Source organism: Mesorhizobium sp. P3_A10 (assembly GCF_056403175.1).
Window position 1 is genome coordinate 833,180 of the sequence record NZ_JBFUFZ010000002.1, and the last position, 461,373, is coordinate 1,294,552.

General features: G+C 62.9%; 404 protein-coding genes, 1 tRNA gene, 7 pseudogenes and 1 riboswitch (2 of these 413 only partly in view). Of the genes and pseudogenes, 216 read left to right on the forward strand and 196 right to left on the reverse strand.

Annotated features, from left to right (window positions below; all coding sequences use genetic code 11):
* Together cysN and cysD are read right to left on the reverse strand one after the other, a co-directional pair.
* Positions 1-490, reverse strand: the 5' portion of a protein-coding gene (cysN, locus tag AC1DXU_RS10860; RefSeq protein ID WP_477367971.1) for a sulfate adenylyltransferase subunit CysN. 1,448 nt of this gene lie to the left of the window's left edge; only the first 490 of its 1,938 coding nucleotides appear in the window; it begins with the start codon at positions 488-490; its stop codon lies off the left edge, out of view.
* A gap of 2 nt (positions 491-492) precedes the next feature.
* Positions 493-1,398 (reverse strand): sulfate adenylyltransferase subunit CysD, encoded by a 906-nt coding sequence (cysD, locus tag AC1DXU_RS10865; RefSeq protein WP_477367974.1) that lies wholly within the window; start codon positions 1,396-1,398, stop codon positions 493-495.
* A 174-nt stretch (positions 1,399-1,572) separates the two neighbouring features.
* Between cysD and AC1DXU_RS10870 the strand changes: the two genes are divergently transcribed.
* From AC1DXU_RS10870 to AC1DXU_RS10880, 3 genes are read left to right on the forward strand one after another with little or no spacing between them, the layout of a single operon-like run.
* The gene (locus AC1DXU_RS10870; RefSeq protein ID WP_477367977.1) at positions 1,573-1,863 is read left to right on the forward strand and encodes a hypothetical protein; all 291 of its coding nucleotides are present in this window, start codon (positions 1,573-1,575) and stop codon (positions 1,861-1,863) included.
* Positions 1,864-1,904: 41 nt separating this feature from the next.
* Positions 1,905-3,191, forward strand: a complete 1,287-nt coding sequence (locus AC1DXU_RS10875) for an O-antigen ligase family protein (RefSeq protein WP_477316114.1) — start codon at positions 1,905-1,907, stop codon at positions 3,189-3,191.
* Positions 3,188-4,135, forward strand: coding sequence for an NAD-dependent epimerase/dehydratase family protein (locus AC1DXU_RS10880; RefSeq protein WP_477367980.1), 948 nt, complete (start codon positions 3,188-3,190; stop codon positions 4,133-4,135). Before AC1DXU_RS10875 ends, AC1DXU_RS10880 begins: the two co-directional genes overlap by 4 nt.
* On the opposite strand, the gene AC1DXU_RS10885 is transcribed toward AC1DXU_RS10880, so the two are convergent.
* From AC1DXU_RS10885 to AC1DXU_RS10895, 3 genes are all read right to left on the reverse strand, one after another.
* Positions 4,123-4,665, reverse strand: coding sequence for a sugar transferase (locus AC1DXU_RS10885; RefSeq protein WP_477367983.1), 543 nt, complete (start codon positions 4,663-4,665; stop codon positions 4,123-4,125). The two genes, AC1DXU_RS10880 and AC1DXU_RS10885, sit on opposite strands and share 13 nt — an antisense overlap.
* Positions 4,666-4,688: 23 nt before the next feature.
* Complete coding sequence (locus AC1DXU_RS10890) at positions 4,689-5,621, reverse strand: glycosyltransferase family 2 protein (protein ID WP_477367986.1); 933 nt, start codon at positions 5,619-5,621, stop codon at positions 4,689-4,691.
* A gap of 181 nt (positions 5,622-5,802) precedes the next feature.
* Positions 5,803-7,791 (reverse strand): SDR family NAD(P)-dependent oxidoreductase, encoded by a 1,989-nt coding sequence (locus AC1DXU_RS10895; protein WP_477367989.1) that lies wholly within the window; start codon positions 7,789-7,791, stop codon positions 5,803-5,805.
* Between the two features lie 395 nt (positions 7,792-8,186).
* Here AC1DXU_RS10895 and AC1DXU_RS10900 point away from each other — a divergent pair, with 395 nt between their 5' ends.
* The 8 genes from AC1DXU_RS10900 to AC1DXU_RS10935 all read left to right on the forward strand — a co-directional run bounded on the left by AC1DXU_RS10900 (position 8,187) and on the right by AC1DXU_RS10935 (position 16,188).
* The gene (locus tag AC1DXU_RS10900) at positions 8,187-8,978 is read left to right on the forward strand and encodes an ABC transporter permease (RefSeq protein WP_477367992.1); all 792 of its coding nucleotides are present in this window, start codon (positions 8,187-8,189) and stop codon (positions 8,976-8,978) included.
* A gap of 7 nt (positions 8,979-8,985) precedes the next feature.
* The gene (locus AC1DXU_RS10905; RefSeq protein WP_477367995.1) at positions 8,986-9,726 is read left to right on the forward strand and encodes an ABC transporter ATP-binding protein; all 741 of its coding nucleotides are present in this window, start codon (positions 8,986-8,988) and stop codon (positions 9,724-9,726) included.
* Between the two features lie 214 nt (positions 9,727-9,940).
* Positions 9,941-11,047 (forward strand): DegT/DnrJ/EryC1/StrS family aminotransferase, encoded by a 1,107-nt coding sequence (locus tag AC1DXU_RS10910; protein ID WP_477367998.1) that lies wholly within the window; start codon positions 9,941-9,943, stop codon positions 11,045-11,047.
* The gene (locus AC1DXU_RS10915; protein WP_477368001.1) at positions 11,032-11,982 is read left to right on the forward strand and encodes a glycosyltransferase family 2 protein; all 951 of its coding nucleotides are present in this window, start codon (positions 11,032-11,034) and stop codon (positions 11,980-11,982) included. The genes AC1DXU_RS10910 and AC1DXU_RS10915 overlap by 16 nt, the downstream gene beginning before the upstream one ends.
* Positions 11,979-12,929, forward strand: a complete 951-nt coding sequence (locus AC1DXU_RS10920) for a WxcM-like domain-containing protein (RefSeq protein WP_477368004.1) — start codon at positions 11,979-11,981, stop codon at positions 12,927-12,929. The genes AC1DXU_RS10915 and AC1DXU_RS10920 overlap by 4 nt, the downstream gene beginning before the upstream one ends.
* Positions 12,919-13,296 carry a hypothetical protein gene (locus AC1DXU_RS10925; protein ID WP_477368006.1) on the forward strand — a complete coding sequence of 126 codons (378 nt, stop codon included), beginning with the start codon at positions 12,919-12,921 and terminating at the stop codon, positions 13,294-13,296. Before AC1DXU_RS10920 ends, AC1DXU_RS10925 begins: the two co-directional genes overlap by 11 nt.
* Positions 13,296-15,227 (forward strand): hypothetical protein, encoded by a 1,932-nt coding sequence (locus AC1DXU_RS10930; protein WP_477368009.1) that lies wholly within the window; start codon positions 13,296-13,298, stop codon positions 15,225-15,227. Before AC1DXU_RS10925 ends, AC1DXU_RS10930 begins: the two co-directional genes overlap by 1 nt.
* Positions 15,228-15,411: 184 nt before the next feature.
* Entirely contained in the window at positions 15,412-16,188 is a 777-nt protein-coding gene (locus AC1DXU_RS10935; RefSeq protein ID WP_477368012.1) for a class I SAM-dependent methyltransferase, read from the forward strand.
* Between the two features lie 79 nt (positions 16,189-16,267).
* Here the strand turns inward: AC1DXU_RS10935 and AC1DXU_RS10940 are convergent, their stop codons facing one another.
* The 8 genes from AC1DXU_RS10940 to AC1DXU_RS10975 form a co-directional block, all read right to left on the reverse strand.
* Positions 16,268-17,032 (reverse strand): hypothetical protein, encoded by a 765-nt coding sequence (locus AC1DXU_RS10940; protein WP_477368015.1) that lies wholly within the window; start codon positions 17,030-17,032, stop codon positions 16,268-16,270.
* Between the two features lie 172 nt (positions 17,033-17,204).
* The gene (locus AC1DXU_RS10945) at positions 17,205-17,990 is read right to left on the reverse strand and encodes a class I SAM-dependent methyltransferase (RefSeq protein ID WP_477368018.1); all 786 of its coding nucleotides are present in this window, start codon (positions 17,988-17,990) and stop codon (positions 17,205-17,207) included.
* A gap of 132 nt (positions 17,991-18,122) precedes the next feature.
* Positions 18,123-21,326 carry a glycosyltransferase gene (locus AC1DXU_RS10950; protein ID WP_477368021.1) on the reverse strand — a complete coding sequence of 1,068 codons (3,204 nt, stop codon included), beginning with the start codon at positions 21,324-21,326 and terminating at the stop codon, positions 18,123-18,125.
* Positions 21,323-22,270, reverse strand: a complete 948-nt coding sequence (rfbD, locus tag AC1DXU_RS10955) for a dTDP-4-dehydrorhamnose reductase (protein WP_477368024.1) — start codon at positions 22,268-22,270, stop codon at positions 21,323-21,325. Before rfbD ends, AC1DXU_RS10950 begins: the two co-directional genes overlap by 4 nt.
* Positions 22,267-23,349 (reverse strand): dTDP-glucose 4,6-dehydratase, encoded by a 1,083-nt coding sequence (gene rfbB / locus AC1DXU_RS10960; protein WP_477368027.1) that lies wholly within the window; start codon positions 23,347-23,349, stop codon positions 22,267-22,269. The genes rfbD and rfbB overlap by 4 nt, the downstream gene beginning before the upstream one ends.
* A gap of 25 nt (positions 23,350-23,374) precedes the next feature.
* The gene (rfbC, locus tag AC1DXU_RS10965; RefSeq protein ID WP_477368030.1) at positions 23,375-23,929 is read right to left on the reverse strand and encodes a dTDP-4-dehydrorhamnose 3,5-epimerase; all 555 of its coding nucleotides are present in this window, start codon (positions 23,927-23,929) and stop codon (positions 23,375-23,377) included.
* 1 nt (position 23,930) lies between these two features.
* On the reverse strand, positions 23,931-24,812 hold the full coding sequence (gene rfbA / locus AC1DXU_RS10970) for a glucose-1-phosphate thymidylyltransferase RfbA (protein WP_477316078.1): 882 nt from the start codon (positions 24,810-24,812) through the stop codon (positions 23,931-23,933).
* Between the two features lie 262 nt (positions 24,813-25,074).
* Positions 25,075-25,668 carry a biotin transporter BioY gene (locus AC1DXU_RS10975; protein WP_477316076.1) on the reverse strand — a complete coding sequence of 198 codons (594 nt, stop codon included), beginning with the start codon at positions 25,666-25,668 and terminating at the stop codon, positions 25,075-25,077.
* Between the two features lie 117 nt (positions 25,669-25,785).
* Between AC1DXU_RS10975 and AC1DXU_RS10980 the strand changes: the two genes are divergently transcribed.
* Positions 25,786-26,694 (forward strand): MBL fold metallo-hydrolase, encoded by a 909-nt coding sequence (locus AC1DXU_RS10980; protein WP_477316074.1) that lies wholly within the window; start codon positions 25,786-25,788, stop codon positions 26,692-26,694.
* A 35-nt stretch (positions 26,695-26,729) separates the two neighbouring features.
* Here the strand turns inward: AC1DXU_RS10980 and AC1DXU_RS10985 are convergent, their stop codons facing one another.
* Genes AC1DXU_RS10985 through AC1DXU_RS11005 form a run of 5 tightly spaced genes read right to left on the reverse strand, consistent with a single transcriptional unit; the run spans position 26,730 to position 31,450 of the window.
* Positions 26,730-27,650 (reverse strand): phosphorylase family protein, encoded by a 921-nt coding sequence (locus tag AC1DXU_RS10985; protein WP_477368034.1) that lies wholly within the window; start codon positions 27,648-27,650, stop codon positions 26,730-26,732.
* A 14-nt stretch (positions 27,651-27,664) separates the two neighbouring features.
* Positions 27,665-28,456 carry an ABC transporter permease gene (locus AC1DXU_RS10990; protein WP_477368037.1) on the reverse strand — a complete coding sequence of 264 codons (792 nt, stop codon included), beginning with the start codon at positions 28,454-28,456 and terminating at the stop codon, positions 27,665-27,667.
* Positions 28,449-29,336 carry an ABC transporter permease gene (locus AC1DXU_RS10995; RefSeq protein WP_477368040.1) on the reverse strand — a complete coding sequence of 296 codons (888 nt, stop codon included), beginning with the start codon at positions 29,334-29,336 and terminating at the stop codon, positions 28,449-28,451. Before AC1DXU_RS10995 ends, AC1DXU_RS10990 begins: the two co-directional genes overlap by 8 nt.
* The gene (locus AC1DXU_RS11000) at positions 29,333-30,370 is read right to left on the reverse strand and encodes an ABC transporter ATP-binding protein (RefSeq protein WP_477368935.1); all 1,038 of its coding nucleotides are present in this window, start codon (positions 30,368-30,370) and stop codon (positions 29,333-29,335) included. Before AC1DXU_RS11000 ends, AC1DXU_RS10995 begins: the two co-directional genes overlap by 4 nt.
* Before the next feature lie 36 nt (positions 30,371-30,406).
* Positions 30,407-31,450 (reverse strand): ABC transporter substrate-binding protein, encoded by a 1,044-nt coding sequence (locus tag AC1DXU_RS11005; RefSeq protein ID WP_477368043.1) that lies wholly within the window; start codon positions 31,448-31,450, stop codon positions 30,407-30,409.
* Positions 31,451-31,649: 199 nt separating this feature from the next.
* Here AC1DXU_RS11005 and AC1DXU_RS11010 point away from each other — a divergent pair, with 199 nt between their 5' ends.
* Complete coding sequence (locus AC1DXU_RS11010) at positions 31,650-32,663, forward strand: LacI family DNA-binding transcriptional regulator (protein WP_477368046.1); 1,014 nt, start codon at positions 31,650-31,652, stop codon at positions 32,661-32,663.
* Positions 32,664-32,734: 71 nt separating this feature from the next.
* On the opposite strand, the gene AC1DXU_RS11015 is transcribed toward AC1DXU_RS11010, so the two are convergent.
* Both AC1DXU_RS11015 and AC1DXU_RS11020 read right to left on the reverse strand, forming a co-directional pair.
* The gene (locus AC1DXU_RS11015) at positions 32,735-33,520 is read right to left on the reverse strand and encodes a DUF1499 domain-containing protein (protein WP_477368937.1); all 786 of its coding nucleotides are present in this window, start codon (positions 33,518-33,520) and stop codon (positions 32,735-32,737) included.
* 200 nt (positions 33,521-33,720) lie between these two features.
* Entirely contained in the window at positions 33,721-35,349 is a 1,629-nt protein-coding gene (locus AC1DXU_RS11020) for a fatty-acid--CoA ligase (protein ID WP_477368049.1), read from the reverse strand.
* Between the two features lie 193 nt (positions 35,350-35,542).
* Here AC1DXU_RS11020 and AC1DXU_RS11025 point away from each other — a divergent pair, with 193 nt between their 5' ends.
* On the forward strand, positions 35,543-35,899 hold the full coding sequence (locus AC1DXU_RS11025) for a hypothetical protein (RefSeq protein ID WP_477368052.1): 357 nt from the start codon (positions 35,543-35,545) through the stop codon (positions 35,897-35,899).
* Positions 35,900-36,011: 112 nt separating this feature from the next.
* Positions 36,012-36,401 carry a DUF427 domain-containing protein gene (locus AC1DXU_RS11030; protein WP_477368054.1) on the forward strand — a complete coding sequence of 130 codons (390 nt, stop codon included), beginning with the start codon at positions 36,012-36,014 and terminating at the stop codon, positions 36,399-36,401.
* 215 nt (positions 36,402-36,616) lie between these two features.
* Here AC1DXU_RS11030 and AC1DXU_RS11035 read toward each other — a convergent pair whose 3' ends face one another.
* The 3 genes from AC1DXU_RS11035 to ppdK all read right to left on the reverse strand — a co-directional run bounded on the left by AC1DXU_RS11035 (position 36,617) and on the right by ppdK (position 41,385).
* Complete coding sequence (locus tag AC1DXU_RS11035; RefSeq protein WP_477368057.1) at positions 36,617-37,357, reverse strand: polysaccharide deacetylase family protein; 741 nt, start codon at positions 37,355-37,357, stop codon at positions 36,617-36,619.
* 113 nt (positions 37,358-37,470) lie between these two features.
* Positions 37,471-38,574 carry a glycosyltransferase family 9 protein gene (locus tag AC1DXU_RS11040; protein WP_477368060.1) on the reverse strand — a complete coding sequence of 368 codons (1,104 nt, stop codon included), beginning with the start codon at positions 38,572-38,574 and terminating at the stop codon, positions 37,471-37,473.
* 132 nt (positions 38,575-38,706) lie between these two features.
* Positions 38,707-41,385 carry a pyruvate, phosphate dikinase gene (gene ppdK / locus AC1DXU_RS11045; protein WP_477368062.1) on the reverse strand — a complete coding sequence of 893 codons (2,679 nt, stop codon included), beginning with the start codon at positions 41,383-41,385 and terminating at the stop codon, positions 38,707-38,709.
* A 208-nt stretch (positions 41,386-41,593) separates the two neighbouring features.
* Between ppdK and AC1DXU_RS11050 the strand changes: the two genes are divergently transcribed.
* Together AC1DXU_RS11050 and AC1DXU_RS11055 are read left to right on the forward strand one after the other, a co-directional pair.
* Positions 41,594-41,938, forward strand: coding sequence for a VOC family protein (locus AC1DXU_RS11050; protein WP_477368065.1), 345 nt, complete (start codon positions 41,594-41,596; stop codon positions 41,936-41,938).
* Positions 41,939-42,060: 122 nt separating this feature from the next.
* A tRNA-Gln gene (locus AC1DXU_RS11055) sits at positions 42,061-42,135 on the forward strand.
* 125 nt (positions 42,136-42,260) lie between these two features.
* Here the strand turns inward: AC1DXU_RS11055 and AC1DXU_RS11060 are convergent.
* The 6 genes from AC1DXU_RS11060 to AC1DXU_RS11085 all read right to left on the reverse strand — a co-directional run bounded on the left by AC1DXU_RS11060 (position 42,261) and on the right by AC1DXU_RS11085 (position 49,863).
* Positions 42,261-42,551: a hypothetical protein gene (locus AC1DXU_RS11060; protein WP_477368068.1), complete on the reverse strand. Its 291-nt coding sequence runs from the start codon at positions 42,549-42,551 to the stop codon at positions 42,261-42,263.
* Positions 42,552-42,819: 268 nt separating this feature from the next.
* The gene (locus AC1DXU_RS11065) at positions 42,820-43,167 is read right to left on the reverse strand and encodes a hypothetical protein (protein ID WP_477368071.1); all 348 of its coding nucleotides are present in this window, start codon (positions 43,165-43,167) and stop codon (positions 42,820-42,822) included.
* 707 nt (positions 43,168-43,874) lie between these two features.
* Complete coding sequence (locus AC1DXU_RS11070; RefSeq protein WP_477368074.1) at positions 43,875-44,855, reverse strand: NAD-dependent epimerase/dehydratase family protein; 981 nt, start codon at positions 44,853-44,855, stop codon at positions 43,875-43,877.
* A gap of 105 nt (positions 44,856-44,960) precedes the next feature.
* On the reverse strand, positions 44,961-48,419 hold the full coding sequence (smc, locus tag AC1DXU_RS11075) for a chromosome segregation protein SMC (protein ID WP_477368077.1): 3,459 nt from the start codon (positions 48,417-48,419) through the stop codon (positions 44,961-44,963).
* 60 nt (positions 48,420-48,479) lie between these two features.
* Positions 48,480-49,232 carry a DsbA family protein gene (locus tag AC1DXU_RS11080; protein WP_477316038.1) on the reverse strand — a complete coding sequence of 251 codons (753 nt, stop codon included), beginning with the start codon at positions 49,230-49,232 and terminating at the stop codon, positions 48,480-48,482.
* A gap of 133 nt (positions 49,233-49,365) precedes the next feature.
* On the reverse strand, positions 49,366-49,863 hold the full coding sequence (locus AC1DXU_RS11085) for a DUF721 domain-containing protein (RefSeq protein WP_477316036.1): 498 nt from the start codon (positions 49,861-49,863) through the stop codon (positions 49,366-49,368).
* A gap of 51 nt (positions 49,864-49,914) precedes the next feature.
* On the opposite strand from AC1DXU_RS11085, the gene mutY reads away from it, so the two are divergent.
* The gene (mutY, locus tag AC1DXU_RS11090) at positions 49,915-51,045 is read left to right on the forward strand and encodes an A/G-specific adenine glycosylase (protein WP_477368080.1); all 1,131 of its coding nucleotides are present in this window, start codon (positions 49,915-49,917) and stop codon (positions 51,043-51,045) included.
* The gene (locus AC1DXU_RS11095; RefSeq protein ID WP_477368083.1) at positions 51,042-51,653 is read left to right on the forward strand and encodes an HAD family hydrolase; all 612 of its coding nucleotides are present in this window, start codon (positions 51,042-51,044) and stop codon (positions 51,651-51,653) included. Before mutY ends, AC1DXU_RS11095 begins: the two co-directional genes overlap by 4 nt.
* 24 nt (positions 51,654-51,677) lie before the next feature.
* Here AC1DXU_RS11095 and AC1DXU_RS11100 read toward each other — a convergent pair whose 3' ends face one another.
* Positions 51,678-52,811 (reverse strand): DNA methyltransferase, encoded by a 1,134-nt coding sequence (locus AC1DXU_RS11100; protein WP_477316028.1) that lies wholly within the window; start codon positions 52,809-52,811, stop codon positions 51,678-51,680.
* Between the two features lie 195 nt (positions 52,812-53,006).
* Here AC1DXU_RS11100 and AC1DXU_RS11105 point away from each other — a divergent pair, with 195 nt between their 5' ends.
* Positions 53,007-53,696 (forward strand): HAD family hydrolase, encoded by a 690-nt coding sequence (locus AC1DXU_RS11105; protein ID WP_477368086.1) that lies wholly within the window; start codon positions 53,007-53,009, stop codon positions 53,694-53,696.
* 35 nt (positions 53,697-53,731) lie between these two features.
* Here the strand turns inward: AC1DXU_RS11105 and AC1DXU_RS11110 are convergent, their stop codons facing one another.
* On the reverse strand, positions 53,732-54,502 hold the full coding sequence (locus AC1DXU_RS11110; protein WP_477368089.1) for a hypothetical protein: 771 nt from the start codon (positions 54,500-54,502) through the stop codon (positions 53,732-53,734).
* Between the two features lie 128 nt (positions 54,503-54,630).
* Between AC1DXU_RS11110 and thrC the strand changes: the two genes are divergently transcribed.
* From thrC to AC1DXU_RS11130, 4 genes are read left to right on the forward strand one after another with little or no spacing between them, the layout of a single operon-like run.
* Entirely contained in the window at positions 54,631-56,028 is a 1,398-nt protein-coding gene (gene thrC / locus AC1DXU_RS11115; protein ID WP_477368092.1) for a threonine synthase, read from the forward strand.
* A 14-nt stretch (positions 56,029-56,042) separates the two neighbouring features.
* Positions 56,043-57,335, forward strand: coding sequence for a M16 family metallopeptidase (locus AC1DXU_RS11120; RefSeq protein ID WP_477243579.1), 1,293 nt, complete (start codon positions 56,043-56,045; stop codon positions 57,333-57,335).
* 15 nt (positions 57,336-57,350) lie between these two features.
* A complete protein-coding gene (locus AC1DXU_RS11125) occupies positions 57,351-57,947 on the forward strand; it encodes a GNAT family N-acetyltransferase (RefSeq protein ID WP_477316020.1) in 597 nt (198 codons plus the stop codon).
* 3 nt (positions 57,948-57,950) lie between these two features.
* Positions 57,951-60,839, forward strand: coding sequence for an EAL domain-containing protein (locus AC1DXU_RS11130; RefSeq protein ID WP_477368095.1), 2,889 nt, complete (start codon positions 57,951-57,953; stop codon positions 60,837-60,839).
* A 302-nt stretch (positions 60,840-61,141) separates the two neighbouring features.
* Here the strand turns inward: AC1DXU_RS11130 and AC1DXU_RS11135 are convergent, their stop codons facing one another.
* Positions 61,142-61,750, reverse strand: a complete 609-nt coding sequence (locus AC1DXU_RS11135) for a YqgE/AlgH family protein (RefSeq protein WP_477243574.1) — start codon at positions 61,748-61,750, stop codon at positions 61,142-61,144.
* A gap of 149 nt (positions 61,751-61,899) precedes the next feature.
* Between AC1DXU_RS11135 and AC1DXU_RS11140 the strand changes: the two genes are divergently transcribed.
* From AC1DXU_RS11140 to AC1DXU_RS11150, 3 genes are all read left to right on the forward strand, one after another.
* Positions 61,900-62,706, forward strand: coding sequence for a protein-disulfide reductase DsbD domain-containing protein (locus AC1DXU_RS11140; protein ID WP_477368098.1), 807 nt, complete (start codon positions 61,900-61,902; stop codon positions 62,704-62,706).
* Positions 62,707-62,792: 86 nt separating this feature from the next.
* Positions 62,793-63,269 carry a redoxin family protein gene (locus tag AC1DXU_RS11145; protein ID WP_477316014.1) on the forward strand — a complete coding sequence of 159 codons (477 nt, stop codon included), beginning with the start codon at positions 62,793-62,795 and terminating at the stop codon, positions 63,267-63,269.
* Between the two features lie 9 nt (positions 63,270-63,278).
* Complete coding sequence (locus tag AC1DXU_RS11150) at positions 63,279-63,755, forward strand: DUF2938 domain-containing protein (RefSeq protein WP_477368101.1); 477 nt, start codon at positions 63,279-63,281, stop codon at positions 63,753-63,755.
* 8 nt (positions 63,756-63,763) lie between these two features.
* On the opposite strand, the gene AC1DXU_RS11155 is transcribed toward AC1DXU_RS11150, so the two are convergent.
* From AC1DXU_RS11155 to coxB, 13 genes are all read right to left on the reverse strand, one after another.
* On the reverse strand, positions 63,764-64,423 hold the full coding sequence (locus AC1DXU_RS11155; RefSeq protein WP_477368104.1) for a hypothetical protein: 660 nt from the start codon (positions 64,421-64,423) through the stop codon (positions 63,764-63,766).
* Between the two features lie 129 nt (positions 64,424-64,552).
* Positions 64,553-65,092, reverse strand: a complete 540-nt coding sequence (rnhA, locus tag AC1DXU_RS11160) for a ribonuclease HI (RefSeq protein WP_477368107.1) — start codon at positions 65,090-65,092, stop codon at positions 64,553-64,555.
* Positions 65,089-66,051, reverse strand: a complete 963-nt coding sequence (locus AC1DXU_RS11165; RefSeq protein WP_477316006.1) for a homoserine kinase — start codon at positions 66,049-66,051, stop codon at positions 65,089-65,091. The genes rnhA and AC1DXU_RS11165 overlap by 4 nt, the downstream gene beginning before the upstream one ends.
* A 7-nt stretch (positions 66,052-66,058) precedes the next feature.
* On the reverse strand, positions 66,059-67,069 hold the full coding sequence (gene ispH, locus AC1DXU_RS11170) for a 4-hydroxy-3-methylbut-2-enyl diphosphate reductase (protein ID WP_477368110.1): 1,011 nt from the start codon (positions 67,067-67,069) through the stop codon (positions 66,059-66,061).
* A 156-nt stretch (positions 67,070-67,225) separates the two neighbouring features.
* The gene (locus AC1DXU_RS11175) at positions 67,226-67,981 is read right to left on the reverse strand and encodes an SURF1 family protein (RefSeq protein ID WP_477368113.1); all 756 of its coding nucleotides are present in this window, start codon (positions 67,979-67,981) and stop codon (positions 67,226-67,228) included.
* On the reverse strand, positions 67,978-68,364 hold the full coding sequence (locus AC1DXU_RS11180) for a DUF983 domain-containing protein (protein WP_477316000.1): 387 nt from the start codon (positions 68,362-68,364) through the stop codon (positions 67,978-67,980). Before AC1DXU_RS11180 ends, AC1DXU_RS11175 begins: the two co-directional genes overlap by 4 nt.
* A 22-nt stretch (positions 68,365-68,386) precedes the next feature.
* Positions 68,387-68,878 (reverse strand): L,D-transpeptidase family protein, encoded by a 492-nt coding sequence (locus AC1DXU_RS11185; protein ID WP_477368116.1) that lies wholly within the window; start codon positions 68,876-68,878, stop codon positions 68,387-68,389.
* A gap of 115 nt (positions 68,879-68,993) precedes the next feature.
* A complete protein-coding gene (locus AC1DXU_RS11190; RefSeq protein WP_477315996.1) occupies positions 68,994-69,875 on the reverse strand; it encodes a cytochrome c oxidase subunit 3 in 882 nt (293 codons plus the stop codon).
* 1 nt (position 69,876) lies between these two features.
* Positions 69,877-70,509, reverse strand: coding sequence for a cytochrome c oxidase assembly protein (locus AC1DXU_RS11195; RefSeq protein WP_477315994.1), 633 nt, complete (start codon positions 70,507-70,509; stop codon positions 69,877-69,879).
* An 8-nt stretch (positions 70,510-70,517) separates the two neighbouring features.
* Complete coding sequence (locus AC1DXU_RS11200; RefSeq protein ID WP_477244042.1) at positions 70,518-70,673, reverse strand: hypothetical protein; 156 nt, start codon at positions 70,671-70,673, stop codon at positions 70,518-70,520.
* Positions 70,674-70,675: 2 nt separating this feature from the next.
* Positions 70,676-71,620, reverse strand: a complete 945-nt coding sequence (locus AC1DXU_RS11205) for a heme o synthase (protein ID WP_477368119.1) — start codon at positions 71,618-71,620, stop codon at positions 70,676-70,678.
* Between the two features lie 75 nt (positions 71,621-71,695).
* Positions 71,696-73,348: a cytochrome c oxidase subunit I gene (gene ctaD, locus AC1DXU_RS11210; protein WP_477243549.1), complete on the reverse strand. Its 1,653-nt coding sequence runs from the start codon at positions 73,346-73,348 to the stop codon at positions 71,696-71,698.
* Between the two features lie 38 nt (positions 73,349-73,386).
* On the reverse strand, positions 73,387-74,268 hold the full coding sequence (coxB, locus tag AC1DXU_RS11215) for a cytochrome c oxidase subunit II (RefSeq protein WP_477315988.1): 882 nt from the start codon (positions 74,266-74,268) through the stop codon (positions 73,387-73,389).
* 364 nt (positions 74,269-74,632) lie between these two features.
* Here coxB and AC1DXU_RS11220 point away from each other — a divergent pair, with 364 nt between their 5' ends.
* The 3 genes from AC1DXU_RS11220 to tldD all read left to right on the forward strand — a co-directional run bounded on the left by AC1DXU_RS11220 (position 74,633) and on the right by tldD (position 77,211).
* On the forward strand, positions 74,633-75,199 hold the full coding sequence (locus AC1DXU_RS11220) for an invasion associated locus B family protein (RefSeq protein WP_477368121.1): 567 nt from the start codon (positions 74,633-74,635) through the stop codon (positions 75,197-75,199).
* 24 nt (positions 75,200-75,223) lie between these two features.
* Positions 75,224-75,715, forward strand: a complete 492-nt coding sequence (locus AC1DXU_RS11225; protein ID WP_477368124.1) for an N-acetyltransferase family protein — start codon at positions 75,224-75,226, stop codon at positions 75,713-75,715.
* An 83-nt stretch (positions 75,716-75,798) separates the two neighbouring features.
* A complete protein-coding gene (gene tldD, locus AC1DXU_RS11230; protein ID WP_477368127.1) occupies positions 75,799-77,211 on the forward strand; it encodes a metalloprotease TldD in 1,413 nt (470 codons plus the stop codon).
* Between the two features lie 129 nt (positions 77,212-77,340).
* On the opposite strand, the gene AC1DXU_RS11235 is transcribed toward tldD, so the two are convergent.
* From AC1DXU_RS11235 to AC1DXU_RS11280, 10 genes are all read right to left on the reverse strand, one after another.
* Positions 77,341-78,582, reverse strand: a complete 1,242-nt coding sequence (locus AC1DXU_RS11235; protein ID WP_477368129.1) for a class I SAM-dependent RNA methyltransferase — start codon at positions 78,580-78,582, stop codon at positions 77,341-77,343.
* The gene (locus tag AC1DXU_RS11240; RefSeq protein ID WP_477368132.1) at positions 78,579-79,403 is read right to left on the reverse strand and encodes a TlyA family RNA methyltransferase; all 825 of its coding nucleotides are present in this window, start codon (positions 79,401-79,403) and stop codon (positions 78,579-78,581) included. The genes AC1DXU_RS11235 and AC1DXU_RS11240 overlap by 4 nt, the downstream gene beginning before the upstream one ends.
* An 86-nt stretch (positions 79,404-79,489) precedes the next feature.
* Positions 79,490-79,783, reverse strand: a complete 294-nt coding sequence (locus tag AC1DXU_RS11245; protein ID WP_477368135.1) for a hypothetical protein — start codon at positions 79,781-79,783, stop codon at positions 79,490-79,492.
* Positions 79,784-79,932: 149 nt separating this feature from the next.
* A complete protein-coding gene (dxs, locus tag AC1DXU_RS11250; RefSeq protein WP_477368138.1) occupies positions 79,933-81,846 on the reverse strand; it encodes a 1-deoxy-D-xylulose-5-phosphate synthase in 1,914 nt (637 codons plus the stop codon).
* A 109-nt stretch (positions 81,847-81,955) separates the two neighbouring features.
* Positions 81,956-82,876 carry a pirin family protein gene (locus tag AC1DXU_RS11255; RefSeq protein ID WP_477368141.1) on the reverse strand — a complete coding sequence of 307 codons (921 nt, stop codon included), beginning with the start codon at positions 82,874-82,876 and terminating at the stop codon, positions 81,956-81,958.
* Positions 82,877-82,885: 9 nt separating this feature from the next.
* Positions 82,886-83,152 (reverse strand): DUF2277 domain-containing protein, encoded by a 267-nt coding sequence (locus AC1DXU_RS11260; protein ID WP_477368144.1) that lies wholly within the window; start codon positions 83,150-83,152, stop codon positions 82,886-82,888.
* A gap of 45 nt (positions 83,153-83,197) precedes the next feature.
* On the reverse strand, positions 83,198-83,449 hold the full coding sequence (locus tag AC1DXU_RS11265; RefSeq protein ID WP_477243532.1) for an exodeoxyribonuclease VII small subunit: 252 nt from the start codon (positions 83,447-83,449) through the stop codon (positions 83,198-83,200).
* A gap of 3 nt (positions 83,450-83,452) precedes the next feature.
* Positions 83,453-84,379: a histone deacetylase family protein gene (locus AC1DXU_RS11270; RefSeq protein ID WP_477368146.1), complete on the reverse strand. Its 927-nt coding sequence runs from the start codon at positions 84,377-84,379 to the stop codon at positions 83,453-83,455.
* Between the two features lie 71 nt (positions 84,380-84,450).
* Positions 84,451-85,434 (reverse strand): hypothetical protein, encoded by a 984-nt coding sequence (locus AC1DXU_RS11275; protein ID WP_477368149.1) that lies wholly within the window; start codon positions 85,432-85,434, stop codon positions 84,451-84,453.
* Between the two features lie 84 nt (positions 85,435-85,518).
* A complete protein-coding gene (locus AC1DXU_RS11280) occupies positions 85,519-86,124 on the reverse strand; it encodes a TetR/AcrR family transcriptional regulator (RefSeq protein WP_477368152.1) in 606 nt (201 codons plus the stop codon).
* Between the two features lie 120 nt (positions 86,125-86,244).
* Between AC1DXU_RS11280 and AC1DXU_RS11285 the strand changes: the two genes are divergently transcribed.
* Complete coding sequence (locus AC1DXU_RS11285) at positions 86,245-87,465, forward strand: MFS transporter (RefSeq protein WP_477368155.1); 1,221 nt, start codon at positions 86,245-86,247, stop codon at positions 87,463-87,465.
* A gap of 329 nt (positions 87,466-87,794) precedes the next feature.
* Here the strand turns inward: AC1DXU_RS11285 and ribB are convergent, their stop codons facing one another.
* Positions 87,795-88,895: a 3,4-dihydroxy-2-butanone-4-phosphate synthase gene (gene ribB / locus AC1DXU_RS11290; RefSeq protein ID WP_477368158.1), complete on the reverse strand. Its 1,101-nt coding sequence runs from the start codon at positions 88,893-88,895 to the stop codon at positions 87,795-87,797.
* Positions 88,896-88,931: 36 nt separating this feature from the next.
* Positions 88,932-90,032 carry a chorismate synthase gene (aroC, locus tag AC1DXU_RS11295; protein WP_477315960.1) on the reverse strand — a complete coding sequence of 367 codons (1,101 nt, stop codon included), beginning with the start codon at positions 90,030-90,032 and terminating at the stop codon, positions 88,932-88,934.
* 183 nt (positions 90,033-90,215) lie between these two features.
* Here aroC and AC1DXU_RS11300 point away from each other — a divergent pair, with 183 nt between their 5' ends.
* A complete protein-coding gene (locus tag AC1DXU_RS11300) occupies positions 90,216-90,470 on the forward strand; it encodes a DUF1344 domain-containing protein (protein ID WP_477315958.1) in 255 nt (84 codons plus the stop codon).
* A gap of 228 nt (positions 90,471-90,698) precedes the next feature.
* Positions 90,699-91,415, forward strand: a complete 717-nt coding sequence (locus AC1DXU_RS11305; RefSeq protein WP_477368161.1) for a carbonic anhydrase — start codon at positions 90,699-90,701, stop codon at positions 91,413-91,415.
* Between the two features lie 3 nt (positions 91,416-91,418).
* Here AC1DXU_RS11305 and AC1DXU_RS11310 read toward each other — a convergent pair whose 3' ends face one another.
* The 4 genes from AC1DXU_RS11310 to AC1DXU_RS11325 all read right to left on the reverse strand — a co-directional run bounded on the left by AC1DXU_RS11310 (position 91,419) and on the right by AC1DXU_RS11325 (position 94,497).
* Positions 91,419-92,006, reverse strand: coding sequence for a histidine phosphatase family protein (locus tag AC1DXU_RS11310; RefSeq protein WP_477368164.1), 588 nt, complete (start codon positions 92,004-92,006; stop codon positions 91,419-91,421).
* Positions 92,007-92,061: 55 nt separating this feature from the next.
* Positions 92,062-92,880, reverse strand: coding sequence for an enoyl-ACP reductase FabI (fabI, locus tag AC1DXU_RS11315; protein WP_477368167.1), 819 nt, complete (start codon positions 92,878-92,880; stop codon positions 92,062-92,064).
* Between the two features lie 106 nt (positions 92,881-92,986).
* On the reverse strand, positions 92,987-93,922 hold the full coding sequence (locus AC1DXU_RS11320; RefSeq protein ID WP_477368170.1) for a DnaJ C-terminal domain-containing protein: 936 nt from the start codon (positions 93,920-93,922) through the stop codon (positions 92,987-92,989).
* 98 nt (positions 93,923-94,020) lie between these two features.
* Positions 94,021-94,497 carry an RT0821/Lpp0805 family surface protein gene (locus AC1DXU_RS11325; RefSeq protein WP_477368172.1) on the reverse strand — a complete coding sequence of 159 codons (477 nt, stop codon included), beginning with the start codon at positions 94,495-94,497 and terminating at the stop codon, positions 94,021-94,023.
* Positions 94,498-94,537: 40 nt separating this feature from the next.
* On the opposite strand from AC1DXU_RS11325, the gene pdxH reads away from it, so the two are divergent.
* A complete protein-coding gene (pdxH, locus tag AC1DXU_RS11330) occupies positions 94,538-95,155 on the forward strand; it encodes a pyridoxamine 5'-phosphate oxidase (protein ID WP_477368175.1) in 618 nt (205 codons plus the stop codon).
* Positions 95,156-95,194: 39 nt separating this feature from the next.
* Positions 95,195-95,827, forward strand: coding sequence for a LysE family translocator (locus AC1DXU_RS11335; protein WP_477315944.1), 633 nt, complete (start codon positions 95,195-95,197; stop codon positions 95,825-95,827).
* Between the two features lie 103 nt (positions 95,828-95,930).
* On the opposite strand, the gene AC1DXU_RS11340 is transcribed toward AC1DXU_RS11335, so the two are convergent.
* Together AC1DXU_RS11340 and AC1DXU_RS11345 are read right to left on the reverse strand one after the other, a co-directional pair.
* Entirely contained in the window at positions 95,931-96,680 is a 750-nt protein-coding gene (locus AC1DXU_RS11340; RefSeq protein WP_477368177.1) for a crotonase/enoyl-CoA hydratase family protein, read from the reverse strand.
* Between the two features lie 22 nt (positions 96,681-96,702).
* The gene (locus tag AC1DXU_RS11345; protein WP_477368180.1) at positions 96,703-98,472 is read right to left on the reverse strand and encodes an acyl-CoA dehydrogenase; all 1,770 of its coding nucleotides are present in this window, start codon (positions 98,470-98,472) and stop codon (positions 96,703-96,705) included.
* A 286-nt stretch (positions 98,473-98,758) separates the two neighbouring features.
* Between AC1DXU_RS11345 and AC1DXU_RS11350 the strand changes: the two genes are divergently transcribed.
* The gene (locus AC1DXU_RS11350; protein ID WP_477368939.1) at positions 98,759-99,889 is read left to right on the forward strand and encodes a glycoside hydrolase family 25 protein; all 1,131 of its coding nucleotides are present in this window, start codon (positions 98,759-98,761) and stop codon (positions 99,887-99,889) included.
* Between the two features lie 4 nt (positions 99,890-99,893).
* Here the strand turns inward: AC1DXU_RS11350 and purD are convergent, their stop codons facing one another.
* Complete coding sequence (gene purD / locus AC1DXU_RS11355; RefSeq protein ID WP_477368183.1) at positions 99,894-101,171, reverse strand: phosphoribosylamine--glycine ligase; 1,278 nt, start codon at positions 101,169-101,171, stop codon at positions 99,894-99,896.
* Between the two features lie 161 nt (positions 101,172-101,332).
* Complete coding sequence (locus AC1DXU_RS11360) at positions 101,333-102,127, reverse strand: phytanoyl-CoA dioxygenase family protein (RefSeq protein WP_477368186.1); 795 nt, start codon at positions 102,125-102,127, stop codon at positions 101,333-101,335.
* A 95-nt stretch (positions 102,128-102,222) separates the two neighbouring features.
* On the opposite strand from AC1DXU_RS11360, the gene AC1DXU_RS11365 reads away from it, so the two are divergent.
* Both AC1DXU_RS11365 and ubiA read left to right on the forward strand, forming a co-directional pair.
* Positions 102,223-103,131 (forward strand): LysR family transcriptional regulator, encoded by a 909-nt coding sequence (locus AC1DXU_RS11365; protein WP_477368189.1) that lies wholly within the window; start codon positions 102,223-102,225, stop codon positions 103,129-103,131.
* 117 nt (positions 103,132-103,248) lie between these two features.
* On the forward strand, positions 103,249-104,232 hold the full coding sequence (gene ubiA, locus AC1DXU_RS11370) for a 4-hydroxybenzoate octaprenyltransferase (protein WP_477368941.1): 984 nt from the start codon (positions 103,249-103,251) through the stop codon (positions 104,230-104,232).
* Between the two features lie 241 nt (positions 104,233-104,473).
* Here the strand turns inward: ubiA and AC1DXU_RS11375 are convergent, their stop codons facing one another.
* The 3 genes from AC1DXU_RS11375 to AC1DXU_RS11385 all read right to left on the reverse strand — a co-directional run bounded on the left by AC1DXU_RS11375 (position 104,474) and on the right by AC1DXU_RS11385 (position 107,641).
* Complete coding sequence (locus AC1DXU_RS11375; RefSeq protein ID WP_477315931.1) at positions 104,474-105,040, reverse strand: DUF6101 family protein; 567 nt, start codon at positions 105,038-105,040, stop codon at positions 104,474-104,476.
* Between the two features lie 186 nt (positions 105,041-105,226).
* Positions 105,227-106,657, reverse strand: coding sequence for an FAD-binding oxidoreductase (locus AC1DXU_RS11380; protein ID WP_477368190.1), 1,431 nt, complete (start codon positions 106,655-106,657; stop codon positions 105,227-105,229).
* 9 nt (positions 106,658-106,666) lie between these two features.
* Entirely contained in the window at positions 106,667-107,641 is a 975-nt protein-coding gene (locus AC1DXU_RS11385; protein WP_477368193.1) for an L-threonylcarbamoyladenylate synthase, read from the reverse strand.
* Positions 107,642-107,801: 160 nt separating this feature from the next.
* Here AC1DXU_RS11385 and AC1DXU_RS11390 point away from each other — a divergent pair, with 160 nt between their 5' ends.
* Positions 107,802-108,299, forward strand: coding sequence for a hypothetical protein (locus tag AC1DXU_RS11390; RefSeq protein WP_477368196.1), 498 nt, complete (start codon positions 107,802-107,804; stop codon positions 108,297-108,299).
* 91 nt (positions 108,300-108,390) lie between these two features.
* Complete coding sequence (locus tag AC1DXU_RS11395; RefSeq protein ID WP_477368199.1) at positions 108,391-108,780, forward strand: hypothetical protein; 390 nt, start codon at positions 108,391-108,393, stop codon at positions 108,778-108,780.
* Between the two features lie 113 nt (positions 108,781-108,893).
* Here the strand turns inward: AC1DXU_RS11395 and AC1DXU_RS11400 are convergent, their stop codons facing one another.
* Positions 108,894-109,226: an ATPase gene (locus AC1DXU_RS11400; RefSeq protein WP_477368201.1), complete on the reverse strand. Its 333-nt coding sequence runs from the start codon at positions 109,224-109,226 to the stop codon at positions 108,894-108,896.
* A gap of 162 nt (positions 109,227-109,388) precedes the next feature.
* Positions 109,389-111,830 (reverse strand): glycine--tRNA ligase subunit beta, encoded by a 2,442-nt coding sequence (glyS, locus tag AC1DXU_RS11405; RefSeq protein ID WP_477368204.1) that lies wholly within the window; start codon positions 111,828-111,830, stop codon positions 109,389-109,391.
* Between the two features lie 223 nt (positions 111,831-112,053).
* Between glyS and AC1DXU_RS11410 the strand changes: the two genes are divergently transcribed.
* Entirely contained in the window at positions 112,054-112,194 is a 141-nt protein-coding gene (locus AC1DXU_RS11410; protein ID WP_477368207.1) for a hypothetical protein, read from the forward strand.
* On the opposite strand, the gene AC1DXU_RS11415 is transcribed toward AC1DXU_RS11410, so the two are convergent.
* Entirely contained in the window at positions 112,191-113,111 is a 921-nt protein-coding gene (locus AC1DXU_RS11415) for a glycine--tRNA ligase subunit alpha (protein ID WP_477316468.1), read from the reverse strand. The genes AC1DXU_RS11410 and AC1DXU_RS11415 overlap by 4 nt on opposite strands.
* 229 nt (positions 113,112-113,340) lie before the next feature.
* On the opposite strand from AC1DXU_RS11415, the gene AC1DXU_RS11420 reads away from it, so the two are divergent.
* On the forward strand, positions 113,341-113,802 hold the full coding sequence (locus AC1DXU_RS11420; RefSeq protein ID WP_477368210.1) for an N-acetyltransferase family protein: 462 nt from the start codon (positions 113,341-113,343) through the stop codon (positions 113,800-113,802).
* 56 nt (positions 113,803-113,858) lie between these two features.
* Here AC1DXU_RS11420 and AC1DXU_RS11425 read toward each other — a convergent pair whose 3' ends face one another.
* Positions 113,859-115,634: a tetratricopeptide repeat protein gene (locus AC1DXU_RS11425; protein WP_477368213.1), complete on the reverse strand. Its 1,776-nt coding sequence runs from the start codon at positions 115,632-115,634 to the stop codon at positions 113,859-113,861.
* A gap of 220 nt (positions 115,635-115,854) precedes the next feature.
* Complete coding sequence (locus AC1DXU_RS11430; protein WP_477315911.1) at positions 115,855-116,871, reverse strand: polyprenyl synthetase family protein; 1,017 nt, start codon at positions 116,869-116,871, stop codon at positions 115,855-115,857.
* Positions 116,872-117,114: 243 nt separating this feature from the next.
* Here AC1DXU_RS11430 and AC1DXU_RS11435 point away from each other — a divergent pair, with 243 nt between their 5' ends.
* The 6 genes from AC1DXU_RS11435 to moaB all read left to right on the forward strand — a co-directional run bounded on the left by AC1DXU_RS11435 (position 117,115) and on the right by moaB (position 120,874).
* Entirely contained in the window at positions 117,115-117,339 is a 225-nt protein-coding gene (locus AC1DXU_RS11435; protein ID WP_477243474.1) for a putative signal transducing protein, read from the forward strand.
* Positions 117,339-118,139, forward strand: coding sequence for a tRNA1(Val) (adenine(37)-N6)-methyltransferase (locus tag AC1DXU_RS11440; RefSeq protein WP_477368216.1), 801 nt, complete (start codon positions 117,339-117,341; stop codon positions 118,137-118,139). The genes AC1DXU_RS11435 and AC1DXU_RS11440 overlap by 1 nt, the downstream gene beginning before the upstream one ends.
* Before the next feature lie 84 nt (positions 118,140-118,223).
* Positions 118,224-119,087: a S49 family peptidase gene (locus tag AC1DXU_RS11445; protein WP_477368219.1), complete on the forward strand. Its 864-nt coding sequence runs from the start codon at positions 118,224-118,226 to the stop codon at positions 119,085-119,087.
* 140 nt (positions 119,088-119,227) lie between these two features.
* A complete protein-coding gene (locus AC1DXU_RS11450) occupies positions 119,228-119,413 on the forward strand; it encodes a hypothetical protein (RefSeq protein ID WP_477243468.1) in 186 nt (61 codons plus the stop codon).
* A gap of 26 nt (positions 119,414-119,439) precedes the next feature.
* Positions 119,440-120,333, forward strand: a complete 894-nt coding sequence (locus tag AC1DXU_RS11455; protein ID WP_477368222.1) for a 4-(cytidine 5'-diphospho)-2-C-methyl-D-erythritol kinase — start codon at positions 119,440-119,442, stop codon at positions 120,331-120,333.
* Positions 120,320-120,874, forward strand: a complete 555-nt coding sequence (gene moaB, locus AC1DXU_RS11460) for a molybdenum cofactor biosynthesis protein B (RefSeq protein ID WP_477368224.1) — start codon at positions 120,320-120,322, stop codon at positions 120,872-120,874. The genes AC1DXU_RS11455 and moaB overlap by 14 nt, the downstream gene beginning before the upstream one ends.
* Before the next feature lie 10 nt (positions 120,875-120,884).
* Here moaB and AC1DXU_RS11465 read toward each other — a convergent pair whose 3' ends face one another.
* Positions 120,885-121,859: a hypothetical protein gene (locus AC1DXU_RS11465; RefSeq protein ID WP_477368227.1), complete on the reverse strand. Its 975-nt coding sequence runs from the start codon at positions 121,857-121,859 to the stop codon at positions 120,885-120,887.
* Positions 121,860-122,029: 170 nt separating this feature from the next.
* Positions 122,030-122,533 (reverse strand): glycosyltransferase, encoded by a 504-nt coding sequence (locus tag AC1DXU_RS11470; protein ID WP_477368230.1) that lies wholly within the window; start codon positions 122,531-122,533, stop codon positions 122,030-122,032.
* 150 nt (positions 122,534-122,683) lie between these two features.
* On the opposite strand from AC1DXU_RS11470, the gene AC1DXU_RS11475 reads away from it, so the two are divergent.
* Together AC1DXU_RS11475 and AC1DXU_RS11480 are read left to right on the forward strand one after the other, a co-directional pair.
* Complete coding sequence (locus AC1DXU_RS11475) at positions 122,684-123,838, forward strand: PA0069 family radical SAM protein (RefSeq protein ID WP_477315897.1); 1,155 nt, start codon at positions 122,684-122,686, stop codon at positions 123,836-123,838.
* A gap of 152 nt (positions 123,839-123,990) precedes the next feature.
* Positions 123,991-124,686 carry a ribonuclease HII gene (locus tag AC1DXU_RS11480; RefSeq protein WP_477368233.1) on the forward strand — a complete coding sequence of 232 codons (696 nt, stop codon included), beginning with the start codon at positions 123,991-123,993 and terminating at the stop codon, positions 124,684-124,686.
* Positions 124,687-124,990: 304 nt separating this feature from the next.
* On the opposite strand, the gene AC1DXU_RS11485 is transcribed toward AC1DXU_RS11480, so the two are convergent.
* The 7 genes from AC1DXU_RS11485 to AC1DXU_RS11515 all read right to left on the reverse strand — a co-directional run bounded on the left by AC1DXU_RS11485 (position 124,991) and on the right by AC1DXU_RS11515 (position 130,499).
* A complete protein-coding gene (locus tag AC1DXU_RS11485; RefSeq protein ID WP_477315893.1) occupies positions 124,991-125,482 on the reverse strand; it encodes a F0F1 ATP synthase subunit B in 492 nt (163 codons plus the stop codon).
* Between the two features lie 10 nt (positions 125,483-125,492).
* On the reverse strand, positions 125,493-126,074 hold the full coding sequence (locus AC1DXU_RS11490) for a F0F1 ATP synthase subunit B (protein WP_477368236.1): 582 nt from the start codon (positions 126,072-126,074) through the stop codon (positions 125,493-125,495).
* 80 nt (positions 126,075-126,154) lie between these two features.
* Positions 126,155-126,379, reverse strand: a complete 225-nt coding sequence (locus AC1DXU_RS11495; protein ID WP_006206606.1) for a F0F1 ATP synthase subunit C — start codon at positions 126,377-126,379, stop codon at positions 126,155-126,157.
* A 68-nt stretch (positions 126,380-126,447) separates the two neighbouring features.
* Entirely contained in the window at positions 126,448-127,206 is a 759-nt protein-coding gene (locus AC1DXU_RS11500) for a F0F1 ATP synthase subunit A (protein ID WP_477315889.1), read from the reverse strand.
* 66 nt (positions 127,207-127,272) lie between these two features.
* Positions 127,273-127,665, reverse strand: coding sequence for an AtpZ/AtpI family protein (locus tag AC1DXU_RS11505; protein WP_477368239.1), 393 nt, complete (start codon positions 127,663-127,665; stop codon positions 127,273-127,275).
* 254 nt (positions 127,666-127,919) lie between these two features.
* Entirely contained in the window at positions 127,920-129,104 is a 1,185-nt protein-coding gene (locus tag AC1DXU_RS11510; RefSeq protein WP_477368242.1) for a cell wall hydrolase, read from the reverse strand.
* A gap of 132 nt (positions 129,105-129,236) precedes the next feature.
* On the reverse strand, positions 129,237-130,499 hold the full coding sequence (locus AC1DXU_RS11515) for an MFS transporter (protein ID WP_477368245.1): 1,263 nt from the start codon (positions 130,497-130,499) through the stop codon (positions 129,237-129,239).
* Positions 130,500-130,621: 122 nt separating this feature from the next.
* On the opposite strand from AC1DXU_RS11515, the gene AC1DXU_RS11520 reads away from it, so the two are divergent.
* A complete protein-coding gene (locus tag AC1DXU_RS11520) occupies positions 130,622-131,530 on the forward strand; it encodes a LysR substrate-binding domain-containing protein (protein ID WP_477368248.1) in 909 nt (302 codons plus the stop codon).
* A gap of 17 nt (positions 131,531-131,547) precedes the next feature.
* Here AC1DXU_RS11520 and der read toward each other — a convergent pair whose 3' ends face one another.
* Positions 131,548-132,981, reverse strand: coding sequence for a ribosome biogenesis GTPase Der (gene der, locus AC1DXU_RS11525; RefSeq protein ID WP_477368251.1), 1,434 nt, complete (start codon positions 132,979-132,981; stop codon positions 131,548-131,550).
* A 6-nt stretch (positions 132,982-132,987) separates the two neighbouring features.
* Complete coding sequence (locus tag AC1DXU_RS11530) at positions 132,988-133,653, reverse strand: tetratricopeptide repeat protein (RefSeq protein ID WP_477368254.1); 666 nt, start codon at positions 133,651-133,653, stop codon at positions 132,988-132,990.
* Positions 133,654-133,846: 193 nt separating this feature from the next.
* Here AC1DXU_RS11530 and AC1DXU_RS11535 point away from each other — a divergent pair, with 193 nt between their 5' ends.
* The gene (locus AC1DXU_RS11535; RefSeq protein ID WP_477368257.1) at positions 133,847-134,848 is read left to right on the forward strand and encodes a polysaccharide deacetylase family protein; all 1,002 of its coding nucleotides are present in this window, start codon (positions 133,847-133,849) and stop codon (positions 134,846-134,848) included.
* 27 nt (positions 134,849-134,875) lie between these two features.
* Here the strand turns inward: AC1DXU_RS11535 and sbmA are convergent, their stop codons facing one another.
* The 3 genes from sbmA to AC1DXU_RS11550 all read right to left on the reverse strand — a co-directional run bounded on the left by sbmA (position 134,876) and on the right by AC1DXU_RS11550 (position 137,919).
* Positions 134,876-136,138: a peptide antibiotic transporter SbmA gene (sbmA, locus tag AC1DXU_RS11540; RefSeq protein WP_477315873.1), complete on the reverse strand. Its 1,263-nt coding sequence runs from the start codon at positions 136,136-136,138 to the stop codon at positions 134,876-134,878.
* Between the two features lie 116 nt (positions 136,139-136,254).
* On the reverse strand, positions 136,255-137,370 hold the full coding sequence (locus AC1DXU_RS11545; RefSeq protein WP_477368943.1) for a YbfB/YjiJ family MFS transporter: 1,116 nt from the start codon (positions 137,368-137,370) through the stop codon (positions 136,255-136,257).
* Positions 137,371-137,712: 342 nt separating this feature from the next.
* The gene (locus AC1DXU_RS11550) at positions 137,713-137,919 is read right to left on the reverse strand and encodes a hypothetical protein (RefSeq protein WP_477368260.1); all 207 of its coding nucleotides are present in this window, start codon (positions 137,917-137,919) and stop codon (positions 137,713-137,715) included.
* Positions 137,920-138,013: 94 nt separating this feature from the next.
* Between AC1DXU_RS11550 and AC1DXU_RS11555 the strand changes: the two genes are divergently transcribed.
* Both AC1DXU_RS11555 and AC1DXU_RS11560 read left to right on the forward strand, forming a co-directional pair.
* A complete protein-coding gene (locus tag AC1DXU_RS11555; protein WP_477368263.1) occupies positions 138,014-138,928 on the forward strand; it encodes a LysR substrate-binding domain-containing protein in 915 nt (304 codons plus the stop codon).
* A gap of 85 nt (positions 138,929-139,013) precedes the next feature.
* Positions 139,014-140,270 (forward strand): aminopeptidase, encoded by a 1,257-nt coding sequence (locus tag AC1DXU_RS11560; protein WP_477368266.1) that lies wholly within the window; start codon positions 139,014-139,016, stop codon positions 140,268-140,270.
* A 419-nt stretch (positions 140,271-140,689) separates the two neighbouring features.
* Here AC1DXU_RS11560 and AC1DXU_RS11565 read toward each other — a convergent pair whose 3' ends face one another.
* Positions 140,690-141,043: an ArsC family reductase gene (locus AC1DXU_RS11565; protein ID WP_477368269.1), complete on the reverse strand. Its 354-nt coding sequence runs from the start codon at positions 141,041-141,043 to the stop codon at positions 140,690-140,692.
* Between the two features lie 167 nt (positions 141,044-141,210).
* Here AC1DXU_RS11565 and AC1DXU_RS11570 point away from each other — a divergent pair, with 167 nt between their 5' ends.
* Both AC1DXU_RS11570 and AC1DXU_RS11575 read left to right on the forward strand, forming a co-directional pair.
* Complete coding sequence (locus AC1DXU_RS11570) at positions 141,211-141,567, forward strand: ArsR/SmtB family transcription factor (protein WP_477368272.1); 357 nt, start codon at positions 141,211-141,213, stop codon at positions 141,565-141,567.
* Positions 141,564-142,043, forward strand: coding sequence for an SRPBCC family protein (locus AC1DXU_RS11575; RefSeq protein ID WP_477368274.1), 480 nt, complete (start codon positions 141,564-141,566; stop codon positions 142,041-142,043). Before AC1DXU_RS11570 ends, AC1DXU_RS11575 begins: the two co-directional genes overlap by 4 nt.
* 83 nt (positions 142,044-142,126) lie before the next feature.
* Here AC1DXU_RS11575 and AC1DXU_RS11580 read toward each other — a convergent pair whose 3' ends face one another.
* Positions 142,127-142,480 carry a SnoaL-like domain-containing protein gene (locus AC1DXU_RS11580; RefSeq protein ID WP_477368277.1) on the reverse strand — a complete coding sequence of 118 codons (354 nt, stop codon included), beginning with the start codon at positions 142,478-142,480 and terminating at the stop codon, positions 142,127-142,129.
* 187 nt (positions 142,481-142,667) lie between these two features.
* Between AC1DXU_RS11580 and AC1DXU_RS11585 the strand changes: the two genes are divergently transcribed.
* On the forward strand, positions 142,668-143,372 hold the full coding sequence (locus AC1DXU_RS11585) for an SOS response-associated peptidase (protein ID WP_477368280.1): 705 nt from the start codon (positions 142,668-142,670) through the stop codon (positions 143,370-143,372).
* Positions 143,373-143,386: 14 nt separating this feature from the next.
* A complete protein-coding gene (locus AC1DXU_RS11590) occupies positions 143,387-143,647 on the forward strand; it encodes a hypothetical protein (protein WP_477368283.1) in 261 nt (86 codons plus the stop codon).
* Between the two features lie 158 nt (positions 143,648-143,805).
* On the opposite strand, the gene AC1DXU_RS11595 is transcribed toward AC1DXU_RS11590, so the two are convergent.
* From AC1DXU_RS11595 to AC1DXU_RS11620, 6 genes are all read right to left on the reverse strand, one after another.
* A complete protein-coding gene (locus AC1DXU_RS11595; protein WP_477368286.1) occupies positions 143,806-144,891 on the reverse strand; it encodes an ABC transporter ATP-binding protein in 1,086 nt (361 codons plus the stop codon).
* Positions 144,881-145,489 (reverse strand): cupin domain-containing protein, encoded by a 609-nt coding sequence (locus AC1DXU_RS11600; RefSeq protein WP_477368289.1) that lies wholly within the window; start codon positions 145,487-145,489, stop codon positions 144,881-144,883. The genes AC1DXU_RS11595 and AC1DXU_RS11600 overlap by 11 nt, the downstream gene beginning before the upstream one ends.
* A gap of 298 nt (positions 145,490-145,787) precedes the next feature.
* Complete coding sequence (locus AC1DXU_RS11605) at positions 145,788-146,858, reverse strand: ABC transporter substrate-binding protein (protein WP_477315843.1); 1,071 nt, start codon at positions 146,856-146,858, stop codon at positions 145,788-145,790.
* Positions 146,843-147,715 (reverse strand): ABC transporter permease, encoded by an 873-nt coding sequence (locus tag AC1DXU_RS11610; RefSeq protein WP_477368292.1) that lies wholly within the window; start codon positions 147,713-147,715, stop codon positions 146,843-146,845. Before AC1DXU_RS11610 ends, AC1DXU_RS11605 begins: the two co-directional genes overlap by 16 nt.
* Positions 147,712-148,599: an ABC transporter permease gene (locus AC1DXU_RS11615; protein WP_477368295.1), complete on the reverse strand. Its 888-nt coding sequence runs from the start codon at positions 148,597-148,599 to the stop codon at positions 147,712-147,714. Before AC1DXU_RS11615 ends, AC1DXU_RS11610 begins: the two co-directional genes overlap by 4 nt.
* An 85-nt stretch (positions 148,600-148,684) precedes the next feature.
* Positions 148,685-149,968 carry an NAD(P)/FAD-dependent oxidoreductase gene (locus AC1DXU_RS11620; protein ID WP_477368298.1) on the reverse strand — a complete coding sequence of 428 codons (1,284 nt, stop codon included), beginning with the start codon at positions 149,966-149,968 and terminating at the stop codon, positions 148,685-148,687.
* A 247-nt stretch (positions 149,969-150,215) separates the two neighbouring features.
* Between AC1DXU_RS11620 and AC1DXU_RS11625 the strand changes: the two genes are divergently transcribed.
* From AC1DXU_RS11625 to AC1DXU_RS11660, 8 genes are all read left to right on the forward strand, one after another.
* A complete protein-coding gene (locus AC1DXU_RS11625) occupies positions 150,216-151,373 on the forward strand; it encodes a fumarylacetoacetate hydrolase family protein (protein WP_477368301.1) in 1,158 nt (385 codons plus the stop codon).
* 104 nt (positions 151,374-151,477) lie between these two features.
* Entirely contained in the window at positions 151,478-153,022 is a 1,545-nt protein-coding gene (locus AC1DXU_RS11630; protein WP_477368304.1) for a sugar ABC transporter ATP-binding protein, read from the forward strand.
* Positions 153,019-154,053 (forward strand): ABC transporter permease, encoded by a 1,035-nt coding sequence (locus tag AC1DXU_RS11635; protein ID WP_477368308.1) that lies wholly within the window; start codon positions 153,019-153,021, stop codon positions 154,051-154,053. Before AC1DXU_RS11630 ends, AC1DXU_RS11635 begins: the two co-directional genes overlap by 4 nt.
* Positions 154,054-154,105: 52 nt before the next feature.
* The gene (locus AC1DXU_RS11640; protein ID WP_477368310.1) at positions 154,106-154,294 is read left to right on the forward strand and encodes a hypothetical protein; all 189 of its coding nucleotides are present in this window, start codon (positions 154,106-154,108) and stop codon (positions 154,292-154,294) included.
* Positions 154,288-155,220: a substrate-binding domain-containing protein gene (locus AC1DXU_RS11645; RefSeq protein ID WP_477315829.1), complete on the forward strand. Its 933-nt coding sequence runs from the start codon at positions 154,288-154,290 to the stop codon at positions 155,218-155,220. Before AC1DXU_RS11640 ends, AC1DXU_RS11645 begins: the two co-directional genes overlap by 7 nt.
* A 121-nt stretch (positions 155,221-155,341) precedes the next feature.
* Positions 155,342-156,328, forward strand: coding sequence for an ABC transporter permease (locus AC1DXU_RS11650; RefSeq protein WP_477368313.1), 987 nt, complete (start codon positions 155,342-155,344; stop codon positions 156,326-156,328).
* Between the two features lie 3 nt (positions 156,329-156,331).
* Positions 156,332-157,126: an ATP-binding cassette domain-containing protein gene (locus AC1DXU_RS11655; protein ID WP_477368316.1), complete on the forward strand. Its 795-nt coding sequence runs from the start codon at positions 156,332-156,334 to the stop codon at positions 157,124-157,126.
* Positions 157,127-157,240: 114 nt separating this feature from the next.
* Complete coding sequence (locus tag AC1DXU_RS11660) at positions 157,241-158,263, forward strand: LacI family DNA-binding transcriptional regulator (protein WP_477368945.1); 1,023 nt, start codon at positions 157,241-157,243, stop codon at positions 158,261-158,263.
* Positions 158,264-158,569: 306 nt separating this feature from the next.
* Here AC1DXU_RS11660 and AC1DXU_RS11665 read toward each other — a convergent pair whose 3' ends face one another.
* Complete coding sequence (locus AC1DXU_RS11665) at positions 158,570-159,160, reverse strand: TetR/AcrR family transcriptional regulator (RefSeq protein WP_477368319.1); 591 nt, start codon at positions 159,158-159,160, stop codon at positions 158,570-158,572.
* Positions 159,161-159,405: 245 nt separating this feature from the next.
* Here AC1DXU_RS11665 and AC1DXU_RS11670 point away from each other — a divergent pair, with 245 nt between their 5' ends.
* The 3 genes from AC1DXU_RS11670 to AC1DXU_RS11680 are packed head-to-tail and all read left to right on the forward strand — an operon-like array spanning position 159,406 to position 164,003.
* Positions 159,406-159,663 (forward strand): hypothetical protein, encoded by a 258-nt coding sequence (locus tag AC1DXU_RS11670; protein ID WP_477368322.1) that lies wholly within the window; start codon positions 159,406-159,408, stop codon positions 159,661-159,663.
* Positions 159,657-162,833 (forward strand): efflux RND transporter permease subunit, encoded by a 3,177-nt coding sequence (locus AC1DXU_RS11675; protein WP_477368325.1) that lies wholly within the window; start codon positions 159,657-159,659, stop codon positions 162,831-162,833. Before AC1DXU_RS11670 ends, AC1DXU_RS11675 begins: the two co-directional genes overlap by 7 nt.
* Positions 162,834-162,848: 15 nt before the next feature.
* On the forward strand, positions 162,849-164,003 hold the full coding sequence (locus AC1DXU_RS11680; RefSeq protein ID WP_477368328.1) for an efflux RND transporter periplasmic adaptor subunit: 1,155 nt from the start codon (positions 162,849-162,851) through the stop codon (positions 164,001-164,003).
* Between the two features lie 9 nt (positions 164,004-164,012).
* Here the strand turns inward: AC1DXU_RS11680 and AC1DXU_RS11685 are convergent, their stop codons facing one another.
* Complete coding sequence (locus AC1DXU_RS11685; RefSeq protein ID WP_477368331.1) at positions 164,013-164,996, reverse strand: LysR substrate-binding domain-containing protein; 984 nt, start codon at positions 164,994-164,996, stop codon at positions 164,013-164,015.
* A 3-nt stretch (positions 164,997-164,999) separates the two neighbouring features.
* Between AC1DXU_RS11685 and AC1DXU_RS11690 the strand changes: the two genes are divergently transcribed.
* The 12 genes from AC1DXU_RS11690 (at position 165,000) to AC1DXU_RS11745 (ending at position 181,210) form a co-directional block, all read left to right on the forward strand.
* On the forward strand, positions 165,000-165,719 hold the full coding sequence (locus tag AC1DXU_RS11690; protein ID WP_477368947.1) for a HalD/BesD family halogenase: 720 nt from the start codon (positions 165,000-165,002) through the stop codon (positions 165,717-165,719).
* Between the two features lie 244 nt (positions 165,720-165,963).
* Positions 165,964-166,701 carry a GntR family transcriptional regulator gene (locus AC1DXU_RS11695; RefSeq protein WP_477368333.1) on the forward strand — a complete coding sequence of 246 codons (738 nt, stop codon included), beginning with the start codon at positions 165,964-165,966 and terminating at the stop codon, positions 166,699-166,701.
* Between the two features lie 53 nt (positions 166,702-166,754).
* On the forward strand, positions 166,755-167,861 hold the full coding sequence (locus AC1DXU_RS11700; protein ID WP_477368336.1) for a mandelate racemase/muconate lactonizing enzyme family protein: 1,107 nt from the start codon (positions 166,755-166,757) through the stop codon (positions 167,859-167,861).
* Between the two features lies 1 nt (position 167,862).
* Complete coding sequence (locus AC1DXU_RS11705) at positions 167,863-169,047, forward strand: mandelate racemase/muconate lactonizing enzyme family protein (RefSeq protein ID WP_477368339.1); 1,185 nt, start codon at positions 167,863-167,865, stop codon at positions 169,045-169,047.
* Between the two features lie 267 nt (positions 169,048-169,314).
* Complete coding sequence (locus AC1DXU_RS11710; protein WP_477368342.1) at positions 169,315-170,979, forward strand: ABC transporter substrate-binding protein; 1,665 nt, start codon at positions 169,315-169,317, stop codon at positions 170,977-170,979.
* A 136-nt stretch (positions 170,980-171,115) separates the two neighbouring features.
* Entirely contained in the window at positions 171,116-173,467 is a 2,352-nt protein-coding gene (locus tag AC1DXU_RS11715; protein ID WP_477368345.1) for a molybdopterin guanine dinucleotide-containing S/N-oxide reductase, read from the forward strand.
* 12 nt (positions 173,468-173,479) lie between these two features.
* Positions 173,480-174,433 carry an ABC transporter permease gene (locus tag AC1DXU_RS11720; protein WP_477368949.1) on the forward strand — a complete coding sequence of 318 codons (954 nt, stop codon included), beginning with the start codon at positions 173,480-173,482 and terminating at the stop codon, positions 174,431-174,433.
* Positions 174,430-175,308: an ABC transporter permease gene (locus AC1DXU_RS11725; protein WP_477368348.1), complete on the forward strand. Its 879-nt coding sequence runs from the start codon at positions 174,430-174,432 to the stop codon at positions 175,306-175,308. The genes AC1DXU_RS11720 and AC1DXU_RS11725 overlap by 4 nt, the downstream gene beginning before the upstream one ends.
* Complete coding sequence (locus AC1DXU_RS11730) at positions 175,301-177,331, forward strand: dipeptide ABC transporter ATP-binding protein (protein ID WP_477368351.1); 2,031 nt, start codon at positions 175,301-175,303, stop codon at positions 177,329-177,331. Before AC1DXU_RS11725 ends, AC1DXU_RS11730 begins: the two co-directional genes overlap by 8 nt.
* Positions 177,332-177,729: 398 nt before the next feature.
* Positions 177,730-179,052, forward strand: a complete 1,323-nt coding sequence (locus tag AC1DXU_RS11735; protein ID WP_477368354.1) for an NAD(P)H-dependent oxidoreductase — start codon at positions 177,730-177,732, stop codon at positions 179,050-179,052.
* 20 nt (positions 179,053-179,072) lie between these two features.
* Positions 179,073-180,560, forward strand: a complete 1,488-nt coding sequence (locus AC1DXU_RS11740) for a xylulokinase (RefSeq protein ID WP_477368357.1) — start codon at positions 179,073-179,075, stop codon at positions 180,558-180,560.
* A 65-nt stretch (positions 180,561-180,625) separates the two neighbouring features.
* Positions 180,626-181,210, forward strand: coding sequence for a hypothetical protein (locus AC1DXU_RS11745; protein WP_477368360.1), 585 nt, complete (start codon positions 180,626-180,628; stop codon positions 181,208-181,210).
* A gap of 64 nt (positions 181,211-181,274) precedes the next feature.
* On the opposite strand, the gene AC1DXU_RS11750 is transcribed toward AC1DXU_RS11745, so the two are convergent.
* Complete coding sequence (locus AC1DXU_RS11750; RefSeq protein ID WP_477368363.1) at positions 181,275-182,237, reverse strand: sugar-binding transcriptional regulator; 963 nt, start codon at positions 182,235-182,237, stop codon at positions 181,275-181,277.
* A gap of 399 nt (positions 182,238-182,636) precedes the next feature.
* On the opposite strand from AC1DXU_RS11750, the gene AC1DXU_RS11755 reads away from it, so the two are divergent.
* The 9 genes from AC1DXU_RS11755 (at position 182,637) to AC1DXU_RS11795 (ending at position 192,818) form a co-directional block, all read left to right on the forward strand.
* On the forward strand, positions 182,637-183,647 hold the full coding sequence (locus AC1DXU_RS11755) for an ABC transporter permease (RefSeq protein ID WP_477368365.1): 1,011 nt from the start codon (positions 182,637-182,639) through the stop codon (positions 183,645-183,647).
* A gap of 116 nt (positions 183,648-183,763) precedes the next feature.
* A complete protein-coding gene (locus AC1DXU_RS11760; RefSeq protein ID WP_477368368.1) occupies positions 183,764-184,702 on the forward strand; it encodes a substrate-binding domain-containing protein in 939 nt (312 codons plus the stop codon).
* 25 nt (positions 184,703-184,727) lie between these two features.
* Positions 184,728-186,236, forward strand: a complete 1,509-nt coding sequence (locus AC1DXU_RS11765; protein ID WP_477368371.1) for a sugar ABC transporter ATP-binding protein — start codon at positions 184,728-184,730, stop codon at positions 186,234-186,236.
* Between the two features lie 130 nt (positions 186,237-186,366).
* Entirely contained in the window at positions 186,367-187,131 is a 765-nt protein-coding gene (locus AC1DXU_RS11770) for an SDR family oxidoreductase (RefSeq protein WP_477368373.1), read from the forward strand.
* Between the two features lie 8 nt (positions 187,132-187,139).
* The gene (locus AC1DXU_RS11775; protein WP_477368375.1) at positions 187,140-187,925 is read left to right on the forward strand and encodes an SDR family oxidoreductase; all 786 of its coding nucleotides are present in this window, start codon (positions 187,140-187,142) and stop codon (positions 187,923-187,925) included.
* 463 nt (positions 187,926-188,388) lie between these two features.
* Positions 188,389-189,363, forward strand: coding sequence for an ABC transporter substrate-binding protein (locus AC1DXU_RS11780; protein ID WP_477315779.1), 975 nt, complete (start codon positions 188,389-188,391; stop codon positions 189,361-189,363).
* Positions 189,364-189,438: 75 nt separating this feature from the next.
* Positions 189,439-190,518, forward strand: a complete 1,080-nt coding sequence (locus AC1DXU_RS11785; RefSeq protein ID WP_477368378.1) for a quaternary amine ABC transporter ATP-binding protein — start codon at positions 189,439-189,441, stop codon at positions 190,516-190,518.
* On the forward strand, positions 190,515-192,497 hold the full coding sequence (locus AC1DXU_RS11790) for an ABC transporter permease (RefSeq protein ID WP_477368381.1): 1,983 nt from the start codon (positions 190,515-190,517) through the stop codon (positions 192,495-192,497). Before AC1DXU_RS11785 ends, AC1DXU_RS11790 begins: the two co-directional genes overlap by 4 nt.
* Before the next feature lie 15 nt (positions 192,498-192,512).
* Complete coding sequence (locus tag AC1DXU_RS11795; RefSeq protein ID WP_477368384.1) at positions 192,513-192,818, forward strand: hypothetical protein; 306 nt, start codon at positions 192,513-192,515, stop codon at positions 192,816-192,818.
* A gap of 40 nt (positions 192,819-192,858) precedes the next feature.
* On the opposite strand, the gene AC1DXU_RS11800 is transcribed toward AC1DXU_RS11795, so the two are convergent.
* On the reverse strand, positions 192,859-194,217 hold the full coding sequence (locus tag AC1DXU_RS11800; protein WP_477368387.1) for an NAD(P)-binding domain-containing protein: 1,359 nt from the start codon (positions 194,215-194,217) through the stop codon (positions 192,859-192,861).
* A gap of 344 nt (positions 194,218-194,561) precedes the next feature.
* Between AC1DXU_RS11800 and AC1DXU_RS11805 the strand changes: the two genes are divergently transcribed.
* Positions 194,562-195,287 carry a helix-turn-helix domain-containing protein gene (locus tag AC1DXU_RS11805; protein WP_477368389.1) on the forward strand — a complete coding sequence of 242 codons (726 nt, stop codon included), beginning with the start codon at positions 194,562-194,564 and terminating at the stop codon, positions 195,285-195,287.
* Between the two features lie 205 nt (positions 195,288-195,492).
* Here AC1DXU_RS11805 and AC1DXU_RS11810 read toward each other — a convergent pair whose 3' ends face one another.
* Genes AC1DXU_RS11810 through AC1DXU_RS11825 form a run of 4 tightly spaced genes read right to left on the reverse strand, consistent with a single transcriptional unit; the run spans position 195,493 to position 199,275 of the window.
* Complete coding sequence (locus tag AC1DXU_RS11810) at positions 195,493-196,533, reverse strand: heme-dependent oxidative N-demethylase family protein (protein ID WP_477368392.1); 1,041 nt, start codon at positions 196,531-196,533, stop codon at positions 195,493-195,495.
* A 9-nt stretch (positions 196,534-196,542) separates the two neighbouring features.
* Positions 196,543-197,508, reverse strand: a complete 966-nt coding sequence (locus AC1DXU_RS11815; protein ID WP_477368395.1) for a PDR/VanB family oxidoreductase — start codon at positions 197,506-197,508, stop codon at positions 196,543-196,545.
* Positions 197,505-198,101 carry a dimethylamine monooxygenase subunit DmmA family protein gene (locus AC1DXU_RS11820; protein WP_477368398.1) on the reverse strand — a complete coding sequence of 199 codons (597 nt, stop codon included), beginning with the start codon at positions 198,099-198,101 and terminating at the stop codon, positions 197,505-197,507. The genes AC1DXU_RS11815 and AC1DXU_RS11820 overlap by 4 nt, the downstream gene beginning before the upstream one ends.
* Before the next feature lie 40 nt (positions 198,102-198,141).
* Entirely contained in the window at positions 198,142-199,275 is a 1,134-nt protein-coding gene (locus AC1DXU_RS11825) for an aminomethyl transferase family protein (RefSeq protein ID WP_477315761.1), read from the reverse strand.
* A 286-nt stretch (positions 199,276-199,561) separates the two neighbouring features.
* On the opposite strand from AC1DXU_RS11825, the gene AC1DXU_RS11830 reads away from it, so the two are divergent.
* From AC1DXU_RS11830 to AC1DXU_RS11915, 18 genes are all read left to right on the forward strand, one after another.
* Positions 199,562-199,849, forward strand: a complete 288-nt coding sequence (locus AC1DXU_RS11830; protein ID WP_477315759.1) for a hypothetical protein — start codon at positions 199,562-199,564, stop codon at positions 199,847-199,849.
* 12 nt (positions 199,850-199,861) lie between these two features.
* Positions 199,862-200,239, forward strand: coding sequence for a hypothetical protein (locus tag AC1DXU_RS11835; RefSeq protein WP_477368401.1), 378 nt, complete (start codon positions 199,862-199,864; stop codon positions 200,237-200,239).
* A gap of 18 nt (positions 200,240-200,257) precedes the next feature.
* Entirely contained in the window at positions 200,258-200,419 is a 162-nt protein-coding gene (locus AC1DXU_RS11840; protein WP_477315755.1) for a hypothetical protein, read from the forward strand.
* Positions 200,420-200,433: 14 nt separating this feature from the next.
* A complete protein-coding gene (locus AC1DXU_RS11845) occupies positions 200,434-201,828 on the forward strand; it encodes an APC family permease (RefSeq protein ID WP_477368404.1) in 1,395 nt (464 codons plus the stop codon).
* A gap of 46 nt (positions 201,829-201,874) precedes the next feature.
* Positions 201,875-202,564: a hypothetical protein gene (locus AC1DXU_RS11850; RefSeq protein WP_477368407.1), complete on the forward strand. Its 690-nt coding sequence runs from the start codon at positions 201,875-201,877 to the stop codon at positions 202,562-202,564.
* Positions 202,561-202,884: a hypothetical protein gene (locus AC1DXU_RS11855; protein WP_477368410.1), complete on the forward strand. Its 324-nt coding sequence runs from the start codon at positions 202,561-202,563 to the stop codon at positions 202,882-202,884. The genes AC1DXU_RS11850 and AC1DXU_RS11855 overlap by 4 nt, the downstream gene beginning before the upstream one ends.
* A gap of 83 nt (positions 202,885-202,967) precedes the next feature.
* On the forward strand, positions 202,968-203,864 hold the full coding sequence (locus AC1DXU_RS11860) for a class II glutamine amidotransferase (RefSeq protein WP_477368413.1): 897 nt from the start codon (positions 202,968-202,970) through the stop codon (positions 203,862-203,864).
* Between the two features lie 4 nt (positions 203,865-203,868).
* Complete coding sequence (locus AC1DXU_RS11865; protein WP_477368416.1) at positions 203,869-204,600, forward strand: GltB/FmdC/FwdC-like GXGXG domain-containing protein; 732 nt, start codon at positions 203,869-203,871, stop codon at positions 204,598-204,600.
* A gap of 6 nt (positions 204,601-204,606) precedes the next feature.
* Complete coding sequence (locus AC1DXU_RS11870) at positions 204,607-205,935, forward strand: FMN-binding glutamate synthase family protein (RefSeq protein WP_477368419.1); 1,329 nt, start codon at positions 204,607-204,609, stop codon at positions 205,933-205,935.
* A gap of 41 nt (positions 205,936-205,976) precedes the next feature.
* The gene (gene glnT, locus AC1DXU_RS11875; RefSeq protein ID WP_477368422.1) at positions 205,977-207,284 is read left to right on the forward strand and encodes a type III glutamate--ammonia ligase; all 1,308 of its coding nucleotides are present in this window, start codon (positions 205,977-205,979) and stop codon (positions 207,282-207,284) included.
* Positions 207,285-207,320: 36 nt separating this feature from the next.
* A complete protein-coding gene (locus AC1DXU_RS11880; RefSeq protein ID WP_477368425.1) occupies positions 207,321-208,574 on the forward strand; it encodes a sarcosine oxidase subunit beta family protein in 1,254 nt (417 codons plus the stop codon).
* Between the two features lie 16 nt (positions 208,575-208,590).
* The gene (locus tag AC1DXU_RS11885) at positions 208,591-208,866 is read left to right on the forward strand and encodes a sarcosine oxidase subunit delta (protein WP_477368428.1); all 276 of its coding nucleotides are present in this window, start codon (positions 208,591-208,593) and stop codon (positions 208,864-208,866) included.
* Complete coding sequence (locus AC1DXU_RS11890; protein ID WP_477368431.1) at positions 208,866-211,847, forward strand: sarcosine oxidase subunit alpha; 2,982 nt, start codon at positions 208,866-208,868, stop codon at positions 211,845-211,847. The genes AC1DXU_RS11885 and AC1DXU_RS11890 overlap by 1 nt, the downstream gene beginning before the upstream one ends.
* Entirely contained in the window at positions 211,825-212,466 is a 642-nt protein-coding gene (locus tag AC1DXU_RS11895; protein ID WP_477368434.1) for a sarcosine oxidase subunit gamma, read from the forward strand. Before AC1DXU_RS11890 ends, AC1DXU_RS11895 begins: the two co-directional genes overlap by 23 nt.
* Positions 212,467-212,734: 268 nt before the next feature.
* Positions 212,735-215,104 (forward strand): DUF1989 domain-containing protein, encoded by a 2,370-nt coding sequence (locus tag AC1DXU_RS11900; protein WP_477368437.1) that lies wholly within the window; start codon positions 212,735-212,737, stop codon positions 215,102-215,104.
* Between the two features lie 254 nt (positions 215,105-215,358).
* On the forward strand, positions 215,359-217,068 hold the full coding sequence (locus AC1DXU_RS11905; protein ID WP_477315731.1) for an APC family permease: 1,710 nt from the start codon (positions 215,359-215,361) through the stop codon (positions 217,066-217,068).
* A gap of 180 nt (positions 217,069-217,248) precedes the next feature.
* Entirely contained in the window at positions 217,249-219,351 is a 2,103-nt protein-coding gene (locus AC1DXU_RS11910; protein WP_477368439.1) for an oxidoreductase, read from the forward strand.
* Positions 219,352-219,360: 9 nt separating this feature from the next.
* Positions 219,361-220,899, forward strand: a complete 1,539-nt coding sequence (locus AC1DXU_RS11915) for a trimethylamine methyltransferase family protein (protein ID WP_477368442.1) — start codon at positions 219,361-219,363, stop codon at positions 220,897-220,899.
* Here AC1DXU_RS11915 and AC1DXU_RS11920 read toward each other — a convergent pair.
* The 13 genes from AC1DXU_RS11920 to AC1DXU_RS11980 all read right to left on the reverse strand — a co-directional run bounded on the left by AC1DXU_RS11920 (position 220,896) and on the right by AC1DXU_RS11980 (position 239,618).
* Positions 220,896-221,576, reverse strand: coding sequence for a TetR/AcrR family transcriptional regulator (locus AC1DXU_RS11920; RefSeq protein WP_477368445.1), 681 nt, complete (start codon positions 221,574-221,576; stop codon positions 220,896-220,898). The two genes, AC1DXU_RS11915 and AC1DXU_RS11920, sit on opposite strands and share 4 nt — an antisense overlap.
* A 43-nt stretch (positions 221,577-221,619) precedes the next feature.
* Positions 221,620-223,182 carry an ABC transporter substrate-binding protein gene (locus tag AC1DXU_RS11925; RefSeq protein ID WP_477368448.1) on the reverse strand — a complete coding sequence of 521 codons (1,563 nt, stop codon included), beginning with the start codon at positions 223,180-223,182 and terminating at the stop codon, positions 221,620-221,622.
* Positions 223,179-224,189 carry an oligopeptide/dipeptide ABC transporter ATP-binding protein gene (locus tag AC1DXU_RS11930; protein ID WP_477368451.1) on the reverse strand — a complete coding sequence of 337 codons (1,011 nt, stop codon included), beginning with the start codon at positions 224,187-224,189 and terminating at the stop codon, positions 223,179-223,181. Before AC1DXU_RS11930 ends, AC1DXU_RS11925 begins: the two co-directional genes overlap by 4 nt.
* A complete protein-coding gene (locus tag AC1DXU_RS11935) occupies positions 224,186-225,151 on the reverse strand; it encodes an ABC transporter ATP-binding protein (protein ID WP_477368454.1) in 966 nt (321 codons plus the stop codon). The genes AC1DXU_RS11930 and AC1DXU_RS11935 overlap by 4 nt, the downstream gene beginning before the upstream one ends.
* Entirely contained in the window at positions 225,148-226,035 is an 888-nt protein-coding gene (locus AC1DXU_RS11940) for an ABC transporter permease (protein ID WP_477368457.1), read from the reverse strand. The genes AC1DXU_RS11935 and AC1DXU_RS11940 overlap by 4 nt, the downstream gene beginning before the upstream one ends.
* Entirely contained in the window at positions 226,019-226,969 is a 951-nt protein-coding gene (locus AC1DXU_RS11945; protein WP_477315715.1) for an ABC transporter permease, read from the reverse strand. Before AC1DXU_RS11945 ends, AC1DXU_RS11940 begins: the two co-directional genes overlap by 17 nt.
* 16 nt (positions 226,970-226,985) lie before the next feature.
* Positions 226,986-228,995, reverse strand: a complete 2,010-nt coding sequence (locus AC1DXU_RS11950; protein WP_477315713.1) for a CocE/NonD family hydrolase — start codon at positions 228,993-228,995, stop codon at positions 226,986-226,988.
* Positions 228,996-229,164: 169 nt separating this feature from the next.
* Positions 229,165-230,520 (reverse strand): LLM class flavin-dependent oxidoreductase, encoded by a 1,356-nt coding sequence (locus AC1DXU_RS11955; protein ID WP_477368460.1) that lies wholly within the window; start codon positions 230,518-230,520, stop codon positions 229,165-229,167.
* Between the two features lie 131 nt (positions 230,521-230,651).
* A complete protein-coding gene (locus tag AC1DXU_RS11960) occupies positions 230,652-232,145 on the reverse strand; it encodes an aldehyde dehydrogenase family protein (RefSeq protein WP_477368463.1) in 1,494 nt (497 codons plus the stop codon).
* A gap of 123 nt (positions 232,146-232,268) precedes the next feature.
* Positions 232,269-235,415 (reverse strand): efflux RND transporter permease subunit, encoded by a 3,147-nt coding sequence (locus tag AC1DXU_RS11965; protein WP_477368466.1) that lies wholly within the window; start codon positions 235,413-235,415, stop codon positions 232,269-232,271.
* A 337-nt stretch (positions 235,416-235,752) separates the two neighbouring features.
* A complete protein-coding gene (locus tag AC1DXU_RS11970) occupies positions 235,753-236,892 on the reverse strand; it encodes an efflux RND transporter periplasmic adaptor subunit (RefSeq protein WP_477368469.1) in 1,140 nt (379 codons plus the stop codon).
* A 55-nt stretch (positions 236,893-236,947) separates the two neighbouring features.
* On the reverse strand, positions 236,948-237,553 hold the full coding sequence (locus AC1DXU_RS11975; protein ID WP_477315703.1) for a TetR/AcrR family transcriptional regulator: 606 nt from the start codon (positions 237,551-237,553) through the stop codon (positions 236,948-236,950).
* A 424-nt stretch (positions 237,554-237,977) separates the two neighbouring features.
* Positions 237,978-239,618, reverse strand: coding sequence for an acyl-CoA synthetase (locus AC1DXU_RS11980; RefSeq protein ID WP_477368472.1), 1,641 nt, complete (start codon positions 239,616-239,618; stop codon positions 237,978-237,980).
* A gap of 189 nt (positions 239,619-239,807) precedes the next feature.
* Here AC1DXU_RS11980 and AC1DXU_RS11985 point away from each other — a divergent pair, with 189 nt between their 5' ends.
* The 3 genes from AC1DXU_RS11985 to AC1DXU_RS11995 all read left to right on the forward strand — a co-directional run bounded on the left by AC1DXU_RS11985 (position 239,808) and on the right by AC1DXU_RS11995 (position 244,140).
* Positions 239,808-240,761, forward strand: coding sequence for a sugar-binding transcriptional regulator (locus AC1DXU_RS11985; protein WP_477368475.1), 954 nt, complete (start codon positions 239,808-239,810; stop codon positions 240,759-240,761).
* Between the two features lie 92 nt (positions 240,762-240,853).
* Positions 240,854-242,908, forward strand: a complete 2,055-nt coding sequence (locus tag AC1DXU_RS11990; RefSeq protein ID WP_477368478.1) for a bifunctional aldolase/short-chain dehydrogenase — start codon at positions 240,854-240,856, stop codon at positions 242,906-242,908.
* A 161-nt stretch (positions 242,909-243,069) separates the two neighbouring features.
* A complete protein-coding gene (locus tag AC1DXU_RS11995) occupies positions 243,070-244,140 on the forward strand; it encodes a D-alanine--D-alanine ligase family protein (protein WP_477368481.1) in 1,071 nt (356 codons plus the stop codon).
* Positions 244,141-244,213: 73 nt separating this feature from the next.
* Here the strand turns inward: AC1DXU_RS11995 and AC1DXU_RS12000 are convergent, their stop codons facing one another.
* From AC1DXU_RS12000 to AC1DXU_RS12010, 3 genes are all read right to left on the reverse strand, one after another.
* Entirely contained in the window at positions 244,214-245,266 is a 1,053-nt protein-coding gene (locus AC1DXU_RS12000; RefSeq protein WP_477368484.1) for a substrate-binding domain-containing protein, read from the reverse strand.
* Between the two features lie 45 nt (positions 245,267-245,311).
* Positions 245,312-246,307 carry an ABC transporter permease gene (locus AC1DXU_RS12005; protein ID WP_477368487.1) on the reverse strand — a complete coding sequence of 332 codons (996 nt, stop codon included), beginning with the start codon at positions 246,305-246,307 and terminating at the stop codon, positions 245,312-245,314.
* Positions 246,308-246,383: 76 nt separating this feature from the next.
* Positions 246,384-247,895 (reverse strand): sugar ABC transporter ATP-binding protein, encoded by a 1,512-nt coding sequence (locus AC1DXU_RS12010; protein ID WP_477368490.1) that lies wholly within the window; start codon positions 247,893-247,895, stop codon positions 246,384-246,386.
* A 137-nt stretch (positions 247,896-248,032) separates the two neighbouring features.
* On the opposite strand from AC1DXU_RS12010, the gene mtnK reads away from it, so the two are divergent.
* From mtnK to fba, 4 genes are all read left to right on the forward strand, one after another.
* Positions 248,033-249,307, forward strand: coding sequence for an S-methyl-5-thioribose kinase (gene mtnK / locus AC1DXU_RS12015; protein ID WP_477368492.1), 1,275 nt, complete (start codon positions 248,033-248,035; stop codon positions 249,305-249,307).
* Positions 249,304-250,398, forward strand: coding sequence for an S-methyl-5-thioribose-1-phosphate isomerase (mtnA, locus tag AC1DXU_RS12020; RefSeq protein WP_477368495.1), 1,095 nt, complete (start codon positions 249,304-249,306; stop codon positions 250,396-250,398). The genes mtnK and mtnA overlap by 4 nt, the downstream gene beginning before the upstream one ends.
* Before the next feature lie 49 nt (positions 250,399-250,447).
* A riboswitch (FMN riboswitch) is annotated at positions 250,448-250,592 on the forward strand.
* A 77-nt stretch (positions 250,593-250,669) separates the two neighbouring features.
* Complete coding sequence (locus AC1DXU_RS12025; RefSeq protein ID WP_477368498.1) at positions 250,670-251,143, forward strand: 6,7-dimethyl-8-ribityllumazine synthase; 474 nt, start codon at positions 250,670-250,672, stop codon at positions 251,141-251,143.
* Positions 251,144-251,307: 164 nt separating this feature from the next.
* Positions 251,308-252,372, forward strand: a complete 1,065-nt coding sequence (gene fba / locus AC1DXU_RS12030; RefSeq protein ID WP_477368501.1) for a class II fructose-bisphosphate aldolase — start codon at positions 251,308-251,310, stop codon at positions 252,370-252,372.
* A gap of 338 nt (positions 252,373-252,710) precedes the next feature.
* On the opposite strand, the gene AC1DXU_RS12035 is transcribed toward fba, so the two are convergent.
* The 4 genes from AC1DXU_RS12035 to AC1DXU_RS12050 all read right to left on the reverse strand — a co-directional run bounded on the left by AC1DXU_RS12035 (position 252,711) and on the right by AC1DXU_RS12050 (position 256,546).
* On the reverse strand, positions 252,711-253,730 hold the full coding sequence (locus AC1DXU_RS12035; protein WP_477368503.1) for an isopenicillin N synthase family dioxygenase: 1,020 nt from the start codon (positions 253,728-253,730) through the stop codon (positions 252,711-252,713).
* A gap of 149 nt (positions 253,731-253,879) precedes the next feature.
* Positions 253,880-254,536 carry a methionine ABC transporter permease gene (locus tag AC1DXU_RS12040; RefSeq protein ID WP_477368506.1) on the reverse strand — a complete coding sequence of 219 codons (657 nt, stop codon included), beginning with the start codon at positions 254,534-254,536 and terminating at the stop codon, positions 253,880-253,882.
* On the reverse strand, positions 254,517-255,608 hold the full coding sequence (locus AC1DXU_RS12045; RefSeq protein ID WP_477368509.1) for a methionine ABC transporter ATP-binding protein: 1,092 nt from the start codon (positions 255,606-255,608) through the stop codon (positions 254,517-254,519). The genes AC1DXU_RS12040 and AC1DXU_RS12045 overlap by 20 nt, the downstream gene beginning before the upstream one ends.
* A gap of 83 nt (positions 255,609-255,691) precedes the next feature.
* On the reverse strand, positions 255,692-256,546 hold the full coding sequence (locus AC1DXU_RS12050) for a MetQ/NlpA family lipoprotein (RefSeq protein WP_477368512.1): 855 nt from the start codon (positions 256,544-256,546) through the stop codon (positions 255,692-255,694).
* Between the two features lie 42 nt (positions 256,547-256,588).
* Between AC1DXU_RS12050 and AC1DXU_RS12055 the strand changes: the two genes are divergently transcribed.
* The gene (locus AC1DXU_RS12055) at positions 256,589-256,795 is read left to right on the forward strand and encodes a hypothetical protein (protein ID WP_477315673.1); all 207 of its coding nucleotides are present in this window, start codon (positions 256,589-256,591) and stop codon (positions 256,793-256,795) included.
* A 68-nt stretch (positions 256,796-256,863) separates the two neighbouring features.
* On the opposite strand, the gene AC1DXU_RS12060 is transcribed toward AC1DXU_RS12055, so the two are convergent.
* The gene (locus AC1DXU_RS12060; RefSeq protein WP_477368515.1) at positions 256,864-257,547 is read right to left on the reverse strand and encodes an SDR family NAD(P)-dependent oxidoreductase; all 684 of its coding nucleotides are present in this window, start codon (positions 257,545-257,547) and stop codon (positions 256,864-256,866) included.
* A gap of 457 nt (positions 257,548-258,004) precedes the next feature.
* On the opposite strand from AC1DXU_RS12060, the gene AC1DXU_RS12065 reads away from it, so the two are divergent.
* On the forward strand, positions 258,005-259,120 hold the full coding sequence (locus AC1DXU_RS12065) for an anhydro-N-acetylmuramic acid kinase (protein ID WP_477368518.1): 1,116 nt from the start codon (positions 258,005-258,007) through the stop codon (positions 259,118-259,120).
* Here AC1DXU_RS12065 and AC1DXU_RS12070 read toward each other — a convergent pair whose 3' ends face one another.
* Positions 259,121-259,549, reverse strand: a complete 429-nt coding sequence (locus AC1DXU_RS12070; protein ID WP_477368521.1) for a GNAT family N-acetyltransferase — start codon at positions 259,547-259,549, stop codon at positions 259,121-259,123.
* 132 nt (positions 259,550-259,681) lie between these two features.
* Between AC1DXU_RS12070 and AC1DXU_RS12075 the strand changes: the two genes are divergently transcribed.
* Entirely contained in the window at positions 259,682-260,701 is a 1,020-nt protein-coding gene (locus tag AC1DXU_RS12075; protein WP_477368524.1) for a proline racemase family protein, read from the forward strand.
* Positions 260,702-260,793: 92 nt separating this feature from the next.
* Here AC1DXU_RS12075 and AC1DXU_RS12080 read toward each other — a convergent pair whose 3' ends face one another.
* Genes AC1DXU_RS12080 through AC1DXU_RS12105 form a run of 6 tightly spaced genes read right to left on the reverse strand, consistent with a single transcriptional unit; the run spans position 260,794 to position 265,144 of the window.
* On the reverse strand, positions 260,794-262,056 hold the full coding sequence (locus tag AC1DXU_RS12080; protein ID WP_477368527.1) for an ABC transporter substrate-binding protein: 1,263 nt from the start codon (positions 262,054-262,056) through the stop codon (positions 260,794-260,796).
* Positions 262,057-262,105: 49 nt separating this feature from the next.
* Positions 262,106-262,528: a hypothetical protein gene (locus AC1DXU_RS12085; RefSeq protein WP_477368530.1), complete on the reverse strand. Its 423-nt coding sequence runs from the start codon at positions 262,526-262,528 to the stop codon at positions 262,106-262,108.
* Positions 262,525-263,580, reverse strand: a complete 1,056-nt coding sequence (locus AC1DXU_RS12090; protein ID WP_477368533.1) for an aldo/keto reductase — start codon at positions 263,578-263,580, stop codon at positions 262,525-262,527. Before AC1DXU_RS12090 ends, AC1DXU_RS12085 begins: the two co-directional genes overlap by 4 nt.
* Positions 263,581-263,586: 6 nt before the next feature.
* Positions 263,587-263,931, reverse strand: coding sequence for a TIGR04076 family protein (locus AC1DXU_RS12095; protein WP_477368536.1), 345 nt, complete (start codon positions 263,929-263,931; stop codon positions 263,587-263,589).
* Entirely contained in the window at positions 263,932-264,420 is a 489-nt protein-coding gene (locus tag AC1DXU_RS12100; protein WP_477368539.1) for a DUF3830 family protein, read from the reverse strand.
* A gap of 1 nt (position 264,421) precedes the next feature.
* Positions 264,422-265,144: a GntR family transcriptional regulator gene (locus AC1DXU_RS12105; protein WP_477368542.1), complete on the reverse strand. Its 723-nt coding sequence runs from the start codon at positions 265,142-265,144 to the stop codon at positions 264,422-264,424.
* Between the two features lie 138 nt (positions 265,145-265,282).
* On the opposite strand from AC1DXU_RS12105, the gene AC1DXU_RS12110 reads away from it, so the two are divergent.
* From AC1DXU_RS12110 to AC1DXU_RS12130, 5 genes are read left to right on the forward strand one after another with little or no spacing between them, the layout of a single operon-like run.
* A complete protein-coding gene (locus tag AC1DXU_RS12110) occupies positions 265,283-266,080 on the forward strand; it encodes an ABC transporter ATP-binding protein (RefSeq protein ID WP_477368545.1) in 798 nt (265 codons plus the stop codon).
* Positions 266,077-266,826 (forward strand): branched-chain amino acid ABC transporter ATP-binding protein, encoded by a 750-nt coding sequence (locus AC1DXU_RS12115; protein WP_477368548.1) that lies wholly within the window; start codon positions 266,077-266,079, stop codon positions 266,824-266,826. Before AC1DXU_RS12110 ends, AC1DXU_RS12115 begins: the two co-directional genes overlap by 4 nt.
* Positions 266,823-267,731, forward strand: coding sequence for a branched-chain amino acid ABC transporter permease (locus AC1DXU_RS12120; protein ID WP_477368551.1), 909 nt, complete (start codon positions 266,823-266,825; stop codon positions 267,729-267,731). The genes AC1DXU_RS12115 and AC1DXU_RS12120 overlap by 4 nt, the downstream gene beginning before the upstream one ends.
* Entirely contained in the window at positions 267,728-268,702 is a 975-nt protein-coding gene (locus AC1DXU_RS12125; protein WP_477368950.1) for a branched-chain amino acid ABC transporter permease, read from the forward strand. Before AC1DXU_RS12120 ends, AC1DXU_RS12125 begins: the two co-directional genes overlap by 4 nt.
* An 8-nt stretch (positions 268,703-268,710) precedes the next feature.
* The gene (locus tag AC1DXU_RS12130) at positions 268,711-270,003 is read left to right on the forward strand and encodes an NAD(P)/FAD-dependent oxidoreductase (protein ID WP_477368952.1); all 1,293 of its coding nucleotides are present in this window, start codon (positions 268,711-268,713) and stop codon (positions 270,001-270,003) included.
* On the opposite strand, the pseudogene AC1DXU_RS12135 reads toward AC1DXU_RS12130, so the two are convergent.
* Positions 270,000-270,365: pseudogene (locus tag AC1DXU_RS12135) on the reverse strand (hypothetical protein); the annotation flags it as partial. The gene AC1DXU_RS12130 and the pseudogene AC1DXU_RS12135 sit on opposite strands and share 4 nt — an antisense overlap.
* Between AC1DXU_RS12135 and AC1DXU_RS12140 the strand changes: the two are divergent.
* The 6 genes from AC1DXU_RS12140 to AC1DXU_RS12165 all read left to right on the forward strand — a co-directional run bounded on the left by AC1DXU_RS12140 (position 270,359) and on the right by AC1DXU_RS12165 (position 278,410).
* Positions 270,359-270,889: an Lrp/AsnC family transcriptional regulator gene (locus AC1DXU_RS12140; protein WP_477368554.1), complete on the forward strand. Its 531-nt coding sequence runs from the start codon at positions 270,359-270,361 to the stop codon at positions 270,887-270,889. The pseudogene AC1DXU_RS12135 and the gene AC1DXU_RS12140 overlap by 7 nt on opposite strands.
* Before the next feature lie 96 nt (positions 270,890-270,985).
* Positions 270,986-272,398, forward strand: coding sequence for an SWIM zinc finger family protein (locus AC1DXU_RS12145; protein WP_477368557.1), 1,413 nt, complete (start codon positions 270,986-270,988; stop codon positions 272,396-272,398).
* Positions 272,395-273,828, forward strand: coding sequence for a DUF5691 domain-containing protein (locus tag AC1DXU_RS12150; RefSeq protein ID WP_477368560.1), 1,434 nt, complete (start codon positions 272,395-272,397; stop codon positions 273,826-273,828). The genes AC1DXU_RS12145 and AC1DXU_RS12150 overlap by 4 nt, the downstream gene beginning before the upstream one ends.
* Positions 273,829-273,847: 19 nt before the next feature.
* Complete coding sequence (locus AC1DXU_RS12155) at positions 273,848-274,927, forward strand: ATP-binding protein (protein WP_477368563.1); 1,080 nt, start codon at positions 273,848-273,850, stop codon at positions 274,925-274,927.
* A 4-nt stretch (positions 274,928-274,931) separates the two neighbouring features.
* Positions 274,932-277,181: a DUF5682 family protein gene (locus AC1DXU_RS12160; RefSeq protein WP_477368565.1), complete on the forward strand. Its 2,250-nt coding sequence runs from the start codon at positions 274,932-274,934 to the stop codon at positions 277,179-277,181.
* A 2-nt stretch (positions 277,182-277,183) separates the two neighbouring features.
* Complete coding sequence (locus tag AC1DXU_RS12165) at positions 277,184-278,410, forward strand: VWA domain-containing protein (RefSeq protein WP_477368568.1); 1,227 nt, start codon at positions 277,184-277,186, stop codon at positions 278,408-278,410.
* A gap of 11 nt (positions 278,411-278,421) precedes the next feature.
* Here AC1DXU_RS12165 and tssH read toward each other — a convergent pair whose 3' ends face one another.
* Positions 278,422-281,241 carry a type VI secretion system ATPase TssH gene (tssH, locus tag AC1DXU_RS12170; RefSeq protein ID WP_477368571.1) on the reverse strand — a complete coding sequence of 940 codons (2,820 nt, stop codon included), beginning with the start codon at positions 281,239-281,241 and terminating at the stop codon, positions 278,422-278,424.
* 316 nt (positions 281,242-281,557) lie between these two features.
* Between tssH and tssA the strand changes: the two genes are divergently transcribed.
* Genes tssA through AC1DXU_RS12255 form a run of 17 tightly spaced genes read left to right on the forward strand, consistent with a single transcriptional unit; the run spans position 281,558 to position 301,634 of the window.
* A complete protein-coding gene (gene tssA / locus AC1DXU_RS12175; protein WP_477368574.1) occupies positions 281,558-282,721 on the forward strand; it encodes a type VI secretion system protein TssA in 1,164 nt (387 codons plus the stop codon).
* Between the two features lie 6 nt (positions 282,722-282,727).
* On the forward strand, positions 282,728-283,267 hold the full coding sequence (gene tssB / locus AC1DXU_RS12180; RefSeq protein WP_477368577.1) for a type VI secretion system contractile sheath small subunit: 540 nt from the start codon (positions 282,728-282,730) through the stop codon (positions 283,265-283,267).
* A gap of 3 nt (positions 283,268-283,270) precedes the next feature.
* The gene (tssC, locus tag AC1DXU_RS12185) at positions 283,271-284,779 is read left to right on the forward strand and encodes a type VI secretion system contractile sheath large subunit (protein WP_477315625.1); all 1,509 of its coding nucleotides are present in this window, start codon (positions 283,271-283,273) and stop codon (positions 284,777-284,779) included.
* 46 nt (positions 284,780-284,825) lie between these two features.
* The gene (locus AC1DXU_RS12190; protein ID WP_477315623.1) at positions 284,826-285,281 is read left to right on the forward strand and encodes an Hcp family type VI secretion system effector; all 456 of its coding nucleotides are present in this window, start codon (positions 284,826-284,828) and stop codon (positions 285,279-285,281) included.
* Entirely contained in the window at positions 285,268-286,026 is a 759-nt protein-coding gene (gene tssE / locus AC1DXU_RS12195) for a type VI secretion system baseplate subunit TssE (RefSeq protein ID WP_477368954.1), read from the forward strand. Before AC1DXU_RS12190 ends, tssE begins: the two co-directional genes overlap by 14 nt.
* Position 286,027: 1 nt before the next feature.
* On the forward strand, positions 286,028-287,902 hold the full coding sequence (gene tssF, locus AC1DXU_RS12200; protein WP_477368580.1) for a type VI secretion system baseplate subunit TssF: 1,875 nt from the start codon (positions 286,028-286,030) through the stop codon (positions 287,900-287,902).
* The gene (tssG, locus tag AC1DXU_RS12205; protein ID WP_477368583.1) at positions 287,866-288,933 is read left to right on the forward strand and encodes a type VI secretion system baseplate subunit TssG; all 1,068 of its coding nucleotides are present in this window, start codon (positions 287,866-287,868) and stop codon (positions 288,931-288,933) included. Before tssF ends, tssG begins: the two co-directional genes overlap by 37 nt.
* Positions 288,930-290,420: a type VI secretion system-associated FHA domain protein TagH gene (gene tagH / locus AC1DXU_RS12210; RefSeq protein ID WP_477368586.1), complete on the forward strand. Its 1,491-nt coding sequence runs from the start codon at positions 288,930-288,932 to the stop codon at positions 290,418-290,420. Before tssG ends, tagH (AC1DXU_RS12210) begins: the two co-directional genes overlap by 4 nt.
* A gap of 3 nt (positions 290,421-290,423) precedes the next feature.
* Positions 290,424-290,876: a type VI secretion system lipoprotein TssJ gene (tssJ, locus tag AC1DXU_RS12215; RefSeq protein ID WP_477368589.1), complete on the forward strand. Its 453-nt coding sequence runs from the start codon at positions 290,424-290,426 to the stop codon at positions 290,874-290,876.
* Positions 290,877-290,915: 39 nt separating this feature from the next.
* The gene (gene tssK, locus AC1DXU_RS12220) at positions 290,916-292,250 is read left to right on the forward strand and encodes a type VI secretion system baseplate subunit TssK (RefSeq protein WP_477368592.1); all 1,335 of its coding nucleotides are present in this window, start codon (positions 290,916-290,918) and stop codon (positions 292,248-292,250) included.
* A gap of 4 nt (positions 292,251-292,254) precedes the next feature.
* Positions 292,255-293,577 carry a type IVB secretion system protein IcmH/DotU gene (gene icmH, locus AC1DXU_RS12225; protein ID WP_477368595.1) on the forward strand — a complete coding sequence of 441 codons (1,323 nt, stop codon included), beginning with the start codon at positions 292,255-292,257 and terminating at the stop codon, positions 293,575-293,577.
* A 1-nt stretch (position 293,578) separates the two neighbouring features.
* The gene (gene tssM, locus AC1DXU_RS12230; protein ID WP_477368597.1) at positions 293,579-297,118 is read left to right on the forward strand and encodes a type VI secretion system membrane subunit TssM; all 3,540 of its coding nucleotides are present in this window, start codon (positions 293,579-293,581) and stop codon (positions 297,116-297,118) included.
* Entirely contained in the window at positions 297,100-297,642 is a 543-nt protein-coding gene (tagF, locus tag AC1DXU_RS12235; RefSeq protein WP_477368600.1) for a type VI secretion system-associated protein TagF, read from the forward strand. The genes tssM (AC1DXU_RS12230) and tagF overlap by 19 nt, the downstream gene beginning before the upstream one ends.
* On the forward strand, positions 297,642-298,745 hold the full coding sequence (locus AC1DXU_RS12240; protein WP_477368603.1) for a DUF2169 family type VI secretion system accessory protein: 1,104 nt from the start codon (positions 297,642-297,644) through the stop codon (positions 298,743-298,745). The genes tagF and AC1DXU_RS12240 overlap by 1 nt, the downstream gene beginning before the upstream one ends.
* Positions 298,742-299,764 (forward strand): 3-oxoacyl-ACP synthase, encoded by a 1,023-nt coding sequence (locus tag AC1DXU_RS12245; RefSeq protein WP_477368606.1) that lies wholly within the window; start codon positions 298,742-298,744, stop codon positions 299,762-299,764. The genes AC1DXU_RS12240 and AC1DXU_RS12245 overlap by 4 nt, the downstream gene beginning before the upstream one ends.
* On the forward strand, positions 299,764-300,711 hold the full coding sequence (locus AC1DXU_RS12250) for a DUF4150 domain-containing protein (RefSeq protein ID WP_477368609.1): 948 nt from the start codon (positions 299,764-299,766) through the stop codon (positions 300,709-300,711). The genes AC1DXU_RS12245 and AC1DXU_RS12250 overlap by 1 nt, the downstream gene beginning before the upstream one ends.
* Positions 300,711-301,634 carry a beta propeller repeat protein gene (locus AC1DXU_RS12255; protein ID WP_477368612.1) on the forward strand — a complete coding sequence of 308 codons (924 nt, stop codon included), beginning with the start codon at positions 300,711-300,713 and terminating at the stop codon, positions 301,632-301,634. Before AC1DXU_RS12250 ends, AC1DXU_RS12255 begins: the two co-directional genes overlap by 1 nt.
* A gap of 2 nt (positions 301,635-301,636) precedes the next feature.
* Here AC1DXU_RS12255 and AC1DXU_RS12260 read toward each other — a convergent pair whose 3' ends face one another.
* From AC1DXU_RS12260 to AC1DXU_RS12270, 3 genes are read right to left on the reverse strand one after another with little or no spacing between them, the layout of a single operon-like run.
* Complete coding sequence (locus tag AC1DXU_RS12260; RefSeq protein ID WP_477368956.1) at positions 301,637-301,984, reverse strand: hypothetical protein; 348 nt, start codon at positions 301,982-301,984, stop codon at positions 301,637-301,639.
* Positions 301,981-302,403: a DUF6484 domain-containing protein gene (locus tag AC1DXU_RS12265; protein WP_477368615.1), complete on the reverse strand. Its 423-nt coding sequence runs from the start codon at positions 302,401-302,403 to the stop codon at positions 301,981-301,983. Before AC1DXU_RS12265 ends, AC1DXU_RS12260 begins: the two co-directional genes overlap by 4 nt.
* Positions 302,404-302,414: 11 nt before the next feature.
* Complete coding sequence (locus AC1DXU_RS12270; protein WP_477368618.1) at positions 302,415-304,745, reverse strand: type VI secretion system Vgr family protein; 2,331 nt, start codon at positions 304,743-304,745, stop codon at positions 302,415-302,417.
* 252 nt (positions 304,746-304,997) lie between these two features.
* Between AC1DXU_RS12270 and tagH (AC1DXU_RS12275) the strand changes: the two genes are divergently transcribed.
* The 8 genes from tagH (AC1DXU_RS12275) to AC1DXU_RS12310 all read left to right on the forward strand — a co-directional run bounded on the left by tagH (AC1DXU_RS12275) (position 304,998) and on the right by AC1DXU_RS12310 (position 319,467).
* Complete coding sequence (gene tagH, locus AC1DXU_RS12275) at positions 304,998-306,038, forward strand: type VI secretion system-associated FHA domain protein TagH (protein ID WP_477368621.1); 1,041 nt, start codon at positions 304,998-305,000, stop codon at positions 306,036-306,038.
* A gap of 271 nt (positions 306,039-306,309) precedes the next feature.
* On the forward strand, positions 306,310-307,857 hold the full coding sequence (tssL, locus tag AC1DXU_RS12280) for a type VI secretion system protein TssL, long form (RefSeq protein WP_477368624.1): 1,548 nt from the start codon (positions 306,310-306,312) through the stop codon (positions 307,855-307,857).
* Positions 307,858-307,879: 22 nt separating this feature from the next.
* The gene (gene tssM, locus AC1DXU_RS12285; protein ID WP_477368627.1) at positions 307,880-311,401 is read left to right on the forward strand and encodes a type VI secretion system membrane subunit TssM; all 3,522 of its coding nucleotides are present in this window, start codon (positions 307,880-307,882) and stop codon (positions 311,399-311,401) included.
* A gap of 145 nt (positions 311,402-311,546) precedes the next feature.
* Positions 311,547-312,332, forward strand: a complete 786-nt coding sequence (locus tag AC1DXU_RS12290) for a PP2C family protein-serine/threonine phosphatase (protein WP_477368631.1) — start codon at positions 311,547-311,549, stop codon at positions 312,330-312,332.
* On the forward strand, positions 312,329-314,770 hold the full coding sequence (locus AC1DXU_RS12295) for a serine/threonine-protein kinase (RefSeq protein WP_477368634.1): 2,442 nt from the start codon (positions 312,329-312,331) through the stop codon (positions 314,768-314,770). The genes AC1DXU_RS12290 and AC1DXU_RS12295 overlap by 4 nt, the downstream gene beginning before the upstream one ends.
* A gap of 107 nt (positions 314,771-314,877) precedes the next feature.
* Complete coding sequence (locus AC1DXU_RS12300) at positions 314,878-315,288, forward strand: DUF1036 domain-containing protein (protein WP_477368958.1); 411 nt, start codon at positions 314,878-314,880, stop codon at positions 315,286-315,288.
* A complete protein-coding gene (locus tag AC1DXU_RS12305) occupies positions 315,285-317,627 on the forward strand; it encodes a M23 family metallopeptidase (protein ID WP_477368637.1) in 2,343 nt (780 codons plus the stop codon). Before AC1DXU_RS12300 ends, AC1DXU_RS12305 begins: the two co-directional genes overlap by 4 nt.
* A gap of 214 nt (positions 317,628-317,841) precedes the next feature.
* Positions 317,842-319,467 carry a caspase family protein gene (locus AC1DXU_RS12310; protein ID WP_477368640.1) on the forward strand — a complete coding sequence of 542 codons (1,626 nt, stop codon included), beginning with the start codon at positions 317,842-317,844 and terminating at the stop codon, positions 319,465-319,467.
* 122 nt (positions 319,468-319,589) lie between these two features.
* Here the strand turns inward: AC1DXU_RS12310 and AC1DXU_RS12315 are convergent, their stop codons facing one another.
* Complete coding sequence (locus AC1DXU_RS12315) at positions 319,590-320,126, reverse strand: OmpA family protein (RefSeq protein WP_477368643.1); 537 nt, start codon at positions 320,124-320,126, stop codon at positions 319,590-319,592.
* Positions 320,127-320,309: 183 nt separating this feature from the next.
* Here AC1DXU_RS12315 and AC1DXU_RS12320 point away from each other — a divergent pair, with 183 nt between their 5' ends.
* Positions 320,310-320,870, forward strand: coding sequence for a DUF6931 family protein (locus tag AC1DXU_RS12320; protein WP_477368646.1), 561 nt, complete (start codon positions 320,310-320,312; stop codon positions 320,868-320,870).
* A gap of 34 nt (positions 320,871-320,904) precedes the next feature.
* Here the strand turns inward: AC1DXU_RS12320 and AC1DXU_RS12325 are convergent, their stop codons facing one another.
* Positions 320,905-322,152: a caspase family protein gene (locus AC1DXU_RS12325; RefSeq protein ID WP_477368649.1), complete on the reverse strand. Its 1,248-nt coding sequence runs from the start codon at positions 322,150-322,152 to the stop codon at positions 320,905-320,907.
* A gap of 19 nt (positions 322,153-322,171) precedes the next feature.
* On the reverse strand, positions 322,172-323,296 hold the full coding sequence (locus AC1DXU_RS12330; protein WP_477368653.1) for an OmpA family protein: 1,125 nt from the start codon (positions 323,294-323,296) through the stop codon (positions 322,172-322,174).
* 390 nt (positions 323,297-323,686) lie between these two features.
* On the opposite strand from AC1DXU_RS12330, the gene AC1DXU_RS12335 reads away from it, so the two are divergent.
* From AC1DXU_RS12335 to AC1DXU_RS12345, 3 genes and pseudogenes are all read left to right on the forward strand, one after another.
* The gene (locus AC1DXU_RS12335) at positions 323,687-324,334 is read left to right on the forward strand and encodes a LuxR C-terminal-related transcriptional regulator (protein WP_477368656.1); all 648 of its coding nucleotides are present in this window, start codon (positions 323,687-323,689) and stop codon (positions 324,332-324,334) included.
* Positions 324,335-324,667: 333 nt separating this feature from the next.
* Positions 324,668-328,249, forward strand: coding sequence for a DUF5801 repeats-in-toxin domain-containing protein (locus AC1DXU_RS12340; RefSeq protein WP_477368659.1), 3,582 nt, complete (start codon positions 324,668-324,670; stop codon positions 328,247-328,249).
* Between the two features lie 85 nt (positions 328,250-328,334).
* Positions 328,335-330,041 (forward strand): annotated as a pseudogene (locus AC1DXU_RS12345) (type I secretion system permease/ATPase); the annotation flags it as partial.
* On the opposite strand, the pseudogene AC1DXU_RS12350 reads toward AC1DXU_RS12345, so the two are convergent.
* A pseudogene (locus AC1DXU_RS12350) lies at positions 330,035-330,145 on the reverse strand (uroporphyrinogen decarboxylase); the annotation flags it as partial. The pseudogenes AC1DXU_RS12345 and AC1DXU_RS12350 sit on opposite strands and share 7 nt — an antisense overlap.
* A 33-nt stretch (positions 330,146-330,178) precedes the next feature.
* On the opposite strand from AC1DXU_RS12350, the gene AC1DXU_RS12355 reads away from it, so the two are divergent.
* Positions 330,179-331,510: an HlyD family type I secretion periplasmic adaptor subunit gene (locus AC1DXU_RS12355; protein WP_477368662.1), complete on the forward strand. Its 1,332-nt coding sequence runs from the start codon at positions 330,179-330,181 to the stop codon at positions 331,508-331,510.
* A 54-nt stretch (positions 331,511-331,564) separates the two neighbouring features.
* Here the strand turns inward: AC1DXU_RS12355 and AC1DXU_RS12360 are convergent, their stop codons facing one another.
* Positions 331,565-332,398, reverse strand: a complete 834-nt coding sequence (locus AC1DXU_RS12360; protein ID WP_477368664.1) for an amidohydrolase family protein — start codon at positions 332,396-332,398, stop codon at positions 331,565-331,567.
* A gap of 210 nt (positions 332,399-332,608) precedes the next feature.
* Here AC1DXU_RS12360 and AC1DXU_RS12365 point away from each other — a divergent pair, with 210 nt between their 5' ends.
* Positions 332,609-333,154, forward strand: coding sequence for a cupin domain-containing protein (locus tag AC1DXU_RS12365; protein WP_477315559.1), 546 nt, complete (start codon positions 332,609-332,611; stop codon positions 333,152-333,154).
* The gene (locus AC1DXU_RS12370; protein WP_477368667.1) at positions 333,148-334,188 is read left to right on the forward strand and encodes a glycosyltransferase family 2 protein; all 1,041 of its coding nucleotides are present in this window, start codon (positions 333,148-333,150) and stop codon (positions 334,186-334,188) included. Before AC1DXU_RS12365 ends, AC1DXU_RS12370 begins: the two co-directional genes overlap by 7 nt.
* Before the next feature lie 49 nt (positions 334,189-334,237).
* On the opposite strand, the gene AC1DXU_RS12375 is transcribed toward AC1DXU_RS12370, so the two are convergent.
* From AC1DXU_RS12375 to AC1DXU_RS12410, 8 genes and pseudogenes are all read right to left on the reverse strand, one after another.
* Positions 334,238-334,903, reverse strand: a complete 666-nt coding sequence (locus AC1DXU_RS12375) for a ThuA domain-containing protein (protein ID WP_477368670.1) — start codon at positions 334,901-334,903, stop codon at positions 334,238-334,240.
* Between the two features lie 10 nt (positions 334,904-334,913).
* A complete protein-coding gene (locus AC1DXU_RS12380; protein ID WP_477368673.1) occupies positions 334,914-336,011 on the reverse strand; it encodes a Gfo/Idh/MocA family protein in 1,098 nt (365 codons plus the stop codon).
* A gap of 99 nt (positions 336,012-336,110) precedes the next feature.
* Positions 336,111-337,103 (reverse strand): ABC transporter ATP-binding protein, encoded by a 993-nt coding sequence (locus AC1DXU_RS12385; protein ID WP_477368675.1) that lies wholly within the window; start codon positions 337,101-337,103, stop codon positions 336,111-336,113.
* The gene (locus AC1DXU_RS12390) at positions 337,100-338,122 is read right to left on the reverse strand and encodes an ABC transporter ATP-binding protein (protein ID WP_477368677.1); all 1,023 of its coding nucleotides are present in this window, start codon (positions 338,120-338,122) and stop codon (positions 337,100-337,102) included. Before AC1DXU_RS12390 ends, AC1DXU_RS12385 begins: the two co-directional genes overlap by 4 nt.
* The gene (locus AC1DXU_RS12395; protein ID WP_477368680.1) at positions 338,112-339,086 is read right to left on the reverse strand and encodes an ABC transporter permease; all 975 of its coding nucleotides are present in this window, start codon (positions 339,084-339,086) and stop codon (positions 338,112-338,114) included. The genes AC1DXU_RS12390 and AC1DXU_RS12395 overlap by 11 nt, the downstream gene beginning before the upstream one ends.
* Positions 339,086-339,619 (reverse strand): ABC transporter permease, encoded by a 534-nt coding sequence (locus tag AC1DXU_RS12400; RefSeq protein ID WP_477368683.1) that lies wholly within the window; start codon positions 339,617-339,619, stop codon positions 339,086-339,088. Before AC1DXU_RS12400 ends, AC1DXU_RS12395 begins: the two co-directional genes overlap by 1 nt.
* Before the next feature lie 379 nt (positions 339,620-339,998).
* Positions 339,999-340,115 (reverse strand): annotated as a pseudogene (locus AC1DXU_RS12405) (ABC transporter permease); the annotation flags it as partial.
* 107 nt (positions 340,116-340,222) lie between these two features.
* A complete protein-coding gene (locus tag AC1DXU_RS12410) occupies positions 340,223-341,896 on the reverse strand; it encodes an ABC transporter substrate-binding protein (protein ID WP_477368686.1) in 1,674 nt (557 codons plus the stop codon).
* A gap of 306 nt (positions 341,897-342,202) precedes the next feature.
* On the opposite strand from AC1DXU_RS12410, the gene AC1DXU_RS12415 reads away from it, so the two are divergent.
* Both AC1DXU_RS12415 and AC1DXU_RS12420 read left to right on the forward strand, forming a co-directional pair.
* A complete protein-coding gene (locus AC1DXU_RS12415; RefSeq protein WP_477315541.1) occupies positions 342,203-342,928 on the forward strand; it encodes a LuxR family transcriptional regulator in 726 nt (241 codons plus the stop codon).
* Between the two features lie 148 nt (positions 342,929-343,076).
* Positions 343,077-343,976 carry a proline iminopeptidase-family hydrolase gene (locus AC1DXU_RS12420; protein WP_477368689.1) on the forward strand — a complete coding sequence of 300 codons (900 nt, stop codon included), beginning with the start codon at positions 343,077-343,079 and terminating at the stop codon, positions 343,974-343,976.
* Positions 343,977-343,993: 17 nt separating this feature from the next.
* Here AC1DXU_RS12420 and AC1DXU_RS12425 read toward each other — a convergent pair whose 3' ends face one another.
* The 4 genes from AC1DXU_RS12425 to AC1DXU_RS12440 are packed head-to-tail and all read right to left on the reverse strand — an operon-like array spanning position 343,994 to position 347,927.
* Complete coding sequence (locus AC1DXU_RS12425; RefSeq protein WP_477368692.1) at positions 343,994-345,175, reverse strand: hypothetical protein; 1,182 nt, start codon at positions 345,173-345,175, stop codon at positions 343,994-343,996.
* A gap of 32 nt (positions 345,176-345,207) precedes the next feature.
* Positions 345,208-346,218 carry a succinylglutamate desuccinylase/aspartoacylase family protein gene (locus tag AC1DXU_RS12430; protein ID WP_477368695.1) on the reverse strand — a complete coding sequence of 337 codons (1,011 nt, stop codon included), beginning with the start codon at positions 346,216-346,218 and terminating at the stop codon, positions 345,208-345,210.
* Between the two features lie 2 nt (positions 346,219-346,220).
* Positions 346,221-346,565 carry a RidA family protein gene (locus AC1DXU_RS12435; RefSeq protein WP_477315533.1) on the reverse strand — a complete coding sequence of 115 codons (345 nt, stop codon included), beginning with the start codon at positions 346,563-346,565 and terminating at the stop codon, positions 346,221-346,223.
* Positions 346,566-346,604: 39 nt separating this feature from the next.
* Complete coding sequence (locus AC1DXU_RS12440; protein ID WP_477368698.1) at positions 346,605-347,927, reverse strand: alanine racemase; 1,323 nt, start codon at positions 347,925-347,927, stop codon at positions 346,605-346,607.
* A gap of 70 nt (positions 347,928-347,997) precedes the next feature.
* Between AC1DXU_RS12440 and AC1DXU_RS12445 the strand changes: the two genes are divergently transcribed.
* On the forward strand, positions 347,998-348,939 hold the full coding sequence (locus AC1DXU_RS12445) for an amidohydrolase family protein (RefSeq protein WP_477368700.1): 942 nt from the start codon (positions 347,998-348,000) through the stop codon (positions 348,937-348,939).
* Here the strand turns inward: AC1DXU_RS12445 and AC1DXU_RS12450 are convergent.
* Genes AC1DXU_RS12450 through AC1DXU_RS12465 form a run of 4 tightly spaced genes read right to left on the reverse strand, consistent with a single transcriptional unit; the run spans position 348,913 to position 353,422 of the window.
* Positions 348,913-349,884 carry an ABC transporter permease gene (locus AC1DXU_RS12450; RefSeq protein WP_477368703.1) on the reverse strand — a complete coding sequence of 324 codons (972 nt, stop codon included), beginning with the start codon at positions 349,882-349,884 and terminating at the stop codon, positions 348,913-348,915. The genes AC1DXU_RS12445 and AC1DXU_RS12450 overlap by 27 nt on opposite strands.
* A complete protein-coding gene (locus AC1DXU_RS12455) occupies positions 349,881-350,846 on the reverse strand; it encodes an ABC transporter permease (RefSeq protein WP_477368706.1) in 966 nt (321 codons plus the stop codon). The genes AC1DXU_RS12450 and AC1DXU_RS12455 overlap by 4 nt, the downstream gene beginning before the upstream one ends.
* On the reverse strand, positions 350,843-352,342 hold the full coding sequence (locus tag AC1DXU_RS12460) for a sugar ABC transporter ATP-binding protein (RefSeq protein ID WP_477368708.1): 1,500 nt from the start codon (positions 352,340-352,342) through the stop codon (positions 350,843-350,845). The genes AC1DXU_RS12455 and AC1DXU_RS12460 overlap by 4 nt, the downstream gene beginning before the upstream one ends.
* 27 nt (positions 352,343-352,369) lie before the next feature.
* Positions 352,370-353,422 carry a substrate-binding domain-containing protein gene (locus AC1DXU_RS12465; protein ID WP_477368711.1) on the reverse strand — a complete coding sequence of 351 codons (1,053 nt, stop codon included), beginning with the start codon at positions 353,420-353,422 and terminating at the stop codon, positions 352,370-352,372.
* 240 nt (positions 353,423-353,662) lie between these two features.
* Here AC1DXU_RS12465 and AC1DXU_RS12470 point away from each other — a divergent pair, with 240 nt between their 5' ends.
* Together AC1DXU_RS12470 and AC1DXU_RS12475 are read left to right on the forward strand one after the other, a co-directional pair.
* Positions 353,663-354,454, forward strand: a complete 792-nt coding sequence (locus AC1DXU_RS12470) for an IclR family transcriptional regulator (RefSeq protein ID WP_477368713.1) — start codon at positions 353,663-353,665, stop codon at positions 354,452-354,454.
* 220 nt (positions 354,455-354,674) lie between these two features.
* Positions 354,675-355,697: a LacI family DNA-binding transcriptional regulator gene (locus tag AC1DXU_RS12475; RefSeq protein ID WP_477368716.1), complete on the forward strand. Its 1,023-nt coding sequence runs from the start codon at positions 354,675-354,677 to the stop codon at positions 355,695-355,697.
* Here AC1DXU_RS12475 and AC1DXU_RS12480 read toward each other — a convergent pair.
* The 3 genes from AC1DXU_RS12480 to AC1DXU_RS12490 all read right to left on the reverse strand — a co-directional run bounded on the left by AC1DXU_RS12480 (position 355,685) and on the right by AC1DXU_RS12490 (position 358,842).
* Complete coding sequence (locus tag AC1DXU_RS12480; protein WP_477368719.1) at positions 355,685-356,671, reverse strand: alpha/beta hydrolase; 987 nt, start codon at positions 356,669-356,671, stop codon at positions 355,685-355,687. The genes AC1DXU_RS12475 and AC1DXU_RS12480 overlap by 13 nt on opposite strands.
* Positions 356,664-357,812, reverse strand: a complete 1,149-nt coding sequence (locus AC1DXU_RS12485) for a Gfo/Idh/MocA family protein (protein ID WP_477368722.1) — start codon at positions 357,810-357,812, stop codon at positions 356,664-356,666. The genes AC1DXU_RS12480 and AC1DXU_RS12485 overlap by 8 nt, the downstream gene beginning before the upstream one ends.
* Before the next feature lie 268 nt (positions 357,813-358,080).
* Positions 358,081-358,842, reverse strand: coding sequence for a DeoR/GlpR family DNA-binding transcription regulator (locus AC1DXU_RS12490; protein WP_477315511.1), 762 nt, complete (start codon positions 358,840-358,842; stop codon positions 358,081-358,083).
* A gap of 162 nt (positions 358,843-359,004) precedes the next feature.
* Between AC1DXU_RS12490 and AC1DXU_RS12495 the strand changes: the two genes are divergently transcribed.
* The 14 genes and pseudogenes from AC1DXU_RS12495 to AC1DXU_RS12560 all read left to right on the forward strand — a co-directional run.
* The gene (locus AC1DXU_RS12495) at positions 359,005-359,805 is read left to right on the forward strand and encodes a beta/alpha barrel domain-containing protein (protein ID WP_010914679.1); all 801 of its coding nucleotides are present in this window, start codon (positions 359,005-359,007) and stop codon (positions 359,803-359,805) included.
* Positions 359,806-359,808: 3 nt separating this feature from the next.
* On the forward strand, positions 359,809-360,759 hold the full coding sequence (locus AC1DXU_RS12500) for a PfkB family carbohydrate kinase (RefSeq protein ID WP_477368727.1): 951 nt from the start codon (positions 359,809-359,811) through the stop codon (positions 360,757-360,759).
* 91 nt (positions 360,760-360,850) lie between these two features.
* Positions 360,851-361,996 carry an ABC transporter ATP-binding protein gene (locus AC1DXU_RS12505; RefSeq protein ID WP_477368730.1) on the forward strand — a complete coding sequence of 382 codons (1,146 nt, stop codon included), beginning with the start codon at positions 360,851-360,853 and terminating at the stop codon, positions 361,994-361,996.
* Positions 361,997-362,109: 113 nt separating this feature from the next.
* Positions 362,110-363,357, forward strand: coding sequence for an ABC transporter substrate-binding protein (locus AC1DXU_RS12510; protein ID WP_477368733.1), 1,248 nt, complete (start codon positions 362,110-362,112; stop codon positions 363,355-363,357).
* A 125-nt stretch (positions 363,358-363,482) separates the two neighbouring features.
* The gene (locus tag AC1DXU_RS12515; protein WP_477368736.1) at positions 363,483-364,379 is read left to right on the forward strand and encodes a carbohydrate ABC transporter permease; all 897 of its coding nucleotides are present in this window, start codon (positions 363,483-363,485) and stop codon (positions 364,377-364,379) included.
* 5 nt (positions 364,380-364,384) lie between these two features.
* Positions 364,385-365,227 carry a carbohydrate ABC transporter permease gene (locus AC1DXU_RS12520; RefSeq protein WP_477368739.1) on the forward strand — a complete coding sequence of 281 codons (843 nt, stop codon included), beginning with the start codon at positions 364,385-364,387 and terminating at the stop codon, positions 365,225-365,227.
* A 57-nt stretch (positions 365,228-365,284) separates the two neighbouring features.
* A complete protein-coding gene (locus AC1DXU_RS12525; protein ID WP_477368742.1) occupies positions 365,285-366,106 on the forward strand; it encodes a sugar phosphate isomerase/epimerase family protein in 822 nt (273 codons plus the stop codon).
* Positions 366,107-366,110: 4 nt separating this feature from the next.
* Positions 366,111-367,187, forward strand: a complete 1,077-nt coding sequence (locus AC1DXU_RS12530) for a Gfo/Idh/MocA family protein (protein ID WP_477368745.1) — start codon at positions 366,111-366,113, stop codon at positions 367,185-367,187.
* Positions 367,187-368,005 carry a sugar phosphate isomerase/epimerase family protein gene (locus AC1DXU_RS12535; RefSeq protein ID WP_477368748.1) on the forward strand — a complete coding sequence of 273 codons (819 nt, stop codon included), beginning with the start codon at positions 367,187-367,189 and terminating at the stop codon, positions 368,003-368,005. The genes AC1DXU_RS12530 and AC1DXU_RS12535 overlap by 1 nt, the downstream gene beginning before the upstream one ends.
* The gene (locus AC1DXU_RS12540; protein ID WP_477368749.1) at positions 368,005-368,829 is read left to right on the forward strand and encodes an alpha/beta fold hydrolase; all 825 of its coding nucleotides are present in this window, start codon (positions 368,005-368,007) and stop codon (positions 368,827-368,829) included. The genes AC1DXU_RS12535 and AC1DXU_RS12540 overlap by 1 nt, the downstream gene beginning before the upstream one ends.
* Positions 368,826-369,545, forward strand: a complete 720-nt coding sequence (locus AC1DXU_RS12545; protein ID WP_477368751.1) for a ribulose-phosphate 3-epimerase — start codon at positions 368,826-368,828, stop codon at positions 369,543-369,545. The genes AC1DXU_RS12540 and AC1DXU_RS12545 overlap by 4 nt, the downstream gene beginning before the upstream one ends.
* On the forward strand, positions 369,545-370,579 hold the full coding sequence (locus AC1DXU_RS12550) for an ROK family protein (protein ID WP_477368753.1): 1,035 nt from the start codon (positions 369,545-369,547) through the stop codon (positions 370,577-370,579). The genes AC1DXU_RS12545 and AC1DXU_RS12550 overlap by 1 nt, the downstream gene beginning before the upstream one ends.
* A 328-nt stretch (positions 370,580-370,907) precedes the next feature.
* The gene (locus AC1DXU_RS12555; protein ID WP_477368755.1) at positions 370,908-373,040 is read left to right on the forward strand and encodes an adenylate/guanylate cyclase domain-containing protein; all 2,133 of its coding nucleotides are present in this window, start codon (positions 370,908-370,910) and stop codon (positions 373,038-373,040) included.
* Between the two features lie 108 nt (positions 373,041-373,148).
* A pseudogene (locus AC1DXU_RS12560) lies at positions 373,149-373,361 on the forward strand (OmpA family protein); the annotation flags it as partial.
* A gap of 78 nt (positions 373,362-373,439) precedes the next feature.
* Here AC1DXU_RS12560 and AC1DXU_RS12565 read toward each other — a convergent pair.
* The 4 genes from AC1DXU_RS12565 to AC1DXU_RS12580 form a co-directional block, all read right to left on the reverse strand.
* Positions 373,440-374,234 (reverse strand): bestrophin-like domain, encoded by a 795-nt coding sequence (locus AC1DXU_RS12565; protein WP_477368757.1) that lies wholly within the window; start codon positions 374,232-374,234, stop codon positions 373,440-373,442.
* Between the two features lie 136 nt (positions 374,235-374,370).
* Positions 374,371-374,892 (reverse strand): DUF5943 domain-containing protein, encoded by a 522-nt coding sequence (locus AC1DXU_RS12570; RefSeq protein WP_477368759.1) that lies wholly within the window; start codon positions 374,890-374,892, stop codon positions 374,371-374,373.
* Between the two features lie 8 nt (positions 374,893-374,900).
* Positions 374,901-376,175, reverse strand: a complete 1,275-nt coding sequence (locus AC1DXU_RS12575) for a metal-dependent hydrolase family protein (RefSeq protein WP_477368761.1) — start codon at positions 376,173-376,175, stop codon at positions 374,901-374,903.
* Between the two features lie 27 nt (positions 376,176-376,202).
* A complete protein-coding gene (locus tag AC1DXU_RS12580; RefSeq protein WP_477368763.1) occupies positions 376,203-377,036 on the reverse strand; it encodes a fumarylacetoacetate hydrolase family protein in 834 nt (277 codons plus the stop codon).
* Between the two features lie 196 nt (positions 377,037-377,232).
* Between AC1DXU_RS12580 and AC1DXU_RS12585 the strand changes: the two genes are divergently transcribed.
* The gene (locus AC1DXU_RS12585; protein ID WP_477368765.1) at positions 377,233-377,934 is read left to right on the forward strand and encodes a GntR family transcriptional regulator; all 702 of its coding nucleotides are present in this window, start codon (positions 377,233-377,235) and stop codon (positions 377,932-377,934) included.
* Positions 377,935-378,010: 76 nt separating this feature from the next.
* On the opposite strand, the gene AC1DXU_RS12590 is transcribed toward AC1DXU_RS12585, so the two are convergent.
* The 10 genes from AC1DXU_RS12590 to AC1DXU_RS12635 form a co-directional block, all read right to left on the reverse strand.
* On the reverse strand, positions 378,011-379,057 hold the full coding sequence (locus AC1DXU_RS12590; protein WP_477368767.1) for an extracellular solute-binding protein: 1,047 nt from the start codon (positions 379,055-379,057) through the stop codon (positions 378,011-378,013).
* Between the two features lie 91 nt (positions 379,058-379,148).
* Complete coding sequence (locus AC1DXU_RS12595; protein ID WP_477368769.1) at positions 379,149-379,952, reverse strand: ABC transporter permease; 804 nt, start codon at positions 379,950-379,952, stop codon at positions 379,149-379,151.
* On the reverse strand, positions 379,949-380,818 hold the full coding sequence (locus tag AC1DXU_RS12600) for an ABC transporter permease (protein WP_477368771.1): 870 nt from the start codon (positions 380,816-380,818) through the stop codon (positions 379,949-379,951). The genes AC1DXU_RS12595 and AC1DXU_RS12600 overlap by 4 nt, the downstream gene beginning before the upstream one ends.
* A 1-nt stretch (position 380,819) precedes the next feature.
* Positions 380,820-381,818 carry an ABC transporter ATP-binding protein gene (locus AC1DXU_RS12605; protein WP_477368773.1) on the reverse strand — a complete coding sequence of 333 codons (999 nt, stop codon included), beginning with the start codon at positions 381,816-381,818 and terminating at the stop codon, positions 380,820-380,822.
* 178 nt (positions 381,819-381,996) lie between these two features.
* On the reverse strand, positions 381,997-383,088 hold the full coding sequence (locus AC1DXU_RS12610; RefSeq protein ID WP_477368775.1) for an ABC transporter ATP-binding protein: 1,092 nt from the start codon (positions 383,086-383,088) through the stop codon (positions 381,997-381,999).
* Positions 383,089-383,092: 4 nt separating this feature from the next.
* On the reverse strand, positions 383,093-384,022 hold the full coding sequence (locus AC1DXU_RS12615; RefSeq protein ID WP_477368777.1) for an ROK family protein: 930 nt from the start codon (positions 384,020-384,022) through the stop codon (positions 383,093-383,095).
* A complete protein-coding gene (locus AC1DXU_RS12620) occupies positions 384,022-385,065 on the reverse strand; it encodes an SIS domain-containing protein (protein WP_477368779.1) in 1,044 nt (347 codons plus the stop codon). Before AC1DXU_RS12620 ends, AC1DXU_RS12615 begins: the two co-directional genes overlap by 1 nt.
* Before the next feature lie 67 nt (positions 385,066-385,132).
* Positions 385,133-385,999, reverse strand: a complete 867-nt coding sequence (locus AC1DXU_RS12625; protein WP_477368781.1) for a carbohydrate ABC transporter permease — start codon at positions 385,997-385,999, stop codon at positions 385,133-385,135.
* Positions 386,000-386,007: 8 nt separating this feature from the next.
* Complete coding sequence (locus tag AC1DXU_RS12630) at positions 386,008-386,895, reverse strand: carbohydrate ABC transporter permease (protein ID WP_477368783.1); 888 nt, start codon at positions 386,893-386,895, stop codon at positions 386,008-386,010.
* Between the two features lie 98 nt (positions 386,896-386,993).
* Positions 386,994-388,262 (reverse strand): ABC transporter substrate-binding protein, encoded by a 1,269-nt coding sequence (locus AC1DXU_RS12635; RefSeq protein WP_477368785.1) that lies wholly within the window; start codon positions 388,260-388,262, stop codon positions 386,994-386,996.
* A gap of 167 nt (positions 388,263-388,429) precedes the next feature.
* Here AC1DXU_RS12635 and AC1DXU_RS12640 point away from each other — a divergent pair, with 167 nt between their 5' ends.
* Both AC1DXU_RS12640 and AC1DXU_RS12645 read left to right on the forward strand, forming a co-directional pair.
* Positions 388,430-389,470 carry a Gfo/Idh/MocA family protein gene (locus AC1DXU_RS12640; RefSeq protein WP_477368787.1) on the forward strand — a complete coding sequence of 347 codons (1,041 nt, stop codon included), beginning with the start codon at positions 388,430-388,432 and terminating at the stop codon, positions 389,468-389,470.
* The gene (locus AC1DXU_RS12645) at positions 389,467-390,252 is read left to right on the forward strand and encodes a GntR family transcriptional regulator (RefSeq protein ID WP_477368789.1); all 786 of its coding nucleotides are present in this window, start codon (positions 389,467-389,469) and stop codon (positions 390,250-390,252) included. Before AC1DXU_RS12640 ends, AC1DXU_RS12645 begins: the two co-directional genes overlap by 4 nt.
* Positions 390,253-390,310: 58 nt before the next feature.
* Here the strand turns inward: AC1DXU_RS12645 and AC1DXU_RS12650 are convergent, their stop codons facing one another.
* The 4 genes and pseudogenes from AC1DXU_RS12650 to AC1DXU_RS12665 all read right to left on the reverse strand — a co-directional run bounded on the left by AC1DXU_RS12650 (position 390,311) and on the right by AC1DXU_RS12665 (position 395,649).
* Positions 390,311-392,404, reverse strand: a complete 2,094-nt coding sequence (locus AC1DXU_RS12650; RefSeq protein ID WP_477368791.1) for an ABC transporter permease — start codon at positions 392,402-392,404, stop codon at positions 390,311-390,313.
* A pseudogene (locus tag AC1DXU_RS12655) lies at positions 392,401-393,455 on the reverse strand (quaternary amine ABC transporter ATP-binding protein). Before AC1DXU_RS12655 ends, AC1DXU_RS12650 begins: the two are co-directional and overlap by 4 nt.
* 101 nt (positions 393,456-393,556) lie before the next feature.
* Positions 393,557-394,492, reverse strand: coding sequence for an ABC transporter substrate-binding protein (locus AC1DXU_RS12660; RefSeq protein WP_477368793.1), 936 nt, complete (start codon positions 394,490-394,492; stop codon positions 393,557-393,559).
* A 119-nt stretch (positions 394,493-394,611) separates the two neighbouring features.
* Positions 394,612-395,649, reverse strand: coding sequence for an alcohol dehydrogenase catalytic domain-containing protein (locus tag AC1DXU_RS12665; protein WP_477368795.1), 1,038 nt, complete (start codon positions 395,647-395,649; stop codon positions 394,612-394,614).
* Positions 395,650-395,772: 123 nt separating this feature from the next.
* Here AC1DXU_RS12665 and betI point away from each other — a divergent pair, with 123 nt between their 5' ends.
* Complete coding sequence (betI, locus tag AC1DXU_RS12670; RefSeq protein WP_477368797.1) at positions 395,773-396,411, forward strand: transcriptional regulator BetI; 639 nt, start codon at positions 395,773-395,775, stop codon at positions 396,409-396,411.
* A gap of 62 nt (positions 396,412-396,473) precedes the next feature.
* Here the strand turns inward: betI and AC1DXU_RS12675 are convergent, their stop codons facing one another.
* Genes AC1DXU_RS12675 through AC1DXU_RS12695 form a run of 5 tightly spaced genes read right to left on the reverse strand, consistent with a single transcriptional unit; the run spans position 396,474 to position 402,971 of the window.
* Positions 396,474-397,301, reverse strand: coding sequence for an SDR family NAD(P)-dependent oxidoreductase (locus AC1DXU_RS12675; RefSeq protein WP_477368799.1), 828 nt, complete (start codon positions 397,299-397,301; stop codon positions 396,474-396,476).
* Positions 397,302-397,358: 57 nt separating this feature from the next.
* Positions 397,359-398,129 (reverse strand): glucose 1-dehydrogenase, encoded by a 771-nt coding sequence (locus AC1DXU_RS12680; protein WP_477368801.1) that lies wholly within the window; start codon positions 398,127-398,129, stop codon positions 397,359-397,361.
* Positions 398,130-398,142: 13 nt separating this feature from the next.
* A complete protein-coding gene (locus AC1DXU_RS12685) occupies positions 398,143-398,628 on the reverse strand; it encodes an acetone carboxylase subunit gamma (RefSeq protein ID WP_477368803.1) in 486 nt (161 codons plus the stop codon).
* The gene (locus tag AC1DXU_RS12690) at positions 398,625-400,829 is read right to left on the reverse strand and encodes a hydantoinase B/oxoprolinase family protein (RefSeq protein WP_477368805.1); all 2,205 of its coding nucleotides are present in this window, start codon (positions 400,827-400,829) and stop codon (positions 398,625-398,627) included. The genes AC1DXU_RS12685 and AC1DXU_RS12690 overlap by 4 nt, the downstream gene beginning before the upstream one ends.
* Before the next feature lie 12 nt (positions 400,830-400,841).
* On the reverse strand, positions 400,842-402,971 hold the full coding sequence (locus AC1DXU_RS12695; protein WP_477368960.1) for a hydantoinase/oxoprolinase family protein: 2,130 nt from the start codon (positions 402,969-402,971) through the stop codon (positions 400,842-400,844).
* Positions 402,972-403,131: 160 nt separating this feature from the next.
* On the opposite strand from AC1DXU_RS12695, the gene AC1DXU_RS12700 reads away from it, so the two are divergent.
* Entirely contained in the window at positions 403,132-403,902 is a 771-nt protein-coding gene (locus AC1DXU_RS12700; RefSeq protein WP_477368807.1) for a helix-turn-helix transcriptional regulator, read from the forward strand.
* A gap of 59 nt (positions 403,903-403,961) precedes the next feature.
* On the opposite strand, the gene AC1DXU_RS12705 is transcribed toward AC1DXU_RS12700, so the two are convergent.
* Positions 403,962-404,297, reverse strand: a complete 336-nt coding sequence (locus tag AC1DXU_RS12705) for a hypothetical protein (RefSeq protein WP_477359502.1) — start codon at positions 404,295-404,297, stop codon at positions 403,962-403,964.
* A gap of 348 nt (positions 404,298-404,645) precedes the next feature.
* Entirely contained in the window at positions 404,646-405,329 is a 684-nt protein-coding gene (locus tag AC1DXU_RS12710) for a hypothetical protein (RefSeq protein ID WP_477368809.1), read from the reverse strand.
* 383 nt (positions 405,330-405,712) lie between these two features.
* Here AC1DXU_RS12710 and AC1DXU_RS12715 point away from each other — a divergent pair, with 383 nt between their 5' ends.
* Complete coding sequence (locus AC1DXU_RS12715) at positions 405,713-406,900, forward strand: FkbM family methyltransferase (RefSeq protein ID WP_477368811.1); 1,188 nt, start codon at positions 405,713-405,715, stop codon at positions 406,898-406,900.
* 42 nt (positions 406,901-406,942) lie between these two features.
* On the opposite strand, the gene AC1DXU_RS12720 is transcribed toward AC1DXU_RS12715, so the two are convergent.
* Positions 406,943-409,750 (reverse strand): glycosyltransferase family 25 protein, encoded by a 2,808-nt coding sequence (locus AC1DXU_RS12720; protein ID WP_477368813.1) that lies wholly within the window; start codon positions 409,748-409,750, stop codon positions 406,943-406,945.
* A 121-nt stretch (positions 409,751-409,871) separates the two neighbouring features.
* Between AC1DXU_RS12720 and AC1DXU_RS12725 the strand changes: the two genes are divergently transcribed.
* The 3 genes and pseudogenes from AC1DXU_RS12725 to AC1DXU_RS12735 form a co-directional block, all read left to right on the forward strand.
* On the forward strand, positions 409,872-410,174 hold the full coding sequence (locus tag AC1DXU_RS12725) for a hypothetical protein (protein ID WP_477315435.1): 303 nt from the start codon (positions 409,872-409,874) through the stop codon (positions 410,172-410,174).
* 552 nt (positions 410,175-410,726) lie between these two features.
* Entirely contained in the window at positions 410,727-411,041 is a 315-nt protein-coding gene (locus tag AC1DXU_RS12730) for a hypothetical protein (RefSeq protein ID WP_477315433.1), read from the forward strand.
* Between the two features lie 92 nt (positions 411,042-411,133).
* A pseudogene (locus AC1DXU_RS12735) lies at positions 411,134-411,631 on the forward strand (DUF4347 domain-containing protein); the annotation flags it as partial.
* Positions 411,632-411,987: 356 nt separating this feature from the next.
* Here the strand turns inward: AC1DXU_RS12735 and AC1DXU_RS12740 are convergent.
* Positions 411,988-412,938 carry a hypothetical protein gene (locus tag AC1DXU_RS12740; RefSeq protein ID WP_477368968.1) on the reverse strand — a complete coding sequence of 317 codons (951 nt, stop codon included), beginning with the start codon at positions 412,936-412,938 and terminating at the stop codon, positions 411,988-411,990.
* 525 nt (positions 412,939-413,463) lie between these two features.
* A complete protein-coding gene (locus AC1DXU_RS12745; RefSeq protein ID WP_477368970.1) occupies positions 413,464-413,883 on the reverse strand; it encodes a hypothetical protein in 420 nt (139 codons plus the stop codon).
* Positions 413,884-414,289: 406 nt separating this feature from the next.
* Between AC1DXU_RS12745 and AC1DXU_RS12750 the strand changes: the two genes are divergently transcribed.
* The 7 genes from AC1DXU_RS12750 (at position 414,290) to AC1DXU_RS12780 (ending at position 424,708) form a co-directional block, all read left to right on the forward strand.
* Complete coding sequence (locus AC1DXU_RS12750) at positions 414,290-414,466, forward strand: hypothetical protein (protein ID WP_477316494.1); 177 nt, start codon at positions 414,290-414,292, stop codon at positions 414,464-414,466.
* A gap of 230 nt (positions 414,467-414,696) precedes the next feature.
* Entirely contained in the window at positions 414,697-417,000 is a 2,304-nt protein-coding gene (locus tag AC1DXU_RS12755; protein ID WP_477315431.1) for a peptidase domain-containing ABC transporter, read from the forward strand.
* A gap of 105 nt (positions 417,001-417,105) precedes the next feature.
* On the forward strand, positions 417,106-418,446 hold the full coding sequence (locus AC1DXU_RS12760; RefSeq protein ID WP_477315429.1) for an HlyD family type I secretion periplasmic adaptor subunit: 1,341 nt from the start codon (positions 417,106-417,108) through the stop codon (positions 418,444-418,446).
* Between the two features lie 133 nt (positions 418,447-418,579).
* Positions 418,580-420,208 (forward strand): tetratricopeptide repeat protein, encoded by a 1,629-nt coding sequence (locus tag AC1DXU_RS12765; RefSeq protein WP_477368815.1) that lies wholly within the window; start codon positions 418,580-418,582, stop codon positions 420,206-420,208.
* A gap of 891 nt (positions 420,209-421,099) precedes the next feature.
* The gene (locus AC1DXU_RS12770) at positions 421,100-422,314 is read left to right on the forward strand and encodes a glycosyltransferase family protein (RefSeq protein ID WP_477368817.1); all 1,215 of its coding nucleotides are present in this window, start codon (positions 421,100-421,102) and stop codon (positions 422,312-422,314) included.
* 1 nt (position 422,315) lies between these two features.
* On the forward strand, positions 422,316-423,560 hold the full coding sequence (locus AC1DXU_RS12775) for a glycosyltransferase family 4 protein (RefSeq protein WP_477368819.1): 1,245 nt from the start codon (positions 422,316-422,318) through the stop codon (positions 423,558-423,560).
* On the forward strand, positions 423,557-424,708 hold the full coding sequence (locus tag AC1DXU_RS12780; protein ID WP_477368821.1) for a glycosyltransferase family protein: 1,152 nt from the start codon (positions 423,557-423,559) through the stop codon (positions 424,706-424,708). The genes AC1DXU_RS12775 and AC1DXU_RS12780 overlap by 4 nt, the downstream gene beginning before the upstream one ends.
* Positions 424,709-424,745: 37 nt before the next feature.
* Here the strand turns inward: AC1DXU_RS12780 and AC1DXU_RS12785 are convergent, their stop codons facing one another.
* Complete coding sequence (locus AC1DXU_RS12785; protein WP_477368962.1) at positions 424,746-425,417, reverse strand: class I SAM-dependent methyltransferase; 672 nt, start codon at positions 425,415-425,417, stop codon at positions 424,746-424,748.
* 271 nt (positions 425,418-425,688) lie between these two features.
* Here AC1DXU_RS12785 and AC1DXU_RS12790 point away from each other — a divergent pair, with 271 nt between their 5' ends.
* From AC1DXU_RS12790 to AC1DXU_RS12800, 3 genes are all read left to right on the forward strand, one after another.
* A complete protein-coding gene (locus AC1DXU_RS12790) occupies positions 425,689-428,403 on the forward strand; it encodes an ABC transporter transmembrane domain-containing protein (protein ID WP_477368823.1) in 2,715 nt (904 codons plus the stop codon).
* Positions 428,404-428,594: 191 nt separating this feature from the next.
* Positions 428,595-429,044 (forward strand): cyclic nucleotide-binding domain-containing protein, encoded by a 450-nt coding sequence (locus tag AC1DXU_RS12795; RefSeq protein ID WP_477315417.1) that lies wholly within the window; start codon positions 428,595-428,597, stop codon positions 429,042-429,044.
* A gap of 133 nt (positions 429,045-429,177) precedes the next feature.
* The gene (locus AC1DXU_RS12800) at positions 429,178-430,032 is read left to right on the forward strand and encodes an MBL fold metallo-hydrolase (protein WP_477368825.1); all 855 of its coding nucleotides are present in this window, start codon (positions 429,178-429,180) and stop codon (positions 430,030-430,032) included.
* Positions 430,033-430,120: 88 nt separating this feature from the next.
* On the opposite strand, the gene AC1DXU_RS12805 is transcribed toward AC1DXU_RS12800, so the two are convergent.
* Together AC1DXU_RS12805 and AC1DXU_RS12810 are read right to left on the reverse strand one after the other, a co-directional pair.
* Entirely contained in the window at positions 430,121-430,882 is a 762-nt protein-coding gene (locus AC1DXU_RS12805; protein WP_477368826.1) for a polysaccharide deacetylase family protein, read from the reverse strand.
* Complete coding sequence (locus AC1DXU_RS12810; RefSeq protein ID WP_477368828.1) at positions 430,879-431,967, reverse strand: glycosyltransferase family 4 protein; 1,089 nt, start codon at positions 431,965-431,967, stop codon at positions 430,879-430,881. The genes AC1DXU_RS12805 and AC1DXU_RS12810 overlap by 4 nt, the downstream gene beginning before the upstream one ends.
* A gap of 74 nt (positions 431,968-432,041) precedes the next feature.
* On the opposite strand from AC1DXU_RS12810, the gene AC1DXU_RS12815 reads away from it, so the two are divergent.
* The 8 genes from AC1DXU_RS12815 to AC1DXU_RS12850 all read left to right on the forward strand — a co-directional run bounded on the left by AC1DXU_RS12815 (position 432,042) and on the right by AC1DXU_RS12850 (position 442,995).
* On the forward strand, positions 432,042-433,220 hold the full coding sequence (locus tag AC1DXU_RS12815) for a DUF3095 domain-containing protein (protein ID WP_477368830.1): 1,179 nt from the start codon (positions 432,042-432,044) through the stop codon (positions 433,218-433,220).
* Between the two features lie 114 nt (positions 433,221-433,334).
* Positions 433,335-434,678 carry a nucleotide sugar dehydrogenase gene (locus tag AC1DXU_RS12820; RefSeq protein ID WP_477368832.1) on the forward strand — a complete coding sequence of 448 codons (1,344 nt, stop codon included), beginning with the start codon at positions 433,335-433,337 and terminating at the stop codon, positions 434,676-434,678.
* 233 nt (positions 434,679-434,911) lie between these two features.
* Complete coding sequence (locus tag AC1DXU_RS12825) at positions 434,912-436,252, forward strand: adenylate/guanylate cyclase domain-containing protein (RefSeq protein WP_477315405.1); 1,341 nt, start codon at positions 434,912-434,914, stop codon at positions 436,250-436,252.
* A gap of 154 nt (positions 436,253-436,406) precedes the next feature.
* Positions 436,407-438,311: an ABC transporter ATP-binding protein gene (locus tag AC1DXU_RS12830; RefSeq protein ID WP_477368964.1), complete on the forward strand. Its 1,905-nt coding sequence runs from the start codon at positions 436,407-436,409 to the stop codon at positions 438,309-438,311.
* A complete protein-coding gene (locus AC1DXU_RS12835) occupies positions 438,308-440,206 on the forward strand; it encodes an ABC transporter substrate-binding protein (RefSeq protein ID WP_477368834.1) in 1,899 nt (632 codons plus the stop codon). Before AC1DXU_RS12830 ends, AC1DXU_RS12835 begins: the two co-directional genes overlap by 4 nt.
* 2 nt (positions 440,207-440,208) lie before the next feature.
* Positions 440,209-441,207, forward strand: a complete 999-nt coding sequence (locus AC1DXU_RS12840) for an ABC transporter permease (protein ID WP_136617148.1) — start codon at positions 440,209-440,211, stop codon at positions 441,205-441,207.
* Positions 441,204-442,385, forward strand: a complete 1,182-nt coding sequence (locus tag AC1DXU_RS12845) for an ABC transporter permease (protein WP_477368836.1) — start codon at positions 441,204-441,206, stop codon at positions 442,383-442,385. The genes AC1DXU_RS12840 and AC1DXU_RS12845 overlap by 4 nt, the downstream gene beginning before the upstream one ends.
* 130 nt (positions 442,386-442,515) lie before the next feature.
* The gene (locus AC1DXU_RS12850; RefSeq protein WP_477368838.1) at positions 442,516-442,995 is read left to right on the forward strand and encodes a class I SAM-dependent methyltransferase; all 480 of its coding nucleotides are present in this window, start codon (positions 442,516-442,518) and stop codon (positions 442,993-442,995) included.
* Positions 442,996-443,032: 37 nt separating this feature from the next.
* Here the strand turns inward: AC1DXU_RS12850 and AC1DXU_RS12855 are convergent, their stop codons facing one another.
* Positions 443,033-444,448, reverse strand: coding sequence for a DUF5939 domain-containing protein (locus AC1DXU_RS12855; protein ID WP_477368840.1), 1,416 nt, complete (start codon positions 444,446-444,448; stop codon positions 443,033-443,035).
* Positions 444,449-444,652: 204 nt separating this feature from the next.
* On the opposite strand from AC1DXU_RS12855, the gene AC1DXU_RS12860 reads away from it, so the two are divergent.
* From AC1DXU_RS12860 to AC1DXU_RS12870, 3 genes are all read left to right on the forward strand, one after another.
* A complete protein-coding gene (locus tag AC1DXU_RS12860) occupies positions 444,653-445,477 on the forward strand; it encodes a hypothetical protein (RefSeq protein WP_477315393.1) in 825 nt (274 codons plus the stop codon).
* A gap of 175 nt (positions 445,478-445,652) precedes the next feature.
* Positions 445,653-446,171, forward strand: coding sequence for a GNAT family N-acetyltransferase (locus tag AC1DXU_RS12865; protein WP_477368842.1), 519 nt, complete (start codon positions 445,653-445,655; stop codon positions 446,169-446,171).
* A 50-nt stretch (positions 446,172-446,221) separates the two neighbouring features.
* The gene (locus AC1DXU_RS12870; protein WP_477368844.1) at positions 446,222-447,607 is read left to right on the forward strand and encodes a hypothetical protein; all 1,386 of its coding nucleotides are present in this window, start codon (positions 446,222-446,224) and stop codon (positions 447,605-447,607) included.
* Positions 447,608-447,617: 10 nt separating this feature from the next.
* On the opposite strand, the gene AC1DXU_RS12875 is transcribed toward AC1DXU_RS12870, so the two are convergent.
* On the reverse strand, positions 447,618-449,387 hold the full coding sequence (locus AC1DXU_RS12875) for an adenylate/guanylate cyclase domain-containing protein (protein WP_477368846.1): 1,770 nt from the start codon (positions 449,385-449,387) through the stop codon (positions 447,618-447,620).
* Positions 449,388-449,602: 215 nt separating this feature from the next.
* Here AC1DXU_RS12875 and AC1DXU_RS12880 point away from each other — a divergent pair, with 215 nt between their 5' ends.
* On the forward strand, positions 449,603-452,887 hold the full coding sequence (locus tag AC1DXU_RS12880) for an ATP-binding protein (RefSeq protein WP_477368848.1): 3,285 nt from the start codon (positions 449,603-449,605) through the stop codon (positions 452,885-452,887).
* Positions 452,888-452,906: 19 nt separating this feature from the next.
* Entirely contained in the window at positions 452,907-453,587 is a 681-nt protein-coding gene (locus AC1DXU_RS12885; protein ID WP_477368850.1) for a peroxiredoxin-like family protein, read from the forward strand.
* A 26-nt stretch (positions 453,588-453,613) separates the two neighbouring features.
* Here the strand turns inward: AC1DXU_RS12885 and AC1DXU_RS12890 are convergent, their stop codons facing one another.
* The gene (locus tag AC1DXU_RS12890) at positions 453,614-455,059 is read right to left on the reverse strand and encodes a DUF5939 domain-containing protein (protein ID WP_477368852.1); all 1,446 of its coding nucleotides are present in this window, start codon (positions 455,057-455,059) and stop codon (positions 453,614-453,616) included.
* Positions 455,060-455,233: 174 nt separating this feature from the next.
* Positions 455,234-456,940: an SAM-dependent methyltransferase gene (locus tag AC1DXU_RS12895; protein ID WP_477368854.1), complete on the reverse strand. Its 1,707-nt coding sequence runs from the start codon at positions 456,938-456,940 to the stop codon at positions 455,234-455,236.
* A 3-nt stretch (positions 456,941-456,943) separates the two neighbouring features.
* Here AC1DXU_RS12895 and AC1DXU_RS12900 point away from each other — a divergent pair, with 3 nt between their 5' ends.
* The 3 genes from AC1DXU_RS12900 to AC1DXU_RS12910 all read left to right on the forward strand — a co-directional run bounded on the left by AC1DXU_RS12900 (position 456,944) and on the right by AC1DXU_RS12910 (position 460,730).
* Positions 456,944-457,309, forward strand: a complete 366-nt coding sequence (locus tag AC1DXU_RS12900; RefSeq protein ID WP_477368856.1) for a hypothetical protein — start codon at positions 456,944-456,946, stop codon at positions 457,307-457,309.
* Positions 457,310-457,688: 379 nt separating this feature from the next.
* Entirely contained in the window at positions 457,689-459,908 is a 2,220-nt protein-coding gene (locus tag AC1DXU_RS12905; RefSeq protein ID WP_477368858.1) for a mechanosensitive ion channel family protein, read from the forward strand.
* Between the two features lie 447 nt (positions 459,909-460,355).
* Entirely contained in the window at positions 460,356-460,730 is a 375-nt protein-coding gene (locus AC1DXU_RS12910; protein ID WP_477368860.1) for a helix-turn-helix transcriptional regulator, read from the forward strand.
* Between the two features lie 525 nt (positions 460,731-461,255).
* Here AC1DXU_RS12910 and AC1DXU_RS12915 read toward each other — a convergent pair.
* A protein-coding gene (locus AC1DXU_RS12915; RefSeq protein WP_477368862.1) for an HlyD family type I secretion periplasmic adaptor subunit crosses the window boundary here: on the reverse strand, positions 461,256-461,373 show its end. The gene runs 1,214 nt beyond the window's last position; only the last 118 of its 1,332 coding nucleotides appear in the window; its start codon lies off the right edge, out of view; the stop codon is at positions 461,256-461,258.

Consider the following 461,373-nt stretch of genomic DNA (forward strand, 5'->3'; position numbering starts at 1 on the left):
CGACGTGGCGGATGCCAAGCAGCGAGGCGATAATCGAGTGGCGCCTTGTCTGGCGCAGCACGCCCTGGCGGGCATCGATCAGCACGATAGCGAGATCGGCCGTCGAGGCGCCGGTTGCCATGTTGCGCGTGTACTGTTCATGGCCGGGCGTGTCGGCAACGATGAATTTGCGTTTCGGGGTGGCGAAGAAGCGATAGGCGACGTCGATGGTGATGCCTTGCTCACGCTCGGCCTCGAGGCCGTCGACCAGCAATGCGAAATCGATGTCGTCGCCGGTGGTGCCGTGCTTGCGCGAATCGCGCTCGAGCGCGGCAAGCTGGTCCTCGAAAATCTGCTTGGTGTCCGAAAGCAGCCGGCCGATCATTGTCGACTTGCCGTCGTCGACCGAACCGCAGGTCAGGAAGCGCAGCAGCGACTTTTTCTCCTGCGCAGCCAGATAGTCGCGAACGCCGTCGGTGGGGGCGAGGCTTTTGGCCATGATGTGGCGCATGCTCAGAAGTACCCCTCGCGCTTCTTCTTTTCCATCGATCCGGCTTCATCGCGGTCGATCAGGCGGCCCTGCCGCTCGGAGGTGCGTGCGGTTAGCATTTCGCCAACGATGGCCTCGAGCGTATCGGCGTCGGATTCGATGGCGCCGGTCAGCGGATAGCAGCCAAGCGTGCGGAAGCGCACCAGCCGGTTCTCCACCGTCTCGCCGGGACGCAATACCATGCGGTCATCGTCCTTCAGGATAAGCATGCCGTCGCGTTCGACCACCGGCCGCTCCTTGGCGAAATAGAGCGGCACGATCGGGATGTTTTCCTGCAGAATGTACTGCCAGATGTCGAGTTCGGTCCAGTTCGACAGCGGAAAGACACGGATCGATTCACCCGACGCGATGCGGGTGTTGAAAATCTTCCACATCTCCGGCCGCTGGTTCTTCGGATCCCAGACATGCTGGGCATTGCGGAAGGAAAAGATGCGCTCCTTGGCGCGTGACTTCTCCTCGTCGCGCCGCGCCCCGCCAAAGGCTGCGTCAAAACCGTATTTGTCGAGTGCCTGACGCAGCGCCACGGTCTTCATCACATGGGTATGAGTGTTCGAGCCGTGGTCGAAGGGATTGATGTTGTCGCGCACGCCATCTTCGTTGACATGGACAAGCAGATCGAAGCCGAGCTTTTGCGCCATCTGGTCGCGAAAGGCGATCATCTCGCGGAACTTCCAGGTGGTGTCGACATGCAGGAACGGGAACGGCGGCTTGGCGGGGTAGAACGCCTTCATCGCCAGATGCATCAGCACTGACGAATCCTTGCCGACCGAATAGAGCATGACCGGCTTGGAAAACGAGGCCGCGACCTCCCGGAAGATATGGATGGATTCGGCTTCAAGCCGCTGCAGGTGCGTAAGCGCGATATTCATGGACTGTGAGCGTTCTCTCGTGCCATCCAGACCTTGTCTCGATGCATCAGGCGCGGTTTTTTCAGCCACCCGGTTCAAGCTTCACTTCTGGACAATATTTTTCGTGCCGGCGTTCTAGCAGATCGTGCTTGTTCATAACAACGCAAGACAGGCCCGCCACGGGGTGGATCGGGAATGAATTTTCCACACAACGACCAGAACTCGGAAATTTCTGCTCAACAGGCGGATGCGCTGGCGATGGCTGGGAAAATATTGCCTGGACCGGGAAAGAGGCTCGTCGGCCGGCGGCAGCGGCGCGCCGTCACGGCCGCATCGGCCGCGCTGTCGATTTTTGATGACGGCCCTGCCCTGCCCGCACTATCGAAAATCGTACCCAGCGTCTATACCGATCCGGAATTCCGACGCATCAGACTTGTCCCGATCCCGAGTGAATTTCGAAGTCACGCATTCGCTGCCGCCAAATAGATCCGTCGTCCTGAAGACCCAGAAAATTGTGAATTAGAGCATTGAACCGTCTGTCGTCCCTGAAACAACATTTCACGCCTTCGCGGATCAATGTCTACTTCTCCGTGCTCTGCTTTTTTTCTCCACCTGTCCTGGGATCGGCGGTCAGTTTCGCGTTCAATGGCGGCGGCCTGTGGTCGGTGTTTCTGCTTGCCCTGAAGCGGCGGCGCTTCAATTTCGACCGGCCGATGCTTGCGATGACGGTCGCGATCTATGCCTATTGCGCGGCCTATGTCCTGGCGTCGATCGCCAACAACGCGCTGAAGGTGGATGCGCCGCATCTTGCGGCGCTGATCACCTTCCTGTTCTTCCCGATCTCCTATTCGACATGGAGCATCACTGCGAAGGCTACTCTCGCCCGCATCGTCGTGGTCGCCAGCGCGGCGGCATGTTTTGGTGCGCTCGTGCTGGCCGTCGTGCAATATTACTGGCTTGGCATGCGGGCCGAAGGCGGCGCCGGGAATGCGATCCCATTCGCGACTGTCGCCTGCCTTAGCGTCCTGATCTGCCTGGCCGGCGCGCCGTCGGGCATCGAAAAGGCCAGGGTTCTGCTCATTTCGGCGGCGCTGGCTGGAACAATCGCCATCCTTCTTTCGGGCACGCGCATCATTTGGCTGGCCATGCTGATTGCCGGCATCGCGGTTCTTCTGGTCAACCGGCGCAGACTCGCCGGCCTGAACTCGATTCGCCTGCTGCCGATCGCCGGCGCCCTCTTGATCGCGATCGTCACCGTCGGATACCCCATCATATCGGAACGCGCCGATTTCCTCTTCAGCGACTGGAACGCGCTCGCCACCAAGGGCGACCACTCGACGGCGCTTGGGCTGCGCGTGGCACTGTGGCAGATCGGTCTCGGCGCCTTCCGGGACGCTCCGATCTTTGGACATGGCATCGCCGCCAGCCAGGCGCTCATGCATCAGGGATTCCAGGACCAGTTCGGCATGGACCAGGGTTTTAGCCATTTCCACAACGGTTTCCTGACCGCGCTGGTGCAGGCCGGCCTGTTGGGCGCAATCACGCTCGCGGCGATCTTCGTCGTTGCCGCGCGGAACGCGGCAAGGGTCCTGCGTGTCAGTGACGATCCAACCGAACGCTTCGGCGCAACGATGATCGTCGTCACCGTCGTCACCTACCTCACGGCCGGCCTGACCGGCATCCTGCTCGGCCACGACATTCTCGATTCGACCTTCATGGTCTTCATGGTGTGCGGGACATATCTTGCGTCGGGCCGTCAGATGCAATTGCCGGAGGAACAGGCGTCCATGACGCCGCCGGCAAGCTCGCCGTGAAAGTGCTGGTCACAGGCGCCACGGGTTTCGTCGGGCGCCAGGTCGTCAACCAGCTTCGCGAGGCCGGGTTCGAGGTGCGCATGGCATCGCGCCACCCGGAACGGCTCGATCCCGCGAGCGATGCCGTCCAGTTGCCGGCCTTCGACGCGCCGGCCAAGGCGTTCCAGGCGCTGATGCGAGATATCACCCATGTCGTCCACTGCGCGGCTCTCAACAATGACCGCAAGGCAAGCGAGGCCGACTTCCTTGCTGCCAATGGGACACTGACAGCACAGCTGGCGCGCGCGGCCGCATGGCGGACAAGCGGACGCTTCATCTATTTGTCTTCGATCCGGGCGGTGGTCGGTCCTGGCTTCAGCGGGACAATCAACGAGGCGACGCCCCCTGCCCCGCAATGCGCCTATGGGCGCTCGAAACGTGAAGGCGAGATCAGGATGCTGGAAGCCTATGCATCCAGGCCCGCCGATGCCACGACCCTGCGCCTGCCGCCGATCTATGGCGAAGGCATGAAGGGAAACCTGGCGACGCTTATGCGTATGGCCGACACTGCCCTCCCGCTGCCGGTTGCCGCTCTACCCGGCATGCGCTCGCTGATGTCGCGCGAAACCGCTGCGGAGACGGTGCTGCACCTGTTGACCCGTTCGCAGCCACTTCGCCCCGCCTATGTCGCCTGCGACCTGCCGCAGCTCCCGGTCTCGGCAATCATCAGGGCATTCCGGGAAGGCTTTGGGTACTCGTTGCGGCTGTCTGGGGTGCCTGCCGGCCTGATGCGGGCAGCGTTGACCTCGCTGGGCAGACGCAAGGCATGGGACGCGATGACGGCGACGCAGATTTGCGATCCGTCCCTGCTGGTGTCCGAAGGCTGGACGCCGCAGACCGATACGCTCGAGCGGCTGGTGGAACTCGCGCGCCGCGCCAAATCAGGCGCTGCTCAACCGCGGTAGAAAATTGTCCCGACAAGGATGCGGATATCCAGACCCACCGAGGCCGTCCTGAGATATTCGGCATCGGTTTCGGCGCAGAGTTTTGGGTCGGACATGTCGATGCCTTTCATCTGCGCCAAGCCGGTGATGCCCGGCAACGCCTCGAGCACACCCAATTGCCTGCGGCGTTCGATCAACTCGGTTTGCGTGGGCAAGCAGGGGCGCGGTCCTACCAGGCTCATCTCGCCCCTCAGCACGTTCCAGAGCTGCGGCAGCTCGTCGATCTTGAACTTCCGCAACACTTTGCCGGCGGCAGTGACGGAGTTTGCCGGCGCCTGGTGGGAGGGCAAGGAAGGCGTTTCCACAACCATCGTCCGCAGCTTGTGGCAGCGAAACGGCACCCCGTCCTGTCCGACCCGGGTTTGAGAAAACAGAGCGGGGCCCGGCGACGACAGCCTGATTGCCAGCATGGCAAGCAGGATGATCGGCGCGGTCAGCGGCAGCAGCAGCACTGCCACGACCAGGTCGAAGGCTCGCTTGGGTCCGCTCATGGCCATCTCTGCAGGATCATGCTTTAGATTCGCCGCCAGATGAATGCCAAATAGAGCCCGAGCGTACCAGCCAGCGTCTGCCGGTAGACGCCGCTTTTTCTGAGAAGGTGCAGGCGACGCAAGACCCCGCCCTTTCGCGACCTGATGAACAGGCCAAGACAGGCTGCTGCATCCTTGGTGAGGATGTCGCGATTGGCCGCCAGACCGCTGAGATTGTGGTCGGTCCAGCCGGCGAATTCGCCCCTGAACAGGCGCCCGAGCCGCGACAGCCTTGCCTTCCACGACACGTTGGCGCCGACCAGATTTGCCTCGTGCTGGCGGTATCGCACCAGCGGTCGCGGATCATAGCGGACAACGCCGCCAGCGGCGGTGACGATGAGATAGGTCCACCAGTCATGACTGACGAACTCGGTCCTTGCCGATGCCTTTGCCAGCAACTGACGCGCTGCGCGGTTGATCATCATCGTGTTGCCGCCGGCAATGCTCTGCACGAGCGCATTGCGAAACGACGGTGGCCTTTGGAAAAGCGGCGAATGCCCTAGCGCTGCTCCGGTTTCGGACATGGTTGCGGTCCGGGAACAAAACAACAGCGGTATCACGGCATCCTGCGCCTGCATCCAGGCAATCGCGCTCTCCAGCCTGTCCGGCTCCCAGATGTCGTCCTGATCGCAGAAGGCGTAGTAGTCGGCCTCGATGCGCGGGTCGATGATCATCGAGCGAAAATTGGCGGCGAACCCCTGGCGGGGCCCCTTCACCAGGGTCAATCGACCCTTGTGCCAACGGGTTTGCCAGGAGCCGATGACGGCATCCGTGCCGTCGGCGGAGCCATCGTCGGAAACCCACAAATCGACAAGCGGATACGACTGCGCAAGCAGGGAGTCCAACTGCTCGCCGATGAAGGGTGCGCCATCTTTCGTGGCCAGCAATATGGCCACGCGCTGATCTTGTTTGTTCACCGGCTTCGAATCACCTGCAATGCGCGCGAGCGGCTATCGGATTGGTTTCAATACCCAATCGCAGCCGCCCGCAACAGGCTCTAGAGCCTGTTCCATCCCGATGGAATCGGGATGGGGCTCTATCTTCTTGTTTGAGCATGATCTTTTCCGAAAACCGGTTCCCACTTTTCGGGATCATGCTCTAGCTTGCTTGTCCGACTGTTTTCGCGCGTGTTTCCCGAAGCGCATCGCCCGCAGGTGTTTCTACCTGATGGAGCCCTGCCAGGACGGCGAGTGCCAACGCCTTGTCCTGATCCCGCATTGCCGCTTGCACAGCCGTCAGCGCGGCCTGGACCCTGGACCATTCCACGACATCCGTGCTCAGGCCAAAAATCTTCGAGATGTCGAGAGCAACGACCTCCTCGTTCTCGCCATGAAGCACCTCATGCAGCTTCTCCCCCGGCCTTATGCCGGTGAAACGGATCGGAATGTCGGTGTAGGGGCTCTTGCCAGCCATGCGGATCATCGTTTCAGCAACTTCGAGGATCGGTACCGGCTTGCCCATGTCGAGCATATAGATGGCATAATCGTCCTTGCCCTGGCGGGTCTCGGCGTCGGCTGCCGCCATGATGACGAGGTCAACGGCTTCCGCCACTGTCATGAAATAGCGGGTCATGCGCCGGTCGGTAATGGTGACGGGGCCTCCAGCCACGATCTGCGCCTGGAATATGGTTGCCACCGAGCCATTGGAGCCAAAAACATTGCCGAACCGCACGGCGATGAACTTGGTGCCGGAGCGATGCCCGTTCGGCTCGGTCGGGTGCGTTTCGTGCAGCGAGCTGACAATCTGCTCGGCCGCCCGTTTTGTCATGCCAAGCACGGAGGTCGGGTCGACCGCCTTGTCGCTGGAAATGAGCAGGAACTGCGGAACCCCGCATTTGGCGGCGACCTCGGCACAGACCAGCGTGCCAAAAATGTTGGTCTGGATCGCCGATTCCCAGTTTTCCTCGAGCAGCGGGACGTGCTTGAGGGCGGCGGCATGGAAGATGATGTCAGGCTTGAACTCGCTGACGGAGCGGGTCATCTGGCGCCGGTCGGTGACATCGATGATGCGGCTCTTGAGACGATCGTGATCCTTTTCGTCGATATACTGGTCGAGCTGGAAAATCCCGAACTCCGAAATATCGGCAACCAGAACCGCCTCGGCGCCGAGTTCCAGCGAGCGTTTGACCAGAATGCGGCCGATGGAGCCGGCGCCGCCCGTCACCAGGACGCGCTTGCCACTGACAAAAGCGCCGATATGCTCGATGTCGGAAGGAACCGTCGAGCGGCGCAGGATCGTTTCCATCTCGACGGTGTCGAGAACCAGCTTTCCTCCTTGCCCGAGCTCGGAAAAGCCGGAAAACTGCACAACGGCTATGCCGCTGTGGCGGGCGACACGAACCAGCTCGGAATATTCCTCGATCTCACGCTCGGCCCCGTTGCCGAAAATCAGCATGTCGACGCTTTTAGTGCCTTTTGCATACTCTTCCAGCACTTCCACCAGACGCGGCCGGGTGGCCACCACGGGCACCCCTTGAATCCGGGTACCCAACGGCGCCCCGTTCTCGATCGCCATGATCCCGGCTATGGCGTATTCCGCCGGCTGCGTGGTGCGCGTGAAGCGGATGATCACGTCGGCCTCGCCCAGCCTGCCGACAAACAGCGCCTGCTTGATCAGCTCATTGTCTGCGCTGCGGCTCAGGATTCGCCAGCTCGCACCGTCGCGAAGAAACCGGTAGTAGAGCCGGGGCGCCGAGATGATGGTGAAAGAGACGAGGAAAAAGACGATGAACTGGCGCTCGTTGAGGCCGGCGACAGGCTGAAAGGAACGAACAACGAGTGAAACACAATAGAGCGTGAGCGTCAGGATCGCGCAGCTCTTCAGGATGTTGAAGAAGTCGGGCGTCGAGGCGAAACGCCACACGGTGTTGTAGAGCCCGCTATATCTGAACAGGAAATGGCTGAGAAGAATGATGCTCGCCCAGCATGCAAGGCCCGCAGAAGAGAATGGGTCGAACGAAAGCCTCGACTGCGACAGCACCAGGCTGAGCGCCACCGCGACCAGGACCATGACGATGTCCTGGATCATGATAATGGCGCGCCGCAACTTCGGCCGAAGTCCGGACACGACTTCTACGTAGGATGTCATTGGGTAGTACTGAACTCCAGGCGCGGGTACATCAATACCAGACAGGCGCCGGATGGAACATCATCCGCCACCACTCCAGATTGCAATTCCCCAGTCCCTTACCCCGCTATCGCAATAGCGCGGAGTCGGGGCTATCGCCAGATGTTTTTGACGAATATGTGATCAAAGGTGAATGCGGCTGTTCCGAACCAATCCCAACTGGCTGAACTGTTGGCCTTTCAGGATAATTGTACAGGTCCAAAAGACATTGCTAATGATTGGTCTCAAGATATTGCCCTGAGCTTCACTAAGCCGCAGTCAGTTGCCATATGCCGGTCGCAATCGCTATGAAGTGTCCCCTCGCTCATGTCGCCGTCGGCATATGAAGCGACAAAGGACGGATTGCGACACCAACAATGATTTTGGCACTGAACAGCGCCCTCGACGACATTTACAGGGCTATGAGGCTGCATCGTGTGTGGGTAGCGCTGGCCCGGGAAGATATCGGTGATCAGCACAGACGCACGACACTCGGCCCCCTTTGGCTGCTGGTCAACTATGTCGCGTTCGTGGGCACATTCGTTTTCGTGTTCCAGCCGGCCGGCAAGGATGCTGAAGGCTATTCCGCCTATGTCGCCATCGGCCTTCTGGTGTGGTTCTACCTGATGGAGGTCATTACCCTGAGCGTGTCGCTCTTCAAGCGCGAAGAGAGCTTCATCGAAGGCACGACGCTGCCGCTGTTTGTGTATGTGATGCGCCTGGCATTGCAGTCTATTATCCGTGCGGGCTATGCGATCGTGGGTTGCGTAGTCATTCTGGTCCTGAGCGGTTCCGCGCCAAATGCCGGGTGGCTGTGGTCGCTCGCGGGGCTTTTCATAATCCTGTTGGCCACTCCGGCCGTCATTACAGCCTTCGCTTTTATCGGCGCTTTCTTCCCGGACAGCGAGTTCATTGTCGGCAACATGATGCGGGTCGGCATGTTTTTCACGCCCGTCTTCTGGGTATACAACGGACAAGACGGCATTCAGAAATACGCCTACCACTGGAACCCGTTCACCTATTTTCTGGAGATTGTACGTGTTCCGATCATCGGCGGCGAATTGCCCGTGCACGCGTTCGCTGTAACCGGCATCATATCGCTTGGGGTGTGGGCGGTTGCGTTGCTGCTGCTTGGCCGGTATCGCAAGCAAGTCATTTTCATCATTTGAGTTTTCGATGGTCTCCATCAAGCTGCAGAATATTAGCCTGGTCTACAAACTGCACGAGAAGCTGACGCTTTCCGCGCCCGATCGGCGCGTGGGCGGGCCAGGCGGCAGAATTGAAAGCTCAGGCAGAAAGCAATTCGTGCAGGCTCTCGACGGCATCAGTTTCGAGCTCAAGGCGGGCGACCGATTGGGCCTGGTCGGCCCAAACGGAGCCGGCAAGACCACACTTCTCAAGGTGCTCTATGGGATCTACGAGCCTTCGGGGGGAAGTATCGCTATAGAAGGCAAGGTCGACGCCCTGTTCAACATCAACATCGGCTTCCGTCGCGAGGCCACAGGCCGCAGGAACATCGTTCTGCGTGGATTGATCAACGGATGGACGGAAGCCGAGATCGAAGAGAAGATGGAGGGTATCATTGCCTTCAGCGAACTCGGCGACTTCATCGACCTGCCGTTCAAGGCCTACAGCCAGGGCATGGCGGCGCGGCTGGCCTTTTCGATGGCAACTGCGCTCGATCCAGAGATTCTCCTTATGGATGAATGGATCGGAGCGGGTGATGCCTCTTTCCAGGACAAGGCCAAAAGACGCATGGACGAACTTGCTGAAAAGGCCGGCATCATTGTTCTAGCCAGCCACAATGAAAGCCTCATCGAAAGCGTGTGCACGAAAAGACTGACCCTTAGAGGCGGTCGAGTGGAATCGCTGAAGGTAGAGTCGACCAAGCGGACCGGAACGCTTGCCAGACGTTAGGCTCATGGCTTTGGGGACTATAAGGCTCTGGCCTGTTGCGGCGACGGTAGAATCCCAATAACTGTTCTGGCGCATTCGCTACGCCCGCAATACAAGATTTTCGGACGTGCTACGTTAGCAACTACAGAACGTGCAGAATGTTGCACCGCCCGAACGGGTTGGAATGAATTAAGCTAAGTCTTGAGTTGTGATGACGAAACCATATGCCGTTCCGATGAATGACCTGAAGCGCATGTATCATCGCTATCAAGTCGAAATCGAGCGTGAGGTAGCAGATACGCTGCGTTCGGGATGGTGGCTCAACGGGGCGTCCGGGAAAAAGTTCGCCGCGAACTTTGCGAAGTTCATAGGGGTTTCAGACTGCGTTCTCGTGGCCAACGGAACGGATGCTCTCGAGCTCGCCCTGGCCTCGGTCGCCAGGCCTGGCGATGCACGGCGACGCGAAGTGATCATGACGGCCAATGCTGGGGGGTATGCTAGCTGCGCCTGCTGGCACAATGGCCTTGTGCCGCACTACGTCGACATCGAACCGGAGAGCCAACTCGTCTCGACTGAATCGGTGTTGGCGGCTGCCGGCACTGACACAGCCGCGATCGTCGTCACCCACCTCTATGGCGGCGTCGTCGATGTCCGCGCCATAAAACGCGGCCTTGCCGCAGTCGGCCTGTCGCACATTCCGATCATCGAGGACTGCGCGCAGGCGCATGGAGCGCACATCGGTGGCGAGGTAGCCGGTTCACTCGGAGACATCGCCACCTTCAGCTTCTATCCGACCAAGAATCTGGGGGCCATGGGCGACGGTGGTGCCGTTGTGACGTCCGACACTACGCTCGCCGGGCAGGTGCGCCAGTTGCAGCAATATGGCTGGAGCTCCAAATATCATGTCGGCTTGGCCGGCGGTCGAAATTCGCGCATGGACGAGGTGCAGGCCACGATACTGGACGTCCTGCTGCCTGACGTGGACAAGCGCAATGAACTTCGCCGCACTATCCTGGGCCGGTACAAATCTGCAGCTGGTGCTCGCCTGAAATTCCTGAGCAGTGGCGATGGCGCTGTCGCTCACCTCGCCGTCGCGCTCTGCGACGATAGGGATGCATTCAGAGCGTTCGCGAAAGAGCGTGGCGTCGACACCGACATTCACTATCCTGTGCTGGATTGCGACCAGGTTGGCTGGGCGAACCTGCCAATGAAAGGGATGGGAAATCTCGCCGTTTCAAGAGCGAGCGTCAGCCGTCTCTGTTCCATCCCCTGCTATCCTGACATGACGGAAGACGAAATATTGCAGGTGTGCCTCGCCCTCCGCGAATGGGAGGCAATGTGACAACACGCTCGATCGTTTTTCCGATCTATAGAAATCAGGAGAACATCCCTACCCTCCTGCAGGCGGTCGCCAATTTCCATTCCAGATATCAGGGTGACATCGAATTCGTCTTCGTTGTCGACGGATCGCCTGATGAATGCGGCCCTCTGTTGGTCAAGGAATTGAAGGACTCGGGCTACGATTACAAGATCATCTTCCACAGCCGGAACTTTGGCTCGTTCACCGCCATTCGAACCGGGCTCGAACATGCGTCTGGTGACCAGGTGGCCGCCATGGCCGCCGACCTGCAGGAACCGCCGGAACTGATCGTCGAATTCTTTTCAAGGCTGGAAAAGGATGAAGCCGATGTGGTGTTCGGACAGCGAACCGGCCGTAACGATCCACCCCTGACCAAATTTCTGTCGAAAACCTTCTGGGCGGCCTACCGCAGGCTCGTCCTGCCCAGCATGCCGAGTGGCGGGGTGGATATCTTCGCCTGCAATCGCCAGGTGCTAGAAGCGATCCTGTCGATCGAGGAGCCCAACAGCTCGCTTGTCGTGCAATTGTTCTGGGTCGGCTTCAGGCGTGAATTCGTGCCGTACCGCCGCCGCGAGCGAGAGCACGGGACAAGCGCCTGGGGCATGGCACGACGGTTCCGATATATGATGGACAGCATTCTCTCGTTCTCCGATTTTCCGATCATGCTCACACTCTGGGTGGGGTTTGCAGGCTGCGTGCTGAGCCTTCTGTTTGCAGTTGTTACCGTGGTTGCTCGTCTGCTTGGCAACATCGACCCCGCCGGCTACACGACACTGGTGCTGCTGATCACAGGCTTCGGGTCGGCCAGTCTCCTGGTTCAGGGCATTCTTGGCTGCTATCTCTGGCGGGCGGTTGAAAACACCAAGTCGCGCCCGCTCAGGATCATCAGCCGCGTCATTGACGGAAGAGCCAAATGACCGACAAGCCATTTTTCGTCCATGAACGCGGCATCTGCGAAAGCTCCCGAGTTGGTAACGGAACACACATCTGGGCTTTCGCCCATGTCCTTCCTGGTGCTGTGATTGGCTCGAACTGCAATATCTGCGACCACGTCTTCATCGAGAACGACGTGATCGTTGGCGATGACGTCACCATCAAAAGCGGCGTCCAGCTCTGGGATGGCGTACGCCTGGGCAATAGCGTGTTTGTCGGTCCAAACGCGACCTTCACCAATGATCGCTTTCCGCGCTCCAAGGAATATCCCGAGGCGTTTCTGCTAACGACGGTCGAGGACGGGGCGTCGATCGGCGCCAACGCGACGATCCTGCCGGGCATTGTCATAGGCCGCCAGGCCATGATCGGCGCTGGCGCCGTGGTGACCAAAAACGTCCCCGCTAATGCCGTTGTGGTCGGAAATCCCGCGATCATCATCGGCTACCAGACCGGCCCGCAGATCGTGCCGACCCTGACGCAAACTTTCCCCGGCGCAGTCGGCGAGAAAATGGCGCTTGGGGTCGGCGGCAGCGAACTCTGGCGACTGCCGCATTTTGGCGACCTGCGCGGCGAACTCGCGCCGCTGGAGTTCGGCTCGAACCTGCCGTTCAAGCCGGCCCGGTCGTTCCTGGTCTATGGCGTGCCATCCGATAAGGTCAGGGGCGAGCACGCGCATCGCGAGTGCCATCAATTCCTTATCGCTGCTCACGGCCGTCTTTCGGTTGTCGTAGACAACGGCCATGACAGAAAGGAGGTTTCATTGACCGAACCGTCGATCGGCCTCTACCTTCCACCCGGAATCTGGGGAATTCAGTACAAGTTCCAGCCGGACACTGTGCTGCTGGTCATGGCTTCACATCCCTACGATGCCGGCGACTACATCAGGGACTATGCGCATTTCCTGGATACGGTCAGGCAGGATGGCCGGTGATCGAATTGGCGGGGACGCACTCCGCTTTCTCGTGGCGGGCGCACTGAATACCGCGCTGACGAGTGTCGTTTACTTCGTCGGCCTTCTTTTGCTCCCGTCATCAGCTTCCTATGCGATTGCCTGGCTGATAGGCCTCGCATTCGTGATGGTGTTCTATCCGGATCGGGTGTTTCCCGGGGGGCGTACTCGGCTAGCGGATCGACTGACGGTCGGCGGTTCGGTCGCCGCCGTCTTCGTTGCCGGGTTGGCGACTCTTCATTTTCTTGAACAAGCGCTGCAGAGCCGAGCGCTTGCGTTCTTTTCAACGCTCGCCTTCACAACAATTCTCAACTTCCTGGTTTCTCGATGGATACTGCGCAGACAATGATGAAACGTTCTGTCGAGCCCCTAACGGCGAACCTCATGCTGGTAGCCGCGCCCACTACTATGATCTCACCTTACCATACGCCGACATTGGCAGAGCGCATTATCATCGCTCTTTTCATCGCCGTCCCGATTTGTTGCCTTGCATGGATGATGATCCAATGGGTTAATTATGGAGTAGACTTACCGTATTTTGACGACTGGCGAGACTATTTTGACGGAACGACAGGATCATTTAGCCTTAAGTACCTTTTTACACCAGCAAATGACACTTTATACGCCGTTGGTAAATTTTTCGATTCTGTCATTTTTACTGTATTCAAAGGTAATTCTGTTGTCGATCAACTAATTTCCATGTCAATGGTATTATGTTTACTTCTTTTACTTCAATGGCTTCTTTTAAAGTCTGCTCTAAATGACCAATTGCTTACGGCTTGTGCCTTTTCACTCACTTTGCCAATGCTACAGCCGGACAGTTATTGGGGGCAGCAAAACATAGCTTACCACCAAGCTGTACCGCTGATATTCATTCTTGGCGCGGTTTGCATTCTGGTCATAAGCTCCTGGCCGTGGCCCGTTCGCTCGTTATTTTTGTTCGTTTTGGGCATTCTTTCGGGATTGACTTACACTTCGGGCGCTTTCTCCTTACTCGCATTGGCCGCCACACTTATTGCCTGCATCGCGATTAATCGGCGGGCATATAGTGATTTGATACCTGACGGAATTGCGCTGTTTTGCGCGTCCGTCACTACCGTCATCGTGCAAGGGTACGTCCTCGTATTCGTCCAACATGGCCAGGTACATTCAGGAACGCCGTGGTCCCTACCGAACAGCCCCGAGTTCTGGTTTTATTTGTTCGGCAAGGTAGGCCGCAGCCTTATGCTGGCGGGTTCGCATCCGTTGCGATCTCTTTTGGTCGTCCTGCTTTGCATGGCCCTCGCCATAACGGTCGCGGTAGCCAGCCTGCGCAATGTCATGACGGCAGAGACGCGACACTCGGTTCCCGCTCGTTCCGGATTGATCAGCCTTCTCTTGTTCGCCTCGGTATTTTTCTACCTTTTGATGGTCGCCGCCGGTCGAACCGATTTGCGCCCCGCCGACATATCCACTCCTTTGCAGCTCTTCGCGTTTGGCTTCGCGCGCTTTCACTTCTTTTGGGCAACATTGATTTGGCCCTGGGTGTTTGCGGGCGCCATCGTTATGGCGATGATGCTGTGGCCGAGGAAGGCAAACGCAATTCGTGTCGTTGCGGTGGTGGCGGCGAGTTGCGTTGTCGTGTTCACCATGGCGGCAGGAGTTTTTGCCCACGCTTCCTATTTTCGGCAGACATCTGACCTAACGCTTCGAAACGGCGCATGTTTACGTGCGAAGCTGCTCACGGGAGGGCCCATCGATTGTCCAACGCTTTACCCTCGCGACATGACGCTGGCGTACGCAAACGCGGCAAAAATGGGCGCGTCGTTCCTACGCTACTTTCCGCCCGACCTGCTTGAGCGCACTCCCGGCAACCCGACCTGGAACGTGCTGGACAAGCCAATTGGCGGCGTTACGGTGATCAACACGAAAGCTGAGACCGGCCCTGGCAATCAGTTGAATCTGTCCGCCGGCAATGATGTTCAGATAACCTTTTCGGTCGGCCAGGCGGATGACCTCCATCACTGCTTGGCGGTGAGCGTAGATAGCACCGTGGGTGTTGAAAGCCCCACAATTGCCCAGCTCTTCTATGTTCCGTGGGGCGCCTCGACCTTCTCCCAGGCCAACAGCCGCACCAGGCAAATTGCTGCGAGTAAGGGAAGTACGGTGCGATTCCTTGTGATAGAACCACACGGGTTCAGGAACCTGTTTCGACTTGACCCGGTTTCTGACAGCCAGCCCTCATTTGTGAAAGACCTGAATGTTTCATGTGTTCTCAGAGAGCCTGGCGTCGCGGGATAGGCCACACCGCTCGCGTTGGGGGGAAACTTGAAACGGCAATCGGTCGCAAGAGCCACCAACACGGCGCAACAATGAGTTGCAGCATGAGACAAAAGGTTCGGCGAACGCTGCGCCGTTTCAGAAGCCGGCGGGCAGTCTGTGCAAGTCGCTACAGTCCGTCTAGCATTCGAAAAAAGGGGCCCAAATGGATATCTTAGACGCGTACGTGACGACGGCGCCAAGCAGTCAGAATGTAATTGATATCTTCAAAGACGAGTGGTCGTCCAAGTTTCCGCTGAGCTCCGGAGTCACGGCGACACCCGGGAACGCGGCCCTGTTTGAGGATGCCAGAATCGATTGGCTCTCGAACACCATTGGCGGCTTCGCGGGCAAGAGTATTCTCGAACTCGGCCCGCTCGAGGCGGCGCATACCTACATGATGCATCAGGCGGGCGCAAAGTCGATCGTCGCCGTCGAAGCCAATTCGCGATCCTATCTGAAATGTCTCTGCGTGAAGGAAATCTTCGATCTCAGCCGTGCCCGTTTTCTCTATGGCGACGCAATGACGTACTTGTCGGAAACAAGCGAACGCTTCGATGTGTGTGTGGCGTCAGGCATACTCTATCATATGACCCACCCTATCGAATTTCTCCGCAATATTGCGCGCGTGTCCGATACAGTCTTCCTCTGGACGCACTACTACGACGACACGCTGCGCACCCGCTCAAATCTGGCGAAGCAGTTCGAGAAGCCGCATGAGATCCAGGTCGGCGGCAAGTCATACACGGTATCCAAGCGCAATTATGCGGAAGCGCTCAACTGGGCCGGCTTCTGCGGCGGCGGAAAGCCATGGGCGTTTTGGCTTTCCCGAGATTCCCTGATGCGGGCGATCGCCGATTCAGGCTTCACAGTGGAGGCAATCGAATTCGACCATCCGACACACCCGAATGGCCCGGCCCTGGCTCTAGTGGCGCGAAAATAGGAGCATTCCCGTTCTGAGTGATGCCGTTTCGGAGTTGGCTACCCCATTCGGGCTCTTGGAAATCAGTGTAGTTGGCCCACTAACAGGTAACATCCACCGCTTCCGATAGATGAAACTCCTGCGAGAATGATCGAGCATATAGGTAGAGATCTTGATCGAACTCGGTCTTCTCTAGGTAAAAATTGACCACATCTGCGTCATGCAAATCGATATCATCCTCGATTTGAGCAACATTGTGTGAACTTATTCCCGCAACTCCAGGCAATTTACGGGATAGATCCTTTAGCGCAACTTCCAGATCTTCCAACGCAAATAGAAATCTAAACATTGCTATATTTTCTATCGCTTTTTTTCTCTGCTCGAGGCCAACCTGCGGAACGAACGGGTCGGACATGTATCGAACTTGCAGATTATCAAAAAGCCTTAATCCGACTGGATGATCCAATAAGCTGCCGATTCTAGCGACATCGTTGAGAGGCACCTGAAAAAGTTCTCGCGAAAATTCCAAAATTTCGGAATCTATTGCCGCTGGATCAGGGTACTTTGGACTGCCGACATATTTTACCCATTTCAAGTGCGAAATTAGCTGCGCAATCGGCTCTCTCAATATAGTAGTGGTAAAAATATCTGCTTTGTCAATCAAAGGTCTTACATAATCAAAGTATAAATGACCAGATAAAAAGAAAGGGAGTCCGTCATTTTGCACTGACCAAAATAGATCTGGACGACTCTCCATATGATCAAAGTATCTATCTGGCGCGAACAGCGGCTTGAATATGCTGTTAAATGAGGTTCCCGCAGTCTTTGGGACATGCAAAAAAAATATCTTGTCATATTTCAGCATTTAAGCTTACACCCCCGTGTCAAATCCAAACGTATTTTGGCGAGAGCGATACGCCCTCAACTCCAATATCACGCATATACTTTATCTAGCCACTTGCCTCCAGAGCCTTTTGAGTTAAGCACCCCGACCTCTCGGATACGCAAGAAATCTAGTCATATTGTTGCATCGGCTCTCATGCCTTCTCAAAAGTTGCGTAAAACTCTAACGTGTTTGGTTGAGTTGGATAAAACGATACGACCTCGAATCCAATATTATGGATTGACCTTATTTCGTTCATTGTTTCCAGAAATTGGTGGTCCGGAAAAACCCAGCAGTGGCAATCGATATAATCACCTCTCGTCTCCATCATGCGAAGTGTATCAACGACAGTCCTTCTGTCGTGAATGTATTCTGCATTGTCAGGGGTAGTTGTCTTTCCCCAACAATCCACCGGGTTGGCCCTGCTAATATTCCAGAAGTGATCACAAATCTGCTGGAAGCTCGGTTTTGTACGCTTCTCCAAGTACGCCGCCATAACGTCAGAAACCGTGCTACTTTGCCGTTTCAGATCAAAGCAGTAGCGTTTGTCCGGAAACGCGACAGCGATCCGCCCGCCTGGTTTGAGAACATTCAGATTCGATTCGAGCCAACCCAGCAGGTCGGGCACATGTTCCATGACATGCGACGCGACGACAAAGTCCAAGGACTCCTTTGGGAGAAATCCAGAAATCAGCTTGCCGCCGGTAACGACGTCAATCTCGGGGATCAGGCTGACGTCGACATTGGGATTGTTGGCATGGTGCTCGGCCAAGTAAGCGCGGTCGGCATAGTCCACATAGCAAACGTCATAATGGGGTTTCTGCAAAAGTGCCGCCTGTAGGGGGCCGTATTCGATACCCTTTCCGGCAAGGTTCAACGCCGAAGTGATTTTCTTCGTGCGCGGTGGTAGCGCGGGGCGAGGCTTCTGGAATAATCGCATCTGACTTTATCTCACCACCACGCACTCATCGAGAGCTGTAACCTCGGCGTCGATAAATTTCTCCATCTTCGCGACATGGCTTCAATCGGATGATAGCGCATGAGTCTCGCGACGAGCGCTGTTTTCCGGGTATCACCCAAGCGAGAAATCTTCGCGCGCTTTTGTCAAGTTCGGCGAATAGAAAGGATCACGCGCGATGATCTTTTTCCACCGCCTTTGCATATACGCAATTTCACTGTTGAAACGCGCAATCTTTTCCGGAGCATCCTCAACGCCGCGAGAGACGCTTTCAAGGTGATAAAGCTCGGCATAGGGCGTCCAGACGTTTGAGTAGCCGGCTTCCCGTACTTTCAGACAAAGGTCCACATCGTTGAAGGCGACCGTCAGGTCGACCTCATTGAGACCACCGACTTCCTGGAACAAGCTTTTGCGGATCAGGAGACAGGCTGCTGTGACAGCGGAGAGATTCTGCAGGACCTTCAGCCTGCAAAAATACCCGGGATGATGGCGCGGGAAATGCTTGTGCGAATGATTTGCGACACCACCCAAGCCAACAATCACTCCGCCATGCTGAATCGTACCGTTGCCATAATAGAGCTTTGCGCCGACACAGCCTACATCCGGCTGAACGGCCCAGGAGACCATTTCCGTCAGCCAATCCGGCGAGATCACTTCGATATCGTTATTGATCAAACCAATGATCGACCCCTTCGCTTCCCCTACAGCGAAATTGTTGATTGCAGAATAATTGAACGGCTTGCCGTAACTGAGCACACGAACATTCTTCGCTTTCTTCAGCTCGCTGAAATAGTCAAGCGTTTCCTCTTCCACCGATCCGTTGTCGACCACTAGAATCTCGTAGTTCCTGTAAGTTGTCTTTTCGCGGATGGACTCCACGCAGCGCCGCAGGAGTTCGACCTTGTCGCGCGTTGGAACGATGAGGCTCACAAGCGGCTGCGGCTCGGGTACGAAAAACCGAAGACGGTAACAGGGTATGCCGGGAGCTTCCTCGGCTCTCGCCGGAATACCCATGCGCTCGACATGTTCTTCCAGCGCCCGCAATCCAGCCGCATAGGCGTAGCTCTTTTGAGAACCGTCAAGCGCCGTCGAGCCTTCCACCGCGCGCCAATGGTAGAGCACCTTCGGAATGTGCCGAATTGTCCCAGGGGCAATGCGCTCGATGACGCGCAGATTGAGGTCATAGTCCTGGCTGCCCTCGAAGCCGGGTCGCCAGCCGCCGACGGCGCGGATATTTTCCGCCCGGTGGGCGGTCAGATGGTTCAGATAGTTCTGTGACCGGAAAAGTTCCCGCGAGAAATCCGGCTTGAAGCAGGGATCATAGCGCCTGCCTTCCGAATCGACCTTGTCTTCATCGCTATAGATCAGTTCGGCGTCAGGATGGCGATCGGCTTCCAGGACGATCTCGGCCAGCGCGTGCGGGCGCAGAACATCGTCGTGGTCGAGCATCGCAACCCAATCGCCAGTGACAAGCTCCAGGGCGGAATTGGATGCCCGCGAGATATGGCCGTTCTTGTCGCGAAAGACGACCTTGATACGAGGATCGCGTTTCGTAAATTCGTTCAAAACGAGCCGCATATGCGGCTCCGTCGAGCAATCGTCCGCGATGCACAGTTCCCAATTCTCATAGATCTGGGCGCGGACGCTTTCGATCGCTTCCCGCAGGAGCCTCTCAGGCGTGTTGTAGACTGGCATGAGCACCGAAATGAGCGGCTTCTCGTCGAGTTGATCCAACCGTTGGCTCAAATTCGCAACGTCTTGTTCCGTCGGCGTGTCACGGAGCGCAATCCACCCTTCATAAGTAACGCTGCCCAGAGCACCTCGTGCCTCCGCTGATCGGAGAGTGGCCGCAAATCCCCGAAGGCCGCTTTGCCTCAAGAGTTTTATGGCACGCGCGGCAGACAGTCCTAGGGAATCAGGGCTTTTCACGTGGCGGGCGAGGATTCTCCCGATGAGGCAAGCATAAAATTCAACCCGTGCCAGCCGACGCAAACGAACGCTGCCAATCGTGATCTGGGCGGAACGGTCGCTTGGATCGAAACGTAGTTTCGAGGCTGCTACGTTAAGCGGGAAGGTCGCAGCGACCAGGCCTTTGCCGTTCGAACGAAAACGCAGATCGATCCGTTCGATTTCGTTGTACCCCCTGCCGCTGTCGACATATAGGCGCGCGTCAGTCAACACCTCCGCTTCGGTCGGCACACACACGCTGAGCCGGTAATGCCCGGCAGGCAACGGCATGGAACCCGGCCAAAGGAGTTCGAACTGTGGATCATCACCCGTTATTGTCCACTCCGTAGCTCGCTTGCCCAATGGTACGCCTTCCAAATGATGGAGGGCGCGCAACGCGACGGTCCGCCCGGCATAAAAAATTGCCCTATTCGGCAATGACACAAGTCTCCGCAGGAATGATCCATAACGCCAAGTTCGACTGCCGCGAATCAGTTCGATTTCATGCTTCATCGCGGTCATTTGTTGATCGCGCTGCAGCAACCTATGCTCGCGTTCCTGCGCCTTATGTTCGTGCTCATGCACCTTATGTTCAAGCGCCACGATGTCTTTGTCCCTTGCCGCTAGATCCGCATTGGCCAATTCCAATGCTTGCCTGTCGGTTCGGGCTTGATCACGCTCGCGCTGGGCGACTGCCTGGCCAAGATGGGCGAAGGTAGCTCGTATCGCCTCTGTGCTGCTCTCCTGTTTGCCAGCTGCGAAAAGCGTCTCGACCGCCTTCGGGTAGCTCCTGCCAAGCGCCAGAACGCCCAGGCGATGTCCATGCAGGAATTCGAAATGTGGCCGGCCTTCTGATACCTCGTTCCAAAGGCGAAAGACGCCGAAATCGCGCTCACGCACATTCGTGTCGTGAAAGAGCACAATGGCGTTTTGTGTCAGCTTCGGCCGCCAAGTCTCGAAGTCATGACGGACAGCGTCGTAGCTATGCAGACCGTCAATGTGCAGCAGATCGATACTTTCATCTTCGAAATGTCCAACTGCATCGTCGAAAGTCGACCGTATGAGAGACGAAAAGGCTGCATATTTTTGCGCGTGATAGTCGGCTAGGACAGAATAGATCTCCTCGCCATAGAACCCCGCATGCTCGTCACCCTTCCAGGTATCGATTGCGTAGCTGCTGCAAGAAAGATGCAGCAGTTCGATAGCCTGGCACGCAGCGCAATAGGAGACTCCGGAGTGCGTGCCAAGCTCGACAAACCGGTGTGGCCGCAGCGCATCGACAAGCCAGAACATGAACGGAACATGTTCGATCCAGGCAGACCGAGCTGCGAGGTCAGGGAACCGGAATGTCGTCGAAGTGAAGGGGATCATCGCTGTTTCACGATGCCAGACAAGCGGATGGTCTCGACAAGAGGAGGACAATCATCAACAAGGTTTTGCATCAACCGGCGCACCACGGTCTCCGTCGATTGCCGCCAGTCCGGCGCGGTGAACCCAAACGTATCAGCGAATTTCGCCGTCGACAGCCGTGAATTGGCCGGGCGCCTCGCCTTGGTCGGATAGTCGCTGGTGGCGATGTCGCGCGCCCGTGCATGCGAGCCACCTTGCGTCCGACTGATCTCGAATATGTGGCGCGCAAAGCCGCTCCAGTTGGTCTCGCCGGTGCCAGCAAGGTGGTAGATGCCGTAACCCTCAAAGCCCTTATGGTCATGCAGCAGTGCCGCCGCGTGCAGGATCGCTTCCGCGATATCAAGCGCCGAGGTGGGGTTCCCCCACTGGTCGGCGACCACCGCTATCTCGTCGCGGTCGCCAGCGAGCCGCAGCATCGTCTTGACGAAATTCTTGCCGAACGGGCTGTAGACCCAGGCCGTTCGCAGGATCAGATGGCGCGGATTGGCGGCCGCGACCGCCAGTTCGCCGGCAAGCTTGGACGCCCCGTAGACGCCGAGTGGCGCGGTGGCGTCGGTCTCGACATAGGCGCCGTCCTTCGAGCCGTCGAAGACATAGTCAGTCGAAACATGGATGACGGGCACGCCAAGCCGGGCCGCAGCCTCGGCGACCTTGCCGGCGCCGACGGCGTTCACCGCAAAGGCGAGATCAGGCTCGTCCTCAGCCTGGTCGACGGCGGTGTAGGCGGCAGCCGACACCACGATGTCCGGCCGCACTGCGGCGAGTGCGTCGAACACCGTGTCTGGCCGCGCTAGGTCGAGCGCCGGACGGCCGATGGCGACGATCTCGACACCATCGCGCCGCTGCCCGGCCTCCAGCAGGCTGGTGGCGACCTGGCCGTCGCGTCCGGTGACAGCCAGCCTCACGCCGCGCCCTTCCTGCCTTCGGCCTGGCCGTGGCCCAGGCGCTCGCCGGCATAGCGCTGTTCGCGGATCGGCCCCCACCACCATTTGTTGTCGAGGAACCAGTCGACCGTTCTTGCCAGGCCGCTGTCGAAACTCTCAGCCGGCGTCCAGCCGAGGTCCCGGCTGATCTTGGAGGCGTCGATCGCGTAGCGGCGGTCGTGGCCGGGGCGGTCGGTGACGAAATTGATCAGATCGCGATGGCTTTTGCCGCCTTTTCGAGGCCGCCTGATGTCAAGCAGGTCGCAGATGGTCTCGACGACTCTCAAATTCGTCCGCTCCGAATTGCCGCCGACATTGTAGCTTTCGCCAGGCCTTCCCTTGGTCGCGACAAGCTCCAGCGCGCGCGCATGGTCCTCGACGAAAAGCCAGTCGCGCACATTGGCGCCGGCGCCATAGACCGGCAACGGCTTCTCGTCGAGCGCGTTCAGGATCACCAGCGGGATGAGCTTTTCGGGAAAATGATAGGGCCCGTAATTGTTCGAACAATTGGAGAGCACGACCGGCAGGCCATAGGTCTCGTGCCAGGCCCTTACCAGATGGTCCGAGGCAGCCTTCGAGGCGGAGTATGGCGAGGACGGCGCGTAGGGCGTTTCCTCGACAAACATGCCGCTGTCGAAAGGAAGATCGCCAAACACCTCGTCCGTCGAAACATGATGGAAGCGAAAGCGATCCTTCCTTTCCTCCGGAAGGCTGCGCCAATATTCCAGGGCGGAATTCAGAATTCTATAGGTTCCGACGATGTTGGTCTCGATGAAGGTGCCCGGTCCGTCGATCGAGCGGTCGACATGGCTTTCGGCGGCCAGATTCATGACGATATCGATGTCGTCGCGGCGCAAGATCTCCAGCACCGTGCGCTCGTCGCAAATGTCGGCCTGCTCGAATTTGTAGTTGTGCGCATTCTCGATCGGCCGCAGCGAGGCAAGGTTTCCCGCATAGGTAAGCTTGTCGAGGTTGGTCACCCGGTAGGCCGGATTGGCGCACAAATGCCGGCACACGGCCGAACCGATGAAGCCGGCACCGCCAGTCACCAGAAAATTCATGCTGCTCTCCTCATGCGAGCATGTCTCACACAAACACCTCCGCCATGCCAAGCGCCGGCGCCTTGAGGTCCTTGTCCGAAAGCTGAAACCCTCCAGGGATCGAAGGCCATTCGATGCCGATGGCAGGGTCGTCGAAACGGATCGATCGGTCATGCGCCGGTGAATAGGTATCGGTCACCTTATACAGAACCTCGGTGTCCGGCACGAGCGTGACAAAGCCGTGCGCAAAGCCCTTCGGCACCAGAATCTGGTTGCCCTTCTCGGCCGATATTTCGAGGGCGACCCATTTTCCAAAGCTCTTCGAGCTGCGGCGGATGTCGACCGCAACGTCGAGGATGCTGCCTCTGACAACACGCAGCAGCTTGTCCTGGGCACGAGGGGAAAGCTGGTAGTGCAGTCCGCGCAAAACACCCGCGGCGGCGGAATAGGAATGATTGTCCTGCACGAAACGCAAGTCGATGCCGGCCTCCGCAAAGCGCTCGGCATTCCAGGTTTCGATGAAGAAGCCGCGCGCGTCGCCGTGTCGCTTGGGGACGATCTCCAGCACACCGTCGAGGCCGAGTGGCCTGATCTCCAGCACCCTAGTTCTCCGTCAACTCGGTGACACGCCTGCGCAGATAGGCGGCATATTCGTTCTTCCCTAGCCGCTCAGCGCGCTGCAGAACCTTGTCCGCCGTCAGCCAGCCTTGCTCGAAAGCGATTTCTTCCGGACAGGCGACCTTGATGCCCTGGCGGTGCTCGATCGTGCGCACGAAGGAAGAGGCTTCATGCAAGCTGTCATGCGTGCCAGTGTCGAGCCAGGCATAACCACGGCCGAGCTGATGAACATGCAGCTGTCCGCGTTCAAGGTAGACGTTGTTGACCGCCGTGATCTCGAGTTCGCCGCGCTCCGAGGGGCGGATCGACGAAGCGATGTCGACGACCTGGTTGTCGTAGAAATAGAGACCGGTGACGGCCCAATTGGACTTCGGTTTCTGTGGCTTTTCCTCGATCGTCAAAGCCGTGCCGCTGGCCTTGTCGAACGAGACCACGCCGTAGCGCTGCGGGTCGTCGACATGATAGGCGAATACCGATGCACCGCCTTCGCGCGCCGCCGCGTCGCGGCAGAGCTGCGACAGGCCCTCGCCGAAATAGATATTGTCGCCAAGGATCATCGACACGCTGTCCTTGCCGATGAAGTCGCGGCCGATGATGAAGGCTTCTGCGAGTCCGTTGGGATGAGGCTGCGCGGCATAGGACAGGTCGAGCCCGAATTCCGAACCGTCGCCGAGCAACTCCCGGAAAATCGGCAAGTCTCGCGGTGTCGAGATAATCAGAATCTCGCGGATTCCCGCGAGCATCAATACGCTCAGCGGGTAATAGATCATCGGCTTGTCATATATTGGAAGAATTTGCTTAGAGATCGCTAATGTTAGCGGATAAAGACGCGTTCCACTGCCTCCAGCAAGGATTATTCCTTTCAAAAAGCTCTCCTTGAATTGCCGAGGCCCCCGCCAGGAAATCAAGTTGCTCGTGCTTAAGGTTTCGCGCCATGGCTTGTCAATCTCGACCGGCCATCATCCGCCAGATGATGGCGATTGCGAGACGGGCGTCGGCGGCCATCCTGGACCGGAGCTCGCACGCACGAGCCGAACCATCTCCCGTTTGATCGACGGGCTCAGCAAGGCGGCGGCATGAAAAAGCCGGCAGGCTTGGCGCCCGCCGGCTTTTTTCTTGGATCGGACTTCAGGAACGCTTCGGCAGCAGCGACCAGGCGGCCGGCACGAGGCTCGCGGCGAGTGCAACTTTGATCAGGTCGCCAACGATGAAGGGCAGGACGCCGAACTGCCACGACTTTTCCGGGCCGATCAAAAACGCCAGCCAGGCGAAGCCCATCGCCATCATGACGATTTCGGCCACCAGCATCGCATTGAAGAGCTTGACCGGATGGCGATCCCAACCGCGATCGGCGGCCCAGCCGACGATCGCCGCCATGACCACGAAGCCGGCGAGATAGCCGCCGGTCGAGCCGAGCATATAGGCGATGCCGATGCCTTTTTCCGGCGTGCTCTGGAAGACCGGGAAGCCCATGGCGCCTTCGGCCATGTAGAGAAGCAGCGTGCCGACGCCAAGGCGCAGGCCGAACGCCGCAGCGATCAGCAGGACGGCGAGCGTCTGCATCGAGATGTCGACCGGTCCGAGCACAACTTTCGTCTTGGCCGACAAGGTCAGGACCAGCGTGCCAGCGATCGCCAGCAAAAGCAGCGTTGCCAGGCGGGCCGCGCCCTCTTGCGGCAGGGCGAGAGAAACAAGCGGACGCATCGTCGTTGCAATTGCCATGGTCTTCCTCATTCCGGATTGCCGCTGATTGCGGCCTCGCGTTTTCCTATATTGGCTTCCGTGCTATGCGGCAATCGGTTTTGCCGCCACCTTAAAACAGGGTTCAACGACGTCCTCATGGCCCTCAAATTCGATACGAGCTTCGATCCCTCCTACGGCCATGGCGTCGCCGTTGCGCCTGACGTCCAGCGCATCACCGCCAAAAATCCGAGCCCTTTCACCTTTCACGGCACCAACAGCTACGTCGTCGGACGCGAAACGCTGGCCGTGATCGATCCGGGTCCGGATGACGACGCGCATCTTCGGACCCTGATCGAAGTGATCGCAAACCGGCCGGTCAGCCATATTTTCGTCAGCCACACGCATCGCGACCATTCTCCGCTGGCAGCGCGGCTGAAGCAGCACACCGGCGCCATTGTGCTGGCCGAAGGCCCGCATCGCCCGGCAAGACCGTTGCGCATCGGCGAGCTCAATCCGCTCGACGCCAGCGCCGACACCGCTTTTGTTCCGGATGTCGCACTCGCCGACGATACGGTGGTTGACGGCGACGGCTGGGCGCTGAGAACGGTGCTGACGCCAGGTCATACCGCCAATCATGCAGCCTTTGCGCTGGAAGGAACCGGTATCCTGTTCCCGGCCGATCATGTGATGGCGTGGGCGACCTCGATCGTCGCGCCGCCGGACGGCGCCATGGCCGACTATATGGCTTCTCTGGACCGGCTGATCGAGCGCGGCGACCGCCTGCTCTTGCCCGGCCATGGCGGGCCGGTCGGCGCGCCTCGCAGCTTCATGCGCGGCCTGAAAACCCATCGCAAGATGCGCGAGCGAGCCATCCTGGAGCGGATCCGGGGCGGCGATCGGACGATCAAGGACATGGTCGAGGCGATCTATCGCGACACCGACCCGCGCCTGCATGGCGCCGCCGGCCTGTCGGTGCTTGCCCATCTGGAGGATCTGGTGGCGCGCGGCCTGGTCATCACCGACGGCGACCCGGCCATCGACGGCATTTTCGTGCCGGTGGGTTAAGACCTCAGGACAAGTCGCACTACACTCCTGACAACTCAGAACCGGCTGGAACGTTCTTCCGGTTGAGGCGACTTCAAGCCATGGCAGGAGCATTCCGGATTGGCCGGAAGTCGTGCCGCTGTCTCCAGCGCGACCCGCGAGGCTGTCATGGAGAGGTTCGGCAACACGTCCTCCTGCAGCAATGCCTGGCGATTGCGGTCCATATAGTCGTTGAAGCCAGCCGTTACGAACGCAAGAGGGACGAAACACGCGCCGATCTCGCGCGACAAGGTCGCTTCAGGGGCGATCGAATGGTTGAGCACATCCGCCCCCAGGTTTCGAAACGCCAGGGCTTCGGCCGGGGTGGTCAGCCGCGGCCCGTAACAGTGGCCAGCGACCAACTGCTGTTCGATGCCATGAACGCGGCATCCGGCCGGCCAATGACGGCGGGCAGTTTCGACCAGAACCGCCGCGCATCTTGGACACACGATCTGCTTGCCCGAGCAGTCGAAGCTCTGGCGGCCGGGAAGCAGTGAGAACGGGGTCTGCGTCAGTTCGATGATATCAGCGTTCACCACCATGTCGCCGGGCTTGATCGCCTTGTTGACGGCGCCAATGGTCGAGCAGGACAGGACTTGCCTAACACCCGCTTGCATCAGCACCCAGAACGCGCGCCGGTGGCAGGAATGATCGATATGGTCGCGGGGATTGCCGTGCGAATACATGCACAAGGCCTGTTTCGATTTGCCTTCGGCGGTGATCGAGGCATCGAATTCGAGCAGCTTCCAGTTGTCGGTGCGACCGAAGGGCGTTTCAAAACTCATATCCCGCTGCAAGGTGCGCACGCCGTCGACTTCGACATCCTCCGGGAAGGCAAGCCCCCAGTTTGCCGAGCCGGTGATGATCGCCAACCCCACCTGGGGTATGTCCGTCGGTTGATCCGTCAGATCGTCGGCTGCGTGCTGATTGGTGGGCATGTTTCCAGTCTCGGTCAGGATTTTTGGCGAAGGGTCACGATCAGGACGGCGACCACGACGATGGCGGTCCACAATGTCGAGATCGCCGCAATGGTCGGATCGATCTGATCGCGCAGCGACAGGAACATGAGCTTCGGCAGCGTGCTGTTTTGACCGCTGGCGACGAAGATCGAAATGACAGACTCGTCGAGCGAGGTCAGGAAGGCCATCAGCGTGGCCGACGACAGACTGATCCGGAGTTGCGGGACAATTATGCCGCCAATGGCTCTCGCCCAGTTTGCGCCGAGGCTGCGCGCCGCCTGAACCTGGTTCCAGTCAAAGCGGGCCAGAGCCGGCAACAACACGATGCACACGACCGGAATGGCCAGCACCACATGTCCGACCAGCACACCGAACAGTGTTCCGACCAGACGTTGCGCCGCCAGAACAAAGAAGAGACCGATGGCAAGAAGGATGCCCGGCACGATGGAGGGCGTAAGCAGAATGCCCTGAATGGTCGCGGCGGCCTTTCCGCCGAGCCTGTTCATCGAGATGCAGGCCAGAAGCCCCAGCGGCACAGCGACGATCGCCGTCAACGTCCCAAGGATCAGACTCGTCCTGAGTGCGGCCATCCATGTCGCCGAACCGAAGAAAGTCTCGTACCAGCGCAATGAGTATGCGCGCGGCGGGAACTCGAGAAGATTGGACGCCGAAAAGGAGAGCGGGACGACGACGAGCGTCGGCAGCATCAGAAACGCCATTACGAGCGCGCAGAAGCTCCACAGAAGGATGCGGGCCAGCCTGTTGTCCGGATAGGCTTCAAGCATGGGCTGCACCGAGTTTGTGCCCTGCAATCAGCCGCCGCGCCGCCAGGAACATCACACAGATCAGCGCCATGAGGACGAGGAGCAGAATACCCAGGACGCTCGCCGACCCCCAATCCTGAAAGGTCGATAGCGTGCGCTCGATCCGGATGGAGAGCGGATTTACCTTGCCGCCGCCAAGCACCGCCGGCGTGATGAAGAAACCAATGGTGTAGATGAAGACGATGATCGAACCGGAGAAGATGCCGCCGGCCGAAAGAGGCAGAATGACCGTGCGGATCGCTTGCCCGAGCGTGGCGCCCATGCTCGCCGAAGCGCGAACGAGGTTGGCGTCGATATCGCGCATCGCGGCATAAACGGGCAGCAGAAAGAGCGGCAGCATGTAGTGAACCATGCCGATGAGCGTTCCGGTGAAGTTGTAGACCAGCGGCAATGGCTCCGCTGTCAGGCCTGAGCCTGTCAAAGCCGCGTTGATCAGCCCATCGCGCCGCAAGAGTACGAGCCAGCCATAGGTGCGCACCAGAATGGAAGTCCACAATGGCAGCATGACGAAGGCCATCAGCAGATTGGCGACCCTTGGCCTGGCGCTGGCAAGGGCGAGCGCCAGGGGGGTACCGAGAAGAATGCAGATCGCCAGCGTGCCGAGGGACAGCTCAAGGGTCGTGATGAGCGCCGACCATGTCAGTCCGCTCGAAAGCACCTTCTCGTAGTTGCCGACGGTGTATTCGCTCCCTGTGGTCAGGAAGGATTGCCGGATGATCCAGAGGATGGGCAGGATCGCCGCCAGCCCTACGATGAAAAGCGCAGGCAGTGAAAGCGAGAGGAAGAACCGCCGCTCGCGTCGTGCATCTGCGGTGAGCGCGGGATCGGCGATGACGGTCACGCTACCGCTCCCGGTATCGCATGAACTTTCGCCGCCGGCGCATAGGCGGTCAATCGCTGACCGCTGGCAAGCTCGGTGCAGCCACTGGCCAGCGCCGCCGGAATGCAGACGAGAATCTCCTGCCCGCCGTCAAGCGCCAGCGTCAAAAGCCAGTTCTCGCCGCGAAACGCCTTGGCGCGCAGCGTTCCCTCGAGCGCCACCCCGTCTCGTCCGACGAGCTTGGCATCGAGATAAAAGCTTTCCGCGCGGATCATCAGCGCTTCGCTGGACGCGTCGGCGCCGTCTACTCTGCGCACCGCGCCCGGGGCCACGATGTTGGCCTCACCCATGAACTCCGCGACGAAGCGGGTCGATGGACGATCATAAATCCGCTGCGGCGTATCGAGTTGCTGGATGCGGCCGGAATTCATCACCGCGACCCGGTCGGACATGGTCAGTGCTTCGCGCTGGTCATGCGTCACATAGATCGTGGTGATCCCCAGATCATCGTGCAGACGCCGGATCTCGTACTGCATGGTTTCGCGCAGATTCTTGTCGAGCGCCGACAACGGCTCGTCCATCAGCATCACGCGTGGCTCGAAGACGATCGCCCGCGCCAGCGCCACCCGCTGGCGCTGGCCGCCGGACAATGCTGCAATGTTGCGTTCCGCCAGACCGTCCAGCTTCACGCGGGCCAAGGTGTCAAGCGCCCGCTGACGGGCCTCCGCTTTCGGCGTCTTGCGCAGCGCCAACGGATACTCGACATTTGCCAGAACGTTCATGTGGGGAAACAGGGCGTAGTTCTGGAACACTATGCCGATGTCGCGCTTGTTGGGCGCCAGGCGGGTAATGTCGCGATCGCCCAACAGGAGTTTGCCGGAATCGGGCCGGACAAAACCGGCCAGGGCCATGAGCAGCGTGGTCTTGCCCGACCCGGACGGCCCCAGCAGCGTGAGGAATTCGCCAGCCTGAATGTCAAGCGAGACATCGTCCAGCGCGACGTAGGACCCATAGGTCTTGCGCACGCTGTCGATGGTGATCGGGAGCGACTTCATCATGTGCTTCAGCCTTGGAGCTGATGAATTCGAGACTCAGCGGTTCATCATTTCATCGAAGGCCTTTTGGGCGGCCTCGCCGTTCTTGACCCACCAGTCCGCATTCGAGAACACCGAAGTGCCGGCATTTTCAGGCGCGGTCGCCAGGGTCTTCAGACGATCCGCGGGAATAAGGCCACCCGCATAGCCGGCAGGATTGACCGGGCCATAGGCTATGAAGTCGGTCAGCTTCGCCACGCGCGCGGGCTGCGTCATCGCCGCGATGAGCTTCATAGCTGCTTCCTTGTTCGGCGCCCCCTTCGGCACCGCAAGACAGTCGGTGCCAATGACCGAACCCTTGAACGTGTAGTCCACCGTGGCGCCATCTGCTTTCACGGTCTGCGCCCGACCGTTCCAGGTAACGACCAAATCCGCCTCGCCGTCTTTCAGCAACTGCGCGGACTGCGCTCCCGATGTCCACCAGACCGAGACATTCGGCTTGATCGCCTCAAGCCGCTTGATGGCGCGCTCCAGACCCTCCGGCGTGCTGAGCACGGGATAAACGTCGGCCGGCGCCACGCCATCGGAGAGCAGCGCGATCTCGATCAAGTCCTGCGCATTGGCGCGCAGGGCGCGACGGCCCGGGAATTTGTCAACATCCCAGAACTCGGCCCAGGTCTTCGGCGAATTCTCGCCATAGGTCTTGGTGTTCCACGACATGACAGTGCCATAGGAGTCGAAGGGGTAGCAGTAGTCGGACTTCGCGCCGGCGGGCACGGAGTTGGGATCGATGATCTTGTAGTCGAGCGGCTCCAGCAGCGACTGTGCGGCCGCCTGCGCGCCTTCCGGCGAGCCGAGATGGATGATGTCGGTGGTGACCGCACCCGAGGTGACCTGCATCTTCAGCGCGGCCAGGCCGTCGCTTTGCGTCTCCTCACGGACATCAAAGCCGAGCTCCTTTGCAGCGGGGGCCCACATGGCCTCCTTTATGGCGTTGCCATAGTCGCCGCCCGCGGTGGTGATGGTGACTGTCTGGGCATAGACGGGCAAGGCAGCCGAGACCGCGACCGCTGCCAGGGAAATGCGTAGTAAACGGGACATGGTTTCTCCTCCTCCGGATTCATCAAAATGCCGATAAGACCGGCTTTTTTGTTAATCGTAACGTTACGATTGCCGAAAACGGTCAGTAAGTCAAGCCGGTGCCAGGCAGGTTCGTTTGGTTCGCCGAGCCTGGGTTTGACCCTCGGATCGAATCCGGTAACGTTGCGATGCCCAGCAAGATCAGCCGGCGCTTTCGCAAATGAAGTCGGGCGATATGGCCAATCTAAAACAGATCGCGGCGGAACTTTCCCTTTCGGTGACCACGGTGTCCCGCGCTCTGAAGGATGGGCCGGAAGTGCTGCCCTCGACCATAGCCCGCGTCAAGGAGGTGGCGAAGCGGCTCGGCTATGTCCCAAATCATCATGGTCGCGCGCTGAAAACCGGACGGACCCTGACGCTGACGGCAGTGCTCCCGATGGAGACGCGCGACTACCTTTCCGATCTGTTGAAGCTTCCCTTGATCGAAGGCATGACACTGGCGGCGCGGCAAGCGGGTTATAGTCTGTCCATTTATTCCACCACTCCCGACGACGATCCCGTCGAGAGTGTGCAGCGGCAGCTTCAGGCGCGCAGCTCAGACGGACTGATCATCACCCGCATGGTGTCGGGTGATCCGCGCGTCAAGCTGCTGCTGGATGAACGTATGCCGTTCGTCGCGTTTGGAAGAACCGACCTGGATACCGCGTATCCTTATGTCGATATCGACAATGAACAGATTGCCTACGAGGCGACCCGACGGCTCATGGACAAGGGCTGTCGACGCATTGCCCTGCAACTTCTCGTGCCGGAGGATCAGGCGAGCGCCATGCGTCTTTCCGGGTATGGAAGGGCAATGGCGGAGGCCGGCATTCCGATCGACCAATCGCTGATCGGTCATGGCATGTTCACCATGGAATCGAGCGCGGCCTGGTTCGATCGCCTGCTGGCGTCGTCAGATCCGCCGACGGGCTTGGCATGTGCCAACGAACTGGGCCTTCTGGGAGCGTTACACGCTCTCGGCAAGCGGGGTCTTGAGCCTGGCCGTGACGTCCACATCGTCACTCGCGACAGCACGCGGCTTGCCCGCTTCCTGCCGGCGAAGATTGAAGTTCATTTTGTGGACATGGCCGGTGTCGGACGCAAACTTATCGAGGTTCTGGAGCGCCGGATCATCAATCCGCTCGGGCCGGTGGAGACATTCTTGTTAAAGGGTGAATTCGACCCCGGCGAATAGTCTGCCCGCGGACTCGAGCCGCATTGTTGCAGCATCAAGCGATTTCGACTGGCTGCAAGATGCTCTGGATATCACTCAGCCGGTGCCGCACCCACCTGGCCGGCGACTTCCTGATCGAGCTCGGCGAGAAACTCGACGATGCGGGCGGCGTTGTCGCCTAGATCGTAGCGGCCGTAGCGCGAGGCCGAGCGCATGTCGACGATGACCGCATCGCCGTCGTCGGTCACCCGCACGGCGACATCGGCTGGAAGACCGAGCACGAAGCCCTTAGCCACGGCGTCGATCGTCACCTCGCTTTGCCCGTCGGTTGCCGGATATGGTCCGGCAAGCTCCCAGTCGCGCCGGTCGAGCACGGTTTCGACGGCGTCGACGACGGTTTCGAAAGGCAGATTGTAGCTGCGACCGGTGACCAGCGGATAGGCCTCGGTCTGCAGGCGCTGCTCGCCTGGAGTGGGCGGCGACAGCACGTTCATGGCCCTCGTGCGCTCAGTCGTGTCGAGCGCCGGCGGGTTGTCGAAATCCGTCGAGATGTCGCGCAGCGGCGGGTACGTTGCCGCCCAGTAGGCGGCAACGCCGTAGGGCGCCAGCGCCAGAAGCGCCAGCAAGGCGCCGACGGTCAGGTCGCGACCGCCGCGATCGCCGAAATTCCACAGCCTGGAGAAGGCCAATCCGGCCAACAGCAGCGCCAAGGCGGCAAGCAGCGCGACAATCGCCAGCACCCACAGGAAAGCCGGCGTTTCGACGAGGTCGAAACGATGGCCGACAAGAACGGTCAGCAGCAGGACAACCGCAAAAGCAGCTATGCGCCGCGACCAGCCGGCCGCCCTGGCCGTTTGCCGTTCAGGAATTTCCATTATGTTCCGTGCCACCCCAACCCGTGCAGAGACTTAGAGCATGATCCCGAAAAGTGGAATCCGATTTTTGCTTCGCTGACCTTCGGTTCGGAAAAGATCATGCTCAACACAGGAATAGAGCCCCATCCCGATCCAATCGGGATGGAACAGGCTCGAAAGCCTTTTGCGACTGGCTTGAAGGGCGAAAAGGCACGCCATCCCCGTCAATCCGTTGGCAGGCGATAGTCCTTGAACTGCTGGCGCAAGGTGATCTTCTGGATCTTGCCGGTCGCCGTGTGCGGAATTTCGCCAACGAAGGCGATGTCGTCGGGCATCCACCATTTGGCCACCTTGCCGTCCATGAAAGCCAATATATCGGTTTTGCTCGGCTCCTTGCCTGGCTTGCGCACGATGACCAGCAAGGGCCGCTCGCCCCATTTGGAATGGGCAACGCCGATGGCGGCAGCCTCGGCCACATCAGGATGACCGACGGCAAGATTTTCGAGGTCGATTGTCGAGATCCACTCGCCGCCCGACTTGATGACGTCCTTGGCTCGATCGGTGATCTGCATGTAGCCGCCGGCATCGATGTGGGCGACATCGCCAGTGTCGAACCAGCCGTCGGCGTCGAACTGCTCGGAGCCGACGCCACCATAGTAGGCGCGAGCGATCGCCGGTCCGCGCACCTTCAGCCGCCCGAAGGTCTTGCCGTCCCATGGCAGCGCCTTGTTGTCGTCGTCCGTCACCTTCATTTCGACGCCGAAGGGCGGATAGCCCTGCTTCTGCTGGAGGTCGAGCCGGGTATCGCCCTCGAGCCCGGTATATTCCGGCTTCAAGGTGCACAGCGTGCCGAGCGGCGACATCTCGGTCATGCCCCAGGCATGGATGACATGGACACCGTAATTGTCCTGGAATTTTTTGGTGATGGCACGCGGGCAGGACGAGCCGCCGATAACCACCTTGCCCAGATGGGGGAGCTTCTTGTCGTTCTCCTCCAGATATTGCAGCAGCATCATCCACACCGTCGGCACCGCCGCACTGAAGGTCACCTTCTCGGTGTCGAGCAATTCGTAGATCGAGGCGCCGTCCATCTTGCAGCCGGGCATGACCAGCTTGGCGCCGATCATCGGCGCGCTCTGGCCTAGGCCCCAGGCGTTGGCGTGGAACATCGGCACGACGGGGAGGATCGTATCCCGCGCGGATATGCCCATGGCGTCGGGCATGGCGGCGATCATGGCGTGCAGCACGTTCGAGCGATGGCTGTAAAGGACGCCCTTGGGATCGCCCGTGGTGCCCGAGGTGTAGCACATGCCGGCGGCGGTGTTTTCATCGAAGGTCTTCCAGGCGAAGTCGCCATCGGCTTCGTCAAGCCATTCTTCATAGGCGACGACGTTGGGCAGCGCCGTTTGCGGCATGTGCGCCCTGTCGGTCAGCACGATGATTTTTTTCAGCGATTTGACCGCGCTGGCGATCTTTTCAAGCAGCGGCATGAATGTCAGGTCGACGAAGATCGCCTTGTCCTGCGCGTTGTTCATGATCCAGACGATCTGCTCGGGAAACAGCCGCGGATTGAGCGTGTGATAGATCGCGCCGATACCCATGATGCCGTACCAGGCCTCGACGTGGCGGGCGCTGTTCCAGGCCAGCGTGGCGATACGGTCGCCTAGCCCAAACCCGTCACGCTCGAGCCGCTGGGCGACTTTCAGCGCGCGGCGATGAACTTCGGCGTAGGTGGTACGGACGATCGGACCTTCGATCGAGCGCGACACGATCTCGCGTTTGCCATGCTGCCTTTCTGCGTTGTCGATAAGCTTGTGGCAGAGCAGCGGCCATTCCTGCATCAGTCCGAGCATTTGTTCCTCCCCTACGCTTTCTGCGTCTGTTGTTTTCGTTCCATTGTGGGACGAACCGGCAGATTGTCCAGCCATACCCTCGTACAAGCGGTGCATTCGTCGAAAACACCGGGGAAACCGCCACATTCCGGCCATCGTCGGCGTTAATCTTCATTAACGGGCAGGGTGCGATTGGCGACTGAAAGAGGTTCGCATGGACGCGCAGCTCGACGACAAGATTCTCGAAGATTCGCTTGCCGAAAGCCTGGCCGATTTAGCGCCGGATCCCAAAACTGTTTCCGAAGATGAATTCGTCGAGGTTGTCGGCGGCGCCCTCGAGGCGGTCGGCGGTACGCTGCTGTTCAAGATGTGCGTCCAGAACGAAGGCGAAGGCCAGCATGTTGCTGCGGCATCCATCGGCAATGGCGGCAACCGCCAGTTCCTGCTGCTCACTCTGCCGACCGGCGGTGGTGCGCTGAAGGTCGAGACCGCGGCGAGAAGCACCAATCCGGTCGCCGGTATCGCTGCTGCCTATGCCGGCCTCATGGACGTGTTCAAGACTGCCGCCTGACGGCTCACCCGCAAGGTTTGACGAAGGACCAGGCCCAAGCCTGGCTTAACGGGTGGTGCCTTGCACAACGCCCTTGTCCGACACACCTAATGCTGGACAAGGAGAACCCGTCATGGATCAGATTGCAAACCCGGCGCCCGGCTTTCAACGCAACCCGGGCAAGGTCATCACTGTAGAGCCCTACCGCGGCACCGTTGTCGTGCGCGCCGGCAACACGGTTGTCGCCTCGTCGACAAAGGCAAAACTGCTGTCAGAGACCCCCTACCCCGAGGTTTTCTACATTCCTTTCGAGGACATCGATTTCAGCCAACTCGGCAAGACCGAACTGTCGACCCACTGCCCCTACAAGGGCGATGCCAGCTATTGGAGCGTGCTGCCCGCCGCCGAGGCAGGCAAGGATGCGATGTGGGCCTATGAGCGGCCTTTCGACGAGATGACGGAAATCCGCAATCACGGCGCGTTCTATGCCAGCAAGGTGACGATCGAGGCCACACTAGGCTGAGCAGATGGCTCAGGCGCCCATCGCTTCGTCATCCACGGGCGGAGCCAGGAGCGCAGCGACGCGGCGCAGACCCGAGGATCCATGCCGTGACATCAAAGCGTTGCTACGGTGCAGATCCTGCTCCGTGGCGCTCTCGGTCGATGTCACGGCATGGATCCTAGGGTCTCCGCGACGGAGCTTCGCTCCTGCTCCGCCCTAGGATGACGAAGTTGCGGCTAATCAGTCGTCCCGTTGTTGCCGACCCCATCGGCGTCGTCAAGCCGCACGAAGGTCAGGCCCTTGTCCTTGAGCGCCAGAAGACCTTGCACCACGCCCTCGCCCGCCGCATGGGTCGGTTGGTTGATGTGAGCGATGATGACGTCGCCATCCTTGGCGGCGGCAATGCGCCGCGCGGTTTCCCTGGCGCCCAGCAATGAACCGCCGTCGCCGTTTATCGAGAAGCCGGCGATCTTGAAGCCAAGCTTGCGGATCATGGCGATGGCGGAAGGGCTGTATTCGGCGGTCGCGCCACGAAACCATTTCGGCGCCGGCTCGCCGGTGCTGGCGAGAGCCGCCGCACCCGATTCGACTTCGGCCAGCACCGCGTCCGGACTGCCGGCGCTGCGGATGCCGTAGATCTTTTGCGGCGTGTCGACGGCCGGGATGTGACGGCCGCCATGGTTTTCCAGTTCGAACAGATCGGGATGCGCCCGCATGATCTCGACGGCGGCGGCGTTGCGCTTCAGCCAGATGCCGGTGACGAAAATGGTGGCCGGAATCTTGTTGTCGACAAGCGCCGAAAGAATGCGCGTGTCGGTCTGGCCGCCGCACGCATCGAGCGTCAGCGCGACGCGGCCAGCGCCGCTTGCACCCGGCTTAATGTGCAGCGTCGGCTCGACCAGCGGTACGGCATGGGCGGCGGACGCAGCCCACATCGACAGCGCGATGGCGCAAAAATGTTTTTGGAACAGGCGCATGTTTGGCTTCCGGATCGGCACTGTCTTAGTCGGTCATCCCAAGACCCGCAACAAGGCGGAAATCGGGATGATGGCCAAGGCAGCCGCCGTGACAAATTGACCGGCGCGTGACGTCAATGCGTGTGTTCAGTGGACATCTGTGTTCGCGCCAGGATTTCGCGCATCGCACTGACGACAGGTTCGACGTCCAGGCGCCAGACGCAGCAAGTCTTGCTCGAGTCCCGCGATCGGCACAGGTCGCTCGCCACGCAGGCGCAAGGCATGGAAGGCTGCAGCGTGATGCTGGGCACGCCCACCGGACCCCACTTTGACGGGTTGGTGCGGCCGAAAAGACCGACAACCGGAGTTCCCGCGGCGGCTGCCATATGCATCGGGCCGCTCTCGTTGCCGAGAAACAGCCGCGCCTGTTTCAGCACCGCCAGCAGCGTTTCGAGCGACAAGGCGCCGACGAGATTGACGACCGGCGCTGCGGTCCCGGCAACGATCTGTTCGGCCAGCTCGCGCTCATCGAGACCACCGACAAGCACGAAATCCAACCCGGTCTCGCGCGAAATGATGTCGGTCGCGGCGGCAAAGCGTTCCGGCTGCCATCGCCGCCCCTTGAAGCTCGCTCCCGCATGCACCGCGATGAAGGCCTTTGGCCTGAGATGGTATTTGTCCAGCAACGCCAGGGCCCTCGCCGTTTCCAGGGGCAGCGGCCTGATCGACGGCACGCGCACGCGCAGATCGACGCCAAGCGTTTCGAGCGGCGAAAGATAACGGTAGAGAAAGTGCCGTTCGCCGAAGCCGAACGGCTTGGCAAACACATTGGCGGGCTGACGCTCCAGCCAGCGCAAGGGTCTTTCGGGCGGATTGTAGCCGATCCGGGTCCTGGCATTGATGAAGCCGACGATGATGCGCGACGTCTTTGAATCGGTCAGGTCGATCGTCAGGTCGAAGCGCAATGCGCGCAGCTTGCGTATCGTTGCGTAGAGCTCGCGCCCCCGCTCCAGCGGGCTGCCACGCATTTTGGCACGGCGGAAGGTCACAACCTCAGAGGCGATGCCGTGCGCGGTGACGAATTTGGCGAGATGGGCCTCGCAAAGAAAAACAATCCTGACGCCGGGGTATTCGAGCTGCAGGTTCCTGGCGAGTGCGGAGGCGAGAACGATATCGCCGATGAACTTGGTTTGCAGGATCAGGATCGAGCGGAAGGGTTTGGGCGAAATCTGTAACATCTGTTCTGGGCACCGGGCGGGTTCGGGGCCGTAAAACTGGGCAGAGACGATGTCGAGATTGCGCGCTCTCACGCGCAACTTCGCGTGAGCTTCATTACAAATCGGTAAGCCGAGATCCGGACGGCTGGATCGCTACGTCCGGCCAGCCTTTGCAACCTGCACCGCCGCTTGCGCGGCGGCTAGTCTGGCGATCGGCACGCGGTAGGGCGAGCAGGAGACGTAGTCGAGGCCGACCTCTTCGCAGAAGCGGATCGAAGCCGGATCGCCGCCATGTTCGCCGCAAATGCCGAGCTTGATGTCGGGTCGCGTCGCCCGGCCCTTTTGCGCCGCCATGCGCACCAGCTCGCCGACGCCCTCGATATCGAGCGACACGAATGGATCCTGCTCGATGATGCCCTTCTGCCGATAGGTCTCGAGGAACGACGCCGCGTCGTCACGCGAGATGCCGAAAGTGGTCTGGGTCAGGTCGTTGGTGCCGAAGGAGAAGAATTCGGCCGACTCTGCGATGACATGGGCACGGATCGCCGCGCGCGGCAGTTCGATCATCGTACCGGTGAGGTACTCGATCTTGACGCCGGTCTCCTCCATGACGCTCTTGGCGACGGCATCGATGCGCGCCTTGACGTAGTCGAGCTCCTTCTTCAGGCCGACCAGCGGCACCATGATTTCGGGAACCACCAGCGCGCCGGCCTTGTGGCCGGCCTCGACAGCGGCCTCGAAAATGGCGCGCGCCTGCATCTCGGCGATCTCGGGAAAGGAGACGGCGAGACGGCAGCCGCGATGGCCGAGCATCGGGTTGAACTCGTGCAAGGCTTCGGTGCGCTGCCTGAGCTTCTCCGGCGACACCTTCATGGCGGCGGCAACTTCGGCCACCTCTTCCTCGGTCTTGGGCAGGAATTCGTGCAGCGGCGGATCGAGCAGGCGGATCGTCACCGGCAGGCCGGCCATGATCTCGAACAGTTCGAGGAAATCCGAGCGCTGCATCGGCAACAGCTTGGCAAGCGCGGTGCGCCGCTCCTTCTCAGTGTCGGCCAGGATCATCTCGCGCATGGCAACGATGCGCTCGCCGTCGAAGAACATGTGCTCGGTGCGGCAAAGCCCGATGCCTTCGGCGCCGAAAGAACGCGCCATGCGTGCGTCAAGCGGCGTTTCGGCGTTGGTACGCACCTTCATGCGACGCACCGCGTCGGCCCATTCCATGATGGCGGCGAAATCGCCGGAAAGTTCCGGCTGCAACATCGACACCGCGCCCTTAAGCACCTGGCCATTGCTGCCGTCGATGGTGATGATGTCGCCCTTGCGGAAGGTCGAGCCCATCGCCATCAGCGTGCCGGCCTTATAGTCGACACGCAGCGAGCCGGCGCCCGACACGCAAGGCTTGCCCATGCCACGCGCCACCACAGCGGCGTGGCTGGTCATGCCGCCGCGCGTCGTCAGGATGCCCTCCGACGCATGCATGCCGTGGATGTCTTCGGGGCTGGTTTCGATGCGCACCAGGATCGCCTTGCGGCCTTGCGTCTTCAGCTCCTCAGCATCGCCGGAGGAAAAGACGATCTCACCCGTGGCGGCACCCGGAGAGGCCGGCAGGCCGATGCCGATGACATCGCGCGCGGCCTTGGGGTCGATGGTCGGGTGCAGCAGCTGGTCGAGCGAGGCGGGATCGATGCGGGCGACCGCCTCCTCCTTGGTGATCAGTCCATCGCGCGCCATTTCGACGGCGATCTTGAGCGCCGCCTTGGCGGTGCGCTTGCCGGAGCGGGTCTGCAGCATCCACAGTTTGCCGCGCTCGATGGTGAATTCGAGATCCTGCATGTCGCGGTAGTGCTGCTCCAGCCGGTCGGAGATGGCGACGAAGGACTGGAACGCTTCCGGCATCAATTTCTGCAGCGACGGCTTGTCGGAGCCGGCGGCAATGCGCGCGGCTTCGGTGATGTTTTGCGGCGTGCGGATGCCGGCAACGACATCCTCGCCCTGCGCGTTCACCAGGAACTCGCCATAGAGCATCTTTTCGCCGGTCGACGGATTGCGGGTGAAGGCGACGCCGGTGGCCGAGGTCTCGCCCATATTGCCGAACACCATGGCCTGGACATTGACCGCCGTGCCCCAGCTCTCTGGAATGTCATGCAAGCGCCGATAGGTGATGGCGCGGTTGTTCATCCAACTCGAAAACACAGCGCCAATGGCGCCCCACAGTTGCTCGTGCGGATCCTGCGGAAACGGCTTGCCGAGCTCTTCCTCGACCTTGGCCTTGTAGAGCGCGATGACGCCCTGCCATTCGATGGCCGTCAGTTCGGTGTCGAGCTCATGGCCGAGCCCGCCCTTCTGGTCCTCGAGTATCTCCTCGAACACTTCGTGGTCGAGACCCATGACGACATCGGAATACATCTGGATGAAGCGGCGATAGCTGTCATAGGCAAAGCGGGCATCGCCGGAATCGGCGGCCAGCGCTTCGACGGTCTCGTCGTTGAGGCCGAGATTGAGCACGGTGTCCATCATGCCCGGCATCGAGGCGCGGGCGCCGGAACGCACCGAGACCAGCAGCAGTTTCGACGGATCGCCGAAGCGGCGCCCGGTCAGCCGGCCGATATGGTCGAGAGCGACCGCCACGTCCGCTTCCAACGAGCCGGGATAGGTGCGGGCATTGGCATAGTAGGCGTTGCAGACCTCTGAGGTGATGGTGAAACCAGGCGGCACCGGCAGGCCCAGGCTACACATTTCAGCCAGGTTGGCGCCTTTGCCGCCCAGCAGATTCTTGTCGCCGGCGCGACCTTCCGCCGCCCCATCGCCAAAGGTGTAAACCCACTTGGTCATGCCTGCTCTCCGGTTGCAGGAGATTCTAAAGATTGGCGAGGTCCGCCCGTTTCCAGACCGAGCGATATGATGCTGCACTGCGAAAGGCAAGGCGTCGACAAAGCCGGCTGCCTTCTACAATCGATTAAGCAAAAGCTGCGTCAAAAAGACTTGCGACATCGCAGGCAACGGAATAGAACATACCAAGAACATTTTGTGGAGTGACGTTATGAAACTGACCGGAAAGCTCGATTATCTCGAATTGCCGGCTACCGGCGGCACGCTGGACAGGCTGAAAGCTTTCTACAGCGCCGCCTTCTCCTGGTCATTCACCGATTACGGGCCAACCTATTCGGCCTTTGCCGAAGGTCTGGACGGCGGCTTTCAGGCCGATGCCGCAGAAGCCCCCGCCAAGCCGCTGCCGGTGCTCTATTCCCAGGATCTGGAGGAAACGGTGAGCGCCGTCGAAAGCGCGGGCGGCACCATCGTCAAGCCGATCTTTTCATTTCCCGGCGGCAGGCGGTTCCATTTCGTCGACCCGGCCGGCAATGAAATGGCAGTCTGGGGCGAGTAGCACGCCCCTTGGCCGGACCGAGCCGACCACGAAATCAGGCGGCCAAAAACCGCGGTTCATTGCCATTGTGCTTTTTGGCTGCTCTGCTAATAACGCGCCGCGCAAGCGACTCTTATGGCTATTGGGGCGTCGCCAAGTGGTAAGGCATCGGTTTTTGGTACCGACATTCCCAGGTTCGAATCCTGGCGCCCCAGCCAATCCCGTATGCCTTTTGAAATCCATGATTTACTGACGCCATGAATGGCTGCGTCAGGGCTATCTGACTCTTTTTTAGCAGCGCGCGACCCGACTCCATCCGCAGAGCCGGGTCGTGCGAAGAGGATCAGTAGTCGCTGTCGTCCTGGATGACGATGGGATGATGCCGATGATGGCGACGTTCGATCGAGCCGGTCACGATAACGGTATCCGGGCGATGATGGCGGCGGCCGTGGTCGTAGAAGGCAACCGTGCCGTGTTTACGGTGATGAAGGCGTTGACCTTGGTCATTGATGATCTTGACGTTGTTGTGATGGTGCCGATGGTGGGTTGTGATGATTATGTCAGCTTCGGCTGCCGAAGCTATCGCCGGCATCGCCATAAACAGCGCCAAAGCGCTCACGATCATTGTTTTCATTGCAATATCTCCATCTGCTAATTATCCCTTCGCGGGATAACCGCGTCCCATGCCTTTGGTTCCGACTGGCGTCGTCAGTTCACGCGGCGCGATCAGTGACGGCCTCTCCCGCGCAACGAGGCATGTGTCGAAAGAGGAAATTACGACACGAGGTCTGTGTCTTGCTGGCAACTTCCGGTGAAGACACGCCCTTCAAAGTGAAGCATCTGCCTTGCGCGGAAGACCGTCGGTACGTCCTCTCAGGATTTCCGAGAGGACGACCAATCACTCAGATCCCGTAGGTGAGTGCGAGGTAGACCACCGGCGCCAGGATCAGGAAAATCGCCATTCCGATAACCACTGCGATTGCCTGGCGCTCCGTTCGCCTGACAATGTCAGCGACCTTGTCATCGTCAGCCGACGATATGAGGTCAATGACTGAAGAAACTTCCGGAGTTCGACCATCATTGTCGTTTGCGGGTCGCGCTGCGCCGTCATGCACTGATCTCTGGACAAAGGTCACTATTAGCCTCGCTGTCGAAAACGCCCCGCCGTCTGGCGGTGCCAATAAAATCGGGTGCCCGCCGGTCTCTGCAGAATGGCGGACACCCGATTGACCGCCGATGAAGGGACTCATTCTCGGCAGTCCGGCTCCAATGTATTGGGAGGGCATAGGTTGCCGGCCTTCAGACCAATGGCTGCGATGCCAGGACTTCAGTCGTACCCTGTTCGGACCTTAGTCCGCCGGCCGACGAAAGGCGTGGGCGAGCCATTCTTTCGACAGCAGAAAATTTGGGAACATTAGTCGGCTCTAACGGTTCATTCCCAGCAACAGATTTTTGGGAGAGATATCATGAACAGCATAGTTTGGCTCGTCGGAGCGGTCGTCATCGTGGTTGCCATACTGAGCTTCCTTGGCCTGCGATAAACACGGCCTCTGTGGGAATCGGCAAGTGTGGGTTGGGGCGCCACGCGTCCCATAGTATTCAACTCCAACGTTGCGCGTTGACGCAGATGGAGACGTTCAGACATGGATGCCGCAGTTGCAGCAGTGATGATCTTGCTTTCGTGCAGCCCCGGACCTGCTTCGGTATGCCAGCCGATCAAGACTGCGCCCACCATCTACTCTTCGGTTGAAGAGTGCCGATCGTCGCTGATGAATCGTCTTGCAACATCTGCCGACGGGGGTGTCGTCGGCCGGTGCAGAAAGGTTGATCCGTCGGCGACAGGGTCATTGCCGGCTGGCTATACGACGGTAATTGTATCACGCGGCGTGAGAAGCGATGTCGCTATGACCTACGTCGTCCCGCGTGCGGATCACTAGTGGGAGCGGGCAGTTTGCCACTAACGTGCTGATGGCATCCATTCCCAGCGGTACCAGTCGACAAACTTCTTTAGCCCGTCTTCGATCGAGACGCTCGGCCTGAAGCCGAAATCGCGCTCCAGCGCGGTCATGTCGGCAAAGGTTCGCTCGACATCGCTGTCCTGCATCGGCTCATATTGGCGGATCGCCTTTACGCCGAGCAGCTTTTCCAACGTGTCGATGAAGTCGGCGAGCCGCACCGGGCTGTTGTTGCCGACATTGTAGAGCCGGCTTGGCGGAACCTCAGCCGCGGGCGGCTTGTCGAGCACGGCAACCACCGCCCGCACCACATCGTCGACATAGGTGAAATCGCGCCACATCTCGCCGTTGTTGAACACCCGGATCGGCTTGCCCTCGAGCATCGCCTTGGTGAACATCCAATAGGCCATGTCGGGCCGGCCCCAGGGGCCGTAGACGGTGAAAAACCGCAGGCCGGTCTGCGGCACGCCGAACAGATGAGCGTAGGTATGGCTCATCAGTTCATCGGCCTTCTTGGTCGCGGCGTAGAGCGAAACAGGGTGATCGACCTGATCTGTCTCCGAGAACGGCACCTTGGTGTTGCCGCCATAGACCGAGCTCGACGAGGCATAGACCAGATGTTCGAAGGCGGGTGCGGCGCGACAGTATTCGAGCACTTCGAGATGGCCGACGACGTTGGATCGGACATAGAGCCTGGGATTTTCGAGCGAATGGCGCACCCCCGCCTGCGCTGCCAGGTGGACGACTTTGGTGATGCCTTGCCCGGCGAGAGCCGCGCTCAGCGCGCCCTGTTCGGCGATGTCGAGCTGATGAAATGAAAAGCCCTTTTTGGGCTTAAGGCGGGCGAGCCGCCCCTGCTTCAGCGCCAGATCGTAGTAGTCGTTCATGTTGTCGACGCCGATGACCGCTTCTCCCCTGTCGAGGAGGTGATGGCAGACATGGCTTCCGATGAACCCCGCGGCTCCGGTGACGAGTACAGGCAACAGGGTTCTCCATAGGCACGGTCAGGCCGGCCCTTCGGAGCCGACGATTTTCAGTTGGTGCTATAGTCGAAAGCCGAAATTGAGGCCACTGGCCACGCTGCTGCGTCAGCTCGCCTCGCGCATCGCCTCTGCCGCCTGCAGGTCGACCGACACCAGCTGGCTGACGCCTTGCTCGGCCATGGTCACGCCGAACAGCCGGTTCATGCGCGCCATGGTGATGGGATTGTGGGTGATGATGACGAAGCGCGTCTCGGTGGTGGCGGCCATTTCGTCCATCAGATTGCAGAAGCGCTCGACATTGTGATCGTCGAGCGGGGCGTCGACTTCGTCGAGCACGCAGATCGGCGCCGGATTGGTCAGGAACACGGCAAAGATCAGCGACATCGCCGTCAGCGCCTGCTCGCCACCGGACAGCAGCGTCATCGTCTGCGGCTTCTTGCCGGGCGGCCGGGCGAGGATTTCGAGCCCGGCTTCGAGCGGATCGTCGGATTCGATCAGCTGCAGTTCCGCGGTGCCGCCGCCGAACAGATGCGAGAACAGCCGCTGGAAATGGCCGTTGACGACGTCGAAGGCGGCGAGCAAGCGCTCGCGGCCTTCGCGGTTCAGGCTCTGGATCGCCTGCCGGAGCTTGCGAATGGCCTCGATGATGTCCTCGCGCTCGGAAACGATGGTCTCCAGCCGGTCGGACAGTTCCTTCTGCTCTTCCTCGGCGCGCAGATTGACGGCGCCCAGCCGCTCGCGCTCGATCTTCAGCCGGTCGAGTTGGCGCTCGATCTCGGCCATCTCAGGCATCGGGCTGTCGACTTCCAGCCCGGTGTGGCGAATGACCAGATGCGGCGGCGTGTTCAGTGTTTCCTGGATGCGCGCCTCAACCTCCAGCCGGCGCTCGTCGGCGGCGGTCAGCCGCTCTTCGGCGCGCACACGGGTTTCGCGGGCTTCGGCCAGCGACTGGATGGCGCCGGTGGCGGCCTTGTCCAGTTCGGACTGGCGGTTTTCCGCTTCCTGCAAGCGGTCGGCGGCCGCCTGGCGCAGGCTCTCGGCCTCGGCAAGCTGCGACAGCAGCGCACGCCGCCTGGCATCGATCTCGTCGGGGGCGTCAGCCAGCCTTTCGCGCTCGGCTTCTGCCTCGGCCTTGCGTTCGCCAAGCGAGGCGATCTGGGTGGAAGCGTTTTCGGCGCGCTCCAGCCAGTTGCGGCGCTCGGCGTCGATGGCATCGAGGCGGCGCACGCGCGCCTCGGCTTCGCGCCTGAGCCCCTCATGGACGGCGCGGGCGTCGGCCAAGGTGGCGCGGTCCCTGCCGACATTGGCTGCGGACTGTTCGAGCTGCAATTGCAGGTCGCCGAGATCGGGCGCGTCCTGCAGCAGCATTTCGGCTTCGGCAAAGGCGGCAGCCGTCTCTTCATGGCTGTCGACGACGCGCGCACGCGCTTCGTCCAAAGCGGCGCGCCGGCTTGCCAGCTCACCGCCAGCCTTTTCGGCCTCGGCCAGCGCGTTGCGGGCGTCGTCCAGGCCATGCTGGGCATCGCGGCCGGCCTGGCGGGCATTACGTTCGGCTTCGCTCGCCTGGCGCAGCGCCTGTTCGGCCTGAGCAAGGGCGGCTTCCGCCTCGCGCACGATCTGTGTTGCCTGCACCGCCTCGGCATCGAGCTCTGCCAATCGGTTTTTCTGCGCCAGCCGCTGCGCTGCCGCCGTCGGTGCGTCAGCGCTTGCCGTCAACCCGTCCCAGCGCCACAGCGCACCGTCGCGGCTAACCAGCCGCTGGCCGGGTGCCAGCAGCGCCTGCAAGCGGCGGCCATCGGCGGCGTCGACAATGCCGATCTGCGCCAGCCTGCGGGCAAGCTGCGAAGGCGCGCTGACCACGCTAGCAAGGCTCTTGATGCCTGCAGGCAAAGCCGCATCGCCCGGCTGAACCTGGCTTTCGCCCCAATGCACCGGCGCGCTGCGGTCGAGCGGCACGTCAAGGTCTTCGCCGAGCGCCGCACCAAGGGCTGTTTCATAGCCGCGCTCGACGCTGAGCTGTTCCAGCACTGATGGGAAAAGATCGCCGCTGGCGGCATTCAAGATCTTGGTCAGCGTGCGGGCTTCAGTCTCGATCCCGGCGAGTTCTGACCGGGCGTCCTGCAGCGGCGGACGGGCGGCGCTTTCCGCCGCGCGCGCCTCAATGACCGCCTGTTCGGCCGATATCGCGCCGGCTTCGCTTTCCTCCAGTCGGGCGAGCGCATCCTCGACCAAAGCACGCTTCTCGGCGGGGTCGGGCAGGCCGGCAACCTTGGAGACGATCTCGGACAATTCGCGGTCGACATCGGCCAGTTGGCGGGCAAAGCGGTCGCGACGCTCGGCGGTGTCGCGCAGCGTGCGTTCGATCTGGTTGCGCGAGGCGGCGGCCTCCGCCCGTTCGGCGGTCAGCGCGGCGAGTTTTGCTTCACTCTGGGCGAGTGTGGCACCGGCCTGCTCGAAGGCCGCGCGCGTGGTGGCCTCGCGCTCGGCGGCGCCGGCATTTTCGGAATTGAGCGTGGCTTCTTCCGTGCGCAGGCGCTCGAGAATATCCGCATTGTCGCGGACCATGCGTTCCTCGCGGGCGATGTCGCCGTCGAGCTGCTGCAGTCGGCGGTCGAGTTCGGCCTGGCGGGCGCGGATGCGGCCGGCTTCCTCCTCGATCTGCGCCTTGGCGATCGACAGCCGCTGGAAGGCGGCAGCGGCGGCGGCTTCGGCGTCGCGCAAATCCGGCAGCCGGTGCGCGCCGATGCCTTGCTCCTTGGCGGCATTCATCTGCGATGCGGCGCGGTCGCCGACCAAAGCGGTGGCGACGGCCAGCGCCGAGCGTGCCTCGCCTTCCTGCGTCTTGGCCAGCGTCCAGCGCAGATGCAGCAGTGTGGCTTCCGCCTTGCGGATGTCGGCCGACAGGTTCTTGAAGCGTGAGGCCTGGCGCGCCTGGCGCTTCAGGCTTTCGATCTGGCTTTCCAGCTCGCCGACAACGTCGTCCAGCCGTTCGAGATTCTGTTCTGCCGCCTTGAGCCGTAGCTCGGCTTCATGGCGGCGTGTGTGCAGGCCGGAAATGCCGGCGGCTTCTTCGAGCAGCGCGCGGCGCGCCTGCGGCTTGGCCTGGATCAGTTCGCCGATGCGGCCCTGACCGACCATGGATGGCGAACGGGCGCCGGTTGACTGATCGGCGAACAGCAGCTGCACATCCTTGGCGCGGGCCTCTTTGCCGTTGATGCGGTAGAGCGAGCCGGCCTCGCGCTCGATGCGGCGCGATACCTGCAATTCATCGGCATCGTTGAAGGCGGCAGGCGCCGTGCGGTCGCTGTTGTCGAGGAACAGCGTGACTTCGGCGGTGTTGCGGGCCGGGCGGGTTCCCGAGCCGGAAAAGATGACGTCGTCCATGCCGGACGCGCGCATGTTCTTGTAGGAGCTTTCGCCCATCACCCAGCGCAGCGCCTCGACCAGGTTCGACTTGCCACAGCCATTGGGGCCGACAATGCCCGTCAGCCCGCGCTCGATGACGAACTCGCCGGGTTCGACGAAGGACTTGAAACCGAGGAGGCGAAGGCGCGAAAACTTCATTCGCGCCGCCCCATAGGAACAGGCACGCCGAAGCGCAGGCGCCTCGGCGCTGCCGGGACGTCAGAGCAGAGGGTCGAGGATGGCCGACATTTCCTCAATCGACATCGCCCCTTTGTAGGTCTTTCCATTGATGAAGAAGGTCGGCGTCGAGTCGACCTTGAATTCATCGGCGCCGCGTTTCTGGACCGATCTCACATCGTCCAGAAGTTTCTGGTCCGTCAAGCAGGCCTCGAAGGACTCCTGTGTAAAACCGGCAAGCTTCGAGATCTGCAGCAGCGCGTCCTTGGTGTTGTTGACGCCCACCCAGTTCGGCTGCTGCTTGAACAGCACGTCCACCATCGGGAAATAGTTGTCCTTGGCGCAGCGCGCCAGCATGAAACCGGCCTCGGCGCTCGGATCGAACGGGAATTCGCGCAGGATGTAGCGAGCCTTGCCGGTGTCGATGTATTTCGTCTTCAACTCAGGGAAGGTGGTCGCGGCAAAATGCGCGCAATGCGGGCAAGTCATCGACGCATATTCGACGATGGTGATCTTGGCGTCGTCCTTGCCCAACTGCTTGTCGGGCAGCGCACCCGGCTTCAGCAATGTCGCCATATCCACCGCGCCCGTGGATTCCGGCGCCTTGACGGCGGCCGGCGTGGCCGGATTTGCAGGGGCCGCAGGTGTTGCCGGCGCCGCGGGCTTTACATCCGCCGCCTTGGCTTCCTCGCCGGAATCGCTGCAGGCAGCGAGCAGAGCCACCACCGGGACGGCGGCCAGCGACGACAGGATTGTTCTGCGAGACAAGCTTTTGTCAAACGGGGGACGGTTCATGCGAATCACCTGACTATGGTTGGATTTTGCAATGCAAAGGCTAGAAAAGGCGAGAGTTGGCGCGAATTAAGGCATCGCCGTCCCCATTCCAATCGCCAAACTTGATGCGCATGATCACGAATGCGCGAGATTGTCACTTCTTTTCGCCAAGAATGGTGGCGCCGAGCCGCTCCAGCGAGGCGCGCAAACCGTCGTCCTCGATCAGCCCGACGGTATCAGACAGCTTTGTTTTCTCGGCCGCACTCAGCGGCCGGAAGCTTGGTTTGGGTCGGCCCCTGTCCTTCGTCACCGGCTTCTGCACAATCCTGATACGGCCAACGGCGTTGAAGCCGAGGAAAGCATTGACCCGGTTGATGATCTCGCCGGTCTCGTGCTGCAGATGCAGTGCCGCCATGCCCTCGCAAGCGATGACCAGCACCGCCGGCTCGAACGGATCATCCTCATGCATGCGGCGCGGCCACTGGATCTTTTCAGGGCGCGAATGGCCGGCGAGCCGGGGCCCGGCGATCTCTTCCCAGGACTGGACCAGCCCGATCGAAATGCCGGCCCGCTTGCGAAGCACCGGATCGAGGATCGCGGTGGCCAGATCGCTCACCGGAACGGGATTGCCGTAGGGCCTTTTCCCTGCCATGTGCGTTCTCCAGCCACGCCCCTCACCAAGCTTAGGGTCCGTTCTCGATCAATGGCACTGCACGACCAGACCCGCAAGGCTGCAACACCGGATGATGGCGGCATCGCGTCCCGGCTCCTCGCCTGGTACGATTTGCATCACCGCGAATTGCCGTGGCGTATCACGCCCCGCGACCATGCAGGCGGGGCGCGGCCCGACCCCTACCGCATCTGGCTGTCCGAAGTCATGCTGCAGCAGACCACGGTCGAAGCGGTAAAGGCCTATTTCCGCGCCTTTGTCGAAAAATGGCCCGATGTAAACGCCCTTGCGGAGGCTGAGACCGAAGACGTCATGAAGGCATGGGCGGGGCTCGGCTACTATTCCAGGGCGCGCAATCTCAAGGCCTGCGCCGATCTCGTGGCACTTCGCGGCGGCCGATTTCCCGAAACGGAAGCTGGGCTGCGGGAACTGCCGGGCATCGGCGCCTACACGGCGGCGGCGATCGCCGCGATCGCCTTCGACCATCCTGCCGCGGTCGTCGACGGCAATGTCGAGCGCGTCATCACCAGGCTGTTTTCGATCGCCACGCCGCTGAGCGAGGCCAAGGCCGAAATACGCGCTTATGTCGAACGCATGGTTCCCAAGGGAAGGCCGGGCGATTTTGCCCAGGCGATGATGGATCTGGGCGCGACGATCTGCACGCCGCGGCGGCCGCGCTGCATGCTTTGCCCGTTGCGCGAGGATTGCAGCGCGACTGTCTCGGGCGATCCCGAACACTTCCCGGTGCGCTTGCCCAAAGCCGAGAAACCATTGCGGCGCGGCGCCGCCTTCGTCGCGGTGAGAGCCGACGGCGCCATCCTGTTGCGCAAGCGCCAGGAAAAGGGCCTGCTTGGCGGCATGACCGAGGTGCCGACGACCGGCTGGACCGCGCGGATCGACGGCGCCACCACCGACGCAGCCGCGCCCTTCCCCGCCAAATGGCGGCGTGCCGGCCAGATTGCGCATGTCTTCACCCATTTCGCGCTTGAGCTCGAGGTTTTTCGTGCCGAGGTGAACGGCGCCGCGCCAGTGGGGCATTTCTGGTCGCTGGCCCATGAAATTTCCGGGGAAGCGCTGCCGACTGTCATGAAAAAGGCAATTGAAGCAGCCATACCCGGCGCGACGAAAAAGCCGTCGCCACACAGTGCAAAGAGGCCTGCATGACTGAAGTCCGCCACATCGTTTTCGACATTGGCCGCGTGCTGATCCACTACGATCCAAACATTCCGTTCAGCCGCCTCATTCCCGATGCCGACGAGCGCAAGTGGTTCTTCGACAATGTCTGCACGCATGACTGGAACATCGAACAGGACCGTGGTCGCAAGTGGGAAGAGGCTGAGGCGCTATTGATCGCCGAGCACCCCGATCACGCTGAAAACATTCGCAATTTCCGCCGCCACTGGCACGAAATGGTGCCGCATGCCTATGACGACAGCGTCGCCATCATGGTCGGCCTGATCGAGACCGGCCACGACGTGACCATGCTGACCAACTTTGCCGCTGATACGCTGGCCGAGGCCCGCGAACGCTTCGACTTTCTCGACCGCCCGCGCGGGGTGACGGTGTCAGGCGACATCGGCCAGATCAAGCCGGACCGCGCCATCTACGATCATCACGTCGCCGCGTTCGGCCTCGAACCCGGAGCCACTTTGTTCATCGACGACAGCCAGAAAAACGTCGACGGCGCCAAGGCGGCCGGCTGGCAGGCGGTGCTGTTCACCGACGCCAAAACGCTCGAGGCGGACCTCGAGCGTCTGGGGATCAAAGTCTGATTTGAGGCGCTTGCAGAGGGGCCATCAGGCCCCTGCCCGCTCCATGCCGAGCCGCGCGATGCGGCGCAGTTCGTCGATCGGGGTCAGGCCGCCCGAGCGCTCATAGTGCCAGAAAGTCCAGCCGTTGCAGGCGTCCAGCCCCTGCACTTCGGCGCCGATCTTGTGGATCGAGCCGGCGCTGTCGCCGATCGCCACCGTGCCGTCGGCGCGCACCTTGGCGGCCCAGCGCTTCTTGGCATCGTAAAGCGTGGCGCCGGGCTGCATCAGCCCGGTGTCGAGAAGGCTGACAAAGGCGACGCGCGGTTCGGCGCGCTTGCCGGTCAGCACCGTCAGATCGGCCTCGTCCAGCGGCCGCACCGCATCGATGCGCTCGTTGGCGGCGTCGATATAGGCCTGCTCGCGCTCGATGCCGACGAAGTGGCGGCCGAGGCGTTTTGCCACCGCGCCGGTGGTGCCGGAGCCGAAGAAGGGATCGAGCACGATATCGCCGGGCTTGGTCGAGGCCATCATGATGCGGGCGAGCAGCGCTTCCGGCTTCTGCGTCGGATGCAATTTGTCGCCATTGTCGTTCTTCAGCCGTTCGCCGCCGGTGCAGATCGGAAACAGCCAGTCGGACCGCATCTGAATGTCGTCGTTCGAGGCTTTCATCGCCTCGTAGTTGAAGGTGTAGCCCTTGCCCTTCTGGTCGCGCGAGGCCCAGATCATCGTCTCATGGGCGTTCTGGAAACGGCGGCCGCGGAAATTCGGCATCGGATTGGTCTTGCGCCAGACGACATCGTTGAGGATCCAGAAGCCGAGATCCTGCATCTTGGCGCCGACCCTGAAGATGTTGTGATAGGAGCCGATGACCCAGATGGTGCCGTTGGGCTTCAGCACCCGGCGCGCCGCCAGCAGCCAGGCGCGGGTGAAGGCGTCGTAGGCCTCAAAACTCTCGAACTGGTCCCAATCGTCGTCGACGGCATCGACCTTGGACTGGTCGGGCCGATGCAGATCGCCGTCGAGCTGCAGATTGTAGGGTGGATCGGCAAAGATCACGTCGATGGATTTTTCGGGCAGCCGGTCGAGTGCTGCCACGCAATCGCCCTTGAGGATCGTGTCCAGCCATTCGGATTGCTGGGGAGCGTGGGAAAGGTCGTCGAGAAGACGCACGGCAGACATTGATACACCCAAAGCACGCGTTACTGTTTACTCCCCGTTATGGTTACCGATCAGCGTAAATATTCAGTGAAGGGGATCGTTGCGACGATCGAAACCCGCTTAATTTGCGCAGCCCGGCCTGTTGGTGTATGCCGCGCCGCCTGAGCCTTCCCGGGCCCCTTGCGGCCTTTGTCTCCTCCCTTCTTGCGGATCACCATGCCCCAGCCTGACCTTGTCATCTTCGATTGCGACGGCGTGCTCGTCGATTCCGAAATCATCGCCGCGCGGATCGAGGCCGAGCTTTTGACCTCGGCCGGGTTTGAAATATCGGCCGAGGAACTTGCCGAAACCTATGCCGGGCTGACCTTCAAGGACATCATGATGCGGGTCGAGGCGAAGTCGGCGATCCCGTTCCAGGCGTCGCTGATCGACCGCGCCGAAGAGCTGGTCGACCGCAAATTGCGCAGCGACGTGCGCGCCATAGACGGCGTGCGCGAGGCGGTCGCCGCGGTAACGGTGCCGCGCTGCATCTGTTCGAATTCGCGCTCCGAGCGGATCGAATTCATGCTGGAGAAGGTGCAATTGCTGCCGTTCTTTGCCGGCCGGATCTTTTCGGCGCTGGAAATACCCGGCAAGAAAACCAAACCGGCGCCCGACGTGTTTCTGCTTGCGGCAGAGAAGCTCAACGCCGATCCAGCCAACACCTTCGTCATCGAGGATTCCGTGCACGGCGTTGCCGGCGCCAGGGCGGCAGGCATGCGGGTGATCGGCTTTACCGGCGCATCACACAGCTATCCTGGCCATGCCGACACACTGACCGAGGCCGGCGCCGAAACCGTCATTCGCCGCTGGGCCGAGCTGAAAAGCGTGATTGCGGCCCTGTCTGAATGGTCGGCGGACGCCTGAGGAGCCGCGCGCCCAACCGGCGCGCGACACGAAATTTAGCCTCGTGGGATCAGGGTCGTGTTGTCGTCAGCAGGAGCAGCAGGAGGAGGAGCGGGTTTGGCTTTCTTCCTGCCCGACTTCTTCTTCGGCTTGTCCGTCACCGCCTTCGGGGTGACTTCGTCATAGCCGGCAAAGGCCTGGTAGTCCTGCGCGGTGGGCTCGGGGACGACGACATTGGAATCCGTGAAGACGAACTGCGTGGCCGTCGAGGGGTCACTGACCTGGATCTGATACGGGTGGATCTGCGAGTAAAGAACCTCGGTGCCGTGCATGACGGCGACACGGATCGGCATGGTGATGGTGCCGGGGGTAAACATCGGTCCCGGCACGACCTTGCCGGCGACGGCAATCTTCATCGACAGCTGGCCGTTGGCGCGACTGCAGTCGCGGGTCACATCGGTGATCGAGGCCTGGTAGATGATCTTCGTCGGGTCTTTGTTCGGATCAACGATGGTCCCGTCCGGCGCCGGCTGGGCGGCTTGCGCATCCGCATCGGCAGCGTCGGTTTTCTTCTTCGGCTTCTGGCTACCCTTGCCATAGGTGTTGAAGAAGGCCGTACCGTCGCGCAACGTCACTTTCGGGCAGTAGGCTTGCAACTGGCTGGAGAGAACCTTGGGATCCTGCGGCGGAGGTGGCGTCGTGTCCTTCTTGCCGAAGCCGAGGTTGAGAACGCCATTGTCGCTCGATTGGCAGCCGGCGGCGGCAAGCATAAAGCCGGTGAGCGCCAGACCCGCGACAAAGCGGTTGTTTAACGAATAAAACGCCATGAAACTGCACTTCCCTCTCGCAAAGCTGGTGCCCTATATCAGCGGCGCGGCAAAAATGCGACTGAGCCGGAACAGAAATTAACCACCTTGCCGTGAACGAAACCGCGCGGCAGCAATGGAATGTGACGATGCAATATGTGAGTACCCGTGGGGAAGCGCCCGTGCTTGGATTTTCCGACGCGGTGCTGGCTGGACTGGCGCGCGATGGCGGACTTTACGTGCCCGGCACGTGGCCGCAGTTCTCGGCCGCCGAAATCCGCGCCATGCGCGGCCTGGCCTATCCCGATCTCGCCATCCGCGTGCTGTCGCCGTTTCTCGGCGGCGAGATCGAGATGCCGGTGTTCGAGCGCCTGGTGCGCGAGGCCTACGCGACCTTCCGTCATGACGCCGTCTGTCCACTGGTGCAGACCGGCCCCAACATCTTCGTCCTGGAACTCTTCCACGGCCCGACGCTGGCCTTCAAGGACGTGGCGATGCAGCTTCTGGCGCGGCTGCTGGACCATGTGCTGGCCGAGCGCGACCAGCGCGCCACAATCGTCGGCGCCACATCGGGCGATACCGGCGGGGCGGCCATCGACGCCTTTGCCGGGCGCAACCGCACCGACATCTTCGTGCTTTTCCCGGATGGCCGCGTCTCGCCGGTGCAGCAGCGGCAGATGACGACGTCAGCCGCCGCAAACGTCCATGCGCTGGCGATCGAGGGCAATTTCGACGATTGCCAGGGCCTGTTGAAGGACATGTTCAACGATCACGGCTTTCGCGACCGGGTGGCGCTGTCCGGCGTCAATTCGATCAACTGGGCCCGCATCATGGCGCAGATCGTCTATTATTTCTCGTCGGCGCTGTCGCTCGGCTCTCCCGACCGGCCGGTCTCCTTCACCGTACCGACCGGCAATTTCGGCGATATCTTCGCCGGCTATGCCGCCAAGCAGATGGGCCTGCCGATCGAGCGGCTGATCATCGCCACCAACGACAACGACATATTGGCGCGCACGCTTGCGAGCGGCGAATACCGCATGAAAGGTGTGTTCCCGACCACGTCGCCGTCGATGGACATCCAGGTCTCGTCGAATTTCGAGCGGCTGCTGTTCGAGGCCGCCGGCCGCGATGCGGCGACGGTGCGGCGTTATATGAACGGCCTCAAGCAGTCCGGCGCCTTCACCATCGAAGATGGCGAGATCGCAAAGATCCGCGCCGAATTCGACGCCGGCCGCTCGACCATGAACGAAGTCGCCGCCACCATCCGCTCGACGCTTGGCGCCAGCAACTATCTGCTCGACCCGCACACGGCCGCGGCCATGCATGTTGCCGTCGGCAAGGCCGACGGCGCGGTGCCGATGGTGGTGCTGGGCACCGCCCATCCGGCCAAGTTCCCGGCCGCCGTCGAAGCCGCCTGCGGTGTATCGCCCGCCCTGCCCGCATGGCTAGGCGGGTTGATGACAGCGGAGGAAAAATACACGGTACTTCCATCCGACCTGAAAATGGTGGAAGATTATGTCGGCCGCCACACGCGGGCGGCGCGTTAGGGAGTACTAGCCATATGGGTGTTGAGGTAAGCCGTCTGTCGAACGGCCTGACAGTCGCCACCGAAACCCTTCCAAGTCTCGAATCCGTTGCCCTTGGTGCCTGGGTCAAGTCAGGCGCACGCAATGAGCGTGACGACGAGCACGGAATGGCCCATCTGCTCGAGCACATGGCGTTCAAGGGAACGAAGCGGCGAACCGCCTTCGAGATTGCCTCGGAAATCGAGGATGTCGGCGGCGAGATCAATGCTGCGACCAGCGTCGAGACCACCTCCTACTATGCCAGGGTGCTCTCCGACGACGTGCCGCTGGCGGTCGATATCCTCTCAGACATCCTGCAGGAGTCCGAGTTCGACCCGCAGGAGCTGGAACGCGAGCAGCATGTGATCCTGCAGGAGATCGGCGCCGCGCACGACACGCCCGACGACATCGTCTTCGACCGTTTCACCGAGACTGCCTTCCGCCACCAGACGATCGGCCGCTCCATCCTCGGCACACCGGAAACCGTCAAATCCTTCACGTCCAAGCAGTTGCACGACTTCATCGAACGGCAATATGGCGCCGAGCGCATGGTTGTCGTCGCCGCCGGCGACATCAAGCACGACAATTTCGTGCGCGAGGTCGAGAAGCATCTGGGCGGCTTCCGCAGCAAGGCCGACAGCACGATGCCGCAATATGCGCAGTATGTCGGCGGCGATTTCCGCGAGGATCGCGACCTGATGGACGCGCAGATCGTGCTCGGCTTCGAGGGCCGCGCCTATCACGTGCGCGACTTCTACGCCTCGCAGGTTCTGTCGATGATCCTTGGCGGCGGCATGTCGTCCAGGCTGTTCCAGGAAGTCCGCGAAAAACGCGGCCTGTGCTATTCGGTCTATGCCTTCCATTGGGGCTTTTCCGATACCGGCATATTCGGCGTCCACGCCGCGACCGGGCAGAGCGACATCGCCGAACTGGTGCCCGTCATCATCGACGAATTGCAGAAGGCCGGTGAAAACATCTTGCAGGAGGAACTCGACCGGGCACGCGCGCAATACCGCGCCGGGCTGATCATGTCCGCCGAAAGTCCGGCCAGCCGCGCTTCGCAGATCGCCCGGCAGCTGCTGCTATTCGGCCGGCCGATCGCCAAGGAGGAACTGATGGAGCGGCTGTCGGCGCTGACCATCGAGCGGCTGACCGACCTGTCGTCGCGGCTGTTTTCGACCAAGCCGACGCTTACCGCTGTCGGACCGGTTGGTACGCTTGCACCCTATGAGTCTATCCTCGACTCGCTCTCGGGCACGCAGACCACGGCCCGCAAGCTCGCCGTCTAAATCAGTCCAGGCGTTGTGTTCGCGCTCCCTTTCTTTCGCCGTGATCTGCCGGCGCTGAAGGGCGACCACGTCACGCTGCGCGTGCCGTTCACCAACGACTACCGCGAATGGTCGGCGCTGCGCGGCGAAAGCCGCGGCTTCCTCGAGCCGTGGGAGCCCCGCTGGACGCCTGACGAACTCGACCGCACGGCATGGCGGCTTCGCATCAGCCGCTACCGCGAAGATTATGCGCAGGGAACGGCCATCGCCTTCTTCATCTTCGAGAAGAGCAGCGGCAAGCTGGCCGGCGGCATAACCCTCGGCAACATCCGCCACGGCGTCTCGCAAAGCGGCCATGTCGGCTACTGGATCGGCGAGCGCTTTGGCGGTCGCGGCCTGATGACTGATGCGGTCAAGGTGGTGTCGCGCTTCGCCTTCGATACGCTGAGGTTGCACCGGATCGAAGCTGCCTGTATTCCCGACAACGCCCGGTCGATCCGCGTGCTTGAAAAAGCCGGATTCCGGCGCGAAGGACTTCTTCGATCCTATCTCAGGATCAACGGCATCTGGCAGGACCACTACCTCTACGCCCGGATCGCGGACGATCCGCCGGGCGCTGGAACGAAGGGCTGATTTTTGACGAATATCCTGCGAAACAGGTCGCTGTTGGCCTTCGTCCTGGCGGCAATCGTCACGCTCTGCGCGGCCGCCTCGGCCTTCGCCGTCGAACCGATCAAGATTGCCCGCGACGACGTGGCGCTCGACCTTTCGGGCGCCGTCGAAATCTACCGGAACCAGGGCGAAAACTTCCAGGTCTCGACCGCGCCGGGGCCGGACGGCATCGTGCGCCGCATCGAGGTCGAGGCCAATGACGCACGCTCGACCGGCGACTGGGCGGTGTTCGCGCTGGCCAACACCACCGACCAGCAGCTCGACCGGCTGATCGTCGCGCCGCATTTCCGGCTGGTGAATTCCGGCATCTTCTGGCCGGATCTCGGCTCGACCCGCATTGCCGCGATCACCCCCAGCGAAGGCTTCGCACTCGACCGCCAGACCAGCCCCGACGCCGACGTGTTCCGGGTGACGCTGAACCCCGGAACGGTGATCACCTTCATTGCCGAACTGGCCTCCCCCAAGCTGCCGCAGGTCTATCTGTGGGATCCGGAAAAGTACAAGGACTCGGTCAATTCCTACACGCTGTTTCGCGGCATCGTCATCGGCATCGCCGGTCTGCTGGCGCTGTTCCTGACCATCCTTTTCGTCGTCAAGGGAACCTCGATGTTTCCGGCAACGGCAGCCCTTGCCTGGGCGGTGCTGGCCTATATCTGTGTCGATTTCGGCTTTCTAAACAAGATCATAGAGATATCGCCCGGAAATGAGCAGATGTGGCGGGCCGGCACCGAAGTGGCGCTGGCGGCGACCTTTGTGGTGTTCCTGTTTGCCTATCTCAACCTCAACCGATGGCACGGCCATTTCAGCTACGGCGCGCTGGTCTGGATCCTCGGACTGGTGCTGATCGCCGGCGTGGCCATCGTCGATCCGGCGGTGGCCGCCGGCATCGCCCGCATCTCGTTTGCCGCCACCGCGCTGACCGGGCTCGGCCTGATCATCTTCCTCGGTATTCGTGGCTACGACCGCGCCATCATGCTGGTGCCCAGTTGGGTGATGGTGCTGCTGTGGCTATGCGGATCGTGGATGGCGATCACCGGCATGCTCGACAACGACATCGCCCAGCCGGCGCTGGGCGGCGGACTGATCCTGATCATCCTGTTGATCGGCTTCACCGTCATGCAGCACGCCTTTGCCGGCGGCGCGCTGCATCAGGGCCTGTTCTCCGATCTCGAACGGCAGGCGCTGGCCGTTGCCGGCTCAGGCGACACGGTGTGGGACTGGGACGTGCTGCGCGACCGCGTCGTCACCAAGCCCGACGTCAGCATCCAGCTTGGCCTGGCGCCCAACAGCCTTGGCGGTGCCGCCCGCAACTGGCTGCCGGTGCTGCATGCCGACGACCGCGACACGTTCCGCACGACGCTCGACGTCGTGCTCGAACACCGGCGCGGCCGGGTGTCGCAGAATTTTCGCCTGCGTGGCGCCGACGGCCACTATCACTGGTTTTCGCTGCGCGCCCGGCCGGTGATCGGCTCGGATGGCGAGGTGATTCGCTGCGTCGGCACCATGATCGACGTGACCGAGCAGAAGAAGTCCGAGGAACGGCTGCTGCACGACGCCGTGCACGACAATTTGACCGGCCTGCCCAACCGCGAACTTCTGATGAACCGGCTGGAGGCGATCATCTCGATCGCCCGCACCGAAGAGAAGGTGCGGCCGACCGTCTTCGTCATCGACATCGACCGCTTCAAGCAGGTCAATGACGGGCTCGGCATCTCGGCCGGCGACACCATCCTCTTGACCATCGCGCGCCGGCTGCACCGGCTGCTCAAGCCGAAGGATTCGCTGTCGCGCTTTGCCGGCGACCAGTTCGCGCTGATGCTGCTTTCCGAACAGGATCCTGCCCGCATCGCCGGCGTCGCCGACGCCATCAAGCATGCGATCAACAACCCGATCACCTTCGCCAAGCGCGAGATCGTGCTGACCGCCTCGATCGGCCTGATCACCTGGACCTCGGCGCAGACCTCGGCAGAAGACATGGTCAAGGACGCCGAGCTTGCCATGCACCAGGCCAAGCGGTTCGGCGGCGACAGGATCGAGCCGTTCCGGCCGGCCTTCCGCACCGTCGGCACCGACCGGCTGCAATTCGAGTCCGATCTGCGCCGCGCCATCGAGCGGCGCGAATTCACGCTTGCCTACCAGCCGATCGTGCGGCTGGAGGATGGCAGCACCGCTGGCTTCGAGGCGCTGTTGCGCTGGGACCACCCGCGCCGCGGCATGATCCCGCCGGGCGATTTCATCCCGGTCGCCGAGAGCTGCGGCCTGATCGTGCAGCTTGGCCTGTTTGCCATGCAGCAGGCGGCGGAAGACCTCGCCGGTTGGCAAAAACAGATCGGCGACACGCCGCTTTCTGTTTCGGTCAATCTGTCCAGCCGCCAGCTGATCCGCCGCGATCTGGTCAGCGATGTGCGCTCGGTCATCGCGCGCGCCAATCTGAAACCGCGCTGCTTCCGCCTCGAACTCACCGAATCGCTGGTGATGGACAATCCCGAGCAGACCTCGCATGTGCTGACCAAGCTCAAGCAGCTCGGCATCGGCCTGTCGCTGGACGATTTCGGCACCGGCTATTCGTCGCTGGCCTATCTGACGCGCTTCCCCTTCGACACCATCAAGATCGACAAGAGTTTCGTCGACGATGCGACGCCGAAGCGCGCGGTGCTGCTCAAATCCATGGTCAACATGGCGCATGAGCTGGGTCTGTCGGTGGTGGCCGAGGGCATTTCAGATGAGAGCGATGCGCTGGAGCTGCGGCAGATGGGCTGCGAGTACGTGCAGAGCTTCATGTTCGGCGCGCCGATGCCCGCCGACCAGGTGCTGAAGACGCTGAAGGAACAGTATCCGATGACGCAGGCCTAGAGCCTCCATCGCTTTGCAGAAACGCGGCAGCGTGGCCTCGGCGATTGGCGGAGACACCAGTCAATTCGTCATCCTAGGGCGTAGCAAGGAGCGCAGCGACGCAGCGCAGACCCTAGGATCCATGCCGTGGCGTTAAGGCGTTGAAAACGGTGCAGAATTCTGTACCGCTGCGACCCGCGATCGAGTTCACGGAATGGATCCTAGGGTCTCCGCGACGGAGCTTCGCTCCTGCTTCGCCCTAGGATGACGAAGGTGGGAGCGGCTTCTGGTAATTGAGAATGTTTGCGCGCGACTGCTGGCGATTACGCGTGACCGGCAGCCAGGCTGAGATGCGCCAGATCGATGCCGATCGAGGCGAGGATGCGGTCGTATTTGCGCTCGATGTCGGTATCGAACAGAAGCTCGGCATTTGCCGGGCAGGTCAGCCAGCCATTCTCGGCGATCTCGGTTTCCAGCTGACCGGCGCCCCAGCCTGAATAGCCAAGCGCCATCAGCGCATGCCTGGGACCGCGGCCCGACGAGATGGCACGCAATATGTCGACGGTCGCCGTCAGGCAGATATCGTCGGAGACGGTGAGCGACGATTCCACCCGGTAGTCGCCCGAATGCAGGACGAAGCCGCGGCTGCGGTCCACCGGGCCGCCATTGCGCACGACGAAATCGCGGGCCTGCGCCGGCAGGCGGATCGCCTCCTGCTCGTTCATGATGCCGAGCTGCACCAGGAGATCCGGAAACAGCATCTGCTGCGTCTGATTGATGATCAGGCCCATCGCGCCTTCGTCGCTGTGCGCGCAGATGTAGATGACGGAACGCGTGAAGCGGTCGTCCTTCATGCCGGGCATGGCAATCAGGAACTGGTCGTCGAGAAAGCCGCGCTGGGCCGCTGTCTTCTTGTGCCGCAACAAGTCCATGGACAGGAGCGTAACGCGTTTCCAAAGCGCCGAAAAGATGCGACACGCGCGATTCGGATTTGGCCGCCCTGCCGGAGGTCACGCAAATATGATACCGGCGATCCCATGAAGCCATTGCGCAGACACGAACGGACGCTCAAATCACCGCCATGCAACGCTTGAAGATCACGCTGCTCGCTGCTGTCATCGGATGCGGAACCGGCTTGCCCGCCGCTGCCTCCTCGTCGGCCTGGTACGACAGCGAAGGCGGCAAGGTGCGGCTGGTGACCAGCGGCAAACCCGACGAAGCCGGGCGCATCCATGGCGTGCTCGACATCGCGCTGAAGCCCGGCTGGAAGACCTATTGGCGCGATCCGGGCGACGCCGGCGTGCCGCCGCAGCTCGATATCTCGGCCAGCACCAACATTGCCGACGCCGCGTTGTCGTTTCCGCCGCCCCAGCGCCACGATGACGGCTATGGCAAATGGGCCGGCTACGACCATCCGGTTTCGCTGCCGGTGACGTTCACGCTGTCGGCGCCGAAGGAAGCGTCCGTCATCGACGCCGATATTTTTCTCGGCATTTGCGAGACGATCTGCATTCCGGTGCAGACCAGGCTGAGCGTCGATCCCGCATCCGATCCGGACAATGCCGAGGATGCGGCGCTGGTGGCGGCGGCGTTCGCAGCCCTGCCCGCCCAGGCAAAGCCCGATTTCGGCATCAATGTTCTGCCGGGCGACCATGAGACGCTGGTTGTCGAGGCGAGTTTTCCGGGCAATCCGGACGCTGCCGATTTCTTCGTCGCCGGCGAGCGCGACTACATGTTCGGCGCCCCGGTGCGCAGCGAAAAGGACGGCAGGCTGGTGTTTACGGTGCCGATCCTCGACCGGCCGTCGACGACGCCGACGGATGGCGGCCTTCACTACACGCTGACAAGCGCTGAGGGTGCTGTCGAAGGCCTCTTGCCTTTCCCTTGATCCAGACATTCTGGGCGGTTGCGGGAAACGCTCGAGTTCGCTATCTCGAAGACCAAGTCCTTCCAGCTTTTCGAACGAGGAATTTCATGACGATTGCCGTTGGCGACAAACTGCCCGAAGCGACTTTCAAGGAAATGACCGCCGACGGCGCCAAGGTCATCACCAGCGCCGAAATTTTCTCGGGCAAGAAGGTCGTGCTGTTCGGCGTCCCCGGCGCTTTCACGCCGACCTGCAGCAACAACCATCTGCCTGGCTATCTCGAAAACCATGATGCCATCCTGGCGCGTGGCGTCGACACCATCGCTGTCGTCTCGGTCAACGATGTGCATGTCATGGGCGCCTGGGCGCGCTTTTCCGGTGGCGAAGGCAAGATCCTCTACCTCGCCGACGGCACGGGCGATTTCGCCAAGGCGATCGGCCTCGATTACATCAGTGCCGATATGGGCCTGCGTTCGAAGCGCTTCTCGATGATCGTCGACAACGGCAAGGTCACCGCGGTCAACGTCGAGACCAAGCCCGGCGTCGACGAGTCCGGTGCGGCCCACATTCTCGGGCAGCTCTAGAGATCAAACATGGTCGATGTCCTTTGGCGCGCGATAGCGATCGGCATCGGCGCCACGGCGCTGATGGACATCTGGGCGATGCTCCTGCACCTGGCGTTCGCGCAGCCGCGGCCGAATTGGGCGCCGGTTGGCCGCTGGGTCTGGCATCTCAGGAGCAAGGTTTTTCACGACGACATCGGTGACGCCGCGCCATACGCCCATGAATCGGCGCTTGGCTGGGCCTTCCACTATTTCGTCGGCATCGTCTACGGCATTATCCTGGTGGCGTTGGCCGGGACGGCGTGGCTGGCCGCACCGACCTTCCTGCCCGCCTTCATCCTCGGCATGGTTACCGTCGGCGCCGGCTGGTTCCTGCTGGCGCCTGGCATGGGCGCTGGCTGGGCCGCCTCGAAGCGTCCCAATCCGATGCAGATCCGCGCGCTCAACCTGGTGTCGCACACGGTGTTTGCGCTCGGCCTCTACGGCACGGCCCTGCTGATTCGCTGAGGACAACTCTATTCGCTGATTGTGCGTGGCTTCATCGAGGCGACAGTGTCGATGATTTCCCGACGCAGCGCGTCTTCCTCCGCCTGGAATTGCTCCCGCGTTATGCTCCGACCGCCGGTGGCGGTGACGCCGAATTCCTCCAGCGCGGATTCGTAGCGCGCCTTCCAGCGGATCACGTGCCCGGTCATTGCCTGGGTGAGCGCCGGCACCGAGCCAGGATGAGCCGGCAGGCCGCACGATTGCGTGGTCCGCGCATCCGCCGCCAACATGACGACATTCCAGTCGTCGTAGCTGACGAGATCCATCTGGGCATAGAGGAACGCGCCATGCTCGCCATCCCAGATCGTGCCGTCGATGACCAGGAAGGGCGCAGCACGGCAATAGCCATGGCGCGCCGCCATCTCGCTGTTGAAGCCCTCGGTGCGCTGCTGAAGCCGGTATTTGGCCGCGGCGAAAAGAGCGATGTAGTCGTCTGCCGTCCGCATGATGTTGCGCGCATCGTCCGGCGCAAAGCCGATTTCACGCAGGAAGGAGCCGATCTTCGGATCGTCCCAGAGTTCCTTTGAGAAAACGCGCGTCACGCCATCGGCATCCGGCGTCGGACGCATCATCTGCTTCAGTTCAGCATAGCTTTGCTGCTTCTTGCCGAAAGTCCTGCGTCCAAACATCGCCGCAATACCTCATATCGGGTCGATTGCGGGCGGTCTATCACGCAGGGTGTAAGATTGATTTAAGCCAAAGCCTAGACTTGCATGCTTCTCAGCAAGATGGCGCGACCCAAAAGCCGGCATGACGGCCTAGTAGCTCTGGGTCGAACGCCTGACAGTCTTTGGCGAAGGCTTCCCGGCCGGCGCGCTTTCCTTCGGCGCGGCAGCAGCCGGCGCGGGCTTCGCCGAGCCTTTCTTGAACGGCGCCATGCCTTCGCGTGCCAGCTCGTCGGCGCGTTCGTTTTCGGGATGGCCGGCATGGCCCTTGACCCAGTTCCAGGTCACCTGATGGCGCCTGTTGGCCTCGTCCAGCGCCTGCCAAAGCTCGCCGTTCTTGACCGGCTTCTTGTCGGCGGTTTTCCAGCCATTCTTCTTCCAGCCGTGGATCCACTTGGAAATGCCATCCATGACGTATTTGCTGTCGGTGTGCAGGTCGACCGCGCAAGGCTCCTTCAGCGCATTCAGCGCCGAAATGGCGGCGAGCAATTCCATGCGGTTGTTGGTGGTCTCGGCCTCGCCGCCCGACAGTTCCTTGGTCTTGCCGTTGAAGCGCAGGATCGCGCCCCAGCCGCCGGGACCCGGATTGCCCGAACAGGCACCGTCGGTGAAGATTTCAACGCGCTTGCTCATGTCAGTCCATATTCGGAGGGAGATTGGATCGCCCGGTGGAATCGCATCCTGCGGATATATTCGGTCGGATCGCGCTTCATCACCAGCCCGCCATCGGGAACGTTCAGCCAGTCATAAAGCCGGGTCAGCATGAAGCGCAGCGCCGAGCCACGCGCCAGCATCGGCAGCGCCGCTTTCTCGTCGCCGCTCAAGGGACGCACGCTCTGATAGCCGGCAAGCAGCGCCGTGCCCTTGGTCAGGTTGAAGGAAAAGTCCTTCTCGAAACACCAGGCGTTGAGGCAGGTGGCGACATCGTAGGCGTAGAGATCGTCGCAGGCGAAATAGAAATCGATCAGCCCCGACAGTTTCTCGCCGAGGAAGAAGACATTGTCGGGGAAAAGGTCGGCGTGGATGATGCCTTCCGGCAGGCCCGTCGGCCAGTTCCGCTCGAAATCGGCGAAATCGGCATCGACCTCGGCCGCCAGCCCCGGCTCGACCTCGTCGGCGCGGTCGCGGGCCGCGTTCCACAGCTTGCGCCAGCCATCGATGGCCAACGCGTTGGGACGGGTCATGGAAAAGTCCTGGCCGGCAAGATGCAGGGCGGCCAGCGCCTTGCCGACCTCGCCGCAATGCCCTGATGTCGGCCGCCGCAGCGAAAGGCCTTCAAGGAAGGTGATGATGACCGCGGGACGGCCGGCCAGCTCGCCGATGACGGTGCCGTCATGCGCGGTCACCGGCAACGGGCACGAGATGCCCTTCCTGGCGAGATGGCCCATCAGACCGAGGAAGAACGGCAGATCCGCCTTGTCGACGCGCTTTTCGTAGAGCGTCAGAATGTAGGCGCCGCTCGTCGTGTGCAGCAAAAAGTTCGAATTCTCGGTGCCTTCGGCAATGCCCTTGTAGGACAGCAATTCGCCGACCGGATAAGCCCTAAGGAACGCGCCGAGCTCGCCTTCGCTGACATCGGTGTAGACCGCCATGGGCTGTTCACGCGGCTCCGTTGACGAAGGCCATGTCGGCTGCCGTCAGTTCGACGTCGCGCAGAACCCGCATGACTGGAAAATCTTCCGTTTCGGTCGCTGTGATCGCCAGATCGATCGTCACCTCGAAGCGCTGCCGGAACGCATCGATGATCTCATCGACGATGATTTCCGGCGCCGACGCGCCGGCGGACAGGCCGAGCGTCGAGATGCCGGCAATGTCATTCCATGGAATCTCGGAGGCGCGCTGTACGAGAAGCGACATGGTCGCGCCGGCACGCTCCGCCACTTCGACAAGACGGCGCGAATTGGAGGAGTTGGGCGCGCCGACGATCAGGAAGAGATCGGCACCGGCGGCGGTTTCCTTGACCGCCTCCTGGCGGTTGGTGGTGGCATAGCAGATCGATTCCGCGGCAGCCGCATGCAACCCGGGAAACCGGTCCTGCAAGGCGCGGATGATGCCGGCAGTGTCCTCGACCGACAGCGTCGTCTGGGTGACGAAGCCCAGGGCCTGCGGGTCGGCCGGCACAAAGGTTGCGGCGTCGGCCACGGTCTCGATCAGGGTGACGGCGCCCTCCGGCAACTGGCCCATAGTGCCGATCACCTCGGGGTGCCCGGCATGACCGATGAGCAGCACATGGCGGCCAAGGCGCTGATGGCGCATCGCCTGCTTGTGGACCTTCGACACCAGCGGGCAGGTGGCGTCGAGATAAAACAGTTCGCGCGCCTGAGCGTCAGCCGGCACCGATTTCGGCACGCCGTGGGCGGAGAAGACCACCGGCGACTTGCGATGCTCGGGCGGGATCTCCGACAGTTCTTCGATGAACACCGCGCCGAGGCTTTGCAGTCCCTCGACGACATAGCGGTTGTGCACAATCTCATGGCGGACATAGACCGGCGCGCCGTATTTCTTCAGCGCCAGCACGACGATCTGGATGGCGCGATCGACGCCGGCACAAAAGCCGCGCGGCTGGCAGAGCCGGATCGTCAGAGGAGGTTTGGTCTTGGTGTGAAGCATGAATCCGGGGCCGTTGTTCAGAGCCGAAATGAGGTGTGCACCCCTGCCCTGTCAAGGGCAGGTAGATCAGGTTGAACGGTCAACCTGATCTAACTCTCTGTTGGAGCATGATCTTGTCCGAAAACCGGTTCCCACTTTTCGGGATCATGCTCTGGATCATTCGGCTTTTGCCGGGCGGCGCAGCCGGATGACCAGAACCGCGGCAAGGGCGGCGGCCAGGCCATACCAGGTGAAGGCATATTGCAGATGAGAGTTCGGCAGATCGATGATGGTAACGCCGCCGACCGGCAGCCCGCCGGGGTTCGGCGTCTTGTCGGCGTCGATGAAGATCGGCACCAGCACGGCACCGGCCGGCAGGCCGGCGCTTGCCGCCATGGCATCGCGGTCTTTCCAGTAGAAGATGTTCTTGGCCACATCATTGTCGGGCAGCATGATCGACGGCTTGGCCGGCAGCGGATTGCGGGCCAGCCCGGTGACCGTCACTCTCCCCGCAACCTGGCCTCGCAGGCGCTTGGCGACGTCCTTGAGATCATAAGGCACGAAGCCGCGATTGATCAGGACGAAGCGGCCATCGTCGAGGGCCAGCGGCGTGTAGACATTGAAGCCGGCGTCACCGTCCCACGTGGCGTAGAAATGGCGCTCGCCGGAATGCAGGAACGTCCCGCTGACCGTGACCGGCGTGTAGTCGACATCGCCGCTTGCGTCGAATTCCTTCTCGACATCGGCCAGCTGCCGCGGCGCTGAATGGGTGCGCTGGTCGATGGTCTGCAGCAGGCCTTCCTTCCAGTGCAGGCGCTGCATCTGCCAGGTGCCGAGCCCCAGCAGGATGACGAACAGCACCAGGCCAAGGCCGAGCAGCAATGCCGTCTTTGGCCGCGAACGGCCGGCGACCAAACCGGAAGCTTCGCTCATTGCCCGCGGTCCAGCCGGCCCTCGGCCGCCTTGTTGGCGTATTGCAGCGTCAACAGCACGCCCTTGATCAGCCTCAGCGCCGTCAGGCACAGAACCAGCGCCAGCGGTATCCACAACAGGAAATGCAGCCAGAGCGGCGGGTTCAGCGTCACTTCCATCCACAGCGCCAGCCCGACGACGATGAAGCCAATGATCAGGATGACGAACACCGCCGGCCCATCGCCGGCATCGGCATAGGAATAGTCGAGGCCGCAATTGCTGCAGCGCTTGCCGACGGTCAGGAATCCGGAAAACAGCTTTCCCTCGCCGCAGCGCGGACAGCGGCCGTGCAGGCCGGCCGAAATCGGATCGATCGGTGGCCAGATGGCCCTGTCTTCACTCATGGATAGTGTCTTCGCTCATGCTTTACGGCTCGATTTCGATCGGCGTTCCATCCGGCACCCTGGTCCAGATTTCATCCATGTCCGAGTCGGTAACCCCAATGCAGCCGTCGGTCCAGTCGACCAATTGAAGCAGCCAGCCCCACCAGCCATAGCCGTTGGGCTGGCCGTGGATCATGATCATGCCGCCGGGATCGACGCCGGCGCCCTTCGCGGCCTCCATTTGCGCTGCGTTGGGATAGGAGATGTGGATCGACTTGTAGGCGACGCTGTCAGGGTTGCGCCAGTCGAGGATGTAGCGCCCCTCGGGCGTGCGCTCGTCGCCTTCCCGGTGTTTTTGCCCGACGGGATCGCCACCCAGTGCAATGCCGTAGCTGTGGAGAACCTTGCCTCCTCCGATCAGATGGAGCCGCCGTTCCGACTTGTCGACGCGCACGAGGTCGATGCGTTCGATGGCAAAGGCCGGCAAGACGGCAAACAGAAATGTGCAGATCGTCCAGAAAATCGTCAGCCGCATTGGCTACCGATCGGCGATCATTGCGCCGGAAAGAAGATGGCGCCGAAAAGAAGAAAGGCGGCTGCGTTGTCGCAACCGCCTTTCTGATTTCTCGGGTTTTCCCCGACGAAGTCGGTCAGTGGCCTTCGATCATCGCGCCGGACGATCCCCAGACATAGATCGCGCTGAACAGGAACAACCAGACCACGTCGACGAAGTGCCAGTACCAGGCGGCGGCCTCGAAGCCGAAATGCTGCTTGGGGGTGAAATCGCCCTTCATGGCGCGGATCAGGCAGACCAGCAGGAAAATGGTGCCGATGATGACGTGGAAACCGTGGAAGCCGGTCGCCATGAAGAAGGTGGCACCGTAGATGGAATCCTTGAAGCCGAACGGCGCGTGGATGTACTCATAGGCCTGCACCATGGTGAACAGCATGCCGAGGCCGACGGTCAGCACCAAGCCGTTTATCAGCCCCTTGCGGTCGCCATGGATCAGCGAATGGTGCGCCCAGGTGACCGTGGTGCCCGACAGAAGCAGGATGATGGTATTGTAGAGCGGCAGATGGAAGGGATCGAGGACTTCGAGGCCCTTCGGCGGCCAGACGCCACCGGTAAACGCCGTGCGCGCATAATTCTGGACCTCGCCCGGAAACAGACTGGCGTCGAAATAGGCCCAGAACCAGGCGACGAAGAACATCACTTCCGAGGCGATGAACATGATCATGCCGTAGCGCAGATGCAGCGACACGACGCGGGTGTGGTGCCCCTCATGCGCTTCCTTGATGGTGTCTGACCACCAGGCGAACATGGTGTAGAGGACGATCGTCAGGCCGATGAAGAACAGCCACGGATTGGCAATGTTGTGGCCGAAAAGCGGAAAATCGCCGCCCTTGAGATACTGCATCCAGGCGACGCCGCCGACCGCGGTCACCAGCGCGCCGATGGAACCCAGGAAAGGCCACGGGCTTGGGTCGACGAGATGGTAGTCATGTTGTGGTTTTGCGTGCGCGTCTGCCATATCAACCCCCGAGATTTGCTTCGGTATCTGAAACTTTGTTGCTGCTGCCTTCGATCGGCGCCGACGACGCAACCGGCTTGCTCTTTTCGACCGGGAACATCGTGTAGGATAGAGTGATCGTCTTCAAGTCCTTCAGTTCCGGCACGTTGACGATGTCGGGATCGACATAGAACATGACCGGCATGTCCAGCGTCTCGCCGGGCTTCAGCGTCGTGTCGGTGAAGCAGAAACACTCGACCTTGTTGAAGTACGGGCCGGCCAGTTCCGGCTGCACGTTGAAGGTGGCGCGGCCGGTGACGGCGCGGTCGAACTTGTTGGTCGCGCTATAGTGCGCCTGGACCGTCTCGCCGATCTTGATGACGATGGAGCGGGCCACGGGCTCGAACTGCCACGGAACGCCGGCGGTGTTGGCGTCGAAGCGAATGGTGACGTCGCGGTCGAGCACACGATCGGCATATTGTTGCGTGGCGCGCCGTGTGGTGCCGCCATAGCCGGTCGCCTTGCAGAACATCGCATAGAGCGGCACCGCGGCATAAGCCATGCCGATCATGCCGCCGAAAAAGGCGATGCAGACGCCGGCGACGATGCGGTTGGTGTTCTTCTTCCTGGGATCGGTGACTGTCTGGCGGTTCATCGTCAGCCTCACATCGACCCGGAATGACCGAACTTCACGATGGTCGCGACGTAGAAGATGACGACAAGCACCGCCAGCGCCAGGCCGATGGCGGCCGAACGGTTGCGCCGGGCTTTCTGCTGGCGATCCGTCAACGTGACCAGGTCAAGCTTCTTGTCGACCATGGTCATGCTCCACCGATGGCAAGCGCGCGACCGACGACGCAGTCGGCAAGGTAGATGGCGAAGATGGCGAACAGATAGAGCAGCGAGTAGCCGAACAAGGCCTTGGCCGGCTTCATGACGCGGTCGTCGTCGGTCATCTGCAGCACCTTCCAGGCATACCAGACGAAGCCGGCGCCAAGCAGCAGTGCGGCGATGCCATAGGCCGATGTGGTGAAGCCGAGGATCCATGGCAGCACGCCAACCGGTGCAAGGATCAGCGCGTAGGCGAAGATCTGGCGCCGGGTCGATGCCTGGCCGGCCACGTTCGGCATCATCGGGATGCCGGCTTTCGCATAGTCCTCGGACTTGAACAGCGCGAGCGCCCAGAAATGCGGCGGCGTCCACAGGAAGATGATCAGGAACAGGATGAGGCTTTCGAGGCTGACCGCTCCGGTCGCAGCGGCCCAGCCGATCACCGGCGGAATAGCGCCTGCGGCGCCGCCGATGACGATGTTCTGCGGCGTCGAGCGCTTCAGCCACATCGTGTAGACGACGGCGTAAAAGAAGATGGTGAAGGCCAGCAGCGTCGCCGACAGCCAGTTGACCAGGACACCGAGCGTCATCACCGACAGAACCGAAAGCACCAGGCCGAAACTCAGGGCTTCGCCGGGCCGGATGCGGCCGGCGGGGACCGGACGACCGGCGGTTCTGGTCATCACCGCGTCGATATCGGCGTCGTACCACATGTTGAGCGCGCCCGAGGCGCCGGCGCCGATGGCAATGGCCAGGATGGAGATCACCGCCAGCAACGGATTGATGGTCACCGGCGCGGCGACCAGGCCGACAAAGGCGGTGAACACCACCAGCGACATGACGCGCGGCTTCAGCAGGGCGAAGAAATCGCCCGCCGTGGCTTCCGACATGCGAAAGCCCGCTTCGTCAATCATTGGGTCGTCGACCAGGGCCATGCGTACTTAAGTCCATCATTCCGTTGGCCAAAACCGCCGGACGCGCCGGCGGTTTCGTATTCGCGGGCAGCCGCCTTACTTGATCTTCGGCAGCTGTTCCCACTGGTGGAAAGGCGGCGGCGAAGGCAGCTGCCATTCAAGCGTCGTTGCACCCTCGCCCCATGGATTGGCGCCGGCCACCCGCTTCTTCTGGAAGGCCTCGAACACGCCGTAGAGGAAGATCGCCACACCCACGGCCGAAATATACGAACCGTAGGACGACACCATGTTCCAGCCGGCAAATGCGTCCGGATAGTCGATGGTGCGGCGCGGCATGCCGGCCAGGCCGAGGAAATGCTGCGGGAAGAAGATCAGGTTGACGCCGATGAAGGTGACCCAGAAGTGGGTGTTGGCGATGGCAAAGGAATACATGTAGCCGGTCATCTTCGGGAACCAGTAGTACCAGCCGGCGAAGATGGCGAACACCGCGCCGAGCGACAGCACGTAGTGGAAGTGAGCGATGACGAAATAGGTGTCGTGCAGCGACCGGTCGAGGCCGGCATTGGCCAGCTGGACGCCGGTGACGCCACCAATCGTGAACAGGAAGATGAAGCCGAGCGCCCACAGCATCGGCGGCTTCAGCGAGATCGACCCGCCCCACATCGTCGCGATCCACGAGAAGATCTTCACGCCTGTCGGCACGGCGATGACCATGGTGGCGAAGACGAAATAGCGCTGCGTGTCGAGCGACAGGCCGGTCGTGTACATGTGGTGGGCCCAGACGATGAAGCCGACCGCGCCGATCGCCACCATGGCATAGGCCATGCCGAGATAGCCGAACACCGGCTTCTTCGAGAAGGTGGAAACGATATGGCTGATGATGCCGAAGCCGGGCAGGATCAGGATGTAGACTTCCGGGTGACCGAAGAACCAGAACAGATGCTGGAACAGGATCGGATCACCGCCGCCATCGGGGGCAAAGAAGGTGGTGCCGAAGTTGCGGTCGGTGAGCAGCATGGTGATGCCACCGGCCAGAACCGGCAGCGACAAAAGCAGCAGGAAGGCGGTGATCAGCACCGACCAGGCAAACAGCGGCATCTTGTGCATGGTCATGCCAGGCGCGCGCATGTTGAAGATGGTGGTGATGAAGTTGATCGCGCCGAGAATGGACGAGGCGCCTGCAATGTGGATCGACAGGATCGCCAGATCCATCGCCGGTCCGGGCTGGCCGGAGGTCGACAGCGGCGGATAAAGCGTCCAGCCGCCACCAACGCCATAAGCGCCAGGCGCGCTCGGCATGAAGGCCGAAGTGATCAGCAGGATGAAGGCCGGCGGCAGCAGCCAGAACGAGATGTTGTTCATGCGCGGGAACGCCATGTCCGGCGCGCCGATCATGATCGGCACCATCCAGTTGGCAAAACCGCCGATCAGCGCCGGCATGACCATGAAGAAGATCATGATCAGGGCATGCGCGGTGCCGAAGGCATTGTACATGCTCTTGCCGCCATCGATGGCCGCATCGCCGTTCATGCCGTAGACCATCTGCGCCAGGCCGGTGAATATCTGGATGCCCGGCTCCTGCAGTTCCATGCGGATGACGACCGAAAGGGCGCCGCCGACGATGCCCGCGAAGATCGCGAAGATCAGATAGAGCGTACCGATATCCTTGTGGTTGGTCGAATACACCCACCGGACCCAGCCGTGATACGGCTTGTGGTCGTGATCGTCGTGAGCTGCAGCGTCTGCCATGTTCCGCTCCGTTCCCTGATCTCTTTATGGTCGCGGCGTCAGTTGCCGGCGGCCGCTACCTTGTTTGTGCCATCGACCTCGGCCATCAGCGCCTTGTTGGCGCCAGGCAGGTCGGTCTTGGCTGCTGCCAGCCAGGTTGTGTACTGCGCATCGGAGACGACGCGGATCGCGATCGGCATGAAGGCATGGTCCTTGCCGCAGAGCTGCGAGCACTGGCCGTAATAGAGGCCTTCCTTTTCCGCCTTGAACCAGGTCTCGTTGGTGCGTCCGGGAACCGCGTCCATCTTGATGCCAAACGCAGGCATGGCAAAGGAGTGGATGACGTCGGTTGCGGTGACGAGCACGCGGGTCATGGTGTTGACCGGCACCACCATCTCATTGTCGACGGCGAGCAGGCGCGGGTAGACCTTGCGATCGTCCTTGCCGGCGGCGGCGCGGTCAGCATCCTGGAGGATCGCCGAGTTGAAGGTAAGCGCCTTGTCGACCTGGTATTCGTAATCCCAGTTCCACTGGTTTCCCGTCGCCTTGATGGTCAGCTTGGCTTCTTCCGGCGGCGTGTATTGCGCGGTCAGCAGCTGGAAAGACGGTATGGCGATCAAAAGCAGGACGATGACAGGCCCGATGGTCCAGATCACTTCGATCAGCGTGTTGTGGCTGGTCTTGGAAGGGATGGGGTTCACGCTCGCACGGAACTTCCAGATGCAATAGGCAAGGAGGAAAAGCACCACGGCGGTGATCACGACGATGAACCAAAGCGTGTAGTTCCCGAACCACTCAATCTGCCGCATCATGTCGGTCGCCGGAGGCTGAAAACCGGTCTCCCACGGCTGGGGCTGGGCCGCATGGGCGGACGCACCGGCGAAGGCGGTGGCGGCGCCCGTGCTTGCTAGAAAATTGGCGCTAGCTAGGAATTTTCTCATCGCCCTCATCATCTCCCGGTTCCTCGCGATCGGAGCGCAAGAATATCGAACAAAGCCGGGATGGGAATCCCGGCAGTCCCAAGGCTGGTTCAAACCATACTCTATTTGCCTCCGCAAGAAAGGAGCGGAGGAAACCGTGCGGCATTTTTGCGCGCAAGTGCGATAGCGGCTTTTTTGCCCTGCGCGGATCGGCGACGGACGGGTGGTGCAGGCATGCGGGCAGAATGCGCCGGACGGTCGCAATTCGGGCGAATTTGCTAGGGAAAAGCGAATCGTGGCCGCTATCGGGGCAGACCAGCGGCGGTCTCATCCTTTACTTGGCTTTGGCGCGGCTTAAAGTGCCGTGATTCGCAATGGAGCCGTCATGAACGCTTGGCTTTCGGCAAACTTCGGGCTTTCGAGAAACTCTCGGCTTTCGAGAACCTGGGCGAAGGTCATCGTTCTCGCCGCCCTCTCTTGCGTCGGCTTGTCCGGCATCAGCCAGGCCAATGCCGCGCAGCCAAGCGGCACGGTGCGGTCGACGCATGGGGCTTGGTCGATCATCTGCGACACACCGGCCGGCGCCACGTCGGAACAATGCGTGATGATGCAGAACGTCGTCGCCGAGGACCGTCCCGAGATGGGGCTTTCCGTCGTCGTGCTGCGCACCGCCGACAACAAGGCCGAGATCCTGCGTGTGCTGGCGCCGCTTGGCGTGCTTTTGCCCAACGGACTTGGCCTCAATGTCGACGGCAAGGACATCGGTCGCGCCTACTTCGTGCGCTGCTTCCAGGATGGCTGCTATGCCGAGGTCATTCTCGAAAAGCCGCTGCTCGACACGCTGAAGACCGGCACGTCGGCAACCTTCATCGTCTTCCAGACACCGGAAGAAGGCATCGGCATTCCCGTCGACCTCAAGGGTTTCGCCGACGGTTTTGCCGCCCTGCCCTGAGACTGTTTTGGCCCTGAGACTGTTTTGGCCCTGAAACTGCTTGATCCCAACGATTTCGAGATCTTCAAGCGAATTCGCCTGGAGGCCTTACGCGCCGTTCCCGAAGCCTTCGCCAGCAGCCTCGCGGATTGGGAAAGTCTGCCGGACGAGGAATGGCGACAACGCCTGAGGAACAATCCCGTTGTCGTCAGCTTTAGCGGCGATGAACCTGTGGGCATAATGGGCCTGATGCGGCAGCAGGCCAGCAAGATGGCGCACCGCGCCACCATCATCATGGTTTACTTGCGCGGCACCGAGCGCGGCGACGGACGCGCCGTCGCGATGCTCAATCTTTTGCTCGAACACGCCCGCGCATTGAATATCCGGCAGGTGGAACTCGCCGTAAGCGCGGAAAATCCTGCCGCCATACGATTTTATCAACGCGAAGGTTTTCATGAAATCGGTCGCATCCCTGCCGGCTTTCTTCACGAGGGCCGGGAGATCGACGAAATCGTGATGGCGCGCCGCCTGATTTAGGGGCTTCTGTATTCGGCCGCGAAGATTGCCGAACGGCGCCCTGGCGCCTACATGCCGTAAAACCGTTGTTGAAGGACCCCACCATGAACAGCCTGATCGGCCAATTCGACATTTCCGACGATCGCATCAAACAGATCGTCGCTGAGACCCTCAACGGCGCCGACGACGGTGAGCTGTTCCTCGAATACAGCGAAAGCGAAGCGCTGATGTTCGACAATGGCCGGCTGAAGACCGCCAATTTCAACACCGACCAGGGTTTTGGCCTGCGCGCTGTCGCCGGCGAAGCCAGCGGCTATGCGCATTCCAGCGATCTCTCGGAAGCTTCGCTGCTGCGTGCAGCGGACGCCGTTTCAACGGTCAAGGGCGGCTATTCCGGCACGCTTGCCGCGGCGCCGGCGCGCACCAACCGCCATCTCTACGGCGACGAGAACCCGATCCCCTCGCCTTCCTTCGAGGTCAAGGCAAAGCTACTGCAGGAAATCGATGCCTGGTTGCGCGCCGAGGACCCGCGCGTGCGCCAGGTGACGGCCTCGCTCGCTGCGTCCTGGCAGCATGTCGAGATCGTGCGCGCCGACGGCCAGATGGTGCGCGACATTCGCCCGCTGGTCCGTATCAACGTCTCCGTCGTGGTCGGCGATGGCGACCGCCAGGAGAGCGGCTCCTACGGCATGGGCGGACGCAAGGCCTTTGGTGAATTCCTGGTCGAGGACAGCTGGAAGCACGCGGCCAAGGAGGCACTGCGGCAAGCGCTGGTCAATCTCGAAGCCATTCCGGCGCCCGCCGGCACATTCGACATCGTGCTGTCCAGTGGCTGGCCGGGCGTCATGCTGCACGAGGCCGTCGGCCACGGGCTGGAAGGCGATTTCAACCGCAAGAAGACATCGGCCTTCGCCGGGCTGCTCGGCCAGCAGGTCGCCGCCAAAGGCGTCACTGTCGTAGACGACGGCACCATGCCCGAGCGCCGCGGCTCGCTGACTGTCGACGACGAAGGCACGCCTTCGGCCCGCAATGTGCTGATCGATGACGGCAAGCTCGTCGGCTACATGCAGGACCGCCAGAACGCCCGGCTGATGGGCATGAAGGCGACCGGCAATGGCAGGCGCGAAGGCTACGCGCACCAGCCGATGCCGCGCATGACCAACACCTACATGACCTCGGGCGACATGGAGCCGGACGAGATCATCGCCTCGGTCAAGAACGGCATCTATGCCGTTTCCTTCGGCGGTGGCCAGGTCGACATCACCTCGGGCAAATTCGTGTTCGGCTGCACCGAGGCCTACATGATCGAGAACGGCAAGGTGACGCAGCCGATCAAGGGCGCCATGCTGATCGGCAACGGGCCGGACGCCATGCATCGCGTGTCGATGATCGGCAACGACATGAAGCTCGACAATGGCATCGGCATGTGCGGCAAGGCCGGCCAGGGCGTGCCGGTCGGTGTCGGCCAGCCGCATCTCAGGATGAACCAGATGACGGTCGGCGGCACCAGGGTTTGAGGCGATGGCCGTCGGAGACAAAATCGTGGACAGCAGTTCGACCGATGATCAAGTCACACAACCTGCTCCGGTCTTTCCCCCAACGCGGCCAGACGATGTGTTCGGGTGCCTGCCAGACTCGCTACTGATCTAACGCCGTCGTTTCGGCTTCTCCAGCAGCGCCACCGCCTCGACATGCGACGACCACAGGAACTGGTCGATCGGGGTGACGCTCTTCAGCGTATAGCCACCGTCGATGAGGATGCGCAGATCCCGCGCCAGCGTCACCGGATTGCAGGAGACGGCGACGACCAGCGGCACGTCGGAACGGGCGATCTGCTTCGACTGGTCCTCGGCGCCGGCGCGCGGCGGATCGAAGACAAGACCGTCGAAGGCATTCAGCTCCTTGAAGGTGAGCGGCCGGCGGAACAGGTCGCGGCGTTCGGCGGTCACCCGCTTCAGGCCGGAGGCGAAACGAAATCCCCGGTCGAGCGCCGCAAGCGCTGCGGCATCGCCGTCCACCGCATGGACTTCCGATTTCGCCGCCAGGCGCAGCGCAAAACTACCGCAGCCGGCAAAAAGATCAGCGACCTTCTTGGCACGTTTCAGATGTCCGCCAACAATATCGGCCATCGCCTGCTCGGCGACCTGCGTCGCCTGCAGGAAGGCGCCTGGCGGCACGGCGACGGCGATACCGCCAAACATGACCACGGGCTTCTTCGGCTCGACGACGATCTCGTCATCGACCGAAAGCCTGGCCAGCCCTTGCGCAATGACAAAGTTGGAGGCGACGCGGCGCTGGTTCTCGCCGAGCTTGCCGGACTCGTGAACAGCGACGTCGAGGCCGGAGCCGGTCACCGTCACCGTCATGCGGAACGATTTGGTCGTGGCGCACACGAGTTCCGCGAGTGCCCTCAGACGATCGAGCGCGGCGACGATCTCGGGCAATGAGATCGGACATTCCTCGATGGGAATGATTTCCGACGACAGCGCGCGAACGAAACCCAGCTTCATGCCGGCCTCGCCGCGGCGGGCCGTGAAGACGACGCGGCGGCGCGTGTGCGGCGCGCACGGCACCAGCGCACCGATGTCAGTGGCAATGCCCTTGCTCTTCAGCGCCTGCACGACCTTTTCGCGCTTCCATTGGTGATAGGCTTCGGCTTCCAGATGCTGGAGGGCGCAGCCGCCGCATTCGGTGAAATGCCGGCAGGCGGGATCGATCCGCAGCGGCGACGTTTCCAGCACCGCCATCAGCGTGGCGCGGTCCTTTTCGCGCGCCGCGGTGACGGTTTCGCCGGGCAGCGCAAACGGAATGAACACCTCGCCGGTTTCGGCCTCGGCAACGCCGTCACCTTGGGAGCCCAGTCTTGCGATGGTAAAGCGCGCGCTCATTGAGCGCCACCCTTGGGATCGCTGCCCTTGGGATCGCTGCCCCTGGGATCGCTGCCCTTGGCGTCCTTGATGCCGGCAAGCAGAAACTCGCGATTGCCGTCGCCGCCTTCGATCGGCGACAGGTGCAGCCCCAGCGTGCGCCAGCCAGGGACGCCTTCGAGCCACTCCTGCAACAGGCCGGCAACGCGCGCGGCATCGTAGGGGTCTTTCAGCAGGCCACCCTTGCCGATCGCCTCGCGGCCAGCCTCGAATTGCGGCTTGACCAGGAACACGGCTTTCGCGCCACTTCTGGCCAGAGCGAGCGCCGGCGGCAGCGCCAGTTTCAGTGAGATGAAGCTGACATCGGAAACGATGAAATCGGGAATGCGACCGGCCAGATCCGCGACGGAAAGTTCGCGAGCATTCAGCCCTTCGATCGCTGTTACGCGCGGATCGCCGGAAATGTCGGGATGCATCTGGCCATGTCCGACATCGATCGCGGTGACATGGGCCGCACCGCGTTCGAGCAGCACCTGGGTGAAGCCGCCGGTCGAGGCGCCGATGTCGAGCGCTTCGCTGCCGGCAGGATTGAGACCGAAATGATCGAGCCCGGCGATCAGCTTCAGTGCCGCGCGCGATACATAGCCCTGCGCCGGGTCGTCGATGGCGATCAGGCATTGCGGCAAGACGGTCTGGCCGGGCTTGCGAGCGATGGTGCCGTCGACCGTCACCGTGCCGCGCTCGACCGCATCACGGGCGCGCGAGCGGCTGGCGAACAGGCCGCGTGCGACGAGCAGTTCGTCGAGCCGCTGGCGTGTGCTGGCTGGCAGAGGGGAATTCATCGGCCTTCATGGCGAAAGCCGGCGATGATGGCAAGCACCTTGCGGCCGATCGGCATTGAACGACCCGCAGTGGCCATCCGCGGATGTCAGAAAATCGTGCGCGAAACCTGCCGTTCGACGGCCGGCGCCAGACCGTCATTGCTGTCGCCGGAAGCCTGTTTGCGCGGGCGCTCCGCGGGAACGGATGCCGTCGATACGGCGTCCGGAACGACGACGAATTGTGGCCTTTGCTTGTAGGAAAAGCCGCCGCGGATGTCGCCGATCTTGCCGGCGACGATGCCCATCACCGCCTTTTCGAGATTGCGGTCATAGCGCGTTTCGGCCATGGCCGGCGCGGCGATAGCGGCCGCAAGGGCCACGCCGCACAGAAGCGTTCTCATTGTTCTTAACTCCCTGCCTTGGGCACGTTCTAGCAGGGCGCCGTTGAAAAACGGCCAAGAGACACGGTAAGCAAAACAACAAATGGCAACGTAAACAGCGCGTTACGATCGATAGCCGACAAACTGATTCAGAGGTTTGAGATTTTGATTCAGGCGCGCTGGGCGCGCGCCGTATGTCCAAGCGCGACGAAGACGGTGCGCACGATGCCGGCCGCGTCCAGCCCGGCGTCGGCATACATTTTTTCGGGCTTGGCGTGATCGGTGAACGCGTCGGGCAACACCAGCGGGCGTACCTTCAGGCCGCTTTCCAGCAATCCTTCATGGGCGAGGAACTGCAGCACGTGGCTGGCAAAGCCGCCGACCGCGCCCTCTTCCACCGTCACCAGCACTTCGTGCGAACGGGCGAGCCGACGGATCAGATCTTCGTCGAGCGGCTTGGCGAAACGGGCGTCGGCAACGGTGGTCGAAAGCCCGGCCGCGCCAAGCTCCTCGGCCGCAGCCAGGCAATCCTGCAGCCGCGTGCCGAAGGACAGCAGCGCAACCTTGGTGCCTTCCCTGACGATGCGGCCCTTGCCGATTTCGAGCACCGAGCCGCGTTCCGGCATGTCGACACCGACGCCGTTGCCGCGCGGATAGCGGAAGGCGATCGGGCCGTCATCGTAGCTTGCCGCCGTGCGCACCATGTGTCGAAGCTCGGCCTCGTCGGCCGCCGCCATGACGACAAAGCCGGGCAGCGTCGCCAGGAAGGTGGTGTCGAAAGCGCCGCAATGGGTGGCGCCATCGGCACCGACGAAACCGGCGCGATCGATGGGAAAGCGCACCGGCAATTTCTGGATCGCCACATCGTGGACGACCTGGTCGTAGGCGCGCTGCAGGAAGGTCGAATAGATGGCGGCGAAAGGCTTGAAGCCTTCGGTGGCGAGGCCGGCGGCAAAGGTCACCGCATGCTGCTCGGCGATGCCGACGTCGAAGACCCTTGTCGGGAACGCTTCGCCGAACAGGTCGAGGCCGGTGCCGTTCGGCATGGCGGCGGTGACAGCGACGATGCGATCGTCCTCGCGGGCCTCCTGGACCAGACTTTCGGCAAAGACCTTGGTGTAGCTCGGGGCGTTGGCCGGCGCCTTGGCCTGCGCGCCGGTGATGACATCGAACTTGTTGACGCCATGATATTTGTCGGCGGCAGCCTCGGCCGGCCCGTAGCCCTTGCCCTTCTGGGTGACGACATGGATCAGCACCGGGCCGTCGCCATTGTCGCGGACGTTCTTCAGCACCGGGATCAGATGCTCGAGATTGTGCCCGTCGATCGGGCCGATGTGATAGAAGCCAAGCTCCTCGAACAGCGTGCCGCCAGTGACGTAGCCGCGGGCATGCTCGACCGCCCGGGTGATGGCGCGATCGGCACGCTTGCCGAGATAGGAGGTCAGCTTCTTGCCGAAATCGCGCAGGCCCAGATAAGTCTTGCCGGAGGCCAGACGCGCCAGATAGGCGCTCATGGCGCCGGTCGGCGGGGCGATCGACATGTCGTTGTCGTTGAGGATAACGATCAGCCGCGCATCGAGCGCGCCGGCATTGTTCATCGCCTCATAGGCCATGCCGGCCGACATGGCGCCGTCACCGATGACGGCAATGACATTGTTGTGGCCGCCGGAGAGATCGCGCGCAGCCGCCATGCCGAGGCCGGCGGAAATCGAAGTCGAGGAGTGCGCGGCGCCAAACGGATCGTATTCGCTCTCGGCGCGCCGGGTGAAGCCGGACAGACCACCCTCCTGGCGCAGCGTGCGGATGCGGTCGCGGCGGCCGGTCAGGATCTTGTGCGGATAGGCCTGGTGGCCGACATCCCAGATCAGCCGGTCGTCCGGCGTGTTGAAGACGTAGTGCAGCGCCACCGTCAGTTCGACCACGCCAAGGCCGGCGCCGAGATGTCCACCGGTGTGGGACACCGCATCGATCAGCTCGGCACGAAGCTCCGCAGCCAGCTGCGGGAGCTCGCTTTCGGCAAGCGTGCGCAGGTCGGCCGGAATGCGGACCTTGTCGAGAAGCGGTGTGTTAAGCGTTGCGTTCACTTGTTAAGGGGCCTGCTCAGATACGATGTTCATGCGCGTCGATCATGGGCGAAATATGCCTCCGACCGGCGAATGTAAATGCGTGTCAGTGACGCGGATGGTTCTGACGTTAATTGTCCGGTAACGGAATGAACTCTTCCTCATCTCCAGGAACGATATCGAAGCGGCCTGTCTTCCATTCTTGTTTGGCCTGTTCGATACGTTCCTTCGACGACGAAACGAAGTTCCACCAGATGTAGCGCGGCGAGCCGAGCGAAGCGCCGCCGAACAGCATGAAATGGGCACCGCTTTCCGACGAGACGATGATCTCGTCGCCCGGCTTGAACACCAATAGCCGCTCGGCCGGAAAGCGATCGCCTGAGATCGAAACCACGCCGTCCAGCGTATAGATGGCGCGTTCCTCGGCATCGGCGGGGATTTTCACGCTGGCGCCGGGCGCCAGCCTGAGGTCGGCATAAAGCGTGTCCGAGGCGGTGGCGACGGGCGACCGCAGCCCGGAAAAGGCACCGATGACAATGCGGCCACTGACGCCTTCGGCGTCGATTTCGGGCAGGCGCAGGGCGGCGGTGTTCTCGAAGACCGGGTCGACCTCCTCCTTGCCGTCGGGCAGCGCCAGCCAGGTCTGCAGGCCGGAGACCGACATCGGCGCGCCGCGCAATTCTTCCGGGGTGCGCTCGGAATGGACAATGCCGCGGCCGGCGGTCATCAGATTCACGTCGCCGGGCTGGATGACCATTTCGGTACCGAGCGAATCGCGATGCCTGATCTTGCCGTCGAACAGATAGGTGACGGTGGACAGGCCGATATGCGGATGCGGCCGCACATCGAGCGCCTGGCCGGCGCGCAGAATGGCAGGCCCCATGCGGTCGAAGAAGATGAACGGCCCGACCAGCCGGCGTTTGGCAGTCGGCAGCGCGCGCCGGACCTGAAAACCGCCAATATCCTTGGCGTTCGGAATGACCATCAGCTCGATCTGGTCGCTGGCGAAGGCGTCACCAGGCTGCGGGTCGTTGCCGGGGAAGAAGCTCATCGGATGTCCTCAGGCGAAGCGGAGTGCGGATTTGGCCTTTGCCTTGGCCGCCACCTCCTCGCGATTGCGCGGATGATGATGGGTTTCCATGGAATGGAGCAGCTCGTGCGCCGATGCGGCAATCGCCTCGACGGCACGGTCGAAGGCCGCCTGATTGCGCTGCGAGGGTCGCGTCGTTCCGCTCAATTTGCGCACGAACTGAAGCGCGGCGTCGCGGATCTCGTCATGGGTTGCCGGCGGATCGAAATTGAACAGGGTCTTGATGTTTCTGCACATGCTTGAACTCCTTACCTGCTTTCTCTGCCCGCCCCGTTTTGCAACCTATTCCGCGTCGAGTGGCTCCGTCCCGACCGGCTTGCCGTCGCGTGACAGCCTGATCTTCTCGACCTTGTCCTCGGCCGCCTTCAGCAGCCGGTCGCAATGCAGCTTCAGCGCCTCGCCGCGCTCATAGATCTTGATCGACTGGTCAAGCGGCACGTCGCCGCGTTCCAGATCATCGACGATCTTTTCCAATGCGTCGAGTGCCTGCTCGAAGCTCATCGCCTTGACGTCTTCGTTCACTTCGCCAGCCATCCTCTATCCTTTCATCAGTCGCCCGACATGGGCGGCGACCGAAAATGCCAGTCCCTGCAGATCGTAGCCGCCCTCGAGCAGGCTGACGAGCCGGTTGCCACTGTGGCGCGCGGCGCGCTCGAGCAACTGGCCGGTCGCCCAGTCGAAATCGTCCTCGGTCAGGTTGATCTGCGCCAGCGGGTCGCGATGGTGCGCGTCGAAGCCGGCGGAAATTATGATCAGGTCGGGCGCGAAATTGTCGAGCGCCGGCAAAACCCTGGACAGGAAGGCATCGCGGAACAGCTCCGAGCCGGTCTCCGGCGCCAGCGGCGCGTTGACGATGTTGCCGGCGCCGGTCTCGCTCTTGGCGCCGGTGCCGGGGTAAAGCGGCATCTGGTGCGTCGAACAATAGAGCACCGACGGATCGTCCCAGAAAATGTCCTGCGTGCCGTTGCCGTGATGCACGTCCCAATCGACGACGGCGACGCGCTCGACGCCGTGCTTGTTTTGCGCGTAACGGGCGGCGATCGCCGCGGTGTTGAAGAGACAAAAGCCCATGGCCGTAGTCTTTTCAGCGTGATGGCCGGGTGGCCGCGCGGCGACAAAGACGTTGTCGGCACGGCCCGAAAAAACATCGTCGACGGCAGCATTGGCGGCGCCGATCGCCGTCACCGCGGCCTGCCAGCTTTTCGGGCTGGCGCTGGTGTCGGCATCGATCGAGACGATGCCGGTCTCGGGTATGGCGGCGCGAACGCGGGCGACGAAATCCTGCGGGTGGGCATAGAGGATGGTTGCCTCGTCACCTTCCGGCGCCTTGACGCGATCGAGTGCCGCAAAGGCCTCGTCGTCGAGCACGCGCTCGATGGCGCGCAAGCGGTCGGGCCGCTCTGGATGACCGGGCGGCGTCAGGTGTTCGAGGAAGATCGGGTGGGTGTAGAGCCTTGTGACCATGTCCCGATATAGGCGCGCCCGGCCGCTTTGACCATGTTTTCGCGTTGGGAAAGGACGACGTTCAACAGAGTTTAGGTGCCGGGCGTCGGCTGGGTCCAGCGCGAGCCGCCGAACGAGGCCAGTGCCTTTTCCTTGAGCTCCCTGAACTTCGACGAAGCCTCGGCCAGCCGCCGGTCCCAGTCGGGATTTGGCACCTGGCCCTGGATGGTCTTGAAATAGACCTGCATCAGGCAAGCGATGGCGAAGGGTTCGATGAAGGCGGCCTTGAAGGCCCAGGCAAAGACGATGGCGAGCACGAAGGCCCAGCCTGCGAGCTGCCCCGGCATGAGGTAGAGAATGGCGGCGGCTGGTGCCAGCATCAGCAGGAAGATGACCAGGGACACGCCCCACATGATGACCGCCAGCCAGACGGCGTTCTTGACCATGGTCTTGCCGTTCTGCGCATAGAGCACGACGCCTTGCCGCGCCGTCTCGAAGGGCGAGGCAGAATTGATGCGGATGTTGTAGCCGAGGATGATCTCGTCGACATAGGTCAGCGACAGGCGGATGACGGTGTTGATGAAACTGACCACGCCACTCAAGCCGGGAATGGGCAAGAAGGCGGCAATGCCGCCGATCAGGCCGGTAATGGCGCGGATAGCGCCCTTGACCAGCTGGTCGAGCACGAAAAGGATGTTGGCTTCGGCGAAACGCTGGGTCACCACATCCCTGGCATAGGCGATCTGGCTCTGGCCGCCGGGAACGTCGCGGCCGTCGATCAGGTGGACCATCACCGCGATGTGGCCGGCCTTGACGATGTAGAGGATGTATTCGCGGATCCAGTAGACGGCGATCGAAACGACCCCGATACCGACCACGCCGCCCCATAGGGCAAACGACATTGGGCCGTCAGGATCGGTCGAGATATGGCCGACGCCATAGCCAACGCTGGCGCCGGTGCCGGTCGCCACGATGTAGGCCAGCGTGATGCCGAAATAGACGATCATGCGAAAGACGATGAAGGGCCATGTCCGCATCATGATGGACACCGACCTGCCGATCTCGAAATCCCACATCTCCCGAATCTCCGCTCAGAGATGGGGGCAGAGGATGAACCCAGGCTGGCGATTGTCAATCTCAAGCCGACCGACGACCACCGATTATCCCGGCAAATTGCCGGCTCGCTTGAGCAGCCCTTCGAGAAGGACGTTGAATGCCTTCACCGCCTTTTTCGACGTGGCTTCGGGATCGTCGGAATTTGCGATCCACTGCGCCGCATGCAGCGAAGCGCCGCTGACCAGCCTTGCCGCGGCTTCGGCATCGACGCTGATGATGGTGCCCTCGTCGCTCAACCTTTGAAGGTTCTCCGTCATCAAGCGGATGCATTCGTTCTGGCTCGGCCATTGCGAAGGATCGCCAAGCACCGCCGGCCCGTCGCGCAACACGATGCGCTGAATCTCCCGCTCGAGCGCCATCTCGATATAGGCCGTGCATTCATCGACAAAGCCGCTCCAGAGCGTGTCCGCTTTGGCTGAAACGACTTTCAGCCGGGCAAACATCTCGGCGTCGATCTCTGCGATCACCGCCTGAAGAAGCCCCTTCTTGTCGCCGAAGTGATGATAGAGCGCACCGCGCGTCAGCCCGGCCGAGGCGGTGAAGTCATCCATAGAGGCTTCGGCATAACCGACGGTGCCAAAGGCGTGGCGCGCAGCCGCCACCAGCTTGGCACGAGTCTCGGCGATCATCTCCTTGCGGGGTTTGTGCATGGTTCTGGCCCTACTAACATACGTCTCGTATGCCAATTTACATACGCGGCGTATGCTCTATTTGACATTCATACGCAACGTATGTAATTGTCGAACCGGCCTTTGTCGAGGAGCCAGACCATGCGAAATCCCTATTCGGAAATCTTTCGCGCCCCTGGCGCCAAAGGTTTCGCCGCCGCCGGCTTCGTTGCCCGGCTGCCGATCGCCATGGCGCCGATCGGGATCGTCGCCATGCTGTCGCAGACGCATGGCGAATACTGGCTGGCCGGCGCTGTCTCGGCGACATACGCATTGACCAATGCCTTTCTAGCGCCGCAGATATCCAGGCTGGTGGACCGCCTTGGCCAGACCCGCATCGTCGTGCCGACCACGGTCCTTTCTGTGCTGGCTTTCGTGATCCTGATCGCGGCGGCCAATCAGCACTGGCCGATATGGACGCTGTTCGTGTCGGCGCTGATGGCCGCCGCCATGCCCAGCATTCCGGCAATGGTGCGCGCGCGCTGGACCGAGATTTTTCGGGATCGCCCCGAGATGAACACCGCGTTCGCCTTCGAATCGGCAGCTGACGAGCTGGTCTATGTCGCCGGGGCGTCGCTATCGGTGGGCCTGAGCGTCGCCCTGCTCCCGGAAGCGGGCATGCTGGCGAGCACGTTGTTCCTCGCCTTCGGCTCGATGGCCTTCATCCTGCAGCGCACGACCGAGCCGCGGGTGCGGCCGGTGGGACACGGTTCGCGCGGCTCGGCAATCCGCCTGCGCGCCGTTCAGATCATCACCTTCGCCCTGATCTTTATCGGCGCGACTTTTGCGACCACGGAAGTGAGCACCGTGGCGATCACCAAGGAGCTTGGCCTGCCAGGTGCTGCCAGCCTCGTCATCGGCGTCTATGCGCTGGGATCGTTCGTCGTCGGCATCATCATCGGCACCTTGAACCTGAAAACGCCGCTACAACACCAGCTGGCCATCGCGATCGCCGTCATCACGCTCACCACGCTGCCGCTGCTGGTTGCCGACACGGTGCCGCTGCTGGCGCTGACCGTGTTCCTCAGCGGCCTAGCGATCTCGCCGACCTTCATCACCGCATTCGGCCTGATCGAGCGGCGCGTGCCGGAGGCTATGCTGACCGAGGGCATCACCTGGGTCACCACCGGCATCGGCATCGGCATGGCGCTGGGTTCCTTCGCCGCCGGCGCGGTGGTGGATGCGTTCGGTGCACAGAACGGCTTCTGGGTTTCCGTCGCGTCGGGTGGGCTGGCGCTGACAACCGTGCTGCTCGGCATGCACAGCCTGGCCACCCATGACTGCGAACTGGACGGGTGCGCAGCTGCAATCCCGACCGAGTGACGTGGACAAGCATCCAGCCGTCTGTGTCGAGAACGCGGACGTTCAGAATTGGCAGCGGCCTCCGGGACGTCGTCATCCCAGGGCGAAGCAGGAGCGAAGCTCCGTCGCGGAGACCCTGGGATCCATGCCGCGACTTTTGCCCTAAAGTGCAGCGGAGCAGAATTCTGAACCGTCGCAGCGTGTCGAATTCACGGCATGGATCCTATGGTCTGCGCCGCGTCGCTTCGCTCCTTGCTTCGCCATAGGATGACGACTGCACGGAGGCTCCAGCCAATCGCCAACGCATGCGACCTGCCCGCAATCCTTCCGATGCGTCACTCTTGCACGAACTACAAAATCTCGGTCTTGGCGATATGGATGCCAAAGCCTTCGAGGCCGACATAGTGGCGCTCGCGCGAGGCGATCAGGTTGATCGAGGAAATGCCGAGATCCTTGAGGATCTGCGCGCCGAGGCCGATCTCGCGCCATTCGTTTTCGCGGCGGCGTGCCTCTTCGTGATCCTCGCGATCGGTGGGAGCGGGACGCTTGCGCTCCTGATGGGCAACGCCGACAGAACCCTCTCTGAGATAGACGATGACGCCGCGCTTGCGCTCGCCCATCGTTTGCATGATGCCGTCGAGCTTGTGGCTGGTGCCGAACACGTCACTGACCACATCCTCGGAATGCAGCCGCACCGGCACATCCTCGCCGTCGCGGATGTCGCCGAAGACGATCGCCACGTGGTGCATCGAGTCCCAGGGCAGCGTGTAGGTGAAGACCTGCGCCTTGCCACCAGGCGTGTCGATGTCGGAACAGGCGACGCGCTCGACCAGCGTTTCCTTGCGCTGGCGGTAGGCGATGAGGTCGGCGACCGAAATCTGCTTCAAGCTGTGCTTTTCGGCAAAGGCCTGTACCTGCGGGCCGCGCATGACGGTGCCGTCATCGTTGACCAGTTCGGAAATGACGCCGATCGGCGGCAGGCCGGCGAGCTTGCACAGGTCGACCGCGGCTTCGGTATGGCCCGAACGCATCAGCACACCGCCCTCGCGGGCGATCAGCGGGAAGATATGGCCGGGGCGGACGAAGTCGGAGGCGCCGACATTGCCGTTGGCAAGGTTGCGCACGGTCAGCGTGCGGTCGTCGGCCGAAATGCCGGTCGTGGTGCCATGCTTGAAGTCGACGCTGACGGTAAAAGCGGTGGTGTGGGCCGAATCATTGTCGGCGACCATCGGCGACAGGTTGAGCCGCTTGGCTTCCTCGCGCGGCATCGGCGTGCAGACGATGCCGGAGGTGTTGCGGACGATGAAGGCCATCTTTTCCGGCGTGCAGTGGACGGCGGCGACGATCAGATCGCCCTCGTTCTCGCGCCCGTCATCGTCCATGACGACGACGATCTCGCCGCGCTCGAAGGCGCGCAGGGCCTCGACGATTTTCTTCTGGTCGTAAGGCATGTCGTCCCGCTTCCGCTCGAATGGCAAGGTTGAAGATCAGACGCGTCCGGTCTGGCCGCGATGACGCAGATAGTGATCGGCAATAGCGCAGGCAACCATCGCCTCGCCGATCGGCACGGCGCGGATGCCGACGCAGGGATCGTGGCGGCCCTTGGTCATGATATCGACGTCGTTGCCGTCCTTGTCGATCGACTTTCGCGGCGTCAGGATCGACGAGGTCGGCTTGACGGCGAAACGCGCGATGATCGCCTGGCCGGTCGAGATGCCGCCGAGAATGCCGCCGGCATTGTTGGACAGGAAAACCGGCTTGCCGTCATTGCCCATGCGCATCTCATCGGCATTCTCTTCTCCGGTGATGCGGGCGGCTTCGAAACCGTTGCCGATCTCGACGCCCTTGACGGCGTTGATCGACATCAGGCCAGACGCGATGTCCTGGTCAAGCTTGGCGTAGATCGGCGCGCCGAGGCCTGCGGGCACGCCGTCGGCGACGATCTCGATGACCGCGCCGACCGAGGAACCAGCCTTGCGAATGCCGTCGAGATATTGGGTGAAGACTGCGACCGAGGCCGGATCGGGGGTGAAGAACGGGTTCTCGGCGTCGCCGATGAAATTCCAGTTCCAGTTGGCGCGATCGATGGATTTGACGCCCATCGACACCAGCGCGCCGCGCACCACCATGCCGGGTACCACCTTGCGAGCGAGCGCGCCTGCCGCTACCCGCGCCGCCGTCTCGCGGGCCGAGGAGCGGCCGCCGCCGCGATAATCGCGCACGCCGTATTTGGTTTCGTAGGTGTAATCGGCATGACCCGGCCGGTATTGGCGGGCGATCTCGCCATAGTCCTTGGAGCGCTGGTCGACATTGTCGATCTGCATCGACACCGGCGTGCCGGTGGTGATCATCGTCTCGCCATCCTCGTCAAGGATGAAACCGGACAGGATTTTCACCTCGTCGGGTTCGCGACGCTGGGTGACGAAACGCGACTGGCCCGGGCGGCGCTTGTCGAGATCGGCCTGGATTTCTGCCCGGGTGAAGCGGATGCCGGGCGGACAGCCGTCGACGACGCAGCCGAGCGCCGGGCCATGGCTTTCGCCCCAGGTGGTGACACGGAAAAGATGGCCGAACGTGTTGTGAGACATAGAAACCAGCCCTGACCGACTTCAGGTCGATCCATGGGCTGCGTTCTATTGGCGTTTTCCACAGGGGTCAAACTGTGATCTGGCGGATTTAGTTTTGACACATTCGGTTGGTTTCTGCTCTGTTCCATTCACCCGTTGGACACTCGCCGCCATCGTGCCGGCGCAATGACAAAGAGGACGATGATGCGTAGCCTGATTGGCGCTGTTGCCGCCGTGTTGCTGATTTCCACCGCCGCCTATGCCGGCCAGACCGAAGGCCTGATCAAGACGGTCGACAAGGACGCGCTGACGCTGACGCTGGAGGACGGCAAATCCTACAAGCTGAACGCCGAAACCGATCTCGATGCGCTGAAGCCGGGCATGGACATCGTCATCGCCTATGATGTGAGCAATGGCGAGAATGTCGTCACCGATATGGAACTGCCTGATACCGAGTAGGATTTCCGGCTCTCCAGTGACGGGCACCAGCCTTTGTAGGGCACTTGCGCCACTTTGGAACGGCTGCTGAGCCGTCGTCTGTCATCACCCGTTTCGACTCCCGGCGTTGAGGTGTTTTGGGTAAAGGCTGGCCCTTGCCAGCACCGTTTCTTGGGCGCAATCTCAGTCTGCAGATAAAGCCACGGTGGATTTCGACCACCATCAGAAGATCGGCGATGGAGCCGAACAATGTGCAGCGACTGCAAGCGCAAAGGGGTTGACCGGAGGGGCTTTCTCAAGGTCGGCGCGGGACTGGTCGCGATCGGTTTTGGTGGGGTTTCCTGGTCGGCACGCGCCGCAGAGGCTGCGCCCGCGCTGCCCCCCGATGAAGCGCTTGCTGCGCTGAAATCCGGCAACGAACGCTACGTCAGTCACCCGGAACTCTGCTCGATCGACCTTGCCGCGCAGAGGAACGCTGTCGCCGCACATCAGGCACCCTGGGCCACGATCATCAGTTGCGCCGACAGTCGCGTTCCGCCGGAGCTGATCTTCGGCGGCCACGGCGTTGGAGAATTGTTCGTCGCCCGCAATGCCGGCAATCTCGTCGACACAGCCACGCTCGGCACGGTCGAATACGGCGCGGCGGTGCTCGGCTCGCCGTTGATCGTCGTCCTGGCGCACACAAGCTGCGGCGCCGTCAAGGCGGCATGTGACGTGGTCGCCAAGAACGCGACTTATCCGGGCGCGATCGGCCCAATGATCGAACCAATCCTGCCCGCGGCGATCGCCGTGCGAAGCGAAAAAGGCGATTTCGTCGACAACGCCGCCAAAGAGAGCGCGCGCAGAACCGCGCGGCGCCTGACCGTTTCGAGCAAGCTGTTGGCCGGTCTCACCGCGGCGGGGACGCTGAAGATTGTCGCGGCGATCTATGACCTACAAACGGGTACGGTGACCTACATCGAATGACAGCTACAGCCACGCCAGGCTCCGGCCATCCAGCCGGAGCACGCGATCCTGCGGCACTTCCAGGCGCGCCGCCTCTCGTTCGGAAACACCTTCCACCAGACGAAACAAGGTCCGTATGACGCCACCATGGGTGACGCAGACTGTCTGGCGGTCGAGCGCATCGAGCCACGGCCTTATCCGTTCGAGCAGCATCTGGTAGCTCTCGGCGCCCTCGCCCGGTGGCTGGAAATTCCATTTGTTCCGGCGGCGCGCCTTGGTCGAGCCGGGATCCCTGGCCTCGATTTCGGCAAAGGTGAAACCCTGCCAGTCGCCAAAGTGCACCTCGACCAGACGCGGATCGGTGCGGTAGGCGTGCGGATCGAGCTGCATCGCCGCGCGGATGCGCTCCATCGTCTCGCGCGTGCGGCGCATCGGGCTGGCGACAAAGTCGAAATCTTCGGGGTTATGGATAAATTCAGCCAGATGTCGGCCATTTTCAGTCGCCTGCTCGCGGCCGAGCACGTTTATGTCTGTGTCGGCCTGCCCTTGTAGCCGGAAGTCGGCGTTCCACTGCGTCTGGCCGTGGCGCACGATGTAGACGAGCGGATACATCAGGTCTTCCGGAAGAACGTCGTGGCAGGCGGGCGAGCGGTGGTATTCGCGGGGACTAGTCCTTGACGGTCGAAATGTCAGGTGCGTCGACCGCCTTCATGCCGACGACATGGTAGCCGGAATCGACATGGTGGATCTCGCCGGTGACGCCGCGCGACAGGTCGGACAGGAAATAGACGCCGGAATCGCCGACCTCCTCCTGCGTCACCGTCTGCTTCAGCGGCGAATTGTACTCGTTCCACTTCAGGATGTAGCGGAAGTCGCCGATGCCGGATGCGGCAAGCGTCTTGATCGGGCCGGCGGAGATGGCGTTGACGCGGATCTTCTTGGCCCCGAGGTCGACGGCGAGATAACGCACGCTGGCTTCGAGCGCCGCCTTGGCGACGCCCATGACGTTGTAGTGCGGCATCACTTTTTCGGCACCGTAGTAGGTCAGCGTCAGCAGCGAGCCGCCATCGGTCATCAGCGGCTCGGCGCGCTTGGCGATGGTGGTGAAGGAAAACACCGAGATATCCATGGTGCGCAGGAAATTGTCGCGCGTCGTCTCGACATAGCGGCCGGTCAGCTCGTCCTTGTCGGAAAAGGCGATGGCGTGGACGAGGAAGTCGAGCTTGCCCCAGTGCCTGGCAATGTCGGCGAACACCGCATCGAGGCTCGCCGGATCGGTCACGTCGCAATGGCCGGCGATATGCGCGCCCAATTCCGCGGCCAGCGGCTCGACGCGCTTCTTGAACGCCTCGCCCTGATAGGTCAGCGCGATCTCGGCGCCATGGTCGACGCAGGCCTTGGCGATGCCATAGGCGATCGACCTGTTGTTCGCGACGCCAAGGATAAGCCCGCGCTTGCCGGCCATAATGCCCTGTCCACCCGCCATGTGAGCGCTCTCCGCAAGATTTTCTGCTTTGTGGAGAGCCTATCGCACAGGCACAGAGTCCCTTCAAGCGCACAAAACCGACAGTTCGGGGGACAAAACGCCGGCTCTAGCCTTTTCGGCTGCGCATCAGCGTCTCGAGTTCGCTGTCGCCGCCCTCCGGCAGCATCAGCCGAACATGGGCGTAGAGATCGCCATGACCACCGGCTTTTTCCGGCAGGCCGCGGCCTTTCAGCCGCAAAACCTTGTCCGAGCTGGACCATGCGGGAATGTTGACCGCAAGCTTGCCGGTCGGCGTCTCGACCGGCACTTTGGCGCCCAACACCGCATCGGCCAGCGCCACCGGCAGGTCGGCATGCAGGTCGCGGCCCTCGACGCGGTAGCGTGGATGGCGGCGGATATGGATCTTGACCAGCGCATCGCCCGGCTGCCCAGGTCCTTGTTCGCCTTGCCCCTTCAGCCGGATGGTCTGGCCGTCCTCGACATAGACGGGGAGCTTGACCGCGACCTTGCGCCCGTCGGGGAACATCGCCGTCACCTTCTCGGCGGTCGCCGCTTCCTCGATGGTGACGTCAAGCGTCACGTTGAGGTCGGCGCCGGTCGGCGCCTGGCGGCGGTCGCCCGCGCCGGCGCCGCGCTGCCCGGAGAAGGCATCGCCAAAGATCTGGCTGAAGATGTCGCTGTTGCCGTCGAACGGATCGCCGCCCGGACGCCCCGAGCGAAACTCGAATCGCGAGCCGCCCGCGCCACCCTGCTGGCGACGAAAGCCGCCGAAGGGATCGCCGCCACCGCCCGCTGCACCTTCAAAGCCCTGAAAACGCGGCTTGCCGTCGCCGTCGATCTCACCGCGATCGAAAGCGGCCCGGTTCTTCTCGTCGCCGACGATCTCGTAAGCCTGGTTGGCAGCAGCAAACCGGTCCTTCGCCTTGGGATCATTCGGGTTCTGGTCCGGATGATGCTTCTTGGCGAGTTTGCGGTACGCCGATTTTATGTCCTTGGCCGATGCGTTTTTGGCAACGCCCAGCACCTCATAGGGGTCGCGCATGATTCCTGCCTGCAAGAAGGGTGAATTTACAGTCGCCTTTCATATGCGTCTGTATAGGAAGAAATTCCAGTGCCGTGAACCGGATATCGACGCGAATCTCAGAGCGCCTTGAAGTCCTGCACACGCCAGGCACCGGCACCGGCCAGGCACACTTCGCCCTGGAACATCGTGACACCATCGAAGCTTTCGCGCGAGGCTTTGAAGCGGCGGCAGGTCTGGCCGTTGTCCTTGAGTTCGACCAGTTCGGTGATTGAGCCGCGCGAGCCGGTGTCGGCATTCGCCCACGGCACGGCCTGGCCGGCAAGTTCCTCGATGTCGGCGGAAGACACGGCGTTGCGGATCGTGGCCTGGTCGGAGGCGCTATCCTGATCGAGCGGCGCGGTCGGGTCAGGCGCGCTTGCGGTGAGGATTGAGCGATCGACCTCGGCCTTTTCAAGGCTGAAGCCGCCTGCCCCGCAAGCGGCGAGCGGCAAAGCGGTCGCCACGATCGCAGCCCTCATGATCGCAGCTTTGACGCTGGCCGAAGCGATAACGCTCCAGTGCCTGCTGTCAAAAGCTTGCGCGATACGCGACAATCGGCAATCTCCCCCAGCCAGCGACAAATTTGGGAAAACTATGAGCGACTCAGAGTTAACAAGCGGTGACTTTACCGAGGCGGCCGAACCTTTCCGCCTCTTTGCCACGTGGCTGAACGATGCGACGAAGAGCGAAATCAACGATGCCAACGGCGTGGCGCTGGCGACCGTCGATGCCGATGGCATGCCGGATGTACGAATGGTGCTGCTCAAGGGGTTCGATGAGGAGGGATTTGTCTTCTACACGAATTTCGAGAGCGCCAAGGGCCGCGAGATTCTTGGCAGCATGAAGGCGGCGATGTGTTTCCACTGGAAATCGCTGCGCCGGCAGGTGCGCATCCGCGGGCCGGTTGAGATCGTCAGCGACGCGGAAGCGGACGCCTATTATGCGACACGGCCGCGCGGCAGCCGCATCGGCGCGTGGGCCTCGAAACAGTCGCGGCCACTGGAAAGCCGCTTCGCCCTGGAAAAGGCCGTTGCCGAATACACGGCGCGCTATCCGATCGGCGAAATCCCCAGGCCAAAACACTGGTCGGGCTTTCGCATCGTCCCGCAGACGATCGAGTTCTGGCACGATCGGCCGTTCCGGCTGCACGACCGCGTCGTCTTTTCGCGCAACGCCAAGGGCGGTTGGGACAAGACAAGGCTTTATCCATAGGTGTTTCCGAAAAGCCATCTCGGCTGAAAGGGTGTCCCCATGAACCTGTTCCTTGCCTTTCTCGGTGTCTCGTTCTTCGTGATTGCCACGCCCGGCCCCGACACCGCCATCACCATTCGCAACACCTTGCTCGGCGGACGCATGGGCGGCGTGTTTACCGCGCTTGGCATTTCCAGTGGCCAGATAATCTGGGCTCTGGCCACCAGCGCCGGCATTGTCGCGCTGCTCGTCGCTTCAGAACCTCTGTTCCTTGCGGTCAAATATGTAGGTGCCGCCTATCTCGTCTATCTCGGCTTCAAGGCGTTGCAAGAAGCGGTTCGGCCATCACATCGTCAGAGTGCCGGCGCTATTGTCGGACAAGCACGACGGCTGACGGCGGCGAACGCCTATCGGCAGGGTTTGATCAGCGATCTCGGCAATCCCAAGATGGCTGTGTTCTTCGCCAGCCTGTTGCCACAATTCGTGCCGTCGGGCGGGGAGAGTTTTTCAGCGTTGCTCGGTCTCGGAGCGGTCTTCGCCGTCATGACGTTCACCTGGCTGGCACTCTACGCAACGCTGGTCGCCAAGGCGGGAGATTTCCTGCGCCGCCCATCGATCCACCGTTGCATCGAAGGTGTGACCGGCGTCGTACTGATCGGCTTGGGCATCCGCATCGCGACCGAGCACCGGTAGGCCGGCTAGCTGGTCGCGACGGAGCTTCAAGGGATAAATCGGCGCTTCACCCCACCCSACCCTGCGGGCCGACCTCCCCATCGAGGGGAGGTAGAAGGCTGCGCTACTTCTTTCTGGTCATGAACGCGGTGAGCGCTGCGCGCGCCTCGGCCGACTTCAGCCGCTCGCGGAAATGCTCGCTTTCCTTGCCAATGCGGGCGATGAGGTCGTCGCGCGAACCGCGCATCAGGTCGCGGGCGATCTTCAGTGCCTGCGGCGGCTTGGCCGCGATCTGGCCGGCCGCGGCCAGCACCGAGGCTTCGAGCGCGTTTTCTTCGACGACTTCATAGATCAGCCCGGCGGCTTTTGCCCGTTCGGCCGAAAAACCCTCGCCGAGGCCAAGCAACGCGAAGGCGCTCTGGCGTCCCAGAACCTGCGGCGCGAGCAGGCTGGACCCCGCCTCGGGCACCAGGCCGAGATCGACAAAGGGCGTGCGGAACACGGTGCGCGGCGTGGCGAAGGTCAGGTCGCAGTGGAGATTGAGCGTGGTGCCGATGCCGACGGCGATGCCGTCGACGCCGGAGACCATCGGCTTTTCCACCTTGGCCAACGCCATCAGGAAATCCCAGACCTCGGTACCGCCATCACCGCCGGTGGCGACGATCAGGAAATCGGCAAGGTCGTTGCCGGCCGAAAAGGCGCCGGGAACGCCGAGGAAGACGTGGACGCGGATCGCCGGATCGGCGTCGCCCGCGGCCAAGGCCGCCGACATCGTCGCGTACATGGCGCGCGTCAGCGCATTCTTCTTTTCCGGACGGTTCATGCGGATGATCTGGATGGCGCCCTGGCGCTCGACGAGAATATGGTCTGTCACGGTCTTTTTACCCTGGTGAACGTCAAGCGGAAATCAGTGCCTTGCCGGCAGCGGCAAGGCTTTCAGCGCCGCCAATGACGCGGTCCTTCAATGCACCCACCTCGCCAAGCAGGTTTTCGGCGAAGAAGCGGCAAAGGGCGATGCGGCTCTGGTCGGCAAGCGCACCGCGCGCCAGATAGGCGCCGCCGGCGGCAAGCGAGATCAGCCGCAGATAGGGCGTGGCACCGGCCAGCGCGTCGTCGGAGCGACCGTCGGCCAGCAATTTCTGCAGGAATCGCGTCGCTTCGATCAGATCGTCGAGCGTCCGGTCGAGGTTCTCCGCGGTGCGGCCGAAACCCTCAAGGTTGGAGGTCCGCACCGCATTGGCGACGGCCGCAAGTTCGGCGATGTAGCCGTGCACATGCTCGCCGCCACCGAGCGGCAGTTTGCGCGCCACCAGATCGATCGCCTGGATGCCGTTGGTGCCCTCATAGATCGGCGCGATTCGGGCGTCGCGGTAAAGCGCTGCAGCCCCGGTCTCCTCGATGAAACCCATGCCGCCATGCACCTGAACGCCAAGCGAAGCGACGTCGACGCCGACATCGGTCGAAAAGGCCTTGGCCAGCGGCGTCAACAGATTGGCGCGGTCGCGCCAATGCGTCGCCGCGTCACCAGTGGACACGCGCGCGCTGTCGATGGCGTGGGCGCAGGAATAGCTGATGGCGCGCGCGATCTGCGTCAGCGCCTTCATGGTCAAAAGCGTGCGCTGCACGTCCGGGTGGTGGACGATCGGCGCCATGCCGGCGCCGTTGTACGTTGCGGCCTTGCCTTGTCGGCGGTCATTGGCATAGGCGATCGCCTTTTGCGTCGCGGCTTCGGCGACTGCGACGCCCTGCATGCCGACGCAAAGCCGGGCATTGTTCATCATGGTGAACATGCAGGCGAGGCCCTTGTTCTCCTCACCGATCAGCCAGCCGATGGCGCCGGGTGCAGCACCTTCAAAACCGTCGCCATAGATCATGGTGCAGGTCGGCGAAGCGTGGATGCCCAGCTTGTGCTCCAGCCCGGAGCAGAAGACATCGTTGCGGGCGCCGAGCGACCCATCATCGCCGACCAGCAATTTCGGCACCAGGAACAGCGATATGCCGCGCGTGCCGGCCGGCGCATCGGGCAACCGCGCCAACACCAGATGGATGATGTTGTCGGTGAAATCGTGCTCGCCATAGGTGATGAAGATTTTCTGGCCGAAGATGCGATAGGTGCCGTCGCCGGCCGGCTCGGCGCGGGCGCGCAAGGCAGCGAGGTCCGAACCCGCCTGCGGCTCGGTCAGGTTCATCGTCCCCATCCATTCGCCGGAGACGAGCTTTGCCAGATATTTGGCCTTGAGCGCCGGTGAGGCATGCTTGTCCAGCGCTTCGACCGCGCCCATGGTCAGCGTCGGCCCGATGCCGAAGGCCATGGCGGCGGAGTTCCACATTTCGAGCGCGGCGACGCCGAGCATAGTCGGCAACGCCTGGCCGCCAAACTCTTCAGGCCCTGAGAGCGCGTTCCAGCCGCCGTCGATCCAGTGGCGATAAAGCGCTTTCCAGCCGAGCGGCATGGTGACGGCGGCGTCCTTCAGCACCGCACCTTGCTCGTCGCCGATCTTGTAGAGCGGCGCCACCTCTTCGCTGGCAAAGCGGCCGGCCTCGGCCAGGATGGCGTCGACAAGGTCTTCGCCGAGATCGCCAAAGGTGCCAGCATCGAGCGCAGGCTTGAGGCCGGCAACGTGCTTCAGCGTGAAGGCAATGTCCTCGACCGGTGCCTTGTACATGCCGCTTGCTCCTCCCTGACTTTCCGGGCCGACCCTAAGACCAGCGCGGCCGCAAAACCATCCGCCTTTGGGGGATCTCCCATCTTCTTTTTACGTAAACGTCAAACTTTGTCACGCGGATTTTGAAAATCTGCGAGGCGCGCCTGAGGCCGTCTCAGCTGTGGCTCAGACCCCAAAAGCAATTCCTTAACCATAGCGGTTCAGCATCGGTGTTTGGTCAGCGGGGATTCCCTGTTTGAAAACGCCGGCGCATCTTTTTCGCCGCTCAGTGCTCGCTCTCGCGGCGATGGTAGCGCTGACACCGGCCACACAGGCCTCGGATTTCGCCGAGCCGTGGAAGAGTGCCGACCGCGCGCTGGTCATCGACGCCTACGAATACAATTCCATCGACTGGGTACAACTGGCCACGGACAAGCGCGTCGTCGGCTTCATCAACAAGGCCTCCGACGGACTGCCGCCACCCTATTTCTGTTCCGGCGACGAGACCGAAATCAGGCTCTGCAAGACGCTGTGGAAACGCTATGCGGTGACGCGCGAACTGTTCCAGACGCGCAAGGTGGTGGCCAAGGCGCTCGGGCTGAAATGGGGTGCTTATCACCTCGCCCGCCCCGGCAACCCGATCGATCAGGCCAACAGTTTCATCGATTTCGCCGAACCGGCGCCGGACGATCTGATGGCCCTGGATGTCGAGGGCAACGATCCGACGCAATGGATGTCACTCGAGGATGCCGAAGAGTTCGTGCGCCAGGTGCATCGACGCATTGGCCGCTTCCCGGTGCTCTACACCAACGGCAAGACGGCCCAGTACATTGCAGACAACCGCTACAAATACCGGCTCTTGTCGCGGCTGCCGCTCTGGTATGCGCGCTACAAGCCGGACATCGACGTGCATTTTCCGATGGGCAACTGGCAAGGCTACGCGCTCTGGCAGTTTTCGGCGCAAGCCAATTGCGGCCGGTTGCGCTGCCCCTACCGGGTCGCGGGCACGCCCAACGATATCGATGTCAGTGTGGCGCCGATGGATGCAGCTGCGCTGCGCCAACAATGGGCCTTTGGCGGCCTGATCGACGTGCCGGCGGACTATCTCGCCTCGATACCGGTGCCGGTTTCGCGCGAGGCGGGACTCGCCGGCAATGTCACCATCACCTACGCCTCAGTGGCGACACCGCCGACGGTCGAGGAGATGGTCGCGGTGCTGGGAACGCGCTGGCAGAAATTCCGCAACGGCTTCAGCATGCCGGTGGTCAAGACGGTGCCGCGGCGTTCGCGCTTCGGTATTGCCGAGTATGTCGCCTGGAAACGGACAGAGCAGCGTTCACCAGCACAGCTCGAGGCCGCCTTCACCGCGGCGGCCGACCCGGTCAGCACGGCTTCAACCGAACTCGACAGCGGCAAACGCCTGTCTCGCCCGTTTTAGAGGTTCAGCCGACCTTTTCGCGCGCCACAGCCTGCCAGCCGATATCGCGGCGGCAAAAACCCTGCGACCAGTCGATGCGGTCGAGCGCGGCATAGGCTTTTTTCTGCGCCTCGCCGACGGTCTTGCCGGTCGCGGTCACGTTCAGCACGCGACCGCCATTGGCGACCAGCGCGCCGCTGTTGACGGCGGTGCCGGCGTGAAATATCTCGACGCCATCGCCTGCGGCTTCGTCGAGGCCGCGGATGACCGAGCCCTTTTCCGGTGCGCCGGGATAGCCCCTCGCCGCCATCACCACAGTCAGTGCCGCCTCATCGCGCCAGCGCACTGACGTATGGGCAAGCTGGCCATCGGCGGAAGCATTGAGCAGGACCAGGAGATCGTCCTTCAGCCGCATCATCAGCACCTGGCATTCCGGGTCGCCGAAGCGGGTGTTGTATTCGATCAGTTTTGGGCCCTTGTCCGATATCATCAGCCCGGCAAACAGCACGCCTGAAAACGGCGCGCCTGTTTCAGCCATGCCGCGCATGGTCGGCTCGATGATCTCGCGCATGGTGCGTTCGATCATCTCAGCCGTCATCACCGGCGCCGGCGAATAGGCGCCCATGCCGCCAGTGTTGGGGCCGGTGTCGCCATCGCCGACGCGCTTGTGGTCCTGCGCGGTGCCGAAGGGCAAGGCGGTAACGCCGTCGCACAGGCAGAAGAAGCTGGCTTCCTCGCCGGTGAGGAACTCCTCGACCACCACCTCGGCTCCGGCCTGGCCGAAGGAGCCGTCAAAACAGGCATCGAGTGCGGCCAGCGCTTCATCCAGCGTCATGGCGACGGTGACGCCCTTGCCGGCGGCCAGGCCATCGGCCTTGATGACGATCGGGGCGCCCATCTTCTGGACATAGGCTTTCGCCGAGGCCAGATCGCCGAAGCGGCCATAGGCAGCGGTCGGGATATCGTATTTCGCGCAAAGATCCTTGGTGAAACCTTTCGAGCCTTCCAGCCGCGCCGCAGCTTTCGGAGGGCCGAAGACGCGGATGTTTGCGGCGCGCAGGTCGTCGGCAATGCCGGCAACCAGCGGCCCTTCCGGCCCGACCACGACGAGGTCTATTTTCTTCTCAGCGCAGAAGGCGGTCACCGCCGCATGATCGGCAATGTCGAGCGTCACCAGCTCGGCTTCGCGGCCGATGCCCGGATTGCCGGGCGCGGCGTAGAGTTTGGTCAGCAGCGGCGATGCGGCAAGCTTCCAGGCCAGGGCATGTTCGCGGCCGCCGGAGCCGATCAGTAAAACGCGCATGCCAACATCCCTTGTCATTCCAAGACAAGGACTGCGCTATTGCCCGCCGGGCGACGGGTCAAGACTTTTGCGGCCCTCAAGCCCGATTGCGCACGGGAACGTTGGGCAACCAACGTCCCCGATGCGTCGAACCGGCGGTTCTGTCAGCTCTGGAAGACGGCTTAGCTGCTGAAGATGGTGGGAAACCAGTCCTCGCGCAATTTCTGTCCCGGCTTCATGTCATGGCCGGGATAGGGCGGAGAGGTGCGGCCTGGCCGCTCGACATAGCGGGCATCGTCGCCGACCCAGCGCAGCGACAGCGCCCGGCGCCGGGCCGCGGTCATGTTGCCGCGCGCGCCATGCGCGGTCCTGAAGTCGAACAGGATGGCGTCACCCGGTTCCATCTCCCATTCGAGTACCTTCAGGGAAGGATCGTTGTCGGGATCGGGCACCGGCCGATAGTCGCCCTCGCCGGCGTAGAAATTGGCATCGTTCAGCCAGCGCACCGGCAGAACCATCTTTTCCCATTTGTGCGAGCCGGCGATCAGCCTCAGCGTCGCCTCCTTGACCGGATCGATCGGAATCCAGAAGCTGACGGTCTGGCTGCCATCGACGAAGTAATACGGGATGTCCTGGTGCCAGGGCGTCGGCTTCTGCGTGCCGGGCTCCTTCACCAGCACATGGTCGTGGAAGAACTGCGCGCTGCGCGACTGCATCACCGCCGCGGCCAGTTCGGCAGCCGGCGAATTGCGCACCACGTCGACGAATTCGGGAATGCGCTCCCAGTTGCAGTAGTCGTCGAAGAAGCTGCCTTTGCCATTGGCGATATCCGACGCCGCAGCGCTGCGGTTCTGCATGTTGCGCTCGATGCCGGCGGCGATGATGTCGACCCAGTCCTTGAACGCGCCGCGGATGCAAACCGCGCCATCGCGCTGGTAGTCGGCAATTGTCTCGGCATCGATGTGTTGGGTAGCCATCGGTTCGCTTCCTTCTCTCAGGGGATGACCGACTATCGCAGCAGCTGCCCATCAGGTAAAATAATAACTTCCCATGCAACACATAGAAGAAGACTATGAATTTGACCCTGGTACAGCTGCGTTATCTCGTCGCCGTGGCGCGTCACGGCAGCGTCACCGTGGCGGCGCGAACACTCAACGTCTCACAGCCATCGATTTCGGTGGCCATCGACAATGTCGAGAAGAATTTTGGCCAGAAACTGTTTGTCCGCCAGCGCGGCAGCGGCATTTCGCTGACCTCGTTTGGCCGGACAGCGGTGGCGAAGGCGAAGCAGGTGCTGGCCGAGGCGGATGAGCTTGCCGGCTTGGGATCGCGCGAGGCGGCTGTCGCCGGCGAGCTGGTGCTGGGATGCTTCGAGGATCTTGCGCCCTATTTCGCGCCGGCTCTCATCCGCGCCTTCTCGGAGCGCTGTCCGGGCGTCGAGATCGTCGTCCGCGACGAGACGTTCGAGACACTGGGACGGCGGCTGAGCGACTCTGCGATCGATCTCGGCCTCAGCTATGATCTCGGCCTGCCCAGCCATTTTGCCCGTATCCTGCTGCATGAGCTCAGGCCGCATGCGCTGCTGCCGGCGGGGCACGCGCTGGCCAGCCGTGCGACCGTCAGCCTGGCGGACCTCGCGGCCTATCCGCTGATTACCACCGACCAGCCGCACAGCTGGCAGCATATGCTCGACCTGTTCCGCAGCCGTGGCCTTTCGCCGGTGGCCGACACCAGGACAAGCTCGTTCGAGCTGCAGCGCAGCATGGTGGCCAATGGTTTCGGCGTCGCCGTCAGCTACACCCGCCCGCATGGCGACCTGAGCTATGACGGACTGCCGCTGATCTGCAAACCGCTCTCCGATCCGCTGCCCATGCAGCGGATCATCCTTACCCATGACACGCGCCAGCGCCTGTCGAATGCAGCGCTGGCCTTCATCGATGTGGCGAAAGGCTGGTTCTCCGCCCACGATATTTTCACCTGACGAGGACCTCCGGTCCTGTCTTGCTTGCGCATGATCTTTTCCGAAAACCGGTTCCCACCTTTCGGGATCATGCTCAGGGTGCTTGACGGCTTTCGCCGCTGCTGCCACTCCAGCGGGATGGAAACCGTGCAATCGAAAGCAGCGCAGGGCCGCGTCGCCGACGCGCCGAGCGGCCATTGGGTCTACCGCGTTCTGCCGCGCTGGCTATGGCCCTTTGCGCAGCTGGCCCGATGGGACCGGCCGATCGGCTGGCAGTTGCTGTTGTGGCCGTGCTGGTGGTCAGCCGCCCTTGCCGCAAGCGCCTATCCCCGCCCCGGCGATCCGCTGCTCTCGCTGCTGCCGGCACCATGGTATCTCGTGCTGTTCCTGATCGGCGCCATCGCCATGCGCGGCGCCGGCTGCACCTACAACGACCTGGTCGACCAGGACATCGACAATCAGGTCGAGCGCACGCGCTCGCGGCCGCTGCCGTCGGGCAAGGCGACACGCCGGCAGGCCTGGATATTCCTCGTCATCCAGGCGTTGGTCGGCCTGGCGGTGCTCTTGCAGTTCAACGACTTCGCGATCCCGCTCGGCATTTGTTCGCTGGTCATCGTCGCCGTCTATCCGTTCATGAAGCGGTTCACCAACTGGCCGCAGCTGGTGCTTGGCCTCGCCTTTTCCTGGGGCGCGCTGATGGGATGGGCGGTGGAGTTCGGCGATCTCGATGGTCCGGCCGTCATGCTCTATATCGGCTCGATCCTCTGGGTGATCGGCTATGACACGATCTATGCGCATCAGGACAAGGAAGACGACGCCATCGTCGGCGTGCGCTCGACCGCGCGCCTGTTCGGCGACAACACCAAGACCTGGCTCGTCGGGCTCTATGGCGGCGCGCTGGTCTGCTTTGCCATCGCCTTTGCCTCGGCGCAGGCACCGGTGCCAGCGCTGGCCGGGCTGATCGCCGCTGGCGCCCATATGGCGCGGCAGATAGCGAGGCTCGATATCAACAATCCGGACCAATGCTTGCGGCTGTTCAAATCGAACAACCAGGTCGGCTGGCTGATCTTTCTCGGCCTGCTCGGCGGCGCGCTGTGGGTGACGCTGAAACCGCTGGTGTAAGCTCCCTTCTCCCCGTCACTATACGGGGAGAAGGTGGCGGCAGCCGGATGAGGGGCAGCGCCAACCTTTGAGGCAAAGTGAAATGCACGGCGGCGATAGCGCGTGCGTCAGATCAGGGTTTTTTGAGATAGACAACCGGCTTGGTCAGCGCCGCCCCTCATCGCCCTGCCGGGCACTTCTCCCCGTATAGTGACGGGGAGAAGAAGGCCGTCATTGGCGGTTTCGCCAATTGCTGGCCAAGCTACTCCCGCGAAATAATCTCATGGCCGTCGACGACCAGCCTGAGGCCGAGATCGCCGGCCCTGCGGCGGGCTAGGAAGCGCGGCCGGCGCGTGGTCGAGACGCGGCCCTTGCGGCGGTCCTGCGGCGGCAGCGCCTTGATGGCCGCGCCGAGCGATTCCTCCAGCGTGCGGGCAATGCCGTCGGCTTCGATCAGCAGCATCTGCAAGCGATAGGCTTCCGCCCAGGCGCGCCAGTCGGCGGCGACATCGTCGAGATCGTCGGCGACCAGCAACGGCACCGACAGCATCGGATCATTGTGCAGAAGTTCCAGCGTCACCGTGACATTGCCTTCCGGATCTTCCATCGCGCGGGCGGCGACGCCGCGAAACGCGTTGGCGGGCAGAGCGATGATCGCCGGCACGCCGCTCATCTCGAGCGTGCGGCGGATAACGGCACCACGCTGGTCGATGGTGAAAGTCACGTCGCCATAGTCGTCGCGCGTGGCATAGCTCACCACTTGCGGCAGGCGAAATGGGTCGAGGCGCATATTGCGCCCAGCCCAGATGGGCTTCAGTACACTGTTCATCTACTGCCTTCCTGTGTTTCTCCTGAGAGCCGTTTTCACGGATCCCACCGGGCCGGTTTTCCCAGCCTCGTTATGGCGAAACAGTAGCGCGGGCTCCTTACCGCCCGGCTTAAGAAAGTCGGTTAAATTTTGCTGATCTCAGGGGATGGTTATCGGAATGAGACTGAGCGCAAGATGTTGAAAGGATCAGATAACCTTACCGGGATTCATGATCCCGGCGGGGTCGAAAGCAGCCTTCACTCTGCGCATCAGGTCGATCGCCATCGGCGGCGCGGTCGCGATCAATTCGTCGCGCTTCAACTGGCCGATGCCATGCTCGGCCGAGATAGAACCGTGAAAGGAGCGCACGACGTCGTGCACGGCCTTGTTCATGGTGTGATAGAGGCCGAGAAAGGCTTCATCATCGCCGTCGACGGGCCGGGAGATGTTGTAGTGCAAATTGCCGTCGCCCATGTGGCCGAAGCAGACCACGCGCGCACCGGCACTGACCGAAGCCACGGCGCCGGCGGCTTTTCCAATGAATTCTGGGATCGATGATATCGGCACGGAAATGTCGTGCTTGATCGAGGCGCCCTCGGGTTTCTGGCACTCGGGTAGCACCTCGCGGAAATTCCAGAAGGCGTCGCCCTGGGCGAGGCTCGCTGCGATCACCGCGTCGCCGACGATGCCTTGCTCCAGCCCGGCTGACAGCACCTCCTCGATCAGCGCCTTGCCGTCCTCTTCCGAACGGCCGGAGGAGACCTGCATCAGCACATACCAGGGCCAGTCCCCGGCCAGCGGACGGGTAACGCCCTGCGCATGCTTCAGCGTGTAGTCGTAAGGCCTTTTGGCGATCAGCTCGAAAGCGGTGAGCGACGCGCCGGCCCGGCCCATCGCCAGGCTGAACAGCGAAAGTGCCGCCTCGGGCGAAGACAGCCCGGCAAAGGCCACCTCGCGACCCTTGGGCTTGGGGAACAGCTTTAGCACTGCAGCGGTGATGACGCCGAGCGTGCCTTCGGCGCCGACAAACAGGTTCTTCAGATCGTAGCCGGTGTTGTCCTTCTTCAGCTTGCGCAAATCGTCGAACACTTCGCCGGTCGGCAACACCACTTCGACACCGAGGCAGAGTTCACGCGCATTGCCGTAGGCAAGCACACCGGTGCCGCCGGCATTGGAGGAGAGATTGCCGCCGATCTGGCAGGAGCCTTGCGCGGCGAGCGACAGCGGAAACAGCCGGTCGGCGGCATCGGCCGCTTCCTGCAAAGTCTGCAGGATGACGCCGGCCTCGACGGTCACCGTGTTGGAGAGGACATCGATCTCGCGGATGCGGTTCAGCCGCGATAGCGACAGCACGATTTCGCGACCGGATGTGTCCGGCACCTGGGCGCCGACCAGCCCGGTGTTGCCGCTTTGCGGCACGATGGGCGTTCCGGTCTCGCTCGCCAGGCGCATGATACGGCTGACCTCGTCGACGCTGCCGGGCCTCAGCACCAGCGCCGTCCGGCCGTGCCAAAGTCCGCGCCGCTCGGTGAGGTAAGGCGCGATGTCCTGCTGGTCGCGCAACGCATATTTGTCCCCGACGATGCAAGCGAAGCGATCGATGAGAACGGGGTCGAGGTCTGCGAGAATTTCGGTCATGGCTGAAAGCTATGTCTCGGACGCGGAGATGTCACGAGGGGCGGCGGCACGCGCAAGCCGGTCGTTGATCGCTTCGCCCAAGCCGTCGAACGGGATCGGCTCGACGGCAATGCTTGTCGCGCCGCTGCGGTCGAGCTCCTGAAGCTGCGCGAAGAGATTGCTGGCGGCTTCGCGCAGGTCGCCTGATACGGACAGGTTGAGCACGGCGGCCGCACCTTGCCAGCCTTCGGCACGGCGGCCACCAAAGGCCAGCAGAGCCTCGCCCTTGGCGATTTTTTCGGCGTTGAGCCGCACCGCGGCACTCGGCGCATAGTGCGAGGCGAGCATGCCGGGTGCCTCGATGCCCGCTGTCGCGCCGCGCAGCAGTTTTGTCCCCGCGACCGCCTCGATCTCCCTGGCGGCGATGCCGCCCGGCCGCAGCAGCCGCAGCGTTGCGCCTTCTACCTTGACGATGGTCGATTCCAGCCCGACCGGGGTCGCGCCGCCGTCGACCACCAGCCTGATCCTCGCACCGAGATCGGCAGCCACGGCCTCAGCTGTCGTGGCGCTGATTTTTCCCGAGGAATTGGCGCTGGGCGCCGCCAGCGGGCGGCCAAGCCTGGCAATCAGGTCGCCGCCAAAACCTTTCGGCATGCGCAGCGCGATCGTGTCCAGCCCGGCGGTGACCAGCGGATGGATGCCGTTGCCGGCCCGCTGGGGCAGCACCAGCGTCAGCGGCCCCGGCCAGAACGCCTGCGCCAGCCTTTTCGACAGCGGATCGAACAGCGCAATGCGCTCGGCCATCGCCAGATCGGCGACGTGGGCGATCAGCGGATTGAAGCGCGGGCGGCCCTTGGCCTCGAAAATGCGCGCCACGCCGATGCCATTGGTCGCATCGCCGGCCAGCCCATAGACCGTTTCGGTGGGGATGGCGACGACGTCGCCGCCTTCGAGCAACGCCAGCGCCCGCTCCATCGCCTCGCCGGCGGCAACTATCTCAGCCACTGTCATCACCTCGCAGATGCCGGGTGCGTAGTACGGTGGCGCCTATGGGGCAAGTCCGGGCGTTGGCGAATTATCAATCCCTAAAATGCTATGCTTCCTCGCAAGCCGGCATCAATTCCCTAACGCTATGGTGTCGGCTTCATGGGCAAGGGGGAATATCATGGTGTCAGTGCGTATGCTTGGAGCGCTTGGTTTCACCCTGGCGGCGATAACCGGCGGGGCGCAGGCCTCTTCAATTCTCGTTCTCGGCGCATCGACGTCGACGCCGTCCGTGGTCAGGCTTGGCTCGCCTGAACCGGTGAAGATCGCTGCCTCCACCACGCCATCGATCGTGGCGCTCGGCGACCCTGAGCCCGATGTCACCTATGAAAAGGTCGCGGCGATCCCGGGCGAACACAAATCCGGCTCCACGCAGCCTCCGATGATCATTCGTGGCGGTGTCGTCGGCGGCGCCTTCGCGTCGCCCGCCGCACCGGCCAAGGCCGCGACTGCCGCCGCGCCGGCAGCCGGCGACAAACCTGCGGCTGACACCAAGCCTGCAGGAGAAGCGACCGCAGCGAACGGCAAGCCACAGCCTGGAACACAATCGCAGCCTCAACCGGCAGCGACGGTTCGGCCGGCGACACCGCCGGGACCCCCTGCAGAAAAACTCATGTAGACCGTTCGGCTTGACGCCGATCCGCCGGCGGGCGCACCATCATGCCATAGCGCCGCGCCGGGCTTCGCGGCTCAGGACAATGGGGGTTATCATGAACAAGGCTAGATCATTTGCCGTCGCCGGGCTGTTGCTGGCATCATTGCTGGGCACGGGAGCGGCCCGTGCCGATGACATGCTGGGGTCCTATGTCGCGCGCATTTCCGACCGCGACCACCATGCCAGCGATGGCTACGAACTGGACAGTGCCGCGCAGATGGTGCGGCAGGACCGCGCCAACTGGCACAAGTTTCACCGGCGCGACGCCGACGATCAGGGTGACGACTGGTTCGTGAGCAATGATGACCGCTCGAATTTGCAGCGCATGCTGCAGCGCGGAGGCGCGATGAGTTCCTCGACCAAGCGCGCCATCGTCAATGGCGAGCCACTGATCCAGGTCGACGTCTATGAAGACAGCGTGCACGTCAGCATTCTCGAGGATTGACTTCGTCAACCTCGGGAGGACTGACGAAGTCAGCATCCGGGACGACTGAGGACTGAAAGAACAGGGCGGCTCATAGGCCGCCCTGTTTCGTCACTGCAGTCGATCGAGAAATCTCAGGCCGCTTCATCCTTGTCGTCGGCGGCCTCGTCGGACTCTTCCTTCTCGTCAGCGTCGTCGCCTTCGGCCTTCACGCTGTCGTCGTCCTCGTCGTCATTCTCTTCGTCTTCTTCGTCCTCGTCGTCGCCGGAGAGGACGGCAGCCTTGTCGTCTTCCTCGTCGGTATCTTCGCTGTCATCGTCATCGCCATCCTCGTCGTCATCCGACAGATCGGCAGCTTCGATCGCAGCGGCAGCGGTTTGATCGAGGGTGGTTTCGGAAGCGGATTCAAGCGCCTCGGCGTCGCCCGAGGTTTCTTCTGTCACTTCGATTTCGTGAGCGGAATTCATGGAGCCTCCGTGGGGTTGGGGAACATGTCCCTTTTGCCACGGAGAGATCATCGTCATATGACTGTAAGCCGGCTCGAACGCCGTCCGGCGAATTTTTTCCAGCGGTTTTTGTTGGGCATGATCTTATCCGAAAACCGGTTCCCACTTTTCGGGATCATGCTCTTAACCGGCGATCTTCGAGAAATCCGCGACCTGATCGGTCGCCGCGCGGATACGGGCGAGCAGCGCCAGGCGGTTGGCGCGCACGGCCTGGTCCTCGTCATTTACGAGCACTTGCTCAAAGAATGAATCAACCGGTTCACGCAACACGCTAAGCGCCAGCATGGCGGCGGAAAAGTCTTCATTCTGAATCGCTTCGCCGGCTTGCCTCTCAGCCTGATTCACCGCCGCAAACAGCGATTTCTCGGCATCTTCCCTGAAAAGAGCCGGCTCAACAGCGCTTGCAATCGCCGTCTTCTTCTTCTCCTCGGCGGCCAGGATGTTGGCCGCGCGCTTTGTGCCGGCCAGCAGGTTCCTGCCATCCTCGGTGTCGAGGAAGGAGGCGAGGGCTTCGACCCGGCGAACGATCTGCAGGAGGTCGTCGGATTGCGGCGTGATCACCGCATCGATGAGATCGTGCCGCGCACCCTGGTCGCGGAGGTAGACCTTCAGGCGGTCGTGGAAGAAGGCGAGGAGGTCGCCAATGAATGGGACCAACGAGGCTTGCAGCTCCATTGTGCGCTGGCCGTCGAAGAACTCCCGCTCCGGATCGGAAGAGCCAAAGGTTTCGGCAATTGCCTTCTCGAGACCGTTCTTCACCAGATCCGCGACAAGACCCGCTTCCGGCAAGAGACGGCTTGTGCCTCTGTAATCGTGAATGCGAGAATCCAGCATGGCAACCACGCCACGACTTTCTGCGCCCTCACCGAGACGTTCATATGCCGCGAGCGCCGATGAGACCGTCGCCGCTATGGCAACGCCGAAGGAAAGCTTGATCCTGTTTTCGAGCACGATCCTGACCACCCCCAGCGCTGCTCTTCGCAGCGCGTAAGGATCCTTCGACCCCGTCGGCTTTTCGTCGATGGCCCAGAAGCCGACCAGCGTGTCGAGCTTGTCGGCGAGCGCTACCGCAATCGAAACCGGATCGGTCGGCACGCGATCGGACGGACCTTGCGGCTTGTAGTGCTCCTCGATGGCCGCGGCGACTGAGGGATGCTCGCTTTGCAGCAGCGCATATTTGCGGCCCATCGCGCCCTGCAGTTCCGGAAACTCGCCGACTACTTCTGTCGTGAGATCGGCCTTCGCCAGCACAGCTGCGCGCTCGGCGCGCTCGCGGAGGTATTTCTGCTCGGCATTCAGATCGTCGGCCGACAGAAGTCGACCGTCGAAAAATTTCGGCTGCTTCGACAGGATGCCGGCAATCTCGCCGGCCAGTTTCTTGATCCGCTCCACCCGCTCGCCCTGAGTGCCGAGCTTGGCGTGGAAGGTGACGCCGAGATGGTCGAGGCGGGCCATCCGCTGGTCGAGCGGCTTGTTCAGATCGAGGGCGAATTTTGCCGCCGAAGCTTGCAGCTGGTCGAGATCAGGCACGTTGCCCTGGTCGGTCTTCCAGAAATAGAGCGCATCGGACAGGCGGGCGCGCACCACCTTGCCGTTGCCGTGGGCGATCTCCTTGCCGCCATCCCTGGCCTCGATGTTGGCGGTGAGGATGAAGCGGTTGGAAAGGCCTTCATTGGTGCCTTGCGGCCGCGTGACAAAGCACTTCTGGTTGGCGCGGATGGTGAGCCGGATCACCTCGGCCGGAATGGCGAGAAAATCCTGCTCGAACTCGCCCATCAGCACGACCGGCCATTCGACCAGGCCTGACACTTCCTCCAGCAGCCCCTCGTCCTCGACCAGGTCAAGCCCATTGGCGAAGGCGAGGTTCCTGGCGTCGGCGAGGATGATCTCCTTGCGCCGGTCGCCATCGAGCACGACCTTCGCCGCTTCCAGCTTGGTCACATAGTCATCAAAGCGACGCACGGTGATGGCATCCGGCGCATGAAAGCGGTGACCGTAGGTGACATTGCCTGCGCGGATACCGTCGATCTCGAAATCGACCACGACCGGTTCCTCGGTCTCCGGACCAAAAGTGCAGAGAATCGACTGCAGCGGCCGCACCCAGCGCAAGGAGCCGGGCTTTGCCGAGGCCGGGCCCCAGCGCATCGATGTCGGCCAGGGGAAGCTGCGGATGATGCCCGGCACCAGTTCGGCGATGATTTCTTCCGCCGCCCTGCCCGGCTTCGCGATATGGGCGACATAGAAGTCGCCCTTCTTCGGATCGGAGTGGACATGCGCCTCGGCGATCGAGGCCAGCCCGGCCTTGCGCAGGAAACCCTGGACCGCCTGTTCGGGCGCCGTCGTCGAGGGTCCCTTGATCTCCTCGTGAATGTCCTTCGAACGCGCGGTCAGGCCTCTGACATCGAGCGCCAGGCGCCGCGGCGTCCAGTATTCGCGCGCGGCGTCATAGGTCAGCCCGGCCTCGACCAGACCGTCGGTCAGCATCTTCCTGAGATCGCCCGCCGCCTTGCGCTGCATGCGGGCGGGAATTTCCTCGGAGCGGAGTTCTAGAAGCAAGTCAGGCATGGATAGGGCTCACGCGGCAATGGTCCGGGCGGGGCATAGCAACTCGGCTGGCCGCTGTCACCCTTTCCGCGTAGCGATCGTCGGCTTCCGCCGATTTCCGGAAATTTTCCATGCCCTGTCGGGACGCCGCCGGCCAGCGCGTCCTTAAATCAAAGATTTCCATGAACCGAACGCCGCGCTGAAGCGACCCACGCTCAGGCAGAGAGCTATTGGCTGAACGATCATGAAGACGCTATCGACATTGCTGCAGATCCTCGCACTCAGCGCCTGCTTTACGGCGCAGGTTCATGGTGCGTTCGCTATGCCGGGCGTTCGCCGCGCCTTGCAGACGATGGAAACCTTTACCCTCTCAACAAAAAGCTAGGCTGCCAGGCCGCCTGCCTGCGTGAGCAAAAACGCCTCGCCGCAGGCTTTCGCCAGATTGCGCACCCGCAAGATGTAGCTCTGCCGTTCGGTGACGGAAATCACGCCGCGCGCGTCGAGCAGGTTGAAGACGTGGCTGGCCTTGATGCACTGGTCGTAGGCCGGAAAGACCATGCGGTGCATCGGCAGATTGTCGTTCGAAGCCGGCGCGCCGGCATCGAGCAGCGCTTTGCACTCGGCTTCGGCGTCTTCGAAATGGCGCAGCAGCATCGCCGTGTTGGCGAATTCGAAATTGTGGCGCGAATATTCCTGCTCGGCCTGCAGGAAGACGTCGCCATAGGTCACCTTGTCGGCGCCTTCGCGGCCGTTGAAGTTGAGGTCGTAGACATTGTCGACGCCTTGCACATACATGGCCAGCCGCTCCAGCCCATAGGTCAGCTCACCCGCCACCGGCGCGCATTCGATGCCGCAGACCTGCTGGAAATAGGTGAACTGCGACACTTCCATGCCGTCGCACCAGCACTCCCAGCCCAGCCCCCAAGCGCCCAGCGTCGGGCTTGCCCAGTCGTCCTCGACGAAGCGGATGTCGTGCAGCAGCGGATCGACGCCGATCGCCTTGAGCGAGCCGAGATAGAGCTCCTGCAAATTGGGCGGATTGGGCTTCAGGATCACCTGGTACTGGTAATAATGCTGCAGCCGGTTCGGGTTCTCGCCATAGCGCCCGTCCTTGGGCCGCCGCGAGGGCTGCACATAGGCGGCGTTCCAGTGTTTTGGCCCGAGCGCGCGCAGCGTCGTCGCCGGATGAAAGGTGCCGGCGCCGACTTCCATGTCGTAAGGCTGAAGGATGACGCAGCCATAGTCCGCCCAGTAGTTGTGCAAGGTCAGGATCAGCCCCTGGAAGGAGCGGCTGGGATGCATGTGGGCGGGAATAGTGACGGTCACGGCGGCCTCGACGGAGCGGCGGAATGGGGCATTCCCTAGAGGCCTGGCCGGCAAGCGTCAAGGCAAGCCATGCCGGCACGGGATCGCTGCGAGGGTGCAAAGGGCATGTTGAAAGCTTTGCCGGCGGCTGGCTCATTGCCGCCTATGGCAGGCTGCGGTCTGTTCGATGCTCATATCGCCCGTGTCAACGACAGCAGGTTCAGCAATGTCCAGCCCCATCACCGTCCGCCCAGTCACGCGACAGGATTTCGAGCAATGGCTGCCGCTGTGGGACGGCTACAACGCATTTTACGACCGCTCGGGCGAGACGGCCCTGCCAAGCGAGATCACCGATATGACCTGGTCACGCTTTTTCGATGCCTATGAGCCGATGCATGCACTGGTTGCCGAGAGCGACGGGCAGTTGCTCGGCCTGGTGCACTACCTCTATCACCGCACCACCACGGCGATCGCGCCGAACTGCTATCTGCAGGATCTTTTCACGTCAGAAGCTTCGCGTGGCAAGGGCATCGGCAGAGCCCTGATCAACGCCGTCTACGACATTGCCAAGGCCGCAGGCTCAGGCCGGGTCTACTGGCTGACGCATGAGACCAACCACACGGCGATGAAGCTCTACGACAAGATCGGTGACCGTTCCGGGTTTGTCGTCTATCGCAAGCTGTTCTGATCAAAAAAACGGGGCCGACATCGGCCCCGTTTTTTAGAATAGTCAGGACAGACCGCTCAGCCCTTCGGAGCCGTCGCCGGCTCGGGCTTGACCTTCGGGGTTTCCTGCGCCGTGTTGGATATGATCGGCGGCAGGCCCTTCAAGAGCTTCTGCTGCAGGACCGCGAGCACATCGGGGTCCGGCTTCAGGTCGCGGGCCTGGTTCCACTGGAAGGTGGCTTCAAGCTTGCGGCCAACGCGCCAATAGGCATCGCCGAGATGGTCGTTCAGCACCGGATCTTCCGGCTTCAACGACACGGCCCGCTCCATTTCGCGCACGGCGTCTTCGAACCGGCCCATGCGGAAATAGGCCCAGCCCAGTGAATCGACGATGTAGCCATCGCTCGGCCTGAGATCGACGGCCTTCTGGATCATCGCCAGGCCTTCCTTGAGGTTCATGTTCATGTCGACCCAGGAATAGCCGAGATAGTTCAGAACCTGCGGCTGGTCGGGCAACAGTTCCAGCGCCTTGCGGAAATTCGGCTCGGCCTTCGGCCATTCCTTCAGCCGCTCATAGGCGATGCCGCGCTGGTAGTAGACGTTCCAGTTGGCCGCGCTCGGGGTCTTCAGCACCGCGACCGCCTTGTCGTAGAGATCGGCCGCCGAGCGGAAATCGTCCTTCGAGGAATAGACGCCGCCGAGCGCCAGATAGGCGCGCATGTCGTCTGGGTGAGCGGCGACGAACGCCTTCAGATGGGCAATCGCCTCGTCATGGCGGTCGAGATCGGCAAGGTTCAGACCGAGCTGCAGGTCCGAGAGCTCCTTCAGCGGCGAAGTTGCGGGGATACGGCGATAGAGCGCGATGGCGCCTTCGCCGTCCTTCAGCTGCTCGGAGACGGCGGCGAGCTGCACCAGGGCAGCGTCGCTCTCGGGCTTCAGCGCCAAAGCGTATTGCAGATACAGGCGGACGAACGGCTCGCCGCCGCCGCGATTGAGCGCGGTGGCGAGGTCAAGCAGGATTTCCGAGGCGCCGTCCGACGGGCCGGCAACGAAAGGCTCGATCTTTTCTCCCTTGCTGATCCTGTCGCGCAGCGCCGCTATTTCCAGCTTGCCCGGCGAAAACGCCTCGGCCTGGTCGAGCACCGACAGCGCCTTGTCCTTGTCGCCCTTGCGGACGAGGAAAGAAGCGTAAGCCTGCGCATTGCGCATCCAGGTTTCGGGCGAAGCGCCACCGGCGGTGGTGTCGGCCAAGGTGGCGGCGTAGATCGCATCCGCTTTTTCGGACTGGCCGGAGGCGTCGGCGATCAGTGCGCGATGGAAGGATTTGAACAGGCCGAACCAGTCCGGGCCTTGTAGCTTGTCGATGGAGGCCATTGCTTCGGTGGCGTCGCCGGCACCTTGCTGCGCCCAACCGGACATGACACCGGAGATGAGCCGGTCGAGATCGGATTCGAGCGACAGTTTGAGCCAGTACTGCGCCTTGGCAAAATCCTTCTTGTGGAAGGAATCGACCGCTAGCGCCAGGCGCGAGAAGCGCTCGACGTCGGGTACTTCCTTGAGCTTGTCGGCATAGGCCAGGGATTCGTCGAAGCGGCCTTGCGCGATCAGCGACAGCATCAGGCTCTGCTGCAAGGCGGTGTCGCCGGGAGCGAAGGCGAGCGCCTGCTTGTAGTAGGCGATGGCATTGTCGAGGTCGTTGTCGCCTTCAGCGATCCGCGCGGCCAGATAGGCTCCGGAAAAGGATGTGATCTTGACCGGTTCGGTGGTCTGTTTGGCGTAGGCCGGCAGACCAGAGATCGCCATGCCCGTCACAATTGCCAGCCCTGTCAGCCAGCGCGCACGTCCTTGCCGCATCGTATCCCTTTCAGCCAAACGCAATGCCCGCGTCAGCGGGACCGCCGTAGACTCGATCTTTTCCCGACAAAGCATGGCCTTTTTGGGGTCAGGCTTCAATCCGCCTCAGATTCACAATCGAGTCATGCGATTAATAAACCATCGCAAAAAGCGGCATCGAACGAGGCCACTCGTCTAAAAAGGCGGATTCCCGAGCTGGGATCGAGAACCGGCGAGCCGATCAGTTCACCCTGGCGATGCAGAAATCGATGACGTCGATCAGCGCCGATTTCTGCGGCGTCGCTTCCAGCGGCGCCAGCGCATCCCTCGCGATCTCGCCGAAATGGCGGGCTCTCCCGATCGTGTCGGCAATGGCGCCATGGCGGGTCATCAGGCCGATGGCCTTTTCCAACCCGGCATCGTCGGTGACATTGTCCTCGATGGCGCGCTTCCAGAAGGTGCGCTCGGCCTTGGTGCCGCGGCGGTAGGCGAGGATCACCGGCAGCGTCACCTTGCCCTCGCGGAAATCGTCGCCGACATTCTTGCCGAGATCCTTGCTGGAGCCGCCATAATCCAGCGCGTCGTCGATGAGCTGGAAGGCGAGACCGAGGTTCATGCCGTAGGAGCGCAATGCGGCGCGATCGTTGCGCGTCGCCAGCGCAATCACCGGACCGACTTCGGCGGCTGCCGAAAACAGCGCCGCGGTCTTGGCCTTGATCACCGCGAAATGCTCGTCCTCGGTGGTCTCCAGGTTCTTGGCGGCGGCAAGCTGCATCACCTCGCCCTCGGCGATGATCGAGGCGGCACTCGACAGAATGTCGAGCGCTTCGAGCGAGCCGACATCGACCATCATGCGAAAAGCCTGGCCGAGCAGGAAATCGCCGACCAGCACGCTCGCCTGGTTGCCCCAGATCATGCGGGCGGTCTTCTTGCCGCGCCGCATGCCGCTCTCGTCGACGACGTCGTCATGCAGAAGAGTCGCCGTGTGCATGAATTCGACCGATGTGGCGAGCTTGACGTGGCCCTCGCCGGAATAGCCGAACATCTGGGCGGCGGCGAGTGTCAGCATCGGCCGCAACCGCTTGCCGCCAGACGAGATCAAATGGTTGGCAACCTCCGGGATCATCTCGACGTCGGAGCCGGCCTTGGACAGGATCAGTTCGTTGACGCGACCCATGTCGGCCGCCGTCAGGTCGATGAGATCCTTGATGGAGGCGGCTTCCCGCTTCCCGTTTTCGATGTTGAGAACGACACCCACTACAATCACTCCCGTCTGATAGCACGCGCGCGACGGCCCTTGTCCCTGCATGACTCTAGGGCTGCACCCACGGGCACGGCAAGAGGCGAATTGGCGCGGTTGCGGTGACGGCTTGTCAACATTCGAAAGAGAGCATGGCGTCTGGACAGAACGGGTACCCGTTTGTCCGGGAAAACCGCTTCACACTTTTCGGCACCATGCTCCAGCGTTTACATCAACGCCGCAAGCTGCGAGTTTCATCCGATGATAGAGCTCATCCGCACCAACGACGCCGTGATCATCTCCTTTGTCGAATCGCTGATGCGCGATGCCGGCATCGGCTGTTTCGTCGCCGACCAGAACATGAGCGTGCTCGACGGGTCGATCGGCATCCTGCCGCGGCGCATCATGGTCGACGCCGATCAGGCCGATATGGCCCGGCGCATCCTGACGGATGCCGGCATCGCCAACGAGATCCGTCAAAAATAATGGCCGCGTCACCAGCCGCCTCCGTCCCGGACACGCCGGCCCACACGGTCGACGCCTTCCATCGCGGACGCTTCTGGCTGGTGCAGCCGCGGCAGGCGGGCCATCGCGCCGGCATGGACGCCATGATGCTGGCCGCCGCCGTGCCGTCCGCCTTTGCCGGGCGCCTGGCCGATTTCGGCGCCGGTGCGGGTGGGGCCGGGCTGGCGGTGCTGTCGCGCTGTCCGGCAGCCGAGGTAGTGCTGGTCGAACGCTCCGCCGAAATGGCAGCCTTCGCCACAACCACGCTTGCCCACCCCGGCAATGCGCATCTCGGCAACCGCGGCTCGGTGCTGACAGCCGATGTCACGCTGTCGGGCCGGGCGCGAATGCAAGCCGGCCTTGCCGACAATTCCTTCGATTTCGTCATCATGAACCCGCCCTTCAATGCTGCCGAGGATCGCGCCACGCCCGACCGCTTGAGGAAAGAGGCGCATGTCATGGAGGACGGGCTGTTCGAGAGCTGGATCCGAAGTGCGGCGGCGGTGGCCAAGCCGCGCGGCGGGCTTGCCGTCATCGCCCGGCCGGAGCAGCTCGGCGTCCTGCTCGAAGCGATTTCAGGCCGCTTCGGCGACGCCGAAATGCTGGCAGTGCACCCTCGCCCCGAGGCGGCGGCGATCCGTATCGTCGTCAGGGCGGCACTCGGCGCGCGCGGCAAACTGTCGATCCGCCCGCCGCTGATGCTGCATGAACAATCGGGCGATGGGCCATCGGAACGAACCGAGATGATCAACAACGGGCTGGCGTCGCTGTTCGGCGACTGATTTTGCCCAGCCGGTGCGGCGGCATTGCCGTTGGCCGGCGAATCCCTACATGCGCTCGAGCAATTGACCGGAGATAGTGCCCTCGTGAAACGTCTTTTGAACCGCCTGCTGCCGAAATCCTGGCGCTCCACCGTCGTCACCGTTCCGGTCATCCGGCTGCACGGCACCATCATGTCGGGCGGCGGTCAGTTCCGGCAGAACCTGTCGCTGGCCTCGACCGCCGGCCTCATCGAAAAGGCGTTTTCCTTCGACGCGCCCGCGGTCGCCATCTCGATCAATTCGCCGGGCGGCTCGCCGGTGCAGTCGCGGCTGATCTTCAAACGCATTCGCGACCTGGCAACCGAGAAGAACAAAAATGTTCTCGTGTTCGTCGAGGACGTGGCGGCGTCGGGCGGTTACATGATCGCGGTCGCCGGCGACGAGATCTTTGCCGATCCGTCCTCCATCGTCGGTTCGATCGGCGTGGTGTCGGCCTCGTTCGGCTTTCCCGAACTGATGAAGAAGATCGGCGTCGAGCGGCGCGTCCATACCGCCGGCCAGAACAAGGCGGTGCTCGACCCGTTCAAGCCGGAGAAGAAGGAAGATGTGGAACGGCTGAAGGCGCTGCAGCTCGAGGTTCACGACACCTTCATCGACTTGGTCAAGGAGCGGCGCGGCAGCAAGCTGAAGAACGACCCGGACCTGTTCACCGGCCTGTTCTGGACCGGCAAGAAGGGGCTGGAGCTTGGCCTGGTCGATGCGTTGGGCGACATGCGCACCGTACTGAAGACGCGTTTCGGCGCCAAAACCCAGCTCAAGCTGATCACGACGCCGCGCGGCTTCCTCAGCCGGTTCGGCCTGTTCGGTTCGAGCCAGGGCTTTTCGGCGCCAGATATTGCCGCCGCCGCCGCGACTGGCGTGGTCGATGCGGCGGAAGAACGCGCGCTGTGGGCGCGCTTCGGGCTTTGAAAAACCGTGGAAAACGTCTAGCATAGTGGTTGTAAGTCTTATGCATGTCATTTTCCCAAAACCGGACCCACTTTTGGGTGACATGCATTGACCGACCCCACCGGCCGCGTTTGCCAGCCCTGCGAGGGAGGAGTTTTGACATGCCACAGATCATTTTCTTCGCCGCCGTCGGGGCGCTGGCCTATGTCGGATACCGTTCCTTCGTCAGGGAAGCGCAGCGCGTGACGGCCAAGATACGGCGCACTGAAAAGCAGGCGGCCAACGGCACGATGGGCACGCTGGTCAAGGATCCGAAGACCGGCGAATACCGCCTGGCCAAGGACTGACCGTCATTTCCCTCGCCGCCGAGACCGTGAATTCCGACGCCCGGACGTGGCATGCGCATGCCAAGATCAACCTGGCGTTGCACGTCACCGGCAGGCGGCCGGACGGCTACCATCTGATCGAAAGCCTGGCCGTGTTCACCCGTTTCGGCGACAGGGTGGAGACGGCGCTTGCCGACAGCGATCAGTTTTCGGTGTCCGGCAAATACGCAGCCGCGGTGCCTCTCGACGGCGACAATCTGGTGGTGAAAGCGCGCGATGCGCTGCGCAAGGCGGCCGGCGTCCGGCAGACGCCACCGGTGACCATCCGGCTCGAAAAGAACCTGCCGGTTGCCTCCGGCGTCGGCGGCGGCTCGAGCGATGCGGCGGCGGTGCTACGCGGGCTGGCGCAGACATGGCGACTGGACATCGACGAGGCTGAACTGGCGCGCATCGGCCTCTCGCTTGGCGCCGACGTTCCGATGTGCCTTGCGGCAAAACCGCTGATCGCGCGCGGCGTTGGCGACGAGCTGTCGATGGTGCCGGATTTTCCCGCCCTCGGGCTGGTTCTGGTCAATCCCGGCACCGCCATCTCCACCGCCGATGTGTTCGCAGCCCTTGCCCGTCGCGACAATGAAGGGCTGCCGCCGCTGCCGCGCAGTTTCGATTTTCACAGCGTCCGCAACTGGCTGGAGATCACCCGCAACGATCTTGAGCCGGCGGCCAGCGCCATCCTGCCCGCCATCGGCAGGGCGCTCTCGGTGCTGAACAGGGCCGGATCGGGGTTCTCGCGGATGTCGGGTTCCGGCGCCACCTGCTTCGGACTGTTCGAGACCGGCAATGTGGCCAAGCGCGCGGCCGCCGAAATCCGCAGCCGCGAACCCAACTGGTTCGTCGCCGCGACGCGCAGCATCGCATCGGAGGGAGCTGATGGCCAGAATTGACGAGAGCCGCGCCTTTGTTCCGGTGCGCATCGCGGTGCTGACCGTTTCCGATACGCGCAGCCTTGCCGACGACAAATCCGGCCAGACGCTGGCCGACCGCATCACCGAGGCCGGCCATATCCTGGCCGCCCGCGACATCGTCACTGACGACCGGGACAAAATCCGCGACACGGTTTTAGCCTGGTCGCGGGACAAGGATATCGATGTGGTGATCACCACCGGTGGCACCGGCTTCACCGGCCGCGACGTGACGCCGGAGGCACTGGAGCCGATCTTCGAAAAGCGCATGGACGGCTTTTCTCAGGTGTTCCACCGCATCTCCTACGACAAGATCGGCACTTCGACGATCCAAAGCCGGGCTACGGGCGGCGTCGTCAACGCCACCTTCGTCTTCGTGCTGCCGGGCTCGCCCGGCGCCTGCAAGGATGCCTGGGACGGCATTTTGAAGCCACAGCTCGACTACCGGCACATGCCCTGCAACTTCGTCGAGATCATGCCGCGCCTGGATGAGCATCTGCGGCGCGGCACCAAAGGCAGTTAGGTCCGCCTAATCAGCGGATGACCGGCTCGCCATGAAAACGCCGGCGCGAGGGCGGTGAAACGCCAAAGCCGACCTCCATCATCAGCCGCGGCGCGCGCGTTGGCACGGTGCCCATGTGGAAGCCGAACGGGTCCTCGACAAAGCCGAGACCCGCCTCGCCGGTCAGAGTCACCGGGCTCTCGTCGCCATAGACGCCGAGCACGTCTTGCGCCGGATGGCCGACCAGCAGCGTCAACTGATGCTTGAGGGCGCGGCGATTATGGCTGCCTCTGACATAGACATGCGGACCGGTGTCGGCATCGACAGGCTTCAGATAGAAGAAGAATTTCAGCATCCGCCAGTCGTCGAGATCGAAATGGTATTTGCCGAGCGACGCCAGGTTCTTGTCGGCGTCCGAGGCTGCCCCGGTCGGAAAGCTCCACCAGACGCGCGTGGTGATCAGTTTCGCCTGGCCGCCGAGATAGTGCGCGGCAATGTCGAGAAGCAGTGGATCGCGCTGGATAGCGAGTGCTGCGTCGCAGTCCAGGATACGTTCGAAAAAGTGGCCGCTGAGCAAGGAGCGGCCGAACCGCTCTTCGGCCTCGGCATGATCGGCCGGCATGAATTCGAGACGGCGGTCGAAATTGCCGAAGCAAGGCGTGCGCTGCGCAAAGCTGGTGATTTCCTCATGGATCGCCTGCGGCAGGACAAGCCCGGAAAACAACCCATCCGATTTCAACGCGCCGACAACCGCGGCGCGATCGACGCCGGTAAACATCGTATCCCCCGCGTCGCGTGCCGGCCTGGCCGTTTTGGCGCCAAGCCAGTGCAGGCGCCGCCCCGGCATGGTGCGGGCCAGCATGAACATCGGCAGCCAGGCCGGATTCTCGCGAAGATCGGTCAGATAGGTCGGGATCCGCGCGGCTATGCGGCGCAACAGGCTGCCGTTTCGCGCAATTGCCTCCAGGCTGGCGGCGCCGGATTTGTCAGGGCTTGTAAAGGTCATCGGGTCCTCGGGTATGAGCGCGGCACCGACGCAGCATCGGTGCTCACCGCTCCGGCATTACCCAAACCCTGATATCCCGCATCGAGGGAATGCTACGCCCGCGTCAGATTTTGTGCAATGCACAATAAAAGTGTGCCCCCGCAAAATCTGGTGAGAGGAGGCGTAGGCTCTCACTTCCTCGGCGCCACCCAGATGTCGGCGTTGAGCCGTTTGGTCGCCAGGCCGCGCGCGATGGCCTCCGCGCTGCGCGCGCTTTTCGACAGGGCCGCGGCCTGCCGCTTGCTGATCACCAGCCCTTCGGCGAGCGCCCGGTTTCCCGAAAAGACCCGCGACAAGAACGGTGTGCGGCTGCCGCGGGCGCGTGAGAACCGCGCCGGCATGGTCTGCCTGGCCGTGTGGGCGACGACTTCGTCGATCCAGCCTTCCGCCAACCGCGCGCCCGGTTCCAGCAACAGCAGCCACTCGCCTTTCGCCTGCCTGATGCCGGCCGCAACGCCGCCGCTGACATAATGGCAGCCGGCATGTTCGGCGACGCGGTGCGTCTGGTCGGTGGAACCGGTGTCGCAGACGATGACATCGCGCACCACGCCCTCGACCGCACCGCCGATCAGCGAGGCGAGCGTGCGGGCAAGGCCCTCTTCGTCATCAAGGGTTTCGATCAGGACGGTGAGCATGGTTAGCCGCATAGCGGAAAGCTGCGCTCCGCGCCAGTTTTCGCATCGCGGCATAAAAAGTTCTTGCTTTGTTCTCCTCGACAAAATAGGAATAGTTTCATGAACAGACCGATTCGACAGCCGATCGACAGTCCCTGGGAGAGGGCGAAAATGGAACATATCGTGCGTGCGGACATTGCAGCCTTCGGGGCAGGAAGAGCCGAGATGGCAAATGCGATGATCGAGCAGAGCGGCATGCGCGTGCGTCCCGACCGCAATCGCGGCCGTTCGGCCGGCATCAATCCGTCCGGCCGCTTCGAGCCGGTCAGCCGGCATGTCTTCGACGACGGCTGGAATTCGCTGGAGGAACTGCCGCCTTTCAAGACCGAGGTGCAGGTCGAGAAGCCGCGCACCATCATCACCCGCAACGAATCGCCAGACATCTCCTTCGACCGTTCGATCAATCCCTATCGCGGCTGCGAGCATGGCTGCGTCTATTGCTTCGCACGGCCGACACACAGCTTCATGGGCCTGTCGCCGGGGCTGGATTTCGAATCGAAGTTGTTTGCCAAGCCGGATGCGGCACGGTTACTCGACAAGGAGCTGTCGAAGGACGGCTACCAGCCGCGCACCATCGCCATCGGCACCAACACCGATCCCTACCAGCCGATCGAAAAGCAGTACCGGATCATGCGCGAGATCCTCGAAGTGCTGGAGGCGCGCGGCCATCCGGTCGGCATCGTCACCAAATCCGCTTTGGTGACGCGCGACATCGACATCCTGTCGCGCATGGCCGAGCGCGGGCTGGCCAAGGTGGCGCTGTCGGTGACGACGCTTGACCGCATGCTGGCCAGAACGATGGAGCCGCGTGCGTCGACGCCGACCAAGCGGCTGGAGGCGATCAGGCAGCTTTCGGACGCCGGCATTCCGGCCTCCGTCATGGTGGCGCCAATCATCCCCGGCCTGACCGACCAGGAGATGGAGCGCATCCTTGATTCGGCACGCGCTGCCGGAGCGCGGGAGGCCGGCTATGTTGTGCTGCGCCTGCCGCTGGAGGTCAGCCCAATCTTCAAGGACTGGCTGCTGCGCCATTATCCCGACCGCTATCGCCATGTGATGTCGCTGATCCGTTCGATGCGCGACGGCAAGGACTACGATTCGGAATGGGGCAAGCGCATGAAGGGTGCTGGCCCCTATGCCTGGCAGATCGGCCGGCGTTTCGAGATCGCCGCCAAGCGGCTCGGCCTCAATGCCGAGCGGCGCACGCTTCGGACCGACCAGTTCGTCGCCGCCGCCAACGCAACCGAGCAGTTGATGCTGCTTTAAAAATCATCATCTGCCTGCCCTCGCTGGCCGGCAGATGAAGAAATCCCGTCCGGCCTGTCCCCCGGCCTGCAGACGGTGCCCTCCCGGTCTTGCCCCACCTGACCCTGGAGGGACTTGCGGAGAATCGGAGCCGATGCGAACCTCGCCGCAACATGGCTCGCGCGCGTTCCGATTCTCCGCTTCTTTTCGAAATCGTCGAGAAGCCCGACTTCTCCTTCGAGACGAAGGCGATGGCCGAAGGCCTGTGGCCTGTGGCGGGGATGGACGAGGCCGGCCGCGGCCCGCTCGCCGGGCCGGTGGTGGCGGCAGCGGTGATCCTCGATCCCGCCAACATTCCTGAAGGGCTCGATGATTCCAAGCGGCTCAGCCATCTGGAGCGCGAGGCGCTGTTTCTCAAAATCCTCGGCTCCGCCTTCGGCGTGTCGATGGCCTCGATCAGCGCGGAAGGCATCGACGGCAGCAATATCCTCAAGGCGAGCTTAGAGGCGATGCGTCGCGCGCTTGTCGGCCTGCCGATACAGGCAAAACTGGCGCTGGCTGACGGCCGCGACGTGCCGCCCGGCCTGCCCTGCGTGGGGCGCGCGCTGATCAAGGGCGACCAGCGCTCGCAGTCGATCGCCGCCGCCTCGATCGTTGCCAAGGTGATGCGCGACCGCATGATGTGCGGCTGCGGCAGCCACCACGAGAACTACGGTTTCGAGGTTCATATGGGCTACGCCACCGCCCGCCATCGCACGGCGATCGAAGCGCATGGGCCGGTGGCACGGCTGCACCGCGTGTCGTTTGCGCCGTTCAGATTGGGTGGGGCGGAAGTCGCTGAGGACGAGAGTTTCGCCGGATTAGATTGAGCGGGTCGGCGGCGACAGCCAATCTCCTCCCCTCGTGGGGGAGATGTCCGGCAGGACAGAGGGGGGCGCTGTCCGCCAAGCCTGTCAGCTTCTAGCCGCCAGATTCCCTAAATAGTTTGCGGCCGGTGCAACGCATGAGAGCGGATGGTTAGCGATCCTTCGCGCCCCCCTCTGCCCTGCCGGGCATCTCCCCCCACGAGGGGGGAGATTACTCGCTCGGCTGCTTTCGCCAGTCTCCACCGCCGCTCAACAAAAAAGCCGCCAGGTTGCCCGGACGGCTTCATGCTTGCGGTTCTAAACCCGCTCAGTTCAGCTTGGACTTCACGTCCTGCAGCGAAGCCTTGAACAGGTCGGCGCCGGCCTTGGCGTCGATCTTGCCGGCGAGCAGCGCGCGGGCGGCTTCGACGGCGATGTCGACGGCGCTGGCGCGCACTTCGGCCACCGCATCGCGCTCGGCCTGGCCGATCTTCTGCTCGGCAAGGGCGGTGCGCCTGACAACATAGTCCTCGGTCTTCTTGTGTGCCTCGGCGGCAAGCAATTCAGCTTCGCGCTTGGCGGCGGCGACGATGCTTGCTGCCTCCTGCTCGGCTTCCTTGCGCTTGCGCTGGTATTGACCGAGCAATTGCTGGGCCTCCTCGCGCAGCCGGCGCGCTTCCTCAAGCTCGTTGCTGATCTTGGCGGCGCGGGCGTCGAGCGCCTTGGCGATCAGGCCCGGCACCTTGATGTAGACGGCAATGGCGAGGAAAATGACGAGGGCAACCGTGGCCCAAAGCGTCGCGAGAGATGTGGCGTCCATAATGCGCTCCTCACCGGGCCACGGATTTGACCGCAGCCGCGATCTCGGCCTTGCTGGTCTTGCCGCCGACAAGCGCCTCGACAATGGCCGAAGCCGTATCTTCGGCGATGCTGCCGACTTCCTTCATGGCGTTGGCTTTGATGGAAGCAATGCTGGCCTCGGCCTCACCGAGCTTCTTGTCGAGGGCGGCCTCGACCTTCTTGCGCGCGGTCTCGGCTTCAGCCTTGGCCGCGTCGTTGGCCTGCTGGCCGATCGCGTTGGCCTTGGCCTTGGCTTCCGTCAGTTCCTGCTCATAAGCAGCAACGGCGGCGTCAGCCTCGCCCTTCAGCCTGGCGGCATGGTCGAGATCCTGCGAAATGCGATCGTTGCGCACGTCGATGATGCCACCGAGGCGCGGCATCACCACCTTCTTCAGGAACAGGTAGAACAGCCCGAAGGTGATCGCCAGCCACAGAAGCTGCGACGGGAACGTCGCCGGATCGAATGGCGGGAACGCGCCATGCGCTTCGGCAGGCACGCCGGTGCCGGAATGCGTGTCGCCTTCCGTCGCGGCGGGCGCTGTCTCTTGCGCAAAGGCAGATGTCACGAACATGGACTATCCCCGAAATTCAAGCTTGGCCGCAGGGTTGCGGCCGGCCTGTCCAATCTTCTCAACGCGTGCCCCGAAAGGGCTCAGCCGAACAGGGCCAGAAGCGCGATGAGAAGCGAGAAGATGCCCAGAGCTTCGGTCACGGCGAAGCCGAAAATCAGGCGACCGAACTGGCCATCGGCGGCCGACGGATTGCGCAGCGCGCCCGCCAGGTAGCTGCCGAAGATGTTGCCCAGGCCAATGCCCGCGCCACCCATGCCCAGGCAAGCGATGCCGGCGCCGATGTACTTTGCTGCTTCTGCGTCCATTTGTTCAACTCCTTTGGATCTGAAATTCCGTTGCGATTCCATCCGGCATGACTGCCGGAAACTCTTGGTCAGTGCCCCGGGTGCAGGGCGTCGTTCAGGTACATGCAGGTCAAGACGGCAAAGACGTAGGCCTGCAGGAAAGCGACCAGCAGTTCCAGCGCCGTCAGCGCCACCGCCATGGCCAGCGGCAGGATCGAGCCGGCGATGCCGACAGCGCCGAGCGCGCTCAGGCTGACGACGAACCCGGAGAACACCTTCAGCGTGATGTGGCCGGCCAGCATGTTGGCGAACAGACGAACCGAGAGGCTGACCGGGCGCGAGACGAAGGAGATCACTTCGATCAGCACCACCAGCGGCAGCAGGAAGACAGGAACGCCGTGCGGCACGAACAGTTTGAGGAAGCCGAGGCCGTGCTTCATGAAGCCGTAAACGACCACGGTGCCGATCACCAGAGCGGCGAGGCCGAAGGTGACGATGATGTGGCTGGTGACGGTAAAGAAGTAAGGGAAAAGCCCGAGCAGATTGGCGACCAGCACGAACATGAACAGCGAAAACACCAAGGGGAAGAACTTCAGCCCCTGGGTGCCGGCGGCGTCCCTGAGCATGTTCGAGACGAACTCGTAGGCCATTTCCGAAACCGACTGCAGCCGGCCGGGAACCAGGCTGCGGCTCGACGTCGAGAGGTAGAGAAAGGCGGATGCGACGGCCACGGTCGCGAGCATGAACAATGCCGAATTTGTGAAGGACAGGTCATAGCCGCCGATGTTGATCGGCAGCAGTTTGATGATATGGAACTGGTGGATCGGATCGACCTTGTCAGCAGCCACTTTACATCCCCGTCAAAGCCGCGCGCGGCTTGAGTGTCTTGTTCATTGCGCCGGCAAGCAGCGCCTTCAGTCTTTCGGATCGCGCGGTTTGTCGCTCTGTCCGAATTCCGCCACGACGCCTGCCGTACGCAGGACATTGAGCACACCGGCTCCAAATCCCAGCAGCAGACCCACGATCAGACCCCATGGCGATGTTCCCGCCACACGATCCAGAAACCAGCCAAGGCCCACGCCCACCACTATACCGGCGATAAACTCGCTGGACAGCTTCAGGGCCTGGCCGTATCCGGCCACCGCTTTCGCGTCGTCTTTCCCCTCGCTCCGGTCCGGCCGTCTTGTCGCAAGCGTTGCTTCAAGGTCGCGCCGGCGGCGCTCAAGTTCGTCGTCGCGGATGTCGGCATCGTGCTGTTTGCCGCGGCCGGTTTCTCCGGTTCCGTCTGGCCCGTTCTTGTCGGCCATCGAACCCCCCTGCCCGGTCAGAACGTCGCCGTCCGTCCGCTTCTAAAGTCGCCGGCAACATAGTTAGAGGGTTTGCGCCCGTCAAGCCACGGGCGGAACTTCAAAGCCATGTATTTTCTATAGTGAAATCAATGACTTGGAAAGGTGCGACATCGTGCCCGGCGCAGCAGCGGGGATACAGGCCCCGAATCCTCTAGGCAATGGCCGTTTGACCGACCTGATGTCAGCGAAAAGATATGGCGGTTGGCGAGCGCTCAGCTCCAGCCGCCGCCATAGGTGCGGTAGAAGATGTGCAGGCCGATCTTGGTCATCTTCTGCATGGTGCGCGCCCAGCCCGGATGGACATAATTGGCGTAGTAATGGGTGGACGACCCGACTTCCGGAATGAAGATCTTGCCGGCGGTGACCGCCATGGCGACTTCCTGCGCGGTCTTGTAGTGAGCGGGGCTGTCGATGCGCTTCTTCCTGCCGTCGCAGGCGAAGGAGAACTGGCAGCGGTTGAGCCAGTTGTCGTTCTGGTAGACGACGCCGCAGATCGAGTTCGGATAGGCCGGGTTGCGGACGCGGTTGAGGATGACCTGGGCAACAGCTGCCTGGCCGCGCACGGTCTCGCCGCGCGCCTCGAAATAGATGCCGTTGGCAAGGCATGTCTGCTCCTTGTTGGAGAAGACGCTTGCCGGCAGCGGGTTCTGGATCCACGAATGATCGCCCTTGGCCATCGGTGGAATGAAGCGGCCGTTGTTCGGCTCCTCGTCCTGCAGCAGGGCTTCGAAGGGCGAGGCCTTGGCATAGTCGGGCTCGGCCGATGCATAGGCGGTGGCCAGCACGTCCGGGTGATCGTTGTTGACCAGCGCGGCAAGCATGGCCGGCATGCCGGGATCGGGCTTCTTGTCCTCACGCGTGTGGAACGCCTGGGCGATCTGGATTTCCTTGCCTTTGATCTGCGGCCTGGCGAAGGCCATCTTGAGGCCGCTGTCCATGCTGGGGCGCAGCAGCGAGGAGGTGCGCTGGAAGATCGAACCGGCGTTGAAGTCCTTCGGCGGCGACACCGGCGAGACCTGGATGATGCGGCCCTTCTTGTCGCCGCGCGTGACGCGATCCTCGTCGGGCGTCACGCCGGCGACGCTGCCCTTGCCGCGAAACGAGACGGTGCCGATGCCGGGCAAGCGCACGCCAGAGCCCGAGATCGAGCCGGTGCTGATGGAATCGACGAACGGCATTTCGGCGGCATGGACGGAGCCGGCGACGGATTTCTCGACATAGGAGTTCCAGCGCGCATTCGGCGCCTCGAGGCCGGAAACCAGGCTCGTCATATCCTGGTAGGCAATATCGGTCGGAAAGCCGACCCAGATGCCGAGCCCGATGATGAACGGAGACAGGAAGGAACGATTTTTCTCACCGGCGGCGGCGACAAGCCGCTTCAAAACACGTCGATGCACTGAACTCTCCAGAAACGCAGAACCGACCCACTGGAGAGGGACAATGATGCATTAACCTTGATGGGGCGTTAACGCGTCCGATCGTGTTTTTTTCATGTTGGAGCGACCCGGACGGGAAAGCCGGCGAAAGAATCAGGCGGGCCGCAGGAAGATCGGCCAGGCAATCAGCGCGCATGCAGCGCCCGCCAGCCACACACAAGTCCATGACCCGACAACCAGCAGTCCTGGAATGGCGATTGGCACCAGGAAGAAGGCAACGAAGACGAAGCTGTTGGCGACGCCGAGCGCGGTGCCGGCATGGCTCGCTCCGGCAAGCGTGGCGAGTTCGGTGTAGGCGACACCGTGCCATGAGGACACACAGATGCCGGCGATGACCAGCAGGGCGACCAGCGCCGGCGACAGCATCGACATGGGCAAGTCGGCGGATGCCATGACCAGCAAACCAAGGGCTGCGAAGGCGAACAGGCTCAACAGGCTGCAAAGACGCAGGAACGATCGGCGGTTGCCGCGGCGATCGGTGAAGCGTCCGCTCCAGACCCGCATGACCATTGCGCCGACCTGGACCGCGGCGAGGCTGGCGCTGATCACGGCCGTGCCCATGCCGGCGAAGTCGTGCAGGAAGACGGAAGCGAAAGTGAGCACCGCCACTTGCGGAACGCACAACATGCCGATGGCGATTGCGATGCGCCACACCGCGACATTGCGCAGGGGCGCCGGGCCGACTGATGTCGCGGCCCGTGTCGCATTGGTATCCTCACCCTGCGGCGACTGATGCAGCCAGAGCCAGGTGAAGAAGACCGAGACAGCGGATGCCGCCGCCAGCAGACCGAAGACCGCGGCAAAGCCATGGACTGAGGCCAGTGACGGCAGGACGACGGCGCCGAGCCCGCCGCCGAGTGGCACCGCCGTCTGCCTTATGCTCATGGCAAAGCCGCGTTCGCCTTCACGGAACCAGGCCATGATGGCGCGGCCGCTCGACCCGTTGACGCTGCCGCCAAGCAGACCGGTGACCAGCAGGCTTGCTGCCAGAAGCGGAACGCTCGGAGTATGTGCAGCAGACGGTACCACAAGGAAGGCCATGAACAGGAGCAATGCGGCGGTTGCGCCCAGCCCAGTCAACAGCACGCCGCGGTCGCCCCAGCGATCGGTGAGCAGCCCCCATGGCAGTTCGCTCAGCATCACCCCAAGGCCCATAAGCCCCAGCACCAGACCGAGCTGGCCGTTGCCGAGGTGATAGCCTGAACGCAAGAACACCGCCGTCGCCGGGATGCCGGCGAAGGTGGCGGAAAAGCAGGCATTGGCGGCGACGCCGATGCCCAGCACCTTCCAGCGATGATTGCTGCGAAATGCCGGCACTCCCGGCTTGCAATGGGAATCGGAAACGACAGCTGACATGGGACAGGCTCCATGGATGGACCGGCAAGGCCGGACCTTGACGCACTGTCTTTACCGCCATATTTTCATCCCGAATATCAGGAAGTTTTTTACTTTAAGTCCCAAAAATCAGGATTATTTCCGTGCGACGCGTAGCCCTCGACCTCGACGTTCTCCGCAGTTTCGTCACCGGCATGGAGCTCGGCAGCTTCGCCAAGGCCGCCGACCGGCTCGGCCGCTCGACCTCGGCGGTGAGCGCGCAGTTGAAGAAGCTGGAGGAGCAGGCGGCGACGCCGATCTTCCGCAAATCGGGACGCGGCCTGGCCTTGACGGAGGCCGGCGAGACCATGCTTGGCTATGCGCGCCGGCTGCTCGATCTCAATGACGAGGCGGTATCGGCCATCCACGACGTCGAGCTGGAAGGCTGGGTGCGGCTCGGCCTGCAGGAGGATTTCGGCGAGGCGGTGCTGCCGGAAGTGCTCGGGCGCTTTGCCCGCGCCCACCCCAAGGTGAAGATCGAGGCCAGGATCGCGCGCAGTTACGAACTCGCCGAACGGATCACCTCAGGCGGCCTCGACATCGCGCTGGCCTGGCACAATGGCACGACGCTGCCTTACAGCCGGCATGTCGCCGATGTTCAGATGCGCTGGATCGGCCCGGCAAAGCAGATTGAGACCGGCCTGCGCGATGGCGAGGCGCTGCCGCTGGTGGCGCTGGAAGCGCCGTGCCTGTTGCGCACCGTGGCGACCGAAGCGCTCGACCGCGCCGGCCTGTCGTGGCGGATGGCCTTTTCCAGCCCGAGCCTTGGCGGCGTGTGGGCGGCGGTCGCGGCCGGGCTGGGATTAACGATCCGCACCGATATCGGTCTGCCGGCCACTGTCAGGGCGATGACATCAGAGATTGCCGGGCTGCCTGCCCTGCCCAAGATGGCGCTGGTGCTGCATCGCAAGGAGGCGGAGCTCGATCCGGTGGCGGCGCGGCTGGCAGACATATTGTTGCAGGCGGCGCTGCAGGCGCTGCCGGAAGGTGCGCAACTGCGCAACGCGGCCTGACGCCTGGGCCTTGCCCCTCAACTGCGCTTCTTGGCCCTGCCGGCGAACGGATTGTCCGAGGTGCGCAAGGCGATGCGGATCGGCACGCCGGGCATGTCGAAGGCTTCGCGCAGGCTGTTCGAGAGATAGCGGACATAGGATTGCGGCATCGCATCCGGCCTTGAGCACTGGACGACAAAGCCCGGCGGCCGCGTCTTGGCCTGCGTGACGTATTTTATCTTCAGCCTGCGCCCGGCGACGGCCGGCGGCGGGTGATGCGCCAGGATGCTCTCCAGCCAGCGGTTGAGCTTGCCGGTGGAAACGCGGCTGTTCCATACCTTGTGCGTCCGGATGACGGCATCCATCAGCTTGTCGAGACCGCGCCCGGTTTCGGCCGAGACCGTCACCGCCTGCATGCCACGCGCCTGCGGCAGCAGCCGCTCGGTCTTCTCGCGCAGTTCCGCCAGCAGTTCCTGCGGGTTGTCGATCAGGTCCCATTTGTTGAAGGCGATGACCGGCGCGCGGCCCTCACGGATGATCAGGTCGGCGATCTGCAGATCCTGCTTCTCGAACGGGATGGTGGCGTCAAGCACGATGATGACGATCTCGGCAAAGCGGATGGCGCGCAGGCCATCCTGCACCGACATCACTTCCAGCTTTTCGTGGATCCTGGCCTTGCGGCGCATGCCGGCGGTGTCGAACAGTTTTAGCCTGCGGCCATGCCAGTCCCAGTCGACGGAGATGGAATCGCGGGTGATGCCGGCTTCCGGTCCGGTCAACAGCCGCTCCTCGCCGATCAGTGCGTTGATCAGCGTCGACTTGCCGGCGTTGGGGCGGCCGACGACGGCGATGCGCATCGGCTTGGTGTCGTCATAGGCCGGCACATCTTCGGCGTCCGGGTCGAGGATGTCCTCGCCGATCAGCACTTCGCCCGCGGCAATCTCCTCGTCGCCGCCCTCTTCGTCGAAGGCACGCGCCTCGCCGAGGGCCAGGATCACCGCGTCGCGCAAATCGGGCATGCCCTGGCCGTGCTCGGCCGAGATCGGGATCGGCTCGCCAAGACCAAGCTCCCAGGCTTCCAGCATGCCGGCCTGGGCGCCCTTGGCCTCGGCCTTGTTGGCGACCAGCACCACCGGCTTGCCGGACTTTCGCACGATTTCGGCAAAGGTCTTGTCGTCGGGCATCAGGCCGGACTTGGCATCGACGGTGAAGAAGATCAGATCGGCCTCGCGGATGGCGATCTCGGTCTGCGCGCGCATGCGGCCCGGCAGCGTCGAGGCCGCGGCATCTTCGAAGCCAGCGGTGTCGATGACGTCGAAATGCAGGTCGTAGAGCTTGGCGGCATGGACGCGACGGTCGCGGGTGACGCCCGGCGTGTCATCGACAAGCGCCATCTTCCTTCCCACCAGACGATTGAAAAGGGTCGATTTGCCGACGTTAGGCCGGCCGATGATGGCGACTTTGAAGCTCATCAGACATTACGACGCGCTGCCCGACCCGCGGATCAATTCGGACATCAACGTCGCCCGCTCGCGCGTGTTGCGCGGGGCACCGTCATCCGAAGCGATCTGGTCGAACAGTTTGAGCGCATCCTGGGTCTTGCCTTCCTTCCAGGCGGCAAGGCCGAGTGCTTCGCGCGCCGTATGGCGCAGCGTGTTGGTGTCTGATGTCAGCGCCTCGACACGGCTCGAGACATCGGCGAACGAGCCATGATCGACAAGCAGGAGTGCTGCCCTGAGGCGCGCCATATCGCGAATGCCGGACGGGATGGCGGTGTCGGCGGCGACGCCGTCGAAATCCTTGACGGCGGCGTCAACGTCGCCCTTGTCCGCCTTGACTGTCGCCGCGCGCATGCGGGCGAGCAGCGGATAGGCGCCGTAGCCGTCCGTTTCCAGCGCGGCGAGCGCGGTCAGCGCGTCGTCGCTCTTGCCGTCATTGGCCAACTTCAGCGCCTGCGAGAAGGCGTCACCCGAGCGGTTGGCGCGGGTCTCGTCCCAATAGCGGTAGCCGACGACAGCTGCGGTGCCGATCACCACCAAGATGGCAAGGCCAAGCAAGGCAGGGCCAAAGCGGTCCCACAACGCCTGCGCCTGGTCGCGCCGCATCTCTTCGTTGACTTCGCGGATAAAACTGTCGTCCGACATCGATCAAAACCATTCCTGCCCGGTCCGGGCCCGTTCTTGAGCCCGCGTTTTAGCGAAATTTTGTCGGCATGGAAGGGGTTCGGCAGGAAAATCGGCTAATCGCTGCTCCGGCCACTGCCGGGTGCGACCGCACCCACGCCACATTTTGCCGATAGCCGGCCTTCGACCGCCTCCAATGCAGATCAGATTGCCGATGCCTCCTTTGTCCCGCGTTCTTGCGTTTTCCGTTGCCGCGCTCGCCACGGCCGGTGCTGCTTTCGCCGATCCGCCAGCGGCGCCATCGCCGACAAAGCCGAAGCAGATCGTCATCATCTCGTTCGACAGCGCCCGCGAGATTTCGCAGTGGCAGCGCAGCCGCGCGCTGGCGCAGCGCACCGGCGCCCACTTCACCTATTTTCTCTCCTGCGTCTTCCTGCTGTCGCAGCAGACCCGCGCGGAATACACAGCGCCTGGCAAGACCGCAGGCAAATCCAATATCGGCTTTGCCGCTTCCCAGCAGGAGGTGGCGGATCGGCTCGAACAGATCGGGCTCGCCGCCACTGAGGGCCACGACATTGCCAGCCATGGCTGCGGCCATTTCGACGGCAAGGACTGGAGCAAGGCCGACTGGCTGCGAGAGTTCGCCTCGTTCGAGCACGTTTTCGAGAACGCCTATGCGATCAACGGCATTGAGCCGGAGCCCAAGGGCTGGCGCGACTTTGCGCGGCATGCGGTGATCGGCTTTCGCGCGCCCTATCTGTCGGCCAACAAGGCGCTCTACGAGGCTTTGCCCGCCGCCGGCTACCAGTTCGATGCCAGCGGCGTCTCGCAAGGCCCGATGCGGCCGCCGACCCACAACGGCATCACGCGCTTTTCGCTACCGGAGATCCCGGAAGGTCCCACCTCAAGGCCGGTGATCGCCATGGACTACAATCTCTTTGTCCGCCATTCCGGCGGCTTCGAGCGGCCGAGCGGAGCGGCGGAGTTCACCGAGCGGAGCTATGAAGCTTTCCGTGCCGCCTTCGATGCGCAATACCGGGGCAAGCGCATTCCGCTGGAACTCGGTTTTCATTTCACGCTGATGAACAACGGCGCCTACTGGGACGCGCTGGAGCGCTTCGCCGGCGAGGTCTGCGTCAAGGCCGACGTCGAGTGCATCAGCTTTCGCGACTATGTCTCGCGGCAAGGCGAGAAACAGGCGCTGGTGGGCGGCTGAGCCGCCCACCGTCCCTATCAGAAACAATCAGGCCGGGTCGGGCTCCTTAGCCTGGCGCTCAAGATAGCGCTTGTCGATATCAGGTAGAGGTGCACCTTCAAGCGTCGCCTCGAAGGCGCGGAGGCGCTTGTAGATCGAGATCAATTCGACGATGGTCGGCCATGAATTGACAAGGTACTGGAATGAATTGGTAACCTGCGAAAAGGCCGCTACCACCTGCTGAAAGACGCCCAACGTAATTCTGCCAGCGGCTACAGTCGGCACAAGGATGAACATAGCAAATATGTTGTCAACTTGCAGATATAGATAACGCACCATGTCGAAATAGACATAGTTCAAGTAGAGCGTGAAGTAATTCTTGCGCACATTTCTGAACAACTCCGCCAGCACAGGCGGCTGAGCGCGGTTCGGATCGTCTTCGCCGAAAACAAGTTCCTTCCGAAGGGCAGCTTCGACACGCTGGTTGCGAAATTCCAGGCCTGGAAGCTTGATGCCGACAATAGCCAACAAGAATGTGCCGAACAGCGACCACAAGATAGCGACGATAACAAGGGGATACGGAATTGAGCCTACGATGGGCAGTTCCTTCACATGCACGGAGAGGGCGGCGAGAACGGGGAGAAATGCAATCAACGTCATTACGGAATCGACCAGGTTAATGCCCAGGTCTTCCATAGTGCGCGAAAAACGCATCGTGTCGTCCTGTACTCGCTGAGATGCTCCTTCCAGGTGGCGCAGCCTCGGCCAGTAAGACGAGAAATAGTCGTTCATCGCTGTCCGCCAGCGAAAAACGTAGTGCTTGGCAAAGAACAAGTTCAAAACAGCAATAGACATGTAAACGGTGGCAAGTGTCAGGAACTGCCAAACCCCTAAATATAATTCACCGGGTGAGACCGAACCGGGCGTCGCCAAGGCTCGCTGAACCATGTCGTAAAACATGCCACGCCAATCGTTCAACGCGACGCTGATCTGAACTATGAAATTGGTAACGAAAATAATCAGGGCTGAACCAAGGATCGACCAATTTTGCCAACGATGCGGCGCATGCCATGCCCAGAACAGGTAGAAGATCATGATGCCGGCGAAAAAGTAGGTGTAGAACCACAAGAAAGATGGCGTCAGGAAGCGTAATGGGCTGATGATTGGCGGGGCCTGAGGATCAATGGGCGGCATACCGAGCATCGCGCCCAGATGCTCACCACCCAAAAACCACAAGATGACGAGCAGCAGACTCCAGACGACTGCCGAGGTGAAAAACAGCTTCGGCTGCGGAAAAAACGATACGAACACTGTGGTGAAATCCTCGGGTCTGTGGGGCAAATCAGCTGATATCGGCGGGCATAAGGTCACACATTAGCTGGAAAGAAAATGCCGTGCCCGGTGCCCGGCATCGAGCAAGACCACAATCATGGCGATTTTGGCGCAGCCGACCAGGTGATCACGCCCGAAACCAGCAACACAGCAGCAGCTACGATCGAGGCGAGGACAAAGTTGCCGGATGCCTGCGCCAACAACCCGGCGACGATCGGGCCGACGATCTGGCCGAGGCCGAAGGAAGCAGTCATCACCGCAAAGATCCGGCGAGGCGCCTGCGGGACAAGCTGCCTTGCGGTCTGCAGGCCGAGCGCGGTGATGGCGATGAAGGTGCCGCCGAGCAGGAGACCGCCGAGCAACGGCCCGACGGTCCCGCCCATGGCGACGCTGGCGGTGACGCCGACCACTTCGATGAGGCAGCCCAAGGCATAGGCTGCGTAGAGGCCGATCCGTGAGGCAATCTTCTGCCAGAGCCAGACCGAGGGAAAGCCGGCAAGGCCGGTAACCATCCAGACGGTGGCTTCGAAGACGCGTCCGCCGCCACCCTGACGGACGATGGCGACCAGGAACGTCGCCGTCACCACATAGCCGAAGCCGAATAGGCCGTAGGCGACGATGATCTTCAGCAACGACCGGTCCTTCGGCAGCGCCGGCTCGCGCCCTGAGACGCCATTGGCGGGCGCGGTGCTGCCGACCAGCAAAGCCACGACGGCAAAGCCGCATACCGAAAGCGCGGCCGACCACAGCCAGCCCGCCGCCCAGCCGGCATGATCGGTGACGAGAGCCGCCATCAGCGCCGAGGACGCCGCAATGCCGAGGCCGACGCCGCCGAAATGCAGCGCCTGCAGATCGTTGCGGCTGGCCGCCAGCAGATGGCCAAAGACGATGCTGGACATGAACACCATGACGAAGGCGCTGGCCAGTCCGGCAAGAAAGCGGATGAGAAGAAAGGCAGCCATGGTTTCGGTCAGCCCCATCAGGCCGGCGAGAATGGCGCTGGCGGCAAGGCCGGAAAACATCAGCAGGCGCTCGCGCCCATGCGCCCAGCCGCCGGCGGCGGCTAGTGCCCCGACGAGGTAACCTAGGTAATTGGCGGAGGCGATCCAGCCGGCATCGGCCGTCGACAGGCCGAGTTCTTCCATCATGCCGGGCAGGATCGGCGTGTAGACGAAGCGGCCGATGCCCATGGCGACGGCCATGGCAATCATTCCGGCCACGGCGAGACGCAAGGGTGAAGCGGCTTTCATCGCAGCGCACAATAGATTTGCCGGGCGTCGAAACAATCCGCTTTTGTTGGGCCAGCCCCTTGCTTCGTCGCGCGCGCAGATCTTCAACGCAGCGCCGCCCCTCATCTGCCTGCCGGCATCTTCTCCCCGTGAACGCGGAGAAGGGAGCTGACCGCAACGTCGGCGCCTCTCCCTGCAACGCTGGCGACTAACGAAATCGGCGATGACGGCGTTCTTCTCCCCGTCACTATACGGGGAGAAGTGCCCGGCAGGGCGATGAGGGGCGGTGCCGGAGTCGACAATATCGCCTCTAGTCCGTGATTTTCAGTGGCAGCCGACCGCGCCCGTCTCGTAGGCGGTGCGCCGGGCCGTTAGCCGGAACGGCACGTCGCCGAGTTCACGCTCCGACATGGTGTCGAGCACCGGATGCGACAGCGGATCGGTCACCCAGTTGGCGATCTCGTCATGGCGTGGGCCTTGCCCTGCTCCCGAGACCGAAAAGGCTCTTAGCAATGACAAAATCTTGACCATCCTTGCCTCCTCGGTCTGACTGGCCTCTATAAAATCTGCCTTTCCGACCTGTCTTTCAATTGAGATTTCGGCCGCATCGGTTTAGAAAAACTGTATGGCTATTTTGAACCGCGTCCATCTCAACGGCTTGCGCGCCGTCGAAACCGTCGCCCGGCTGGGGTCGCTTGCGGCGGCGGCCAGAGAGCTTGGCGTTTCCGTCAGCGCCGTCAGCCAGCAGATCAACCGGACCGAAAAGCAGCTCGGCCAGGCCCTGTTCGAGCGAACGGCGAGCGGCCTGGTGCTGACGGAGTTCGGCGCCGTCTTCACGACCCGCCTGGGCGCGGGCTTCCGCGAACTCGCCCAGGCGGTGGCGCTGGCCGACGAGGCAAGCGAATGCACGCTGGTGGTTTCGGTGGCGCCGGCTTTTGCCTCGAAGTGGCTGCTGCCGCGGCTGTCCCGTCATTTTGCCCGGCACCCGAACGTGCTGCTGCGCATCGACGCTTCGGGTCGGATCGCCGATCTCGACCGTTCCGACATCGACGTCGGCATCCGGATGGGCGACGGCCAATGGCCGGGCGTGCGCGCGGAACTGCTGCTGGCGCAGGAGGTGTTTCCGGTCTGTGCGCCATCGATCGCGGCCAGACTGAAATCGATCCAGGACCTGGCGCAGACATGCGCCATCACCGACGAGCGGTCGATGATCAGCTGGGACAGTTGGTTCAAGGCTGCTGATGTCGAGCCCGTCACCTTCCTCAAGGGTGCGCGCTTCACCGATCCGATGCTGTGCCTGGAATCGGCGATTGCCGGTCACGGCGTGATGCTCGCCTGGCAATTGCTGACGGCCGACGCTCTCGCCGACGGCCGGCTTGTGGCGCCGTTCGGCGTGCGCGCGGACAGCGGGCTCGGCTACTGGATGGTGACTTCCGCCACCAAGAGCGAAAGCCGCAAGGTCAGGGATTTCAAGGTCTGGGTGCGCGAGGAAATCGAGGCGACCATGGCGCAGTTCAGGTCGCTCGAAAGCGCGGCCTAGGTCTGGACCAGCGCAATCGCGGTGGAAAGGACGGTGGCGCCGGTCTATGTAGAGTGTCGGACCCCACATCACGGCAGGCAAATTCATGACCACACATTCGCGCGGCGTTTCCGCAACGATCGACCCGGTGAAGCTCGACAGGCTGGCCGAGGTCGCCATCAAGGTCGGGCTGCAATTGCAGCCGGGGCAGGATCTGGTGCTGACCTCATCGATCGCGGCGCTGCCGCTGACGCGGCGGATCGTCGAGCACGCCTACAAGGCCGGTGCGGGCCTGGTGACGCCGATCTTCAACGATGACGAGATGACACTGGCGCGCTACCGTTTCGGGGCCGATGCCGGCTTCGACCGCGCCGCCGGCTGGCTCTATGAGGGCATGGCGAAAGCTTTTGCCAACAATGCAGCGCGGCTTGCCGTGCGCGGCGAGGATCCGTCGCTGCTGTCGGCGCAGGACCCGTCGAAAGTGGCGCGCGCCAACAAGGCAAACTCGATGGCCCACCAGCCGGCGCTGGAAAAGATCACCGGCTTCGACATCAACTGGAACATCGTTGCCTATCCTGATCTCGCCTGGGCCAAGCAGGTTTTCCCAGACGATGCCGACGATGTCGCAGTGGCTAAACTCGCCGATGCGATCTTCGCGGCGTCGCGGGTGGATGTGGAGGACCCGATTGGCAACTGGAAGGCGCACAATGCGGCGTTGCGCGGCCGCACCGAATGGCTGAACGGCCATAACTTCCATGCGCTGCACTTCACCGGCCCCGGCACCGACCTGACCGTCGGGCTGGCTGACGGCCATGAATGGATGGGCGGCGCTTCGACCGCCAAGAACGGCATCACCTGCAACCCGAACATTCCGACCGAGGAGGTGTTCACCACGCCGCATGCACGACGCGTCGAGGGCCATGTCTCCTCGACCAAGCCGCTGTCCTACCAGGGCACGCTGATCGACGAGATTTCGGTGCGCTTCGAAGAAGGCAGGATCGTCGAGGCCAAGGCTTCGAAGGGCGAGGACGTGCTGAAGAAGGTGCTCGACACCGATGAAGGCGCGCGCCGTCTCGGCGAAGTCGCGCTGGTGCCGCATTCCTCGCCGATCTCGGCCAGCGGCCTGTTGTTCTTCAACACGCTGTTCGACGAGAACGCCGCCTGCCACATCGCGCTCGGCCAGTGCTATTCGAAGTGCTTCGTCGACGGCGCCTCGCTCAGCCAGGACGAGATCGCGGCGCGCGGCGGCAACAAGAGCTTTATTCACATCGACTGGATGATCGGCTCGGACAAGATCGATATCGATGGCGTCCACAAGGATGGCCGCAAGGTGCCGGTGATGCGCAAGGGCGAGTGGGCCTGAGGGGCCTTCTTCACAACTGCAAGTGAAGCTGCTGTTTCGAAATCGCTTTGGAGGGAGAGGAAGGGAGCCTCCGCCTCGCAGGACAGCGGCCTCGGATAGCTTGGCGCCTTCCTCTACCCCGTCGATCGGGGGAGAGGTGGCTCGGCGAAGCCGAGACGGAGTGGGGGTCGCCCGGCTCAGCTTTCACAAGATTCAAGCGCGGGAAATGCCTCTGGTTGACTGCTCGCCTGACCGGGGCATACGCCGGTCCGGTGCCTCATTTTCGGTGACTTCGCGTCTGACGATCGGCTTCCCCCACTCCGTCGCCGCTTCGCGGCGCCACCTCTCCCCCCTCCGGAGGGAGAGGAAAGGAGCTCCGCTAGAGTAAGTTCACGTCCTTGCTTGGGCGAGGAACTCCGGCGGGACTGGCGTGGACCGCCCTATCCCCCGCCCACCGTCGCCTCATAAGCCTCCGGCTTGAACCCCACCAGAATCGTGTCGCCAACCTCCAGCACCGGCCGCTTGATCATCGTCGGCTTGGCCAGCATCAGCTTCTTGGCCTTCTTCTCGTCGAGCCCGGCCTTGTCCTTGTCGGGCAGCTCGCGAAAGGTCGTGCTGCCCTTGTTGAGCAGCTTTTCCCAGCCGACCTTGCCAACCCAGCCGTCCAGCTTGCCGGCGTCGATCCCTTCGGCCCGATAGTCATGGAACCGGTAGGGCACGTCATGGCCCTCCAGCCAGACGCGCGCCTTCTTGATCGTGTCGCAGGTGGTGATGCCGTACATGGTGATCGTCAAAGGCGTGCTTCCCAGGCTGACAGTCGAATCTGCGGATCAGCCTAAAACCGCCCTTCCCGCTTTGCCAGCATCCCGACCGCCATCGGTGCATTTTCAGGCTTGCCAATACTAAGGAATTTTCCTAAGTATTTTTCACGCTCGTTTTGCGGCACCGCAGGAACCGACCCATGCCAAGCCTTCACACCCCGACGCCAAGCCCCCCGCCGATCGATGGCATCTTCCGTGCGCTGGCCGATCCGACGCGGCGGCGCGTTGTCGAGCGGCTGAACCGCAGCCCTGCCTCGGTCAGCGAACTGGCCCAGCCTTTCGAGATGGCGCTGCCGTCCTTCATCGAACATCTCAAGGTGCTGGAAGGCTGCGGGCTGGTGCGCTCGGAAAAGATCGGCCGCACCAGGACCTACCAGCTGGCGCCCGAGCCGCTGCAGCTCGCCGAAAACTGGCTGTCCGAACAGCGCACGCTTTGGGAGCGCCGCCTCGACCAGTTCGACGCCTATGTGATGAGCCTCAAGGAGCAGGAAAAGTGAGCTATCCCTTCAAGACCGACCCCAGACTGGACCTGACGCTGGAGCGAGTGCTCGACGCGCCGCGCGAACTCTTGTGGCGCGCCATGACGGTGCCGGAGCATGTCAAGCAATGGTTCACGCCGAAACCCTGGCTGATCACCGACTGCGAGATCGATCTGCGGCCAGGCGGACTGTTTCGCACCCGCATGCAATCGCCCGACGGCAAAGAGGTCAACGACCGCCATTGCTGCTATCTGGAAATCGTGCCGAACGAACGCTTGGTGTGGACGGATGCGCTGCTGCCGGGCTACCGGCCGTCAGGCGAGCCCTTCATCACCGCGGTGATTTCCTTGCAGCCGGACGGCAAAGGCACGCGCTACACCGCCACTGCCATCCACCGTGACCAAGCCACCCGCAACAACCATGAAGAGATGGGTTTCTTCGACGGCTGGGGCACGGTGGCCGATCAGCTGGCGCAGTATGTGAAGACGATTTGAGCTTTTCACAGGGCGGCCAGGACGATGTCCCGGCCGCCATATCCAAATCCATGCAAGCGAGCAGGAAGCCGGCGTGTTCCGGTTTAGTAGTAAAAGCGCTCTTCGGTGATCTTGCCGTTCTTGACCGTGTACAGGCCAACCTCGTCCATGGTGGCACGCTCGCCGGTGGCCTTGGGCGTTATGTCGAACTTGAAGCGCACCGCGAACTGGTCGCCGTTGACATAAGGGCCCTCGACCGAGCCGCCATGGACCTCGTTGTTCTCCTGCCACCACTGGCCCTTCTGCTGAAGTGCCTCCTTACCGTGGGTGATGGCCATCGGCCCTTCCATGGCTTCGTAGCTGGCGATGTCGTCGGCATTGTACTTCTCGGCGGCACCGGCATGATTACCCTGCTGGAGCAGCTCGGTGAAATCCTTGGCAATATCTGCGATGGTCATTTGTGTTCCTCCTGTTCAGACTGGGTTGAAGTAGGGAAGCGCTTGCCGGCCCGCCACCTTTGCCCGCCCGACAGCTGACAAGCCGTGTCAGGACGATTGATATAGCGCGCTTATGTGACGACGATTTGCGGGAAAGCCGACAGCGACTTCGGTTGCAGTCACAAGCCAAGTCCGCAATGCTAGGTGCATGTGCAACCTCTACAACATCACGACGACGCAAGAGGCGGTCCGCCAATGGACCCGCACACTGCACGATATCAGCGGCAACCTTGAACCTTCCGTTGACATCTATCCCAACCAGGCGGGGCCGGTCGTTCGCAACGCGGCGTACGGGACGCGTGAGCTGGCGAAACTGCTTTGGGGTTTGCCGACGCCGCCTGAGCGTATGAAAGGTAAGGCCGACTACGGCACGACCAACGTTCGCAATCCACAATATTCGCACTGGCAGCAGTTCGTCGGCGTCGAGCATAGATGCGTCGTGCCGGTGACCAGCTTTGCCGAGCCTAGCCCTACCCCGAACGACAAGGACCCGGAAACTGGTATTCAGCGCAATTACTGGTTTGCCCGTGACGAAGGCCGGCCGCTGTTCTTCTTCGCTGGTTTCTGGACACGCTGGCAGGGCGTGCGAAAGGTCAAGGACGGTCCCGGCGACTTCGAACTATACGCCTTCATGACAACCAAGCCTAACGCTCTCATCGCGCCGATCCATGAGAAAGCCATGCCGGTGATCCTGACCACGCCGGAAGAGACTGAGGCCTGGCTGACAGCGCCGTGGGCAGAGGCACGGCATTTGCAGCGGACAGCGCCTGACGATGCATTGGTGATTGTCGAGAAGCCAGCCACACAGATCAAGTTTCCTCAGCAGCTGCCAGCCCAGGGGTCTCTGTTTTAGGCTGCGGGATCAGCTTGCAGGCCGCTGCCTCAATCGTCGTCTCGCCAGATCACCCGACGAACCATGCGGATTTCGACAAGGCGTCTGACACGAATTTTCAAGCGTTGAGCGGCGCTCGGAAGGATGATGCCGGCGTCAAGTTCGCGACGTTTGCAGCGCTCGCACCGCATGTGCCGTTCCACGTCCCAAAAAGGAATGTCACCGACCAGCTTTGCGAGGTCGCCGGGCAGATAGTGTCGAGTGATGTTGCAGTTCAGGCATCGGACACGAACTAGCTGCCCGACTTCGTGGGCCAAGGAAAGGGTTTGCACATTTCGGCGCGGCCGGCTGCTAAGTTCGGGCATCGTTCAAACTAGGAATGAATTCCTGCCCGAGTCAATTCACACTTAGTTCCATGGTCTTTTGTTCACAGCCGGTAAGAAGGAGGATCAGCCTATGCCGAGAGCATAGGGCAGTTGGCGCCACGGCGCAGGCTGATATGCGCCACGTCGCCGACGCTGAATTGAAAACCCTCGGCCTGGCGCGGGGCGTCGATCACCACCGGCATCCCCTGCCCGAGTTCGGCATGCAGGCGCAAGGTGCGGCCGTGGAAGACGATGCTGTTGACCCGCGCCGGCGCCGTTCCTTCGGCCGCCTCCGTGGCCGCCAGCAGATCTTCCGGGCGCACGCCGATCGTGCGCACCGCGCCTTCGGCCAGTGCGTCGCCGGTTTCTGAAACGGCTTCCAGCGACAAGGCGCCGGCGGTGAAGCGCAGCCGATCGCCATCGCGGCCGACGAAGCGCGACTGCAAAAGGTTCATCGTGCCGATGAAGCTCGCCACGAATTTGGTGGCGGGCCGGTCATAGAGCGTCGCCGGTGCTGCGATCTGCTCGATGCGGCCCTTGTTCATGACGACGATGCGGTCGGAGATCGACAGCGCCTCGGTCTGGTCGTGGGTGACCATGACGAAGGTGGTGCCGAGCCGCGACTGCAGCCGCTTCAATTCGACCTGCATCTGTTCGCGCAGATGCGCGTCGAGCGCCGATAGCGGCTCGTCGAGTAGCAGCACGCGCGGCTCGCAGACAATGGCGCGGGCGAGCGCGACGCGCTGGCGCTGGCCGCCCGACAGTTCGGAGACGCGGGCATCGATCTTGTCGGCAAGGCCGACCATGTCGAGCGCGGCACCGACGCGCTTGGCTTGCTCGGTGCCGGAAAGCTTGCGCAAGGACAGGCCGAAGCCGACGTTTTCGGCGACATTCATGTGCGGAAACAGCGCGTAGTCCTGGAACACCGTGTTGACCGGCCGGTCGAAGGGCCTGAGCGCGGTGATGTCACGGCCGTCCAGCAGCACGTGTCCGCTCGACGGGCTTTCGAACCCGGCGACGACCCTGAGACTCGTGGTCTTGCCGCAGCCCGAGGGGCCAAGCAAGGTCAGAAATTCGCCGCTGGCTATGTCGAGATCGACAGCGTCCAAGCCGACGATGCCACCGGGAAAGACCTTCGAGACCGCCTGCAGCCGGACGAGTGGATCAAGCGCCATCGCGAACCTCGGAGGGTTTCGTCGTGTTGACCCAGAGGATCTGGCAGCGTTCGCTGCCGGGATTTCGAAAGGCGTGCAGCAAGGTGCTTTTGAACGCAAAACTGTCGCCGGTCTTCAGCCCGTAGGTGGTGGAATCGACAACGAGTTCGACCTCGCCCGACAGGACAAAACCGAATTCATGGCCGGCATGCGCATAGGCTTCGGCGGTGCCGCCGCCGGCATCGACGCTGACCAGCATGCCGGTGAGTGTCGCGGCCGGCGGCGACAGCAGCGCCTTGGCGATGCCTTCCGACTTGACCGGGATCTGCCGCCGGCTGTTGGCACGCACGCAATAGAGATCGTTGACGGCATCGTTGCCGTCGGCGATCAGCGCCGACGGCTCGATGTCGAGGGCAGCGGCAAGCGGCCAGATCACTCGCACCCGCAAGGAAGACATGCCGCGCTCGATCTGGCTCAGCGCGCCGATCGACACGCCTGCCCTGGCGGCAAGATCGGCCAGCGACAGATTGCGCTCCAGCCGCAGCGCCCGCACGCGCCGGCCGACGCGCACGTCGGCGTCGTCCTTCAGCTTTCCCGCGGCTTCGTCCAGCATGTCCATCAAGTCGATCCTCGTTGCAGTGTCTAACGCCGGTGGCGCGCAAGGCCGGCTTCAGGATTGAATGCGCATCTTATCGGGCGTCGCGCCGCCCCTCATCGCCCTGCCGGGCACTTCTCCCCGTATAGTGACGGGGAGAAGGGGCTGGTCGCAACCTCAGCGTCCTTCCTACGACGTTGGTGGTTGGCGAAACCGGCGATGACAGCGCCCCTCTCCCCGTCACTATACGGGGAGAGGATGCCGGCAGGCAGGTGAGGGGCGGCGCAAACGTAGGCACTTGGTCCTCCAATACGGCTGAAACTCAGCCGCCCGCCTTCACCTTCTCGAACATCTTCGCCAGATCGTCATTCTGTTTCATCGGCCCGGTGAAGACGGTGGTCTTCAGCATCACTTCCGGATCCGACGGCAGCTGCAATTTTTCCAACTCCTCCTTCGGCACCGCAGCGAAGGCCGAGCTGGTCGAGCTGCCATAGCCGTAGGCCTCGATCAGGTATTTTCCGGAATCCGTTTCCAGCCGGCTGTTGATGAAGTCATAGGCGAGGTCGACGTTCTTGGCGTCCTTGAGCATGACGAAGCCGCAGGACCAGGTCAGCATGCCTTCCTTCGGCTTCATGAACTCGACCGGCACGCCCTGCTTCTTCAGCGAGGTGGCCGAGGCGTTCCAGGTCATGGCGGCGACCAGCTGGCCGCTGGCCAGCGCCTGTTCCACCGAGGTCATGTCGGTGGTGTAGTTGGAGAGCAGCGGGCGCTGTTCGCGCAGCTTCTCCGCCACCTTGTCCATTTGCTCCGGCGTCATGTCGAACGGATTGACGCCGGCAAGAAGGGCCGCCACCACCGGTGTGTCATGCACGGCGTCGATGGTCGCCATGCGGCCGGCATACTGCTTGTCCCAAAGCAGGTTCCAGCTGGCCTCCGGGTTCTTCACCAGATCGGTGCGGTAGAGGATCGAGGTGTTGCCCCAGTCCCACGGCACCATCCAGACCTTGCCGTCGCCGGCCTGAATGTCAGGAAGGTTCTTGAAGACGGGGAAGATCGAATCCCAGTTCTTGATGCGCTTGGTGTCGATCGGCTGCAGCAGGCCTTCCTTGTTCCAGCGCGCCACCTTGTCGTAGCAGGGATGCGCGATGTCAGGGCGGAAGCCGGCCTTGACCTTGGTGAAGGCATCATCGTCGTCGCCGAACATCGAGGCCTCGACGCCATCGGGATGCGCGGCGAGGAAGCTCTTGTTGAAGTCGGGCAGTTCATAGCCCGACCAGGTGAAATATTGCAGCTTGTCGCCGGCAAACGCGACGGTCGACGACAGTGCCAGTGCCAAGGCGGCCAGTCCGGCGCGGGCTTTGTTTCCGGTTATCGATTTCAGGTCGAATGCCATTGCAGTTCTCCTCTTTTGGTTTCTTCTGGTTTGGACGGATTGGCGGGCGCCGGCCGCTGAGCGGCGGTGAGCCCGCGATGGCGCAGGAATTCAGCGATACCAGCTATGATGAAGGACACGGCGAGGATCGCGGTGCCCAGCGCCATGACGGTCGGCAGCGATTTCGGGAAGCGCAGCTGGCTCCAGATGTAGAGCGGCAGCGTCGGCTCGGTGCCGGCAAGAAAGAAGGCGACGATGAATTCGTCGAAGGAGGTCAGGAACGCCAGCATGAAGGCCGAGATGATGGCCGGCAGGCTGAGCGGCAGCATGACCCGCCTGAACGTCGTCCAGTCGGAGGCGCCGAGATCAAGCGCTGCCTCGCGGATGGTCTTGGGAATGACGGCAAAGCGGCTGCGCATGACCACCACCGTCGTCGGCAGCGCCACCAGTATGTGGCCGAGCACGATGGCAATACGCGACGGGCCGAAGCCGAGCAGGTTGACCAGGATCAGCAGTGATATGCCGACGATGACGCCGGGGATCAGGATCGGCAGTCGGGCGATGGTGCTGATGGTGGCGGCAAGCGGCGAGCGGCCATAGAGATCCATGTAGGACACGGTGATGCCGCAGAGCGTGGCGCCGGTGGCGGCTATTGTGCCAATGATAAGGCTGTTGACGAGCGCGCCGGACAGTGTCGAGTTGCCGAACAGCGTCGCATACCATGCAAGCGTAAACCCTTGCAGAGGAAACGCCGCCTGGATCGAATCGTTGAAGGAAAACAGCGGGATCAGCGACACCGGCAGATAGAGAAAGACCAGATAGACAAGCACATAGGCGCCGAGCCAGCGGCCGCCAGATTCTGTGCGCGCCGCGCTCATGTGCGGCTGCCAAATCTGCGGTCGGCGAAGCGCACGACCAGCACCACGCAGAGGATGACCAGCATGACGGCGACCGAGAGTGCGGCGCCGAACGGCCAGTCATTGGCCTTGCCGAACTCGGCCTGGATCAGTGTGCCGATCATGGTGCTGGCGGGGCCGCCAACCAGCGCCGGGGTCACATAGTCCCCGACCGTCGGCACGAAGACGACGAGCGCGGCCGCCAGCACGCCCGGCATCGAATTCGGCAACACGACGCGGCGGAAGCTGGTGAACGGTTTTGCGCCAAGATCGGAGGCGGCTTCGAGAAGCGATTTCGGGATCGTCTCCAGCGCGACATAGATGGGCAGGATGGCGAAGGGCGCATAGGCGTGCGCAAGCGTGACGACGACGGCTGCCGGCGTGTTGAGGAACGCCAAGGTCGGCTCGGACCAGATGCCGCTTTCGATCAGCGCCGAGTTCAGCACGCCATTATAGGCAAGCACGATCTTCCAGGCGAAGACACGCAGAAGGTAGCTGGTCCAGAATGGCAAGGTCACCAGAAACAGCAGCAGGCCGCGGCGGCGCCCGGCATGGAAGGCGAGATAATAGGCGACGGGATAGGCGGTGACGACGGTTGCCAGCGTCACCAGGCCGGCAATGGTCAGCGAGCGCAGCGTCACCGTCCAGTAGAGCGGATCGGACATCACGGTGACGAAATTGGCCAAAGTGAAACCGGCGCCGAGCAGCGAACCGTCATTGTTGCGGAAGGCCAGGAAAAGCACGAGGCCAAGCGCAAACAGGATCAGCAGGAAGGTGACCAGCGCGCCCGGCACCAGCATGGCGAAGCGGAACCCCGAAGAGGATCGGGATGCTGCCGGCGCTTCTGCTGCAACGATGGTCGACATCGGACTGTCCATCGGTATTCTGAAATTACCTAAGCTTTTTTCATATTCGTGAAACTGTCAAGCTGATTCCTGCTCCGACCTGAAATCAGCGCTCGAACGCATCCAGCATGCGGTACCAGGCGATCGTCGCGGCAACGCCGACCTGCCGGAAGGCGTGGAACGGGATCGGCCGGATCGGCGAAATGGGGAACGGCAATTGCCTGGCATCGCCGGTGTGGAGGTAGAGGGCCACGCGCGCGCCAAGTGCGGTCATCAGCCCAAGGCCACGACCCTGGCAGCCGACCACGGCCAACAGGCCCGGCTCGGGCTCGTGGATGTGCGGGAGATGGTCCGGCGTCATCGCCACCCGGCCGAACCACCGCTTCTCGATGGCGACGTCGGCCAATGCCGGATAGAGCCGCCGCAAGGCGCGCTCGAGATGCACCCAGTCGGTCGGGCTGGTCGGCAGCGCCATGCGGCCACGGCCGCCAAGCACCAGCCGGCCGTCGGCGCTCTTGCGATAGTAGACGAGGATGCGGCGCGAGTCCGACACCGCTTGCCCTTCCGGCAGAATGGTGGCCGCCAGATTGGACGACAGCGGCGCGGTGGCGATCTGGAAGGAATGCAGCGGAACGATCGTCTGGGCCAAACCTCGGACGAGACCGCCGGTATAGGCATTGGTCGCCAGAACTACCGCCTTGGCCTGCAATGCCGTGCCGTTTTCGGTCGAGATACGCCAGAGACCAGCGCTCTTGCCAAGCCGCACCACCTTTTGGCGTTCGGCGATCTTCACGCCCGCCGCCGTGGCGACCCGGGCCAATTCCGAGACATAGGCGAGCGGATCGATGACACCGGCGCGACGGTCGAGCCAGCCGCCGAGATAGCCATTTGCGCCGGTCTTGGCTGCGATCTCCGCCGCGCTCAAAAGCCGGACATCGGCGCCGCGCGCCCGCCATTGCCGGTCCCTGTTGGCGGCAGCCTTCAGCGCCGTTTCGGTGTGCGCGGCCTGGATCCAGCCGTTGCGAACGAAGGGCACAGCGAGCTTCTCGTCGCGGATCAAATCGAAGACGGCGTCGGCCGTCGAGGCGGCGAAATCGACCAGCGCCTCGCCGCGTTCGGGACCAAAATTCTGCAGCAACCATTCCGGATCGTATTTGAGACCGGGGATGACCTGGCCGCCATTCAGGCCGGACGCGCCCTGGCCGATCTCGCCGGCGTCCAGCACCTGCACGGACATGCCGAGACGGGCAGCATGCAAGGCCGTCGACAGGCCCTGGATGCCGCCGCCGACAATGACGACATCGGCAGTCTGGCCGCCGGGGAAAAACGACTGGAACTTGGCTGCAGTTTGCGGCTTCTGCCAGATCGGATCGGAAAACGGCATGGGCAAGGGATCACCTGAAATGCGCTTCGTGAAATGAAAATCCTAGTGACGATTTCATTATTTTGAAAGAGCGTTTTCGACCTAGCGTCGGCTGATTGCAATCGAAGCGCGTCCGGTGAAGCGAAATGCAGTCGAAAAAACACGGCGTATTTCGATCGTCAGGACGGGTAGACCTTTGCCGGGAATTTGTTGAAAGTGCCGCCGCCGATCCGGCCAAGCTCACCTTTTTCCATCTCTCAGAGGATTCCAAGCCATGACGAACCCGACGCATCTGCCTACCGAGGGCCTTTTCGTCGGCCGCGCCAGGGCCAGCGATGCCTCGCATCCGCTCGTGATCACGGTGCGAGACGGCACGGTCTTCGACATCACGTCGAGCGCAGCACCCACCGTACGCGACGTCTGCGAGCTGGCGGATCCGGCCGGGCATGTCCGCTCGGCCAAGGGCAAACCGGTCGGTTCGCTCGAGGCGATCGCCGCCAACAGTTTTGCGGCAGCGCGCGATCCGGCAAAACCCTATCTGCTCTCCCCGGTCGACCTGCAGGCGGTCAAGGCATCGGGCGTCACCTTCGTCGTCAGCCTGCTCGAACGCGTCATCGAGGAGCAGGCGCGCGGCTCGGCGGAGAAGGCAGATGCCATTCGTGCCGACATTGCCGGGCTGATCGGCCACGACCTGTCGAAGCTGAAACCCGGCTCGCCGGAAGCGATGGAGATCAAGGCCAAGCTCATCGCGCGCGGCGCCTGGTCGCAATATCTGGAAGTCGGCATCGGCCCGGATGCCGAGATCTTCACCAAATGCCAGCCGATGGCCTCGGTCGGCTTCGGCGCCGATGTCGGCCTGCATCCGGTTTCCACCTGGAACAATCCGGAGCCGGAGATCGCCATGATCGCCGCCAGCAGCGGCAGGATCGTCGGCGCCACGATCGGCAACGACGTCAATCTGCGCGACGTCGAAGGGCGCTCCGCGCTGTTGCTCGGCAAGGCCAAGGACAACAATGCCTCGGCCTCGCTCGGACCGTTCATCCGGCTGTTCGACGACACGTTCTCGATCAACGACGTCAAGCAGGCTATCGTGCGCCTGAAGGTCGAGGGCGAGGACGGGTTTTCGCTGGAGGGCGCAAGCTCGATGGCCGAGATCAGCCGCTCGCCGGAAGAGCTGGTTGCCGCCGCCATGGGGCCGCATCACCAATATCCCGACGGGCTGGCGCTCTATCTCGGCACCATGTTCGTGCCATCCAAGGATCGCGGCGAAAAGGGCAAGGGTTTTACCCACAAGGTCGGCGACATCGTCACCATTTCGTCCGAGAAATTCGGTGCGCTGGTCAACCGCGTACGGCTGTCGCCCGACTGCCCGCACTGGACCTATGGCGCCAGTCATCTCATGCGCGACCTCGCCCGGGCCGACCTCCTCTAGCGGCGGCGAAGAACCGGCGGCAATCAACACAATTTTATGTTGTACCCCGGTGACTGCGGACGCAAATCACTCCAAGATCGCCGCGCGGTCGGGGGGCCGTTCATATGTCAGATACGCCGCTGGTCTTGGTACGCAACGTCGCCAAACGCTTTGGCGGCACCACCGTACTCGAAGACATGAGCCTTGCCGCCAGGCGCGGCACCATCCACGCCATTGTCGGCGAAAGCGGCGCCGGCAAATCGACCCTGGTAAAGCTCCTGGCCGGCATCTTGAGGCCGGACAGCGGCACGATCGAGATGAACGGCCAGAAGGTGGCCCTCGACAGTCCGACTGCCGCTCGCAAGCACGGCATCGGCGTGGTGCTGCAGCAGTCGGCGCTTTTTCCCGACCGCCCCGTGCTCGCCAATCTCTTCGTCAACCGGGAGCCGCTGCGCAGCGGCCTTGTCTCCCGCCGCGAGATGGCGGCGCGCAGCTTCGACCTGCTTCGCCAGCTCGGCCTTTCCGTCGATGTCCGCGCCCCGCTGGGCGAACTCGATGCGGCGGAACGCCAGCTCGTAAACATCGCCCGGGCGCTTCTGGAAAACCCGAGGCTGCTCCTGCTCGACGAGCCGACCGAGACGCTCGACCGACGCCAGAGCGAGCGGCTGTTTTCGGTGCTCAACGGGCTGAAGGCCAGGGGCATGACCATGCTCTATGTGTCGAACCGGCTGGAGGAAGCGCTTGGCCTTGCCGACGAACTGACGGTGATGCGCAACGGCCGCGACGTGCTGTCGAAGGCGCGGCAGGAGTTGACGGCATCCGAGGAAACCATGATCGGCCGGTTGCGCCACGCGCTGTTCCCGGTGCCGTTGCGCTCATTGTCGACCATCGCCGGCACGCTGCGGCCGCAGCTTGCCGTGACAGGCTTGAGCGGTGGCCGGCTTGCCGGTACCGACTTCAGCGCCCGTGCCGGCGAGATCGTCGGCCTTGCCGGGCTCGCCGGCTCCGGCGTGTCGGATCTGCTTGCCATGCTGTTCGGCCAGCGCAAGGCGCGCAAGGGCAAGGTGCGTTTTCCCGATGGCGACGGCCTGCCGAAGAACCAGACCGAAGCGGCGCGCCGCAGCATCTGCCTGATCTCGAACCAGGGCGGCGACGGTCTGATGCCCGACCGGTCCATCGCCTTCAACCTCTCCAGCGTGGTTGTCGGCGCGCGCGACTGGGGGCCGCGCTGGTATTCGCCGGCGGCGGCAACCGAGCGCGCGGCGCGGCAGATCGAGGCGCTGCGTGTCCGTAGCAGTCCCGATGAACTTGCCGGCACGCTGTCGGCCGGCGGCCGGCAGAAGGTGGCCGTCGCCAGGTGGCTGGAGATCGGGCCGCAGGTGGTGCTGCTCGGCGATCCCGCGCGCGGCATCGACATTTCCAGCAAGCAGGAGATCTACGGCCTGATCCGCCAGATGGCGGCGAGCGGCTGCATCGTGCTCATGCACTCGACCGAGATGTCCGAACTGGCCGGGCTTTGCGACCGCGTGCTTGCCTTTCATCGCGGCCGGCTTGCCGGCGAGGTGGCGGGCGCGGATATGGATGCGGTTGCCGTTCGCAGGCTGATCACCGGCGACGAGAAAGCCGCGCCGGCCGAGCAGGCGACCACAGGCCGGAGGGATGCGGCATGACCGAAACTGTCACCGTCCCGCGGCTGGCGGGGTCGGCCGCGCCCAAACCAAGGCGAAGCTTTCGCCTGCCGACCGAGACCGGCGTCGTCATTACGCTGGCCGTGCTCATCGGTTTGCTCGGCCTGCTGCACCGCCCCTTCCTTGAGCCCGCCAGTCTCGTCGCGCTGCTGGAGCAGGCCGCCCTGCCCGGCCTGCTCGCGATCGGCATGGTGTTCGTGCTCGCCGTTCGCGGGATCGACCTGTCGGTGGCTGCCGTGTTCCACATCACGGCGCTGCTTGCCGCGCTGCTGATGAGAGCTGGCGTCGATCCCTGGCTGTCCGCTGTGGCCGGCGTCGCGCTCGGCGCCGGCATCGGCCTCGTCAACGGGCTGCTCGCGCTGGCACTGCGTGTCCCAGTGCTCATTGTGACGCTCGGCACCTGGTGGATGATCGACGGGCTGTCGCTGGTCCTCGGCAAGGGACAGGCGATTGCCCCACCGGCGGGAGACAGCAGCCTCTTTGCGACGCTCTCCGGCAAGGCCTTCGGGATCGTGCCGGCGACGGTCGTGATCTTTGTCCTGCTGGCGCTTGCGTTGCAGGTGGTGCTGCAGCGGACCCGCTTCGGCTACCGGGTACAGGCGACTGGCAGCAATCTGGAAGTCGCCGCCCATGCCGGCATCGCGACCGGCAAGGTCCGGCTGACGGCGCTGGCGCTGATGGGCGCGGTTGCGGGGCTCGCCGGCGTCGTCCATCTCGGCGCGCAGGGCTCGATTTCGCCGGCCGACGGCAACGGCTTTGCGCTGCTGGCGATCGCCGCGGCGCTGCTTGGCGGCACGAGGCTGTCGGGCGGCCACGGCAGCGTCATCGGCGCCGCCATGGGCATGCTGGTCATCCAGGCGGTGCTGAGCGGGATCGCTCTGCTCGGCATCGATGCCACATGGACCAGCTTCGCCGTCGGCGCGCTGCTGGTGCTGGCGCTGGCGGTCGACCGGCTGGGCAGGACATGGCGCGGCTGGCGCGCTGAGCGCAGGCAGAACGGCGCGCGCAGCTGAGGCCGGCCGCCTCCAACCTCACACAAAATATCACCCGAACTGATGCAATCTGATGGGCCTGCTGATGGCGCCTGCGATTGCGTTGACTTCCATTGATCGATGGAGGCTTGCCAACCGTCGAAAAAGGGAATGCTCTGCTGCATCCAGATCGGCGCTGGCAAGAAAATGCGATCAGGGCTTTGCCGTGATCAAACGTCGGATGCGGGAGGTCATTTCAAAATGGGAGGAAAGCAAATGCTGACGAGGCTACGATTACTTGTGCTTGGCCTGATTGTGGCGCTGGCCATTCCGGCAGCGGCGCAGGCCAAGACCTTCTACTGGATTTCGCATGGCGGCCCGGCCGACCCGGTGTGGACTTACTTCCTCGCCGGCGCCAAGCAATGGGCGAAGGATACCGGCAACACCGTCAACACCTCGTTCCACAATGGCGACGTGGCTTCGCAGCAGGAGGCTGTGCGTGCGGCGATATCCGCAAAGGCCGACGGCATCGTCACCACCAGCCCCGATCCGGGCAGCCTGGTCGAGATCGCCAAGGAAGCCAACACCGCCAAGATTCCGATCATCAACTTCAACACGCCGGATCCGAAGGCGAGCTTCAACGCCTATGTCGGCGGCGACAACACAACCTTCGGCAAGCACTGGGCGCAATATCTGGTCGACAAGGGCCTGGTGAAGAAAGGCGACTTCGTCTGGATGCCGGTCGAAGTGCCCGGCGCCACCTATGGCGTCCAGGAAGAAGAAGGCATCAAGAGCGTCTTCGAACCGCTCGGCATCACTTATGAAATCACCGAAGCCACACTCGACCAGGCCGAAGTGATCAACCGCATGGTCGACTACCTCACCGCCAACAAGGCCAAGGTCAAGGCCATCATCGGCCTCGGCGATCTGGTGACCGGCTCGATCAAGCGGGTGTTCGACCAGGTCGGCATCAAGCCGGGCGAAATCCCTGTCGTCGGCTGGGGCAACTCGCTCGACACCACCCAGGAAGTGCTGAACGGCTACGTCAATGCCGGGCAGTGGCAGGATCCGCAGGCGACCAGCTACGTGGCGCTTTCGCTCGCCGCCATGGCTTCTGCCGGCATTCCTCCGGGCTTCAATGTCATCACCGGCGCGCTCTACGAAAAGGACACCGCGCAGGTCTACGACAACATCCTGTCCGGCAAGTAAAATCGGAGACCCAACAGTCGCGACCGTATCCGCGGTCGCGGCTGTCTTGTCCCTTCCGCCGAGCCTGCGCAGACGATGTGCAGATCTCAGCCAACTCCCCATCATGTGTCGCGGGTCCCAATTGGAAAATCGTTCGCTCATTCAACGCCTGATCGCGAGGCCGGAATTCGGGCCTTTCGTGCTGCTGGTCATCGAGCTCGCCGTGTTCTGGAGTTTCAACCATGACTTCCTATCGCCACAGAACATCTCCAACATACTGGCCTTCACCGTCGAGCTCGGCCTGATTGCGCTGGCGATGACGCTGCTGATGACATCGGGCGAATTCGACCTTTCGGTCGGCTCGCTGTTCGGTTTCTCGCCGGTGTTGATGTGGACCCTTTTCAACAGCGGCCTCACCTCGCTGGAGGTCGGCTTCGTCGTTGCGTTGCTGGTCGCCGCCTTCATCGGGCTGATCAATGGCTGGTTCGTGACGCAGCTCAAGATTCCGTCCTTCCTGGTCACGCTCGGCATGCTTCTGGTGGTGCGCGGCACCGCCTTGTTCGTCACCGACGGATTTCCGCAGCGGACCTGGAGCGCCGAGGGCAGTTGGCTCGCAGAAGTGCTGGTCGGCGATTTCTTCATCGGTCCGTTCCGCATCTACATGTCGCTGTTCTGGTTCATCGCCGCCGCAATAGCGCTCGGCTACGTGCTGACGCAGAGCCGGACCGGCAACTGGATCCAGGCCGCCGGTGGCAACCCCAGTGCTGCCAGGGCGCGCGGCGTCAATGTCAGCGGCGTCAAGATCGGCCTGTTCGTGCTGTCGTCGCTGATGGCCTCGTTCGCCGGCGTCATTTCTTCGCTGCGCACCTCGGCAGCCAACCCCAACAGCGGCACCGGCTACGAGCTCGAAGTCATCGCCATGGTGGTGATCGGCGGCACGGCGCTGACTGGCGGACGCGGCACCATCATCGGCACCGTGCTCGGCATCCTGATCCTGCGCGTGATGCGCAACGGCATCGTGCTGATCGGCGTGCCCGGCCTTGCCTACAACATCTTCATCGGCGCCATCATCCTCGGCATGATGGCGCTGCATTCATGGCTGGAACGCCGGCATCAGGCAGGGACTTGAACCATGGCTGAACCGCTTATCCGCATGGAAAACATCCGCAAATCCTACGGGCGCGTGCAGGCGCTCGAGGACGCCAATTTCCATGTCAACGAAAGGGAGATCGTCGGGCTGCTCGGCGATAATGGCGCCGGTAAGTCGACGCTGATCAAGGTGCTGTCGGGGGCGGTGCCGCTCACAAGCGGCGACATCTTCATCCGCGGCAAGAAGGTGAACCTGCGCAGCACCAGCGACGCCATCGCCCATGGCATCGAGACGATCTACCAGGATTCGGCGCTGGTCACGCAACTGTCGATTGCGCGCAATCTGTTCCTCGGGCGCGAACCGATCAAGCCACCGCGTTTCCTCAACCGGATGGACCAGGAGGCGATGAACGTGGTTGCCCGCGACCTGCTCAAGCAGGTCGGCATTTCGAAGAACATCCCGCCGACGACGCCGATCGGCTCGCTGTCGGGCGGCGAGCGGCAGGCGGTGGCGATCGCGCGCGCCATGCATTTCGACAGCGACCTCATCATCCTCGACGAGCCGACCAACAATCTCGGCGTCGCCGAGACGCAAGGCGTGCTCAGCTTCGTGCGCAGCGCCCGCGATTCCGGCCATTCCTGCATCTTCATCGCTCACAACATCCATCACGTCTTTCAGGTGGTCGACCGCATCGTCGTCATGCGCCGGGGCAAGGTGGTCGCCGACGACATCGACCCGAAGAAGACCAATGTCGCCGAGGTCGAACGGATCATCACCGGCATGTCCGACAAGGAAATCCGCGCGGCTCTCGCCGAGGACACGCATCGGCCGGGCTGAGCACCATCCATCGCCGTCTGGCACGGGATCGCGTCAGCTCTAACTCTTTGTGGAGCATGATCTTTTCCGAGAACCGGTTCCCACTTTTCGGGATCATGCTCTATGACTGTGACCATGAAAGCCACCGTTTCCGATATCGCCAGGAGCTGCGGGCTGTCGACCGCGACCGTCGACCGGGTGCTCAACAACCGGCCCGGCGCCAGTGCCGCCAACCGGCAACGGGTGATGGAGGCGGCCAAGCAGCTCGGCTATCTGCCTGTCGTCGACCAGGTGACGCTGCCCTCGCGGCCGGCGCATCTCGAATTCTTCCTGCCGATCGGCTCGAACGCCTTCATGATCGATCTGGCCGGGCATATCGAGGACTACGCCGCGCGCCTGCCGCTGGTCGCATCCTGCCGCATCCACAATCTCGCCGGCATTTCGCCAAGTGCCTTACAGGCGGCCGTCGAAAACCTCTCGCTCAAGGCCAATGGCGTCGGCGTCATTGCGGTCGACCACCCAAGAACCCGCAACATCCTGCGTGAGATCGTCGACGCCGGCATACGCCTCGTCACGCTGGTGTCCGACGTTCCGGCAGCACCGCGCTCGGCCTATGTCGGTATCGACAACCGGGTGGCGGGGCGCACCGCGGCATTGCTGATGGGGCGCTTCCTGACGGGGCGCACCGGCCATCTGGCGATGGTCGTCGGTTCTCGCTCCTATCGCGGACACGAGGAGCGCGAAATGGGCTTTCGCTCGGTGCTGAGCGAAGAGTTTCCCAACCTGACAATCACCAGTGCGGTAGAGATCAACGACGAACCGGAGGGCAGCTACACGGCGACGATGAAGGCGCTGCACAACGAGCCCGAACTGCTCGGCATCTATTGCGTCGGCGCCGGGCGCTCGGGCGTGGCGAAAGCGCTGCGCGAAGCCAAGCCGCAGAAGAAACCGGTGTTCATCTGTCACGATCTGACCAAGGAAACCCGCGGCTACCTCGTCGACGACCTGCTCGATGTCGTCATCGACCAGAATGCACGGCTGATCGCCGAGCAGTCGGTCATCCGCCTGCTCGGCTCGATCGCCTCATCGGCGCCCTATTTGACCAAGAAATTCATCGAGCCGCGGCTGATCTTCAAGGAAAACGTGCCGGTGCAGTGAATTAGCGGCTGGCCGCTTTCTCGGGATTTGTACGACAAGTCGGGGTAGATGTCGCAATTCTGCACACCAGCTATGCAACTTTTATGGTTGCCGAATCATTAAGCAATCGGTAGATATCTGGGTGTCGGCCATCTACTCCTCCCAGATGCGATGCCGACGCTGAATGCGGCGCACCTCCTCCCGCGTCTCATTCGAAATCGAGCCCGCTGCCACCTCCTCCCGGCAGCGGGCTTTTTCTTTATGGCCTGCAGTTCAGCAGCAAAGAGAGGCGGGTTGCGCCGCGAAGGCGGAACCTTTGGCGGCAACTTATCTTGCCGCGGCGCCCCTGAAAGAGGCGATGAGCCCTTCCGCCATGCGCACGAACTGAGCGCTGGGGCCTTCCGCGCCGACGCTTTGCTGGCTGACGCGGGCGCCTTCAAGCAGCAACGACAAGGTATCGGCAAGCAGCTCCGCCTGACCGATGCCGGCATCCCGACACAGCGTCACAAGGCGATCGCGCTGGGCTTCCTTAAGCTCCTTGATCACGCGTCTGGCCGGATGGTCGGTTTCGCTCAACTCGACGGCGGCATTGGCCATGTCGCAGCCGCGGCCGTCGGCCCGGAGCATGTCGGCGGCCTTGCCAACCCAGGCGTGCAACTGCGCGAGCTTGTCGCCAGGATGCTGAGCCTCAAATGCATCCCACATCGCGCCGGCCTTGGATGCGGTGGCGCGCAGGCACTCGATGATCAGATCGTCCTTGGACTCGAAATGACGATACAGCGTCATCTTGTTGGTGCCGGCGGCTTCGGTGATGGCGTCGACGCCGACGCCCTTGATGCCATGCTTGTGAAACATGTCCTGCGCCGTCTCCAGGATTCGATCCCGGGGGCGAACGCGTTCCGAAGTGCCGTCTGTCATCGAAGTCTCCTTGTCTCCCTAAAAATCCGGCACGCCTCTTGACTAGGGTGTTACCGGTCTGTAACGTCATGAATGTTACTTACTGGTAACACCCATATTGCCTCCCGTCAACGACAGTATCGCCGCAGGGCCTGCCGGGACGAAATAGGGCAGGAACACTGCAAGTCATGCGGCCTCGGCCGGTGAGAACGAAAAAAACGGTTCGCGATCATCCGATGCGAATCGCAAGCCAAGGAGCCGCTCCAATGTTGCAGCGCAAGGATCTGACGATCGATGAAGCCATCCGGGATCCGATGATCCGGCTGGTGATGAAGGCGGACCGCGTCGACCCGCATTCGTTTGAAGCGATGCTGCGGTCACTGGCCGATGAGCAGGGCCTGAGCCGCAAGGCGCCGTCGGGTTTTCTGACGGACCCCGGCTTGGGGCGCAGCCGGCGTCTGTCGCGGGTTGCCAGGGCATTTGGTGAAGCCAAGGCATTTGGCGAGGCGTGCGTCTCATGGTGAACTTCTTCATCCACCGTCCGATCTTCGCCTCGGCGATCGCCATCATCATGGTGCTTGCCGGGACGATTTGCTATTTCCTGCTGCCCGTCTCGCAGTTTCCCGACATCACCCCGCCCCAGGTCGTGGTCAGCGCCCACTATCCCGGCGCCAGCGCGCAAGTCGTGGCCGACACCGTCACGACGCCGCTCGAACAGCAGATCAACGGCGTCCAGGGCATGACTTACATGTCGTCGTCGAGCTCCAATGACGGCTCGTCGACGATCACCATCACCTTCGACGTCGGCTACTCCTTGAGCACTGCCGCCGTCGACGTCCAGAACCGGGTGTCGCAGGCGGCGTCCTCGCTGCCGGCCATCGTCAACCAGGGCGGCGTGACGATCAAGAAGCAGAACCCGAACTTCGTGCTGATCGTCGACCTGACCTCGCCGGACGGCTCCGTCGATCCGGTGGCGCTGAGCAATCTCGCCTACCTGCAAGTCGTCGATCCGCTGAAGCGCCTGCCCGGCGTCGGCGATGTGCAGATCTTCGGCGAGCGGCGCTACTCGATGCGCATCTGGCTCGACCCCGACAAGCTCGCCAATCTCGGCATCACCGCTGTCGACGTGCAGAACGCCATCGCCGAGCAGAACGTCCAGGTGGCGGCCGGCAAGATCGGCCAGTCGCCGGCTCCGGCCGGCACTGCCTTCGAAATGCAGGTCAACGCGGTCGGCCGGTTGAGCGACCCGAAGGAATTCGGCGACATCATCGTGCGCGCCAATGCCGCTTCCGGCTCGCTGGTGCGGCTGCGCGACGTCGCCCGCATCGAACTCGGCGCGCTGCAATATTCGTCGTCGGCCTTCTTCGGCAAGGATCCGACGGTAGTGCTCGCCGTCTATCAGATGCCGGGTTCCAACGCGCTCGATCTACAGCAGCGCGTCAAAGACAAGATGCAGGAGCTGTCGGGCCGCTTCCCCAAGGGCGTCAGCTACGCCATGCACTACGACACGACGCGCTTCGTCTCGGCCTCGATGCATGACGTGCTGATCACGCTCGGCGAGGCGCTGATCCTGGTTGTCGCCGTGGTGTTCATCTTCCTGCAAAGCTGGCGCACCACGATCATCCCGACCATCGCCATTCCGGTGTCGCTGATCGCGACGCTGGTGGTCATGGAGATGCTCGGCTTCTCGCTCAACATGCTCAGCCTGCTCGGCATGGTGCTGGCCATCGGCCTTGTCGTCGACGACGCCATCGTCGTGGTCGAAAACGTAGAACGACAACTCGAGGCCGGCCTCAAGCCGCTGGCCGCGACAAAGGCGGCGATGGCAGAAGTCACCGGTCCGATCATCGCCACCACCGCCGTGCTGATGGCGGTGTTCGTGCCGGTTGCCTTCATTCCCGGCGTGTCCGGTCGGCTCTACAATCAGTTCGCGTTGACGGTGGCGATTTCCGTCGGCATTTCCGCCTTCAATTCATTGACATTGAGCCCGGCACTCAGCGCCGCCTTCCTGCGCCATCGCGGCGAGACGCAGTTCGTGTTGTTCCGCTGGTTCAACACGGGCTTCGACCGGCTGTCGCATGCCTATGCGCACGGCGTGCGCATCCTCATCCGTCTGCGCTGGATCATGCTCGGCCTGTTCGCGGCCGGACTGGTCGCCACCTATTTCGTCTGGCAGCGCCTGCCTTCGACCTTCCTTCCGGTCGAGGACCAGGGCTATTTCTTCGTCGTCATCCAGTTGCCCGATGGTGCAGCACTCGAGCGCACCGACGCGGTGGCGAAGAAGGCGCGCGACATCCTGCAGTCAACGCCCGGCGTCGATATCGTCGGCTCGATCTCAGGCCTGAACTTCCTGACCAGCGCCGCGCAGTCGAACTCGGCGGTCGAGTTCGCCATCCTCAAGCCATGGGATGAACGCGGACCGGACCAGAGCGCCTCAAAACTCGTCGCCGACGTGCGCATGAAGCTGTTGCAGATACCGGAAGCCTTTGCGCTGAGTTTCGATCCGCCGTCGATCCCCGGCATCGGCACCACCGGCGGCTTCGAATTCCAGGTGGAGGATCTGACCGGCCGCGGCGCCATTGCGCTCAACGATGCGACGCAGGCCGTGCTTGCCGAAGCGCGCAAACAGCCGGAGCTCAACCCGCAACAGCTGTTCTCGTCGTTCTCGACCTCGACGCCGCAGTTCAACTACGAGCTCGACCGCAACAAGGCCAAGCTGCTCGGCCTCAACCTGCCGGATGTGTTCAACACGCTGCAGATCTATCTCGGCTCGCTCTATGTCAACGACTTCAACCTGTTCGGCCGCACCTTCCGGGTGACGATGCAGGCCGACAAGGATGCACGCGCCGGTGCGGCCGACATTTCGCGGCTCTATGTGCGCAATGCGTCGGGCGGCATGGTGCCGCTGAGCACGCTCGGCAAGCTGGTGCCGATCGTCGGTCCAGAAACCGTGCCGCATTACAACAACAATGCGTCGGCGCTGATCAATGGCGGCGCCGCACCAGGCTTCTCCTCGGGCCAGGCGGTGGCGGCGATGGAACGCGCGGCGGCGACGGCGCTGCCGCGAGATTTCGGCTACGAGTGGACCGGCATTACCTATCAGGAACTCAAGGCCGGCTCGATTGCGTCCGTCGTCTTCGGCCTCGCCATCGTCTTCGTCTTCCTGATCCTCGCCGCGCAGTACGAGAGCTGGGCGATGCCATTCATGGTGCTGCTGGCGGTGCCGCTGGCCCTGTTCGGCGCCTTCGCCGTGCTCTGGGTACGCGGCATGCAGATCGACGTCTACTCGCAGATCGGCTTCGTCATGCTGATCGGGCTGGCGGCCAAGAACGCCATCCTGATCGTCGAGTTTGCCCGGCGCCGACGCGAGGAAGGCCTAAGCATTGTCGACGCCGCGATGGAAGCGGCACGCCTGCGGCTGCGGCCGATCCTGATGACCGCCTTCGCCTTCATCCTCGGCGTGTTGCCGTTGATGTTCGCCACGGGCGCCGGTGCCGCAAGCCGTCAATCGATCGGCACCACCGTCTTTGGCGGCATGGTCGCGGCGACCATTCTCTCGCTGGTGTTCGTGCCGGTCTTCTATGCGGTGATCGAACAGCTGCGCGAGCGCCGCGGCGACGACGAAGCCGTTTTTGAACCAACTGAACCAACTGCCGAACCCGTTTTTGCGCCCCTGGCGCAAGCGGCTGAATAGGATTGGAGACTGATCATGCGTAAATGGAAAATCGCGTTGGGCGCGGCTGTCGCCCTGGGGGCGATCTCGGTGGCGAGCGTTCATTGGCTCGACATGGGCAATCTCAGCCTCAACGCCGGCACGGCAGCTGCGACGCCGGCTCCGGCGGCGTTTGTCATGCCGGTGCCGGTGGTCAGCGTCGTCAAGAAGACGATCCCGATCTACCTCGACTACGCCGCCCGCACCGAGCCTATCCGCAGCATCACGCTGCAGGCGCGCGTGCCGGGCTATCTGCAGGAGCAGGCTGCCGCCGACGGTGTCGACGTCAGGCAAGGCGACCTCCTCTACAGGATTGCCCCGCAGGATTTCCAGGCTGCTCTCGACCAGGCGAAGGCGCAGGTGCAGCGCGACACGGCGACACTCGATTATGCCCGTTCCAATCTCGGCCGCGGCAGCGAGCTCGCCAAGAGCGGCTACATCGCCAAGGACGCGTTCGACCAGCGCACCAGCACGTTGCGCGAGGCGGAGGCGTCGCTGGCCGTCAACCAGGCAGCGGTGCGGACGGCCGAGCTCAATCTGAGCTATGCTGAAATCAAGGCGCCGTTCGCCGGCCGCATCGGCCGCAACCAGGCGTCTGTCGGCACGCTGGTCAGCGTCGCAGGCACCGTGCTCAACACGCTGGTGCAGCTCGACCCGATCTACGTCACCTTCAATCCGAGCGAAACCGATCTGGCGCAGATCGAGGAAGCGCGCGCCGCGGGGCCGATCGACGTCGACATCCTGCTGCCCGGCGACACCGAAGCGCGCCAGAAGGGCGAGCTCACCTTCATCGACAATACGATCGATCCCTCGACCGGGACCATCACGGCGCGGGCGACGATCGGCAATGGCAAGTTCACGCTGCTGCCGGGCCAATATGTTCGGGTCAGGCTGCACATCAGGCAGCAGCCCGATGCGCTGATGGTGCCGCAGACGGCGCTGGGCTCGAGCCAGCTCGGCAAGTATCTCTACGTCGTCGGCAAGGGCAATACGGTCGACCAGCGCATCGTTTCGCTCGGCCCGATCAACGGCGATCAGGTGGCAATCCTGAGCGGCGTGGCCGAAGGCGACCAGGTGATCACAGGCAATCTGCAGAAGATCGGACCCGGAATGCCGATCTCGCCATTGCCTCAGGAGAAACCGGCCAGCTGATAACCCCCATCAGATCTGGTCGCGTGGCGCCCTCGGTTCCCACGCCGAGGGCGCCGTTTTGCTAAGGAGTGCGACGAGCCCGGCGACATCGGCGCGATCAGCCTTGGCCGCAGGCATGAAGGCGCAATAGGGATGGCCGAGACGCACCGACACAGGTGAGAGCGCGATAAGGCGCCCGGCCTCCAGATCGGCACGCGCCATGACCCGCTGGCCGAGCGCTATGCCGAGACCCAGCCTTGCCGCTGATATCGCCAGGCTGGACAGGCCGACACGCCGCCCATGCGAAGGATCGGGTGAACGGCTGCTGCCCGAGGCCGCGAACCAGTCGGCCCAGCTCGGATGCGTGGCGTAGTTCGGGCCCCAGTTGGTGTGGATGAACAGGCTCTCGTGCAGGTCCGCCAGGCCGGACGCGTCGCCGCCATGCCGGCGCCAGAACTCCGGCGAACACACCGGCAGGACATCGTCATGGACGAGACGGACGAGTTTCAAGCCAGGATAGTGATAGTCGCCATAGGAGATGCGCAGATCGATGTTCTGGCGCGCAATGTCGACCGGGTCATCCTCGACGCGGACGTCGATCGCCATGTGCGGAAAGGCTTCGAGCAGCACGGCCAGTCTTGGCGCCAGCCACAGTTCGGCCAGCGAAAACGGCACGCTGACGACAAGGCGCGTTCTCAAAGTCCCTTCCAGCATGCGCTGGCCGATCGCCGCGATGTCGCCCAAAGCACGCGCCGTCTGCGGGTAGATCGCGTGGCCGGCATCGGTCAGCGCGATGCGGTTGCCGGTGCGCACGAAAAGCTGCTTGCCGAACCAGGTCTCGAGATTGCGGATCTGCTGGCTGACCGCGGCTGAGGAAACGCCGAGTTCGGTGGCCGCCAGCGTGAAGCTGCCGGCACGCGCCGCGACCTCAAAGGCCTTGATCGCGTTCAGCGGTGGCAACCGTTCCATCAGGGCTACCCGCTCGACCGCGAAGGCAGCGCCGAATGGAAACACCTTCTGGAAACCTCCAGAGCGGCGTTGGCAACCGACGGCATGTTCAACCTCGAAGGTTTTCTGCGGCCCGGCATCGCCGAAAAGGCGGTCGGGGAAATCCAGCCGGTCATGGACACGCGCTCGCATGTGCACAAGCGCATGCATAACATCTACTTCAAGCCCGACATTCCCGAGCTGGCGCCCGACCATCCGGCGCTGCGCAAGGTCGAGACCGTCAGCCATACGGTGTGCGCCGACCAGATCCCCGGCAGCGTCGTGCTCGCCATCTACGAATACGAACCGCTGCTGCGCTTCCTGGCGGCGGCGATGGGCAAGACCAAGCTGCATGTCATGCAGGACCCGCTGGCCCGCACCAATGTCATGGGCTACCGCTCCGGCGAAGCGCTGAACTGGCACTTCGACCGTTCGGAATTCACCACCACGCTGCTGTTGCAGGCGGCCGAGGGTGGCGGCGATCTCGAATACCGCACAGATCTCCGCTCGAACGACAATCCCAACTATGACGGTGTCGCGAAACTGCTCGAAGGGCGCGACCCCGAGGCAAAAATCCTGCGCATGAAGGCGGGCACGCTCAACGTCTTTCGCGGCAAGAACACCGCGCATCGCGTCACCACCGTCGAAGGCGAGCGCGAACGGATGATCGCGGTGTTCTCCTACTACGAGAAGCCGGGTGTGATGTTCAGCAGCGAGGAGCGGGTTGGCTTCTACGGCCGGGCGGCCTGAGAGACCGCTTGGAAATTCTACTCTGGCGGCCATCTGATGGCGGTTTCTGCGCTTCCGGTGCTCACGGACCAATGTCCGCTGCGCTCCGGTTCTCGAAACCACCACCATATGACTCGCCAGAGCGAATTTCGAAACGGTCTCGGGTGCGTCCGCCAATCTAAAAAGTCAGAATCCCGAAAACGCCCTCTTGTTAGATTGTCGACAATCTGCTTGTCTTGCTTTCGGTTCCATCTGGAGTGGCCGAATGGCGAAGCTGGATTTCAGTCCGATCGCGGATACGACACGCAGGGCCGAGATCGTGGCGCTGCTCAGGCGCGCGATCCTGACCGGCCAGCTGGAACCCGGGCAGAAGCTCAACGAACTCAGGATTTCCGAACAGATGCGGGTCAGCCGAGCGCCGCTGCGTGAGGCGATGCGCGAGCTGGTGCAGGAAGGCATCCTGACCAGCATCCCCTATGCCGGAACCTTCGTCATCGACGTCACGGCCAAGGACATCGACGACGCCTATTCGTTCAACAAGGTGATGGACGAATTCGCCATCGAGCAGACCTGGCCGCTGCGCGACCAGCGCTTCTTCGACGAGATCGACCGGCGCCACGAGGCGGTGAAGCAGGCGACGCGCGATCTCGACACCACGAGGCAGATCGAAACGGCGCTGCAATTGCACGGGCTGATCTATGAGTGGGCCGACAATTCGGTGCTGCTCGAGACCTGGCAGCGGCTGACCAGCCGGCTGCAGATGTATTTCGCGCTCCACCAGCATGCCCGCAACGAGCCGGTGCCGGCGGAAGACGTGCATGAGACCTATGTGCGCTTGCTGAAGGGCACGGACATGCGCGCGGCCCAGCGCCACGCCAGGGAGCACATCGGCCTCGATTACGAAGAACTGATCGCCTATGCGCGCGGCCTCGAACAGCGGACGTCCAAGGGCGGCGGAGCCGATCGTGCCGGCCCGGCGCACAGGCGGCCGGACGGCGGCTAAGCGCCGTCAGTCCGGCAGCCCCACTCCGACACAATAGACAACGGACAGACAGCGTGCAGATCAAGACCATAAAAGCCTACCATGTCGTGCAGCCGTTCGTGGACGGACCCTACCGCATGTCCAAAGGGCGCGAGGCTGATGCCTTCGACGCGGTGATCGTCGCCATCACCTCCGACAGCGGCGTCACCGGCTGGGGCGAGATGGCGCCACTCGGCAACTTTTACTCCGCCGCCTTCCCTGCCGGCACGCGCGCGGGCGTCGTCGAAATCGCGCCGCATCTGATCGGCCACGACCCGCGCGGGCTGGCCAGCATCGGCCGGCTGATGGACACGGTGTTCAAGGGCCATCCCTACATCAAGTCGGCGCTCGACATGGCGTGCTGGGATCTGGCGGCGCGCGCCGCCGATGTGCCGCTGGTGACGCTGCTCGGCGGACGCGAGAGCGAGACGGCGGAGCTCTACAAGGTCGTCACCCATGGCAGCGTCGACGCCATGGCGGCACTCGCCAAGCGCATCGTCGCCCAGGGCTTTCACCGGCTGCAGGTCAAGGTTGGCGGCAATGTCCACGACGACATCGAGCGCGTCACCGCCGTCGCCGCTTCGGTGCCGAAGGGCACCGTCATCTTCTGCGACGCCAATGCCGGCTGGACGCCCTATCAGGCGCGCCAGTTCGCCGACGCCACGCGCGCCATCGACTACACGTTCGAACAGCCCTGCACGACGATCGATGAGAACATGTCGGTGCGCCGCATGCTCGACAAGCCGATGGTGCTCGACGAATCCGTGACGTCGCTCGAGGCGATGCTGGAAATCCATCGCCTGGGTGCGGCCGACGGATTGACGCTGAAGATCTCGCGGCTGGGCGGCGTCAGCAAGACCCGGCACATTCGCGACGTTGCCGTCGACCTCGGCTTCATGATCACGGTGGAGGACACCGGCGGCGCCGAGATCGACACCGCCGCGATGGCGCATCTGTCGCTGTCAACGCCCGAGGAACGCCGGCTGCACGCCATCGCCTTCCACGAATGGGTGACGGTGCGCACCGCCTCGAACAAGCCGCCGGTCACCGGCAGCCGCATGGGCATTCCGGACGGTCCGGGCCTCGGCATCGATGTTTTGCCCGACCTGCTGGGCAAGCCCTTCTTCGAAATCGGCGGCTGAGATGAAAATCCGCCGCATCCATGCCACCCCAATCAACCTGCGGCTCGAAGCGCCCTACGCATGGGTGTTCGGCGAACTCGACGGCTTCTCGCCGACCATCGTCGAGGTGGAAACGGAGGACGGGCTGGTCGGTCTCGGCGAGGCGCCGACGCCGGCCGCGGCAGCGATCATCAACGATGTGCTGGCGGCACGGCTGGTTGGCCGCGACGCTTTCGACATCGCCGGCGCCGAAGAAGTCTGCCTGCCCTACTGGACCGGCGTGCAGTCGATCAACGATCGAACCCGCATCATGGCCTTCGGCGCCATCGAGATGGCGCTTTGGGATCTACGCGGCAAGGCATGGAAGCAGCCGCTCTACCAGCTGCTCGGCGGCGCGGTGCGCAAGGACATCCCGTTCACCGATTATTTCTCGCTGCGCGGTGACGGACCAAAGGTCAAAGGCGAGACAACGCCGGAGCAAGTTGCCGATTATTGCGTCGAACTGCACGAGACCTACGGGACGACGTTCTTCGAAGGCAAGTTCTCGACGCAGGACCCAAAAATCTCGCTCCGGATGGTCGAGCTGGTTCGCCAAAAGCTCGGCGACGATGCGATGATCCGCATCGATTCCAACCAGGCCTATTCGCTGGCGACAGCGCGGCGGCTGGCGCGGCCGCTCGAAGAGCTCGGCGTGCGCAACTGGGAAGACCCGGTGGCGACCATCGAGGAAATGCGCGAGCTGCGCCGCCATTGCTCGATCCCGTTTTCGACCCACAACATCGACATTGCGCGCGCCATGGAGACCAAGGTGCCGGACGCTTTCGTCGGCAACCCGACGGTGCATGGCGGCATCGGCCGCATGCTGCGCTTCGTCGGCGCCTGCGAACATTCCGGCATCGACTACTGGTGCTACAGTGGCGACAGCGGCATCGGCAGTGCGGCCTATCTGCATCTGTGCGCGGCGCTCGGCTGGATCAGGGAACCGAACCAGTCGCTGTTTCGCATGCTGCCGATGGACGTGGTCGAGGAAGGGCCGTTCTCGCCGAGAAACAATGTCGTGCGGGTGCCTGAGGGGCACGGCCTCGGCGTCAGCCTGTCGCGCGAGAACCTCGCCGCCTGCCACCGCGACTTTGCCGAGAACGGGCCCTGCAACAAATATCACGATCCGGTGAAGCCCAGGACCTATCGCCGCCTACCGCTGAACTAGGAGGACAGGACACCAGGAGACGAACACCAGAAAACAGAAGCCTGCAGCGGCGATTTCGACCGGAATGCAGGACGAAACGGGTGGAAGCAGTGCCTCAGGAAAATCCGGTCTCTCCGCCGCAAGGACCGGATGGACCGGGAAAGACCGCATGCTACAGTCCCGGTCAGCAGACCTCATTGACGCCCGGGATACGGAGAACATCCACGGTACTCGTCAATCACAAAGAGCGTTCGTAGTTACAAAAACACAGGGGAAAGGGTTAAACCCATGAGCAACAATTATCGCATTCTCGACTTCATCCGGCGCAGCCGCTCGCCGCTCGAAAACCATCTGATCGACGGCTTGGTCGACGGCCGGGTCAGCCGCCGCGAGTTCATTCGCCACGGCAGCTTGCTCGGCCTGTCGCTGCCGCTGCTCGGCCGCATCGGCGCTGCCGCCGGCTTCGGCGCCATGCCGTCGCTGGCTCGCGCCGCGGGGGCGGCCGGCGCCACCATTCGCGTGGCCAGCAGCGTGCCCGCCGCGGCGATCGACCCGGTGACCATCGCCGATGCCGGTGGCCTCGTCGTCCTGCAGCAGGTCGCCGAATTCCTCTGCGTCGACGGCCCCGACCTGGTGCTGCAGCCGTCGCTCGCCGAAAGCTGGAAGCCGAACGACACCGGCACGGTGTGGACCTTCGCGCTGCGCAAGGGCGTGAAATTCCACTCAGGCGGCGAGATGAAGGCGGACGACGTGGTGGCCAGCATCGACCGGCTCGCCGACCCGGCCAACTCGTCCAACGCGCTGTCGGTGTTCACCGGCATCCTGCAGAAGGGCGCCACCAAGAAGGTCGACGACTACACGGTCGAATTCCACCTCGACGCGCCGAACGGCAACTTCCCCTACATGCTGTCGTCCGACAACTACAACGCCGTGATCCTGCCGGCGAGCTATAAGGGTGACTACGAAAAGAGCTTCGACGGCACCGGGCCGTTCAAGCTCGAGAAATACACGCCGAAGGTTGGCGCGTCGTTTGTCCGCAATGACGGTTACTGGGGCGAAAAGGCGTTGCCGGACCGCACCGAGTTCACCTTCTTTGCCGATACACAGCCAATGATCCTGGCGCTGCAGGGCGGTCAGGTCGACATCATCAACCAGTTGCCGGTGCTGGCCGGCGTCGGCCTGCTCAGCGATCCGAACATCGACATCATCAGCCTGAAATCGGTGGCGCATCAGCAGGTGCACATGCGCTGCGATTCCGATCCATTCAAGGATCCGCGCGTGCGCCGCGCCATCGCGCTCTGCCTCGACCGCGACAAGCTGGTGGCCGGCCTGATGAAAGGCCGGGGCGTGGCCGGCAACGACAGCCCGTTCGCTTCCGCCTACCCCTCGACCGATGCGAGCGTGCCGCAACGCAAGCAGGATATCGCGCAGGCCAAGCAGTTGATGGAAGCGGCGGGCGCCGGCGCCGGCTTCAAGGTGACGCTGACCACCGAGCGCTATCTGGAAATCCCCGAATACGCCCAGCTGATCCAGAACTGGGTCAAGGAGATCGGCATCGATCTCGAACTCAACATCCTCGACCAGGGCGCTTATTATGGTGATGCGGTATTCGGTAAGTCGAACTGGCTGGATTCGGTGATGGGCATCACCGACTACGGTCACCGTGGTGTGCCGAACGTGTTCCTTGCCGCGCCGCTGAAGAGCGACGGCACCTGGAATGCGGCGCACTTCAAGAACAAGGACTACGACACGCTGGCGACCAGCTACATCGCCGCCCTCGATCTCGAAGCGCAAAAGGCGGACGCCGGCAAGATCCAGAGCCTGCTGCTCGAGGAAACGCCGGTCCTGTTCGGCTATTTCTACGACTATCTGACGGCGACCTTGAAAGGCGTCGCCGGCGTGCAGCCGACGGCCATGTCGCAGCTGTTCCTCAGCGGAGCATCGAAGGCCTGAACGGGAGGAGAAGCCCACCCGCAACCGCCAGCCCCATGTTGGGGCTGGCGCTTTCGTGGCCAGTCAGGCAAGGCGCGGCGCGCTCGCCTGACATGGAACCTCGCCGTTGCGGGACGATCCATCATTGACGCGTCCCATGGAGTCCGAAACCCTGCTCACCACCTTGCATTGGGGGACATACGAAGTCAGTGCCGAGAACGGCAGGCTTGTCGGCGTCGAACCATGGAGTGGCGACGCCGATCCGTCGCCGATCGGCAGGTCGATGCTCGGCACGGTACAGGGAGACCTGCGCGTTTCCCGCCCCGCCGTCAGGCGCGGCTGGCTGGAGGGAGACAGATCCAACGCCAACGGCAGGCGGGGCAGCGAACCCTTTGTCGAAGTTCCCTGGGAAACCGCATTGGACATCGTGGCTGCCGAACTGGACCGGGTTCGCATCGAGCATGGCAACGCCGCGATCTATGCCGGGTCCTACGGATGGGCGAGTGCGGGGCGATTCCACCACGCCCAAAGCCAGGTCCACCGTTTCCTCAACACCATCGGCGGCTATACAAGATCGGTCCTCAGCTATTCCTACGGCGCAGCCGAGATCATCCTGCCGCATGTGCTTGGCGGGACCGATGGGCTGACGGGCAATCATTCCACCTGGGACGGCATCGAGCGTCATAGCGAGCTGATCGTCGCCTTTGGCGGCCTGCCGTGGCGCAATGCGCAGATACAGGGTGGCGGCGCAGCGCGACACGAGGCGGCGGCGGCCTTGCGCAAAGCTGTCGGCAACGGCGCCCGGCTCATCAATGTTTCGCCGGTGCGCGACGACGCACCGCGCGGCGTCGAGACCGAATGGTTGCCGCTTCGGCCGAACAGCGACACCGCTGTGATGCTGGCTCTATGCCATGTCCTCATCAGCGAGGACCGTCATGACGAGCCATTTCTGGCGCGATACTGCACCGGCTTCGAAGTCGTGCGGGCCTATGTCATGGGAGAAACCGACGGCCAGCCGAAGAGCCCCAAATGGGCTGCCGCCCTGAGCGGCGTGGCCGAGGACAGGATCGTCGCACTGGCCAGGGAAATGGCTGGCAAACGCACCATGCTGATGGTCAGCTGGTCGCTGCAGCGTGCCGACCATGGCGAGCAGCCATATTGGGCGGCAATCACCCTGGCCGCGCTGCTTGGCCAGATCGGATTGCCGGGCGGCGGATTTGGCTTCGGCTATTCATCGACAAACGGTGCCGGAAGACCGGAGATGGGATTTCGCTGGCCGTCCCTGCCGCAAGGCAAGAACGAGGTGCCCCACTTCATACCCGTCGCGCGCGTTGCCGACATGCTGCTCGACCCAGGCGGCGCTTTCGAATTCAACGGCGCCGCCATGTCCTATCCTGACATCAGGCTCGTCTACTGGGCCGGCGGCAATCCTTTCCACCATCACCAGGATCTGAACCGCCTCGTCGAGGCGTGGCAACGTCCGCAGACGATCATCGTTCACGAACCCTTCTGGACAGCAACAGCGCGCCACGCCGACATCGTGCTGCCGGTCACCACACCGCTGGAGCGAAACGATCTCGCCTTTTCAAACCGCGAAAACCACGTGGTCGCCATGAAACAGGCGATCGACCCGGTCGGGGAGGCACGCGACGATTATCGCATCTTCGCCGACCTGTCGGCGCGGCTAGGCACACATGAAGCCTTCACCGAGGGGCGTGAGGCCGACGAATGGCTTCGGTTGCTTTACGACCAGGCCAGAAAGAATGCGAGCGCCGCCGGGATCGAGATGCCGCCATTCGACCATTTCTGGCATGACGGCCATGCCGAGCTCGTCCGGCAAGTCACGTCGCAGACATTGCTTGGCTCCTTCCGTGCCGATCCGGATCGGCACCGGCTGGCGACCCCGTCGGGCCGCATAGAGCTGTTCTCCTCGACGATCGATTCCTTCGACTATGACGACTGCCCAGGGCATGCCGTGTGGCGAGAGCCGCGGGAATGGCTGGGCAGCGACCTTGTTGGCCGGTTCCCGCTGCATCTTTTGTCACCGCAGCCAGCCGACAAACTCCACAGCCAATACGATCACGGCTCGGTCAGTCGCGCGGGGAAAGTGTCGGGCCGCGCGCCGTTGTGGATAAATCCAGTGGATGCCGCGCCGCGCGGCATCGAGGACGGAGCGATCGTCCGCGTTTTCAACGACCGAGGAGCATGCCTCGCCGGCGCCGTGCTGACAGAAGGCTTGATCCCTGGCGTCGTGCAGTTGCCTACCGGGGCATGGTTCGACCCTTCAGAGCCAGGACAATCGGGCAGTCTGGAAAAACATGGCAATCCGAATGTCCTGACAGCCGACCGAGGTACGTCGCGCCTCGCCCAATCGCCGACATGCAATTCGACGCTGGTTCAGGTGTCGCGATTTACGCAAGCTGTCCCGCCGGTGACAGCATTCGATCCACCTGTCACAGTGAGTTTACCCGACGTGTCCGGCATGCCCGAGCCAAAGGGTGCTTCATAAGGAGTCGATGCCATTTTCTCCTTTCTCGTCCGGCGTGTTTTTCTGTCGCTCGTCACGCTGTTCCTGCTCAGCGTAATGGTGTTTCTGGGCGGCCAGGTGCTGCCCGGAAATGTCGGGCGCGCCATATTGGGGCCGTTTGCCGACCAGCGCGCCGTCGACACGCTCAATCACACGCTCGGCGTCGACCGTCCGCTGCTCACCCAATACGGCAGCTGGATCTGGAACTTCATCCAGGGTGACATGGGCACGTCCTATATTTTCCGCTCGCCGGTGGCGCCCTTCGTCATCGATGCGCTGGGCAATTCGATGAAACTGGCGGCGGTTGCCTTCGTGCTGGTGGTGCCGATCGGCATTCTCGGTGGCGTCATCGCGGCGCTCAATCTCAACCGGCCGCTCGACCGCATCATCAGCCTCGGCGGCCTGTCGGTGACGGTTCTGCCGGAATTCGTCACCGGCATCATCCTGATCCTGATTTTCGGAGTCTGGCTGCGCTGGCTGCCGATTTCCGCCGCATGGCCGCCCAATTCCGGCTTCTTCACCCAGCTCTACTACCTGATCCTGCCTTCGCTGCCGCTGTTCCTGGTGCTGTTCGGCTACATCGCCCGCATGGCGCGCTCCGGCATGATTGAGGCGCTCGATTCCGACTACACCAGAACCGCCGTGCTCAAGGGCCTACCGTGGCGCACCGTGATCTGGCGGCATGTGCTGCGCAATGCGCTGCTGCCGACCATCACCGTCATTGCGACACAGACCGGCTATCTGATCGGCGGCCTCGTCGTCATCGAAACGCTGTTTCGCTACCAGGGCATCGGCTCGCTGATCTTCACCGCCGCGCGCGGCAAGGATTTTCCGATCCTCGAAGCCGGCATCCTGACCATCGGCATCGTCTATGCGGTGGCGACACTCGCCGCCGATTTTCTCTATTCCGTGCTCAATCCGCGGATCCGGCTGGGGACAGACCAATGAGCGCCACCGAGACCAGCCTACCGACGCCCGACGACACCAGCCGGCGCGGACCCATGGCCGAAGTTTTCTTTTCGCTGCTGCGCTCCGGCACGTTCCTCACCGGCCTTGTCATCGTACTGTTCTGGGTCGCCTGCGCGCTGTTCGGCGAGCATTTCGCGCCCTACGATCCGCTGGCCGACGACATCATCAACGCACTGGCGCCGCCTTCGGCCGAGCACTGGTTCGGCACCGACCAGATCGGCCGCGACGTGTTCTCGCGCGTCATCGTCGGCTCGCGCGACATCCTGACGGTCGCGCCATTGGCGACCTTGCTGGCCACGATAGCAGGCACGGCACTCGGCCTGTTCACCGGCTATTTCAGAGGCATCGTCGACGACATCATCAGCCGCATCCTCGAAGCCTTCATGGCGATCCCGGTGGTCATCGTCGCGCTGCTTGCCATCGTCGCGCTCGGGACGTCCAAGACCACGGTCATCGTCGTCATCGGCCTCAGCTTCGCGCCGATCATCGCCCGCACGGTGCGCTCGGCGGTGTTGGCCGAACGCGAACTCGACTATGTCGCCGCCGCACAGCTCAGGCACGAAAGCGCGCTGCACGCGATGTTCGTCGAGATCCTGCCGAATGTCGTTCCACCGATCCTGGTCGAAACGACGGTGCGCCTCGGCTATGCGATCTTCGCCGTCGCCACGCTGAGCTTCATGGGTTTTGGCATCCAGCCGCCCTCGCCCGACTGGGGGCTCTCGATCTCCAGCAATTACGGCATGATCGGCGGCGGCTTCTGGTGGACGGTGCTGTTCGATGCGCTCGCCATCGCCTCGCTGGTCATCGGTGTCAATCTGGTGACCGACGGCGTGCAAGGGGCGCTCAATGACTGAGAAGGCCGCCAACGCGCTCGAACTCTCCGACCTCTCCGTCGCCTACCGTGTCGGCGGCCGCAACCGCGCGGTGCTGCGCAACCTCAGCCTGACCATCGGCCAAGGCGAAGCCTATGGGCTGGTCGGCGAATCCGGCTGCGGCAAATCGACGGTGGCACTCACCGTCGTTCGCTACCTCCCGCGCAATGGCTCGATCACCGGCGGCGCGATCTCGCTCGACGGCCAGGACGTGATGAAGCTCGACGCCGAGGCGCTCAGGCGCGCCCGCGCGGAAAGCGTGTCGATGGTCTATCAGGATCCCGGCAAGGCGCTGAACCCGTCGATCCGCATCGGCCGCCAGCTGACCGAGATTTTTGAGCTCGGCGGCGTTACGGGACAGGCTGCCACCGACAAGGCAATCGCCATGTTGAACCGGGTGCGGATTTCCGATCCGGTCAGCGTCATGCAGCGCTATCCGCACCAGCTGTCGGGCGGCATGCAGCAGCGTGTGGCGATCGCCATGGCGCTGGCCAACGACCCGACCATGCTGATCCTAGACGAGCCGACGACCGGCCTCGACGCGACGGTGGAAGCCGAAGTGCTCGACCTGATCGCGCAGTTGCGCCAAGAACTGTCGGCCTCGATCCTGTTCATCAGCCACAACCTCGCCGTCGTCTCCAACATGTGCGACCGGGTTGGCGTCCTTTATGCGGGCATGCTGGTCGAGGAAGGGCCGACGGAGGCCGTGTTCAACGATCCGCGCCATCCCTACACGGTGGCGCTGCTGCGCTGCCTGCCGCGCGGCGGCCAGCGCAAGGATCAGGGCCGTCTCGACACCATTCCGGGCTTCCTGCCCAGCCTCGGCGCCGCCATCAAGGGCTGCGCCTTCGCCGATCGCTGCGCGCTGGCGACAGACCGCTGCCGCTCAGAATTGCCACCGCTCTACGATCTCGGCGGCCGGCTGTCGCGCTGCCACTATCACGAACAGGCGCAATCGCTGCCGCGCGCCACACCGAGCGATGCGGCTGCCGCCGCGCCGAAGGCTGCCGCCGAACCCGTATTGCGCGTCGAAGGGGTGAACAAGACCTATGCCAGCCATGGCCATGCGCTGCGGGCGGTGAAGGATGTTTCGGTCAGCCTGAGGCCCGGCGAAACGCTCGGCCTGGTCGGCGAATCCGGCAGCGGCAAGACCACCTTCGCCAGGCTGCTGCTCGGCCTGGTGCCGCCGGACGAGGGCGGCAGGATCGAACTCGAGGGCAAGCCGCTGGCGCCGCGTCTGGACAGCCGCACCGCCGACCAGATCAAAGCGATGCAGATCGTCTTCCAGAACCCGGATTCGGCGCTCAACCGCTCGCATTCGATCCGCCATCTGATCAGCCGGGCGCTGAAGCGGCTGGCGGGCTTGAGCGGCGCGGCATTGCAGGCTCGCCTCGATGAACTCGTCCGTTCAGTGCGGCTTACCGACCGGCACCTTGCCGTCAAACCGCGCCAGCTCTCAGGCGGGCTGAAGCAGCGCGTCGCCATTGCCCGCGCCTTCGCCGGCGAGCCGCGCATCGTCGTCTGCGACGAGCCGACTTCGGCGCTCGACGTGTCGGTGCAGGCGGCGATCCTCAATTTGCTCGCCGACCTGCAGTCGAAGGAAGATGTCAGCTACATCTTCATCTCGCATGATCTTGCAGTGGTGCGTTACCTCTCCGACCAGATCGCCGTGCTCTATCTCGGCCGCATCATGGAACTCGGCCCTTCCGAAAATGTCTTTGCCGGCCCGCATCACCCCTATACGGAAGCACTGCTGTCGGCGGTGCCCAAGCTCGACCAGACGGAGACGTCGCGCATTCGCCTCGACGGTGAAATCCCCAGCGCCACCCATCCGCCATCGGGCTGCGTGTTCCACACGCGCTGCCCGCGCAAGATCGGCGCGATCTGCGAGCAGCAGGAACCGCCGCTGGCCGAGGCTGAGCCCGGCCACACGATCCGCTGCCATATTCCCTATGCGGAACTGGCGAGATTGCAGAAGCAAATGGTGCAAGCGGAGCCGGCCTGAGCGTCTTTTCGACTCAATCGGCCATGCCGAAGGCGCGGTTGCCTTCCGCAAACAGGCGGGCCGTAGCGCTCTGTCGCGCCCCCCTCTGGCCTGCCGGCCATCTCCCCCTCAAGGGGGGAGATTGGCAGATTTGATGTGCCGCTGATCCTGCAATTCTGAAATTGGCGACAACGGCTGGCTACGGCCGATCTCCCCGTTGAGGAGAGATGTTCGACAGGACAGAGGCGGACGCTGTCCCGCCAGCATCAAAGGCTTTCCATTCACCGCGTACAGTCCAACCCCGACTTGAATCCTGCCGCCATTGCCAAATTGCCGGTTGAAATATTGTTCTTTTAGAAATAGGAATGTTCAAATAATGATCTGGACGCTGCGGCGCGTCAGGAACTGGAGGAAGCGACATGTCCCATCCGCAATTTGCAGCGGAACTTTTGCAGCGCGCTGAAAGCCAAGGCCCGATCACCATCGGGCTTGCCGGCGCGGGGCAGATGGGCACCGACATCGTCGTTCAGGTCGCCTTGATGCCGGGCATGCGGATCGGTGCCATTTCCGAGGTCAGGCCGCAAGCCGCGATCGACGCCGCACTGCTCGCCGGCCATGACCGTTCCGACATCGTGCATGCGCCCAATGCCTCGGCCATCGATCGCGCCATCGAGGCCGGCAAGATCGCAGTGACCGAAGATTTGCATGCGCTGGCGTCGGCCGGCCGCATCGACGTCATCATCGACGCCACCGGCAATCCCAACATCGGCACGCTGTTTGCGCTCGAGGTGATGAAGAACGGCAAGCACATCGTCATGCTCAATGTCGAGGCCGACATCACCATCGGCCGCTTCCTCAAGGAAGAAGCGCGCAAGGCCGGCGTCGTCTATACCGGTGCCGCCGGCGACGAGCCCGCCTGCACGTTGGAGATCATCGGCTTTGCCAGAAGCCTCGGCTTCAACATCATCGCCGCCGGCAAGGGCAAGAACAATCCGCTGAAGATCGACGCCATGCCGGCCGACTACGAGAAGGAAGCGGCCGAGCGCAACATGAATGCGCGCATGCTGGTCGAATTCGTCGATGGCTCGAAGACGGCGATCGAGATGGTGGCGATCGCCAACGCCACCGGCCTGGTGCCCGATGTGCCCGGCATGCACGGCCCGACGGCGACGCTGGAGGAACTCGCCAGCGTGCTTTGCCCGCGCGAGGATGGCGGCGTGCTGCACCGCAAGGGCGTGGTCGACTATTCCATCGGCAAGGGCGTGGCGCCCGGCGTGTTCTGCATCATCGAGACAAGGCATCCGCGCGTGCTGGAGCGCATGGTCGACCTCAAGGTCGGCAAGGGTCCGTATTTCACGATCTTCCGCCCCTATCATCTGACCAGCCTGGAAGTGCCGCTGTCGGCGGCGCGTGCCGTTGTCTACAAGCGCGCCGACATGGAGCCGCTCGACCATCCGGTGGCCGAGGCGGTGGCGGTCGCCAAGAGCGATCTTGGCCAGGGACAGTCGCTCGGCATGATCGGCGAGAACGACTATCGCGGCTTCGCCATGACCTGGGAGGACGCACGTGCCAAGGGCGCGCTGCCGCTCGGCCTCGCCGAACGCGCCAAGGTGGTCAAGCCGGTCAAGACCGGTGAATTCCTGACCTATGAAAATTGTGTACCCGACGATTCGATGGTGATAACCCAGATTCGCCGCCGTCTCGACCAGTCGGACGGGCGGTTCGTGACCAACGCCGCCTGACGCCGCCGGATTTCCACCTGATGGACGATGTCGTAATCGGGATCGACGCCTCGACGACGGCCGTGAAGGCGATCGCTTTCACGCGCGACGGCGAAGAATTGTTCCAGGCACGCGAGGCCTATCCGCTCGCCAATCCCCGGCCCGGCCATTTCGAGCAGGACGCCGAACATTGGTGGACAGCGCTGCTTGGCGCGCTGAGGCAGGTGACCGAGGCGGTTGGCGATTCCCGGGTGGCGGCCATCTCCATCGCCCACCAGCGCGAGACCTTCACGCTGATCGGCCATGCCGGCAAGCCGCTCATTCCCGCCATACTGTGGCTCGATGAGCGCGCCCGCCCTCAGGTCGCGAGGCTCTCGGCCGAACTCGGTCGCGAGGCCATCCGCGACTGGAGCGGCAAGCCGCCGGACCCGACGCCGGCGCTTTATGCCATCGCCTGGCTGGCCGAACACCAGCCGCAGGCGCTCAACCAGGCAGCGGCGCTTGTCGACGTGCACGGCTTCTTCGTCCACCGGTTGACCGGACGGCTGGTTACCAGCACCGCAAGTGCCGACCCGCTCGGGCTTCTCGCCATCGAGAATGGCACTTGGCATCCCAAGCTTGTCGCGGCAGCCGGTCTGCGGCCAGAGCAGTTGCCGGAACTTGTGGCGCCGGGCGCCGTCTGCGGCGGCCTTGGAGAAAGCGTGGCACGACTGACCGGGCTGAAGGCCGGCACGCCTGTTGTCGCCGGCGCCGGTGACGGCCAGGCGATGGGGCTCGGCATGGGCGTCCATGGCGAGGGCAAGACCTATCTTTCGCTTGGTTCCGGCGTCGTCAGCGGCTGCCATTCCAGCACCGTCACCACCTCGGATGCATTTCGCACGCTGGTCTCGCCGACCGGCTCGGGATTCATGCTGGAAACCGTGCTGCGCTCGGGCATGCAGCTGGTCGACTGGATCATTCGCACCACCGGCTCGCCATCCGCAGCAGTGCTGGAGAAGGCAGCCGTGAAAATTGCCGCCGGCAGCGACGGGCTGCTGGTCATGCCCTATTGGGCCGGCGTGATGAGCCCCTACTGGGATGGTGCTGCGCGCGGCGCCATTGTCGGCCTGTCGCTCGATCACCAACCTGCGCATCTGTTCCGCGCGACGCTAGAAGGCATCGCTTTCGAGCAAGCCATCGCCACCGAGGCGATGGAAGCACAGACCGGCGGCAAGCCGACGGCGATGATCGCCGCCGGCGGCGGCACCAACTCAGCGCTGCTGATGGCGATCATGGCCAGCGTGCTCGAACGGCCGATCTCGATCTCGCCGGTCAACGAGGCAGCAGCGCTCGGTGCCGCCATGCTGGCGGCCTCGGCAATCGGCTGGTTTGCTTCGCCGGAAGAGGCGGCCAAGGCAATGGCCGCTGCGCCGGCAAGGCAAGTTGATCCTGTCGAAGCGCTGGTACCAACCTATCGGGCGCGCAAAGCAATCTATCGCGACCTCTATCATGCGACGCGCGACATCCACGCGCGGCTGGGCGCGGCCTAAATCGAGCGGCGGTTTTGCGTCCGGCCTCGCCGTGCTAGGTTGTGGAGCGCGGCGGACGATTGCTCATGAAGACAGCATTGCATCTTGCGGCCTGGCTTGTCGCCCTGGCGACAGTGACGACATCGGCGCTTGCCGGCGACGCGCCGGCATTCGAGCTCAAGCTCGACATCGACCGAGACGGCAAGATGGACCGCGCCGTGGTGATGCAGGACGATACCGGTTCGGCCGACCTCTACATCTATCTGGCGATGGGCGAGGAAAAGCCCGGCCCCTCGCGAAAGCCCGATTTCGTCAGGAAAGCGCTGACCGAGGACCGGGTCGTCGATCTCGAAGCCAAGGGCAAGGGATCGCTGGCGATCACCTCCTGCTTCGGCTGCGGCGCCACCAAATCGACCGAAGAGACGCTGACCATCGTCTATCGCCACGGCAGCTTCCTGGTCGGCGGCTACAGCCGCAGCTGGCACTGGGGTATCCGAACGTCCGATGACACCGTCGAGACGAAGCAGGGCGACTGCGACATCAATTATCTCACCGGCAAGGGCACCGTCTCCAAGGATCTGGAAGCCAGCAGGCCGATCAAGGGAAATTTCAAGCCCGTACTGCTGAAAGACTGGTCTTACGAGAAGCGCCCCAAGGTCTGCGAGTTCTGATTGGCTGAATCTGTCTTTGCGCCATTTCGGACGGAAAACCGCTCCGCGCTTTTCCGGGAATTGCTCAACCGTTGAGCAGGCCCTTGGCCGCATCCTCGTCGGTGATCAGCACCGAAATCTTGTTGCTGGCGAGTGCTGCCCGCATGACGGCGATTTTTTCCTGGCCGCCCGAAACCAGGATGGTGTTGGGAATTTCCGACAGATCCTGCAGCGGATAGGCACAGACCCGCCGATTGACTTCGTGATCGACCGGACGGCCCTCGGCGTCGACGAAATGGCACAGGATATCGCCAACGGCGCCGGCGGCCTGCAATTCCTCGAGCTCGCTGGGCTTGATGAAGCCGTAATTGGCAATCGGGCTCTCATTGGAAAACGAGCCGACACTGAGCACGGCGATGTTTGCCCGGCGCGCACGAAAGACGACGTCCTGAACGCTGCGCTGGCTCATGAAGGCGTCGCGCTGCTCCGGCCTGTCGGCATAGACCGGCACCGGCAGCAGGAAACACTCCGCACCGATCTTTTCGGCGAACTCCCATGCGCTTTCGGTCGGGTTGAGCGGCTGCGCATGGGTGAGACCGCCCAGCATCGACACCACCGTCGTCCTGGCGATCGGCCGCCGCGGCAGTTCCTTGATCGCGAATTTCAGCGTCCGGCCCCAGCCGAGCGCAATGACGTCGCCAATGTTCACATTGTCGGCGAGGTAGGTAGCAGCGGCATGGCCGATCATCAGCGGCGCGTTACTCCTGTCGGCGGCCGAGGGCACCACGACGGCCTGGCTGAGGCCAAAACGCTGCTTCAGGTTCTCCTCCAGAACCACGCATTCGACGACTGTGTCGCGAATGCGGAACTGGACTATGCCCTCCTCACGGGCGGCGGACAGAATGCGATGCACCTTGATGCGGCCGATGCCGAGGATCTCGGAAATACGCTCCTGCGTCAGGCCCTCGACATAATAGTGCCAGGCCGCCCGTGCCTTGAGCTCGGCGTCCGGGAAGCGCGAGGTCTTCTCGTTCTCCATCACCGCCATCTTTTTGTCCTCCCGCGGCCGTGCGTAGCGGCCCGATGCTTTTCAACCGGCATTTGCAAACGGAGCAGCCGCCTGGCGTCCCTCGACATATCGTCGCGCGAAATGAAAACCGAAATAGTCAACATTTACTTTGTCTTGGCCGCCTGCCGCTGTTCAGCCGGCTAAAATGATCAATAGAGAAAATCCGCACTTAAAACTCGACATTCCGCGCCCTTTCGTAAGCCAAACCGAACTGCAGCGCAAACCAGCGTCGAATGAAGCGGCAGGCCTTGACAATTTTCCGACGACCGGTTTAGCTGAACAAAGTTGCATATCAAAGATAAATTGTTCACGAGGGAGGGGCTTGGTGAACAAGAGCGGATGGCGAGGCATCGCCGTTTTGCTGGTGGAGGAGACGAATTGGCTGTGAGCAACGACACAAGCGAGTTGAAAGCCGGCACCGGTGCGCAGGCCGCGGCGGGCGCCAGGCTTTCGGCGCTGTTTGCCGGAACCATGGGACCGCTGATCGGACTGCTGCTTTTGTGCCTGGCGCTGACGCTGACCACCGACACGTTCCTGACCATGCGCAACATCCTCAACGTGCTCGACCAGATCACCGTGCTCGGCATCATGGCGATCGGCATGACGCTGGTGATCCTGATCGGCGGCATAGACCTGTCGGTCGGCTCGGTGCTGGCGCTCGCCGCCATGGTGATGGGCTATGTCGCCCATCCCGACTATCTCAATCTCGGCCTTGCGGCGGGTGTCGTCGCGGCCCTCATCGTCGCCGGCCTTTGCGGGCTGGTTTCCGGCATGCTGGTGACCATCACCAGGCTGCCGCCCTTCATTGCGACGCTGGCGATGATGTCGGTGGCGCGTGGCCTCGCCAACATGATCACCGACGGCTCGCAGATCGTCGGCTTTCCCGACTGGTTCACCAACCTGTCGATCATCCGCCATTTCGGTTTCCTGTCTGTCACCGTCGGGTTGATGATCGTGCTGTCGATCATCTTCGCCATCTTCCTCAACTACCGCGCCACCGGCCGCAGCCTCTACGCCATCGGCGGCAGCGCCGAGGTCGCCCGGCTCTCCGGCATACCGGTCAAGTCGCTGACCAACTGGGTCTACGTGATCTGCGGCGTGCTCGCCGGTCTCGCCGGCATCGTGCTCGCCGCGCGGCTCGATTCGGTGCAGCCGAGCTCCGGCCTCGGCTACGAACTGGACACGATCGCCGCGGTGGTGATCGGCGGCGCCAGCCTGTCGGGCGGCGTCGGCTCGATCGGCGGCACCGTGGTCGGCGTCCTCATCATCGGCGTTTTGCGCAACGGCCTGAACCTGCTCGGCGTCTCGCCTTTCATCCAGCAGGTGGTGATCGGCGTGGTGATCGCGCTGGCAGTGGCCACCGACACCTGGCGGCGAAGGACGCAATGAGATTCGCCCGATCTTCGGGCGGAATACGGATCGGTTGATCCGAAACTGGGAGTGTTCGGCCAAGGGCGCGAGGCTGCGCCGGCAGAACTGATTGACCTTATCAACGGAGGAATAACATGCTGACCAAACGTTCACTCTTGCTCGCCGCCGCGGCCGTCATCCCGCTGCTCGGCCTCACCGACATGGCTTCGGCCAAGGACGCCAAGAAGCTCGGCCTGGCCGTCGCCAATCTGCAGGCCGACTTCTTCAACCAGATCAAGCAGTCCGTCGAAGCCTACGGCAAGGAAAAGGGCATCGATATCGTCACCGTCGACGCCAAGGGCGATTCGGCAACGCAGGTCAGCCAGGTGCAGGACCTGATCACGCAGAACATCGATGCGCTGATCTACATTCCGGCCGGCGCCACCGCCGCCACGGTACCGACCAAGACCGCCAAGGCTGCCGGCATTCCGGTCATCAATGTCGACCGCAACGCCGACGGCGCACCGGGCGACACTTTCATCGCCACCAACAGCGTCGCCTCGGCCCAGGCGGTTTGCGACTACATCGCCAAGCAGGCCGGCGGCAAGGGCGAGTTGATCATCATCCACGGCCAGAAGGGCACGACGCCGGAAGTCGACCGCTCGAAGGGCTGCGGCGAAGCGCTCAAGGGCTACCCCGATATCAAGGTGGTCGGCGAGCTGTGGAGCGAAGGCTGGCACCAGGACGAGGGCTTCAAGCTGACGCAGGACCTGTTGCAGGCGCATCCCGACGTCTCGATCGTCATCGGTCAGGCCGATGCGCTGGCGCTCGGCGCGGCACAGGCCGTCAAGGTCGCCAATCCCGGCCACAAGGTCTGGGTTGCAGGCTTCGACGGCGACGTGGCGGCGCTGAAGGCGCTGAAGGACGGCGTCTTCGACGTCACCGCGACGCAGCAGACGCAAGGCATGGGCCGGCTCGCCGTCGATGCGGCGATCAAGCTGGTGGCCGGCGAGAAAGTCCCCGCCGAAGATCTGCAGGACGCGACGCTGACCACCAAGGACAATGTCGAGCAGTTCATCGCCAAGCATCCTTGAGACTTGAGAGTTGACGAGCGCAACGATGTCTCCTGACCCACGCCTCAGCGAAAGCCCGCACAACGGGCTTATCGTCCATGGCCTCTGCAAGAGCTACGGACCGGTGCAGGTCCTGGCTGATGCAAGCTTCGAGGTGCAGCCGGGCGAGGTCGTGGCGCTGCTTGGCGAAAATGGCGCCGGCAAGTCGACCGTCTCCAACATCATTGCCGGATCGACCAAACCCGATGCCGGCACCATCACCTGGCGGGGGAAACCCTATTCCCCCGCATCCCCCGCCGCGGCCATCGAGGCCGGCGTCGGCATGATCCACCAGGAGCTGAAGCTGCTGCCGGACCTTTCGGTGGCCGAGAACGTCTATGTCGGGCGCCTGCCGATGCGCGGTGGCCGCATCGACCGTGCGGCCATGAACGCGCAGGCCTCTGCACAGCTCAAGCGCCTCGGTCTCGACGTCTCGCCGGAGCGCAAGGTGCGCACGCTGCGCATCGCCGCCCAGCAACAGGTCGAGATCGCCAAGGCGCTGACACTGAATGCCGAACTCCTGATCCTCGACGAGCCGACCGCAGCCCTTGGCGGCGAGGAAACGGAGCTTTTGTTCCAGCAGATCCGCAAGCTCAAGGCCGAAGGCATGTCCTTCATCTATATCAGCCACCGGCTGGACGAGATCGCCCAGATAGCCGACCGCGTGGTGGTGATGCGCGACGGACGCATCGTCGCCCGGCATGAGCGCGCCGATATTCCGGTGCGCACCGTGGTCGAGCAGATGGTCGGCCGCTCGGTCGAGCGGATGTTTCCGCCACTGTCACCGCCGGGAGCGGACACGCTGCTCGAAGTCGAGAACCTGTCCTCGCCCGAACGCAGCTTCAACAACGTCTCCTTCTCGGTGAAGTCAGGTGAGATCCTCGGCATCGCCGGGCTGATCGGCGCCGGGCGCACCGAACTGGTGCGGGCGATCGCCGGTGCCGATCCGATCTCGTCGGGCTCGGTGCGCGTTGCCGGCCAAACGGTGCATCTCAGCGGACCGGCGGCGGCAATCAAGGCCGGCGTCGTGCTGGTGCCGGAGGACCGCAAGGCACAAGGCGTCGTGCTCGACCAGACCATCGGCGAGAATCTGGCGTTCGGCAATTTCGACCATGTGGCGCCGAATGGCTGGGTGTTTCCCAAGGCGGTGCAGAAATTCGCCGAGGCCGGCATCGCCCGGCTCGGCGTCAAAGGCAAGCCTGGCCAAGCGGTCAGCAAGCTTTCCGGTGGCAACCAGCAGAAGGTGATCATCGCCAAATGGGTGTCGCGTCCGCCCAAGGTGTTCATCCTGGATGAGCCGACGCGCGGCATCGATGTCGGTGCGCGCGCGGCGATCTACGATGTCATCGCCGACCTTGCCCGCTCCGGCATGGCGGTGGTGGTGGTGAGTTCCGACCTCGAGGAAGTGCTCGGCCTGTCGCACCGCGTGCTGGTGCTGAGCCGTGGCCGCCAGCGTGGCATTCTCGACCGCAGCGAGGCCAGCAACGTCGCCGTCATGGAACTCGCGACAAGTTAGGGTGACGCAAAGTATCGGAACACAGCGCAGCAGGTGATATCCTCCCAAGGACCGGACCGCGCGGGGCGCCAGCAAAAGACTGGCGCCCCTTCATTTCGAGTGGCCGGCAGTTGGAGCAGAGGGACCGACGATGAAACTATTCGATCTACATGGAGACGTAGCGCTGGTGACCGGAGCCGGCAGCGGCATCGGGCAAGCGATCGCCATTGGCCTGGCCGAAGCCGGCGCCGATGTCGTCTGTTTCGGCCACACCTCCAAGGGTGGGCTGGACGAAACAGCGCACAAGATTTCGGCACTTGGCCGCAAGGCGCTGGTGCTGACTGGCACGGTGACCTCGGAGGCCGACCTCGCGGCGGCGATCGAGCGCACCGAGAACGAACTCGGCGCGCTGACCATCGCCGTCAACAATGCCGGCATTGCCGGGGCCGAACCGGCCGAGACGATGTCGCTGGAGACCTGGCAGAAAATCTACGACGTCAATGTCAGCGGCGTGTTCCTGTCCTGCCAGGCCGAGGCGCGCAGGATGCTGACGCGGCGCAAGGGCTCGATCATCAACATCGCCTCGATGTCGGGTTCGATCGTCAATCGCGACCTGACCCAGGCGCATTACAATTCGTCGAAGGCCGCGGTCATCCACATGTCGAAGAGCCTCGCCATGGAATGGGCCGATCGCGGCCTGCGGGTCAATGTGGTCAGCCCCGGCTACACGCTGACGCCGATGAACAAGCACCCGGAAGTCGCCGAGCAGGTGAAGATCTTCGAGCGCGACACGCCGATGGGGCGCATGGCAACGCCGGAAGAGATGGTTGGCCCGACCGTGTTCCTGGCCAGCCGCGCTTCGAGTTTCGTCACCGGCGTCGACCTGATCGTCGATGGCGGCTTTGTCTGTTGGTAGGAGGAAAAATGCAGAAGCGTTTCGAGGGAAAGACGGCCGTCATCACCGGCGCCAGCGGCGGCATCGGGGCGGCTATGGCGAAACGCTTCGCGGCTGAGGGTGCTGCGGTCGTTGTCAGCGCCATCGACCCGCGTGTCGACGAGGTCGCCGCCAGCCTGAAGGCGGCCGGCGCCAAGGTGGCGTCGCTGCGCATGGACGTGACCAAGAAGGATGAGGTCGCCGCCCTCTACGATCTGGCCGAACGAGAATTCGGCCGCGTCGACATCTCGGTGCAGAATGCCGGCGTCATCACCATCGCCAGGATCGAGGCGATGACCGAGGCCGAATGGGACAAGGTGATGGCGGTCAACACCAAGGGCGTGTTCCTGTGCTGCCAGGAGGCAATCGCGCGCATCCGCAAGCATGGCGACGGCGGCCGGCTGATCAACACCGCGTCGGGCCAGGCACGGCAAGGTTTCATCTACACGCCGCACTACGCGGCGTCGAAGTTCGGCGTCGTCGGCATCACCCAGAGTCTCGCCAAGGAAGTGGCCAAGGAAAAGATCACCGTCAACGCCATCTGCCCGGGCATCATCGACACCGACATGTGGGCCTATAACGACGCCGCATGGGGCAAGTTGATGGGTGACTACAAGCCCGGCGAGTTGATGGCCGAATGGGTGAAGAACATCCCGATGGGTCGCGCCGGCAGCGGCGAGGACGTCTCTGGCCTCGTCAGTTTTCTCGCCAGCAGCGACGCCACCTACATCACCGGCCAGACCATCAATGTCGACGGCGGCCTGATCATGTCGTGAGCAAGCTGTTCACGCCGTAGGCAAAGCCCGCCCGGGCCGACGCTGGAAGCGTCGGGGACCAGGCAACGCCGCTCGAAATTCGCGCTACGGACGGCATTGTGCGTTGCGCGAAGTGAACGTTGGTATATATAATTTCATCCCATGAAACGGCTTTGGCGAGATGGGGCTTGCCAGGCTGACAGCCGAGATCATGGGACCTTGATGGCTCGCACGTCTCAGAGCGCCGCAAGAGCGGCGATCGATCCGCGGATGATTGCTCGCGCAGCAATCCATCGGCAGCCATGACGCGGTCCGCACGACATCTTCACGGAATTGGGCACCAAGCCCTCTGCGCCGGCATCAGCACCGGCAGCTTTGTGGTGCCAACGGCCTTGCGCAACGACGAGCTTTCCCAACACAATCAAGAAAAGACGCAAGAAGGGAACGACTGAGAACTTCCACGTGGTTTGACAGGAGAACAAGCATGTCATTTCGGAGTGTGATTTCGAGACTATCAATGGGAGCCTTCGCACTTGCCGCGGCAAGCGCACTGACAAGTTCGGCCCAGGCGGCCGCGCCTGAATCCAACGACCCAATCAAGATCGCGCTGTTCGACTGGACCAGCGTTAATCTGAACGCCAAGATCCTCGGCGGCATTCTCGAAAAGCTCGGCTACACCGTCGAATACCCGACCGCCGACTATCTCTCCAGCCTGACCACCGGCCTGACCAATGGCGATCTCGATGTCGGACTGGAATTCTGGGATACGACGGCCGGCGAAGCCATGAAGGCTTCCGACGCGACCGGACAGACGGAGCGCCTCGGCAAGCTCGGGCCGAAGGCCAAGGAAGAATGGTGGTTTCCCGAATACATGAAGGAAAAATGCCCGACCTTGCCAGACTGGCATGCACTGCTCGACGCGACATGCGCGGCGTCGTTCTCGACGGCTGAGACGGCCCCGAAGGGCCGCTATCTCGGCGGCCCGGTGACCTGGGAAGGCTTTGACGACGAGCGCGTCGAGGCGTTGAAACTGCCCTTCACCGTCATCCATGCCGGCACCGATGCGGCGATGTTCGCCGAACTGGACTCCGCCTATCAGCGCAAGGCGCCGATCATGCTGTGGATCTATTCGCCGCATTGGGCGCCGGCCAAGTACAAGGGCGAATGGGTACAATTCCCCGAATACACACCCGAGTGCTACAACGACCCGAAATGGGGCGTGAACCCCGACGCCAAATATGACTGCGGCAAACCGCATGGCGAGATCTGGAAATATTCGTGGTCCGGCATGAAGGACAAGTGGCCGGTCGCCTACAAGGTGGCGAAAGCCTTCACGGTCGACACCGATGAGCTCAACAAGATGAGCGGCGAGATCGATCTCGACGGCAAGACGCCGGAAGACGTCGCCGCCGCCTGGATCGCAGCCCACGAAGCCGACTGGAAAGCCTGGGCGCAGTAATCGACCCGACTGGAAAATGAGACTCGGCCGTGATCGGCCGGGTCCCAACTTTTGATGCTCCAGAAGGACGATTGGATGACGGATAGGACTGAACAGGCATCGCCGACATCGGGCAAGGATGACCGCCCGGTAAAACTGGCCTGCCGCAATGTGTGGAAGCTGTTCGGATCGAACGCGGCCAATTTCATCCGCGAGCGCGACGGCAAAGCCAGCATGGCGGATGTCGCGGCGGCCGGGCTGGTCGGCGCGGTGCGCGCCGTCGACCTCGAAATACGCCAGGGCGAGATTTTCATCATCATGGGCCTGTCCGGCTCCGGCAAGTCGACGCTGGTGCGCTGCATGTCCAGGCTGGTCGAGCCGACCCATGGCAAGGTCGAATTCGAAGGCAAGGACCTGCTGAAGATCTCCGATGCGGCGCTGATCGAGCTCAGGCGCCACCGCATGGGCATGGTGTTCCAGAATTTTGCGCTGCTGCCGCATCTCAATGTGCTGGAGAACATCGCCTTCCCGCTCAGCATTCAGGGGCAGGACCGGCCGACGCGCGAAAAGCGCGCTCAGGAAGTCATCGAACTCGTCGGTCTGCGCGGCCGCGAGCATTTCTATCCACGCGAACTGTCCGGCGGCCAGCAGCAGCGCGTCGGCATTGCCCGCAGCCTGGCGACCAAGCCGGAAATCTGGTTCCTCGACGAGCCGTTCTCGGCGCTCGATCCGCTGATCCGCCGCGAGATGCAGGACGAACTGATGCGGCTGCAGACCATGCTGCACAAGACCATCGTCTTCATCACCCATGATTTCGACGAGGCGATAAGGCTGGCCGACCGTATCGCCATCATGAAAGACGGCGAGGTCATCCAGATCGGCACGCCGGAACAACTGGTGGTCAATCCGGCGACCGACTATGTCGCCGAATTCACCCGCGACGTCGACCGCGCCAAGGTGATCTCGGCGCGCAGCCTGATGCGTGCCTGCGACGGCTCGGAGCATGGCGGCACGGTGGCGCCTGAGGCCAAGATCGCCAGTTTCTCGGCCAGCATCGTTTCCGCCGGCAAGCCGTTCGCGGTGGTCAATGGCAGCGGCAAGCCGATCGGCGAAGTGACGCCGCAAGCGGTAATCGATCTTCTCGCCGGCATCGATCGTTCCGGAGCCGCTGCATGACGGTGACGGCAAGCACAAGTGCTGCAAGGCCGCGCCCGGTACAGCTCTGGTTGCTGGTCTGGGCCTGCGCCCTTGCCGCCGTGCTCGTCGTGTTCCTGCTGCAGGACAGCTTGCCCTGGGCGGTCAACTATCCGGCCGACGCGGTCGTTCCGGTCGCCGACTGGGTCAGCGCGCTGATGCGCTGGATCAAGCTGAACCTGTCCTGGCTGACGCGTTCGATCACCGCTGTGCTCGGCGTTCCCCTCGATTTCGCGCTCAACCTCCTGGCGAAGAGCTTCAAGATCGGCCACGGCGCCGACGCCTATGTCCTGCCGCGCCTGTCCTGGGTCGGCGTCTGCGCTGCTGCCTTCCTCGCCGGGCACGCCGCCGGCGGCCGAAAACTCGGCGCATTGGTCGGCGGCTGCTTTCTCTACATCGCGCTGTTCGGCCAATGGACCAGCGCCATGCTGACGCTCGGGCTGATTTCCATTGCCGTGCCGTTCTGCATCGTCACCGGCCTGTTCGCCGGCATCTGGGCGTGGCGCAAGCCATGGGCCGAAAGGCTCATCGTCTCCCCTGCCCTTGACCTGATGCAAACCATCCCGACCTTCGCCTACCTCATCCCGATGCTGCTCTTGTTCGGCAACAGCCCGGTTTCGGCAATGATCGCCACCGCCATCTTCGCCACGCCGCCCATGGTGCGGGCAACGATGCTTGGGCTGTCGCGGGTGCCCTCCGAGATCGACGATTTCTCCGAGATGGCCGGCTGCACGGCGCGGCAGAAACTGTGGCGGGTGCTGTTGCCGTCGGCGCGGCCGACGCTGATGGTTGGCGTCAACCAGGTGATCATGCTGGCACTGAACATGGTCATCATCGCCTCGATGATCGGCGCCGGCGGCCTCGGCTACGATGTGCTTCTGGCGCTGCGTGCACTGAAGGTCGGTGAGGCGATGGAAGCCGGCCTTGCCATTGTGGCTCTCGCCATCGCGCTCGACCGGCTGAGTCAGGCCATCGCGCGCAAGCAGGCGCAGGGCCAGACACATCTGGCAGCGAGCCCTGTCTTCTGGCGCCGCTATCCCAATCTGACTCTGGCGGTGGCCATCCTTGCCGTCACGACGCTGCTCGGCCTGTTCGTGCCGGCTTTCGCCGCGGTGCCGAAGGCGATCACCTTCACCACCGCGCCGCTGTGGAAGGCAGCGGTGAGCTGGATCACCATCAACTTCTTCGACACGATCGAAGCCTTCCGCGTCGCGCTCATCCTCAACGTGCTGAACCCGGTGCGCGCCTTTTGCGAAGGATTCCCATGGCTGGGCGCGGTCGCCCTGCTCGGCCTTGCCGGCTACCAGCTCGGCGGGCTGCGGCTCGCCGCCCTGGTCGCCGCGCTGACGGCTTTCTGCGCGATCACCGGGCTGTGGGAGAAGACCATGGCGACGGTCTATCTCTGCGGCATCTCGGCCTTCATCGCCTGCCTGATCGGCATTCCGATCGGCCTGATGGCGTCACGCAGCGACCGTTTCGAAAAGATCGTCACGCCGGTCATCGATACGCTGCAGGTGCTGCCGTCCTTCTGCTTCATCATTCCGGTGGTGATGCTGTTTCGGGTCGGCGACGTCACGGCGATGATCGCAACCATTGCCTTCGCCGTGGTGCCGGCGATCCGCTACACCAATCACGGCATCCGCCAGGTGCCGCCGGCGCTGATCGAGGCCGCGAAGGTTTCCGGCTGCACGCCGCGTCAGACCTTCTTTCGCGTGCAACTGCCGCTGGCGCTTCCCGAGATCATGCTCGGCGTCAACCAGACGATCCTGATGGCGCTGGCGATGATCATCATCTGCGCCATGGTCGGCACCCGCGATCTCGGCCAGGAGGTGTTCATCGCCCTGTCCAAGGCCGATTCCGGCCGCGGCATCGTCGCCGGTCTCGCCATCGCCTTCATCGGCATCGTCGCCGACCGGCTGTTCAACGCCTGGACAGCGAAGGCCAGGGCAAGGCTGGGTTAGTCTGATTGATGCCGAATGTCTGACCCGGGCGATCCACCCTTTGCCGTCCTTGTCTTCGACATGGCCAGAACCGGTGAGCCGGACGGCGAGCACCTGATCTCCGGTTTCGTCTGCCACGATGTGAAGTTCGGCGGCGACGCCGCCGGCGTCTTCGCCTGGCCGGAAGAGCCGGCCGACTGGGCGCTCAGAACCATGCAGTTCCTGCTGATGGCCGATATGATGGCGATGCGCGGCGATGGCCCCGACTGGGCCGACGACTGCGATCTTCTTTCCTCAGAGGTGACCGAAACCGATGCCCCTCCCGACTATCCGCTGGACTGAAGCCGCGCCGGTGCCGACCACATGATTTTGGTCGCGCGACCTACTCCGCCGCGACGCCCTTCACCTCGAGATAGCTCTCCATGGAATCGTCCAGCGCCTGCAGCCACGGTGTGTGGTGCAGTGGCGCCATCGTACCGGTCATCAGCGAGCGATAGGCATGGTCGCGGAAGCTCATAATGTCCTCCGCCTTGTGGTGCTCCCATTCCATGAAGGTCTGGTTGACCGCCTCGACGTCGAAGCCGGGATAGTCGGTCTGTTCCATCAATTCCTTGGTGTAGTCGCCCTGGAACCAGATCATCTGCTCGGCGTCTTCCAGCGTTTCCTCGCGTGCCCGCCATTTCGCCCCGTGGGCCGCCATCGCCTGCGCCGACGGCAGCTTGACGCGGCCCATGATGACGTCGCGGGCGAACCAGGCCTGCGCGTCGAACATGTTGAAGGTGTAGAACTGGTCCTGCATGCCGACGAAGGACAGTTTCGGGTTCTTTTCCCAGACGACGCCTTCATAGAGCCCGTCCGGCCACATGCGGTTGGCGGTCTTGAGCTTCAGCTCCTCGGTGAGGAACGGGAAGGAATGCAGATAGCCGGTGCACAGGATGATGGCGTCGACGTCCTTAGTGGTGCCGTCCTTGAAGTGCGCGGTCTTGCCGACGACCTTCTGCAGCAGCGGCACTTCCTTCCAATTCTCCGGCCATTTGAAGCCCATCGGCTTCGAGCGGTAGCTGGAGGTGATCGATTTGGCGCCGTATTTGTAGCATTGCGAGCCGATGTCCTCGGCCGAATAGGAGCGGCCGATGATCAAGATGTCCTTGCCCTTGAACTCCATGGCGTCGCGGAAATCATGGCTGTGCAGGATGCGGCCGTTGAAGGTGGCAAAGCCCTCGAAATAAGGCACGTTGGGCACGGAGAAATGCCCGGAGGCGACGACGACGTTGTCGAACTCTTCGGAGTAGGTGACGTCGTTGGTGCGGTCATGCGCGGTGACGGTGAACTTCTTCGTCGCTTCCGAGAAGCTCACCATGCGCACCGGGCTGTTGAAGCGCACCCATTTGCGCACGCCTGATTTTTCGACGCGGCCCTTGATGTAATCCCAAAGCACGGCGCGCGGCGGGTAGGAGCCGATCGGGCGGCCGAAATGCTCCTCGAATGTATAGTCGGCGAACTCCAGGCATTCCTTCGGTCCGTTCGACCAAAGGTAGCGGTACATCGAGCCGTGCACCGGGTCGCCATGTTCGTCGAGACCAGTGCGCCAGGTGTAGTTCCACAGGCCGCCCCAGTCGGACTGCTTTTCGAAGCAGACGATTTCGGGAATATCGGCGCCCTTGTCGGCGGCCGACTTGAAGGCCCTGAGCTGCGCCATGCCGGACGGTCCGGCTCCGATGACGGCAACACGACTTTTCATTGCAGGCCTCCCGATCTCATTTCGACTTTTGTTTTGACGCCATTCCCAAGGGAAAGCGCTATGAGCTTCTCCCGGGAGAACCGTTTCCCGCTTTTCCGGAATTGCTCTTACGAAACAAATTTCACTGACAGGACAATAATTGGCCCTATGGTGCTGTCAACAGGCCTTGTGGCAAAACCGCGTTTCGCCTGGGCAACTTCCGGTGAAAAACCATAGCAGAAGGCGCCGGCAAAATACGGGGATCAATCGCAAATGGCTTGCTGCAGCAATTGCGCTCTTGTATCGGCACCGATTATGTTCACCTTGAGTGAAATAGATCGGCAGTGTCTTGAGGTGGCGGCGACATGGCGAAAACAGCATCCGATCTCAAGCCCGGCGCCGGCTCCGCTGTCGCCAAGACCAGGCCGTCGCTGAAAGGTGCGGCAACGGACGGGCGAACCATCCGCGCACCGCTGACGCAGAACCCGCACGCCATTCGCGACACCCGCGAAAAGGTGCTGGAGGTGGCGATCGGCCGCGAGGTGCGGGCGTTCCGCAAGAAGCTCGGCATCACCGTCGCCGATCTGGCTGTCGCCACCGACATTTCGTTGGGCATGCTGTCGAAGATCGAAAACGGCATCACCTCGCCGTCGCTGACCACTTTGCAGGCGCTGTCGCGGGCGCTCGGCGTTCCGGTGACCGCCTTTTTCCGCCGCTTCGAGGAGGAGCGCAGCGCCGTCTTCGTCAAGGCCGGCGAAGGGCTCGATGTCGAGCGTCGCGGCACGCGCGCCGGCCACCAGTACAATCTGCTTGGCCATATCGGCTCCAACACCAGCGGCGTCGTCGTCGAACCCTACCTGATCACGCTGACCGAGGATTCGGATGTGTTCCCGACCTTCCAGCATGAGGGCATGGAGTTCCTCTACATGCTCGAAGGCGAGGTCGTTTACCGGCACGGCAGCAATCTCTATCCGATGAAGCCCGGCGACAGCCTGTTCTTCGACGCCGATGCACCGCATGGACCGGAGCAGCTGACGAAACTGCCAATGCGCTATTTGTCGATTATCTGCTATCCGCAGAGCGCGGGTTAGCCAATCTCCCCCCTTGTGGGGGAGATGTCCGGCAGGACAGAGGGGGCGCTGTCCCGCCGACCTATCGATCGATCGTAGCCCGCGACCTCAGAGGTTGGTCTTCGCCAAGGGCGGATGGGCAAGGTTGGCGTTCCTTCGCGCCCCCCTCTGCCCTGCCGGGCATCTCCCCCACGAGGAGGGAGATCGGCAGCTTCGCGGACCTTGCTCAATCCGGCCCGAACCCCGGCGATGTCGCACTCCCGTCATCCAGCTTCGACAGCCATTCCACGAGCGTCGGCCTATACCGCGTCAAACCCTTGTAATTGGCGAGTTCGTCGGGAAGGTCGCGGATGACGCGGTGCAGGCGCTTCGCCCATTTCGGCTGCGTCACCAGTTCGTCCATCTTGATCAGATAGCAGCGGATCGGGAAGACGATGCCGTTGGAGCGCGGCAGGCGCCAGAAGCTTTGCAGTTCGACGCGCAGATGCACCTTGTCGCCGACATTCTCCGGCGTCACGGTGGTGCGGTCCGGTCCCCATTTGTGATAATTTTCCGGGCTGGTGTCGAGGCGCGGATTGATGGTCATCGTCCAGTTCAACCGTCGCGCCGGCTTGCCCTGCTGGATGTTGGTGAGGAATTTCAGCGCCCTGACAAAAATCCCCTTCTCATGCGCCAGCGGCACCGGCGCGTGCCACTCGAAGAAGTTCATGCCGATGTCGAAATCGAGCGACCAGTCGGCCTGGGTGGTGACCATGCCGGCGTCCATCCACAGATTGCCGTCGCGCTGGTCGAGGATGCAGAAATCGCCCTGGCTCTGCCGGGTGATGTACTCCATCGGTCCATAGGGCAGCGTCGAGGTGTCGCCGAAGGTGAAGGTGTCGTCGATGCCGAGCGGCCGGTTGATCCAGCGCCAGCGATCGCCGTTGCGCTCAAGCGTGAAATGCTCGGGATAGCCTAACGCCTGTTGCTCCATCAGAAGTTCCAGCAAATCCCAGCCGGCCAGCGTCATATGCGGCAGCGACTGGCAGCGCAGCGGATCCTCGGCCAGCACTAAAGCGCGGTCCTGCATTTCGGCGACATAGTGCTCGTCGACGTCGATCAGGTTTTCCAGCACGCTGCCCTTCGGCCCCAGGACATGCGGCTCGATGTTGACCGCATACATGTAGGCGTCTTCGTGGAACGGGAACGGAAACCGCCTGATGTGCTCCGGGCTGTTCTTGAAGGTAAAATCGTCGCGGAACGTTTCCTTGCGAAAGGTGATGCCCATGATTTCCTCCTAGCGCTCCAGCACCAGCGACCGGCCCTCGAAGCGCGACACGCACGGCATGATCTTGCAGCCGGAACGATGGTCTTCCTCGCTCAGCCAGTGGTCGTTGTGGATGAACTTGCCGTCATACGAGATGACGTTGGTTTCGCACTGGCCGCAGACGCCGCCACGGCAGAGATAGGGCGGATCGACGCCGGCCGCCTCGATCGCCTCGAGCAGGCTCTGCTGCTCGTCGACGCGGATGGTCTTGCCGCTGACAGCCAGTGTCACGTCGAACGGCGCGCCGGGCTGGGGTGCCGCGAAATGCTCGTAATGCACCGTCTCCGGCGGCCAGCCGAGAGCTGCTGCGCGGTCGCGCACCCAGTTGATCATGCCTGAGGGGCCGCAGACGTATAGGTGCGTGCCGAGCGGTTGCGACGACAACAGCCGGTCAAGCTCGATGCGCTCTTCCAGATCGTCGTGATAAAGCCGGATGCGGCGGCCATAGCGCTCCTGCAGCACGTCGGCATAGGTGCCGAGCGAGGCGGTGCGGCAGGTGTAGTGGAGTTCGAAATTGCCGCCAGTGCCGGCAAGCTGCGCGGTCTGCGCCATGAACGGCGTGATGCCGATGCCGCCGGCCAGCATCAGGTGCTTCTTTGCCCTGAGGTCAAGCGAGAACAGGTTGACCGGATAGCTGATCACCATCTCCATGCCGGCATGGACCCTGCTGTGCATAAACAATGAGCCGCCGCGGCCGACATCGTCACGGCGCACGGAAATCGTGTATTCGCGCGTGTCGAGTGGCGAGCCCATCAGCGAATAGGGATTGAGCCTGGTGCGCTCCCCATCGCGCATCTCGACCACGACATGGGCGCCGCCGGAAAAGGTCGGCAGCAGCTCGCCGTCGCGCCGGCGGAAATGGAAGCGGGTGACCAGCTCGTTGACCGGGACGACATCGCTGACCACGACATCGAGCTTGGTGGTGCCGGTGCTCATCGGAAGACCTCCTCCATCGGAGGAATCTCCGTGCGATCCTCGGCATTGATGCAGACGCCCTGGAAGGCGGCGAGGCGCCGCGAATAGTGATCGCGCACCAGCAGCAGCAGGCCGCAATGCGCGCAGGTCGCCGGCTGCGTCGTCACATTCTCGGTGATGCCCTTGCAATGAACGCACTGCATGCGGCGCGCCAGCGAGCCGCGATGTTCTGTTAGCATCGAGGTGTGGTCGATGCCGGCTTCAAGGGCTGCCTGCATGGCCTGGCCGATCAGCCCTTCAGTGCCGGCGAGATAGACGCGCAGGCCCATATGCGCATTGGTCAGCGTCTGCTTCAGCCGCGGCAGCGCGCTGGCGAAGGAAGGGCTCTGGTAGAACTGCGCCGGCTTCAGCGCCTCGAGCGTGGCGATATGTTTGCCGTCATGGCCGGGGATGAAGATGATGTGGGCGTCACCGAAAAAACCCGCCGGCGCCCTGGCCGCCAGCTCCGCTATTGCCAGCGCTCCTTCCGCATCGGCGACGAAAAGATGATGCTTGCCGGGCTGTGGGGACAGGGTTCCGTAAACTGGCCGGCTGATGATGCTTTTGGCTGCCATTCTCTGTTTATGCCTCGAACCCCTCGCCGTTGACCATGCCTCAGCCTTTCGCCGTGCGCTTGGTCTTCTTCGGATCGTCGAAGGGCAGCGGCTCAGCCGTCGCCTTGATCGCCCCGCTCTTGTTGCGGATTTCGAGCTTGGTGCCCTGGACCGCGCAGTCGACATCGAGCCGGGCGATGCCCATCGATTTCTTGACCAGCGGCGAATACATGGCGCAGGTCACCACGCCGACCTTCTTGCCGTCGCGATAGACCGGCGCGCCCTCGTCGGCCGGCTCCTTGCCTTCGAGCAGCACGCCGTAGATCTTGAAGCGCTCCTTGCCCTTGAGGCGATAGTGTTCCTCGGCGCCGCGAAAGCCGGTCTTGCCGGGGCTGACGGTGAAGTCGAGGCCAAGCTCCCACAGCGTGTCGCCGGGGCCTTCATTGTCGAACGGATATTTTTGCGAATTGTCGTAGGGATAGAACAGCAGATAACTTTCGACACGCAGCATATCGAGCGTGGTGAAGCGGCACGGAATGATGCCGGCGCTCTTGCCCTCATCGAGAATCCGGTCCCAGATCGTGCCGGCATCCTGGCCGCGGCAGAAGATCTCGTAGCCGCGCTCGCCGGTGTAGCCGGTGCGCGAGATCATCACCGGAAAGCCGAACAGCTGCGTCTGCATGTGATGGAAATAGTTGAGGTCGCGAATGCCCGGCACGTGCTTTGAGAGATAGTCGACAGCGGTCGGGCCCTGCAGCGACAAATCGTGCAGATTGTCGTCGAAGCGCAGCGAGACATCGCGGCCCACGGAAGCGCGCTGCAGCTCCTCATGGCCGGTGCCGGAGCCATGCACCACCATCCAGGCGTTGGGCCCGGTACGGTAGAGAATACAATCGTCGGTGAACTTGCCCTGCTCGTTCAGCATGCAGGCATAGGCCGACTTGCCGGGATAGATCTTTTCCACGTCGCGCGTGGTGGCGAGGTCGATCAGATGCGAAGCATGCGGGCCGGTGATGTGGACCTTCTTCAGGCCCGATACGTCCATCAGCCCCGCCTTGGTGCGGATGGCGACATACTCTTCGTCGGCATCCTTGTCGTAGGTCCAGGCGGTTCCCATGCCGCTCCAGTCTTCGAGCTTGGAACCGAGCGCGCGGTGGCGATCCGCCAGGGTCGAAAATCTCCAGGATGCCGTCATCCGCTCGTCCTCCGTTTCGAAAATTCTTAGCTGTTCCCGGCTCCCTGCACAAAGGCGGGAGCATTTGCCGAATATTGACCGCAAACATTCGGGCGCCGCAATACCCTGAAGCAAATAATTTCATTGTCAGGCAAAATTCGTAGCTGGGGACAAACGGTTAACCCAACGTAAAATCGGCTTGACAATTGTGGAATTCGGTCTGAATTTATGAAAAAAATTTCACTCTGTTGAAAGAGGGCAGCGAGCGGCCAATTCGGGGCCGGGCGCTGGAAAAGGGGAAAAACCGATGTCAGACCTGCAGCAGCGCATCGAAGCGCTGTACCGCTCCGACGTGCGCGGATCGGTACTCCTGATCGTCTGCCTGTGGGCGACGATCCTCTTCGTCCTTTTGATGACCTGGCCATACATCCCGGACACCGGGATCAAGATCGTCGTCGCGATTGCCGCCGCCGCCGTGCTGATTTTCAACACAGCCGCCATTCTGGCGATGGTCAGTCACTACAAGGAAGACAAGGATTTCATCTACGGTCTCGACATCAAGAACGCCGACGCGGCCCGCAACCGCAAGTCCTGAGGGGTAGAAAACATGTCGCGCTACACACCGCCGGAGCAGGGCAAGGCCGGGCAGATTTTCGATATCGTCGTCGTCGTGGTCGCCATTTTCGTGGCGCTGTGGCTGCCGCTCAAGATGGGCCTCGCAGGCGCGGCAAAATCCATCGACGCGCTCGACGCCAAGACCTGGGAAGCGCTTGGCCAGAACCCGACCATGGCGTCGATCTGGGAAAAGCTCGGCTACACGCCGGAGACCGCGCACGACATCATCCAGAACCGCTTTCACTACATCATCGACTGGCCGACGCTGATCATCATGGCCGCGGTACTGATCGGCTATTTCGTCTTCCTGTTTCGCGCCTCCGATCGCGAATACCGCGACGTCATCAACGAAAAGTTCGACGACAAGTAAAACCGGGGAAGCATCATCATGTGGGTCGCACTCTCTTATGCATGCTGGGGCATCTCGATCGTGCTCGCGCTGTGGATGCTTTACGACTGGTTCAAGATCGACACGACTTTCTCCGAAGAGGTTCTGACCTCGTCACGGGAAGGCGAGCTTGAAGCCGCCTCCGAAGAACACCGGATCTGAGTGGGGATTGATCAATGACGATGGCGCTTGAACCGGCAATACACGGCGACAGGGTTTCACTGCTCAGGGTGCTCGGCCCGGCGCATGTCTGGGCGCTCGGCGTCGGCATCGTTCTGGTCGGCGAGTTCACCGGCTGGAATTTCTCGGCCGACAAGGGCGGCGCGCTGGCGGCGCTGATCGTCTGCTGGATCGTCGGCCTGCTCTACACCTCGGTCGCCATGATCGATTCCGAGGTCACCTCGACGGTCGCCGCAGCCGGCGGCCAGTATGCGCAGGCCAAGCACATTGTCGGACCGCTGATGGCGTTCAACGTCGCGCTGTTCCTGGTCTTTGCCTACACCATGCTCGAAGTCTCGGACGCCATCCTGCTCGGCGACACCATCGTCGCCAAGGCGGGCGTCGAAGGGCTCACCCACAATTCCTTCATCGCCGCGACCATCGTCGTGCTGGCGTGGCTGAACTATCGCGGCGTGCTGATGACGCTCAACGTCAATTTCGTCGTCACCGCGATCGCCTATGTCTCGATCGTCATCCTGTTCTTCTCGGTCAGCCCGTGGACGCAAGGTGCCGTGCTGAAGCTCAACGAACTGGTCACCCCCGGCAATGCGCTTCCCTATGGCTGGATCGGCGTCATCGCCGCCTTCCAGTTCGGCATCTGGTACTATCTCGGCATCGAGGGCACCACGCAGGCGGCCGAGGAAGTGCGCTCGCCGGCCCGCTCGCTGCCCTACGGCACCATGGCCGGCATGATCACGCTTTTGATCGCCGCCGCCATGACCTGGTATGTCTGCGCCTCGATGATGCCGTGGGAATACCTGGGAATCACCTACTACCCGCTGTGGGACGCGGGCAAGTTGACCGGCAGCCCACTGCTCGAAAACCTGTTGTTCATCGCCACGCTGCTGGCGGCCATCGCCTCCGCCAATGGCTGTATCAACGATGCGGCACGGGCCTGGTTCTCGCTCGGCCGCGACCGCTATCTGCCAACCTGGTTCTCGGCCGTGCATCCGAAATACCGCACGCCCTACCGCTCGATCGTGTTCCTGCTGCCGATCGCGCTCGCGTTCGCCTTCATCGCCGACCTCAACCAGGCGATCACCTTCTCGATCCTGTCAGGCGTGCTGCAATACACCTTCATGAGCATCAACATCATGATGTTCCGCAAAAAGTGGCCGCTCGGCTCGATCCGCCGCGGTTACACCCATCCGTTCCATCCGCTGCCGGCGATCGTGCTGTTCTGCCTGTGCGTGGTGACCTTCTTCGCCATCTTCCTCGGCTTCGGCTCGCAGCTGATCGCCATGGTCGCCTTCTACTTCCTGATCTCGCTGTGGTTCCACTTCTACCGCTACAAATTCGTGCGCCGCGGCGATCAGTTCACCATGCCGTGGCCGAAGCCACAGGGCTATTGAAACGAGGTAAGGGTGCTCGCCCCTGGGGCGAGGCTGGTTTGACGAGGTGTTCGAATTGACGTCAGCATTGCTGGCCGGGCTCATCGCCCTGGCACTCGTCGTTCATCTCGTCTGGCTTGTGCGCGCCAATGGCAAAAAGGCCATGGCCGCATTGGTCGCCGAAGAAGCCGGCATCCGCACCGTCATTGCGGATGCAGTCAACATTTCGGATGGTGCCGCCGGTGTCGTCACCTGGGCGGGCCTATGGAACGGCCAGCGTGTGCAGGTGCGCACCATCGTCGACACGCTGGCGACGAGAAAGCTCCCTGCCCGCTGGCTGTCCGTCTCGATCACCGAACCGGTTACGGTGCCTGCCACCTTCGACATGATGATGCGGCCGGGCTCGCCGACGACCTTCTCCAACTTCGACCATCTCCAGCATACGCTGCCGAAGCTCGCTGACTTTCCGGCCGAGGCGGTGCTGCGGACGGACCGCAAAGGCGTGCGCTTCCCGCAGGACATCATCGCCGATCATGTGGAGATCTTTGCCGAGGGCCGCGCCAAGGAGTTGCTGATCACACCGAAAGGCGTGCGCATCGTCTGGCTGCTGGCGGAGGCCGAGCGGGCGCGTTATGGCGTGTTCCGGCAAGCCGCGTTCGGCGGCATCATGCTTGACCCGGCGCTGATCGAGAGATTGCTCAAATCCGCATCGGCGCTGCGCGATGCCATCAACCAACGCGAACGGCAGGCCGCATGACCAGTTCCTCACCCACACCGGCCAATCCCTATCTGGTGCTTGGCGCGGCGATTGTTTTGCCGGCAAGCGGGCATGTCATTCTGGGTGTGCCGGTGCGCGGCCTGCAGTTCCTTTTCTTCATGGTGATCCTGGCTTGGGTGACGATGAAAATCGCGCCGCCCGATGCCAGCTTCATCGGCCGCCATGCCGGCGGCTTCCTGATCTACGCCTTGTCGGTGCTCGATGCTTACAAGATCGCCCGCATCCGCACCGCCAAATGGGTTCACAGTGCCCGCACAGGCGGCGATAGCGCGGGCGGCGACACGCCGGTTGATATATAACGAGAGGAATATTTTTTTCATAGCAATTGAATTCCCAGGACTCATTCGATACATCTCCTAGGGAACAACCTCGGGAGCCTGACATGTGCGGAATCGTCGGACTGTTTTTGAAGGACAAGTCGCTTGAGCCCCAGCTTGGCGCGATGCTGTCGCAGATGCTGATCTCGCTCAGCGATCGCGGTCCCGACAGCGCCGGTATCGCCATATATGGGGCGCCTGCCAGGAATGAGGCCAAGATCACCATTCAGTCGGCCAAGCCGGAGCGCGATTTCCGCGGCCTCGAAGCCGAGCTGGCCAAGGCCATCGGCACGCCGGTGACGATCAGCGTGAAGTCGACGCATGCCGTCGTCAGGACCACGCCCGCCAAGATCGACGAAGCGCGCGAGGCCATCCAGGCGCTGCGTCCCGACATCCGCATCATGGGCGCCGGCGACGTGGTCGAAATCTACAAGGAAGTCGGCCTGCCCGAGGCGGTCGTCGACCGCTTCGATGTGCGCTCGATGACCGGCACGCATGGCATCGGCCACACCCGCATGGCGACCGAATCGGCGGTGACGACGATGGGCGCGCATCCGTTTTCGACCGGCGCCGACCAGTGCCTGGTGCACAATGGCTCGTTGTCCAATCACAACAATGTCCGCCGCGAACTGATCCGCGAAGGCATGAAATTCGAGACCGAGAACGACACCGAGGTCGCCGCCGCCTATCTCTCGTCGCAGATGGCGCATGGCAAGAATCTCGGCGAGGCGTTGGAAGGCACACTCTCCGACCTCGACGGCTTCTTCACCTTCGTCGTCGGCACCAAGAACGGTTTTGGCGTGGTGCGCGATCCGATCGCCTGCAAGCCCGCCGTCATGGCCGAGACCGACCAGTATGTCGCCTTCGGTTCGGAGTATCGCGCGCTCACCAAACTGCCCGGCATAGACGGCGCCAAGGTCTGGGAACCGGAGCCCGCGACCGTTTATTTCTGGGAGCATTGAGTTCATGCCGGCAACAAAACGTTCAAAGACGGTAACGCACGACCACGCTGCGAGGGTCTTCGACCTCGACGAGCTGTCGCTGCGCGAGCTCAACCAGGCCCTGCACAATCTGACCCCCGGGTCGAACGAAACGGCGTGGGAAGTGCTGAACCCGAAGGGCAACCATTCCGTCGCCGTCGGTGTCGACCAGCCTGTCACCATCGATGTGCGCGGCAGCGTCGGCTATTACTGCGCCGGCATGAATGACGGCGCCACGATCACCGTGCACGGTTCGGCCGGACCCGGTGTCGGCGAGAACATGATGTCGGGCTCGATCACCATCAAAGGCGACGCCAGCCAGTACGCCGGGGCCACCGGCAAGGGCGGGCTGCTGGTCATCGAGGGCAACGCCTCGTCGCGCTGCGGCATCTCGATGAAGGGCATCGACATCGTCGTGCATGGCAATATCGGCCACATGTCGGCGTTCATGGCACAGTCGGGCAATCTTGTGGTGCTGGGCGATGCCGGCGATGCACTCGGCGATTCCATATACGAGGCGCGGCTGTTCGTGCGCGGCAAGGTCGACAGCCTTGGCGCCGACTGCATCGCCAAGGAGATGCGGCCAGAGCACCTTGAGCTGCTGAAGGGCCTGCTCGAGCGCGCCGGCGTGACCGGGGTCAGGCCGTCCGAGTTCACGCGCTACGGCTCGGCGCGCACGCTCTACAATTTCAATATCGACAACGCCGACGCGTATTGAGGCAGCATGACCTATCGCAACCCGCCGACGACGCCGCGCAAATCCGCGACCTTCGACGACTACACGCTTTCTGAAATCCGCCGCGCCGCGGCGACCGGGATCTATGATATCCGTGGCGCCGGCGCCAAGCGCAAGCTGCCGCATTTCGACGACCTGTTGTTCCTTGGCGCCTCGATCTCGCGCTATCCGCTGGAAGGTTATCGCGAACGCTGCGACACCTCAGTGGTGCTAGGCTCGCGCTATGCCAAGAAGCCGATCGAGCTGAAGATTCCGATCACCATTGCCGGCATGAGCTTCGGCTCGCTGTCCGGCCCGGCCAAGGAAGCGCTCGGCCGCGGCGCGACCCTGTCCGGCACCTCGACCACCACCGGCGACGGCGGCATGACCGAGGAAGAGCGCGGCCATTCCAAGCAACTGGTCTATCAGTACCTACCGTCGCGCTACGGCATGAACCCCAGGGATTTGCGCCGCGCCGATGCGATAGAAGTCGTCGTCGGCCAGGGCGCCAAGCCGGGCGGCGGCGGCATGCTGCTTGGCCAGAAAATTTCCGATCGCGTCGCCGAAATGCGCACGCTGCCGAAAGGCATCGACCAGCGCTCGGCCTCGCGCCATCCCGACTGGACCGGGCCCGACGATCTCGAGATCAAGATCCTCGAACTGCGCGAAATCACCGACTGGGAAAAGCCGATCTACGTCAAGGTCGGCGGCGCGCGGCCCTATTACGACACCGCGCTTGCGGTGAAGGCCGGCGCCGATGTCGTCGTCGTCGATGGCATGCAGGGTGGCACCGCCGCAACGCAGGAAGTGTTCATCGAAAATGTCGGCCAGCCGACGCTTGCCTGCATCAGACCGGCGGTGCAGGCGCTGCAGGATCTCGGCATGCACCGCAAGGTGCAACTGATCGTCTCCGGCGGCATCCGCAACGGCGCCGACGTCGCCAAGGCACTGGCGCTTGGCGTCGACGCGGTGTCGATCGGCACGGCGGCGCTGGTGGCGCTCGGCGACAACGATCCGCGCTGGGAGTCCGAGTACAACGAACTCGGCACCACCGCCGGCGCCTATGACGACTGGCATGAGGGGCGTGACCCCGCCGGCATCACCACGCAGGACCCCGAACTGATGAAGCGGGTCGACCCGATCGCCGCCGGGCGGCGGCTGGCCAACTATCTCAAGGTGATGACGCTGGAGGCGCAGACGATCGCTCGCGCCTGCGGCAAGAACAGCCTGCACAATCTTGAGCCCGAGGATCTCGTCGCGCTCACCATCGAAGCCGCCGCCATGGCCGGCGTGCCGCTGGCCGGCACCAACTGGATACCGGGGAAGAACGGCTTCTAAGACATCCGCATATCAAAAATACCACCAAGCGAGGAACTATAATGGGGAACGATCTCGCCGCCTTCGCCAAAGAGAACGGCGTCAAATATTTCATGATTTCCTACACCGACCTGTTCGGTGGGCAGCGCGCCAAGCTGGTGCCGGCGCAAGCCATCGCCGACATGCAGAAGGACGGTGCCGGCTTTGCCGGTTTCGCCACCTGGCTTGACCTTACGCCGGCGCATCCGGACATGCTGGCGGTGCCGGACCCGAATTCGGTGATCCAGCTGCCATGGAAGCCGGAGGTGGCCTGGGTCGCCGCCAACTGCGTCATGGACGACAAGGAAGTCGACCAGACGCCACGCAACACGCTGCGGCGGCTGATTGCCGAGGCCGCCAGCGACGGCATGCACGTCAAGACCGGCGTCGAGGCTGAGTTCTTCCTGATCTCGCCGGACGGCAAGACGATTTCCGACGAATACGACACCGCATCGAAGCCTTGCTATGACCAGCAGGCGGTGATGCGCCGCTACGATGTCATCGCCGAAATCTGCGACCACATGCTGGCGCTCGGCTGGGGCGCCTACCAGAACGACCATGAGGACGCCAACGGCCAGTTCGAGATGAACTGGGCCTTCGACGACGCGCTCGCCACTGCAGACAAGCACTCCTTCTTCAAGTTCATGGTCAAGTCGGTCGCCGAAAAACACGGTCTGCGCGCCACCTTCATGCCGAAACCCTTCCAGGGGCTGACCGGCAATGGCTGCCATGCCCACATCTCGGTGTGGGACAAATCAGGCAAGACCAATGTCTTTGCTGACAATGCGATGGAACTCGGCCTGTCGGCCAAGGGCAAGAATTTCCTCGGCGGCATCATGAAGCATGCCTCGGCGCTTGCCGCGATCACCAACCCGACGGTCAATTCCTACAAGCGCATCAATGCGCCGCGCACCATTTCGGGTGCGACCTGGGCGCCAAATACGGTGACCTGGACCGGCAACAACCGCACCCACATGGTGCGCGTGCCCGGCCCCGGCCGCTTCGAACTGCGCCTGCCTGACGGCGCGGTAAATCCCTATCTCTTGCAGGCGGTGATCATCGCCGCCGGCCTCGACGGCATCCGCTCGAAGGCCGATCCCGGCAAGCGCTACGACATCGACATGTACCAGCATGGCCATACCGTGAAGGGCGCGCCAAAACTGCCGCTCAACCTGCTCGATGCGCTGCGCGAGTTCGACAAGGACAAATCGCTCAAGGCGGCGCTGGGTGAGGAATTCTCGTCGGCCTACCTAAAGCTGAAGCACCAGGAATGGAATTCCTATGCTTCGCACTTCACGCAATGGGAGCGCGACCACACGCTGGATATCTGACCATCAGCGAGGCGCTAGCGATCCCGGAATGACGTCATGAAATACTCGATCTTTTCGCTCGCTCGCGCCGCCCTATCCGGCCACAAGAACTGGCAGCGCACCTGGCGCGATGCCAGCCCTAAAGATCGCTACGATGTGGTGATCATCGGCGGTGGCGGCCATGGCCTGGCCACCGCATGGTTCCTGGCCAGCGAGTACGGCATAAAAAATGTCGCCGTGCTGGAAAAAGGCTGGATCGGCTCCGGCAATGCCGGCCGCAACACCACCATCATCCGCTCCAATTATGGCCTGCCCGGGAATACCGGCTTCTACGAATTGTCGATGAAGCTGTGGGAACGGATGGAGCAGGACCTCAACTACAACACGATGGTCAGCCAGCGCGGCGTCCTCAACCTCTATCATTCCGACGCGCAGCGCGACGCCTATGCGCGGCGCGGCAACACGATGCGGATCAACGGCATCGATGCCGAACTGCTCGATCAGGCTGCGCTGAAGAAGATGATCCCGTTCCTGAATTTCGATCATGCACGTTTTCCCGTGCAGGGCGGCCTGTTGCAGCGGCGCGGCGGCACGGCGCGGCACGATGCTGTGGTCTGGGGCTATGCCCATGCGGCCAGCGCGCTCGGCGTCGACATCATCCAGAACTGCGAGGTCACAGGCTTCACTCGCGACGCCAATGGCAAGGTGACCGGTGCCGAGACGTCGCGCGGCAAGATCGGCGCAGGCAAGGTCGGCATGGCGGTCGCCGGCTCTTCCTCGCGGGTTGCCGCGATGGCCGGGCTGCGTCTGCCGATCGAGAGTCATGTGCTGCAGGCCTTCGTCTCCGAGGCGATCAAGCCACTCATTCCAGGCGTCATGACCTTCGGCGCCGGTCATTTCTATGTCAGCCAGTCCGACAAGGGCGGTCTGGTCTTTGGCGGCGACGTAGACGGCTACAATTCCTATGCCCAACGCGGCAATTTGCCTGTCATGGAAGACGTCTGCGAAGGCGGCATGGCGCTGATGCCGATGATCGGCCGCGTGCGGCTGCTGCGCCAGTGGGGCGGCATCATGGACATGTCGATGGATGGTTCGCCGATCATCGACAAGACGCCTGTCGACGGGCTCTACCTCAACGCCGGCTGGTGCTATGGCGGCTTCAAGGCGACGCCCGGTTCCGGCTTCGTCTTTGCCCATCTTCTGGCGCGAGACGAGTCGCATGCTGAAGCCGCACGGTTCCGCCTCGACCGTTTCCAGCGCGGTGCAATGATCGACGAAAAGGGCCAGGGCGCCCAACCGAACCTTCACTGAGGACGGTCAGGAAACCATGCGCATTGTCTGTCCCTTCTGCGGCGAACGCGAACTCGGCGAGTTCACCTTTCTCGGCGATGCCAAGCCGCAACGGCCGGCGGCGGATGCCAGCGAAGACGCCGTCTACGACTATGTCTATCTGCGCGACAATATCGCCGGCGTGATGAGCGAGAATTGGTACCATGGCGGCGGTTGCCGGGCATGGCTGAAGGTCACGCGCAACACGCTGACACACGAGATTTCGGCGGTGGAGCCGGCGGCCGGCGTCGGCGCCGCCAAGGTTGGCGCCTGATGGCCGGCGCTCAAGAAAATCGACTCGCCAGCGGCGGCCTGATCGACCGCTCGGCGCCGCTCTCCTTCCGCTTCGACGGCAAAAGCTTTTCCGGCTTCCAGGGCGACACGCTGGCGTCGGCACTGGTCGCCAATGGCGTCAAGCTGGTCGGCCGCTCGTTCAAATATCATCGCCCGCGCGGCATCCTGACCGCCGGCTCGGAAGAGCCCAACGCGCTGGTCGAATTGCGCATGGGTGCGCGGCGTGAGCCGAACACAAAGGCGACCACCGCCGAACTTTATGAAGGCCTTGAAGCCGCCAGCCAGAACCGCTGGCCGTCGCTGCGGCACGACGTGATGTCGGTGAACCAGTTGTTCGCGCCGATCTTCGTTGCCGGCTTTTACTACAAGACCTTCATGTGGCCGGCCAAGTTCTGGGAAGCGATCTACGAGCCGGCGATCCGCCGCGCCGCGGGTCTCGGCCGCGCCGCGGGCGTTGCCGACCCGGACCATTACGACAAGGCATGGGCGCATTGCGACGTGCTGATCGCCGGCTCCGGCCCGGCCGGTCTGGCGGCAGCACTCGCTGCCGGCCGCGCAGGCGCCCGCGTCATCCTGGGCGAGGAAGATTTTACGCTCGGCGGCCGCTTGCTGTCGGATGGCGGCACGATCGACGGCATGCCGGCCGCCGAATGGATATCGCGGACGCTGGCTGAACTCGCATCGTTGCCCGACGTCCGCATTATGACCCGCACGACCCTGTTCGGCGTCTATGATGGCGGCACCTATGGCGCGATCGAGCGGGTCAACGACCACCTGCCCTCGCCGCCCGAACACCAGGTGCGCCAGCGGCTGTGGCGGATCGTTGCCAAACGCTGCGTCGTCGCGGCCGGCGCCATCGAGCGGCCGATCGTCTTTGCCGGCAATGATACGCCTGGCGTGATGATGGCTTCGGCGATGCGGACCTATGTCGCGCGCTACGCAGCAACACCGGCGAGGCGCGTTGCGCTGTTCACCAACAATGAGGATGGCTGGCGCACGGTCGAGACCGCGCTTGCCGCCGGATTGCAGATCGCGGCGGTGATCGACGCACGACCGGATGTATCGGCTGCCCATCGCTCGCTGGCCGCCAAGAACGGGTTCACTGTGCTGCATGGCTTCGTCAGTGGCGTCGACGGCGGCAAGGATGGTGTGAAGAAAATCGCGGTGTCGTTGACCGGCGGCGCGCGCGCAGAAGTCGAAGCCGACGGGCTTGCCGTCTCCGGCGGCTGGAACCCGGCGGTCGGGCTGACCTCCTACCATCGCGGCCGGCCGAAATGGCAGGACGATATATCGGCCTTCGTGCCGGATGGAGCCCCTCCTGGCATGCTGGCCGTCGGTGCCGCCAACGGCGCCTTCGGGCTCGGTGCCTGCCTGAGCCAAGGCTTTGCCGCCGGTGCTGCGGCTGCACGTGACGCGGGACACAACGGCAATGCAGGGGCGGCCCCGGTCGCCGACGATGAAGCTTTCTCGCTAACCCCGCTCTGGCATGTCGCCGGCAAGGGCAAGGCGTTTGTCGACTACCAGCACGACGTCACGGCTTCCGACATCGAGCTGGCGCAACGCGAGGGCTTTGAATCGGTCGAGCACCTGAAGCGCTACACGACGCTCGGCATGGCCACCGACCAGGGCAAGACCTCGAACGTCGCCGGCCTCGCCATCATGGCCGCGGTCAGCGGCAAATCCATTCCAGAGACCGGGACGACTATTTATCGACCTCCTTACGTGCCGGTCGCCATCGGCGCTTTTGCCGGCCATCACCGCGACGAGACTTTCCACGCCACAAGGTTGACGCCGTCGCATCACTGGGCCGCCGAACAGGGTGCGATCTTCGTCGACACCGGCCTGTGGAAGCGGGCGCAATGGTATCCACGCGCCGGCGAGAAGGACTGGCTGGAATCGGTGACCCGCGAGGTCAAGGCGGTGCGCGGTGGCGTCGGCTTCTGCGATGTCTCGACGCTGGGCAAGATCGACGTGCACGGCCCCGATGCCGGCGCCTTCCTTGACCGAGTCTACATCAACACCTTCTCCAATCTTGCCGTGGGAAAAGCGCGCTACGGGCTGATGTTGCGCGAGGATGGTCTGGTCTATGACGACGGCACCACCTCGCGGCTGGCCGAGGACCATTATTTCCTGACCACCACCACCGCCAAGGCCGGACTGGTGATGCAGCACCTCGAATTCTGCCGCCAGGTGCTTTTCCCCGAGCTCGACGTGCAACTGACCTCCGTCTCCGACCAGTGGGCGCAATTCTCGATCGCCGGGCCAAAGACCCGCGACCTGCTGAAGGAAATCGTTGATCCGGCCGAAGACCTTTCCAACGAAGGCTTTCCGTTCATGGGCGCGCGGGAAGTCGCTTTGCGCGGCGGCCTCACGGCACGGCTGTTCCGCATCTCCTTCTCCGGCGAGATGGCCTTCGAGATTTCCGTCCCGGCCCGTTACGGCGAGGCGCTGGTGCGCAATCTGATGCTGGCGGGAAAACAGTTCGGCGTGACGCCCTATGGCACCGAGGCGCTCGGCGTCATGCGCGTCGAGAAAGGCCATGTCGCCGGACCGGAATTGAGCGGCACGACGACCGCCGCCGATCTTGGGCTCGGCAAGATGATGTCGACCAAGAAGGATTTTATTGGCCGCGTCATGGCCGGCCGCGAGGCGCTGGTCGCGCCGGACCGCCAGGTCGTCGTCGGCATCAAGCCGGTCGACAAAACGCGGCGCCTGCGCTCCGGCGCGCATATCATTCCGAAGGGCGAGAAACCGGGCCCAGGCAACGACCAGGGCTACGTCACCTCGGTCTGCTTCTCGCCGACGCTCGACCAGTGGATCGGGCTCGGCTTGGTCGAACACGGCCGCGAGCGCATCGGCGAGATCGTCCATGCGCATGATCCGCTGCGCGGCGAGGACTATGATGTCGAGCTGTGCAATCCCGTCTTCTACGATCCGGATGGAGGGCGCCAGCGTGGCTGAGTTTTCCTGGGACATCCGCAGTCCGCTAGAACGGGCGCTGGTCGCGGGGCCTTATGGCGCACGCGGCGATGCGGGCGTAGCGCTGACCGAAATCCGTAATTTCGACCTCGTGCAGGTGATGTCGCGGCGGGGCAAGGCGGCTGACATGGCCAGCGCCGCGAAGGCACGCTTTGGTGTCGCGGCTCCGGAAACGCCGAAGGCGGTCGACACGGCGGACGCGACGCTGATCTGGTCGGGGCCGGATCAGTTTTTTGTCCTGTCCAAGGGCGGCAAGCATGGGACCGGAGAACTCGGCCAGGCTTTCGCGCAGTCGGCGTCGCTCTCCGACCAATCGCATGCCCGGGTGCTGATCAGCATCTCCGGCGCCAAGGCACGAGCGATGTTGGCCAAGCTCTCGTCGATCGATTTGCATCCCGATGCGTTCGAGGTTGGCGCGGCTGCTGCGACCTCGATGGATCACACCAGCGTCACGCTCTGGCGAGGCAATGATCGGACGGATGGGCAGGCGGTGTTTAACGTTCTGGTGTTTGCGACCTTCGCCGAGAGCCTGTGGCACACGATGCTGGATTCGGCTGCGGAGTATGGTGTCAATATCGGACATTCCGAGGAGTTGGCGTAGCGCTGTGCGCGGCATTCCCTTCTCCCCTTGTGGGAGAAGGTGGATCGGCGCGCAGCGCCGAGACGGATGAGGAGTGTTAAAGCGGAGTGAGACGCTGGCGTTCCCTGGAGCACCCCTCATCCGTCGCCTTCGGCGACACCTTCTCCCACAGGGGGAGAAGGGGGAGCTTTTACCACCGCCGCCTTGCCAAATCCGACCGCACTGCTATTCTTGCTGCTAAAATAATTTCACACACAGGCAAACTTGTTTCTCGAACCGTAAGGCCGAAATGAGCCAGTCGCCCTACCCCGCCGTCACAGCCGGACCGCCCCGGCCGAGCCTGATCCTCAGGCCCGGCCAGATCGCGCTGCCGGCCGATATGGAGCGCTACACGATCCAGGGCAATGGTGCGGTGCTGATCGAGGTCGAGGCCGGCGACACGATCAGCGTGCGTAATGTCGAGGGCGGGCAGGCTTGCGAGTTGCTGGCCTGGGACAAGACCGGTGCCACCGACCCCGGCATTCTCGGTGAGACATCCAACAGCAATGCCGCCGGCATCAAGGCGCTGCTAGCGGAAGGCGACGACAGCCTCTCCGCCTTGCGCCGCGGGCTCGAGCGCCGGCAGGTGCAGCTCGATCAGGCGAAGGCGGTGCGCGTGTTCGGCGGCGCTACGCCGGCGGGCACCGAACAGGGTTTTACCGTCGCCCGCGACGGAGCGATGATCATTGCCGCGCCCGGCGGACCGATGCTGGTCGATGGCCATGACACAGCGACGCCGCTCACAGTGATCGTGCGCCGCGCCATGGTGCGCCTGAAATCGAAGTCGCAACTCGCCGATCCGCTCGCCGAGCCGGTGCTCGATGTCAGGGTGCATTCGGCAACCGCCGAATCCTATTTCGTCAAAGCCGGCGACTACCTGCAGATCATCGACGTCGACGGACGTCAGTGCACCGACTTCCAATGCTTCTCGGCGCGCAAGCTGGACAAGGGCCGCGATCAACCGCTCGACGTGACGACGACGCGCACGCTGATGGGTTCGAGCTATCCGATGCCCGGCCTGCACTCGAAATATTATGACCAGGACATGGAGCCGCTGGTCGAGGTGGTGCAGGACACGTGCGGCCGGCACGACGCTTTCGCGCTCGCCTGCGCGGCCAAATATTACGACGACATCGGCTATCCCGGCCACACCAACTGCTCGGAGAATTTTAATCGCGCGCTGGCCGACAAGGGCGTCACGCCCCGCGCAGGCTGGATGGCGATCAACTTCTTCTTCAACACGGCGATCGACGCGCATGGCGTCATGGTCTCCGACGAACCATGGTCTCGCCCAGGCGACTATGTGCTGCTGCGGGCGCTGACCGACATCGTCTGCGTTTCCTCCGCCTGCCCCGACGATACGACGCCGGCCAATGGCTGGAACCTGACCGACATCCATGTGCGAACCTATTCCGGCCAGCACAAATTCTCGCGAGCGATCGCCAGACGAATGACGCCCGATTCGGAACCCAAAATGACCCGCGAGACAGCTTTTCATTCGAGCTTTGCCAAGCACACCCGCAACTTTGTCGAGTACAGGGGCTACTGGCTGGCCAATGCCTTCGCCAAGGAAGGTCCCATCGACGAATACTGGGCCTGCCGGCAGGATGCCGTGATCATGGACCTGTCGCCGCTGCGCAAATTCGAGGTCACCGGCCCGGATTCCGAAGCGCTGCTGCAATACACGCTGACCCGCGACGTGAAAAAACTCGGCGTCGGCCAGGTCGTCTATTCCGCCATGTGCTACGAGCATGGCGGCATGATCGACGACGGCACGCTGCTGCGGCTGGGCAAGGACAATTTCCGCTGGGTCGGCGGCGACGATCTCTCCGGCGAATGGCTGCGCGAGACGGCGGCAAAGCTCGGCCTCAACGTGCTGGTGCGCTCGTCCACCGACCAGATGCACAATGTCGCCGTGCAAGGGCCGAAAAGCCGCGACATCCTGCGAGAGGTGATCTGGACCTCGCCGCTGCAGCCTTCGATCGATGAGCTCGAATGGTTCCGCTTTGCGGTGGCGCGCATCGGCGGCGGCAACGGCATTCCGGTCGTGGTGTCACGCACCGGCTATACCGGCGAACTCGGCTACGAGATCTGGTGCCATCCACGCGACGCCGAGAAAGTCTTCGACGCAATCTGGGAGGCCGGCCAGCCGCATGGGTTGAAGCCGATGGGGCTACAAGGCCTCGACATGGTGCGCATCGAAGCCGGGCTGATCTTCGCCGGTTACGAATTCTCCGACCAGACCGACCCGTTCGAAGCCGGCATCGGCTTCACCGTGCCGCTCAAGAGCAAGACCGACGACTTCATCGGCCGCGAGGCGCTGATCCGGCGCAAGGAGCACCCGCAGACGAAACTGGTCGGCCTCGACATCGACGCCAACGTCGCTGTCGGCCATGGCGATTGCGTCCATGTCGGCCGCGCCCAGATCGGCGTGGTCACATCAGGCATGCGCTCGCCGGTGCTGAGCAAGAACATTGCGCTGGCGAGGCTCGACGTCACCCATTCAGCCATCGGCACGGAGGTGGAGATCGGCAAGCTCGACGGCCATGCCAAGCGGCTGCCGGCGCGAGTCGTCGCCTTCGCCCACTACGACCCGCAGAAGACCAAACCGCGCTCCTGAAGTCCGCTTCGAGACGTCCTGCCAACTGGCCTGCGGCGCTGCTGGCCGGTTGATTTTCGTGTTTTCGCAAGCGTGATGTGCATGGCCTCACAAAACGCTTGACGTGAAAGCGCGTCGGATCAATGTTCACTGTTAAGAAAAAAATGCGACTGACCGGAAACATCGGCGGTCAACCAAAGCATGCATCTGCGATGAAGCCACGCACAGTCGCGGCCGTCTCGGACGGGGAACAACAAAAAGGGGATTTCAAACATATGAGCACCGTAACCTCTGCCCTGGCGCAGCCGGCCGAAGGCCAGCTGCACCGGAATATCGACTGGCGCGGCGCCTTCTGGGTGGCCAGCGGCGTTCCGGCCCTTGTCCTGTTTTCGATCGGCGGCATCGCCGGCACGACCGGAACGCTGGCCTTCCTGATCTGGACCGTGTCCATGGTGATGGGCTTCCTGCAATCCTTCACCTACGCGGAGATCGCCGGCCTGTTCCCGAACAAGTCGGGCGGCGCTTCGATCTATGGCGCCACCGCCTGGCTGCGCTATTCGAAATTCATCGCGCCGCTGTCGGTGTGGTGCAACTGGTTCGCCTGGTCGCCTGTGCTGTCGCTCGGCTGCTCGATCGCCGCCGCCTATATCCTCAACGCGCTGGCGCCGCTGCCGATTTTCACCGAGACCTCGCCGGAAGTGGTCGCCTACATCGCCGCGCATGTCGGCACGGCGCCCGCTGACGCGATTGCCGCAGTGGCGGCCGCGGCAACGCCCGCGATCCGCAACTGGACCTTGTTCAGCCATACGCTGGGCCCGGTCTCGTTCACGCTCAACGCCACCTTCTTCATTGGCGCGGTGCTGATGCTGATCATCTTCGCCATCCAGCATCGCGGCATTCTGGGCACGGCCAATGTGCAGAAGTATATCGGCCTGCTGGTCATCATCCCGATGCTGATCGTCGGCGTGGTGCCGATCTTCACCGGCCAGATCAACTGGGCGAACTTTTCGCCGCTGGTGCCGCTGGCCGCCGCCTATGCGCCCGAACCCGGCTCGTGGAACGTTGCCGGCTGGACGCTGGTGCTTGGCGGCATGTTCATCGCTGCGTGGTCGACCTACGGTTTCGAGACCGCGGTCTGCTACACCTCCGAATTCAAGAACCCCGGCACCGATACGTTCAAGGCCATCTTCTATTCCGGCCTGCTGTGCATGCTGCTGTTCATCCTGGTGCCCTTCACCTTCCAGGGCGTGCTTGGCCTGAACGGCATGCTGGCGACGCCGATCGTCGACGGCTCCGGCGTGGCGGATGCGCTGGCCGGCATGGTCGGCGGCGGCAATCTCATCCACAGCCTGCTCGTCATGCTGATGATCCTGGCGCTGGTGCTGTGCATCATGACGGCGATGGCCGGCTCCTCGCGTACGCTCTATCAGGGCTCCGTCGACGGCTGGCTGCCGCGCTATCTCAGCCACGTCAACGAGCACGGCGCCCCGACGCGCGCCATGTGGACCGACCTGATCTTCAACCTGATCGTGCTGGCCATCGCCTCGGCCGATGCGACGAGCTTCTTCTTCATCCTCGCCGTGTCGAATTGCGGCTACATCATCTTCAACTTCCTCAACCTCAACGCCGGCTGGATTCACCGCATCGACAACGGCCACATCGCGCGGCCGTGGAAGGCACCGGGCTGGCTGCTCGGCGTCGGCGCCATCTTCGCCTATGTCAACGCCATCTTCATGGGCGCGGGCGCAAAAGTGTGGAACCCGATGGCGCTGTGGGCCGGACTGATCACCGCTGCCCTGATCATCCCGGTGTTCTGCTTCCGTCACTATGTCCAGGACAAGGGCAAATTCCCCGACCACATGCTGGCCGATCTTGGCATGGCGGGAGCCGACCTCTCGGTCAAGAAGGCGGGAATGCTGCCCTATCTGACGCTGGTCGCCGGCGTCGCGGTGATGCTGCTCGCCAACTGGTTCTTCGTCATCTGACAGCAATCTGAAGGGATCGAGCGTTCCTCGCGCTCGATCCTGGCCTCCCGGCTGAAGCCCACCCTGATCGTATCGGGGTGGGCTTTTTCCATTCGGCTGGCGATGGGTCCATTGCCTTTCGCCATTCGTGCGAATATGCTTGTTGTACGATCGTTCAACAAGCATATTCGCGAAGCGCCGATGACCTGCAACCCTCGCTACGAAATCCTGTTCGAGCCGATGCGGATCGGGCCCGTCACCGCGCCGAACCGCTTCTACCAGGTGCCGCACGCCAGCGGCATGACCAACGCGCTGCCCAGGGTTCGCGCGGCCTTTCGCGAGGCCAAGGCCGAGGGCGGATGGGGGGTGATCTGCACCGGGGCCTGTTCGATCGATCCGAGCTCGGACGACGCGCCGCTGCCTTTCGCCACGCTATGGGACGACAACGATATCCGCGCGCATGCGCTGATGACGGAAGCGGTGCACCGCCATGGCGCGCTGGCCGGCGTGGAACTGTGGCACGGCGGCGCCTCTGTCATGAACAGGACAAGCCGGCTGCCGCCGCTGTCGCCGTCCGGCATTCCCTGGATGGCCACCCATGTCGGCTTCATGGGCAATTTACGGCCGAAGACGATGGACAAGGCCGATATTCGCGAGGTGCTGAGGTGCCAGGCCGAGGCGGCGCGCAAGGCGCGCAGGGCGGGCTTCGACATCGTCTATGTCTATGCCGGCATGGGCTATCTCGGCTACGAATTCCTGCTGCCGGAATACAATCACCGCTCAGACGAATATGGCGGATCGATCGAAAACCGGGTGCGCTTCGTGCGCGAGATGATCGACGTCACCAAGGAGGCCGTCGGCAAGGATTGCGGCGTGGCACTACGGGTCAGCCTTGAGGAACTACGCGGCCGGCCCGGCCGCAACCAGCCCTCCGAAGCACATGAGCTGATCGAACTGCTCGCGGACTTGCCCGACCTGTTCGACGTCAAGATGGATTCCAGCCCGACCGACTGTTCGGCGTCGCGCTTCAGCGGCGAAGGCAGCCACGAGCCGGTGATCGACTTCGTCAAGTCGCTGACGAAGAAGCCGGTGGTCGGCGTCGGCCGCTTCACCTCGCCCGACACGATGGTGTCGCAGATCAGGCGCGGCGTGCTCGACTTCATCGGCGGCGCCCGGCCCTCGATCGCCGACCCCTTCCTGCCGGCCAAGATCCGCGAGGGCCGCGAGGCCGAGATCCGCGAATGCATCGGCTGCAACATCTGCATTTCGAGCTGGCATGACGGCGTGCCGGTGCGCTGCACCCAGAACCCGACCGCCGGCGAAGAATGGCGGCGCGGCTGGCACCCCGAACGCGTGGAGCGCACCGACAGACCCGAACGCATCCTGATCGTCGGCGGCGGACCAGCCGGGCTCGAATGCGCACTGACGCTCGGCCGTCGCGGCCATGAGGTAACGCTGGCCGACAGCAGCCGCAGCTTCGGCGGACGGCTGACCTTCGAGAAGACCCTGCCCGGCCTCGCCGCCTGGAACCGCGTCGTCGACTATCGCCTCGGGCGTCTCAACGAGATGAGCAATGTCTCGCTCTATCCCGAGAGTGTTTTGGGCGCCGACGAGATCATCGAGCTTTCGCCGGAGCGCGTGGTGCTGGCGACCGGCGCGCGCTGGACGAACATGCTCTACTCCTCGCTGGAGATTCCGGTCGGCCGGCTCGACCATCCCGATGTGCTGACCCCGGACGACATCGCCGGCGGCCGGCTTCCCCTGGGGCCGACTTTGGTCTTCGATTTCGACAATTACTACATGGGCGGCGTTCTCACCGAACACCTCGCTGCGCAGGGCATCCCAGTCAGCTACGCGACCCCGGCAGGTCAGGCTTCAGCATGGACGATCATGACCAACGAGCTGCCGCTGGTGCATCGCGCGCTGGCGCGGCGCAAGGTGCCGGTGACGACGCTGCACCTGTTAAAATCCTTCGACGGCGAGACGGCCACGCTGGCGCATCTGTTCACCGGCGAGGAGAGCAGCATCGCCTGCCGCTCGGTGCTGATCGTCGGGCTGCGCCTGCCGCGCAACGAGATGTTCGAGGCGCTGACGGAACGGTCGGACGCACTTGCCGCTGCCGGCATCAAAAGCGTCGATCGGATCGGCGACACGCTGGCTCCCGGTGCCATCGCGCATGCGGTGCACAGCGGCCACAAGCTCGGGCGCGAGATCGGTGCAAAAATCCGCTGGCAGCCCTACCGCCGCGACACGCCGATCGTCGATGCGGTGGTGGATTTCGACATGCGGACTGCAGCCGAATAGGAGAAGGTCATGGAGCGCATCACGGCACGTCGCAGACCCGGCCGCCCGCAACGCGAGATCGGCGGCATCGAACAGCGGCCATGGAAGCAGCTGACGCGGCCTTACGCGCCGATCGAGATTCTCTCCGCCGACCAGGTGCAGACGATCCACGAGATGGGCCTGACCATCCTCGAGGAGATCGGCATGCGCGTGCTGCAGCCGCGGGCGCGCCAGTTCTATCGCTCGGCCGGCTGCGATGTCGACGAAGGCGAGATGCGGGTGCGCTTCGACCGCGCCATGGTGATGGAGCGCGTCGCCATGGCGCCCTCATCGTTCGAGTTGCGCGCCCGCAATCCTGAGAAGAACGTCAAGGTCGGTGGAAAACACTGCATCCTGTCGTCGGTCGGCGGCCCCGCCTATGTCATGGACAATGATCGCGGCCGCCGCCCCGGCACCTATGCCGAGATGTGCGACTATTTGAAACTCATCCAGTCGTTCAACGTGCTGCACCAGGAAGGCGGCGGGCCGTTCGAGCCGCTCGACCTGCACCAGAACACGCGCCACCTCGACCTCTACTATGCCGAGATCACATTGCTCGACAAGAACTGGCAGCCGCAAACCCTTGGTCAGGGTCGCGCCATCGACGCGCTGGAGATGGTGGCGATTTCGCTCGGCACGACGCGCGAAAACCTCGCCCAGGAGATGCCTGTCTTCACCGGCATCATCAACACCAACTCGCCGCTGCAGCTCGACGAACCGATGGCCGAAGGCCTGATCGCGCTGGCCACGCATGGCCAGGTCAATGTCATCACGCCGTTCACGCTGGCCGGCGCGATGAGCCCGGTGACGCTCGCCGGAGCGCTGTCACAGCAGCATGCCGAGGCGCTGGCCGGCATCGTGCTGACCCAGATCGTGCGCCCCGGCGTGCCGGTGATGTATGGCGGCTTCACCTCCAATGTCGACATGAAGACCGGGGCGCCGGCCTTCGGCACGCCCGAATACACGCAGGCCGCGCAGATCACCGGGCAGCTCTGCCGGCTGATCGGCGTGCCGTTCCGCTCCAGCAATGTCACCGCCGCCAATTCGGTCGACGCGCAGGCGGCCTATGAAAGCGCCATGTCGCTGTGGGGCTGCCTGATGGGCGGCGCCAATCTGGTGTTGCATGCCGCGGGCTGGCTCGGCGGCGGGCTCACCGCATCGTTCGAGAAACTGGTCATCGATGCCGAGATGCTGCAGATGATGTCGGCCTATTTCGATCCGCCGGTGGTCGATATCGACACGCTGGCGCTGGAAGCGGTGCGCGAGGTCGGACCAGCCGGGCATTTCTTCGGCGCGGCGCACACGATGCAGCGCTACGAGCGCGCGTTCTATTCGCCGCTGGTCTCCAACTGGGACAATTACGACACCTGGGTCGAACGGGGTCAGGCGACAGCGCGTGAAAGGGCCAATGTCGTGTGGAAGCGCATGGTCGGCGAATACGAGCAGCCACCGATCGATCCCGGCATCGACGAAGCGCTGCGCGACTATATGGAGCGCCGCAAGCGCGAGGGCGGTTCGCCGCTGAACTAGACGCCGCGCAACGGGCCGACCTGGGCCTCGAGCATCTCGAAGCCGGCGGCTTCTGCTGCCTGCGGTGTCACGACGCTTTCGTCGAGGCACCATTCGAGCCAGAGCCCGTCGACCAGGGCGATGAAATTGCGCGCCAGCGCCGGCGCATCGACATCCCTGCCGCGCGGCGTGGCGACCGCCGATATGTCCTCGGCGAGTTCAGCCCGGTAGGCGTCGTAGAGTTCGCGATGCGCTGCCTTGAGCCGTGGGTTGACGGCGATCTCACCCCAGAGCGACAGCCAGATCAGAAGGTTGTCGCGGCTGAAATAATCGGGCGAGAAATTGGACTGGACCAGAGCGGCCAGCGACGCCTCGGGCGGCCAGTCGGATTTCTCGGCGCGGCGGCGCTTGGCCTCGGCGATCTGGTTGTTGACGCTGGCATAGAGCGAGGATTTGTAGACTTCGACCAGCAGCCCGTCACGACCTTCGAAATGGTGGTTGATCAGGCCGCGCGAGACGCCGGCCTCCTTGCAGATGCGATCGACGGTGAAGGCGCCGATGCCGCCAACCGACAGGCACCGCGTCGCCGCCTCGATCAGCATGGCGCGACGCACATCCGGCTGTTCGCGGCTGAAGCGCGGCGGCGATTTCTTGGCGCCGCGCTTCCTTTTGGCAATTGCTGGTTCGGCTTGCGTCATGCAACCAGCTAATCGATTGCCGTCAAACTGTCCACGGCGGCGACTAGACCTTCTTCTTGAACAGCACGGGGTTGGGGTGGCCGTCGGGATAGATCACCGGTTCGAAACTGGTCTTGTGGATGACGACCAGCGGCTGGTGGCAGATGAAGACGAAGCCGCCGGACTGCTCCATCAGGTCCTCCATCCGGTTGGAAAGGGCGACGCGCTTGGCCTGATCGCTTTCGGCCACCAATTGCTGGTAGCTGGTCTCGAATTCAGGACTGTCGAAGCCGGACCAGTTGTAGGCGCCGATCTGGTCGGGGCGGAACCAGACCAGGTTTTCGGACGGGTCGACACCACCGGCGAAGTCCATCAGCGCAAGGTCGATGTTCTTGTAGCCGTCGCCTTGCGTCTTGTCGCCGACGCCCCAGAAGGCGGCTTCGTCGTAAGGCTGGATCTCGACCTTGATGCCGGCCTGTTCGAGGCTGGCCTGAATGATCTGCGCGGTCGCGGTGCGGATGGAGTCGTTCATCACCGTCAAGGTCAGCGACAGGTCGCTGACGCCGGCTTCTTTGAGCAGTGCGGCGGATTTTTCGTAGTCGGGCGCCGCGATCAGATTGCTGGCGCGGGCGAATTTGGTGCCGGGCTGGACGACGCCGGTGGAGCGCTTGGTGAGGTCGTCATAGACACCGGTAAGTATCTGGCCGACATCGACGCCATACTGCACGGCTTGCCGCACCTTGAGCTCCTTGAGGCGTGGGCTCAGCATGTTGATGGTCAGCCAGACATAGCGCGTCGACTGCGCCTCGATCACCGCGGTATTGGCGGGCGGGCTGGCCTTGACCGCCTTGGTCGCCGAAATGGCGATCTTGGTGTAGTCGAAGGCATCGGCTTCATAGGCCAGTTGTGCCGCCTGATCGTCGGCGACGATGTAGATCTCGACCTTGCCGAAATCCGGCTTCGGCCCCGGCCAGTCCGGGTTGGCGGTCAGCGTCACCTTCTGCTTCTGCTCCCACTTGCTGAAAAGATAGGGGCCGCAGGTCGCCGGCGGCTCGGTGGTGAATTTGCCGCCGGCCTTTTCAGTGCCGGCGCGGCTGATGATGTGGCCGCCATAGTAAGGCAGGCTGGTGACGAAGATCGGCTGGTACGGGTCCTTGAGATGGATGATGCCGGACCTGGCATCGACGACTTCGACGCGGTCGAGCTTTTCGAACTGGTAGGCCCAGGGCGACGACAGTTTTGGATCGGCTATGCGCTCATAGGAGAATTTCACGTCCTCTGATGTGACTGGGCCAAGGCCGTTTGACCATTTCAACCCGTCGATCAGGGTGAAGGCAATGGTCTTCGGGTCGGTCAGCTCCAGCTTCCCGGCACCCCAGAGCGACCAGGGCGAGCCTTCCCTGAGATCGCCGAGGCGGTTCAGCGACACGTAGATGCCGCGCATGATGACGTCCTCGATGCCGCCGATCATGAAGGCAGGGTCGAGCGTCTGCAGATCGCCGTCCATGCGTATGCGCAGCGTGTCGCCGTCGGCCGACCAGGCAAAGCCGGGTCTCATCGCCAGGCCAACGCCGAGCGCGCCGGCTGCTTTCAGGAATGCACGTCTGTCGATGTTCCATCGTGTCATGGCAGTTTCCCCTTTGGTTGGTTTCGTGGCCCGCCGCTCTCGAGCGGGAAATGACATCGCACCATCCGGTCAGCGCCGATCTGTCGATAGGCCGGCGCCTCGGCCTTGCAGCGCTGCTGAGCGATCGGGCAGCGCGTATGAAACTCGCAGCCCGTGGGTCGCCGGAAGACGCTTGGAATTTCGCCGCTGACGGCGGGGCCGTGGCTGCGCCGGCGCGGGTCGGGGATCGGCTCGGACTGGATCAGCGTCGCGGTGTAGGGATGCATCGGCGCCGAAAACACCTCCTGCGTCGGCCCGGTCTCGACCAGCCGTCCCAGATACATGATGGCCAGGCGATCGCTGACATGGCGGATCATCGCCAGATTGTGGGTGACGATCATGGCGGCAAAACCGAGTTCGCGCTTCAGCTCGCCGATAAGGTTCAGGACATCGCCCTGCACCGAGACATCGAGCCCAGCGGTCGGCTCGTCGGCGAGCAGCAGATGCGGCTTCATCGCCAGGGCGCGGGCGACGCCGACGCGGCGCGCCTGGCCGCCGGACAGTTCATGCGGAAAACGGTCGACGAAGGAGCCGGGCAAACCGACCAGCGCCAGCAACGCCTTGGCCGCGGCGCGGCGATCCGGCATCGGTACGCCCTGAATGAGCTGCGGTTCGGTGAGCAGCGTCCCGATGCGCAGGCGTGGGCTGAGCGACGCCACAGGGTCCTGGAACATCATTGCCGAGCGCCGGCGCATGGCGCGGAAATCGGCCGGCGTCGCCACGTCCCTGCCCTCGAAGGTGATGCGGCCGGCGGCTGCGCGGACAAGGCCGAGGATGGTGCGCGCGAGCGTGGTCTTGCCGGAACCGGATTCGCCGACCAGCCCGAGCGTTTCGCCCGGCAGCAGCGACAGCGTCACCCCGTCGATGACGTTGAAGCCTGGCAACGGGAACGGATTGATCAACCGGTTGAGCAAGCCGCCCCTGGTGAAGCTGACCGACAGATCCTCGACGGCGAGCAGCGGGCTCATGGCGCCACCGCATGGCAGCGCGCAACATGCGAGGCGGAGAGCTTCACCAGTGGCGGCGAAACCGAGCCGCATGGCGCGAAGGCGCGATGGCAGCGCGGCGCGTAGACGCATCCGGAGGGTGGCTGCGTCAGGTTGGGCAAAGTGCCGGGAATGGTCGGCAGCCGGTCCAGTTTTTCATGAAAGCGGGCTGGATCGCAGGCGAGCAACGCTTGCGTGTAAGGATGCCTCGCGTCGTGGAAGATGGCGTCGACCTCGCCGCCCTCGACCACCTCGCCGGCATACATGACATAGACGCGGTCGCAGAGCTCGGCGATGACGCCGAGATGGTGCGAGACGACGATGATGATGCCGTTGTATTCGCGCCGGAGTTCGCGCAGCAGATGAATGATCTGCGCCTCCATGGTGACGTCGAGCGCCGTCGTCGGCTCGTCGGCGATGAGCAGGCCGGGATCGGTCAGCAGTGCCGCGGCGATCGCAACACGCTGGCGCATGCCGCCCGACAGTTCGTGCGGATAGCTGTTCATGCGCCGTTCCGCGTCCGAGATGCCGACACGGCCGAGCATGGCGGCGATGCGCGCCTTCTTCTCGGCGCGGCCGAGATCCTTGCGGTGGTGCTGGAAATCGACCAGTTGGTCGCCGATGGTCAGCACCGGGTTGAAGGCGGTCATCGGATCCTGGCTGACCAGCGCGATCTCGTCGCCGCGCAGCAGGCGCTGGCGATGCGCGTCGAGTTTTGCCAGGTCGACGCCGTTATAGCTGATCGAGCCGTCGATGCGGGCGTTGGCCGGCAACAAATTGGCCAAAGCGGTGACCAGCGTGGACTTGCCGCAGCCGCTCTCGCCGACAATGCCGATCACCTCGCCGGGATGCGCTTCGATGTCGACATGGCGCAGTGCATGCACCGCGCCATGCGGCGTCTCATAGCGGACGCTGAGATCGATGGCGGAAAGCGAGCCGGTCATGCCGGCCTCCGCAACTGCAGGCGCGGGTCGAGATAGTCGCGCAGGCCTTCGCCGAGGAAAGTGAAGCCGAGCGTTGCCAGCACCAAAGGCAGGCCGCCGAAGATGACCATGAACGGTGCCGAGCGGATCGAGGTGTAGCCGTCATAGAGGATCGAGCCCCAGGACGGCGTCGGCGGCCGGACGCCGAGGCCGAGGAAGCTCAGGCCCGCCTCGACCATGATAACGACCGGGATGTCCATCGACAAAAGGATGATCAACGGCCCAACGACATTGGGCAGAAGGTGGATGAAGATGATGCGCGCCGCGCTGGCGTCGAGCAGGCGCTCGGCGAGGATGTAATCGCTGTTCTTCAGCGCCAGCGTCTGCGCCCGGATCAGCCTGGCGTAGCTCGGAAACGAGGTCGCGGCGATGACGATGATCAGCGTGCCGGTGCCGGCGCCGAGCACGGTGATGATGGCGAGAGCGAACATGATCATCGGCAGCGAATTCAGGCTGTCGAAGGTCAGCACCAGAATGGCGTCGAGCCAGCGCGGGCCGTAGCCGGCGATCAGCCCGAGCAGCAGGCCGATGGCGCCGGCAATGGCCACCGACACCATGGCGATGGTCAACGCCGTGCGCGCACCATAGATGACACGCGACAGGAGATCGCGGCCGAGATGATCGGTGCCGAACCAATGGGCTAGAGATGGCGGTTGCAGCTTGTGCAGCACGTCGATCTTGATCGGTGAATAGGGCGCCAGCCATGGCGCGAAGGTGGCGGTGATCAGGAAGCTGGTGACCAGGATCAGGGCGACGCAGGTGAACGGATCGGCAAGCAGCGCACGCAGCAGCGGAAACCGTTGTCGGTCCGGTATGGAGAGCGAGACGTCAGCCACGGAAGACATCGCGCACCCTCGGATCGAGCCGCGCGATCAGCAGATCGGCGGCAATAGTGATGGAAACGTAGATGGCGGTCATGATCAGCACCGTGCCCATGACGACGGGATAGTTGCGGGTGTTGACGGCATCGGTGATCAATTTGCCGATGCCGGGCCGGGCGAACACCGCTTCGACGAAGACGGCGCTGGACAGGATGCTGCCGAGGCCGACGGCGACCAGCGAGATGGTCGGGATGATGGCGATGCGCAGCGCGTATTTGGAAACGATCTTCCATTCAGGCAAACCAAACGAGCGCGCGGTGCGGATGTGCGGCTCGCCCATCACCTCCATCATCGAGGCGCGCACCATGCGGGCGATGTAGCCGATCCAACCGAGCGCGATGGCCGCGGCCGGCAGCACCAGCGCCTTGGCCTGGCTGACGATGTCACCGGCCTCGCCGGCGCCGATGGCCGGCAGCCAGCGCAAAGTGACGGCAAAGAGCAGCAGCGAATAGATGGCGACGACAAAGGACGGCACGGCGATGACGCCGACGGAGAGGACGCCGATGACGGCATCGGCAAGTGTGCCGCGCCGCATCACCGAGAGACAGCCGAGCGGAACGCCTATGACAAGGGCGACGGTGAGCGCGGTCAGGCCGAGGATCAGTGTGTTCGGCAGCGCCTCCATGACCAGGGTGGAAACCGGCCGGTTCGACCAGACGTCGTAGCCGAGATTGCCGGTCAGCGCGTTGCGGAAGAATTCGACGATCTGCCACCAGACCGGCTGGTCGAGCCCCATGCGGTCGATCAGCAGTTTTTTCAATTCCGGCGTGGCACGTGGCCCGAGCGCGACGCTCGCCGGATCGCCGGGTACGAGGAAGACCGCCGCATACATGGCGACCATGACGAAGACGAGGATCAGGAGGCCGAGACCGATGCGCTTCACTGCATATGCAAGCATGGTCTGCCTCCCCTCCTCAGGCGAAATCGCGCCTGATGCGCCGCGTTGCCGAGGCGCTGTGGACCAGCGTGCCCCGTTCTCGCGCTTCGAGCCGCCAGCTCAAATTGAAATGGGTTTCGTCAGCCGTCAGCTCGGTGACCGCCATCGCCTCGGTGTCGGCGTCGGCGCTGGCGATGGCCCAGTGATATTCGGTGACAAGTTTCGCCGACAGCGGATCGTCGGTGCGGATGCTCATCGTGTCGCCGTTGGCCGAGGACACGGTGATGCCGCGGTCGTCATAGCGCCTGCGGCCATGGTCGGAGGTCAGCGCGATAGTTTGCACGCCCGAACCGACATCCTCGGTGACGATGCGGCGGTCGAAGCCGTCGTCGAAGGTCGTGGTGGGCACTGGCGGCGCGGTTTCGGCCGGCTCGAAGCGCACGTCGCGGTCGCGTTCTGACGGCGAGCGCACCGGCAGCATGATCCTGCTGTCGCCGCTCGCCACCGACAGGGTCGACAGTGTCGGCTGCGGCCACAGGATCGGCCAGTGCTGGTTGGCGAGCGCCAGCCGGATGCGATGCCCCTTGGGCACAGTGCGGGCGAAATCGTTGAGCTTCAGCCGCACGCGAAACGGTGTTGCGACCGGGCATGGCGTCGGATGCTCGTGGCTGTCGCGGTGGCTGAGGTTGAGCACGCCATAGGTCATCAGCGCCGAGGTGCCGTTGGGATAGACATCGCAAAGCCGGGCGGCGAGATTGACATGCGGCTGGTCGACGCTGACGAGCAGGTCCAGTTCCGCTGCGCCGAGCAAGGTCAGGTCGTCGTCCAGCGGCGGCGTGTCAAAGCACAGCGCCATGCCGTCCTCGCGGCGCTGGTCAATGGGCATATCAGGACAAGAGCCACCATAGCCGCCCCAGCGGCCGCAGTCGCGCCCGGCGTTGGCGGGGGAGCGGACGGAAAGCGTCGCGCCGGGCACCGCTTTGCTGCCCAACCCGGCGGCGTTGAGATGCAGCGCGCGGCGCTCGATGCGCGGCGACGGCCACTGATCCTCTGCGGCCCAACTACCGGCATGGTCAGGGAGATAATAAGGTTGTGGCCGTTCCTCGCCGGTGATCCAGACGCGGTAGAGCGGCTCGTCCATGATGCCGGTGTCTTCGCCGACGAGCCAATGACGCCACCAGCGCAGCGCCTCCTGGAGATAGCCGATCAGCGGCCCCGGCGCGCCGCGGCAGGGATAGGCATGCGACCACGGGCCGACAATGCCGAGCTTCGGCCCCGGCAGATGTTCGAGCAGGCGCGGCACGAAATTGGAGTAGCTGTCCTCCCAGCCGCAGACGGCCATGACCGCGCATTCGATCGCGGCGTGATCTTCGCAGACCGAACCTTGCCGCCAGTAATCGTCGCGGCGCTGATGCGCGAGCCAGATTTCCGACAGCGAGCTTGTTGCGGCAAGACGGCTTTCCCACATGGCGCGCCAGGCATCCCCGACGATCTGCGGGTCGGGCGCCATCGCCTTCTTCACCAGCATGAAGTTCGACCACATCTCCTGCTCGGTCAGCAGCGCGCCGCCCATATAGTGGATATCGTCGGCATAGCGGTCGTCAGTGGCGCAGTTGGCGATGATCGCCTTCAAGGCCGGCGGTCGGAGTGCCGCGACCTGCAGTGCGTTGAAACCGCCCCAGGAAATGCCGGTCATGCCGACATTGCCGTTGCACCAGGGCAGTGCCGCCAGATGGGCAATGATCTCGCAGGCGTCCAGCTGTTCGCGCGGCAGATATTCGTCGGCCAGGTCGCCATCGGAATCGCCCGAGCCCCTGATATCGATGCGGGCGCAGGCGATGCCGTGCCCGGCAAGCCAGGGATGGATGTCGAGATCTCGCGCTACTGTGCCGTCGCGGCGGCGATACGGCACCATCTCGACGACCACCGGCACCTTGGCGTCGGTGCGTGGACGCCACAAAGTCGCTGCGATGCGCGTGCCGTCAGCCAGCGTGATCCACAGCGGATCGACGGTTTCGACGGCAAAGGGGAACTCGGTTCGTACCACGGCAGGTACTCGTTAAATCGCCTTGTTGAACGTTCGTACAACAAGGCGATTTAACGCGCAATCCCGCTTCGCGCATTTTGGCACGGACAAGACCAAATAGGGCGGGATGGCCCACGCCCGTACAGGGGCGTGGCCATTCAGAATGCCTGACAATGGGTTTCGTTGAAAGTCAGCCAGCCTTGCGGATCACCGCTTTGGAGCCTTCGAAGAACCGGTTCGGCGGCCGCTTCAGGCCGAGGTTCTCGCGCAAGGTCCTGCCCTCATATTCGCGTCGGAAGAGCCCTCGCCGCTGCAGTTCCGGCACTACTTTTTCGGCGAAGTCGTCGAGGCCGGCGGGCAGATAGGGAAACATGATGTTGAACCCGTCGGAGCCCTCGGTGACCAGCCACTCTTCCATCTCGTCGGCGATCGTCTTCGGCGTGCCGACGAAAGCGAGACCGGAATAGCCGCCCAGCCGCTGCGCCAGTTGGCGGACGGTGAGGTTCTCGGTCCGCGCGAGTTCGATGATGCGCTCGCGGCTGCTCTTCGAGGCGTTGGTCTCGGGTATCTCGGGCAGCGCTGCGTCCGGATTGAAACCCGACGCATCGTGGCCGAGCGCGATCGACAGCGAGGCAATGCCGCTCTCGTAGTAGACCAGGCTGTCGAGCTTCGCGCGCTTGGCCTGCGCCTCCTCGATGCTGTCGCCGACGATGACAAAGGCGCCGGGCAGTATCTTGATGTCGTCGCGCGAGCGGCCGAGCTTTTGCGCGCGGCCCTTGACGTCGGTAAAGAAGCGCTGCCCCGCCGCGAGATCGGCGTGGGCGGCGAAAATGACTTCGGCCGTCTCCGCCGCCAGTTGCCGTCCCGCCTCCGATGCACCGGCCTGCACGATGACCGGCCAGCCCTGCACCGGCCGCGCGATGTTCAGGGGGCCGCGCACCGAGAGATGCTCGCCCTTGTGGTCGAGCACATGCAGCCTCTCCGGATCGAAATAGAGCCCGCTTTCGGCGTCGCGGATGAAGGCGTCGTCGGCAAAGCTGTCCCACAGGCCGGTGACGACATCGTAGAATTCGCGCGCCCGCTGATAGCGCTCGTCATGCTCGACATGCTCGTCGAGGCCGAAATTCAGCGCAGCATCCGGGTTGGACGTCGTGACGATGTTCCAGCCGGCGCGGCCGCCGCTGATATGGTCCAGCGAGGCGAAACGGCGGGCGATGTGATACGGCGCGTCGAAGGTCGTCGAGGCGGTGGCAACCAGGCCGATGTGATCGGTCACGGCGGCGAGCGCCGACAGCAGCGTGAACGGCTCGAACGACGTCACCGTGTGGCTGCGCCGCAGCGCCTCGATCGGCATGTTGAGCACGGCCAGATGATCTGCCATGAAGAAGGCATCGAACTTGGCCGCCTCCAGCGTCTGCGCGAAACGTTTGAGATGCGCGAAGTTGAAGTTGGCGTCGGGATAGGCGCCCGGGTAGCGCCAGGCGCCGGTGTGAAGACTGACGGGCCGCATGAAGGCGCCGAGCCGCAACTGCCTGTTATCTGCCATGGGATGATCACCTGATGTGGACGAGCTCTACCGCTCCGATATCGATGCAGGATCGGACGGCTTTGCCGTGCTGGAAAGGAATTCCGTTTCGCAAAACCCTTACTGCTGAGCATATTCGTATGGGTGGCTGTTCAATCTATCTTGATGAACACGCCCTTGGTGTTGAGATATTCGTCGAGGTGCTCGGCGCCGCCCTCGCGACCGTAGCCGCTCATCTTGTAGCCGCCGAAGGGCACCGCCGGATCGATGGCGTGATAGGTGTTGACCCAGACCGAGCCGGCGCGGATCTTTCGCGACAGCTGGTGCGCGGTGGCGACGTTCTGGGTGAACACGCCGGCGGCAAGGCCGTAGGGTGTGTTGTTGGCCCGCTCGACCGCTTCCTCCAGCGTGTCGAAGGGCAGCGCCGAAATGACCGGCCCAAAGATTTCCTCGCGGGCGATCGTCATGCCGTCGGAAACGCCGGCAAACACCGTCGGCGCGATGAAATTGCCGGCGGCGAGTGCGCCTTCGGTGAGGCGGGCACCGCCGGTGACCAGCGTCGCGCCTTCGGCCGTGCCGGCCTCGAGATAACCGGTGACCCGTTGCAGCTGTTTCTCCGACACGAGCGGACCGATCTCGGTTGCCGGGTCGATGCCGTCGCCGATCCTGAGACCCTTGGCGTAGGCGGCCAGCCGCGCGACGAACTCGTCATGGATCGAGCGCTCTACGAACAGGCGCGAGCCGGCGATGCAGATCTGGCCGGAATTGGCGAACACCGACATCGCCGCCACCGGCACCGCTTTGTCGAGATCAGCATCGGCGCAGACGATGACCGGCGACTTGCCGCCGAGTTCCAGCGAGACGCGCTTGAGGTTGCCGGCCGAGGCCCGGATGATCGACTGGCCGGTCGCGGTCGAGCCGGTGAAGACGATCTTATCGACGCCCATATGCTCGGCAAGGGCGGCACCCGCCTCGGCGCCGGTGCCGGTGACGATGTTGACGACGCCTTGGGGAACGCCGGCCTCGTTCATGATGTCGGCGATCAGCAGCGGCGTCAGCGGCGCTTCTTCCGACGGTTTCAGCACGATGGTGCAGCCAGTGGCCAGCGCCGGACCGATCTTCCAGATCGAGGCTGCAGTCGGCGCGTTCCACGGGATGATGGCGCCGACGACGCCGACCGGCTCCTTGCGGGTGAAGGAGACGACTTCGCCGGGCAGCGAGTTCTCGATGGTCTCGCCATGCAGCGCGGTGGCCATGCCGGCGTAGTAACGCAGCATGCCGATGACGCGGTTGCGGTTGGCGCGGGTGCGCACGATCGGCATGCCCATATCTGACGTGTCGGAGCGGCTGATCTCTTCCCAATGCTTTTCGAAGAGGTCGGCAATCTTCAGCAGCAGCACCTGCCGCTCATAGGGCTTGAAGCGGCTCCATGGTCCGTCGAAGGCTTTTCGCGCTGCCGCGACGGCGAGGTCGATGTCGTGGCGATCGCCGCGCGGCACCGTGGCGAGAACCGCGCCTGTGGCCGGATTGCGGGTCTCCATGGTCAGGCCTGAACGGGCATCGACCCAGGCGCCATCGATGAACATCTGGCGATGGCGTCCATCGAGCTGATAGCGCAGGGCGATCGAGGTCTGGGCCAGGGTCATGATCTTCCTCCTCGCGACAGGCCGGTACATGGCCGCCCGCGATGGAGAAAGCCAGAACGCCGCACGTCAAACGTACGGCGTTCTAGCATTTTTTGACCGGCGCATCCTATGCGCCAGCAAGGATCACTCGGCTGCCAGGGCCAGTTGCGGCGCTTCGTTGTCCTGTACCGGCTCGGCCTCGACCGCCTGTTCGGTGGACGCAGCCTTCTTGGGCTCGCGGCCGAAGAACAGCGCGTAGCCTGCCGGCAGGACAAGGATGGTCAGCACGGTGGCAACCAGGATGCCGCCCATCATGGCGTAGGCGAGCGGGCCCCAGAACACGGCGCGCGAGATCGGGATCAGCGCCAGCACCGCCGTCATCGCCGTCAGCACGATCGGCCGGAAACGGCGCACGGCCGAGCCGATGATGGCCTCCGAGCGTTCCATGCCTCTGGCGATGTCCTGGTCGATCTGATCGACCAGGATGATCGAGTTGCGCATGATGATGCCAAGCAGGGCGATGACGCCGAGGATGGCGACGAAGCCGAACGGCGCGCCGCTGATCAGAAGTGCGGCGGCAGCCCCGATGATGCCGAGCGGGCCGGTGGCCAGCACCAGCATCGCCTTGCCGAAATGCTGCAGCTGGATCATCAACAGCACGACGATGATGGCCAGCATGATCGGCGCCTTGGCGGCGATCGAAGCCTGGCTTTCCGCCGAATCCTCGGCGCCGCCCTGGATCTCGACCTTGTAGCCGGGGGCGAGGCCGTCGCGCAGGCCCTTTATGTCGTTGTACAGTTTGGTGACGACGTCGTTCGACTGCACGCCATCCGGCAGCGTGGCGCGCACCGAGATGGTCGGCAGGCGGTCGCGCCGCCATTCGACGCCCTGCTCCAGCACCGGGACGACCTTGGCCACCTGCGACAGCGGCACGAAGCCGCCGAAATCGGTCGGGATGGAGATCGAGTCGACCGAGGACAGCAGGCTGCGGCTTGCATCCGGTTCGCGGGCGACGATGGACACCGTCTCCTCGCCGTCGCGGAAATCATCGAGCGGCGCGCCCGACATGGTTGCCTGCAGCATCTGGCGAATGCGCTGCGAGGTGACGCCGAGGGCACGGGCGCGATCCTGGTCGATGACCAGCTTCATCGCCGGCACCGGCTCCAGCCAGTCGTCATGAATAGCGCCGAGCAGCGGATTTTCCGCGAATTTCGCCTTCACCTGGTCGGCGATGCGGCGCACCTCCTGGCGATCCGGGCCCATGACGCGCATCTGCACCGGCCAGCCTGTGGGAGGGCCGAGGAAGAGACGGTCGACCTTGCCGCGGATCGACGGAAAATCTTCCGCCAGAATGGTGCGCAGCTTGACGATCAGCCGCTCGCGGGCTGGCTCGTCATTGGCCATCACCAGAAGCTGGGCGAAGTTCGGATTGCGCAGCTGCTGGTCGAGCGGCAGGAAGAAGCGCGGTGCGCCTTCGCCGATATAGGTGGCGATGAAGCGCTTGTCGGTGTCGCCCATCATCTTGGCTTCCAGCGCCTTGGCCTGCGTCTCCACCTCCTTGATCGAGGTGCCTTCCGGCAGCCAGAGGTCGACAAGGATTTCCGGACGCGACGATTGCGGGAAGAAATTCTGCGGGATGAACTGGAATGCCCACAAGCTGGTGGCAAAGGTCATCAGTGTCATCACCAGCACGATGATGCGGTGGCGCACGGCCCAGCCGACCGTGCCGCGCAGCCGCCGGTAGAAGCCGGTGTCGAAGGCATCGTGATGATTGCCGGCATGCTTGCGCTGCTTGAGGATCATGTAGCCGAGCCATGGCGTGAAATAGACCGCCACGAACCAGGACACGACCAGCGCGATGCCGACGACGTAGAACAGCGTGCGGACATATTCGCCGGCCGTCGAGGCGGCGAAGCCGACAGGAATGAAACCGGCGGTGGTGATCAGCGTGCCGGTCAGCATCGGGAAGGCGGTCGACGAGTAAGCGAAGCTCGCCGCGTCGATCTTGACCAGCCCTTCCTCGAGCTTGCGCTCCATCATCTCGACGACGATCATCGCGTCATCGACCAGTAGGCCGAGCGCAATGATCAGCGCGCCGAGCGAAATGCGCTGCAGGTCGATGCCGAGCTCGTACATGATGGCGAAGGTGGCGGCGAGAACCAGCGGTATAGCGATGGCGATGACCAGGCCGGAGCGCCAGCCGATCGACAGCAGCGAGACGGCAAGCACGATCAGCAGCGCTTCGCCCAGCGCCTCCATGAACTCCTTCACGGCATCGCGGACGACTTCCGGCTGGTCGGAAATCTGGTCGACCGAAACGCCGTAGGGCAACGCCTCTTCGAAATGCTTGTAGGTCGCCTCGACGTCGGTGCCGACATCGGTGACGTTGAAGCCCCTGGCCATGACGACGCCAAGCTGGACGCTCTCGTGGCCGTTGAAGCGATATTTGCGCTGATAGGGATCCTCGAGGCCGGAGGTCACGGTGGCGATGTCGCCGAGACGCGTCACCTGGCCGCCGGCGCGCAGGCGCAATTCCCTGATGTCGGCCGCCTTGGTCACGTCGCCTTCAACCGAGATGCGAACCGAACGCAGACCGGTGTCGACCGAGCCCGCCGGATCGACATTGTTCTGGCCCTTGATCGCATTCTGCAGGTCGGTCAGCGTCAGGCCGCGCTCGGCAAGCGCCTTCGACGACACGTCGATATAGATTTTTTCCGGCTGGTCGCCGATGATGACCGCCTTCTCGACGCCCGGCGTCGTCAGCAGCATGTCGCGCGCCTGGATGGCGAATTTCTTCAGCTCCGGATAGCTGTAGCCATCGCCGCTGATCGAGTGCAGCGTGATGAACGTGTCGCCGAACTCATCGTTGAAGTAAGGCCCGAGCAGCCCCTGCGGCAGTTCACTGGCGATGTCGCCGACCTTCTTGCGCACCTGGTAGAAAGCGTCGGCGACCTGCGCCGGATTGGTGTCACCCTTGACCTGCAAGGTGATGATGGCGCTGCCGGCGCGCGTATAGGAGCGGACGAAATCGAGATGCGGCGTCTCCTGCAGCTTGCGCTCGATCTTGTTGACGACCTGGTCCTCCATCTCCTGGATCGAGGAGCCCGGCCAGATTGCCTGGACGACCATGACGCGGAAGGTGAAATCCGGGTCTTCCTTCTGGCCCATGCGCATCAGGCCGAGTGCACCGGCAATGATGATCAGACCGAACAGAAAGCGCGCGATGGAGGGATGGCCGATGGCCCAGCGCGAAAGGTTGAAAGGCTGCTTTTCATTGGTGTCGGTGGTCATTGGCGTCAGCCCATTCCAGTTGATCGTCAGCGCGTCTGCGCATGCTCGTGGAATTTCCTAGAGCCTGTTCCATCCCGACCAAGTCGGGATGGGGCTCTATCTTCTTGTTCGAGCATGATCTTTTCCGAAAACCGGTTCCCACTTTTCGGGATCATGCTTTGGGCTTCCGGGCGGCGAGGCTTTCCGAGCGGAGAGACTCATCGCGGTGGGACGCGGAGCCGATGTGGGGGTTACATCAACCTTGCATCTCGACCATCGGGCACTCGCCGCCCGGAAACCATGAACCGATTGACCTCGCGGCTTGCGCCGATGCGATGAAAGCCGGTTTTCGTTTGTGTCAGCGCAACGCCTTGACCGCGTCGTCCGCGGATGCCGACTGCTGCGCCGTGCCGCCGGTCAGCTTGACCTGCAGGTTCTCGGTCATGAACTGGGTGCCGGCGGCAACGACGACGTCGCCTGGCTTCAGCCCGTCGGCTACACTGACGCCGTCGGCCGTGAACTCGGCAACCTTGATTTGGCGCGGATGGACCGTGTCGCTGCCGCGGTCGACCGTCCAAACGATCTTCTGGCCGTCCTTTTCGGCCAGCGCGCTGAGCGGGATCGACACCATCTCAAGCTTCTTTGCCACCGAAGCTTCGATGTTGGCGGTCATGCCGAGCAGGACGCGCGGATCGTCGGGCAGTGAGACGCGAACGGCAAAGGTACGCGACTGCTGATCGGCGTTGCCGGCGACTTCACGGACCTTGCCGTCGAGGCTCAGCGCGTCGTCGGACCAGAAGCTCGCCTTGACCTCCTTGCCCGGCTTGAAGGCGGCGATATCCATTTCGGGAACCGCGATCAGCACCTCCTTTTCGCCGTCGACGGCAACGGTCATCACCGGCGTCCCGGCACCGACCACCTGGCCGACATCGGCGCTGACGGATGTGACGATGCCGTTCTCGCTCGCCTTGAGATCGGTATAGACGACCTGGTTCTGCGCCTGGGCAAGCGTCGAGCGGGCGGCATCGCGCGTCGCAACCGCTTGATTGTAGCTCAGCGTCGCCTGTTCGAGCTGCGACTTGGAGGTGAAGTTCTTGGCAAAAAGCTGCTCGGCGCGCTTCCTCGACAGATCGACCGTCTCGACCTGCCGCTCGGCGGCATCGAGGCTGGCCTTGGCGCTCTTGACCGAAAGCTCGTAGTCGGTGGGATCGATGCGGGCCAAGACATCGCCTGATGTCACATGCTGGCCGATATCGACAAGGCGCTGAGTGACCTTGCCCGAGATGCGAAAGCCGAGATTCATTTCGGTACGAGCCCGCACCGAGCCGGAATAGTCGAGTTCGCGGCTGGTTTGGGCCTGGCCGATCTCGACCACCTTGACCGGGCGGATGATGTCCTTGACTTCCGCCTTCTCCTGGCTGCAGCCGGCGAGTCCGAGCGTGGCGACGATCAGGCCAGCGACTGGCAGCCTGCTGATGATGGAACTGGACAAAGACACTTTAGCACTCCTGACTGGAGATGAACTTTCGACACCGGCGCCCGGCGGGCGGCAGCTATTTCAAAGCCTTGATCGCATAGTCGATGAGGTCGTCGGGCATCGCCCGGTTGGTCTTGGCTAGGCACTGCGCCACCATCTGCGGATGGCACAGAATGACGGTAGCAGCGCCGAAGCAGCGCGACGCGATGACCGGATCCTGTTGCCGGAACTCACCGGCCTCGATACCATCGCGGATCACCTCGGCGAACAGGTCGTGGATGCTGTCGACATGCTTGTCGATGACGCCCCAGTCGCGCTCGAGGGCGACGATGACCATCTCGTGGACCTTCTGGTCGTCGAGCATGACTTCCATGGTCATCTTGTACTGCGCGTGCACGTAGCGGCGCAGTCGCTCCTCGGCGCTGATCGGCAGGCGGGAGATCTCGTAGGCCATCTTGTAGCTGGCGCCGAGCATGCGGCCGCAGACGGCCTGGTGGATTTCAACCTTGGAGGCGAAGAAACGGTAGATGTTGGCCGGCGACATGCCTAGTTCGCGCGCAATGTCGGCAACGTTGGTCTTGCCGTAACCGTAGTGACGGAACAGGCGCTCGGCGCAGTCGAGAATGCGGGTCACATTCTCCTGGCGGGTGGGGTCGGCCACGATGTTGGCAGCTTCTGACATAGCTCTCTGTCGATTAACGAGTGACGAATTTCAATTTTCGTCAGTCGTAAATTGAAAAGGGTAGGATGTCAACGCAGATTCGACGTACGCGTATAATTGGTGACAGATGGTGACAGTGAGTGGGGCGGTTCGCCGCCACGCGCTTCGTCATCCTAGGGCAAAGCAAGGAGTGAAGCGACGCGGCGCAGACCCTGGATCCATGCCGTCACACATGCCGAAAAATGCAGAGGTATCAGGAAGTTACGCCGATACACGCCTAAAGTAGCCGGTTCTCGACCGCCGGAGCACGGCCGCTAGGTCACGGCATGGATCCTAGGGTTTCCGCGACGTCGCTTCGCGACTGCTACACCCTAGGATGACGAAGTCGCGGAGGTTAAGGCTAGTCGCGGAAGTCGTGGCGACACAAAAACAGCGACGATGCGGCTTATGTCCCCTTCGCCATCTCCCGCAGCCGAAACTTCTGGATCTTCCCCGTCGACGTCTTCGGTATCTCCGCAAACACCACCGCTTTCGGCACCTTGAAGCGGGCGAGCAGCGCGCGGCAGTGGTCGATGATCTCGGCCTCGGTCGCCGTCTTGCCCGGCTTCAGCTCGACATAGGCGACCGGCACCTCGCCCCATTTCTCGTCCGCGCGCGCCACAACGCCACAGGAGGCCACGGCCGGGTGCTTGTAGAGCGCATCCTCGACCTCGATGGAGGAGATGTTCTCGCCGCCGGAGATGATGATGTCCTTGGAGCGGTCCTTGAGCTGGATGTAGCCATCCGGGTGCATGACGCCGAGGTCGCCTGAGTGGAACCAGCCGCCGGCAAAGGCCTCATCGCTCGCCTTGCGGTTCTTCAGATAGCCCTTCATGACGATGTTGCCGCGAAACATCACCTCGCCGATGGTCTCGCCATCGGCCGGCGCTTTTTGCATCGTCTCGGGATCCATCACCGTCAGATCTTCGAGCGCGGCATAGCGCACGCCCTGTCTCGCCTTCTTCGTGGCCCTCGATCCCTTGTCGAGACCATCCCACGCGCCGTGCCATTCGTTGACCACCGCCGGGCCATAGGTCTCGGTCAGGCCATAGAGATGGGTGACGGCAAAGCCGGCATCGGCCATGCCCGACAGCACGGTCTCCGGCGGCGGTGCCGCGGCGGTGTTGAAGGTGACGGTCTGCGCGAATTCCCGCTTGTCCTCGTCCTTGGCGTTGATCAGCACCGACATGACGACCGGCGCGCCGCACAGATGCGTGACGCCGTGGTCGGCTATGGCGTCGTAGATCGGCTTCGGCCGCACCCAGCGCAGGCAGACATGGGTGCCGGCCTGCACGGCCAGCGTCCAGGGAAAGCACCAGCCATTGCAGTGGAACATCGGCAGCGTCCACAGATAGACCGCGTGCTTGGCCATGCCGGCATGAATGGTGTTGGTGTAGGCCATCAGGGCCGCACCGCGATGATGATAGACGACACCCTTGGGATTGCCCGTCGTGCCCGAGGTGTAGTTGAGCGAGATGGCGTCCCATTCGTCGTCGGGCATCGACCAGGCGAAATCCTCGTCGCCGCCGGCGACAAACTCGTCATAGTCGAGCGTGCCGATGCGTTCGCCCTTGGGATAGGGCGCGTCGGCGGCGTAGTCGGGATCGTCGTAGTCGATGACCAGCGGTTTTACGCTGGCCAATGCCAGCGCTTCCCTGACGACAGCAGAGAATTCGCGATCGACGAACAGCACCTTGGTTTCGGCATGGTCGAGCTGGAAGGCGATGACGGCGGCATCGAGGCGGGTGTTGAGCGAATGCAGCACCGCCTTGGTCATCGGCACGCCGAAATGCGCCTCCAGCATCGGCGGCGTGTTGGACAGCATGACGGTGACCGTATCGCCTTTGCCGATGCCGCGCTTGCTGAGCGCCGAGGCAAGCTTGAGCGAGCGGCGCCAGAAATCGCGGTAGGTGGTGCGCTGACGGCCATGGATGATGGCGACATGGTCGGGATAAGTCCTCGCCGCTCGCTCCAGATAGGTGAGCGGCGTCAGCGGCTGATAGTTCGCCGCGTTCTTGCCGAGATCCTGTTCATAGGGATTGCCCATCCCGTCCTCCCCAATATCCTCGTCGTGATCTTCTAATCGCAGGCTCGCGCCGCGTCACCACCAACGATGCCACGAGAGTGCGTATTTGGCACAATGATGTTCTGGATTCCGCTGATGAAGGGGCATCCCATGCCATGGCTCGGTTTGACTTTTGTCGAGAGCCGTGAATAATGTCAGCGAGGAGATGGCATGGCGATCCGACCGGCAGAACAGCTTATCCACAAGGCCGCCTGGCTTTACTATGCCCACGGCCTGCGCCAGGACCAGGTGGCCAGCCAGCTCAAGATTTCCCGCGCCTCGGTGGCTATGTATCTCCGCAAGGCGCGCGAGACCGGCATCGTCAACATCTCGACCTCGACCCAACTTTTCACCGATGATGTGCTGGCGCGCAAGCTGGAAGACGCGCTGAAGCTCGACGCCGTCTGGATCGCGCCGGAAAACGACTATGTCATCGATCCGTCGACCGACATAGCGGTGCTGGCGGCAAGCGTCTTTCTCGAGCTGGTCAAGAAGGGCGACCGCATCGGCGTTGCCTGGGGACGGACCGTCTATACGATCGCCGACATCATGTCCTATGCCGACCTGCAGGATGTCACGGTGGTGCAGCTGTGCGGCAATCTCGGCGCCCCCTATTCCTACCGGCCGGACCAGTGCACGATGGAAATCGCCCGCCGGCTCAACGCCAAGGGCATCAATTTCTACGCGCCGCTGGTGCTGACAACGGAGGAGCTGGCGCGCGGCCTGCGCGCCGAGCCGGTGATCCGCGAGCAATTGTCGAGCATCCACGAATGCGACCTGGCGCTGTATTCGGTCGGTACCGTCGATGCCGACAGCCACGTCGTCAAATGCGGGGCGCTGACCGTCGACGAAATGGGCGCGTTGCGCAAGGCGGGTGCGGCCGGCGTCATCGCCGGGCAGATTATCGACGCCAAGGGCAAGGCGCTCGACTGCAGCTACAACCGCCGCGTCATTTCGGCTGAGCTGTCATCGCTGCGCGCCATCGAAAAGCGCCTGATGGTCGTGCAGGAGGACAGCAAGTTCGACCCGCTCATCGCGGCGATGGCCGGCGGGCTGTGCACGCATCTTGTGGTCGGCGCGCGCATGGCGCGACGGCTGCTCGACCACGCACAAAAGGCTTCCTAGCAAACGAAATCCTTGCAGCCGGCGCATTGTCATCAAAGCGTCGCGGCATTCCTGTTCACAACACCAAAGACAGCAAATCGGACAAGGCGAATATGAAGAATTTGTGGAATGACGGCGACGCGGAGAAGCTGGTTGCCGACTATGCAAAAAAGGGCGTCAGCCGCGACCTGGCGTTGCGCGTCTACACGACGCGGCTGCTGGGCGGCGAACCGCGGCTGGTGCTGCATGGCGGCGGCAACACCTCCTGCAAGACCAAGGCCACCGACCTCGTCGGCGACGAATGGGACGTGCTGTGCGTCAAGGGCAGCGGCTGGGATATGGGCGTCATCGAGCCGCAGGGCCTGCCGGCGGTCAAGCTCAACGCGCTGCTCCGGGCGCGCTCGCTGAACAAGCTCGCCGATGAGGACATGGTCGCGCTGCAGCGGGTGAACCTGATCGACCCGTCCTCGCCCAACCCGTCGGTCGAAACGCTGCTGCACGCCTTCCTGCCGCACAAATTCGTCGACCACACGCACTCGACCGCAATCCTGGCCATCGTCGACCAGCAGGACAGCGAGCCGCTGGTGAAGACGGTGTTCGGCGCCAAGATGGGTTATGTCCCCTACATCATGCCGGGTTTCGACCTGGCCAAGGTGGCCGCCGACATCTTCGACGCCGACCCGACGGTGGAAGGCCTGATCCTCGACAAGCATGGCATCTTCACTTTCGGCGACGATGCCAAGCAGGCCTACGACCGGATGATCCACTATGTAAATGTCGCCGAGGACTATGTCGCCAAGCACGGCAAGCCGCGCACCGAGAAGGTTGCCTTGCCGGCCAGGCTGGCGACAGCAGCCGATATCGCATCGACGCTGCGCGGGGCGGTTGCGGTTGCGCGCGGCGAGGGCCGCTTCGACCGCATGATCAGCGATTTCCGCACCTCGGATGCGATCGTCGACTTCATCAACTCGGCCAAGATCGCCGACTATGCCGGGCGCGGCGTGTCGACGCCCGATCTGTCGATCCGCATCAAGACCGGACCGATGGCACTGCCGGCGCCCGACGCGGACAAGATCGGCGACTACAAGGCCGTCATCAAGAGCCACGTCGAAGCCTTCGCCAAGGACTATCGCGCCTATTTCGAAACCAATGACGCGCTCGACGACGTCAAGCGCACCATGCTCGACCAGATGCCGCGGCTGACGCTGGTGCCGGGCCTCGGCATGTTCGGCCATGGCCGCACGCTGAAGGACGCCAAGATCGCCTCCGATGTCGGCGAGATGTGGATCGAGGCGGTGCGCGGCGCCGAAGCCGTCGGCAATTTCCACCCCCTGTCGAAGGCCGACCTGTTCCCGCTCGAATACTGGTCGCTGGAGCAGGCCAAGCTCGCCTCCAACAAGCCGAAGCCGCTGACCGGCCAGGTGGTGTTGATCACCGGCGGCGCTGGCGCCATCGGTGCCGCGACGGCAAAGCTGTTCGCTGCCAATGGCGCCCATGCGGTCGTCGTCGATCTCGACGCGGCAAAGGCCGCGGAAGCGGCCAAGCAGGCCGGCAACAATTCGATCGGCGTCGGCGCCGACATCACCGACCCCAAGCAGATGCGCGCCGCCTTCGACAAGGCCGTCGCAGTCTTCGGCGGCGTCGACATCCTGGTTTCCAATGCCGGTGCGGCCTGGGAAGGCAGGATCGGCGAACTCGACGACGCTCTGTTGCGCAAGAGCTTCGAGCTCAATTTCTTCGCCCACCAGTCGGCGGCGCAGAATGCTGTGCGCGTCATGCTCGAACAGGGCACTGGCGGCGTGCTTTTGTTCAACACCTCCAAGCAAGCGGTCAATCCGGGCCCAAAGTTCGGCGCCTATGGCATCCCGAAGGCGGCGACGCTGTTCCTGTCGAGGCAATACGCGCTCGACTACGGCGCGCATGGCATCCGCTCCAATGCAGTCAACGCCGACCGCATCCGCTCGGGGCTGTTGACCGACGCCATGATCGCCAGCCGCTCGGGCGCGCGCGGTGTCTCGGAAAAGGAATACATGTCCGGCAACCTGCTTGGGCAGGAAGTCACGGCCGAGGACGTGGCGCAAGCCTTCCTGCATCAGGCACTGGCCGATCGGACCACCGCCGATGTGACGACGGTGGACGGCGGCAACATCGCCGCGGCCATGCGCTAGCGGCGAGAAGATACCGGAACGACGAAGAGCGGCCTACCGGCCGCTCTTTTCTTTTACGCTCGAACCAAGGCTGTCTTGGAATGGTCGCCGTGGAGCCATCAAAAACCCCGCTTCGGACCGATTGTTTGGTCTTCTAACTCTAGACCTTTTTGGAGACGTTCATGGTTGCGAAAAGACTGCGCATTGCCGTGCTGTTCGGCGGGCGCTCCGCCGAGCACGACGTGTCTGTGCTCTCGGCAACCAACGTGGTGCGCGCGCTGGACCCTGGCCGATATGACGCGGTGCCGATCTTCATCACCCACGAAGGAATTTGGCTGCTGAGCTCATTCCAGGACGGCACATTGTCAAAGCCGGAGAGCGGGACGGAAGTTTGCCTCGTGCCCGGCGGACGCGGGCGGATGATCGCACTTGCGGACGGCGGCGGTGCGGATGAGCTGTCGAAGATCGATATCCTGTTTCCGGTCCTGCATGGATTGTATGGCGAGGACGGGTCGGTGCAGGGGCTGGCCGAAGTCGCCCGCGTGCCGCTTGCCGGATGCGGCATCCTGGGTTCGGCGGTGGCACTCGACAAGGACATCGCCAAGCGGCTGCTGAAGGCGGCTGGTGTGCCGGTCGCGCGCTCAGTGACGATCCACGGCGGCGACGCCCCTTCCCTCAGTGCACTCGAAGACGAACTCGGCCTGCCGCTGTTCATCAAACCGGCGCGACAGGGATCATCCGTCGGCGTCGGAAAGGTAAATGCCAGCCAGGAATTCGACCGAGCGCTGGCTGAGGCCTTCCGGCACGACAGCAAGCTGCTGGCGGAGGAATTCGTCCGTGGCCGCGAGATTGAATTCAGCGTGCTGGAAGGCCCCGCAGGCGAGCTCTTCGTGTCGCGGCCGGGCGAGATCGTGCCGGCTGAAAGCCACGGCTTCTACAACTACAATGCCAAATACATCGACGAGAATGGCGCCGCATTGATCGTGCCGGCCGAACTGCCGCCGGAAGTCGAGGCAGCCATGCGCGATATGGCCGCAAAAGCCTTCCTAGCTGTCGGCTGCGACGGCATGGCGCGTGTCGACTTTTTCCTGATGCCGGACATGCAATTCCTGGTCAACGAGATCAACACCATCCCCGGCTTTACCGACATTAGCATGTATTCCAAGGCGATGGCGGCAACCGGCGTCAGCTATGCGGAAGTCATCGATCGGCTGGTGGCGCATGGGTTGGCGCGCGCCGGGCGATCGGGCTGAGAGCGAGAGCTCATCACGGACAAACAAAAAGAGCGGCCCGCGAGCCGCTCTTTCCTGTTCGATCTGCCTGACCTTACTTGGCGTTCGGGTTCGGCATCCAGGCTGGCATCGCGACATCGGCATGGGCGAACTGCGGCAGCTTGGCCGACAGGTCTTCCATGTTCTTGATGTCCTTGTCGATCAGGTCCTTCTGGGTGATCAGCGTCGGCGGCACGATGACGTTGTGGCCGGGGTCTTCACCGGCGAGGAGCTGCGCCAGCGCGCGCACCGAGACCTGGCCGACGACGGCCGGGTTGGTGGCGGCGGTGGCCGCCCAGGCGCTGTCGGGCTCGCGCATTGCCGATATGTCCGAGGTCGAGATGTCGGCCGAATAGATCTTGATGTCCTTGTTCAAGCCGGCCTCGTCGACGGCGATCTTTACGCCCTTGGCGAATTCGTCATAGGGCGCGAACATCACCTTGATATCAGGATGGGCCGACAGCACCGAACGCGCCTGGTTGGCGACCGAGTTGGCGATCGGGTTGTCGAGCGTGCCGAACATGGCGACTTCGTTGATGCCGGCATGCTTCTTCTTGACGTCGACCCAGGTCTCGTTGCGGCGGTCGAGCGGCGCGATGCCGGCGACATAGACATAGCCGGCCTTCCAGCTGTCGCCATTGTCCTTGACCGCCTGTTCGAGCGCGAGGCGCGCGAGGTCGCGGTCGGACTGTTCGACCTGCGGGATCTTCGGGTTTTCGACATTGACGTCGAAAGCGACGACCTTGATGCCTGCGTCGACCGCGCGCTGGGCGGCGTCCTTCATCGATTCCGTCAGGCCGTGCTGGATGATGATGCCCTGGACGCCGAGCGCGATGGCCTGGTCGACCATATCGGCCTGCAGGGCTGCATCCTGGCGGCTGTCGAGGACGCGCAAATCGACGCCGAGCGCCTTCGACTGTGCCTCGACACCGGAGAGGTAGGCCTGGAAGAAATCGCCGGTCGAGAGATAGCGAACCAGCGCGATCTTGACTCCCGGCTTGTCGAACGGCGCCGGCTTGTCCGCGGCCATCGCCGGGACCTGCATCAGCATGGTTGCGCCGGCAAGCCCGAGCGCTGCCTTTCCTAGAAGTCTTCTTGTGATCTTCATTTTGTTTCCTCCACTTGTTGAACTCAAAAATTTCCCGGTCGAATCCTATCTCCTGCCCCTGCCGGAGAGGGCGAAGGTGAAGACAAGGGCGATCACGAGCACCACGCCCTTGACGAAATCCTGCGTGTAGTAGGGCGCGTTCATCATGGTCAGGCCTTGCAGCAAGATGCCGACGAACAGCGCGCCGACGGCCGTGCCGAAGGCGTTGGGCTTGGCGGCGCCGAGCACCGCGTAGCCGATAAGCGCTGCCGCGACAGCGTCGAGCAGCAGATTGTTGCCCGAGGCGATGTCGCCACGGCCAAGCCGGGCAGCGAGCAAGATGCCGCCGATCGAGGCAAAGACGCCTGAGATGACATAGGCCCAAATCTTGTAGGCCTTGACCGGCGCGCCGGCGAGTTCGGCCGCCCGTTCATTGCTGCCGACCGCATACATCATGCGGCCGAAGCGGGTGTATTCGAGAAAGAACCAGATCAGCACGGCCAGCACGATCAGGACCACGACCGACACCGGAATGAGGTTCGGGATGAAGAAATCGAAGCGGTGGCGGCCGAGCGCCAGGAAGGCGTCGGAGAATTTGCCGTTGGCGACCGAACCATCGGGCATCGTCATGCCGGTGGCGATCGAGCGTCCCTCGGTCGGGATGCGCTGCAGGCCGACCAGCAGGAACATCATGCCGAGCGTCGCCAAAAGGTCCGGCACGCGCATGTAGACGATCAGCCAGCCATTGATGAGCCCGACGACGGCGCCGATCACGAGGCAGACGATGACCGCGACAAAAGCGTTCTGCTCCAGCACCACCATGACATAGGCAGCCGCCATCATGGCGCTGGTGGCAACCGAGCCGATCGACAGGTCGAAGCCGCCGACGACCAGAGTCGCGGTGACGCCCAACGCCAGCACGCCGGTGATCGCCACCGACTGGAAGATGAAGACGGCACTTTGCGGCGAGACGAAACCATCGGCGGCGATCGCGAAATAGGCGACCAACCCGAACAGCAGGACGATGAAACCGTAACGAATGGCGTAGTCGCGCAGCGTCATGCAGCGCTCCCGCGCGCCGTCTTCACAGAACTCAAACCCATACGCTCCATTCCAATTCTCATCGTCAGTTCTTTGCTCATGCCGCGCTGTGCAGCGGCCCGCCGGCGACCTCGGCCAGCAGGCGATCGAGATCGATGTCGGCATTGCGGTGTTCGCCGACGATCGTCTGCTCCGACATCACCAGGATGCGGTCGGCCGTCTCCAGCGCTTCATCGAGTTCGGTGACGAACAGCAGCGTCGCGCGGCCGTTGGCGCTGGCCCTGAGCTTGGTGGCGATATCGCGCCTGGCCGAAATGTCGACGCCCTGAAATGGCTCGTCGAGAATGAACAGTTTGGCATCCTGCGCCATCCAGCGGGCAACCATCACCTTCTGCTGGTTGCCGCCCGACAGGGACGCCATTTCGTCCTTCTCGGAACGGCAGACGATGCCGAGTTCCTGGACCTGCCGGCGGGCAATGGTGCGTTCCAGGCGGCGCCTGAGCACACCAAAATGCGACATCCGCTTGTGGAATGGCAGGCTGATGTTTTCCTGAATGTTGAAGCCGCCGACAATGCCGTTTTCGCCGCGGTCCTTGGCGACGAGGAACACACCGGCGGCAATCGCTTCGCCCGTCGACGCGGGCGCATAGGGCTTGCCGTCCAGCACCATGGTGCCGGACAGCGGCTTGCGCACGCCAAACAGCGTCTCGGCGAGCGCCGTCTTGCCGACGCCAACGAGGCCGGTGATGGCAACCACCTCGCCATCGCCAAGGGTCAACGAGAATGGCCGCGCGTTTTGGGCAATGCGCATCCCCTCGATGGTCAAGACAGCGTTGGCCGAGTCCCTGGCAACGATCTGGTCGAGATGGATCTTGCGGCCGAGCATGGCGTTGATGGCGCCTTCATAGTCGAGCGGCTTCCTGTCGAAGCTGCCGCTGATCAACCCGTCGCGCATCGAGACGATGCGGTCGGCAAGCCGCCTGATGTCCGACATGCGGTGCGAGATGTAGAGGATCGCCACGCCTTGCTCGCGCAGCCGGTCGAGCAGCGCGAACAGCCGGTCGGCTTCGGCGCTGGAGAGCGAGGAGGTCGGCTCGTCGAGGATCAGCACTTTCGGCTGGTGCGCCATGGCGCGTGCGATCGCCACCATCTGGCGGTCGGCCAGCGAAAGATCGCTGATGCGTGCCCTAAGGTCGATGACCAGTCCCATGCGGTCAGCGACGGCCTTGGCCTCGCGGCGCACCCGGCTCGGATTGAACAGCGTCGGCACACCGCTGCCGGTCAGCCTGTCCAGCGTCAGATTGGTGGCGACGTCGAGATCGGCGACGACGCCGTCATTGATGTTCTGGTGAACGGTGACGACACCGGCGCGGATCGCCTCCGCTGGGGTTTTCGGGGCAAAGTCGTGACCGGCAAGGCGCATCGTGCCGCCGCCGTGGTCATAGACGCCTGAGATGATCTTGACGAGGGTGGATTTGCCGGCGCCGTTGGCGCCCATCAGCACGGTGACTTCACCGGCATGCAATTCGACCGAGACGCCGCCAAGCACCTCGATATGGCCAAAGGATTTCCTCAGGCCGTCCACGCGGAACACGGCATCATTGCCCATTCGTTCCTCCCTGACCGTGACGCTATGGGCTCAATCGGCAATTGTCAACACGATTGACAATTGCCAGATGGCTTCCTAGCTTGGTCCGGCCGCCATGGCTCCGCTATGATCGGAGCGCATCAGCGCGAGGGTGAAGAATGACTGGGAAATTGCCGTTCGAAGCACTATCGGTGGAGACGCTTTCGACGCGCCTTGGCGCCAACGAAGCGTTATGCGCGCGGATCGGCAAGGACACGAGCGCCTGGAAGGTTCGCGAGGTCGGCGACGGCAATCTGAACCTGGTGTTCATCGTCGAGGGCGAAAAGGGCGGCGCCGTCGTCAAGCAAGCTTTGCCCTATGTGCGCCTGGTCGGCGACAGCTGGCCGCTGCCGCTAAAGCGCTCCTTCTTCGAATACCACGCGCTGACGCGGCAGGAGACGCGCGCGCCGGGCTCGGTGCCGGCGATCTACCACTTCGACGAAGGCCAGGCGCTGATCATCATGGAGTATCTGGCGCCGCCACACATCATTCTCAGGCGTGCGCTGATTGACGGACGCCAACTGCCGAACATTGCCAGGGATATCGGCCTGTTCATGGCCCGCACTTTGTTTCGCGGCTCCGATCTCTCAATGCTGGCCAAGGACCGCAAGGCCGATCTGGCGCTGTTCGCCGACAATGTCGAGCTCTGCGACATCACCGAGAACCTGGTTTTTTCGGACCCCTATTTCGACGCCAAGATGAACCGGCATACCTCGCCGCAGCTCGACGGCCTCGTCGCCGAACTGCGCGCCGACCGCGACCTCAAGGTCGAGGCACAGCGATTGAAGCACCTGTTCGCCGCCAATGCCGAGACGCTGCTGCATGGCGATCTGCATTCCGGCTCGATCATGGTCACCGACACAGAAACCAGGATGATCGATCCGGAGTTCGCCTTCTACGGACCGATGGCCTTCGATGTCGGCATGCTGCTCGCCAATTTCTGGATGTCCTTCTTCTCGCAGCACGGCCACGAGCAGAAGGAAAAACGCGACGCGATGCGTGCCTATCTGCTTCAAGTCACGGCTGAGACATGGTCGGTGTTCCGCGCCGAGTTCTCAGCTCTGTGGCGGACCGAGCGCACCGGCATGCTCTATCAGAAGAGCCTGTTCGAGGATCAGGGTGACAGGCTCGGCGCCGAACAGGCGCTCGACCATGTGCTGCATCAGGTCTGGACCGACTTGCTGGGTTTCGCCGGCATCGAGGTTCACCGCCGCATCCTCGGCCTCGCCCACAATGCCGATTTCGAGACCATTGCCGACGAGGATTTGCGCGCCAGTTGCGAGGCGAAGGCGCTGAAATTCGGCCGTCACATCGCCGTCAACCGGCGCCAGATTCATAGCATCGACGAGGTCAACCAATTGGCCGCGCTGATCGAACAGGAGAGCAGCATTTGAACGTCGGCGACCGCCACTATCGCACCATCTGGCTGAGCAACGACGGGCGTTCGGTTGACATCATCGACCAGCGCTGGCTGCCGCATGATTTTCGCATCGAGAAGATCGGCACGGTTGCCGGCATCGCCACCGCCATCCGCGACATGTGGGTGCGCGGCGCGCCGCTGATCGGCGTCACCGCCGCCTATGGCGTTGCCATGCAGATGCAAGACGATCCGTCGGATGCGGCACTCGATGCGGTCTGGGAAACCTTGCACGAAACGCGTCCGACAGCGATCAATCTGCGCTGGGCGCTCGACGAGATGCGGCGCTTCCTCAAGCCGATAGCCCCCGCACAGCGCGCGGAGGCGGCCTATCGGCGCGCCGCCGAGATCGCCGACGAGGATGTCGGTCTCAACCGCGCCATCGGCGCCAATGGGCTTGAAATCATCAAGGCGATCGCGGCCCGCAAGAAGCCGGGCGAGGCGGTCAACATCCTCACCCACTGCAACGCCGGCTGGCTGGCAACGGTAGATTATGGCACCGCGACGTCGCCGATCTATCTCGCTGTCGAGGCCGGCATTCCCGTCCACGTCTATGTCGACGAAACGCGGCCACGCAACCAGGGCGCTCAGCTGACCGCATGGGAGATGGCTGGCCACGGCGTGCCGCACACGCTGATCGTCGACAATGCCGGCGGCCATCTGATGCAGCGCGGCGAGATCGACATGGTCATCGTCGGCACCGACCGCACCACCGCCGACGGCGATGTCTGCAACAAGATCGGCACCTATCTCAAGGCGCTGGCCGCCGCCGATAATGACGTGCCGTTCTATGTCGCGCTGCCGTCACCGACCATCGACTGGACGGTGCATGACGGACTGGCCGAGATCCCGATCGAGCAACGCTCGCCCGACGAGGTGTCGCTGGTCTGGGGCAAGACCGCTGACGGCGAGATCGCCCAGGTCCGCGTGTCGCCCGAGACGACGCCGGCGGCCAACCCGGCGTTTGATGTGACGCCGGCAAGGCTGGTCACCGGACTGATCACGGAGCGCGGCGTGGCGAAGGCGTCGCGTGAGGGGTTGAAGGCGATGTTTCCCGAACGCGGGTGAGCCAATCGCCAATTGACAACATCGCCCTGCCCTTCCATATCACCACCGTTAATGTTCTCAGGGCGGGGTGAAAGTCCCCACCGGCGGTAAGGGGTTCGCCCCAAGCCCGCGAGCGCCTTCTGGCAACAGGAGGGTCAGCAGATCCGGTGTGATTCCGGAGCCGACGGTTACAGTCCGGATGGAAGAGAACGAAACGGAAGACGGCCCGCTTCTCGCGGGCTCAATCCGTATCGTGCGTCCTGATTCTGGTTCGAAACGGAAGGATGGACCCATGAATCAGCATTCCCGCAAAGACTATGAAACTGTTCGTATCGCCGTCATTCGCGCGCGCTGGCACGCCGACATCGTCGACCAGTGCGTGCAATCCTTCGAGGCGGAACTGGCCGTGCTCGGGGAGAACCGCTTTGGCGTCGATGTCTTCGACGTGCCGGGCGCCTACGAGATTCCGTTACACGCCAAGACCCTCGTCGGGACCGGCCGCTATGCCGCGATCCTCGGTGTCGCCTTCGTCGTCAATGGCGGCATCTACCGGCATGAGTTCGTCGCCAGCGCCGTCATCGACGGCATGATGAATGTGCAGCTGTCGACCGGCGTGCCGGTGCTTTCGGCGGTGCTGACGCCACTCAACTACCATGACAGCGCCGACCACCACCGCTTCTTCTTCGAGCACTTCACGGTCAAGGGCAAAGAGGCGGCCAATGCCTGCGTGCAGATCCTGGCCGCGCGCGAGCAGATCGCCGCCTAAACCCATCAAAAAGGCCGGATTTCAAACCTGCAACAAGAATTGCGGCCGCAAAAGCGTCTAACGGTTGCGATTGCGCTGAAATCCGGCCAGAAGCATCGACGGGCTGAACGGCAAGCGGACAGCCCGCAACCATTGGCCTGAAACCAGATACGGGAGACTATTGGGTGGCTCGCATCACATTGAGACAATTGCTCGACCATGCCGCCGAATACGGCTATGGCGTGCCTGCCTTCAACATGAACAATATGGAACAGGGCCTCGCCATCATGGAGGCCGCCGAGGAGACCAAGTCGCCGGTCATCCTGCAGGCGAGCCGCGGCGCCCGCGCCTACGCCAATGACGTGGTGCTGGCCAAGCTGATCGACGCGCTGGTCGAAATCCATCCCGATATTCCGGTCTGCATGCATCTCGACCATGGCAACAACGAAGCCACCTGCGTCACCGCGATCCAGTACGGCTTCACCTCTGTCATGATGGACGGGTCGCTGAAGGAAGACGGCAAGTCGCCGGCCGACTACGACTACAATTCCGGCATCACCAAGCGCGTCGTCGACATGGCGCATTGGGGCGGCGTGTCGGTGGAAGGCGAGATCGGCGTGCTCGGCTCGCTCGAGAGCGGCGGCGGCGAGCAGGAAGACGGCCACGGCGTCGAAGGCGCGATCAGCCACGACCAGCTTTTGACCGACCCCGAACAGGCGGTGCAATTCGTCAAGGACACGCATGTCGACGCGCTGGCTGTCGCCATGGGCACCAGCCACGGCGCCTACAAATTCTCGCGCAAGCCGGACGGCGCGGTGCTGGCGATGAACGTGATCGAGGAAATCCACCGTCGCTTGCCCAACATGCATCTGGTCATGCACGGCTCGTCCTCGGTGCCGGAAGAACTGCAGGAGATCATCAACAAATATGGCGGCCAGATGAAGCCGACCTGGGGCGTGCCGGTGGAAGAGATCCAGCGCGGCATCAAGCACGGCGTGCGCAAGATCAACATCGACACCGACAACCGCATGGCGCTGACCGGCGCGATCCGCAAGGTGTTGACCGAGAACCCCTCGGAGTTCGATCCGCGCAAATATCTGACGCCGGCCATGGCCGCGATGCGCAAGCTGTGCAAGGAGCGGTTCGAGCAGTTCGGCACCGCCGGCAACGCGCCGAAGATCAAGCCGCTGCCAGTCTCGGAAATGGCCAAGCGCTACAAGTCAGGCAGCCTCGACCCGAAGTTCGGCTGAGACCGGCCGCCTTCGCCATTGGCAAAAACGAAGGGCAGGAGCCGATACGGTTCCTGCCCTTTTTCCATGAAGGCGCTGTGGCGCAGCCGGTTTCCGAATGGATAACTTAACCTGAGCGATGACTTGTCAAACGGCGGTCAAGAAAAAGGCCGGGCGCGAATACGGCCCGGCCAAAAAGAAGGTCTACAACCTTCAGAGGGGAACACCGTCCAGCGGAATGGGAGGAAACCGCCGAACGATTTTACCTTTTTGCGCTGATTTGCGGGCTTTGGCGACGAATGGAATTCCAAAAACTGTCGGAAAGGCGAAAATTCCTTTTCTATTTCCGCGGATACCTTTCAGGCGGCCGAAATTCCCGTCTCGAGCAGATCGGCATAGTGCCGGCGGGCCACGTCGGGATGGGAACGCAGGCGGCTTTTCAGCACATTGGTTCCGACATTGCGAAACAGCGGATTGTCGGGATCGCTCGCCGGCCCGCGGGCTTCAGCCGCCAGTTCCTCGGGCAAGCTGAGCAGCGGGATTGTCGCATCGAGCCGGGCGCTGAAGAAGAACGGAACGGAAATCCGCTCAACACCGGCCGGCGGTGTGACCACGCGGTGAACGGTCGCCTTGAGATAGCCGTTCGATGCCAGTTCGAGCAGTTCGCCGATGTTGACCACCAGCGTGTCGGGAAGTGGGTCGACATTGACCCAGCTGCCATCATATTCGACCTGCAGGCCCTTGTTCTCGTCCTGCAGCAAAAGCGTCAGGAAGCCGCCATCCTTGTGCGCGCCGACGCCCTGGTCGTCGCCGGTCGCGTCGCGGCCGGGATAGCGTACGATCTTCATGCGGTGATTGGGCTCATCCTCATAGATCGGGTCGAAGGCGTCCTCGGCCTGGTCGAGCGACAAAGCGAAGGCTTTCAGCAGGCGGATCGCCACCGCGGTCGCTTTGGTCTGCCATGCCAGCAGCGCCGGTTTCAGGTCCGGCAGGGCCGCAGGCCATTGGTTCGGCCCTTGCAGCCGCGTCCAGGCGGGAACATCAGGCCCTTGCGCAATGGCCTGGCGCTCGACGCCGATGTCGAGCTGTTCGCGCCAGTCGGCCTTGCCTTTGGTCAGTTCGCCGCCGGCGCGCGTATAGCCACGAAATTGCGAGGATTTGACCATTTCGATGGCCAGCTTGTCGGCTTCCGGCAAGGCAAAGAATTGCCGTGAGGCATCGAGCACCTCCGCGACTTCAGAGGCCGATATGCCATGGCCGCTGAGATAGAAGAAGCCGACATCGCGGGCTGCCGTGCGCAGGTCGAACAGAAAGGTTCGCCGCTCGGACGCGCCCTGTTCGAGACGGCTGAGATCGAGCACGGGGACGATCCTGGGCATGGTCAAGCTCCTTCCTGTCGTTCCGTGCCTACGGTGGCACGCAGGCCATTGCGATCAAAGCAACGCGCAATCCAATCTCCAGGCGAATGGCGAAACGTCAGCACCACATTTTGCCGCCTGCAGGCAAATAACGTTCGAACGGTCATCGCTCATGCCCGATGGTCCAGCCTTGCGACCAGCCGGTCGCCGGCCCATTGGATGCCGCAAACCAGGATGATCAGGACAATGACCACGGCAACCATGACGCTGGTCTCAAACCGCTGATAACCATAGCGGATGGCGAGGTCGCCCAGCCCGCCGGCACCGATGGCGCCGGCCATGGCGGAAGCGCCGATCAGCGTCACCAGCGTGACGGTGAAGCCGGCGACGATGCCGGGCAATGCTTCCGGCACCAGCACCTCGCGGATGATCGTCCAGCGGTTGCCGCCCATGGCGCGGGCCGCCTCGATCAGTCCGTGATCGACCTCGCGCAGCGACACTTCGGCGATGCGGGCGTAATAGGGCGTGGCGGCGATCGACAGCGGCACGATGGCGGCCCATGTGCCGATCGAGGTGCCGACGATCAGCCGCGTCACCGGGATCAGCGCCACCAAAAGGATGATGAAGGGGACCGAGCGGAAGCCGTTGATGATGGCGGCAAGCGCGCGGTTGACCCACAGGCTTTCGGCGATGCCGCCGCGATCTGTGGCGACCAGCGCCAGACCAAGCGGCAGACCGAACACCAGCGAGATGAGGCCGGACGCGGCCGTCATCAGCACCGTTTCCCAGATCGAACGCAGCAGAAGCTCAAACAGAATTGGCGACATGGCCAAGCACCTCCACCCGCGCATCACGGGCCTTCAGGAATGCGATTACTTGCGCGAGATGACTTGCATCGCTGCCCGGCACCGAGAGGAAAAGCGTGCCGACAGGCTGCTGCTGGACATGGTCGATGCCGCCATGGACGAGGCGGAAGGAGCCAGGAACAGCAGTGGCAAGGTCGGACAGCAGCGGACGGCTTGCCGCTTCGCCGGCGACGTCGATGCGCAGGATTGTCTCCGCCCCGGCTGCCGGCGCAAGCCGCGCTGCCAGCTCGGCCGGCAGTTGCGGCCGGATGGCGCCGAGCAGGCTGCTCGTGATGTCGGAGCGGGGGTCGGCAAAGACTGACCAGACCGGGCCTTCCTCGACGATGCGCCCGGCGTCGATCACCGCGACGCGGTCGGCGATCGATCGGATCACCTCCATCTCGTGGGTGATCAGCAGGATGGTCAGGCCGAGCTGCCGATTGATATCTTTGAGCAAGGCAAGGATGGAACGCGTCGTCTCCGGGTCGAGCGCCGAGGTGGCTTCGTCCGACAGCAGCAGCGCCGGCCGCGCCGCCAGCGCCCGGGCGATGCCGACGCGCTGCTTCTGGCCACCCGACAGCGACGAAGGATAGGCATTTGCTTTCTCCGAAAGGCCGACGAGGTCAAGCAGCTCGGCCGCGCGCGCCAGCCGTTCCGCCTTGGGGCGGCCTTCGATCTTCAGCGGCAGGGCGACGTTCTCCTCAACGGTCTTGGCCGACAGCAGGTTGAAGTGCTGGAAGATCATGCCGATGCGGCGGCGCAGCGGCTGCAATTCACGCTCGCCAAGCCGGCTGATCTCGCGGCCTTCGATGAAAACCTGCCCGGAATCCGGTCGCTCAAGGCCATTCAGGCAGCGGATCAGCGTCGATTTGCCGGCGCCGCTGCGACCGATGATGCCAAGGATCTCGCCCTTGCGCACGGTGAGCGAGACGCCGTCAAGCGCCGGCGTGGCGCCGAAGCGGCGCTTGAGTTCGGTGAGGCGCACGACCTCTTCCAGCACCGGGGGATGGTTCTCCGCCGCCAGTTCAGGTGGTGCTTTGATATGCTGGTTCATCGAGGTTCCCGTTCCGGCCTCCCACAAATGCGACGGCGGTCCGCTCAACAGCGGACCGCCTGCTCCTGCTATCCAGGCGCCGATCAATAGGCGCTGATCCCGGTGCCTTTGTAGACCTTGTCGAACTCTGCCTTGACGGCCTCGTTCTGGTAGGACGCGACCAGCGTCTTGACCCAGGCCTCGTTCTCATTGCCGGCTTTGACAGCGATGAAGTTGCGGTACGGATTGTCGGCAACCGGCTCCTGGGCGATGCGGTTTTCCGGGCCAAGGCCGCTCTTCAAGGCCCAGTCGGTATTCACGACCGCAGCGTCGAGATCTTCGACCGAGCGCCCGACGATGCCGGCGTCGAGCTCCTTGATGACCACCTTCTTCGGATTTTCGGCAATGTCGGCGGTCGTCGCCAGAATACCGGTACCGTCCTTCAGCTTGATCACGCCTTCATTCTGCAGCACGCGCAGGGCCCGGCCCTCATTGGACGGGTCGTTCGGCAGGCCGATGACGGCGCCCTCGGGCAGATCGGCGACCGCTTTGTACTTCTTGGAATAAAGGCCGATCGGCCAGACGCCGGTGTAACCCACCGGAACGATGTGGTAGCCTTGCGTCTTGATCTGATTGTCGAGATACGGCTTGTGCTGGAAGGCGTTGGCGTCGATCTCGCCGCGCTCGAGCGCCTCATTGGGCTGGGTGTAGTCGTTGAACACCACGGTCTCGATGGTCAGGCCCTTTTCGGCGGCCTGGGCGACGACGACGCGCCAGACATCCTCATCCTCGCCGCTGATGATGCCGACCTTGATCGCCTTCTTGTCCTCGGCAAAGGACGGCGTCGGCGCCGTCAGGCCGACAAGCGTGACGGCCGAGGCAAGAAGTGCCGCAAGGGCAACACGCCGGCTGATTGCTGATGAAAGAAGAGCTATGGAAGCGTTTCCGCGTTCGGACATTGTCGATCCCTCGTAATCCTGAAGTCATATCGGCGAGGCGGAATGCCAAGCCTTGATGACATCATCGACAATGCTCTGCTGCGGATCAAAGAACCGCGTTTCTTCTCAAACGCCGAGCCGGGAATATTCTCTCAAAGATTGCGCACTTGCGAGAACGGCCTCGGCCTGAGAGCCTGTTTCGAAATTCGCTCCGGCGAGTCATGTGGTGGTGTTTTCGAGAACCGTAGCGCAGCGGACATTGGTCCGTGAGCAACGGAAGCGCAGAAGACGCCATCAGATGGCCGCCGGAGTAGAATTTCCAAACAGGCTCTGACCGATCAGAACGTCTCGACCCATGGCCGAAGTTCGACCTCGAAACTCCAGGCGCTGCGATGCTGGCGGTGCGTGGCGAGATACGTCTCAGCGATCGCATCGGGCGACAGCTGGCTCTCCGGCCGCTCGGGCTTCTTGCCAACCGGCTCGATCTGGCCGTCGATGATGAAATGCGCGACATGGATGTTTTTCGGAAAGAGTTCGCGGGCCATGGACTGGGCCAGACCGCGCAGGCCGAATTTCGGCATGGCAAAGCCGGCCGAGCCCGGAAAGCCCTTGATGCTGGCGGAGGCGCCGGTGAACAGGATCGAGCCGGAACCGCGTGCAAGCAGCCGCCGCGCCGCCTGCTGGCCGACCAGGAAGCCACCATAGGCGCCAACCAGCAAGGCCTGCTTGACCGCATCGGCATCGACCTCGGCGATCGGGCCGCGGGTGCGCCCGCTGGCATTGAACACCGCAAGCGCTAGCGGGCCTTGCTTGTCGGCCGCCTCGAACAGGCTTGCGACTGAGTCCGGGTCGGCGACGTCGGTTTCGACGGCCAGCGCGCCGGTCTCCTCGACCAGCGGCGCGAGCTTGCCGGTGTTGCGGGCGGCGAGCACCACGCGAAAGCCTTCCCTGGTGAGAAGGCGCGCCAGCGAAGCACTCAAGCCTGCGCCCGCGCCGGCGATCACTGCGACTTCGGATGCCATGTCGGTTCTCCCTTGTTGATATGTTCGTCCCATAGCTGGCGTCTTGAGCGGCAAGAGACAAGAACGGCGTTGCTCGATTTTCGCCGTTCGAAGCAAAAAGCCCATCGGGATGTGGACAACTCCATCGGCGATCCCGGCCACGGACAGGTGGCCGATGTCAGCGCCGCCCCTCATTGCCCTGCCGGGCATTTCTCCCCGTATAGTGACGGGGAGAAAGGGCCTCGCGTCGGCGATTTCGCCAATCACCAGCGTCACAGAAAAGGCGCCGACGCCGCGGCCAGCCCCTCTCCCCGTCACTATACGGGGAGAGGATGCCGGCAGGCAGGTGAGGGACAGCGCCAACGGCGGGGAAAGTTCAAACCCTGAAACGCTTGCCCTCGATCAGTACTGGCAAAAGACTTGCCTGCCCGACCGATCCGTCCGACACGTGGTTCAACGGCGATTCGAGAAAGCGACCATGGAACCAATCTGGGCCGTCGGCCTGATGACCGGCACCGTGCTGGATGGCAATATCGATGTCGCGCTGATCAAGACCGACGGCGAGCGTATCGCCGATTTCGGCACCTACACGCTGGCGCCCTACCCCGTAGCGATTCGCACCTTGCTGGAAGAGACGCTGCGCCAGGCCAGGGTGTGGAACTTCGATGGACCGGAGCCGGCGATCTTTGGCGAAGCCGAAGAGGCACTGACACGCGCCCAGTCCGCTGCGGTGAAAGACCTGGTCGAGAGCTATGGCCTGACCATGGCCGATATCGGCGTGGTCGGCTTCCACGGCCAGACGGTGTTGCATCGTGCCCCGCAACCCGGCCGGCGCGGCGACACCCGCCAGCTCGGCGACGGCGAGCTGATGCATGCCATTTTGGGCACCAAGGTCGCCTACGACTTCCGCTCGGCCGATGTGCGCGCCGGCGGGCAAGGCGCGCCGTTGGCGGCCGCCTATCACACCGCGCTGTTGCGCGAGGCCGATGCCAGCGGCGATACGGCGGTGCTCAATCTCGGCGGTGTCGGCAACATCACCTGGTGGGACGGCAAGGACACTATCGTTGCCTTCGACACCGGCCCGGCCAACGCACCGCTCAACGACTTCATCAAGTCGCAAGGTCTTGGCGACATGGACCGTGATGGCGCGCTTGGACGCGCCGGGTCCGTGGACGAAGCCCGACTGTCCCGGCTGCTGCAGCACCCCTATCTGACCAAGCCCTACCCGAAATCGCTCGACCGTTTCGATTTCGGCGCGGCCATGGCGGATGGTCTGAACGCCGAAGACGGCGCCGCAACGCTGACGGCCTTCACGGTCTCCGCCGTCGGCAAGGCGCTCGATCTGTTGCCGCACCGGCCCAGGAGACTGGTGGTCAGCGGCGGTGGCCGTCATAACCCGACGATGATGGCGATGCTTGCCAGCCGCGCCGGAGTCGAAGTCGTGCAGGCCGAGGCACTCGGCTGGAAGGGTGACGCGGTCGAAGCCGAGTGTTTTGCTTTCCTGGCGGTGCGTGTGCTACGCGGCCTGCCGATCAGTTTCCCCTCCACGACCGGGGTGCCGCAACCGATGCGCGGTGGACGGCTCGCCGGTTAGTCAACCACCAGCCAGCTTCTTCCGCAGGAAGATGCGGCTGCGTCCGACGGGGAAATCGGCAAGCGCGCCGAAGGGGCGATAGCCTTGGCGCTCATAAACTTTTGCCGCCTTCGGATTGAAGGTGTCTATCCAGGCGTTTTGGCAGCCGCGCGCGATGGCTTCCTGCTCGGCCGCCTCCAGCATGTTACCGGCTATCTGCTGGCCGCGCAGCCGTTCATCGACCCAGAGCCATTGCACATAAAGCCAGCCCCAGGCGGTGTAGCCGGAAATGCCGGCGACGACCTTGCCGTCTTCGTCGCGCACGAACACGGCAAGCGCCTTGCGGCCGGAATGACCAACATCGCTGTCGTTGAAGGCCGTGAGCCGCTCGCCAAGAAAACCGAGTTCTTCCGGCAGGGGGTCGGCGGTGGTCTCAAGTGTCGTTTTCATCAAACGCCGTTGCATTCCCTGAACAGGCACTTATAGTTTTTGCTGCTTCACCCTAAACGGTTATTTTGTAAAGATAAAATGGATTTGACCAGCTCTCCCGACTTGTCGCGTCTGCCCCGGACGGCGTCCCGAATGCTGGAGGTGGTGGACTCGCATACTTGCGGCCAGCCGACGCGGGTCGTCATCGCCGGCGCCGATCTGGTGCCGGGGCTCGATCCCAACGAAGCGCGCGAACTGTTGCGGCGCGAACGCGACTGGGTGCGGCGTGTCTCGGTGTTCGAGCCGCGCGGCCATCGCTCGATGTTTTCGGTCGCGCTCATCGCGCCCGCAAGTCCAGGCGATGACTATGGTGTCGTCTACATGGATGCCGCGACCTACCCGGACATGTGCGGTCACGCAACGATCGGAGCGGCGACGACGCTGATCGAGCTTGGCCTGGTTGGGCCGACAATGCCGGAATATTCGGGAGCCTTCGAATTCAGGTTGCGCACGCCCGCGGGTCTCGTCGAACTGCGCGCCACATTGAAGAACGGGCGCTGTGAGGCGGTGGCCTTCCGGCTCGGCTTTGCATTCTATCTGTGCTCATTGGAACTGCGACTGGATGACCGTCGGACCGTGCCGGTCCACATCGCTCATGGCGGTCAATGGTATGCCTTCATTGACGTGGCGGCCGCCGGTCTTCATGTCGAAGCGAATGCGATCGATGCGCTGATCGTCGCCGCGCAAGACATCCGGGCCAGGATCGCGGCACAATTGACGACGGTCGATCCGCGCAGCGGAAAGCCTCCTATTGTCGGCAACATCGTTTGGACCGACACACCGCGTGACCCGCAGGCGGCAGGCTTCAACGTTCCGGTATCAGTGGCGGGATCGTTCGATCGCTCACCATGCGGAACCGCGACCTGCGCGCGCATGGCGACACTGGTGGCGCTGGGGCAACTTGAGATCGGCCAATCGTTCATCAACGAAGGATTGATGGGAACTCTGTATCACGGCATGCCGGTCAGTGCCGGCGTGCAGGACGGCATTGGCGGCATCGTTCCGCAAGTCGAGGGAAGTGCCTGGATCACCGCCCATTCGCGGCTGCTCGTCGATGACCGCGATCCGCTCGGCTACGGCTATCTGGTCGGTGGTGGTGCAGCGGTGCTGTAGACGGCAAGGCATCGACGCCGGAACGCAACTGTCCTCGTCTGAAAACCCCCGGATCTTTCGATCCGGGGTTCTTTATGTCTGCAACACAGTGCCTACTTGGTCAGCTTGGCCTGCAGTGCGTTGACGTCATCTGTCGTCATTTCGCCGTCGGTCGTCACCTTGCCGTCGACGATTTTCCAGAGGCGGAACGGGCCGGTGATGTCGCCATATTTGTCGAAGGCGACCGGGCCGATGACGCCTTCGTAACGGATCGGCTTGCCGTCCTTGATCAGGCCGAGTGCCTTGGCGAACTCCTCCTTGCCGGCAAAGATCGGCGTGCCGGCCGGATCGACCGCCTTGTACATGGCGTCCTTGATCTTGGCCGGATCCTCGGAGCCGGCAATGGCGATGGCCAGCCCGACGATGGCGCCGGCATCATAGGAACGGTCGGCGGCCGGGTTCGACGGTTCGATGCCGGAGAACTCCTTGTAGTTCTTCATGAAATAGTCGGTGGAGGCCGTCGGGCTGGTGCCCGAGGAGGTGCCATAGGCATCCTTCAGATAATCGGCGCCGACGGATTCGATGAAGTCAGGGCTGTTCATGCCGTCATTGAGCAGGAACTTCTGCACGCCGCCTTGCGAAATCCAGGCGCGGGCGATGGTGGCACCATCGACCGGCGTGCTGACGAGATAGAGCCCGTCCGGTTCGCCGGCCATCGCCGCCGTAACTTCGGAGGCGTAGCTCGACTGTTTTTCATTGTAAGGCGTGTCGGAGATGATGACACCGCCGAGCGCTTTGTAGGCACGCGAGAATTCAGCCGCCATGTTGACGCCGAAGTCGTTGTTGACGTGGATGATCGACAGCTTCTTGAAGCCCTTGTCGATGGCATATTTGCCGGCGGCAACGCCCTGCAGCGCATCCGAGGTGATGGTGCGGAAGAAGATGCCGTTGGTCTTGCCGTCGCGGCCGAGCGTCGTCAGCGTCGGCGAGGACGAAGCCGGCGAGACCTGCACGATCTTGGCCGGACCGGTGACCGAGGTCAGGATCGGGATCGACACCGAAGAGATGATGCCGCCGATGATGACCGGCACCTTCTTGACCTGCACCAGCTGGGTCGCGGCATCGACCGCGATATTGCCCTGGCTCTGGCTGTCGCGGGTGTCGGTGGCGAGATCGCAGCCACGTACTCCGCCGGCGGCATTGATGTCGCGGAACGCCATTTCGACCGACTTGGCGCCGGCCTGGCCGTATTCGCCGGCCGGGCCGGTCAGTTCCATGACCAGGCCGACGGTGATCTTGCAATCGGCGGCGTGCGCAGCACCGGCTGCGGTCAGCAAAGCGAGCGCGGTGGTGATTTGAAGTATCGTCTTTGTCATTGTTGTTCCCCTTTCGTTACTCGACTCTAATTTCGTCTCTTAAGCCTGTTCAGCTTTCCGGCACCTGCAGCCAGGTTTCATGCAGATGTCGCCATTCGACGCCGTTCGGCGCCGATGAACTGGTGGTGAAAACAGCACTCGACTGGCGGCGGCTGTGCTTGCCGCCACGCAGCTGCGCTTCGACGTAAAGGACGACGATCGTGTCCGTCGTCTGCCAGCCGGGCCGGATGTCCTCGATCTCGATGGTAAAGCCGTCGTCGCAAGTAGCCCGGCTGTCCCGGACATGGCCGACGACGGCCTCGCGATCGAGGATATGACCGCTCGGCGCGACCATGGTGAGGCCCTCACCCATCACGGCTTCGAAACGGCTGAAATCCACCGCGCCAGCGCGGGCCTCGACGAACCAGTCGACGAAGAAGCGATGCAGGTCGACAATTTCGGCGCTGGCGCGTGAAAAGAGGGAGGTGCTCATATCCGGCCTGCATTCAGATTGTAGTGCATGATCGAACCGTGGCGACCGTGGCGGTCGCGCTCCAGCGTGTATACGTCGCCCAAGGGGCCACCGCTTTGCGCGATGACGGCAGCGATCCGCGCCCGGTCGTCGGCGTCGAGCGCGACGTCCATGATTTTCGCATTGGCGAGCGCATGCGCCTGATTGCGAGCACCGACGATCACGGCAGCCACTTGCGGCTGCTCCAATACCCAGGCGCTGGCGATGGTGGCGATATCGACGCCGTGGCGGTCGCCGACGGTCTTCAATTCCCCGAGCAACTGCTGGAACAGCTCCCAGCCGCCGAAATCGTCGATGATCAGTTTGTATTTGATCAGCGACCGGTTCTCGAGCGGCGTCTTCGGCTCGGCAGCGCCCAGCCATTTGTCGCTCAGGAAGCCGCCGGCAACGGAGCCGTAGCAGAGAAAGCTGATGCCGTTCTGGCTGGCGAGCGCGGCAAGGCTATTGGCCGGCCGCTGGTCGAGCACCGAATACTGCAGCTGCTGGCTGACCAGCGGCACACCGGTCTTGAGGATTTCGGCCAGTCGTGGCGTGTCGAAATTGGTGGTGCCGACATTGCGCACCTTGCCTTCGAGGCGCAGCTCGTTCAGCCAGCCTATCGCATCGACGTAGCCGGGCAGCGCGTAATCCCACCAGTGGAATTGCACGAGGTCGAGCCGCTCGGTCTTCAGCCGCCGCAGCGACTGGTCAACGATGCCTCTGATATAGTCGCGGCTGATGCTGGCAAGCCGTTCGAGATCGGGCACCAGCTTGGTGTGCACCTTCATCCTGGCGGCGGCATCGAGACCGCGTTCATTGGCCAGCCGCAGGCGCGCTGCACCGATCAGCTCCTCGACACCGGTGTAGATATCGGCGCAATCATAGGTCCAGATGCCTGCATCGAAGGTGGCGATCAGATCAGCCACCGCTTGCTCGCGGTCGATGGCGCCGTGGCCGCCGGCCAGCTGCCAGCCGCCGCGAATGACGCGCGAGATGGTGTAGCTGGGGCCGAGTTCGAAGGTCTTGGCGGTCATGTCTGGTCACTCTTCCTTCGGCAGCGGCACTGCCGTGGTCTCGGCATGGCTGAACCGGCGCTTGGCCAGCCTGACGATCCTCAGCCGGCTGGCGCAATTGGGATCGGGACAGGCGATCTCGGCGTCCGATGTCATCCAGTCGTTCTTGTGGGTCGGACGCTGTTTTGCCGCGAGAAACGGCAACACGGCCGAGATCGAATAGATCGAAAAACTCTGCCCCGCCGGCATCGACAGCATCTCGCCCTTGAGTTCGAAATAGTCGCCGGCCTTGGCGCCGCAATAGATCGGCTTACCCTTAGGGATGACCGCCTCGACGCGAAGATCGAAGAGTTCGAAACTGTCGTCAGCCATTCAGACCTCCACCAGGCTGAAGGTGATGTCGCAGGCGCCGTTGCGGCGGATGATGCCGCAAGCGGCCGCCAGATGCTCGCGCTGCTCGGGCACCACTTGCGCGACAACGCTGCCGGCGAGCCAGCCGATCGGAAACAGCAGGCGCGCGCCCGGCCCGTAGTACAGGCCGATGTCGAAGATCGGATTGGGACTGCCGCCCCACATGCGCGGCGGGACATAGGAGAGCACGATGTCACCCGGCTGCGGCGTCAGCGTTGCATTCTCTGCCGGCAAGGGCCTGGCATAGGCCTCCCCCTCGAGCTGTGCCGATGGAACCGGGCAGGAAATCTCCGGGCCGGTCCACATCGCATGGATACCCGGGACGATGCGCGGCTGCGCCAGATACGCCAGCAGGAAGGTGGCGTTTTCGGGAGCCTTCTCCGGCAACAGCAGCGCCGTCACGGAAAGCTTCGAGCGTGGTTCTGTAATCCTGATGGCGGGCTTGCTCATGTCAGTCCTTCGCCGATTGAAGCTTGTCACGCAGGAAGGCAAAGGGCCGGCTGATGTCAGCCACCAGCGCCTCGCGCGCCGCTTGCGCATCCTGCTTGGCAAGCGCTGCAACGATGCGACGGTGATAGTGGGCGGTGTCGACCTCGCCGGCCTCGGAGAAGGCGTAGATGGCGACGCGGATACAAGGTCCCGATTGCAGCCAGAGGCTCTCGATCATCGGGATCAAGACGGCCGACCCGCAGCAGCGGTAGATTTCGAAATGAAAACTCTGGTTAAGCGTCGCTTCGCGGTCGATATCCTTCTTGTGCTTCAGCGCCCGCATCTCGTCCCACTCACCGAGCATGGTTTCGATCCTGGCGATCTGGCGTGGGCCCATGCGCGTTGCGGCGAGCGCGATCGCTTCGCCTTCGATCAGGGAGCGAGCACGTAAAAGATCGTCGATGCGCTCCAGCGTGATCGGCGGCACGCGCACGGAACGGTTGGGCAGCGCCTCCAGCGCCTGTTCGGTGATCAGCCGTCCAAGCGCCTCGCGCACCGGCATAGTCGAGGTGACCAGCGCATCGGCGAGCCCGCGTATGGTCAGCACCTGGCTTGGCTCGAACAGGCCGCCGATCAAGGCGCGACGCAATTCCGAATAGACGCGATCCTGCACGGTCTCGCGGCCGACCGGCGTCAGCTGGGCTGCGATCGCCTCATTGTTTCGCTCGATGGCAGCCTTTTGCATGACATTCCCGGTCTTGGCCCGCTTCGGCCCGTTTTCGGCTTGCGGAGAAAATTAAAGCCGATTAGCGTGATCAAAGCAAGTGTGATCACAAATCAAAAAAATCAGAAAGCGGCAACGACCGCTCGGCCAGAGGGGTGCATGAGCGAGACAACGGCACGACAGGACGAGACCCCCGCACCAGTGCTGGCGGCGAAGAACGTCGTCAGGCGCTTTGGCGGCCTCGTCGCGGTCAACGACGTCTCGTTTGAGGTCAGGCCGGGCGAAATCCTTGGCCTCATCGGCCCGAACGGCGCCGGCAAGACGACGATGTTCGATCTGCTCGCCGGCAGCATCCTGCCTTCCAGCGGCGAGATCTTTCTCAACGGCACGCTGGTCTCGGGCGAAGCCGCGCACCGCCGCATCGGCCGCGGCCTTGGCCGCACCTTCCAGATTCCCCGGCCGCTGCCCAATCTGACGCTGATCGAAAACGTCATGCTGGCTGCGCAGGGCCAGGCTGGCGAGAAGCTGCTCGCCAACTTCCTCACGCCGCGGCGGGTCGCCGCTGAAGAAAGGGCCGGCGAGAAAAAGGCCTTGGAGCTGCTCGAGCTGGTCGCACTTACCCATTTGGCGCATGAGCCGGCGCGCGTGCTGTCCGGCGGCCAGCGCAAGCTGCTCGAACTTGCCCGCGTGATGATGGCCGACCCGGCGATCATCCTGCTCGACGAGCCGGCTGCCGGCGTCAATGCGAGCCTGCTCGAAGTCATCATCGACCGCATTCGCGACATCAACGCGCGCGGCATCACCTTCCTTTTGATCGAGCACAATATCGACATGGTGAGCCGGCTCTGCCACCGAGTTCTCGTCATGGCGAGCGGCCAGCTTCTGTGCGAAGGCACGGCAGACGAGGTGGCGCGCGATCCGCGCGTCATCGAGGCCTATCTCGGAGGCGCGGCATGAGCGAGATCGTTCTCGATGTCCGCGACCTCGAAGCCGGCTACGAGCCCGGCGTGCCGATCGTGCGCGGCGCCTCGATCACTGTCAGCAGGGGCGAGATCGTCGTCGTGCTTGGCCCCAACGGCGCCGGCAAGTCGAGCCTGATCAAGGCCGTTGCCGGTCTCGTCCCGATCACATCAGGCACGGTGACGCTGGACGGCAAGGACATCACGTCCGCACCCGCCCACACCATGGTCCGCCTTGGCCTCGCCTTCGTGCCACAAACTGAAAACGTCTTCCCGCTAATGTCGGTCGAGGACAATCTCAGAGTTGCCTGCGGCATCATCGAGCGCCGCGAAATCCCAGCCCGCATCGAGGAGATGTACGCGGCCTTCCCGGATCTTGCCCGGCAGCGCTGCACCGCCGCCGGCAATCTTTCGGGCGGACAACGGCAGATGCTGGCGGTCGCTCGGGCGCTGATCGTCCATCCCAAGGTGCTGGTGCTCGACGAGCCTTCGGCCGGCCTGTCGCCGAAATTCGTCTCGATGGTGTTCGAGATGCTGGCCGGCATCCGCAAGTCCGGCGTCACCATCCTTTTGGTCGAACAGAACGCCAAGGCCGCGCTTGCCATCGGCGATCGCGCCTATGTGCTGGTCGATGGCAAGGACCGGCACGAGGGCGTCGCCTCCGAGCTCTGGAACGATCCGGTCGTTGCCGAACTCTATCTCGGCCAGCGCCGACAGGCCTCCGAGAAAGGGAGCCCGGCATGAACCTGCAATTTGTCGTCGACGGACTTTTGACAGGCTCGATGATCGGCCTCGGCGCCATCGGCGTCACGTTGACCTATTCGATCCTGCGCTTTTCCAACTTCGCCCATGGCGACTTCATGGCCTGGGGCACCTATGCGACGCTGGCCGTCGTCAGCGTCATAGGTGCTGTGGTCGGCAAGGTGGCGCCGATCGCGCCACTCTCCTTCGGCTGGCCGCTGATCGTGGCGCTCCTCATCGGCATGGCGCTGACCGGCCTGCTGGCGTTGCTGCTCGACTTTGTGCTGTTCGCGCGGCTGCGCGCCAAGGGCCAGGCGATCATCGTGGTGATGGCGAGCTTCGGCGCCTCTATGGCGTTGAGAAGCCTGCTCGAATTCACCTTCACCTCGCGGCCGACCTATTTCAGCCGCGCCATCCAGATCGCTATGCCGGTCGGTTTCGGCATTCGCATTACCCCCGATCAAATCGCGCTGCTGCTGCTGACCGCCGTGCTGGTGCTCGGCGTGCATCTTTTGATCACACGCACGCAGACCGGCCGCTCGATGCAGGCCCTGAGCCAGAATGCGGCGCTGGCCCGCATTGTCGGCATCGACGTTGCCAGGGTGGTGAGCGTCACCTGGCTCATTGGCGGCGCGCTCGCTTGCGTCGCCGGCGTCATGATCGGCATTCTCATCCAGATCCGCCCGTTCATGGGGTTCGACATGCTGCTGCCGATGTTCGCTGCCGCCATCCTCGGCGGCATCGGCAGCGTGCCGGGCGCCGTTCTCGGCGGCTTGATCATCGGTCTGGCTGAAGCCGGCGCGGTGCAGTTGATCGGCGCCGAATGGCGAGCGGCAGTCTCCTTCATCATCCTGATGGCGGTGCTGTTCGTGCGGCCGGTCGGTCTCTTTGGAGTGAGGGAACGCTGATGGATCTGCTCGGCTACGGCGCCTTCTTCCTGACCACCGCGCTGATCTTCTCGCTGGTCACGCTGGGGCTCAATCTGCAGTGGGGCTTGACCGGGCTGTTCAATGTCGGCCTTGCCGGCTTCGTCGCCATCGGCGCCTACACCTCGGCGCTGTTGACCACGCCCGATGATGCCGCGCGGCTGGGTGGCTTCGGCCTGCCAATCCTGGTCGGCTGGCTCGGCGCCATGCTGGTCGGTGGCATCGCCGCCGCCATCACCGGCATGGCCACGCTGCGCCTGAGATCGGACTATCTGGCGATCACCACTTTCGGCGTCGCCGTCGTCGTGCAACTGGTGGCGCTCAATGCGCAGAAACTGACCGGCGGCCCATTCGGCATCGGCTTCATCCCCCGCCCTTTCGGCAGCCTTGCCGAAACACCCCTGCTGTTCAACCTGTCGAACCTGGCCGTCGTCTCGACGGTGACGCTGATCGTCTATTTCGCGCTCGAACATCTATCGCGCAGCCCCTGGGGACGCGTGTTGAAGGCGTTGCGCGAGGACGAGCGGGCGGCGATATCCCTAGGCAAGAGCGCGCGTTTCTACCGCGTGCAAGCTTTTGCCGTCGGCGGCGCCATCATGGCGCTGGCCGGCGCGCTGCAGGCGCATTTCACTGGCTTCATCGCGCCGGACAATTATCTGCCGATCCTGACCTTCCAGGTCTGGGTGATGCTGATCGTCGGCGGCTCGGGCAGCAATCTCGGCGCCATCGTCGGCAGCATCCTGGTCTGGGCGATATGGGCGGGGTCAGGCACGCTGACCAGCCTGCTGTTCCCGCCGGAACAGCAGGCGCGCGCCGCCTCGCTGCAGATCGTCGCCATCGGCGTCATGCTGTGCGTTATCCTTCTGGTTCGGCCGAATGGCCTGTTCGGCGACAGGCCGTTGCGGGCGCGGTTCGACAAGGCTGCAAAAGCAGTGGCAGGCGAGAGCAAGTGACGGAGGACATGGCCGGCTCGCGCAGCCTTTCGCTCTGGCAGGCCATCGGCCGCAATCGCCGCGGACGGCCGGCTCTCAATGGCGCACTCGATGTCGATCTGGCGATTGTCGGCGGCGGCTTCACCGGCCTGTCGACTGCGCTGCACGCTGCAGAACAAGGACGCTCGGTCGTCGTCCTCGAAGCCGAAATCATTGCCTGGGGCGCAACTGGCCGCAATGCCGGCTTCGTGGTGCCGAACTTCGCCAAAATGGATCCGGCTGACATCCTTGCCCATCTCGGACCGGAACGCGGCGAACGGCTGATCGATTTCGCCGCCGGCAGCGCCGACCTCGTCTTCGGCCTGATCGAGCAACACGGTATCGCATGCGACGCGCTGCAGAGCGGATGGATCCAGCCGGCGCATTCGCCGGCCGCTTTCGAAAAGGTCAAATCACGCGCCAGCCAATGGGCAGAGCGCGGCAGACCTGTCGTCACGCTGGATAGGCGGGCGATCGAGGACCTGACCGGGGTCCGTGGCTATGTCGGCGGCTGGATGGACCGTTCCGGCGGTGTGCTCAATCCCGTGGAATATGCGCGCGGGCTGGCCGATGCGGCGGAGAAGGCCGGGGCGCGCATCTTCGAGCACACGACTGTCACGTCGATCGATCGCATTGCGGACGGCTGGGCCGTCAAGACGGCGGCTGGGTCGGTGCGTGCCGGAAGAGTGCTGATCGCCACCAACGCCTATGGCGGGGTGCTGAATCCCACGCTGCAGCGGACCTATTTTCCGCTGAAAGTTTTTCAGATCGCCACGGCGCCACTGCCGCGCGAGATACGCACGCGCCTGCTGCCGGGCGGGCAAGGCGTCGGCGACACCAGGCGCAATCTCTTCACCTTCCGCTTCGATCGTGACAACCGGCTGATCAGCGGCGGCATGCATATTTTTGGACCCGGCGCCGACACGCGGGTGCCGCAGAAAATCTGGCGCCGGCTTGTGCAACATCTTGAGCTTCCCGACCTGCCGCCTCTTGAATACAGCTGGTCGGGGATGGCGGCCGTCGAACCCGACTTCCTGCCTCGCCTCGTCGATCTCGGGCCTGGCCTGATCGCCGGCTTTGCCTGCAACGGGCGCGGCATCGCCATGACCACGGCGATGGGCAAGGTGCTGGCCGACTGGGCTCGTGGAACCGACGCGCGCGACCTGCCGCTGCCCTTTGCGCCGCCGTCGCCGATCCCGTTGCACGGCCTTTTGAGGCATGCGCCGAACATGCTGCTGCCGTGGAGCATGCTGCGCGACCGGCTGGACGCGGCGGCAGCCTAACCCGGCTTGATCGACGATGCGGCTTGCCGCTGGCCTGCGGCAGGCCACGCCGCTGCAGCAGCGGCAACCAGCATCAGCAGCGCTGCGACGACAGCGCATGTGGCATATCCAAACCCCGCATAGAGCGGGCCGAAGCTGGTGGTGCCGACAAAGACCGCAAAGTAGGTCACCGCGCTGTTCAAACCCATGATGGTGCCGCGCCGCGAAGGGTCGAGCGCCGTCAGACGCATCACCAGCACGTTCAGTCCGAAATGATTGGCAAGGCCCCAGATGGCCACCATCGCCAGCGTCAGGCGGAAACTGCCGCTTGCCGCGGCAAGCGCCACATACACGGTGGCGACAAGCAGGTAGGCGAATGGCAGATGGCATTCCGCAGAACAGGCCTGCCACCCGCGATCTCGACGCAATCGACCGAAAAATATTAGGCGTCCTGGTCGACGACGCCACAATCAGCTATGCTGAACTCGGCGATCGTGTCGGCCTTTCGCCGCCGGCGGCCCATGAACGGGTCAAGCGGCTGCGGCGCAGCGGCGCCATTCGCGCCACGTCAGCCATCATCGAGCCCAAGGCGGTGAAGAAGCCACTGCTTGCCTTCGTGCATGTCGACACAAGCGGCTGGGGCAAGACGCCGGAACTGATGGCGATCTCCGAATTTCCGGAAGTGGAGGAGATCCATTCGGTGGCCGGCGACACATGCATGCTGATCAAGGTCCGCACCGAGGACACAAGAGCGCTCGAAGGCCTGCTGCAGCGCCTGTATGAAACGCCCGGGGTCACCTCGACGCGAAGCTATGTGGTGCTGTCGACCTATCTCGAGCGGCCGGTTCAGCCCGGCATCACCACCGAATGGCCGATGCCCCGGCACATGGCCAAGCCGCTGTATTGATCTGCACCATCTTCGTCTTGCCGGGGCCACAACAATCCTTCACAAACGGCACCCTATACTGATGCTGGGCATTGCTTGGGGTACGAGAGGCGCGGCTTGGAATTCGAACTGAAAACCATCGAGGCGCTTGCTCCTGACCAGGCGTCGCTGAGCGCCGCCTCGAAGCTGACCAAGCGATCGAACTGGCCGCGCCTCGAAAAGAATGAGCAGCAGGCGCTGATCTGGGGGGAATGCCAGGGCTCCGGCTCTAACCCTTATCGCACCGTGGTCGACACCGGCGACCATGGCTACAAATGCACCTGCCCGTCGCGGAAATTTCCCTGCAAGCACACGCTGGCGCTGATGTGGATCGCCGCCACGGCGCCGGCCAGCTTCACATCAGCCGAAACGACGCCGGAATGGGTGAATGACTGGCTTGGCCGGCGCCGGAAGACGACGGCCCAGCCGGCCAGCGAAAGGCCGGGCGCGGGAGCCAATGCGTCCGGCAAGAGTATCGGCGAGGCCGCACAGCCGGATGAAAGCACCGCTATCGAAGATGCCGCGGCGGCAGAGCGCCGCGAGGCGGCGCAGCGCAAGCGGGCGGAAGACACGCGGTCTTCGGTGGCCGGCGCGCTGGACGAACTCGACCAGTGGATTGCCGACCAGCTGCGGCTCGGCCTTTCCGCCTTTGCTGATGCCAGCAGCGAGCGCTGCCGCCGCATTGCCGCGCGGCTGGTCGACATGAAGGCGACGGCGCTTGCCGGACGCATCGACGAGATTCCGGCGCGGCTGATGGCGCTGCGCAGCGAAGAGCGGCCGGATGCGGCGATCCGCGAACTCGGCAAGCTGGTGTTATTGGCCAGGGCCTGGCGCTCGACGCCCGACGATCCCGAACTGAAGCGGCTGGTGTCGGCGTCCGAAACCCGCGACCAGGTGCTGGCCAATCCCGATGCAAAACAGGTCGATAGCCAGTGGGAAGTCATCGGCGAGAAGATCGAAACCCGCCGCGACGGCCTCGTCAGCCATTCGACATGGTTGCTCGATCTGAAAAGCCCGGCACCGCAATTTGCGCTGCTGCTCGATTTCTTCCCGGCCTCGGCCGGCCGCCGCTCGGCGGCGTTTACGCCCGGCGACCGCTTCGATGCAAGGCTGGTGTTTTATCCGTCGCGCCAGCCGCTGCGCGCGCTGGTGGCGGAGCGCAAGGGCGATGTCGCATCCGGCGCATGGCCGGATTTCGGCCAAAGCACAATCAAGGATCCGCTCGCCGCGCATGCATCGCATCAGGACGCAGCGCCCTGGTCGACCGACTGCCCGCTGATGCTGCCGGCCGGCGCGATCCTGCTCGACGAACGCGGCGCCGCCTGGTGGCAAGCAGCGCACGACCCGCAAGGGATCGCTTTGCCCGTCGCCGGCACCGTCGATCAGACCGTGCTTGGCCTCGATCTCGCGGCCACGGCAGCGCTGTGGAATGGCGCTCGGCTCGATCTGCTCGCCGCGCAAAGCGGTTTCGGGAGGCTCGATCTGTCATGAACGAGCTCGAACTGACCGGCCTGGCGACGATGCGCGACTGCTGGATCACAGGCGGAACCACATTCGATCTGGCTCCCGCCGCATGGAAGGAAATCGCCGTCGGCGCAAGCCCGGACGAACGAGAACGGCTGTTGCTGGCGATCGCCGCGCAGGCGCTCGATGTCGGCTTGCGGCCAGCGGCGCCGAAGACGCTGAAGCGGCGTCCGCCACTGCCAAGGCTTGGCCTGCCGCTGCTGCCTGAACGGTTGCGGCCGCTGTTGCGGGCGGCCCTGAAGAATGCCGCCGATGCACGGCGCAAGGCACGCGTGGCGACGCTTGTCGCCAGCCGCGGCTACGTGCTGCATCCGATGGACTGGATGCCGTCGGCATCGGATCAGAACAGCCCTGACACTTATGCGCCCTGGATCGACTGGCAGGCCAGCGTGGAGGGGCTGAAGATTGCGCCGCAGGAGCAGCTGACGGTGCAGAACTGGGACGATTTCTATCCCGCCGCGCGGCGCATCGCGCTGGCCGAGATGCGGCGCCGGGACCCGGCCACGGCCCGCAGCCTGATCGAAGCCAAGGCGCCGGGCGAACCGGCGGAGGTCCGGCTGGCGCTGATCGAACTCATGCATTTCGGCCTCTCGGCCGCGGACGCTCCGTTCCTGAAAAGCCTGGCCACCGACCGCTCCGGCAAGGTGCAGGAACTGGCGGGTCGACTGCTGGCAAGGCTGGGCGAGCACACCGGCGATGGCGGAGCCGACGATCCCGTTGCCGAACTCGCCGCCTTCATCGCAGAAGGCAAATCCGGCTTCATCCGCCGCCGCACCACCTACACGCCGGCAAAACTCAAATCGCCGGCGCAGGAAAAGCGCCGCGCCGAATTGTTCGAAACCTGCAATCTGGTCGACCTCGCGGCACGCTTCGGCGTCGGCGAGGCCGACTTCATCGCAGCCTGGCAGTTCGGCAGCGACAGCACCGCGGACATCTACATCGCACGCATGGTCGGCGCTTCCGGCAGTGACGCAGCGGTGGCGCAGATGGCCGATACGCTGGTCGCCGAGGGCGGCAAGCCGGCGCCTTTCGTCCTTCACCTCATGCCGCGCCTGGACAGTCGCAGAAAGCGTGTCCTGGTCAGGCTGATCCTGAAAGACACGAAATATCTTGGCGCGCTCAACCTTGCTGAAGGCGTCGAAGCGAGCTGGCTGGAATGGCCCGACCTCGCAAGCGGCCAGACCTTGCCGGCATTGCGTTCCGCTGTCGCCGGCAATGACGACGCCATGAAACGGACCATCGACGACCTATTGGAAACGATGGGCTTTCTCGCCACCGCGGCGACGGCCGAAAAATTGATCGGCGACGTTGTTGCTGCCGGCATGCCGCCGGCAGCCGCGTCGCTCGCTTTCCTGCGCCTCAATGCAGTCCTGACCGGGCCTGGACCCAACACATGACAATCCGGAGAACAGCACAATGAACGCAGCCATCCGCCTCCCCGTCGAGCAGGCCTATGCGTCCGAACTGCAGGCGCTGGCGCGCAATGACGACCGCCAGAAGCCGGCGGGATGGAGCCTGTCGCCAAAGGCCGTGCTGACCTATCTGCTCGGTGGCAAGGCAAGCGACGGCACGGTGATTTCGCCGAAATATGTCGGCCGCCGCCGGCTGATGGAAACCGCTGTGGCCACGCTCGCCACCGACCGCGCGCTGCTGTTGCTCGGCGTGCCCGGCACCGCCAAGTCGTGGGTGTCGGAACATCTCGCCGCCGCCATCATGGGCAATTCCACACTGATCGTGCAATGCACGGCCGGCACCGACGAGAACCAGATCCGCTATGGCTGGAACTATGCTCAGCTCTTGGCCAAGGGGCCGAGCCAGGATGCGCTGGTGCCGACGCCGCTCTACCGCGCCATGGAGAGTGGCAAGCTGTGCCGGCTGGAAGAACTGACGCGCATGGGTTCCGATGTGCAGGACACGCTGATCACCGTGCTGTCGGAAAAGATGATGCCGATCCCGGAGCTCAACACGTCGATCTATGCCCAGCGCGGCTTCAACATCATCGCCACAGCCAACAACCGCGACAAGGGCGTCAACGAACTGTCCTCGGCGCTCAAGCGCCGCTTCAACGTGGTGGTGCTGCCGCTGCCCGAGGACATGGCCGAAGAGGTGGCGATTGTCGCCAAGCGGGTCGACGAGATGGCCGGCGGGCTCGACCTGCCGGTGCCGAAGAATGTCGGCGAGGAGATCGCCCGCGTGCTGACCATTTTCCGCGAGCTGCGCTCCGGCGCGACCGCCGACGGCAAGGTGACGCTGAAGACGCCTTCGGGCTCGCTGTCGACCGCCGAGGCGATCGCCACCATGGTTGGCGGGCTCAGCCAGGCGGCATGGTTCGACAGCGGCAAGCTCGGCGCCGAAGGTCTTGCCGCCAGCCTCGTCGGCGCCATCATCAAGGACCCGGTGCAGGACAAGCTGGTGCTGGAGGAATATCTCGAAACGGTGCTCAAGAAGCGGCCGGACTATGCCGGCTATTACGCGGCGCTGAACGCAGCGATCTGAGGTCATGAGCGACGTCGCCTATTTCGGCATCCGCCATCACGGGCCGGGCTCCGCCGCCAGCCTGGTGCAGGCGCTGCGCGACCTGCAGCCGGTTGCCGCACTGATCGAAGGACCGAGCGACGCTTCCGCCCTGCTGCCGCTGCTGGCGCGTCCGGAAATGCAGCCGCCGGTGGCGCTGCTTTGCTATCCCGAGGACGATCCCGCCGCGACAAGTTTCTGGCCGTTCGCCGAGTTCTCGCCCGAATACCAGGCAGCGGTGTGGGCGGTGGAGAACAAGGCAGCGCTCAGGTTCATCGACCTGCCGTCATCGGCGCGCTTCGCGGCACCGGCAACCGACAACGACAAGACCGATGAGGGCGACGAGGTCGAGCCCAAGGACGAAACCGGCGAGGATAGCGAGACGGCATCGCATAGCGATCCGATCGGCACGCTGGCTGAGGCCGCTGGCTATGAGGATGGCGAAAGCTGGTGGGCCGACATTATCGAGCAGAACCCGCAGCCGGGTCCGATCTTCGCGGCCATCGCCGATGCGATGACGACGCTGCGCGACGGCGAAGGCACTATCGCGCCGTTCGAGGCCAAGCGTGAGGCGCACATGCGGCTCGAGATTGCCGCAGCGCGCAAGGAATTCGATGGACCGATCGCCGTCGTCTGCGGCGCATGGCACGTGCCGGCCCTGCAGGCGGCGCACACGCAGAAAAACGATCAGGCGCTGATCAAGGGAATTGCCAAGCGCAAGAGCACCATGACCTGGGCGCCATGGACTGGACCGCGTCTGGCGCTGGGTTATGGCTATGGCGCCGGCGTCGTCGCGCCTGGTTGGTGCAAGCATCTGTGGCGCACGCGCGAGCGGCGCGATGCCGCGACGCTATGGCTGGCGATGATTGCGGCGGTGCTGCGGGCGAAGGGCCATCTGGTCTCGACCGCGTCGCTGATCGAAGCCGAGCGGCTTGCCCGCACACTGGCCGCCATTCGCGATCGGCCGAAACCCGGCTTCGAGGAATTGCGCGACGCCGCGATCGCGGCGCTGTTCAATGGCGAAGCGCTGTTGTGGGCGCTGGTCGAGGCAGAGCTGCTGCTGGGCGCTGATGTCGGCGAGATTCCACCCGACACGCCGCTGGCGCCGCTGATCGAGGATCTGCAGCGCAACCAGAAGGCGGCACGGCTGAAGCCGGAGGCGCTGGAGCGCGAGCTATCCGTCGACCTGCGCAGCGACAGCGGCCTGTTTCGCTCGACGTTGCTGCACCGGCTGAATGTGCTCGGCGTGCAGTGGGGCCGACTGGCCGATGCCGGCCGCAGCCGCGGCACCTTTCGCGAAAAATGGACGCTGGCCTGGGAGCCGGAATATGCCGTGCGCCTGGTCGAGAACCTGATCTATGGCCCGACCATCGAAAAGGCCGCCAATGGCCGCCTGATCCAGATGCTCGGTGCCGCCGCCAGCCTCGACACGCTTGCGGCACTTGTCCAGAGCGCCATCACGGCTGATCTGTCCGAGGCCTCGAGCGCCGGTCTTGCGGCGTTGGAGGCGCGGGCGGCGCATAGCAGCGAATGCCTGGAGATCCTGGCCTCGGTGCCACCGCTTGCCGACATCATCCGCTACGGCGAAGCGCGCAAGACTGAAACCAACCGGCTGTCCGGTTTGTTGGAGCGGCTGATCGTCGAAGGCGCGATCGCGTTGCCCTATGCGGTGCGCGACCTGGACGAGCAGGCCGCCACGACACTGGTCGGCGCGGTGCGCAAGGCCGACGCGGCGATCCGCCTGGTCGAGCCCGGCGAAGACGTGCTCGACGCCTGGCGCAACGGGCTGACCGGCGTGCTGGAAGGGCAGCGCTCGACGGCGCTGCTCGCCGGCTGCGCGGCGCATCTGCTCTACGAGGCCGGACAACTGTCGGCCGAGGACGCTGCCGGGCTGCTCGGGCGCAGGCTGTCGCCGGGAACGCCGGTGGTGCAGGCGGCGGGCTTCTTCGAAGGCTTCTTCAGCACTGCCGGCCAGCGGCTGATCTATGACGAGGGTCTGCGCGGCGCCGTCGATGCCTGGCTAAAATCCCTCGACGAGGACGCCTTCATCGCGCATCTGCCGCTGCTGCGCCGTGTTTTCTCCAATCTGGACTCGATGGAGCGCCGACGGCTGATCGAGGCCGTGCTCGGCCGCGCCCAGCGCCTGCCTGCCGGCCTGACGCCGGCGCCGGATGGCGGCGAGGCCTGGCGCCGGCACCTGGAGCGGCTTGGAACATTGCTGAACAGCGGGACATGACTATGGAAGACGAAACAGAGGCGGATAGCTCCGCCGCATCGGCCGATGGTGGGCGGGAGCGCCGCTGGCGGCTGGCAATCGGCGCCGATGACGACGCTTCATCGGCCCTTTCCAGTGACGACAAGCGGCTGTCGTCCGCACTCGATGCGCTTTACGGCGACGGCGCTAATGCCGATGCCGACCCACGCAAGCGGCGCGGCGGGCTTGGCCGCTCGGCGCCGCGCGTGGCGCAATGGATGGGCGACATCCGCTCCTTCTTTCCTGCACAGGTCGTCCAGATCGTCCAGAAGGATGCTTTCGAGCGGCTGAACCTGAAGCAGATGCTGATGGAGCCGGAGTTTCTCAAGGCGATCGAGGCCGACGTCAACCTCGTCGCCGACCTGATCTCGCTGCGCGCGGTGATGCCGGCCAAGACCAAGGACATTGCCCGCACCATCATCGCCGACATCGTCGCAAAGCTGATGCAGCGGCTGGAACAGAAGACCGCCGAGGCAATCCGCGGCGCGCTCGACCGGTCGAAACGCATCAATCGTCCGCGCCAGCGCGACATAGACTGGCCGCGCACCATCTCGGCCAATCTTCGCCACTACCAGCCCGAGCACAAAACCATCGTGCCGGAAAAGCTGGTCGGCTTCATGCGCAAGCAACGCCGGCTGGTCGACCTGGACGAGGTCGTCCTGTGCGTCGACCAGTCCGGCTCGATGGCCAGTTCTGTGATCTATGCTTCGATCTTCGCGGCTGTCATGGCCTCGCTGCCCGTGGTGCGCACCAAGCTGGTCTGTTTCGACACGGCAATCGTCGACCTGACCGAAGAGCTCAGCGACCCGGTCGAAGTGCTGTTCGGCGTCCAGCTTGGCGGCGGCACCGACATCAACCAGGCCGTTGCCTATTGCGCCGACCGCATCGAGCGGCCGACCAAGTCGCATTTCGTGCTGATCACCGACCTTTATGAAGGCGGCAACGGCCAGGAGTTGCTGCGGCGGCTGGCGGCGCTGGTGCGGTCCGGCGTCAATGTCGTGGTGCTGCTGGCGCTGACCGACCAGGGCCGACCGGGTTACGATCCGGCAATGTCAGCCTCGGTCGCCGCACTCGGCATACCGGTCTTTGCCTGCACGCCCGACCTGTTTCCCGACATGATGGCGGCGGCGTTACGGCGCGAGGACATCGGCGCCTGGGCGGCGGGCGCCGACATCAAACTGATCCGCGCCGAGGCGGAGACACCGCAATAGCAGCGGGGCAGCTATTCAAACGAATAGGCAAACCCGTCCGCGGAAGCGCTCACCGTCACCTTGGTCATCTTTTCGCCGTCGAGCGAGCGGTTCAGCACGCCGCGGCTGAGTTCCGGCAGCAGCGTGTTGGTCAGGATGGCGTCGATCATGCGGCCGCCGGACTCGATCTCGGTGCAGCGCGCCTTGACCAGGTCCATGACACCGTCGCCGATGACCAGTTCGGCGTCGTGCGTTGCGCGCAGCCGCCGTGCGATCTTGGCGAACTGGTGGCGTGTAATAGCCTCGATCATCGAATCCGAGAGCGGGTAGTAGGGGATGGTCACCACGCGACCGAGGAAGGCCGCCGGAAAGACCTTCAACAGCGGGCCGCGCAGCGCCGTGTCGAGGTCGTCGAGCCCGGCGCGCACGGTGCCGCTCTTGGTTCGGTCCATGATGACTTCGGAACCGACATTCGACGTCAGCAGGATCAGCGTGTTCTTGAAATCGATCCGCCTGCCCTCGCTGTCGTCCATCATTCCCTTATCGAAGACCTGGAAGAAGATCTCGTGCACGTCGGGATGCGCCTTTTCGACCTCGTCGAGCAGGATCACCGAATAGGGTTTCCTGCGCACCGCTTCGGTCAGGATGCCGCCCTTGCCGTAGCCGACATAGCCGGGCGGCGCACCCTTCAGCGTCGAGACGGTGTGGGCTTCCTGGAATTCCGACATGTTGATCGAGATCAGGTTCTGCTCGCCGCCATAGAGCGTCTCGGCCAGCGCCAGTGCTGTCTCGGTCTTGCCGACGCCCGAGGGGCCGCAGAGCAGGAACACGCCGACCGGCTTTTCCGGTGCGCCGAGGCCGGCACGGCTGGTCTGCACGCGCTTGGCGATCATCTCCATGGCGTGATCCTGCCCGACAACGCGTTCGGAGAGGGTTGCGGCGAGCTTGAGCGCCTTTTCGGTCTGGCTCGACAGCATCCGTCCCGTCGGGATGCCGGTCCAGTCCTGGACCACGGCCGCGACCGCGTTGCGGTCGACCGATGGCAGGATCAGCGGCGTCTCGCCTTGCGCCTCGGCGAGTTCGGCCATCAGTTCGCGCAGCCGGGCGAGATCGGCTGCCGGATCGGCTGGAGGAGGTTCCGCCTCCGCCGGCGCCTCGGCGTCGGCCTTGGCTTTGGCCGCCTTGGTCTTGGCCGTTTCAGCCTTGGACGGCTCTGTCTTGGGTGGCTCCGACTTGGGCACCTTGGTCTTTTCTTCGTCCGGCGCTGCCGTTTCGGCATCGGCCTCCGGCGCCGCCACCGTATCGAGCGGCACGCCCTCGCCGCGCAGCCTGGCGCGCAATTCGAGGATTTCGGCGACCAGCGCCTTTTCCCGCCCCCAACGCTCCTGCGCGGCGGCAAGCGTGAGTTCGGTCTCAGCAAGCCCGGTCTCGACCCGTGTCTGCCGGTCGGTCACGTCGATGCCGATCGCCGCCTCGCGACCGATGATGCCCTGTTCGACCTCCAGCGCCTGGCGGCGGCGCAGAATATCCTCGACCTCGGCCGGCGTGGCGTGCTGCGATATTGCGACCCTGGCGCAAGCGGTGTCGAGAAGGCTCACCGCCTTGTCCGGCAATTGCCGTGCCGGGATGTAGCGATGCGACAGGCCGACAGCCGCCTCGATCGCCTCATCCAGTATCTGCACCTTGTGGTGCTGCTCCAGCACGCCGGCGACGCCGCGCAGCATCAGAACGGCCACCGCTTCCGACGGCTCGTCGATCTTGACCACCTGGAAACGGCGGGTGAGCGCCGGGTCCTTCTCGATATATTGCTTGTACTCGGCCCAGGTGGTTGCCGCGATGGTGCGCAGTTCGCCGCGCGCCAGCGCCGGCTTCAAAAGATTGGCGGCATCGCCTGTTCCGGCCGCACCGCCAGCGCCGATCAAGGTGTGGGCCTCGTCGATGAACAGGATGACCGGCGTCTCGGAGGATTGAACCTCGTCGATGACCGCCTTCAGCCGTTTCTCGAACTCGCCCTTGACGCTGGCGCCCGCCTGCATCAGGCCGACGTCGAGCATGCGCACGCTGATGCCCTCAAGCGTCGGCGGCACGTCACCCTGGGCGATGCGCAAGGCAAAGCCCTCGACCACCGCGGTTTTGCCCACCCCGGCCTCACCGGTCAGGATCGGGTTGTTCTGCCGGCGCCGCATCAGGATATCGATGATCTGCCGTATCTCCGGATCGCGGCCGACGACCGGGTCGATCTTGCCGTCGCGGGCGCGCTGGGTCAGGTCGGTGGCATATTTGGCCAGTGCCGAATCCCCGCCTGGAGCCCGGCGCGGCGCATCAGCGGCGGGAACCTCAGTGGTGGTGGCGCCGCCTTCCAGCGAACCTTCCACGACATCGGCGAACCTAGGGATGACCGCGTCGGCATCGATCTTGTCGAACTCGGCGCTGATCTTCGACACCAGGCCTTCCAGGACCGGCGTCTTCAGGCAGGCAAGCAAAACATGCGCACTGCGGACTTCCTCGACGCCGAATTCCAGTGTTGCCAGGTTCCAGGCCTCCTGGATGGCATGAAAGATATGATCGGAAAATTCCTCGATCGAGGTGGCGCCGTAAGGCAGCTTGTCGACGGCGCGGGTCATGTCGCTTGTTAGCCGGCTTGCATCCACCCCGGCATCGGCGATCATCATCTGCACATCCGAGCGATCCGAGAGCACCAGCTGCTCGATGAAATGGACGAGTTCGACATACGGATTGCCGCGCAATTTGGCGGCGTCGGCCGCGGCCTTGAAGGCGCGCACACAGACAGGATTGAGCTTACCGACCAGTTCCTTGCGTTTGAAGCTCTGCGATGACCGGCGCTGTTCCATCGAACGTGCTCCTGCAATCTGCCTGCCGATAACCTGCCACATAAGCAGTCACTTGACAAAGCGCGTGATTCAGCCGGTTTCTTCCGTTTGTGGAAAGTCCCGCACCCCTGGCTGCAAACAACCACGAAATTACTCCTCTCTATGCGACCCATTTCACATACAGGGTTCGGCAATCAGGCCACGGATTTCGGCACTCAAGACACGGCCGCGTTAGCTTCCGTTAATGTTTTGGGCAGTCGCTGAATTGTGGTAAAGTGCAACGGTGTGATAACGTCGGGTCACATACGGTTTCAGGGCCGGTCGCTGGGGGTAAAGTGTGATTGATCTCGCACTCTGGCTTAATCCGCTCGACGGTGAAAACCCGTCAGGGGCGGACTTGCGCAACGATCCGGCCTTTCATGAGCTGGAGCGCCTCACCGAACCGCAGATCAAGGTCGTCCATGACGGCCGCAACAAGCCCGCCGCGCAATCGACGGTTCCGGTCGACTGGCCTGCCGTGCTTGGCAAGGCGGAGGAGTTGCGTTCGCATGGCCGCGACCTGCGCCTGCTTGTCATCGTCACCCGTGCACTGGCCAATGAGCAAGGGCTGGCCGGGCTTGCCCAGGGCCTGACCCTTATTGCGCAGACCTTCGATGCGCATTGGGAAACCATGCACCCGGCGCTGCGACCCAGCGCTACGCCACGCGATGCCGCCCTGCGCCGCATCAACGCGCTGCTCGACCTGCAGAATGGCCAGGGGTTACTGGCGGACCTGCGGCAAATGACATTCTTTTCGCCGCGCACTATCGGACCGATCAGTGGACGCGATCTGGAACAAGGCGCGCTCGACGACCGCGTCATGCTGCAGGAAGCGGCATCGGGATTGAACAATGCCGAAAAGGCAGCCCTGGTCGCCGCTCACGGGCAGCTTTTGAACCGGGTGCGCAGCGGCTGCGCGGCGCAGGCGGACCAGGCCAACGCCGAAATGACATCGCTGATTGCCGACGCCCAGGCCGTGATCGCGGCGCTCGATGCGGTCGACACAGCGCTCAATGTTCTCGTGGACGGCAGCGGCAGCGCCGTTCCGGAATTAAAGCGGTTTCTGCAGCGTTTGCTGACGACCCTCGAACGGTATTCGGCAGCGGAGACAGTGACGAATGGCGCAGCCAGTCCAGCGCCCGCCCCGGCGGATCCGGGACCGCCGGTCCGAAACGGTCATGGAGCCGAGACAATGGCAAGCTACGCTGAACCGAGTGCGGGGCTCCCGGACAGGATTTCCTCGCGCGATGACGTGGTGAAGTGCCTCGACCTTGTCGTGGCCTTCTACGACCGCACCGAGCCGTCGAGCCCGATCCCGCATCTGGCGCGGCGCGTGCGCCGGATGGTGCACATGGATTTCGTTGAACTGATGGAAGATCTCGCCCCGTCGGGGCTGAAGGAATTCCGGCTGCTGGCCGGCGTTCCAGACGCCAAGAAGACCGCCCAGAAGGATGAAAGGTAGCAACACATGCCAGCCGAAAGCAAAGCGAAGGTCATCGAGCGAAATCGCGCCCCGCGCGTGCAGATCGCCTACGATGTGGAAACCTACGGCAGCCCGACGACGATCGAACTGCCGTTCGTCATGGGTGTGATGGCCGACCTGTCGGGCGCATCGCAGACCAGGGAAGCGTCGAAGACGGTTCTGGACCGCTCCTTCGTCGAGACAGACGCCAACCGGTTCCCCAAGTTCATGGAGGCGCTCGGACCCAGGGTCAAGGCGCGGGTGAAGAACACGCTGCCGCAGGCCGAAGGCCAGGAGCGTGACGAAGAGCTGGCGCTCGACCTGACCTTCACCAAGATGGGCGATTTCGCACCCGACAAGATCGCCGAACAGGTTCCGCAACTGGCCGAGATCCTCAAGATGCGGCGCCAGCTGGAGGAACTGCTCGGCTTCATGGACGGCCGCGTCGATGCCGAAAAGCGCATCGCCCAGTTGCTGAACAACCAGCCGCTGCTGGCGCAGATCGCCAGCCAGGCGATGTCCGACGACGACAAGGGCGAGGAATAGACCATGGCCGAACAGCAAAAGACCGCAGCAGCCGTCGCCGAGGCCGAAGCCGTCGACCTCGGAGAATTCAGCCAACTGCTGGAGAAGGACTTCAAGGTCAAGAAGGACGACAGCGAGAAGCTGCAGCAATTGGTGCGCAACCTGGCGCTGGCGGCGCAGTCGCGCTCCGAGACGACAACCATTTCGTCCAACTCGATCAAGTCGATCAAGTCGCTGATCGCTGGCATCGACAAGATGCTGACGACGCAGGTCAACGAGATCCTTCACGCGCCGGAAGTGCGCGAGATGGAAGGCACATGGCGCGGCCTTTGGTATCTCATCAACAACACCGAGACGGATGCGAAGCATCTCAAGATCCGGGTGATGAACATTTCCAAGGAGCAACTGGCCGACACGCTTGAAGACTATGAGGGCCAGATGTGGGACCAGAGCCCGATCTTCAAGAAAGTCTACACGGACGAGTATTCGATGCTCGGCGGCGAGCCGATCGGCTGCGTGGTCGGCGCCTATGAATTCTCGAACCACCCGCGTGACGTCGGCCTGCTGCGCAACATCTCCGGCATCTGCGCCTCGGCACACACGCCGTTTATCGCAGCCGCCTCGCCGCGCCTGTTCCGCATGGACAGCTGGCAGGAACTGCCGAACCCGCAAGACCTGCAGATGATCGTGAACAATCCGGCCTATGCCTCGTGGCAGTCGCTGCGCGAGAGCGAGGACGCCCGCTATATCGGCCTGACCATGCCGCGCGTGCTGGCACGGCTGCCCTATGGTGCGGATACGGTTCCGGTGAAGGGCTTCTCCTTCGAGGAAGAGGTGCAGGGCGATCACCACAAATATGTCTGGATGAACGCCGCCTTCCCGATGGGCGTCAACATCAACCGCAGCCACAAGCTCTATGGCTGGGGCACCCAGATCCGCGGCGTCGAGAACGGCGGCACGGTGCTCAACCTGCCGGTGCACTCCTTCCCGACCGATGACGGGTCGATCGCGATGAAATGTCCGACCGAGGTCGCCATCGATGACCGGCGCGAGGCGGAACTGGCCAAGCTCGGCCTGATGCCGATCCTGCACCGCAAGAACACCGATCTGGCCGCCTTCATCGGCGCCCACTCGCTGCAGGACGACGAGACCCGGGCCGGACGCCTGGTCGATCCCGACGCCCAGTCCAACGAGCGTCTGAGCGCCAACCTGCCCTATTTATTCCCGGTCTCGCGCTTCGCGCACTACCTCAAGGCGATCGCGCGCGACAAGATCGGCTCGTTCAAGGAACGCTCCGATATGCAGATCTGGCTGACCGAGTGGATCAACCGCTACGTGCTGGCCAACCCGGCCTTCGCCGACGACAAGGCGCGCGCCAAGCGCCCGCTTGCCGCCGCCGAGGTGCAGGTGGACAGCGTGGAAGGCCGGCCAGGCTACTACAATGCCCGCTTCTACCTGCGTCCGCATTACCAGCTGGAAGGCATCAACGCCTCGCTCCGGCTGGTGTCGGAACTACCGTCCGTGAAGACTTGATTTGCAGCAATGACAATTGGTTTTTTGAAAGCGGTGGAGAAAGACAATGCCTGTAAAAATTGATGGTTTTCTAAAGGTCCCGGATATCAAGGGTCCCAGCACTCGCGACGGCCATGAAGACGAGATCGAAATCCATGGTGTCGACTACAAGATGGTCGCACCCTTCGATCCGAATTCGCTCTCACGCCGTGGCCGCGTGTCCATGGGCATGATCAAATTCATCAAGCACTACGACAAATCCTCGCCCTATCTGAAAAAGGCCTTGTTCGAGAACAAGGCCCTGGACGAGGTGGTGTTCTCGGCGCGCCGGACCATCGATGGCGAAACCAGCGACTATCTGGTCGTCACGCTGACCGACGCCTCGGTCATGGAATACGACATGTCGCAGGCCGAGGATGAGGAAGACCTGATCCAGGAAGAAGTCAGCTTCGCCTACAAGAAGATCAAGTTCGTCTATGACGGCAATGATGAAGCCGAAATGGATGTCTATGTCGGCAAGTGAGACGCGGGCAAAGCGTCCCGGCACGGAAAGACCCCAGGCCGGCGGCAGTTCACGGGCCAAGAGCGAGGCGGTCCAGCCTTCCCTTTGGGATCGCCTCGTCAATGATCTGCCCGGCCTGAGTTCGGAGATAGACGGGCTCAAGCGGGCCCTGCAAGAGGAGCTTGGCGAGCAGCGTCTGGAAGAGCTTTTGGCGGACGGTTCGCGGCTGATCGACGCCGACACCGCGCTGAGCCCCGATCAGAAGCGACGGGTGCATCGGCTGGTGTTTCAGAACCGGCACCGCGGCGAGCTCGAAAGCCGCGGCATCGTGGTTTCGGCGAGCGTGCTGCGCGAGGCGGTGCGGCGCGACATCGAGGCGCTGTTCAACACCGAGCGCTTCGAAGCCATGCCGCTGCTGTCCGACCTTGAAAGCGAGCAGATCGGGGACAACCCGCCGTCGCTCGCCGATTTTCCGGAGGTCCGGCGCAGCGTGGTCAACTATGGCGTGCCGTCCTTTTCGGGCCGTTCGTCGCGCGACTTCGATCGCGACACGCTGGCGCGCGAAATCCGTGCCGTGCTCGCCACGTTCGAACCGCGTCTCAAGGAGAGCGAGACCAAGGTCACGGTGAACCTTGGCGACAAACTGGGCCTGAAGATCGAGATCGACGCCGTGCTGATCATGACGCCGACGCCGGAGCGCATGCGCCTGCGTACCATGATCAATCTCGACAACGGCATGGCGCGAACCGAATTCAGGGACGCCTGAGATGGATCGGGTCTTCGTCGAATATTACGAGGAAGAACTGACCCACATACGCGGGCTCGCCGCCGAGTTTGCCGATATGCATCCGGCGGTGGCGCGCAATCTGTCGCTCGATACGGTTCCCTGTCCGGATCCCTATGTCGAGCGGCTGCTCGACGGCGTCGCCTTCCTCGCCGCGCGCACGCGGATGAAGGTCGATGCCGAGCGCTCGCGGTTCTCCCGCAGCATTCTCGATGTCCTCTATCCCGATCTGGTCACACCCGCGCCGGCGACCGCGATGGCGGTGCTGAAACCCGGCCAGCAGGTGCAGACGATGCTTGCCGGTCATGTCGTCAATCGGGACACGCGGCTGGTTTCCAGCCTGCAAGCCGGCCTGTCGACACGCTGCACGTTCACCACCGCGCAGGAGGTGACGCTGTGGCCGATCGCGATCACCTCGGTCAGCTATTTCCAGGATCGCAGCGCGCTTGCCGCCGCGGGAATAGGCGCGATCGGAAAGCAGGGCGGCGAAGCGGCGCTACGCATCACGCTGGCTCGGACCGGAAAAGGCAAGCTCGACGAACTGGCGCTCGACCGGCTCGATTTGTATTTCGCCAACCGCACCAAGGCGCCGCTTTTGTTCGACGCGATTTTCGGCGCCTGCTCGGCGCTCGGCGCGCGGGCGGAAGGCAAGACCAATCCATTGTCGCCTTTGCCGGCGCCGGAAATGGTCGGCATCAGCGACGCCGAGGCAATGATGCCGCGCACACGACCGACATTCGAGGGCTACCGGCTGCTGCGCGAATATTTCATGATGCCCGAGCGCTTCCACTATGTGCGCGTTTCCGGGCTGCAGCCGGTCGTGCGCAAATGCCAGGCCGGGCTTGAAATCGTCTTTATGTTTCGGCGTCCGGTGCCGGAACTGTCCGACCTGACACCGGCCGATTTCGAACTTTTCGCGACGCCGATCATCAATCTGTTCGAGCGCGAGTGCAACGTCATCGAGCTTGACGCGCGCAAGACGCGGCAGGTGCTGCATGCCGACCGCACGCGGGCGCGGGATTTTGAAATCTACCGGGTCCTGCGGGTCGAGGACGCCGACGCCGAGGGTCCCGACGCCGAGATACCAGAGCTCTTCAGCCTTGGGCAAAACCGCGGCAGCGGCTGGGTGTATTCGACGGAACGGCGTCCGCGTCGGGCAACCGAGGATGAACGGCGCCAGGGCGTGACCCGCACCTCATACACCGGCGACGATGTTTTCCTTGCCGTGTCGCGTCCGGTCGGCAGTACCGCCAGCCGGCCGCTCAAGCGCGTCGACATCGTGGCGCTGTGCACCAATCGCGACCTGCCGATCCTCGACGACACGCCGACCTTGACGCTGGAGGCCGGCGACCCGGTGGAGTCGATCCGGCTGCTCGGCGCCTTGCGTCCGCCGCAGCCGGCGATACCGGCGGCGCTGCCGGCGAGCGCCGAAGGCGAGTCGCGCGCCGACGATCTGGCCTGGCGGCTGGTGTCGCAGCTGGCGCTCAATTTCCTCAGCCTCGCCAAGGAGGGTCGCGGAGTCGACCCGCTGCATGCGCTGCTCGATCTCTATGCCGATCGCGGCGATCCCGGGCTCACCCGCAATGTGCGCTCGATCGTGCGCATCGACTCGCGTGCGGTGATCGAAAGGCTGGCGATCGAAGGGCCGATGTGTTTCGGACGCGGCACCGAAGTGACGCTGCATGTGGACCAGTCGGTGCTGGCCGGGCAAAGCACGCTTTTGCTTTCGGCCCTGCTGGCGCGGCTGTTTGCCCGTCATGCCGGAATAAACGGGTTCGTGCGGACCCGCACGCGGTTGCTCCAGAAACAGGAGGATGTGCCATGGCCGATGACGCCCGGCAATCGCTACCTGATCTAGCGCAGCCCGTTCCGGACCAAGCCGAAGCGCTGTCGGCAGCGTTCGACTTTTTCGAACTGCTGCGCCGGCTGGAACGGCGCGGTGGCCTGTTCGGTCATTCCGGCCGGCCGGACCGCGAGCCGGCACGGCTCGGCCAACATGTGCGTCTGGCCTTCTCGGTCCAGGACGTGGTCGAATTCCTTGAACCGACGGACAAGGCGCCGGCCCGGGTCACGGTTGCAAACCTTGGCCTGCTCGGCCCCGAAGGCCCGATGCCGCTGCATCTGACGCGCTGGGTGCTCGATCGCCTGTCGCAGCGCTGGTATGGCGGGGCCGACGCCTTGCAGACGAGCGACACGACATTCGTCAACTTCGTCAACATCCTGCAGCACCGCATGATCGCCCTGTTCTATCGCGCCTGGGCGGATGCGCATCCGGCGGTGCAGGTCGAACGCGCGGTCGGCGGCCGCGTCCGCTCCATGCTGCAGTCCATGGCCGGCATCGGACTTCCGGGCACCCAGAATGCCGAGCTTGACGCGGTGAAGCTTCGCCAGGCCGCGTCGCTCGCTGCCCAGGTCGACGGCCCCGAGCGGCTGACCCTGTTCCTGGCCGAAGCCTTCAAGGTGAAGGTCGTGCTCAAGGAGTTCGTCGCCGCCTGGATGACCATACCCGCGGCACTGCAGACCCGTCTCGCCGGGGCCTACGCCTCGCTTGGCCGCAGCGCAACGATCGGCCCGCGCAGCTTCAGCCGGCAAAGCCGAATCGAACTTCGCATCGGTCCACTCGGATACAAGGACTACAAGGCTTTCCTGCCGGGTGGTGAGCGCCTGAGGCTGCTGACGCAAGCGGTGCGCGATCTGGTCGGAGAAACGCTCGACGTCGACCTCAGGATCGTGCTTGCCGGCGAGGCCGTGCCGCCGGCCAGGATCGGCACCGTACAGCTTGCCCGGACGGCCTGGCTTGCGCGCCCCGCTGAAAGGGGAGATGCTGACGACATGCGGCTGCGCACCATAGTCGGGTGGCGGCCGGAAACGGCGGGAGTGGCGGCATGAGCTTGCTACTGACGCTCGAGCAAGGACCGCGCGCGCAAGTGACGCGACAGGCTCGGCTGGACGAAGGTGAGTTGGTGATCGGCCGCAGCTCCGACGCGGACTGGCAGATCAACGATCCCGACATGTTCGTTTCCCGCGCCCACTGCAAGATCACCGGCAGACAAGACGGATATTTCGTCACCGACACTTCGAGCAGCGGGCTGTTCATAAACGATTCCGACAGCCCGCTGGGGCCGGGAAATTCGACGCGCCTGCAGAACGGCATGCGGCTGAGACTGGGCGACTATGTGGTCTGGGTCGATCTGCAACCAGCAGCGGCCAAACCAGTGGCTTCCAGGCCATCGACGACAGAAATGCAACCACCGGCCTCGCGGGTGCCGGTCAGCATCGGCCGCGACGATTTCTTTTCGGCCACGACCGAACAGGAACCCGGGCGGCCGCGCCCCGCCGACCTGCCCAATCCGTTCGAGCAGCCAACCCCCGGCGCGTTCGAACGCGCGCGTTCGGCTGAACGCAGTTCGCCGGCTTTCGACGATCCCTTCAGCCTCGACCCGGTGGCGACGCCTGCCGCCAATGCAGGCATCGACGGTGGCAGGCGCGGCAGCCCGCTGTTCGACGATCCATTCGGCCTCGATCCCGCCGCTCCAGAGCCGAAAGAGGTGGGCAAAGCGGCTGCCGACAAGCGGCCGGCATTCGATGACGGTTTTGGCTTCGGCCCTGCCGGGATAACCGCCCCCATCAATGGCACCGACACGGCCGGGGCGAGCGAGATCGCCGCCGGGACGAGCGAAATCGCCGCCGGGGCGCCCTCCCCGGCGCCATGGGATTTGCCTGGTGGCAAGGTCGAGCCGTCTCCCTTGCCACTGCAACGCGCCGCTGCCAGACCCAGTGCGGCGCAACCGCCGGCCAGACAATCCGACGCGGCGCTGCGCGCGGCATTCCTGCGCGGCATGGGCATCGACGAAACCGACTTTCCCGGTCGCGATGCGGTGGCCGAGATGGAGAAGTTCGGCCGCGAATATCGCATGATGATGGAAGGCCTGATGCAGCTTCTGCGCAAACGCGCCGAAGAGAAGGGTAACGCCCGCGTCGCGCAAACCGTGGTCGGCGCGTCCGAAGTCAATCCGCTCAAATTCCTGCCCTCGGTGGACGACGCCCTGGTGACCATTCTGGCGGATCGCAGCCCCGGATTTCTCGGCGCCGACGCGGCGATTGCGGATGCCGTGCGCGACCTCGCACAGCATCATGTTCGCGCCTGGCGCGGTGTGCAGGGGGCGCTGCGCCGGATGATCGACCGCTTTGACCCGGCGGCGATCGAAGAGGAGCTGAAATCGAGCTCGGCGATCGGCACACTGCTGACCGGCGGGCGCGGCGCCAAGCTGTGGGAGCTCTATCAAAAACGCCACCGGGAAATCGCCCAGAGTGCGGAGACGCGCTTCCTGGGCGAAATCGGCACTGATTTTCGTGATGCATATGAGGAGGAGTGAGACATGATCGATAGACGCGAATTCATCGTCGCCCTGGGGGCAACCGGGTTGCTTACAGCCTGCCAAAGCGGGCCGCCGAAACCGTCGGTGATCACGGTCAACGTGACCGGCGGCGCCGGCATGAACCCCGGACCGGGCGGCGGCGACAGGCCGGTGACGGTGCTGGTCATGCGGCTGCGCAGCACCGGCAAGTTCAATTCGGCCGACTACTTCGCCCTGCAAGGCGATGCCGGCACGGCACTTGCCGGCGATCTCATCGGCTCCGACCAGATCGCCGTCGGCCCGGGCAAGAGCGCGTCGAAGACGATCACGGTCGAGCCGGACGCGGCGGCGCTTGGCTTTGTCGCGCTGATCCGCGAACCTGGCGGACACAATTGGCGCACGACCAAATCGGTTTCGGCGGGATCGAAATTCACCGTCAATGTGACGCTGGGCAGCGGCGGCATTTCCGCCTAGCGCGACCAAAGGCAGAGATATGAAGCAAAGAGTGGCGGCATGAGCGACGCAAACAGGGTGCTGTGGTCGGAAGGCCTGTTTCTGCGGACCCAGCATTTCCAGCAACAGGATCGCTTTTTCGAAGCGACGGTGCGCGGCGCGTTGCAGGCCGGGCAGCTGCATACGTTCGGCTTTCGAACGCTGACGCTCGACCCGGCCTTGCTCGACGCCGGCCAGATCTCGGTGCTGAGCGCGCGCGGTATCTTTCCCGACGGAACCCCGTTCGCGATCCCCGACACGATGGACGCACCCCGGCCGCTAGCGATCACGCCCGAAATGGGCGAGGGACCGGTGCTGATCGCCCTGCCCCTCGAGCCGCCGGAAGGCGTCGGCTTCGACCCTGCCCATGCCGAGCCGTCCGGCGCCCGCTATCGCGGGCGGATCGTCTCGGTGCGCGACGCCGTGCATGGCGGCTCTGATCCCGAGGAAATCGAGATCGCGCGGCCGCAAGCCGTGCTGCTGGCGCCCGGCAAAACGGTTGGCGGCTACACGGCGCTGCCTGTCGCCGAAATCAAGGGCGTTCGCGCAGATGGCGGGGTGGCGCTGGATGACACGTTCTTGCCGCCGACCTTGGTCATCGGCGCCGCCTCCTGGTACAGCCGGCTGCTGCAGGAAGTGGTCACCGGCCTCGATCAGATCGCCGAAGCGCATGGTAAGATGGTGCTGGGCGGCCCGGGGCGCAGCGTCGAGGACCTTTTGATCCTCAATCTGGTCAACGCCGCGCGGCCGCGGCTGGCGCACATGCTGGCACAGGACGTCTACCATCCGTCCGAGGTCTACATGGAACTTGCTGGTCTCGCCGGTTCGATGGCGACCTATGGCTCGAGCGCGCGGCGCCTGGGCGAGTTGCCGGTCTACGATCACATGGCGCCGGGTCCTGCCTATTCGGCGCTGGCGGATGCGCTGCGCTCGCTCATCCTCAGCCTGCGCTATATCGAGCCGAAGTCGCGCGCGCTGCCGGTCATGCGGCATGCCACCAATGTCTGGAAAATCCGTATCGACAACCCCAAGCTCCTGGTGGCGAGCCGGATCGTGGTGCGCATCGGATCCGAGCTGTCGGAGGATGCGCTGCGCAAGATATTCGTCAACCAGGCGACAGTCGGCTCGGCCAGCGAATTCGAGGGGCTGTGGAAGTCGCGCCTGCCGGGCATCCCGCTGAAGCCACTGCATTCGCAACCACGCGAAATCCCCTATGACGGCGACCGGCTCTGCCTAGAGCTCGACCAGAAAAGCGAGCACTGGGCCTCGCTTCTCGAAGCGCCCGGTTTTGTGATCGGTGTTTCGGGCGTTCTGCCGAGCGAACCGCAGGTCGACTGCTACTCGGTCAACAGGTGAGATGATGAGCCGCGACGATCCTTTCGGACTGTCCGAGGATCGCGAGCGTACGCGCATACGCCTTGGCGGACCGCCGGCGCCGCGTGCGATGCCGCTGTCGCCGTCAGCCGCCTTTGCGAAGCGGGCGCGCGCGCACCCGAACATGCTGGTCAACGCGTTCTCGCCTTTGCTGGAATTTGCGCCCGAACTGGAAAACGCGCTGCCGCCGGAGAACCCCGAAGCGCTGCGGACAAGACTGCTCGAAGAGCTTGTGCGCTGCCGCGACGCCACCATGGCGGCCGGCTCTTCGCTTGAACGGGCCGATCAGGCAGCCTGGCTGGTGGCCGCCCTTCTCGATGACCTGGCGCTGAACACGCCCTGGGGCGGCGCCAGCGCATGGCCGCGCCAGCCACTGGTGGTCATGCTGCGCGGCGACGTCGATGCCGGCGCGCAGTTCTTTGCGCGTCTCGAAGAGTTGGAGCGCCATCCCAATCGCGACCGCGACATGCTGGAATTGCAGTACCACTGCATGGCGCTCGGCTTTCGCGGCAAGTATCGCGTGCCTGGCCGGTCCGGCGACCGCTCGCTCAATGCCGTTCGCGTGGCCGCCGCACGTTTCCTGCGCGACACCGACGCCGAAGGGGCGCCGCTGTCGCCGAACTGGAAAGGCGTCATCGCCTCCGACGAGCCACAGCGCTTCATCATCCCGATCTGGGTGATGGCAGCGGCCGCGGCAGTGATTGCCACGGCGGTCTATGTCGGGCTGTCGATGGGGCTGAGCAGCCAGGCGGTGGAGCTTTCGGCGCTGGTGCGCGCGCTGCCACCGCCCAATCGCACCGAAGTCACGCGCGCTTCGCCGAAGGTCGAGCCGCCGCCACTGCAAACCGTGGATTTTGCGCTGCTGCCGGAATTCCAGGCAGCGGCACCTGCCGATCTCAGGTCGGCTCTCAAAGGCACCGAGAGCGTCTCGCTGGCAAAACTGTTCATTCAGGCTTCCAACCCCGAACTGTTCCAATCGTCGCGCGCGCAACTGACCGAAGGGTTCGAACCGCTGATCGCTTCGATCGCCAAGGTGATCCTCGAGAACCAGGAGTTGATCGGAAAGATCACCGTGGTTGGTCATACAGACGGTATTCCGCTGCAAAAGACCAATCCCCTGTCCACCAATCAGCGACTGTCGGAAGCCCGCGCTGCAGCGATCGCCGACATGCTGGTCCAGAATGGCGTGCCGCAGGATCGCATCCGGTCCGAAGGCCGGGCCGCCACCGATCCGGTAGCCGACGACAGCACGCGCGAAGGCCGGGCCTTGAACCGCCGCCTCGAAGTGCTGGTCGAGAAGAGGCTGTGACATGTTCATCCTGCGCTTCCTGTGGGCAGTCCTGACATCTCGCTTCCTGTGGACGCTGATTGGCCTCGCGCTGCTGTCGCTGATCATCTGGGTGTTCGGCCCGATCGTCAGGGTCGGCGACTACGTGCCGATGGCGTCGGATACGGTACGCATCGTCATCATTGCGCTGCTGGTGATCTTCTGGCTGATCTGGTTGATCGTCGCGCAGCGCCGCGCGATCCGCGCCAACCGCATGTTCGTCGCCGAAATCTCCGCCCCGGTGGAGGAAAAGCGGCTCAGCCCCGGTGAGGAGAGTGTCGCCGCGGTCGGCGCCAAGTTCCAGGACGTGATGGTCGAGCTGAAGCGCCGCAAGCTCGGCGGCCGCAAGTTCCTGCGCGAAATGCCGTGGTACGTGATTGTCGGTCCGCCGGCGACCGGCAAGACGACGGCTTTGCGCCAGTCCGGGCTCAACTTTCCCATCGACCTGACGGATGATCTGCAAGGGATCGGCGGGACGCGCAACTGCGACTGGTTCTTCTCCGAAAACGCGGTGATGATCGACACTGCCGGCCGCTACGTGCAGCAGGAGAGCCAGCCCGACGTCGACGCCGTGGAATGGCTGGGCTTCCTCGACCTGTTGAAGAAGCATCGCGGCCGCCGCGCGCTGAACGGCGTCATCGTCGCGCTTGGGATCGATGCGCTTTCCGAGGGCGACGAAGCCGTCAAGGCGCATGGCCGCAAGATCCGCCGGCGGCTGGCGGAACTCGAGGAGCGGCTCGAAATCCGCCTGCCGGTCTATCTGATGCTGACCAAGGCCGATCTCATCAAGGGGTTCGAGGCCTTCTTCGGCGGCCTGTCGACGGCGGCGCGAGAACAGGTCTGGGGAACGACCTTTCCGCTCGACGCGCGCGTCGACGCCAAGACGATCGCGGGCGAAATCTCGACGCTGTCGAGGGAGCTCGAAAAGCGGCTGGTGCCGCGGCTGGAGGACGAAGACAAGCTCGCCGAGCGCGCCGAGATCTTCCGCTTTCCGGCGCAGCTGCAAAGCCTGTCTGAACCGATCCAGGTGCTGGTCGAGGCGATGTTCGGCGAGAGCCGCTACGAAGAGGCCGCCTGGCTGCGCGGCCTCTATCTGACGTCGGCGACCCAGGAAGGCGCACCGATCGACCGGTTGACCGCGGCACTCGCCTCCTCCTTCGGCCTGCCGGCGCGGCGCTCGATGCCGACGCCGCGTTTCGAAAAGCGCAGTTTCTTCCTGAAGAACCTTTTGACCGAGGTGATTTTCAAGGAGGCCGGACTTGGCACGTTCGATCCGTTGGCGCAGCGACGCCGCGCCTGGATCTGGCGCGGTGCCGCGGCCGCATGTGCCGCCGCTGCCCTGCTGGCCGGCGGCTTGTTCACCTGGTCCTACTACGACAACCGCAACGCGATCACGGCCCAGGCAAGCCAGTTCGTGGCGCTGCAGGCGCCACTGACCGCGGCAGCCGCAAGCCCGGCCTCGGTCGAGCAGCCGGCGATCGACGGCGCCCTCAATGCGCTGGCCGAGGTCGCCAATGCCAGGACGGCGGCGCCCGACAATGCGCAGGATTTGTTTGGCCCCTCGGCCTCGGCCGAACTGGTGCGGGCGCAGACGGACACTTACGACCACGCGCTGCGCAACGTGCTCGAGCCGCGCATGGTGGCGCTGCTCGAGGCGACCATGTGGCGACAGATCCGCGATCCGGATTTCATGCTCGGCGCCCTGAAGACCTATCGCATGATGACCGGCCTGTCGCAGATGGACCCCGATTTCGTGCAGAATTGGTGGATAAACGATCTGCCCGAATTCGCGCCGGCGGCACCATTTCCGACCGCTGACGCGGAAGAGCACCAGCTTGCCGCGATTCGCCGCATGGCGGTCGACGACAGCTACACCAAGCCCGATCAGGCGCTGGTTGCCGAAGCGTTGAAAACGGTTTGCACGGTTTCGCTGCCGGCGCGCGCCTACAAGCAATTGCTGGCCGATCCGGCGGTCGCAGAACTGAAGGAGTGGATCCCCGCGAATTTCGCCGGCCCCAACGGCGCCAAGGTGTTTGCCCGCCGCTCCGACAAGACGCTGCGCGTCGGCATTGCCGGCGCTTACACCTATGCCGGTTTCCATGACGCCATCCTTGACCGGGTCGAGGATGTCGCCGCCCAGGCGGCGCTCGACCGCGCGGTCTTTGCCGGCGGCTGTTCGGAAAATTCCGAGACCTCGGTGTCGGCGCTGTCGGAAGATATTCTGAAGCTCTATTACGATGACTACATCGCGCAGTGGGACAGTTTCCTGCGCGACATGAGGCTGGCGCCGCTGACCGATCTGAACGTCGCCAGCGAGAATCTGAAGGACCTTTCCAGCGCCGATTCGGCGCTGAAGCGGCTGGTGACGGCGGTCGTTCAGGAGACGGAACTCACCCGCTCGGACGAGGCGCCCGCGGGAGACGACAAGGCGGCTGCGAAAGGCGGCTCGAAACTGCTCGGCAAGCTGGGCAAGCTGGGCAAGATCGTCAAGGTCGGGGCAAAACTGCTGCCCCGCACGGGATCTGCCAGCGAAGTGGACCTGACCGGCACGCTGGTGGCCGAGCATTTCAAACCGCTCAAGGGCGCCATTGCCGAGGTCGACGGCCAGCCGCCGGCGCTTGATGCCGCAGTGGTGGCGCTGACGGCATTGTCCAACGTGTTGCAGACGGTCACCGCCAATCCGGATCCTCAGGACGCCATCAAGAAACAGGGCGGCCTCGCCGAACTGACCGGAGCCGTCGCCCGGCAGGCGCAGATCCTGCCCGATCCGATCGACGACTGGCTGGGCGGCATCGCCGGCGACACAAGCGGCCTGACGCAAAAGGCGGTGGCATCGGAGCTCAACGCCATCTGGCGCGCCGACATCCTGCCATTCTGCCAGGCTGCGCTCAACGACCGCTATCCGTTCAGTCCCGACAGCGCGGTCGATGTGAATGTCAAAGATTTCGCCCGCCTGTTCGGACCGGCCGGGCTGATCGATGCCTTCATCAACGATCATTTGATCGGCTATGTCGACACCTCGGCCCAGCCATGGAAATGGCGCGCCGATTTCGGCCTCGACCCGTCCGCGCTTGCCGCTTTCGAGCAGGCCAGGCGAATCCGCGACGATCTCTTTCCCGGCGGCCAGGGTCCGGTGATGAGTTTTACGCTGGAACCGAAGGACCTGTCGCCCAACGTCACCCGGGTGACGCTCAATCTCGATGGCCAGAACCTCGTCTATTTCAACAACGCGACGCGGCCGCAGCCGATGACCTGGCCAGGCAAGGACGGCACCGGCGTCATCTCGCTCGCCTTCCAGCCGATCGATGGCTCACCCGAAATCATGCTCAACGAGACCGGCAGCTGGGCCTGGCTGAGGATGTTGAAGGGCGGCCGGTTCACCGGAACCTCGCTGTCCGACGTCTACAGCCTGCGGCTGGGGACGAAAGGTCTGTACGCCGATTTCGAACTCAAGGCCGCCAGCGTCGAGAACCCCTACAACCTCCAGATGTTCAAGAAATTCTCATGTCCGCCGCAGATATGATCCTGCCAGGCTTCTATGGCAAAATGCCCGCCACCGGCGATTTCGTCACGCGGCGGCTGCCGGGAGACTTTGTACGCCTCTGGGATCGCTGGCTGGCGCAGCATATCGTGCCGCTGTTTGGCCAGGAATCCTGGCCACCCACCATCGCGCTGCGCTTTCTGGCCGGCCCGGATTCCTTCGGCGCATCGGCGGGTATCATCCTGCAGAGCGCTGACCGAGTTGGCAGGCAATTCCCCTTGAGCGTCGTTGCGCCTCTTGCCAAGGTTCCTGTCGAGTTGGCTTATGCCGAAGCGTGGTTCGCCGGAATTGAAGAAGTTGCCATCGCCGCCCAACACGGCGAGCTGACGCCCGACGAACTGGAGGCAGCACTCGCCGCACTGCCGGTGCCGCCGGTCGAGCCGGGCGAAGAACTTATCGGCGGCATGGTGATGTGGACCGCGTACTCCGACATTTTCGATATCGATCCGCAGTCGCCGCAAGCGACGCTGGAGCAGATCTTCGCCGCCAGTTGGGAGACCAGCTGATGCAGATCTGGAACCAGATGGGTTATCCGCATCAGTTCACCATGGGCATGGACAAGGCCGGCCATGAATGGATCGTCGTGGTGGTCAAGGGTACGTTCGACTTTCCCGCGACGCCTGGCGGACCGGTGCAAAAATCGACCGAGCAAGTACCGCTGGTCATGGCGGACACGCAGACCGGTGAACCCGGCTATTCCGCCACACTTTGGGAGACCGATTTTGCCTTCCGCAAACCGCGCTGCGACGTCATCGCCAATGGTTGTGCTTATGCGCCGGGCGGGCGTCCGGCGGAGCGGGTGCCGGTCGGTATCAAGGTCGGCAATTGGTCGAAACTCTTCGAGGTGGTGGGTACGCGCGAATGGCGCGCCATCGGACCGGTGTTTACCACCACGTCGCCGCAACCTTTCCTGAAACTGCCCATTTCCTACGACGTCGCCTGGGGGGGCGTCGACAGACTGGATCCTGAAGACAAACTCCCCGCAAGCTATAAGTACAACCCGGTCGGCACAGGTTGGTCGCGAGCTAAAAACCAGCGCCTCATTCCCGGCTTGCGGCTGCCGAACACACAAGCTGTTGGCGAGGAGATCCGCTCGCCCTTTGGCGACTACAAGCCGGTGAGTTTTGGGCCGATGGGCCGCGGCTGGCCGGGCCGGATCGAGTATGGCGGCACCTACGACGACAATTGGACCGCCAACATCTTTCCATTTCTGCCGCCGGACTTCGACGAGCGCTATTTCCAGATGGCGCCAGCCGACCAGCAGATCGAGCTGCCGAGAGGTGGCGAAGAGGTGGTGCTGGTGAACCTGACGCCTGAGGGGCGGGTGAGCTTTCGCCTGCCGTCAACGGCATTGCCGATGACGTTGTTCAAAGGCAGGCAGAAAGCCTATGAGGCCGACATATTTCCAGACACTGTTCTGCTTGACCCGGAGAAACGCCGCTTTTCGCTGGTCTGGCGTGTGTCGCAGCGCATTCACAAGACTATCCTCGATTTCTCGGAGTGCTGGGTGGGTCCGCCAACGCCGGCCATGCTGAGAGCGAGGGTCAAGGGAAAGCGATACGTTCGCGTCAACCGGGTCACACCTGCACCAGAGAACGAAGACGCATGAGTGCGAAGCTCGATATTGTCTCGATCGGCATGGTTACGGCTGTCGGCCTCGACGCGCCATCAGCTTGTGCGGCGATGCGTGCAAGGCTCGACGGTTTCCGGCAAACGCGGCTTCTCGGCTCCGCAGGCGAGTGGTTGACCGGTGCCCCTATTGCGTTGCCGCGCAATTGGGTTGGCGACAGGCGCATGGCGCATCTGGCGGCTGGCGCTATTTGCGAAGCGTTCGAAAGCACACCGGAAGCGCGCGGCCAAACGGCACTGATCCTATGCCTTCCCGAAGAAGACCGTCCGGGCCGCGCTGTCAGCGACAATTCCGCTTTGCTTAGGAGCGTCGCCAAAATCGTTGAGATCGAACCGCACGCACGCTCCAGAATAATAGCGCATGGACGACCTGCGGGCGTTGTAGCACTGGAACACGCTCGCCAGTTGCTGGCGTCAGGCGACGTGCCCTTTGTGATGATTGCAGGCGTCGATAGTTATCTGACAAGTCAGACAGTCTCGCACTACCTCTCGTGCAACCGCCTCCTCACGCCTCAAAATCCGAACGGGTTCATACCTGGGGAGGCCGCAGCGGCGATTATTTGCACCCAAGGTCGACAGGGAGGACTTCGGCTGTTTGGGCTTGGGCTCTCGCGCGAAAATGCATCGATCTACAACACTGAAGATTTGCCTTTGCGCGGCGACGGCATGACGTCGGCTTATCGCGCGGCATTCGAAGAAACCGGCATCGAAATGAACCAACTCGGGTACCGAATCGCCGATCTCGTAGGAGAACAGTACTGGTTCAAGCAAAGCGCTCTTGCCAGCTTGCGCCTGCTGCGAGGCCGACATGAGTTTCAGGACATCTGGTCGCCTGGCGAATCTCTCGGCAATGTCGGAGCCGCCGTGGTGCCGCTCATGCTTGGCATGGCTTTCACCGCCGCGCGCAAGGGCTACGCTGCCGGAAATCCGGTCTTGATTGAGGCATCGAACGATGCCGGCGCCTGCGGCGCAGCTATCGTGGCATCGAGGGCGGCGTAATGGGCGGGGTGTTTGCCAACGGCCTGGAAATTTCCGGTAAAGCCGTGACCGCCCAGACAATCGCCGCGTTCCCGGATGTCTGCTTCACGCCCCCAGAAAATCCGGCAACGCCACCTGGCGTGCCCATCCCCTACCCTAGTTTTGGGATGGCCGGCGACACCGAGCAAGGGACCAGCACCGTCAAGATCGGCGGCAAAACGGTCAACATCAAAAACAAATCCGATCTGTCCAGAACATCTGGGACGGAAGCGGGCTGCGCGGCCAAAAAAGGTGTCATCACATCAAAAAATACTGGAAAAGGCTATTTTAACTCGTGGTCTAACGACGTGAAATTCGATGGCGAGCCTGTCATACGCATGACAGATCTGGCCACAAACAACCATGCGTCGCCGACAGGCAATACCGTTACATGGCCGCACACCGCTGCCATAACTGTCAACGGGCAGGACTGCGCAACAATATTGAACAATGTTGGGATACACGTTCATCAACATAAGGATTCTACATGCGCACACCCAACGGAATCCGAGCATTGTTTTGAGAATCAAATGTTCCAGAGGAGCCGTGGTGGCCAGAACTATTCCGGTTGGGGAAACTACGACGTCGACACCGCGCCCTGCATCTGCATGGAGTCGTACAAGAAAACCAAGACCGGATACCGCAAATCCGGCTCGGGCTCGAAGCGGGGTTCGCCGCACAACAAGAAGACAAAAATGGTCCGAGATTTTCTGAAGAAAAAGCGCAGCCCGACCTTAGGCGACTCGATCAAGAAAGTGCAGGAGGCAGTCCGCGCCCATCACGAGAAGCTGCAGAGCAGTACCGATCAGGAGAAGGACGACGTGCTCGAATGCCTGAAGCTTGTGCTTCTCGATTACCTCGTTGATTGCGCCCGAGCCCCGAAGCCGACCCACGCCGACCTACTGGCCAAACCGATAAGGAAAAAATGATGCGCGAGCCCGAAACCATCGCCGACTTTGACCCGGAAGAAATCGATGTGCAGGCCGTGGACGGTTTCCATCATGGGGGCCATCGCTTTAGTGCCAGTTTCGAGCTGAGTGACCCCGATGACGAATTCAGCCGTTCTTATCTTCTGGAGATCGAGTTGGAGCGCACCATTCGCTTCAACGCACGGCTTCAGGTCGAAGACTCAATTCGCTCGCATGTCAGTTTTGGGCCGGAGGATCACATCGCGCTTGAGCTCGGAGGGATCATCCACGACCTTCCGCCGGGTTCGGCATCACGCACGGAACTGCCCGAAGGCGCGCTGACGCGCCTGTGGGCCCCGTCGCACGATCGGGTCTTTGCGATCGGAGATCTTGGCGTAAGCTATCTGCGTGAGCGGGGCCAATGGGGGCAGCTAGAGACCTTCGAAGAAGCCGTGCTCAACGATATCCATGGCCGCGAGGGAAGTCCGATCTATTGCGCCGGCGACCGCGGGCTTCTGCTGAAACTCGACGGGCGGCGTTGGAACCGTATCGATCTGGGGGTCGAAGAGAACTTTAATACCGTCCTGGCCGGACCTCAAGGCGAGGTATACATCGGCGGGGCGAACGGGGCAGCCTACGAGTTGCGCGACAGCGAACTGATTGCCCTTAAGGCCGACGAGGTCGACTACTACGACATCTGCGAATTTCGCGGCAAACGCTACTGGTCGGACATGAGCTACGGCGTTTCCGTTCAGAAGGGACGCGAGTTGGTTCCGCTGTTGGAAACGGAACAGGGGTTTTCAATGTCCGCTACCGAGGAATTTCTTGTTGTTGCCGGTTGGCACGAATTCTTTCTGTTCGACGGCACCGAATGGACCGGTTTCGAAATGGGCTATGACGGCAACATCTTTCTTCGAACGGTCGACATGAACAGCTACCGCTAGGGTCATCGGTTCTGTTTCAGCGTCACCGCCAGATATTCCCTAACTTTGGCAAGGTCCAGATCCACAACCTGGATCGGTTTTGGTGCGGCTAGCATCCGCAATACGAAGAGCTCTCCTGCCTCCGAGAACTCCTCATAGCGTTCCTGCGCAATTTTTCGACCCTGATCTCCGGCCACGCGCAAACCATCAAGATGCGCCTCCAACCTCTCAATCAGGCGGGCAAGGCGCACTTCGTCCATCTCCGGGTTTTCTTCAGGATGGAGCAGGTGGTGATCGTAGATCGACCACAGAAATGCCGCCATTTCGGCGTGCTGCCGGACAATCTCGCGCAGGACCGGCGCTGCCATCAGTTCAGATTCACCGAGCCGCCACGGATACGGTTGGTGGCGCTTGCGTGGCTGGTAATGTAGGTGCCGCGAATGGTGATGTGGCCATCTTTTTCCATGATGATCGTGGCCTTGCCGCAGCGCAATTCTATTCGTTCTTCACCCAATATCCTTACCTGTTCGCCATCGCGTATGACGTGCGCCCGCCGCTTGCAGCTTGGTTCCACTATGCGTCCCACAATCAGCGGCCGACCAACATCACCGCCTTCGAACAACAGGGCGACCTCGGAGCCGATCATGTCCGAACTCATCTCGGCCAGGCTTCGCGCTCTCACCGCAGTCTCCCTTGCATTGCCCGGGAATACGACGAGTGGTGCTTCGTCATCGAAGCCGAGAAAAACTCCGATTATCACCCCTTCGATCCGCTTTTGGGTCTTTGTCATACCGGCCGCCCTCAGTTCTGCTTGATCTCCGAGCCTTTCATCGTGATGTCGCTTGAAGCCTTCACGTTGATTTTGCCCGAGCCCTTTATCGAAATGTCCTTGCCTTCGATGGAAATGGTGCCGTCCTTCTTCATCGCGATTGCGGCCGAGCCGCACTTTATCACGATCGAATCGCCGGCTTCGATCAGCAAATCCTTGCCGATCTTGATGAGCCCATCCTCGCCTACCTCGACCGCGCTGCCCTTGGCTATCTTGAGCGCCCGGGAGCCTCCGACATCTGTCGCGTCATCCTTGGCAATCTTGGCAGAGCGCCCAGCCCCGATATCAGTCCCTTGATCCTTTGCAATCTTGAACGTCTGGCCGCCGCCGATCTGCACGCTCTGGTCGGAAGCGATGTTCCAGCTGTCCGCTGCCCCGATATCGTGGCTCTGCGCCGCGCCTACAGTGACCGACCGCGTCGCACCGATCGTATTCGCTTGCGGGCCACCCACGGTTCGGGTCTCCGATGCTCCGACCGAATCGACCCGCGCCGCGCCGACGGTCACCGTCTGGACGATCGCCACCGTCTGCGTGTGGTTGGCGCCGATCGTCTCGGTGGAGTTCGAACCGATTTTGATCGTCTCGTTCGAACCCACCGTCAGCGACCGGTTCGTCCCCACCGTCTCGGTGTCGTTGTTGCCGATGTTGGTGGTCTGGTCGACGCCGACCTTGACCGTCTTGTTGTTGCCGACGTCCTCGTCGAGGTTGTGGCCGACGGAGTGCTTGGCGTCGTGGTCGATGCGGTCCGACTGGTCGTGTTGGACCAGCTTGGTGCGGTCGTGCTTGATCAGAAGGTTGTGGTCCTTCTGCGCCTGGAAATTGACCAGTTCGGAGCCGGCCTTGTCCTCGAACATCAGCTCGTTGTAGCCGCCACCGCCCTTGGAGGAGTCCGACTTCCAGCCCGATTGCGTGGCGCTGCCTGGCAGGCCGTAAGGCGGCATCTGCGAGGCGTTGTAGACCCTGCCGGTGATGATCGGCAGGTCCGGGTCGCCCTCGATGAAATCGACGATCACCTCCTGGCCGATGCGCGGGATCTGGATGAAGCCCCAGCCGCTGCCGGCCCAGGTCTGCGAAACGCGCACGAAGCAGGAGCTGTTCTGGTCCTTCTTGCCCAGTCGGTCCCAATGGAACTGCACCTTCACCCGGGCATATTTGTCGGTGAATATTTCTTCGCCGGAAGGACCGACCACGGTTGCCGTCTGCGGCCCGCGCATGATCGGCCGCGGCGTGATGCGCGGCGGGCGATAGGGCAGAGCGGTGGGCGCCACGCCGAGGATCACCTTGAAATTCTCGCCGTCGGTGTCGATGCCGGCCCGGTATCCCGGATCGAACAGCCTGTATTCGGCGCTGACCACCAGATATTCCTGGTTCTGGTCGTTGCGAGGAAAGCCTTCGAGTTTGAAGGTGCAGCCGGAGAACAGGCCGCGCACGGTTCCAACGGCGGCGATGCGCTTGTGCACCGCCTGAAGTTCCTCGCGCCGTATGCCTGCCAAAGTATCGCCGCGGCCGACCTCCAAATGGGCGCCAGGCTGGCGGTAATTCTCGCCGGCGGCCAGCTTGTGGCTGAACGCCTGGGAGGATTTGGCCATCAAATCGGCAGCCGGCTTCTTGAAATCATAGTCGGTGTGGGCATAGGCACCCGGCCGCACCGAGCTGCCCGGAATCCATTCGGTGATGTATTCGACATCGCGGCGCGAGCCCTGCCCCTCGAAGTGATACGGCACTTTTTCATAGCCGGGCGCCGGCTTCAGCTTGCTCATCGCATCGGCCAAGACCAGCGTGTGCTCGCCGTCGCCGTGCTCGAAGAAATACAGGATGCCCTCGTGCTCGAGCAGCCGCTGCACGAAATCCAGGTCGGTCTCGTCATACTGGACGCAGTATTCGCGCGGAGGATATGACCCCTGCAGGCGCTTTTCGAACTTGGCGACACTGTATTTGGAGAAAATTGCCTCGACGATCTCGACGACGCTCTTGTCTTGAAAGATGCGGCAATCGGTGGTGTTGCCGAGGAACCATAGCCACGGCCGGACGACCGCCTCGTAGTGGGCCTGGCGATCCTCGATGCGGGTAAGGCGAAAATCCGAGATGAGGCCGCTGAACCAGCGTTTCGGATCGGATTCACCTTCGATCGAAACCGCGCCGCCCAGCATCTTCAGCGGATCGATGTCCGGATTGGTGCTGACAAATCCCACCGTGTAGGCAAAACAGCGGCTGATCTCATCGCGCCCGATGAGATTGGTGAAGGTCAACAGCTCGGCGCCAACCGGTGTCTGCACAACCGCGGCGCGTTGTTCACTCGGCATGGGTCGTGCCCCTCCTGGACGCGGCCGCTAGTGTGGCGGATTTGAAGCTCCTGTTGTGTTAACGACATCACGTTCAGGAACTTTTCGCATTCGCCATACCAGGCGATGTTGAGCCTACCACATGTTCTCCCTGCGGCCAAAGCGGACGCGCGGTGACGGAACCCTTTGATCGGTTTAAACGCGGCTGTCCCCCTGCGCGCGCAAGCTGCTAGAATGGCGCAGTACCGATCAGCGATTGCCAGGCGATTCCGGATGTTCATCAGTCTGCAGATCAACAATGTCGATGTCCTGCCCGCCGGCCTGCCGCACGGCTACAGATCGCGTGATCGCAGCTTCGAGATCGGGCGCGAGAATTGCGACTGGAGCCTGCCCGACCCGGACAAGTTCATCTCCGGCCGGCATTGCGAAGTTCGCTACGAAGGCAACGCGTTCTGGCTGCACGACGTGTCGCGCAATGGCACCTTCGTCAATGGATCGAACCAGCGCCTCGCAGGCCCGCACCGGCTTGTTCAAGGCGATCGGCTGCGGATCGGCCGCTATCTCGTCTCCGTGTCGATCGATGCCGAGAATGCAGCGTTCAACACGATGGGCCACGCGGGAGGCAGCCACGGCTCAACGCAACGGCACACCGGGGTCGGACAAGCTCCGGAGCGCGCCATGCCGCCGCCATCGCCAACGCCTTTTGCTTCGGCCTCCGGCCAGGCAAACGAAGGGGATGAAATCCTGCGCAAGATCGCCATTGGCGCCGGCATCCCGCCGGAAGTGCTGCTGCATCGCCCGGCGCATGAAGTGGCCGGCGAAATCGGCTCGATCCTGCGCATCGTCGTCGACGAGCTGGTTTTGCTGCTGAAGGCGCGAGCCGCGGCAAAAGTGTTGGTCAAAAGCAGCGATCGAACGATGATCAATGCCGCCGACAACAATCCGTTGAAATTTGTCCCGGGGACGGACGAAATCCTCGACATCATGTTCGCACGGCGCAGGGCCGGCTATCTCGATGCCAGGCACAGCATCGAGGACGCCTTCCACGACCTCAAGACCCATGAATTCGCCACCTTTGCCGCCATGCAAGCGGCGCTGTCACGGCTGCTCGACGACCTGTCGCCCGAAGCGATCGCCAAAAAGCTTCCGCCGTCGTCCTTTGCCTCGAAAAAGCCGCGCGCCTGGGATGCCTTTGTCGCGACATGGCGGGCAAAGGAGGAAACCCACGAAAACGGCATGCTGGACATATTCCTGGCCTATTTCAGCGAGGCCTATGCCAAGGCCGCCAAACAGAAACAGACCGGGAAGAGCTAAGGTCGGTTTGAGAGCGCGGGCCGGATACGGCGACAGCGCAAGCTGGCCTTCGGACGCGCAACCGACGCTGCTTTGTCGGCCGGCGCAGAAAAACCACCTTGCCACGCGCATCCGGTTTCAATCGGCAACTTCTGAGACTACGATCACATACGACAGTTCGCCAAGCGGGTACGGTTGATTGACCTGGGGGTCTGCGGCAAATGTCACGGTACGGCGAGACAGCGTTTTGTAGTCAGCGTTCCCCCGTGTGCGCGTCGACGGAAGCTCGACGATGAGCTCAAAGGACGATCCTTTCGGCCCAGCGGGCAAAACCATCATCCGCGCGAATCCCGGCCGCAAGCAAAAAACGGCCCTCGCCCGCGATAGACCGACGCCCGACAACACGATACTGGCATCGGCAAAGACTCGGGATTCAACTGTTTTCGATCCCGCTGCCGGTCAACAGGCACCGCCGGACGGGGCAACCGGAACGGTGATCTATCAAGGCGTGCCGTTTGTGGAAGACGCTGCCGTGCCGGCCGGCTCTGCCGCTCCCGCTGGACAGCCACCTCGAGGCGCCGCTGAGACGGTACCCAAAACCCCTCAGGATGCCCTCCTCAACGCCAGCGACGGCGTCGACTATGGCGCTGCAAACCCGATCATCACTGCCGCCGCGCCGCTGCTGATGCTGCTTGGTCATCTCCGGCTGATGGCTGTCGAAAGACAGGCCGAGCCGCTGGCGGAGCGCGCCGCCGAGCTGATTGAGGAATTCGACCGCAAGATCGCAAAAACCGACATCGCCGAAGAGGATGCGCGCATCGCCAAGTTTGTGCTTTGCGAAACCGCTGACGACATTATCGCAAACCTGCCCGGTTCCGACCACGACATGTGGGCGCGGCACGGCATGCTATCGCAGTTCTTTCAGCTCAAACCGACCGGCGCGGGCTTTTTCCAGGCGCTGAACACGGTGCTGGCTGCGCCAGAGACCCACTGCGACCTGATCGAACTGATGCATGTGTGCCTGTCGCTGGGGTTCGAAGGCCAGTATCGCGGGTCGGCGCGCGAAGACAGCAGTCTCGAACGCGTCCGTCGCGACGTCCACGAAACGCTCGCCTACTTCAGGACGGGCGGTGACGAAGAGATCTCGCCACATTGGCAAGGCCTGTCGATGACGGCGGCGCAAGCCTCGAGGCGGGTTCCGCTTTGGGCCATCGCGGCCGCGACGGCAGCCGTTTTGACGGCGGCGTTTTTCGCGCTGCGGGTTTTCATCACCAATGAAGGCGATGCGCTTGCCGGCGAATTGCTGGCCCTCAATCCGGCGACGCCGATCACCATCGAACGCGCCAGCTTCGTCCCGCTCACCGAGGAGGTAAAGGTCGCTGCCCCGACGATTGCCCAGGTCGATCGCATCCGCGTCGCGCTGGCCAAGGAGATCGAAACCGGCGGCGTCAGTGTCGGTACCAAGGGCGATTTCATCGTTGTGGAAATCAGCAATGTCCTGCTGTTCCAGTCCGGAAAAGCCGACGTGAATCCCGAGTTCGAACCGGTTGCGGCGCGCATCGCGGCGGCTCTCGACACCGAGCGTGGGCCGATCAAGATCATTGGCCACACGGACAATGTCAAACCGCGCAAGTCGAGCGAATTCAAATCGAATTTCGACCTTTCCGTCGCCCGCGCCAAGTCGGTCGAAAAGATGATGGCACCGCATTTCAGCGATCCATCGCGCACAAGCGTGGACGGCAAGGGCGAGGACGAACCGATTGCCGACAACGCAACGCCGGAGGGCCGGACCAAGAACCGTCGTGTCGATGTGATGATCCCGCGGGAGGAGACGCTGTGACCGGGATCGGCTGGAAGCGCCCATGATCTGGTTTTTGCGGATCTTCAGCACGCTCGCACTGGCCGGCTTTGCCGCCGCGGTCTGGTACGCGGGGCCGTTGATCCGCTTCGCCGGCTCGCGACCGCTGGAGCCGGTCTGGCTGCGCGCGACGATCATCGGCGTCGTCGTGGGAACCGTGATGGTCTGGTACGGGTTCCGCTTCTGGCAAAGGCGCAAGGCGCAGAAGGCGCTGGAGGCTGCCATAGCCAGCGCCAGCGACGACGGCAGCGACGCAAAGGTGCTCGAGGCTGGCATGAGCGAAGCCGTCGCGACGCTGAAGCGCTCGAGTGGCAAGCGCAACTTTCTCTACGACATTCCCTGGTACATCATCATCGGCCCGCCGGGCACCGGCAAAACCACGGCGCTGGTCAATTCCGGCTTGAAATTTCCACTCGCCGGATCGGGCCAGGCGCAGCCGGTGGCGGGCGTCGGCGGCACACGCAATTGCGACTGGTGGTTCACCGACGACGCCGTGCTGATCGACACGGCCGGACGCTACACGACGCAGGACTCCAATGCGCAGACCGACAAGAAGAGCTGGCTGGCATTTCTGGCGCTGCTCAAGAAGCATCGGGCCAGGCAGCCGATCAACGGCGTCATCCTGGCGATCAGCCTTGCCGACCTGATGGCCCCCGACGATCGGGCGCCTGATGCCCATGTCGTCGAAATCCGCAGCCGTCTGCATGAAATCCACGAGGTCCTGAAGATCCAGTTCCCCGTCTATGTGCTGTTCACCAAGGCCGACCTGGTCTCCGGCTTCATGCAGTATTTCGGCGGTTTCGACGACGCTCACCGACGCAAGGTATGGGGCGCGACATTCCAGACCGCGGATCGCGGCTTGAACATGATCGACGAGGCCCCGGCCGAATTCGACGCGCTGGTAAAGCGCCTGACCGAGGGCATGACCGACCGCCTGCAGCAAGAGCCCGATCCGGTCGCGCGCATTGCCATCTTCGGCTTTGCGGCACAGCTCGGCGCGCTGAAGGGGCGGGTCGTGCATTTCCTCAACAGCGTCTTCGAGCCGACCCGCAAACAGCTGAATGCCACGCCGCGCGGCCTGTATTTTTCGTCCGGCACCCAGGAGGGCACACCGATCGACCAGCTGCTGGGCAGCATGGGCCGCAGTTTCGGCAGCAGCGCGCAGCCGCATCTTTCCGGCACCGGCAAGAGCTTCTTTCTGCATGATTTGCTGAGCCGCGTCATTTTCGCCGAGTCGGGATGGGTCTCGTATGACAGGGCGGCCGACAAGCGGGCCGCGCTCGCCCGCTATGCCGGCATGGCGGTGATCGCGGCAATCGCGGCCGCCGGGCTTGGTGCTTTGGGCCTGAGCTACGCCACCAACCGGTCGCTGATCGCCGCCACCAACCAGGCTGTCAGCCAATATCGCGACACTGCTGCCCCGCTGCTCAAAAGCACGACCGTGTCCGACGCGGACCTCGAAACCATCATCGGCGCGCTGGATGCGCTGCGCAGTCTGCCGGCTGGCTATGAGACAAAAGACCAGCCGACGCCAGCCAAGGCGACGTTCGGTCTCAGCCAACGCGAAAGGCTGTTTTCGGCGTCGGAAACGGCCTACCGGCAGGCCCTGGAGCGCATGTTCCGCTCGCGCCTGCTGTTTCAGCTCGAACGAACGATCGACGCCAAGATGGCTGATCCGATGGCACTCTACGAGCCGTTGAAAATCTACCTCATGCTTGGCGGCAAGGCGCCGAAAGTGGACGACGAGCTGGTCGTCACCTGGTTGAAGCGGGACTGGGAGCAGAACCGATATCCGGGAGCGAGCAACCGTGATGGCCGCGTGGAATTGGAGAAGCACCTGCGCGCCATGCTCGTCCTTGACGACGCCTATGATCCGCTGTTCGAGCTGAACCGCTCGCTTGTCGAATCCGCCCAGCGCTCGCTCGGACGCATGACGCTTGCCGATCGCGCAACCGCGCTTATCCAGTCGGCGACCTACGCCGCGGCGCTGGGCGATTTTTCGGTGTCCCAGCGCGCCGGCCCGGAAGCCTCGCTGCTGTTCGAGCGCAACGATGGCAACGATCTGTCTAGCCTTCGCGTCCCCGGGCTCTACACCTATGCCGGCTTCGACTTCTATCTCGCCCAGCTCGCCAAAATTGCGCAGGCGCTTGTCGACGACCAATGGGTGGTCGGCAGCGGTGGCGAACAAGGCGGCTTCGACCAGGAGCTGCTCAAGCTCGGGCCTGAACTGCTCGATCGCTACGGCAAGGGTTTTGCTTCGCAGTGGAACGAGGTTCTCGACAGATTGAAGTTCAAGGCGATGGTGGCCGACAAGCCGCAATATCTGGCGCTGTCGGCGGCCGGGTCGCCAACCTCGCCGATCATGCAGCTGTTCGAGGCGATCGCCCGCGAAACGGCTTTGACGCGCGAGCGCGACCCCGGCAGCGCCGAGAGCGGCGCCAAGGAGATCGCGGATCGCGCCAAGGGCCTCGCCCGCATCGGCATCGAGCTTGCGGCGCGCAAATCACAGGCGCGAGCCGGCGCCGCATTCGTCAACGCACCGGGCCAGGATCCCGGTGCGAACATCGAAGCGCAGTTCCGGTCGTTCCAGGCCTTGGTGGCCGGCGCTCCGGGCCAACGCCCGATCGACGCCCTGACCCAGAATTTCCGCGAAATCTATCAAAGCGTAAGACTGGCGGCCGATGTTCCGGCCCAGACCGACCAGGCCAACGCCAATCTGCAGCTGCAGATATCGACCCTTCGCGCCAACGCCTCGCGCCTGCCGAAGGCGCTCGCCAGGATGGTCAGCGCCGCGGCGGATGATTTTGAGGGCACTGCCGCCGAAACCTCGGTCGCGCATCTCAATGAGATGCTCGACGAAGCGGTCGCCCGACCGTGCGAGGAAGCCGTCGCCGGCCGCTTTCCGTTTGCCCCGGCCGCCACCGATGACGTGCCGATGGCGGATTTTGCCAGACTGTTCGCCCCAGGCGGCGTGCTGGACAGATTTTTCGCGCAGAATCTCGCCTCCCTGGTCGACATGAGCGCTCAGGATTGGGAGTGGAAACAGGACACGAAATTCGGCCGCAACCTGGCGAAATCGACCCTGAAGGACTTCCAGCTTGCGGCGCAAATCCGCGCTGCTTTCTTTCCGCTGGGCGGCCCGGTTCCGTCGATCAATTTCACCTTCACGCCGCTGTCGTTGCATGGCGATGCCGACACGGCGCGGCTCAATATCGACGGTCAGATCCTGCAAGCCACCCAGGCCGGCAACACGCCGGGCCTGGTGACCTGGCCGGGCACTTCCGGATCGGCCAGCCTGAGCCTGACGCCGGAACTTCCCGGCCGCGAGTCGGCACTCAAATTCGACGGGCCATGGGCGCTGAAACGGCTGCTGGACAAGGGGGTGAACACCGCCAATGGCGACAGTCTCGAGGCGCGTTTCGTCATTGGCGGACGCGACGTGGCTTACACGATCCAGACGGGAGCCGGCAGCAATCCACTTATGCTGCCGGCGCTGTCCGGGTTCAGCTGTCCGAAGGCTTTCTGATGGAGATCGTCTGGAAAATGAGCCGATTGGCCTTGAGCAATACCATCCCGCCCGGCGCTGCAGCCGGCTTAGATTTCGATATTCTAATGGGTAAGCGTGTGGCAGACTGCCCATGCGCGCTCAACAACGCGTTGCGGAGGAGCGCTTGGAAAGCGCTGACAGGCAAGTGAACGATGCTGCCTTTGAAAGCTACGGCGTAAGCCACAAGGGCTGCGTGCGTCACCACAATGAAGACAGTTATCTGGTCGAGCCGCAAATCGGTCTCTGGGTCGTCGCCGACGGCATGGGCGGTCATGAGGCCGGAGAGGTGGCCTCGGCAAGCATTGTCGAGCATCTGGCGACGATCGGCATCGCCAGTTCGGCACCAGACCTTCGGGCGCGCTTTGAGGATCGGCTGAGCCGGGCTCATGACGAGATCCGGCAGATTTCCCGGTCTCGCGGCGTGACCATAGGCTCCACCGTCGCTGCCTTGCTGGCCATGGACGGCAGGTTTGCCTGCCTGTGGTCAGGCGACAGCCGCGTCTATCTGATCCGCAACAGCGAGATCTCACAGATTTCGCGCGACCACACCGAGGTCCAGGAGCTTCTCGACAGCGGCGTGATCAGCGAGGCCGAAGCCGAGAACTGGCCGCGCCGCAACGTCATTACGCGGGCGATCGGCGTCAGCGACGAAATCGACATCGACTTCCAGCAAGGAGAGACCCTGGCGGGAGACGTTTTTGTCCTGGCGACCGACGGCCTAACCGCCCATGTCAGCGATGCCGAGATTGCGGCGGCGGTGGTCGCGGCGGCACCGCAGGCAGCATGTGAAAACCTCCTGGCAACGGTCCTCGACCGCGGCGGCACCGACAACGTCACCATCGTGCTGGTCAAGATCAGAGACAAAGGGAATGGTTCGGACCTGTCCAGGGCGGGAGGCCGGAGCCAATGAGTGCCGATGACAAGACGCGGCTATTGCCCAATCTGGCGGACACGACCGTCGGCACCCAGCTCAGCGGCATCTACGAACTCGACGAACGCATCGCCTCGGGTGGGATGGGCGAGGTCTATCGCGGCCACAACATCCAGACCGGCGATCACGTTGCGATCAAGATCGTGCTGCCGGAATTCGCCCGCGACCAGACGATCCTGTCCCTGTTTCGCAAGGAAGCGTCGATCCTCAACCATTTGTCGCATGACGCGGTTGTGCGCTACCACGTCTTCACCATCGATACCGGGATCGGACGGCCCTATCTGGCGATGGAATTCGTCGACGGCGAGTCCCTCTACGATGTCATGCGTCGCGGCGCGATGGCGACGGAAGACGTCCGCAAACTGTGCCACCGGCTCGCTTCCGGCTTGAGCGCCGTGCATGAGGCAGGCGCGATCCATCGCGACCTTTCGCCGGACAACATCATCCTGCCGGGCGGCCGGGTCGATCGCGCCAAGATCATCGATTTCGGCATCGCACGCTCGGCGACCATCGGTGGCGAGACGCTGATCGGCGGAAAATTCGCCGGAAAATACAACTACGTCTCGCCGGAGCAGCTTGGGCTCTATGGCGGTGATGTCGGCGAACAGTCCGATATCTACAGCCTGGGGCTGGTGCTGGCTGCCGCGCTGCGGGGCAAGCCGATCGACATGGCCGGGTCCCAGTTCGAGATCGTCGAAAAGCGGCGAACAGTGCCGGACCTGTCCGACATCGATGCCGATTTTCGGCCGATCATCGAAGCAATGCTGCAATCGGCCCCGCAGGACCGGCCGGCAAGCATGGCCGACATTGCCGCGATGACACGCGGCAACACTTCGGCCGAAACCGATCGCACGACCGCCGTGAGAGCACGTGACGAGCGAACAGGCGGAATACAGACCGGGCGCCCGGTTTCCATCACGCCATCGACCACGCCGCCGCCTCCCGCCGTTCCGCTGTCGAGCGCTGCAATTCCTGAAGGCAGCGAGCCGCGGTTCGTTCCGCACATCCGCCCGGCACATCTGTCGCAGCCGAAGCCGCCGCCGGTTGCTCCGGCTCGGGCGATCCCGGCAAAGAAACCTGCATCAACGGGGAAGCTGACGATTGCGGCACTGGCAGCAATTGTCGTTGCCGTCGGCGTGGGTCTCTATGCGTCCGGTTTCGTGGATTTCGGGGGCGGCTCGTCCATCAACACTCCCGCCAAGACACCGCCGCTGCAACCCGACCTGTCAAAGAAGCCAGCCGCCGTGGACAAGCCGGCAAATGCCCCGGAACCACCGGCGCAGCCGCAAGCAAAGACCCCTGCGGCATCGCCAGAACCGCAGGCCAATGCCGCGCCGGCTCAAGAGCCGGAGCCGTCTGCCGCAGCACCATCGCCGCCTGTCGTAGCCCCGTCGCCGACCGCGATCGTCCCGCAGCCGAAGCCCGACACATTGAACAGCACTGAGCAGAAGCCGGCTGGGCCGGTCGACAAGGCTGTCGAGCTGCAACCACCCGCCGAGCCAGTCCCGGCGCCGCCAGCAGCCCAGCCAGACGTCGTCAAGAGCCCAGAGCCAGAGCCACCGGCCAGCCCACCAGCAGAGCCCCAGGCGGCCGCCCCCGAACCGATTGCGCCAGCACCGACTGCGCAAACGCCCGAACCCATCGCACAAGCACCCGAGCCAAGCCAGCCCAATGCCGGCAATGCGCAAAGCCAGCCGGCTGACGTGCCGGCGCAAAAACCGGCCGGAACGGCCGTCGTCTTGAATGTGCCCAAGCCGGAAACCCCGCCGGCGCCTCCAGTCGACGAGGTCGCGCAACGGGTCGCCTGGGTTCGCGACTTCAGCGGCGGCGACTGTTTTTATGCGACGGTCACGTCAGCCACCGACACGGCCGTGGCGATCGAAGGCATCGGCACGACAGTCCCGCCTTTCCAGCAAATGCTGGGCGGCTTCCAGGCAAGGTTCCATCTCGAACCCGACGTCAGTGTGCGGCTCATCGAGCCAAGCCAGTGCGAAGTCACCAACTTCCTGCGTTTCCTGGGCGCCAGTACCGCCGACAAGCCGCAGCTTGTGCTTGACCAGACGTCGGTGCCGAACGGATCGCCGATCAGCGGCACGCTGGTGACGCATGGCGGGCTGGTTTCCAGTGTGCTGCTGATCGACCACAAGGGCATGGCATTCAACCTGGACGACCGTGTCATCGCCGAGTCCGACAAGGCTACCTTCAGCATCCCGATCGGCCTCGGCGCCGCCGACAAGGCCACCGGCAAGGCCGTGCCGCAGCTCATCATGGTGATCACCGGCCCGGAGGAAATTCAGGCGGCGTCGTTCTCGACGCCGCTGCCGGCCTGGGAACTGCTGCCCAGGATTCTCGAGGAGATCGGCACGAAGGGATCCGAATACTCCGCGACCGCCAAGTATTTCCGACTCGGCGGGTAGCATGGACGCCGATGGAACCCCGCCGCCCGCGCTCGACATGCCCGCCCGCAGTCCCGCCCAAAAAGCTGCGTGACGCGGTTCGAGCTCTGCTTGCGCTAATGGCGCGCATGAAGCTTGCCGTGATCCTGGGCGCGGCATGGCTGGCGCTGATGTCAACCGGCCAGGCACGCGCCGAATTCACCGTCTGCAACCAGACGCTCGACGTCGCCAATCTCGCCGTCGGCCAGAAGGTCGACAATGCCGACCAGACCGACGGCTGGTGGACCATCGGCGCCAATCAATGCGTCAACGTCGTCCGCGAGGAACTGACGAACCGCTACATCTACATCTATGCGACGGACGTTTTTGGTCACGCGATCCTGAGCGGGTCGACCGACATGTGCATCGAGCGACGGCGCTTCTCGATACGCGGCATCGAAGAGTGCTGGCAGCGCGGTCATATCGCCGCGCGATTTGTCGAAGTCGACACGCTCGACCAGGCACGGTGGACCTTTTTCCTGACCGGAAGCAATCCGTGACGCACAGTATCGACACCAGCTTCAAGCAAAAACGGCAGGCGCGCGCCGCCCTTCGCCGGCGCAGGCTTTGGCTCGGGCTGGCCGCCGGCCTTGGCGTGATCGTCCTGTGTTCGATTGCCGCCGGCTTCTACTACACCGCCGACTATTGGTCGTTCGGCGATGAGGACGAGGAGTTGCACGCGGTCGAAGGATCGGACGATGTGCCGGCCGACGCTTCGGTCTATGTGCCCGCCATCATCGACCTGGCGGGAGACCCGATGTGGATCACGCTGGCGCCGGAGGCCGGCGCCGCAACGAAGGGCAAGGTGGTCCCGCGCCCGGCGGAACTCGATCAGGCCGGCGTTTCGTCGCAGATCGAAATTCTGTCCGACGTGATGCTGAGCGCCAGCGAAAAATTCATGACCACGATACCGTCGACGCAAGAGGATTTCGCCTTCTTCCAGGCGCAGCGAAAGACCGCCGCCGCACCGCCCGAACCGCCATCCGGCGATCTGCAAAACGACCTTCAGCCATCGCCCACGGCAGACGAGGAGCCAGCGGCTTCGGCGCCGCAGGCGGCCGCCGACGATCCCGAAGCTGGCTGGGGCGAAACAATCGATGCCGGCGAGGCCGCCCTGCCCGCATTCCAGAAGACGCAAGTCGAAAACAACACCAGCGTCGCCACCGTCACCAACGAATATCAACGCTTCGAGGCAACTGAAGACACATTCGTGAAGATCCTCAACGATCGCAGCCTGGATAGCGTCGCGCTGGATGCGCATTTCTCCGCGGACGATGCCAAACTGGCTGGCGAAGCCCTCAAGGCGCTGTTCAACCGGGACAGCCTGGAGCCGGGTTATGTCGTCGCCATGCGCGGTTTCAGGCCGACGCGCGAGACGACGACGATGTCGCTGATGCAGGTTTCGATCTACGCCAAGAACGTCTTTGTCGGCACGTTGACGCGCAACGCCGCGGGCGCGTTCGTCTCCGGCGTCGACCCCTGGGTCCGCGAAGACCTGTTCAACTATTCGGGCGCCGAGGCCGAAGGCACGCACAAAAGGCAGTACCGCCTGCTCGATGCCATCTACTCGACGGCTGCCCGCAACAATGTTCCGACCGGCGTGATCGGCGAAGCGATCATGTATCTGTCGAGAGGCGAGGATCTGGATGCCTTTGCCAGCGAGGACCAGCGTCTGGTGCTGATCTATTCGCAGACGCCGCGCGGCAAGGACGAGACATCGGGACGGGTGCTTTATGTCGGCGTCCAGGGCAGCGAAAAAAGCCTCGCCTGTTTCGTCTTCCAGCAGAGCGACGGCCAGTTCGCTTGCGTCAGCGGCGACGACCAGGTTCGCTCGCTGACGGTCGCCAACGGCATGGTCACGCCGGTCAACGGCGTCATGACCTCGACCTTCGGCCCGCGCAAGCATCCGATCCTCGGTGTGGTTCGCATCCACAAGGGCGTTGACTGGGCAGCACCGGTGGGGACGCCGATCGCCGCCGCCTTCGATGGCGAAATCACTTTCCAGGGCGACGGCGGCGGCTACGGCAATGTGGTGAAGATCGCGCATGCCGGCGGACGCGAGACGCGCTATGCGCATATGTCGAAATTCGCTATCGCGAGCGGTGTCGGCACCAAGGTGAAGGCCGGTGACATCATCGGCTATATCGGCACCACCGGCCTTTCGACCGGACCGCATCTGCATTTCGAACTCTATCAGAACGGCCAAGCCATCGATCCGCTGGGCACGGTGACGGTGACCGCGGTCGCAACGGACGATGTCGCCGTCGAAACGCTGACCGACCGAATCGTTCATGTCGAAAGCGGCGGCAGCGCGCGGGCCAAGAACCCGCTGTCTTCGGCGACCGGCGCCGGCCAGTTCATCTCAAAAACCTGGATCAGGATGATGAACACCTACCGTCCTGAACTGGCACGGACACTGTCGACCGCCGACCTTTTGGCCCTGCGCTATGACGCGACGATCTCGCGCGAGATGGTGCGCAACCTGGCGCGCGAGGGCGAGGCCTATCTCAGAGCGCGCGGCCACCAGATCACGGCCGGTCGGCTCTATCTCTGTCATTTCCTCGGCATGGAGGGCGCCCATCAGGTGCTGGCGGCTCCGGGTTCAGCGCAATTGAGCGCCGTGCTCGGCTCGGCCGTCATCCAGGCCAACCCGTTCCTCACCGGCAAGACCGCCAGCTATGTCGTGGACTGGGCCGAACGGAAAATGGGCCAGAAGGTCAGGGCCACCGATGCAAGCCCGCAGACGACAACCACGGAGATCCGCCAGACGTCGCCGGAGTTCGAAAAATACAAGCAGGCTGTCACAGCTCTCATAGGCTCGATTCAGGATACGCTGTGAGCCTGTCCCTCGCGTTTCACCGGCAGATCATTTGGTCTTCCTGCTGCCAAGTGGTATTATATAAAACCTTTTTCGGGCCCTTTGTGAACCAAAACTGTGGTCGAGATCACATACGCCCAAGAGCCATTTTGGCAGAAGCGACTCGTGTCGCTGATGAAATTTAGCATGAGCAGACATCAATAGCGCGCCCCCGGATGGGGTGGAGGACTGGTCGATGAAAGCGTACGTCGTCTTTCTGAGCGGATTCATCCTGTTTATCATGGCCGCGCTTGGCGCCCAGGCTGCCACGCCCGACGCCAAGCGCGTCGCACTGGTCATCGGCAACAGCAAATACGTCCATGCCGTTGCCTTGCCCAATCCCGCCAATGATGCGCACCTCATCGCTTCGACGCTGCGCAATGCCGGCTTCCAGGTGATCGAGGGCGTCGACCAGGACAATGCAGGCATGCACAGCCTGATCAGTCAGTTTACCGAGCAATCCTACGACGCCGACCTCGCTGTGATCTTTTATGCCGGCCACGGCATGCAGGTCGACGGCAAGAATTTCCTGATACCGGTCGACGCCGAACTGACATCGCCGGCCTATCTCAAGACCCGCACCGTCCAGATCGACGATTTCATGGCGGCGTTGCCGCCCGAACCGGCGGTTGGCGTCATCATCCTCGACGCCTGCCGCGACAATCCGCTGGCCAGGACGCTGGCCGCCTCGCTGCCGAAAAGCCGCTCGATGGGCTCGGGGCTGGCGCCGATCGAAGCAAAATCGGACGGCCTTGGCACCGGCGGCATCCTGATTGCCTATGCAACGGATCCGGGCGCCATCGCTTTCGACGGCAACGGCGTCGACAGTCCTTATTCGACGGCGCTGGCCAGGCACCTGACCGAACCCGGCGTTGAAATCCAGAGCGCGCTGACGCGGGTGCGCGGCGAAGTGACCGAAACCACGCAAGGTCGCCAGAGGCCTTGGCACAACGCCTCGCTGGGGCGCGAGGTCTTCCTTGGAAAACCTGCCGCGGAAGCGGCGCCTGCCGAAAAACCTGTCTCCGACGCTTCGAAAGACGCCACGACGACCCTTCCGCCCGTAGCCACAGCCAATGATCCTCCGTCCTGGGAAGTCGAGCAGCGGCTCTGGGATGAGGCTTCGAAGCGCAATTCCGTTCCGTTCTACGAAGCTTATCTCGACCAGTTTCCGAACGGCCGCTTCGCCACGGTGGCGCGGCTCAACATCGATGCGTTGAAGGACCCGAAGGCCGAAACCCGGCAGGTCGCGGCAGTCGATACAGACGAGGCGAACGCCAGTTCCGGCTCTGCCGTTCGCACTTCGGTCGGTGTTTCGGACGAGGTGAAGCAAACGCCCGGCACCGAGTTGACGGAAGCTGCGATCGGTCTCGATCGCCAGGGCCGCATCGATCTGCAGTTGCGCATCGAAGCGTTGGGCAACGAACTGGGCCGCATTGACGGAAATATCGGTCCGCAGACCCGCCAGGCGATCGGTGTCTGGCAAGAGAAGAACGGCCTGCCGCAGACCACCTATCTGACGCGTGAGCAGCTGGCGTTCCTGGTGATCCAGACGGATCCAATGATGGATCAGGTCCGCGCCAGACACGCTGCCGATCAAGCGCGTGCGGCGGCGCCGAAAAAGCAGGTGGTGCAGAGGGTCCGCACACAAAAGCCGGTGGCGCAGAAGCCCCGCAAGAAACAGCTGGTTGTTCAGAAAAAGCGTAACCGCGAGACCGTGGTGCGCGAGGATGAGCCACCACCGCCGCAGGACAACAACGATTTCCTGACCAAGGCGCTGATCTTCGGCACCGGCGTGGCGGTGGGCGGCGTGCTCAAGAACTGACGGCCGGTGTTCCAGCCGCACGGCCTCGAACCGAAGAACCGATTTCGAAAACAAAGAGCCCCATCCCGATTCTAACGGGGTGGGGCTCTATCTCGCTGTTTGGGCACCGAAAACTGATACGGCTATTGCGTCTTTATCCGCATTTCCACCCGGCGGTTGACCGGATCGTAGGGGTTGGGGCTGCGCGGATTCTTTTCGCCCAGGCCGATCGCGTTGATGCGGGCAGCCTCGACGCCGCTGGCTGTCAGGAAAGCTGCCACCGATTTCGCACGCCGTTGCGACAGGCCCTCATTGTAGTTCACCGTGCCGGTGGCGTCGGTGTAGCCTTCAACGACGAAGTCGAGGCTGCTCAGCCGGCTATCCTTCAGGGCCTTGGCGAACTCGCCCAGTTCAGCGCGCGCCGTCGTGTCGAGCTCGGCCGAATCCAGCCCGAAATTGATCAGCATATCGAGGCTGGTTTTTTCGGGCGGCGTTTCCTTTGCCTTGGTCTTGCTCTTGCACTCGTCCTCGGTGCCGACGCAAATTCCACGCGACTTGCCAAGGTCGGCTGCACCGGCAAAAAACTTCACGATGTCTTCTGATTTCTGAAGCGGATCGGCGGAAGCGTGGCTCGACAAGAGCACGACCGCCAACGCAAAGGCTGAACTGCCATACCTCATAGCGGTTACTCCTCTTTTGAGCATCCGGTTTCGTTGGTCCCAAACTATACCAAATTCCGAAGCCGCTGTCTGTGAACAACCTCATGGATGCGGCAGTGGCCGATGCTACCCAGAGCAAAGGACAAAGGCTTGACCCGCGCGGCGCCGGGGGCTTGAGTGCTCGGTGAGGAAAAAATAACAGCGATGGCCAACGGGCTCCAATTCAAAACCGCGCGCGATCTGTTCGCTGCGAACGCCGCTGCCGCCCGCGACATGACGGCCGTTCCCACCGACCAGCCTTCGCTCGAATTTTGCCGCCTGCTCCTGGCGGGACGGACACCCGAAGAGGCGATCACCTTCTGCGCCTACCTTTTGCCTGACCGGGCCGCGATCTGGTGGGGCCACGAATGCCTGGGCCACCTGACCGAACTGCTCGAAGAGCAGGACCGCGCGCTGCTGGCGCTTGTCCAGGACTGGGTCGGCGATCCGCACAATCCAGGCCGCCACGCGGCAGTGGACGAAGCGGCGGCGGCACAGCAGAGGACGCCGGCCGTCTGGATTGCGCTAGCGGTAAAATGGCATCTCAATGGTTCTGGAATGGAGCGGACGAACGGGTCGAGCCCAAAGCCACTTTCCACAGCCCATGCGGTCAATGCCGGGATCTTGACCGGATTGGCGCGGGTGGCGATCGAGGACCGTTCCTCCGTGCTGTCAGCCTTTGTCGAGATGGGTATCCAGTTGGCCGAGATCGAAGCGCTACGCTAGAGCCGGATGCACCCAGAACGCGGCAAGATCTGTATCACTTGCAGCCGCCTTGCGCCCATCTGCCCAGCGCCACCTTGAAGCGCGTGCCCAGCGGGTGCTGCAGCCGCAACACCGAGACGTCATTGGTGACGTAGGTCTTGGCCTGGTCGCACAGCCGCTCCTCGGTCCATTGATGGCAGTTGCTGCATTGATTGTCCCAGACGGACTTGTCGAGGCCTTCAACCGGACTGAAATGCGGCTTTCCCTGGATCAGCTGGGCGATGCTCTTGCCGTCGATCGCCGGATCGCCAAAGTTGACCTGAACGTCGAAAAGGACCGGCGCGTCCGAGCCCAGCTTGGGGATTTCCTGGCGCAGCTGTTCCAGCGCTGCCTGCGCGTTGGCGTCGGAGGCAGACGGCGTGGCCGCGCTGGCGCCATTGCTGCGCGCGGGCGAACCGGTCTCGGCCGCCGCCACGGTGGAATCGCCGACGATCAGCGGCGCATTGAGATCGACCTTGTGCAGCACGACATCGGTTGTCAGCGAGACGTTGATCCATGGCCTTTGCTTGCCGGCGGTGGCCTTGAACACGTCTGATGTAACCCGGTTCATCGCCTCGGTGATCGAAAGATTGGCGTCGCCGATATGGGCCAGCAAGGCTGCCGAGAACGGCGAATGCTCGCCCGATCCGTCATAGGCCACCTGGTTGGGGCTGGCGGCGAAGGCGACGAGCGTGCCGGCGCCACCGTTTTCGATCGGGATTTCGGCCAGGCCGCTGCTCGCCGCGCTGCCGGTCTCCTTGGCCAGCACCTCGGCGAGAGGATTGTCACGGCACGCATCGAGGAACACCAGCCGGATGCTGGTTTCACGCGACATCTGCCGCAAGATGAAATCCACCTGCACGGCCTCGAAGTCGAGCGAGGTTTCGTCCTCCAGCGCGGCATCGACGGGCAGCAGATAGTTGTTTCCGGCGACCTGCAAGCCATGGCCGGCGTAGAAGAAAAGCGCGATATCGGCGCCGCGCACCTGCTTTGCAAATTGCGCGATCTTCTCCTGCGTCTGCGATTTGGTGAGATCGAAGCCGGAGATGATCTCAAAGTCCAGGGACTTCAGGCGATCGGCCATCGCCTGCGCGTCGTTCACCGGATTGGGCAGCGCCGGCGCATTCAGGTAGTGGGCATTGCCGAGCACCAGGGCGATGCGGCGTTCGGCATTGGCTGCGCTCAAGCTCAAAACCAGCAGCAGCACGGCCAGACCGATGCCGCGCATGAGGCCGCTGCAATTGGCAATCAGATTGAAACGCACCGTTACGACAAATCCCTGTTCAGTTGACGAGCGGCGTGGCGGAAAACTCGATGCGCCGGTTCAGCGCCTTGTTCTTCGGCGTGTCGTTGGCCGCCACCGGCCGTTCCTCGCCGTAGCCGGTGGCCGCGATCTGCGTCGACGGAATGCCGGCCGCGATGATGGCGTCGGCCACCGCCTTGGCGCGCCGCTCCGAAAGGGTTTTGTTTGCCGCAGGCGGGCCGTCGGAATCGGTATGGCCCGACACTTCGACTTTCAATTTCGGGCATTTGCCGACGACGTCGACCACCTCGGCCAGCAACGGCCGGCTCTTTTCGTCGAGCCGCGCGCTTGCCGGACGGAAATAGATGGCTCCGGTGCGCGAAAGCACCGCAAACCGGTTCATGCATTCGTCTTCGCTGAAGGTCGTTTTCGCGGCATCGGTAGCAACCGGTCCAACCTCGGTTGCCGCGCCGGCTGCCGCCGCGACGGCTGGCGGCGGCGCCTGTTTTGCGCCATCAGCGGTGAAGACGAAGTCGAAGGATACCGAAGCGGTCGGCACGATGCTGCTGACATTGGCGGCCTGCTGCAACTTTTCCACGTTGGGAAGCAGGCCAAAATCCTCGACATGCACCGCGACCGGGGCGTCCGAAGCGATCGACACCATCGAGTCGGTGATCATGGTGACGACGGCAGTGGCGACAAGGTCCTTGTCGACGCCGTGCAGGTTGAGTCGAAATGGAATCTGCGCCGTCATCCGCCGCTTCGTCGCCAGATCGGCGAAGGCGGCAGGATCGACTTTCGCGTTCACTTCGGCTGTGGGGAATTTGAAGGTCTCGAAGAACAGGAACCGCATGCGGACATTGCGCAGATCAATGCCGGTGTCGACCGAGTTGAGGTCAAAGATGACCTTGGCGGCGCCGTCCGCTGTCAGCGTGCCGGAGAGGTTTCTGATCTTGTTGGTCTCGACAATGGTGTTCTTCTTCACCGATTGGTAGGTGAGGGTCGAGTTTGCCGGATCGAGCGTCCAGTTCGGTTTTGCATTCGCGACGTCCGGTGCGAGCAGCAACAGCCCGAATACAGTGGCGACCACAGCAAGGGCGCTGACGATGCGCCAGCCCTTCAAAGTCGACCTTTCCTGCCGAAAAAATCCGCCGACCTCGAACATGCATGCCCCCCGCCTTAGGACAACAGACCTCAGTTCCGGTCACGGCGGTCGAACGCCATGACACCAGCGAGCATAGAACATATGTTTTTGCTTTACGAGTAGCGCCGCCCGCCTGCCGGGGGAGAAGATCGCTCAAAAACTTGTCATCACTGGCGGATGAACAGGTGTCTAAATTCAGAGGCACCCTACGCAATCACGAACGTCTCGGTTGGTGCCCATCGAACGCATGGCCGTACAAGGCTCGGTGATGCCCGTGCAGAGAACACCCGCGGGCTTCCTTCATAGCCATGACTATATTAGCGATTCCTTGACAAACACTCAAAGCTCTGGTTTCCTGACATTGGGGCATATTTAGTTAAGTTCGTTGCGTTTTTTACGAACGGGGTTCCCATGTCGACTTTGGTTGTCGCGGACCCGCGAGGGGTGTATCTCGCCGGTCTGGAGTGGGTTCTGCGGAAGGCCGGACACAGTGTCGTCGCAGAGTGCCACAGCGCCATTGACGTTCTCCCGAATGTGGAGCGCCTGCAACCGGATATTGTCATCATAGGCTTGGACATTGCGGACCGGCAGACGGCCAGTCTTTCTTTTCGCCTGAGGGCAAGCGACAGCGCGCTGGGCATCATTTTCATCCTGCAACCAAACGGCGAGTTCGACGTCAAGGAGATACGGGAACTCGACGCCGACGGCTTGCTGTTGGACGGCGTCAGCCACGGCTGCCTCGTCGAATGTGTAAATGCGGTCGGTGCCGGTCGAAAGTGGATCGATCACAATATGCTTGAGCAGCTGGTGATGCCGAGTGCGCTGCATCACTCCGTGCACACGCTTACGGGGCGTGAGACGGAAGTCGCCGGCCTCGTCTCGCGCGGGTTGCGCAACAAGAGCATTGCCAAACAGCTGCATGTGTCCGAAGGCACCGTGAAAATGCACTTGCATCACGTCTATGAAAAGCTCCACCTGGGCAGCAGGGCGGAACTGGCCTGGGCAACTTTCGGTAAAGCTGCCGATCATCTGGGGCCAGGTCACAAAAGCGGGCTTTGAGCCTACCTTCGACCGGCCGGCAAGGCAGGCTGACAGGATACCGGCAACAGGCCGGAACCCCACGGTATACCGATCGATCCGCCATACCAGCGCGGTTGCCCGCGAGCGTCTGGCGCGGCTCGATCTATCGAAGGATGTATATCGTTCGATCAGGTAGGGGCATTCACCATAACACTATCGAACCGCGAATGGACGCGCCCTCTTCGGCGGCAGCACAATGGAGGATTGAAGGCCGCAATCAATGCGCCAGCGGATGCGCTCGGGGTAAGGGGCATCCGGCATCAAGGGGGGAATCCCCTTTTCTTGATGTGCTCAAAAAAGGGGAGAATCTCCATGGCACTCGACATCGTGACTCAAGACATCATCGTCGACGAGACCACCGGTCTTCAGAACGATGATATTGACCCATCCGATCCGCTGTACAGCAGCGACCCCACACTGCAATATCTCCTAAGTCGCGACGGTCCGGGTGGGCTGTCTCCGGAGGTCGCCTTCCAGGCCAACTTCGTGGTGGCCTCGGCGAGTGCAGGGGAAACCATCAGCTCGGTCGTTCTCGCCAAGGACTCCTCCGGAACCCCATTTTCCACCACCGTCGGCGTGAACAGCGGCCTTAAGACGGTTGATGGCAATTATGTCTGGCTGTTCCAGGACCCAACGCATGCAAACGTCGTGATCGGCGTCATCGGTACCTCCAACCCGGCCGTCGCGCCCGCTGCGAACGGGCCGCTCGCCTTCTCGCTTGGACTGGTCAGCACCAGCGCCACCAATGCGGACCTGTACACGGTCCAGTATGTGCCGTTGTTCCATCCGATCGCGACCAACCCGGACGACCAGATCGATCTGACCGACAAGGTGTTCGCCTCGGTCTCGGGAACCTCCGTGCTCAATTTCAGCCAGCTTGGTGACGCCCCTCCTGGACACAACAATTGGTATATCCTCGACGCTGACACTGCGAGCACGCAGAAGATTCTTGTCACAGCCCACGACAATGGCGTGCAAGCCGAAGTCAACGTCAGCACGCAAGGCTTGGGTGTCTCATCTCAAGACGTGCGCTTTGGCCGTGAGCTTCAGATCGACCTGATCAACGGCGGTACCCAGAGCGCGGGTAAGACCTTTACCGCAGCCGGGCCTGTCTATGACACCCACATCGAGACCGTCTCTGGTGCGGGTTTCTCGATCTCGCAGTCCACGCCGACCAACACCAAAGCTGACATTGAGGTCCACGCCTATAACGAAGCCGGCGACGATGAGGGCGCTGCGTTCCCCGGTGATGCCATCGGTACGGCAATCAATATCACCGGAGTGACTTTCAAACTGAACGGTGTCGATACAACAGCCGCGGCCCTGGGCATCACGGTTGATTTCAGCGGCACAGGACTGATCCTGCACAATGTCGGCGAGGGCGTGACGGTCAATTTTACGACCGCAATAGGAACCTTTGACCGCTTCACCATCAAGAATATCGACACCGAGAAAGACTATTTCGATGTCAAGGAAGTGCACTTTGCCGGCAACGTAGCCAACGCCTACACCGAACAGGTCGGCTCCTTCATCAACTTCGATGATGACGGGCCCAGCATTTCGACGACCGGCACGGAGCCGACGCTGATCGTCGACGAGACGGTTTTTGCGACTGACGACACCGAGAGCTTCGCGGCCAACTTCAGCTCGGCCTTCGGCGCCGACGGCGCCGGCACGGTGACCTACGCGCTGGACTTCAAAGCCGGTGCGACTGGGCTGGTCGATACGGCAACCGGCCAGGCGGTGGTGCTCAGCCTCGAGACCGGCAAGGTCGTTGGCAGGGCAGGTGTCGGCGGCGCGATCGTGTTCACGGTCTCGACCGATGCTTCGGGCAATGTGACGCTCGACCAGCAGCGGGCGGTCGTCCATCCGACCTCCGATCCCGACGAGAGCACGACCCTAGCCGCGGACGACTTGATCCAGCTCACCGCGACCGTCACCGACAAGGACGGTGACCACCAACCGGCCACCCTCGACATCGGCCAGAACCTGATCTTCAAGGACGACGGCCCGAGTATCGAGGCAAACGGCACGGTGCCGACGGTTGTGGTCGATGAGTCCGACTTCACCGCGAACGGTGGCCCGACAGATTTCTCGAGCGTCTTCACCCCAAAAAGTGGCGGTGCCGACGGTACGGCGGCAGTCGCCATCACCTACGCACTGGCCGCGTCCGGCGCGTCAGGTCTCACCGACACCCTTACCGGTCAGTCGGTCGTTCTGTCGACAGTCGGTGGAATGGTTTACGGCAAGAACGGCGACGGCGACACGGTGTTCACGATCAGCGTGGACACCAGCGGCAACGTGACGCTTGACCAGTCACGCGCCGTGGTTCACCCGACGAATGATCCAAACGAGTCGGTGTTCATGTCGAACGCAAACCTCGTCACGCTGACGGCGATCATTACCGACCGCGACGGGGATACGGATAGCGCCTCAGTAGGCATCGGCACAGCGTTCGAGTTCAAGGACGACGGGCCGACGATCACGCAGGCGTTCGACGCCGATCCAGTTGCTCCGGGTGTCCAAAGCCCTGAGACTCTTACCAACGCGGTCGGTTCGACGGCTGGCGGACTCTTCGGATACAACATCGGCCACGATGTCTTCGCGACCTATGACGCCACGCACTCGGACTTCGTCGACAAGGACAATGTTCTGCCCGGCATCCAGCTCGAGCTCACCGGTCATATGTCTGGTCTTGTATCGGGTCAGGATACTCAGTTCATCACCAAGAGCGCGACGCTCCAGTCGGAAAGCGCCACCCAGGCGACGTTCAACTGGAGCGCCACCTACGACAGCGACCCGGACACGGCTGGCGAGCAGGCGGGGTCGGTGGGCGGTACCCTGGTCTTCAACAAGGCTACCGGCACTTATAGCCTGACCTTGAACGACGCGGCCGAGGGCTTCACCAAAGACATCCTGCACACCAGCGAACTTATATCCAAGGAGCCCACCAGTAACACGGGGCACCCGTTGATCGTGGTGGAGAAGCTCTTCGACGCGACTACCACGCCGGAAACGACCGACCGGGACTTCTTCGTGCAGTTCACCGCGAACACGGCAACCTCGGCCATCGCGTTAGGTCTTGGTGATGACGACGGCGCTCCCGTTGCCGGTGACAAGGTTTGGAACCCCGGCCAGTTCGTCACCAACAACCACGAGGACTGGGTTTCTGCAACCCAGTCCACGAACGGGGTCGCTGGTGACACCATCCAGAAGGGCGAGGCACTGACGCTACGGTTCTTCGACACCTCACCGGGTATCTTGACCGACAACGGTGCCAATCACGTCCCGACCCAGACTGCTGCCGACATGGCCATCAAGTTCGACGGTATCGGCAACGAGGACTTGATGGTCATCGTCAACCTCGTGTCTGCTACTAACCCGGCCCTCACGACGACGAAGGCGATCTACATCTCGAACGCCGACATTTTCAAGACGGGGCAGGTACCTCCCGCATACGCCGCCGACTTCCCGCTTGATAACAACGACGGCCTCGTCGTCATTGAGCGGAACGACTACAACGGTGCCGGTGAGAACTGGGTGCTCCAAGGTGTCCAGATCATGCAGTCCGGTAACGGTCTGGTCGGGGCAGGTAGTGCGCCGGCCGGTACCAACGCCGCTCTCGGCGGTGCTACAGCGATCGACCTGAATAGCGCGACCGGCGCGAACGGTGGCAGCCTGTCCGCCCCGTTGGTGGTCTGGGACAACGACGTCGCCAAGGTGAACGGGGTGGATACAGCCGTCGCCGACAACGACGTCATCAAGATCGTCGACATCGGCTTCACCTCGACGCAGACCACGACACCGGACGCGCACCTCGACTTCGGCGTCCAGTTGCACGACGCGGACGGCGACACGACCGCCATCCAGCAGATTCTCGTGGACGTCGTCTGACACTTGACAAACGGGGGCAGCCAACGCTGCCCCCGTACCGCGGTCTCTTGCCCGAGATGTCATCCCGCACACCAGAGACACAATGATGAAAACCAAGCAACAGCCCACTGCCCTGCAAGTGGTGATGAAAGAGGCCAGGCGCGCCATCCGGCCGCTTGTCTGGTTCAGCGGCGGTATCAACATGCTGATGCTGACCGGGGCTCTTTATATGCTCCAGGTCTACCACCGCGTACTCGGCAGCCATAGTCTGGAGACGCTGGTGATGCTGTCGCTGATGGCGGCGGGGGCACTCGCGACAATGGCGGGGTTGGAGGTGGTGCGGGGGCGTCTTCTGGCTAAAGTCGGAGCGTGGATGAGCGCGCGGTTGGCACCGGTTCTGCTGACCGCATCGGTGGAATACGCCGCTTGTGCCCCCGGTCAGCTTAACGCGCGACCACTGCGCGACCTCGACCAAGTACGAAATTTCTTCACCAGCCCGAGCATCTTCCCGATCCTCGACGCGCCCTGGGCACCGATCTTCTTTGCCACCATTTTCCTCATGCACCCCTGGCTGGGCTGGCTGGCACTCTGCGGCGGGCTCGTGCTGTTCGCACTCGCTTTGCTGAACGAGTACATCACCCGCAAACCGTTGACGGAGGCCACAAGCGCACAGTCGCGGGCCTACGTGCAGGCTGAGGCGGCGATCCGCAACGCCGAGGTCGTGCAGGCGATGGGCATGTTGAAGCCCCTGCTGGAGGCCTGGAAGGCCCAGCAGGACGAGGCAAACAAAGGACAAGTTCTTGCCGCCAACCGGGGCGGCGTCATCACGGCCATCGCACGTTGCCACCGCCTGGCCCTCCAGATGGCCATCCTCGGCCTCGGCGCCTATCTGGTATTGCAGAACGAGGCCTCACCCGGCATCATGATCTCCGCCTCAATCCTGATGGGGCGCGCGTTGGCACCGGTCGAGCAAGCGATCGCCACGTGGAAGGCGACGGTCGGGGCACGCGCCGCTTACAAGCGTCTTACAGCGGTCGCCGGTCAATACCCAGAGGTCAAGCCGGTGCTGCCGTTGCCTCGTCCGAAAGGTAAGTTCGAGGCCGAAAACATCACGCTCGGCCGACAGGGCGGTGAGCCAATCCTGAAGGGGATCAGTTTCCAACTCAGCCCCGGCGAATCGATGGCACTGATCGGCCCAAGCGGGGCCGGCAAGACCAGCCTGGCGCGAGTACTGGCCGGCGCCTGGCGTCCATCTGGTGGTCGCGCGCTGCTCGACGGCATGAATGTCGCCGAATGGGCGGCGGAGGACCGGGGCCGGTACGTCGGCTACCTGCCGCAGGACATCGAGCTCTTTGCCGGCACAGTCTCAGATAACATCGCCCGCTTTGCGACTGTCAACCCAACGGTCTTCAAGCACGTGGTCAGGGCCGCGCAGTTGGCGGGCGTCCACGAACTGATCAAGGGACTGCCGAAAGGCTACGCCACCGAGATCGGCGAGGCGGGCGCAATTCTGTCAGGCGGGCAACGCCAGCGTATCGGGTTGGCACGGGCGCTCTACGGCGACCCCGCAATCCTTATCCTTGACGAACCCAACTCCAACCTCGACCACGAGGGCGAGGAGGCATTGATCGCCGCCCTCGGCGTGGTCAAGGCGACGAAAACAACCGTTATCCTGATTGCGCACCGACCGAACATGATGGAGAAGGTAGACAAGATATTGGTCCTCAACCGGGGCCAACAAGAGCTCTACGGTCCACGTGACTACGTCTTCAATGAACTCGCCGCGCGCATCCGCAAGGTAAATCAAATACCAGCGAGTCCGATGCCAGAAATCTCCGCCGCCGTGATCGGCGTCAGCAACGGTCCACTTCCCTCTTCGAAGCGTGCGTCGCGTCCAAGCGCATTGGGCACGACCATAGTGGCGAACCAGGCATGACGATGAGAACAGACATGAACGTCGTGCCGTTGCCACTCCCGCCACCCTCCCTGCTGGAACCGGTACCTCTGCGTCTGACCGGCGTGACGTGTACCGGCTTCGCGATCATGTTCCTGTTCTTCGGCGTGGCCGGGGGCTGGGCGGCGCTGGCGCCTCTAGACAGCGCCGCAGTGGCGCCGGGCGTTATCAAGGTCGCCGGCGACCGCAAGCTCATCCAGCACCTCGAGGGTGGCATCATCGCGGAGTTGAACGCCGCCAACGGCGATATCGTCAAGGCGGGCAAGATCCTGATCCGACTCGACGACACACAGCCAAAGGCGCAGCTCGACCTGATCCAGAACCGGATAGCAACGCGTGAGGCGCTCGCCGCGCGGCTCAGGGCTGAGCGTGACGGCAAGGCCGAGATCGAGTTTGATCCGGCATTCCTCGCAAGCCCCGCCAGCGCAGCAAAGGACGCGGTGGCCGCACAGCGTGACGTGTTCGCGGCGAAACACCACAACTTGGCGGACGAGCGGGAGATTCTCGGCCAACGCCGTCACCAAAGCGAAGACGAGATAGCGGGACTGCAGCAGCTTATCGTCACCGAGGACAAGCAGATCGAGGCAATCGAGAGTGAAAACAAGGACCTGGAGAGCCTGCTCAAGAAGGGGCTGACCACCCGCGAGCGGAACCTGTTGCTCAGGCGACAACAGCGGGAAATCGAGGGGGAGCGCGCTACCAACGTAGCGGCAATCGCTCGTGCCAGAAGCGCAATGGCCGAGATCGACATGCAAATCCTGAACCTCAACACAGTGCGGCTGAACGAGGCCGTCGAGGATTTGAGCAAGGTCGAGGCGGAGTTGTTCGACCTCGGACAGCAGGAGCGTTCCGCCAAGGACGTGCTTGCCCGTACCAATGTCGTTGCCCCGGTTGACGGCATCGTCATGGACCTGAAGGTCCATACGGCTGGCGGTGTCGTGAAACCCGGTGAAACCTTGATGACGGTCGTGCCGCTCGGACAACAACTCGTGGTCGAGGCCATGGTCAAGCCGGAGGACGTCGAGACCATCGCCCCTGGACAGCCCGCGCGCGTCAGCTTCCCCGCCTTCGCCCGCTACAACCTGCCGCCGCTCGACGGCGTCGTGGAGATCGTGTCGGCCGACCGCATGACGGAGGAGCGCAGCGGGGCGCCGTATTTCGCCGCGACAGTGCTGATCGACAACAGCGAGCTCACTAAGCTGGAAGGCCGCAAGCTGCTGCCCGGCATGTCGAGCGAGACGATGATCCGGACGGGTGCTCGCACCGTGCTTTCTTACCTCGCTGAGCCGATCACGCAGAACTTCCGCCGAGCGATGCGGGAGAAATAGCCGCAGGCCGCCCAACGGTACGCGCTACCGACGGGCGAGCGCTGTTCGATCGCCTTACAAACTCCACATCCGCTTGGCGTTGGCGGAGAGCAGCTTCGTCCGTTCGTCGGTGCTTGTTCCGCCAAGCAGCGCATGCGTGGTCGCGACCCAGGTCGCAAGGCCGCCGCCAAGCGTGCAGACCGGCCAGTCGCTGCCCCAGACGACGCGGTCCCAGCCGAAGCAGCCGATGGTGTGTTCGACATAGGGACGCAGCGTCTCGACGGTCCATGACCCGGCGGCATAGGCGACCACGCCGGAAATCTTGCCAATGACATTGGGGCGCCGCGCAATGTCAGCCATATGCTCGCGCCACGGATGCTCAGCCGCGCTCTTGATGTCGGGCACGCCGCAATGGTCGAGCACGAACTGCACATCCGGAGCGAGGTCCACGAGCGCGATTGCGATCGGGATCTGGTGCGGCAGGACGACGAGATCGAAGGTCAAGCCGGTGCCGGCGAGCCGCTTGATGTTTTCGCGAAACAACGCGGCTTGCGAAAGCTCGTCCGGCATGACGTGGAGCACGCGGCGAAACCCCTTGACGAAGGGATCGGTCCGCTGGCGCTCAAGATAGGCGGCAAAGCCGGGCTCCTCCGGACGGCAGGAGGCAAACGCGCCGCGCAGCAAACTGCCTTCTTTAAGCGACTGTGCCTTCACATAGCTGGTTTCGGCCTGGATGTCGGCCGGGTCGACATCGACCTCCATGTGCAAGGCAGCCTCGATGCCGGCACGGCGGGCCTGGGTCGCGTATTCGTCGTGCGAGTGGTCGCGGTTGAGCGCCGGCACGCCGGCGAGCCAGGGATAGCGCAGTGCTGTGAGGTCGATCAGGTGCAGATGGGTGTCGACGATCATGACGCGCTTTCCTCCTTGGCGATTTCAAGCCATCGCACGGAGAAATTCTTCGTTCAAACGGGAATTCACTTCGAGCAACCAATTTCGGAAGCGGAACTGGGGGCACGGTCGCAGGCGGCCGTCCCAACAGCCCTAAGTCTTGCCGTTGAAAGATGTCCAGAGAAGCGCAAGAGTGCCCGTCGCAATTCAATCGGCTGATGGGGTGAGTCTATGGTGCAGAATATTCTCGAGAAGACGTTGGCTGGAGCGAAGAAGGATCAGGAGACGGTTCGATCCGGCGAGCCGATCGACAAGGCCCCCGACGGCGTGACGTTTCACGACATGACCGCTCACCTCGACGACCGGGGAAGCGTCACCGAAATCTACGACACCCGCTGGAATTGGCACCCCGATCCGCTGGTCTTTTGTTACATGTTTACCATTCGACCAAGAACGGTGAAGGGTTGGGCGCTGCACAAGCTACACGAAGATCGATACTTCGTTGTCGATGGCGAAATGGAGGTCGTCCTGTATGACCCAAGGCCCGAGTCGAGCACCTGCGGACAGGTATTTCGGATTGTTCTGTCTTCGGCCCGGCCTCGCCTGATGAATATTCCCAGATTCGTCTGGCATGCGGACCACAACATCGGCACGAGGGACGTTAGAGCAATCAATTTCCCTACAATGCAGTATGACCACGCCAATCCCGACAAATACCGGCTGCCGTTGGATACCGATTTGATCCCAGTCGACTTTGGCGGCCTCAAGGGATGGTAGACGCTCCGCCGCTCTTCAGCGTCCTGATGCCGACCCACAATCGTCCCGACTCTCTTGCCTATGCCATCCAGTCGGTGCTGGCGCAGACGGAGCAATCGTTCGAGCTTCTGGTCGTTGGCGATGGCGCAGGCCCGGAAACCGCGGCGGTCGTGAGCAGCTTTTCCGACCCGCGCGTTCGTTGGTTCAATTTCCCCAAGGCGCCTCACTTTGGCTATGCCAATCGAAATCTGGCGCTTCGATCGTCGCGGGGGGAATTGGTGGCCTTCGCCTCGGACGATGACCTGATGATGCCGGATCATCTTGCGCTCATGCGCGGCCAATTCGTCGATCCGTCGGTGGCGCTTGTCTACGGCCAGGTCCTCTGGGTCTCGACCGACGGCATCTGCGGCCCCGATCTGACGAACCTGTTCTTTCCCGACGAGCAACGCAATTTCATGGCGAGAGGAAATACCCTGGCGGCAGGAGGCGTCGTCTATCGCGCCAGCGCTCTTGCGGAGCGGACGGTGTGGCCAGAAGATGTGAACGGGGTGGGAGACTGGGAGATCTGGCGTCGTATCGTACTCACAAAGGGCGTCGCCGCCGTGCGACACCTTCGCCTTCCCGTATGCCTGCATTTCTCGGCCAAGCGGAAGAACGCCAGAGACTCCGGATTCCCAAGGCTGACAGGGTTCATCAAAGCGTGTGAGACGTCGATCTGGTATCCGGCGCCACTACGGGTCGCCATTCCGACAGGACACCCGGAACAAAAGGTCTTCTGGGACATCATGTCCGTCGATCCCGATGGCTGGACCGCGCTCATTCGGGAAGCAGCAGCCGACGCCGTCAACCGACTTGCGCTCGACCGTCTCGAAGCCCTGATCGCGCCTGAGCCGACGCCGCCGCCTGCCGCTGACGACCAGGTGCGGGCGCTTGCGGTGGAAGTGCAGGGGCTTTCCACAGAACGAGATGCTTTGAAAATGGAACTGGAGGCGTTCAAGCGCTCGAAGAGCTGGCGTTGGACTGCCCCGTTGCGGCAACTGAGAAGGTACCTGTAGTATTGCGCGAGAGCATGGCGAAGGGCGTGCGTACTCCGTCCCCACTGCCTCAGACTGACGACTGTCCCGGCACCCGGCTGGCCCAAAGGGCGCCGCGCTCGAAGATTGTGCGCATCTGCGGCACATCGAACTCATCGGCGGTGTGGCCGAGTGCACTGTAAAAAACGCGGCCCTTGCCGTAGCGCCGCTTCCAGACCACAGGCATGACGACACCATCGATGAAGTCGAGGTGTTCGCCGGTAAAAGTCGTCGTCGCCAGCACCTCGTTGGTCGGGTCGACATGCATGTAATACTGCTCCGAACGGTAGGCGAAATTGCCGATGCCCTGGACGATCGGATCGTCTGACCTGGTGATGTCGACGTGATAGTCGATGATGTTGCCGGGGTGCGCCACCCACTGGCCGCCGGTCATGAACTGGTATTCCGTCTCGTTGCGAAAACTGTCGCACATGGTGCCGTGAAAACCGGCAAGGCCGGTTCCGCCCCGGACCGCATGGGTGAGGTTTTCCAGTTCCGGTTTTTCGATCGTCGTCATGGTGATCACCGGAACGATGAGGTCGAGCCCGGCAAGCTGCGGATCGGCGAGTGCCGAGGTGCCCTGCTCCAGGCGCACGTCGAAGCCGTGCCCGGTCAGGATCTCCTTGACGATCCCGGCGCTGCTTGCCGGGGTGTGACCTTCCCAGCCGCCCCAGAAAATCAGTGCTGTCCTGGCCATGATGTTGTTCCTATTCCAGAATTCCGAAAGGCAGGTCGGCGCGCATCGGCGCTGGCTTGCCGCAGCCATGCTTCAAATCGATACGCTGCCCGCTCTCTGCCGAACGGATGATCTGTTCCATGATCTCCAGGACATGCAGGGAAAGCTCAAGGCTGGCGCGGTGCTGCCGGCCCGACACGATCGCCTGCGCCATGTCGGCAAGGCCGAGGATGCGGTAGTTGCCGTCGCCATAGGCATGGATCTGATCGGCCAGCGTCCAGTCGCCCTTGCGCAGACTGGTCCTGATGTCGCCCTGGAACTGGTTCGGATCGGAGACGATCATCGAGCCTGACGTGCCGTAGAGCTCAATGTGATTGTGTTCATGCTTCCAGACGTCGAAGCTCGTGGTGATCGAAACCGCCGCCCCGTTCTCGAACGCCAGCAGGCCGGAAATGTGGGTCGGCACCTCGACATCGATGGTCTGGCCCTGGCGGGGTCCAGAGCCGATGGTGCGGGTGGCGTAGGATGACTTCGCCTGCCCGGTCACCGATTTCACCGGCCCGAGAAGATTGACCAGGCAGGTCAGGTAATAGGGACCCATGTCGAGCATCGGCCCGCCGCCGGGCTGATAGTAGAAATCCGGGTTCGGATGCCAGAGTTCGTGCCCAGCCACCTGCATGAAGGCCGAGCCGGCGACGATCGTGCCAATGGTCTCTTCGTCGACCAGCCGGCGTGCCGTCTGGTGCGAGCCGCCAAGAAAAGTATCGGGGGCACAGCCGACGCGCACGCCCTTTTCGCTCGCGGCCGCAACCAGCCGCTCCGCGTCAGCGAGCGTCGTTGCCAGCGGCTTTTCCGAATAGACATGCTTGCCTTGCGCCACAGCCTGCAGGTCGACCGGCACGTGATGCTGCGGCGTCGTCAAATTGAGCACGATCTCGACGCGCGGATCGGCAAGCAGCGCCTCGACGGTCATCGCCACCAGGCCGTAGGCCTGCGCCTTGGCTTCGGCAGCCGCCGGGCTGATGTCGGCGACGCCGACAATGTCGAGCACCGGAAATTTCGGCGATGCCTTCAGATAGGCGTCCGAAATGTTGCCACAGCCAATGATGCCGATACCAATTTTTCGCAAGGTCTTCTCCCAGCTGCGCCGCGACATTGATAGGGAAGCCAAACTGATTTGTCTCCCCTTTCCCGCCAGCGATGGCTCGGACAGGCGTTCATCCACACCCTACCCGTTCAGCGGATGATGACAGGCAACCAGGCGCCCGTCGCCGATGCTGCGCAGCAACGGACGCTCGCTGCGGCAGACCGAGGTGGCGGCCGGGCAACGGGTGTGGAAGCGGCAACCGGAGGGTGGGTTCATCGGGCTCGGCAGATCGCCTTTCAGCACCATACGCGCGCCCCGCGTCCGATCGACGCTTGGTATCGGCACAGCGGAACGCAGTGCCGCGGTGTAGTGGTGGGCGGGTGCTGAAAAGACCGGATCGGTCGGCCCGCTCTCGACGATCGATCCCAGATACATGACCGCCACGCGCGTCGAGATCTGCCGCACCACCGAGAGATCGTGGGCGATGAAGACATAGGTCAGGTTGAACTCTTCGCGCAGATCGGCGAGCAGGTTGACGATCTGCGCCTGGATCGACACGTCGAGCGCCGAGACCGGCTCGTCGGCCACGATCAGTCGTGGCCTGAGCGCCAGCGCGCGGGCAATGCCGATACGCTGCCGCTGGCCGCCCGAGAATTCGTGCGGATAGCGCGACGCGTGCTCGGGGGAGAGATCGACCCGGCGCAAAAGTTCGGCGACGCGGTCGGCCATTTCCGCCGCCGAGAGGCGCTCATGGATACGGAACGGATCGGCCAGGAGATCGCCGACCCGCCGGCGTGGGTTGAGCGAGGCGCTGGGATCCTGAAAGACCATCTGCATCTGCCGTCGCAGCGGGCGCAGCTGCCGCTGCGACGCCTCGGAAATATCGCGGCCCTCGAATTCGAGCGAGCCCGAGGTAATGTCGGTCAGGCGCACCAGGCAGCGGCCAAGCGTGGACTTGCCGCAACCGGACTCGCCGACAATGCCAAGGGTTTCGCCCGGCCAGATATCGAGTGAAATCTGGTCGACCGCCTGGACTGTCCGGCGCTGCGCCGGGAAAATCGAGCGACCGACGTGGTAGTGTTTCGACAGGTCGCCGGCGCGAAGCAGCGGGCGCTCTCGCGGCGCGGCATTCATGGTTGCGCCTCCAGGCTCACAACCTTGCGGATATTGAATTTTTTGCGCTGCGCCTCCGGCAAGACGCAAGCGGCACGATGACGGGCTCCGCTCATCGGCGGCGGCTGGACCAGGCAGGCATCGTGGCGAAAGCTGCAGCGCGGTTCGAAGGCGCAACCTTGCGGCAGATTGGCGAGCGACGGCGGAACGCCCGGGATGGCCGCGAGCCGGGCCGGACGCGCGCCGTCCATCGGCGGGATCGAGCCGAATAGCCCCCATGTATAGGGATGGAGCGGCGTGCGGAAGACGCTGTTCTTGCCACCCTCTTCGACGAAGCGGCCGCCATACATGACCAGCACCCGGTCGGCGACTTCGGCAACGACGCCAAGATCATGCGTGACCAGGATCACCGCCGAGCCGAACTCGTCACGCAGCCGCCCGATCAGTTCGAGAATCTGCGCCTGCACGGTCACATCGAGCGCCGTGGTCGGTTCGTCGGCGACGAGCAGCGCGGGATTGCACGACAGCGCCATGGCGATCACCGCACGCTGGCGCATGCCGCCGGAAAGCTGGTGCGGATAGCCGTCGACGACGCGATCGGGATTGGCGATGCCGACCGCATCGAGCAATTGCACCGCCCTCGCCCGCGCCGCTCGCACTGATACCTTTTCATGCGCGCGCACCTGCTCGCCGATCTGGTTGCCGATCGTATGCACCGGGGTCAGCGCCGACATCGGATCCTGGAAGATCATGGCGATCTGGCGGCCGCGAATGGCATCGAGCGCCCGCCGCCTGAGCCCGACAAGCTCCTGTCCCATGAAGCGGATCGAGCCGGAGACGACCGCCTTGGGGCTGTCGATCAGGCCCATGATGGCCAGAAGCGTCTGGCTTTTGCCGGAGCCGGATTCGCCGACGACGCCGACGATCTCACGCTGCTCGACAGTGAACGAAACACCGCCCACCGCCCGCACCAAACCCTCGTCGCTGCGGAAGGAAACGGTGAGGTCTTCGACGACCAGAAGGGGAGCATCAGCGGGCATCGCGCGCCCTCGGATCGATGAAGACGAAGACGATGTCGACGACGAAGTTTGCCATCACGACGAAGAAGGCGGCGTAGATCACCGTGGCCAGGATCATAGGCAGATCAAGCGTCTGCAGCGCCTCATAGGTCAGTTTGCCGACGCCTTGCAGTCCGAAGACCACTTCGGTCAGCAGCGCGCCGCCACCGACCAGGGCGCCGAAATCGAGGCCGAACATGGTGACGAAGGCGACCAGCGAGGTCCTCAGGCCATGGTGCAGCAGCACCCGCCGCTCGCCGATGCCCTTGGCGCGGGCGGTGCGGATGAAATCCTCCTGCATCATCTCGATCAGGCTTGCCCGCAGCACCCGGCCGTAGAGGCCAACATAGAGGGTCGCCAGCGTGAACCACGGAATGATCAGTGCTTTGAACCAGCCCCAGGGATCCTCGGTCAGCGGGATGTAACCGAGCGGCGGAACCCAGGAAAACAGCCATGTATCGTGCCAGCGGCTCTGGGTCAGAAGGTTGGCGACCTCGCCCAGCCAGAACACCGGAATGGAGACACCGACCAGGCTCAGGATCATCAGCGCCCGATCGATGAAGGTGCCGCGCGTCGCGCCGGCAATCACGCCGACGATCAATCCGCCAAGCACCCACAGCACCGCAGCGCCGCCGACCAGCGACAGCGTGACGGGAATGGCGCTGATCACCGTGGGAACCACCTGCTGGCCGCGATTGACGAAGGAGGTGAGGTCGCGGCTGATGAAAAGCCGGTTCATCATCAGCCCGTATTGCACCGGCAAGGGCCGGTCGAGACCGAAATCGTGGCGGACCTGGATCAGGGTTTCCTGGGAGGCATTGCGGCCGGCAATGCGCGCCGAAGGATCGGCACCTGGCGTGGCAAAGAAAATCAGGAAGGCAACAATGCTGATGCCGAACATGACCAGCACCATCTGGCCGAGCCGGAAGCTGAGCGCCGCGAGCATCAGACGCCCCTCGGCGAGGATTTCGGATCGAGCGCGTCGCGCACCCCGTCGCCCAGAATGTTAAGCGCCAGCACAGTGATGACGATGGCAAGCCCGGGCGCGAGCGCCACGATCGGCCTGGAATAGAGCAGGCCCTGGCCGTCCTGGATGATCGTGCCCCAGCTGGCATCCGGCGGCTGCACGCCGATCGACAGGAACGACAGCGAGGATTCCGTCATCATGTTGAGCGCCAGGATCAGCGGCACGAAGACGATGACGCGCGTCACCACATTGGGCATGATGTCGCGCAACAGGATGCGCCAGGGCGAGGCGCCAAGCCCGATCGCCGCGGTGACGAATTCGGCATGCATCAAGGTCAGCACATGGCCGCGGATCGGCCGCGCCACATAGGGCACATAGACGATGCCGATGATGAACACCGGCAGCCACAGGCTGCCGGAGCGGATTTCGAGCGGACCTATCCAGATGCTCTGTGCAATCAGCACAATCGACAGCGAGATCGCCAGCAGGAAGATCGGGAAGGCCCACAGCACGTCGAGAAATACGCGACAGGCCGATGTCGACAAGGCCGCCGAAGAAGCCGGAGATAACGCCGAGAAATGTCGCCAGGACGAGACACAGCACAGCCGCGGCGCCCGAGATCAGCAGCGAATCCCGTCCGCCGTAAAGCAGCCGCGCCGCAACATCACGGCCCTGGTTGTCGGCACCGAGCAGATAGGGGCCGATGCGCCAGTTCGGGCCTATCGGCGTCATGCCAAGGCCGAGCCCTTCGGTGGAGGGCTGCAGCACCGGCTGGCTCACACCATCGATGACGATCTCGCCGTTGAGATTGGTAACGAACGGATCGGTGTGGGAGACGTATTGCGCATAAACCGGCGCCGCCAGCGAGGCGATGACGATGACGACAAGCACGGCGAAGGCGGCTGTCGCCGAGCGATCGTCTTTCAGCTTGCGCCAGGCCGTGCGCCAGGGGCCCTGCGAGGCGCGGCGGACCGGAATGGCGGGCTGGTCCGCTATGACATTGACCATGAACAGGATTGCCTAAGAAAAATCTCGACCGGAAAGATGCGCCGAACCGGCGCAAAAAGAAATGCGACGGAGCGCCGATGGCGCACCGTCGCATTGCATCTCGGAGATCACTCGACCCAGGACTGGCTGACGATCCAGTAGAATTGCGGACTGAAGGTGAAGTTCTTCACTCGGGACGAAATGACATCGACGCGCTTGGGCGTGAACAGCACGGCGACCGGCGCCTTGTCCGTTACCGCCTTGTCGATGGCGGTCCACAGTGCCGCGCCCTTGGCCGGGTCGGCGATGGTCGCCGTCTCAGCCTCGGCCATCGATGCGTCGATCGCCTTGTCGCAGAAGCCCGAAATGTTGACCGACGCATCCGAGCCCGGCGTGAACGAGGCGCAGCTGAACAGCACGTCGAGGAAATCGGATGGCGCCGGGTAATCCTGGAACCATTGCGAGATCGAAATCTGCACCTTGTTGTTGGTGTTCTGGATGTAGGTGAACTGGATGTTCTGCGAGATCGGCTTGACCGATGTCTTGTAGCCAAGCTGGGTGAGCACGTCCTGCAGGTAGACGCCGATCGCCTTGGAGACGGTGGTGTCCTCGGTGATGATCGTCACCTCCTGGCCGGCGGTTCCCGAGTCAGCGACCAGCTGCTTGGCCTTTTCCATATCCGGCGCCGACCACTTTTCGCCGGGGTTGGCGCTGAACGGGCAATAGGGCGCATAGGACGGGAAATCCGGCGGCAGGATCTGGCAGGCCGGCTGCGCCAGATTGCTGCCGCCAAACAGCTTGACGATGGCGGCGCGGTCGATGGCGAAGTTCACCGCCTGGCGGACGCGGATGTCGTTGAACGGCGCCAGATTGTTGTTCATCGGCGCATACCACATCGCCGTCAGCGGATGCACCGAGACCTGCTTGGCGTATTTGGTGCCGAGCTCGGCCAGACGATCGGCCGGCGGCGGGTCGAACATCCAGTCGGCCTGGCCGTTCTCGACCGCCGTCACCGCGGCTTCGTCGGTGAGGCCGAATTCATAGTCGATCTCGTCGGGATAGCCGGCCGGCTGCGCCTCCTTGCTCCATTCCTTGAAGTGCGGGTTGCGCACGATCTTCATCAGCTTGTTGGGATCATAGCTGGCGATCATGTAAGGGCCGGTGCCAGGGATCGGGTCGGTGCCGGCATCCTTGAGCGGCGCGCTGGCCGGCAGGATCGAAGCGTGTGGAATGGCGATCTTCTGCAGGAACTCGGCATCCGGCTGGGTGAGGTTGAAGGTGATCGTGCCGGCGGCATCGTCCACCGACAGGCCACCATCGAGGGTGCAGGTGGCGGGTGTCTTCAGGCACACATCGGCACCGACGATGCCGTTGTAGAGAGTGCCGGTCGTCGGCCCGCTGATCTTGAAGATGCGCTGGAACGACGCCACCACATCCTTGCTGGTGAGATCCGAGCCGTCGGCGAACTTGATGCCCTTGCGCAGCTTGAAGATGTAGGTTTTGCCGCCGTTTTCGACCTTCGGCAGGCTTTCAGCCAAGTCCGCGACGACCTCGAAGCCGGTCTTGTCGCCGACCTTCTTGTAGGTCACCAGGCCATCATAGAGAACATAGTTGAGCTGGAAATATTGCAGTGTGTAGTTGATGTGCGGATCGGCGGTGCCGGCCGCGGCGTTGGCCAGCAGCCGCAACGTGCCGCCGGGCTTGCCCTCCGCAGCGAGCGCGCTGTTCGTCGGCGACAGGATCGTCATGCCGAGCAGAGCCAGGCCGGGTATCAACGCTGCAAGTGCCTTTTGCGGTCGCATGGTTCGTGTTCCCTCATGGAAAGCGTGTCGATTTTGCCACGCTGAACGCGGTCGATCGACCATGGCGCGGCGGATACGAAAGGGTCCCGGCTGGCGGACGGCGTCCGTCTATTAGCCCAATCGCGGAAGACTACGGCCAGCCAAGCCGGACAGGATAGCTATTAAGATAGATAGGGTCGCCGACCCCATTCACGCCTATTTGTTGGGCAATCACCCAGCATGGCTATTTGACAAGCAATGACCAGTTGGTAAGTTCGCCGGATGCAGGTTTTTTCAGGGGATTTAGAGAGCCTGTTCCGGACAGGGATGAGCGTCGACGCTGCCATGGCGGCGGCGACCGGTGTGCTGGAGTCCATCGGCTTCACCTCGTTCATCTACGACTATACGCCGGTGCCCGTCAGCCATAAGGGCGATTTGATCACGCCCTCGCTGATGGCGCTGCGCAACGTGCCGCGCGACATGCAGGATCTCTGGTGCAAGGGCGGGTATTATCAGCTTGACCCGGTGCAGGAAGCCGCGCTGGCCGTGTCGCGGCCGTTCCTGTGGTCGCACAAAGGCGTCCAGAGCAGCGTCATGCAGCGCGTGCTGCAGTCGAGGCACGCGCCGGTGGTCAGCTATCTGCTCGACACAAGGATGACCTGCGGCATTACCGTGCCCATTCGTCTGGCCGGCGGCGACCTTGCCACCTTCACCGCCATCCGCGCCGATCCCGAGGCCGGCTTCGAGGCCGAAGCCAGACACTTCATCGCCGAGATCGGCGATCTCGGCCATCTCCTGCACGATTCCGTCTATGCCGGTTTCGACGAGGGCACCCGCACCTGCCAATATGTCCATCTGACGGCGCGTGAGCGCCAGTGCCTGCGCCTCGCCGCGGCCGGGCTGACGGCAAAGCAAGTGGCGCGCGAGATCGGCCGCACGGTGCCGACCGCAACGCTGCACCTCAATGCGGCGACGCGCAAACTTGGCGCCAAAAACCGCTTCCACGCCATCGCGCTGGCCGCCCACTACCGGCTGCTCGAACCGGAGCACTGAGGCGAAGGCCCCTGATCACCGCCAGGGCAAACCTATAAATAGTGCTAGCTGTAATTGCGCGGGGTCACTGAGTACCGTCTGCCGCAAAACAAGGCTTGGGAGGCTCCGTCATTTGGTTCCTGCCGCGCCATGATGCGGAGTTCGGACGATGACGGCAGCTACGACCACCGAAGGATTCAGCGACTACAAGGGCTACCGCACCTGGTACCGGGTGACCGGGGATCTCGTCTCGGACAGACTGCCGCTGGTCGTCGCTCATGGCGGCCCCGGCTGCACCCACGATTATGTCGATTCCTTCAAGGAGCTTGCCGGAACCGGACGGGCCGTCATTCACTACGATCAGATCGGCAACGGCAAATCGACCCATCTGCCCGACAAGGGCGGTGACTTCTGGACCGTCGACTTCTTCCTCGGCGAACTCGACGCGCTGCTCGCCCATATCGGTATTGCCGGCCGCTACGCGCTGCTTGGCCAATCCTGGGGCGGCATGCTGTCGGCCGAGCATGCGGTGCGGCGACCCGACGGGTTGAAGGCCCTGATCCTGGCCAATTCACTGGCTTCGATGGCGCTGTGGGTGGCAGGCGCGCGGCGATTGCGCGCGGAACTTCCGGCGGATGTGCAAAGCGCGCTCGACCGGCACGAGGCCGACGGAACCACCGATCATCCAGACTATGTCGCGGCAACCAAGGCCTTCTACGACCGCCATGTCTGTCGCGTCGTTCCCAATCCGCCCGAAGTCGTCAGGACATTTGCGGCCATCGAGGCGGATCCGACCGTCTATCACACCATGAACGGACCCAACGAATTCCACGTCATCGGCACCATGCGCAACTGGACCATCGTCGATCGCCTGCAACTGATCGAGGCGCCGACGCTGGCCTTCCGCGGATTTTACGACGAAGCGACCGAGGCCTGCGTGCAGCCGTTTCTCGATCGCATTCCTGACGTCGAAGGCATGGTCTTCCCGAATTCCAGCCACATGCCGCATGTCGAAGAGAAGGACGACTGCCTCGCCGCCGTCGGTCGCTTTCTGGCCAAACACGACTGACGTTTCGCGCCTTCTGCTCAGCCAGAGAGCGCTGCGCCCACCCAGTCGAGCCGCGCCGCCGGGACAAGGCCGTAATTGTAGAAATTGATGCCGTCGACAGCCGGCGCCAGCGCCGGCTTGACCTTGGCGGCGAGCGCTTCGAGGCCGGCCATTTCCGGATAGAACAGCCGGTAGCCGGTGCCGAGGAATTTTTCCGCGCTCAGTGCCGCACGGCCGGCGGCCATCAGGCTGGCGACATCGCCGGCCTGCATGTCGTAGGCACACAGGATCGCCCCGTCGCAGACCTTGCCGAGCGCTTCGAGATCGCAGCCGCCGAGCCAGCCGTCTTTCAGATCGATGATGACGACACGCGTCGTAGGATCGGCCACCTCGCGCAATTCGGCGACAAGGCTGGTCACCGGCTCGAACCGCCAGAGCAAATAGGCATGGAGCTCTGGCCATGGCGCAAAGACGTCGAGGCCGCTGGCGGGAAAATCGGGAAAGCGCCGTTGCGGCACCGCACGCTCACAGGTCTCGACGATCCATTGCCTGGTGAGCTTGCGTGCCGCCTCGCCGTCGACGCCGGCTTTTGCGGCGCGGGCGACGCAGGACGGACAGAAGCACAGCGACAAAAGAAAATCGTCTTCCGGCGTCAGCCCGACACCGTCCTTCTCGTGATGATATTCGTGGGCGAAGCCCATGAAGGACGGGCTTTCAAGTTCGATCCTGTCCGGCCGGTAGCTGTGCGAAATGTCGGCGACCAGCGCGCGGACATAGGCGCGCGCATCGGGATGCGACGGGCAGAGATTGTAGTAATTGGCATCGCCAAAAGCGTTGCGGGTGACGGCCTGCGGATGCAGCATGCCGAGGCGGGTGTTGTGCAGGCAGACGGTCCAGCACGAAACGCCGAGCCCGCCAGCATCGCGCCGGCGGATAAGGTTGCCAAGCACGTCGCCGCCCTCCGTGATCACGTCAGCCACCTTGGGCTGGATGGCGAGGCTTCCCCAGCGCGCCGGGGTCGGCTTGAAGTAGATGGTGCCGTCCTCCGGGAAATAGGCCTTGCGGCGCTGGCTGCGCGGCTGCAGGAAGCGCCCGGCATGATAGGACGTCGCCAAGCTGATCATGTTGAGCCCGGCGCGCTCGACAAGATCGCGTTCGACCGTCTCCAGGCCGAGATCCCTGACATCCCAGGGGTAGGTCCACATGGACAGTTGCTGCATGGAATATCCTCAGTCTTGATCCTGGTATGGCTTCAGCCGTTGACCGGTTCGGCGACCTGCATCAAGCAGTCTCCGGCCTCGCACATGGTGTGCAGCCGGCGTGACAGCACGATGCCGCTTTCGGCGAAGTGCAGCGCTTCCTCGGCAACATCGAGCCGTTCGAGATCGTGATACCAGCCAGCCAATTGTCCTGAAGTCACACTGTCGCCCAGCTTGACGGCGGGTTCGAACCAGCCGCGGCGGGTGGCATAGAGGCCCTGGCTGTGCCGGGACAGCGACAGCAGCCGTGTCGGCGCCGAAGGCTTTTCGCCTGCGCCAAGAACCGGCGCGTCGACAACGCCCAACGCAAACATCAGACCGTCGAGCGCGCGGGCGGTGATCGCCATCGAATCGACCGTAGCGGTACCACCGCCGCCGAATTCGCCGCTGACGCCGATGGCTCCCGCCCGGCGCGCTGCACCCATCGAGGTCGGCGAAGCCTGGCCGTTGTCGGCGACGAAGCCGTAGGGCATGCCGAGCGTGCGCATCAGCTCGACGCCACGCCGATGGCGCTCGGGATCGGCATTGCGCTCGACCAGTGCAGTCGGCAAATGTTCCATCGATGTGCCGCCTGAATGGACGTCGAAGACGACATCATGGCGCGGGAACAATTCCGTCTCCAGGAAATTGGCGAGACGGCTTGTCGGCGTGCCCGAGGGGTCGCCGGGAAAGGCGCGGTTGAGATTGCCGCCATCGAGCGGCGAACAGCGCTTGGCGGCCATCACCGCCGGGGCGTTGACCATCGGCATGATGGTGACGCGACCCTTGATGCGCTTCGGATCGAGCCGGCGCACCAGTCTGGCCAGCGACAGCTCGCCCTCATATTCGTCGCCGTGATTGCCGGCCATTAGAAGCAGCGACGGGCCGTCGCCATTGCGGATGAGGCAGATCGGCACCTTGACCTGGAAATAGGGCGAGCGGTCGATCGAGAACGGAATGCTGAGATGGCTAAGCGTCTTGCCGTCGCGGTCGAAGTCGAGCGTGTGGGCGAGGCCGGTGTGCATGGCTAGACCGCCGCGACCGCGGTGATTTCGATGCGCAGATCGGGATCGGCGAGACGCGCCTCGACACAGGCGCGCGCCGGCAGGCGCTGCGGGTCGATCCAGGCATCGTAGATGCTGTTCATGGCCTCGAAATCGCCGATCTGCGGCAGGAAGATGTTGACCGCCACCAGCTTCGACTTGCTGCTGCCGGCCTCGACCAGCAGCGCCTCGACCTTGGCCAGCACGTCGCTGGTCTGGCTCTCGATCCCGGCCTTGCGGTCATTGGCCACCTGACCGGCTATGTGGACGAGGCCGCCATAGACGACAGCCTGCGACATGCGCGAGCCGGACTGAAAATACTTGATCATATCGGATCCTTTCGAGGTTCTCTTTTTTGGGGGATCTGGTCAGCCGAACCAGGTGGGAAAAGCGTGGCGGACATAGCCGGTGGCGTCGACGCCGAAGATCACGCGATAGCGGTCGAGGCAGGTGCAGGGATGCGAGATGCCTAATTCGACGACGTCGCCGACGGCGATGTCGTCGCTCGGCGCAATCGACAGGAAGGCGTGCTGGTCATTGAGTTTTATCACGTCAGCGCGCGCCGCCGGCATGGGCAGCGGCTTGCCGGCACGGAAGACGGTGAGCAGCGTTGGAAAGCCCTGGTCGAACGACACGTCGCGCATGCCCATGCCGCAGATGACGAGGCCGGGCTCCGGCCGCGACAGCACTTCGGCCCACAGCCGCAGAGCGGGTCGAAACGAATGTCGCGCCGAAGCGCTGATGCCGCCAATGGCAAAACCCTTGCGGGCATCGAGCGCGCCGAGCGAGCGGTCATAGGTGCCATGGTCGTGGAAGAAGATGGCGCCGCTGCGCAGCACCAGCGTCGCATTGCCGTCGCTGAACACTACAGGCGAAAGTGCCGCGACCACCCTGTCGAAGAAGACCGAGCCGCCGGCGGTGGCGATCAGCGGCGCGTGGCCGACGCGGGCGCGCAGCCGCAGGAACATGTCGGCGGTCATTGCCAGCAGGCCGGATATCACCTCGTCGGTGCGGCCGGGGTCGGGTTGCGCAGCGGCTCCCTCATAGGTCGCGACGCCGGCGATCTTGAGCCGCCCGCCGGCAGCCGTGATCGCATCGGCGATGGCCTCGGCTTGCGCGGTGGTGCGGGCGCCCGCCCTGCCCGCGCCGAGTTCGACAAGCACGCGCAACGGCGCCAGCGCCGCGTTGGCGCGCCAGGCCTCGGCAAGCGCGTTCACGGCATCGACCGAGTCGGCAAAGACATAGAGCTCGGCTTTTGGCCAGGCACCGGCAAGCACGGCCAGCCGGCTTGCGCCGCCTGACCCGCCAACCTCATTGGCGATGATCAGCCGCGTCAGGCCGGCCTTGAGCATCACTGTCGCCTGCCTGATGTCGGCGACGGTGGTGCCCCATGCTCCGGCCTCGACCAGCGACCGGGCAAGGTCGGGCGCCATCGGCGTCTTGGCATGTGGAGCAATCGCAACATTGTGTTCGCGCGCATGGCGCAGGAACAGGTCGCGGTTGGCGGCGAAGGCCGCCTCGTCGAGGGTCAGCACCGGCAGCGCCATGCGTCCATCGGCAGGATGCCAGTGCTCGGCTGCGACAAGGCTGCTGTCCAGCCCGGAGGTGCCGGGCGGCACGCCGCGGATGCGGTCGTCCAGCCGAAAATTTTCGCGCACGACAAGCGGTGGGACCGGTGAGTTTTCAGTCATCCGATGCTAACCCTTTCACCGTCGCAGAACGAAGCCGGGATCGATGCCGGCCGCAGTATGAGAGAGACGCGTGCCAGAACCTTACGCCGGACCGATCATCGACGCCCACCATCATCTGTGGGATCTCGGTTTGGGACGGCATCCCTGGCTCGCCACCACTGCCGGCGAGCGCGGCGGCTTGGGCGAGCTTGGTCCGTTGCGGCAAAACTATCTTCCGCAGAACTATGCGCGAGACGCCGGCAAGCACAATGTCGTCGCCACGGTGCATGTCGAAGCCGGCTGGGCGAGCGACGACTGCGTCGGTGAAACGCGCTGGCTGGAAACACTCGACAAATCGCGCGGCGTCGCCGACCGCTACGTCGTTCACGTCCCGCTTGCCGACCGCCAGGCGCAGGCCTTGATCGAGGCGCAAGCGGCATTCGAGCGTGTCGTCGGCGTGCGCGACATATTGAGCTGGGATCCCGACCCGGCCCGCCGCTTTGCGGCCCGCGACGGCATCATGGACGATCCGACCTGGCGCGCCGGCCTTGCCTTGCTTGGCCGGCATCGGCTGGCCTTCGACCTGATGGTGTTTCCGCGCCAGCTCGCCAGCGCGGCGCGGCTTGCCGCGACCTTCCCCGATCAGCAATTCGTTCTCAACCATTGCGGCAGCCCGATCGACCGTGACGCCGACGGCATGCAGGCGTGGCGCGACGGGCTGCGGCTTCTGGCGGAGCGCGACAACGTCGCCATCAAGATCTCGGACCTGGTCGCCTACGATCATGACTGGACGCTCGACAGTCTGAGGCTGGTGGTCCTGCAATGCATCGACTGTTTCGGCACCGGGCGCGCCATGTTCGGCAGCGACTTTCCGGTCGCCGGTCTGCACGCCTCGTTCGACGAGGTATACGACAGCTTCAAGACCATCACAGCGGACTTTTCCGCCGACGAGCAGACGGCGCTGTTCTTCGGCAACACAAAGCGCATCTATCGGCTGGACGATGTGTCATCGGCGCGCCTGTTCCCGGCCTGAGAGCAGCAGCAGGCCGAGGATCAGCGAACCGAACAGGATGCTGCGCCAGCCGGGCGATGCGTTGACGACGGTGATCAGCGCGGTGATGGTGACCAGCAGGATGGCTCCGGGGATGGTGCCGGCATAGGTGCCGAGCCCGCCGAGGATCGAGGTGCCGCCGAGCACCACGGCGGCGATCGAGGCCAGCAGATAGGGATCGCCGATGCCGACATAGCCCTGTCCGTTCATGCCCAGCACCAGCACGCCGGCAAGGCCCGAACAGAAGCCGCTGATGCCATAGACCGCGAGCGTCGTCGACGTGACCGGAACCCCGGACAGGGCCGCCGCGAGCGGATTGGCGCCCATGGCGAAGATCCGCGCGCCAAGCGATGTCGCATGCATCGTCATCAACACGATGACGGAGACGACCACCCACAAAAGCACGCCGGCCGGAATCCCGGCCGGTCGCGCATTGCCGAGCCAGTGGACCAGCGGGTTCTCGGCGGTCACCGCACTGCCGCCGGCGATGATGATCAACAGGCCCTGCAGGAATGTCGCCATGGCCAATGTCATGATCATCGGGTGGACGCGCAGCAGCGCGACGCCGAGCCCGTTGACCAGGCCGATTGCCGTCGTCAGGACAAGAACGGCAAGTATGGCGGTGAGGCCGGTCGGGTCCGCTTGCCACGACAACAGCGGCAGGCTGACGGCGCTGACGGTGACGATGGCCGCGACGGAAAGGTCGATGCCGCCGGCGATCACCACGAAGGTCTGGCCTGCGGCGACAAGGCCGATGATGGCGCCCAGCTCGACCAGATAGCGCAAATGGCCGTAGGCGCCGAAGCCACGCGAAACGAAGCTCGCGACGATCCAGACCGCAGCAACGATGGCAACGGTGAGGAACGGCCGGCTGCGCAGGACCGCCAAGGCGCGTTTGCCGCCTGCGCTCTCAGTCCATGCTGTCATTGCTGCACCTTGCGGAATTGCGGGATGGCGACCGCCCCGATGATGATCAGGCCCTGGGCGACATATTGGGCGACCGGCGTGAAGCCGAGGAAGAACATGACGCTGATCATCAGGCTGAGCAGCAGGCTGCCGGCAAGCGCGCCGCGCATCGTGCCCTGGCCGCCGAGGAAGCCGATGCCGCCAAGCACGGCGGCGGCAATCGAGTTCAGCGTGAAGGCGGCACCGATGACCGGATCGCCCGAACCGGTCTGCGCGGCGACGAACAGGCCTGCACCGGTGGAGAGCAGGCCGCTGATCGCATAGGCCGCGATGCGCGCGCCATCGACCGGCACGCCGGAGCGATAGGCGCCGACTGGATTCTCGCCGGCGGCATAGAGGCTCAAGCCAAGCGGCGTGGCGAGGTAGAGCTTCCACAGCAAGACGATGAGCACCAGCAGCACGAATGCCGCCGGCGTGTTGCCGGCCAGCAGGTCGGACAGCCACGCCGGAATGGCGCCGCCGGGTCGTGGCAGGATGAGCAGTGCGGCGCCGCCGATGATGAAGGACCCGGCGAGCGTCACCACGATCGCCGGCAAGCGAAGCCGCACCACGATGAAGCCGGTAACGGCGCCGATGCCGAGGCCGGTCAGCGCCACCGCGGCCGTGCCGCCGGCGACGCCCAGCGGTCCGGCCATCGTCGTCGCGGCGATGACCGCGCCGAGGCTGACAGTGGCGCCGATGGCCAGGCTGATGCCGCCGGTGAGCATCAGGATCGCCTGCGCCATGGCGACCAGCGCCAGCGGAAACCAGCTCTGGGTGAATTTGGCGAAACCGGAGGCGGTGAACAGGCCAGGAAACAGGACGCCATAGGCGACGAGGAACACCAGGACGACGGCAAACAGGCTGCGCACGCCGACATTGCGGCGCGCTTGTACCGGCCAGTAGAGCGCGCCGGTCTTTCTTGCGGAAAGAAATGTGTTCATGCCGCAACCTTCCGCTGTTCGGCACCCATCGCGGCAGAAACGATGGCTTCCTCGCTCAGCGCTCCGCGTTCGAGCATGGCGACGATGCGACCTTCGCGGACCACGGCGACGCGGTCGCAAAGGTGGACCAGTTCGGGCGTGTCGGAACTGAGCAGAACCACGGCCTTGCCGGCGGCGGCGAAGTTGCGCAGCATCATGTAGATCTCACGCTTTGTTTCGACGTCGACGCCGCGCGTCGGATCGTTGAGGAGAAGCACCAGCGGGTCGTGCGGCATCCATTTGGCCAGCGCCACTTTCTGCTGGTTGCCACCCGACAGCGCCTGCGCCGCCCGGCCAAGGTCGCCCTTGATGCCAAGCTGGGCGGCAAGGCCTGTTGCCGTCTCGCGCTCGGCGCGGCGGCTGCGCAGTTTCAACGCCGGCAGCCTGGCGAAGGCGGGCAGCATCATGTTGGTGATGATGGGATGGATCAGATGCAGGCCTTCACGCTTGCGGTCGGCCGGCACATAGGCGAGGCCTGCCGCGTTGGCTTTCGGCACGCCGCCCGGCAGGCCGGAGGCGCCGTTGACGGTCGCCGATGCCGTGCGGGCCGGAATGGCGCCGTAGAGACCGAGCAGCAGATCTTCCTGGCCCTGCCCGACCAGGCCGCCGATGCCGAGCACTTCGCCCGTCCTGATGTCGAGATCGACGTCATGCATCAGGCCGGCTGCAAATTTGCGGACAGAGATGGCGTCGGCAGGTGAAGTCGAGGGCTGCCATTGCGGAAAGAGGTCACCGGGGTCGCGGCCGACCATCAGCCGCACCAGCCCGGTGGCGTCGGTTCCTTCCAGGCTGCGGTCGGCCGTGCAGGTGCCGTCCTTCAGAACGGTGACGTGCTGGCACAGTGCCATGACTTCGTTCAGCCGGTGCGAGATGTAAAGAATGGCGATGCCTTCGCTGCGCAAACGCTGCAGCAGATCGGTGAGGATTTTCGTTTCGGTTGCCGACAGCGACGAGGTCGGCTCGTCGAGAATGAGCACGCGCGGCCGGCGGTAGAGCGCCTTGGCGATCTCCACCATCTGCCGGCGGCCGAGCGACAGATGCCCGACCGGCGTCGACAGCGGCTCGTGCAGCCCGACAAGATCGCACGCGGCCCTGGCTCGCGCGGCGAGCTCGCGGTAGTCGACCAGGCCGAACCGCTTGGGATAGGCGCCGAGGCCGATGTTTTCGGCGATGGAGAGACTGGCCGTCAGGCTGAGTTCCTGCTGGACGACGGCGATGCCGGCCTGCCGCGCAACGGCCGGGGTCATGCGTGAGACCGCGCGTCCATCGACCTCGATCGTCCCGCCATCCGGACGCAAAGCGCCGGACAGCAGGTTGATCAACGTGGATTTTCCGGCGCCGTTCTCGCCGAGCAGCGCATGCACGCGGCCCGGCTGGAGAGCGATGGAAACGTCGCGCAGGACGGGGTTGCCGAAGAACGACTTCGACACCCCCCGCGCTGCGAGCAGCGGAGCCATGGTTGTCAATGCTACAACCCTTCTGGCTTATTTCTGGGCCAGCAGCTTCTTGAACAGCTCTTCATCGTAGGGCGAAAAGATGTAGCCGTCAGCCGGGAAATCCTTGGCCCGGGCGAGGTATTCGTCGATGTTGGAATTGTCGATCACCGGCAGCGGGATCTTGACGAAAGCCGGCACATCCTTGCCTTCGAGCGCCTGGACGGCGGTGTAAGTGGCGAAGGCGCCGAGCCAGTTCGGCTGCATGGTCGCCCAGCTCTTCAGGCCCTTTTCCTTCCACAGTTCGAGGAACTGACGGGCGTTCTCGCCGGTTATCGGCACCTGTTCGCGGCCCTGCTTGTCGAGGGCGAGCACGGCACCGGCCGACAGCGCGCCGCCGAGCGACAGGATGCCGTTGATGTCGGGATTGGCGAAGAGCAGGCTGGTGACGGCTTCCTGGGCCGGCGCGACATTGTAGGGCGTGTTGGTCTCGGCAAGCACCGTGACATCGGGATGGGCCTTGAGCGCGGCGTCGGCGCCTTTGCGCCTGTCATCGCTGACCGAAACGCCGGCCGGGCCGTTGAGGATGAGGATCTTGCCCTTGCCGCCGATGGCGTCGATCAGGAACTTGGCCGCCTGGTCGCCCCACTGGGAGGAGTCGGTGTTGACCTTGGCGGTGACCTGATCGGTGTCAACGAGGCTGTCGAAGTTGATGATGGCGATGCCCTTGGCGCAGGCGTCGGCCAGCACGCGGGCCGGCGCGGTCGACGAACCGGCGATCAGGATGATGGCGTCGACATCGGAGTCGATCATCGACTGGATCTGCTGGATCTGGACGTTGGCGTCGCCCTGGGCGTCGGTGACGACGAGCTTGTCGACCAGCCCCTGCTTCTTCAGGGTCTCGACTTCGGCTTCGATCGTACCTTGCGTCTGCTTCATCCAGGTCGGCACGGAATAGATATTGGCCCAGCCGATCGTGTACGGCGCCTTGCGGTCGCCCTTGATGCAGTTGGCGGCGGCGTTGGCCTGCGAGGCAGCGCCGAGGCCCAGGACGAGACCGAGGCAAAGGGCGCTGGCGGATGCGAAAAACGATGATTTCATCATGATTGTTCCCTTCTGAGATTATGCCCGGACACGGCTGGTCGAGACGAAGAAAACCACCGGTTTCCGAGCTCGGAAACCGCCTGTTTTTCGTCGGGACTTTCTGCGTCAGGCTCGTTAGTTTGTCTGGTATTTCAGACAGCATGTCTGTATATCGGACAAATGGGATGCTAGTCCGAGCCTTGACATCTTTCAAGCGTCTTGAGACGAGGGCTGAAATGATTTTGTGCGGATGCGGCTGAGATGAGCGATGGCGTGATCGAAACCGAAGCCGGCGCCGAGCCGCGCAATGGCGGACGCCGCCGCGGCATCGACCGCGTCATCATGCTGCTCGAGGCGCTGCTGCGGCATCGCGCGCCGATGCGCGTCGGCGACATGGCCAAGATGATCGGCGCGCCGCGTTCGACCACCTACGAGATCGTCAACAGCCTGCTCGAGGCCGAGATGCTCGAAAATGTCGGCTCGGAAGGCTACGTCTATTTCGGACGGGCGATGCACCTGTTCGGCTGGGCCTATTCGCACCACAACGCCCACTACCGGCGCATCCTCGAGACCCTGGACAGGCTGGCCGCCGAGACCGGCGAGACCGTCCAGTTGTGCGGCCTGCGCGGCAACAAGTATGTCGTCCTCGATTGCCGGGACTCGCCCGGCCCGTTCCGCATTTCAAGCGATGTCGGGGTCGAGGTACCGATCCCGTGGACGGCGTCGGGACGGCTGCTGCTCGGCCATATGAGCGAGCAGGAGCTGAGGGATTTCATTCCGCCTGGCGACTACAAGCTTCCCGACGGCCGCGTCATTGCGCCGGCCGAGTTCTTTGCCGATGTCGCCACGGCGCACCGGCAGGGTTTCAGCGAAACCGCCGCGCTGGCCGACCGTTTTACATGGTGCATGGCGGCACCCATCCATGACGGCCATGGCGCCATCAACAAGACGCTGTGTTTCGTGTTGCCTGTCGACACGCCCGAAGCGCGGCGGACCGAGTTGCTGGCGCTGCTGCGCGAGCGCGCCCGCGGGCTGTCGCTGGCGGGAAGCTAGTCCAATCGGCGAAGCCTTTTGCGCAGGCGCACGTTTTCATACGCTGCCCTTGTGAACACGGCTTGAGCTTTTTCGCGTCAAATAATAAATTTACGCATGGAAGCTACCGAAATTCTCTGTAAACTTTCGCCTTGCAGTTGCGCGACGGCGCACCGTATGTAGGTGCCTGGGGCAGCGCCGAGGCGACCAGATACTGGATGTCCGTGCCGCGAGGGTTTGAATGCCGGTAACTCACAAGACGATGGAGGATTTTGCCCGCTCCTGCGGCGTCTCCAGGCCGACACTGTCGAAATATTTCGACGATCCGACCAGCGTCAAGCCGGCGACGCGAAAGCGGATCGAGGAAGCACTGCGCTCGTCCGACTACCAGCCCAATCTGTTTGCCCGCAACCTGAACCGCAAGCGGACGCGCAGCATCGGCATCATGGTGCCGACAGTTGCGGATCCCTTTTATTCGGAGATGGTCAGCCGCATCGAGCTTCGGCTGCGCGACGAAGGCTACTGGCCGATCGTCATCTCCTCGCACGGCTCGCGCGAACTCGAAGTGGAGGCGACGCGAACCATCCTGTCGCTGAAGGTTTCCGGAGCGCTGATCGCGCCGCTCGGCCTGCGCTCGGACCACCGCACGCTGGAGAAATTGACGCAATCCATACCCGTCGTTTATTTCGACACCTATCTCGAAGGCGACACGCCGTTCGTCGGCAACAACAATGCCCAGAGCGTCTCGACCATCGTCGACTATCTCTGCCGGTCCGGCGACGCTCCGGTCTATTTCGATATCCCGCACGTCAACCACAATTCACCGGAACGACTGAACAGCTATGTCGCCTCGATGAAGCGGCTCGGACATGAGCCGGTCGTCATCGGCAACATCGACGACTACACATGGGATTTTGAACGGATCGGCTACGAGCAGATGGAAAAGATGCTCGGCAATGGCGGCCTGCCGGGCAAGACCATCCTGTGCAACAACGACCGCCTCGCCTTCGGCGTGATGGCGGCCGCCTACGCGCAAGGCCTCAAGGTCGGCCGCAAGGGCGATTGCGACCTGCGCGTCGCCGCCCATGACGATCATCCGCTGAGCCGCTACACCTGTCCCGGCCTGACCACCATGGCGCAGGATTTTGCCGCCATGGCCGGACGCAGCGTCGAGACGCTGCTGGCCTTGCTGAACGAGGATGGGGCAGTTGTTGCGCCGAAGGTCAATCTCGACGCGACCTTGGTGATGCGTCAGTCGGCCTGAGCTTTTCCATCGAAGCCGCGCCACGCGGCAACCGCGGCGCCCACCGCCTCTCGCGATGCGGGACCATGGCGGCCCATCGAGACGAAGCCGTGGATCTGGCCGGGCCACCGCTTAAGCACCACCGGCACCCCGTCATCTTGCAGACGCTTTGCGTAAGCTTCGCCTTCGTCGGCGAGAATGTCGTGACCGGCGATTGCGACGAAGGCCGGTGCTGCGCCGGCAAGGCTGGCGGCCTTCAGCGGCGACACACGCCAGTCATCGATATCGCCAGCATGGCTGACATAGTGATCGCGGAACCAGGCCATGGTTGTCGCGGTGAGACCAAAGCCTTCGGCGAAGCGGCGATAACTATCCGCTGCCTGCGCGGCATCGGTGTTGGGATAAAACAGCAATTGCGCCACCGGCGGATTTTTGTCTCCACGCGCCATCAAACAAAGCACCGTGGCGAGATTGCCGCCGGCGCTGTCGCCGGCGACAGCGATCCGTTTTGCGTCGATGCAGAGAGCGTCGGCCTCGCTCTGCATGAAGGCGAATGCCGCGCGGCAATCCTCGATGGCGGCAGGAAACTTGTGCTCCGGCGCCAGCCGGTAGTCGGGACAGACGACGACGCAGGCTGCCATGTTGGCGAACCAGCGGCAGATCTCGTCATGCGAGTCGAGATTACCGATCACCCAGCCGCCGCCGTGCAGATAGAGCAGCGCCGGCGCACCGGCTACCGCCGCACCCTGGCCGCGATAGATCCTGAGCGGCAACGGGCCACCGGGTCCAGCGATTGTACGCTCGCTCAGCGCGGCGACCGGTTTGCGCTCACCCTGCAGTGTTGGCAAGCCCGCGACATAGGCGCGGCGCGCTTCGTCAGGCGTGCCGGTCTCGAACGGCGGCGCGGGCGCCTGCCGGCCGAGGTCGAGCACATGGCGGGCTTGCGGGTCGAGCCAGGGCGAAGGCGGTGTTGTGATGGACGGCACCTCAGGCAAGCAGGCTCTTCGCCTCGTCCTCGCCAAGCAGCGGCGGCTGGTCGACGGTGCCGTTGACGGCGACCGAGCCGCGGCTTTCTCCCGAGGCTAGGATTGCCTCCATGATCTCCAGCACATGCAGCGCGAGGTCGCCGGAGGCGCGCGGCTTTCTTCCGGTCGCCAGCGCACGCGACAGATCGGCGACGCCGAGCATGCGGTAGTTGGCGCGGTCGGGCGCGGCATAAGGCCAGTTGCGCGCGCCGTAGAGCTCATTTTCGCTCTCAAGATCTTCCCAGTCGGCGCCGCGCTCCGACAGCGAAACGGTGCCGCCGAATGTGTCGGGATCAGGCAGCCTGAGTGAGCCTTCCGTGCCGTGCAGTTCGATCGGGTGGTTGGAGTGTTTGAAGACGTCCCAGGAGGCGCCGAAGGTGACCGTGGCGCCCGAGCGGAATTCCAGCAGCGACAGGATGTTGGTCGGCGTGCCGACCTTGAAACTTGTGTTCTTGTAGGGACCTTCAGCTGTTATCAGCCGCTCCTCCTGACCGCGCGTCGCCATCGCCATGACGCGCGCCACCGGCCCGAGCAGATTGACCAGCATGGTCAGATAATAGGGACCCATGTCGAAGACCGGGCCGCCGCCGGGCTGGTAGTAGAATTGCGGATTGGGATGCCAGTGCTCCATGCCGCGCGCCATCATGAAGGCAGTGCCGGTCACCGCGCGGCCGATGGCGCCCTCGTCCATCAGGCGGCGCGCCCGCCGGCCGGCGGCACCAAGGAACGTATCCGGCGCCGAGCCCAACAGCAGGCCGCGTTGCGCCGCTTCGGTGACAAGACGCCGTCCGTCTGCGGCCGAGGTCGCCAGCGGCTTTTCGGTGAACACATGCTTGCCCGCGGAGAGCGCTGAAAACGAGACGTCGAAATGCGCCGACGGGATGGTCAGGTTGAGCACGAGGTCGATCTCGGGATCGGCCAGCAGCGCATCGACGCTGACCGCCCGAATGCCGTATTCGCGGGCACGCAGCGCCGCCAGCTCGGTGGAAATGTCGGCGCAGGCACGCAGCTCGACGCCGCCGAAGAGTGCTGCATTGCGCAGATAGGTCATCGAGATGTTGCCGCATCCGACAACGCCGATGCCGAGCTTCGTCTTTGATTTTGCTTGCATTTTTAGTCTCACCTCGCAACGCCATCATACACTGGCTGTCCCGTTGCACCAGCAGCTGGTCCCGTTGGAAAACCGCTATACCGTATTTTAAATGTTGACGCGCGTAAAATTTTTATAGAACATGTGGGAATGCTGGTGAGGCATTGGGAGGCTGCCAGCCCTGGGAGGAGAAAATGACTGGTACGAAAGAACGGCCGACCGCCGGCTCGAAGCCCATGGGTCTTGCGCGCATTGGATCTTTCCGTCGCGGTCAGGGACCGAGACGGGTTCAGGCATAGATCACCTTGGCGCCGGTCTTCTCGAGCTCTCTGCGTATTGGACCGGGCAGGCCATCGTCGGTGATCACCACATCGACGGCCGACAGCGAAAATGCCTTGGAGGTCCCGCTGACGCCCCATTTGCTTGAATCGGCGAGGAGGACAACGCGCCGGGCCATGCGAACCAGGATTCGCTTCGTTCGCGCCATGTCTTCGTTCACGTCGACCACATCCAGTGACGAGTCTATCGCATGCGCTCCAACAAAGACCTGATGCGCGACCAAGCCGCCGAGAGCCGTATCGGCATCGGTGATCAGCGTGCTCACCGTGTCGGGATAGACCCGGCCGCCGATCATATGAACGTCGAGGCCGGGACGATGCATGAGATGCTGCACGATATTCATGGCCGTGGCCGCGACCACGACATTGCTGAGCGGTGGTAACTGCATGGCAAGCTGCATCAATGTCGAGCCGCCGTCGAAGATGACCGATTGGTTGTCTTCAAACAGGTCAACCGCCGCCCGGGCGATGCGCTTCTTTGCCTCGAGGTTCGTTTGCATCCGCCGGGCGAACGCGGCCGTGGTCGAATCGGTGGTCCGGGTCACCGCCCCTCCACGGGTCTTGGTCAGTAGTCCCTTGCGGTCCAGTATTTCGAGGTCGGAGCGCACCGTGACTTCCGACACGCCAAACTCGTCCGACAGGTCCTTGATGCGAACCTGTCCGCTGCGTTGCACCTCACCCAGGATCGATTGGCGTCTCTGCTCCGACAACATTGCCCTGCCCTTGCCTCCCTGCGCCAAGCAACCGCTTTGGCCTCAACTCACCTTACCAAAAATAGGCGAATTCGAAAGATTTCGAAAGATTGTTTTTTGTGTTTCTTTCGGAAACACTGAGTTCATGGTTTTGAAATCAAACGATAAGGGAATTTTGCACTCATGAGCCTGGGAACCAAAGTGCGTCTTGCGCGCCTCTTCTCGCATCCATCGGGGAACCTTTTTGGCGGCGCGGTCGACCATTTCGTCGGCTATGGCGACGTGCGCAAAGGCGGCCTTGCCGACCTGCCGGGTGCGCTTGCACGTGTCATGGCGGGCAAGCCCGACTATGTCAGCATCCAGCCTGGCACCGCGCGCCATCTGTGGCCGCAATATGCGGGCAAGGCTTCGCTGGTGATTCAGGCGGGCTGCTTCACTCCGGACGATCGTATCAGCGAGTTGATCGCAACACCCGAGGATGCGGTGCGCGCGGGGGCCGATGCGTTGGCCGTGGCCATTCCGGTGCGCGGCGCGACCGAGGGCAAATACATACGCTGGCTGACCGATTCGGTGAATGCGGCGGCCCGCTACGGCATGCCTGTGGTGGCGCATATCTACCCTCGCGATTTCACCGACGGAGCAAAAATCGTCTTCACCCCCGACGAGATCGCCTATGCGGCGCGCATCGGCTACGAGTCCGGCGTCGACGTGATCAAGATCGGCTACACGGGCGATTTCGAGTCGTTCCGAGAGACCGTCCGGACCTGCCCGGTGCCGGTTGTGATCGCCGGTGGTCCCAAGACCGATACGCTGCTCGGCGCGCTTCAGCAGACGGCGGACGCCATCCGTGCCGGCGCACGCGGCGCGGTGGTCGGCCGCAATCTCTGGGGGCATGGCGATCCGCAGAAGGCAGCGCTTGCCTTCCGGGGGGTCATCCATGACGGCCTTTCGGCGCAAGACGCGCTGGCGAAGGCGGGTGCCTGAACGATGCCCACCGTCCCTTCAATCCTCGGCTTCGGCGCTATTGCGATAGACGACATCGTCTATGTCGATCAGCCGTTGTCGGCGGGCAAGGGGAAGGTTCTGCAAAGCGCCCGCGCTTTCGGAGGAAATGTCGCGACGGCGCTGGCCGCCGTCGTGCGGCTCGGCGGAACCGCCGGGTTCGTCGGATGGCTGGGCAGTGCCGCGGACGATGCCGTGCTGGGTGATCTCGTCGCGAGCGGTGTTGAAACCGCATTCGCGCCGCGCCATCCCGACGCGCGCCCGGTGCGCTCGCGGATCACCGTCGGCTCGGATGGGGAACGGTTCATCGCCTATGACGACGATGCGATGCTGGGCACCGCGCCGGACTTTGCGGACGAGGTCCTCAGCCGCGCGACCGTGCTGATCGTCGATAGCTACGCGATCCGGTCGCTGGATGTCGTGGCTCGGGCTCGTGACCTCGGCCTTGCGATCCTCGGCGATATCGAATGGAGCAGCGGCGCAGCCACGGAGAGGCTGATCGCGCTCTGCGACCATCTCATTCTTCCCCTCGGCTTTGCGCGGACTGCCACAGGGTGCCGATCGCCCGCCGAGATGCTCGATGCATTGTGGTTGCCGTCGCGGTCCGCCGTGGTTCTGACCGATGGCGGCAAGGGCGTCTACTATCGCGGACGCGACGAGACAGGGCTTTGGCACTTGCCCCCGCACCGGGTTGTCGTCGTCGACTCGACCGGCGCCGGTGACTGCTTTCATGGCGCCTATGCCCATGCATTGACGCGCGGAGGCGACACCGCAGGCCGGGTCGCATTCGCGGCCGCGGCGGCGGCCCTTTCGATAACGGGGCGTGGCGGGCGCGAGGCGCTTCCGACCGACGAAAAGGTCACGGAACTCCTGGCATCGACGAACGCGCCGTCAGCAGTCGAACTGAAATATGCGCATGTCAATACTGGGACATAGCTTGAAATTATCTGAGGAAACATTTCGCAAGTGAACATAAGCCGAGAAAGAATCATAAAAATCCGCGGCTTTGACTTGTGGAGGGAGGAATATGGCAGAAGTCATTCTTGAGAATATCTGCAAGACCTACGGGAACAATTTTCGCGCAATCGACCAATTGAACCTATCGGTCAAGGATGGCGAGTTCTTGATCCTCGTCGGGCCGTCCGGCTGCGGCAAATCTACCGCGTTGCGAATGATCGCGGGACTGGAGGACATCACCAGCGGCAGCCTTCGGATCGGCGGTACCGACGTCGTCGACATGCCGCCCAAGGACCGCGACATCGCGATGGTCTTCCAGAGCTACGCGCTCTACCCGCATATGACGGTGTTCGAAAACATCGCCTTTTCGATGCGCCTGGCAGGCAAGCCGAAGGCCGAGCGCAAAAAGCGCGTGGCCGAGATCGCCAAAACCCTTCAACTGACCTCGCTGCTGGACAACAAACCCGCGACCCTTTCAGGCGGACAGCGCCAACGGGTTGCCATGGGCCGCGCCATGGTGCGCGAGCCGGCCGCCTTTCTGATGGACGAGCCCCTTTCAAATCTGGACGCGAAACTGCGCGTGCAAATGCGCGCCGAAATAACCAGCCTGCAAAAGCAGCTCGGGGTCACGACCATATACGTGACCCACGACCAGATCGAAGCGATGACGATGGGCGACAGGGTCGCGGTGTTGAAGGGCGGCGTGCTGCAGCAGGTCGACACGCCCAAGAGGCTCTATGAATCGCCGGTGAATGCCTTTGTTGCCGGCTTCATCGGTTCGCCTTCGATGAGCCTTTTCGAAGCGACGCTAAAGGGCGGCGAGCTCGTTTTTCGCGACTTCGCCATCCGGCTGCAGGATGCGGCTTTCGTCGGCAGGCCCGCCCTGAGGTCCTATGAGGGGCGCAAGATCGTGTTCGGCATACGGCCGGAGCATCTCTACGACAGCAGCCTCGAATCCGGCCGCAAGTATCAGACGATACCCGCCAAGGTGACTTCGATCGAGGAGCTCGGCTCGGAACATATCGTCCACCTGAACATCGACGCGGTCCGGGTGGACTCCGGCGATCCGGACGCGGTGGACGATTTTGGCCTGGCATCGAACGCGGTGGCGAGATTCGAACCGGTTAGCGCCATCCACTCCGGCTCGGAAATCCGGTTGGCCGTGGATGATACCAAGTTCCATTTCTTCGATCCCGAGACGCATCTGGCGATCTGAAGATCTGCGGAAGACGCAGGCGAGAGCGAGGCGCCTGCGAAAGACAAGAAGGCTTCTGAATAAAGCAGACGATCGTTCGCATTGTGCGGTCGATCCTAAAGAAGGAGGAGAAAATGATGTTTCGGATACAACCCGCGATGCTGAAAATAGCCGCGGCCGCATGGTTGCTTGGCGCAACCAGCGCCATGGCGGACACGGCGCTGGAATTCACCCAATGGTGGGAGCCCGAATTGCCGGCCGGCTCGCTCAGGGCGATCATGGATGACTTCGAGGCTGCAAACCCCGGAATCAAGGTGACGCTGGTCAGCGGCCCCTATGCGACCACGCGAGACCAGATCTCGGTTGGCGCTGCAACCGGAACGCTTAGCGACGTTGTTGGTCTCGACGGCGCCTGGGTGAACAATCTGAACGCGCAGAATGCGCTGGCCGACATGAACCCGATGATGGATGCGAGCAAGTTCGACAAGACCCAGGTCGCCGACATCATCAAGGTGGACGGCAAGGCGGTGATGTTTCCCGTGGCTTCGTTCGTCTATCCGGTTTTCGTGAATTTGGACCTCGCCGCCAAGGCGGGCGTCACCACGCTGCCGTCGACCCGCGCTGAGTTTCTCGAAGCCGCCAAGAAGATGACCCAAGCCGACAAGAACCAGTATGGCTGGGTGCTGCCGCTATCGCTGCAAACGCCGTCCGGCGTCCAGAACGACATGATGTCGTGGGTCTGGGCATCGGGTCAATCGATGATGGCGGACGGCAAGCCCGCTCTCGAGGGCAAACCGGTGGTGGACATGCTGAGCTTCGTCAAATCGCTCAATGACGCGGGCACCATCTCGCCCGGCATCGCCACCAAGACCGAACAGGAAAAGGTCGAGGAATTCGTCAACGACCGGGTCGGCATGATGGTCGACTCGCTCGCGCATGTGAACCTCATCCGCAAACGCAATCCCAAGCTGAACTTCGACATCATCCCGGTCCCCGTCGTGGAGGGCTATACGGGCAAGCGCGGCCTTCCCTATGCCTCCTGGGGCATCGGCATCTCTGCGAGCTCGAAGCATCAGGAGGAGGCCTGGAAGCTCGTCCAATATCTGATGAGTGAAAAGGTCAACGCCAAGCTGGTGTCGCTGGCCAACGCCTTCCCCGGCAACGTCAACGCCAAGCCCGATTTCGTGACCTCGGACAAGGCTTTCGGCAAGGCTTTCGAAATCTTCAAGACCGGTTATCTCGCCAACGAGTTCACGGGCCTGCCGGTGGCTGAAGACCTGATGACCCAGTTCGACGTGCAAGCCCAGAAGATGCTCGCCGGCGAGCAGTCTCCGGAACAGGCGGCCGCCGCCGCCCAGAAGGGCTGGATGGCGAAATTCTGATCGACCTGTTTACGATCTTCGACCGGGGGGCCTGACTTCGGCCAGGCCTCCCGGCAACAATGCACCGGCAACGCGAGTGTTTGCGAAGCTCGCCTTCTCTTGAAGGCGTATCCCAAGGTTGGCACATGACCCGGCAGAAACGCTCCCACCACAGACTGAAACGAGCGGTCGCACCCTATCTCTATCTGTCGCCCTCGCTGGTGATCATCGGCCTTTTGATGCTGCTGCCGATGGTGACGGTCATCGGCTATTCGTTCCAGAACAGCGCGGTGCTGCGTCGCGATCCTTCCTTTGCCGGACTGAAACACTACGAGGCGATCTACAACGATCCCGTGTTCTGGGCTTCGCTGTGGCATACGCTCTACTTCACATGCATGAGCGTCATCTTCCACATGACAATCGGCATGATCTTCGCGCTCATGCTGAACAGCGACCGCATCAATCCGATGCTGCGCAATGTCCTGCGCGTGCTCTACATACTGCCCTGGCTGTTCACCGCGGTGATCATCGCCGTGATCTGGCGCCTCCTGCTCGAGCCGAACGGTGTCGTGAACAGCATTCTCATCCAGCTCGGCATCATCGGTTCCAAGGTCGAGTGGTTTTCGTCGCCCCAGACCGCGCTGCACGCCGTCACCTTCGCCAATATCTGGGCGGGCTACCCGCTTTTCATGGTCAGCCTGCTCGCAGGCTTGCAGGGCATTCCCAAGGATTTCTACGAGGCCGCCGATATCGACGGCGCGAAGGCCTACCAGAAGCTGATCTTCATCACCATCCCGCAGCTGATGCCGATCATCATCAGCATCTCGCTGCTCGACTTCATCTGGACGATGCAGGTCTTCCCGTTGATCTGGATAACGACGGGCGGCGGCCCGATCTACTCGACCGAGGTGCTGAGCACCTACACCTACAAGCTGGCGTTTTCGAGCTACAACCTTTCGCAGGCGTCGGCGAGCGCCGTGGTCATCCTGCTGATCTCTCTCGGCCTGACGCTGTTCTACATCCGCTATCAAAAGGCTCGGTAGTCACCATGAGGAAAAGGCACACGTCGAAAGACAGGCTGATCACCGTCGCGCTGCATGTCGCGCTTGCCGCAGGGCTGTTTTTCGCGGCCTTCCCGATCTACTGGATGCTGAGCAGCTCGTTCAAGTCGAACACCGAAATCTTTGCCCTGCCACCAACCGTCCTGCCGAAGGCCTTCACGCTGGAAGCGTATGCGGCCATCCTTGGCGACCCGGTAAAGCTGCGCTTCTTCTTCAACAGCTACTTCGTGGCCGGAGTGGTGACCGTGCTGACGGTGCTGATCGCCTTGCTGGCGGCCTATGGGTTCAGCCGTTTCAATTTCCGCGGCAAGGGCAGCCTCAACACACTCATCATCAGCACGCAGACGATCCCGCCGATCACGCTCTTGATCCCCTTCTTCGGGCTTGTCGTCTCATATGGCATCTTCGACACCTACGTCGCGCTGATCCTTACTTACCTGGTGTTTACGCTGCCCTACGCGATCCTGCTGATGACGGGATACCTGAACACCTTGCCCCGCGATCTCGATGAAGCGGTGGCTGTCGACGGCGGCACCAGCTGGACCGCACTCTGGCGGGTGATCGTCCCGATTTCACTGCCTGGTATCGTCGCGACGTCGGTCTACACCTTCCTGCTGTGCTGGAACGAATTTCTGTTTGCGTTGACGCTGACGAAGTCGACGTCCATGCGCACCGTCCCGATCGGCATCCAGCTGTTGATGGGGCAGCACGCCTTCGAATGGAACCAGATGATGGCGATGAGCGTGCTCGGCTCGCTGCCGCTCTTGGTCATCTACCTCGTTGCCCAGAGGTACTTCCTCGCCGGCATGACCGCGGGCTCGGTCAAGTAGGATGTCCAGCGCCACATCATCGAAGAGCCTATGCGGGTGGAATCAAGGAACGAAAGGATGAACGTGAAAGACCTGAAAGTCGGCTGCCAGACCTTCACCTGGGAAATGCTCGGAGACCGTTTTGCCGGCGGCCCTGACGATCTGCTCAAGGCGATCGCCGATGGCGGCTATGCCGGCATCGAGATCACCGACACGATGATCGGCCGCTATGCCGACAAGCCGGTGGAATTCGCCACCGCTCTGAGGGCGTCCGGGCTTACCCTCGTCTCTTTCGCCTTCGGCTCGAAGAGCGGTTTTACGCTGAAGGAGACGATCGGCGCCGACCTCGAGGCGGCTCAGCGCTGGATCAATTTCGCGGCTCAATTTCCCGGCGCGCTGGTGTCGATGGGCTCGGCCACGGTCGTCTCCAACGGCCCGCGCGACGACAAGTTCGCTATAGCTGCCGAGGTCTACAACAAGGCCGGCGAACTCGGCCGCAAGGCCGGCGTCCAGGTCGCGGTGCATCCGAGCTCGCACCACAACACGCTGCTGTTTGACCGTGCCGATTACGACCGCATCTTCGGGCTGATCGATCCGTCGCTGGTCGGCTGGGTGCCGGACACCGGCCACATCTTGCGCGGCCACAAGGACATGGCCGACACGCTCACTACCTATCGCGACCGCATCCGCTACGTGCACCTGAAGGATGTCGATGCCAGCGGCACATGGGCGATGCTCGGCAAGGGCGTCTGCGATACGGCGAAGGTGATCGAGATCGCCAGCGCCGCGCCCAACTTCAACGGCTGGCTGGTGCTGGAGGAAGAGTCCGAGACCGCCGCCGCCGACCCGGCCGGCGCGGTCAAGACCAACCGTCAGACCATGCGCGGCTACGGAGCCTGAGACGATGATCCGCAAACAAGACCGTCGTCTTCGTGTGGGAGTGCTCGGGTGCGGGCCGATCGCGCAGTTCGCGCATCTGGAATCCTGCGTGAAGGCCAGCAATGCCGACCTCTACGCAATCTGCGATGCCGCCCCCGACCTTCTGGCGCGCATGGGCGCGACCTATGATCCCGAGAGGATGTATGGCGACTACGACGCCATGCTGGCCGACCCGCAGCTGGAGGCAGTGATCGTCGCGACATCCGATGCCTATCACGTGCCGATGTCGATCAAGGCGCTGGAAGCCGGCAAGCACGTGCTGTGCGAGAAGCCGATCGGCGTCTCGGTCGAGGAAGGCCAGAAGCTTGCCGACGCGGTCAAGCGCTCGGGCAAGGTGCTGCAGGTCGGCCATATGAAGCGCTTCGACCCGGCGCTGGAAGCGGCGCGCGATTTCGTCCGCGACGAGATGGGCGACATCCTGGCGCTGAAGGCCTGGTATTGCGATTCCACCCATCGCTACACCAACACCGATGCCATCCAGCCGCTGCCCGTCACCAGCAAGCTGGCGCGCAAACCGGCGGGCAATCCGAAGGCCGATCTGCGGCAGTACTTCATGCTGGCGCATGGCTCGCACCTCGTCGACACGGCGCGCTTCCTGTGCGGTGAGATCACCGCGGTGCGCGCCCGCCTCCACGAAAAATTCGGCGCCTATTGCTGGTTCGTCGAAACCGAATTCGCCAACGGTGCGCTTGGTCATCTCGACCTCACCGTGGCCGTGCGCATGGACTGGCATGAGGGTTTTCAGCTCTATGGCGAGAACGGCTCGGTGATCGCCAAGACCTTCAATCCCTGGTACTTCCGCGCCAGCGAGGTCGACATTTTTCACGAGAAGGACGCGACCTCGCGCAAGCCGCTCGGCGCCGACGGCCATTTCTTCCGGCGCCAGCTCGAAGGTCTCGCCGAGACGGTCCTCGACGGCAAGCCGATGCGCGGCGCCAATGTCGAGGACGGCCTCGCTTCGATCCGCGCCATGGTGGCGATTGCCCGCTCGGTCGAAAGCGGCGAGCGCGTCGAGATCGCTGCCGTCACGGGGGCGGTGTGATGCAGATCGGGGTGTTCGCCAAGACCTTTCCGGGCAGCGAACCTGCCGGCGTGCTGGCGGCGGTGCGCGATGCGGGCTTTGCGGTCACCCAGTTCAACCTTGCCTGCGCCGGCCTGGCGTCGATGCCGGATGCCGTGCCCGACGACGCCATCGACGCCATCGAGGCCGCCTCCAATGCTTCCGGCGTTGCGCTGGTGGCACTGTCCGGCACCTACAACATGGCGCACCCCGACAAGACCGTGCGCGACGAGGGCTTTCGCCGGCTGGCGGTCGTGATCAAGGCGGCGGCATCGCTTGCCATTCCGGTGGTCACCCTGTGTACGGGAACCCGCAACCTTGATGACCAATGGGCGCACCATCCGGACAATGCCGATCCCTCGGCATGGACTGACATGGCGGCCGAGATGGAGAAGGCACTGCAACTCGCCGAGCGTCACGGTGTCGATCTCGGCATCGAGCCCGAACAGGCCAACATCGTTACCTCGGCGCAAGACGCGATGCGGCTCATCGCCGAGATGGACTCGAAGCGGTTGCGCATCGTGCTCGATCCGGCGAACCTGTTCGAACAGGCGAGCGCGGCGCAGGCACGCGCCATCGTCACTGCCGCCGTCGAAGCCACCGCGGGCCACGTCGCCATGGCGCACGCCAAGGACCGTTTTGCCGATGGCCGTTTCGCCACCGCCGGGCAAGGCGTCGTCGACTTCCCGGATTTCGTCGCCCGGCTCAAGGCAACAGGCTTTGACGGGCCGCTGGTGACGCATGGGCTTTCGGCCGAAGAGGCGCCCGGCGTCGCCCGCTTCCTGAAAGGGCTACTGTGATGGCGCGCCCGTCCACCTTGCTCCGCAATGACGCCACGCTTCGGGTTTCCGACAGCGGCGACGGGCCTGCGGTCGTCTTCCAGCATGGGCTGGGCGGCAGCGAGGCGCAGGTCGCGCAATCCTTTCCTGCCGGCGCCGGCCGGCGCATCACGCTGGAGTGCCGCGGGCACGGCGGCTCGGAGCTCGGCAGCAGCCGGCCATTCTGCTTCGAGATGTTCGCCGACGATGTGCTCGCCGCCGCCGATCAGGCCGGCCTCGATCGTTTCGTCGCCGGCGGCATTTCCATGGGCGCGGCGATTGCGCTGCGCCTCGCCTGCCGCCACCCGGACCGCGTCGCCGGCCTGATCCTGGTGCGGCCGGCCTGGACATTTGACCGTGCGCCGACAAACCTGAGGCCAATCGCCGAGGTCGCCACCCTGATCCTCGGCCATGGCCCCGGCAAGGCTAGAGAAATCTTCGCGCAATCGCAGACGGCCGCGCATTTGCAGCGCGAAGCGCCCGACAATCTCGCCTCTCTGTTCGGCTATTTCGACCGGCCGGATGCTGTGCCGTTCGCACAGGTCCTTGCCGACATCGCCGCTGATGGACCGGGCATTTCGGCAAGCGATGCCGCTGCGCTCGGTATCCCCGTGCTGGTCGTCGGCAACGCTCAGGATGCCGTGCATCCGCTGTCGGCTGCGCGCACTCTTGCCACAGCCATTCCCGGCGCGCGATTCGCGGAGATCACATCCAAGGCGCTCGACAGCGTTAGGCATTTCGCCGAGCTGCAGGCTGAGATCACCACCTTCCTTCAGTTCAACATTCGGAGCCTTGTTGCGTCATGACCAAATCCCTGTCCGGCCGTGCCGCCATCGCTGCCTTGCCGCGCAACCGGCTGCTCGGCGAGTTCTCGCTGTGGTCGGCCGACCTCGCCAATATGGAGCGCGACCTGAAGCGCATCGATGCCTTTGTCGACCTGCATCACATCGATGTCGCCGACGCCCGTTTCACCCCCGGCTTCCTGTTCTTTCCCGACCTGGTGGCGCGCATCGCCAAGCTCACGGCACGCCCGATCCATGTGCATCTGATGGTCGAAGCGGAAATCGTCGAGGAGCAGACGCGCCAGTTCATCGAGGCAGGCGCCGACCTGATCAGCGTCCATGCCGAAAATGGCGAAGCCGGCCTGCGCGCCGTGCGGCTGGCGCATGAACTCGGCGTCGAGGCCGGCGTGGTGCTGCGGCTGGAAACGCCGGTCGCCGCGGTCACGCCTTTCCTCTCCGAAGTAGCGTTCGTGACGCTGCTTGGCACATCCATCGGCGTCAAGGGCCAGGGCCTGTCCGACCAGGCCTGCCCGCGCCTCATCGAAGCACGCGCGCTGATGCGAAAGGCCGGCCGCGAAGCCGATATCATACTTGCCGCCGATGGCGGCATCCGCCACGAGACGGTACCGCGGCTGCGCGCCGCCGGCGCCGAAACCGTGGTGCTGGGATCGCTGGCCTTCGGCGATCCCGACCTTGCCCAGCGCATGGCCTGGCTGCATGGGCTGAAGGTCGCCGCCTGATGACAAAGGTCGCGCTTGCCTTCGATCTCGGCGGAACGGAGCTGCGCGGCGCGCTGGTCGGCAGCGGCGGCCGCGTGGTCGCCCATGTTTCGGCGCCGACGATGGCGGGTGCGGGATCGGAAGCGGTGATCGGCCAGATCATCACGCTGGCCGGAGAGCTGCTGACACAGCACCCGCAGGCCAGGGTCGCCGGCATTGGCGTCGGCGCGCCAGGCCCTCTCGATCCCAAGGCCGGCATCGTGATTGCGCCACCAACGCTGGCCGGCTGGCACGACGTGCCGCTGATCGACATTTTGGGCAAGCATTTCGGCCTGCCGGTGCGGCTGGAGAATGACGCCAACGCGGCCGCTCTCGGCGAATGGCGCTTCGGCGCTGGTCGCGGCACTGGATCGATGGTGTTCGTCACTGTATCGACGGGCATTGGCGGCGGCGTCGTTGCCGAAGGTCACATCTATCATGGCAGGCGCGGACTGGCGGCCGAGATCGGCCACATGACCATCACCGGCGAAGGCGAGCGCTGTTTTTGCGGCGCCGTCGGCTGCTTCGAGGCGGTCGCCTCCGGAACCGCGCTCGGGCGGCGTGCCACGGCGCTGACGGCACCGGGCGACGGCTCTGTTCTGCGGCGCCTTTCGGGCGACGGCGACGTTTCGGCCAGGCATGTAGTCGAGGCGGCGCGGGCCGGCGATATCAGAGCGCTCGAACTGGTCGAGGCAGAAGCGAACTGGCTGGGCATCGGCTTCACCAATCTGCTTCACCTCTATTCGCCGGATCTGATCGTCATGGGCGGCGGCCTCGCCAATGGCTTCGACCTGTTGGCTCCGCGCATCAGGGCGGTCGTCCAGCAGCGGGCAATGCCGGCCTACCGCGACGTGCCGATCGTGCCGGCGCTGCTCGGCAACCAGGCCGGACTGATCGGCGCCGCCAGCCTGATCCTCTGGGAAGGCGAACCAGGCGCGCCGCTGGCGATGGCGCAGGATGAAAACAATGACGGCGCGACCAAACGTGCCGGCGCCCGGGAGGCAAGCCAACGCTGAGCTCAAGCTGCTCGGCGTGCGCAAATCCTACGGATCCGTCAAGGCGGTACCTGCTATCCAGGTTCAGGCGCGCCGCCTTGGGCTTTGGATGGGGTAACATCCAAAACGCAATTCACGAGAAGCAAGCAGGCCCTCAGACCATTCTCCATGGCCGCTTCTGCCATGCTGGGCAAATCGACAACGCATTCCCGCACACGTCTCGCCGTAAATTTGGTATGCATATGCGAGGGAGAGGGGAAACAGATGAAACACGATCCAGGCTTGCCGTCCGGCGCGACGCCGACGCTCCTGTTTCCGAAGACCTGATGCAAAAGCAAAGTAAGATCTCATGTCTTCTTCAGATGTGACCGGCTCATCCAGCCCCGCGGGCTGGGGCTTGGCCGCAAAGCTGTTTACAACCCTCGTCCTTCTTGGCGCGATCGCGGTCATGGTCACCGGGGCGCTCGGTTACTTCCGCGCCCGCGACGCTCTCGAAAAAGCAGTCTTCGACCAACTTACTGCCGCCCGTCAGAACAAGACGCGCCAGGTTGAAAACTACTTCCGCACGATCCAGGCGGAACTGCGCCTGCTTGCCACTTCCAAGATGGTGGTCGATGCGACACGCGAGTTCCGGACCGCGGTCGACCAACTCGACCGGGCAGGCGCGCCGCCTGAGCTGCGGCAGAAGGTCGGCGATTGGTACGCTGATAACTTCATCCCCGGAATGAGGCGCACCCTGGGCACGGAACCAGCCCTGTCGGACTACCTGCCGGTCAGTGCTGCCCCCTACTATCTGCAGTATCACTACATTGTGGACAATCCCAACCCGGCGGAGCGGCGCAAGCTTCTCGACGACGCCGGCGACGGAAGCGAATACTCCAGGCTGCATGCCATATATCATCCATTGATGCGCACTGCGGCTACCACGGTCGGCTTTTTCGATCTCATGATTGCCGATCCCAAATCGGGTCGCCTGATCTATACGGTCGAGAAGCAGGTGGATTTCACCACGTCTCTTCAGTTGGGACCGTACCGCAGCGCCAACGTCGCGGCCGCCGTCGCCCGCTGCTCGCAGGTCGCAGACCCGTCAGCCATCTGCCTCGTAGATTTCGCCTCATATGCGCCATCAGGCGGCGCGCCGATCGCCTTCATGGCAGCACCGGTGATTGCCCAGGGCGTCGTCATCGGCGTGCTGGTCGCGAAACTGTCGAATGATGAGATCGACAACGTCGTCACCGGTAACCGCCGCTGGCGGCAGGAAGGGTTCGGCGACACGGGTGGGGCCTATCTCGTCGGACCCGACTATCAGGCGCGCTCTGGCCCGCGGGCGTTCTACGAGAACCGGGACAGCTTCTTCGCCGATCTCAAGTCCGTCGGCGCCTCGGAAGAGGAGATCGCCGCCATTCAGCGCTACGGGACACCAGTGCTGCATCAGCGCATCGACACCAAGGCCTCCCGTGCCGCGCTCGCCGGTGTCGAAGGCACGGGCGAGATTATCGGATACCGTGGCGTCCCGACGCTTGCTTCATGGGGACCGCTTGCGATTTCCGATCTCAAGTGGGCTCTCGTGGCCAAGATCGACAGCGCCGAGGCCTTCGCACCGATCGCCGAACTCCGCCGGGATCTGTTGCTTGTCGGAGGACTGGCGATGCTCGTGGTCGCCGCCACCGCCGCCTGGCTTTCGCGCGCGCTGCTCGGACCGCTCCGCGATCTCACTGCCGGGGTGAAACGCTTCTCTGCTGGTGACTATGCGACCAGCGTGCCGGTCCGCACGCGCGACGAGATTGGCGAGCTCTGCTCGGCCTTCAATGGCATGGTTAAGGATCTGCGCCAGAAGAATGTCGTGATCGAGACGAAGAACCGCGAGAACGAGCAGCTGCTGCTCAATGTCCTGCCGGCACCGATCGCCAATCGGCTGCGCGCTGGCGAGGAGAGGATCGCCGACGGCTTCGCCGAGGTCACGGTCGCCTTCGCAGACCTGGTCGGGTTCACGGCACTGACATCGGAAATGCCGCCGCATGATGTCGTGATGCTTCTCAACGGACTCTTCACGCGCTTCGACGTTGCCGCCAATGATCTCGGCATCGAGAAGATCAAGACGGTGGGCGACTCCTATATGGCGGTGTGCGGCCTACCCGTGCCGGTGGCCAACCACGCCGAGCGCATGGTCCGCATGGCCATCCGCATGGTCCACATTACCCGCGAGCACGCGATGGAACACAACGTCTCGATGAAGCTCAGGGTTGGCGTCAACAGCGGGCCAGTGGTCGCCGGCGTCATTGGGAAGAGTAAGTACATCTATGATTTATGGGGTGACACAGTGAACCTGGCGAGCCGCATGGAGTCTGGTGGGGTGCCCGACTCTATTCAGGTGACGCGCCCCGTCTACGAACAGCTCAAGAACCAATTCGTCTTCGAGCCGCGCGGCGCTATCGAAATCAAAGGCAAGGGAAAAGTGGAAGCCTGGGTGTTGAGATTTTAGTCGCGGGGCAGCTCCGATGGCGTTCATGCGTGCAATGAGCCGATCCAAGATCAAGGCCATAAATGGCAAAGTGGCTGCTTTTGAGGACGCGGCGGAAATGTTGCCGACGCCGACGATCCCGGCGCAAGTGAAACGGCGCTGTCGCAGAAGCGCGCCGATGCGGTGATGGACTACCTCGCCGCCGGCGGCATAGACCGCAACCGCATGTGGGCCAAGGGCTACGGCAAGGACAGGCTCGTCCGCGACTGCCCCGACACCGGCTGCAGGTCGCAGAACCGCCGCGTTGTGTCTAATTTGCGCGATGAGAGGGACGACTCGTAGGGGCTGCTGTTTTGCTTGTCACCAAATCAGAGTCACACAACGCGACGGAATTTACCCGTCTCTGCACTCCTGCCTGTATCATCCGCCGCCGCCCGCTTGGGCTTCCGGCATAATTTGCAGCAACGGTTGCGGCGATACTGCGATCTCTCCCGTGAAGGGCCGGTCGTGGGCGAGAATCAAGAGAACGGATGCCGCTACGCCGGTCGCAAAACTTCCAAGAGCGATCGCCGATGCCAGTCGGTTATCACTATGTACGACCGCGATCGCGAGAAGAGCACAGAAGGCTTGCAGGATCATGCAAGCCCACTTCGTGGGGTTGACTTGTGCGGAGCTGACGAGAATCCGTTGGCGACGCGCCTCGAAGGCGTCTTCAAGCCACCTCGTAATCTCGCGCTGCGCGATCTCCTGGCCGGGATTGCTTGGCGTCAAAGCCAGCGTCGTCCGCAGCGCCTCGTTAAGCGCCGGCGGGATTATGGTGAGGGTCGCCGCGCTCTCGGCCATCAGCGGCCACTCCTGGCTCGTCGTTTCCTCGATATAGCTGCGCACCAGCGTCCGTAGGCGCGCCTCGGGCTCCACGGGAAAGCTGCTCGCCAGAACCACGACCGACCGCAGCGCACTGGCCTCGCGATTGACTGCCGCATTGGCGCGATCGTTGTCGCTCCAGACTTGAGCCGCGGTGAACGCCACAAACAGGCCAAAGATGATACCGAGCGGCGGCAACATGCCAGGCGAAAGCGCCTTGAATGACCGCGCCGTGGAGCCCGCAGACAGAGCAGCGATGACTTGGTGCAAGATGAACGCGACGATATAGGTGGCCCCGAACACCACGAGAGCCATCCAAGCGAGTGGAAGAGTATGCAACCAGCCGCTCATGGTAGCGCCTGCCCTATTCCGAGAATTCGTCGTCAGGCGTTTGTAAGGCCGTCGTTCCACTCGTGGCAATGCCACAGTGTTCCATCGTATCGACAAAACTCTCTGCACGGGTGCAATCGGCTGACAACCGGCGTGCTTACGCCAAGAAATCGAACCGGCAATGGTCATGCCGGCCATCGCAAGCGCAATAGGTCTCCTCACAGTCGACTGCCGTCGGGTCCGCAAGGCCGAGCAGGAATGCGAAGGCGCCGGTGACAAAACCTTCGAACATATGGCAGGCGCGCTGTCCGCGCTGCTGCCCCGCCTCCAGAGCGAAGATCGAATTCCTCAGGCTGATGCTGCCGCGACGGCCGGCTACATCCAGTTCATCGATCGAGAACAGGCCCCAGCCGCGCTGCGACAGGCGCTGGAAATAGTGGCGGAAGGTCGCCTCGCGATCGAGGCCCTTGTCGCGCAGCTGCGCCTCGCACCATTCGACGGCGGATTTTGCGGTCGCTGGCCGCAGGACGGCGCGATAGGCGTCGCGGCCGAGGGCTGCCTCGACCGCGAGATGGTTGTTCACCAGGAAATGCCTGGGCAGATAGACCATCGGCAGCCCATCGGTCCGCCAGATGCCGGTGGTGTCATCGACATCGATCGGAACCGCCGGACTGGTCATGTATGCCCTCAGGCAGCCTGCCGCTGCGCTGCGACCGTCGCCGACTGGTCCTTGTAGAACTCGCCGTCCTTCATGATGACGATGAGGTTCTTCTCATGCACCATCATGTCGAGGTCCTTCAGCGGGTCGCCATTGACCAGCAGAAGATCGGCGATGAAGCCTTCCTTGACCATGCCGAGTTCGCCGCCAAGGCCCATCACCTGGCCGCCGAGCCGCGTGCCGCACTGCAGCGCTTCGCTCGGCGAATAGCCGAGCAGGTCGACGAAATGCTTGAGGTCGCGCGCATTGGTGCCTTGCGGCGTCTGAGCGAAACCATAGTCGCCGCCGATCAGCGCGCGCACGCCGCGCTTGCGCAATTCGGTGTAGACCTTACGGCTGTCGTCGAGGATGCGCTGCATGCCGAACTTGACCGCCATCTCATGGGTGAAGCCGAAGGGTTCGCCCTCGTAGAGCGTGCCGTAGATGATGCCGATGGCCGGACCGACGAAGATGCGGTCCTTGGCCGATTCAAGCGCGTCGAGCGCTTCCTCGTCGGCGGACTCGCAATGGTAGATGACGTCGACACCGCATTTCACCGCGCGCTTGACCGAACCGGCGGCGCGGGCGTGGCAGTTGATCTTCTTGCCGAAGTCGCGCGCGACGGATACCGCCGTCATCACTTCGGCCTCGCTCATGACGGTGAGGCCGCCATGCGCCGCGGGACTGAGGTCGTCGCCGGAGATGTTGATCTTGATATTGTCGGCGCCTTCGCGGCAGCACAGCCGCACCGCCTTGGTGATCTCCTCGACACCGTCGGCGATCATGCCGAAGCTCTCGTGATACATGTGCTGCTGGCGCTCGTCGCCGAGGCCGCCGGTGACCGTGATTTCGGGGCTGCCGGCACGCATGCGCGGTCCCGGCAGACGGCCGGCGTTGATCTCGTTGCGGATGACGATGTCGAGGCGGAGCTTCGAGGTCGCGGCGCTGTAGGCGCTGGTAAAGCCGTGATCGAGCAACGTCTTGGCATTGCGCATGGTGAGCAGCAAATGCTCCTCGGGCGGGATCAGGCCGAGATCGGAATCCTTGATCGCGCCGCCGAAGGAAATATGGGCATGGCCTTCGACAAGGCCCGGCATCAGCGTCATCCCGCGGCATTCGACCGTCGTCGCGCCGTCGCCGGATAATTGCCCAGGCGTGCGCGCTATGGTGACGATGCGGCCATTGTCGACCAGCAGATCGGCCGGATAGGCATCGGCGCCGGTGCCGTCCCAGACCATGGCATTTCGGAACATCACTCTTGTCATGACATCGTCCTTTCTGAGTTCGCTGGGCTATTGATTGACGGCTTGCGCGGCGGGCATGTCGTCGGCAACGACATTGGACAATATACCGACGCCTTCCAGTTCCACCTCGCAAATGTCGCCATGCTTCATGAACACCTGCGGCTTGCGCGCCATGCCGACGCCGGACGGTGTACCGGTGACGAGAATGTCGCCGGGCTCGAGCGTGATCGCCTCGCTGATGATCGAGATCAGCGAGGTGACATCGAAGATCATGTCGCTGGTCGACGCGTTCTGGACGATCTGGCCGTTGAGGCGTGTCTGGATGCGCAGACCCTTGCCGCCCGGCGGCAATTCGTCGGCGGTGACGAAGACCGGCCCGAAGGCGCCGGTGCCGTCGAAATTCTTGCCGACCGTCCATTGCGGCGACTTGGTCTGGAAATCGCGGATCGAAGCGTCGTTGAAGATGGAATAGCCGGCGACGTGTTCCAGCGCACGGCTGCGGGCGATGTGGCGGCCGGCCTTGCCGATCACGGCGACCATCTCGCCTTCATAGTCGAGCTGGATCGACGCTTCGGGGCGCCGGATCGCCGCGCCATGCCCGATCAGGCTGGTCGAGAAGCGCGCGAACAGAGTGGGATAGGATGGCGGCACAAAGCCGCTCTCGATCGAATGGTCGACATAGTTCAGGCCGACGCAGATGATCTTGCCGGGAGCCGGGATCGGCGGCAGCCACTCGACGGTTTTCGGATCGATCCGCCGCCCGCGGGCCAGTCGCTCGCCCGCCGCCTGCAGCGCCTGGCTGCCTTCGGCGATCAGTTCCTCCAGCCGTCCGGGGAACATCGCTTCGCTTTCGTCGATGCCGCGGAACTCAGCTTCTGGCAATGCGATCGCCAGTCCGGGCCCCCTCGGTGATTTATAGGCTGCAAATCGCACTGGCCACATCCTCGCTGGTGAAGGCTGGACTTTGTTGAGAAATTATATATCTGTCAACAGAGAATATATTATTTTGCATTCTGATTTCCGGCTGAGATAATGTATCAAGGCTTCTCGATGGACGGATTCGGCCGCAGGCAAGCGAATGGCTAGGGAAGGCTCGATCAATCTCACCCAGGGCGCGTATGAGGATCTGCGCGCCGACCTTCTGTCGTGCCGGATCGAGCCGGGCAGCCGGCTGAAAGTCCAGGAACTGTGCGACAGGCTGTCGGTCAGCCTCGGCGCCATCCGCGAGGCCTTGTCGCGCCTGACCTCGGAAGGTCTTGTCGTGGCCGAGCCGCAACGCGGCTTTCGTGCTGCACCGATCTCGGCCGAGGATCTGCTCGACCTCACCAAGACGCGCATCCAGATCGAGACTTTGTGCATCCGCCGCGCCATCGAGGTCGGCGATGTCGCCTGGGAATCGCAGCTGGTTGCAGCGCTGCACCGGCTGTCGCGCACGCCCGAACATACCCCTGATGACCCGGTGCATTCGAGCGACGAATGGGCGCTCGCGCACGCCGCGTTCCACAAGGCGCTGGTCGGCGGCTGCGACAGCCGCTGGCTGTTGCGCCTGCGCGACCAGCTTTACGACCAGAGCGAGCGCTACCGCCGCCGTTCGGTCTCGCTGGCGCCCAATGCCCGCAACATCAGCAAGGAGCATCAGGACCTCGCCGCTGCGGTGCTCGACCGCGATGCCGACAAGGCAGCCGCGCTGCTGGCGGCGCATCTGGCTGTCACCACCGACATCCTGCTCGCTGCCGAGGCCAACGAAGTGCCGGCTCGAAAGACGACGATCCGCGCGTAGCGCCCCATTTTGAATTCCCTTCTGTCCAAACGAAAACGCCGCCCGCGTGGACGGACGGCGTCTTCCTGAAAGCGGCCTACTGGCGCAGATTGGTCCAGATCCGGTCATAGGCGCGGATCGCCTTCTCGTCGCAGGACGGCGCAAACGAGATCTTCAGATCGGCCGGCGGATTGAACTCGGGTGAGTCGCCAATGTCCGGCGACAGGTACTTGTTCGACCCGGCGATGGCGCTCTGGTAGCCGGTGTATTTCTGCTGCAGCGCGATGTTTTGCGGATCCATCAGGAAGTTCAGGAACTTCTTGGCGTTGTCGACATTGGGTGCCGTCGAAGGCACGGCGACATTGTCCATCCAGCCGACGACGCCCTCTTTGGGATAGACATATTTGACCGTCGATTTCTGCTGCCGCGTCGCCAGCGCCTTGCCCGACCATTGCTCGTGCATCACCGTCTCGCCGGCGACCTGGCGCTCGACGATGCCGTCGGAATTGTAGACTTTCACAAAGGGTTTCTGCGCCTCGAGCAAGGCATCGAGTTCCTTGAGGTCGGCCGGATTGCTGTTGCATTGGTCCTTGCCGAGATAGACGAGCGCCAGCGACATCACCTCGGTCGGCGAGCCGAACATGCCGACCTTGCCCTTGAGTTCCGCCGGCGGATCGAACAGCGGCTTCAGGCTGTCGGTCGGGCCCTTGTAGACGGCGGTGTCGACCGAATAGGAGGTGGTGCCCCATACCCATGGCACGGTGTATTTCGCATCCGGGTCCCAGGGCCGGTGCTGCCACTTCGGATCGACGTTCTTGAAATTCGGCATCGCCCCGGCATCGACCTGCTGGAACAGGTTCTGCTTGACGAAGATCGGCACGAAGTCGTTGCTGATGATCATCACGTCGTAGCCGGCGGCGCCCGAACTTAGCTTGGCGAGCGCGGTTTCGTTGGAATCGTAGGTATCGATGGTGACCTTGATCCCGGTCTCCGCCTCGAATTTCTTGATCATCTCGTCGGAGGTGTAGTCGGTCCAGTTGTAGATGTGCAGTTCGCCGGCATCGGCGAGCGCGGTGGTGGTGATTGCGCCGAGCATGGCGGCAGCAAGCGCTAGTCCTGAAAATCCTTCTTTCCATTTGGTCACTGTCGTTCTCCTCTGGTCTGTTTTCTTGTTTTGGCTTCTTGTTCGACCGTGATCTTTTCCGAAAACCGGTTCCTACTTTTCGGGATCATGGTTAGGCAAATCTGTTGCGTCGTCCGACGAGCAGGGCTGCGGCGACGAAGATGATGGAAACGGCAAGCAGGATGGTGGAGATGGCGTTGACCTCGGGCGTCACGCCGAGCCGCATCATGCCGTAGATGTAGACCGGCAAGGTGGTGGAGCCGGCGCTCGACACCATCATCGAGATCAGGAAATCATCGAGCGAAACGACGAAGGCCATGATGGCGCCGGCCGAAATCGCCGGGATCAGCAAGGGCAGCGTGACGCGGCGAAACAGCCGCCATTCGTCCGCATAGAGATCACGGCCCGCCTCCTCCAGCGTGCCGCCCATATCGCGCAGCCGCGCCTGGATCGGCAGCAGCGCGAACGGGATACAGAACACGGTGTGGGCGATCATCAGATTGATCAGCCCGTGATGCATGCCGAGCCCGGAAAAGAAGATCAGCGTGGTGATCGCCACAACGATTTCCGGCACCACCAGCGGCATGGCGATCATCGCCGTCACCGCGCCGCGTCCAAAGGCAAGCCGGCCGCGCTCCAGCGCCAGTGCGCCAGCCGTAGCGACGGCCGTCGAGGCGATGGTGGCGACGATGGCGATGACCACGCTGTTGTAGGCGGCGTCGCGGATGGAGCTGTTGTTGGCGACTGCCGCGAACCATTTGAAGCTGAAGCCGGCCCACACGGTGACCAGTCGGCTCGAGTTGAAGGCATAGACCACCAGGATCAGCAGCGGCGCGTAGAAGAAGACGAAGATGGCGGCGGTGTAGACCGATAGGCCGGGTGTGTGCCGCCAGTCGAAGGGTTTTGCGCCGGTCATCGCCGGTCCTCCTGTACCCTGCGGGAACGGATGACGAAGACGGTGAGCACGACGACGGTCACCACCGTCGAAAGGGCCGCGCCAAACGGCCAGTTGCGCGAGGAGGTGAACTGCATCTGGATCAGGCTGCCGATCAGCAGCTTCTTGCCGCCGCCGAGCAGGTCGGGCGCCAGGAACGAGCCCAGCGCCGGCGCAAATACAAGCGTGGCGCCGGCGAGCGCGCCGGGCCTTGCCAGCGGCCAGACGATGCGCCGGAAGACGGCGGCGCGGCTGGCGTAGAGATCATGCGCGGCCTCGATCAGCCGCGGGTCGATGCGCTCCAGCGTCGAATAGATCGGCAGCACCATGAAAGGCAGGAAGGTGTAGACGAGGCCGAGCAGGATCGACCCGTCATTATAGAGCAGCGGCAGCGGATCGGAGATGATGCCGGCATGGCGCAGCGCACCATTCGCCAGCCCCTCATCGCGCAGGATCAGGATCCAGCAATAGGTGCGGATCAGCGTGTTGATCCAGAACGGCAGCGTCACCGCGAACAAAAGGATCCGCCGCCGCTCGGGTGTCTGGCAGACAATGTACCAGGCAACCGGCAGGCCAAGCACGAGGCAGATCAAGGTGGTGGCGATGGCGAGATAGATGGAGCGCAGGATGATCAGCGCGTAGCTCGGCGAAAACACTAGGCTGTCGTCGAAATCGCGTTGGTAGAGGAACTGCAGATAGGCGTCGAAGGTCGCAGGCTGGGTGACGCCGCCATAGGGATTGGCGGTCATGAAGGAATAGCCGACCGCCAGCAGCAGCGGCAGCACCATGAAGATGCCGATGACCAGCATGGCGGGCGCAATCAGGAGCCAGGTGCGGTTCGGACCCATCTCAGTTCGCCAGCTCGCGTTCGAGGTGCCGTGCCCAGTCGACGACGACCCTGTCGCCTGTCGCGAGCGCGGCGCCGCCGCGCGAGCGCGAGTGCAATTTTGCCCCCTCCTCCAGCACGACCTCATAGAGTGTGTCGGAGCCGAGGAAAGTGATAGTGGAGACCGCACCCGTGGCGTGCCCCCTGGTGCCGTCCGATGCTGGCGACACCACGATATGTTCGGGCCGCACGACAATCGTCTTTGCCGGATCGCGACCGAGGGCTGCGCCCGGCAGCAGATTGGACTCGCCGATGAAGTCGGCAACAAAACGGTCCTGCGGATTGTCGTAGATGTCGCGCGGCGTGCCGACCTGCAGCACGTCGCCGCTGCGCATCACCGCGATGCGGTCGGACATGGCCAGCGCCTCTTCCTGGTCGTGCGTGACCAGCACGAAGGTGATGCCGGTGTCGCGCTGCAGCCGCTTCAACTCGCTCTGCATGCCCTTGCGCAGTTTAAGGTCGAGCGCCGACAGAGGCTCGTCTAGCAGCAGCACGCTGGGCTTGGGGGCAAGCGCGCGCGCAACCGCGACGCGCTGCTGCTGGCCACCCGACAATTGCGCCGGGCGCCGCGTGGCGAAGCCTTCGAGACGCACCATTTCCAGCGCTTCCTTGACGCGCTCGTCGATCAGCGCTTTCGGCGCGTTCTGCATTTGCAGCCCGAACGCGACATTCTCGGCCACGCTCATATGCGGAAACAGCGCGTAGCTCTGGAACACTGTGTTGACCGGCCGTTGCTGCGGCGGCAGCGCGGCGACATCATTACCGGCGATGCGGATGGTGCCCGAGCTCGGCGCTTCGAAACCGGCAATCAACCGCAGCAAGGTGGTCTTGCCGCAGCCAGACGGGCCGAGCAGCGTGAAGAATTCATTGTCCAGGATTTCGAGGCTGACGTCGTTCAGCGCATGAACGGGATCCGCTTCTTTGGTCACGAAGGACTTTGACACGCTGTGGATGTCGATCATGACCGGCACATTCCTGGGACTGCGTGGAGACGGCCCTGCGGGCCATCACGGCCGTCTGGCGCCGTATCTGAAAATTCGCTCCAAAATTATATTTGTCAACGGATAATATATTGTTTTTGCATTTCGACACGCGAAAGTGTGGCGGACCCATTTAGGCCTGTGTCGGAGCCTTCGCGTTTCAGAGCACCTTGCCGCCCTCGGGATCGAGCAAATGCATATGGGCCATGGCGAGCGACAGCGTCGTCATCTCACCCGGCTTCGGCGCCGATGCCGGATCGATCCGGGCTGTCACCTCGTGGCCGGCGATCAGCACATGCAGCAGCGTTTCCATGCCCATCGGCTCGACCACCTCGACCGGCGCCTTGATGTCGACGATGTCGGGCCGTTCGCGCCGCTCGGTGATGTGTTCCGGACGCAGGCCGAATTCGAGCTCGCGGCCGGCATGGCCGGCATAGCGCACGGTGCGGGCAGCCGGAACGGCGAGTTCGGTGCCGTCGGCGAGCACGACCGCGAGCCGGTCGCCGCGCGCCTCCAGGCGGCACTTGAAGAAGTTCATGCCGGGGCTGCCGATGAAGCCGGCGACGAAGCGGCTGGCCGGCTCATGATAGAGGTCGTTGGGCGGTCCGATCTGTTCGATGCGCCCCTTGTTCATCACCACCACGCGGTCGGCCAGCGTCATCGCCTCGATCTGGTCATGCGTGACATAGACGGTGGTGGTGGCGACCATCTGGTGCAGTTTCTTGATCTCGGCGCGCATCTTCACCCTGAGCTTGGCGTCGAGGTTGGAAAGCGGCTCGTCGAACAGGAAGACTTTCGGCTCGCGCACCATTGCGCGGCCCATCGCCACGCGCTGGCGCTGACCGCCGGAGAGCTGATGCGGCTTGCGCTGCAAAAGCTCACTGAGATCGAGTATGTCGCCGACGCGCGCGATGCGCCGCGACACTTCCGCATCCGGCACTTTGCGGATGCGCAGGCCAAAAGCCATGTTCTGCGCCACCGTCATCTGCGGGTAGAGCGCGTAGCTCTGGAACACCATGGCGATGTCGCGATCCCGCGCCTGGACTTCGTTGACCAGCCTGCCGCCGATGTGGATCTCACCGCCGCTCGGCCGTTCCAGGCCGGCAACCATGCGCAGCGTCGTCGACTTGCCGCAGCCGGACGGTCCGACAAGAACGACGAACTCACCCTTGGTGATGTCGAGATCAATGTCGTGCACGACCTTGAGGTTCTGAAAACTCTTCGAGACCTTGCGCAGTTCAACATCCGCCATGGCGCTATTCCTTTGCCGTGGGCGCGAACATGTCGAGGGCGAGCGCCGCGGCGCCAATCACCCCGGCATCGTTGCCGTGTTCGGCGGTGACGATCACCGGCGGTCGGCCGGGTTTGTGCAGCACGAAATCCCTGACATTGCGAGCGATGCGATCGGTGAAGAACGGACCGGCCAGCGACAGGCCGCCGCCGATGATCGCCGCCTCGATGTTGAGCATGTTCGACATGATGCCGATCATCTGGCCGAGCCAGCGCGTCACCTCGTCGACGACCTGCAGCGCTATCGGCTCGCCCTGCTTGGCAAGATCGCAGACGGTCTTGGCGTTGGTGGCGTCGGTGTCCGGCTTGAGCTGTCGGTAGCGATTGACCAGGGCACGCGCGCTGGCCAGGTTCTCGACCATGCCCGGCACCGGATCGGCGATGTCGGTGCGGGCCGGATCGAGCGAGATGCAGCCGAGCTGTGGCGGCAGTCCGTCCGGACCGTCGACCACCTTGCGGTCGATGACCATGGCGCCGCCAATGCCGGTGCCCAGCGTGATGAGCGCAAAGCGGGAGAAATTGCGCCCGGCGCCGTGCCGCATTTCGCCATGGGTGGCGCAGACGGCGTCGTTCCTGACGATGGCCGGGACGCCGAAGCGGATGCTGAACAGCTTTGACATCGAGCCGCGCAACAGCGCCGGGATCGCCGGGCAACGGCCGTTCAGCATGCCAGTCTCGGGATTTGGCGTGCCTGGCACGCCGATGCCGATGGCGGCGATGTCGGGAAATTCCCGCATCAGGCTCTCGGTGGCCCGGGTAACCAGATGGACGAAATCGCCGAATTCGATGTCGCGATGCACCGGCACGGTGTCCCTAGCCAGCACCTTGCCCGAGCCATCGACGGCGCCCAGCTTGACCAGGCTGCCACCGATGTCGATGCCGATCGCAATTGTCATCAGGCCTCCTTGCGGATGCGCACGTTGAGCCTCCGTCCAAGATTGGGGTAGATCATCTTGTCGGGGTCGATGCCGCGCGCGATCGCCAATTCGCAACCGTACCACTGCAGCGGAAAGGGCGCCCAGCAGCCGGCAAGCCATTGATGCTGCGGCGCGATCGGCCAGCTGACATCAAGGTCGAAACGGGTGGGATGGCCGGAGAGGTTGAGGACGGCCGCACGCGGCCCGAGCTCGGCCAATGCCTCTCCCAGATTGGCGGCGACTTTCGCCTCCGCCTCGGTCTGCGCGATTGATATCACCAGGCTGTTGACGGTCGTGCCGTAGACGTGACCGTGCAAGGCCTCCTCGGTGTCGAAGGCAGCGGTCGGCACGCCGCTGATCTCGGCGATCTTCAGCGACGCTTCGAGCGCGCTGCCAAGATGCGTCGCCTGCCCGGCAACCAGTATGTAGTCGGGAACGCCGAAGCGGGTCATCAAATCCCTGGCGGCGACAAGGCCGGTCTCCGCGGTACGATCCAGTTGCGCCGCCAGTCCCGATAGGTCGAGGCTGCGGCCGGCAAGCCTGGCGGCCACCGCCAGCACCGACATGACGGTTGCGGTATAGCCCATGGTCTTCGGGCCGACAGTTTCGGGACCGATCGGCATCACGATCACCTCGGCTCCGGCCTGGGTGATGAGGCTGTCGGCTTCGCCGGTGATGACAAGGGTTGGAAAGCCATTGGCGACCGAGAGCCGCACAGCTTCGATGGTGGTGATGCTCATGCCCGATTGCGAGGCCGCCAGCACCAGCGTGCGCTGGTTGCTGGCTTTCGGCGTCAGGCGCAGAAAAGCCTCAGGCTCCTTGGCGATCACCGAGGCACCAGTTGCCTCTTCCAGCGCATCGGCGCCTGCCAGAAGCGCGTTCATCGACGAGCCGGTGCCAAGCAGCACGATCCGCTCCGGCCGGTCGCGCAAGCAGGCAAGCCTGGCGAGATCGGCCCCGATCGCAGCGGGAAGTGCAGCCAGTGTGGCAGGCTGTCGACGGATGTAATTGCCTATCTGCATATGCCAGTTCCAGTTCGAAATTGTCGATGTCCAGGGACCGTTTCGCCCTCATCGGACGACGTCCGGCCTATTTGCTGTAGCCCTTGCTGAGACCGCTGATGAACTGCCGCGAGAACAGGGTGAACAGCAGCACGAGCGGCACCGCGCCGAGCGTCAGTGCGGCAAGGAGTGCGGGGTAGTCGTTCATGAATTGGCCGACGAATTGCTGCACGCCGAGGGTCACGGTCTGGTTCTGCTTGCTCGGAGCCAGGATCAGCGGAAACCAGAGGTCGTTCCACACCGGCAGCATGGTCAGCGCGGCCACCGCCGCGAGGCCCGGCCTGACCAGCGGCAGCACGATCCAGAAGGTGCGCAGTTCGCTAGCACCATCCATGCGGGCTGCTTCCTTGAGGTCGGTGGGAACCGTGCGGAAGTAGGTCATCATCAGCGTGACGGCGATCGGGATGCTCATGGCGGTGTAGACGAGCACCAGCGCCACCAGCGTATCCATCAGCTTCCACGCGATCATCATCTGGATGATCGGGATGGTGCCCAGCCGGATCGGCAGCATGATGCCGACGACGAACAGCCCGCTCAGCAGCGGCGCCAGCCGCACACGGTATTCGACGAGTGCAAAGGCGGCGAGCGTCGACAACGTCACGGTGAGCCCGATGGTCGTCACCGTGACAACAAGGCTGTTGCGGTAGTTGACGATGAAATTGCCGCGCGTGAAGACGCGCTTGTAGCCTTCGATGCTGAAGGTTTTTGCCGTCGGCAGGTCGAACGGCCCGCCGAAGATGGCGGGCGTCGTCTTCAGCGAATTGATGATGACTATGAGGACCGGCCCGATGGCAAGGAGGACGAAGAGGATGAGCAGCGCATGGACGACGATGCGCTCGAACGTCCACGGCTCCCCGGGTTGTCGGTGGATTGGTTGCTGGGCGACGATGCTCATCTCGCCCCCTAGACCGAATACGATTTCAGGCGGCGCTGGATCAGCCAGAAATAAATGGCTGTGACCACCAGCACCGTGGTGAAGATCACCGTCGCGACCGCGGCACCCAAATCGAGATCGGCCAGCTGTCCGCTGGAGCCAAAGAAGGTCCGGTAGAAATAGGTGCCGAGGATGTCGGTGCTGTAGTTCGGCCCGGGCGCCGAGCCGTTGAGCGCAAACACCAGATCGAAGCCGTTGAACGTCCAGATGTAGGTGAGGATGGCGATCAGCCCGAACTGCGGCGCAATCAGCGGAAACTTGATCTTCCAGAAGGTCGTCCAGGCACCGGCGCCGTCGATATTGGCGGCTTCGACCAGCTCGTTGGGGACAGCCAGCAGGGCGCTGTAGAGAAACACCATCGGGATGCCGAAATACTGCCACACCGACATCAGCGAAATCGTCGTCAGCGCCGTCGATTCCGTTCCCAGCAAGGGAAAACCGACCAGCCCCCAGAGCGGATTGATGATCAGGCGCCAGACGAAACCGACGATCACCACCGACAGCGTCGCCGGTATGAACAGCAAGGTGCGATAGATACCTTCCGACCGCCGCAGCTTGCCCGAGGTGAGCAGCGCTGCCAGCAGCAGGCCCATCGGCACTTCGACGATCAAATGGATGGCGAAATACTGCATGTTGTTGATCAGGGCGTTCCAGAAGCGGGCGCTGATGGTCGGATGGGTGAACAGGCGCTCGTAATTGGCGAAGCCGACAAAGACGTCGCCCGCGGCGCCGCTGGTCTGGAAGAAGCTCATCACGATCGAGGTCGCCAGCGGCAGCACGGCAAAGACCAGATAAACGGCCAGCGCCGGCAGCACGAACAGCAGCAGGTTTCGATAGGCGGCAACGGGAGATATCAACTGATGACCTCATGTTCACGCCGGTATGAATGGCCGGCGTGCCGGTAGGCTTGCGCATGCCCCGCCACCTGGCAAGGCATGCGCGAAGCGGAGCCGGATTACTTCTTCTGCGGTCCGTACCAGGACGCCAGCCCCGCCTGCAGCTCGGTGGCAACCTGCTGCGGCGTGACGTCCGACTTGGTGAACATCACCTGCAGCAGGCGCCAGGTCTCGTCGTCGAGCGGCGGCGTGCCGGCGCTCAGGCGGTCAAGCGCCAGGCGCGGGGTGAGCTGAGCGCCCTTTTTCAGGTCGGCGAAATCCTGCGCCAGCTTGTTCTTGTAGGTCACCGGCTTGCTGCTCATGGCAAAGAAGCCAGGAGCGGCGTTGACATAGAGTTCCTGGAACTCAGGTCCCGCTACCCAGTCGAGGAAGGTCTTGGCCGCATCCTTGTGCGTGCTCTTGGCGTTGATGCCGATGCCCATGTCAGGCATTTCCTGGAGGTAGCGCTGGTCGCCGGCCTTCGGCACCGGCGGACCGAACACGCCGACATTGAGACCGGTGGAGGCCGCCTGGTTGATGTCCCACGATCCATCGGGAAGGATCGCCGCCTTGCCCAGCGTGAACAGCTGGGTCATGTCGGCATAGTTCAGGCTCTCCTGCCCGGACGGCAGGAACGGCTTCCAGGCCTCGAAGGCGGCGATGGCGTCGACGAATTCCGGATCGGTCAGCTTCTTCTTGCCGTCGATGAGGCCGAGGCGGCCCTCCTCGCCTTTCCAGTAGGCGGGGCCGATCGAGTAGAGGCCGTTATAGGCGAGCTGCCACGATTCCGCCGAGCCATAGGCCAGCGGCGTGTAGCGGCCGTCCTTCTTGATCGCCTGCAGGACATCGATGAACTCGGCGCTGGTGGTCGGCACCTTGAGGCCCAATTCCTTGAAGATGTCGGCGTTGTAGTAGAAGCCGGCAAGGACGGCGGCGACTGGCAGGCAATAGGCCTTGTCGTCGGCGCCCGACCATGCCGCCCGCGACGTCTTGTCGAAATTCTCCAGGCCCGCCAGGCCTTCCAGGGGCTCGAAATAGCCGCGCTTGATCCATTCGCGATTGACGTCGAAGGGCCGGCAGGTGATCAGATCCGCGCCTGCCCCGCCTTCGATCTGCGACTGGACGGCGGCGTTGTATTCATTGGTGTTGATCGGCGCGAACTCGACCTTGATGTCGGGATGCTTAGCCTCGAAAGCGGGAAGGATCGCGTCCTCCCAGACCGCGATGTCTTCCGTTCGCCAGCTGTTCAGCTTGATGGTGATGGGGTCGGCATAGGCGCTGCCGACGCCGCTTGAAAACACAACGCCGAGCGCCGCTGCCAGCGGGATCGATGCACGGTTCGAACGCATTTTCTTGTTCTCCCTCAAGACGGTGCCTCGTGTGAATTCACGATTTTGCACTGTTGCCGGGGAGCATACCTTCTGATACATCTAGTGACAAGTGGTATTGTGTTGTATTTTTCCGCGGAATGGACTGGGATCAGCTCCACGGGACAGCGATTTGACTGGAGGACTTGATGATTGGCGTTGGAATTCTCGGCTCGGGCTTTATCGCCGAGACCTATGCGGACTCACTGCTCGATGTGCGCAATGCCGAACTCGTAGCTTGCTGCTCGCGCAGTCTTGAGCGCGCCACCGGCTTCGCCAGGAAATGGGGACCCAAAGTCAACGCCTATGCCGACATGGACGCGCTGTGCGCCGACCCGGCGGTCGAGATCGTCGTCATAGCATTGCCCAACGAGATCCATCTCGAAGCGGTCAGGATCGCCGCGAAACACCGCAAGGCCGTCATCTGCACAAAGCCATTGGCGCACACCGGCAAGGAAGCAAAGGAAATCCTCGACATCGTCCAGAGCGCCGGCATCTGGCACGGCTATGCCGAATGCGCCGTGTTTTCCCCCAACATCGCCAAGGCGCACCAGATGATAAAGGCGGGCGGCATCGGCAAGCTCCTCACCATGCGGGCGCGGGAGGCGCATTCGGGCCCGCATGCGCCGCATTTCTGGAATGCCGAACTGGCCGGCGGCGGCGCCTTGCTCGACATGGGTTGTCATACCGTCGAGAGTGCCCGCCACTTCTTCGGCAAGGACAATCTCGTCACCGAGGTGATGGCCTGGGGCGCGACGCTCGTCCACGGCGACAAGACGACAGGTGAGGACACCGCGATCGCCCTGTTGAAATTCGCCGGGGGAGAACTCGCCACCATCGAATCGTCGTGGATCGAAAAGGGCGGCATGCAGCTGCGGCATGAACTGGTCGGCTCGGCCGGCCGGATCGTCACCGACACCTCGGTCGGTCCGGTCTGGGGCTTTATCGAGAACCCGGTGGGTTATCTCGTGGAGAAGGCAGACGCCGAGACCGGCTGGGTGTATCCAGTGCCCGAAGAGACCCGCGCCTATGGTTTTTCGCAGCAGATGCGCCACTTTGTCGACCATTTCGCGGCGGGCACGACGCCGTTGGAAACTTTTGAGGACGGCGTCATCGTCAACCAGATAATTGACGCCTGCTATCGTTCGATGCGAACGGGCATCTGGGAAAAGGTGAAGGCGGACGCATGACCGAGATGGAGGGCTCCCCGCTGCAGTCCGATGGCCCCGAACCGCTGTGGCGGCAGGCCGCGGACGCGATCATGCATGAGATCACCAGCGGCAAGCTTGCCTCCGGCGCAAGGCTGCCGGCCGAGCGCGACCTGTTCACACGCATGTCGATCAGCAGGGTGACCTTGCGCCGGGCCCTGCAAAGCCTTGTCGAGGAAGGCGTGCTGACCCCGTCTCACGGGCGCGGCTGGTACGTGTCCGCCAAGGTGCCGAAGGAATTTCCCAACACGCTGGAATCGTTCAGCGAGACAGCCAGGCGTCTTGGCCTGGCGCCCTCCTCCGACGTGCTGCGCGCGGCAGAGGCGCCCGCCACGCTGGACGAGGCCGAGGAGCTGTCGATCGCGCCCGGCGCGAGCCTGTTCCATCTGGAGCGTATCCGGCGGCTCGACCAGGTTCCGGTCGCCGTCGACACTTCGTTTTTCGCCACCGGTCTCGGGCCCGACGTCAGTCAGGTCGACTTTCGAACGGCGTCTCTGTTCGGCCTCCTGATCGGCGCCGGCATCGATCTGGCCCGTGCCGAGACCACGATCGAGGCGCATGGCGCCGATCCGGTGCTGGCGCGGCACCTCGACATGGAGGTCGGCAAATCGGTCCTGGTGATGCGCCAGCTCATCGTCGATACGTCCGGCCGTCCGCTGCTGTCCTCGACGATCCGCTACGCAGGCGATCGCTATCGCCTGCGTACGTCGTTCTCGCGCACCGGCAAGACCGCTGCCGTCCGTGTGCCGTTGAACCGCGAGTAGCGGAGAGCCGACAGGCTGGGCTGTTGCCCCGTCTCCCTGGCGGGCTGGTGATCAAGCATCACAGATCCGTTGTCCGCCCCGCCACCGCTGCTTGCACCAGGCGATCGGTGAGAATGGCCAGGAAGGCGATCGACAGACCGGCGATCAGGCCCATGCCGGCATCGGCCTTGCCCAGCGCGACATAGACCGCCTGTCCGAGATCGCGCGTGCCGACCAACGCCGCAATGGCCAGCATCGACAGGGCCGCCATGATGGTCTGGTTGAGGCCAAGCATGACCACCGGCAGCGCCAGCGGCAGCTTGGCCTGAAACAGCGTTTGCGCCGGCGTCGCGCCCATCTGTTCGACCGCCTCGACGACATCGGCCCGGACGTGACGCAAGCCATGCTCGACATAGCGGATGGGCGGCACAATGGCGTAGAGCATGATGGCGATCAGCGCGGTGAACTCGCCGACCTTGAAGAACATCAGCGCCGGGATCAGAAAGACGAATTGCGGCACGGTCTGCAACGCATCGCAGACCGGCTTCAGGGCGCGCGATACGCGCTCGCTGTGCGCGGCCCAGACGCCGAGAGCCCCGCCGATCAGCAGGCAGAGCAGCACCGCCAGCGTGCAAAGATAAAGCGACTGGACCAGCTGCGCCCACAATCCGTTGACCAGGATCAGGAGAAAGCCGGCCATCGCAAACAGGGCGAGCCGCACACCGGCGACCTGCCAGGCGAGGAGGGCAATGCCTGAGATGAAGGCCGGCCAGGGAAAGCCGAGAAAGCCGGTGTAGAGGAGGATGCCGGCGACAAGCACGGCCAGCGCCGGCCGCCAACCGAAACAACGCATCAGCAGGGCTGAAGCCGACAGGACGGCCGCGGCATAGGCGGTGTTTGCCAGCGGCGAGAGCATAAAACCCCAGATGGCGGGAACGGCGGCGCCCGAAATGCCGATCCTCAGCGGCAGCAGCAGGCAATAGAGCACGCTGTTGCGCAGGCCGTCGAAAAACCAGGCGTAGTCGCGCACTAGCCCGAGCAGCCATTGGTTGACCGCGCCCATCTGGGTGCGCAGTCCGGTGCTGGGCAGCAGCGTGTCATCCGGCCAGAAGAAACGAATGGCGATCGCCAGGCCGGCCGCCAGAGCCATGACCACCAGCAGTCGGTGCCACGTCATCCATCGCATGGCTGCTGTCGGCCCGGTCGGCCGCTCCCTGGCAAAGCCGATGGTCAGGCGGTCGATGAGAATGGCCAACAGCGCAATGACCAGACCCGACAGGATGCTCTGGCCGAACTCGGCCTTGCGCATCGAGGACAGCACCTCCCAGCCAATGTCCTCGAAGCCGCCGATGATGGCGGCGACGATCACCATCGACAGCGCCGCCATCGTGGTCTGGTTGAAACCGACCAGGATCTGCGGCAGCGCCGTCGGCACTTCGACATGCCAGAACTGCTGGCGGCGCGTGCAGCCGCTCATCAGGCCGGCCTCGCTGACGGCGGCGGGTACGCGATCGAGGCCGAGCATGGTGTTGCGCACCATCGGCGGCGTTGCATAGATGGCGCTGGCGATGAGCCCGACCACCGGCCCGAAGCCGAACAGCAAAAGCAGCGGGATGAGATAGGCGAAGGCCGGCACGGTCTGCATCAGGTCGAGTGCGCCCATGAGCAGCGGGCGAAGGCGCGGGCTGACATAGCCGAGCACGCCAAGCGCAAAGCCAAGCACGGTGGAGATGGGTACGGCGAGCAGCACCAGCGACAGCGTGCTCATGCTCTGCGGCCAATAGCCGGCGAGCAGAATGTAGATCAGCGCCAGCAGCGCAAAGACCGCCAGCCTGATGCCGCTCGATTTCAACGCCAGCGCCGCCACCGCCAGCATCACCGCCGGCCAGGGCAACCAGACCAGAACCAGGCGAGCGCCGCGCATCGGCGCTTCGAGCATGGCGGAGAGAGCGCGGAACGCGGGCTGGACGACGGTCACCACGGCATCGGTGACAATGTTGACGCCTGCTGCCAGCGGCAGCGTCCACTCCTTGGGAAACGTCACCAGCCAGGGAAAGGCCGCCTTCAGTACAAGGCAAAGCGCGGTCAGCGCAAGGAAGCCGCACCAGGGTAAAAGGGCCGGTTCGATCGCGACCCTCGGCGCGGATCGGAATGTCGCTGCCGGCGCCGTCATGGCCGGGTCCGGCGGGCCTGTTCCCGCTCCAGCACGGCGAGGACGGAACCGGCCGTCAGCAATGATGGCGGGCTGGCGCCGTCGCCGGGCACGGTGAAAGCGCGGACACCCGACGCCAGGCGTGGAATAAGCTCCTCCAGGCTGGTGCCGGCAGCGACGCTCTCCTCGGGCATCGCTGATCCGTTGGCCGGCGCCGCGAGATCGCCGGCCTTGATGACGCGCAAGAGCGGCATGTCCTCGGTGAACTGCGCGACATAATCGTCGGCGGGGTTGAGCACGATGTCGGCCGGGCGGCCGATCTGGACGATCTTGCCGGCGCGCATGATGGCGAGCCGGTCGGCCAGCCGGCGGCCATGTCATGGGTGATGAAGATGATGGTCTTCTTCAGCATGCGTTGCAGGCGCAGGAATTCGTCCTGCATCTGCCGGCGGATGAGCGGGTCGAGCGCGGAGAACGGTTCGTCGAGGAACCACAGTTCCGGCCCGACAGCGAGCGAGCGGGCAATGCCGACGCGCTGCTGCTGGCCGCCTGAGAGCTGATGCGGAAAGGAGGCTTCGCGGCCCTCGAGACCGACCAGCGCAATCATCTCGCGGGCGCGAACCTCGCGTTCCCGCAGCGGCTTGCCCTGAATCTTGAGGGGAAACGCCACATTGTCGAGGACGCTGAGATGCGGCAGCAAGCCAAAATTCTGGAACACCATGCCCATGGCATGGCGGCGAAGCTCGATCAGCTCCTTGCCGGTGGCCTTGAGCAGGTCCTGCCCGTCGAGCAGGATCTCGCCGGCACTCGGTTCGACCAGTCTGGACAGGCAGCGCACCAGCGTCGACTTGCCGGAGCCGGACAGGCCCATGATGACGAAGATTTCGCCGGCCGCGACCTTGAAGCTGGCATCGACGACGGCCGGCAGATGCGCTTCCAAGCGCAGCCGCTCGGCCAGCGCGTCGGGCTCGATGATGTAGCCGCGCGAGTCGAAATAATAGGCGGGACGCCGCCCGTAGACCTTCCACACATTGCGGCAGGTCAGTTTGATTGGCGGGGCGGCGATGTTCATGACGTCAAGCCCTCACGCAGCGCTGGCCCCGCTTCGCACCGATGCGAAGCCGGGTTGGCAAATCGACCATCATTCGAGTGGCGAGACACGGGCCGCGTCTATCACTTGGCCGCGTCGACCCAGGGCTTCCAGACCGCCTCGTTCTTGTCGACCCATTCCTTGACGACAGCGTCGAGATCCTTGCCGTCCTTGTCGACGGCCAGCATCATCTTCTGCTGTTCGGTGGCGTCCATCTTGAACGCCTTGAGGAAGGCAAGTGCTGACGGCCATTTGGCGCCGAAACCGGACCAGACGATCTTGTCGACATCGGGCGGCGTGATGCAGTGCTCGTTGCTCTGCTCCTTGCAAGGCGGCATGGTGATCCAGCCGACCTCGTTTTCCGCCAGCGCGTAGTGCGGGCCCCAGAACATCATCACCAGCGGCGACTTCGCCGCCTCGGAGGCTTCGAGTTCGGCGACAAGCGCGCCCTCGGAGCCGGCCGGCACGGCGGTGTATTGCATCGCATTGTCGGCAAGGATGGTCGCGGCGCGCGAACCCCAGTCGGCGGGATAATCGAGGAAGCGGCCATTGGGCGCGGTCTCGGGCGTCGACAGCGCCTGGATGCATTCAGGCTTGTTCAGCGCGGTCCAGTCCGGCAGGCCCGGGCAGACTGTTTCCATGAATTTCGGATAGATCCAGCCTTCCTGGGTTTTCAGGTCGAGCTTGCCAATGTCCTCGATCTTCTTTTCGGCCAGCACCTTGGGATAGATGTCGCCGACATTGTTCAGCCAGATCTCGACCGAGGCGCTGAGCGAGCCGTCGGCCAGGCCGGAAAACTGCGGGAAGTTGCCCGCGGTGACATACTCGACCTTGTAGCCGATCTTTTCCAGCAACTGGCCGGCAATGTGGGTGGAGACATGGGCGCCGGTCCATTCCAGCATGGCGAGCTTGATCGGCTCGTCCTTGGCGCCCAGTTCGGCGCTTTGCACCGGCACCGAGGCGGCAAGCACCAGCGCCAGCCCGATGCCGGCGTTTCTCATTCTGATTGAATTCGGCATGATCGTCCCCTGTTTTGGAATGTTATCGTTTGACCTGAATTCGGCATCGCTGCGGCCAAGCCACCACTGCTGTGTTTTCCCGCGCCAACTCCCATAGGCGCGGGAAGACGGTCTGCTGGCTATCCTGAAAAGTCTATGACGAAGCGTCCTTTCGACTGCCCTTGTTCGAGTGCTATCAGTGCGTCGGACACCCCCTCCAGCTTGATCGCCTCGACAATGGTTTCGAAGGGTTGTGCCGCGTGCATGGCGATCAGTTCGCGCATCTCCTGCCTGGTGCCGACGCTGGTGCCGGTGACAACGACGCCGGTGGCCGTCAGCCATTCCTGAATGAGCGGCACGGGTTCGAACACCATGGCGGCGGCGATTATCCTGCCGCGCGGGCGAATGCCCGCGACCATCGCGTCCCACGTCGCGGTCGTCGGCGCGAAGTTGATGCAGGCGTGCTGCTTCTCGCTCTTCGCCGCGAGCCGTGCCGGCAAATCCCCGTCTGCGACTTCGGTCTCAGTCGCGCCATAGCGCCGGGCGATTTCCAGCTTCGCCGGGTCGCGATCGACCGCCAGCACCCTGACGCCGAGACGACTGGCGATCTGCACCGCGTAGAGACCAAGCCCGCCACATCCGAAGATGGCGCAGCTGTCCCCTGCCTTCAGCCCGGCGCGCTTCACCGCGCCATAGGCGGTGATGCCGGCGCACATCACCGGCGCGGTGGTCATGGGGTCGATATTCGAAGGCAGGACGACCGCAAATCTGGCGTCGCAGGCGACATATTCGGCAAATGCGCCGGGGACGTTCAATCCATGCGCGCGATGCTGCTGGCAGAACGATTCGTAGCCATCCAGGCATTCGTCGCAATGGCAGCAGGTGTCGTGGATCCAGGGAACGCCGGCGAGATCGCCGACCGACCAGCCGCTCACCCCGTCGCCGATCGCCTCGACGCAACCGATGCCTTCGTGACCCATGACAAATGGGGCGGGAGCGCGCGGCGGCACGCTCTCGCCGCGCCAGATGTGCACGTCGGTGTGGCAGACGCCGCAGGACTGCAATCGCACCAATATCTGGCCGGGGCCGGCAATTGGACGCGGTACGCTCGTGACATCGAGCGGCTTGCCATATCCGGTCAGCACCGCGGCACGCATGGTGGATGTGTTCAACGTCATCGGCACTCTCGTCCGCAGGCGCTTGGCATCTGTCTTGTGCTGACAGCCTAGACCTGTCGAAATTATGTGACAATAGAAAAATTTGTTAGAGCGTACAAAAAATAGGTCGGGTATAAGAATCGCATGGCGACGAAGGCAAGAAAGCAAAAGACCCGGATCGAGGATATCAGGCGCATCGAGCTGATCGAGGCGGCGCATCGCATCTTTCTGCGCGACGGGCTGAAGGGGTTGACGACGATCCGCATCTGCCACGAGGCCGGGATGTCGCAAGGCATCTTGACCTATTATTTCAAGGACAAGGATGAGGTCCTGTTCGAGATGGTGCGGTTTGCCAACCGCCTCCTCATGGATGCGGTGGTGGTCAATCTTCGTCAGGCGGTGACGCGGTGGGATCGCTTGATGGCGATCGTCGACGGCAATTTTCCGGAAGAGAAATTTGAGCGCAACACGGCCAATGCCTGGATCTCCTTCTACGCGGAAGCGGCGCACAACCCCCGCTATGCCGGGCTGCAACAACTGTTCTACAAGCGGCTGCGGTCGAACATAGGCTCGGCGCTTTCGCCGCTGCGGTCGAAAAGCGAAATCGACCATTTTGTGCGTGGCTTTGCCGCCATGCTCGACGGATTCTGGCTGCGGCGCGGTCACTCCGACGATGACATCTCTTGCCTGGAGGCAAGAGCGCTGCTCGTCGAATATTCGGAAAACATGCTCGGCGCGGAGATGGCAGCGAAGCTGAAGACGCTGCAGCTGAAGGCGGCCTGACCGTCGCAGCGGATCGATCGCCGAAGCTGGCGCCACCCGAGCGCTCCTTGCCGGCCTGGGCGTTACCATAGCGCTCCGCCGGTGATCTGGATGTTTTCCATGGTAATGCCCTTGGCCAGATCCGAGCACAGGAAGACGGCGAGTGCCGCAATCTCCTGCGGCTGCAGCATGCGCTGCTGCGGATTGCCCCTGGCGATCTCGGCCATGGCTTCCTCTGCCGTGCGCCCCTTGCCCTCGCGCTCGACGACCTGCGCCACATTGCGGCGCATCAGTTCGGTCTCGACCCAAGTCGGGCTGATCATGACGCAGGTTACGCCATGTGCCGCCCCCTCCAGCGCCACGCAACGGGTCAGGCCCAGCAGCCCGGCCTTGGAGGCGCAGTAGGCCGGGTTGTCCTTCCAGCCGACGCTAGCCGCCGTCGAGCCGATGTTGACGATGCGGCCCCAGCCGCGCCCGATCATGCCGGGCAACACGGCGCGGGTGACGCGGAACGCACCAGTGAGATTGGTGTCGACGATCTTGTCCCACAGCGCGTCGGAATGACCACAGACCGGCTGCTCGGCGGTGGTGCCGGCGGCGTTGACCAATATGTCGGCGGGGCCGATGGCGGCTTCCGCGTCCGCCGCGAACCGGTTGGTCACCTCGCTGTCGCGGACATCGAGATGAGCCGCATGGACCCAGGTGCCATGGGCCGACAAGGCCGAGCGCACGCGCTCAATCTCATCGGCGCCGGGATAGTAGGCGGCATCGGATTTATCAGTGCCGGCGCGCGCAATATAGGAGCCGACGGCGACATTGGCGCCGGCCTGTGCCAGAGCTGTCGCAATGGCAAAGCCCATGCCCGAGAAGCCGCCGGTGACGATCGCGCTGCGGCCGGAAAGGTTTGTCATCAGGCATGGTCTCCGGAAGTTTCGATGCGGGCGGCCAGGCCCGAAAGGGTTTGAGATTCACACGGCAAGATAACCTCCATCGACGACCATTTCGGAGCCGGTGACGAATTTCGATTCATCGGAAGCGAGGTAGAGCACCATGTAGGCGATGTCGTTGGGTTCGCCGAGGAAGCCGATGGGATGGCGGGCCAACGCCCTCGCCTTTTCCTGCTCCAGCAGCCCAAGATCGCGCAGATAATTTTCGGTCTGCGGCGTCCAGATGTAGCCGGGATGGATGGAGTTGCAGCGGATGCCGTAGCGCTTTACGGCGCAGTGCACCGCGACCGCCTTAGTCAGCGTGCGCACGCCGCCATTTGAGGCGCAGTAGGCGGCAAGGTCGGCCTCGCCGATGATGCCGTCGATCGAGGACAAATTGATGATCGAGCCGCCGCCCGATTGCTTCATCAGGGCGATGCCTTGCTGGCAACCGAAGAAGACGCCATCGAGATTGACGGCCATGGTGCGTCGCCATTCCTCCAGCGATGTGTCCTCGATGTTTTTGGCGATGGCGATGCCGGCATTGTTGACCAGCACATCGAGCCGTCCGAATTTTTGCTCCACCGCCGCCAGCACCGGCGGCCAGTCTTCGGGGTTCGAAACATCGTGGCGAAGTGAGAAGCTTTCGCCTCCAGCGCGAGCAATCAGGTCAGCCGTCTCGCGGGCGGCCACTTCATCGATATCGCTGACGACAACCCTGGCGCCCTCGCCCGCAAGCACCAACGCAGCTGCCCGTCCGAGGCCCATTCCGGCCCCGGTGACGAGCGCTACCTTGCCTGCGACGCGGTTCACAAGATCAAAATCCTTAAAGTGGTTTGCCCAGCCATTCGCGATAGAAGCCTTCGAGGTCGGGTTCGAAATCATGCACGATCGGATAGCCCGGTGCCGCTGCCTCTACCTCGTGCAGCGTTCCGCACTCCGGGCAGATGAATTCGCGGATTTCCATCCATTCGGGATCGGGCAGATCGCTGTTGGGATAGATCTCGCGCAGCGCCTCTTCGGTGTTGCGCACATTGATCGAGGCCTTGAGCTTCCAGTTCTTGCGGTAGTCGCCGAAGGAATGACCGCATTCGCAGCGGGTGATGCGCTCATCGCCGCTCTGGCAGATGAACAGGTGATCGCTCACCGGCAGCAGGATGGGATCCTTCCAGGCGACGCGATCCTGATAGACGGCGACCATCTTGAAGAAGCGATCGTCGTCCTTGTAGGCGCTCATGATGCGCCGCGTCTGCGGCCAGGGCAGCTGGCCAGCGGCCAGATCGCGGATGACTTCCTTGCTGTACGAGGTCATGGCTTTGCTCCCGGCATGAAGATCGATCTGGCGTCGACGTTCCAGAACTCACTGAATTCCCTGGTGAAGCGCGACGACAACTTGATCGCGCTGGCATACATTTTCTTCACCTCGGGGGCGAAGTCGGCCTTTTCGACGCGGCCGCGCTCGGCGGCAATCCAGTCCGTGACGGGGATCGCCTTGGCCAGACGCTGCTTGCGCATGGCGGCACGGCGTTCGACCGTCGCGTCGATATCGGCAACGGGATAGCCATCGGCGTCGTCCCTCAGCACGATGCCGAAAACCTGGTCCGCCGCTTCGCGGGTGAGGAAGCCGTTCTCGACATCCCACGCCGTCTTGATCGGATCGCGCTCCAGCACATCGCCATAACCGCCACCGCCATTGTAGGAATGGCTGAAGATATCGCCGGACTTGTGCGGCGATGTGATGTAGGGGCCCTCGACCACGACATGGTCGCCGCCGATGTTCTTCTCGTAATCCGAAAGATGTGGGTCGATGCCGGGCGCATGCGCCAGCGGCTCGCCCCTGGCCGCCAGTTCATGGATGTTGGAATTGCGCACCGCGCGATGCTTCTGGCAGGTCGGCGCCGGATAGCCGCCGCACATGCCGCCATTGTCGAACACGCGCGAGGAGTGCTCCGAGGTGTGGAGCCTGAGATGCGAGGTCTTGTTGATCAGCCAGGTCGAGACGAACGAGCAGCCGCCGCGATATTTGCCGGCGCCGCCTGAGTTGGGCACGATCGAGCGGCCGATATAGACCATCGGCATCGACTGTTCCCAGACCTCGATGTTGCCCATGTCGGATTCGGGATTCCAGCCCACATAGGCGGTGTCGAGACCGTCCTTGATGGCGAGCGCGCCGGAGCCGGCGGCGGCGCATTCGAAATGCGCCATACCGAACGGCGTGCCGTACTGGCTTTCGCCGCCCATCTCGATCATCGGGCTGTTGACTTGGCCGACAAAGGCTTCTTCGACGAAGCCGCGCGCCACGAAGCTGCGCGACAAGAGCCGCTGGAAGACGCCGTAGGCCGGCAGCAGCAGGGCCCATGACGTCGCGGTGGCCACCATCTCGTTGTCGGGGTTGGTCCAGGTGCCGTGCGGCAGTTTCAGCTCGGTTGCCATCCAGGCGCCGTCATTGACCAGCCCTTCGAAATTCATGTGCTGGGTCAAGGTGACGAACATGCCGCCATCCATGCCGGCCGGCGTGCAGTTCATCGAATGGTAGCCCCAGGGCTGCGTGCCCTCGAAGTCCATGGTGATCTTGCCGTCGGTGGTGATCTCCATCTCGATCGGGATGTTGTAGAGCCAGTCAGGATCGCCGAGCAGCTGGAAGCCTGGCTTTCCCGCGGTGACGTGGCCATAGAAGGTGTGGCCGCGATAGATGCCGGGCACGGTGAGCTGGCGGGTACGGGCAAGCTGCGCGCGACGGCCTTCCTCGATGAACTCCTTCGACACCTTCATCCAATAGTCGAGGCCGATCTCGGAAATCAGCTGCTTGACGCTTTCGCGCATGTCGATGCAGGAGGCGACCTTGGCCTTCTCGTCCAGCACCCAGTAGATCGGCATGCGCAGATTGCGCTCGCAGCGGATGACGTAGTCGCGGCGGATCTCATCATTCTCGCCGATCTTCTCGGCGCAGACGAACAGGCCTTCGGTGAAGCGCTCCTGCGCCAGGCAGACGTCGCCGCCAGGCGTGATGCCACCGGCTTCCAGCTCGTGGCAGACCGCGCCCGCCCAACCGACCAGCGTGCCTTCATGGAAGATCGGCACCACGTCCATGACGTCGGGCACCTGCACGGTGCCGATGAAGGCATCGTTGTTGGCGAAGATATCGCCCTCGCGGATCTTCGGGTTTTCCTCATAGTTGTTCTTGATCATCCATTTGATGAAGCGGCTCATCGTATGGACATGCACCATGATACCGTTGGACAGCGCGATGGCGTCGCCCTCGGGGGTGTAGATGGCGACCACCATCTCGCCGACCTCGCGCACGCCGGGCGAGGCCGAGATGCGGCGAGCCATTTCGCGTGCAGAGACGCAATAGGCGCGCAGCTTGGTGTGCAGCGTCTCGAATTTCAGCGGATCCTGGTTGCGCAGTGTGAGTTCCGTGATGCCGTCATAGCAGCCGGTCTCTTCCATCAGCCGCTCGGAATCGAGCAGTCTTTCGCGAAGGCGCAGGGCCGAAGCAGGTTTGTCCAACATGGCGGTGCCCTCTCAAGCGTGGGTGTAGTGCAGCAGCGTCCATTCATCGACATGGACGCGGTCCTGCGGATGAACGACGAGCGTGGTGGCGGGATGTTCGATGATGGCCGGGCCGATCACTTCATGGCCAGGCTGCAGCAGATCCATTTCGTAGAGATCGGCCTTGTGCCAGCGCCCAGCGATATAGGCGTCGCGCACACCTTTGTGGGCGGCTGCCGGATGCGACTTGCCGAGCGGCCGCTTGAGCAGCACCGGCTTGACCTTGTCGGCAGTGGCGATCAGCCCGAGCTCGGTGATGGTGAAGCCCGCCTCGCCATAGCGCGACACGCGATGGTTGACCTTGGCGTAGACCGCCTCGAACTCGTCCAAAACCTTGCGCATGTCGTCGGCCGAATTGACCTCGGCGAGCGGCGCCATGACTTCGACGTCCTCGAGCTGGCCGGTGTAGCGCATCATCAGGAACGGCACGGTCCTGATTTTTTCGCCCGCATGGCCGTCGGCGATCATCTCGTCGACCGCGGCCTTGGTCAGGTCGTTCCAGACCGTGGTGACCTTGGCGCCGAAAGCGGCGAGCGTCGCCTCGTCGGCGCGCGATGGGATGTCGTGCTGCGTCGACACCGAATGGCGGCGCATGAAATCGGCCGTGGTGCAGCCGAAGGCGGAGAAGGCGGCAGCGAACTGGAAGGTGATGATATCCTTGAAGCCGATGCCTCTGGAGCAACCCGCCAGATGCAGCGGACCAGAGCCGCCATAGGACAGCAGCGTGAATTCCGAGGGGTGGATGCCCTGGCCGGAGATGACGCGACGTAGTGCGTTGTTGGCATCGGACTCCAGCATATCGATCATGCCTTCGGCGGCTTCCTCGACGCCGACGCCAAGGATTCTGGAGCACTTTTCCTCGAACGCCTTGCGTGCCTTCTCGACCTGCAGCACGACCTTGCCGCCGAGGAAATAATGCGGGTTGAGGCGGCCGAGAATGGCATCGCAATCGGCGATGGTGGGTTCGGTGCCGCCGCGATCGAAACAGATCGGGCCGGGGTCGGAGCCGGCGCTTTCCGGCCCGAGCGAGACTTTCTTGGTCAGCGGATCGACCTTGAGGATCATGCCGGCGCCGGCGCCGATGGTGTCGAGATGCAGCGTCGGCACGTTGAGCTTGAAACGGTCCATCAGCGGCTCGTTCTCGATCCGCGTCTGGCCACGGGTGATGACGCCCATGTCGAAGGAGGTTCCGCCCATATCCGAACAGATCAGCGAGTCGTTGCCGATCAGCTTGCCGACATAGGCCGCGCCCAGAATGCCGCCGATCGGGCCGGAGATCATGGTTTCGTGCAGGCGCGGATGATTGATCGAGGTCAGGCCGCCGAAGGAGAGCAAAGTCTGCACGCCATATTTGAAGCCGTATTTCTTCGAGACGTCCTCGATGCCTTTGAGCTGCTTGCGACCGCGCGACGTCGCGTAGGCCTCGATCAGCACCGAATTCAGCCGCGACTGCTCGCGGATGACAGGGCGCACTTCATGGCTGGTGTAGACGATGATGTCGGCGCCGGCCTTCTCGACCTCGGCGCGGCAGATCTCGGCGATGCGCTTCTCGTGCACCGGATTGACGTGCGAGAAGATGGTCATGATGCAGATCGCTTCGACCTTGTCGGCGATCAGCTTTTTCGCGGCAATGGAAACCTCATGCTCGTAGAGCGGCAGCACAATGTCGCCGAACTGGTCGATGCGCTCGGTGACGCCATGGGTGCGGCGGCGCGGCACCAGCGGATCGGGATGGTGGTGGGTGACGGCGTGCAGCCGGTCGGCATAGGAATAGTCGGCCCAGGCCTGCAGCCCACGGCCCATCAGGATCATGTCCTCGAGACCCTTGGTGGTGATCAGGCCGAGCCGGCGGCCGGTGCGCGACAACAGTGTGTTGAGCATGCCGGTGCCGGAATAAAGCACGACATTGACGCCGGAGAAGAGCTGCTCCAGCGAGATGCCCCAGGCATCGGCCGCGTCTTCAGCCGAGGCCAGAAAGCCCTCGGCTTCGTTCTTCGGCGTGGTCGCCGACTTGCCGATCTTGAAGTGGCCGTCCTGATCGACAAGGATCGTGTCGGTCATGGTGCCGCCGGCGTCGATACCGATGACGATGGGATTGCCAATGATCGGCGGATTGCCAACGATGGGGCCGGTGAGGTTGGGTTGGGTCACGGTCGCCTCGGGATGTGGTCTAGGATGACGCAAGGCTAGTTTGGACAGGCCGCCTCGCGCCATATGCCTAAAGACACAATGACGGTTGGGCCGGGATCGCCGAGAAAAGGGCATGCGCATGGGCAATATCTGGGCGCCGCTCGCCAAGGCGATCGCCGCCACCGGCACGGACAGGCATGTCGACTGCCTGATCGATCTGATCGGCGCCGATATCGCGCACGACCTCGTCACCGTGACGCGCTACTCGGCGACGCAGACGCCGGAATTCGTCAAGCACCGGCGCTTTTCGGACGAGATGGTGCAGCGTTATCTCGCCAGTTACTACGTCTTCGACCCGTTCTATGCCTCGTGGCGGCGCGAGCGCAGGCTCGGCATCATGCCGCTGAAGCGGCTTGCCGACGACGCCGCCAAGCGCGGCCAGTACATTGCCGGCTTCCTGGCGCAATCTGAAATCTGCGACGAGGTCGGCATCATGCTCGCCGATGGCGGCGACTGGTGCCTCGGCATCTTCCTCGACCGCTCGACCAATTCGTTCAAGGACAGCGAAATCGCCCAACTGGAGGACCGGCTGCCGGTGTTCGAAGCGCTGCATGCGCTCGACATTACCGCGCGCGGCGCGGACTTTTCCCGGACATCGGCACCGACCGGCCCCGGCGCCTCGCCGCGTCAGGAGCCCTCCATCCCGGCCAGCCTGTGGCCCGAACTCTCGCAGCGGGAGCGCGAACTGGTGCAGCTCATCCTGGCCGGACACCCGACCGCGAACATCGCCGAGCGGCTCGGCATCACCGTTGGCACCGTCAAGAACCATCGCCGCCGCATCTACGAGAAGCTCGACATCACCACCGAGCGGGAACTGTTCTTGCAGTTCTTCCAGCACCGGTAATCTGCGAGCTGACACGCTGCTTCGGAATTGGCCGGAGCGCCACCCAGATGCGTCTTTGATTATTGCTTGACGAACGTGCCCGTGTAGGTCTGGCCGGCAAGCGCGACGGTTGCGGCCAGGGTTCCGTCGGACAGCATCACAAAGCTGAGGTCCGCGCCGTTCGGGAGGCGCCCAAGCTTCAACGTGGTCCCAATAATTCTTCCCGCGCCGGCGGCCTCCCCCGGGAAGTTGTCGGCTAGATTTCCCCACGCATAGGTGACCGTCACCTTTCCATTGGAGGCAATCGTCTGAACAGCAAGTTTGGCTTCATACATCCCTTCCAATCGTCCGGCCCATAGGCCCGAAAAGGCAGCGTATTTTGCTGGAATGCCCTTGCCAGGGGGAGTGATCGTCACGGATTGATCCATGATTGCCGAACCGGAAGAAACAGCGGCAGGACCCAAGGCAGGTTGGGAAGGAGTGGGACCAGGTCCTAGCGCAGGTTCGACAGCGGCGGGTTGCTGCGTTTCAGGGGCAGTTTGGCACGCGACCAGGGCAAGGGCCGAGAGGCCAAGCATTGCGTTGCATAGTGGGTGTGCCATTTTCTGGTGCCCCCGGCACTTCTTTGACTCTGAGCGCAGGCCTACCTTATCACTCGTTTTCACAGACTGTGTCCAGGCAAGTATGGCGATAGGACCGATCGATTTTCTCCTCGCAGGCCGGCATCGATCCCTTAGCGGCAGTGCGAAAAATACCGTCACCGTCTAGCCGATGATGCGCAACAGTTCGCGCAGCCGGACCGGCAGCCGGGGCGAGGCTTGCAGTTCGACACAACTCGCCTCCCATAGCTTCAGATACTCGGCGATCGGTATACCTGTGCGGCCGGGCCAACGGTTGAGTGCGCCGAGAGCTTCGATGCAGTCGGGCGCGCGGTCGTATTCGGCGAGGATGGTCACTGACATTGCTTGAGCGAATGGATTGAGGGCGGGCATTTCGATCTCGCCGCGGTGGTCGGCGAACCACGCAGCGGCGTCGCGCGTGAGCCCCTGGCTTTCAGCGAGCGCCGCATAGCGATCGATGATGTCCTGGCGGTACCGGGCGATGGCATCGCCGAAGGCGTTGTCGCCGGCGAAGGGTGGGGCCTCCTTCCAGCTTTTCGCCAGACGCCCGAGCCCGCGCAGCGAGTGGGCCTCCACCATGGCTTCCTCGACCCATTGGCAAGGGGGCGCCGGCTTGGCGTCCGGCTGCCAGCTGTTGCAGAGCACATGGCCGAGCTCATGGCCGAACTGGTAGGCGAGCTTCGACCAGTCACGCTCACCAATATCCACGATGATCCAGGCCATGCTGCTGCCGTCCGGATGCAGCCAGATGGCCGGCGTGCCGGAAGTGTGCTCGTCGACACGCAGCCTCGTCGGCTGGCGGTCGGAGAGCAGGCGCACGCCGTCCAAGCATGCATCCCGCATCCGCTCCACCACCTGAACGGCAGCGCCCTCCAGCATGCGCCCCCAGTTGCCGGCAAGCTCGATGGGCGCGGTGAGGAGGGTTGGTGATGGGCCGGTCGGGGAAGGCGGGGGAGACATGGCGGCGTAGGCTGTGCTCCAACTGCCCAAGCGTGTCAACGCTACCGGTGCCAGGCTGCCGGCCGCTGAACCCGCAAGCAATGTCAGGAAGTCTCGTCGCTGCAACTTCGGACCTCGATGTCACGACTTCCGCCTAATGTTGTCCTGAAGGCGAAAAATAGGAACTCCCAGCTTGTTCTGTTATCGGCCGAGGTCTAAGTCGTAGGCCAGCTTGGAAGTTGAACTACTCGGAAGCGGCTAGGGACGTGAGGGTGGGCGAGGCGATCTTTTCCAAAACATATGTTGGAGATGCGTTATCAAGCTGGCAGGTCGTCCACGAGCTGTCGACCCATATCGTTGGCGGAGCCTTGGTCGTTTGCGATAGTGACCGCCGCGACTGGCATCTTCTACGGCTTCACGATTCAGCTTTTCTGTTTCGAATGGTTCGTATGAGGTGCCTTCTCAGATTCTTCCCCACGACCACCACAAACTTCTACATCCACCATTATGGTTCTTTGGATGTCGCGGAAATTGCGTTCGACGGCACCATAGTAAACAGGGGTATCAGCCACAACATTTCGATCAATGCTCATCCAGATGGCGCGATCGAGGTCGATGTGAGCTTTTTGAGCTGCCATGGGTCTCTCTCAATAGGCTGCTCCGACAATGGTCGTCCCGTCTACGCCGGCACTGGTCTCGAACAGTTTGCACTCTTGAGCGTTCTGGTTGAAACGTTTGATGCCTATCCCGAATTGTCTCGCACGCCGGCGGAGGAGCGGATCACCCTCGTCGATGTTGGCGGCCAAGGAGGGTTGCAACTCAAGTGGATGCTGCGAGCCGACCATATTACGCCCGTCGTGTTCGAACCCTTGTCGTCGGAAGCGACGGTGATACGCCAAACTCTTGGCCGGATTCCGGGCGCGCAAGTGGTGGAAAAGGCACTGGCAAACACTTCTGGCTCCCAAAAGCTGTATATTACCGCCGGATCTTACTGCTCATCCCTGCGAGAGCCGAACTTTGAGATATTGCAGCACTACTCGGTAGGCCGTGTCTTCAAAGTTGTCAGTATGCAAGAGGTCGAGTGTGTCCGATTTGACGAATTGTTCCGCGCAGGCGCGGTTCCGTCACCGGATGTTGTAAAAATAGACGTCCAAGGTCTTGAATACGAAGTTCTGCTTGGTTTCGGCCACCTTCTGGAATGCTGTCTGGCTATCGAACTGGAAACGCATGTTGTTCCAATATATCGAGGACAAAAGCTGATTGGTGACATAGTCGACATTCTGGGCGATTTCGGTTTCGCCCTGCGCCAACTTAATCAAGTGCCGCACTTCGATGGCGATGCAGTCGAGTTTGACGCGCTCTTTACCAAGAGGCGCGATAAGGTTGCCGTTCTTTCTGACCTGGCAAAGCGAAAATTTGCTATAGTCAGTCAAGTGTTGGGAGTTCCTCCTTACCAGTGAGGCCGTGGTAGAGCGACGGTCACCAGGGATCGAGATAGAGTACTAGTTCCCGGCTGACCTCTGATCCGTCGCCACTCGATCTGAAGGTTGCTCGTCGTCCAGAATGACGAGTGGTGGCATGCAAAGGAAAGCTTGCATCGAGCCATACGCCGCACACATCGCGCAGTCGATACCCGTGTCGTCAAGGACAACGGCAGTTCCAGGAAATGGGATAAGTCTCCTTTGTAGCGGTAGACATTTTTCCAGAAGTATCCGCGCACCTCTTGGTGTGACCGTGTAGGCCTGAAGCCCAAATGAATGCTCTACCTTGATGAGGGACCTGGAGAATTTCTCGGACTGAAACAAGGCAGTTCTATTGGTATATCGGCGATCGTAGAAATCCAGCTTGGCCTTCGTGAAACCGAAATCCAACCAAACAAAAGATGGGTCAAATATCCAGCCCCACTGTATTATATCCCAATCCGCTGGTGCTTGAGACAAAATATTAGCGGATTCCTCCATGAATCGAAACGATGATCGAACATCGTCTTCAAAAATGGTCATTGTCTTGTTCTCTGAAGCCGACAGCTTCCACAAGTTGATATGCGATAGAGCGCATCCCAACGTGCCCGGGGGATACGGACAATCAATGGTAATCAGCCCTTCCTTGATGAGCGCCTCCCTGTCGAGAGAAGTGCCGTCAACGGCCGATACGCGAACCGTATTGTGCAATAGATGCCAGTTGTTGCTTTGATACCTGCTCCAGCGCTCGACGCTGCGGTCGAGGTTTATCAGGTGAATTTTCGGCGAACCCGTTGGCTCGACAGGCCGGGCTGGCATCGTCCCGGAAACAGAGGGCGGGGCGGCGGTGAATGCGGGGGTATCGCCCGCACCACGCAACAGCCCTCGAGCCCGCTCGATCCCGTCACTCACATGGTATTGGCCGTCGCCAAAGGTGATGTAGCCGTAGACTTGTCGGTTATCCATATACTGGACAACGCCGGCCTTCCTGGCGCTGTCGGCAAAGATGACGTACTCGTACCGAGATGTGGCGTCCTCATATGTCAGTTCGATCAGCACATCGGCGCGGACTAGATAGGTGCAGTGCACGAGCGGCATCTCGATAATGCCGCGCACGTGGCGGTTGAGCACCCATCCATATTGATCGCACTGCTTATAATAGCCGTTCGCATCGATCTCGGCGTGGTAGTTCGAATAGTATTGGCCGGGCGAGATGGAGCGAAGCAGGGGGGCGACGATTGGCAAGTCGAGCGCCACAAGTTCTCGCAGCGTGGCCGGCCGCACGAAATTGTCGACGTCGACCACGAAATAGAAGTCGCAATGGTGCTCGAGAGTTTTCCGCAAACTTATGTTGCGGATTCGTCCGAGCACCCTGAAACGCGTCTCGTTCCATTCGTGCTCGCCAAACTGCTCGACCCGATCGGCTACGTCCGAGGCGTCGATTTCGACCGCCGCATAGAGGTGGCCCACACGCTCCACCCATTCGCGCAAGATGTGCTCGGTCCTGTCGGTGTTGTTGTTTGTCCTGATGTACAGGACGATCGACGCCTTCGGGTAGTCGAGCGCCTCGATGCACTCGAGGTAAAGCGGCAGTGCCGGCTCCTTCTGCTTTGCCAGGATTGCGACAAGGATGCGTGGCGCGCCCTTCATGCGCGACCGCAACGAACGCCGCCGGACAAGCTTGTGCTGATCGATCAAGCTCTCGGTCCCGAACGTCCCAAGTTTCGGCGGCTCATAGACCGGAATCTTGTCGGTGGCGAAACGCGCATTGGCTACCACACGCTTCGCCATTTCCGCCGGCAATTTTTCGCTGGCGAGCAATTTCAGACAGGCGTCGAGCGATTCCCGGTAAGCGCCTGTCCAGTAGGCGTTGACAGCAAACTCGTCGAGCAGTCCGTAATCGTAGACCCAGGGCTGTATGAAAAGTCCGGCGGGTTGGGCAAGGTCGAGCCCTCGACGCGCAAATTCCGTTCCTTCCGCATTCCGGCCCTGGTTGCGGCAGTAGAGGCTCGCGGCGTGAAGAGCCTCCGCGCGGGCGGGAACGACCTGCGCCGCACGCTCGAAGACGGCAACGACCTCGTCAAATGGCCGTCCCATCGCTGCCATGAGGTTGCCCGCCTCGAGCAGGCTGACATAGATCTCCTCGTCCCAAAAACCCAGCTCGGCACGCCTCAGATAGTTCGCCAGTGATTTTTCACGTTCACCGGAATCCCTGTAGCTCTGCGCCAAATAGAAGGTGTATCGCGAGACAAGGAAGGGGTCGATCTCCGTGGCGAGCGCATTTTCAAGAACCGCCGCGTCGTCCTGGTACTTTCGCGGGTTTTGACTGCGTGCTCCGCCACGCCCCGTCGCCACGCGAAAACCCTTGGCGGTCTCGCGTGTGAGATGGCCGGGAGGGGCTTCGAGATATTCGTGCAACACGCCCTTGAAGGAGAACGGCAGCCGGTTGCGGCAGATCTGCGGCCGATAAAACGAAATGCCGCCATGGGACACCTCGACGTCGTATAGATCGTGGTCCATCTTCGACTTGAACGCGTTCGGATCGAAGCCGGCGTCCTGGACCACGACGTCGTCGGCGTCGATGATCATGGCGTAGTCGACGGTCTCGACTTCACGCAGCCGTTCAAGGGCAAAGGTCCGGTTGTACGCGAAGTCCCGCCAGGGCTCGTCGATGACTGCGCCGTTGACATTGTGCGTGGTCAGGAAGGTACGGATGAGGTCCTGCGTGCCGTCCTCGGAACCCGTGTCGATGACGAGCACATAGTCAACGATAGGAAGCGCGCTGGCGAGGCATTGCAGGATGACCTTTGCCTCGTTCTTGACGATCATGCACAGGCCGATGGTGCTCATGCTAATCCCTTGACGGAGCGGCGTTCGTTATGCGTTGCGCGAAATTGTTGAAGGGGAACTCATGCGTCTTTGTCCGGCCTTTATACCTCATGCACATTACCCCGCCGCCTTGGCCATTTGCATGACCTCTGTTGCAAAGATCGGTCGTCCCTTCCCAGTCAAGCGCTATCTCAACCCATCCATTGTTAGCCAGCACTTTCCGTGGCAGCAAGGTCTCGCGGTCACCTTGGACGAAGGGGTGCGAACAACCCTTCCAATCGGGTCAATCGCTCACGCAAAAACCCCGCCGCGATATCAAGGTTTCGTTACCAACGAAGGTGGAGCATCTTTAAGCCCCGGATTTTTCGATGCATTTGGCCGCACGCACGCCATCTCGATGTTTGCCAAGGTAGTTAGTCTTGGTTGGGCAGTTAACAAATTGTAAACAGGTTATTTACAAGTTGCTAATTTTATAATTTACTAATGTCTTATGTGTCTGGGAGGGTAGCCGTGGACCGGGCCGAAGGCCCGTCGGTCCGCGCAGTCTGCGAAGCCAGGAGAGTATCCAGGAGCAAGCCACTTCGTGCGTGAGGGCGCAGAGAGTGTCTGGTGGCGTGCAAAGAAGACGTCGTACTTCCTTGAACTCAAGGCCGGCGTTTTCCCAACCTGATGTTCCCTCGCAAGTAGTCGATTCCCTCGAAAGTTGCGTGTTGGGAGTTGGCTGTGGTTGGGGTGATACCAAGTACGAAACGACGCGCCCGCGACGCGGGCATCCGCTTCGATCAACCTCTCAATTATCCGCAACTGGCCGCCAGCAGGGATTACCCGGCGATTGATGGGTATTCCTCGGCGCCTTGTGGACCACTGCGCGCCTGCGGACGCCGCACTCACCTCAGCGAGCGCTTGCGCTTGGCGGCGATTGAAACCAGCGATTGAAACCTAAACGTACGAACCAAGAGAAGCTGCGGCACGGCCGCCGGCGACCAAGGAGAACATGATGAGCTTCACGGCAGGATTTGCGGTTATGGAAGTCACCGTTCGGGGCGTCTTGCCGATCGGCGACACGATCGAAAATGTAAATTATTTCATTCTGGACACGGCCAAGAGCGCGATTGTCGGTCAGGTCGTTCTTCCCAGGGCCGTCAAGCGGAGCATCGCTGTCGCTCTCACCGTCAAGGTGCCAAGCACCGCCGGCTCACTTGCCATTGGGACGTTTGACGATGGCGGGAATTTCCAGTTCGCCAGCTTCCTTCGCGTAGAGACCCCTGCCGTAGAACGTCCCGACGGCGCCGTCGGGTCGTCCGGACGATGACGGCCCCCAAGCTCCTTAGTCCGCAGCGCTCGTCGGCCAGGCCGGTGGGCGGTTTCCCCGTGAATTGAATTCGAAGCCAACAGGAGCCAGTCATGGCCCGCGCCTCTGAAATTCTTTTTGTCGATCCTTCGGTTTCCGACCTCCAGACTGTTCTCGGCAACGTGCGACCCGAGGTTCAAGCGATTGTGCTCGACGGCCGCCGGCCGGCGGCGCGGCAGATCGCTGCCGCGCTCGCAGGGCACCAAGGCCTTGATGCGGTGCACGTCATCGCACACGGCGCGTCTGGCCGGGTCAGCTTCACTGCCGGAGAGTGGTCACCAGTCACATTGAAGGAAGAGGCTGAGGATCTTGCCGCAATCGGCCGGGCGCTTGCCGCGGACGGCGAGTTGCGGCTGTGGAGCTGCGAAACGGCATCGGGGAATGCTGGCGAGACCTTCGTTGCGGCGCTGGAAGAGGCCGTCGGCGCGGACGTCTGCGCATCGCGGTCGCTGGTTGGCGCAGCCACCCTGGGCGGCGCCTGGGAACTGTCCGCACGCGTGAACGCGTCCACGCCCCTGCCGCCACTGACCTCGAACGGGGTGGCAAGTTACGCCGGGGTGCTTGTAGCAGGTGATCTGACGCTCTCGGGGTTTACAGATTCAGGTAGCAGCAAAAGCATTAACACTTACTATCTTATTGACACAAAAAATACCCCAACTCTTGATGACGATACAATCGTTGGAACTTTTGTTCTTAATTCTTCAGCCAATAGCGTGGCGCCAAAATTTGCAATAACAATAACTGTTCCGGATATTACTCATACGTATCTTATATATGATTCAGGGTTCCGCCAATACGGCACGCTTGATCCTATCGACATTGACCCCGTCACTCCGGGTATCCAACCGGGTTATTTTTTTGGCACTACGACCATCAATAACGTCGGCGCCCCGGGCAACGACGGCAATCACTTCGACGGTGGCCAACTAGTGCTCACGAGTGCTGGCACCGGGGGCGCTACAGGCCCCGCAGGTGCGACTGGCGCTACTGGCGCCACCGGGGCTACTGGTGCGGGTGCGACCGGTGCAACGGGCGCGACCGGCGCCACCGGATCTACGGGCTCAACCGGATCGACCGGATCTACGGGCTCAACCGGATCGACCGGATCGACGGGCTCGACTGGAGCAACCGGCTCGACCGGAGCGACCGGTGATACCGGCGCAACTGGCTCGACAGGTGCGACCGGCTCGACTGGTTCGACCGGAGCGACAGGTTCGACGGGCTCGACTGGAGCAACCGGCTCGACCGGAGCCACAGGTGCAACCGGTGATACCGGAGCAACCGGCTCGACTGGATCGACGGGTTCGACTGGAGCAACTGGCTCGACCGGATCGACGGGTTCGACCGGAGCGACAGGTTCGACCGGCTCGACCGGATCGACGGGCTCGACCGGTGCGACAGGCTCGACCGGAGCCACAGGTGCAACCGGTGATACCGGAGCAACCGGCTCGACTGGATCGACGGGTTCGACTGGAGCAACTGGCTCGACCGGATCGACGGGTTCGACCGGAGCGACAGGTTCGACCGGATCGACGGGCTCGACCGGTGCGACAGGCTCGACCGGATCGACGGGCTCGACTGGAGCAACTGGCTCAACTGGCGCCACCGGCTCGACCGGAGCAACAGGCTCGACCGGCGCCACCGGCTCGACGGGTGCAACCGGCTCGACCGGAGCAACTGGTTCGACGGGTGCCACCGGCTCAACCGGTGCCACAGGCTCGACCGGAGCAACTGGCTCTACTGGTGCGACTGGCTCGACCGGAGCAACTGGCTCGACCGGATCGACGGGTTCGACCGGAGCGACAGGTTCGACCGGATCGACGGGCTCGACCGGAGCGACTGGCTCGACGGGTGCCACTGGCTCGACGGGTGCAACCGGCTCGACCGGAGCAACTGGCTCGACGGGTGCAACCGGCTCGACCGGAGCAACTGGCTCGACTGGAGCAACTGGCTCGACTGGAGCAACTGGCTCGACGGGTGCAACCGGCTCGACCGGTGCAACTGGCTCGACCGGTGCAACAGGTCATACCGGCGCAACCGGCTCGACTGGCTCGACCGGTGCGACCGGAGCAACTGGCTCGACTGGAGCAACTGGCTCGACGGGTGCAACGGGATCGACGGGTGCGACCGGCTCGACCGGTGCGACTGGCTCGACCGGAGCAACTGGCTCGACCGGAGCAACTGGCTCGACGGGTGCGACCGGCTCGACCGGTGCGACTGGCTCGACCGGAGCAACAGGTCATACCGGCGCAACCGGCTCGACTGGTGCGACTGGCTCGACGGGTGCAACCGGGGCGACCGGCTCGACCGGTGCGACCGGAGCAACTGGCTCGACGGGTGCAACCGGCTCGACCGGTGCAACTGGCTCGACTGGTGCAACAGGTCATACCGGCGCAACCGGCTCGACTGGTGCGACTGGCTCGACGGGTGCAACCGGGGCGACCGGCTCGACCGGTGCGACCGGAGCAACTGGCTCGACGGGCGCAACCGGGGCGACCGGCTCGACCGGGGCGACCGGAGCAACTGGCTCGACCGGCGCGACAGGCTCGACCGGTGCAACCGGTGCGACCGGGGCAACTGGCTCGACCGGCGCGACAGGCTCGACCGGAGCAACTGGCTCGACCGGCGCGACAGGCTCGACCGGCGCGACAGGCTCGACCGGTGCAACCGGTGCAACCGGTGCGACCGGGGCAACTGGCTCGACCGGAGCCACAGGCTCGACCGGAGCGACTGGCTCGACCGGGGCAACCGGTGCGACCGGAGCAACTGGCTCGACCGGGGCAACTGGCTCGACCGGAGCCACAGGGGCAACTGGCGAAACGGGAGCGACAGGTGCGACTGGCTCGGCCGGGGCAACTGGTGCGACTGGCTCGACTGGCTCGACTGGCTCGACTGGTGCAACTGGCTCGACAGGGTCGACCGGAGCGACTGGCTCGACAGGTCCGACGGGTGCGACTGGCTCGGACGGTGGGACCGGTGACCGCGACCATGGCAATAACGGCTTTGGCAATGGAGATCAGGATGCACCTGGTGGTTCCGGGGGCAATAACAATGGCGAAAACGGCCCTGGTCACAACCACGCCAAGGTCACGTCCGACACCCTCGGTCTCAAGGACACTGCGAAATTCCTGCAGTCGGGCTCGACCGACGGCAACAGTGATCCCGGCCATGCGTCGTTCCGCAACCTGATCGGCCTTGCGTCCACAACCGTGACGACAGACCTGCTCAACGTCCTCAAGACGATTGGCGGAGGTCAGAACCAGAACAAGCCGTCGGGTGCAAGCACGGATCTCACCTCCGACCAGACGAAGCCTGGCGCCGGCTACGCCAGCAACGACCACACCGTCAAGACGAACCTGAAGGATCTCTTGAAGCCGCATGAGTGAGCAGGAATGTTGAATGGGCCACGCACGGAGATTGGTCCAAGTTTGAAAAGTGCGCGCGGGCTTCGCTGGAAAGCGAGGCCCGCGCGTTCATCATCTCGAAACAGGGGGTGGCATGAGAGTCGCGCGGCCGATCAGTTCGGAGTACGATGGGGCATCCCCGGAAACCTCGGCGGAAACGCCTCGGCCCGGGCATACTTGCCCCCTCGCCCTGCGTACCGGATGAGAAGTCCATGGTGAACGTCCCCGCAAACGCCGGAAACCCGCTACTCTCGATCCGCGCGGGAACCGAAGTCGAGACCGCAGCGGACCAGGCGAGCGGCCAGAACGCAGCCGCGCGAGCCCCTGGCGGTCCCGCCGAGCTCGACCAGATCGGGCCGCGGCTCAAGGCAGTGCTGCGGGCCGCGCGTTATCACGGCGTTGAACTCGATCCCAACGAATTCAGGGCAGCGAGCACGATTCCGACTGCCGCCGATCTCTCCGAGTGGACGCAGAACGCCGGCATGTGGTCGCGCGCCGTCCGTATCCGCTGGTCCCACCTCTTGCGCTTCCAGGACACCGGACCGGTCGTCCTGTTGTTCAGCGATGGCGGCGCTGGTCTGCTCACCGGGGCGAGTGCCGAGCGGAACGTCGTCTTCCTCAAAAGCGCTGACGCGCCAGACGACGGTGAGGCCACCGCCATCGATGAGCTGCGGCTGTCGCAGGTGTGGACCGGCGAGGCGGTGCTGCTGCGCGCGACACGGTCCCATGTGGCGGCGGATGCGCCTTTTACCCTTCACTGGCTCGCTGAGCTGGTGCGGCTGGAAAGTCGGCCCCTGCGCGACATCGCAATTGCCTCGTTCACGCTGAGTGTCCTTACCATCTTGCCGCCGCTCATCGTCATGACGCTGGTCAACAAGGTGCTGCAATTCAACAGCATCTCGACTTTGGTGCTCTTGTCTGCGGTGATCGCCGTGGTCTTCGCCTACGAGACACTTCTTGGCCATGCGCGGCGGCTGATCATCAACGTCGTCGGCGCCCGTCTGGACACCAAGCTGCAACTCCACGTCTTCAGTCGGCTGCTGCGCCTGCCGCTCGACTATTTCGAGCGTCATCCGGCCGGCGAAACGATGTATCACCTGGCCCAAGTCTATCGTATCCGCGAATTCCTGACCGGAAAACTCCTCAGCACGTTCCTGGATCTGATCACGCTGTGCGTGCTGGTACCGGTCATGTTCTACATCAACGCCACGCTCGCCTGGGTGGTGCTGGCCTGCGCGATCGTGATCATGCTGGTCATCCTGGCCTATCTCAAACCGCTGCGCCGGAGATACCAGCGGGTGGTCGAGGCCGAGACCTGGAAGGCGGCAGCGCTCGGCGAGACTGTCGTCGGCATCAAGACGGTGAAAGCGCTCGGCCTCGAGCCGCAGCGCAAGGCGCTCTGGGATGAACGGGTGGCGGAAGCGGGAAAGGCTCGTCTCGCCTTCGGACAGCTCGCCAACTGGCCGCAGACCCTGGTCACGCCGATCGAACGTGTGATGGTGCTCGGCACCATGCTGATCGGCGCCTATCTCGCGCTGAACGACCGTTCGGGCTACATGGTCGGCAGCCTGTTCGCCTTCATGATGATCTCCCAGCGCGTGGCGCAGCCGCTGGTCGGCCTGGCGCGACTGGTTGAGGACTACGAGGAGGTCGGTGCAGCGATCGGCGAGGCAGCGTCTGTCCTCAACCGGCCGCTGGAGAGCAGTTCAAATTCCACTGGCCTGAGACCCAGGCTTGTCGGCGAGGTCGCGTTCAGCGACCTGACCTTCAGCTATATCGGTACCAAGACACCGGCGCTCGATCGGGTCAGCTTCCACATCCCAGCCGGGAGCATGTTTGGCATTGTTGGGCGCAGCGGGTCGGGAAAATCGACAATCGCGCGCCTGCTGCAGGGAATCAACCGCGACTACAGCGGCTTCCTCAAGCTTGACGGCGTCGACCTCAAGGAAATCAATCTGCGCCATCTTCGCCAAGGACTCGGCGTGGTTCTCCAGGACAACTTTCTGTTCCGCGGATCGATCCGCGATAACATCATCGCCGGGCGCGCAGGCCTGACGCTTTCCGACGCCATGCGTGCCGCGCACCTGGCTGGCGCCCAGGAATTCATCGAGCGAATGCCGAATGGCTATGACACCTGCATCGAGGAAGGTTCGCCCAATTTGTCAGGCGGTCAAAAACAGCGGCTGGCGATCGCGCGTGCCCTCATCCACGATCCGACCATCCTCATCCTCGACGAAGCGACCAGCGCACTCGACCCGGAGAGCGAGGCCGTGGTCAGCGCCAACCTCATGCGCATCGCCAGCGGGCGCACCATGATCATCGTTTCGCACCGGCTCTCCTCGCTGACCGAATGCGACAATATTCTGGTCATGGATCAGGGCAAGGTCCTCGACGTTGCGCCGCACGCGACACTGCTCGAACGATGCGCGCTCTATCGCCAGCTGTGGTCGCAGCAGAACCGGCACCTCGACGGCCGTCACGGCCGCCCGGTCGCCATCCCGCCGCGGTTGGTTTGACAATGCTGCGGCTCATTTGCGCTTCAGGTCCGGTAACCCATGAGTAGTACCTCGCTCACCACCCTCCCCGCTCGGCGGCATCGGATGGAAACGAGGGACCCGACGATGCCAGCCATACTCGAGTTCCAGTGGCCGTCGACGGCTGTTGCCAATGCGCCTATTCCGCACGCGGCGCGTGGCATCGTCTGGATCATTTCAAGTCTGGTCATCGTGCTGATCGCCCTGGCAGGATTGATACCGGTCGATCAGGTCGTGACGACCAGAGGGCTCGTGGTGTCAAAATCGCCCAACATCATCGTACAACCGCTAGAGACCGCGATCGTGCGCTCGATCGATGTTCGTGAAGGACAGCACGTGCAGGCCGGTCAAGTGCTTGCTCGCCTCGATGCGACCTTTGCTTCAGCCGACCTCGCGGCGCTTGCGATGCAGGTTTCGACGCTCGAAGCCGAAGTGGCGCGGTTGAAGGCTGAAGCGGATGGCCAGACCTTCAACTATGACGGTCTCGACCCAAGCTGGACCCTGCAGGCATCGATCTTTGAGCGCCGCAAGGCGGTCTACGACGCCAAGGTTGAGAATTTCGACCGCCAGCGCGACGAACTCAGTTCGGTAATCTCGCGTTCGCTATCGGATGCCGATGGCTACCGCCAGCGGCTCGCGGTCGCGGGCTCGATCGAAGAGATGCGCAAGCAGCTCGAAGCAAGACAGGTGGGCAGCCGCCTCAACACACTGCTCGCCGAGGACAATCGCGCGGAAATGTCCAGGGCGCTCGGCAATGCCGAGCAGACTGCAGAAGCCGCGAAGCTCCAGCAGGCGGCGGTAGCCGCAGAGCGCAACGGCTACATTCAGGGTTGGCGAGCGGATGTTTCGCAGAGCCTTTCGGAGGCGAGTTCGCGGATCTCCGACGCCCGCGAACTTCTCAACAAGGCAAAGCTGCGCAAGCAGTTGGTCGAGTTGAGGAGCGAAGTAGACGCCATCGTTCAATCCGTGGCCAAGGTCTCGGTCGGTTCGATCCTGCAGTCCGGCGAGCGATTGATTACGCTGGTGCCGGCCAACGCGCCGCTTGAGATCGAGACAAACATCGTCGGTCGCAGCAGCGGCTTTGTGCATGTCGGCGACCAGGTGGTCATCAAGTTCGACACCTTCCCCTATTCGCAATACGGCCTCGCTCATGGCACCGTGCGGACGCTCAGCCCTGATTCCTTCTCTGCGCAGGACCAGGCGCGCGATCCGAACAGCTCCCTGGCCATGCTGCCTTCGGACGCCGAACCGTTCTATCGCACGCGGATTTCCATCGACCAGGTCGCCCTCCACGGCGTGCCTGCCGGTTTCACCGTCAGCCCCGGCATGCCGGTGACCGCCGACGTAAAGGTCGGCCGGCGCACAGTGCTCAAGTACATTCTCGGTGTGATGCTCCCGATCGGCCAGGAGGCGATGCGGGAGCCATAGGGCACTGGAGGAATAGAGGCTCGGATCGATGACAATCCTGGATCGGCTGACTGGTTTCGCCTCCCCGGCGGCAGCGTTGCGCCGGGCGATCCAGCTCGCTGACGGCGGTAAGCCCGCCGAAGCCTTTCCGCTTATGGCGGTGGCGGCGCGCGCGGGGATTGTCGATGCCGAGTACCGGGTCGCGCGTTGCTATCTCGAAGGCTCGGGTGTGCCGCCGAGCCGTATGGAAGGTGCGCGATGGCTGCTGCGGGCAGCCAATCACGGGAGCGCCGATGCGCAAGCGCTCCTCGCCGCTCTCTACCTGACCGGGCTGGTGACCAAGGAAGCTGACGGCAAGGGCGCCGAATCGACGCAATTGTTCAAACCGGATTCCTCGGGCAAACCGGACTTCACGGCCGCGTTCGACTTTGCAACCAGGGCGGCCGAGGCGGGCTCGGCAACCGGACAGGCGATCCTCGGTTACATCCTTACCAGCGGCCCCAAACCGATGCGCGATGCAGATGCGGCGCACCGCTGGTACGAGAAGTCGGCTTTGGCTGGCTGCGCCGAAGGGTGTCTCGGCCTTGCCCTGTCACTAGCCCGGCGTGGCAAAGGCGAAGATCGGGTCAGGATTGCCGACGAGGTAAGACGCGCTGCCGACGCCGGCTTGCCGACCGCTACCTATCTTCTGGCAGTCCTTACCGAGCACGGGCTCGGCGTGGCACGCGACATGGCAGCAGCCGTCCAACTGTATCAGGCTGCTGCGGAGAAGGGCCTTCCCTCCGCCCAGTTCCGGTTGGGATTGGCACTTGTTGACGGTGGACTCGTCGACCAAGATATCATTGCCGGAGAGGCCTGGATGCGACGTGCCGCCTTGGCCGGCAATATCGAAGCAGCCTATCTCCTCGGCGATCGTTATGTGAAGACGCAGCGGCCGGATTTTGCAGAAGCCGCAAACTGGTATCGGCGGGCGGCCGAAGCGGGTCACCAAGCCGCAGCCCGCGCTTTGGCATCTCTCTACCTGACGGGGAACGGCGTGGCCGAGGACGTCGAAGAGGGGGCACGCTGGCTGCGCGCTGCCGCAAATCGCGGCAATCAGGAAGCACAGATCGACCTCGCCAATCTCGTCCTCGGCGGAGCCGGCGAGCCGGACGACCGCGCAAGCGTTGCCGGATGGTTCGAGGCGGCCGCAACGTCGGGCGACCTGATTGCGGCCTTCAATCTTGGGCTCTGCTTCGCCAATGGGGTTGGCGTCCGCCAGGACGAGGAGCAGGCGGCGCAATGGCTGCGGCGCGCGGCCGAAGGCGTCGCCGAGGCGCAATATATGTATGCCCGCCTCCTGCAGGATGGACGCGGCGTGGCGGCCGACCCAACACAGGCCCGCCTGTGGTTTGCCCGGGCGGCCAATGGCGGCGTGCTCGACGCGCAGGTGGCGCTTGCCGAGATGCTGCTCAACGGGCGTGGGGGCACGCGCGCGCCAGAGACCGCGGTGCAGCTGTTCCAGGGGGCAGCAGTCGATGGCCACGCCGGGGCGATGTTTGCGCTTGGCGCGCTGTACGCAGCCGGCCATGGTCTGCCGGTCGACCAGGCGGAAGCGCAGAAATGGTTCGCCGCCGCCGCCGGGCGCGGGCATGGTCAAGCCCAACTCATGCTCGGACGCTATCTCTCCAAAGGTCTCGCCGGGGACAGCGACCCAGTTGCCGGTCGCCTTTGGCTCGAGCGAGCGGCTGCACACGGAATCAATGAAGCGGCCGAAGAACTTGCCGAGCTCACCTCGGGTTGAAGCCCGCATAGTGCAAGCACGCCAGACCACGCACGTCTGCCATAAACGAGGATCCAACGGAGTATCTTAGGTTCGGTGCGGAAGCCATTGGCCGCCCCACATCGAAACCGCCGCCGAGTTGCAGGCTGATACCGTCAGAGCGTTTATGTATCCGACGGTATGTTGCCAAGCGCTCTCGAGCGCTTATGTACCGTCAGATTTTCTCGCTGCTCTCGCTGTCTCAAGGCCCCAATCTAAATATGTCTCTTGAAAATCAACAGCTTGCCCATATCCGAGGCTCAATTGACGATGTGGCGTAGATTGCGAAGCCCGGCGAACTTGTCCTTTATGCCGATCAAGCAATTGGGTATATTGGCAGGATAGCGGAATTCGCCTTCACCGCTCTGAAACCAGTGGAGTTCGGAGAGATAGGAGTTAATTGGAATCAAGAGGGATGGCTTCTGCCGATCTTTTGGACACCGCTTTGCCCTTCGATCCATCCCAAAACAATAGTAGGGAGTCTCGGCCCGCTCCTGCCGAGGCGATATTCGCCATTCCATCCAGTTTCGGGCTCAGGTAATTAGAAAGCCTATCTGACAGGCATTCCACAGGATACCTTCAAATTGGTGATAGCCGGCGCCACTTTCAGCCACGAGGCGCTGTCACGCGGCGGCTCGGATAGCCCGACCTTTGGAGTGATAATGAGCTTTGGACGACATTGTCGAACGTCGTATGCGGACGACGATCAGCTTGAAGACACGATCAAGAAGAGCGTCATCCTTGGACCCTCCTGGGTAATACGAATTGAAAATTGCGCCCTCATGTTTCAAAACAGATCGGTAGACCGGGATGGTTTCGAAGCCTGCGGTCGCTCACGGTCCTCAAGGCGAGAATTCTAAGAGACGTTCAACAATGACCCAGCACGTACATAACGCTCGAATTCTCATGTACAGCCACGACACGTTCGGGCTCGGCCACTTGCAGCGCTGCCGGACGATCGCGCATTCGCTGGTCGAGGATTTCCGCGGACTTCAGGTGCTTATCATATCAGGTGCGACTATCGCTGGCGCCTTCGACTACCGCGCCCGTGTCGACTTCGTGAAGATCCCCAGCGTCATCAAGTTGCGCAACGGTGAATACACCTCGCTGGAAAAGGATATCGATCTGCATGAGACGCTAAGGATGCGCCAATCGATCATCCGCCACACCGCCGAGACGTTCCGGCCGGATATCTTCATCGTCGACAAGGAACCGCTCGGCCTGCGCGGCGAGATCGAGGACACGCTGTCCTACCTCAAGACGCGGGGCACCACGCTCGTGCTTGGGCTGCGCGAGGTGATGGACGCGCCGCATCTGCTCGAAGCAGAGTGGGCACGCAGGGATGTGATGCGCAAGATAGGCCTGTTCTACGACAAGGTCTGGGTCTATGGTCCGCCGGATTTCTACGATCCGTTGACCGGCCTGGATGTGCCGCCGGCGGTCAGGGCAAAGATGAAATTCGTCGGTTTCCTGCAACGGAGCCTGCAGAAGAACGAGTTGCCGGGCCACCGGCCCGAGGGCGACTATATCCTCGTTACCACCGGTGGCGGCGGTGACGGCGCAGAGCTGATTCACGACGTCATCGATGCCTATCAGCAGGATTCGCAATTGCAGCATAGGGCGCTGATCGTGCTTGGGCCTTACATGCCAGCGCGCAAGCGCAACAAGCTGCTCAGGAAGGGGGCCAAGATCCCCTATATCAAGATCATCGAGTTCGACAACCGCATGGAAGACCTGATTGCCGGCGCCAAGGCGGTGGTGGCGATGGGCGGTTACAACACCTATTGCGAGATACTGTCTTTCGACAAGCCGGCGCTGATCGTGCCGCGCGTCAAGCCTCGCGAGGAACAACTGATCCGTGCACGGCGCGCAGCCGAACTCGGCCTTATCGAGATGCTTTTGCCGGAAGAAGCCGAGGATTCCCAGCGGTTTGCCGATGCACTGGAGGTGCTGCCGGACCGGCCCCGCCCATCGCAGAGCAATCCGCATCTGACGCTGGAAGGGCTGCCTCATATTTCCGAAATCGTCGCGGAATTGCTCGACCGGCGGGCCGGCCATCACCTTTCGGTCATTGAGGGAATGAACTGAGTTGCAACATCGCAAGATCGTCGTGGTTCTGAAGGGCTATCCGCGGCTGTCGGAAACCTTCATCGCCCAGGAGCTGCTCGGTCTGGAGCGTGCGGGGTTCGACCTGATACTCTTCGCGCTCAGGCGGCCGACCGACGCAAAACGCCACCCCGTGCATGACGAGATCAAAGCGCCCGTTCATTATCTGCCGGAATATCTGCATGACGAGCCGCTGCGCGTGGTTCGCTCGCTGTTTGCTTATCTGCTGCGGCCCCGCTTCTGGCGCGCGCTCGGATCGCTGGCCGCCGATCTCCCCCGCGACTTTACGCGCAATCGCGTGCGCCGCTTCGGGCAAGCGCTCGTGCTGGCGGCCGAATGGCCGGAAGACGCTGTCTGGCTGCATGCACATTTCGCGCACACGCCGGCATCGGTGACGCGCTATGCCAGCCAGCTTCGTGGCCTCCCCTGGAGCTGCTCGGCCCATGCCAAGGACATCTGGACTTCGGCGGATTGGGATCTGGCTGGCAAGCTTGCCTCGGCGCGCTGGACGGTCACTTGCACGAAAACCGGCTTCGACCGCCTGAAAAAACTCGCTAACGGCAAGCCGTCTGTGCATCTGAGCTATCATGGGCTCGACCTTGATCGCTTCGGCATTTTCGGCGAGGTGCGAAAACAGCATGACGGCTCGGTGCCGGACGAACCGGTTATCGTTCTGAGTGTCGGGCGCGCCGTTGAAAAGAAAGGTTACGATACCTTGCTGGAGGCCCTTGCCCTCTTGCCTGGTGATTTGGCGTGGCGTTTCGAGCATATCGGCGGCGGCGAGGAACTGGAACGGCTCAAGGCGCTGGCGCAAAAGCTCGGACTGGATGGTCGCGTCTCTTGGAAAGGTGCGCTTGCGCAGGAGGAGGTGCTCGAGCACTACCGCTGCGCCGACATCTTCGCCCTGGCCTGCAGGATCACCGCAAATGGCGACCGGGACGGCCTGCCGAATGTTCTGGTGGAGGCGGCTAGCCAGCGGCTAGCCTGCGTGTCGACCGATATTTCCGGCGTGCCGGAGCTTTTATTGCCGGATGAAACCGGGCTGCTGGTTCCCTCGGAAAACCCAATTGCCCTGGCACAGGCGCTGGAGCGCCTGATCCGTGATCCCGTGCTGCGCGCCCGCCTCGGCGACGCCGCAGAGGCGCGCGTGCGCGGCAATTTCGATCATATGGCAAGCATTGGACAGCTCAAGGAACTGTTCGAGCGGGAGTGGCGGGCCGCCGAATGAAGCGGCTGCGCGCTTTCTTCTATGTCCAGCACCTGCTCGGCATCGGCCATCTCGCGCGCGCCAGCCGCGTCGCGGCAGCTCTGGTCGATGACGGGTTTGACGTAACCGTCGTGACCGGCGGAGCACCGATCGCTGGGTTTCCTGCCCTGGGTGTAAAATCTGTAATCCTGCCACCTGTCACCTCCGGCGATGAAGGATTTTCCGGACTTGTCGATCTGCGGGGCAAACCCGTCGACGATGATTTCAAGAAACGGCGTTCAGAGATGCTGCTGCAGGCATTCCGGGATTGCAGGCCTGATATCGTCATTGTCGAGGCGTTTCCATTTGGACGCCGGCAGATGCGTTTCGAACTCCTGCCGCTGATCGATGCCATCGAGGCGGCGTCGCCCAGACCGCTGCTGGTGACGTCCGTCCGTGATATCCTTCAGGAACGCGTCAAGCCGGGCCGAAACGAGGAAACGGTCGATCTCATCAACAGGCATTTCGACCTTGTTATGGTCCACGGCGATCCGGCTTTCGCAACCATCGATAAGACATTTCCACTGGCTGGGGCGATCAGGGCCGAGGTCACCTACACAGGGCTCGTTGCCGCGCCGCCATCGCCCGCGGCCTCCGAGCGCTTCGACGTTCTGGTGTCGGTTGGCGGCGGGGCTGCCGGAAAGAGCCTTGTCAGCTCCACCATCGCAGCGGCACGGAATGCCAAGAACGGTTGGAAATGGTGCTTGATCACCGGCCCAAACCTGCCGAAAGACGAGTTCGACGCGATCGCACGCGATGTCACGCCGGACCTGTCCATCTTCCGGTTCCGCGAGGATTTCGCCAGCCTGCTGACCGGCGCCCGCCTGTCGGTCTCGCAGGCGGGTTACAACACGGTCTGCGATGTCCTGCGCGCAGGGTGTCGCTCGTTGCTCGTTCCCTTTGCCGCCGGCGGCGAAACCGAACAGACGGTTCGCGCCCTGATGCTCGAAGAGCTGGGCCTGGCAACGGTGCTGACGGAAAACGACCTGACGCCTGAAGGTCTGGGGCAAGCGATCGAACAGGCGTTTGCGGGACCGGCGCCATCCGCGCATCGTCTCGATCTGGAAGGCGCGCACCGTTCGGCGCAAGTCCTGCGCGAGCGGTATCGAAGCTGGTCTCTGAAAACTTAACGCGGGTCGCGTCTGGGTTGGATTGGCGCAACGCGCTTCAAACAGTCCCGATCAGCATAAAGCGCGTGTATTTTTTTGTCGGCAGTTCGCCGGAGAACCTGATCTCCCGCAGCGCCGCCATGGCTTCGAAGGCCGCCAGTGAAGCCACGCAGTTAATATGCGTCGGCTCGCTGAAATAGTCGTTCGATTGCAGTAGCACAGTCGTGCCCCGCGGAAGCAGGGAAAGCCAGGCGGGCAGATCGGCTATGTGTTCGCAGCTCGTATTGACGATCAGGTCGGCCCCTCCGGCCGCATAGTCGAGTGCGTACATGTCGTCCGTCAGCGCGCGGAACCGGTCGCCGGCTTCCCGGTTGAGGGTCCGGGCGACCGCGCCGACTTCGGGATCGATGTCGATGCTGTCGACCGCCGCTATGTCGAAACGGGCGTCGTTGAAAAGCATTGCCGGCAAGACACCGTACCATCCACCCAAAACCCATATGCGACCGAACCGGCCGCCGCAGCTTTCTAACAGCCTGTCGAGCGCCCACATCTTGCAGGCGACCTGCTTGTGGTTGAAGGCGTTGGCGATATCGGCCTTCGGATGCTTGGCGAGGACGCGCGCCAGCCCGGCCACGAGAGGGTGGTTGACATAGGCAGCGATTCCCCGCGTGAGGTCCAGGGCTTGCTCGTGCCCGTCAATGCCGGCATTGCGTGGTTGCGTGACATCCATCATATTCGTCTTGTATGGTGGGATTTCGGGCGACACAACGCAATCTTGCCCCCAGCAAGGCTGTTTGATCCGCGGACATGAATATGCTGCTAGCCGCTTCTCCATTGCCCGGTGCCGGAGAGTGCCGGTTGCATCTGTCCGGACCGTCGGCGTCCTCCATGCACTGCAGCTTCGAGCGTGTCGCTGGCGACGAAGACATCGCCGATACGCCATTCGCCGGCAGGTGCTTTTGCATCCTGCATCCTTCCAACTGAAGGGTCCACAGTCGCATATGGAACCTAGCCTAGCCCGCTACATCTGGAAGCACACTAAGAAGCAGCAGATCTGGATATTGATGATCGTCCTGCTTTCGATGATCCCGTATTTCATGTCCTTCGACCTGCCGAAGCTGATCGTCAACGGCCCGATCCAGGGCAAGGGGTTCGAGCAACCCGGCGCGACCCTGCCCTTCATGAGGCTGCACTATAACCTGCCGTTCATTGGCGAGGTCCAGTTCTTCTCCGGTTTTCAACTCGACCGCACGGCGACGCTGTTTGCCCTGAGCCTTGTCTTCCTCTTGCTGGTCGTCATCAACGGCCTGTTCAAACTCTACATCAACACCTACAAGGGCCGCCTCGGCGAACGCATGTTGCGGCGTATCCGATTCGATCTGGTCGACCGTGTGCTGCGTTTTCCGCCGGTTTACTTCAAGCGGGTGAAATCCGCCGAAGTGGCGACCATGGTGAAGGACGAGGTGGAGCCGCTGGGCGGCTTCATCGGCGATGCCTTCCTGCAGCCGGTACTGCTCGGCGGCCAGGCGCTGACGGCTATGCTGTTCATCATGATCCAGAACGTCTGGCTCGGAATGATAGCCGTCGTGATCGTGGTGATCCAGATCGTGCTCATCCCGCGAATGCGGCGGCGGCTGATCGTGCTCGGGCGCCAACGGCAGTTGACGGCGCGCGCGCTTTCGGGCCGGGTTGGCGAAATCGTCGACGGTATCGGCGCGGTTCACGTCCACGATACATCAAACTACGAGCGCGCCGACATAGCTGCCCGGCTCGGGCTCATCTTCAAGATCCGCTTCGACCTTTACCAATGGAAATTCATGGTGAAGTTCCTCAACAATTTTCTCGCGCAGCTCACGCCCTTTCTGTTCTACATGATCGGCGGGTATCTGGTCATCCAGGGGCGGCTGGACGTCGGCCAGCTCGTGGCCGTGATCGGCGCCTACAAGGACCTGCCCGGACCGATGAAGGAACTGATCGACTGGGATCAGGACCGGCAGGATGTCCAGGTCAAATATCAACAGGTCGTTGAACAGTTCACCGTCGAGGGTCTCATCGCGCCGAAAATCGCGGCATTGACGATCGACAATCCCGATCCGATGACCAACCCCCTGTCGGCGATCAGTCTGTCCATAGCGGACGATGGCGGTGCAATGCTCCTCAACCGGATCTCCCTCCAGATCAAGCCGGGTGAGACGGTGGCGCTGGTCAGTACCGCAACAGGTGGAGCGGAGGCGCTTGCAGAAGCATTCGCGCGGCTGAACTGGCCGGACAGCGGAAGAGTCGCTTCGGGCGCCGACGACCTGCTTGAACTCCCCGAAGCAGTGACCGGCCGGCGCATGTCCTATGCCTCGTCGGATGTTTTCCTGTTCCAGGCAAGCCTCCGCGATAACCTGCTCTACGGGTTGAAGCATGCGCCGCTGACATCGGTGCCTTATGACGGTGCTGCGGCAGACCAGCACCGCTGGAACATCGACGAAGCACGCCGGTCGGGCAATCCGGATCTTGATATCCACAGCGACTGGATCGACTATGCTTCCGCCGGTGCTACCGGCCCGCACGACCTCTTTGAAGCCGTGCGCCGGGTGCTCGACGCGGTTGTTCTGTCGCGCGACATTCTGGATCTTGGCTTGCGCTCTTCGGCCGACCTCACGCGTCACACGGAGCTTGCCAGCCGGATCATCGAACTGCGTGCGGCGCTGCGAACCCGGCTGGAACATGAAGGGCTGAGCGGACTGGTGGTTCCTTTCGAACCCGGCGCCTACAACAAGGAAGCAACGATCGGCCAAAACCTGCTCTTCGGCGCTGCCGCCGGCCCCGAACTGGCTGACAGGGCCCTAGCGGCCAATCCCTATTTTGTTTCTGTGCTGAAGCAAGCCGGCCTCGACCTCACGCTCTACGAAATGGGCATGGAGATCGCCAAACAGGCGATCGAGCTGTTTGCCGACCTGCCGCCCGATCACCAATTCTTCCAGCAGCTCGCCTTCATGAGCGCCGAGGAGATACCCGCCTACGAAACCTTGCTGCAACGGCTCAAGAACCGTCCTCACGAGGCGGTTTCGGAGAACGATCGCGCCATGATCGTCACCTTGAGTTTTGCCTATATCGAGCCCCGGCACCGCTTCGGCCTGCTGAGCGACGAGTTGATGAACAAGATCGTCGCTGCACGCAACCGGTTCTATGAAAACCTGCCGCCCGAACTGCAAAATGCCGTCGAACGGTATGATCCTGCCAAATACATTGCCGCGGCCACCGTCATGGACAACGTCCTGTTCGGGCGTGTGGGCAACAACCATCCCGACGCGCCGGACCGCATACGCTCCATCGTCTATGACATTCTTGACGAACTGGGGCTTTATTCCGAACTTCTGGATGTCGGCCTGGACTTCAACGTCGGCTCCGGCGGCAGGCGGCTGACCGGTGGACAGCGACAGAAGCTCGATGTTGCCCGGGCCCTCCTCAAGCGTCCCGATTTTCTCATTCTCAACCGGCCGCTGTCGGCGCTCGACCAGCGCATGCAGGATAAGGTGCTGCGAAACGTGCTCGAGGAAGCCAGGTGCGACGGCCATTCGCCGGCAATTGTGTGGGTCGTGACGAATCCGGCAATGGCGATGATGTTCGATCGCGTTATCGTCTTCGACTCGGGTCAATTGGTGGAAGACGGAACACACGAGACACTTTTGGCAGGGAACGGTATTTTCAAGGAATTGCTGTCATAGAGCATTGGACATTCAGATGGGATCATTCTGCCGGTGGGAACTTGCTGCAAGGTCAAAGGATTAAGGTTTCCGGCTGATCGGGCTCGCCACCTTTCTCGTGGCTCGTCTGGCCATCCGGTAACAGAATTGATTCCATCTGGGCGGCCGTTGCTCTAGTCTGGCAAACGCGAATTTTGGGAAGGTTTGCGAAAATGCTGCTCAAGGATGAAGTAGGAATGCTGCAACGCGTTCCCTTGTTCTCTGGCATCGAGCCGACAAAGCTCAAGCTGCTCGCGTTCACATCCGATCGGGTGAGCTACAGCACCGGCCAGATCCTTTTCCGGCAGGGCGACGAGGGAGACGCCGCCTATGTCATCCTTTCAGGCAGGGCGGATATTCTGGTCGATTCCGACAGCGGGCCGATAAAGGTTGCCGAACTGTTGCCAAATTCGATTGTTGGCGAGATCGCCATATTGTGCAACAGCTCCCGCACTGCCACCGTCAGAGCGGCAAGTCCGCTGGAAGTCTTGAGAATCCGCAAGGATCATTTCCTGAGGCTTATGAAGGAGTTCCCGGAAATGACCATCGAGATGGTGCGGGTTCTTGCCGATCGCCTGAGCCATACGACAGCGGATCTGATCGACGCACGAAGCGCCAAATGACGAATGACGTGCGCTCGATCCTCGCCGCGTGATGGCACTGGCCTCTTACTGACAAGGTCACCAGGAGAAAAACCTGTCTCGCCTAGCAACAGTTGTTTGGCTACGATGGGCGACTGGACTGCTAAGGGGTAGCATGGACGACGACGGTTTCCTGGTCAGGTTTTGGGGCGTCCGCGGCAGCATTCCGGTATCGGGGCCAGAATTCTCTCGCTATGGCGGCAACACAAACTGCATTGAGATGCGATGCGGCAAGCATACGCTTTTGTTCGATGCGGGCTCTGGCCTGCGGCCTGCCGGTGCGGTGCTTCGCGCGTCAGGCGTGACCGATTTCGACCTGTTCTTCACCCATTGCCACTACGATCACATCATCGGGCTGCCGGTTTTTAAGCCTATGTATGAACGGGGCATCAAGCTTACGCTCTGGTCCGGGCATCTCGCTGGACGCATGACGACCCGCGAGATGGTCGATGAGTTCATTCGGCCGCCGTGGTTTCCGGTGACACTCAATATCTGCAAGGCAAGCCTCGACTGCCGCGATTTCGTATCCGGAGATGTGCTTCGCCCGCGCGAAGGGGTGGTGGTGCGAACCGGCAGTCTTACCCATCCGGGCGGCTGCATAGGCTACCGGGTCGAATGGGGCGGCCGCGTCGTGGCGGTGATCACCGACACTGAGCACGAGCCGGGCAAACTCGATCAGGCGGTGCTTCGGCTGATCGAAGATGCCGACCTGGTCATTTACGATTGCACCTACACCGAGGAGGAAATGGAGCGCTACCGCGGTAACGGGCACTCGACGTGGCAACAGGGCGTCAAGCTCTGTGAGGCCGCCGGCGCGCGCGGGCTTGCGCTGTTTCACCACGATCCGACACGTACCGACGAGCAACTGGACGAGATGGAGAAACTGGCCAAAGACAGGTTTGCCGGCGCTTTTGCCGCGCGTGATGGCCAAACGCTCAAATTTCCAATCTCACTGCGCAAAGAGCGCTGAGCTATTTTCCTCTCCTTGTTTGAGGACGATCTCTGGACAAAACGGTTCCCGTTTTTGTCCGAGAAAAACCGGATTCCACTTTTCGGGATCATGCTCCAGCGGCGCTGCGCCCGATCAATGTCCTGATTGGAAGCCATGCGCAGGCTTCAGTCTGTGCGGTGACCGTGAACAGCCGTTCGAGGAAGAGCCAGGCCGATTCATCATGGACGAGATGGTGGGTGAGCAGGCCGACCGGTTCGCCGCCGTCGACTGCGTGCTGCAATTGCGCGATGATAGCCTGAACCAACAGGCCATGATCGCGGCAGCCGCGCGTGCCATGCCAATCCATGATGTCGACATTGCTGTTGATGACCGCCAGTGAAGCCGGCTTCGGCGGCCCATAGACCGACAATGCCGCAAATCCTATCGATCCAAGGTCGGATACCAAGCCGGCGTCGATCCTGTTCCAGGGCGGCACCAGCATAGGAACGGCACGTGCGCCGTGCAGGCCGGTCACGTGCGACAGCCCGCGAGCCAGATCGTCGAGCACAGCCTCGCGTGGCCTATGCGCGCCGAGCTCCTGCTTTTTGTGGTTCTCAGGCGCATGATTTCGGTGCGCCCAGCCATGGATCGCGACCGTGGCATGCGGCGCCTCGTCAAGCCGGACGACAAGCTTCCCGTCGGTCAGGGCCGGAATGACGGCCAGAGTGACCGGAACCGCGAATTCACCGGTGAGGTCAAGCAGCCGATCAAGCGCAGGCGTCGGTTCCACGGCGTCATCGTCGCGCAGCCAGAACTCTGCCTTGCGGCCCGCCCTTTGCCGGCGCGCCAGCTCTTCCACCAAGGGCTGCCAGATCGGATCGGATGTCATGATAGCGGGATCTTCTTGAGAAGTTCGGCCAGACGCGCCGCCGCACCACCGAGGGAGCGCTCTTCGAGGACGAAACGCCTGGCTTCTGCGGCCATGATGGTTCTTTCGTCGTTACGGGTCAGAAGCCTTTCAATGGCACAAGCGAACGCCGCCACATCGCCCGGCGGGGTGAGAAGCCCGGTCTGGCCATCCCGCACGACCTCCGGCACGCCGGCAATGCCCTGAGCCACCACCGGAAGGCCGGCGGCCTGGGCTTCAAGATAGGCAACGCCATAGGCCTCGCCGTAACCCGGCCAGACGTAAATTCCCCCGCTGTAAAGGACATCCGGCACGGTGGCCGGCTCGATCTCGCCAAGCCATTCGATACGGTCGGCAGGCAAGCCGGAGAATTGCGCTTTGACCTCGTCACGGGCAGGCCCGTCCCCGACCACAGATATGGTCCAGGGCAGGTGGCTGATCGAACCGAGCGCTTGCGCCAGCATGCGATAGCTTTCGACTTTGTCGCCCGGGCGCATCATGGCGACGGTGACGAGGCGCGTCGGACAACCCCGTCCCGGCATTTCCCGGAATGCCGATGTGTCGATGAAGGGCGAAAGCATGCCAAGAGCGGCGCCGGGAATCGCATCTTCCAGTCCCTGCCGATCCCTTTGCGTGAAGCAGATGTTCAGCGCCGCCTGTTCGATGGCTCGCGCCACCAATGCCTGGCTATCGGCCCACAAGCCGGCGTTGCGCCGCCTGGAATAAGAGGCTTCCGCCGTCACATAGGGGACAGCAAAGGCCGACGCCAGCTCGGGCCCGATCAGGTCGGGCGCCTTGTAATAGGGATGATAGGAGAACCAGAGATCGGGCTTGCCGTCACGGTCCCAAAGCCTTGTCAGCCGCGCGGCTTCGTCCCGAGCCTCGATCTTGAGCGCATCGAAACTTTTCGGCTCCGGCTGGCGTAGATAGAAGCGGAACTCCGATGCCAGTTCGACGCTATGCCCGCCATGCTGCAGCGCCTGGACCAGCATCCGTGCCATCTGGCGGTCGCCGGAGACAACGGGATGATTGGGCGACTTCAGCGGCGCGTAGAAGGCAATTCGCATCGCGCGATCCTATCATCGCAAAGCCTGCGCAAGTCAATTTCGACGCATGATCGACTTCACCTTCAAGCACTGGAATGTGCTATCTGATGCTCATGGAAACAGCTGTCGCGTCCGACCCGTTTGTCGCTTCTTTGCCGGTCTTCGCAAAGTTCGAAAGCGTTGCCGATATCGATAACTATCGGCCTCTCCCCGATGGCTGGGCGCTGGCTACCGCCGACATCGTCGGCTCGACCAAGGCGATCGAGGCCGGGCGCTATAAAACCGTCAATATGGCGGGCGCCAGCGTCATTTCGGCGCTGCTCAATGCGCTTGGTCGGCAAGATCTTCCGTTTGTCTTCGGCGGCGACGGCGCACTCGTGGCGTTTCCCGGCTCGGCGCTGGAGATCGCCCGTAACGCGCTAGCTTCTGTCCAGAGATGGGTGGCGGACGAACTGGACCTGACCTTGCGTGCGGCAATCGTGCCGATAAAGGACATAAGAGCGCAAGGCCTCGACGTTCGCGTGGCGCGGTTCCAGGCCTCCGAAGCGGCCTTCTATGCCATGTTCGCCGGCGGTGGCGGCAGTTGGGCGGAAGCCGAAATGAAAGCGGGGCGCTACCGCATCGACCCCGCGCCGGCCGGCGCGCGGCCGGATCTGACCGGCCTCTCCTGTCGCTGGAACCCGATTGAAGCCCGGCACGGCGAAATCGTCTCGATCATAGCCATACCAGGGGCATCGCGCGACTTGCGCGGTTTTCAGTTCCTGGCTTCCGACATCATCGCGCTTGCCAGCAGGCAGGAACGCGAGGGCCACCCGGTGCCGGTAGACGGGCCGGCCTACAGTCTTCTGCCCGCCGGCCTCGATGTCGAGGCGCGGGCCACGGCGCCGCCAGGGCGGCGGTGGCTCGTGAAGCTATGGGTGATGTTCCTGATGACGCTTACGGCCGTCACCGATAGATTTGGCTGGACGATCGGCCGTTTCGATCCGAAGGTCTACAAACGCGAGGTGGCCAGCAATTCGGATTTCCGGAAGTTCGACGACGGCTTGAAGATGACCATCGACGTTGACGCGGATGTGTTGCAACGGATCGAGAGCCGGCTGAAACAGGCGGAAGAGGCGGGCATTTGCAGCTATGGCCTGCACCGCCAGCAGTCGGCCTTGATGACATGCCTCGTCATCTCGCCGCTGCAGCCCGATCACGTTCATTTCATCGATGGCGCCGACGGCGGCTATGCGATGGCTGCCGCAAGCCTGAAGGCGAAGGCGCGGGTCTGATGACGGCTTGCGGAAATCGATTTTCGGCAATATGCCTCGGCCATGGTTCTCGGGACCCGGTGAGCCTCGCCATGGGCGCGGGTAGTCTGTCCGAATTGACGGGAAAGCAGATTTTTGGACGCCTCACGATCGACATATGACCGTCTTCTCAACCGGATTTCGACGCGCGCCGCGCAAGTCGGTGTGATCGGACTGGGCTATGTCGGGTTGCCGCTGTCGGTTGCGATCGCACGCGCCGGCTTCCCGGTTTCCGGCTTCGACATCGAAGCCCAGAAGGTTGAGAGCCTGAACAACGGCCAATCCTACATCGAGGCGGTGACGTCGACAGCCCTTGCCGGCCATGTGGCGAGCGGACGGTTCCGCGCCACTGCGGATTTTGCCGAACTGACCGTCTGCGATGTCATCATCATCTGCGTTCCGACACCGCTGACGAAACACCGTGAGCCGGACCTCTCCTTCGTCAGGAACACGGCAGGCACCATCGCCAAGCATCTGCATCTCGGCCAGCTGATCGTGCTGGAATCGACCACCTATCCCGGCACCACAGACGACGTGATCAAGCCCATACTGGAAGAAACCGGCTTGCAGTCGAAGATAGACTTCTTCCTCGGCTTCTCGCCCGAACGCGAGGATCCTGGCAACCGCAGCTTTGAAGTCGCGACGATCCCCAAGGTCGTGGCAGGCGACGGCATTGAAGCGGCGACGCTCGTACAGGCTTTCTACCAGGGCGTGGTCGAGACCGTCGTTCCGGTTTCCACCACGGCGACCGCCGAGGCGGTCAAGCTGACGGAAAACATCTTCCGCTCGGTCAACATAGCCCTCGTCAACGAGTTGAAAATCGTGCTCGGTGCGATGGGCATCGACATCTGGGAGGTGATCGAGGCGGCAAAGACCAAGCCCTTTGGCTACATGCCTTTCTATCCTGGCCCCGGACTTGGCGGGCACTGCGTTCCGATCGATCCCTTCTACCTGACGTGGAAGGCGCGCGAATACGAACTGCCGACCCGCTTCATCGAGCTGGCGGCAGAGATCAACACGGCCATGCCTCGTCATGTGGTCGATGAACTGGCGAAGGCGCTGGACCGGCGCTGCGGCAAAGCGCTCAGCCGCTCGCGTATTCTGATCATCGGGCTAGCCTACAAGAAGAATGTGCCCGACATCCGCGAAAGCCCCTCATTGCGGCTCATTGAACTCATCGAGGAATGGGGCGGCAAGGCGGAATTTCACGACCCGCATGTTGCCGAGATCCCGACCACAAGGGAGCATATGGCGATAAAGGGGCGTCGCTCGGTCGAATTGACCGAGGCGGCCTTGAAGGATTTCGACGCTGTCGTCGTTGCAACCGACCACGACGCGATAGACTATCGGGCGATCGCTGATCACGCTCTTCTGATCGTCGACACACGCAATGTTTTTGGCCGCCTCGGGCTAGCCCGAGAGACGGTGGTGAAGGCCTGACGGCGTCTGAGCCGGCGAATTTGCCCGATGTCAGGATCGGGGTTGCACTCCGCCGGCAGCCTCGCCACATATGTGCCCCAGGAGATAAATGCAGTTACGCCTGCTCCTTGCCTGCAAGGAACAGTCATTCGGGAAATTCTTCGCCGGCTTTTGCCGCCGAAGCCGGCTTCATTCACTTCGAGGGTGTGACGGATCAAAGGAGATGGCTCGTCTTCGACGGGTTTCGAGATAGCATGAGCACAGCGCAAGCAGAAATTTCCACCATTCTCATGGATAAGGTTGCCGATTGGCTGACCCAATCAGCGCTGGCCGGCAACGACCTGGAAACATTGGTAAAAGGCTTTTGTGAACGGCTGGCTGCTGCCGGCCTGCCACTGAAGCGGGTGCATTTGAGTTTTTCGATGCTTCATCCGCTTTATGACGCGCTTGGCTTCACCTGGCTTCGCGGCCAGGGCCTGGAAATGGAAGGCTTCCGCAAGGAGGGCGGCGTGCCGTCCGACAGATTCCTGACCAGCCCATACTACCATCTGCTCAGCAACAACCTCGACCATCTGCGGCGCCGGTTCAACCCGTCGGTGCCGTCGGAGTTTCCTGTTTTCGATGAACTCAAGCTTATGGGCGTCACCGACTACATGGCTTTCGTCCATCCCTTCAACGGCAACACCAGTCAGGGCATGTTGGGGTCCTGGTCCACCGACAGTGCTTCAGGCTTCAGCGACAGCATGATTTCGGCGCTGCTGCGCATCCAGAACCATCTCGCTATCGCAACCAAGATGGCGGTGCTCACCAAGCTCGCCGACAATATGATGACCACTTATCTCGGCGGCGACGCCGGCAGGCGCGTGCTCGACGGCCAGATCAAGCGCGGCGAGGGCGACACAATCCGGGCGGCACTGGTCATGGGCGATATGCGCGGGTCGACAAGGCTTGCCCAAACCTCCGGCCGCGAAGTCTATATCGATACGCTGAACCAGTTTTTCGATGCCATTGCCGCACCGTTCAATCGCGAAGGCGGGCAGATCATGAGTTTCCTGGGGGATGGCTTCATTGCCGTCTACCCTTGCGAAAGGCACCGCGCGCAGTCCGAGATCGCCTGCCAGGCTGCTCTTGCGGCAGCGCACAAGGCCAGCGCGCGTATGATGGATCTCAATCAGCGCAGAAAGAAGCAGGGATTGGGCGACATAAAATTTGGTATCGGCCTGCATGTCGGCAATGTGATGTTCGGCAATGTCGGGCTTACCGACCGGCTCACATTCTCTGTCTTCGGCTCGGCTGTAAACGAGGTTCAGCGCCTCCAGACCCTGACCAAGAAATATCCGCACAGCGTTCTCGCCAGCAAAGACTTCGCCGGCTATTGCGGCACCAACAGCTGGCTGACGCTCGGCGAGGAGGAACTGGCGGGCTTCAAGCAGAAGCTGACGGTGCTTTCACCCGATCTGTCGGGTGCTCTCGCACTCGAGGAAGACGCTGCGCTGCAGCCGATTTACGATCGAAGATCGGACGCCGAGCAGCTCATGCTGCTTCATCGCGATGCCGCGCGGCTGTCGGCGGGCGACCCGAGCAAGCTCCAGTAACCGCCACGATCTGATCCGAACGCCTCTGGCAGTCCGGTCGCCGCTTCCGCCGAGGAACTCGTTTCGAATCCAAGTTGCTCTAGACTGGCAATGCGCTAGTCTCACTTTCTGGGCCTGCCGCCCGACAGGCTGCCAGAGTGGGGCTGGTGTGAGAATGAATTCGGATGTTGATCTGCTGCGGATCGAGGATGTTGGCATCTCTTTTGCCATTATCGGGGGACCGTTGCATGCCGTCAGGCGTGCAAATCTTCGCGTCCTGCCCGGCAAGGTTACCGCGCTTGTGGGCGAGTCAGGTTCCGGAAAATCGGTTCTCAGCCAGGCAGTGATGGGCATTTTGCCGAACACAGCCCATGTTCGCGGCCGTATCCTGTTTTCCGATCCTGAAAAGCCCGGCACGACGCAGGATATCCTGCAGATGCCGCGTGACGGACCCGAAATCCGGGCGTTGAGAGGCAGCCGCATCGGCAAGATCTTTCAGGAACCGATGACATCGCTGTCGCCGCTGCACACGATCGGCAACCAGGTCAGCGAATCCCTGCAGATTCATTCACCCATGGCTCGGGCGGAGCGCAAGGCGCGGACCGAGGAAATGCTCGGCCTTGTCGGCTTTCCCAATCCCAAGCGCGCCTATGACATGTATCCCTTTGAACTTTCGGGAGGATTGCGTCAACGCGCCATGATCGCCATGGCGCTTATCTGCCGGCCCGCTTTGTTGATCGCTGACGAGCCGACGACGGCATTGGACGTCACCATCCAGGCGCAAATCCTGCAATTGCTGCGCGAGCTTCAGACCAAGCTGAACATGGCGATGCTGCTGATCACACACGACCTCGGCGTTGTCGCCAATGTCGCCGACGAGGTGGTGGTCATCTACCATGGCGAGATCATGGAAGCGGGACCTGTGGAGGCGATATTCCGCCGACCAGGTCACCCTTACCTGAAGGGCCTGATGGCAGCCGTTCCGCATTTCGATCTGAAGCCTGGCGAAAGGCTAAAGGCGCTCCGCGAGGTGCCGGTGAATGTCGGGAACCTACTGGGCAAGCAGACGGCGCCGGAATCGAAGGGGCCGGACGACATCCTGCTGTCGGTCAGGGATCTGAAAAAGGTCTTCACCATCCGCAACTCCGGATGGTTCGGCGGGAATCGTCAAACCTCTGTTCGCGCCGTGGACGGGGTGAGTTTCGATATCAGGCGGGGTGAGTGCCTGGGTCTGGTCGGCGAAAGCGGCTGCGGCAAAACCACCGTCAGCAAGATCCTGATGCGGGCTATCACCCCCAGCGGCGGCTCTGTGGTCTTCAACGGCCGCGAAGGACCGATCGACGTGCTGGAGGCCAAGGGAGACGCCCTGCGGTTGCTGCGCGCGAAAATCCAGATGGTCTTCCAGGATCCGGTTTCGTCGCTGTCACCTCGCATGACGGTGGAGAATATCTTGAGCGAGCCGCTGGAAATCCATCAGCGTGGCAATGCCGCGTCCCGGCTCGCCACGGTCAAGAGCCTGATGCAGGCAATCGGGCTCGATCCGCGCTTCATAAAGCGGTATCCGCACAGTTTCTCCGGTGGCCAACGTCAGCGTATCGGCATCGCGCGCGCGTTGGCGCTGGGACCTGAGCTCCTGATCTGCGACGAGCCGGTTTCGGCGCTCGATGTTTCTGTCCAGGCGCAGATCCTGAACCTTCTGAAGGACCTGCAGAAGGAACTGGGCCTGACCTACCTGTTCATATCCCACAATCTGGCGGTGGTGGATTACATGGCAGACCGCATCGCGGTGATGTGCGGCGGGCGTATCGTCGAGCTTGCGCCGCGCGAAATTCTGCTCAGGAAACCGGTTCACCCCTACACGCGCTCACTGGTCGCCGCGGTACCTTTCCCCGATCTCGACAGGCCGATGGATTTCAAGACGCTGAAACTCAGCGGCGCTTCGGACACCAGCGCATGGGGACCGCAATTCCGCGACGAAGGCAACGAGAGCGACGAGGATATGCTGTCGCCGCTCGATCTTGGCGGCGGCCACCTCGTGCTGGCCAGACGTTCGGCTGATGTCAGCGAGTTACGCCATTGATCAGCCGGCGCATCGTCCTTGGCTTCATGGCTTCGGCATTTCTGCCGGGCACGTCGCGCGCCGGCGATCTGGAGCCGGACTTTCTTCAGCCGCAGCTGAAGGCCAGGGCGCTGCCCGCACTCGCCGAACGCCTGCCCAAGAGCCCGCGCGCGTTGAATCTCGCTGCGATGGGCCGGCAGCCCGGCCTATATGGCGGCACGCTGCGTACGATCATCGGCAGCCAGAAAGATATCCGGATGATGACGATCTACGGGTATTCTCGGCTGGTCGGCTATGACGAAAAGCTCAACTTGCAAGCCGACATTCTCGAAAGTTTCGACGTGGCGGATGATCGCATCTTCACGTTCAAGATACGGGAAGGACATAAATGGTCAGACGGCAGCCTGCTGACGCCGGAGGATTTTCGCTATTGCTGGGAAGATGTCTGGCTGAACGATGAGCTTTCGCAAGGCGGGCTCGCCCCGGCCCTGCTGGCGGACGGCAAGCCGCCACGCTTCGAGATCGTCGATCCGTTGACGGTGCGCTACAGTTGGGATGCGCCCAATCCCGACTTCCTGCCCAAGCTCGCTGCTGCTGCGCCGACATCGCTTGTTCTGCCGGCCACCTATCTCAAGCAGTTCCACAAGAAATACCAGGATCCATTCCGGCTCGCTGGCCTGATGAAGGAGAACCGGGCCCAGAAATGGACGCTCCTGCATATCCGCATGTCGCGGCAGTATCGCCCGGAGAACCCGGAACTGCCGACTCTCGATCCCTGGCAGAACCGGACCAAGCCGCCGGCCGAGCAATTCGTCTTCGAGCGCAACCCGTTCTTTCATCGAATAGACGAGAATGGCCGGCAACTGCCCTATGTTGACCGGATCATCATGAATGTCAGCTCGTCGGCGATCATCTCCGCCAAGACCGGTGCGGGCGAGAGCGACCTGCAATGCATGGGAATTGACTTCAGCGACTACTCCTTCCTGAAGGACGCGGAGAAGCGCTACCCGGTGAAGATGCATCTGTGGAAACGCACACAGGGTTCGCGGCTGGCGCTGCTGCCCAATCTGAATTGTGCCGACCAGGTGTGGCGTGGCCTTTTGCGTGACGTGCGCGTGCGCCGCGCACTTTCGCTCGCTGTGGACAGGCGCGAGATCAATTTGGCCGTGTTCTACGGATTGGCGCAGGAAAGTGCTGATACGGTCTTGCCGGAGAGCCCGCTCTACCGGCCGGAATTCGCGAAAGCCTGGATCGCCCATGATCCCGACCAGGCCAATGCCCTGCTGGACGAGGTCGGACTTCAGGCACGTGACGATGACGGCGTGCGGAAGCTTCCCGATGGACGCTCTGCGCAGATCATCGTGGAAACGGCCGGCGAAAGCACGCTGGAAACCGACGCGCTCGAACTCATCACCGATCACTGGCGCAAGATCGGCATCGCCCTGTTCATCCGGACTTCGCAGCGCGACATCTTCCGCAGCCGCGCGCTTGGCGGCCAGATCATGATGTCGATGTGGTCGGGCATCGACAATGGCGTGCCGACCGCCGACATGAATCCGTACCAGCTGGCCCCCACCATCGACGACCAATTGCAATGGCCGCTCTGGGGTGCTCACTATCTGTCCCATGGCAAGATGGGTGAGGCGCCCGATCTTCCTGAAGTGGTCGAGTTGATGGCTTTGCTCAAGCGCTGGAACGGATCGACCGAAGCCACGGAGCGCGCCGAAATCTGGAATTCAATGCTGTCGATCTACACCGATCAGGTGTTTTCAATCGGCACGGTAAACGGAACGCATCAGCCGATTCTGGTGTCCTCGCGGCTTCGCAATCTGCCTGACAAGGCGCTCTACGGCTACGACCCGACCGCCTATTTCGGTGTCTACATGCCGGATACATTCTGGCTTGGAGGCTCCTGAGCGTGCTTCGATATCTTGTCTGGCGCATCGCCGTGATGGTTCCAACGCTGATGGTCATATCGGCGCTGGTGTTCACGATCATTGAGCTTCCGCCGGGCGACTATTTCGACAGCTATGTCGCCGAGCTTCGGGCTCAGGGCGAAGCGGTGGATTCCGATCGCATCGAGATGATGCGCAAGGAATATGGTTTCGACCAGCCGCCGGTCATTCGCTACTTCTACTGGGTCGGCGGGATGCTGCACGGCGATTTCGGCTATTCCTTCGAATATGAGCTGCCGGTTCGCGACGTCGTCGGGGACCGAATGTGGCTGACCGTGCTGGTTTCCTTCGTCACGATCATCTTCACCTGGCTCATCGCCTTTCCGATCGGCATGTACTCCGCCACGCATCAATACAGCTGGGGCGACTACGGCCTGACCTTCTTCGGCCTTCTCGGCCTTGCCATTCCGAATTTCATGCTGGCGCTGATCCTGATGTATTTCGCCAACATCTGGTTCGGCACGTCCATCGGCCATCTCATGGACCAGCAATATCTCGGCGAGCCGATGAGCTGGGCCAAGGCGAAGTCGATCCTCGCCCATCTCTGGATTCCGGTCTTGATCATCGGCACCGGGGGCACGGCAAGCATGATCCGGCGGCTGCGCGCCAATCTGCTCGATGAGCTGCACAAGCAATATGTCGTGACGGCGCGCGCCAAGGGCCTTCATCCGTTCAAGGCATTGGTCAAATATCCGATGCGCATGGCGCTCAATTTCTTCATTTCGGATATCGGCTCTATCCTGCCGGCCATCATCTCCGGCGCCGAAATCACGGCGATCGTGCTGTCTTTGGAAACGACCGGGCCGATGCTGATCAAGGCGCTGCAAAGCCAGGATATGTATCTGGCAGGGTCGTTCCTGATGTTCCTCGCCTTCCTGACGGTTATCGGTGTGCTGATTTCCGACTTGGCGCTGGCGCTGCTTGATCCACGAATTCGTTTGCAAGGCGGCAGCACCAAATGAAGTCGGATTCGCCGCTGCCCGCTCCGGGTGCTCCACTGCAACACTACGTTTCCAGCGCACCCTTTGACCTGCAGTCGGTCGAGGCGATGACGCCAGAGCAGTCGAAGGTCTTTCAGGCGTCGCAGTTGCGGCTGATGTGGTGGAAATTCCGCAAGCACCGGCTTGCTGTCGTATCCGGCATATTCCTGGCTGCGCTTTATTTCGGGATACTGATCAGCGAGTTCCTGGCGCCCTACAATCTGCACACCCGCAACATGGACTACATCTATTCGCCGCCGCAGCAGGTGCACCTGTTCCACAACGGTGAGTTCGTCGGGCCGTTCGTCTATGGCCGCCAGATGAAGCTGGATATGGACACGCTCAAGCGGAACTACATCGAGAACCGGGATGATGTTCAGCGGCTGCGTTTCTTCTGCAAGGGCGACAGCTACCAGTTCTGGGGCCTGATCGAAGGTGACAGGCATTTTGTCTGTCCTGCCGAAAACGGCCAGCTCTTTCTGGCCGGCACTGACAGGCTGGGGCGCGATGTGCTCTCGCGCATGATCTATGGCGCACGCATTTCACTGACAATCGGCCTCGTCGGCATCGCTTTCAGCTTCGTGCTCGGCATCGTCATCGGAGGACTGGCCGGTTATCACGGCGGTATCTTCGACCTTGTCGTTCAACGGATAATCGAAGTTCTGCAATCGATCCCCAGCATTCCGCTATGGCTGGCTCTGGCGGCGATCATGCCGATAACCTGGAGTCCGACCCTGATCTATTTCGGCATCACCGTCATCCTCGGACTGCTCGACTGGACCGGACTGGCGCGGGCCGTGCGTTCAAAGCTTCTGTCCTTGCGCGAGGAGGATTACGTTCTGGCTGCGCAGTTGATGGGCGCCGGGAGCAGCCGCATCATTAGGCGGCATCTCATTCCCGGCTTCATGTCGCATCTGATCGCGACGGCGACGCTCTCCATACCCGGCATGATCCTGGGTGAGACAGCGCTGAGCTTCCTCGGACTCGGCCTGAGGGCGCCGATAACCAGCTGGGGCATCCTGCTCACAGAGGCGCGCAGCGTCAGCGTGATCGCGTTCTATCCATGGCTGCTTTTGCCGATGCTCCCCGTCGTTCTCGTCATCATGGCGTTCAACTTCCTCGGCGACGGCTTGCGGGACGCCGCGGATCCCTACAAATGAGATCGCTGTTCCGCGGCGCGCCATGCCGGCGGTTCCAGGCCGGCATGATGTTTGTCGGCGGCCTGTTCGGTTATTGCAATGTTCATCGTTCGCCTCTAAGTGCGGACTGGTTCGGGACATACAGTCGCATATGAGTCGCCTTGACAATTTCATCAGCAGGATGACCGCGCAGCGCGACATTCTCAATCACATCTGCCCCGAGGTGGCGAAGATGGAGGGGCCTGTGCTCGAGCTCGGCCTCGGCAATGGCCGGACGTTCCACCATCTGCGCGAACGCTTGCCCGGACGCCGGATCGTGGTGTTCGACCGCGAAGTCGGCGCACACGCCAGTTCAATTCCCGAAGCTGAAAACCTCGTGCTCGGCGAAATACGCGAGACGGCGATCAGGTTCATTGGCATCGACGCCGCTCTTGTTCATGCCGACATCGGCACCGGCTATGACGATCGCGATGCAGTGACCTCTACCTGGCTTCCCGATCTGATTGCGCGCCTGCTTCGCGTCGGCGGCTTCGCGGTCAGTGGCACGCCGCTCGATCACCCGCTGCTGCAACGCCTTGCGCCGCCGACTTCGGAGCCCGCCGATCGTTATTTTCTCTGCAGGCGAGTGTGAGGGTTGGAGACGACCCAAGTCTTCAGGGGCCAAGTCTTCAGGGGATCGTATAGACTGCTATCTCCCGCTCAATGCCGCGCAGCGAGACCTCGTGAGGCACGGGCGTCAGCGCGTTCCTGTGCAACAGAGCGGCGGTGAGATTGTCGTCGACCACCGCACGAGTGGCGAAGATCGCCTGTGCGGTTGCAAGGTTCTGGACCCGCGAAGCAATGTTGACCGTCTGGCCGAAATAGTCCTGTCGCTCGTTCAAAGACACGGCGATGCAGGGGCCGGCATGGACTCCGATCTTGAGCAGAAGATCCTCGCGCCCGCTTTTGTCGTTGAGCGCACGCATGGCATCGCGCATCCTGAGGGCCGCGGCAATCGCACGGTCAGGCGTCGCGAAGGTCGCCATCACCGCATCACCGATCGTCTTCACCACCGCGCCTGCCTCCGCCGCGACGATCTCATGCAGAACCTCGAAATGCGCACGTACGAGATCGAAGGCCGCAAGGTCGCCCACCCGTTCGTAAAGCGCGGTCGATCCGCGCAGGTCGGTGAACAGGAAGGTCAGGCTGGTGATCTTCAGGCGCTGGTCGATGTCGAGCGTATCCGTGCGATAGAGATCGCGGAACGTCTGGTTGGTGAGCAGGCGCTTGGCGGTGAGGAACGGCCGGCGTTTGCCCAGGAAATCATGCAATGCATGGCCGGCGACGAAGACCGTCGGCAGCACGCGGGTGTCGGTCCTGTTTTCCAGCGAAATGCGCAACGGGCCGGGTTGCATCTCCAGCGTCTGGTTCTGGACATGGTCGCGGTCGAAGACCAAGGAGAGGCTTCGGCGCTCCTTTGTTGGTTCGCCCTTCACGTCGATGAACTGCGCTGAATGGGTGACCGGTTCGAAGATGATGATGAATTCGGACGGAAGCTGGATGAGCAGAACCGCCTTTTCACCGGGCGCAAGCTCGATATCCTCCAGCGAGAACGCTTCGATCGTTTTCGCGAAATCCTCGTCCGGCACATCGACGCCTGACGCCCAGTAGATCTGGCGGAAATATTCCACCGCCGGCAGTTCGTGCGGATTGTGGGCGGCAATCCTGCGTATGCGGGGACTGACGGTGAATGTCACCTCGACCATCTCGTCGAGGGTCGGCGAATAGCCCTCGGAACACAGCGCGCAGGTGTATTCGTCCTTCTGCAGGGTTTTCAGCGTGGCGTTGGTGTCGAGCACGCCGCCACAGCCGGGGCACAGAACATTCCAGGAAACGTCGAATATTCCCACCCGCGCCGCATGGAGAAAGGCGCTTATGGCGCGTTCCTCGTCAAGGCCATGCTTGCTGGCGAAGGCCAGGGCGTTGATGCGGCAAAGCTCGTGGTCCTTGCCCTCCGCGATGGCTCGCTTGATCGCGTCGATCGCCAGCGGATCGACATTGGTCGATTGCCGCAGAAGCGAGAACAGATCCTGAGCTTCGTTCATTGGGCAGGCTCCGGAAAATGCGCCCCGAGGCGTGTTGACCGGACCGGTCTTCGGTCCGAGCGCCCCATCTTACGTCGAAACGGACCGTACGGCCATTCGAATGGACAAGCCTCGTGACGGTTCAATTTCCATTCGGCGGATTTTCACCGGCCGCTAGCGGCACTATGATAGACCATGGGGCATTCATCTTTGGGGCTTTCTCCCATGCCGACATCCGACAACCCGCCATTTCCCGCGGCCCTGCGCCTTTTCTCGGTGGGGGTCATCATCGTCCTGATCGTCGGCGCCGGCCTGTTTTTCGCGCCTGCGCTGGTCAAGCCGCGCTGGCCTTGGGCCGTCACGCCGTTCAATGCGCGCTTTCTCGGTGGCTTCTATACCGCCGAAATGTCCGTGATGGCGGCACTGCTGGGCTGGAATCGCTGGTCGCCGGGCAGGCTCGTGCTGGTCATGGCCTTCATTTTCACCGTCATCGTGTCGGCGGCTTCGTTCATCAATATCGGCTATTTCAACTTCGAGCGCAAAGCGCCCTGGCTCTGGTTTCTGGTCTATCTTGCCTCGGTCGCGGTATCCGGGCTGTTCCTGTGGCGGGCCGGAGACCGTCCTTCCGCAACAGGCGTGACCTTAAACCCCGCTTGGCGCGGCTACATGCCGGTGGAATCAGCGATCCTTGGGCTCTATGGCGTCGGCCTGTTGCTGTTTCCCCTGACATTCGGCGGCTTCTGGCCATGGCCGATCGACGCCTTCCACGCCCAGGTCTACAGCGCCATCTTCCTCGCCGGTGCGGGCGGCACATATCTCGTCTGGAGAAGCGCGCCGCGCGAGGAACTGCTGGTGCTCGGCCTGGCGCAGTTTCTGGTTGGCCTGCTTGCCGTTCTTGGCCTCGTCATCACCGACGCTGCGGTACACCGGATCAACTGGACGGCGACCGGGACATTGTGCTGGCTCGCCCTTTTTGGCTGGATCGGCATCAGCGGCGTCTTCAAACTCTACGCCGCCTCCCGGTATTTCAGAGCGCAATCGGCATCATAGGTTGCAGAGACGGCTGGATTTTCTGGTGACGTCCGGTGCATCGTGCCGGGCCGATTGCCTCAGAGCATTTCACCGTTTCAAGAAAACGGCGAACTGCTCTATCTCTTTGTTCTGACGCAATTCCGGGCGGAAAACCGCTCACACTTTTCCTGGAATTGCTCTAGCCGGGAACGCCATGACCAGCACACCACCCTTCGAGAAGATCCAGCCGCAGCTCCGCGCCGTCCGGCCAAGCGATGCGGAGGCGCTTTGTACCATCTTCAACATGCCGGGCTTCCGCTGGGGCACGCTCAGGATGCCTTTCGAGATGGTGGAGCAGGTAGAGCGGCGCATCGCCAAGTCCGGCCCCGAAACCACCTGGATCGTTGCCGAGTTGGACGGCAAGGTCGTCGGCCATGGCAGCCTGGTCGTGCAGAGTTCGCCGCGCCGTTCGCATATCGGCGAGATCAATATCGGCCTTGACGATGCCTTTGTCGGCAAGGGTATCGGCTCCGCCATACTTGGCGCGCTGCTTGACGTGGCCGACAACTGGCGCGCCCTGAAGCGGGTCGAATTGACCGTCTATGCCGACAACGAACCGGCGGTCCGCCTCTACACAAGCCACGGCTTCGAGGTGGAAGGCCGGCATGTGAAGGCCGGTTTTACCGACGGGCAGTACCACGACCTCCTGAGCATGGCCCGGCTGCGGTTCTGAGATCCGCTGTCTCCCTTGGCGTTTGCGGCACAAGCGGCTAGACGGGACCGATGACCGGCGTCCTTGATCCAACCTCTGTGCCTCCGGCGGAAGCCCTGGCTGTGCTGTCTCTGCTCTGCCCGGAAGTCGTCCGCGACATCGAGCAGAACTGGAATGCACCGGTTGCCGATTACGCCCGCCATCTGTGGCGGCCGGTGGCAAGACCTGCATCAGGCCCGGCGGTCGCTGCCCGTTCGATCCTGCGCGACGTCCTGCACCAGCGTCTCGGTGCGATCATGCCGCCTGAGGCGATCGGCAAGGCCCTCGAAGAGTTCGAGCACAGACCGGTGATACAGTCCGGCCTGCACTGTCTGCTTCTGATGGACCGGATCACCTTCGATGCTCTCCTGCTTGCCTGGCTCGGCGCGGTCGAAACCGGGCTGTCGGCCTTCGTCGGCTTCATGGGAACGACGATGACCATGGAGACCGTTGGCCGGGAGGGGCCGGGCTGGCTCGATGTCGGTGACGACAAGGTCAACCTGTTTGGCATGGGGCGCCACAAACTGTGCCGCAAAAGCGTCTGCGCGGCCGGTCCCGTCTCCTTCAACAAGCGCGCGCTCGAGGCGGTGGGCGATGAAACCGATGCCAGCCGCTGGCTGGGCACGCTGCTTGCCAGTCAGGACAAGGTGTTTGGAACCGCCGCCGATGCGCTGACAGCCCTCAACGAGGATCTTGTCGCCGATTGGGATCGTTCCGGCATGACCTTGCCGGTTTTCATCGATGACCGGCTCGCCGCTTCTGCCATGGCGCGGCATCTGGAAGATGACGGCAGCCTTCTTTCCAGGCTGCTCATCGAGCCCGCAAGACGCCAGCGTCTCGAACATGCCTTGCAAGAGGCCGCATCGAGCCCATTCGGCAGATTCCTGCCCAATGCCACGGACTATTTCTGGGGCATCCGCGAGCAGCGCGTGCGCAAGCTCGCCCTCGAGAACGGACACCTGATCGAGCCTGACAGGCCGCAAGGTCTTTCCATCCCGTTCGAGCGGCTGCATCTGAGGCAGGCGCTGCTGGACGGCGTGCTGCTGCCGAACTTGTTCCTGACATTTCTCGTGCTTGCAATATTGCCGCGCGTGCGGGTTGTGGGCGGCTTGAGACAGATTGGCTATGTAGCGCTTTTCCACTCGATCCTGCTGGCCGCGCTGGACGAAAACGCCCCGGAAGAGCGCGAACTGGCTGCGGAGCTGCAGGTAAGGGAAAATGCCTGGGGCATGCGGGTCATCGATGAAAAGATCTCGGTCCGCGAGCAGCTTGCCGGCCTGCCGGAAGGTGCGCTCTTGCCGGACCTGCTGCGGCAATACCGTTTGCGGACATTTGCCGAGACGACCGACGACCTGAAGCTGGTGCGCGAAAACGCCCGATGGCGCAAGATCGGCCAGGCAGAGATCAAGGCGAGCTGAACCTCACCTGTCATTGCACAATAGCTGCCTTGCGGAGCCCGTCCACCAGGCGTTCGAAATCGGCAGGGTTCTTGTAAGGCAAGATTTTGCGACGGTATTCCAGCGAATAGTCGGGATTGACGCGCAGCACCTCCTGCCATGCCGCGCGGGCCTCGGCGAAACGGCCCAGATGGCCGTAGCAGGCGGCCAGAAGCGCGCGCGAGACGTCGGTGGTAGCGTTGCGAGCCAGCCGTTGCAGCAACAGGTCAACGGCCTCTTCGTACCTTCCTAGTTGAAACAACGCCAAAGCCTGGAAGTGCAGAAGCACGTCGGGAAAGTATGGGTTTAAGGTCTTTCCCCGGGCGAAACTCTCAAGGGCCTCCTCGGGCCTGCCTGAATAGTACAGCGTTTCGCCGCGGCAGACGTGCGCTTCGGCGAAGTTCGGATTGAGGACCAGTGCGCGCTCGACCTCGTCGATGGCCCCATCGTGCCGTCGTGTGTACAGCCTGGCTATCGCCAGCGCCCAGTGCGCCCAGGGATCGTTGTCATCCAGCGTTACCGCTCGCGTGGCGGCCTCTTCCGCCTGCGCCATCGATTCCGGCGGCGACGCACCCCATCTGTTCAGGTAATCGAGACCGTGCGTGAGGGCGAGGAAAGCGTGGGCTGAGGCCAACTTCGGGTCCAGCTCGATGGCACGTTGCAAGAGGTCGCGGGCCGCGTCGTTCGTCTCCTTCGTCAGCCGGTGCCAAAGCTCCCGGCCGCGCAGGAAACAGTCATACGCCTCCGTGTTGCGCGGGTGCTCGGGCGCCAGCCGCTGACGCTCACTCTCAGTCAGATTGAGTGCCAGCGCACCGACGATCTGCTGCGTCACGTCGTCCTGCACGGCGAATATGTCCGTCAGGTCGCGATCGAACCGCTCCGCCCAAAGATGGCCGCCCGAGGTTGCATCGATGAGCTGCGCGGTGATGCGCACCCTGTTCCCCGACTTGCGTACGCTGCCCTCCAGAACATGCCGCACACCGAGTTTCGTGCCCACCTCCTGCACATGGACGTTCTGGCCCTTGAAGGTGAACGACGAATTGCGCGCGATGACGAAGAGCTGCGACAGCTTGGACAGCGCCGTGATGATGTCTTCGGAGATGCCGTCGGCGAAGTAGTCCTGTTCGGCGTCACCGCTCATGTTGGCGAATGGCAGGACGGCGATCGATAGCTTCGGCGGCGCTGCTGTCGCCGGTCGGCTCGCGGTTTCCGAGGTCGCGGCCGCCCTGGTCCCGGCGCTGCCGACTTGCAGCGAATAGACCCTGATCGGCTCGGCGATGTTCTTGAGCTGCGTGCTGCCGAGATCGCTGACCGAGAGGTCGAGCCTCGCCTTGACCTGGCGATAGGCATCCTCGGACAGGCAGATGGCGCCGGGCGCCGCGACTCCCTCCAAACGCGAGGCGATGTTGACGCCGTCGCCCATCAGGTCGCCGTCACTTTCCTCGACCACATCCCCCAGATGGATGCCGATCCTGAACTCGATACGGCGCTCCTGCGGCACGCCGGCATTGCGCTCAACCATGCCGTTCTGAACCTCAACGGCGCAGCGCACGGCATCCACGACGCTGCGGAACTCAACCAGCGCCCCATCCCCGGTGCGCTTGATCACCCGCCCGTTGTGCACGGCGATGATCGGATCGATCAGGTCGCTGCGCAGGGCCCGCAACCTCGCCAAAGTACGGTCTTCGTCAGCGCTCGCGAGCCGGCTGTATCCGACCACATCTGCAGCCAGGATTGCGGCTAGCTTGCGATTCTCGCTCATGGGTCCGTCTCCTCATCTCCACGATAGCAGGAAGACGGAGGGTAAGAGGGAATTTTCGCAAATGACGGCCACGCAGCCGCCCGAACGACAGGACCCGCACGGCTCGATCGATGCCCATTTGGGCTGCCGCTTGCTGGTCGACGCCTAACGGTTCATCCTTGTGAATACCCTGGCCGTGACGTGGTTAGCGAACGGCCCCTAGTGAGGTCTTGTCGATGGACTGCTCGGGCTGCGGTTTCGAGGTTGAGAGCGGCTTCGCCTTCTGTCCGAGGTGTGGCAGGCGCCAGCCGGTGGCATGCGCCAGTTGCGGCTACCTCTGCGCACCTGATTTCGAGTTCTGTCCGAAATGTGGGACAAGCGTCGGTGCGTCCGCAAAGGCCGTCGAACGGCCTGCTCCGACACCGAGCCGGACCATTGTGCCGCCTTCTCGAACTCCGTCGCCGCTTGCGAACATCGAAAGCGAAGATGGGTTGCATCCGGTCTCTGACGCCGACCGCCGGACGGTAACGGTCCTGTTCGCCGACCTTTGCGGCTTCACGACACTCAGCGAGCAGCTCGACCCCGAGGTGATGCAAGCGCTGCAGAACCAGCTGTTCAAGGAATTGACGGCGGCCGTGCGAAACTTTGGTGGTTTCGTCGACAAATTCATCGGCGATGCACTGCTCGCTTTGTTCGGTGCGCCGGTCGCGCATGAGGACGATCCGGAACGTGCGCTTCGCGCCGCTCTCGACATGATCGCGCGGACGGCGCGGCTCGGCGAAAACGCCTCCCACTCCGGCTCGCCTCTGTTACTGCACATCGGCATAAACACTGGTCCGGTCGTCACTGGCGGATTGGGCATCGGCACCGCCAAATCCTATTCGGTGACCGGCGACACAGTGAATACGGCGCAACGCCTGCAATCGCTGGCCGCACCGGGTGAAGTGCTGGTCGGCGAGCTCACCCACAGGCTGACCCGGCATGCCTTCTCTTACGAGTCGCTGGGTGATGTCGTGCTTCGCGGCAAGGCTGGCAGTGTGCTCGTCCATCGACTGGATGCACCGCTTGAGGCGCCACGTGCAGCGCGTGGGCTCGAGGCGCTCGGCCTCAGCGCGCCGATAATTGGTCGTGGTGCGGAGCTCCATAGAATGCTGGCGAGCCTTGACCAGGCTTGCGGCGGCTCGGCCCAACTTGTCCGCCTCGTCGGAGAAGCCGGTATCGGGAAATCACGGCTGGTGAAGGAGTTCGTCGCTCGGGTCGGCGACGAGGATCGTTTTCGCAATGTCGCCGTGCGGCAGGCCACGTGCTCACCGCTGGGCGAACAATCCTTCGGCGCCTTGGGCGCGGTGGTGCGCAGCGCTGCCGGGATGATGCAAAACGACAGTGGGGACGAAATGCGGGCAAAGCTCGCAGGCTTGCTTGCAGATCTCGGCCTGCAGGGCGAGGAGGCGAAGCGGCTGATGCCTTTGCTCTACCATGTGCTTGGCCTTGGCGACCCCGATGCCACTTTGCAACATGTCGAACCTGAGCAGCTGCGGCGGCAAATTCTCTACGCAGTCCGCACGATCATCGAACGGCGGCTTGCGTTGTCGCCGCTGTTGATTGTCGTCGAAGACCTGCACTGGGCCGACGCCGTGTCGCTCGAGGCACTGCGTTTCGTGATGGACAGGTTGGAACGCACGCGGTTGATGTTGCTGGTCACGCATCGTCCGGCGCCGGACAACGACCAGCTCGATTCAAGTCGGGTCAGTCACACGGCGCTCCGGCTTTCGCCGCTCAACAGTGACGACGGACGCAGCCTGCTGGCCGCGCTTTTCGGCGAGAGCTGGGTAAACTCCGCAGGAAGGCTTCCTGACCAGATCCTCGAGCGCGCGGGCGGCAACCCGCTTTTTGTAGAGGAGATCGTTCGCGGCCTTATCGATCGCGGTGTATTGGTGCGCGAGGGCCAGCGATGGCGGACCGTGGCAGGCGAAGTCGCAACCGGCATTCCAGCCACTATCCAGGCAATGTTGCTTGCTCGCGTCGACCGGCTGCCCCAAGAGGTGCGCCGGTTGGCCCAGGAAGCCGCGGTGATCGGCCCGCGCTTCGATGCCACACTTTTGAAAACCGTGACAACCGACCCTGGCCGGCTAGAAGCCGGCTGCGAACTGCTTTGCGATGCGGAAATCATCGAGGAAGTTGCAGGATCAGGCTCGGTCTCGTCGCAAAGCTACCGCTTTACGCAAACATTGCTGCAGGACGTGATCTACCAAAATCTGCTCCTGCAACGCCGGACCGACATCCACGGGCGGGTCGGTGCTGCCTTGGAGCAACTGTGCGGCGACAAGCCGGAACGGCTCGAGGATTTGACCGTGCTCGGTCATCATTTCGCACTGAGCGCCGAGCGCGAGAAGGGTGCGCATTACCTGCAGGCGGCGGGCGATCGCGCGCGCATGATATACGCCAACGATGACGCCCTTCGTTTCTACGAGCGAGCACTGACTGCGTTGGACGCGATCGGGCAAACACCGCTCAAACTGGCAATTGCAGAGCGCATTGCCGATTTGAGCGGCCCGGCAGGCCGCCGCGAGATCGCGCACCACCACTACGAGACGGTGCTGCAGGCGTACCGCGCGTCAGCCGATCGTGTCGCTGCGGCACGCGTTTTGCGTAAGATCGGTCGGCTGCTCTGGGACGTGGGCAAGCGGGACGACGCAGAATCCCGCTATGTTGAAGCGGCAGCGCTCCTCGATGGAGCGGATGCCCCGATCGAGCAGGCGCATCTGTGGCAAGAGCGTGGCCGACAGGCGTTCCGCAGTGGAGATCACGCACTCGCGGCAAAATGGGCGGACGCGGCGCTGGATTGCCTGCGCACTCTGACAACTGTCTCAGAGGATGCCACTCTAGTGACCTCCGAGGCACTTAATACCAAGGCTGTTGCGCTGGCTCGCCTTGGCCGAAACCATGAAGCCGTGCGGGAGGTTGAGCACAGCATTGAACTGGCCGAAGCCGCCGGTCTACCAAGCGCGGCCTGCCGCGGCTACACCAATCTCGGCGTGCTTTACACGACCATCGATCCGGCGCAGGCGATGGATGTCTGCCGGCGCGGTCTTGAAGTGGCGCGCCGTATTGGTGATCTGGGCTTCCAGGCGCGCCTCCTCGTCAATCTGGCGGTGGCTTGTTGTACTTTCACGGATCGCTGTCCAACGGAGGGCGTGCCTGCCGCCGAGAAGGCCATCGAGATCGACCGCGCGCTCGACCAGCGCGAGCACCTGGCGGTGCCGTTGATCGTGCTTGGGCAGATCCACCAGTGCAACGGCCGCCCGGACCTGGCGGTTAGCTTGTTCCAAGAAGCACTGGACGTAGCCCGCGAAACGGGCGAACCCCAGCTGCTGTTTCCGTGCTATGATGGTCTTGCAACGCTCAATCTCGACCTTGACAATCTGGCCGAGGCCGAACGCTACTTTTCCCTGGCGCAGGGTATATGCGCCCAGCACGGGCTCGACCCGGAAGGGCTTGTGGTGCTGCCGTTTCTTGACTAGCCGGGGTTGGAGGTTGGAAATGTCCGCGCGTAGTGACTTGTTGCCGCTTCAACCGGGCGACCGGGCACCGAACGTGGTCCTCGACGCCATTACCCAGGAAGGCAAGATCGCGCTTGACGACTTTCGTGGACAAAAGCCGGTGCTGATCGGCCTGTTTCGAGGTCTGCATTGTGCGTTTTGCCGGCGCCATATCGCCGCCCAGGCGCGGCTTGATCCGGAGCTGCGCGAAAGGGGCGTGGGGAGCCTGACGGTGGTCAACACGCCGATCGAACGGGCGCGTCTCTATTTCCGCTACCACCCGATGCCGAACCTGCTTGCGGCCTCCGACCCGGAACGCGCTTCACATCGTGCTTTTGGGCTGCCCAATCTCGAATTCACCGAGAACGAGACGAACTGGCCGTACAAGGTCGCGATGGCAGCGGCAATGGATATGCGGGTCGACTTACCTGGCGAGTTGCCCGGTCCCATGGATCCTATGACAGCCGGCGCAATCCTCGACAAGAAGGACCATTACGAACTGACCGAAGCCGACGAGCAGATGATCGCAACGGGACACGGACAATTGGTCGGTCAGTTCCTGCTGGACCGGCAGGGGATCGTCCGCTGGAGCTTCACGGAGGTTCCGGAGGGTGGGCGATACATGTTTGGGGCGCCAAACCCGCAGGAGCTGATGTCAGCCGTGTCCCAGGTCGCCCAATAGACTTGTGAACGAGGCAAACAGGCGGTCTATCCTCGCATGATGCGATAGACAGTTGCATCGCCCTCTACACCTCGAAGAGGCGCATCAAACGCGACGACGCTTCGGCCCGCAAGCAGCTCACTCACGCCGGGCGCGCAATAGAGCGCCTCGGAGATACAGACCTGTCCGGCTTCCGCCAGTGACTGCACGCGCGCGGCGACATTCACGGTCTGACCGAAATAGTCGAGGTTGTCGTTGAGTGTGACGGCAATCGATGGACCGCAGTGAGCACCCATCTTCAAAATAATCCCCGGCCTGACATGATCGCCGTTGAAGCGATCGATCTCTTCAAAAATGTGCAGGGCGGCCGAGATTGCGTCCGATGGCCGCGAGAATACTGCCATCACCGCATCTCCGATCGTCTTCACGACAGCACCGGAATGCTGGTGGACCGCCGCATTGAGAAGAGCGAAATGCTCGCGGACCAGGGCATAAGCGTTGAGATCGCCAAGGCGTTCATACATGGCGGTGGAACCCTTGAGGTCCGTGAACAGGAAGGTGATCTGCCGGATGCCGAGCCCCTCCTTCTCGTCGACACGTTCGGAACGGAAGAGGTGGCGGAAGGTTTGCCGCGCAAGCAGCGCCCCGCCGGAAACGTATGGGTCGAAATCAAGCGTAGGTTTGGTGGTCAGCGCGACAAGCTCGGGCGGCCAGTTTATGAGAAGCAAGGCGCCACGACCGGGTCCGGTGTTCGCAACCTCAATGACAACCGAACCGGGCGGCACTGCCGGCAACGACGGCAAGAAGCGCTTGCCGTCATAGTTGATCTTAAGAAGTGTCGGCGCCAACACCGGATCGCCCGAGATGGGTACAGCGAATGCCGCCTGTGTCTGCACGTTGACGCCCGACAGGGCGCCGGGACCGAGGTCAGCGTGCAGCATTGTTGTGGTGCCCGGCGGCAGGAACGTCATGCCGCGCACGAAGCCTCGCAGAACGTCGAGAAAGCGAACGTCCTGCCCCGGCAGCCGCCCGTCATGTCCGAAGTGGAGCTTCCAGTGAAAATCCTCGACAGAGAGCGTTTGGGGTTCGTGAAACGAAAGGCGCCGCAGATGGGGCGACACGGAGAAGGAAACCTCGATGAAGTCGTCGAGGTCGGTATCGCCCGATACGTCGCACAGGCCACAGACATAATGCGTCTGCAGCGTGCGCAGGGCGCCGAAACTGTCAAGCACCATCCCGGACTGCGGACAGAGCACGTCCCAGCTCATGTCGAACAGGCCGCAGCGGGCCGCATAAAGGAAGAGGTCGATTGCTTCAGGCTCGGCGATTGCGCGGTCGCGGGCGAAGGCCAGCGGATTGACACGATAGAGCGCCTGGTCGTCGCCGCTCCTGATGAGCGTTTCGAATTTTGAGATAACGCGCGGGCTCCATGCTCGCGCTTGCTCGATCTCGGTCATCTTGCCTTCGAGAAGCCGATCGTCGACCACCATCACGCCGAAATCCCCAGTTTCCCTAGCGGCAGCCTACTAGAAATCCTGCCCGATGCGAATGGATGGAATCCTCCGTGTGTCTCAGGAGTTAGGGCGGCGCGCACGGGGCTGTGCTCTTAGGCTGCGGCGCGTCTCGTCGATTGTATCTTGCGCATTGTGAGCGGGGCACTGACGCGTTCAGCGTTCATCGAGCACGGCCTTGACAGTGGCAACAAAGTCATCGAGCGAGCGGTCGCCTCGAATCTCGATGCGCGGAAGGTCAATGGGATCGCTATCGAGGTCCGCCGGCCCGTGTTTGCGACCGAAGCCCACTCGATAGCCGCACTCCCTGGCCAGCCGGCCGAGCCGTGGGTCGGTGACGGAAAAGGGTGCCGCGAACGCGGTGGTTGGCCGACCGGTCCACCGTTCGATGAACATGCGAGAGCGCAGGAGTTCGCCGGCCAGGTCAGCGCTCGACAGACCATCGATCGCGCGGTGCGTCGCCATATGGCTGCCGAAGAACACGCCTTCGGTGGCGAGGCGTCGGACTGTCCCGGCGGTCATAAGCTGCGCCGGCGGACCGTTGTAGGCGTCCCATCGTGCAGTTTCACCCATCAGGTCCGTCACCAAGAACACTTCCGCGGACAGGTCGTTGGCGCGCAAGATCGGCCAGGCATGGTCGGCAAAGTTCTGGAACCCGTCATCGAAAGTGATGAGCACCGGACGGCCCGCGAAAGGCTGACGGTTGGCGATAAACCCTTCCAGCTGCTCGGAGCTGACAGCGTGAAAGCCATTGGCGCGCAGCCATGCCATCTGGCTGGCGAATGCGGCGGGCGTCAGCCGAAAACGGGTGAGCGCGGCCGGACCTTCATCGGCGACGCCGTGATACATGAGAACAGGGATACGCTGGCGCCGCTCGCTGCGCGCGACGTCGCGGCGCAAGGCCCGCGCCCCTCCCCAGACGATATTTCGCGCCACCCCGATTTCGATAGGCGCGCGGATTGGCACATGATCGATCACAGGTTCCGTCGCCACTTCGTCCGGTGACAGGCGGCGGAAGCGGTCTATGCGGTAGAGCTCGGTCTGGATCGATTGCTCGAGCACGAGGCCTTCGGTCGCTGCCAGCGTCTCGGAGATCGTTTGGGCACCGAATGTGTTCCAGTCGAAGCCCGTCTTTTCGACATTGTCACGCAGCACGAAGGCGTGCGCGCTGATGAAACTGCCGCCAGGCGCCAACGCCGCAGCGAATTTCTTGGCGATGCGCCGCAACTCGGCGAGATCGTCCAGATAGTAGAGCACCTCCGAACAGAAGATCAGATCCATCTCACCCGGCAGCGAGTCGGCAGCGAAATCCAGTACGCCGAACTCAATGTTCGGCTGATCGCTGCATCGTGCACGGGCCCGCTCGATGGCTATGGCGGAGATGTCGGTTGCGGTCAGATGGCCCACGCGCGGCGCCAGCTGCCGCGTGAAATGGCCCTCCGCGCAGGCCAGCTCAAGCGCCTGCGCGATGGGACCGGCCGGCAGAATTTCGAGCTGCCGCTGGTATTTTTCCTGCTCATAGAGCGAACTGTAGTTCCAGGGATCCTCGGTCGCGAAATAGCTGTTCCAGAACGCCGCGCGATCATTCCTGTCCGCGGTCCGTGCCCGGCGCGGCGCCGAGGGAGGCTGTGCAGGTTCGGCGCTCGAGCGAACCAGCTCCCGTGCTTGTGCGGCCAATTGGGCGAGTTTGCCGAAGTGGCTGTCCGGGTCGGACCGGCCTTCCGCCTCCGTCGACAATGCCTCGGCTGCAAGGCCAAGCCGCTCAGCGGGCACGACATTCTGGATCAATTCAAACCAATGATCCCTTGTCACCGTCCCGAGCACGCCGAACTGCACGACGGCTTCGATCTGGCCATCGATCATCAGATGGGCGTAGATCTGATCGATACCCTCAGGCAGTTCGGTCGAGGCCGGATTCCGAGCGTCGACGCGAATTCCAAGCGTCCGCGCCAGCCTGCGCGGTGCGGCAAGATCGTCGGCCTCGAGAAGCATTTGCTCCAACTGATACTGGATGCGGCGAGCCGCGCCGGGATTGTCCCAGACCTTGCCGAGTTCGATGATCAACTCGGTAACGGCCCCGCCGAACCTGTCCCACCTGGCGGCCAATTGCGCTGGCGCCGACACGCTTCCCGCCATAAGGCCATCGAAGATCACCTTGGCGGCCTCACCCACCCACTTGCGTCCTGCCGGCAGCGCGCGCAGGGACTGCGGGTCGATCGAACGCGAGCCTGAGCCGCAATCCGACGCGGCGTTTCGCAATGCGATCCACGCGAGGGCTTCGGAAGCGGCACCGCCGTTCGCCTCGATTGTATTGTCCTGGACCATCGAGCTTTCGTTTCTTCGGCAGGAGTTGGCTGGGTCTGGACCGGGGTCGGAATGCCCTCCCCGGCGGCCAATAAGCACCGCCAAGTGCCCGGTGCAACGGTCCAGCTCGAAACGATGACGTCTTGCACCACAAGATCGGCTTGTTCAAGGTAGGAGCAACGACGGACATAGATGTCATTGCCCGCCGATTTGGCCGGAAGGTTGCAGCACGATGCCACTTGTGATTCGACGATTGGGAGCCAGGAACCTGGTGTGCTCGGCGCGACGCCTGAGAGATCTGACGGCGATGTTTGTCCTGATTGCCGTACCGCTCGTCTTTGGAATCACCCTCCTCTTGGCTGGCCCGGCACAGGCGCAGGCGCCGGCAACCGTCCCGCCCGAAAGGGTCAAACAGCTGTTCGAGCTTCTCTACGATCCGTCGGTGAAGGCCTGGGTGGCCGAACAACGAAATCAGGACGCCGGATCAACGCCTGCCGAGACGGGAGCTTCGCCGACCGACGCATCGTCCGGCGCCGCGGCCGCACCCGGCCAGATGAATACGATGGCGTCCTCGACGCTCGATCGGGTCAGGCATCATATCGAAAGAATCGTGCGAACGTTGCCCCTGCTGCCAGGCCAGTTCGCGCGCGTTCGGGCAGAGACCATGCAGGATATGTCCAGCAAGGGGCCTGTCAGCGTATTGATCCTGATTGCGATGTTCATCGCTGCCGGCCTGGCGCTCACTTGGGCGACGTACAAAGTCACCCGTCCATTTCGTCTTTGGGTTATCGCGCAACCGAAGGATACACCCATCGGGCGAGCCAAGAAGATTGGCGGTCGCGCGCTTTATTCCAGCATGCTGATCGTCTCGTTTGCACTGGGCAGCGCCGGCGCGTTCATGCTGTTCGACTGGCCAATGCTTATCCGCGAGATTGTGCTGACATTTCTGATGGCGGCAGTCGTTACATGGGGTGTGCGCCTGTACGTCATGGCCACGCTCGTCCCTTCCTTCATGAACGTCGAGAACGCCGTCGAGGTTCGTGCTTTGCCGATCACCAACGAAGTGGCTGACCATTGGTCCTATTGGCTACCCCGGATCGTCGGCGTCTTCGTCTTCTTCGGCGCCGCGTTCATCCTCTTGCCGGGTCTCGGCATCGATCAGGACGGAATGATGGTCCTTTCACTGGGCGCCGATTTCGTGCTGCTGGTGCTCTTGCTGCTTGCCATCTGGCGTCGGCCAAGAACGCAGCGGGACGGTTCGCGCCACAGCGGTCACACGGAAACGACATGGTTGTTGACTGCGTATTTCGTCGCCCTGTTCCTGCAGCGCATCGCCGGCCTTTATACCTACTTCTGGTTTACCTTCGCCGCATTCTTCCTGCCTTTGGCAATCGTGCTGACACAGCGCGGGGTTAATTTCGTCCTGCGGCCGGGTTCGGAAGAGGCCGGCCGGCCTACGATCCCGGCGGTGACGATCGCCGTCATCGATCGCGCAATCCGGATGATTTTTATCCTGGCGGCGGCTTACTTTCTCGCGCGCGTCTGGGGTTTGAACATGCAATCCATGCGCGACAGCGATACGACGACGACGTTCATATTGCGTGGCTTGATCAATGTCGTGGTCATTGCCCTCGCCGCCGATTTCGGCTGGTCGATCATCAAGGCTTTGATCGAGCGAAAGCTGGGCATCGAAACACCGCACCCTGTGATCAGCGAGGAGGAAGTCCCGATCCTCGATCCGCAGCAGGCGCGGCTGCATACGCTGTTGCCGATCCTCCAGAACATTCTGCTCGCATCGATCATCGTGATGGCGGTGCTGATGATGCTCGCCTCGCTGGGTATCCAGATCGGCCCGCTGATCGCCGGCGCCGGCGTCGTCGGCGTCGCGGTGGGCTTTGGGGCACAGACCATCGTCAAGGACATCATTTCGGGCGTGTTTTTTCTGCTCGATGATGCGTTTCGTGTCGGCGAATATATTTCCTCGGGCAATTACAAGGGTACTGTGGAAAGCTTTTCGCTGCGCTCGGTGAAGCTGCGCCACCATCGTGGTCCGCTGTTCACCATACCTTTCGGTGAACTCGGGGCGGTCCAGAACCAGAGCCGTGACTGGGTTATCGACAAGTTCAACATCACCGTCGGCTATGACACCGATATCGACTTCGCACGCAAGCTGATCAAGCGAATCGGCCTCGAACTGGCGGAAGACCCCGAGTTCAAAAACTGGGTGCTCGACCCGATCAAGATGCAGGGCGTACAGGAGTTCGGCGAGTACGGCATCGTCTTGAGGGTCAAGGCCATGACCAGACCCGGAGGCGCCTTCGGCATGAAACGCAAATTCTATGTGCGGCTGCGCCAGGTCTTCAAGGAGCAGGGAATCGAACTGCCATTTCCGACTGTCCACGTCCAGGGGCTACAGAACCCACATGAGGCGGAGAATGCGCCGTTGGAAATCACGCCCGAGTTGCAAATGGCCGTCGCGCAGTCGCACACCAGTCGGCGCAGAAAAAAAGCTGGCACAACGGAGTAGGAAAGCTGTGACACCGGCCGGTCACAGCGTGGTAATTTCAGTTGTTGATGCAAGAACGATAGTGAACGAGATGAACCGCAAATCGTTGTTTTTTTGCGAAAAACTACGCCGGAGCACTCCAAACTACGCTCACCCCTACTCCCACTCGATTGTTCACGGCTCTGCTAACGCATTGAATTTACTTAAGAAAATATTTTTGAGGCCGGATACTACCGACCTGCGGGCCGTCAAATAGCTACGCTTTTGATTTCGTTGGAGAATTTCTCGTAACTCTTGCGATCTATCTATCGACTACTATCGGCCGTCGAGGTGCACGTTCATATCTGACAGAGAGAGCGCGAATGCTTCCAAAAGTACCGTCAGCGCCCCTTCATCGGCATCTCCACACCCTCGCGAACAGGCAAATTCGAGGTTCATCAAACGTCCTCTAACTACAGGAGGATAGACATGACCAAGAAGCCAAGCCGCGTACGCGTCCTGATACTGCCCTATCATCACGATGACGGTGACAAAGATCCAGTTGGATATTCGGGTCCCGCAACCGTCCTGACAGGCCTGCCGCGAACGATAAGGCGGCACGAGTTGCGGCTCATCGTGCCGCTCGCCGAAAGCACCATTTACGAGATGGAGAAGCGCGGCGAATTCCCTAGCCGTTTCAATCTCACGCCGCGATGCGTCGTGTGGGACCTTGAAGAGGTCGAAGCGTGGCTGGAGCAGCGCCGCCAAGCTTATTTCGAGGGTCGCGCGAAAATCGCGCCGGGGCCTGACGTCCATCGGCGGAAGAGCCGCCCGGTTAAGCGAACCAACGACAGGTCGATCTGAAACGGAGGACCATCGCGTCGTCACGGGCGCGATGGTCCACTCATCACGACGACAAGCCACCTAGCTTGAACCGCCTCCGTTCCTTCAAGGGCAAGTTATCGCGCATTTCACCGGAGGGAAGGAGCGAGAGGCAACCCGACGTTCCTCGCTGCGTTGGATACTACCACTAGCCGAGGATTCTCATGTCGCATCGATCGGATACTCGCGGAGTTCACGAAGGCGCTGACGACGCATGGTGTCGATTGCTCTGACATGGATCAGGGGAACGACTGTAATGGGGCCGATAGCGGACTGGCAGCTTCGGGCCTCGGATCTTCAAAGCGGACCTTCAAGTCGGTAAGAGTATCGTCGTGACGTGACCCGAACCGGCCATTGCCGCTGCACTTCGGCAACGTTGCCGAAGTGGTGGACAGCTGAACCCTTGCATGCAGCCAATTGGGCGGCTCGATAACCCCTGCAAAGGCAAACTTGTTCGCCATTCGCCGTATGTCGTTCGCCCGCGCCTGCGAACCGTCTGCACTAAGGCTACCTCTGCCGGAAGGCGGTGTGCAACGAAGTGGTCAGCGGCCCGAGAATGTAGTCCAGCGCGGTACGCTCCTCGGTGACGATCATGACGGACGCCGGCATGCCGGGATAGAGCTGG

Excerpts from the sequence above, each read along its gene's own strand:
- AC1DXU_RS12885 (WP_477368850.1), top strand. The coding sequence starts at position 452,907 with ATGTCCGCGCGTAGTGACTTGTTGCCGCTTCAACCGGGCGACCGGGCA.
- AC1DXU_RS12045 (WP_477368509.1), bottom strand. The coding sequence starts at position 255,608 with ATGAACCAGCATATCAAAGCACCACCTGAACTGGCGGCGGAGAACCAT.
- AC1DXU_RS11480 (WP_477368233.1), top strand. The coding sequence starts at position 123,991 with ATGGCTCGCGCGCGTTCCGATTCTCCGCTTCTTTTCGAAATCGTCGAG.
- AC1DXU_RS12320 (WP_477368646.1), top strand. The coding sequence starts at position 320,310 with ATGGCCAACGGGCTCCAATTCAAAACCGCGCGCGATCTGTTCGCTGCG.
- AC1DXU_RS12010 (WP_477368490.1), bottom strand. The coding sequence starts at position 247,895 with ATGGGCAATGATGCCGTGTTCCGCGTGGACGGCCTGAGGAAATCCTTT.
- AC1DXU_RS11085 (WP_477316036.1), bottom strand. The coding sequence starts at position 49,863 with ATGGCAGGGAAAAGGCCCTACGGCAATCCCGTTCCGGTGAGCGATCTG.
- AC1DXU_RS12660 (WP_477368793.1), bottom strand. The coding sequence starts at position 394,492 with ATGCCGAATTCAATCAGAATGAGAAACGCCGGCATCGGGCTGGCGCTG.
- AC1DXU_RS12600 (WP_477368771.1), bottom strand. The coding sequence starts at position 380,818 with ATGGGTCCGAACCGCACCTGGCTCCTGATTGCGCCCGCCATGCTGGTC.
- AC1DXU_RS11410 (WP_477368207.1), top strand. The coding sequence starts at position 112,054 with ATGAAGACGCTATCGACATTGCTGCAGATCCTCGCACTCAGCGCCTGC.
- AC1DXU_RS12140 (WP_477368554.1), top strand. The coding sequence starts at position 270,359 with ATGGCAGATGGCATTCCGCAGAACAGGCCTGCCACCCGCGATCTCGAC.
- AC1DXU_RS11725 (WP_477368348.1), top strand. The coding sequence starts at position 174,430 with ATGAGCGCCACCGAGACCAGCCTACCGACGCCCGACGACACCAGCCGG.
- AC1DXU_RS12535 (WP_477368748.1), top strand. The coding sequence starts at position 367,187 with ATGCAGATCGGGGTGTTCGCCAAGACCTTTCCGGGCAGCGAACCTGCC.
- AC1DXU_RS12800 (WP_477368825.1), top strand. The coding sequence starts at position 429,178 with ATGGACGACGACGGTTTCCTGGTCAGGTTTTGGGGCGTCCGCGGCAGC.
- tssJ (WP_477368589.1), top strand. The coding sequence starts at position 290,424 with ATGATCGATAGACGCGAATTCATCGTCGCCCTGGGGGCAACCGGGTTG.
- AC1DXU_RS12420 (WP_477368689.1), top strand. The coding sequence starts at position 343,077 with ATGACGGCAGCTACGACCACCGAAGGATTCAGCGACTACAAGGGCTAC.
- AC1DXU_RS12650 (WP_477368791.1), bottom strand. The coding sequence starts at position 392,404 with ATGACGGCGCCGGCAGCGACATTCCGATCCGCGCCGAGGGTCGCGATC.
- AC1DXU_RS10980 (WP_477316074.1), top strand. The coding sequence starts at position 25,786 with ATGGCCCTCAAATTCGATACGAGCTTCGATCCCTCCTACGGCCATGGC.
- AC1DXU_RS11925 (WP_477368448.1), bottom strand. The coding sequence starts at position 223,182 with ATGACACGATGGAACATCGACAGACGTGCATTCCTGAAAGCAGCCGGC.
- AC1DXU_RS10985 (WP_477368034.1), bottom strand. The coding sequence starts at position 27,650 with ATGCCCACCAATCAGCACGCAGCCGACGATCTGACGGATCAACCGACG.
- AC1DXU_RS12105 (WP_477368542.1), bottom strand. The coding sequence starts at position 265,144 with ATGCAAAAGGCTGCCATCGAGCGAAACAATGAGGCGATCGCAGCCCAG.
- pdxH (WP_477368175.1), top strand. The coding sequence starts at position 94,538 with ATGAGCGACTCAGAGTTAACAAGCGGTGACTTTACCGAGGCGGCCGAA.
- AC1DXU_RS12475 (WP_477368716.1), top strand. The coding sequence starts at position 354,675 with ATGCCGGTAACTCACAAGACGATGGAGGATTTTGCCCGCTCCTGCGGC.
- AC1DXU_RS11635 (WP_477368308.1), top strand. The coding sequence starts at position 153,019 with ATGACCGAAACTGTCACCGTCCCGCGGCTGGCGGGGTCGGCCGCGCCC.
- AC1DXU_RS12725 (WP_477315435.1), top strand. The coding sequence starts at position 409,872 with ATGACCTCTGTTGCAAAGATCGGTCGTCCCTTCCCAGTCAAGCGCTAT.
- cysD (WP_477367974.1), bottom strand. The coding sequence starts at position 1,398 with ATGAATATCGCGCTTACGCACCTGCAGCGGCTTGAAGCCGAATCCATC.
- AC1DXU_RS11775 (WP_477368375.1), top strand. The coding sequence starts at position 187,140 with ATGCAGAAGCGTTTCGAGGGAAAGACGGCCGTCATCACCGGCGCCAGC.
- AC1DXU_RS11305 (WP_477368161.1), top strand. The coding sequence starts at position 90,699 with ATGTGCAGCGACTGCAAGCGCAAAGGGGTTGACCGGAGGGGCTTTCTC.
- AC1DXU_RS12730 (WP_477315433.1), top strand. The coding sequence starts at position 410,727 with ATGAGCTTCACGGCAGGATTTGCGGTTATGGAAGTCACCGTTCGGGGC.
- AC1DXU_RS11815 (WP_477368395.1), bottom strand. The coding sequence starts at position 197,508 with ATGAGCACCGGCACCACCAAGCTCGATGTCGTGGTCAGCGATGTCGTC.
- AC1DXU_RS10945 (WP_477368018.1), bottom strand. The coding sequence starts at position 17,990 with ATGCGATTATTCCAGAAGCCTCGCCCCGCGCTACCACCGCGCACGAAG.
- AC1DXU_RS12080 (WP_477368527.1), bottom strand. The coding sequence starts at position 262,056 with ATGACAAAGACGATACTTCAAATCACCACCGCGCTCGCTTTGCTGACC.
- tssG (WP_477368583.1), top strand. The coding sequence starts at position 287,866 with ATGGCCGATGACGCCCGGCAATCGCTACCTGATCTAGCGCAGCCCGTT.
- AC1DXU_RS12595 (WP_477368769.1), bottom strand. The coding sequence starts at position 379,952 with ATGACCGGCGCAAAACCCTTCGACTGGCGGCACACACCCGGCCTATCG.
- AC1DXU_RS12110 (WP_477368545.1), top strand. The coding sequence starts at position 265,283 with ATGAGCGAGACAACGGCACGACAGGACGAGACCCCCGCACCAGTGCTG.
- AC1DXU_RS11450 (WP_477243468.1), top strand. The coding sequence starts at position 119,228 with ATGCCACAGATCATTTTCTTCGCCGCCGTCGGGGCGCTGGCCTATGTC.
- AC1DXU_RS11760 (WP_477368368.1), top strand. The coding sequence starts at position 183,764 with ATGCTGACCAAACGTTCACTCTTGCTCGCCGCCGCGGCCGTCATCCCG.
- AC1DXU_RS11190 (WP_477315996.1), bottom strand. The coding sequence starts at position 69,875 with ATGGCAGACGCGCACGCAAAACCACAACATGACTACCATCTCGTCGAC.
- AC1DXU_RS11675 (WP_477368325.1), top strand. The coding sequence starts at position 159,657 with ATGGTGAACTTCTTCATCCACCGTCCGATCTTCGCCTCGGCGATCGCC.
- AC1DXU_RS11980 (WP_477368472.1), bottom strand. The coding sequence starts at position 239,618 with ATGGGCAATCCCTATGAACAGGATCTCGGCAAGAACGCGGCGAACTAT.
- AC1DXU_RS10930 (WP_477368009.1), top strand. The coding sequence starts at position 13,296 with ATGAAACGTTCTGTCGAGCCCCTAACGGCGAACCTCATGCTGGTAGCC.
- AC1DXU_RS11030 (WP_477368054.1), top strand. The coding sequence starts at position 36,012 with ATGGATCAGATTGCAAACCCGGCGCCCGGCTTTCAACGCAACCCGGGC.
- AC1DXU_RS11485 (WP_477315893.1), bottom strand. The coding sequence starts at position 125,482 with ATGGACGCCACATCTCTCGCGACGCTTTGGGCCACGGTTGCCCTCGTC.
- AC1DXU_RS11680 (WP_477368328.1), top strand. The coding sequence starts at position 162,849 with ATGCGTAAATGGAAAATCGCGTTGGGCGCGGCTGTCGCCCTGGGGGCG.
- AC1DXU_RS11600 (WP_477368289.1), bottom strand. The coding sequence starts at position 145,489 with ATGGACATGCTGGACGAAGCCGCGGGAAAGCTGAAGGACGACGCCGAC.
- AC1DXU_RS11080 (WP_477316038.1), bottom strand. The coding sequence starts at position 49,232 with ATGAACCGTCCCCCGTTTGACAAAAGCTTGTCTCGCAGAACAATCCTG.
- AC1DXU_RS11910 (WP_477368439.1), top strand. The coding sequence starts at position 217,249 with ATGACCTGCAACCCTCGCTACGAAATCCTGTTCGAGCCGATGCGGATC.
- AC1DXU_RS12610 (WP_477368775.1), bottom strand. The coding sequence starts at position 383,088 with ATGGCGGATGTTGAACTGCGCAAGGTCTCGAAGAGTTTTCAGAACCTC.
- AC1DXU_RS12665 (WP_477368795.1), bottom strand. The coding sequence starts at position 395,649 with ATGACGTTGAACACATCCACCATGCGTGCCGCGGTGCTGACCGGATAT.
- glyS (WP_477368204.1), bottom strand. The coding sequence starts at position 111,830 with ATGCCTGACTTGCTTCTAGAACTCCGCTCCGAGGAAATTCCCGCCCGC.
- AC1DXU_RS12905 (WP_477368858.1), top strand. The coding sequence starts at position 457,689 with ATGTTTGTCCTGATTGCCGTACCGCTCGTCTTTGGAATCACCCTCCTC.
- AC1DXU_RS11060 (WP_477368068.1), bottom strand. The coding sequence starts at position 42,551 with ATGAAAACAATGATCGTGAGCGCTTTGGCGCTGTTTATGGCGATGCCG.
- AC1DXU_RS12055 (WP_477315673.1), top strand. The coding sequence starts at position 256,589 with ATGCCAAGCCTTGATGACATCATCGACAATGCTCTGCTGCGGATCAAA.
- AC1DXU_RS11185 (WP_477368116.1), bottom strand. The coding sequence starts at position 68,878 with ATGCGGCTGACGATTTTCTGGACGATCTGCACATTTCTGTTTGCCGTC.
- AC1DXU_RS12615 (WP_477368777.1), bottom strand. The coding sequence starts at position 384,022 with ATGACAATTGCGATCGGCATCGACATCGGTGGCAGCCTGGTCAAGCTG.
- AC1DXU_RS11615 (WP_477368295.1), bottom strand. The coding sequence starts at position 148,599 with ATGTCGACCATCGTTGCAGCAGAAGCGCCGGCAGCATCCCGATCCTCT.
- ppdK (WP_477368062.1), bottom strand. The coding sequence starts at position 41,385 with ATGACCAAGTGGGTTTACACCTTTGGCGATGGGGCGGCGGAAGGTCGC.
- AC1DXU_RS12760 (WP_477315429.1), top strand. The coding sequence starts at position 417,106 with ATGCCAGCCATACTCGAGTTCCAGTGGCCGTCGACGGCTGTTGCCAAT.
- AC1DXU_RS11570 (WP_477368272.1), top strand. The coding sequence starts at position 141,211 with ATGCCAAGCCTTCACACCCCGACGCCAAGCCCCCCGCCGATCGATGGC.
- AC1DXU_RS11995 (WP_477368481.1), top strand. The coding sequence starts at position 243,070 with ATGGTTGCGAAAAGACTGCGCATTGCCGTGCTGTTCGGCGGGCGCTCC.
- AC1DXU_RS12570 (WP_477368759.1), bottom strand. The coding sequence starts at position 374,892 with ATGACCAGTCCGGCGGTTCCGATCGATGTCGATGACACCACCGGCATC.
- AC1DXU_RS12540 (WP_477368749.1), top strand. The coding sequence starts at position 368,005 with ATGGCGCGCCCGTCCACCTTGCTCCGCAATGACGCCACGCTTCGGGTT.
- AC1DXU_RS12255 (WP_477368612.1), top strand. The coding sequence starts at position 300,711 with ATGCGCGAGCCCGAAACCATCGCCGACTTTGACCCGGAAGAAATCGAT.
- AC1DXU_RS12895 (WP_477368854.1), bottom strand. The coding sequence starts at position 456,940 with ATGATCGATGGCCAGATCGAAGCCGTCGTGCAGTTCGGCGTGCTCGGG.
- AC1DXU_RS12435 (WP_477315533.1), bottom strand. The coding sequence starts at position 346,565 with ATGATCAAGTATTTTCAGTCCGGCTCGCGCATGTCGCAGGCTGTCGTC.
- AC1DXU_RS11310 (WP_477368164.1), bottom strand. The coding sequence starts at position 92,006 with ATGTATCCGCTCGTCTACATCGTGCGCCACGGCCAGACGCAGTGGAAC.
- AC1DXU_RS11790 (WP_477368381.1), top strand. The coding sequence starts at position 190,515 with ATGACGGTGACGGCAAGCACAAGTGCTGCAAGGCCGCGCCCGGTACAG.
- AC1DXU_RS12085 (WP_477368530.1), bottom strand. The coding sequence starts at position 262,528 with ATGAGCACCTCCCTCTTTTCACGCGCCAGCGCCGAAATTGTCGACCTG.
- AC1DXU_RS11435 (WP_477243474.1), top strand. The coding sequence starts at position 117,115 with ATGATAGAGCTCATCCGCACCAACGACGCCGTGATCATCTCCTTTGTC.
- AC1DXU_RS11660 (WP_477368945.1), top strand. The coding sequence starts at position 157,241 with ATGAAAGCCACCGTTTCCGATATCGCCAGGAGCTGCGGGCTGTCGACC.
- AC1DXU_RS11505 (WP_477368239.1), bottom strand. The coding sequence starts at position 127,665 with ATGGCCGACAAGAACGGGCCAGACGGAACCGGAGAAACCGGCCGCGGC.
- AC1DXU_RS12565 (WP_477368757.1), bottom strand. The coding sequence starts at position 374,234 with ATGAGCGGCTGGTTGCATACTCTTCCACTCGCTTGGATGGCTCTCGTG.
- tssH (WP_477368571.1), bottom strand. The coding sequence starts at position 281,241 with ATGGAACAGCGCCGGTCATCGCAGAGCTTCAAACGCAAGGAACTGGTC.
- AC1DXU_RS12250 (WP_477368609.1), top strand. The coding sequence starts at position 299,764 with ATGGGCGGGGTGTTTGCCAACGGCCTGGAAATTTCCGGTAAAGCCGTG.
- AC1DXU_RS12785 (WP_477368962.1), bottom strand. The coding sequence starts at position 425,417 with ATGGATGTCACGCAACCACGCAATGCCGGCATTGACGGGCACGAGCAA.
- AC1DXU_RS11375 (WP_477315931.1), bottom strand. The coding sequence starts at position 105,040 with ATGAACAGTGTACTGAAGCCCATCTGGGCTGGGCGCAATATGCGCCTC.
- AC1DXU_RS12120 (WP_477368551.1), top strand. The coding sequence starts at position 266,823 with ATGAACCTGCAATTTGTCGTCGACGGACTTTTGACAGGCTCGATGATC.
- AC1DXU_RS11000 (WP_477368935.1), bottom strand. The coding sequence starts at position 30,370 with ATGAAGTCGCTCCCGATCACCATCGACAGCGTGCGCAAGACCTATGGG.
- AC1DXU_RS11120 (WP_477243579.1), top strand. The coding sequence starts at position 56,043 with ATGGGTGTTGAGGTAAGCCGTCTGTCGAACGGCCTGACAGTCGCCACC.
- AC1DXU_RS12315 (WP_477368643.1), bottom strand. The coding sequence starts at position 320,126 with ATGAGGTATGGCAGTTCAGCCTTTGCGTTGGCGGTCGTGCTCTTGTCG.
- AC1DXU_RS12675 (WP_477368799.1), bottom strand. The coding sequence starts at position 397,301 with ATGACAAACCTTTCCGGCCGCAGCGCGATCGTCACCGGCGGCTTCTCG.
- AC1DXU_RS12845 (WP_477368836.1), top strand. The coding sequence starts at position 441,204 with ATGAAGTCGGATTCGCCGCTGCCCGCTCCGGGTGCTCCACTGCAACAC.
- AC1DXU_RS12910 (WP_477368860.1), top strand. The coding sequence starts at position 460,356 with ATGACCAAGAAGCCAAGCCGCGTACGCGTCCTGATACTGCCCTATCAT.
- AC1DXU_RS11035 (WP_477368057.1), bottom strand. The coding sequence starts at position 37,357 with ATGCGCCTGTTCCAAAAACATTTTTGCGCCATCGCGCTGTCGATGTGG.
- AC1DXU_RS12755 (WP_477315431.1), top strand. The coding sequence starts at position 414,697 with ATGGTGAACGTCCCCGCAAACGCCGGAAACCCGCTACTCTCGATCCGC.
- AC1DXU_RS11730 (WP_477368351.1), top strand. The coding sequence starts at position 175,301 with ATGACTGAGAAGGCCGCCAACGCGCTCGAACTCTCCGACCTCTCCGTC.
- AC1DXU_RS12090 (WP_477368533.1), bottom strand. The coding sequence starts at position 263,580 with ATGACCGCCAAGACCTTCGAACTCGGCCCCAGCTACACCATCTCGCGC.
- AC1DXU_RS12360 (WP_477368664.1), bottom strand. The coding sequence starts at position 332,398 with ATGATCGTCGACACCCATCTGCACCTGATCGACCTCACAGCACTGCGC.
- AC1DXU_RS11930 (WP_477368451.1), bottom strand. The coding sequence starts at position 224,189 with ATGAGCCCGCTGCTCGCCGTCGAGGATCTGTCGGTCAGCTTCACCAGG.
- AC1DXU_RS12025 (WP_477368498.1), top strand. The coding sequence starts at position 250,670 with ATGAATCAGCATTCCCGCAAAGACTATGAAACTGTTCGTATCGCCGTC.
- AC1DXU_RS11150 (WP_477368101.1), top strand. The coding sequence starts at position 63,279 with ATGGTCGATGTCCTTTGGCGCGCGATAGCGATCGGCATCGGCGCCACG.
- tssL (WP_477368624.1), top strand. The coding sequence starts at position 306,310 with ATGAGCTCAAAGGACGATCCTTTCGGCCCAGCGGGCAAAACCATCATC.
- AC1DXU_RS12605 (WP_477368773.1), bottom strand. The coding sequence starts at position 381,818 with ATGATCGACATCCACAGCGTGTCAAAGTCCTTCGTGACCAAAGAAGCG.
- ribB (WP_477368158.1), bottom strand. The coding sequence starts at position 88,895 with ATGCCTTACGACCAGAAGAAAATCGTCGAGGCCCTGCGCGCCTTCGAG.
- AC1DXU_RS11805 (WP_477368389.1), top strand. The coding sequence starts at position 194,562 with ATGGCGAAAACAGCATCCGATCTCAAGCCCGGCGCCGGCTCCGCTGTC.
- AC1DXU_RS12270 (WP_477368618.1), bottom strand. The coding sequence starts at position 304,745 with ATGCCGAGTGAACAACGCGCCGCGGTTGTGCAGACACCGGTTGGCGCC.
- AC1DXU_RS12830 (WP_477368964.1), top strand. The coding sequence starts at position 436,407 with ATGAATTCGGATGTTGATCTGCTGCGGATCGAGGATGTTGGCATCTCT.
- AC1DXU_RS11580 (WP_477368277.1), bottom strand. The coding sequence starts at position 142,480 with ATGACCATCGCAGATATTGCCAAGGATTTCACCGAGCTGCTCCAGCAG.
- mutY (WP_477368080.1), top strand. The coding sequence starts at position 49,915 with ATGGCACTGCACGACCAGACCCGCAAGGCTGCAACACCGGATGATGGC.
- tssE (WP_477368954.1), top strand. The coding sequence starts at position 285,268 with ATGTCGGCAAGTGAGACGCGGGCAAAGCGTCCCGGCACGGAAAGACCC.
- AC1DXU_RS12040 (WP_477368506.1), bottom strand. The coding sequence starts at position 254,536 with ATGTCGCCAATTCTGTTTGAGCTTCTGCTGCGTTCGATCTGGGAAACG.
- AC1DXU_RS12470 (WP_477368713.1), top strand. The coding sequence starts at position 353,663 with ATGAGCGATGGCGTGATCGAAACCGAAGCCGGCGCCGAGCCGCGCAAT.
- AC1DXU_RS11900 (WP_477368437.1), top strand. The coding sequence starts at position 212,735 with ATGAGCCAGTCGCCCTACCCCGCCGTCACAGCCGGACCGCCCCGGCCG.
- AC1DXU_RS11240 (WP_477368132.1), bottom strand. The coding sequence starts at position 79,403 with ATGAATTCCCCTCTGCCAGCCAGCACACGCCAGCGGCTCGACGAACTG.
- AC1DXU_RS12365 (WP_477315559.1), top strand. The coding sequence starts at position 332,609 with ATGGTGCAGAATATTCTCGAGAAGACGTTGGCTGGAGCGAAGAAGGAT.
- AC1DXU_RS12825 (WP_477315405.1), top strand. The coding sequence starts at position 434,912 with ATGAGCACAGCGCAAGCAGAAATTTCCACCATTCTCATGGATAAGGTT.
- AC1DXU_RS11895 (WP_477368434.1), top strand. The coding sequence starts at position 211,825 with ATGGAGGGCGCCAGCGTGGCTGAGTTTTCCTGGGACATCCGCAGTCCG.
- AC1DXU_RS12500 (WP_477368727.1), top strand. The coding sequence starts at position 359,809 with ATGCCCACCGTCCCTTCAATCCTCGGCTTCGGCGCTATTGCGATAGAC.
- AC1DXU_RS12370 (WP_477368667.1), top strand. The coding sequence starts at position 333,148 with ATGGTAGACGCTCCGCCGCTCTTCAGCGTCCTGATGCCGACCCACAAT.
- AC1DXU_RS10905 (WP_477367995.1), top strand. The coding sequence starts at position 8,986 with ATGGTCTCCATCAAGCTGCAGAATATTAGCCTGGTCTACAAACTGCAC.
- AC1DXU_RS11990 (WP_477368478.1), top strand. The coding sequence starts at position 240,854 with ATGAAGAATTTGTGGAATGACGGCGACGCGGAGAAGCTGGTTGCCGAC.
- der (WP_477368251.1), bottom strand. The coding sequence starts at position 132,981 with ATGAGCTTCAAAGTCGCCATCATCGGCCGGCCTAACGTCGGCAAATCG.
- AC1DXU_RS12810 (WP_477368828.1), bottom strand. The coding sequence starts at position 431,967 with ATGCGAATTGCCTTCTACGCGCCGCTGAAGTCGCCCAATCATCCCGTT.
- AC1DXU_RS12440 (WP_477368698.1), bottom strand. The coding sequence starts at position 347,927 with ATGACTGAAAACTCACCGGTCCCACCGCTTGTCGTGCGCGAAAATTTT.
- AC1DXU_RS11245 (WP_477368135.1), bottom strand. The coding sequence starts at position 79,783 with ATGAGAACGCTTCTGTGCGGCGTGGCCCTTGCGGCCGCTATCGCCGCG.
- AC1DXU_RS11885 (WP_477368428.1), top strand. The coding sequence starts at position 208,591 with ATGCGCATTGTCTGTCCCTTCTGCGGCGAACGCGAACTCGGCGAGTTC.
- AC1DXU_RS11400 (WP_477368201.1), bottom strand. The coding sequence starts at position 109,226 with ATGAATTCCGCTCACGAAATCGAAGTGACAGAAGAAACCTCGGGCGAC.
- AC1DXU_RS12545 (WP_477368751.1), top strand. The coding sequence starts at position 368,826 with ATGACCAAATCCCTGTCCGGCCGTGCCGCCATCGCTGCCTTGCCGCGC.
- AC1DXU_RS11645 (WP_477315829.1), top strand. The coding sequence starts at position 154,288 with ATGCTGACGAGGCTACGATTACTTGTGCTTGGCCTGATTGTGGCGCTG.
- glnT (WP_477368422.1), top strand. The coding sequence starts at position 205,977 with ATGGGGAACGATCTCGCCGCCTTCGCCAAAGAGAACGGCGTCAAATAT.
- tagH (WP_477368621.1), top strand. The coding sequence starts at position 304,998 with ATGTTCATCAGTCTGCAGATCAACAATGTCGATGTCCTGCCCGCCGGC.
- AC1DXU_RS11865 (WP_477368416.1), top strand. The coding sequence starts at position 203,869 with ATGCCGGCAACAAAACGTTCAAAGACGGTAACGCACGACCACGCTGCG.
- AC1DXU_RS12875 (WP_477368846.1), bottom strand. The coding sequence starts at position 449,387 with ATGAGCGAGAATCGCAAGCTAGCCGCAATCCTGGCTGCAGATGTGGTC.
- AC1DXU_RS11955 (WP_477368460.1), bottom strand. The coding sequence starts at position 230,520 with ATGGCAGATAACAGGCAGTTGCGGCTCGGCGCCTTCATGCGGCCCGTC.
- AC1DXU_RS11140 (WP_477368098.1), top strand. The coding sequence starts at position 61,900 with ATGCAACGCTTGAAGATCACGCTGCTCGCTGCTGTCATCGGATGCGGA.
- AC1DXU_RS12415 (WP_477315541.1), top strand. The coding sequence starts at position 342,203 with ATGAGCGTCGACGCTGCCATGGCGGCGGCGACCGGTGTGCTGGAGTCC.
- AC1DXU_RS11490 (WP_477368236.1), bottom strand. The coding sequence starts at position 126,074 with ATGTTCGTGACATCTGCCTTTGCGCAAGAGACAGCGCCCGCCGCGACG.
- tssM (WP_477368597.1), top strand. The coding sequence starts at position 293,579 with ATGTTCATCCTGCGCTTCCTGTGGGCAGTCCTGACATCTCGCTTCCTG.
- AC1DXU_RS11765 (WP_477368371.1), top strand. The coding sequence starts at position 184,728 with ATGTCTCCTGACCCACGCCTCAGCGAAAGCCCGCACAACGGGCTTATC.
- AC1DXU_RS12310 (WP_477368640.1), top strand. The coding sequence starts at position 317,842 with ATGAAAGCGTACGTCGTCTTTCTGAGCGGATTCATCCTGTTTATCATG.
- AC1DXU_RS11920 (WP_477368445.1), bottom strand. The coding sequence starts at position 221,576 with ATGACGCAAGCCGAACCAGCAATTGCCAAAAGGAAGCGCGGCGCCAAG.
- AC1DXU_RS11595 (WP_477368286.1), bottom strand. The coding sequence starts at position 144,891 with ATGGCGCTTGATCCACTCGTCCGGCTGCAGGCGGTCTCGAAGGTCTTT.
- AC1DXU_RS11425 (WP_477368213.1), bottom strand. The coding sequence starts at position 115,634 with ATGCGGCAAGGACGTGCGCGCTGGCTGACAGGGCTGGCAATTGTGACG.
- tagH (WP_477368586.1), top strand. The coding sequence starts at position 288,930 with ATGAGCTTGCTACTGACGCTCGAGCAAGGACCGCGCGCGCAAGTGACG.
- AC1DXU_RS11180 (WP_477316000.1), bottom strand. The coding sequence starts at position 68,364 with ATGAGTGAAGACAGGGCCATCTGGCCACCGATCGATCCGATTTCGGCC.
- AC1DXU_RS12690 (WP_477368805.1), bottom strand. The coding sequence starts at position 400,829 with ATGTTGGACAAACCTGCTTCGGCCCTGCGCCTTCGCGAAAGACTGCTC.
- AC1DXU_RS11750 (WP_477368363.1), bottom strand. The coding sequence starts at position 182,237 with ATGGCGGTGATGGAGAACGAGAAGACCTCGCGCTTCCCGGACGCCGAG.
- AC1DXU_RS11960 (WP_477368463.1), bottom strand. The coding sequence starts at position 232,145 with ATGACCCTGGCCCAGACCTCGATCGCCCTGCGCTATCAGCTCGATGGA.
- AC1DXU_RS11195 (WP_477315994.1), bottom strand. The coding sequence starts at position 70,509 with ATGAACCGCCAGACAGTCACCGATCCCAGGAAGAAGAACACCAACCGC.
- AC1DXU_RS10900 (WP_477367992.1), top strand. The coding sequence starts at position 8,187 with ATGATTTTGGCACTGAACAGCGCCCTCGACGACATTTACAGGGCTATG.
- AC1DXU_RS11670 (WP_477368322.1), top strand. The coding sequence starts at position 159,406 with ATGTTGCAGCGCAAGGATCTGACGATCGATGAAGCCATCCGGGATCCG.
- AC1DXU_RS12065 (WP_477368518.1), top strand. The coding sequence starts at position 258,005 with ATGGAACCAATCTGGGCCGTCGGCCTGATGACCGGCACCGTGCTGGAT.
- tssB (WP_477368577.1), top strand. The coding sequence starts at position 282,728 with ATGCCAGCCGAAAGCAAAGCGAAGGTCATCGAGCGAAATCGCGCCCCG.
- AC1DXU_RS12115 (WP_477368548.1), top strand. The coding sequence starts at position 266,077 with ATGAGCGAGATCGTTCTCGATGTCCGCGACCTCGAAGCCGGCTACGAG.
- AC1DXU_RS11465 (WP_477368227.1), bottom strand. The coding sequence starts at position 121,859 with ATGACCTTTACAAGCCCTGACAAATCCGGCGCCGCCAGCCTGGAGGCA.
- AC1DXU_RS11420 (WP_477368210.1), top strand. The coding sequence starts at position 113,341 with ATGTCCAGCCCCATCACCGTCCGCCCAGTCACGCGACAGGATTTCGAG.
- AC1DXU_RS12520 (WP_477368739.1), top strand. The coding sequence starts at position 364,385 with ATGAGGAAAAGGCACACGTCGAAAGACAGGCTGATCACCGTCGCGCTG.
- AC1DXU_RS12515 (WP_477368736.1), top strand. The coding sequence starts at position 363,483 with ATGACCCGGCAGAAACGCTCCCACCACAGACTGAAACGAGCGGTCGCA.
- AC1DXU_RS11800 (WP_477368387.1), bottom strand. The coding sequence starts at position 194,217 with ATGAAAAGTCGTGTTGCCGTCATCGGAGCCGGACCGTCCGGCATGGCG.
- AC1DXU_RS11280 (WP_477368152.1), bottom strand. The coding sequence starts at position 86,124 with ATGCACAAACCCCGCAAGGAGATGATCGCCGAGACTCGTGCCAAGCTG.
- AC1DXU_RS11220 (WP_477368121.1), top strand. The coding sequence starts at position 74,633 with ATGAACGCTTGGCTTTCGGCAAACTTCGGGCTTTCGAGAAACTCTCGG.
- AC1DXU_RS12510 (WP_477368733.1), top strand. The coding sequence starts at position 362,110 with ATGATGTTTCGGATACAACCCGCGATGCTGAAAATAGCCGCGGCCGCA.
- AC1DXU_RS11550 (WP_477368260.1), bottom strand. The coding sequence starts at position 137,919 with ATGGTCAAGATTTTGTCATTGCTAAGAGCCTTTTCGGTCTCGGGAGCA.
- AC1DXU_RS12805 (WP_477368826.1), bottom strand. The coding sequence starts at position 430,882 with ATGACATCCGATCCGATCTGGCAGCCCTTGGTGGAAGAGCTGGCGCGC.
- AC1DXU_RS11585 (WP_477368280.1), top strand. The coding sequence starts at position 142,668 with ATGTGCAACCTCTACAACATCACGACGACGCAAGAGGCGGTCCGCCAA.
- AC1DXU_RS11065 (WP_477368071.1), bottom strand. The coding sequence starts at position 43,167 with ATGAGTCCCTTCATCGGCGGTCAATCGGGTGTCCGCCATTCTGCAGAG.
- AC1DXU_RS12640 (WP_477368787.1), top strand. The coding sequence starts at position 388,430 with ATGATTGGCGTTGGAATTCTCGGCTCGGGCTTTATCGCCGAGACCTAT.
- icmH (WP_477368595.1), top strand. The coding sequence starts at position 292,255 with ATGAGCCGCGACGATCCTTTCGGACTGTCCGAGGATCGCGAGCGTACG.
- AC1DXU_RS12450 (WP_477368703.1), bottom strand. The coding sequence starts at position 349,884 with ATGACAGCATGGACTGAGAGCGCAGGCGGCAAACGCGCCTTGGCGGTC.
- AC1DXU_RS12865 (WP_477368842.1), top strand. The coding sequence starts at position 445,653 with ATGACCAGCACACCACCCTTCGAGAAGATCCAGCCGCAGCTCCGCGCC.
- AC1DXU_RS11860 (WP_477368413.1), top strand. The coding sequence starts at position 202,968 with ATGTGCGGAATCGTCGGACTGTTTTTGAAGGACAAGTCGCTTGAGCCC.
- AC1DXU_RS12780 (WP_477368821.1), top strand. The coding sequence starts at position 423,557 with ATGAAGCGGCTGCGCGCTTTCTTCTATGTCCAGCACCTGCTCGGCATC.
- AC1DXU_RS12505 (WP_477368730.1), top strand. The coding sequence starts at position 360,851 with ATGGCAGAAGTCATTCTTGAGAATATCTGCAAGACCTACGGGAACAAT.
- AC1DXU_RS12000 (WP_477368484.1), bottom strand. The coding sequence starts at position 245,266 with ATGAAGATCACAAGAAGACTTCTAGGAAAGGCAGCGCTCGGGCTTGCC.
- AC1DXU_RS11395 (WP_477368199.1), top strand. The coding sequence starts at position 108,391 with ATGAACAAGGCTAGATCATTTGCCGTCGCCGGGCTGTTGCTGGCATCA.
- AC1DXU_RS11915 (WP_477368442.1), top strand. The coding sequence starts at position 219,361 with ATGGAGCGCATCACGGCACGTCGCAGACCCGGCCGCCCGCAACGCGAG.
- AC1DXU_RS11870 (WP_477368419.1), top strand. The coding sequence starts at position 204,607 with ATGACCTATCGCAACCCGCCGACGACGCCGCGCAAATCCGCGACCTTC.
- AC1DXU_RS11155 (WP_477368104.1), bottom strand. The coding sequence starts at position 64,423 with ATGTTTGGACGCAGGACTTTCGGCAAGAAGCAGCAAAGCTATGCTGAA.
- AC1DXU_RS12095 (WP_477368536.1), bottom strand. The coding sequence starts at position 263,931 with ATGGCTGACGACAGTTTCGAACTCTTCGATCTTCGCGTCGAGGCGGTC.
- AC1DXU_RS11735 (WP_477368354.1), top strand. The coding sequence starts at position 177,730 with ATGTCCCATCCGCAATTTGCAGCGGAACTTTTGCAGCGCGCTGAAAGC.
- smc (WP_477368077.1), bottom strand. The coding sequence starts at position 48,419 with ATGAAGTTTTCGCGCCTTCGCCTCCTCGGTTTCAAGTCCTTCGTCGAA.
- AC1DXU_RS12555 (WP_477368755.1), top strand. The coding sequence starts at position 370,908 with ATGTCTTCTTCAGATGTGACCGGCTCATCCAGCCCCGCGGGCTGGGGC.
- AC1DXU_RS11905 (WP_477315731.1), top strand. The coding sequence starts at position 215,359 with ATGAGCACCGTAACCTCTGCCCTGGCGCAGCCGGCCGAAGGCCAGCTG.
- AC1DXU_RS12150 (WP_477368560.1), top strand. The coding sequence starts at position 272,395 with ATGAACGAGCTCGAACTGACCGGCCTGGCGACGATGCGCGACTGCTGG.
- AC1DXU_RS12300 (WP_477368958.1), top strand. The coding sequence starts at position 314,878 with ATGAAGCTTGCCGTGATCCTGGGCGCGGCATGGCTGGCGCTGATGTCA.
- tssM (WP_477368627.1), top strand. The coding sequence starts at position 307,880 with ATGATCTGGTTTTTGCGGATCTTCAGCACGCTCGCACTGGCCGGCTTT.
- AC1DXU_RS12870 (WP_477368844.1), top strand. The coding sequence starts at position 446,222 with ATGACCGGCGTCCTTGATCCAACCTCTGTGCCTCCGGCGGAAGCCCTG.
- AC1DXU_RS12620 (WP_477368779.1), bottom strand. The coding sequence starts at position 385,065 with ATGCAGATAGGCAATTACATCCGTCGACAGCCTGCCACACTGGCTGCA.
- AC1DXU_RS12790 (WP_477368823.1), top strand. The coding sequence starts at position 425,689 with ATGGAACCTAGCCTAGCCCGCTACATCTGGAAGCACACTAAGAAGCAG.
- coxB (WP_477315988.1), bottom strand. The coding sequence starts at position 74,268 with ATGAGAAAATTCCTAGCTAGCGCCAATTTTCTAGCAAGCACGGGCGCC.
- AC1DXU_RS11945 (WP_477315715.1), bottom strand. The coding sequence starts at position 226,969 with ATGCTTGCATATGCAGTGAAGCGCATCGGTCTCGGCCTCCTGATCCTC.
- AC1DXU_RS11515 (WP_477368245.1), bottom strand. The coding sequence starts at position 130,499 with ATGTCAGCTGTCGTTTCCGATTCCCATTGCAAGCCGGGAGTGCCGGCA.
- mtnK (WP_477368492.1), top strand. The coding sequence starts at position 248,033 with ATGACTGGGAAATTGCCGTTCGAAGCACTATCGGTGGAGACGCTTTCG.
- AC1DXU_RS10895 (WP_477367989.1), bottom strand. The coding sequence starts at position 7,791 with ATGACATCCTACGTAGAAGTCGTGTCCGGACTTCGGCCGAAGTTGCGG.
- AC1DXU_RS12395 (WP_477368680.1), bottom strand. The coding sequence starts at position 339,086 with ATGCTCGCGGCGCTCAGCTTCCGGCTCGGCCAGATGGTGCTGGTCATG.
- AC1DXU_RS12335 (WP_477368656.1), top strand. The coding sequence starts at position 323,687 with ATGTCGACTTTGGTTGTCGCGGACCCGCGAGGGGTGTATCTCGCCGGT.
- AC1DXU_RS11495 (WP_006206606.1), bottom strand. The coding sequence starts at position 126,379 with ATGGACGCAGAAGCAGCAAAGTACATCGGCGCCGGCATCGCTTGCCTG.
- AC1DXU_RS11940 (WP_477368457.1), bottom strand. The coding sequence starts at position 226,035 with ATGTCTTCCGTGGCTGACGTCTCGCTCTCCATACCGGACCGACAACGG.
- AC1DXU_RS11535 (WP_477368257.1), top strand. The coding sequence starts at position 133,847 with ATGCCTCCTTTGTCCCGCGTTCTTGCGTTTTCCGTTGCCGCGCTCGCC.
- AC1DXU_RS11710 (WP_477368342.1), top strand. The coding sequence starts at position 169,315 with ATGAGCAACAATTATCGCATTCTCGACTTCATCCGGCGCAGCCGCTCG.
- AC1DXU_RS12795 (WP_477315417.1), top strand. The coding sequence starts at position 428,595 with ATGCTGCTCAAGGATGAAGTAGGAATGCTGCAACGCGTTCCCTTGTTC.
- AC1DXU_RS10940 (WP_477368015.1), bottom strand. The coding sequence starts at position 17,032 with ATGCTGAAATATGACAAGATATTTTTTTTGCATGTCCCAAAGACTGCG.
- AC1DXU_RS10915 (WP_477368001.1), top strand. The coding sequence starts at position 11,032 with ATGGGAGGCAATGTGACAACACGCTCGATCGTTTTTCCGATCTATAGA.
- AC1DXU_RS12190 (WP_477315623.1), top strand. The coding sequence starts at position 284,826 with ATGCCTGTAAAAATTGATGGTTTTCTAAAGGTCCCGGATATCAAGGGT.
- AC1DXU_RS12070 (WP_477368521.1), bottom strand. The coding sequence starts at position 259,549 with ATGAAAACGACACTTGAGACCACCGCCGACCCCCTGCCGGAAGAACTC.
- AC1DXU_RS12575 (WP_477368761.1), bottom strand. The coding sequence starts at position 376,175 with ATGACAAGAGTGATGTTCCGAAATGCCATGGTCTGGGACGGCACCGGC.
- AC1DXU_RS11975 (WP_477315703.1), bottom strand. The coding sequence starts at position 237,553 with ATGTCAGAAGCTGCCAACATCGTGGCCGACCCCACCCGCCAGGAGAAT.
- AC1DXU_RS12355 (WP_477368662.1), top strand. The coding sequence starts at position 330,179 with ATGAACGTCGTGCCGTTGCCACTCCCGCCACCCTCCCTGCTGGAACCG.
- rfbB (WP_477368027.1), bottom strand. The coding sequence starts at position 23,349 with ATGAATTTTCTGGTGACTGGCGGTGCCGGCTTCATCGGTTCGGCCGTG.
- AC1DXU_RS11365 (WP_477368189.1), top strand. The coding sequence starts at position 102,223 with ATGAATTTGACCCTGGTACAGCTGCGTTATCTCGTCGCCGTGGCGCGT.
- AC1DXU_RS11770 (WP_477368373.1), top strand. The coding sequence starts at position 186,367 with ATGAAACTATTCGATCTACATGGAGACGTAGCGCTGGTGACCGGAGCC.
- AC1DXU_RS12375 (WP_477368670.1), bottom strand. The coding sequence starts at position 334,903 with ATGGCCAGGACAGCACTGATTTTCTGGGGCGGCTGGGAAGGTCACACC.
- AC1DXU_RS12155 (WP_477368563.1), top strand. The coding sequence starts at position 273,848 with ATGAACGCAGCCATCCGCCTCCCCGTCGAGCAGGCCTATGCGTCCGAA.
- purD (WP_477368183.1), bottom strand. The coding sequence starts at position 101,171 with ATGCGCGTTTTACTGATCGGCTCCGGCGGCCGCGAACATGCCCTGGCC.
- AC1DXU_RS11360 (WP_477368186.1), bottom strand. The coding sequence starts at position 102,127 with ATGGCTACCCAACACATCGATGCCGAGACAATTGCCGACTACCAGCGC.
- AC1DXU_RS12550 (WP_477368753.1), top strand. The coding sequence starts at position 369,545 with ATGACAAAGGTCGCGCTTGCCTTCGATCTCGGCGGAACGGAGCTGCGC.
- AC1DXU_RS10920 (WP_477368004.1), top strand. The coding sequence starts at position 11,979 with ATGACCGACAAGCCATTTTTCGTCCATGAACGCGGCATCTGCGAAAGC.
- AC1DXU_RS11145 (WP_477316014.1), top strand. The coding sequence starts at position 62,793 with ATGACGATTGCCGTTGGCGACAAACTGCCCGAAGCGACTTTCAAGGAA.
- AC1DXU_RS12340 (WP_477368659.1), top strand. The coding sequence starts at position 324,668 with ATGGCACTCGACATCGTGACTCAAGACATCATCGTCGACGAGACCACC.
- AC1DXU_RS11285 (WP_477368155.1), top strand. The coding sequence starts at position 86,245 with ATGCGAAATCCCTATTCGGAAATCTTTCGCGCCCCTGGCGCCAAAGGT.
- AC1DXU_RS12625 (WP_477368781.1), bottom strand. The coding sequence starts at position 385,999 with ATGAGCATCGTCGCCCAGCAACCAATCCACCGACAACCCGGGGAGCCG.
- AC1DXU_RS11415 (WP_477316468.1), bottom strand. The coding sequence starts at position 113,111 with ATGCATCCCAGCCGCTCCTTCCAGGGGCTGATCCTGACCTTGCACAAC.
- AC1DXU_RS10925 (WP_477368006.1), top strand. The coding sequence starts at position 12,919 with ATGGCCGGTGATCGAATTGGCGGGGACGCACTCCGCTTTCTCGTGGCG.
- moaB (WP_477368224.1), top strand. The coding sequence starts at position 120,320 with ATGGCCAGAATTGACGAGAGCCGCGCCTTTGTTCCGGTGCGCATCGCG.
- AC1DXU_RS11835 (WP_477368401.1), top strand. The coding sequence starts at position 199,862 with ATGTCGCGCTACACACCGCCGGAGCAGGGCAAGGCCGGGCAGATTTTC.
- AC1DXU_RS12410 (WP_477368686.1), bottom strand. The coding sequence starts at position 341,896 with ATGCGACCGCAAAAGGCACTTGCAGCGTTGATACCCGGCCTGGCTCTG.
- AC1DXU_RS12700 (WP_477368807.1), top strand. The coding sequence starts at position 403,132 with ATGCGCATGGGCAATATCTGGGCGCCGCTCGCCAAGGCGATCGCCGCC.
- AC1DXU_RS10935 (WP_477368012.1), top strand. The coding sequence starts at position 15,412 with ATGGATATCTTAGACGCGTACGTGACGACGGCGCCAAGCAGTCAGAAT.
- AC1DXU_RS11255 (WP_477368141.1), bottom strand. The coding sequence starts at position 82,876 with ATGAGCTTCTTCCCCGGCAACGACCCGCAGCCTGGTGACGCCTTCGCC.
- AC1DXU_RS12490 (WP_477315511.1), bottom strand. The coding sequence starts at position 358,842 with ATGTTGTCGGAGCAGAGACGCCAATCGATCCTGGGTGAGGTGCAACGC.
- AC1DXU_RS12495 (WP_010914679.1), top strand. The coding sequence starts at position 359,005 with ATGAGCCTGGGAACCAAAGTGCGTCTTGCGCGCCTCTTCTCGCATCCA.
- AC1DXU_RS11560 (WP_477368266.1), top strand. The coding sequence starts at position 139,014 with ATGACCACACATTCGCGCGGCGTTTCCGCAACGATCGACCCGGTGAAG.
- AC1DXU_RS11625 (WP_477368301.1), top strand. The coding sequence starts at position 150,216 with ATGACGAACCCGACGCATCTGCCTACCGAGGGCCTTTTCGTCGGCCGC.
- AC1DXU_RS11475 (WP_477315897.1), top strand. The coding sequence starts at position 122,684 with ATGGAACATATCGTGCGTGCGGACATTGCAGCCTTCGGGGCAGGAAGA.
- AC1DXU_RS10910 (WP_477367998.1), top strand. The coding sequence starts at position 9,941 with ATGAATGACCTGAAGCGCATGTATCATCGCTATCAAGTCGAAATCGAG.
- AC1DXU_RS11350 (WP_477368939.1), top strand. The coding sequence starts at position 98,759 with ATGGTAGCGCTGACACCGGCCACACAGGCCTCGGATTTCGCCGAGCCG.
- AC1DXU_RS12385 (WP_477368675.1), bottom strand. The coding sequence starts at position 337,103 with ATGAATGCCGCGCCGCGAGAGCGCCCGCTGCTTCGCGCCGGCGACCTG.
- AC1DXU_RS11795 (WP_477368384.1), top strand. The coding sequence starts at position 192,513 with ATGTCTGACCCGGGCGATCCACCCTTTGCCGTCCTTGTCTTCGACATG.
- AC1DXU_RS12685 (WP_477368803.1), bottom strand. The coding sequence starts at position 398,628 with ATGACCTCGTACAGCAAGGAAGTCATCCGCGATCTGGCCGCTGGCCAG.
- AC1DXU_RS12855 (WP_477368840.1), bottom strand. The coding sequence starts at position 444,448 with ATGAACGAAGCTCAGGATCTGTTCTCGCTTCTGCGGCAATCGACCAAT.
- AC1DXU_RS12130 (WP_477368952.1), top strand. The coding sequence starts at position 268,711 with ATGGCCGGCTCGCGCAGCCTTTCGCTCTGGCAGGCCATCGGCCGCAAT.
- AC1DXU_RS11665 (WP_477368319.1), bottom strand. The coding sequence starts at position 159,160 with ATGACAGACGGCACTTCGGAACGCGTTCGCCCCCGGGATCGAATCCTG.
- AC1DXU_RS11100 (WP_477316028.1), bottom strand. The coding sequence starts at position 52,811 with ATGTCTGCCGTGCGTCTTCTCGACGACCTTTCCCACGCTCCCCAGCAA.
- AC1DXU_RS12265 (WP_477368615.1), bottom strand. The coding sequence starts at position 302,403 with ATGACAAAGACCCAAAAGCGGATCGAAGGGGTGATAATCGGAGTTTTT.
- AC1DXU_RS12165 (WP_477368568.1), top strand. The coding sequence starts at position 277,184 with ATGGAAGACGAAACAGAGGCGGATAGCTCCGCCGCATCGGCCGATGGT.
- AC1DXU_RS12050 (WP_477368512.1), bottom strand. The coding sequence starts at position 256,546 with ATGTCCGAACGCGGAAACGCTTCCATAGCTCTTCTTTCATCAGCAATC.
- AC1DXU_RS11555 (WP_477368263.1), top strand. The coding sequence starts at position 138,014 with ATGGCTATTTTGAACCGCGTCCATCTCAACGGCTTGCGCGCCGTCGAA.
- AC1DXU_RS12295 (WP_477368634.1), top strand. The coding sequence starts at position 312,329 with ATGAGTGCCGATGACAAGACGCGGCTATTGCCCAATCTGGCGGACACG.
- ubiA (WP_477368941.1), top strand. The coding sequence starts at position 103,249 with ATGGAAACCGTGCAATCGAAAGCAGCGCAGGGCCGCGTCGCCGACGCG.
- AC1DXU_RS11300 (WP_477315958.1), top strand. The coding sequence starts at position 90,216 with ATGCGTAGCCTGATTGGCGCTGTTGCCGCCGTGTTGCTGATTTCCACC.
- AC1DXU_RS12645 (WP_477368789.1), top strand. The coding sequence starts at position 389,467 with ATGACCGAGATGGAGGGCTCCCCGCTGCAGTCCGATGGCCCCGAACCG.
- AC1DXU_RS11320 (WP_477368170.1), bottom strand. The coding sequence starts at position 93,922 with ATGCGCGACCCCTATGAGGTGCTGGGCGTTGCCAAAAACGCATCGGCC.
- AC1DXU_RS11610 (WP_477368292.1), bottom strand. The coding sequence starts at position 147,715 with ATGAGCGCGGCGCGCACAGAATCTGGCGGCCGCTGGCTCGGCGCCTAT.
- AC1DXU_RS11965 (WP_477368466.1), bottom strand. The coding sequence starts at position 235,415 with ATGACCACCGACACCAATGAAAAGCAGCCTTTCAACCTTTCGCGCTGG.
- AC1DXU_RS11830 (WP_477315759.1), top strand. The coding sequence starts at position 199,562 with ATGTCAGACCTGCAGCAGCGCATCGAAGCGCTGTACCGCTCCGACGTG.
- AC1DXU_RS12035 (WP_477368503.1), bottom strand. The coding sequence starts at position 253,730 with ATGCCCAGGATCGTCCCCGTGCTCGATCTCAGCCGTCTCGAACAGGGC.
- AC1DXU_RS11470 (WP_477368230.1), bottom strand. The coding sequence starts at position 122,533 with ATGCTCACCGTCCTGATCGAAACCCTTGATGACGAAGAGGGCCTTGCC.
- AC1DXU_RS10950 (WP_477368021.1), bottom strand. The coding sequence starts at position 21,326 with ATGATCCCCTTCACTTCGACGACATTCCGGTTCCCTGACCTCGCAGCT.
- AC1DXU_RS11235 (WP_477368129.1), bottom strand. The coding sequence starts at position 78,582 with ATGAGCGCGCGCTTTACCATCGCAAGACTGGGCTCCCAAGGTGACGGC.
- AC1DXU_RS11715 (WP_477368345.1), top strand. The coding sequence starts at position 171,116 with ATGGAGTCCGAAACCCTGCTCACCACCTTGCATTGGGGGACATACGAA.
- AC1DXU_RS11655 (WP_477368316.1), top strand. The coding sequence starts at position 156,332 with ATGGCTGAACCGCTTATCCGCATGGAAAACATCCGCAAATCCTACGGG.
- AC1DXU_RS11095 (WP_477368083.1), top strand. The coding sequence starts at position 51,042 with ATGACTGAAGTCCGCCACATCGTTTTCGACATTGGCCGCGTGCTGATC.
- AC1DXU_RS11205 (WP_477368119.1), bottom strand. The coding sequence starts at position 71,620 with ATGGCCCTGGTCGACGACCCAATGATTGACGAAGCGGGCTTTCGCATG.
- AC1DXU_RS12720 (WP_477368813.1), bottom strand. The coding sequence starts at position 409,750 with ATGAGCACCATCGGCCTGTGCATGATCGTCAAGAACGAGGCAAAGGTC.
- AC1DXU_RS12075 (WP_477368524.1), top strand. The coding sequence starts at position 259,682 with ATGCTGGAGGTGGTGGACTCGCATACTTGCGGCCAGCCGACGCGGGTC.
- AC1DXU_RS11840 (WP_477315755.1), top strand. The coding sequence starts at position 200,258 with ATGTGGGTCGCACTCTCTTATGCATGCTGGGGCATCTCGATCGTGCTC.
- AC1DXU_RS11005 (WP_477368043.1), bottom strand. The coding sequence starts at position 31,450 with ATGTCCCGTTTACTACGCATTTCCCTGGCAGCGGTCGCGGTCTCGGCT.
- ctaD (WP_477243549.1), bottom strand. The coding sequence starts at position 73,348 with ATGGCAGACGCTGCAGCTCACGACGATCACGACCACAAGCCGTATCAC.
- AC1DXU_RS11050 (WP_477368065.1), top strand. The coding sequence starts at position 41,594 with ATGAAACTGACCGGAAAGCTCGATTATCTCGAATTGCCGGCTACCGGC.
- AC1DXU_RS11380 (WP_477368190.1), bottom strand. The coding sequence starts at position 106,657 with ATGACCGAAATTCTCGCAGACCTCGACCCCGTTCTCATCGATCGCTTC.
- AC1DXU_RS11530 (WP_477368254.1), bottom strand. The coding sequence starts at position 133,653 with ATGTCGGACGACAGTTTTATCCGCGAAGTCAACGAAGAGATGCGGCGC.
- AC1DXU_RS11110 (WP_477368089.1), bottom strand. The coding sequence starts at position 54,502 with ATGGCGTTTTATTCGTTAAACAACCGCTTTGTCGCGGGTCTGGCGCTC.
- AC1DXU_RS12815 (WP_477368830.1), top strand. The coding sequence starts at position 432,042 with ATGTGCTATCTGATGCTCATGGAAACAGCTGTCGCGTCCGACCCGTTT.
- AC1DXU_RS12390 (WP_477368677.1), bottom strand. The coding sequence starts at position 338,122 with ATGCCCGCTGATGCTCCCCTTCTGGTCGTCGAAGACCTCACCGTTTCC.
- AC1DXU_RS11040 (WP_477368060.1), bottom strand. The coding sequence starts at position 38,574 with ATGTTACAGATTTCGCCCAAACCCTTCCGCTCGATCCTGATCCTGCAA.
- AC1DXU_RS12005 (WP_477368487.1), bottom strand. The coding sequence starts at position 246,307 with ATGACGCTGCGCGACTACGCCATTCGTTACGGTTTCATCGTCCTGCTG.
- AC1DXU_RS12465 (WP_477368711.1), bottom strand. The coding sequence starts at position 353,422 with ATGATGAAATCATCGTTTTTCGCATCCGCCAGCGCCCTTTGCCTCGGT.
- AC1DXU_RS10990 (WP_477368037.1), bottom strand. The coding sequence starts at position 28,456 with ATGCTTGAAGCCTATCCGGACAACAGGCTGGCCCGCATCCTTCTGTGG.
- fabI (WP_477368167.1), bottom strand. The coding sequence starts at position 92,880 with ATGGCGGGTGGACAGGGCATTATGGCCGGCAAGCGCGGGCTTATCCTT.
- tssK (WP_477368592.1), top strand. The coding sequence starts at position 290,916 with ATGAGCGACGCAAACAGGGTGCTGTGGTCGGAAGGCCTGTTTCTGCGG.
- AC1DXU_RS11390 (WP_477368196.1), top strand. The coding sequence starts at position 107,802 with ATGGTGTCAGTGCGTATGCTTGGAGCGCTTGGTTTCACCCTGGCGGCG.
- AC1DXU_RS12425 (WP_477368692.1), bottom strand. The coding sequence starts at position 345,175 with ATGCAGCAACTGTCCATGTGGACCTACCCCTGGGATGTCAGGGATCTC.
- AC1DXU_RS11985 (WP_477368475.1), top strand. The coding sequence starts at position 239,808 with ATGGCGATCCGACCGGCAGAACAGCTTATCCACAAGGCCGCCTGGCTT.
- AC1DXU_RS12460 (WP_477368708.1), bottom strand. The coding sequence starts at position 352,342 with ATGGCTCCGCTGCTCGCAGCGCGGGGGGTGTCGAAGTCGTTCTTCGGC.
- AC1DXU_RS11335 (WP_477315944.1), top strand. The coding sequence starts at position 95,195 with ATGAACCTGTTCCTTGCCTTTCTCGGTGTCTCGTTCTTCGTGATTGCC.
- AC1DXU_RS11825 (WP_477315761.1), bottom strand. The coding sequence starts at position 199,275 with ATGACGGCATCCTGGAGATTTTCGACCCTGGCGGATCGCCACCGCGCG.
- ispH (WP_477368110.1), bottom strand. The coding sequence starts at position 67,069 with ATGCTTCACACCAAGACCAAACCTCCTCTGACGATCCGGCTCTGCCAG.
- AC1DXU_RS11260 (WP_477368144.1), bottom strand. The coding sequence starts at position 83,152 with ATGTGCAGAAACATCAAGACCCTGTTCAATTTCGATCCGCCGGCAACC.
- AC1DXU_RS12060 (WP_477368515.1), bottom strand. The coding sequence starts at position 257,547 with ATGGCATCCGAAGTCGCAGTGATCGCCGGCGCGGGCGCAGGCTTGAGT.
- AC1DXU_RS11175 (WP_477368113.1), bottom strand. The coding sequence starts at position 67,981 with ATGAGCGAAGCTTCCGGTTTGGTCGCCGGCCGTTCGCGGCCAAAGACG.
- AC1DXU_RS11440 (WP_477368216.1), top strand. The coding sequence starts at position 117,339 with ATGGCCGCGTCACCAGCCGCCTCCGTCCCGGACACGCCGGCCCACACG.
- tssF (WP_477368580.1), top strand. The coding sequence starts at position 286,028 with ATGGATCGGGTCTTCGTCGAATATTACGAGGAAGAACTGACCCACATA.
- AC1DXU_RS11020 (WP_477368049.1), bottom strand. The coding sequence starts at position 35,349 with ATGCTCGGACTGATGCAGGAATGGCCGCTGCTCTGCCACAAGCTTATC.
- thrC (WP_477368092.1), top strand. The coding sequence starts at position 54,631 with ATGCAATATGTGAGTACCCGTGGGGAAGCGCCCGTGCTTGGATTTTCC.
- AC1DXU_RS11780 (WP_477315779.1), top strand. The coding sequence starts at position 188,389 with ATGTCATTTCGGAGTGTGATTTCGAGACTATCAATGGGAGCCTTCGCA.
- AC1DXU_RS11105 (WP_477368086.1), top strand. The coding sequence starts at position 53,007 with ATGCCCCAGCCTGACCTTGTCATCTTCGATTGCGACGGCGTGCTCGTC.
- AC1DXU_RS11880 (WP_477368425.1), top strand. The coding sequence starts at position 207,321 with ATGAAATACTCGATCTTTTCGCTCGCTCGCGCCGCCCTATCCGGCCAC.
- AC1DXU_RS11630 (WP_477368304.1), top strand. The coding sequence starts at position 151,478 with ATGTCAGATACGCCGCTGGTCTTGGTACGCAACGTCGCCAAACGCTTT.
- tldD (WP_477368127.1), top strand. The coding sequence starts at position 75,799 with ATGAACAGCCTGATCGGCCAATTCGACATTTCCGACGATCGCATCAAA.
- AC1DXU_RS12485 (WP_477368722.1), bottom strand. The coding sequence starts at position 357,812 with ATGCAAGCAAAATCAAAGACGAAGCTCGGCATCGGCGTTGTCGGATGC.
- aroC (WP_477315960.1), bottom strand. The coding sequence starts at position 90,032 with ATGTCTCACAACACGTTCGGCCATCTTTTCCGTGTCACCACCTGGGGC.
- AC1DXU_RS10975 (WP_477316076.1), bottom strand. The coding sequence starts at position 25,668 with ATGGCAATTGCAACGACGATGCGTCCGCTTGTTTCTCTCGCCCTGCCG.
- AC1DXU_RS11810 (WP_477368392.1), bottom strand. The coding sequence starts at position 196,533 with ATGGGCATCACCTTTCGCAAGGAAACGTTCCGCGACGATTTTACCTTC.
- AC1DXU_RS11200 (WP_477244042.1), bottom strand. The coding sequence starts at position 70,673 with ATGGTCGACAAGAAGCTTGACCTGGTCACGTTGACGGATCGCCAGCAG.
- AC1DXU_RS12330 (WP_477368653.1), bottom strand. The coding sequence starts at position 323,296 with ATGTTCGAGGTCGGCGGATTTTTTCGGCAGGAAAGGTCGACTTTGAAG.
- AC1DXU_RS10885 (WP_477367983.1), bottom strand. The coding sequence starts at position 4,665 with ATGAGCGGACCCAAGCGAGCCTTCGACCTGGTCGTGGCAGTGCTGCTG.
- rnhA (WP_477368107.1), bottom strand. The coding sequence starts at position 65,092 with ATGAGCAAGCGCGTTGAAATCTTCACCGACGGTGCCTGTTCGGGCAAT.
- AC1DXU_RS11705 (WP_477368339.1), top strand. The coding sequence starts at position 167,863 with ATGAAAATCCGCCGCATCCATGCCACCCCAATCAACCTGCGGCTCGAA.
- AC1DXU_RS10870 (WP_477367977.1), top strand. The coding sequence starts at position 1,573 with ATGAATTTTCCACACAACGACCAGAACTCGGAAATTTCTGCTCAACAG.
- AC1DXU_RS11740 (WP_477368357.1), top strand. The coding sequence starts at position 179,073 with ATGGACGATGTCGTAATCGGGATCGACGCCTCGACGACGGCCGTGAAG.
- AC1DXU_RS12635 (WP_477368785.1), bottom strand. The coding sequence starts at position 388,262 with ATGCGTTCGAACCGTGCATCGATCCCGCTGGCAGCGGCGCTCGGCGTT.
- AC1DXU_RS11605 (WP_477315843.1), bottom strand. The coding sequence starts at position 146,858 with ATGGCATTCGACCTGAAATCGATAACCGGAAACAAAGCCCGCGCCGGA.
- AC1DXU_RS12455 (WP_477368706.1), bottom strand. The coding sequence starts at position 350,846 with ATGAACACATTTCTTTCCGCAAGAAAGACCGGCGCGCTCTACTGGCCG.
- AC1DXU_RS12430 (WP_477368695.1), bottom strand. The coding sequence starts at position 346,218 with ATGCACACCGGCCTCGCCCACACGCTCGACTTCGACCGCGACGGCAAG.
- AC1DXU_RS12525 (WP_477368742.1), top strand. The coding sequence starts at position 365,285 with ATGAACGTGAAAGACCTGAAAGTCGGCTGCCAGACCTTCACCTGGGAA.
- AC1DXU_RS12530 (WP_477368745.1), top strand. The coding sequence starts at position 366,111 with ATGATCCGCAAACAAGACCGTCGTCTTCGTGTGGGAGTGCTCGGGTGC.
- AC1DXU_RS11890 (WP_477368431.1), top strand. The coding sequence starts at position 208,866 with ATGGCCGGCGCTCAAGAAAATCGACTCGCCAGCGGCGGCCTGATCGAC.
- AC1DXU_RS11345 (WP_477368180.1), bottom strand. The coding sequence starts at position 98,472 with ATGTACAAGGCACCGGTCGAGGACATTGCCTTCACGCTGAAGCACGTT.
- AC1DXU_RS12860 (WP_477315393.1), top strand. The coding sequence starts at position 444,653 with ATGCCGACATCCGACAACCCGCCATTTCCCGCGGCCCTGCGCCTTTTC.
- AC1DXU_RS11010 (WP_477368046.1), top strand. The coding sequence starts at position 31,650 with ATGAAGTCGGGCGATATGGCCAATCTAAAACAGATCGCGGCGGAACTT.
- AC1DXU_RS12900 (WP_477368856.1), top strand. The coding sequence starts at position 456,944 with ATGGGCGTAGATCTGATCGATACCCTCAGGCAGTTCGGTCGAGGCCGG.
- AC1DXU_RS12240 (WP_477368603.1), top strand. The coding sequence starts at position 297,642 with ATGCAGATCTGGAACCAGATGGGTTATCCGCATCAGTTCACCATGGGC.
- AC1DXU_RS12765 (WP_477368815.1), top strand. The coding sequence starts at position 418,580 with ATGGCGGTGGCGGCGCGCGCGGGGATTGTCGATGCCGAGTACCGGGTC.
- AC1DXU_RS11265 (WP_477243532.1), bottom strand. The coding sequence starts at position 83,449 with ATGGCTGGCGAAGTGAACGAAGACGTCAAGGCGATGAGCTTCGAGCAG.
- AC1DXU_RS12770 (WP_477368817.1), top strand. The coding sequence starts at position 421,100 with ATGACCCAGCACGTACATAACGCTCGAATTCTCATGTACAGCCACGAC.
- AC1DXU_RS12245 (WP_477368606.1), top strand. The coding sequence starts at position 298,742 with ATGAGTGCGAAGCTCGATATTGTCTCGATCGGCATGGTTACGGCTGTC.
- AC1DXU_RS11270 (WP_477368146.1), bottom strand. The coding sequence starts at position 84,379 with ATGGTCACAAGGCTCTACACCCACCCGATCTTCCTCGAACACCTGACG.
- AC1DXU_RS12160 (WP_477368565.1), top strand. The coding sequence starts at position 274,932 with ATGAGCGACGTCGCCTATTTCGGCATCCGCCATCACGGGCCGGGCTCC.
- AC1DXU_RS12585 (WP_477368765.1), top strand. The coding sequence starts at position 377,233 with ATGGCTAGGGAAGGCTCGATCAATCTCACCCAGGGCGCGTATGAGGAT.
- AC1DXU_RS11935 (WP_477368454.1), bottom strand. The coding sequence starts at position 225,151 with ATGACCGGCTCGCTTTCCGCCATCGATCTCAGCGTCCGCTATGAGACG.
- AC1DXU_RS11135 (WP_477243574.1), bottom strand. The coding sequence starts at position 61,750 with ATGGACTTGTTGCGGCACAAGAAGACAGCGGCCCAGCGCGGCTTTCTC.
- AC1DXU_RS11275 (WP_477368149.1), bottom strand. The coding sequence starts at position 85,434 with ATGTGGGATTTCGAGATCGGCAGGTCGGTGTCCATCATGATGCGGACA.
- AC1DXU_RS12850 (WP_477368838.1), top strand. The coding sequence starts at position 442,516 with ATGAGTCGCCTTGACAATTTCATCAGCAGGATGACCGCGCAGCGCGAC.
- tagF (WP_477368600.1), top strand. The coding sequence starts at position 297,100 with ATGTCCGCCGCAGATATGATCCTGCCAGGCTTCTATGGCAAAATGCCC.
- AC1DXU_RS11165 (WP_477316006.1), bottom strand. The coding sequence starts at position 66,051 with ATGGCGGTCTACACCGATGTCAGCGAAGGCGAGCTCGGCGCGTTCCTT.
- AC1DXU_RS11640 (WP_477368310.1), top strand. The coding sequence starts at position 154,106 with ATGGGCCTGCTGATGGCGCCTGCGATTGCGTTGACTTCCATTGATCGA.
- AC1DXU_RS11820 (WP_477368398.1), bottom strand. The coding sequence starts at position 198,101 with ATGGCAGCCAAAAGCATCATCAGCCGGCCAGTTTACGGAACCCTGTCC.
- AC1DXU_RS11545 (WP_477368943.1), bottom strand. The coding sequence starts at position 137,370 with ATGATTGCCATGGCCGTCGCCATGGGCATCGGCCGCTTCGTCTACACG.
- AC1DXU_RS11025 (WP_477368052.1), top strand. The coding sequence starts at position 35,543 with ATGGACGCGCAGCTCGACGACAAGATTCTCGAAGATTCGCTTGCCGAA.
- AC1DXU_RS12100 (WP_477368539.1), bottom strand. The coding sequence starts at position 264,420 with ATGAGCAAGCCCGCCATCAGGATTACAGAACCACGCTCGAAGCTTTCC.
- AC1DXU_RS11855 (WP_477368410.1), top strand. The coding sequence starts at position 202,561 with ATGACCAGTTCCTCACCCACACCGGCCAATCCCTATCTGGTGCTTGGC.
- AC1DXU_RS11845 (WP_477368404.1), top strand. The coding sequence starts at position 200,434 with ATGACGATGGCGCTTGAACCGGCAATACACGGCGACAGGGTTTCACTG.
- AC1DXU_RS12880 (WP_477368848.1), top strand. The coding sequence starts at position 449,603 with ATGGACTGCTCGGGCTGCGGTTTCGAGGTTGAGAGCGGCTTCGCCTTC.
- betI (WP_477368797.1), top strand. The coding sequence starts at position 395,773 with ATGGCGACGAAGGCAAGAAAGCAAAAGACCCGGATCGAGGATATCAGG.
- AC1DXU_RS11745 (WP_477368360.1), top strand. The coding sequence starts at position 180,626 with ATGAAGACAGCATTGCATCTTGCGGCCTGGCTTGTCGCCCTGGCGACA.
- AC1DXU_RS11695 (WP_477368333.1), top strand. The coding sequence starts at position 165,964 with ATGGCGAAGCTGGATTTCAGTCCGATCGCGGATACGACACGCAGGGCC.
- AC1DXU_RS11785 (WP_477368378.1), top strand. The coding sequence starts at position 189,439 with ATGACGGATAGGACTGAACAGGCATCGCCGACATCGGGCAAGGATGAC.
- tssC (WP_477315625.1), top strand. The coding sequence starts at position 283,271 with ATGGCCGAACAGCAAAAGACCGCAGCAGCCGTCGCCGAGGCCGAAGCC.